Genomic DNA, 452308 nt, shown 5'->3' with positions numbered 1-452308 from the left:
GCAAGCCCTCACATCCAAGCGCCCGAACTAGCAAGTAAGAAGTCTCGCAAGCGCAAAGACCCGGCGGAACCCGCCGCAACGGAGCCCATATGAAACTCTTTTATCTCGCATTTGCCGGCGTGCTGTATCTGGCCTCCTTCGCGGGCGATGCCTTCGCCCAGGCGGCCGATCACTATCTCACCGTCCAACTGAAGGACGGCCCTGTCGTCATCCAGTTGATGCCTGATGTCGCGCCGAAGCACGTTGCCCAGATCGAGGCGCTGGCCAAGAAGGGCGAATACGACAATGTCGCCTTCCACCGCGTCATCGAGGGCTTCATGGCCCAGACCGGCGACGTCAAATACGGCAACATGGAAAAGGGCTTCGATGCCGGCCTTGCCGGCACCGGCTCCTCCGATCTGCCCGATATTCCGGCTGAGTTCTCCAAGACCCCGTTCGTGCGCGGCACGGTCGGCATGGCCCGCTCGCAGGATCCGAATTCCGCCAATTCGCAGTTCTTCATCATGTTCGCCGACGGTTCCTTCCTGAACGGCCAGTATACCGTCGTCGGCAAGGTCGTTTCCGGCATGGAGAATGTCGACAAGATCAAGCGCGGCGAAGGCCAGAACGGCGAAGTCAAAAATCCCGACCGGATGATCAAGGTCACCCTGGGCAAGAAGTAAGTTACGAAACAAACAAGAGGAGAAGGCAATGGCCGAGATCAAGGATCCCGAAAACACCATCATTCTGGAAACCACCAAGGGCAAGGTTGTCATTCAGCTGCTGCCGCAGGTCGCTCCGGAGCACGTCGCCCGCATCAAGGAACTGGCCCGCGAGAAGGCCTATGACGGCGTCGTTTTCCACCGCGTCATTCAGGATTTCATGGCCCAGACGGGCGATGTCGAATATGGCAAGAAGGGTTCCGAAACCTTCAATCCCGGCCGCGCCGGCATGGGCGGGTCCTCCAAGCCGGACCTGAAGGCTGAATTCTCCGCGACCTCGCATGTTCGCGGCACTTGCTCGATGGCCCGTTCGCAGAACCCGAACTCGGCCAACTCGCAGTTCTTCATCTGCTTCACCGACGCGCCGTGGTTGAACAAGCAGTATTCCGTCTGGGGGCAGGTGATCGAAGGCATGGACAATGTCGACAAGATCAAGCGCGGCGAACCGGTTTCCGATCCGGACTCGATCGTCTCGATGCGGGTTGCCGCCGACGTCTGATTGTGATTTCTGCTGAAACCCGCCCTTGCGCGAAAGCGCGGGGCGGGTTTCGCTTTGCCTGAAAGTACCCGATGCGCGTAGACCTTTTCGATTTCGACCTGCCGGATGAACGCATTGCGTTGCGGCCTGCCGAGCCGCGCGACAGCGCGCGCCTGCTCGTCGTCGATCCCGATGCGGAGAGCGCGCTCTCGGATCATCATGTCTGCGATCTGCCGTCGTTTCTGCGGGCCGGCGACGCGCTGGTCTTCAACGATACCAAGGTCATTCCCGCCCAGCTCGAAGGCATCCGTCATAGGGACGGCGCCGGCGGCCAGCAGGTGTCGGCAACGCTGCATATGCGCATCGGCCCCAGCCGCTGGAAGGCCTTCGCCAAGCCCGGCAAACGCATCAAGGAGGGCGACCGCATCGCCTTTGGCCATTCCGGCGAAAGCTGCATGATCGGCTCGCTCGATGCCACCGTCGAGGAAAAGGGCGAGGCGGGCGAAGTGACGCTCGCCTTCGATCTGTCCGGCCCGGCGCTCGACGAGGCGATCGCCGCCGTCGGCCATATTCCGCTGCCGCCCTATATCGCCGCCAAGCGTCCCGAGGACGAGCGCGACCGCGCCGACTACCAGACGATCTATGCCCGCGAGGAAGGCGCCGTCGCCGCTCCCACCGCCGGCCTGCATTTCACGCCAGCGCTGTTCGAAGCGCTCGACAAGGCCGGCATCGAACGCCATTTTGTCACTCTGCATGTCGGCGCCGGCACCTTCCTGCCCGTCAAGGCCGACGATACCGACGATCACAAGATGCATCTCGAAAGCGGTTATGTCAGCGGCGAGATCGCCGCCCGGCTGAATGCCGTCAAGGCAAGGGGCGGGCGTATCGTCTGCGTCGGCACGACCTCGCTGCGGCTGATCGAAAGTGCGGCGGGGAAAGCGGGGAGATCAAGCCCTGGGCCGGCGCCACCGGTATCTTCATTACGCCCGGCTACCGTTTCAAGGCGGTCGACATGCTGATGACCAATTTCCACTTGCCGCGCTCGACGCTGTTCATGCTGGTCTCGGCCTTTTCAGGCTTCGAAACCATGCACGCGGCCTATGAACACGCCATTTCCACAGGCTACCGCTTCTACTCCTACGGCGACGCGAGCCTTCTTTTCCGGAAAGACAGATGACCGAGAACTTCCAATTCACCCTTGACAAGACCGATGCCGGCGCCCGCCTCGGCGTAATCTCCATGCCGCGCGGCGAGATCCGCACGCCGGCCTTCATGCCGGTCGGCACGGTCGGCACCGTCAAGGCCATGTATCTCGATCAGGTGCGCGAGACCGGCGCCGATATCATTCTCGGCAACACCTATCACCTGATGCTGCGCCCGACCGCCGAGCGCGTCGCCCGCCTCGGCGGCCTGCACAAGCTGATCCGCTGGGAACATCCGATCCTCACGGATTCCGGCGGCTTCCAGGTCATGTCGCTCTCCGGCCTGCGCAAGCTCGACGAGCAGGGTGTCACCTTCAAGTCGCATATCGACGGCAGCCTGCACCATATGTCGCCGGAGCGCTCCATCGAAATCCAGGGATTGCTCGGCTCCGATATCCAGATGCAGCTCGACGAATGCGTGGCGCTGCCGGCCGAGCCGAAGGAGATCGAGCGCGCCATGGAAATGTCGCTGCGCTGGGCCGAACGCTGCCGGGTCGCCTTCGGCGAGCAGCCGGGCAAGGCGATGTTCGGCATCGTCCAGGGCGGCGATATCCCGGCGCTGCGCATCCGCTCGGCCGAGGCGCTGAGCCAGCTCGACCTCAAGGGCTATGCAGTCGGGGGGCTTGCCGTCGGCGAACCGCAGGACGTCATGCTGCGGATGCTGGAAACGACGCTGCCGGTGCTTCCTGTGGAAAAGCCGCGTTACCTCATGGGCGTCGGCACGCCTGACGACATCCTGAAATCGGTCGCTCGCGGCATCGACATGTTCGACTGCGTGATGCCGACCCGTTCCGGCCGCCATGGTCTCGCCTTCACCCGCCGCGGCAAGGTCAATATCCGCAACGCCCGCCATGCCGAGGATATGCGTCCGCTCGACGAACAGTCGAACTGCCCGGCCTCGCGCGATTATTCCCGCGCCTATCTGCACCATCTCGTCCGCGCCAACGAGGCGCTCGGCGGCATGCTGCTTTCCTGGCACAATCTCGCCTATTACCAGGAATTGATGCAGGGCATTCGCAAGGCGATTGCCGAAGGCCGCTTCGCCGATTTCATGGCGGAGACGATGGAGGAATGGGCGAGGGGCGATCTCGATCCGGTATAAGACTAGCTCGCTCCCGCGGGAACCTCGGATGCTGGTCTCGGCGCAACCATTGATTTGAGCTTTTTGCGCACTGGCTCGTCGAAATGAATGGCGACGATGCCGGCCATGATGAAAATCGCTATCACGACGACCATACCGGCGCCCGGGGAGGCCGGGAGGTCAAAGCCCTTTTGCCGCAGTCGATGCAGCAACTCGAAGATGGGCGCGTGCAGGATATAAATCGGGTAGGAAATGATCCCCAGCCAGCGGAATGCCAGCTCGACAAGGCCGGTCTGCCTCGTGCGCATTGCGACCCAGACAATGGCCGGGAAAATCGTCAGGCATATTAAAAGATCAAAATAGGGAAAGCCGTAGAATGTGCTGGCGGGTATATTCGTGATCACAATCAGGCAGCCACAGAGGAAAATGCCGATGGTATTGCCTCTATTGACCGCATTCGGCGGCCGAACCTCGTACAACCTGTGAAGGCAGATCCCGAGCGAGAACGAGAACAAAATTCTCGAGAAGCCAAATCCGAAGTAGCCCGCCTGATGGCCAATGTCGAAATTGGCTCCAAGGGCTCCGTACAAGGTGATACCCGCTGCTCCGAGGGCGATGGCGAACAAGATTGTGGACGATAGTCGTACCAGAAGAACGGAAAACAGCACTCCAGCCCAGAGTTCGAAGAAGAGCGACCAACTCGGCCCGTTTAACGGAAAGGCGCCGCCCGTGCCTGCGTTTGGAATGAACAGAAACGCCCTCAGCAGATGGCCGGCCAGGGTGGGGTAATCGAAGCCGAATTGAATTGCATAGCTGACAAGGCCAACAGGAAGAGAAAGCAGATAGACAGGATAAAGCCGAATAATGCGCTGCAGCAGAAATCTCGCGGGCGAAATCTGTCCCGTGGCCAGCTGCCTTTCGTATGAATTTGCAAGAACGACGCCGCTCAAAAGAAAGAAAAGGTCCACGGCGAGATAGCTGATATTGACCGGTATCGGGCCGAGCGTGCCGCCAGTATGTAGGAACATGACCATGATGGCCGCGATTCCTCGCAACGCTTCAAGAGCCGTGAAAAATCGCTTGCCAGTATTCAACCTGCCAATCCCCCGCTGGCGGTTTTTTTACTCCAGCACGATTTCAAAATAGTTAGTGCAACGAATCCAAGTGCTGGGCAGTGTGATCCAGCCAAGACCAGGGCGTCAGATGCCGTTGCTGTTGGCATCCGGCATGATCGGCAAGCCGCTCACCCGGAACTGAAGCAGGATCCGCAAGGCGATCGCTGAAGGCCGCATCGGCCTGCACGTTTGGTGCGCTCAGTCAATCAGCGGGTGGGGGTGCAACTTCCGGCATCGGCCGGTTTGACGCGGCCAGCCTGAAGATCGCTCCATTGCGGTATGGACGGATCAGGGCCACCGATCGATGCCTCAAACGCGGCAAGGTCCAGCTCGAACAGCCGTCCACTAGAACGAATGCTCACCATCTCCTTGGGATGCAGAGCACAACTTAATCTGAAAAAATATACTCAATCGTCTAGATGCCTTTGCTGTCGGCATCCGGCATGATCTGCACGCCGTTGATCCGGTAGCTGCCGTCCGGCTGTCGGGTCATCTGGTAGATCGCGGTCCAGTCCTTGCCGTCGCGGCCTGATATCAGCACCTCGTGGTAGATCAGCGCGCCGTTGTCGATCGAGCGGCTGCGGCCGAAGGCGTAGTTGCCGGGGTGATAGACTGGCTCGTAGCTCTTCTTGACCATGGCGAAGAACAGGTTCTTGTCGGGATACATCGCCTTGATACCGGGAGCGGCGAAGGAATAGGCGGTCTCGGCATCGTCCTTGAGGAAGGCTTTGATCTGTTCCTCGATCATCGTCCGCGTCGTGTCGATCGGATCTTCGGCGCGGGCCGAGACGGTGGAGAGGAGGGACGCGGCACACAGAATGACAACTGCGAAGAAGGCGCGCATGGTTGATCTCCAGCTCTATCGGGAAATGATCCCCGACAGAGTGGAAGTGTAGGCCATTTCCAGCGCAAGGAAAGCGGACTTTACGACCAGCGCCGGAAGAGGGCGCTGGCATTCACCCCGCCAAAACCGAAACCGTTGGTGATGGCATAGTCCATCGCCAGCGTCCGCGCTGTCTTGCCGACGATATCGATGCCGTCGGCATCAGGATCGGCTTCATCGAGGTTGCGGGTTGGTGGCGCGATCTGGTCGCGCAGTGCCAGGATGGTGAAGATCGCCTCCAGCCCGCCGGCGGCCCCGAGCAGATGGCCGGTCGCCGATTTCGTCGCGCTTACGGCAATGCCGCCATCCCGGCCGAAGACCGAGGCGATCGCCGCGATCTCGCCTTTGTCACCGACCGGTGTCGAGGTCGCATGCGCGTTCAGATGTTTGACTTCGGACGCCGGGATCTTCGCCTGCCTGAGCGCGGCCTCCATTGCCCGGCGCGCGCCGTCGCCGTCTTCGGGGCCTGCGGTCATGTGGTAGGCATCCGCCGCCGTGCCGTAGCCGACGAGTTCGGCAAGTGGCGTCGCCCCGCGGGCAAGCGCATGCTCCAGCGTTTCGATCACCAGGATGCCGGCGCCTTCGCCCATGACGAAACCGTCGCGCGCCGTGTCGAAGGGCCGCGAGGCCAGCTCCGGCGTCTCGTTGAAGCCGGTGGAAAGGGCACGGGCAGCGGCAAAGCCGCCAAGGCTCACCTTGTCGATGCAGGCCTCGGCGCCGCCGCAGATCGCCACATCCGCCTCGCCGGAGCGGATCAGCCGTGCCGCATCGCCGATCGCCTGGACGCTGGCCGCACACGCCGTCACCGGCGCGCCGAGCGGCCCCTTGAAGCCGTAGCGGATGCTGACTTGGCCGGCCGCGAGATTGACGAGGAAGGAGGGCACGGTGAAGGGCGACAGTCGCCGCACGCCGCGCGCCTCACCGATCCGCACCGCTTCGGCAATGGCCGGAAAGCCGCCGACGCCGGAGGCGATGATCGTCGCGGTGCGTTCGCGCTTTCTTTCGTCGGTCGGCATCCAGCCGGCCTGCTTCACCGCTTCTTCCGTCGCCGCCATGGCGAAATGGATGAAGCGGTCCATCTTCTTCTGGTCTTTGGGTGTGATGTAGCGGTCGGGGTCGAAGCCCGCCTCGACATCCTCGGTGATACCGGGAACGATACCGCCGACCTTGGCCGACAGTTCGCCGACGACATCCTCGGGCAGTACCCTCAGACCCGAGGCGCCGCCGACAAGGCGTTTCCAGGCAGGCTCGACGCCGGTCCCGAGCGGCGAGACAAGTCCCATGCCGGTAACAACGATGCGATCCATTTTATTGTCCTTTCTATGCGTCGATGCCGAGATACCAGGCGCGCATGCGGGCGATCCGCGCTCGCACCTCGTCATCGGCTGCAGGGCCTGCAAGCAGGCTGGTGTTTTCGGGTGTCACTCGTTCGCCGGTCCGCGCATCGACCAGCATGGTCTCGCGCGCTCTCCCGGAGGCCGCATCGCTGAGAAGAAAGGCGAGATCCTCTCCCGGAATGTGGCGGCTTCCCCAGGAAAACAGCGCCATCAGCACCGGAAAGAAATCGCGGCCCTTCTCCGTCAACAGATATTCGTAACGGGCAGGGCGCTGCTGGTAGAGCCGTCGTTCGAACAGACCCTGATCCGTCAGGTGTTTGAGCCGCCGCGTCAGGATGTTCGGCGCCACACCGAGGCTTTTCTGGAATTCATCGAAGCGCGACAGCCCCTGGAAGGCATCACGCACTATCAGAATGCTCCACCAGTCGCCGACGCTGTCGAGCGCACGTGCTGCCGGGCATTTGAATTGGCTGAAGCTCGTCCGTTGCATGGGATGTCACTACAGTAGTGACTATCATCATGCAAGTTACTTCTGTCGCGCGCCGCTTTTGAAAAGAACGGGCGGGCAGGGTGCCGGTGACGCATGCCAGTTGAGCGGCAAACGGCAGGGCGCCCCACTTTTCCTGAAAGAATGTCAGGCGAAGCCGAGCGGCAGGTTTTCCAGTTTCCTGTCGGCGCCGTAATCGCGCTCATGCGGCGAGCGGCGGCGGACGTCGGAGCGCGAGGAAAGGTCGATACGGTTTTCGGCGAAGATCCCGTCGGGATAGGTGCCGGTATCATGGCAGTCGGCGTCGGTCTTCGGAGCAAGGATTTTCAGGATCATCGGGGTTCCTCCACAGCGCAGCATCAACACTCGGAAAGGCCGCATGGTTCCAACTATAGAAGCTGAGTTATTAATAAATTAACCATAAATTCCGGCCGAGGCGAAGCCGCCGCAAACCCGTCGTGACTGCGTCCCCGATTGAAATGGTGTTGTCGCTGGAACTCCTGATGTTGCTCGCCGTTGATCTGGCATGAACACAGGAGGTTTCCATGCAGTTGATCGATACACGCGTGACACAGTCCGGCGGCTTCTTCACCGTCGAATTCCTGGGCGAGGGAGGAGAATCGGTTTTCGTCAAAATCGATAATTCCCATGGTGAGCTCGACAACTCGACGGCGCTCGACCACGCCAAGGTGATGATGGTTCAACTGACCGCCTTTCCCGGCCGCGGCGCCGACGGTAGCATCAACCGTTACGACGCCTTGAGCAACGGCAACTTCGACGAAGGCAGCAAGGGTTTGAAAGGCCAGCCGAGCGCGCGTTCGACCCATGACAGTGAAACGCTGGAAGAGGAGCTGAACGAAGGCCTCGAAGATAGCTTTCCGGCAAGCGACCCCGTTTCGGCAACCGTTTCGTCTATACCCGCCACCGCGCCGAGGCATTGATCTCCGCAGACTCTGCCGCTGGCCGCCCCCATTCTCGGGGGCGGTCTGCGCCTGCATGACGGATTGATGTCAAAACTGAAAAACAGCTGAAAACCGCGGATGTCTGATTGACATGCGAGCCTTCTAGAGAGGGTCCGAGAAGGGAGCGTCCGTGACGCGCTTCCCAGGTCTCGGAGACGCGCCCTCATGAAAATCATTCAGATCACCGACACCCATTTCAGCCCGAACAAACCGCATTTCAACGGCAATTGGGCGCCGCTCCTGAGCTGGATCGAAGCGACCGGCGCCGATCTGATCGTACATACCGGTGATCTCACCGTCGACGGCGCCGACAAGGACGAGGACATCACCTTCTCGATGGACCTGATGCGGCAAGTGTCGATCCCGATGTTGATCGTCCCCGGCAATCACGATGTCGGCCATCTCAAGGGGTCCGACCAGCCGGTCAACGCCGAGCGGCTGGCCCGTTGGCGCAGCCTTGCCGGTGACGATCGCTGGCTGGAGGATGCGGCCGACTGGCGCTTCATCGGCCTGAATTCGCTGCTTCTCGGTCATGAGGACGAGGAGGAAGAGGCCCAGTTCGAATGGCTCGCCAAGGCGCTCGAAGACAGGGCAGGGCGGCGCGTGGCTCTCTTCGCGCACAAGCCGCTGTTCGTCGATGCACCCGACGAAGGCGATACCGGCTATTGGAGCGTTCGCCCGGCTCAGCGCCGGCGGCTTTATGATCTGATAGCAGCCCATGACGTGGCGCTGTTTGCCAGCGGCCACCTTCACTGGGCCTGGCAGGGTCGCTTCGACAACACCCAGCTGACATGGGGTCCGTCGGCGGCCTTCATCATCGACAAGATGGAGCGCGAGATGCCGGGTGAGCGCCTGATCGGCGCCATCTGCGGCAAGAGCACGCTACTGCGCGTCCTTGCCGGCCTCGACCACGCCGACCGAGGCGAGATCCTGATCGGCGGGAAAGATATGTCCGGTGTGGCGGCAGCCGAGCGCAACATCGCCATGGTCTTTCAGTCCTACGCGCTCTATCCGCATCTGACGGCGTCTCAGAATATCGCCGTGCCGCTGGCGATGCGCCGGCTCTCAAGGATGCAGCGGCTGCCTTTCATTGGATCGCTGATCCCCGGCCAGCGCGCCACCCGTGCGGCGATCGCCCGCGACGTCCGCGATATGGCGACCTCGCTGAAGATCGATCATCTGCTCGACCGCAAACCCGGCCAGATGTCGGGCGGCCAGCGCCAGCGCGTGGCGCTCGCCCGCGCCATGGTGCGCCAGCCGAGCATCTTCCTGATGGATGAGCCGCTGTCCAACCTCGACGCCAACCTGCGCGTTCACGCCCGAGGCGAAATCGTCGACCTGCATCGCCGCGCCGGCGTGCCGACGCTCTATGTCACCCATGACCAGGCGGAAGCGCTGTCGATGGCCGACCGCGTCGCCGTAATGATGGGCGGCCGGCTGCTGCAAATCGCAAGCCCTCAGGTGATCTATGACGATCCGGCCCATATCGAGGTCGCCCGCTTCATCGGCCAGCCGCGCATCAACCTGCTTCCGGCCTTTGCCGAAGGCGGCGTCATCCTCTGCGGCGGCCTGCGGCTAACGCTCGGGAATGCGCCCGCGGCAAAGACGCCGGTGACACTCGCCATTCGTCCGGAATTCGTCTTTCTTTCCAAGAGCCGACATGACGGCCTTGCCGCCCGGATCGAACGCGTCGAATTTCTGGGGTCCGAGGTTATCCTCCATTGCCGGCTCGACGCGATCGGTGAGACCGTCATCGCCAAGGTACAGCCGTCCGAAGCCTCCGGGCTTGCGGCCGGCGATGCCGTGGGGCTTCGATTGTCGCCCGGCCGGACGCTCATCTTTGCCGAGGACGGCAGCCGGCTGGCGGGCTTCGTCGCCGGTAGTGATGCCGGGCTCAGCTCCGCTGATGCCGGGCTCAGCGCTGCTGATGCCAGGCTTGCTGGTAATGCCGATGCCCAGCGGGAGAGGGCGCATGGCTAGCTTCGCCTCCATGGCCATCCCTGATCATTCCGCCCTTGCTCATCGCCGCAGCGAGGCCCGCATCGCCTGGATGCTGGTGCTGCCCGCGATGATCCTGCTTTTTCTCTTCGTGCTGTTGCCCGTTGCAGCTGTCGTTGTGCTCGGCTTTACCGATTTCGAACTCGGTTACGACAAGTTCCGTTTCGTCGGCTTCGAGAATTACGCGCACCTGATCACCGACCGGACGTTTCGCAAGTCGCTGTGGAATACCACGGTGTACACGGCGCTCGTCGCACCGGTCTCGATTCTTCTCGGCCTCGGCATCGCCATGCTGATCGAGAGCGAGACCAAGGCGCGCAGCTTCTTCCGCACCGCCTATTTCCTGCCGGTCGCTTCGCTGATCGTCGCCATGGCGACCGTCTGGCAATATATGTTCCACCCCACAATCGGCCCGCTCAACGCGCTGCTGGCCCTCGTCGGGCTTCCCGGCCCGAACTGGCTGGGCAGCTCCGGCACGGTGCTCTACAGCCTCTCGATCATCGGCGTCTGGCAATCGGCCGGCTTCAACATGGTGCTGTTCCTTGCCGGGCTGACGGCGATCCCGCGCGAGCTTTATGCGGCAGCCGAGGTGGATGGCGCCAGATCCTCCCTCGACCGTTTTCTGCTCGTCACCTGGCCGATGCTCGGGCCGACGACGCTCTTCGTCATCACCATCAGCATCACCAACGCGGTCAAGGTCTTCGAGACGGTCAAAACGCTGACCGAGGGCGGCCCCAACAAGGCGTCGGAGGTGCTGCTCTTTACGATCTACCAGGAGGGCTTCGTCTACCTGCGCGTCGGTTATGCCTCGGCGATGACGGTGGTCTTTCTGCTGATACTGGTGGTGCTGATGTTCCTGCAGTACCGCATTCTCGACCGCCGGGTGCATTACACATGATGACGAGCGCTTTTTCCCTCGGCAGGATCATCCGTCTCACCTTGCTTTCCTTAGGCGCGATCATCTTCCTGTCGCCCTATGTCTTCATGATCTCGACGGCAGGCAAGGCCCAAAGCGACATCTTCACCTCGTCGCTGTCGTTGATCCCGGCGCACTTCACCTATGCCGAGAATTTCGCCAAGGCCTTGAGCCGAGTGCCGATGGCGCAGCTGTTGTGGAACGGCGTCGTCGTCTGCGGGCTGATCTTCTTCTTCCAGGTGCTGGTGGCGATCCCTTGCGCCTATGCCATGGCAAAGCTGCGCTTCGGCGCCGCCCGCGCCATGATGGTGCTTGTCATGCTCGGCCTGCTGGTGCCGATCCACGCGACCGCGCTGCCGCTCTATGTCGCCTTCGACCGCGCCGCGCTGCTCAACAGCTATGCCGCGCTGGTCGCGCCCTTCACCATTTCGGTCTTTGCGATCTTCATGTTCCTGCAGTTCTTCCGCGCCATGCCGGACGATCTCATCCATGCCGCGCGTCTCGATGGCATGTCGGAGTTGGGCATCGTCGCCCGCGTCATCGTGCCGAATGCCTGGCCGGCCGTCACCGCCTTCGCCATCTTCTCGGTCGTCGCCCATTGGAACGATCTCTACTGGCCGCTGATCGTCATCAGCAAGCAGGACTATGCCACGCCGCCGCTTGGCCTGATGTATTTCCGCGCCGCCGAGGCCGGCGACGACTACGGCGCGCTGATGGCGGCGACCCTCATCATTACCCTTCCCCTCGTCATCGCCTTCCTGCTTGCGCAGAAGCGCTTCGTCGAGGGCATCACCATGACCGGTCTCAAAGGCTGACCGGTTTCAACCCAGGAGAACGAGCGATGAAACATATCACCCAGCTTCTCGCCGCAGCGGCGGTCTCGATGGCAATCGCGCTTCCCGCGCATGCCGAGACGACGCTGACGGTTCACTACCCGATGCCGGGCTTCTTCAAGGACGTGATGGACACGATCTCGAAGAAATTCATGGAAGAAAACCCCGATATCAAGATCCAGTTCGCCAGCCCGTCGGCGACCTATGAAGAAGGTATCCAGACAATCCTTCGCCAGGTCGGCACCAGCGAAATGCCCGATATCACCTTCATCGGCCTCAACCGCCTGCGCATGCTCGACGAACGCGACGTCGCCGTCGATCTCGGCCCGCTCGTCCAGAAGGACGGCAACATGGCCGAGCAGGGCTTCTCCGACACGATCCTCAAGCTTGCCCAGGTCAAGGGCAAGCAGGTTGGTCTGGCCTTCGCGACCTCCAACCCGATCATGTATTACAACGCCGATCTCGTGAAGGCGGCCGGTGGCGATCCTGAAAACCCGCCGAAAACCTGGGATGAGGTCATCGCGCTCGGCGGCAAGATCAAGGCGCTCGGCAACGGCGTCGACGGCATCGATTACCGCTGGCAGGGCGACGACTGGATGTTTTCGGCACTGCTCTTCGGCGCCGGCGGCAAGATGCTGAGCGATGACGAAAGCAAGGTTGCCTTCAACGGTCCGGAAGGCCAGAAGGCCGTCGAGGTCCTGCATCGCCTGGTCACCGAGGGCGGCATGCCTGTGTTCACCAAGGCCGCCGGTGAACAGGCTTTCGCAGCCGGCAAGGTCGGGTTCGAATTCCAGACCACAGGCGCGCTGCGCAACACGATCAAGAATGTCGGCAACAAGTTCGATCTGCGCACCGCCAAGATCCCGTTGATCGATCCGGTGAATGGCCGTCTGCCGACCGGCGGCAACGCCGTCGTCATCCTGACGCATGACGCCGCCAAGCAGGATGCCGCCTGGAAGTTCGCCAAATTCGCCGCCGGTCCATATGGCGCTTCGGTCGTCGTGCCCGGCACCGGTTATGTCCCGAACAACGAGCTCGCCGCGAAATCGGCCGATTATCTCGGCGATTTCTACAAGCAGAACCCGCTGTTCCAGGCAGGCCTCAGCCAGATGCCGGTGATGATCCCCTGGTATGCCTTCCCGGGCTCGAACGGCGTCAAGGTTACGCAGACGATCGTCGACAACCTCTCGCGCATCGTCGACCAGTCGGTCGAGCCGAAGGAAGCGCTCGACGACGCAGCCGCCGATGTCGAGGGCATGCTGCCGCGCAGCTGATCGGCTTCCCGATCGGGAACAGGGCAGGGCCGCCACGCCGAGCGCGTGGCGGCCCTCTTGTTTCGCAAGCGTCAGATGGCGCGCACGGTGCCGCCGCGGCGAAGCGTATAGGCGACATCGAGATGGCGGGCAGGGGCAGCATTCTCCGCCATGTCGAGAAGCAGCGAGGCGGCCGTCGCCCCCATGCTGGCATCCGGCATTTCAATGGTTGTCAGCGGCGGATCGATCAGCCGACCGATGGCGATGCCGTCGAAGCCGGCGACCGAAACATCCCCCGGCACCGACAGCCCCTCGCGCTTCAGCGCGCCGATGACGCCGAGCGCCAGAAGATCGTTGGAGGCGATAATCGCCGTCGGCGAAAGCGAGGTCATCGCCGCACTGAGATCGAGCTCGTCATAGGCGCCGACGAAGGAGATCTGGATCGCGTCAAGCGACGTCAGGCCGTTCTCGGCCATGGCGTCGAGGTAGCCCTGGTAGCGAAGACGAGCGCGATCGGAGGCAGCGAAATTGCCGGAGAGAAAGAGAATGTGGCGGTGGCCCATGCCGATCAGGAACGTCGTGATCTCCCGGCCGGCGCCGCGATTATCGGCCGTGACGGCCGCCGGAAACTGCGCCGTCGGCAGGTTGTTGAGAAGCACGGTCGGCGGCAGCTTGGGGAGCAGCGCCTCGCTCGTCGACGGGTCGCAGACGGTGAGGATCAGCCCGGTCGGCCGGTCATTCAGAAGTGCGGCGACGGCATCGGCCTCGCGTGCCGGATCGTAATTCGACTGGGCGATCAAGACGCCATGCCCGGCGACCAGCATACGGTTCTGGATGCTCGACAGCGACGAGGCAAAGACGGGATTGGTGATGCTCGGGATCAAGACGCCGATTACCGGTCTGCGCCCGAGCCGCCCGACAGCATGGGCGGCCGGGCGATAACCGAGTTCGGCAGCGGCACGGCGCACCTTGCGCACCATCAGATCGCTGGCCGGCCCGTTGCGATTGAGAACCCGGCTTGCGGTCGTCAGCGAACATCCTGCCCGGAATGCGACTTGCTGCAATGTCGCCATCGAATGCGCCCCCTGGTGACAGCGTCGAAGCGCCATCCTTTAGTCGGCCTCTATGACAGTGATCTGACAATGACGAGATGTGGGGAATTCATCGGGAATGACGATGGAAGCCGCTGTCATAATATTTAAATATCAAAATCTTATGCGAAAAATCTAAGATTTCTATGGAGCTCCCGCGAGCTCTAACCGAATTGTCTGCGTCTTATCCATTCACACATGGAAGTTGAAGCGATATGCAGCTTATGGAATGGTCGGGTCAAAGCCGTTTCCTCTCTTCATGCTCATCGCCTGGATAAGAATGTCTCCCAAACAAATGCAATGCGCCGCCGCTTGGCGGTTTCTCGCGACGGTCTCCCTTGTCGCAATTTTCGCATCGCAGGCCTATGCCGACACGCCGTCCACCGCCTGGCCGCAAACGCAAAGCGACATTCAAGCCGATTCCAATGTCCATTTCGGCGTGCTCGCCAATGGCATGCGATTTGCAATCATGCGCAACGCCACGCCATCAGGACAGGCAGCAATCCGCTTTCGCATCGGCTCCGGGTCACTTGAGGAAAACGACGACCAGCAGGGCCTGGCGCATGTTCTCGAGCACATGGCCTTCAAGGGTTCGACGCATGTCGCCGAAGGGGAGATGATCCGTATCCTGCAGCGCAAGGGCCTGGCCTTTGGACCGGACACCAACGCCCATACGTCTTATGACGAGACTGTCTATGCACTCGATTTGCCCGAGGTCGATCCAGAGACGCTTTCCACGGGCCTGATGCTGATGCGAGAAACCGCAAGCGAGCTGACCCTCGATGCCGGTGCCCTCGATCGTGAGCGCGGCGTCATCCTGTCGGAAGAGCGGCTGCGCGATACGCCGCAGTACCGCGCGGGGCTCGCGATCATGAATTCGTTGCTCGCCGGCCGGCGCGTGACCATGCGCCCCCGATCGGGAAAGCCGATATTATCAGCAAGGCGCCTGTAGCTCTCGTCCGCGATTACTACAGGGTCAATTATCGGCCCGATCGGGCGACGCTGATCGTGGTGGGCGATATCGACCCCGTTGCCATGGAGACTGAAATTCGGCAGCGCTTCGGCGACTGGAAAGCCACAGGATCGATGCCTGCAAATCAGGATACTGGCGTACTGCAGGCGAAAGGCGAAAGCGCGGACGTCGTCGTCGTTCCCGGCGGCGTGACCAGCGTCCAGATCGCCTGGACGCGTCCTTATGACGCCGCGCCCGACACCTTGGCCAAGCGCCGTACCCAGCTTATCGAAGATCTTGGTCTGATGGTGCTCAAACGCCGGGTCAGCACCATCGCCAGCAAGGCGGATGCACCTTTCATCAGCGCCGGCGTCGGCTCCCAGGATCTCCTCGATTCCGCTCATGTCGTCCTGGTCACGGCGAATTCCGAACCGGACAAATGGCAGGCGGCACTCGAGGCCATTGACCAGGAACAGCGTCGTATCCAACAGTTCGGCGTAGCCCAGGCTGAGATCGATCGCGAAATCCTCGAATATAGCTCGGCCCTGAAGGCTGCTGCCGCCGGCGCCGCGACGCGCACGACCACCGACATCGCTTCTGCACTAGCTGGCAGCGTCGATGACAATCAGGTCTTCACCTCGCCTGCCGACGACGTCTCGCTGTTCGAGAGGGTGACGAACGGCATCACCGCGGCCGAGGTCAATCAGGCCCTGCAGCGTGCTTTCTCCGGCAATGGTCCGCAGATCGTGCTTCAGACCGCCCAATCGCCGCAGGGCGGAGCCGACGCGCTCCGGCAGGTCTATCACGCTTCCAACGCCATTGCCGTGTCGGCGCCGTCCAGTGCAGCCGATGTCGCCTGGCCCTACACCCATTTCGGCGCGCCGGGCGCTGTGGTCGAACGCCGCGCCGTCGAAGATCTCGGCCTGACCATGGTGCGCTTTTCCAACGGTGTACGGCTTACCATCAAGCCAACCAAGCTGCGCGCCAATGAAGTGCTGGTGCGCGAGGATATCGGCCGCGGTCGGCTGGACTTGCCGCATGACCGTCCCCTCCCGATCTGGGCATCGCCGGCGGTCGCGCTGTCGGGCGTGAAGGCCATGGATTACCAGGAAATGCAGAAAGCGCTGACCGCCAACATCGTCGGCCTCGACGTCTCGGTAGGCGACAGCTCCTTGAAGTTCGACGGTCGTACGCGGACTGAGGATCTGGCGACGCAATTGCAACTCATGACGGCATACACCTCCGATCCCGCATACCGCCCCGAAGCGTTCAAGCGGGTTCAGCAGGCCTATTTGAGCGGCCTCGATCAGTATGAGGCGACCCCTGGCGGCGTTGTCAGCCGCAACCTCGGAGGTCTCGTTCATTCCGGCGATCCGCGCTGGACCTTTCCTGATCGCGCCCAGTTGTCCGCCGCCAAGCCGGGCGATTTCGAGGCGCTGTTCCAGCCTGTGGTGGCCAATGGCCCGATCGATGTCACCATCGTCGGCGATGTGACGGTGGACGACGCCATCCGGCTGACAGCTGAAACATTCGGCGCTTTGCCGCCACGCCCGGAGGCGGCGCCACGCAGTGATTGGGGTAACGTGCGCTTCCCGGCGGCCACCGAGAAGGCTGTTCTGCAGACTCATAACGGAAGGGCAGATAGCGCCGCCGCCGTCGTCGGGGTCCCCGTTGGCGATTTACTCTCCGATCTCCCACGCTCCTTCACAGCCAATGTTGTCACCCAGATTTTCCAGAATAGGCTGACCGACCAGTTTCGCATTGCGGAGGGGGCGAGCTACGCGCTGGACGGCGACGTCAATCAGTCGAGGGAAATTCCTGGCTATGGCTACGCCTATTTCTATGTCGAGACGGATCCGGCAAAGCTCACGCGCTTCTATGCACTTGTCGACGAGATCGCCAATGATCTCAGGTCGCATGATGTCTCCGCCGACGAACTTGCACGCGCTCGCGAACCCATCATCGAGACACTGAAGCATCAGCGGCAGGGCAACGAGTACTGGATTGAATATCTGCGCGGCGCCCAGACGGATCCGCGTCGTTTGGACCGCATACGGGGCAATCTCAGCGGTTACGACGAGGTTACGGCCTCAAATATCCGCGAATTCGCCACAACCTATTTCAGCCCGGAAAAATTCTGGAAATTCGAAGTGCTGCCGGCGGGCGTAAGGTAGTTTCTCGAGCCGAAGCGCTCCTTAAATTGGACGTTGCCGGGGAGGAGACACCGTCCCGGCCGTTGAGCCATAGCTCAGGCGCGGCGTTTGACCACCCGCATGTTCATCTCCGAGCGAAGCGTGAAGCCTTGCGCCTTGTAGAGGGAAATGGCGGAGGTGTTCCCCGCATAGACATGCAGATAGGCCGTGTCGCCGCTGGAGGCGATTTCGCCGGCAACGAAACGGAACAGCAGGGTGCCGAGGCCACGCCCCTGGAATTCGGGATGGGTGCAAAGCCCACTCAGTTCGATGAAACCGGTCTGCCGCATACGCTGCCCGGCCATCGCCACCAGACGGCCTTCATGCCTGATGCCCCAGAAGCTGCCGAGGCTCTGGGCGCGCAGGGTGAACGGCCCGGGTCTGGACAAGCTCGCCAGATCAAGCATGTCGGCAGCGTCGGCCTCGGTCAGCGGCTGAATGCGGGAATCCGAAATCCTCTCATGGGGCCGCTCGGCAACCATCTGGGTTACCGGCGCCTCCATGACGATGGCAAGACCCGCTGGAATGGCAATCGGCCGGGCCTCGACGAGAAACATCTTCTCTTCCGCTGACGGCAGCTTCTCCAGGGCATCGAGGCTCAAAGGGCTATCGTCGGCAGAGGCCGCGAAGGGAACGATGGAGGGCGGGTATCGCCGTGCGTAGCTGTTGCCTTCGGCAAGAGCGGCATGCGCGGTTTTGAGCGCGCTCCAGATCGGCCGGTCAAGCACATGATTCATCGTCTTTCTCTCCCTATTGCGCGTTGGACAGGGCGGGCGGGCCTGTAACCGTGCTCCGGCGTATGAGCGGCAGTGCCGCAAGCCCTTCTTCGATGGCGGCGAGTTGCTCGAGGATTGGTCCGTCGAGGTCGCCGCAGAGATCCGCAACCGCAGCCGCAACGCGCGGCCAGATGGTTGCCTTCGAATGATCGACGAGTTCCTGTCCCTTGTCGGTTAGCGACACCAATCTGCGGCGCTGATCGTCCGGCGCCGGCTGCATATCGACGAAGCCGAGTTCGAGAAGCTGCCCGATGGTCCGCGTCGCGCCGGGCTGGGTGATGCCAACCGCCTGCGCAAGCTCGCCGATCGTCAGCGGCCCGGCCCGGTCGATCGCTGCGAGGAATGGATACTGACCTGCCTGGATGCCGACGCCGGCCTCGTCGATGACCTGCTGCGTATCGGCCTGCAGTCTCTCGCCGATGCGACGCAACCGGCTGCCCAGGCACAAAAAGCCAAGCGTTCGCACCACATCTTCGACCATTCAATCTCTCCAATTCCATTGAATGTTATATAACATGTTATATATAGCGGCGGGCGAAATTCAAGGGATCTCGCGGCCGAGGGACTTATCGAAAGCACGCGAGGTCCTTCATTGCTCACGCCGCCTCGCGGCCAACAGAGAAATCGCCAGGACACAACTGAGTAGGGCGAGGAACGACGGCAGCCCCTGGTGTCCGACCAGCTGCATTGCCAGTCCGGCCGCGGGCGAGCCCGCCATGCCGCCGATGCCCCATGCGAAGGCGAAGGCCGCATTGCCGGCGATCAGGGCTTGACCGCTGAAACGCTCGCCGAGCTGGATCAGCGACATGGTGTAGAGCCCGAACGAGACGCCGCCCCAGATGAAAACGAGCGGCCAGATGAGCCATGTGGTGAAAGTTGACGCCAGCAGCAGGCAGCCGGAAAGACACGTGAGGACGCAGAATAACATGGTCCGCGTCGCGCCGAACCGTTCCGCCACGCGCCCGAGCAGGATCTGCAGCACGGCATTGCCGGCAACGAAACAGGTGATGAGCGAAGCGATGCGGCCCTCGGTACTGCCGAGTGCCGCGCCGTAGACGGCAAGCAGAGAGAGCAGGATCTGCTCAAAGGCGGCGGCTGTGAAAACCGCAAACAGCAGCAGCCGCGCCCGCGAAAGGAAGCCGCCGACCGATATTGCTTCGCCTTCGCCGGGCATGTCAGGCAGGCGGAGGGCGACAACAAGCACGATCAGGCCGCAGCCAAGGAAGGCCCCAATGCCGATCAGGAAGGGTGCCGAGCCTTCCGTGCCACTGAGGCCGAGCGAGAGCGGACCGACGGCAAAGCCGGCCGAAACGATCGATGAATAGAGGCCCATGATGCGCCCCCGGCGCGACGCCGGCGTGATCGAGATCAGCCAGGTCTCGCTGATGACATAGAGTGGATTGGCAAAGAAGCCGAGCAGGAAGCGCAGCGGCATCCAGGTCCAAACGTCCTGCCGCCCGGCAATCGCAACCAGGGTGAGGGCGGCGAGGATCGAACAGAGGATCGCAAGCCGCGCTGCGCCCACCCGCCGCGAGAGCGCCGGAATGACAGGTGCCGATATGATGAAGCCCAGGGGCGTCATCGCTGCCGACAGACCGATCAGGCCAGAGGCCGTTCCGTGCCGCTCCAGGATGAAGCTCAGCAGCGGATAGGTCAGCCCCTGCGCCACGGCAAACACCGTGACGGTCGCGATGATGCCTGCCATCGCGGCCCAGGGGCTCCGATCGTCTCGCTGTGATGTCGTGCTTGCGGCAGTCATGCAGATTTCCTCGTCAGTCGGCATGGGGGTGAGGGGCAGAGGCTCCACCCGAAAGAGGATGGAATTCTGCGGAATAGGAGGAGCGGCGTAATTAAGCCGCTCCAAAAAGTTCTCAAAAACTTCCAAACGGACTATAGATCCGCTCTATGCAGGGATTGCGCTTTGCCTTTGGTCCGTTCGTGCTTGATCCGGATGCGGGAACGCTCCTTCGGAATGATGAACCTGTTGCCATTGGCCATCGCGGGCTGAAGCTGCTTGCGGCGCTCGTCGGGCGATCCGGCGAAATCCTTGCCAAGACCGAGCTGATGGACGCGGCTTGGCCGGGCATGGCGGTCGAGGAAGGCAACCTCACCGTCCAGATCGCGCAGCTGCGCAAGCTGCTCGGTCCAGCCGCCGGCGGCGGCGAATGGATTGCAACGGTTCCGCGCGTCGGCTACCGCTTCACGGGTGCCATGCAGCGGCTGAGCGGCGTGACGCGAAAGACCTTGCCGATGCCCGACAAACCATCGGTCGCCGTGCGGCCCTTCCTGAATATCGGCAACGATCCCGAACAGGAATCTTTCGTGGACGGGCTGACCGAAGACCTGATTACCGACCTTTCGAGAATGCCGGGTCTGTTCGTCATCGCCCGCAATTCGGCCTTCGCCTATAAGGGCAGGGCGGTAGACGTGCGGGAGATCGCCGAGGAGCTCGGCGTGCGATACCTGCTGGAGGGCAGCGCGAGGCGCGCCGCGGGCCGCGTGCGCGTCAACGCCAAGCTGGTCGATACCGTCAGCGGCGCTCATTTGTGGGCGGAACGCTTCGATCGCAGCTTGGACGATATTTTCGTCGTTCAGGACGAGGTGACCGCCAGGATCGTCGAGGCGCTGCTCGGCCGGCTGCGCACCCCGCCGCCGCGCCGTCGGCCTAGAAGTCTTGAGGCCTACGATCTCTGCGTGCGGGCGCGCAAGCTGATGGACGATTCCCCGCAGGCGGCTGAGGAGGCGCATCTGATGCTGACCCGCGCAGTCGCCCTCGACCCCGACTATGCCGAGGCCTATCGCTGGTTGGCCATGAACCACTGGATGGGGTGGGTTCATAGCGGCGGGCCGACGGAAGCGACCCGCAGCATCGCCTTACACTTAGCGCGCAAGGCCGTTGCGATCGACCCCAACGATGCCGGCTGCCGCTGGGTGCTGGCCTACCTTCTTGCCTATGAACGCGATTTTGCCGCGGCGGACGCGGAGTTCGCCAAGGCGATCGAACTTGACCCGAACGAGGCCGATACCTTTGCGGCATTATGCGACGTTACCGTCCTAGCAGGGCGGGTCGAGGAGGGGCTCGAGCAGATTCGCAAGGCGTTCCGGCTGAACCCGTTTCCGGCAAGCTGGTATTATCTGACGCTCGGCCAGGCACAATATGCGGCCGGGCAATATGCAGCCGCCGTAGAGACGCTGCACCGCGACGAGACCTATCGCACAAGCTCGCGCCGTTTCCTGGCGGCAAGCCTTGCTCAGCTCGGCCGGCTCGACGAGGCCCAGGCGGAGACCGAACTCTTCCTTGTCGCCAACCCCGGCTTTTCCATCCGTCATTGGGCGGCGACCGAACCATTTCGCGACGCTCGCACGCTTGACCATTTCGTGGAGGGCTACCGCAAGGCCGGTCTTCCGGATTAATCCGCCGCAGCACTCACGGCCGGCGAGCGTGCGATGGATGGCGCGGCGATGTTCGGATCTCGACAAGAGGCCGCCCGGACACGCCTTCACCAACCGCGGGCGCCGGCTTCGCATTCCGGATCAGGCGAGTTAAGGCCGCCGCTTCAGACCGCCATATTCGACGCCGCCGACATCACTTCCCGCGGCGCGGGAACGCCGAACATATGGCGGCCGGCCTCCTCGACTTCGGTGAAGCACCAGCGCACGACGCCATCACGATCGAGCAGGAATTCGCCGACAAGCTGGCCTTCGCCGGGGGAGATCATCCGCTTGTCATCATCGGTCATTTCGTAGCCGTCAGCCTTGTCGAGAAATTCCATCGCGGCGATCGGGTTCATCGGTTCGGGAAGCTCGCCCGGCATGTCGACGCGCATCGACATCACCGTGTCCATGCTGACCTTGTGCGGCCACTCGTTTTCGGTCTCGGTGAATTGAAGGCGCGGTAGGCCGAAGGCGCGATGCGATACCCGTTCGGGGTCGGAGGCCGCCAGCAGATTGGGAAGCGGGTGGTAGCGGAAATAGAGGCGGGCTCGCTCGATCGGGGTATTGACGACGGTCAGGCTGTCGATGCCTTTCTCCTGCAATGCATCGGTCAGTTCAGCCATGGCGGCGATCTGCCTGCGGCAGAAGGGGCAGTGCAGTCCGCGGAACAGGCCGACGAGCAGCGGCTTCTGGCCGCGAAAGTCGTCGATGGCGATCTTGCCCTGGCGGGTGATCGCATCCAGCACCACGTTGGGCGCGCGATCTCCAGGTTGTAGTGGTCTATCGGCGTGGTTCTCCTGCATTGTTCGTTCCTCCCTTTATATGTTTAAATCGCTTGATATATTCGATATCAGGCGATCAGCGCGATGCGAATCTCTTCAGTCGAGAAACGGCAAGACGACGAGCGTGCCTGGATCCAGGTTGTGGCGGATGCACACATCCTGGGCCAGCGTGAAATACCGTTCCGCTTCGTCCATATCGTCATGTTCGAGGCTCAGCGTCGCCAAGCCATCATAACACGGAAAGAGCAGTTGTGGCTCGTCAATTTCCTTAGCAACCTCAAGAGCTTCTTCGTAATACTTACGAGCTAGCTTCGGCTGCCCATGGCATTGATGAATCTGGCCGAGCACGATCAGCGGCACGGACAAATGATCGCGCTGATCGAGCGCCCGGTCGATTTCGACTGCCTTTTCCGCCGCCGGCACGCCTTCGGCCGCGCAGCGATCGGTGAAGGTGCAGCAGGACACTGCGAGGTTGGCGAGAAGGCGCGCCTGGAAGCCGAGATCGCCGATGCGGGTTGCGACCTCCAGCCCACGGCGGCAGATCGTGATGGCGTTGGCCGGATCGACGATCGTGTAGAGAACGCCGAGATTGGAATAGGCGCGGCAGGCGGCGCTTTGCAGATCGGCCTTTTCGGCGACCGCCAGGCTGCGCTCCACTTCCTGCACGGCATCGCGCCGGCGTCCGAGCCGCGCGAGCGCTGCACCCTTGGTGTTCAACGCTTCCGCCATCGCCCGAGCTGCCTCGCGGCCGGCCTCGGTCGTTCCGTCGATCGGCAGCGTTTGCAGGCATTGCAGCGCCTGTGTCGCCCACTCGGCGGCGGCGGCCTGATCACCCATGCGGAAGGCCAGATGACCGCGCTCCTGCAGCAGGTGGGCATGTTCGACCGGCGCGTCGATCGCCGCGATCATCGCTTCCGCTGCGGCGCAATGCGTCTCCGCCTGGTCGCGGCGCCCCGCATCGAGATGCAGGCGGCCGATCTTTCGCAATATCCTTGCTGCGGCAATCCGGTCGTCGTTGGCGCGGTGGATCGCAAGCGCTTGCTGATAATGGGTCAAGGCATCGTCGCGGCGACCGGCAGGGCCGCAGAGATCGGCAAGGCGCTCCAGCAGCGCCAATTGCTCCGGCGTCACCTCCGGCTCGTCTGCGAAGGCCGCGAGCGCTTGACGATAGAGGCGCATTGCATCGTCATTGGCATAGGTCTTGCGCGCCTGATCGCCCGCCGCCATCAGATAGGTGGCGCCCTTGCCTTTGTCGGTGGTCAGGCTGAAATGATGGCCGAGTTGCGCCAGATGCTCGGGACGCTCGGGCGCCAGGCCGTATTGGCGCTCCAGAACCCGGCCGATCCTGCCATGGAGCTCCATGCGCCGTTGCAGCAGCAGGTTCTGATAGATGACGTCGTGCATCAATGTCTGGCTGAAGCGATAGCCAGGCGACCCGCCGGCATCGGGGCCGCGCAATTCTTCGACGATGTTGGCATCGCAGAGATAGTCCAGTGCGGCATCGATGGCGGCCGGATCGGTGGCGACGGCGCGGAGCAGGGCGGTATCAAATTTGGGGCCGACCACCGCCGCCTCCTGCGCCAACCGTCTCATTTCCTGCGGCAGACGATCGACGCGGGCAAGCAACAGAGCTTGCAGGTTCACCGGGATGGCGACATCCGTGTCGTCCGCCGCAACATGCCAGCGCTCACCGTCATGATGCAATGTGCCCATGTCGATCAGTCCACGCAGGATTTCTTCGATGAAGAGCGGATTGCCACCGGCGCGGTCGAGGATGCGTTTGCGCATTGCGACCGGAAGCTTGCCATGGGCCTCGCCAAAAAAGGCGGCAAGCAGCCTCTGCCCGTCGGCCGCAGCGAGTGGGCCAAGACGCTGGACGGTGACGTTGACGCGATTGGAGTTCAGCGGGTCGGTCTGCGCCGTCGGCCGGTAGATCACAAGCAGCATCAGCCGGCTGCGCTCCAGCCGGTCCATCATGAAGCGAAGCACTTCCAGCGAAGCTGTGTCCGCCCAATGCAGGTCCTCGATGACCAGCAGGAGAGGGCCTTGCGCCAGCCGCCGCTCGAAGACAGTGCGGATCGCGTAGAAGATCTGCCGCCGCAACTGCTCCGGCTCGATGTGCCGCAACGCACCGTCGGGATCACCGAGGCCGAGCACATGCAGAAAAAGCGGTAGGAGCCCGTCGATATCGTCCTGCGTGAGATCGAGTGCGCGAAACCCGGTCGTCAACAACTGTCGTGTCTTGTCGCGATCGTCGCGCTCGCCGATCCCGTAGGCGCTTCGCACGACCGCGGCGAGGGTGCCGTAGGATTGTTCGCCAAGGGGAGAGCAGGTGGCTTTGCGGATGGCAAGGCCAGGGAAACGGGTCGCATTCGCGGCGATCCCGACGAATTCGGTGGCCAGCCGCGATTTACCGATGCCCGCTTCGCCGATCAGGCGGACGAGCTGCGCCGCGCCGTCGCAGGCGAGATCGAGGCAGGTAAGTAGTCGCGACAATTCCACATCCCGTCCGATCATCGGCGCCTGAAGGCCGAAACCTTCGAGCCCGCGCGCCGTATGCGGCGCGTCCAGCAGCCCGGTCAGCCGATGGACGTGGACGTTTCCGCTTTTGCCGCGCAAGGTTTGTGCGCCGAGACTTTCGAAGGCAAAGGCATGGCGGGTGAGGCGATAGGTCAGCGGACCGACGAGAATATCGTTTTCGCCGGCCATGGATTGCAGCCGTTGGGCCGTGTTCACCGTATCGCCGGTCACGGAATAGGATTTGGCGCCAACCGCGCCGAAGCCGCCGGTAACGACAGGGCCGCTATTGATGCCGATATGCAGGCGCAGCGGTACGCCGGCGCGCGACTGCCAGCGTGTGCCGACCGCGGCGGCCCGGTCGATCATATCAAGTGCGGCGCCAAGCGCCCGCACCGGATCGTCCTCATGGGCAACCGGCGCGCCGAACAGCGCCAGAAGCGCGTCTCCGACGAACTTGTCGACGAAGCCGCCATAGGCTTCCACCGCCCGGGTCATCTCTTCGAACAATTCGTTCTGCAGCACCCGCATGGTTTCCGGGTCGATCTGCTCGCTCAGCGTGGTGAAGCCGCAGAGATCGGCAAAGAGCACCGTCACCGGCCGCCGGTCGGCATCGCCGTCGGATTTCGCCGGCACCAGCTCAATAGTCGGCTTCGGCGCAGGCGGGGCTTTACCTGAGATCGATGCACCGCATTTGGGGCAGAAGGCAAAATCGGGCTGACACGCATAGCCGCAGGCGGCGCAGGAGAGGGGTTGCCTTGCGCCGCATCGCGGACAGAAAGCAAAACCGCTCTGAATATCGAAACCGCAGCCGGCGCAGTCCATCGCTGGCATCTCACGAAACCCGATGTGCAACGGCCATGTCAGCCGACGGGCTTCACAAGAGATAAGAATGAACCTGCTAACGAAAGCTCGCAAGCACAAACAGACAGCGCAATAACGATCGTCATTTGAATGCGGCCGAGGCTATCGGCCCGCCTTTGCCACTTCTCTATCCGTCATACGGCAAAATTCGATCAACTGCTCCGAGGTCATGGGTCGGGCCAGAGCGTAACCTTGCAGCAAATGGCAGCCAAGATCTTTCAGGATCCTGGCGTGCTCCATTGTCTCCACGCCTTCGGCAACGATGTCGATGTTCTGAGACTGGCCGATTTCGATAATCGAGGAAACTAGACGGCGTTGAGATGCAGACACGATGATCGGTTTGATGATCTCTCGATCGATCTTAAGCCTTCGTGGCTCAAATCGAAGCAAGCTGACGATACTGGCGTGTTCCGTCCCGAAATCGTCGATCTCGATTTCGATGCCGAGCGCTTTGATTGCCGGAATGACTTCATTGAGGGCGGGCTGAAGCTCATCGAAGGAGATCGTTTCGAGCAGCTCGAAACACAGGCGACCCTTTGCTGCGGGAAGTTCGGACAGCTCGCCGAGCAGATTTGTTTGCGCCAGCCGCCGCGCTGAAATATTGACTGAAACCCGTGGGATATGCATTCCCAAGCCGTCCCACCGTGTCAGCTCGAACAGGGCCTTTTGCAGGATCAGCCTGTCCATGTCGGCACTGCGCCCAAGTCTTTCCGCAGCATCCAGAAACGCGTTCGGACCGAGCAGACCTTTTCGCGGATGATCCCAGCGGGCGAGCGCTTCGACGCCTGCGATATCGAGCGTGTTTGCATTGAACTGTGGCTGGAAGAACGCAACGAGTTCATCGCGGTCGAGCGCTTGATGGAATTCATCCGCCAGCTCTTTTGAATGGATTGCAGCGCTGCGAAGCTCTTCGGTGAAAACCGCGGCGCGGCCGCGGCCGGCTTTCTTCGCCTCGTACAGAGCCAAATCGGCATTCAGAAGCAGCTGACCGAGATCCTGGTCGCGAGCGCGTTCAGTCTCCCAGGCGACACCGACGCTTGCGCCGACCACATAACCGGCTCCATCGATAAAGATGGTCTGCTGCAGCGTGTCGACGATCTGCCTGGCCAATTCGGTTGCTTTAGGCTCGGGATTGCGGCTCCAGCTGGCGAAGACGAACTCGTCTCCGCCGATGCGCGCCGCGACGTCGTTTGGGCCGGTCAAATCGGCAAGCCGCGAAGCCGTTGTTTGCAGGACCATGTCGCCGCCGGCGTGCCCCTTCGTGTCGTTGATCTCTTTAAACCGGTCAAGGTCGATATGGATAAGGATCAGGCGGTCTTGCGGATCGGGCCTCGGCGGCTGCGAGATCATCTGGTCGACGAACCGCCGATTGGGTAGCCCGGTGAGGGCGTCATGCAGTGACAGGTGCTCCAGCCTCTGTCGTGCTCGGACGAGCTTGTTCTTGTGAAGGCGAAGTTTTTCGATGGTCTTCTGGCGCGATTTGGTCAGAAAGCCGACCCAGACGATCGGCGCGACGACACACAAGGCCAACAGGCTGGCATAAACCTCAAAAGTGCCGATGCCGTTATTCTGGCCCCATCCATGCCTGGGAAGTGCGGCGAGGGACCACCGGCCGTACGTCATATCGACGGAGGCGACGACCGGTTTCTTCCCAAAAGTTTCCAGGCTGCCAAGAAAGACCTGTTTGGCCGAATTCGGCTCCGGCGTCGTGCTGATGGCGATCTCCAGGCCGGTCGAACTGAGACCGCTATCCCGGTATAGCCTCGGAATATCGATGATTCCCGAAAGCAGACCCCAAAAGATCTGGCTGTTTCCATCGTCGATATAAACCGGGCACCTGACAACGAAAGCCGTTCCGCCTTGGACAAGTTCCACCGGGCCTGTCAGGACGATATTGTGGGTGTTGCGCGCCAGCATCGCGGCGGCCCGTTGCTTCTCATTTTTTCGGTAGTCGAGTCCGATGGCCTTTTCATTTCCTTTTTCCGGATAAACCCACTGGACCACCATGTCGGGCGCTGCAGCGAAGCTTCGCAATTGTGACTCAGGCTGCAGAATCTGCGCGGCAAGTTTGGAGAATCTGTTCTGGCCCATCGCCGGATCGACCGCGATACCCGCCGCCAAACCTTGCAACAGCTTCACATTGCTATTGAGGTTCGTCTGCAGTCGAGATGACATCGTCGCAAGCTCGCCGGCAACAACTGAACGTTCGTCGGCCAACGACCGCTCAAGCCGCCAGTCCGTTGCCACCCAAACGACGATGGCTGCGATTATGGCCGCAAATAGTGCCGGAGCGAATGCGCTCGCATGGCTCATCAGGGAGCGCGCGAGGCTGCGAATTATCTTTGTATTTCGTCGAAACTTCATCAGGTCGCCAGTGTGAATGACAGGCTTGCATCCTTGCACAGTTTCTTTAAGGCAACGCTAAACCGTCGATCCGGTTGCAGGAAAGACAATCCATGGTCAGTCGGCACGCACGGCTGCGTCCATCTTTGCGGAGCCGGGAGGCTGGCGAGGAGGCGAGACTGTCGCATCTCTAACTGGCCCAACTGTCGCATTACTAAATAGCCTCTACACACAAAGATCACATAAGAGAGATTATGGAACATAAGCCTTCGTCAACGAGGCCAAAGGCTTACGCCGCTCCGCCTTTGCGCTGCCCCAGTCCGGCTCAGCTCCGATCGCGTTTGCGGGTCCAAGGCGATATTCGGGCTCACCTTCACTCTGTCCATCGCTACTTGTTGGCGAATAACAGGCGCCCGGTCATTGCTTCGTAGTCTCCCACGGTTCGGACAACGACGATCAGAATGAAATCCACTTCGCCTGTTACGTGCCGGATCGTTCACCACCGTCTCGTCTGCGAGACATGACCGGCAAATCCGGCCAGCAATACGCCGAACGGCAAGCTTCTGATCGCCCTCGCCGCGACGAAGGCTGCGCCGGTGGCGATGGCGAGTTTCAGCCACGGATAGTCGCCGAGTTGGACATGGGCATTCGCATCGACGGATGTTGCCTTGGCTTTCAGCGCTGCTTCCGCATCGTCACGCAACAGGCCGATGCGGGCCTGAAGCAGCCGCAATTCCCGCTGCAGGTGGTGCAGACTTTGGTCGGCCTTTTCACGCGCGGAACTCGGCGGCGGCATCGGCAAAAGGCGGTTCGCCTTCCGCGACCAGTTCATCGGGATCGGGCGGAAGAAAGCCGTCGCGGTTGATGGATGATTGCATCGACTTGTCCTCGAATAAGTGAGCGCAGCGAGGCTCGACATTGCCGCCGGCCTCGCTGCACATCAATGATCGCGCCGGAAACTCTGGCTCTGCTGCGATCCGCCTTGCGTCTGCGACTGCTGTTGCGAATCGTTCGATGATGCGGAAGCGCCGGTGAATTTATAAGCGCGAACCTTGGCGCTTCCATGCGCGGTGTCGCGCACTGCGACCGGCGCCTCGTCGGAAGCCGGCCCTTCGAATGCGCTTTCGGATACTGCCAGGTCGTCCGCGGCCTTGCCGCCATGGGCCGAGCCCGCAAAACCGGTATTCGACCCGCCTTGGCGCCCGCTTTCCGATAACCAGAGATCAGCCCGCTCGTCGATGTCGATGCTGCCCTCGTCGTCCAGGATATCATGAACGGTTTCGTAGAGCGCGTCATCGATATCGTTGACCTGAACGAGGAAGCCGCCTCGCCGCAGCCCTTCTGCGTACATCGCGCGGTCCTCGTCCGGGAAGAAGAAGTCGGCCAGCGCGTCGAAGAAGCCGCTGCGGTCGTCGCTGATGACGCCGGCATGTTTTTCATCCGCCTCATATCCCGGCATCAATCTTATTCTCGCCACGGGGACGCCGGCGTCCTCGAGACGGGAAACCGCGGATTCGGCCTCCGACCGGCTGTCGAAAAATGCGGTAAGGCTGCCGCCGCCAACGGGGCCTGACAAACCCGGGTTGGTATCGTTGTGAATGTTGCTCACGGGAACTCTCCTCTCGATGTCGCGTTCCAGGCGCCGACCCGACGCCTGGTTTCCTGACTCGGAGAACCGGCAGCCGAGACGAATGTTCCACGGCAATGGCGACGGCTCGGCGGGGCTTGACCGTCAGTTCCATAATGCTGCCGCTTGTCGTTTCGGATGCACCGCGCAGTGAATTGCACGGGCTGTTGCATCCCTCAGCGGTTGACGTCAAACCGTGGAGACGCTAGCACGGCTTTTGACGCATTGGGGACATTTCATATGGACATCTTCACGGCAGCCGGTCTGACGGCTTTGCTGCAGGTCATTGCTATCGACCTTGTTCTCGCTGGCGACAACGCCGTGGTTATCGGTCTTGCCGCGGCCGGCCTTGAGGCCACGCAACGGCGCAAGGCGATCATCGTCGGCATTCTGGCCGCAACCATTCTGCGTATTCTCTTTGCCAGCGTCGCGGTCTATCTGCTGGCGATTGTCGGCCTGCTCCTGGCGGGCGGCCTGCTGTTGCTCTGGGTCTGCTGGAAGATGTGGCGCGAGCTTCGCAATGGCCATAGCGAGGAACACCTGGCGGAGACCGGCGAAGGCGCGCCGAAAAAGACATTCTTCCAGGCGGCGACCCAGATCGTCATCGCCGACGTCTCGATGTCGCTCGATAACGTGCTCGCCGTTGCGGGAGCTGCGCGCGAACATCCGAGCGTGCTGGTCATCGGCCTCGGTCTGTCGATCGCGTTGATGGGCATCGCCGCCCATGTGATCGCCCGGCTGCTCAGCCGCCATCGCTGGATCGCCTATGTCGGTCTGGTGATCATCCTCTACGTCTCGCTCGATATGATCTATCGCGGCGCCGTCGAGGTTCTGCCCTATATGCCGTGATCCTGCATCAGGGTCGAGGTTTTCGCCTCGACCCGCAGCGTCTTTTCAGACACAGAGCAGGAGGTTGCGGCGCCCAGAATTATGCGCTGACCTCAATCTCGAAGCTCATCTGGTCAAATGCCGGAACCACATGCTCGGGCGTCTCAGCCATCACCGCGTCGTAATCCAGCGGCGTATGCATATGGGTTAAAATCGCCCGTTTCGGCCTGAGCCGGCTGATCCAGTCGAGCGACTGTTCCAGCGACAGATGGCTCGGATGATAGGTATATTGCAGCGCGTCGATGATTAGAACGTCGAGATTTTGCAGCTTCTCGACGGTCTGCGGCGGGAAATCGCTGATATCGCTGCAATAAGCCACATCGCCGATGCGGAAGCCGAGCGAATGGATATCGCCATGCTGCTGGATATGCGGGTAAAAGTCGATCTTGCCGCCGGGGCCGCGGATTTCGACGGGTTCGTCGATATTTTCGATGACAACAGGCAGCACGATCGGCGGATAATTGCTGCCGGGCGGCGTTTCCAGGCAATAGCGGAAGGCTTCACGCAGCCTGTCCATCGTATATTGGTCGGCAAAGATCGGCACCCGGCGGCGTGTATTGTGGAAATAGCCGCGCAGATCGTCGATCCCGTGAATGTGGTCGGCATGCGGATGGCTGTAGAGTACGGCATCGACATGATCGGCCCCTGCCCTGATCATCTGCTCGCGAAAATCCGGCCCGGTGTCGACGACAACCGTCGTGACGCCCTCAGGGCCGAATTGCTGCACCATGAACGAGGCGCGCGTGCGCCGGTTTTTCGGATTGTCGGGATTGCAGGCACCCCAGTCGCCAGAAATGCGCGGCACGCCCGGTGACGACGAACAGCCGAGAATGGTGAAACGCCGCCAGTAGAGCACGCTGCTAGATCCTCGGCATTTTCGAGAACAGGCGGAAAGCGTTCTCCGTCGTGATCCGTGCGATCTCCGCGTAGGAAATACCGATCGTCTCGGCAAGCACTTCGGCCGTGTTGACGACATAGGACGGCTCGTTGCGCTTGCCGCGCCAGCGCTTCGGCGCCAGATACGGCGCGTCCGTTTCCACCAGCAGCCGATCATGCGGGACCGTCTTGGCAATCTCGCGCAGCTCTTCAGACTTCGGGAAGGTCAGGATGCCGGAAAAGGAGACATAGCCGCCGAGTTCGACGCCGGTTCGCGCAAGTTCCGGACCAGCCGAGAAGCAGTGCAGGATAAAGGGGAAAGCCCCCTTCCCCGTTTCCTCGGTCAGGATTGCTGCCATGTCCTCGTCGGCGCTGCGGCTGTGGATGACGAGCGGCAGCTGCGTCTCGCGCGCCGCCGCGATATGGCGGCGGAAGCCGGTCTGCTGGTCCTCAGGCTTTTGCGTATCGTAGAAATAATCGAGCCCCGCCTCGCCGATCGCCACCACCTTCTCATGGGCGTTGGCAAGGCGCACTAACTCTTCCGTTTGGATATCAAGCTCTTCGTCGGCATTGTTCGGATGCGTGCCGACCGAGCAGAACACCGAGGGATATTTTTCGGTAATTGCGAGCAGCCCGTCGAGCTTGCGCACCCGCGTCGAGATCGTCACCATCTGTTTGACACCAGCCCGATGCGCGCGCGCGACAATCTCGTCGCGCTCGGCCTCGAAGTCGGCGAAATCCAGATGGCAATGCGTATCGATCAGCACGGCCTCAAGCCTCCGGAGCCACATAACGCGGGAAGACCGGCGTCGGCGCCTCGAGCGGCGTTCCGGCGATCAGGCGGCCGGCATCGCCGAGGGCGGCAAAATCGCGCTTGTCGGCAGGCGCAGCCACGAGATCGAGCAGCTTGCCCGATGATTCCGGCATGAAGGGCTGCAGCAGGATGGCGATCTGGCGCACGACCTCGGCGGTGACGTACAGCACTGTGCCCATGCGCACCGGATCGGTCTTCTTCAGTGCCCACGGCGCCTGGCCGGCGAAATAGCGGTCGGTCTCGGAAACGACGGCTATGATCGAGGCAAGCGCCCGGTGGATCTGCTGCTTGCCCATGTCTTCGCGCGTCAACTCATGCAGCGCGTCGGCCTGCGCCAGCATCGCCTTGTCCTCGTCAGTCAGCGCCCCGCATTCCGGGATTTTGCCGTCACAATTCTTGACGATCATCGACAGCGAGCGGCTGGCGAGATTACCGATGCCATTGGCGAGATCGGAATTGATGCGCGTGCCGATCGCCTCTTCGCTGTAGCTGCCGTCCTGGCCGAAGGAAACTTCGCGCAGGAAGAAGTAGCGCACCTGATCGAGACCGAAATGGTTCACCAGATTGACCGGATCGACGACGTTGCCGAGCGACTTCGACATCTTCTCGCCCTTGTTGAGCAGGAAGCCGTGGGCAAAGACCCGCTTCGGCAGCGGCAGCTTCGCCGACATCAGGAAGGCAGGCCAGTAGACGGCGTGGAAGCGGATGATGTCCTTGCCGATGATGTGCACGTCCGCCGGCCAGTATTTCGCCCGCGGGCCGTTCCTGTCCTCGATATAGCCGGTCGCGGTGATGTAGTTGGTCAGTGCGTCGACCCAGACATACATGACGTGGGCCGGATCGTCCGGCACCTTGATGCCCCAGTCGAAGGTCGTGCGCGAGACCGAGAGGTCCTTGAGGCCCGACTTGACGAAGGAGATCACCTCGTTGCGGCGCTCGGCCGGGCCGATGAAATCAGGGTTTGCCTCGTAATGCGCAAGCAGCTTCTCCTGGTATTCGGAGAGCTTGAAGAAATAGCTTGCCTCTTCAACCCACTCGACGGGCGTGCCCTGCGGCCCGTAGCGCACGCCGTCGGCGCGCAGCTCCGTCTCGTTTTCCTGGTAATAGGCCTCGTCGCGCACCGAATACCAGCCGGCATAGCTGTCCTTGTAGATGTCGCCATTGTCGGCCATCAGCTTCCAGATGTTGCGCGACGTCTCGTGATGGCGCTCCTGCGTGGTGCGGATGAAATCATCGTTCGAGGCGTTGAGCAGCTTCGCCATCGCCTGGAATTCGCCGGAGTTGCGGTCAGCGAGCGCCTGGGCGGTAATCCCCTCGGCGCGCGCCGTCTGCTGCATCTTCTGGCCGTGTTCGTCGGTGCCGGTCAGGAAGAAGACATCTCTGCCGTCCAGGCGCTGGTAGCGCGCCATCGCATCCGTCGCGATCAGCTCATAGGCATGGCCGATATGCGGCTTGCCGTTCGGGTAGGAAATCGCGGTGGTGATGTAGAAGGGTGTCTTGTCTGTCATGGCGGCCAATGTCCGGCTTACTCTATAAAAATGGTCAGCCGCTCTTAGCGCATGTCTCCGCCAAGCGAAACATCAAGTTTTGGCGCCGTCATGATTTCCGGGACACGGGGGTCGTAACTTGACTCCGCTTCGCACCCAATTTACCGGTCGTCGGAAAGAGGGCGGGACAGAACGAAGTGTCAGTTTTCATCGATCCGGTTTGTTGTGGCCGCGCGCCGTTGGGGGCGCTTGTTTGACATTCGAGCCGCTCTATTCGATTTCGGGCCTGTTCGTCGGCGCGCTTGTCGGCATCACCGGCGTTGGAGGCGGTTCGCTGATGACGCCGCTGCTGGTGCTGCTGTTCGGCGTCCATCCCGCAACCGCGGTCGGCACCGATCTCCTCTATGCGGCGATCACCAAGACGGCGGGCACTGCCGTTCACGGCATGCATGGACGGATCAACTGGAAGATCGTCGGCAGCCTCGCCGCCGGCAGTGTGCCGGCCGCCGTGCTGATGCTCTGGCTGTTGGCAGGCGTCGATCGTAAAAGCATCGGCGTGACCAACACCATTACGGTTGCGCTCGGCTGGCTGCTTGTCATGACCGCGATCATGCTGGTCTTCCGAGGCTCAATCCTCGAATTGGCGCGGCGCGCCATCGGCGATCGCACGCCGCCGCAGCCGGCAACCATCCTCATCCTCACCGTCATTCTTGGGTTCTGTCTTGGCATCCTCGTCACCCTGACCTCGGTCGGCGCCGGTGCGCTCGGTGTGACGATCCTGCTGGTCCTCTATCCCAGGCTTAACGTGCGCGAGATCGTCGGTTCCGATATCGTCCATGCGGTTCCGCTGACCCTGATCGGCGGCATGGGCTATTGGCTGATCGGCGAGATCGACTGGGCGATGCTGTTTGCCCTGCTCGTCGGCTCGATTCCCGGCATCATCATCGGCAGCCTTCTGGCGCCGAAGCTGCACGAGCGCACCATCCGCATCGTCCTGGCCGCTACGCTCGCCGTCGTCGCAGGCAAGCTCCTGACCGGCTGACCAGGCATCAGGATTCTAATGCATATCGCCCGGAAGTGTGCAGCGTCCGGGACAACGACATGCATCAAAACAAAGAGCTAAAGCGCGTCGCATGAATCAAATTTGATGCGACGCGCTTTAGAGGCCCGGCTGCTTGATATCGGCGAGAATGCTGATGATCGTCTGCTTGCGGTCGAGATTATAGGCATCCGAAATGGTGAGCCGCTCGGTGATCTCGGAATAGAGCCGCGCCAGACGTTCGGCAGCAGCGATCTGCCCCTCGCCCGCTGCCACGCGCGCACGGTTCATGATGTCGTCACCGACATGGCTGACGAAGAAATCGAAGATCGTGTCGCTTTCCTTGCCCGCCAGCGCATCGGCCAGCCGGTGCATCGCCTTGCGGGCCGCCGGCCCTTCGGCGGAAAGCACCTCGTCATAGGCGGCGATAATCTCTCCGCCGCCATAGTTCAAGAGCTTCAACGCTTCGCCGACGCTGCCCTTGGCCGCCGATAGCACCGCCCCGCCCTCTCCCGATATGCCGAGATGGGCAAGGGCGGCGACAAGCGCGTCGTCGGCAAGCGGCGCCAGTTTCAGCGGCAGGCAGCGCGAACGGATCGTCGGCAGCAGCCGACCCGGCGCATGCGACAGCACCAGAAACAGCGCCCGCTTCGGCGGCTCCTCGAGGATCTTCAGGATGGCGTTGGCCGCATTGCGGTTCATGTCGTCGGCCGGATCGATGATGACGATCCGCCAGTTGCCGGTGCCTGACGTCTGCGAGAAGAACTTGCCGGCGCGGCGCACCTCGTCGACTGTTATCGCCGATTTCACCTTGCCGGTCTTTTCGTCCACCGGCCGGGCAAGATGCAAGAGATTGTGCGAGGCGCCGGAGACGATCTGCCGGCTGACCGCCGAGGCGGGGTCCGGATCGCCGATCGTCTCCGGCGCCGTCTCGGGATCGGGATGCGAAAGCACGTGGTTGGCGAAGCGGAAGGCGAGCGTCGCCTTGCCGATGCCCTCCGGCCCCTCGATCAGGATGGCGTGATGCCCCTTGCCGGATCGGTCAGGATTGGGCGAGGAAGGCCTCCGCCGCCTCATGGCCAAATAATCTGGTGTTCTCGGCGGGCCAGATGGCGCCGTCGAGCAGTCCCGGCCTCTCCTCACTCATAATGGGCTTCACTCATGATGGGCCGCTTCCGGCAATCGGGCGCGGTCTGCGGGCGATTTGAGCTGCCTGACGATTGCCAGAATCTCGGCCGCGATCGCCTCCTCCGTCTGCATGGCGTTGACCACGTGGCAGCGCTCCGGCTCGCGCACGGCGATATCGAGAAAGGCTTCGCGCCGTTTTTCATGCGTTTCGAGCCGCTCCTTCTCGAAGCGGTCGGGCGCTTCGGCAGCGCTGCGCTTCTGCGCCCGCTCCAGGCCGACCTTTGCGGGAATGTCGAGTATCAAGGTGCAATCGGGCACGACGCCATTGATGGCGATGCGCTGCAGCGTCTCGATGAAATCGGGTTCGAGGTTGCCGGTGATACCCTGGTAGACACGGGAGGAATCCATGAAGCGGTCGCAGAGCACGATCTTGCCCGCGGCAAGGGCCGGCCGGATCACCTCTTCGACATGGTCGTTGCGCGCAGCGGCAAAAAGGATCGCCTCCATCCGTGTGCCGAACGCCTCGGCAGCCCCGGACAAGAGCACGTGGCGCACGGCCTCGGCGCCGGGCGACCCGCCCGGTTCCCGCGTCACCAGCACCTCGTGACCTTCGCCCTTCAGCGCCTCCGCGATGCGGCGGATCTGCGTGGATTTCCCCGCGCCTTCCCCGCCTTCAAACGTAACGAACAATCCCGTACCGGATGACAATGACAGCTTCCCGCATTCCGGGCGCCGCACGCGCGCGCCCCGCCTCTTCTATCTATCCGAAGACATCGGGAAGGAAAACCTTTCGCCGCGGCGACATAATCACCTTCCCCGGCAAATTATATCAGAAGGCCCGGCGCTCAAGTCTTGAACATGTGGTGCGCGACAGTGCGGCCGCTTGACGATAACGGCTTCAGCCGGGCGCGGACTTGTCCCAGAGCCAGGAGAAAAACAGCGATTCGCCGAGTTCCAGCATGGCATCCACGGCGCGGCTGCTGAGCGAGCCTTCGCCAACCGCCTGCGCGGTATAGAGCGGGACTTCCCTGAGAAGCCGGCTGCCGGCGAATATCCTGAGCGTGCCGGCCTGATAATCCGGCTGCACCGGCGCTGTCAGCGGCCAGCGATAGACGATGCGCGCCGACAGCCGGTCGGGATTGCTGACCGGAATATAGACGCTGACCGGTGCTTTGGCGATCAGATCGACGGTGCGCGCCGTGCCGCCATAGACGCTGGCTGCGCCGATCACTTCATGCTCGGCGAAAATCTGCCGGCTCTCGAAAGCCGTCAGGCCCCATTCGAGCACACGCTTGGCCTCTTCGGTCCGCTCCTTGTCGGAGGCGATTCCGGCGAGCGCCAGAAACAGCCGCCGGCCGTCGCGCTGGACCGAGGCGACGATCGAATAACCCTCACCCTCGGTAAAGCCCGTGGCAAGTCCGTCAGCGCCGAGATCGAGCGCGAGCAGCGGGTTGCGGTTGCGCTGGAAGATCTTGTTCCACTCGAAATCGGGCTGGGCAAAATAGGGATAAAGATTGGGATAGGATTGCTGGAGGGCGGCGGCAAGCGTCACCATCTCGCGCGCCGTCACCTTGCTCTTGCCATCAGGAAGGCCGGTGGAATTGCCGAACACCGCCTTCTCCATGCCGATCTCGCGGGCGCGGCGCGTCATCGATTCGGCGAATTGCTGCTCGCTTCCGGCCATGCCCTCGGCGAGAATTATGCAGCTGTCATTGGCGCCCTGGATGGCGATGCCCTTGATCAGGTCTTCGACGCGCACGCGCGATTTCAGGGCGGCAAACATCGTCGCCGTCCTCGACGGCGCGCCGCCGGTGCGCCAGGCATATTCGGAAACGGGATATTCGGTGTCGAGCGTGATCTGGCCCTTGGTCACCGCCTCGAAGACGAGATCCATAGTCATCAGCTTGGCAAGCGAAGCCGGCGAAAAGCCCTGATCCTCGTTCTTGGCGAGAAGCACCGTGCCGGTCGATGCCTCGATCATATAGGCCTGCGCCGCCTTGGTGGCGAAACCGGCGCCGCCGCCATCGGCTGCCTGCGCGCCTGTGGCGAGCGGCATCAGGCATGCAAGAGCAAATGCGGCAAAAGTGCCGAGCGGTTTTGCCTCCGGAATTGCGGAAAAACATAAGGCTAGAGCGGGTCTGCGCTTCGGTGAAAAGCGCAACCGCTCTAGAAGGCGAAGCACAGGCCTCAGCATCGCAAGTCCCATCGGTGAACGGCAGTTTTGAGAAGGTTAGAGCGCGGCGAAATCCGATGCAATCGCCATGCTCAGCGCGCCGCGGATTTTGCCTGCTGGCGCTTGGCCGAGGCAAGGATCGAGGCCTGCGTCAGCCCGTCATTGCGCACCATCACCGCGTCGAAGGCGAGATCGACCGTCACCGTCTTCACGCCCTCGTACTGATAGCCGAGCGCGAGGGAAGGCTGAGAGCCGCCATAGGGGCGTTCATAGGGCATGGGACCGATCTCCGGCAGCACGACCATCTGATCGAAGGCCGGCGCGGCGTTTGAGGACGGGGCCGTTGGCGCCACCAGAACATGGGCGCCCGGGGCAAGCGCGGGCGCCGCATTGTAGCGCGCGCTCGGCGTCGAGCCGGCATAGGAGGTCGCCGACATCGGCACCGGTACCTTGGCCGGCTGCGCCTCGTAATCTTCGGCGCTCTGCAGTTGATCGCGGGTGATCTTGCGGCTGTTGGAGGCAACCATTACGCCGCTTGCAATCTGCCCTTCCGGATTGACGCCGGGAATTCGGCTGCCCTTCGGTACGTAGGAAGCCATCAGATAGGGCATGTCGTGGCCGTCCATACGAGCGCGGCCGACATATTGCACGCGCACCTTGCCGGTGCCGCTGTGCTGCAGATCCAGCATGTTGGCAGTCTTGTTGGAAAGGTCGATGATGCGTCCTTCGTGATAGGGACCGCGATCGTTGACGCGCACGATGATCGATGAGCCGTTCTCGACATTGGTGACGCGAGCATAGCTCGGCAGCGGGAAAGTCGGATGCGCGGCGGAAAGATGCATCTGGTCGTAGACTTCGCCGTTAGCCGTCAGGCGTCCATGAAAGGCCGAACCATACCAGGAAGCGATGCCGACCTTGCTATAGGAGAAGTCTTCCTTCGGATAATACCATTTACCCTTCACCACATAAGGATTGCCGACGATGTAGCGGCCCCCGCCCTTCGGGATGTTGTTGCCGGTGGCGACGCGGGGGCTGGCCTTTACGCCATATTCGGATTCCGAGAAATACTCTTTGCCATGGGCCTTTTTCTTCGGCACGGCCTGTGTCGTGCCGCATGCCGCAACCGTCGCACACATCGCCGATATCGCCAGCCATCGCGCTGTCGTTGCGAAAGACGTCGCCCCGTATCCCAATGTCATATGTCCCACGCCGCTCAAACATCGTTATGGTTAAGGAACTTTGCCCCATCTTGGGCCAATAACGCCTTATGCCCACCCGCCTAACGAGACTTTAAATTTGCTAGGTTCGTGGCGAATTTACGAACGTTTTCGAGGCGATAGCGACAAATCTAATAATTATGGTTTACAGATCGCTAACGCGAAGCTGCCGCCCTGCCCTTTCCATGGCTGCAGTCTGAGCCGCAAGGGCGTGCCGATGCGGATCATTTGGCACTGCAAAGCCAGCTTTCGGAGCGCGAGATGCCCCGGAGCGAAACAGCTGCGACATGAAGGTTAACGGCCACCGAGTGCCAAGAGGCCGCCGATCTCCGCTGGAGTTGGAGCTTTCGCCTCAGGGTAGTAACGCGGCTTACTCTTCACGCTCCTGCAGCGGTAACCGCGGCAGTCGCTCCCTTGGAGCGTGTAGTTTGTCGCTTGACTCAAAGTGGAGTAGAAAGTTTATTTGCCGCGTTCGGGTCGTAGCCCGGCGTCCTTTCCACGCTCATCTTTAGGGAGACGAGCTATGGCAAATCACAAACCAGCAGTGCCTGACGTGTCGGTCCACGACTACGCACCAGCGGAAGCCATTGAAGGAAACCTTCTCGACAGCGCCTCAGATTCCGATGGCGACCTGCTTCAGGTTCAGTTCGTCAACGGAATAAGAATTCCCAACAAGGCGGGTGAAGCAGGATATCTGACCATCGAGGGTGAGCACGGAACGCTGACGGTCTGGAGCAACGGCAGCTATAGTTACACGGTCAGTGATCCCGCAAGCCTTGAGTCCGGTGAAGTCTTCGCCGAGAGATTCTCCTTCAAGATCTCCGATGGAAAAGGCGGCACGGATGTCGCCAATCTCAACATCGGCGTGCATACGCCTCCGGAAGGGCTGTATTCCATCGATTTCGAGAATGCTCCGACGGAATATCCCGGGCAGCCGGATATCGCCTCGGGCTATGCCGGTTTCAAGTTTGGCGACAAGCTCGACGGCAATTTGTGGACGGTCGCCGAATCCGTCGGCAACGAATACGTCGTCACCAACCCCTACAATCCATTCTTCGATCGCGTTGACGGCAAACTCTTCACCGTGGAGGGTGTCGACGTCGCAACGGTTTTCGACCCAGCCTATCAAGGTATCGATGCCCTTGTGACGTTCGAAGGCTATATCGGCGGCAACAAGGTGAGCGGGATGTCGCTGACGGTTTATGGCGACACCATTGCCGATGGCCAGCACATTTCGCTGGAGGCCTTGGGAGCGGTCGATTTCATCCGCTTCGATATTCAGCCCGAGGTAGAGCCGACGGGCTTTCCGCAGCTCGCATTTGACAACTTCACCGTCCTGGTCTGACGACGGCAGAGAGAAGCGGCTGTCGAAGCCGCTTCTCTGCAGAACAAGTTGACGCTGCGGTCAAAGCTGCTAAAAAGCCGGCCTGTGAGTGAATGGGCAGCAAATCGGCAGAAACCACCGATGCAGCAGAAATCCCGCAACGGAATTTCTTACAGCTTCTCAATTACTTGGAAGAGTGTCCGAGTGGTTTAAGGAACCGGTCTTGAAAACCGGCGTGCGGGAAACCGTACCGTGGGTTCAAATCCCACCTCTTCCGCCATATTCCATTTTACGTGCCGGCGTTCAGCCGCCCGATGCGGCGGTCTTGAGGCATGACCCTAAGGGACCGAATGCAGGCGGATGAAATCGCCAACTGGTGAGGCGGGCGGTGCGATTGTCGTGGCAAAGTTACCCCGGCAGGCTCCTCCCTCGCCTAGCCCTAAATCGGCACCTCCTACTCCTTGCATAAATTCACAAGGCGCATAGATTCAATCTATCCGATAGCTTCTGCTGGTGACCACGGATGTACTGGCACCGTGCTGATGCAATCAAAGAAAGGTCGGAGCGACCATTCGCGCCGACCTTTCTTTTCATCCAATACCGTACTGTGGCTACTGCCGATAATTCCCATCCATGCCCGACACCCTAATCTCCCGGCAGCGGAGTTGCTCAGACCCGGACAAGTATCGACGCAGGTTGCCCAACTGCATGTTCTTATGACGTGGGCAGTTGCCCTTGGTCTTATGCGGCTTGCAAAGTCCGCACGCAGCTTTGCGGGGGCGCTTTCTTTTGTGATGCATGTTTATCTCCGAACGAAATCGGTGCGCCCTGATGGCGCACGCGTATGTGTCGGAGATTTGAAAGCGATAGCTTTGTCATGGAGCCGTTTTAGCATGAGTTCGCTACGCGTCGGAAGACCGGCCGACGCGCCTCATGTGTCGGAGAGTGTGGTGATCGCGCCGGCCATTGGTAATTTGTGGCGCTCAGCCGCGTCATCCGGCGACTGCGGTTGAGCGCTGAGCAACAGCGCCGGCTTTTTGGCGCGCTACGAAGCGGACCTCGCAGCCCGTAAGGCGGGCGCTTCGGCGTCACGAGCAGCGGCTGAGAAGGCTTACGAGGAGGCTTTGTCATGCTGGCAGTTCATCAGCAAACTGCTCAAATACAGTCGCCTCACCCTCAAGCTGCTCGTCAGTGAAGCCTTCCGCCTACAGCCAGGGCTTCAAGTGCCGCCAGTTCCAGCAGTCGAAAGCGATCTTCCGGATATCAGGTCGATCGAACAGCCAGCGAGAGCGGCAGCCTTGCCGCAGCCGGTTCGCTTGCGGCCGTTATTCCAGGACGACGACGGCTTCGACCTCGAAGAGCATCGGGTCTATTGCAAGTTTGGGAACCGGGACAAGCGTCTGCGCCGGCAGCGCCGCGCCGAAGGTTTCTTTGACATTTCTGGTCAGCACTTCGAGCTTGGACATGTCGTGATCGACCACGAAGACCGTAAGCTTGACGACCTGATCCGGCCTTGTGCCGAGCCCATCGAGAGCGGCGCGCAGATTGGCATAGGCCTGCTTAACCTGGACGGCGAAGTCCGGCGACAAGGCGCCGGTGCTGTCCTGGCCACCCTGTCCGGAGATAAAGGCCAACCGGGCGCCGCGCGGTGCGATCACCGCCGTGCTGTAGCCGTTCGGTGTCGGGTCGTAGAGGTTTTTCGGATTGACGATGGTTGGCTTGAGGTCGCCCGCATTCGCCGTCGTCGCAGTGGAAATTCCCGTGGTCATGATGATCAGCCCTCCGAAAAGTAGATGTTTGATGGTGTGTGACATGATTTTCTCTTGGTCCTGCGGACTGCGAGCAACGTCGCCCGCGGTCTCCGGATTGAATTCTCGTTCGATCGTCGCATAATTAACTCGTACAACGTACGATCAAATGGCATCGTACGTTGTACGAGTCGATCGGCCGGAGTCGACATTCGTGGCTTTGTCGGCTTACAACGACTTTCAGATCATTTGGGAAGGACGCATGGCAGCCAAAGGCGGCGGCGATCAGGGTAAACGGCCTCAACGGCAAGCTGGGTCGGTCCCGTCCATGCAGCAGGCGGGCAGTGAACCGGCGCTTTCGATCGAACGGATCGTAGCGACCGCGGTCGAACTGCTGGACGCCGAAGGTGTCGACGGATTGAAGATGCGCCGCCTGGCCGATCGCCTCGGCGCGGGCGCGATGAGCCTTTATTGGCACGTCGACAACAAAGAGGAAGTCTTTGATCTCGCGCTCGAACTCGGTTCTCGAATATCGGGGGCCGTCACAAAGGATCGAGGCTGCGGATTGGCGCGGCGCAATCTTTCACATGCTCGAGGACTGGCGTGCCAGCATGCTGCGCCATCCCTGGTCGGCATCGCTGCTGCCGCGCCGGGCGCTCGGCCCGAACATCCTCAGCCGCCTGGAACTGCTGGGCAGGATCTTATCCGGAGCCGGCGTCGCAGAGGCAGATTTGAACGGCGCGATATGGTCGCTCTGGAACTATGTGATCGGCGCGACCATCACCCGTGCGAATTTCGACCTTTCCGACGACGACATGGCCGCCGCGCAGCAGCGCCTTGCTCATCTCAGCGAAAAATATCCGACAATCGAGCGTGCTCGTCTGCTGCTGGATAATGATTGGGACGGCGCTTTCAGGAAAGGTCTGGATTTCCTGCTTGACGGGCTCGTGCCAAGACAATGAACCGGGCTCAGCCTTCCAGTTGATCTGCACTCCTGGTCAGGAGCTTTGACCAAGATCCTGGTTTGATTGAGATTGTCCAGGACCGTCGCCGGCCTTGACTTCGGTTCGCCCGACTACCCGATGAAATGATCGAGGACTGAAGGTGTGAGGGGGCCTCACGATAATAGCGAGTAGACCCAGACGCCGATAGAACCCCAGAAGATCAACGGCGTCAGTATCATTCCTACAACGATAAATTTCGTCACGGCTATAAAACTCCGCAATTCCGCCCCGCCGCGAAAATCTATTGCAGCAATCAAGCGTTTGGTATCGGCACGAAGTCCGGGGCGGATCGGACCTTGGTCGGTTTGGCTCGAAGGGCCACGGGCCGGGAATTGATCTGGGTCGCCTCCCCGTCAGCTCAATACCCCACGGGCGCTCGGCGACGACGGTAAGTCCCAACCGAGATGGCGAGTGCCCGCGGCGATCATGTGGCCGCGACGGCAAAAGTGATCTGCATGTCCAGGTGAACGACCTTGGGAGGCGCGGCAGGGCGGCGGTTGACTATCCCGTGTCGTCGTGATTACCCCTGCCGCATCATCAAAGCGAGGACATCATGGCCGAGGACATTATTGTAAAGGATAGCAACGGAAGCCAGCTTCACGACGGCGATTCCGTCACGCTGATCAAAGACCTCAAGGTCAAGGGCACCTCGGAGACGCTGAAGCGCGGAACCCTGGTTAAGGGCATTCGACTGACCGACAATCCCGGCGAGGTCGAGTGCAACACCAAGCAGGTCAAGGGCCTCGTGCTGAAAACGGAATTCCTCAAGAAAGCATAGGATTCGCTCGCCCGCAGCGCCCCTGAGTGCCTTCACGGCACTTCCTCGGTGATCACCTCGAAGCGGGAAAGTGTGGCCGGGCCGAACGCCGTCGACATGGCGACGTCGGTGGCGTCGCGGCCGGTCGCCATCAATATTCTGCCGATCCGCGGCGTGTTGTGGCGGGCATCGACCGTGTGCCAATGACCGCCGAGAAAGACTTCGAACCAGGCGCTGAAATCCATCGGATTGGGATCGGCTGGAACGCCGATATCGCCGAGATAGCCCGTGCAATATCTGGCAGGAATATTCAAGCATCGGCAAAGCGCCATGGCGAGATGGGCGAAGTCGCGGCAGACGCCGCTCTTGTCGGTGAAGCCGCCATGCGCGGTTCTGAGAACGTCGGCCTTCTGATAGTCGAAGGTGATATGGTTATGCACAAAGTCGCAGATCGCCTGCACGCGCGCCCAGCCGAGCGGCGTCGACGAGAAGGTTTTCCAGGCAAAATCCGAAAGCCTGTCGGTGTCGCAGTAACGGCTGCCAAGCAGGAAAACGAGCACCTCGTCGGGGAGGTCCTTGATCGCGTGCTGTACGGCCTCGGTGGGCACGACGTCGGGTTGCCCCGTATCGTAAATCTCGAATCTGGTCGAAATCGTCGTCAGCCCGGGCGGAGCGATGATGCGGCTGCAGGCGTTGCCGAAACTGTCGGTATATTCCCAGACTTCGATTGGCCGGTCGAATGTCAGGACCTGCTCGCTCAGAAGATCGGCGCGACGGGAGGGGTGAATGTTGAGCACCAGCAGCATTGGCGTCGGCTGGATGCATTCATAGCCCAGATGAAACCCGGCGCGTATCTTCATTGTGGCTTCCTCGTCCTCCTCTCCCCGCATGGGCGGAGGTGAGTATGGAACGCCGATTGCGCTGCCCGGTTCCAGCGGCCGCGCAACTGTCATCCAGCGTGGCGATCCACCATTACCCCTCTTTTAACGCCGCCTGCTGCGTGGTCACGTTGACCTGCACCGTCATGCTGTCGAAATCCGACCCGTCGCCGTCATAGCTGCCGCTCAAAGGAACGGCCTGGCGCGGATCACGGGCAACGGCCACGCGAATGAGATCGCGGTTGCCGACGATGCCGTTGGTCGGATCGAACTCCGCCCACCCGGCCCCGGGAAGATAGATCTGGCACCATGCATGTGTAGAGCCTCCGCCGAGCACGGTGGAGCCGTCCCGATCGGGAACGTAAACATAGCCGCTGACGAATCGCGCTGCCAGGCCGAGCGTGCGTGCTGCCTCCATCATCAGAAGCGCGAAATCCCGGCACGTGCCGGAGCGAAGATGCAAGGTCTCAAGCGGTGCCTGCGTCCCATGTTCATGGCGCCGCGCATAAACGAAGCTTTCCCGAATGGCATAGCAGAGCGTCATCAGCAGGTGCCCCGTCTCAGTCGGGTGCCCCAGGCGCACAAACCGGCGCGCCCAGCGGCCGATCTCATCGCCCGGATCGGGATAGTGGCGCTGCATCGCCGGCGCGAGATCGGCGATTTCGTCCTTGTCGTAGGAGAAGGGATAGGTGAGCGCCGCCTCGTCGATTCGAATATCCGGGGCGAGCTGGGGTGTGTGGTCGAGCGTAATCCAGGTTTCGAAACGAAGCTCGGACGACGGCCGCGAAAAATCGACGAGCGCCACGCAATTGCCGAAAACATCGTGGATCCAGCGCACATGGCTTTGCTCCGGATAGGTCGTCAGCGACGCCTCGATCAGTCGCTGGTCGAAACTGTCGCGTGGCCGGAACATCAGGCGATGCTCGCCGAAATCGACGTCTCTGCGGTAACGATAGGCCGTGATATGGCGGACGGAGAAAATTGTCATGGCCCGCCACCGGCTGATCTATTCACCCTTACTGCTCCCAAGATGGCGACTCCGTCTCCTCATGAAGCGCCCTTCCTGCTTCCCCGCCTATCCCGATTTCTTGTCATATAAGCAGGTTTGAAAGATTGCTATTGTACCTTCACCGATTGACGGCAGAGCCGTCCAACCTGAGAGGATAACATGTATATCATCTGGGACGTTCTGACGCTTCTGCTGACCATCGGTTCGCTCTATGGCGGTCGCGAATATCGGATTATTCGCGCCCGTGCCCGCGCTCAGAATTGGGGCAACTTCTAAACCCGATCCTGGCGGTCGCGGCCGGAATCTGTCGGCCGCGTTACGTCGAATGACGCAAGGCCATACGCTTAAGGAAATGCTGTATTAGTCGAGACGGTTTCCATCCGTCCATTCTCTCTGTTATGCCAAGCCCGCCTCACCCCAGGCGGGCTTTTTTCATGTAAGCTTGGCCGCTCGGTGACGGCGCGCGTTTCGCTGCTGTCGTTATTTCTTGGCGCCGGCCGAGAGCACCCGATGCGTCGCGTTGTCCATTGCGTGGCTGGCCTCCTGCCCATCCTTTTTCAGTCCGTAGGCGGTATTGCCGCAAGCGGAAAGCGTCAGCAGGCAGAGGCAGGCAAAGGCGATCGCAGCTTTTGACATCGAGTTTTTCCCTGATAGAGCCGAACTCCAGGAAAAATGATGCACTCCGCGCCAAAATCAATCCGTGCATCAAAACGGGGCATGTTCCGGCGCCCTATGGTCCAGGTTACGTCAGGTAAAAACTCCAGGAAATGTTGAATTGTTTGCCTAGTAACGGTGATATTGCCAGTAGTCCGTGTATTTCGTTACCTGTGGCAGCGGATCATCCTAATACGTTGGCAGTATATTCAATTTTATTTAAATATCATTCTTAACTATCGGTTAATTATAGTCTTGCGTCGACCGCACATGGGCTTATTCTTTACTCAAAGGGGGAGAGGAAAGAATGTCTAGCAAAAGCCTGATCATGCCTTTCGGCTTCGCGGTGCTTGCTGTAGCTGGCCTGCTGTTCCAGCTGATTGCCTACCTTTTGGAGACGCCGGTCACCCTGTTGCAGCCATAATCGCCTAAGTTCCTCCATGAGTGGAACTTTCTGCGGTTTCGTGCTTTCCTGCGAGTCGGTTTACCAGGAGGGATTACCATGGAAGGCGCAGGCGTGGGTTGGATTGCAGCCATCATCATCGGCGGTATCGCCGGCTGGCTGGCGGAAAAAGCCATGAGCAGCAGTATGGGCCTGCTCATGAACATATTGCTTGGCATCGTCGGCGCGATCGTCGCCAACTGGGTTCTCGGTCTCCTGCACATTCAGCCGCTGGCCGGTTGGCTGGGTTACCTGATCACCGGCTTCGTCGGTGCCTGCCTTCTGATTTTCATTGGCCGCGCCATTCGCCGCTGATGCTCCAGACATAACTGTCAGACATCACTCAAAGCCGGGCGCGCCTTGCGTCCGGCTTTTTTCTGTCCGGAATTCCGTATCAGCGGCGGCTCAGCAGGCCGAAAACATAGGCGATGCCCGCCGTCACCGCGAGCGCCATGATCGGTTCTTCGCGAACCTTGTCGCGCAGCCGTTCCGTCATCAGCGAAGCTTCGTCCGTAACCACCGACTTCGCCCCCTGCCCCAGCGCCCGCACACTGTCCGTCAATCTGGACAGATCTTCACGGAGTGCCGTGACCTGCGCCGACAGATCGTCTGCTGCGATATCCGCCTTGACGCGCGCAGCGGTGGATTCGGCGGAAGCGGTTTTCAAATCTGCCATGGTCTGCTCCTGTTTCATGGGATGCCGCTTCAACGAAATGGCGGCCCGAAAGGTTCCGCCGAAGCCGATCTTTTGTTTGCCGTCAACGCCTTGCGTCGCCACCGCCGCTCTGCGCAGTTTTCGCGTGACAACCCTTCATTTCCTGTCGGGTTTGTTCTAAGGAACGTCGAATGTCTGCCCGCGCGCGGGTCGCGGGTCAATGAATACTGCGAGGTTTGCGTTTCCATGTTCCATTTTCTGAGAAGAGCTGCTCAGACCTGGGTTGCCAAGCTGCTCCTGCTTCTCTTGGTCGCCTCCTTCGGCGTCTGGGGCGTATCGCGCGAGCTGATATCAGGTGGCAACAGCACCACGGTCGTGACCGTCGGCGATCAGCGTGTGGGCGTCAACGAATTCCACCTCGCCTATCAGCGTCAGGTGGCAAGCCTCGGCCAGCAATTCGGCATGCGACTCACGCCGGAACAGGCGCGTGCCTTCGGCGTCGAACAGCAGGTCCTCTCTCAGCTGATTGCGGGCGCCTCGCTCGACCAGCTCGCCGCAGACATGAATCTCGGCCTGTCCGAGGATCGCCTCGCCCAGCTGATCGGCGATGATCCGGCGTTCAAGGCCGTCAACGGCCAGTTCGATCGGGAGCTGTTCGTCTCGCGCCTGCGCAATGCCAACATCGGCCAGGACGATTACATCAAGGAGCGCAGCAAGGTCGCCGTCCGCGGCCAGATCGTCGATGCGGTTTCCAACGGCTTCACCGCGCCGAAGACGCTGGTCGACGCAATGAAGCTTTATGGCGATGAAAGCCGCACTGTCGACTACCTCTTGCTGACCAACGCCAATATCGAACCGATCAAGGCGCCGGCCGACGACGTGCTGGCCACCTGGTTCGAGGGCGTCAAGCAGCGTTACCGTGCGCCGGAATATCGCAAGATCGCCTATCTCAAGCTGCAGCCGGCCGACATCGCCGATGCCGCGACCGTCACCGACGACCAGGTCCGCGAGGCTTTCGATAAGGGCAAAGATAGCTACCGTACGCCCGAAAGCCGCACCATCGAGCAGTTGACCTTCACCAGCAAGGATCTTGCCGCCGCCGCCGAAACCGCGCTGAAGAGCGGCACCAGCTTCGATCAGCTGGTCTCCGACCAGGGCAAGACGGCAAGCGACGTGCTGCTTGGCGAATTCACCAAGGACAAGGTTCCCGACCAGGCTGTCGCCGATGCCGCCTTCGCGGTTTCGAAGGATGGCGGCACGACGCCGGTTGTCGACGGCTCCTTCGGTCCTGTCATCCTGCGCATCACCAACATCAAGGCGGAGACGGTGAAGAATTTCGACGAGGTGAAGGAGGAGATCCGCAAGCAGCTGGCGCTTTCCAATGCCTCTCAGGAAGTCATCAACGTTCACGACCAGATCGAGGATCTGCGCGCCGGCGGCGCCACGCTTGAAGATATTGCCACCCAGCTGAAGCTCAAGGCCATGACCGTCGATGCAGTCGACGCGACCGGTGCCGACAAGGACGGCAAAGAGGTCAAGGATATCCCCGTCAAACAGCAGCTGCTCGGGGAAGCTTTCAAGACCGAGGTCGGCGTCGATGCGCCGCCGCTTCCGATCGGCAATGACGGCTATGTCTGGTTCAACGTCCGCGAAATCACGCCGGACCGCGACCGCCCGATCGCCGAGGTGCGCGAAAAAGCCATCGAGGACTGGACGGCGGAGCAGCAGAAGGCCGAGCTCGCCAAAAAGGCCGACGAATTGAAGGCCGAGGCGCAAAAGGGCACCGCCCTTGCTGACATTGCGGCGCCGCTCGGCATCGCCGTCGAAAGCAAGAGCAGCATTACCCGCTCCACCGATGATGCGGTTCTCGGCCGCGCTGGCGTCAAGGCCGCCTTCTCCGGCCCTGTCGACACGGTGGCGAGCGCGGTCGGCGCCGATCCCTCGACGCAGATCCTGATGAAGGTCACCGAGGTCAACAGCCAGCCGACCGATGTGCTGAACAACCGCGATGCCCAGCTCACCGCCATGGCCAACGCCGCCGGCGATGATATCCTCGATCAGATGGTCAACCTGCTGCAGACGCAGTACGGCGCTGAGGTCAACCAGACGCTCGCCGAACAAACGGCGGCCCGCTAGAACAGGATGATTTTAGGCCTGGTCGGCCTAAAATCTGAATCCTGTTCTAAATTAAAGAGTTAGAGCATGATGTCGCCCGAAAACCGCTCACACTTTTCGGCATCATGCTCTAGAACAGGATGATTTTAGGCGCGGTGGCCTAAATCTGAATCCTGTCGAGTTCAACAGTTAGAGCATGACGTCCCCGAACGCCGCTCCGGTGTCATGCTTTGGGAGGTTTTATGACCGATCTGAAGCCGTTCCTGGCCAAGGCCGCAAGTCGCGAGCCGCTGACGCGTGACGAGGCGCGTGCTGCCTTCGACATCCTGATGTCGGGCCAGGCGACGCCTTCGCAGATCGGCGGCTTCCTGATGGCGCTACGCGTACGCGGCGAAAGCGTCGACGAGATCGTCGGCGCCGTCACCACCATGCGGTCGAAAATGCTGACCGTCGAGGCGCCGGCCGATGCCATCGACATCGTCGGCACCGGCGGCGATGCCAGCGGCACCTACAATATTTCGACGCTGGCGGCGCTGATCGTCGCCGGCGCCGGTGTGCCGGTGGCAAAGCACGGCAACCGGGCGCTGAGCTCGAAATCCGGCGCGGCCGACAATCTGGCTGCACTCGGCGTCAATATCGATGTCGGTCCCGAGATCATTTCCCGCTGCATTGCCGAGGCCAGCGTCGGCTTCATGTTCGCGCAGCTTCATCATTCCGCCATGCGCCATGTCGGCCCCTCCCGCGTCGAACTCGGCACCCGCACCATCTTCAATCTTCTGGGGCCGCTCTCCAATCCGGCCGGTGTCCGCCGCCAGCTGCTGGGCGTCTTTTCGCCGCAATGGCTGGTGCCGCTGGCCGAAGTCATGCGCGATCTCGGCTCCGAATGCGTCTGGGTGGTCCATGGCGACGGTCTCGACGAGATCACCACAACCGGCATCACCAAGGTTGCAGCCCTCGAAGACGGCAAGATCCGCACCTTCGAGCTGTCACCCGCCGACTTCGGCGTCAGCCCCTGTGTGCTCGCCGATATCAAGGGCGGCGATGGTGTCGCCAATGCTGCGGCACTTCGCGAGGTTCTTGGCGGCGCGAAAAACGCCTACCGCAATGTCTCGCTGGCCAATGCTGCCGCCTCGCTCGTCATCTCGGGCAAGGTCGAAACGATCCGCGACGGCATGACGCTTGCCGCGCATTCGCTCGATAGCGGCGCCACGGCGCTCGCTCTCGACAAACTCATCGCCGTTTCCAACGATATCGATTAGGATTGCCGGATGAGCGATATCCTGAAGAAGATCGAACTCTACAAGCGTGAGGAAATCGCCGCCGCCAAGGCGACGGTGTCGCTGGCCGACCTGAAGGCGATGCAGGCCGGGCAGTCCGCGCCGCGCGGTTTTCACCAGGCGCTCACGGCCACGTGTGAGGCCGGCCGTTTCGGTCTGATCGCCGAGATCAAGAAGGCCAGCCCCTCCAAGGGTCTCATTCGTCCGGATTTCGATCCGCCGGCGCTGGCAAAGGCCTACGAAGCCGGCGGCGCGGCCTGCCTTTCCGTGCTCACCGATACGCCAAGCTTTCAGGGGACGCCGGAATTTCTGACGGCGGCACGTGCCGCCTGCGCCCTGCCCGCTTTGCGCAAGGACTTCATGTTCGAGACCTATCAGGTCCATGAGGCCCGCGCCTGGGGCGCCGATTGCATTCTGCTGATCATGGCGTCGCTGACCGATGATGAGGCGGAGCGTTTGCAGGACGAAGCTTTTTCGCTCGGCATGGATGTTCTGGTCGAGGTTCACGACGCGCCGGAAATGGAACGCGCGCTGAAGCTCTCCTCGCCGCTTATCGGCATCAACAACCGCAACCTCAGGACTTTCGAAGTCAGCCTGACCGTCAGCGAGACGCTTGCCTCGATGGTTCCTGATGACCGGCTCCTAGTCGGCGAAAGCGGCATCTTCACCCATGCCGATTGCAAGCGCCTGCAGGCCGCCGGCATCAATACCTTCCTGGTCGGCGAAAGCCTGATGCGTAAGGACGACGTGACGGCCGCCACCCGCGCGCTGCTCATCGGCGAAGCGGCAATCGCGGCCGAATGAGATGAGCGGCGGAAAGCCCGGCCTCACCCATATCGACGCGTCAGGCGAGGCGCATATGGTCGATGTTTCCGACAAGGCCGAGACGGTGCGCGTCGCCACCGCCGAAGGCCATGTGAGAATGGCGTCGGAAACGCTCGTTCTCATCCGCCAAGGCAATGCCAAGAAGGGCGATGTCATCGGCACGGCCCGCCTTGCCGGCATCATGGCCGCCAAACAGACCGCCAATCTGATCCCGCTCTGCCACCCGCTGATGCTGACGAAGGTGACGGTCGAGATCGCGGAAGATGCGGCCCTGCCCGGCCTGCGCGTCACGGCAACCGCCAAGCTGACAGGCAAGACCGGTGTTGAGATGGAGGCGCTGACTGCCGTCTCCGTCGCGTGCCTGACGATCTACGACATGGCCAAGGCCGCCGACAAGGCAATGGAGATCGGCGGCATCCGGCTGCTCGAAAAATCCGGCGGCAAATCCGGCGATTTCCGTTATCCGGAGGCGAGATGAACCTGCTCCCGGTCACCGAGGCACAAAACCGCCTGCTCTCTCGGGCAAAGCCGGTCGCAGCATCGCAGACGCTGCCGCTCGCCGAAGCAGAGGGTCGCGTCCTTGCCGTCTATCTCACGGCCGGCCTGACACAGCCACCCTTCAATGCATCGGCGATGGATGGCTATGCGCTGCGCCGCGAAGACGCGCCGGAGCCGGGCGCTGTGCTGAAGGTCATCGGCACCTCGGCCGCTGGCCACGGCTTCGAAGGAAACGTGGGCCACGGAGAAGCCGTCCGCATCTTCACCGGCGCGCCGGTTCCGCCAGGCGCCGACAGCGTCCTGCTGCAGGAGGATGCTGAGAAGATCGAAGACGGTATCCGAACCAATTTCCCCGTCCGGCAGGGTCAGCATGTGCGTCCCCGCGGCCAGGATTTCGTCGAAGGCGAAGCTGTGCTGCCCGCCGGCACGGTGCTCGATTTCTCGCGGCTGACGGTCGCAGCCGGCATGAACCGGGACGATGTCGAGGTGCTCCGGCGCCCGCTGGTCGCCATCCTTGCGACTGGCGACGAATTGCTGCCGCCCGGAAGCACGCCCGGCCCTTCGCAGATCATCGCGTCCAATACTTTTGGCATTGCAGCCCTTGCCCGCAAAGCCGGCGCCGATGTGCTCGACCTCGGCATCGTCCCGGATGACAAGGCCAGGATCACCGCGGCAATCGACGCGGCGCGGAACGCCGGGGCCGATGTCATCGTCACGCTCGGCGGCGCTTCGGTCGGCGATCATGATCTGGTCCAGGCGACGCTGATCGAGGCCGGCATGCAGCTCGATTTCTGGCGCCTCGCCATGCGTCCCGGCAAGCCGCTGATGGTCGGCAGCTTCGGCGAGACGCATGTGCTGGGCCTGCCCGGCAATCCGGTCTCGAGCCTCGTCTGCTCCTTGCTCTTCCTGGAGCCGCTGATCCGAAAACTTGCCTCCTTGCCGCCGGTGCGACGCGAGGCGACGATGGAGGCGGCCGTCACGCTGCGCGCCAACGACCACCGGCAAGACTATATCAGGGCGAAACTGTCGAAGTCCGCCGCCGGAAACTGGCTGGCCGAGCCCTTCGCCAAGCAGGATTCCTCGATGATGAAAGTATTTGCGCAAGCCGATTGCCTCATCATCCGCCCACCGCATGCACCGGAATTGCCGGCCGGAGCGCCCTGCCCGGTCATGCTGTTGCGGCCGGACCTCCTCGGCTGATATTGCAGTTTCAATTTATTTCGATCTCCGGGCGATCTTTTTCCACTCTCGCGGCCGATCAGGGCAGCAGGAGCCACATTTGTAGGGCAGGTTTATGTTATCCAGGTGCACGATGTCGGCTGTCATCCTTCTCGCAGCCTGTTCGGCCGCCGTTGCGGCAGTGCAAGGAAGCCCCGCGTTGGAACCATCTTCCGCCGCCGATGCCCCCTGGGCGATTGAGTGGCTAACGCCCGATCTGAAAGGCGCGGCGACGCCAAAAACACTTATTCTTTGCTCTGATAGCATGGCCGAGCATCTCAGGCGGTACCGGTCGCTGATTGAAAAGCTCAGTGTGCTGAAAGGCCATACGATCCTGGATGGAAGCAAGCTTGAGGCGCGCAAGCCAGCGGCAGACATCGGCTACATCGTCTTCGCGCATAAAGGTAATGAGGACCAGATCGTACGCAATTGTGTTGCAAACTACCCGGAACTCCAGCCGATTGTCACTGACTTCATCGAAAAGGAGATATCGTCAGAACAAGATGAATTTCAGGATCTTATAAAATATGGAATTTTGCCGAAGGCAGCACAACCACGTCAATGTTTTGGAAGGTATTACTACCAGACAGAAGATTATTATCCGACGAGAGCCACAAAGAAATGGTTTGCTCTGATCGAAATGGACTATTCATCAGACAATAGATGTTTTGACGAGTCTTTTTCAGCTACCTTTGGCATTGATCCTGAATCTTGTCGTTCAGCCGGCATCTGCGTCGATGACGGAAAATAAAGGCACTCCGTCTTCAATAAGCACGCAGCCTTTGGCTCGGGTAGCGGATAAGGCGGCAGCAAGACTAATTATTGATCTCGCCTTTCAGCTATTGCTGACAAGCGAAAAGACGCCCGCCTGAACAGGGTCACCCCCCCGACCCCCGCCGAAATCCGGAACCGCATGAGTTCGCAATCCGCTGAAGTTCTTTCTGCGGCAGGTAGGCGCGATGGGGATCGCCGATCAGCACCTCGATGCCGGAGGCCTGGCAACGCCGCAGGAAAGCCATCACCCGCAAGGCAAGCGCGGGATCGTAGAACAGGTCGCCGACAACGAGGATATCCGTCTCCTCCGGTGGCGGTGCCTCGATGATATCGGCGGTGACGACCAGGATGTTCACGCCGTTCACCGCAGCGTTGAGACCGATTGCGGCAATGGCATTGGCATCGACATCGACCGCCGTGACCGCGGCAGCTCCGGCCTTGGCCGCCGCAATGGCGACAAGCCCGGAGCCGGCGCCGAGATCGACGACGCGGCGGCCGGCGACCACCTCCGGCCGGTCGAGCAGATGGCGGGCAAGCACGGCGCCGCCGGCCCAGGGGTAGGCCCAGTAGGGCGCTGGGTCGGTCTCTCCCCGGCCGGCAAGCCGCCAAAGCCCACTCGCGGGTCCTGCCGTATGCAGCAGGATTTCGGGAATGGCCGGGACGGGTGAAATCGGCAGCTTGGCCAGAATAAAGGCGGCCGGATCGGGACGCGGTGTGCCGGAGCGTTTCATCGTCGTCATGCTCCCTGTCCCGCTATAAAATCCAACAATTCAATAGTTCTTCATGGCGAGATGCCGCATACCGTCAGATAAAGCCCTCCGCCCGAACCGGCGAAGGGCTGCGGCAAAATCAGCCGGGCTTCTTCTTCGAAAACTTGTTCTTCGGCCCGGCACCGCCCTTGCCCTCGTATTTCGGGCGTTCGGATTTGGCGCCTTCGAATTTCGGCTTGTCATATCTGGGCTTGTCGGATTTCGGGCCATCGAAGCCAGGCTTGCCGGGTTTCTTGCTCCAGGGCTTGCTATCCCGCTTCTCCCCGCTGACATTCTCGGCGGCGGCATATCCGCCGCCCGAACCCTTGCCGAACTTCTTCTTCGGCCGTTCATCGCGGAAGTTATCGCCCGGCTGTTCGTCACGTGACGACTTGCCGGCATAGGGCTTCTGCGCCGCAGCACGGCTGAAATCCGGTGTACCGGCAAGCCGGGTCACGCGGATGCCGCGTTCGAGCGTCTTGTTCGGTCCGAGCGCCTCCTGGAAGCTGTCGGCGCTTGCCGAGGCAATCTCTACAAAGGTTTCCTCGGGCTGCATCTTGATCGCGCCGATCTCGCGCTTCGTCACATTGCCGTTGCGGCAGAGCATCGGGATCAGCCAGCGCGGCTCGGCATTCTGCTTGCGTCCGACCGAGACGGAGAACCAGGCGCTGGGGCCGAAATCCTCGCGCGGTCCCTTCTGTGCCGGCGCGTATGGCTCGGCATTGTCGCGGCGCTTGCGGCTGCCCCCGTCCTGCACGGTGACCTCGATCAGATCCTCCGGCGCCGAATGATTGGTGCGGTAGAGACGCAGGAAGGCGGCGGCGAGCTTTTCGGCGCCGTGGCTCGCAAGAAGCTGCTGCACCAGCGCCTGCTCTTCCTCCTGCGGCGCTTCGCTGAAGATCGGATCGGCGAGCAGCCGTTCGTCGTCGCGCTCGTTCACCTCTTCGGCCGACGGTGGCCGCGCCCAGGCAGCAGAAATGCCGGCATTCTCGAGCAGGCGCTCAGCCTTGCGCCGTGCATTCAGCGGCACGATCATGGCGCTGATGCCCTTGCGTCCCGCCCGGCCGGTGCGGCCGCTGCGGTGCAGCAGCGTGTCCGGATTGGTCGGCAGGTCGGCATGGATGACCAGATCGAGACCCGGCAGGTCGATGCCGCGAGCGGCGACGTCGGTCGCGATGCAGACGCGGGCGCGTCCGTCGCGCATCGCCTGCAGCGCGTGGGTGCGTTCGTTCTGCGTCAGCTCCCCGGAAAGCGCGACGACGGAGAAATTGCGGTTGTTGAAGCGCGCGGTCAGATGATTGACGGCGGCGCGCGTCGAGCAGAAGACGATGGCGTTGGTCGCCTCGTAATAACGCAGCACGTTGATGATCGCGTTCTCACGGTCGCTCGGAGCGACCATCAGCGCCCGATATTCGATATCGACATGCTGTTTTGCCTCGGCCGCGGTGCTGATGCGAACCGCGTCACGCTGGTAGCTCTTGGCAAGCTTGGCGATCGCCGCCGGCACGGTTGCCGAAAACATCAGCGTCCGGCGCTCGTCCGGCGCCGAGTTCGAGAATGAATTCCAGATCTTCCCGGAATCCGAGATCGAGCATTTCGTCGGCCTCGTCGAGTACGGCGGCCTTCAGCTCCGACATGTCGAGCGCGTTGCGGCGGATATGATCGCAGAGCCGGCCCGGCGTGCCGACGACGATATGGGCGCCGCGTTCGAGCGAACGGCGCTCACTGCGGATGTCCATGCCGCCGACGCAGCTGGCGATCACTGCGCCGGTCATCTCATAGAGCCATTCGAGCTCGCGCTTAACCTGCAGGGCAAGCTCGCGGGTCGGGGCGATGACGAGGGCGAGCGGAGCACCGGCATTGCCGAAGCGCTCCCTGCCCTCAAGCAGTGTCGGCGCCAGTGCCAGCCCGAAGGCGACGGTCTTGCCGGAACCGGTCTGGGCGGAAACCAGAGCGTCGGATGCGGCAAGATCAGGATCGAGCATCGACTTCTGCACCGGGGTGAGTTCGGCGTAACCGCGCTTCTGCAACGCCTTGGCGATCGCCGGAACGACGCCGTTGAATTCTGTCATGAGTTCGATCTTTCGGAGCTGTCACGCGCGAAATGCGCCATGGCCGGAGCCAGCCGGCGGGATATTTGCGCCGTTCCTAGCCGCTCCCGCAGCGATTGTCAAAGCGTGCGGCTGCGCCACAGCCAAGCGTCGATATGGCTTGCCCGGCCCCGCAGCTCCGTTTCCAACGGCCCTTCCATCCGGCCGGCCTGCAGCAGCGCGCTGTCGGGACCGGCAGCACGGACGATTTCGGCGCTCAGCGCCAGCTCGACGCCGTTGCGGGCGGCGACTTCCATCAGCCGGCTGCCGACATTCACGGTGTCGCCCGCCGCCGTGATCTGCTGCCGGTCGCCGGTGCCGAGCCGTGAGGCGACGATCGGGCCGCAATGGGCGCCGACCTTGAAGCCGACCTTCTTCTCGGCAAAGCCCGCATGCGCGCCAAGCCAGGCCCGCGTCCGCTCGCAGAGACCGACCGCGCAGGCGACGGCGCGGGCGGCATCGTCATCGGCCGGCTGCGGCAGGCCGAACAGGATCATTGCCCCGTCGCCCATGAAGCTGGTGATGGCGCCACCGTGAGAGCGGGCCTCCTCGTCGATGATTTCGAAGAAACCGCTGAGCACTTCGCTAACCTTGACCGGTCCGAGCTTTTCGCTGAGACCCGTGAAGCCCGAGAGATCGATGAAGAGAACCGCAGCGTTCTGGCGCACCGGCGTGGCAAGGAAATTCGGATCGCGCGCCAGCCATTCGCCCAGGCCGGGAGCCTCGATGCGCTGCAGGAGCGCGCTCTGCTCGGCGAAATGGCGGGCGCGGCCGCGGTCGAGCCAGAGTTCGGCCGCACCGAGCACCAACGCCGGCGGCAGCGCCGCGGCGATCGGTAGCGCCGCACTCAACCAGTAGCCATGGGCAAAGGCCGACAGATTGAGCATGGCCCAGACCACCAGCACCAGCACCATGATGAGGTAACCCGCAGCACTCCGCCGCCAAGCCATCAGCGAAACGAGCAGGAGCGCCAGGCCAATGGCAATGCCGGCATCGATCAGCCTCATCCTGCGATCGCGCACCATGCCGTCGCCGGTGACGAGATGGATGATTGCCGTCGACATCACCTCGACGCCGGGCATGACGGGATCGAACGGTGTCGGGAACACATCGCCGCCGCCGGTGACCGTCGAACCGATGACGACGATGCGGCCGTCCACCGCCGCTGCCGGCAGCTTGCCGTCAAGCGCATCGGCGGCGCTGAAGGTGGCGATGCTGCCGCGCCCGCCATAGAAGGTCAGCGGCAGACGTTGACCGATATCCGTGGGAATACGCAGCGCTCCGAGCATGACGGCATCACGTTCGATACTGGGATCGGCGCCGAGCGCCACCGAGGCGGCACGCAACGGAAAAGCCGGATCCAGCCGGTCGGCGCTGCGCGAAATCAGAGGAATGAAACGCGGCGTGCCGGTCTGATCGGTTGCGACATTGACGATGCCGACCGCGGCCGCCTCGGCAAAACGCGGGAGCGGCAACAGAAGCTGGTTTGCCTTGGGGATGGCGGCCAACGGATCCTCGCCGGCATCGGTGACCCGCTGCCTGCTTTGCGCAAAGGTGGCCGCGCCCGCGATGACGGTTGGCCCCTGGCGCAAGGCGGCGGTCAGCGCCGCATCACCCTCCTCCGGCCCCGGATCGACGAGCAGAATGTCGAGCGCCAGGGCTTTCGGCTTGCCCGCATTGATCGCGTCGACAAGGCGGGCAAGCGTCGCCCGGTCGAGCGGATAGCCATGGGCGGCGGCGGTGCGGTCATCGATCGCGACGATCGAGACGACGGGTGGCGGCTCTCTTGCGCCGACGACGAGGCTGCGGATATCCGCAAGCGTGGCCTCCATCCGGTCGAGAAGGCCGACCTCGCCGTTGAGATTGAGATAGCCGAGCGCCGCCCCCCAGAGACCGGCAAACAACAGCGCGATCACGGTCAGCAGGCGATGGCTCATGATATTTACTGGCCGAGGCGGGCAAGAAGGGCAGCGACGCGCGGCGCCGGCCAGCGGCGCACAACAAGAGGTTCGGTTGAGCTGGTCACATCGACGCCCTCACCTGGCGACAGCACCACCGGCTCGCCGGCCGGCCGACGGACGGCAACGCTGCCCCTGACCACCAGCACCGAGGTCTTGCCGCCTGCGACGTCGACAGCCCATTGCGTGCCGCGCACGGCAGCAATCGCCTGCGGCGTCACCACCTGGAAGCCACCTGTGTGCTGACTGCTGTCGACATCGACGAGGATGGCCTTGCTCCGTAGCGACGCCGAATCGGGACTGCCGTCACGATTACGGTCGGAGAGGCGGAAAGACGCGCCGGCTTCTGCCGTCACCTTGACGCCGCCGGGGCAGCTCAGCACCTGACGGGCGCCGGCGTCACGCGATATCGCGCAGCCCGCAGACTGCGCCAAGGCCGCCTCATGCGGAATGAGGCCGGCAGCCAGCGCGGCGACAAACAGGTTGCGAAGGGTCGTATGCATGGAAAGCCCCCGTGACCGTGCGAAACAGCTTTTGCGAAAGCGCCCGCCAACCGTCTTCTTCCATATCAACCATGATAGCCGAATTCCGATATTTCCCTAGGCGAAAAAGTAGACCGGTGAGACCAACGGCGAATTCTCAGGGACCGCTTCTCATCTGCGGCGCCGGCCCGGCATAACGCGCGCGCGGCCGGATCAACTCCCCGCTCTCGATCTGCTCCATCGCATGCGCCAGCCAGCCGGTGGAACGGGCAAGCGAAAAAATGATGATCGGTGCCTCTCGAGGCAGATCGAAGGCGGCCGCCATGGCGGAAAGCGCGAAATCGACATTGACCTTCAAGCCGACCATCTCCTCGCCGGTTTCCCGAAGCGCGGCAAATTGCGGCGGCAGGGAAAAATGCGACAGCAGCGCCAAAGCCCTGATATCGCCATCGGGATAGAGCGGATGGCCGAAGGCCGAGAGGTGATTTCCCTGGACAAGCGAGCGGCGGATCGCCTGCTCCGCGCCGAGCGTCGACGATGACTCGATCAAGGCGTCGACGCCTTGCCAGGCGGCGCCGTGCAGTGGCCCCGTGAGCGTTGCCAAGCCGGAAAGCACGGCGGCCGAAAGTGCGGCACCCGCCGAGGCGGTGACCCGCGCCGCAAAGGCCGAGGCATTGAGTTCGTGATCGGCAAGCAGTACCAGCGCCCGGCGCAGGCAATCGGCGGCATCCGGCCGTTCCCAGCTTGCCGCCAGCCGCAGATGCAGCGGCTGGGCCGCAGGCCCCGGCGCCAGCGCATCGGCGATGGTGGAGAGAACGCCGTGCGCCTCGCGCCGCAGGGCGGCCTGCGATCGGCCGAGCGATGGCAGATCCGCCGTCACCCGTCCGGCCAGCGCCAGGAACGCAGCCTGAAGCGACGGCGGGCCATTTCCGGCTACCGTGCCCGAGAACAGCGTTTCCGCACCGTTCCAGAGCAGTGCCGCCGTCTGCTCCAGCGTCGCCGCCTCGGCGAAATCCGCGGCATCCCGTCCGCGATAGAAAAGCCGTCCTGCAATGATGGTGGAGATCGCCGAGGAGAGAACCGGGTCACCCCAGCGGATCGTCTCGGCGGCAACCGTTTCGGCCCTGCGCCGGCCGGCATGGCGTTCGGCCAGCCGCTGCACGTCGGCAGCCTGGTAGAGACTGCGGCGCGGGTCGGCAGGATCGGGTTTGGCGCGGATACGCCCGCGGCTGACATTGGCGTAAAGCGTCTGCGGCTTGGTCTTCAGCGCCTGCAGCGCCTCCTCGGCGGTCAGCCACGGCATCGGAGCCTCATATTGATCAATTGCATCAAGATTGACGTCAACGAGACTAGGTCGGATCATCCTTGTCGTAAAGGAGAAACAACATGAAAAATGGCTTGGAAGACGTCATCGCCGCCGAAACGCAGCTCTCGGATGTCGATGGCGAAGCGGGGCGGCTGATCATCCGCGGCGTATCGCTGGATCATCTCGTCGCAGACTGCAGCTATGAAGGCGTCGCCGCATTGCTGCTCGACGGCCTGATGGAGCGAAGCTTCGATGAAGCGGAATTGCGCGGCTGGTTGGCGAAAGCGCGAACCAGGGTTTTCGCCCATGTCGAGGCCGCCGATGCTGCCCTGCTGGCCCTGCCGCCGGTCGATGCGATGCGGGCGCTCATCGCCCGGCTGCCCGACGGCGAGAATTTCGACACCGCGCTCCACCTTCTGGCAGCGCCCGCAGTCTTCCTGCCCGCAGTACTGCGGCTGCAGCGCGGCCAAAAGCCGATCGCGCCCGATCCCGCGCTTTCGCAGGCAGCCGATATCCTGCGTATGCTGACCGGAAAATTGCCGGGCAAGGAGCAGGTGGCGGCGCTCGATACCTATCTCGTCACGATCTCGGACCATGGCCTCAACGCCTCGACTTTCGCATCGCGGATCATCGCTTCGACCCAGGCCGGCCTCACCTCTTCCGTGCTGGCGGCGCTGAGCGCGCTGAAGGGACCGCTGCATGGCGGCGCGCCCGGGCCCGTCCTCGACATGTTGGATGCCGTGGGAACGGCAGAGAATGCAGGCCGTTGGCTCGGCGAGGCGCTCGATCGCGGCGAAAGGCTGATGGGCTTCGGCCACCGCATCTATCGCGTCCGCGATCCGCGCGCCGATGCGCTGAAAGGCGCGCTGAAGCCGCTGATCGCGTCGGGACAGGTGGACAGCGCCCGCGGTGCGCTGGCGGAAGCCGTGGAGGCCGCCGCGTTGGCGATCCTGAAGGCGCGCAAGCCGGACCGGCCGCTCGACGTCAATGTCGAATTCTATACCGCGCTCCTGCTCGAAGCCCTCGGCTTCCCGCGGCAAGCCTTCACCGGCGTGTTTGCAATCGGCCGTACCGTCGGTTGGCTGGCGCATGCGCGCGAACAGGCGCTCGACGGCCGGCTGATTCGCCCGCGTTCGGTCTATATCGGACCATTGCCGGCTGCAGCCTGACACTTGGATTCGTCGGCGAGGCATGCCCTTGATTCGCCGCCAATCTCAACCACCGACGAAAGTGGCAAGTTTGTCGAGCGTCAAGCGGCAACCTTCTTCATTGTCTTCAAGCCGGATACCGGCGGGAATGTTTTCGCAGACGATCGTCACGTCGGTGCCGCCGTCAGCAGGCGACAAGATCGTGCTGACGGTCATTTCGCCTGAAAAGCCCTCGTCTTCGGAGTCGAATACGGTCGCCCAGACGATCCGTTCGTCAGGCACGAGTTCTGGCAAAGCGGCCCTCGAATCTGTCGGTCTTGTCAGAGGTTTTTCCTAGCTGTGACGCCTCGTCGTCGGGGTAGACGAGCGACATGCTGAAGGCACCGCCTTCCCGGCCTTCGAAGGCGTGGACAATACCGGTCATCGAATCAGGCGGTAGCCATGTAGCGACGGCTTCCGCATCGAGAAAGGCACGGTAGATGCGCTCGCACGGCGCGGCGATGAAGCGTGTGACGGTCGTACTGCGGGCTGCCATGCCGCCAACATAGTGCAAGCATCGCCATTATCCAGATCGCGCGACGGCGGCGCGATCTGGTATGCGCATTCGTCAGACGAGACGGCTCTGTTCCGTCGCAGCTTCGATGAAGCTGGCAAACAGCGGATGCGGGTCGAGCGGGCGGCTCTTCAGTTCGGGGTGATACTGCACGCCGATGAACCAGGGGTGATCGGGATATTCGATCGTCTCCGGCAGAACGCCGTCCGGCGACATGCCGGAGAAAACGAGGCCGCAGCTCTCGAGCCGGTCCTTGTAGTCGACATTGACCTCATAGCGGTGGCGATGACGCTCGGAAATATCGGTCGAACCGTAGATTTCCGAGATCTTCGTGCCCTTCTTCAGGGCCGCCTTGTAAGCGCCGAGGCGCATCGTGCCGCCGAGATCGCCGGCCGCGGTGCGCTTCTGCAGCTCGTTGCCCTTGACCCATTCGGTCATCAGGCCGACCACCGGTTCTTTCGTCGGGCCGAATTCGGTCGACGAAGCCGCCGGCACATCGGCGAGATTGCGGGCCGCCTCGATGACGGCCATCTGCATGCCGAAACAGATGCCGAAATACGGCACCTTGCGCTCACGGGCAAAGCGGGCCGCATGGATCTTGCCTTCCGAGCCGCGCTCGCCGAAGCCGCCCGGCACCAGGATGCCATGCACCTTTTCCAGATAGGGGGCCGGATCTTCCTTCTCGAAGACCTCGGACTCGATCCATTCGAGCTTGACCTTGACGCGATTGGCGATGCCGCCGTGATGCAGCGCCTCGATCAGCGATTTATAGGCATCTTTGAGGCCGGTATATTTGCCGACGATTGCGATCGTCACTTCACCTTCCGGCGTCCGGATGCGATTACAGACCTCTTCCCACTGGTCGAGGCGCGGCTTCGGCGCCGGCTCGATGCCGAAGGCGGCAAGCACTTCGTCGTCGAGGCCTTCCTTGTGGTAGGCCATCGGCACGTCATAGATGTTGGCGACGTCGAGCGCCTGGATGACGGCGGACGGGCGCACATTGCAGAACAGCGAGAGCTTGCGGCGTTCGGCTTCCGGGATTTCGCGATCGGCGCGCACCAGCAGGATATCGGGATGAATGCCGAGCGCCTGCAATTCCTTCACCGAGTGCTGGGTCGGCTTGGTCTTCAGTTCGCCGGCCGCCGGAATATAGGGCATCAGCGTCAGATGCACGTAGACGGCGGTGCCGCGCGGCAGGTCGTTGCCGAGCTGGCGGATTGCCTCCATGAAGGGCATCGCCTCGATGTCGCCGACCGTGCCGCCGATTTCGCAGATGACGAAATCGTAGTCCTTATTGCCTTCGGTGACGAAATCCTTGATCTCGTTGGTGACGTGCGGGATGACCTGCACCGTCGCGCCGAGATAGTCGCCGCGCCGTTCCTTGTCGATGATGTTCTTGTAGATGCGGCCGGTGGTGATGTTGTCGGTCTTGGTTGCTGAACGCCCCGTGAAGCGCTCATAGTGACCGAGATCGAGATCGGTTTCCGCGCCGTCGTCGGTGACGAAGACCTCGCCATGCTGGGTCGGGCTCATCGTGCCCGGATCCACGTTCAGATAGGGGTCGAGCTTGCGAAGCCGGACCCGATAACCACGAGCCTGCAGCAAGGCTCCGAGAGCCGCGGCCGCGATTCCTTTTCCGAGGGAGGAAACCACGCCGCCAGTGATGAATACGTATCGCGCCATGGGATTCACCGGATACCTTTTCAAAAACGATTCCACCAGCCCAAAAATTCTTTTCCAGAACTTTCGAAGCCTGACGCGGGAATCTGAACAAAAGAAAACCGGCAGACCCGAGGGCCTGCCGGCGGTTTATGTCGAAGACCGGTTTACTGTCCCGTCGGGACGCCGGAGGGCTGAGCCGGCGCCGGCGCGGCCGGAGCTGCGGGCGTTGCCGGGGCTGTCGTTGCCGGAGCGGTTGCTGCCGGCGCATCCGTTGAAGGCGCGCTGGTCGCCGGGGCCTGGGCTGCCGGAGCCTGCGGCGCGGGCGCGGCGGCGCCGCTGCTCGGAACGCCGTTGCCGGCCGGCTCGTTGGCCGGAGCCTGTGCGCCGCCGAGCGAATCGAGAATGCCGTTGCCCTGGCCGCTCGTGGCCGGGATGCGGTCGAGAATGTCGCCCGGACGGCCCTCGTAACGTGTCAGTATGCCGAGGCCGAGCGACGTCAGGAAGAACAGCGTGGCAAGGATCGCGGTCGTGCGCGTCAGCGCATTGGCCGTGCCGCGGGCCGACATGAAGCCCGAACCGCCGCCGATACCGAGGCCGCCGCCTTCCGAGCGCTGGATGAGCACGACGCCGACAAGCGCGAGCACGATCATGAGATGGATGACAATCAATACTGTCTGCATGGGTCCAGTCCTGCCCGCCGGAAGACGGACATAATTAAAAATTCTGGCGGCTCTTTACATGAGGCGTTCATCTATTCCAAGCCCTTCGGCCGAGAATACGCCCCGGATTGAACGAATAACCCGGGAATAAACAACGCCTCAGGCGAGCAGCGCCTCGTAGGCCTGGTAGATGGCGAGGAAGTCGGCGGCTTTCAAGCTCGCCCCGCCGATCAGCGCGCCGTCGACATTGGCAATGCCCATCAGTTCGCCGGCATTGGCCGGCTTGACCGAGCCGCCATAGAGAAGGCGCATCTTGCGGCCCTGGTCGCCGAAGCGCGCCGCCATTTCGGCGCGCATGAAGGCATGCGCCTTTTCCACGTCGCCCGATGTCGGCGTCACACCGGTACCGATCGCCCAGATCGGCTCATAGGCGATAACCGTATTTTCGGCGGTTGCGCCATCCGGAACGGAGGCCGAAAGCTGGCGCTTGATGATGTCGAGCGCCTGGCCGGCGCGGCGTTCGTCCGCCGTCTCGCCGATGCAGATGATCGCGGTCAGCCCGGCGGCAAAGGCGGCCTCCGCCTTGGCGCGCACCAGATGGTCCGTTTCGGCGTGGTCGGTGCGGCGTTCGGAATGGCCGACGATCACATAGGTGCCGAAACTGTCGGCGATCATTTCGGCCGAGATGTCGCCGGTATGCGCCCCGGACGCCTTCTGATGGCAGTCTTGCGCGCCGATCGAAAGCGGGCTGTCGGTGCAAAGCGCGGTCGCCACATAGAGCAGCGTCGCCGGCGGGCAGATCAGCGCCTCGACCTTGTCGGCGAGCGGCGGGCGAACACCCTCGGCGATCGCCTTGATCTGATCCAGAGAGGCACGGGTGCCGTTCATTTTCCAATTTCCCGCCACGAGCGGGCGCACGTCAGGTGTCATGCCGGCCTTCCCTAAATCTGCTTATGCCTGCGGCCATATCAAAAGCTTGCGGCAAAGAAAAGCATCATGCCCTTGGCGTAAGGGGAATCTCGGCGATCCCAGGCAAATTTTGCCTAAAATCGCCCGCGAGAGCCTTTCCTGGTTAGATTGAAGCATTCTGCCGGGAGCAGGTTTTCGTCAGGGCAGAGGCGATGGCGACGGGCATACCCCAGGTATGTCCGAGCCGATCGCCTCTGATCCTGGCGGAAAGATGCCCGGCCCACCGGCCGCACCGCTTCGCCGCGGCGAAGCGATCAGTGCGTCCGGCGATTCCCAAGTCTTGCAGATTTGCCTAGCAAATCTGCGGGAGGGTTGGCTGAAACGGGCCGGCTGATCGACCGGCCGGGCTTGGCCGTAGAGCTGGGCTACGACGCGCGCCGGCCGGTCGACCATCCAACTCCGTTTGAGCCAACAGAATGCTTCAATCTAACCAGGAAAGGCTCTAAGCCGCAAAAATCCAGTTCAACACCCTGCGCCAGTCGATCATCCGGATCGGCGTTCCGTGATTGCCGGTCTGAAACAGCGTGAAGCGCGTCGGATATTTTGCCTTGTGCAGTTTTTCGAACAGCGCCTGCTGGTCGCTGGCAGCATAGACCGGATCGCGGCTGCCATGCGCGAACCAGAGCGGCAGTTTCGCCCGGTAGAAGGCGCTTCTGGTGAAATCGGGATCGGTAACCCCGCTCATGACAAGCATGCCCTTCAGCCGCTTGACGCTGCCCTCGTCACGGGCAATCCCCCAGCAGACCTGGCTCCCCATCGAGGCGCAGGACAGGATGACCGGACGGCCGGGCGATTGGGTGCTGGCATAGCGGATGAGGCCGGCGATGGCGGCGACGCCGTTGCTGTCGAAGCTCTTGACCGTCGGCGAATAGTAGACGCCGCCATTGCCGGCGGCGAGGTTCTTCAGCCGGTTGAAATTGCCGCCGAAGCTGTAGTCGTTGGCCCCGAGCCGGCGGTCGCCGTCGCGGCCGTGGATGAAGATCACCGTGAAAGCGGCATTTTGCGCCGGTCCCACCCTGGTGACATCGAGGCTGATGCCGTCGAGGGAGAGCGTTTCGTCCGCCTGGGCCTTGCGGATGCCGAGCGCCACATATTTCTGCTGCACCCGCTTTTGCGGGATCTGGTCGCGGCCATTGATATCGCGCATCTCATCGTAGTCGATGACCTCGAAAGCACCGTCGTCGCCGGTCTGCAGGATGGTCTGCTTCGAGAACAGATCATCCTTGAAGGGTCCCAGCGCGCCGGCCGCCTGCGCCGGCCCGCCTGATACCAGCACGACCGCGGACAGGAAAAACGCCGCAATTGCTGATATAACAGTGCAATCACTTGTGGACATTCGCATGCGGATGGTTCCCTGAAGCCTGCCGCCGCTTGCCATTCCGCGCCCGGCAACGCAAATCATGTGTCAAACTCCGCCAGAATTGGCGGTGTCGCGTATAGAGGTGCTTTCTGGCAGAATCTGCCTGATTCGCAAACGTGACATGAAATGCGGTGATTTTGGGTCGGCGGCGGATGCAAGCCCAAGACAGGATGAAGATCTGAACGGCTCCATGGACGACAGCAACGACCTTTTTTCCGGACTGCCCCTTTCTGAAAAACGCGAGGAGGCACAGAAGCCCGTAGCGCCGGCCGAGCGGCCAGCGGCCGCAGCGCCCATCGCCGGGACGCCGCCCTCCGCCTCTGCGCGCCCGGCGCCCGCCGGATCGAACTCGGACGACTACGGCGCCTCGTCGATCCGTGTCCTCGAGGGCCTCGAGCCGGTGCGCATGCGCCCGGGCATGTATATCGGCGGCACCGACGAAAAGGCGCTGCATCACCTCTTTGCCGAAGTCATCGACAATGCGATGGACGAGGCGGTCGCCGGACACGCCAATTTCATCGAAGTGCATCTCGATCTGCAGGGGTATCTCACCGTCACCGACAACGGCCGCGGCATCCCGGTCGAGAACCATCCGCAGGTTCCGGGCAAATCGACGCTCGAAGTCATCATGACCAAGCTGCACGCCGGCGGCAAATTCGACGGCAAGGCGTACGAGACATCGGGCGGTCTGCACGGCGTCGGCGTCTCGGTCGTCAACGCGCTGTCCGACTTCCTCGAGGTCGAGGTGGCGCGCAACCGCAAGCTCTACCGCCAGCGCTTCTCCCGCGGTCTGCCGCAGGGCGGGCTCGAGGAATTGGGCGACGTCCACAATCGCCGCGGCACCCGCGTGCGCTTCCATCCCGACGCCCAGATCTTCGGCGAGCATATGAAGTTCGACGCCGCCCGCGTCTTTCGCATGGCGCGCTCCAAGGCTTACCTCTTCGGTGGCGTCGAGATCCGCTGGAGCTGCGAGCCCGGCGTTCTGCCGGAAGGGTCCGAGGTGCCTGACAAGGCCACCTTCCATTTCCCCGGCGGCCTCAAGGACTATCTGCAGGCGACGATGGGCAAGGAGTTCACCGTCACCCGCGAGATCTTCGCCGGCAAGACCGAGAAGGCCAGCGGCCACGGCTCGATGGAATGGGCGATCACCTGGTATGGCGGCGATCCGCAGGTGCATTCCTATTGCAACACCATCCCGACCCCTGAAGGCGGCACGCACGAGGCAGGCCTGCGCATCGCGCTGACCAAGGGTCTGAAGGCCTATGCCGAACTGACGCAGAACAAGCGCGCCGCGCAGATCACCACCGATGACGTGATGATCTCGGCCGTCGGCATGTTGTCGGTCTTCATCCGCGAGCCGGAATTCGTCGGCCAGACCAAGGACAAGCTGGCGACCGTCGAAGCCCAGCGCATCGTCGAGAATGCGCTGCGCGACCCCTTCGACCACTATCTCGCCGACAATCCGAACGAGGCGGCCAAGCTGCTCGACTGGGTGATCGAGCGCGCCGAGGAGCGCCTGCGCCGCCGCAAGGAAAAGGAAGTCAACCGCAAGACGGCGGTGCGCAAGCTGCGCCTGCCCGGCAAGCTCGCCGACTGCTCGCAGAATACCGCCGAAGGCGCCGAGCTCTTCATCGTCGAGGGCGATTCGGCAGGCGGCTCGGCTAAGCAGGCGCGCAACCGCGCCAATCAGGCCATCCTGCCGCTGCGCGGCAAGATCCTCAACGTCGCCAGCGCCGGTCGCGAGAAATTCGGCGCCAACCAGCAGCTCGCCGATCTCATCCAGGCGCTCGGCTGCGGCACCCGGGCGAAATACCGTCAGGAAGACCTGCGCTACGAGCGCATCATCGTCATGACCGATGCCGACGTCGACGGCGCCCACATTGCTTCGCTGCTCATCACCTTCTTCTATCAGGAAATGCCGGAGCTGGTGCGCGGCGGTCACCTCTTCCTCGCCGTTCCGCCGCTCTACAAGATCACGCAAGGGGCGAAATCCGCCTATGCCCGCGATGACAATCATCGCGCCGAACTGATGCAGACGGAATTCAAGGGCAAGGCCAAGGTCGAGATCAGCCGCTTCAAAGGTCTCGGCGAAATGATGCCCGCCCAGCTCAAGGAAACCACCATGGACCCGTCCAAGCGCACCCTGCTCCGGGTGCTGATCGACGAGGTGGATTTCGAAGGCACACGCAGCGCCGTCGACGATCTGATGGGCACCAAGCCCGAGGCCCGCTTCCGCTTCATTCAGGAGCGCGCCGCCTTCGCCGAAAACCTGGACATCTAGACAGGCCTCAGGCGTGCCGAACGGTTCGACAGAGACCATCGGCGCGCTGCGTTTTAGCATTTGCGATTTCACGGAACTGACGAAGAACCGTAACAACTCCGTCAAACAACCGGCGCATGAAGCGGTCGGCGCGCCTCCCCAGGGAGGAACGCCTGCTTCCGTTCGAACCTTTTCAACCCTTGCCGGATATTTGCCATGACCAAGCGTTTTCTCGCGACTGCCGCTTTCGTTCTCCTGTCCAGCACCGTGACTGTCAGCGCCACCGATATCGGCGCAACCGCCGAAACCGCCTGCCCCTTCGGCGATTGCGCCGCCGGCATTTCGCTCTCCTATCTCGGTGAATTCGTCATCCCGACCGGCCAGATGGAAAACGGCGTCGAATTCGGCGGTATTTCCGGCCTCGATTTCGATGCCGCCACCGGCCATTATCTCGCCATCAGCGACGATCGCTCGGACAAGGCCCCGGCCCGCTTCTATGAACTCGACGTCAATGTCGACGCCTCCGGCCTCAAGGGCGTTTCCATCGTCAAGAATGTGACGCTGAAGGACAAGAACGGCGAGCCTTTCGCGGCAAAGACCGTCGATCCGGAATCGATCCGCCACGGCAAGGACGGCATCTATTGGGGCAGCGAAGGCGACGCCAAGGTGCTGCTGCCGCCCTTCGTCCGCGTCGCTGCGCCGGACGGTACTTTCCTGCGCGAATTCAAGCTGCCGGAAGGCTTTGCGCCGACCATCGACAAGTCGACCGGCATCCGTGACAATCTCGCCTTTGAGGATCTCGCCGTCGCACCCTCGGGCGACGTTTTCGTCGGCCTCGAAGCCGCCCTCTACCAGGACGGTCCGAAGCCGTCTCTGATCACGGGCAGCCTGTCGCGCATCATCCGTTACGATGGTGCGACCGGCGAGCCGAAGGCTCAATATGTCTACCCGGTCTCGCCGATTCCGCGGGCCGCCACCAAGCCCGACGGCGGCAACGACAACGGCATGTCGGAAATGCTCGCTCTCGACGATCACCGCCTGCTCGCCGTTGAGCGAAGCTATGCCGAAGGCGTCGGCAACAACATCAAGATCATGATGATGGATCTCGCCGACGCGACCGACATATCGGCCATCGCCTCGCTCGCCAAGGACGACCAGCGGGTCGTCCCGGTTCGCAAGAGCCAGATCCTTGATCTTAGAGCAATCGGCCTTGTCCCCGACAATATCGAGGCGATGTCGTTCGGCAAGGCCAAGGATGGAACCTACGTTCTCATTCTCGGCTCGGACAATAATTTCTCGGCCGCGCAGAAGACGCAGTTCTACGCCTTCAAGATTTTGCGTCGCCCGCAACAGTAAGACATCAGCACTTACGGCTGAATAGCGATGCTTTCTATACGCTTTCACGGCGCGGACCTTGAAACCGCCGGGTTCATAGCCCATAACCAGAAGACAAGAATAAGAAGAGGCGCGCGTGGGTGTGTTTGACCGTCAGAGAAGCAATCATGAACCGCGATGGCTGGGCTCGTCGGCGCCGACACGCGCGCCGCTGATACCCTCCATCTCAGCGGCGCGCTGGCTGCTGGTGCTGATCGTCGCCGCCGGCGTCTATTTCTTCTACGGCTTCCTTGTGCCGGTGCTGGCCGCCCTCGTCATCGGCTTCGCCAGCTGGCCGCTCTACCGCAAGCTTCTTGCCCGTGTCGGCGGCAATACGACGATCGCCGCGACCATCGCCATCATCATGATCGTCACCTTTCTGGTCATCCCGATCGGATTTGCGGCCACCTATACGACGGGCGAAGTGCGCACCTGGCTCGCCTGGGCAATCCACGCCAACCGTTCGGGGGCCTCGACACCTGGCTGGATTGCCGCCTTGCCGTTTGCCGGCCCCTATCTCGACGAGCTTTGGACAAAATATATCGGCAGCCCGGGCGCGCTCGGTGAGCTCATCCAGGCGGTCAGCGGCGCCCATATCGGCAATATCTACCGTGCCGTTCTTGCGGCCGGCGGTGGCGCCTTCCATCTTCTGCTGACGCTGCTCTTCATGCTGATCGCGCTGTTCTTCGTCTATCGCGACGGCGTCTCATTCTCCAAGCAGATCGACATGCTGGGCGAGCGCATCCTGCCGAACCGCTGGGAACGCATTTCTCGCGTCGTTCCGGCGACAATCAGTTCCACCGTCATGGGCATGACGCTGATTGCGATCGGCGAAGGCATCGTGCTCGGCCTTGCCTATTGGGTCGCCGGCGTGCCGTCGCCGGTGACACTCGGCGTGCTGACGGGCGTGATGGCACTGATACCGGGCGGTGCGCCGCTCTCCTTCACGCTGGTCTCCATCTATCTCCTGGCGAGCGGCTCGCATGTCGCCGGCGTCGGCCTCTTCGTCTGGGGCACGGTCGAGCTCTTCATCGTCGACAAGACATTGCGACCGAAGCTCGTCGGCGGTCCGATCAAGCTTCCGTTTCTGCCGACCTTCTTCGGCCTTGTCGGCGGCGTCAAGACGATGGGTTTCCTCGGCCTCTTCATCGGCCCGGTGCTGATGGCGCTGATCGTCGCCATCTGGCGCGAATGGATCCACGAGGCCCGCAACGCCGATACTAGCGAGAGCGGGCCGCAGATCGTCATCGACGAACAGGCCCCACCGTCCAAGCCGGTTCCCCGAGTCGCCGAAGGCTGAAGCGGGTCTGCTGGGTGCTATCCCAGCCGCTTTTCCATGAACAGGCTGAGCGGGTCCGGCAGATAGGCGCCAAAGGCCTCGATCTCCCGATATCCGTATTTGCGATAAAGAGCGATCGCCTCGGGCTGATAGATGCCGGTTTCGAGCCGGATCGCCATCAGCCGCTTTTCCCTTGCGACCGCCTCCAGCGCGTTCATCAAGCCGCTGGCGACCCTCAGTCCCCTCGCCTGCGGGTCGACAAACATGCGCTTGATCTCTGCCGTACCGTCGCCGGCCTCCACCAATGCGCAGCATCCGACGATTGCGCCATGGTTGCGCGCGACGAAGAAACTCACTGACGGTTTTTCCAGGAGAGAAAGGTCCACCAAATGATTGCTCTCGGCCGGATAGAGCGACTGCGCATAGGCATCGGAAAGATCGAGAAGGCGGATGACGCCCTCCTGCCGCGGTGGCTCTTGGGCAATGGTGACGGACATGCTGGCTCCCGATGCTTGCGAGGCGCAATTTTTGCTCGACATGACAAAGAGTTAATGCTCTTGCCTTCATTCGGTTGGAATTGCGCCGTCTAAGGCGATGTCAGGTTCAATAGCCAAGGAAGCAGAATATGCAAGCGGTGCTCATCGCGATGACCATTCTCGGTTGCGACGATTCCGTCACCCAGTGCAGCTATGTCGCGACAGTCGACAAGCGTTGGGAAACCGTTGCCGCCTGCGATGCCGAGGCCGAGCGCCGGCTGAAGGCCTATGCCAATGTCAGCTATCCCTCGGTGATCGCCGTCTGCGAGGCGCCGAAAGCGGTTGCCGCCGCCGAACCGCCGAAGCCGGCGCCGGCCACCATTCCTGCGCCCGAGCCTGTCGAAGAACCCGTGGGAAAGCTCGCCAGCTTCGCTGAAAATATCGCCGGCCAGGTCCGCGCGCATCTTCCCTCGGGCCGGGGCGTCGAGGAGACGCTCTCCAAGCCCGTGCACTTCGTATCCGCCAGTTATTCCTGGGTAGTGACTCGGATCGCCGATTAAAGCATGTCGCGCAAAAGTGTGAGCAGTTTTGCGGCAACGACATGCGTGAAAACCGAGAGCTAAAGCGCAAGGAGCGAATCTGAAAGATCGCGATGCGTTTTAGGCCGCTGCAAGCGCCGCATAGACGCGGGCTGATTGCCGCTGTTCGGCGACATGCAGTTTCTCCACCATATCGAGCAGCTCTCCGACCGCGCCATGTGCGCCGTCGTGATGGCGGAATTTTTCGAGAAGACGACCGCAGACGGTGCCGAGCACGCTGCCCGGCGCCTTCCGGGCCGCCTCGCGCCACAGAAGCGTCGCCTCCACGAAGATCACGCTGATATCCCTCGGCAGGCCCGCGGACTCATAGAGTGCGCGAACCGCATGCATGCGTCCCGTCGCCAGGATCGAGCGCACGCGGCGCTCGCCGCAGCCTGTCAGATCGACGATCGCACCGGCGAAGAAGTCCACCTTGCCACAGCAGAGGGCGTGCATCAGGAAGGACGGCGTCAGACGGCCGTTGAGGCGCAAATGCTCGACGAGGTCGGGTATCTCCCGGGGAGCGATATCGCCGGCGATCGATACGATCGCCGCTTCCGTCGCCTCGCGGCTGATCCGCTGCAGCCGCTGCAGCCCGATCGCCGCTTGAACAAGCGGCAGACCGACCAGCGCATTGCTGACATGCTGGGTCAGCAGCTGGCGGGCATCGGCCGGAAGATCGCTGCGTTCGAGAAGCAGATTGCGGATATCGCAGCAGTCGCCGAGCCGTTCGGCGATGCGCTTCAACGAAAGGCTGGAAATGACAGCCCCCTCGTTCTCGAGCAGGCAGAGCAGATCCTCCTCATCGCCGACTTCCGCAAGGGCGGCTGAAACCGGCCGCGTCACACGCGCCCTCGCGGCGATCAACATCCGGGTTGCGCCATTGCCGCGTGCGGCGAGATCGACGAGATCGGCATCGGTCAGAAGCGGTGAACAGGTGACGGCGTGGCAGGCAATCTCAGGCTGATCGGCGGCGAGCGAAAGGACCAGGCTGCGCGGCGCGTCGGACGACCAGGCGATCGCCTCGGCAAGGGCAAGCCGCACGCGCGGCGACGGATCGTCGAGCAGAAAGGTCATTGCCATCTCGGCCGCCGTCCGCTCCTCCGCGCTCATCTGAGACTGCAGATAGGCTCGACCGAGTGCGTTTGCGGCCCGGGCCCGATCGCCGGTCTTGGCCGTTTCGATCCAACGAAGGAAAGCTTCTACGATCACGCGACGCCCCAGCACTTGAACGCGATTCCCTCGCGTTCCTTTCATTGCTGTGACCGTAGCGGCAAAAGGTTTAAGATTCGTTCACCATGTTTCTTAAGCCCTTGTATGCCTTCGCGTCAGCCCTCGACCTGCGGCCGGAGCATCTCGAAGACATCGCTGCCCTCGCTGTAATCCATGTAGCCCATGCGGGCCACAGGCCGGGCGATCGACATGTCGAGGCGGCCGTCCCTGACAATCGCCTCGTCGATGCGGATGCCGATGACCTCGCCGAAGACGATGACGTTTTCGGACGGCGTACCCGACAGCGTCTTCGGCTCGATGATCTCGGTGACCCTGCATTCGAGCACCGCGAAAGCCTCGCCGACATAGGGGGCGTCGATAAGTTCGGCCTGCTTCGGCGTCAGTCCGGCGAAGCCGAATTCGCTCTCGCCATAGGGCAGCGCGGCCGAGGAAAGGTTCATCTTTTCGGTGAGATCACGGCTGACGAAATTGCAGGTGAAGACGCCGGTCTCGGCAGCGTTGCGCTGGCTATGTTTGCGCCCGGCGGAAGAAAACATCACCAGCTTCGGCCGGTCGGCGACGGCGTTGAAGAAGGAATAGGGCGCGAGATTGATCGAGCCATCACTGCCCTTGCTGCCGATCCAGCCGATCGGACGCGGCGAGACGATCGCCTTGAAGGGATCATGCGCCAGCCCATGGCGGTTGCTGTCGGTCGTGTAGAACATCAATCCTCTCCACCGATCCAGGTGACAGTGTCGGCAAGCTCCGGCCGCGGCCGCTCGATTGCCGGAAATGTCGTCGAACCGATATGGATGAAGCCCGCCACTTTTTCATCGGAACCAACGCCGAGCAGCGGATAGGAGCGCTCATCATAGGCGAACCACTCCGTCAGCCAGTTGGCCACGTAGCCATGGGCATTGGCTGACAGGATGACGTTGAGGCAGAGGGCGCCGGCCGACATCAGCTGCTCCCATTCCGGGATCTTGATGTGCGGCCCCGCCCTGCTGACGACGGCGACGACCACAGGCGCGCGGGTGAAGCGGGTGCGTTCGACCTGGATCATCTCTTCGGAAAGGTCGGGTTTCGTCTCGAGCGCCAGCGTCAGTAGCGCCTCGCCGAGCCGGACTCGCTCCTGTCCGCGATAGACGATGAAGCGCCAGGGCGCGATCTTGCCGTGATCGGGAACACGCGAGGCAAGGCGCAGGATTGCCTCGATCTCGGCCTTTTCGGGGCCTGGTTCGCACATCTGAAAAGCGGGGATGGAGCGGCGCACGGCGAGGTAGTCGATCAGCTTGATATCGGATTTCATGCGGGAGAAACTTTCATTTTTATGCTGCTGCGAAGCGTGGGTCTTGAATTTGCCATCGCGTTGGTCTTGAAGTGGCCTTTGCGATTTCAGAAGTCAATCGGTTCACGAAACAGATGTTTGGCATTTCGCCTTTTGCACGCCTCGGCCTCGTCATCGCCCTGATGGTAGTGACGCCCCTCGGCGCCGGCGCGCAGGACGCTTTCAAGGACTTCAAGCAGATCGAATCGACGCCGAAGATGCCGAAGCTCAACGCTTTCATCGCGCCCGGCACCGCCCCCGAAGCCGCCAAGCTGCGCGACGTCGCGATGGAAGCCAAGCTGACGGCCGACGGCACGCCTGTCGAGGATGGTCTGTCCTGGTACGTCTTCAGCCCGATCGCCGGAACCGACGGCAAGCTGCCGCTGATCGCCAGCGCCAAGGGCGGACCCGCCGCCTTCCAGCTCGCTCCCGGCGATTATTTCGTCAATGTCTCCTTCGGCCGCGCCGGCGTCACCAAGAAGCTGACGGTGCCGGCCGACGGCGAGGTCGACAAGCAGGTGATGGTGCTTGATGCGGGCGGGCTGCTGCTCAATGCCGTCTCCGGCACCGATGCCCGCATCCGCCCCGATCAGTTGAGCTTCTCGATCTATTCCTCGGAAGTCCGCGACGACGGCGAGCGCGGCCTCGTCGTGGCCGACGTCTCCCCGAACACGGTGGTGCGCCTCAATGCCGGCACCTATCACATCGTTTCCGAATATGGCAGCGTCAATGCCGTCATCCGCGCCGACATCCAGGTCGAGGCCGGCAAATTGACCGAGGCGACGATCCAGCATCGCGCCGCCCAGATCACCTTCAAGCTGGTCTCCGAAGCCGGCGGCGAGGCGATCGCCGATACGGCCTGGTCGATCCTGACGGCAGCCGGCGACAGCGTCGGCGAGAGCGTCAGCGCCTTTCCAACCATGGTGCTTGCCGAAGGCGAATATTCCGCCGTCGCCCGCAACAAGGACAAGATCTACCAGCGGGATTTCAAAGTGGTCGCCGGCAGGAACACTGATGTCGAAGTTCTGATGAAGGACCAGCAGCCGCAGCAGCCGGAGAGTGCGGCGCGCACGGTGCAGCAGGTGCCGGCCGGCACGCCGCCGCCGCCGGGTGTCCAGCCGACTCCGGAAGCGCCGCTGCCCTCCTATGAACAGCTCGTGCCGCAGGGCGGTGACGGGGCCAGCCTCGATTGATCTTACCGCAAGCGGTGCCGGCTCATCCGCTTCGAGCGCGGCGCCATCGAAAAGACGGCCTCATGGAGGCGGGCGAGCAGATCTTTGCGGTCGCTACCCTCGCTCAATGACTCCCAGCTCAGCATCTCGCCGACATGGGCCGTGATCGTGCGGCCGGACAGCCGGCGGAACTCGTGGATCAGCAGCGACAGACGTAGCGTCATCGATGTCAGGCTCGCCAGGTGGAACAGCCGGCCATTCTGGCCCTCGAAATAGACCGGCAGCACATTTGCCCGCGCCGCCTGGACGAGTTTTGCCGGAAACAGCTTCCACGGCAGGTCCTCGGCGCGGCCGAAACCCCTTCTCGCAGTGGCAACGCCGCCAGCCGGAAAGACGATGATGGTCGTGCCGTCCTTGAGCAGCCGCACCGCCTCGTTCCGGCTCTTCATATTCATCGCCAGGGCCTCCCGAGTCTCTTCAAAGGAGATCGGCAACGAATAGGACGCCATCTCAGGCACCTTCAACAGGTCGTTATGAATGAGTATCTTGAAGGGACGACCGAGCTGTTCGGCAAGCGCCAGGACAGCAATGCCGTCGCCGATGCCGAAAGGGTGGTTGGCGATGATGACGATCGGTTCAGTGGGAACGGGTTCGAGCGGCCAGTGGCCCTTGACGTCGATCGCGACGTCGATGAGATCGAGCGTCCTGGCGAAGACGCGATCGCTTTTGCCGATGATGTCGCGGCGCCAGATCTCGTAGAGGCCGACATAATGATCGCGGCCCGAAAGCCCTTCGATCGAACGGATCAGCCACCGCTTCAGCCGCGGGTCTGCGTCGCTGGCATAAGATAGTTCTTTGAAGCGCACGCCGGCCCCGGGATAATCCGCTCCCCGTTTGCGACGACAATATTGCGGTTTCATATCAGATTTCCGACAGCGCCAGATGGCGCTGCCGGATAAGGGCGTTTCAGGCCGCCTTGGCTTTTTTTGCTTCGGCCTTGCGGCGGATATCAGGCGGTGTCGCCTCGAGCGTCAGGCTCTCGACCGCGGCGTCGAGCTCCATCGAAACCTGGTCCTGGCTGCCGAGGCGGCGGATGTTGACCGTGCGCTCCTCGGCCTCCTTCCTGCCGCAGACGATGATGACAGGAACCTTGGTGACCGAATGCTCGCGGATCTTGTAGTTGATCTTCTCGTTGCGGAAGTCGGTTTCGACGTTGAGACCGGCCTCGCGCAGCGCCTCGGCCACTTCAAGCCCGTAGGCATCGGCCTCCGAGGTGATCGTCGCGACCACCACCTGCAGCGGCGATACCCAGAGCGGCATATGGCCGGCGAAGTTCTCGATCAGGATACCCAGGAAGCGTTCCATCGAGCCGCAGATGGCGCGGTGGATCATCACCGGCTGCGTCTTTTCGGAATTGCTGTCGATGTAAAAGGCGCCGAAGCGTTCCGGCAGGTTGAAGTCGACCTGCGTCGTACCGCACTGCCATTCGCGGCCGATCGCATCCTTCAGCGTATATTCGAACTTCGGACCGTAGAAGGCGCCCTCGCCCGGCAAGATACCGGTCTTGATGCGGCCCTCGGACTGCGCCTCGATCTTCTTCAAGACGTCGGTCATCACGGCTTCGGCGCGATCCCAGAGCGCATCGGAACCGACGCGCTTTTCCGGCCGGGTCGAAAGCTTGACGACGATTTCCTTGAAACCGAAGTCCTCGTAGACCGACAGGATCAGATCGTTGATCTTCAGGCATTCGGCGGCCATCTGCTCGTCGGTGCAGAAGATATGCGCGTCGTCCTGCGTAAAGCCGCGCACGCGCATCAGCCCATGCAGCGCGCCCGAGGGCTCGTAACGATGCACCAGGCCGAATTCGGCAAGCCGGATCGGCAGCTCGCGATAGGATTTCAGGCCATGCTTGAAGATCTGCACGTGCCCCGGGCAGTTCATCGGCTTCAGCGCGAAGACGCGGTTGTCGGCTTCCTTGTCTTCGGGATGCGTCATCGCATGCGCTGATTTCACGGCGAACATGTTTTCCTGATACCAGCCCCAGTGGCCCGAGGTTTCCCAGAGCGACGTGTCGAGCACCTGCGGCGCGTTGACTTCCTGGTAGTCGGCCGCGAGCCGGCGCCGCATGTAGGCGACGAGCGTCTGGAAGATGCGCCAGCCCTTGCCGTGCCAAAAGACGACGCCCGGACCTTCCTCCTGGAAATGGAACAGATCCATCTCGCGGCCGAGCTTGCGATGATCGCGCTTCTCGGCTTCGGCCAGCATATGCAGGTAGTTGTCGAGATCGGCCTGGTCAGCCCATGCCGTGCCGTAGATGCGCGACAGCATGGCGTTGTTGCTGTCGCCGCGCCAATAGGCGCCGGCGACCTTCATCAGCTTGAAGGCGGTGCCGACCTGGCCGGTGGAGGCCATGTGCGGGCCGCGGCAAAGGTCGAACCAGTCGCCCTGATGATAGATCTTCAGATCCTGCCCTTCCGGGATCGCATCGACGAGCTCGACCTTGTACTGTTCGCCCTTGGCGGCAAAAACCTCCTTGGCCTTGTCGCGCGACCAGATCTGCTTCGTGAAGGGCGCGTTGCGGGCTATGATCTCCTTCATCTTCTTTTCGATCTTCGGCAGATCGTCGGGCGTAAACGGCTCGTTCTTGGCGAAGTCGTAATAGAAGCCGTTTTCGATGACCGGGCCGATCGTCACCTGGGTGCCGGGCCAGAGTTCCTGCACGGCCTCGGCCATCACGTGCGCGGCGTCATGCCGGATAAGTTCCAGCGCGCGCGCGTCCTTGCGAGTGATGATTTCGATCTTGCCATCCGTGACGGCGTCGGAAAGGTCACGCACGGCGCCGTCGATTGCTATGGCGACGGCGCTCTTGGCGAGCGACTTGGAAATGGATTCGGCGACATCCTTGCCGGTTGCGTCAGCCGGGAAGCTGCGCACCGAACCATCGGGAAATGTCAGGGAAACGGATTGGGACATTGAAATTCTCCTTGTCCAGTCCCGCCAACGAATGCGGGTGGTTGCAACGACAGCGCCTCCGTCCTCGGATGCGCTGCCGCCTGATACTCAGATTTCCCTCGGGAGTAAAGAAGGAGCGGGCCTACATGATCATTTGCGCGAGGCCGCAGACCGTGTTCCAGTTCCGCATCGTGCCGATGCCTATCCGCTTGGTCGTCAGTGCCGACAGCAGCTTGGATTGGCTCGGCTTGCCGGCGAAATCGATCCAGAGGTCGCCGCCGACGATGGCGATGCGCTGGCCTTCCGTCATCAGCGGCTTCAAAGCCTCGACCTTCTTCGGGTCGACCGGCAGGCGCATCACCCGGACGATCACCTGGTCGCCGCTGCCATCTCTGAACGGATTGGTGCTGCAAAGCGCCATCCAGGTGCAGTCGCTGCGCACGATGATATCGACATGTTTGCCGAACTTCTCTTCGAAGCCCTCTTCCAGCGCGACCTCGAGTTCATGCGGGCGCATTTCGTCGGCCTCGAAAACGAGATTGCCGGTCGAAACCAGCGTGCGCGGCTCGCGATAGCCAAGCTCTTTGGCAAGCGCGCGCAGGTCTTCCATGATCACCCGGCGGTCCGGCGTCAGGACGATGCTGTGCAGGAGGGCAATGAAGGTGCTCATGGCCGCCAGGAATCCTCTTATCCCAGGTGAGAAACCACGGTCATCGAATGGTGACCGCGCCTCGCCCGTCGTCGCTGCCGGCTCTCCGCCACGCACGCATATTCGCCTGGTATCGCCATGGCATTCACCCTCTTTTGCGTCCGAGGGAGAGATACCGCCAAGGGGCCCACCAGCGGAAGCCGTCGCCGAGCGCCTCGGGCACCGGGTCGAGGCCGCTGGTGCCGCCCGGGCCGCAGCGGCTGACGCGAAACAGCGTCATCCAGCCGCCGGCCCATAATCCGTGCCGGGCGATCGACTCATAGCCGTATTCGGAGCAGGTCGGGATATGGCGGCAGGAATTGCCGACAAAGCCGGAAAGCGTCAACTGATAGAGGCGGATCAGCCCCATGCCGAGCAGGCGGTCGGGGGTTTTGCGGAACGGGCCGGTATAATTGCGGGAATAGCGCGCAGGCCTTTCGCGCGGCTGGCTCGATCCGGCCGCTCCGCCACCGCCCTCATCGTCAGCCTGCCGGACGCAGAACTCGCACATCTCGCTACGCCTCGATCACTTCCGCCCGTTTCGCCTCGATCTGCCCGATCGCATCGACGACCGCATCGAAGGTCAGCATCGTCGAAGCATGTCGTGCCTTGTAGTCCCGCACGGGCAGCAGGTAGCGCATGTCTTCGAACCGTCCGGTAGGCCCAGTCCCATCCGCCTTCAACATGGCGAGCATGTCGAGACGCGCCTGCCGCAATTCGCCCGATGTGGCGCCGACGACATGACGGGCCATGATCGAGGACGATGCCTGGCCGAGTGCGCAGGCCTTCACGTCATGCGAAAAAGCGGTCACGACTTCGCCGTCCATCTTCAGCCATATCCGTACCTTGGAACCGCATAGCTTGGAGTGTGCCTGGGCGGTCGCATCGGCGTCCGCCAGCGTGCCGGTCAACGGAATATTGCCGGCGAATTCGAGGATTTTGCTGTTGTAGATGTCATCCATGCTGGGTTTCCGCTCCAAAATCGCTGCGGATCGGCCTTAATGGCGCTGTTATTGTTATTGAAACAAAAAACACACCGTGTCGCCTGAGGATACTTACATACCATGGCCGTCTTCCTATATGTATGTCGTTCGAAGGCCATGAAAATGCAATGGCCTTGTGTAAGTTTGATTGGGAAACCGTGCCGGACGGGCATTGAATTGCCCCGAACGCCCCGGAGCCTGCCAAAGGTGCATGAATTCCCGCATGGGACTGACCAGTGGCAATTCCGACAGATGGGTCCGCGCTGCGGACCAGGAGACCATTGATCATGGACGCCATCGTAAAGAACTTTCCGCAGCCGAACCGCGACTCGGACCGCCCCTCCCAGCAGGAGGCTGAGGAAGCCGTGCGCGTTCTGCTGCGCTGGGCCGGTGACGATCCGACGCGCGAAGGCCTCATCGAGACGCCCGCCCGCGTCGCCAAGGCCTATCGCGAGCTTTTTGCCGGTTACGACATGGCGCCGGAGGACGTGCTCGGCCGGACCTTCGAAGAGGTCGCAGGCTACGACGACATGGTCCTCGTCAAAGACATTCCCTTCTACTCGCATTGCGAACATCACATGGTCCCGATCATCGGCAAGGCCCATGTCGCCTATATGCCGGATGGACGCGTGCTCGGCCTGTCGAAGATTGCCCGTGTCGTCGAGATTTATGGCCGCCGCCTGCAGACGCAGGAAACGATGACGGCCCAGATTGCCCGCGCCATCGACGATACGCTGCAGCCGCGCGGTGTTGCCGTGATGATTGAGGCCGAACATATGTGCATGGCGATGCGCGGCGTTCAGAAGCAGGGTTCGACCACGTTGACGACCACGTTTACGGGAACCTTCAAGACGGAACCGGCCGATCAGGCCCGTTTCATGAGCATGGTGCGGGGCCGCTGATACCGGCTCCCGCAGGAGGGCCGCGATGAGTCATCTGATCTTCAATCAACCATCCGAGGACAAATCGGCCTTGGAAGACGCCGGCGATTTCACGCCGCGTTTCGACGACCGCGGCCTGATCACCGCGATCGTGACCGACGCCGGCGACGGCGAACTGCTGATGGTGGCGCACATGAACGCCCAGGCGCTGGCGCTGACCATCCAGACGGGAACGGCCCATTATTTCAGCCGCTCGCGCGGTAAGATCTGGAAGAAGGGCGAGACCTCGGGCAACCTTCAGACGGTGAAGGAAATTCGCACCGATTGCGATCAGGACGCCATCTGGCTGAAGGTCGAGGTCGCCGGCCATGACGCCACCTGTCACACCGGCCGCCGTTCCTGCTTCTATCGCACGGTCACGCTTCGCCAGGGAAAACCGATGCTCGATATCGTCGACGACGAGCGTCATTTCGATCCGCACGACATCTACGGAAAATAGGTCGAACGTCCCGGCATTTGCCCCTTATTGTGCCAGAAACCGCTTCTATATACCATTTGGCAATTGATCGGGCACACTATCGCACCACACGTGTTCTGCTGGGAGGGGAGAGCGCAATGCTGAACTGGAGTCTGCATCGTCAAAGCGCTGAAGGCGAAGGTTCCGGTTCCGGCATGTCGACGATCCTCGAGACGATCCCCGCCCCTGCGCCTGCCAAGAAAATCAAGATCGCGCTCGCGCTTGGCGGCGGCGCGGCCCGCGGCTGGGCCCATATCGGCGTATTGCGCGCCCTTGACGAAGCCGCGGTCGAAATCGGCATGATTGCCGGCACGTCGATCGGCGCCCTGGTCGGCGGCTGCTATCTTGCCGGCAAACTCGACGAACTCGAAACCTTCGCCCGCTCGCTGACCATGCGCCGGATCGCAAGCCTGCTCGATCTGACCATCGGCGGCAGCGGCCTGTTCGGCGGTATGCGGCTGACCAAGCGCATGCAGGAGCATCTCGAGGGCCTGAATGTCGAGGATCTGGACCGGCCTTTCGTCGCGGTCGCAGCCGAGGTCAATACCGGCCATGAGGTCTGGATCGCCAACGGTTCGCTGATCACGGCGCTGCGCGCTTCCTATGCCCTGCCCGGCATCTTCGAGCCGGTGCGCAGCAATCACCGCACGCTGGTCGACGGCGCGCTGGTCAATCCGGTTCCCGTCTCGGTCTGCCGCGCCTATGAGCAGCCGCTAGTGGTCGCGGTCAATCTCAATTACGATCTCTACGGCCGCTCGGCCGTCGTCCGGCACAATGCCAGCCTCTCGCCGCAGGAAGTGCAGAAACAGGAAGAGGCGCCCTATGCCCGCCTCGGCATGACCGGCGTCATGGTGCAGGCCTTCAACATCATCCAGGACAGGATTGCCCGCGCCCGCCTTGCCGGCGACCCGCCCGACATCTCGCTGCAACCGCGCCTCAGCTATATCGGCCTTTCAGAATTCCACCGGGCCGGCGAGGCGATCGAGCGCGGCTACGAGGAAGCCAGAGCCAGGCTTCCCGAGATCAAGCGCATGCAGGAAGTCTACGCCAGCACGCCATAAGGCGTCGCCCCCTGTGACAGGCGCTGCCGGGACGACGGGATCACGTGAACCACCAGGCGAAGCTCAGCCGGCAATATAGGCTTTGATATCCTCGGCTTCGCGCTCGACTTCGGCGATCCGCGATTTCACCACGTCGCCGATCGAGATGATGCCGGCAAGCCTGCCGTTGCTTTCCACCGGAACGTGGCGGAAGCGGCGGCTGGTCATCAGTTCCATCAGTTCGTTGACGGTCGTCTCCTCATGGCAGCGATAGACCTTCGCGGTCATGACCTGGGTGAGCGACTGGTCGAGACCCTCCTTGCCGTGTTTGGCGATCGCATGCACGAGATCGCGCTCGGTGAACATGCCCGAAATTCGATTCTCCATGCCGACGACGACGATCGCGCCGATCTTCTTCTTGCTGAGGATGACGGCTGCCTCCGCGACGGTGGTGTTCGGCCCGGCGGTAACGACGTCCCTGCCCTTCAGGTCGAGGATTGCTTTGACTGAACTGGTCATTCGAACCTCCTATGTCGAAACTGCAACGCTTGTCACAGCTATCCGCGGCGGTTTTTCCCCCAATCACGGATCGTTCGATGGTGCACTGCCCCGCTCAGGATTGCAACACATCCTTCTCCGCTTCGGCTGGTTCCTCAGTCGGCGGCGGTGCCCGGTCGAACAGCGAAAACAGAAAGAAGCCGAAGACGAAGCCGCCGATATGCGCGTCCCAGGCAATCTCCTGATCGCTATCGCCGACGAGCGGGATGCCGACCGCGATCAGGGCGTTGCCGACCAGCCAGAGCAGCGTGAAGATGACGACGGTCCGGCTCTTCAGCGCCTCGACGATGGAAAGCCGCGCATTGAGATGCGCCGCCAGCATCGGACGTCGCTCAGCGGGAAAGGCGAATCGGCAGGCGGCTCCCATCAGCCCGGAAATGACGCCGGAGGCGCCGATCAGCAGCGACACGTCTCCCCAGTTGAGAACCGCGTGCAGAGCGGCGGAAGCGGCGGCGGAAAACAGCCAGAAGAACACGAATCGCAGCGTCCCGATGCGACGCACGACCGGCGCGCCGAAGGCCATCAGCCAGAAGGCGTTGAAGACGATATGCTGGACGCTGCCGTGCAACAGCGAATAGGTGACCGGCGTCCAAAACAGCTCGAAACCCTGCTGCGACAGCGGAATCACGTAGCGTGCGGGAACGAAGCCAAAGGTGAAGAGCAGCCAGCTGGCAGCATCGTCGGACAGCACGAGCGCCTGCGCCGCATAGATGGCGATCAGCAGGCAAAGGCTGAAGAACAGCGCCGGTGGAAGGTTGAAGACCGGTACGCGCGGGGGCCGTGCCGGCGGCTCGAGCTCGGAAGATTCGGGCGCCTTCTGCGGCTCGCCCGTCTGCTCATTCATCTGTGTTCGCCTCGTTGAGGCCCCAGCCATACAGGAGCGTTGGTCAAAAAAAAGCCGCCCGAAGGTCGGACGGCGTACCGGGAACCCTGAGGAAAGATCTCGGCCCGGGCAGGTTGTGCAGAACTTCGAAAGTCGAAGTGATGGCGCGACAGTGTCACGACAGGCGTCACGCCTCAACCGAAACCCTTTCTTAACCTTAACGGCCGGGATTTGGCATGAAATCCGCAAGGTAGAAGCTGTACGGGCAATGAGTGCCCGCAAATGCTCCGGAATGGGACAGGTTGGTGTGAAATGCGTGTGCAAACGACCATCGAAATTTTTGACTATTGGAACCGTATCCGCGGCGCAGCCGATGCGCCGCTGAAATCCCAGGTCGAACCGTCCGCCGTACCCCATCTACTGCAAAGTCTCTTCATCCTCGAGGCGCGCGGGGACGGAGACATCGTTTTCCGGCTCGCCGGCACCCGCATCTGCGATCTCTTTGGGCGGGATCTGCGCGGCGAACGTTTCTCATCGCTCTGGGCGCATGGCCAGCACGCGGATATCGAACGCACCGCGATGGGTGTCATGGACCACGCCATGCCGGCCCTGTTCAATGCCACCGGCTACAGCACCGTCGGGCACCAGGCCTCCTTCGAAATCATCATGATGCCGCTGCGCTCGTCGCACGGCTCTTGCGACCGGGTGCTCGGCGCGATCGCGCCAGTGGCGGCCGCAAGCTGGCTGGAGATCGTGCCGCTCGAATTGCTGGCGCTCGACCGCAGCCGTCTGCTGCCCGAAAAGTTCAGCAAGGTCGCGCCGGCCGAACTGCGTCCGATCAACGAGATCGTCGCGAGAAAAAGCATCGGTTTCGGCCAGGCCATGCGCCGCGTGGTGTCGCAGCTGCTGAGTGTCGAGGCGCGCTGAGCGTCTCGTTTCAGGACAGCGGCCATACTCGTTTTTGGCTATGTCGGCGGGCGCCGAGACAACCTTCTGTTAATGGATTGGAGGTAAAGATTGGCCTCTGAGATTTTCATGAAGAAGCCTTTTGATGCACTCGTTCCAGCCAGCACAGACGCAACGACCTGCGCCGCGCCCTGAACAAGGCGTTTTCCAGCGCGTGCCGATCAATATGCAGGGCCGGCTGATGCTTGCAAACTACGAGGAGTTTGAATGCATGGTGATCGACATGTCGCCCGGCGATATGTACGTCACCTGCTCCGGCCGGCCGCGCGCCAACGAACGCGTCGTCGCCTATATCGACCATCTCGGGCGCGTCGAAGGTTATGTCCAGACGCTCGACGGCCGCGGCTTCACCATGTCGATCAATGCCACCGAGCGCAAACGCGAGAAGCTCGCCGCTCAGCTCACCTGGCTTGCCAACAAGCACGAGCTCGGCCTGCCGGAGGACCGCCGCCACGACCGTCTGACGCCGCGCGACGTCAAGACCGAACTGACGCTCGATGACGGCACCCGGTATGCCTGCCGCATCATGGACCTTTCGCTCTCCGGAGCGGCCGTCGACGTCGAGATGCGTCCCTCCATCGGAACGGCTGTGCGTCTCGGCAATATGCGCGGCCGCGTCGTGCGCCATTTCGTCGAAGGCGTGGCGATCGAATTCCTGTCGATCCAGTCCCGCGAGACGCTGCGGGAATTCCTCTGACAGCTGCTGCCAGCGCCGGCGCTCACCCAGTCAGGTCGCGTCGAGAACACCTGGATTTGACCGCAACAAATCTGCAAGCGGCGACAAATCCGGCTCGGGAAAGCAAGCGCAAAATCCTGTCGCAAGTTGTTCCCACCAGTAGATGCCTAAGCTTATGAGTGGAATAACCTGCGACACCGATCAGCCGGGAGCAGGTCGCGCATAATTCGGCAGCGATTTTACGCCCGACAGCACCGCCCTTCCCTTCGTTATTGAGAACGACGTACTCTTGAGGAACGCCGCACAGCTTGCCGGCATTCCAGGCATCCTGTCGCAGGGACGGTTCGACATCGAGGCACCACTTGTCACCGCCTGGGAACTGGCGCGCGCTTGGCCCGAAAGTGAACTCAGGATTCTCCCGTACGTTGCCCATTCCACCGCTAATCCTGATTTGAGCGCAGCAATCGTCGCTGCCACCGACCAGTTTCGCAATTTCCCTCAAAAATAATTTTTCCTTTTGAGTCGCGGAGCGCGGCAGTTTTCCGGTCATCGGCCGGACAATTCCCGTCATTCCGGGCCCTTTGTCCGAAGACCGCATGCCGCCGCAAGGACGGCTTCCCCGCAGCGGTTTACCCGGCTCAGGGGAAACCCTTAATGGCCGGACGACGGCACAGCCTTTTCGAGCGCGAAAGCCTTGCCGCGCAAATTACAATTTTAATCGACTTCGAGACAAATGCGCCTCGAATTTTATGCGCATTCGAGTTTGTTTTTAGCCAAGTTTTATCGGCATTTGATTCAACTAAGCCTCTAATTCTATTACGTAATTTTGCGCGAGATAAAAACGTCTGTGTCATTGTCGCCTCAACTTAGGGGAGACGGCAATGACGACTGCGAATATCCTGAAAGGCGGCCTTTTGGCCGGTGCGATCATGATGGCAATGGCGGGTTCGGGACAGGCAAGCCCAGCAAGCATGGCACTGGCAGGCAATGCCAGCCCGCCCATCGGACACTATGAGTTCTGCAAGGCCAATCCAACGGAATGCGCCTATGCCGGCGGCGACGCCGGACCGGCGATTCTCACCGAGGAGCGCTGGAAGGAAATTCTCAAGGTCAACTACACTGTCAATTCGTCGGTCCAGCCGGAAACGGATGAACAGATCTACGGCGTCGAAGAGCGCTGGGCCTATCCGACCAGCGTCGGTGACTGCGAGGACTATGTCCTGCTGAAGCGCAAGATGCTGATCGAGGACGGCTTTTCGCCATCCGACACGCTGATTACGGTCGTGCTGCAGCCGAACGGCGAAGGCCATGCCGTGCTGACGGTCCGCACCGACCACGGCGACTTCATTCTCGACAACATGCGCAACAAGGTGCTGCTGTGGTCGGACACTGAATACACCTATCTCAAGCGCCAGTCCGCCAATGATCCGGGCCGCTGGTCGAAGCTTCAGGACGGCCGCACCGTCGCGGTCGGTAGCGTCAAGTAGCAGCATAACCCGCCGGCCAAGCCGGCGCTGGTTTCGGCCCGGTCAGTCCCCGCATCCCGTCCCGACCGGTGCCCAAGAGCCGTTCCCGCTGTCCCGGGAACGGCTCTCCCTCTTTGATACAAGGGCCATTCCGATACAGCGGCAACCCGAAAACTTAGCGAATTATTAACCCTGCCGGTCTGATCATATTGGTGAGATTCATCATCGGCACCGGCGGCTCATGTTCTTCCTGCGGCGGACCGAAACGCAAAGAACCGCCATGAGCCATGCCGCGCAAAGCGCTCCCGACGAGCAGCCGCTTCTTTCCATGGGGTTTCTCCTCCGCACGACGGCGGTGATCGCCGTCCTAGCAGTCCTGACCGTCGCCATCAGCATCGGCGGCCGTTGGTTCGGCCGGCACATCTCCCTTGCCGGCAACACCGACAGCACAACTGAAATCACGCTGACCATCGGCCGCGACACCGTGAAACTGCCCGAAAATGCCATCCGCTTCCCGAGCCAGCGGCATGAAGGTGCGGCCGAGCGCGTCGATCTCTACCTCGCCTGGCCTGACATGCGGGGTTACGGCAAGGACAACCATCTTCGATTCGACGATGTCGCCCGATCCTCCGGCCTGATCTTCCTGCAGATCGCCCAGAGCACCATGTCGCGCGACATGTCCGGCCGGCTGGAGCCGATCTATTCACATCTGATCGAAGGACCGGCCGAGGCTTTTCGCGACGGATTGACGCTGCACCGTCTTCGCGCCGACGCCGGCTATGGCGACGAAGTGCTGCTGACGGCACTCGTCAAGGGCGGACCGGACTACGTCGTGCGCTGCATATTGCCGTCAACCCCGGACAAGGCGGCAAGCGGTGATTGCCAGCGAGATATCGAGGTCGGCAAGGATCTCAGCGTCCTCTACCGCTTCTCCAGCAGCCATCTCGACGATTGGGAACATATTGATGCCGCGATCCGCACCTTTGTAGAGGCGCGTCTTATGAACCGTTCTGCGACAGGTCCCTAAAATGCTTCCGGAAGGCGAGTGAAACGATTCATCATAAACGGATTGGTAACGCTGAATCGGTAATTTCAAAAGACGAGCTGTGCGGCGGGGGGTGTGCGGTTCCTGCCCGATATCTGAAATGCAAGCGAAGAGTGGAATAGTGTCAAGGTCAGTCTCCTCCGTATCATCATTCCGGTCCGGCAGCTTTTTCGCAAAGCTCCTGGCGATCCTTTCGGTGGCTCTCACGGTCGTCCTGGTTGATTCAGTCAATGCGGAAGCGAAGACGGCCAATCCGAAATATGCAGGCATCGTCGTCGACGCCAAGACCGGCAACGTTCTCTACAGCGAGAATGCCGATCGGCTGCAATACCCGGCCTCGCTAACCAAGATGATGACACTCTACATGGTCTTCGAAGCGCTGGAGCAAGGGCGCATCCGTCTCGACACGCCGGTTCCCTTCTCCGCTCATGCCGCTGCCCAGGCACCCACCAAACTTGGCGTGCGCGCCGGCGGCACGATTACCGTGGAACAGGGCATCCTCGGTCTCGTCACTCTGTCGGCGAATGATGCCTCAACCGCCCTCGGCGAACTGCTGGCAGGCAGCGAGGACCGCTTTGCCCAGTTGATGACAGCCAAGGCGCATGCTCTCGGCATGACCCGCACCACCTATCGCAACGCCAACGGCCTTCCGAACACGGCGCAGATGACGACGGCGCGCGACCAGGCCCGCCTCGGCATCGCTCTCCGTCAGCATTTCCCGCAATATTACGGCTATTTTTCCACCCGCGCCTTCAAGTTCGGCAGCCGCACGATCCGCAGTCATAACCGGCTGGTCGGCTCAGTGCGCGGTGTCGACGGAATCAAAACCGGCTACACGCGGGCCGCCGGCTTCAATCTTGTGAGTTCTGTCCAAGTTGACGGCAAGTCGATCGTCAGCGTGGTGCTTGGCGGTACTTCCGGAGCGGCTCGCGACGCCCAGATGCGCAATCTGATCGCCACTTACCTGCCCAAGGCGTCGAGCCGCGGCGGAGAACTCGGCGCTGGTGGCTCAAGCAGCCCCTGCCCCGGCGATTATCGAAACGCCCGCTCCGGTTCAGCCGCAGAAGGCTCGGCAGCAGCTCGCCCAGCAGCCAGTCGCCCAGCAACAGGTCGCCCAGCAGCAGGTCGCAAAGACGATCACCGCAGCGCAGCCGCCGATTTCCGCCGCTGCTGCCGATCTCAGCCTGCCGCACAAGGGGCCGCTGCCGGACGCCCGCTATCAAGTGGCCGCGACCGAAGTCGCCTATACCGAAACATCCGCGACGAAGTCCGACAACCCGCTGGTCGCCCAGGCCATGCCGGCACCGACCAAGGTCAAGACCACGAGCTTCAAGCCGCAGGCTCCGGCCGCAGCACCTGCCGAACCGGACAGCGCCGCCGTCGATCAGGTCACGACTGCTTCGACCAGCGCCGCCCCGGCAAGCGTCGCGCCGGCGGGCTGGGTCGTACAGGTCGGCGTCTCGCCCAGCCGGCAGATGGCCATGGACCTCCTGGAGGGCGCCAAGAGCAAGGGCGGCAAGGCGCTGGCCTCGGCAAAGCCCTTCGCCGTTGCCTATGGTACGGGCAACGACCAGGTCTACCGCGCCCGCTTCGGCGGCTTCGACGATCAGCGCGATGCGGTCAACGCCTGCAAGGCCTTGAAGAAGGCCGGCATCAAGTGCTGGGCGGCTGCACAATGAGCTATTCGATGCTGCCTGCAACATGGCCGGCGGCATTGGTAACGGCCGAAATCGGTGTTTGCGTTTCCGGCCACCATTCTTGAACTCGATCAGTACTGCGTACGGGGAAAACAATGGCGATCAATGAAAATGTTCCGGGAATGCCAGGCGACCGCCGCATCGGGGCCAAGGGGCGCTCAGCCCTGCATCCGCTGCACGAAGCGGCGCTGCGGCTCGCGGAGATGGGCCTGCCGCGGCCGAGAGCGAAATCTGCCAAGACCCGCGATCTCATCAACCTGCTGCTTTGCCACGGCGCTCGCGCCTGGCGCTATTCCCAGCCTGAAGCCCGGATCCATCTGCATGTGACCTCGCCCGACGGCAGCGCCCCGGTGCAATTGCGCCTGCGCTGAGCTGCCGTTGCTGTCGGGAACCGTTGTATTCGGCGACAGAGGTTAATGCATCTCGTCCGGAAGTGTGCAGCGGTTCCGGGACAACGAAATGCATAAAAACAAAGAGCTAAGGCGCGTTGCGTGGATCATATTTGATGCGACGCGCTTTAGAGCAGGCCGAGCTCGGTAAGCTCGCGTCGCAGGTCTGCCGGCATTTCGGCGATGCCGGCGCCCAGGTTGGTCAGATCGGCCGGCACGTCATCCGGCGCATAGTAGCGCCAGCCCTGGAATGGCCGCTTCGGCTGTACCGCGGTTTCGATGACTTCGGGACCGAGCATCAGGCGGCAGCGCGAAATCCCTTCGTCGTCGGTGAAGGTCTCGATGTCGAGCAGCCGCTGTCTCGCCTGTACTTGCCCCTTGATCACCCAGTAGAGCGAGCCGCCGTCGAGCAGCTCCTCCATGCGTTTGGGCACCATGCGGGTCGTATGCACGGAATGCGGCTCGAGCCCGGCGGCAATGGCGCGCAGCGAGCGCTCCGCCACCCATTCGCGCAGATCGTCGATCGAGTCGGCGCCGACACAGAGTTTGATGAGATGCAATGCCATGCCGCCGTTGAAATCCTTTTGGCGGCGAGCGTCAAGCGCCTACGGCATGCCGCACGAAACTGTGCAGCGGTTTTGCGCCTGCCAGAAAATGTCGAACCTTGCTAACGCGGTCGCAAACTCAGCATTCGACGACATTGACGGCGAGGCCGCCGGTCGAAGTTTCCTTGTATTTCTCGCTCATGTCGTGGCCGGTCTGGCGCATCGTCTCGATGCAGGCGTCCAGAGGCACGAAGTGCTGGCCGTCGCCCTTGACGGCGAGCGATGCCGCCGTGACGGCCTTGACCGCCCCGAGCGCATTGCGCTCGATGCAGGGAACCTGGACAAGGCCCGCAACCGGATCGCAGGTCATGCCGAGATGATGTTCGAGCGCAATCTCGGCGGCGTTCTCGATCTGCTCCGGCGTGCCGCCCATCACGGCCGCAAGGCCGGCAGCCGCCATCGCCGCGGCCGAACCCACCTCGCCCTGACAGCCGACCTCGGCGCCCGAGATCGAGGCGTTATGCTTGATGATGCCGCCGATGGCGGCGGCCGTCAGCAGATAATCGCGAATACCGTTCTGGTCCCAGTCCTCGTGGAAATGCTCGTAATAGCGGATCGTCGCCGGAATGACGCCGGCCGCCCCGTTGGTCGGCGCGGTGACGACGCGGCCGCCGGCTGCATTTTCCTCGTTGACGGCCATCGCATAGACGCTGAGCCAATCGTTGGCGAGCAGCGGATTGACGCGATTGCTGCGCCACTCCTCCTGCAGCTTGTCGTGAATCCTGCGGGCGCGGCGCTTGACGTTGAGGCCGCCCGGCATGACGCCTTCGACCTTGAGGCCGCGCTCGATGCAGGAGCGCATTGCCTCCCAAATTCTGTCGAGCCCCTGATCAAGCTCCTCTCGACTGCGCTGGCTCTCCTCGTTCGCCCGCTTCATCTGCGCAATCGAAAGCCCCGAGCGCTCGGCCATGTCGAGCATCTGCCTGGCGGTCGCGAAAGGATAGGGCACGCGCGCGCCGCCTACGGCGTTCTTCTTCGCCCGCATCTGTTCCAGTTCGGTGTCGGTGACGACGAAGCCGCCGCCGACCGAATAATAGATGCGTTTCAGGAGCAGCCGGCCGTCGCGGTCAAAAGCGGAAAAGATCATGCCGTTGGCATGGCCCGGCAGCGGCTGCTTCTTGTCGAAAACCAGGTCGGTCTTCGGCTGGAATTGGTAGGCCGGATGGCCCGCCGGCGCGATGCGGCCGGTGCGTTCGACCGTATCGATGATGCCGTCCATCTTGTCGGGATCGACGCTGTCGGGCGCTTCGCCCATCAGCCCGAGGATGACGGCCCTGCCCGTCCCATGGCCGATGCCGGTATGGGCGAGCGAACCATGCAGGCTGACCTTGATCGCGGCGACCTGCGCGCCCGATGACGGGCGTGGCCATTCATTCGACAGGATCAGATCGAGAAACCGGTTGGCAGCCGACATCGGACCCATCGTGTGCGAACTCGACGGCCCGACACCGATCTTGAACACGTCGAATACCGAGAGAAACATGGATGCGCCTTCTGAACACTGGAATGCAAATTTAGACGCCGCCGGTTTCTGATCCAAGCGGCAAACCGACATCGCATAGAGTCGGTGCGACATTCCGACTGCACACTGGGATGACACAGACAAAACCCGCGCAACGCAGCGATGCGGCAACCGATTGTTACGAACATCGTCGCCTCACTGCAAGAGACGATCATCGTGGCACGAAGATGTCGCTTGAAGACCAACGCTCGGCAGAAGCGGCGCGGTTTTCGGCCAGCCCGGATCAGAGAGCCTTCTGCGACCGCTTTGCAAACGCGCAGTTTCGGCGCGGCCCCTCATTGCCGTCAATGTTGAAAATGCCGGCTTAAAGCGTCAGTCCAGTAAGGTCCAGTCTGCTTGTACCTTGCGATTGTGCTCACCAAGTCTGGGCGACTTGCGGTGCGAGGAGAGCGCCTGCCCTGAGAAAATGATGGGTGTACGGATGCCCGCTATCCCTTCACTTTCCACGGCCATCTTTCGATGCGCGACTTGCGGGTCGGCAAACACGTCTTCGACGGTATTGATGGGGCCGGCGGGAATGCCCACGCGCGCCAAGTCGGCTAGCAGATCCGTCCGCTTGAAAAGCTTCGTCTGTGCTTCCATGACCGATGTCAGCTCCTCTCGATGGCGAACTCTTTCCGCATTCGACTTGAAACGGACGTCGTCTGCCACAGCGGATAGCCGTAGGATATCGCATAGCCGTGCAAACTGAGCGTCGTTCCCGCAGGCGATAATGATATTGCCGTCAGACACCGGGAATACTTGGTATGGCGCGATGTTGGGATGCGCATTGCCAAGTCTCGTCGGCGCCTTTCCCGAAGCCAGGAAGTTCATTGCCTGGTTGGCCAGCACACCCACCGCACTGTCCAGAAGTGCCATATCTATGAACTGTCCCTCACCTGTCGTATTTCTGAGGATCAGAGCGGCTTGGATAGCGATGACTGAATAGAGTCCCGTGAAGATATCGGCGAACGCGACGCCGATTTTCTGTGGCTCCCGATCAGGTTCACCGGTCAGATCCATGATGCCCGCCATGCCCTGGACGATAAAATCGTATCCTGCACGCCCGGCATAGGGACCGGTTTGGCCAAAGCCGGTAATCGAGCAATAGATCAGTCTTGGGTTGATCGCCTTCAGGCTCTCGTAATCAAGACCGAACTTCTTCAATCCGCCTACCTTGAAGTTCTCGATGACGACGTCCGCGTTCGCGACCAGTGCGCGAAGCTTGTCGATGTCCTCCACAGCGTTGAAATCCGCCGTGATGCTCAGTTTTCCGCGATTGCAGCTGTGGAAGTAGGCTGCAGCGACATCATCGCCATCCCTGATGAAAGGAGGCCCCCAGCGACGCGTATCGTCGCCCTCCGGGCTTTCCACCTTGATGACGGTCGCACCCAGGTCGGCAAGTGTTTGTCCGGCCCACGGACCAGCCAGGATTCGCGCCAGTTCCAAGACCCGAACGCCTTCAAGCGGAGACTGCATCGATAACTCCCTGATCATTCACAAGTTGGCGGATCATCGTTTCGCTACATATTCGGATAGACCGGCCCCTCGCCGCCCTGCGGCGGCACCCAGTTGATGTTCTGGTTGGGGTCCTTGATGTCGCAGGTCTTGCAGTGCACGCAGTTCTGGGCGTTGATGACGAAGGTCTTGTCGCCATCCTTCTCCACCCATTCATAGACGCCGGCCGGACAGTAACGGGTCGACGGGCCGGCATAGATGCCGAGCTCGGAGCTCTTCTGCAGCGCCATGTCCTTGACCTGCAGGTGCACCGGCTGGTCTTCCTCGTGATTGGTGTTCGACAGGAACACCGAGGACAGACGGTCGAAGGTCAGCACCCCATCCGGCTTCGGATAGGCGATCGGCTTGTGCTGCGAGGCCGGCTCCAGCGACTGCGCATCGGTCTTGCCGTGTTTCAGCGTGCCGAAGAAGGAAAAGCCGAACAGCGTATTGGTCCACATGTCGAGGCCGCCGAGTGCCACGCCGAGGGCGGTGCCGAACTTCGACCACAGCGGCTTGACGTTGCGGACCCGCTTGAGATCGCGGCCGATGTCGCCCTGGCGCCAGTCGTTCTCGATCTCGACCACTTCGTCATGGCTGCGGCCTGATACAATCGCCGCCGCCAGCTTCTCGGCCGCCAGCATACCCGACAGCACCGCATTGTGGCTGCCCTTGATGCGGGGAACGTTGACGAGACCGGCCGAACAGCCGATCAGCGCCCCGCCGGGAAAGGACAGCTTCGGCACCGACTGGTAGCCGCCCTCGGTGATGGCGCGCGCCCCATAGGACAGCCGCTTGCCGCCCTCGAAAGTGCCGCGGATCGCCGGATGCGTCTTGAAGCGCTGGAATTCCTCGAACGGGTAGAGATAGGGGTTCTTGTAATTGAGGTGGACGACGAAGCCGACCGCCACCAGATTGTCCTCGAGGTGATAGAGGAAGGAGCCGCCGCCGGTCTTCATGCCGAGCGGCCAGCCGAAGGAGTGCTGCACCAGGCCCTGTTTGTGGTGCTCCGGCTTGACCTGCCAGAGCTCCTTGATGCCGATGCCGAATTTCTGCGGCTCGCGGTCCTTCTGCAGGTCGAACTTGGCGATCAGCTGCTTGGCGAGCGAACCGCGCACGCCCTCGCCGATCAGCGTGTATTTGCCGCGCAGCTCCATGCCGCGGGTATAGTTCGGCCCGGGCTCGCCGTTCTTCTCGATGCCCATATCGCCGGTGGCAACGCCGATCACCGCACCCTTGTCGTCGTAGAGCACCTCGGTTGCGGCAAAGCCCGGATAGATCTCGACGCCGAGCTCTTCGGCCTTGCCCGCCAGCCAGCGACAGACAAGCCCAAGCGAGACGATATAATTGCCGTGATTGTTCATCAGCGGCGGCATCATGACATTCGGCAGGCGGATCGAGCCGGCCGGGCCGAGCAGCAGGAAATGGTCGTCTGTCACCTCAGTTTTGAAGGGATGATCGGCCTCGTCGCGCCAGCCGGGCAGCAGCCGGTCGATGCCGATGGGATCGACGACGGCGCCCGAGAGGATATGGGCGCCGACCTCGGCCCCCTTCTCCAGCACGACGACCGACAATTCCGGATTGACCTGCTTGAGCCGGATCGCCGCCGCAAGCCCGGCAGGGCCTGCTCCGACGATCACGACGTCGAATTCCATGCTCTCTCGACTATCGTCTGCGTGTTCTTCGGTCATGATCAATGCCTGACAAATCTCGATATTGGAAAGGATGGGATCAGCGCGTTGGCCGAGCCGGAACGTACCTGTAGTCGTAGAACCCGCGTTGCGCCTTACGGCCGAGCCATCCGGCTTCGACATATTTGACCAGCAGCGGGCACGGGCGGTACTTGCTGTCAGCCAGCCCCTCATGAAGGACCTGCATGATGGAAAGGCATGTGTCCAAACCGATGAAGTCGGCCAATTCGAGCGGCCCCATCGGATGATTGGCGCCGAGCTTCATGCCAGTGTCTATGGCTTCCACGTTTCCGACACCCTCATACAGGGTGTAGATCGCTTCGTTGATCATGGGGATGAGAACGCGGTTTACGATGAAAGCCGGAAAATCCTCGGAGACAGTGACGGTCTTGCCGATGGATTCGGCAAAAGCCTTGGCTGTGGCGAAGGTCTCTTGATCCGTTCCGATGCCGCGAACCAGCTCGACCAGCTTCATAACCGGTACGGGATTCATGAAGTGTATCCCTATAAAACGATTGGGTCTGTCGGTTGACGCCGCGAGCCGCGTTATGGAGAGCGACGATGTGTTCGTCGCCAGGATCGCGTCGGGCTTGAGGACGGTGCATACCTCGGTAAAGACCTTCCTCTTGATGCCTTCATTCTCGCTTACAGCCTCGACGACCAAGTCGGCGCTCGCCAAATCCGGAAGGGAAAAAGCTCCCTTTATGCGTAAGATCGCCTGCTCAGCCGCCTCGCCCGGCATTTTGCCGGTTTCGCCCTGACGTCTGAAATATCCCGCACTCGAATTCGATGCTCGCACGGAACTCGACTTTTATCGAGATCGTAGACCAAAGCCGCATAGCCATGTTTCGCCAAAACTTCCGCGATCCCGGTCCCCATCTGGCCGGCGCCAATGACGGCGACGGTAGAAATCTTATTCGCTTTAGGCATGCGGCCTCTCGGTGATGCGTAGGTTGAAGGACGATCTGCGCCGAACAGGCGATGGAAAATTAGAAGAACGCCTGGAGGCCCGTCTGCGCACGCCCAAGGATCAGGGCATGGACGTCGTGGGTGCCCTCGTATGTGTTCACCGTCTCCAAGTTCTGCGCGTGGCGCATGACATGATATTCGATCTGAATGCCGTTACCGCCGTGCATATCCCGGGCTTGCCGCGCTATGTCGAGCGCCTTTCCGCAGTTGTTGCGCTTGACGATCGAGACCATTTCCGGAGCCATCCTGTGCTCATCCATCAGGCGGCCGACGCGAAGCGAGCCCTGCAGTCCGAGCGTGATCTCGGTCATCATGTCGGCGAGCTTCTTTTGATAAAGCTGCATCCCTGCAAGCGGTTTGCCGAACTGCTTGCGGTCCAGACCGTATTGACGAGCGCGGAACCAGCAGTCCTCGGCCGCGCCCATGACGCCCCAGGAGATGCCGTAACGGGCACGGTTGAGACAGCCGAAGGGTCCCTTGAGACCGGAAACGCCGGGCAAAAGCGCATCCTCGGTCACTTCAACACTGTCCATCACGATTTCACCTGTAATCGAGGCACGCAGCGAGAGCTTGCCGCCGATCTTCGGGGCCGAAAGACCCTTCATACCCTTTTCGAGAACGAAGCCGCGTATTTCGTTATTGTGGGCCTCCGACTTTGCCCAGACGACGAAGACATCGGCGATCGGCGAGTTCGAGATCCATATCTTCGAGCCGCGCAATCGGTAGCCGCCGGCGATTTTCTCGGCGCGGGTCTTCATGCCGCCCGGATCGGAGCCGGCGTCGGGCTCTGTCAGGCCGAAGCAGCCGATCAGATCACCCGAGACGAGGCCTGGCAGATATTTCTTCTTCTGCTCGTCGGAGCCGTAAGCGAAGATCGGGTAAATGACCAGCGAGGACTGCACGCTCATCATCGAGCGATATCCGGAGTCGATACGCTCGACCTCGCGAGCAATCAGTCCATAGGCAACGTAGGATGCGTTCGCGGCCCCGTACTCCTCCGGCAGCGTGACACCGAGAAGGCCGGTCTGCCCCATCAACTTGAACAGCTCCGGGTCGGTCGCTTCTTCGAGATAGGCTGCCTCAACGCGCGGCAGGAGTTCGGATTCTGCGAAAGCCGCGGCGGATTCGCGGATCATCCGCTCATCTTCGGTCAGCTGGTCATCGAGCAAAAAGGGGTCATTCCAAGAAAAGGCCAAGATCGTCATCCTCCCGTTGAGGTTTCTCGCAGTTCGATTTGAGGGAATTAGAACCGCTTTTCCGCAACTGGGAAAGCGAGGTTTACTCATCGGCCTATGAGCTATAGTAATAGCTTATGGCAAACCTCTCGCGAAGACTCCTTCCCTCGACTTCAGCTCTCGCGGCTTTCGATTCCGTCGCGCGGCTGAGCACTTTTTCTGCCGCGGCCGAGGAGCTTTCCCTAACGCAAGGAGCCATCAGCCGACAGATCGCCGCGCTGGAGGAACAACTGGGCGTTTTGCTGTTCGAACGCAGCAGCCGTGGCGTCATCCTCACGGAGGCCGGTACAGACTATGCGCGGGCTATTGCCAGCGCTCTGGCGGAAATCCGCTCCGCCTCACTGCAGGCCATGACCAAACAGCATAACGATCAACTCAATCTTGCCATCTTGCCAACATTTGGCACCCGCTGGCTGATGCCGCGTATTCCGCGGTTTGTCGCCAGACATCCTGAGATCACATTGAACTTCGCAACGCGCATCGGGGTGTTCGATTTCGACCGGGACGACATCGACATGGCTATTCATATCGGCCAGCCTGATTGGCCCGGTGCGGAAAGCACATTTCTGATGGAGGAGATGGTAGCACCGGTGGCGTCCCCGTCTTTTCTCCGTTCACATCCCATCTTGAAGGCTGAAGATCTGCTTCGCCTTCCGCTGCTGCAGATGGCATCCCGTCCGGGAGCCTGGAGCCACTTCTTCGAGAGCCTCCAAGTCAACGGCACTCCATCGCAGGCCATGCGGTTCGAACAGTTCAGCAACGTCGCCCAAGCCTGCATCGCCGGGCTGGGGCTCGCGTTGATGCCGCTTTTCCTCATCGACTCCGAGCTTGCGAATGGCCAGCTTGTTCAAGCCTTTCCGCATCAGGTCAAAAGCCCCAGCGCCTACTATGCGGTGGCGCCGCTCAGCAGGAAGGATTTCCGTCCTGTCGCGGCGTTTCGCGGATGGCTTCTGGAAGAAGTCGCGCATTACCAGAAAGGCATTGCCGGTTGATGCAGCCATGCGGTCGCAATAGCAGCCTGTAATACGCGCCCATTCGACCGTTCACTCATGCCCGATTGCACGCGTTCTTAACTCTTCAGCCAAATCCTGCCAGCCTATGCTAACGTTAGCACAAGGAATAGGCATTTGCATCTTCAATTGAGGAAAGCAGGCATGCAGGGAAGACGCCTGACGGCCAGAGCCTTGGTCAAAGACGTTCGGCTTCTCGGCCGACTGTTGTGTGAGGCTATTGAGGCCAGCGACGGCAAAGAGGTCCGCGAGATTGTGGAACAGGTCCGCAGTCTGTCGGTGACAGGCCGCAGAAAGACCAGCCCGCGTTTGAACGACAATCTTGCTCCCTTCTGCGCCGGCATGCCTCCGCGCACTCTGAAGCGCGTGGTCCGCGCGTTCAGCCAGTTCTCTCAGCTCGTGAACATCGCAGAAGACGCTCATCACGCCAGAGCGCAGCGCCTCAGCATCGTCGATGGCGAACCTGCCATGCCGGGGACGATTGCCAGATCGCTTTCCGTTCTGGCTGCCGCCGGAATAGAGGCGAAAGATGTCCGCAACCTGCTTTCTGAAGCTGTGGTCTCGCCTGTATTTACAGCGCACCCGACCGAGGTTCGGCGCAAGAGCGTTATCGACATCGAGCAGGAGCTTGCACGATGCTTGAGCCGGCTCGACCAGGCCGGCCTGACTGCGCAGGAAGTGGATCGATATCAGGAAGATTTGGAAAGAGCGACGACCACGCTTTGGCAAACGAACAGCTTGCGAGGACGGAAATTGCAGGTCGTGAATGAAATCCTCAACGGCCTATCCTACTATGACAGCACGATTTTCCATGTTATCCCGGAAGTTTATGAGGATCTCGAAAATCAACTTCGAGGCTCACCCTGGAGGTTTGGCCAGGACGCGCTGCCGCCATTCCTGCGCATGGGTTCCTGGATCGGCGGCGACCGGGATGGCAACCCTTATGTCAATGGCGAGACACTGAAGGAGGCGCTCCGGCTGCAGAGCGAGAGGGTTTTTTCTTTCTATCTCGGCGAGCTGCACAGCCTTGGCGCCGAACTTTCCTTGGATGATCGGTATGTAAAGGTTTCGCGGGACCTTCAGCGCCTCGCCACTGACTCTCCCGATAGATCGGAGCAGCGCCGGCACGAGCCATATCGCCTTGCGATCTCAGGCATCTACGCTCGCCTGGCCGCCACGGCCCGCAAATTCGGCAGCACGGAATTGGTTCGTGAGCCTGTAGCCGCCGCCCCCTCCTACAGGAGCCCCGCCGAATTCGCCGAAGACCTGGCGACGATCAGCAAATCCCTGATAACCAATGGCGCAGAAAAGATCGCCGCTGGAAAACTGCGCAGCCTCCAACGCGCCATAGAAGTCTTCGGCTTTCACCTTGTCAGCCTCGATTTGAGACAGAATTCGGAGGTTCACGAGCGGGTCGTTCATGAGCTTTTCGAGAAGGTCCGCCCCGGCACAGGCTACGAGGCGCTCGCCGAGAACGACAAGATCCGCTTGCTCACCGAGGAACTTCGGTCGTCCCAGCTGCTGGTTACACCGCTTAAGACCTATTCGGCCGAGACGATGTCGGAGCTTTCCGTTCTGCGTGAAGCCGCCGAAGCCCATAAGCGCTATGGCCGCGCCAGCATCCCGAATTACATCATCTCGAAGGCCGGAAGCCTTTCCGACCTTCTGGAGGTCATGGTTCTGTTCCGGGAGGTGGGACTGTTCCTGCCCGAAGAACCCGAAGCAGCCTCCGTCAACATCATACCGCTTTTCGAGACGATCTCGGACCTTCGAAGGTCGCATGAGGTGATGCGGACAGTTTTGGCCATCGAAGCCTATCGGGCGTATCTGGGCGCACTTGGCGGCAAACAGGAGATCATGCTCGGCTATTCCGACAGCAACAAGGATGGCGGTTATCTGACTTCGGGATGGGAGCTCTATAAGGCAGAGATGGCCTTCATTCAGCTTTTCGAACGTGAAGGGATCCGCCTCAGCCTGTTTCACGGCCGCGGCGGTTCCGTCGGCCGCGGCGGCGGCCCAAGCTATGAGGCCATCACCGCCCTGCCCCCCGGCGCCGTTGCCGGCTCGATCCGGCTGACCGAGCAAGGCGAAGTCATTGCAGCGAAATATTCCAATCCAGCTCTTGGTCGCCGAAATCTCGAACTGCTGATCGCCGCGACGCTGGAAGCGTCTTTGCTGCCTTCCGACGCACAAGAACCGGATCCCGAATATCTCGGCGCCATGGAGGAGCTGTCCGACCTGGCTTTTGGTGTCTATCGCTCGTTGGTCTACGAAACCGAGGGATTTGAAAAGTTCTTCTGGGAAGCCACGATCATCGGCGAAATCGCAAAACTGAATATTGGCAGCCGCCCGGCCTCACGCAGCTCGTCTCATCGCATCGAAGATCTCCGTGCGATACCCTGGGTGTTCGGCTGGTCGCAGAGCCGTATCATGCTGCCGGGCTGGTTTGGATTTGGCTCGGCCGTCAGACAATGGCTGGCCGGACAACCGGACGGGTTGCGGATCCTTCAAAGGATGCATCGGGACTGGCCCTTCTTCCAGACGTTGATCGCGAACATGGAGATGGTGCTGGCCAAAACCAATATGGCGATCGCGGCGCGGTACGTGAACCTCGCCCCTGACACATCCGCCCACGAGAAAATCTTCGCGCGCATAAAAGACGAGTGGGAAGCGACGACGGCCGCATTATTCGCCATAACGGAGCAGGCCTCGCTCCTGGAGAATAATCCGGCGCTGAAGCAATCGATCCATCATCGCTTTCCATGCCTCGATCCTCTTAACCACATGCAGATCGATCTTCTTCGCCGCCATCATGCAGGAGAAAGAGATCAGGAGACGGAAGAGGCGCTGCATCTGACAATCAATGGAATCGCCGCCGGGCTGCGAAACAGTGGATAGCTCGCCGCAGAAGCAGGCGGCGCAAGCTTATTTTTCTTGACCTTGGTGAAATTATTGCGCTAACGTTTGCACAAACTGGGAGGAAATCATGACACGGACCGTGCTGTTGACGGACTACGCCTGGCCGGATGACAAGGTCGAGCGCGAGGTGATCGAGAGGGCTGGATTTGTCCTCATCAGCGGCCCTGCCGAGCCGTTGCCCTCTGCCGAGATCGACGCTTTGGCTGCAGAGCATCGGCCGCACGCGATCCTGACCTGCTGGGCCCAGGTCAGCGAGAGGGCGATCGCTGCATCTCCCAATCTCAAGATCGTCGCTCGCCTCGGTGTAGGCCTGGACAATATTGCAGTCGATGCTGCGACCGAGCGAGGAATTTGGGTCACCAACGTTCCCGACTATTGCGTCGCAGAAGTGTCCGACCACGCAATCGGTTTTGCAATTGCCTGGGCCCGCGGCCTGATCCACTTTGATCGCGAAGTTCGCGAAGGCCGCTGGGACCCCGCTTCGGCAAATCTCCGCAGGCTTTCGGAGCTGACCTGCGGCATCATCGGCTTCGGTCGCATCGGCCGTGCGACGGCAGCAAAGATGCAGGCGCTGGGATGCCGCGTGGTGGCGCACGATCCCCATGCCTCCAATGTCCCCGCCGATGTGGAGCTTGCCGACTTCGATACGCTTCTGGCCAAGAGCGATATCGTCATTGTCCATGCGCCGCTGTCGCCGGCGACGCGTCATCTGATCAACAAAGACGCCATCGCGAAGATGCGTCGCGGAAGTCTGCTTATCAACGTCAGCCGGGGCGGCGTCGTGGATACTGCTGCCGTGATCGAGGGCTTGGCCTCCGGCATTCTGAGCGGCGTCGGTCTGGATGTGCTTGAGGATGAACCCCGGGTACCTCAGCAGTTGCTCGCTCATGCCGGGGCGATGATTACGCCGCATGTCGCCTTCTCCTCGGATGCTTCGCTGATCGAACTGCGTCGCCGGGCAGCGGAGGAAGTCGTCAGGGTTCTTTCCGGAGAGATGCCCGAACAACCCCGCAACAGCCCCCGCCGCTAATGCCGCAAGGACACTGGTTTTATGTCTGTAGACGAGACGACGATTTTCGACGATTTCCTGCTGAAGAGCGGCCTGAAGAGCGCTTCCGAGGAAGCGATCTACAAGCCCCTGACGGGTGGTGTTTCTTCAGATATCTACCGCGTGGAGCTTCCCGGCCGGCTCATCTGCGTGAAACGCGCCCTTGCCAAGCTTAAAGTATCTGCTGATTGGCAAGCGCCGGTGTCGAGAAATCTGTACGAATGGAACTGGATTTCCTTCGTGGCGGAACATTTCCCTTCTGCCGTTCCGAAGCCTCTCGCGCACGACGCGCCGTCTGGTGTTTTCGCAATGGAGTTTCTTCCGAGCGACGACTACCCGCTCTGGAAGACCAACCTGCTTCACGGGAGCGTCGACCGAAAGGCGGCAGAGGTCATTGGCCAGCGGATTGGACAGATCCATTCCGTCAGTGCCCGCACACCGGGGTTGCCGGAAAAATTTGACTCCGGATCGAACTTTTATGCTCTTCGGCTAGAGCCTTACCTGGTGGCCGCTGCCGCCAAACATCCTTTCGTCAGCGATCGTCTCGCCGAGCTGGTTGAGCGCACTGCCGGAACAAAGCTGGCGCTGGTCCACGGCGATGTCAGCCCGAAGAACATCCTGTTGGGCAGAAACGGTCCTGTCTTCCTGGATGCCGAATGCGCCTGGTTCGGCGATCCGGCTTTCGACCTGGCCTTCTGCCTGAACCATCTGTTGCTGAAGAAGATCGTTGCCGGAAAGGCGGCATCCGAGCTTGCATCGTCATTCGCGGCCTTGACGGCAGCCTACATGGATCAGGTCGACTGGGAGGATCGGGACGCTCTCGAGGCCCGGGCCGCAAGCCTGCTGCCCGCACTCTTCCTCGCTCGGGTCGACGGCAAATCGCCCGTCGAATACATAACCGACGAATATCAGCGCGAAGCGGTCCGCAAAGCCGCCATCCCGCTGATCGCATCGCCTCCGCAAAAGCTCGCTGACGTGGCGCAGGCCTGGTTTCCGTAAGGAACCCAGGCTTTTCCGGAGCCATACGCTTTTCACGTCAGATGAAAAAGAAAACGCCACCGCGCTGTGTTCGCGATGGCGGATGAAGTCTTGCTCTGCTGCGGCTCAGAACCTGGCGACCCAGCTTTCGAACGCAACCAGGAAGCTCTCGATGAACTTCTGGGTTCCTTCATTGAGGAATACCCCATGGTCGCCCACCAATTTGTCTGCCGTGCTGAGGTAAACCTCAGGCTGGGGCATGGTCGGCACGTTGATGTTGGTCAGGATAACCCGGAGCTGGAGTGCTGCGGCAGCGCCGCCAATCAGACCGGGAGAAGCCCCGGTCACCGCACCGGGCTTATGATCCCATACGCTTTTCCCGAACGGTCGAGAGCCGACTTCGATCGCATTCTTCAATGCCGCGGGTACGGATCTATTGTATTCCGGTGTCACGAAGATTGCGCCATCGCAAGCCTTGATGCGCTCGCGGAAGGACGTCCATTCCGCCGGCGGCGTCTCGGTTTCCAGGTCCTGGTTATAGAGCGGAAGATCGCCGATCGGCACGATTTCCAGGTTCAGCCCGTCAGGCGCTACTTTCTGCATTGCACGGGCAAGCTTCAGGTTGATAGAAGCCTGACGAAGGCTTCCGACCAGGACCGCGATATCTTTCTTGGACATGTTCTCTCTTCTCGCGTGAGGGCGGCGCCGGCCGCAGCCGGCGCCGGTGATTGTTATTGGTAGGCGGCAGGAACCGGAGGAATGACCACGTAGTTGCTGAAGCCGCCATCGCGTTCGCCGATCCCGGAAATGGCTTCATTCACCCGCTCGAGCGGATAGATCTTGTGCTCGAGATAGGAGAGGTCGAGCGCGCCGGTGCGGACCATGTCGGCCATTTCTTGCCCCTGGGCAGCGCTGAACCAGTTGGAGCCGATGAGCTGAACTTGCTCGTCCATCAACCACTTCACGTCGACCGGAACATCTTCCGCCACGCCGCCAACGACAACCACACGGCCGCCTCGACGAACGCCGCGCATGGAGTCGACCACGGTCGCAGCGGGAGCTCTCGCGCCCAGCGCGCTGATAACAAAATCCACTCCCTCGCCACCGGTTTGGGCCTTTGCCCATTCTCCCGTCGAGCCCTCGCCGAGCATGATCGTGTCGATGCGGTCGGGAGCGATGGCCTTGATGCGGTCCATCAGCTCCTTGTTTCTGCCGGTGCCCAGAATTTTGGAGAGGCCCATCGCAAGAGCGAGCTTGGTGGCCGCGACGCCGAGCGTGCCGGTAATCCCGTCGATGAGGCAGACCTGGCCGGGTCCGGCCTGTGCATTCTTCAGGGCGCCGTAGGATGTGCCGAGATAGCCGAAGCGGCCGGCCTGTTCGAAGCTGAGATTGTCCGGCAGGCATACGAGTGAATATTCCGGGGCGGTCATGTATTGGCTGAAGCCGCCGTAGGGATAAAGATCGAAGATTCGTTGACCATCACGGCTGGTGCTGAAGTAGCCATTCAAGGTGTAGTAGCGGCACTGACTGCGGTTGCCTGACCGGCACGCCTTGCAGGAACCACAGGATCTGAGAGGGCTGACATAGACACGATCGCCAATTTTGACATTGGTGACCGCCTCGCCTACTTCGGCGACGACCCCGGCCGGATCCAGGCCGAACACTGCCGGAAACTTCGGCAGCGGCTGGTGGGGAAACCAGGTTGGCCAGTTATTGATGACGTTGGCCATGTTGGGCACGATACCGCAAGCCCTGACCTGCACCAGGACGTCGTTGGGCCGGGGCGCGGGAACCGGAATCTCATCCAGCGACATCGGCTGATGCAGAGCATGCAGCCGAGCAGCGATCATAGTTTTAACCATTAACTCCTCCATGGGACATCGGTCGGACCGTGCCCGACCGAATGCATTTTTTGTTTCAGACAGGTGCGCTGCAGTGCCGAGCGGCATTCGTCAGGGGACCAGGAACTCCTTTCCAGCCGGTCGGAAGTCCGCCGGCCAGACCGTCACCCAGTCCTTCCCTTGAACCTGCTTGAGCTTTGTCGATGGCTTCCCGGCATTGAACTTGCCGTCGAAAGTCCTTGGCCCGACGACCGTCTCGACCGCATTCGAGCGCAACCATGCAGCCATCGCGGCGTCGTCCAGCTTCCCTGCCCCTTCGGCTGCTGCCGCAAGGATTTGCCACGCAGCATATTCGACGGCGGCCTGATACTCGGTGCGCGGATAGGGGAAGCCTGCCGCCTTCGCCTTGCTGCCATAAGCGCTTACGAACTCCTGGGCGCCGTGATACTTGACGAACGGTTCGTGCTCCTCGAACCAGGTCAGCGAGGTCAAGCCATTCGCTTTGGGGTGGGCTGCGGTCGGGCCGGGTGCCGGGAACAGGTAGAACTGATTCCTTGGTTGGTAATCGATCCGGCTCATTGCATCGAGAAGCTGCACTGCCTCCATGCCGATCGCACCGGACCACAGCAGATCCGGATCAGCCGCTTTGATGCGGTTTGCGATTGCGCCGAAGTCCTTCGTGCCGAATTCATATTCGAGGTCCAGCACGCTTTTGATGCCACGCTTGTCAGCGACCTGCTGACCGCCCTTGGCGATCGTCAGAGCCGACGGGAATTTGCTGGTGACGAAGGCGATCGTCTTGGGAGGGGTCGGCAGGCTGGCATAGGCATCGAGAACGACTTCGGTGTCGGTCAATTGCGGCTCCGCCCCGATCGGAAGCGAGGGGAACTGCAGCGGATAGGGTGCGAGGCTTGGGTCGCCAAGGCTGCTCTGAACGAGCATCTTCTTGAACCGAGCGGCAACACCCATTGCTGCGATAATCGAGGACGTGCCGTAAGGCCCCATCAGGAGATCGACCTTGTCGGCGGTCACCAGGCGCTCGTAAAGGGTTCGCGCATTGGCGGGAAGCGATTGGTCGTCAAGAAGGACGAACTCCACCTTCCGTCCGAGAATACCGCCTTTGGCGTTGATCTGTTCGACGAACACCTCTGCCGCGAGTTTATGGATTGCGCCGACGCCCGCAAGCGGACCTGTCAACGGCAGCGTTCCGCCAACGCGGATCGGTCCCTCCTGGGCGAAAACCCTCGGCATCGAGCTGAAAGCTGCCACGGCGGCCGCAGACCCGAGAAATGCACGTCTATTCAGTTTAATGGATTTCACACTCATCTCATCCTCCCAAGTGCTTCCGGCATGTCATCGCGCTCACGGGCTCGCGGCGCGTCAGTCTCCTGCCGCCGGCGGCAGCTTTCAGCTCTTCGCGAGCCCTTCTGCGTATCGTTCGAGCGTCATCGGGTTCGGCATTTTCTCGGGATGCTCCAGCGGTACTCCCGCAAATTCGCTGGCCTCGAAGAACCATTTCGAGACGGCCGGCATTCCCCAATGGACATTGGTGCTAAGGGATGCCGCGTCCCAGCGAATGGGCTCCAATTCCGCATCTATCGTGGTGTAGTGATTGTTGAAGAACTCCACCCGGTGCCCATCCGGATCGCGCAGATAGACGAAGAGGGACTCCCGAAGGACCATGACGTCCAGGCCCGCGCTCAATGCTGTCTCCATATCCGTAACGGCTGGCAAAATCGCATACGGCGAAGATGTCGCTGCTTTCGGGAACCGTATAGGCAAAATGATGCAGCTTCGGGCCAATGCCGGGCACCAAGGCCAGGTCGAGACAGACACCTTTGCGATACATGAAGTTCGCAATGAGAGTGTCGCCCGCTGCTATATATTCCGAAGTCCGGAAGCCGAGTTCGCCGTAGAACGCGCTGAGACCCAGCGGATCTGCGACCATGATCTGGCAATGGTCCAGGCCTTGGGCTCGGGCGCCACGATGTTCATGCACCGCGAGAAACTTGCGGGGATGGATGCTCATGCTGGAGCAAAGCTCGATGCGAGCGCCCGACGGATCGCTGACAAGCAGGGTCCGCCCTTGGTTTCGAACCTCGACCCATTCCGCCGGAAGGCCCTTCTCCTCGAAGAAGACCTTGGCCTTGTCCAGATCCTCCTCCAGGAACACCCGGTAACCTATCCGCCTGCACGCCGGCTTGTCGCCGGCGGGTGCGAGCACGAGACTGTGGTGGCAGGCCTCGGACAGCCCGCGAAGGTAGGAAACACCATCCGTGAATTCTGTTTCGACGAGGCCGCCGACATTGACATAGAAGTCTCGGCTACATCCCACATCATTGACTTCAAGCACGACGTGACTGAAGCGCGTGATGTTGAAGGGAGGCTTCAAATTAACAGCCGGAAGCATGTTATCCTCGTTTGGTTTTGCTAACGTTAGCATAAAACGACCGGGTATTTTGTCAATGCCTGTTTTGCGCAAGACCCGCATCCGGCCCCATCCAAATCCTAACTTACAGCAGCAACAGCGGCTGGCTTTTCAGCCAGGTCCAGCGCCGACCATCCGGCGAACGAAGCCTCTTTTCCAAGCGCCTCCTCAATCCGGAGAACCTCGTTCCACTTGGCCATTCGCTCGGAGCGGGAGAACGATCCGACCTTGAGCTGCTTGGCATCCCAGCCGACCGACAGATGGGCGATCGTCACATCTTCCGTCTCCCCGGATCGCGCCGAAACGATCGTCCGAAAGCCCGCCTTCTTGGCAACGGAGAGCGCCTCGAAGGTCTCGGTGATGGTGCCGGCCTGGTTCGGCTTGATCAGAACCGCGTTGGCGCTTTTATCCTTGATCGCTTCGCTTACCCGCGCCGCGTTCGTCACAAAGAAGTCGTCGCCGATGATCTGGCATCTGGAGCCGTAGCGGGCGGTGAATTCCTTGAAACCGTCCGCATCGTCCTCGGCGAGCGGATCCTCGATGGAGACGATCGGGTAGGCCTTCAACCAGCCGCCGAGCATGTCGATCATCTTGGCCGTATCGAGCTGCCGCCCCTCCAGTGCCAGCGAGTATCTGCCCTCTCGGCCGAATTCGGAAGCCGCTATGTCAAGCGATATCACGACCTCGCCGCCGGGCCTCAGACCGGCAGCCTCAATCGAACGCACCAGGGCATCGAGTGCTTCTTCATTGCTGGTGAAGGCTGGCCAGTAACCTCCCTCGTCCGCCACGCCCTGAAGTTTGCCGGCGCGCTTCATGATGTCCCCCGCAGCGCGATAGACCTCGGCAGTCCATTCCAAGGCTTCCGAGAAAGTCGAGGCGGCGGGGCACATGATCATGAAATCCTGGACGTCTACCCGGCGCGCCGCGTGCGCGCCGCCACCGAAAATCTGGATCTCCGGCAGTGGCATGGTTATGGCGTTGCCGGAGCCCGCGAGATACCGCCAGATCGGTTGATCGGCCGCAGCCGCCGCGGCGTGAAGCAGCGCCATCGACGTTGCCACCGACGCATTTCCACCCAGCCTGCTCCGGTTCGGGGTGCCATCGAGCGCGATGATGGCGCCGTCCAGCTCGGCTTGATCCTTGGCATCGCGGCCAACCAGTAACTTGGCGATTTCGCCGTTGACGGAGGCAAGGGCTTTGTTGATCCCCAAGCCGGCAAGGGCGCTGCCGCCGTCTCGAAGATCGAGAGCTTCGCCGGTGCCGGTCGATGCACCGGCTGGCGCGATCGCCCGGCCGATCGCGCCGGAGGCCAGCTCGATCTCTACCTCGACAGTGGGCCGGCCACGGGAATCCCAGACGCGACGGCCCTGCACTTTTCGGATTTCGGTGTTGTTCATGTTCAGTTGGTCCACAAGGTCAGATTGAGATTTGGATCATTGAGGCTCACAGGCCGTCATCGTAATCCGTCGTATCGGGGGTCCGTGCGCCAATCAGCACCACGGCGATGGTTGCCGGCCTGTCGCTTTTGTTTCGCCAGGCGTGGCGGGTGCCGTTCTGCACGAAGGCGTCGAACTGGACCAAGCGGGTCTCATTACCATTGTCGAGCTCCATCCAGATCTCGCCGTCGAGAACGATTCCATAGTCGACCGTAGGCGTTTGATGTTTGCCATCCGGCTCGAAGCGTTCGGCCAAGCCGGGGCTGACCGCAAGGTTCTCCGCCATAGCCGCCGGACCATTGAAATCCGGAGACATAAAAACGGAGTCTGGTGGGAACGTTAGCACTAAAAAGCGCGTTTCGCCCGGCTCAGGAACGAAGCTCGTCACCAAAGGAGTTGGATCAGTTCCGTTGAACGGAACGGCTGTGGAAGCCGAAGTCGCCCAAACCATCCGCGACACCAGACCTGGGACGGTCCTGAATATGTCAGTGCGCGGAACGGCGCGGTCCTCAGCAAACCTGGCAATACCCTGACTGCTGTGTTCCGTCACGACGCGGCGAACATGCACGGGAACTCTCCCGCTCGAATTTTCAGATACCAAGATACGCCTCCCTGATGCTTGGATCATTGATGAGAACCTCGGGCGCTCCGGAGGCCGTCACGCGGCCTTGCTCGATCACGTAGGCCTGATGGGCAATTTCAAGCGCCTTGTTCACATTCTGCTCGACGAGCAGCACGGCTACGCCCCGCTCGTTGATCATCTGGATGATTTTGAACATTTCTCCGACGATCAAAGGCGACAGCCCGAGCGACGGTTCATCCATAAGCAGCACGCGCGGCTTGGCCATCAGCCCGCGACCGATGGCAACCATTTGCTGCTGCCCACCCGATAAGGAGCCGGCCAGCGAATCCTGACGCTCTTTCAACACAGGGAAAAGCTGAAACACCTCTGCGAGCGTCGCATCGCGCTCCGCACGAGCCTGGGAGCGGTATGCACCAAGCAACAGGTTGTCCAGGACCGTCATCGCCGTGAAGAGGCGCCGCCCTTCCGGGACCACGGCTATGCCGTAATCGCAGACCCGATAGCTGGGCACTTTGGAAACGTCGTTGCCCTCGATGACGATCGTTCCCTTGTGCGGCCGAAGAATGCCGGCAATGGCATTTACCAGCGTCGTCTTTCCCGCTCCGTTCGGGCCGACGACCGAAACGATCTCGCCCGGCCCTACACTGATAGACAGGTCCCACAGAGCGATCGCGTCTCCGTAGCCGACCTCGATCTTATCGACCTCAAGCAGCATGACTGCCTCCCAGATATACGCTGACCACTGCCGGATCTCGCATCGTTTCGCCTGGATGTCCAAGCGCCAGAACCTTGCCTTGATCCAGCACCGCGACACGGTCCGCCAGTGCGACAACCGCGCGCATGAGGTGTTCGACGAAGATGATCGTCGTACCGCCGGATTTGATCCGCTTGATCATTTCGACCGCATGGTCGACCTCGGCCGGATTCAAGCCGCAAAGCACCTCATCGAGCAGGAGCAGACGTGGTTTTGCGGCCAGCGCCCTGGCGAATTCGACAAATTTTCGGTCATGCAGGTTCAAGGCTTCCGGAAGCACGTCGGCCTTATCGGCCAGGCCGGTGAAGGCGAGCGCCTCCCCGGTGGCTGCATCGACAGCAGCCGCGCCCATGCCGTCGGCGCTGCCGAATTTCGCGCAGAGCCGAACGTTTTCGAGGATCGTCAGATTGTCGAACAGGCGCGGGATCTGATAGGTGCGCGCCACGCCCTGCTGCGCGATCAGATGCGGCGATCGACCGGAAATCTCCTCGCCTTCCAGTGTGATTTTACCCGAGGTCATGGAGTAGTGACCACTGATCATGTTGATCAGGGTGGACTTGCCGGAACCATTTGGCCCAACCAGAGCCAGGATTTCGCCCCGTCGGACCTCCAAAGTCACGCCGGTCAAGGCACGGATGCCGCCAAAGGATTTGGTGACATCCTCGCATTTGAGAAGCACCGGACCGGAACCTGCTTGGGCTGAAGGCGCGAACTGCGTGACGACCTGAGCAAACCCCATCGGTGCGCCAGCTCCGCTGCGCCTGTCGGCAAACCTGCGAACAAGACTGGGAACGATGCCGGACGGCAGCACCAGGATGACGACGATCAGCGCAAGAGCCACACCCGCACGGCCGAATTCCGCATGAGCGCCGCTGACGATGGCGCTTTGCATCACGGTGATGATCACCGCACCGATCGCAGGTCCAGCCCAATGACGGGCTCCGCCAAGAATGCTCATGAGCACGACATAGAGAGGAACGGTCACCGCAAACGTTTCGCCAACGGTGACGTAGCCGACATATACGGCGTGGATCGCCCCCATTGCACCGGCAAGCGCCGACGAGACCGCAAACGAAATCAGCTTATAGCGGAACGTCGGAACGCCTTTCACTTCTGCGACGTCTTCATCGTCGTGAATTGCCAGCAAGCCCTGACCGAATTTGCTGTGAAAGATGAAATAGGATGTCGCCAGCGCAACAAGGGCCGCAATAAACCCGAACATGTAGAGGGAGCCGGACGCCGTTGCGCCGATCATCGGGATTTCGATCCCTGAAAGGAACACGCCTGTGCCCGAATCGAGCGCGGTGTTCGACACAATGGCCGCGACGACAAACGTCACCGACAGCGTCAACAGCGCGAAGAACTCGCCGCGCAGAGCACCCGAGCGAAAGACAACCAGTCCAATCAGAACGGCGACCACGGCCGCAAGCAGGGCCGCGGCAGGTATCGTCGCGACGAAGGGCCACGACAGCTGCGTCGTTAGCGTGGCCGTCGTATAGACCCCGATACCGAAAAATGCAGCGTGACCAAAACTCCAGTAGCCCGTGTAGCCGCTGAGGATACCCCAGCTCGTTGCCAGCACGACCCAGAAGAAGATGATGTACAGATAGGAAAGGTAGTAATCCGCCATTCCCAGGTAAGGCAGCGAGGCGAGGATCGCCACGACAGGCGCTGTAATCAGGAGCTTTTTCATGGTCAAATCACCGGTTTGCGCAGGAGGATGACGATGAGCACGCTGAATGCCACGAGCGGCGCCCAAGCGGGGTTCACGACGGACATGGTGAGGCTCTCGGCCACACCGATCAGCATTCCGGCGCCCAGCGCGCCAATAGGGCTGCCCAATCCTCCAATGATGGCGACAGCAAAGACGACCCCGATCCAAGCCTCGATTTGAGATGGAGCCAGAGTTCCGATCAGGGCGATAAAGACCCCGGCGATCCCCGCCGTCGCCGAGCAGAGGCCGGCCAGAATGTATGACACGCGCGTGGAATTGATTCCGAAAGCCGACGCTACGGGAGCGTCATGGGCGGCGGCGCGCAATGCCTTGCCGAGCATTGTCTTGTTCAACGCGTACCAGGCCGCTCCGGCAAGCACCCCGGCGCAGGCAAACGCAGAAAGCTCCAATACGGGCACGAAGATCGGGCCGAGCCGTATAGTGGTCTGCGCATAGGGCGTTTCATAGCGTAGGAAATCGGCCGACCAGATCCATTGGATCAACGACTCGATCAGGATTGTGACGCCGAAGGTCACCAGCAGAGAGGCGAATTCCTTCACCTTGAAACGCACGAACACGCTGTGCAGCGCAATGCCGAGCGCGAAGAACAGCGGAGCGATCAGAAGAGCGCTCAAATATGCCGGAACGCCATGGACGGTGCCGAGCTGGTAGGTCAAGTAGGCACCAAGGAATGCCAGCGCGAAGTGGCTGAGATTCACAAGCTTCAACAAGCCCCAGCTCAGGCTGAGACCCATCGCCAGCAGGCCATAGATTCCGCCCAATAAGACGCCGCCAACAGCGGATTGCAGGAAAAGAGCGACGGTCATGAGGATCTACGTCCCTCTGCGGACATGATGATCAACGCCGGGAACACCAGAATATCCACGTTATGCCTCCTCCCGTTTGCGCTAACGTTTGCACAAACATTCGTCCCACAGCATGACCCTCATGTCAACGGCTTTAAAGAAGTTAATTGATTGCCATGCGCCTCTGCGCGCGCTGCACACCGGTGCGGTAAGCCCGTTCGAGAAGATTAAGCAGCTGAAAGGTTTTTATTTTACACGGCGATTGGTCGCCGCGCCCGGGCGTCACGGCAAAAATTAAATGATTACTACTTAAACGGTATGAGAGGTTTGACAACTGCGATGTCAGTGCTATCGTTGGCCAAAATAGTCATTCCGAGCCAAGCACAATGGTAACAATTAAAGACATCGCGGCGATCCTTCAAGTTTCCCCCTCGACCGTGGGCCGCGCTCTTGCCGACGATCGCCGCATCAGCGCTGAGATGAAGCGAAAGGTGAATGAAGCCGCAGCGCAAGCGGGGTACGTTGCCAATCGTGCTGCTCGCATGATGCGCGGGGTGCAGAGTAATCTCGTCGGGCTGATCGTTCCAGATATCCGGAACAGCTTTTATTCGACGATTGCCCACGCCCTCTCGCAGTGCCTTCTTTCGGCAAATTATCAGCTGACCTTGTGCGAAACCGATGACGACAGAATGCACGAGCTTCGCCACATCAAGGAACTAACGAGCGCCAACGTGGCCGGGATCATTCTGGTCCCGAGCGCAAAACCTCATCCCGATTCCGCGCGAATCCTGAAGATGACACCTCACATCCAATTGCTGCGAAGGGCACCGCTGCTCGGCGACCAATGGTTTGGGATTGATGACAGACGGGCACTTTACGAGAGCACGGAACACATCATCAACGCAGGTCACAAACGGATCGCGTACATAGGCGGCACGGAAGAACTGCCCACCGGCGCGGCTCGCGTGCAGGGTTTCCGGGACGCGGTGAAAAGCTCCGGTCAAGCGATCACCGTGCATGAGGAGCTCGGTGCGCCCTCCTCGCCGGAATTCGGACGGGAGGCCGTGCGTCGCCTTCTCTCCCTAAAGGATCGACCGACGGCGCTCGTGATCGGCGCGGTGCAAAATACCTCCGGAGTCATTGACGAAATCCAGGACCAGGCCCTGAGCGTTCCCCGAGATATTTCGGTCGTCGGATTCGGTGATGAGCTTGGGTATCGATGGTGGGGTCCGGGACTGACGACGGTCCAACTGCCCGTTTCGGAGCTGGCAACCGCCTGCGGGCTTTGGTTCCTGCACCACCTTCAGAACAAGGGTGATCTCAGTAAGCCCTACAGCTTCATCTCTCCGCCCCATCTGGTCATCCGCGGCAGCACGGGAACTCCGTGAAAAGCCGGCAGCGGTCGATCTCCCGCAGCAAGCGGAATCAGAGAGAGGCGCCTGTCCCGTGACACGCACCTCTCTTCGATTGGCTGCGATTCATCCCGCATCCAGGGCCGGACGCTGAAAGCTCTGGAATTAATCTTGATGAGCGCCGCCAAGACCATACGGCAAGCCGAGGCGGCGCAGGTTGCGCGCCGCCGGCTGCTCAGCGATATCCCTCTTCAAGATCGATCTTCAGCGCGCCCATGAGGCGAACACCGGAATTGTACCAGGCGACATTGATCGAGAGCTCGACAAGCTGCTTCTCCGACAGGAACTTTGCGACCCCGTTCCACACTTCATCGGAAACATCGACGTTCAGCGTGGAACTCCTTGGCAAAGGCCATCACAGCCTTTTCCTCATCGTCAAAGAGATCCGAGGTCTCGAAGTGCGCAATTGCATGGAACTGCTCCTCCGTCAGGCCGGCCTTGAGCCCATGAGAATGATGATGCTTCACCTCGTACTCGGAGTTTGTGCAGTACCCGACCGTTAGGATGGCCATCTCCCGCAGCTTCGGGCTGAGGTCAGCCGCCCGCACCGCATTGGCATAAGTGAGGAAATCGCCGAGGATCGCGGGAGCGTTGGCGAGCGCCAGAAAGATGTTTCCGGTCGGAACCTTCCTCTCCTTCAGCAGACGCTCATTGAGCGCAGGTTGCGTCTCGGCCAACTCGGTATTCGAGACATATTTTACTCGTGCCATTTCTCCACCCTCAACTTTGCCTTGACAAATCTCCCTGTTCAACGTGGCCCGGTGCGGGAACCAGTCTCTGCAACAGGTGCTAACGTTAGCATTAATAGCATTGGTAATTCTGAGGTCAATCAGATTTTTCGCGCCGCAGCGGACCCCCGCAAGGGATTTAGCTAGTGCGGTGCCGCAACCACCGGATTCTTCAGAACACCGATACCGGGAATTTCCACCTCGAGTTCGTCTCCGGGAACGATCGGCCCAACGCCCGCAGGCGTACCGGTCATGATTACATCACCGGGCAACAGCGTCATGAAGCGGCTCAAATAAGCAACGATGTCAGCAACGGGATAGACCAGGTCTTGCGTATTTCCCGCCTGTTTGACGGCGCCGTTCTGACGAAGGATGACATCAAGATTCGTCGGATCGAGATCGGTAACGATGGCCGGCCCCAACGGTGCAAAGGAGTCGTAACCCTTGCCTGCCAGCAGGCAGCCAAACTTGCTTTCCTGCCGCTGTATGATGCGGTCGCTGATATCGTTTCCGCACGTGTAGCCAAGCACATGCCGCAACGCATCTTCCTTGCTGATGTGGCGTCCGCCTTTGCCTATGATGGCGACCAGCTCAGCTTCGTAGTGGACGATTTCGCCATCGCTCGGATATTCAATGGCATCTCCATTGCCGCTCGCCGCGGTGCTGGGTTTCATGAACAACACCGGAAGCGTCGGCTGCTCCTTTCCGGACTCGTCGGTGTGCTGTCGGTAATTGTAAGCGACCCCAAATATCCGGGGCCGTTCCACTGGGCACAGCAGACGGACGTCGGAAAGGTTATCCTCCTTCCCCGTCCGCTCGATACCTTCGAACGGTTCGCCGGCTAAGCGATCGATCCTGCCCTCACGTTCAACCCCATAGTAAATTCCGTCGACGGACCGGTAGCGCACAAGATTCATGTTGATCTCCATTTTTGCTAACGTTAGCGCAACCGGCTGACCTCGTCAACGCGCCCTGTTCCCTCCCGTGCCTTGGCCATCATCCGCTCGGAAATCGAATTCGATTGTCATAGTTACGCGCATAAACCGCGCGGGCTAGGCTCACCGGTCATTGCAGCATTGCAGCGCATATGTAAGGTGGCCGCGTTCATGCGGAGACTGAATCGTTGATGACGACGGCGGACTATATCGCTCTGGCCTTCTTTGCCTGTGTCTGGGCGGGTTATTCCTGGCTGTTGAAGGGCCGCACCTTCTTCGGCCGTACCAGCCTGACCCATGCGATGACCGAACGGCGGCGAGATTGGATCTACAATTCGCTGCGCCGCGACCTGAAGATGATCGACACGCAGATCATGGCCGGCCTGCAGAACGGCACGGCTTTTTTCGCCTCCACCTCGATTTTCGCGATCGGCAGCTGCTTCGCCCTGCTCGGCGCGACGGAGAAGGTCGACGCCGTCTTTGCCGACCTGCCCTTCGTCTTCCACAGCGGCCATGCCGCCTTCGAGATGAAGGTCGGTGGGCTTGCGGCGCTTTTCGGCTATGCCTTCTTCAAGTTCGGCTGGTCCTATCGGCTGTTCAACTATTGCACCATCCTTTTCGGTGCCATCCCGATGATGCGCGACACGGAGAGCGACGTCATCGCCGCCGAGCGCGCCGCCGAACGGGTCATCCGGATGAATGTCATCGCGGGCAGCCATTTCAACGAAGGTCTCAGGGCGATCTTCCTGTCGATCGGCTATCTCGGCTGGTTCATCAACCCTTATGTCTTCATGCTGACGACGGCGATCGTCATCTTCGTGCTGACACGGCGGCAGTTCTTCTCGGAGGCGCGGCTGGCGATCATGGATGCCGGCCCGCCATCCAATCTTCACCTTTCCGCTCTTCGCCGCGACATGCCGTCGAACGACGGAAATGATCTGACCGGGAGACTTTGATGACCATGCCGGCAATGCAGGCCGATGCGGCGGCAAGACCGCCACGCATCGGTCTACTGGATACGGCGCGCGGCATCGCGCTGATCGCCATGGCGAGCTACCATTTCTCCTGGGACATGGAGTTCATGGGATATCTCGCGCCGGGCACGGCCGAGACCGGCTGGCTGAAGGTCTATGCCCGGGCGATCGCCACGACCTTCCTCTTCATCGTCGGCGTCAGTCTGGTGCTTTCCAGCACGCCGACGATTCGCTGGCCGTCCTTCTGGAAGCGGCTCGGCATGATTGCCGCGGCAGCCGCGGCCATTTCGATCGTCACCCGCATCGCGATGCCGGACGGGTGGATCTATTTCGGCATTCTGCATTGCATCGCGGCGCTCACGCTCATCGGCATCGTTTTCATCCGGCTGCCGCTCGCCGTCACGCTCGTCGTCACATTGGCACTCCTGGCCGCCTGGATCATCGACAATTTCGCCACGCCGGGCCTGCTGCGCTCGTCCTTTTTCGATCCGCGATATCTCGCCTGGATCGGCCTTGCCGAAATGCCGCAACGATCGAACGACTACGTGCCGCTGTTTCCCTGGGCAACGCCGTTCTTTGCCGGACTGAGCATCGCCTCGATCGCCATCAGAACCGGTCTGCCGCACCGGCTTGCCGCTCTTGGCACCGGCTCCTGGTGGCCGGCGCGGCTCGGCCGCCACAGCCTTGCCTTCTATCTCATCCACCAGCCTGTGCTGATCGCCATCGCCTACGGGCTTTCCCTTCTCGTCCCGCCGCCGACGCCGGATCCGGCGGAAACCTACCTAAAACAATGCAACTCCACTTGCGTGATGCAGCAAGGTGAAGCGCTCTGCCGCAGTTTCTGCCAGTGTACGCTCGGAAAATTGCAGGCCCAAAACCTGTTGATCCCACTGCAGGCAAACGAGATCGACGTCCAGAAGGATGAACGGGTGCAGACGCTCGTCACCGAATGCAGCGCCGAGGCGGAATAGGGACCGACGAAGGCTCTGCCCCCGTTGTCAGGTGGTGACGCCGATTTCGGCGAGGCGGCCGAGGCAGGCCTCCTCGATATTGTCGAGTTCCGTCAGCGTGTCGTCTATATCCTTGCGCTTCTGGCGCAGATCCTCACGCTTCTCGTCGACGCGCTTCATCAGAAGCTTCAGCTGGCCGAGTTCGCCCGGCGGCTCCTTGTAGACCTGGATGATCTCGCGAATTTCCGCGATGGTGAAACCGATCCGCCGCCCGCGCAGGATTTCGCCAATCAGCCGGCGGTCCGCCGGCCGGAACAGCCGGGTGCGCCCTCGCCGCTCCGGATGGATCAGTCCCTCGTCCTCGTAGAATCGGAGCGTGCGCGTCGAGACACCGAATTCGCGCGTGAGCTCCGTTATGCTATAATATTTGTTCACCGGCATGTGTTCCCCGTCGTCGAACCGGCAATAATATTGACTTTTACGTAATAGTCAATTTCAGCCACCATTCAGATGCCGAACCACCAGGTCGCGATGCCGAGAAAGGCGAAAAAGCCGGTACAGTCGGTCACCGTCGTGACGAAGACCGAGGAGGCGATGGCCGGGTCGGCCCCCATCTTGTCGAGCAACAGCGGCAACAGGATGCCGGCAAGGGCTGCCGCCATCAGGTTGATGATCATCGCCGCCGCGATCACGCCGCCGAGCTGGTAGTCGTGGAACCATGTGCCGGCAATCGCACCCATGATCGTCGCGAAGATGACGCCGTTGAGGATGCCGACACCCGCCTCCCTGCGGATAATGCGGCCGGCATTGTAGATGTCGAGATCGCGGGTGGCGAGCGCGCGCACCGTCACCGTCATCGTCTGCGTGCCGGCATTGCCGCCCATCGAGGCGACGATCGGCATCAGCACCGCAAGCGCGATCATCTTCTCGATCGAGGCGTCGAACAGCCCGATGACGCTGGCCGAGAGCATCGCCGTGCCGAGATTGATCAACAGCCAGAGGAAACGCGAGCGCGCCGTCGAAAGCACATTGTCGGACAGCTCTTCGTCGCCGACGCCGCCGAGGCGCTTGATGTCCTCGTCCGCCTCTTCATGGATGACGTCGACGACGTCGTCGATGGTCAATACGCCGACCAGCCGGCCGTTTTCGTCGACGACGGCGGCCGAGAGAAGGTCGTATTGTTCGAAGAGCTGGGCGGCCTCTTCCTGGTCCATCTCGGCAGGAACCGGATGGTTGGTTTCACGCATGATCTGCTCGATCTTCGTCTGCCGCTTGGTGCGCAGGATCTGATCGAGATCGACGGCGCCGAGCAGCTTGAAGGTCGGATCGATGACGAAGATCTGCGAAAAGGAATAGGGCAAATCCTCCTCATCGCGCATGTAGTCGATCGTCTGGCCGACCGTCCAGAACGGCGGCACGGCGACGAATTCCGTCTGCATGCGGCGCCCGGCCGAGCTTTCCGGATAGTCGAGCGCCCGGCGCAGCCGCACGCGCTCGGTAAACGGCAGTTGCGCAAGGATCTCTTCCCGGTCTTCCTTGTCGAGATCTTCGAGAATGTAGACGGCATCGTCCGAATCGAGCTCGCCGATCGCCGCGGCGATCTGCTCGTTCGGCATCTGGTCGACGATTTCGCGGCGGATCGCCTCGTCGACCTCGGTCAGCGCCGTCATGTCGAAATCTTCGCCGAGCAGGCGTACCAGCGCCAGCCGCTGATCCGGCTGGATCGATTCCAGCAGGTCGCCTATTTCGGATTCATGCAGGCGGGCAACATTCTGGCGCAGGAACAGCGTATCGCGATCGGCGATCGCGGCGCCGACGAGGGCCAGGAAATCGCCGCGGACATTGCCGTCCTCGTCGTAAATATCCGCTTCCTCGTCATCGCGCCGGCGAGTGCGGTCTTCCGTATCGGTCGTCGTCATCTGCCGCCCTCGCACCTGGTTCGAATTTCAACGACTGCCGCGCCGCATTCGCAAATGTCGGCCGAAAACACATTGTCAACAAGCGGATAGTAAATCCCGCGCAAGGCTTCCCGCAGTCGGAATTCCTGCTCCTGCTAGCTCAAAGCATCCCTGCCGTAAAGCGCCAAACCGCGCTTCTTGATGACAATAGCTACGACCGGCGATAGTTTCCCGTCGTTCAAACCGAGAAAGCCCGCTTCATGCCCGTCCGTCCGATCCTGCGTTATCCGCATCAGGCGCTGAAGACCGTCTGCGCGCCGGTGACGGCCTTCGATGCGTCGCTGGCCGCGCTGGCCGACGACCTGCTGGCGACGATGCGCGCAGCCCCCGGCGTCGGCATCACCGCCGCCCATATCGGCGTCTTCCTTCGTGTGACGGTGCTCGAACTCGACAGGGCCGACGGCGTGCGCCTCTATGTCAATCCTGAGATCACCTGGCGGTCGCAGGAGACGATGATCCATGCCGAGGGCAGCGTCTCCATGCCTGGCGCGACCGACGAGGTCACACGCCCGCGGGCGATCCGCTTCCGCTATCAGGATGCCGACGGCATGATGCACGACGAGGCCGCCGAAGGTTTCCTCGCCATTTGCATCCAGCACGAGGTCGACCAGCTCGATGGCATTTTCTGGCTGCAACGGCTTTCGAGGCTGAAGCGCGACCGCCTCGTCAAAAAATGGGAAAAGACGCAAGGCTGACAAATCGCCCGGCGCGCCGAACCATTCGCTCCTGTCGGCGTTCTCCCGCAGAGAAACAAGGAGCGACCATAATGGCAAGGATCGGTGACAAGACCCCGATTTCACGCGAGGCCCCCGAGCTTTCCCGTGAGGAAGATTATCGCGACCTCGAAGAACGCAATCTCGACGATGGCTGGCCCTATGCCGACGGCACCGCTGCCAGCGACCCGGCCAACCGCCCCTACGGCGAGACAAAGGCAAATTTCGACAGCGATCCCAACCAGGGCTTTCGCGTCGACGGCACGGATAAGGACGGCAACGAGCACCGCCTGAAGGATTCGCTGCGCGCCGGCACGATCGATCGTGACGACAGCGACGAGCTCGAGGCGCGGGTAAACGACAATCTCGAAAACATTCCCGAAGTCGATATCAACAGCATCGAGGTCCATGCCGACGGCCACGTCATCACGCTGGAAGGCTCGGTGGAGACGATCGGCATTGCCCGCAAGGTCGAGCTCGGCGCGCTTTCTGTCGACGGCGTCCATCATGTCCGCAACAAGCTGCAGCTGACCGGCGTCGACGCCCATATCCCCAACGAAGACTGAACCTCATGGGTGACAATGGCGATCAGAACGGGAGGCCAGCTGCCGCCTCCCGTATGGCTGCGTATAACATTACCAAAAGTTAACAATTTGCGATTGTAGCGAGCACTGGCCTCTGTTGGCCCTTTTTTGTAGGCGGCTGCCGTAACGGAAACGTCAAAATCGTTGACAAGACCGTGATTTCATTTGAACAAAAGGCCGATGCCAACCGTTTTCCGTTCACAATTTCGCCTGAATCGGGGCGCGAATTCTTAACTCGCCGGGGATGGTTTATGTTGTTGAATTCAACAACAGATTGAGGAGAAGAAACCATGCGCATCAAATTTGCCCTCGCCGCATCCCTGTTCGCCGTCAGCCTCGCAGGCGCTGCCTTCGCTCAGCCGACATATTCCGACGACTATACCAATGACAGTGACGGCTTTGCGCCGAGCCCGATGGCCAAGACCGCTGCGGTTCACTACAGCAACCGCAAGGCCCCGGCCTATTCCAGCGATTACACCAATGACAGCGACGGCTTTGCCCCGTCCGCCATGGCCGCCCCAGTCGTCGACAAGACGGCGACCGCGAGCATCAAGCCCCTGCCCCCGTGCCACAGCATGGTCGGTCCGAGCGGCTCCCATACCAAGGGTGCCGACAGCGGCGCCTCGCGCACCGAAGCCTGCCGCGCAACGCATTGATCAAAAAGGAAGGGGCCGCAACTTCGGCCCCTTCCCTTTCAATCCGCTTTTCTCGCCTCAGAACACGAAGCGCGTGAGTCGCGCTTCAGACCAGCGCGACGTGTTTCACCGTCGTCGATGCTTATGTCAGCAGCGGCGGCAATCACGGCCTACCGGCCGTGTTACACATATACAAGGTGATCAGCTTATACCGACATCATCGCCCGGCGAGCGCTCCCTGAAAAGGGATGGTGCGGTCGAGAAGACTCGAACTTCCACGGGTTGCCCCACAGCGACCTCAACGCTGCGCGTCTACCAATTCCGCCACGACCGCATCGTGGTAGGTGCCGATTTGCGTCGGCGGGGCAGCATGTAGCAAAAGCATTTGGGGTGCACAAGGGCGATATGACAGTTTTTTTGAAAACCTTTCACAGCATTTGAATTGGCTGGAAAACGGGTCCATATAGATCCCCTGCCGCCCCTATTTATCAGGTATTTCGGGGCAAGCGGCAAGGAATGGCCATGCTTCGCACCGATCTCGAATTCTCCATGCTCCCCAAACTCGATAGCCGCCCGGTGCGTTGGCGCATCGCCGATGGGCTCGTCGCCTATGAGGAAGCGGTGGAAGCGATGGAGCGGGAGGTCGCGGCGATCGCAGACGGCGGCGACGAGCTTGTCTGGCTCGTCGAGCATCCGCCGGTCTATACCGCCGGCACCAGCGCCAATGCGGGCGACCTCGTCCAGCCGGATCGCTTCCCGGTCTTTGCGACGGGACGCGGCGGCGAATATACCTATCACGGCCCCGGTCAGCGCGTCGCCTACGTCATGCTCGACCTGAAGCGCCGGCGCCAGGACGTGCGCGCCTTCGTCGCCGCCCTCGAGGAGGTCGTCATCCGCACGCTCGACATGATGAACGTGCGCGGCGAGCGGCGCGAGGATCGCGTCGGCGTCTGGGTGCGCCGCCCGGAAAAACCGTTGCTCGCCGACGGAACGATGGCTGAAGACAAGATTGCCGCCCTCGGCATCCGCTTGCGCAAATGGGTGACCTTCCACGGCCTGTCGCTGAACGTCGATCCGGACCTCGATCATTTCAGCGGCATTGTGCCCTGCGGGATATCGGCCTATGGCGTGACCAGCCTCGTCGACCTCGGCCTGCCTGTCATGATGGTGGATGTCGATGTCAGGCTGCGCGCCGCTTTCGAGACGGTTTTTGGCGAGACAGTGAACGCGCCCTGACCGCTTGTGGGGGTTGACGGCTTGATTTGCCCGGCTTTCCCGTGATTGATGGGCGCCGTCCCCGAAGAATCGGCCGCCATGTCAGAGCCCCATCAAAACTCCCTGCAGGGCATGGCGATCATGTCCGGCGCCATGTTCATCCTGCCGACCATGGACGCCATCGCCAAATACATGGCGACCTTCGAGGCGATGTCACCGGGCCAGGTGACTTTCTACCGATTCTTTTTCCAGATCGCCTGCACCCTCCCGATCCTCGTCGCTCTTTTCGGGTTGAGGGCGTTTTCGGCCAAACGACCATGGATGAATATTCTGCGCGGCGTGCTGCACGGGGCTGCAAGCCTGCTGTTCTTCGTCGCCGTCAAATACATGCCGCTTGCCGACGTCTTCGCCATCTATTTCGTCGAGCCCTTCATGCTGACCGCCATGTCGGCTGTATTCCTTGGAGAGAAGGTCGGCTGGCGGCGCTGGATGGCGATCGCGGTCGGTTTCGGCGGCGCGATGATCGTCATTCAGCCCAGTTACGAGATTTTCGGCCTCAAGGCGCTGCTGCCGGTCGCCTGCGCCTTTCTGTTCTCGCTCTATCTTTTCCTCAATCGCGCAATCGGCGAAGCCGATTCGCCGCTCACCATGCAGACGATGGCGGGCATTGGCGGGACGGTCTTCATGGCCGCCGCCCTTCTCGCCGGCAGCGGCGCCGGCAGCGAGGATTTCGCTATCTCCCTGCCCGCCTCCGGTCTCGGTCTCGCGCTGCTTCTCGCTCTCGGCTCGATCTCCGGATATGCGCATATGCTGGTGGTCCGGGCTTTCCGGCTTGCGCCGCTGTCGCTGCTTGCGCCGTTCCAATATTTCGAAATCATCTCGGCCACGGTGCTCGGCTATGCGCTGTTCAACGATTTCCCGAGTTTTTCCAAGTGGATCGGCATTTTCATCATCGTTGCATCGGGCCTCTTCATCATCTGGCGCGAGCGGCAGCAGCATAATCGCTAAAATCCACCTGATTTCAGGAATACCGGGTTAACGCCTCTTCTTGAGGGATCGTCAATTCGCAGGCGATAAAACTGTCTCCGGCTTCATGATGAAGCCTGGAGTTAAAACATGAGCGAATTTCGTCTCGCTTTTCCGGCCTGCGTCGTGGCCGGCAAGCATCGGCTGGCGGCCGAAGATATCGTGCTATTGCGCAAACATGCCTTTCCCGAGGGAATCCGGACATCCCGGGATGTCGCGGCGATGTTGGCGCTCAACAATTCCTGTCCTGAAAAATGTGCCGAGTGGAACGCTTTCTTCGTGGAGCAGCTCGCCGGTTTCATCGTCAACCATACCTATCCGCAGGGCTCGTTGGATGACATCAACGTTGCCTGGATCATGCGCATGTTCACGACCGATGGCGTCGTCAACTCGGCGCTGGAGCTCGAGCTCATTCTCCACATCATGGAGATTTCGGCCGATGTCCCGGGCGAATTGAGAGCGCTTGCCCTCGACCAGCTTCGTCTGGCGATCACCGCCGGCATCGGCGGCTACAAGCTGTCGCGCGCCGTCGACCGCAGGAGCATCACCCGCCAGGACGTCGACTTTACGATGCGCATCTTCAGAAGCATCGCCGCAGGCGGCGTCATCGCCGTGTCTCCGGCCGAATATGGCGTCTTCCAGCAGATCGAGCAGGCAACCCTGCCGGCTGCCAACCATCCGCACTGGGCCCGCATCATGGCTGCCGTCGAACTGCGCGATCGTCCCGAGCCGCGCCGCAGCCGCTGGCTTCGCATCGTCGACGAAGAACCGGTTGCCAAAGCCGCGGTCGCCTGAGCTTTCTCAAGCCCGATTGTGCGTTCCGGTGTTTTATGCGTAAAACTCCGGAACGCATTTCTGGGTGGAGTCTCGATGTTCAAGAAAATCCTGATCGCGAATCGCGGCGAGATTGCCTGCCGCGTGATCAAGACCGCGCGCCGTATGGGCATTTCGACCGTTGCGGTCTATTCGGATGCGGATCGGGATGCGCTGCATGTCGAAATGGCTGACGAGGCCGTCCATATCGGCCCTGCCGCAGCCTCCGAAAGTTATCTGGTCGCCGAGAAGATCATCGCCGCCTGCAAGGCGACCGGCGCCGAGGCGGTGCATCCCGGCTACGGCTTTCTTTCCGAGCGCGCCGCCTTCTGCGCCGAGTTGGAAAAGCAGGGAATCGTCTTCATTGGCCCGAAGCCGAAGGCAATCATGGCGATGGGCGACAAGATCGAATCGAAGAAATTCGCCAACGCCGCCGGTGTGTCCACCGTGCCCGGCCATCTCGGCATCATCGACGATGCCGCCCATGCGGAAACGATCGCCGGCGGCATCGGCTATCCCGTCATGATCAAGGCGTCGGCCGGCGGCGGCGGCAAGGGCATGCGCATCGCCTGGAACAAGGCGGAGGTCCGCGATGGCTTCGAGCGCGCCCGTTCGGAGGCGAAAAGCTCCTTCGGCGACGACCGCATCTTCATCGAGAAGTTCGTCGTCGAGCCGCGCCACATCGAAATCCAGGTGCTGGCCGATGCCCATGGCAACGTCGTCTATCTGGGCGAGCGGGAATGCTCGATCCAGCGGCGCAACCAGAAGGTGGCCGAAGAGGCGCCCTCGCCTTTCCTCGACGAAAAGACCCGCAAGGCTATGGGCGAACAATCGGTGGCGCTGGCCAAGGCCGTGGAATACCAGAGCGCCGGCACCGTCGAATTCATCGTCGACCGCGACCGCAACTTCTATTTCCTCGAAATGAACACCCGCCTTCAGGTCGAGCATCCCGTCACCGAGCTCGTCACCGGCATCGATCTCGTCGAACAAATGATCCGCGTCGCGGCTGGAGAGCCGCTCAGCTTCGGCCAAGAGGATGTCAGCCTCGACGGCTGGGCGATCGAAAGCCGGCTCTATGCCGAAGATCCCTACCGCAATTTCCTGCCTTCGATCGGCCGCCTGACGCGCTACCGCCCGCCGGCGGAAGGCCGGACGGGCAATGTCGTCATCCGCAACGATACCGGCGTTTTCGAAGGCGCTGAAATCTCGATGTATTACGATCCGATGATCGCCAAGCTCTGCACCTGGGCGCCGACGCGCGGCGAGGCGATCGACGCCATGGGCCGGGCGCTCGACGGCTTCGTCGTCGACGGCATCGAGCATAATGTCCCCTTCCTGTCGGCGCTGATGAAACATCCGCGCTGGCGCGAAGGCCGGCTTTCCACCGGTTTCATCGCCGAGGAATATCCTGACGGCTTCGCGCCGATGAAGCCGGACCGGCAGGAGGAGGCCACGCTTGCTGCCATCGCGCTGTCGGCCTCGCTGATCGAGACGAACCGCCGCGAAGGTTTCGCCGATCGCCTGCGCGCCGCATCCGGCCCGCTGCGTGAGCATTGGGAGGTCAAGACCGGCGAAAACTATGTCGAGGTCAGATTGCTCGACGGCCTCGTCACCATCCCCTTCGATATGGACATGGCGATAGAGGGCGAGAACCGGAGCGTTGTCACCGATTGGAGACCTGGTGATCCGGTCTGGAGCGGCAAGGTCAGCGGCCGGGATATCACTGCCCAGATTCGTCCCGTTCTCAACGGCCTGCGCATCGACTGGCAGGGATTGTCCGTCACCGCCAAGGTCTTTTCGCCGCGCCATGCCGAACTCGACAGGCTGATGCCGGTGAAGCTGCCGCCTGATACCTCCAAGCTCCTGCTCTGCCCGATGCCCGGCCTCGTCGTTGCCATCGCGGTTGCCGAGGGCCAGGAGGTCAAAGCCGGCGAGACGCTTGCGATCGTCGAAGCGATGAAAATGGAAAACGTGCTGCGCGCCGAGCGCGATCTCGTTGTTTCGAAGATCAATGCCGCGGCCGGCGAAAGCCTGGCCGTCGATGCCGTGATCATGGAATTCGACTGAGAGAAAGCCGCGCGGCCGGCCGTTTTCGCTTGAGCGCGGCGCGCCGACCATGCCAAGCTCAGCCCCAATAATATTGTCAGGGAGATATAAAATGGACGTACGCGCCGCCGTGGCCACGCAGGCCGGAAAACCGCTGGAAGTGATGACCGTGCAGCTCGACGGCCCGAAGGCCGGCGAAGTGCTGGTTGAGGTCAAGGCGACCGGCATCTGCCACACCGACGATTTCACCCTGTCGGGCGCCGATCCGGAAGGCCTGTTCCCGGCCATTCTCGGTCATGAGGGTGCCGGTATCGTCGTCGACGTCGGCCCCGGTGTCACCTCGGTCAAGAAGGGCGACCACGTCATTCCGCTCTATACGCCGGAATGCCGCGAATGTTATTCCTGCCTGTCGCGCAAGACCAATCTCTGCACCGCCATCCGCTCGACCCAGGGCCAGGGGCTGATGCCGGACGGCACCTCGCGCTTCTCGATCGGCAAGGACAAGATCCACCACTATATGGGCTGCTCGACCTTCGCCAATTACACCGTGCTGCCGGAGATCGCCCTTGCCAAGGTCAATCCCGACGCCCCGTTCGACAAGATCTGCTATATCGGCTGCGGTGTCACCACCGGCATCGGCGCGGTGATCAACACCGCCAAGGTGGAGATCGGCGCCACCGCCATCGTCTTCGGCCTCGGCGGCATCGGCCTCAACGTGCTGCAGGGCTTGCGGCTGGCCGGCGCCGACATGATCATCGGCGTCGACATCAATCCCGAGCGCAAGGCCTGGGGCGAGAAATTCGGTATGACCCATTTCGTCAATCCGAAGGAGGTCGGCGACGACATCGTGCCCTATCTCGTCAACATGACGAAGCGGGGTGGCGACCTGATCGGCGGCGCCGACTACACCTTCGATTGCACCGGCAACACCAAGGTGATGCGCCAGGCGCTGGAAGCATCGCACCGCGGCTGGGGCAAATCGATCATCATCGGCGTTGCCGGCGCCGGCCAGGAGATCTCGACCCGTCCGTTCCAGCTGGTGACCGGCCGCAACTGGATGGGCACCGCCTTCGGCGGCGCGCGCGGCCGCACCGACGTGCCGAAGATCGTCGACTGGTACATGCAGGGCAAGATCCAGATCGACCCGATGATCACCCACACCATGCCGCTCGAAGACATCAACAAGGGCTTCGAGATGATGCACAAGGGTGAAAGCATCCGCGGCGTGGTGGTCTACTGATGGCTTCGACGACTTACACAGCCGACCTCAAGAGCGTCGATGAGCTCCTCGCGCGGGAGCTTTACGACCTGTTGAAAATGCGTGTCGATGTCTTCGTCGTCGAGCAAAACTGCCCTTATCCCGAACTCGACGGCAAGGATATCGATGCCCTGCATCTACGGCTGATGGAGAGCGGCGAACTCCTGGCTTCGGCGCGGATTCTGAAACCGCACGAGCCGCAGGATCCGTCAAAGATCGGCCGCGTCGTCGTCTCGCCCGCCCATCGCGGCAGGCGGCTGGGCGATGCATTGATGAGCGAAGCGATCTCGGCTTGCGAACGGCTTTATCCGGCAAACCCCATCGCCTTGTCGGCGCAGGCCCATCTGCGCCGATTCTACGAAGCCTTCGGTTTCGTCGTGGCATCGGAGGAATATCTGGAAGACGGTATTCCCCATATCGATATGGTCCGCCAGCTCGCCATCCGGCCGGCAAGGATATTGTCATGATCTATGTCGATGCCGATGCCTGCCCGGTGAAGCCGGAAGTCCTGAAAGTTGCCGAACGCCACGGCCTCGAAGTTACCTTCGTCGCCAATTCCGGCCTGCGCCCATCGCGCGATCCGATGGTTCACAACGTCATCGTCTCCAACGCCTTCGATGCCGCCGACAACTGGATCGCCGAGCACGCCGGGCCGGGCGACGTCGTCGTCACCGCCGACGTGCCGCTCGCCGTGCGCTGTGTCGCCACCGGCGCTTTCGTCAGCGGCCCGACGGGCCGTGTCTTCGACGAGACCAATATCGGCATGGCAAGCGCCATGCGCGATCTCGGCGCGCATCTGCGCGAAACCGGCGAGAGCAAGGGCTACAACGCCGCCTTCAGCCCGAAAGACCGCTCACGCTTCCTCGAAACTTTCGATCGCCTCTGCCGCCGCGCCAAGAGCCTCTCCTCGGAGGCTGGCCGGCAGCCCTGATCACGCCCGCATGAAACGGGTGGCATGGCGGCCATGCGGATTCCCACCTTGAACGCAGCCGTCCCCTCGCGCATATAGACGCTATCGCAGACGACTGCGGCATCCCGACGGATGCAATGTCGCGGGGACGGCCTCGCTCTTGAACAAGGAGAGTCGCATGGCCTGGTTTCTGCTTTTTCTTGCCGGTCTTTTCGAATGTGGTTGGGCGATCGGCCTTAAATATACGGATGGTTTCACGCGGCCGTTGCCGACGGCGTTGACTGTCATATCCATGGTGGTCAGCATCGTGTTGCTCGGCCTGGCGGTGAAGCATCTGCCGATCGGCACCGCCTATGCGGTCTGGACCGGCATCGGCACGGTCGGCACCGTGCTGCTCGGCATCTGGCTGCTCGGCGATGAGGCAAGTGTCTCCCGTCTTGCCTGTATCACGCTGATCGTCGGCGGCATCGCCGGTCTCAAGCTCACTGCCTAAATAAAGAAAACGCTGCGGGGCATTGCAACGCCCCGCAGTCTATATCATCAGGCTGTTTTGCGGCTGTCGACGGCAAATGCACCTGGACCGGAGAAGAACAGGTAGAGGAAGACGAAGCAGAACAGGATCGCGGCGTCGCCCTCATTGACAACGGGGAAAAAGCTACGCGGCGCATGCGCCATGAAATAGGCGACCGCCATTTGGCCGGCCAGCACGAAGGCGACGGGACGCGTCAGCAGGCCGACGAGAATGAGGATGCCGCCGACCAGTTCCAGGAGGGCTGCAAAAAGCATCAGCGGCGGCAGCGAGCCCTCCATCGCCGGAATCGGGAAACTGAAAAGCTTCATCGTGCCATGTTCGATGAACAGCAGCGCGGTGATGATTCTGAGAGCGGCCAGCCCATAGGGCTGATAGGCAGAAAGACGCTCGAAACTTGACATAAAACCTCTCCATTTAAAATATTGCAGCCGAGCGTTAGCCCGTCCCCGACAGGGATTGAACACACGGATCGCTGACATCCGTTCACTTTTTCGACAGCAGGCAAACACCTGAGTCGGCGGCTTTATTCATTTTCGAATGTCAGAGCGGAATGTTGTCGTGTTTCTTCCACGGATTGGCGAGATCCTTGTTGCGCAGCATCTTCAGGCCGCGCGCCAGCCGCCGGCGGGTCGAATGCGGCATGATCACCTCGTCGACATAACCGCGCTCGGCGGCCACGAAGGGGGACAGGAACCGGTCCTCGTACATTTTCGTATGGGCGGCGATCTTTTCGGGATCGGCGATATCCTTGCGGAAGATGATCTCGACGGCGCCCTTGGCGCCCATCACGGCGATCTGCGCCGTCGGCCAGGCATAGTTCAAGTCGCCACGCAGATGCTTCGACGCCATCACATCATAGGCGCCGCCGAAAGCCTTGCGGGTGATGACGGTGAGCTTCGGCACCGTCGCCTCGGCATAGGCAAAGAGCAGCTTGGCGCCATGCTTGATGAGCCCGCCATATTCCTGTGCGGTGCCCGGCAGGAAGCCCGGCACGTCGACGAAGGTGACGATCGGAATGTTGAAGCAGTCGCAGAAGCGCACGAAGCGGGCGGCCTTGCGCGAGGCGTCGCTGTCGAGCACGCCGGCCAGCACCATCGGCTGGTTGGCGACGAAACCGACGGTGGAGCCTTCGATGCGGCCGAAACAGCAGACGATGTTTCCGGCGAAACTCGCCTGGATCTCGAAGAAATCCCCCTCGTCCGCCACCTTCCGGATCAGTTCCTTGATGTCATAAGGCTTGTTGGCGCTCGCCGGCACCAGCGTATCGAGCGATGCGTCGGTCTCCGTCACCGACTGGTAACATTCGATCTCGGGCAGCGGCGCGGTGTTCGAAAGCGGCAGGAAATCGATCAGCCGGCGCACCTGCAGCAGCGTTTCGACATCATTCTCATAGGCGCCGTCGGCAATCGAAGAGCGGGTGGTATGCACCACGGCGCCACCGAGTTCCTCAGCGGTTACCGTCTCGTTGGTGACGGTTTTCACCACATCGGGGCCGGTGACGAACATGTAGGAAGTATCGCGCACCATGAAGATGAAATCGGTCATGGCAGGCGAATAGACGTCGCCGCCGGCGCAGGGACCCATGATGACGGAGATCTGCGGGATCACGCCCGAAGCGAGCACGTTGCGTTGGAACACTTCGGCATACCCGCCAAGTGCAGCCACGCCTTCCTGGATGCGGGCGCCGCCCGCATCATAGATGCCGACGATCGGCGCGCGGTTTTTCAGCGCCATGTCCTGCACCTTCATGATCTTCTCGGCATGCGCCTCCGAAAGCGAGCCGCCGAAGACGGTGAAGTCTTTGGCGAAGACGAAGACTGTGCGGCCATTGACCGTGCCCCACCCGGTCACGACGCCGTCGCCGGCAATACGGCTCTTGTCCATGCCGAAATCGGTGGAGCGATGTTCGACGAACATGTCGAACTCCTCGAAGGATCCCTCGTCGAGGAAGAGGTCGATGCGCTCGCGCGCGGTCAGCTTGCCACGCTCGTGCTGAGCCTGGATACGCGCCTTGCCGCCGCCAAGGCGGGCGATGCCGCGGCGGCGTTCCAGTTCTTCGAGAATTTCCTTCATGCGATTTCCCTCACCGCCTGCGTGTTCGATATGCGCTAGAGCATGATGCCGAAAAGTGTCAGCCGTTTTCGAACGACAACATGCTCTAACTCTTTAATTTGAAACAGGATTCAGATTTTAGACCGACCGGGCCTAAAATCATCCTGTTCTAGCGGCTGCGTCCGCTGAGCGAGAAAACCGAGCGTATCCTGGCTGCCACATCCTCGGCGATGATTTCGTCGGCAAGCTTGGGGTCGGCGGCCATGCTGGTCACGTCGAAGGCGCTGACGGCGATCACCGAGCCATCCTCCACCGAAGCCGCGTCGACGCTGATCTTGGCGACGTTGCGGTCCTTCTGGAAGCCGAGGCCTTTCTGGATGGATATCACGCGGATCGTCAGCACAACCCGCGGCAGCGCGGTATCACGCACGGTGGCATTGATCGCGGCATTGACGCGGTCGTTGATGCCGGAGAGCAGTTCGGCCGGCATGTTCGGTCCGGAGAGAACGACGCCGCTGCGCACATCGTAGAGCGGCGGCGCAGGCTTCGGACCTAAAAGGCTGGCGCAGTCCGTGAGCGCAATACAGACGAGTACGGCCCGGCAAAAACTCGACCTCAGCCAATTCATGACAAAATCCCGCACCCACCCCGTTGGAGTCGCAGTTTCGTCATAATGCCCGGGAAGGCAATATGTTTCAGGCGCTTAGGGCGAAAAAAACATCCGCCGCCGCCTTGAACTCGACAAAGCGCTTGGCGCGGCGCTCCTCGGCTTCCTCGTCGCTGCCCCAATGCTCGATCGTCCAGTCCTCGTCGAGATGGGCAAGCGACCACACCTCCTCCACCGTCACCCGATCCTCGGCAAAGGCGAGTGCCAGGATCGCCGAACCGGTCAGCGTCGTGATGGTGTGGAGAGCGGCGAGCGCCATCGGGCTCTGATGCCGCGCCAGCGTGACGGCAAAGGCTGCGGTCGCCTCGCGCGGCTGCTCGTGGTGCATCACCCCCTCAATGAGGATGAAGCGGGCGCCCAGATCATTGGCCGCCCAGTCGATTACCGGATCCCAGCGCTCCCTCTGGCGCTCGACCAGCAGTTCGGGTCCGTCGGCGCGGTAGCAGAGGAGGTCGCACGAGGAAAAGCGCAGAATGTCCTCGAAGATCGCCTGCGCATTGGTGGCCACGCCGTCGAGCGCGGTGTTGACGAGCCGGGTCACCGGCATGGTCACGGGATCGATCTCCTGGCCTTGGGCTTGCCATTCGGCGGCGACAAGCTGCGCGAGCGCTTCGGTCGGCACGGCGAGAACCTGCCGCGCCGGCGTGCGCACCATCTTGCTGTCGAGCGTGATCGCAAAACCGCCCTCGCGCTCGGCAACGGCGACCTCGGCATAGAAGCGCTTCGGCAGCGGTTTCTTCATCTGAATCTGCGCCCGGCGGATGGGATCGGGATGGCTCAGGCCTTCGGAAAGATCGTTCAGCAGATCGCGCATGGGCTCACCTCAGGAAAAATGGCGCAATATCTCGTTCGGATGATAGGCAATCGCATCGGCGCCATTGGCGATCAGCTCATCCACGCTGGCATAGCCCCAAGCAACGCCGATCGCCTTGGCGCCGGCCGCCTTTGCCATCTGCATATCGTAAACCGCATCGCCAATGACAACGGCATCGCGCGCATTCATGCCGGTTTCGTCGCAGCATTCCGTCACCATGGCCGGATGCGGCTTGGAGGGGCAATCGTCGGCAGTGCGCGCAACGACAAAATGCTGGTCGAAGCCGTGCGTCTCCATCACCAGCTTCAGCCCGCGCCGGGATTTGCCGGTCACCGCCCCGATCAGCAGATCCTCGCGGCCGCTGATCGCGTCGATCATCTCGCGGATGCCGGCAAACAGCGGCTCCCTGTAGTCAAGATCCTGGCGCACGACCGTAAACAGCGATTTGTAATGAGCCGTCATGTCGATGTCCTGCTGCTCGACATGCGGCCTGCCTTGCATCCGGGCGATCGCGATATCCAGCGACAGGCCGATAATGGCCTTGGTGTCCTCGAACCGAGGTTCCGGCTTGCCAAATTTATCGAAAGTCCGCCGCATGGTTTCGTGGATCAGCCCGGCGCTGTCGACCAGCGTGCCGTCGCAATCGAAAAGCGCAAGTTTCATTCGCTATCCCTTTCAGCACCGGCGAGATCGAGGCCGAGGAGGTTCCAGGTCTGCACCATATGCGGCGGCAACGGCGCGCTGACGCGCAGGCGACCGCCGGAAGGGTGCGGAATATCGATATGGCGCGCGTGCAGATGCAGACGCTTCTGGATACCGCCCGGAAAATCCCAGTTCGGATCGTCGTCGAAATATTTCGGATCGCCGATGATCGGATGGCCGATGTGCAGGGCATGGACGCGCAACTGGTGGGTACGACCGGTATAAGGCTCCATCTCCAGCCATGCGAGGTTCTGCGCCGCCGTCTCCAGCACGCGGTAGAAGGAAATCGCATGATCGGCGCCGTCCTCACCGTGTTTGGCGATGCGCATGCGATCGCCATCGGCGGTTGGCTCCTTGACGAGCCAGGTCGAGATCTTGTCCTCGTGCTTGCGCGGCACGCCCTTGACCAGTGCCCAGTAGGTCTTCTTGGTATCGCGCTCGCGGAAGGCGGCGGTCAGCTTCTGTGCGGCGCCGCGGGTGCGGGCGATGACGAGCACGCCTGACGTGTCGCGGTCGAGGCGGTGGACGAGCCGCGGCTTCTCGCCCTTGGGACTGATCCAAGCTTCGAGCATCTGGTCGATATGCCGGGCGACACCGGAGCCGCCCTGCACCGCAAGCCCGGGGGGCTTGTTGAGGACGATCACCTTTTCATCCTCGTGCAGCACCATGCGCGACAGGAGTTCGAAATCGCTGGAATGCTTGAGATCCTTGCCGGCGATCGGACCGGATTTCAGCTTCGCATCGACATCGAGCGGCGGCACGCGCACCGTCTGGCCAGGCTGCACGCGCGCGTCCGATTTGACACGACCGCCGTCGACGCGCACCTGTCCGGAGCGCAGCAGCTTCTGCAGCGGACCGAAGCCGAGCCCGGGAAAATGCACCTTGAACCAGCGATCGAGCCGCATGCCGGCTTCGTCGGGTTCAACCTTGATATGTTCTATGCCAGCCATAGTCGATCTTTCGGAAATTGCCGCACGGGCCGAGCCGGCGTTCTTGCCGGAGCCTTTAGAGCATTTTCACACAAAACGGAAACCGGAATCGAAATCAGGCAAAAGCGCGCATGACGGCGAGCCCTGATATGACAGCCACCATCGAAAGCCCGACGCTTGCAGCGATGTAGATCCCGCCGGCGACGGCCTCGCCGCGCTCGAACAGGGAGATCGCATCGAGCGAGAAGGCCGAGAACGTGGTGAAGCCGCCGAGAAAGCCGGTAATCAGCAAGAGGCGCAGCTCCATTGAGGCGTTGAACCTGCGTGCGATCAGTTCGGCGAAGACGCCGATGACGAAGCAGCCGACCACGTTGACGGCGAGTGTGCCCCAGGGAAAGGCAGGCCCCATGAGCCTCAGCGCCCATTGGCCGACGTAATATCTGAGAACGGAACCGATCGCGCCGCCGAGGGCGACAAGGAAAGCCTGAATCATAAGCCGGATTTACCGCAATTCGGCAGCTGTTCCAATGGAATCGCGCGAATTCCTGCCACTCGGTAAAATGCCAATGATTTTCTTACGATAGCGCCAAGGCCATGCCGCTACCGTGACGGCATGACGCAACTCCTGTCCATATCGGCCAACACCGCCGCCATTGCCTTCGAATCGCTGAGGATCCCGCAGCGTGTAGCAACGAGCACGGCAGCGCGTGATGCAAAGCGCATTGCCGACCGGCAATTGAAGGCCGAAAGCCCCGACCAGGCCGAGGAGCCCTCCAGCATCATTCAATCGACGGAGGTGGCGCTCGACCTGATGGCCAAAGGCAACCGCCAGCCGCAGACTGGCCTCAAGCAGGCGCTGCAATCCTATGAAGACGTCTGAGGCAACAGCTTTCCGAACGAAGCCATACCTGGGTTAAGAAGAGCCCACAGCACGGCCGCGGGCTCCTGGACTGCGCTCTCACTTGCCCTGGGCCGACAGCACCTGCAGCACCAGGTCGACCTTGCCGGCCTTCTCAAAGGTCAGCGTCACGGGCACGTTATCGCCCTGCTTAAACGGCGTTTTCACCTTCTGGAACATCAGATGCAGGCTGCCGGGCTCGAGCTTGACGGTTTCGCCCGCAGCGATGGCGATGCCATCCTTCAGCTGCCGCATCCGCATGACATTGTCCTTCGTTTCCATCGCATGGATCTGAACCTCACCTGATATCGGCGAGGTGACCGACACCAGGCGATCGTCCGCCTGGCCGCTATTCTTCACCGTGAAGAAGCCGCCGCCGACCGGCTGGCCGGGCAGCATCGCCTTGGCGAAACCGCCCGAGATTTCAAGATCCCCCGCCTCGACCGTTTCGCCGGCCGGCACCGCAGCCGCCATGCCGGCCATGTCGTGATCGTGACCATGGCTATCCCCGGCAACGACCTTCAGGAGCGGCGCCGGATTTTTCATCCCATGCGGGTCGCTGCCGTCCTTTGCCACCTGATCCCAGGCCGCAACCGCGTCGCCGCACATCTGGATCACCGGAAAGGCCAGCGACGTACCCGCCGCGACGCCCGATACCTTCCCCTGGATGACAAAGGTGTCGTAGAAATCATCGGAGAGATTGCCGTTCTTCCAGCGGATCTCGATCGCGCCCGCCTTTACCTTGTCGCCGTGGTTGTCGTAGGTCTTCTGGTAGTCGCCCTTGATCACTTCGAGCTCCCAGCCAGCTTTCGGCTGCGGCTTGGCGAAGACGAAGCCCTCCGGGAGTTTGACCCGCACTTCGGTGGTCGCTTTGCCGTCGCAACCATGCGGCAGCTGCAGCGTGGCGAGAATGGTGGTTTCCTGCGTCGCCTCCTTGTTGAGGAAGGTCATATGTGCCTTGGCCCCGGCAAGGGCGGTTGCGGAAAGAAGCGCGGCAAGCGCAAAAGTCTTGATAGTCTTCATCGGATATCTCCTCGCCGGCCGCGGACTTCTCTTGGGCGGACCGGCATGCTGCGTCATGGGTTGCGGAGGCAGATCAGATGAGGGACGGAGGCGCGCGCGAATTCGCCCGGCTGACGGCGCTGGCACCGGCAAAGGCGGCGATCTCGATCGGCGCATTGCCGAGCGAGGCGAGCTTGCGCTCGAGCCAGGACCCCGCATCCGGCGTCGGCAGGATCACCGAGGCCGACAGCCGGCAGGCCTCGCAATTCGGCTTGAAGGCGACGGTCTTGCCGCCGGTGTCTCTCACGGTGACGCAGAGCGAGGCAAAGCTGCCGTCGGGCAGCACATAGGCGGCGGCGTCATAACCGTCGGAAGCGGCAGCCTGCGGCGCCTGATGGGCAAATCCGAGCAAAGCCAAGCTCAAGGCGCAAAGCATGCGCAGAAAGAGCGTTGCTTTCAGTCCGTTCTGCCGCATGAGATCCCCTTCAACAGCATGTCGCGATAGCCGGTTTCCCCTTGGATTGCAAAAGCAGATTTGCCGCAGCTGGCGGCCGGACCTGACTATGGCGACAAAAATTTGTCCGGTCACGACATTTGGCCTTGCCAAGCGCTACGCCCGCCGGATAATTGCGCCCAACCCTGTTGGGAGAATCCGGTGCTTTCGCCACCGGTGCCGAAGGAGCAACCGCCCCGGAAACTCTCAGGCCAAAGGACCAGCAAGGGGCAGACGGAACTCTGGAGAGAAGCGTTCTCGAAACGCTCGCCGAAGGGATAACAATCTCAGGCAAAGGGACAGAGGGGGCTCAGGAGAGAAGTGCGCAGCCGCGCCTTCAGATTTGAGCCCGCGCCTTCGCGAGAAGGCGCAAACCCCGGAGGCGTCTTTTGGACGATACTGCTGCCCTGAAGAAAACCCCGCTGCATGCCCTGCATCTTTCGCTCGGCGCCCGCATGGTGCCGTTCGCGGGTTACGACATGCCGGTGCAATATCCCGCAGGCGTGATGAAGGAGCATCTTCATACCCGCACTGAGGCCGGCCTCTTCGATGTCTCCCACATGGGCCAGGTCATCGTGAAGGCGAAGTCGGGCCGCTACGAGGATGCGGCGCTGGCGCTCGAAAGCCTGGTGCCGGTCGACATCCTAGGCCTTGCCGAAGGCCGCCAGCGCTACGGCTTTTTCACCGACGACACCGGCTGCATTCTCGACGACCTGATGATCGCCCATCTCGACGACCACCTCTTCGTCGTCGTCAACGCCGCCTGCAAGGAGGCCGATCTCGCCCATCTGCAGGCCCATATCGGCGACCAGTGCGACATCACCCTTCTCAACCGCGCTTTGATCGCGCTGCAGGGGCCGCGCGCAGTCGCGGTTCTCGCCGAACTCTGGGCCGACGTCGCTGCGATGAAATTCATGGACGTGCGCCACTGCCGCCTGCATGACGTTTCCTGTCTGGTCTCGCGCTCCGGCTATAGCGGCGAGGACGGCTTCGAGATCTCGATTCCATCAGACAAGGCCGAGGATGTCACCATGCGGCTGCTCGAACATCCGGACGTCCAGGCAATCGGCCTCGGCGCCCGCGATTCGCTGCGCCTGGAAGCCGGCCTCTGCCTTTATGGCAACGATATCGACACGACCACCTCGCCCGTCGAGGCAGCGCTCGAATGGGCAATGCAGAAGGCGCGGCGCGCCGGCGGCGCACGCGCCGGCGGCTTCCCGGGCTCCGGCCGCATTCTCTCCGAACTCGAAAACGGCGCTGCCCGCCGCCGCGTCGGCCTGAAGCCGGAAGGCAAGGCGCCGGTGCGCGGCCATGCAAAGCTCTATGCCGATGCCGAGGGCCAGACCGAAATCGGCGAAGTCACCTCGGGCGGCTTCGGCCCCAGCGTCGAAGGCCCTGTCGCCATGGGCTACGTGCCGGTCTCTCATGCTGCGGCCGGCACGCAGGTTTATGCCGAGGTACGCGGCAAGTTCCTGCCCGTCACCGTCTCTGCCCTGCCCTTCGTTACGCCGACCTACAAACGCTGAAACCCTGTTTTCCGAAAGGATTTTTCCATGCTGAAATTTACCGCTGAACATGAATGGCTTGAACTCGATGGCGATGTCGCAACCGTCGGCATCACCACCTATGCAGTCGAACAGCTGGGCGATCTCGTCTTCGTCGAACTGCCCGAAATCGGCAAGAGCTTTGCGAAGAACGACGATGCGGCAACCGTCGAATCCGTCAAGGCAGCCTCCGAAGTCTATTGTCCGCTCGACGGCGAGATCACCGCGGTCAACGAGGCGATCGTCGCCGATCCCTCGCTCATAAACTCCGATCCGCAGGGCGCCGGCTGGTTCTTTAAGCTGAAGCTCAAGAATCGTGCCGATGCCGATGGTCTGCTCGACGAGGCCGCATACAAGGAGCTCATCGCGTAATGACGACGCCGACCGAATTCCAGTTCACCGATTATCAGCCCTACGATTTCGCCAATCGCCGCCATATCGGCCCCTCGCCGGCCGAGATGACCGACATGCTGAAGGTAATCGGCTATAACAGCCTCGACGGGCTGATCGATGCGACGCTGCCGCCCGCCATCCGCCAGAAGGCGCCGCTCGTCTGGGGCGCGCCGATGACCGAACGCGAGGCGCTCGACAAGCTGCGCGAGACCGCCAACAAGAACAAGGTGCTGGTCTCGCTGATCGGCCAGGGCTACTACGGCACGATCACGCCGCCGGTCATCCAGCGCAATATCCTGGAGAATCCCGCGTGGTACACGGCTTACACGCCCTACCAGCCTGAAATCAGCCAGGGCCGTTTGGAAGCGCTCTTGAACTATCAGACGATGATCTCAGACCTGACCGGCCTCGATGTCGCCAACGCCTCGCTGCTCGACGAGGCGACCGCCGCTGCCGAAGGCATGGCAATGGCCGAGCGCGTCTCCAAGTCGAAGGCGAAGGCTTTCTTCGTCGATGCCGACTGCCATCCGCAGACCATCGCCCTGATCCGCACCCGCGCCGAACCGCTCGGCTGGAGCGTCATCGTCGGCAATCCCTTCACCGATCTCGATCCCGTCGACGTCTTCGGGGCGATCTTCCAATATCCCGGCACCCATGGTCACGTGCATGATTTCACCGGGCTGATCGCACGCCTGCACCAGGCCGGCGCCATCGCCGTCGTTGCCGCCGATATCCTGGCGCTGACGCTGTTGAAATCACCCGGCGAAATGGGCGCCGACATCGCCATCGGCTCCTCGCAGCGCTTCGGCGTTCCCGTTGGCTACGGCGGCCCGCATGCGGCCTATATGGCGGTGAAGGACGCCATCAAGCGCTCCATGCCCGGCCGCCTTGTCGGCGTTTCCGTCGATGCCCGCGGCAACCGCGCCTACCGCCTGTCGCTGCAGACCCGCGAACAGCATATCCGTCGCGAGAAGGCGACGTCGAACATCTGCACCGCCCAGGTGCTGCTTGCCGTCATGGCCTCGATGTATACGGTCTTTCACGGACCCGATGGCATCAAGGCGATCGCCCAGCAGGTGCACCAGAAGGCCGTGCTGATGGCCAAGGGCCTGGAAAAGCTCGGCTATAAGGTTGAACCCGAAAGCTTCTTCGACACGATCACCGTCGATGTCGGCCATATGCAAGGGCTCATCCTGCGCGCCGCCGTCGCCGAAGGCGTCAATCTGCGCAAGGTCGGCGAGACGAAGATCGGCATGAGCCTCGACGAGCGCACCCGGCCTGCGACCCTCGAAGCCGTCTGGCGCGCCTTCGGCGGCAATTTCGCCATCGCCGATTTCGAGCCCTCCTACCGCCTGCCGAAGGGCCTGCTCCGGACCAGCGATTATCTCACCCATCCGATCTTCCACATGAACCGGGCCGAGAGCGAGATGACGCGTTACATCCGCCGGCTCTCCGACCGGGATCTCGCCCTCGACCGCGCCATGATCCCGCTCGGCTCCTGCACGATGAAGCTGAACGCGACCGCGGAAATGCTGCCGATCACCTGGCCGGAATTTTCCGATATCCATCCCTTCGTGCCATCAGACCAGGCGCTCGGCTACCGCGAGATGCTCGACGACCTCACGGAAAAGCTCTGCGCCGTCACCGGCTACGATGCCTTCTCGATGCAGCCGAATTCCGGGGCGCAAGGCGAGTATGCCGGCCTGCTGACGATCCGCAACTACCACATCGCCAATGGCGAGGCTCATCGCGACGTCTGCCTGATCCCGACCTCTGCGCACGGCACCAACCCGGCTTCGGCCCAGATGGTCGGCATGAAGGTGGTCGTCGTCAAGGTGCGCGAGAATGGCGACATCGACATGGAGGACTTCCGTGCGAAGGCCGAGGAGCATTCGGCAAATCTCTCCTGCTGCATGATCACTTATCCCTCGACGCACGGCGTGTTCGAGGAAACGGTCAAGGAGATCTGTGAACTGGTGCACAAACACGGCGGCCAGGTCTATCTCGACGGCGCCAACATGAACGCCATGGTCGGCCTGTCCCGCCCCGGTGACATCGGCTCCGACGTGTCCCATCTCAACCTGCACAAGACCTTCTGCATCCCGCATGGCGGCGGTGGCCCCGGCATGGGCCCGATCGGCGTCAAGGCGCATCTGGCGTCGCACCTGCCCGGCCATCCCGAGACCGACGGCCGTCCGGGCGCGGTTTCAGCGGCAGCCTTCGGCTCGGCTTCGATCCTGCCGATCTCCTGGAGCTATTGCCTGATGATGGGCGGCGAAGGCCTGACGCAGGCGACCAAGGTGGCGATCCTCAACGCCAACTACATCGCCGCCCGGCTGAAGGGCGCCTATGACGTGCTTTACAAGTCGAAGACCGGCCGTGTGGCGCATGAATGCATCATCGACACCCGGCCGCTGGTCGACAGCGCCGGCGTCACCGTCGACGACGTCGCCAAGCGGCTGATCGACTGCGGCTTCCATGCGCCGACCATGAGCTGGCCGGTGGCCGGCACGTTGATGATCGAGCCGACGGAAAGCGAGACCAAGGCCGAGCTCGACCGTTTCTGCGAGGCGATGCTGGCGATCCGTGAGGAAGCCCGCGCCATCGAGGAAGGCCGGATGGACAAGGTCAACAACCCGCTGAAAAACGCCCCGCACACGGTGGAAGACCTCGTCGGCGAATGGGACCGGCCCTACAGCAGAGAACAGGCCTGCTTCCCGCCCGGCGCCTTCCGCGTCGACAAATACTGGTCCCCGGTCAACCGCGTCGACAACGTCTACGGCGACCGCAACCTCATCTGCACCTGCCCGCCGGTCGAAAGCTACGCCGAGGCGGCGGAATAGCGTAAAATTCGGCAAGCCCCTCTCACCGTTGAGAGGGGCTGCCTGCGCGTCGGCCTTTCATGCACGGCACGAACCCCGCCGTCCGTTTCTAGGCATAGGGTTCAAATTTAACCTTTCTTAGCAAGTCTCTGTTAGCAATTCGAAATGGGCGGTTGCCACTCATCATGGATGTTGCCGCTGATCTCTGTTTTGCGTGCGGGTTCTTATGCGTCCATCGGCTGTGCCAGCAATTCTCCTCGCCACCCTGATCCTCTCCGGATGCGCCTCCAGTTCCGGCGCCGAAGATGTGCTCACCCCTGTGGCTTCGAGTGAAACCACCAATGCGATCACGAAGCCGAGCGGCCCGATCCCGGCTGCCGCTGTGGGTGATACTGCCCCACAGGCAAACACCCACCAGCAGGCGCTGAGCTGGACGGGCCCGGTTCCGCAGCCGCAAGCGCTGCTGCCCGCGGAAAGACCGGTCGGCATGCCGATGCCGACGGAAAGACCCGTCGCGATGCTCATGCCCGACAACCCGGCAACCGATCCCGGTGTCCGCACGAAATTGCCGTCGCGCGGGCGAATTTACAGCCACCGTTTCCGCGACGCCAAGCCGATCAACTTCGGCAGAACCTCGCCGAGAAATCTGGCCGTGCACGGCGTCGACGTATCGCGCTGGCAGGGTGAGATCGACTGGGAGACACTTCGAAAGCAAGGCGCGAACTTCGTATATATAAAAGCGACGGACGGCGGCGATCACCTCGACCCGATGTTCAAGAAGAACTGGCGACGGGCAAAGGAAGCCGGCCTGAAACACGGCGCCTATCACTTCTTCTACTGGTGCCGGACGGCAGGCGAACAGGCCGACTGGTTCATCCGCAACGTGCCGAGAGAAGCAAACGCGCTTCCGCCCGTGATCGACGTTGAATGGAACGGCGAATCGAGCTGCAAGCGGCGGATTTCCCCCGCCCGCGTCCGGGAAAAGATGCAGGTGTTCATGGACAAGCTGGAGCGCCATTACGGCCAGCGCCCGATCATCTACACGGCACCGGATTTCTACCGCGACAATTTGAAGGGCCAGATGCTCGACTATCCCTTCTGGCTGCGCTCGGTCGCCGCCCACCCCTCCAAAGTCTATCCGGGCCGCAAATGGGTCTTCTGGCAATATTCCGGTTCGGGTCTTTCCGATGGCGTCGATGGCAAGATCGACCTCAACGTCTTCAACGGCAACGAAAGCGATTGGCACGACTGGTTGGCATCGCGGTAGCGATGATCCCGTGCCAATCCGGAACAAGCGGTACGGCAGTACGTGCGTTCGCTAGATCTTTGCTAACGCAACGCCTTCAGCATTCTCTAAATCCTTGTCGGTAAAAGACGATTATCCAGTTCTGGGGAAACGGCTGATGAGCATATCGGGCATCACGAACATTGCTCTTTCGGGCATGCGGGCGCAGACGACGCGAATCGGCGCGATCGCCAACAACGTCGCCAACAGCAGCACGCCGGACTATGCCAGACTGAATACCAGCCTCACCTCCGTTGCATCAGGCGGCGTCCAGGCCGCGGTCAACCCGACGGCGTCGGATGTCGATCCGGCCACCGGACTGACCGATCTCATTGAAGCCGAACAGAGCTACAAGGCGAACGCCGTTGTCTTCGAGACCGGCGCCGATATGTGGGAAATGCTGATGAGCATCAAGCGCGACTGAGCGCTACTCGTATGTCGTCACGCAGTTGCGGCTGCCGATCCTGCCGGACTATCGGAATTTCCTCACGATTGCCGAAAGAGCGAACATAATGCGCTAGCGCTGCCGCCGTGGCTCTGACGGAGATATCCGCCAGCCTGAGACAGACCGTTGTCAGGAATGCGCCGGTTCGCTTTGGCGCTGCGCGGCAAGGGCCGCGAGATCGGCGGGCTTCAGTTCGACGGATTCGCCGCAGCCGCATGCCGATGTCTGGTTGGGGTTGGTGAAGGTGAAGCCGGAGCGTAGCGTCGTCTGCTCGAAGCCCATTTCGGTGCCGAGGAGATAGAGAGCTGCCGATGGCTCGACCCAGACTTTTGCACCATCACGCTCGATCAGGTCGTCCTTGGCATTCGGCTCCGTCACCAGGTCGATGGTATATTCCATCCCGGCGCAGCCGCCCTTCTTGATGCCGACGCGAACGCCCTTGGCCTCCGGCCCGGAATTCTCGACGATTGCCTTGACGCGGGCAGCGGCCCCGTCCGTCATGCTCATGATTGCAAAGCCCATCGGCCCATTCTCCTTCCGCAACCGGGGTCAAGATCCGGCGCATCGTGACTCAAATGTAGTACCCTGAGGTAAACGGATCAATACCGCGGGATGTCAATACCAGCCGACGGCGACCTGCGCCTCTTCCGACATGCGGTCCGGTGTCCACGGCGGATCGAAGGTCATTTCGACCTCGACGCCGGACACGCCTTCGACAGCGCCGACGGCGTTTTCCACCCAGCCCGGCATCTCACCGGCGACCGGGCAGCCGGGCGCGGTCAGCGTCATCATGATCTTCACCATCCTGTTGTCCTCGATGTCGATTTTGTAGATCAGACCGAGTTCGAAGATGTCGGCGGGAATTTCCGGGTCGTAGACGGTTTTCAACGCGCTGATGACGTCGTCGCTCAGCCGTGCCAGTTCATCGGCCGGAATGCTGGAATGCACGATGCCTTCGCGCACGTCGATCTTCTGTTCGCTTTCGTCCAGGCTCATCACGGACACTCCTCAAGCAAAGAACTTGCGCGCATATTCAAGCGCATCGGCCAGGGCATCGACCTCGGCGCGGGTATTGTACATGCCGAAGGATGCACGGCATGTGGCGGTGACGCCGAAGCGTTTCAAGAGCGGCATGGCGCAATGCGTGCCGGCACGCACCGCAATGCCCTGCCGGTCGATCACCATCGAGACGTCGTGGGCGTGGATGCCGGCAAGCTCGAAGGAAAAGATACTGCCCTTGTCGGGCGCCGTACCGAACACGCGCAGCGAATTGACCGATTTCAGCCGCTCGACCGCGTAAGCGGCAAGATCGGCCTCATGGCGGGCGATCGCCTCGCGGCCGACCTTCTCCATATAGTCGAGCGCATAACCGAGCCCGATCGCCTGGACGATCGGCGGCGTACCGGCTTCGAAGCGATGCGGCGGATCGTTGTAGGTGACCGCATCCTCGGCAACCTCGAAGATCATCTCGCCACCGCCCTGGAAGGGGCGCATCTCGAAAAGCCGCTCCTTCTTGCCGTAGAGCACGCCGATGCCCGACGGGCCGTAGAGCTTGTGGCCGGTCATGACGTACCAGTCGCAATCGATATCCTGCACGTCGACGGGCAGGTGCACGGCGCCCTGGCTGCCGTCGATCAAGACCGGAATGCCGCGTTCATGCGCGATGCGGCAGACCTCCTTGACCGGAACGATCGTGCCGAGCGCATTCGACATATGGGTGATGGCGACGAGCTTGGTGCGCTCCGTCAGGCTCTTCTCGAAATCCTCGATATGGAAGGCACCCTCGTCGTCCACCGGCACCCAGACCAGTTTGGCGCCCTGCCGCTCGCGAATGAAATGCCAGGGCACGATGTTGGAGTGGTGCTCCATGATCGTCAGGACGATCTCGTCACCTTCGCCGAGCTTGGGCATGCCCCAGCCATAGGCGACGGTGTTGATCGCTTCGGTCGAATTCTTGGTGAAGACGATGTCGTTGACCGAAGGGGCGTTGAGGAAACGGCGGACCTTTTCGCGCGCGCCCTCATAGGCATCGGTCGCGGCATTGGAGAGATAATGCAGGCCGCGATGCACATTGGCGTATTCGTGGCTGTAGGCATGCGAGATCGCGTCGATCACCGACTGCGGCTTCTGGGCCGAGGCGCCGTTGTCGAGATAGACCAGCGGCTTGCCGTGCACCTTCTCCGCCAGGATCGGAAAATCCCGGCGGATGGCTTCGACGTCGTATTGCGTGGCCGGCACGATCTTGTCCATGGCTATATCCGATCAGGCGTGCTTTTCGAGCCAGGCCGAAATCACGCCTTCCAGCGCCTCGACCAGAGCCTCGTCTTCCAGTTCTTCGACGATCTCGGCGACGAAGGCGTTGACGAGCATTGCCCGCGCCTTGTTCTCCGGAATGCCGCGCGCCATCATGTAATAGAGATGATTGGCGTCGATATCGGTCACCGTCGCGCCGTGGCCGCACTGGACGTCGTCGGCGAAGATCTCGAGCTCGGGCTTGACCGAGAACTCGGCATCGTCCGACATCAGAAGCGTGTTGCACGCCATTTTGGCGTCGGTCTTCTGCGCATCGGGCGCCACCCGGATCATGCCCTGGAAGACACCCTTGGCGCGGTCGAACACCACGTTGCGGATCACCTCGGTCGAGCCGGTATGCGGCACGTCGTGGCCGAGCACCATCGTCACGTCGGTATGGCTCTCGGCCCCGAGCAGGTTGATGCCGCGCAGCGTCAGATCGGCGCCCTCGCCGGTCACCTTGATGTGCAGTTCCTGGCGCACCAGCCTGCCGCCGGCATTGATGACAAACAGGCGAAGCTTGGCGTCGGCGCCGAGATCGACGCGGATCTGGCCGAGATGCGTATCGTCGGCACCCTGCTGCTGCAGGATGATCCAGGTTAGCTCCGTGCCTTTGCCGACGGTGATGTCACTGACATGGGACACGAAGGCAGCATCGCCCGTCACCGCACGGTGACGCTCGATAACGGTTGCCTTGACGCCGGCGCCGAAGGAAACGGGAAGGCGCGTATGCGTCTGCCCGCCGGCATGGATGAACTGGATCTCGAGCGGATTTTCAAGCTCGGTATCATCAGGCACGTCGACCACATAGCCGTCGCGCACGAAGCTGCCATTGATGCGGCCGACCGCATCGTCGCTGCCGAGCGCATCGAGCCCGCCTGCGGCCGAGCCGTCACGCAGACGTTCGTTATAGGCTGACACGCCAAGGCCCTCTGCGACCGCCTTCTGATTGGCGTGGCCCTGGATCACCGCCAGCACCCTGGAACCCGCGACGAGCGGCTCAAGCGGGTCGGAGCCGGCGTCGCCTGCCTGCGGCGGCAAGCCGCGCAGCAGGTTTTTGAAGTCGGTGTAATGCCAGGCTTCGATGCGGCGCGTCGGCAGGCCGGCCTTCTTCAGGTCATCGAGAAGCCGGTCGCGCAGCGCCGTCACCATGCCGTTGCCCGGCAACTCGCCGATCTGCTGGTTGAAGGCGTCGATCAGCGCCGTTTCGGCCGCGGTCAGGCGACTCGTCGTCTGCATGTTCATGGAGGTCGTCCTTTCCACCCGAACTCAGGCCGCCGCGCCGATGATATCGGCATAGCCGTTGGCTTCGAGCTCATGCGCCAGCGTCTTGTCGCCCGACTTGATCACCTGCCCCTTGTAGAGCACGTGAACCGTATCAGGCACGATATAGTCGAGCAGGCGCTGATAGTGGGTGATGACGACGACAGCGCGATCGGGCGAACGCAACGCATTGACGCCGTCGGCGACGATCTTCAGCGCGTCGATGTCGAGGCCCGAGTCGGTTTCGTCGAGCACGCAGAGCTTCGGCTCCAGCAGCGCCATCTGCAGGATCTCGGCGCGCTTCTTCTCGCCGCCGGAGAAGCCGACGTTGAGCGGCCGCTTCAGCATCTCGGTGTTGATCTGCAGCTTGGCCGCAGCATCCTTGACGCGACGCATGAAATCCGGCGTCGTCAGTTCGTCCTCGCCACGCGCCTTGCGCTGCTCGTTCATCGCCACCTTGAGGAACTGCATGGTGGCGACACCCGGGATTTCGACCGGATACTGGAAGGCAAGGAAGATACCCTTGGCGGCGCGCTCGGACGGATCGAGCTCGAGAATGCTCTCGCCATTATAGAGAATGTCGCCTTCGGTGACTTCGTAGTCGCTGCGGCCGGACAGCACATAGGAGAGCGTCGACTTGCCGGAGCCGTTCGGCCCCATGATCGCGGCAACTTCGCCAGCCTTCACGGTGAGGTTCAGGCCACGGATGATCTCGGTGCCGTCTTCGGCAATGCGGGCATGAAGGTTTCTGATTTCAAGCATCTTTGGTTCCTGCGTTTTCTCTGCGTAGCTCATCGGAGCCTCGCGTAATTTCTAAGGACATCGACATGTTGTGCTCGGCGCTATCGCCAAAAAAAACGGAAAACGCGGAAAACCGCGACCGTTACGAGCCAAACCCATTCGAGAAATTCCGGGATCCCTTGCATGATCTTTCCCGGTTTTTCCATGCGCTGCCGGAGAAACACATAAGGCTGCTCCGGCGGCTTTTCCGTCTCGTTTCTTTGCCCGCGGGGGCGAATTTTCGCCAATATTTCCCCGCGCATATTCTCCAGACGTTCAAGAATGCGCTTCTTGTCCGCCTCGTCCATGTCAGCCCACAGAGCCTTCCAGCGAAATACTGATCAGCTTCTGCGCCTCGACAGCGAATTCCATCGGCAGCTCCTGCAGCACTTCCTTGACGAAGCCGTTGACGATCAGTGCGATTGCCGCCTCCGTCGGGATGCCGCGCTGCAGGCAGTAGAACAGCTGGTCCTCGGAGATCTTCGAGGTCGTCGCTTCGTGCTCGAACTGCGCCGTCGAATTCTTCGCTTCGATGTAGGGCACCGTATGGGCGCCGCACTTGTCGCCGATCAACAGCGAATCGCATTGCGTGAAGTTGCGCGCGTTCGACGCCTTGCGGTGGGCCGAGACCTGGCCGCGATAGGTGTTGTTGGAAACACCGGCCGCGATGCCCTTGGAGACGATGCGGCTCGACGTGTTCTTACCGAGATGGATCATCTTGGTGCCGCTGTCGATCTGCTGATGACCGTTCGAGACGGCGATCGAATAGAATTCGCCCCTGGAGTCGTCGCCGCGCAGAATGCAGGACGGGTACTTCCAGGTGATCGCCGAGCCGGTTTCGACCTGCGTCCAGGAGATCTTTGAGCGGTCGCCGCGGCAATCGCCGCGCTTGGTGACGAAATTGTAGATGCCGCCCTTGCCTTCCTTATCACCCGGATACCAGTTCTGGACCGTGGAATATTTGATCTCGGCATCGTCGAGAGCCACGAGCTCGACCACGGCGGCATGCAACTGGTTTTCATCGCGCTGCGGCGCCGTGCAGCCTTCGAGGTAGGAGACGTAGGCGCCCTCTTCCGCGATGATCAGCGTGCGCTCGAACTGGCCGGTGCCCTTCTCGTTGATGCGGAAATAGGTGGAAAGCTCCATCGGGCAGCGAACGCCCTTCGGCACGAAGACGAAGGAGCCGTCGGTAAAGACAGCCGAATTCAACGTCGCGTAATAATTGTCCGAGGTCGGCACGACCGAACCGAGATATTTCCGGACGAGATCGGGATGTTCGCGGATGGCTTCCGAAATCGACATGAAGATCACGCCGGCCTTCTTCAGCTCCGCCTTGAAGGTGGTGACGACCGAGACGCTGTCGAAAACCGCGTCGACGGCGATCTTCGGCTTTTCGACGCCGGCCAGGATCTCCTGCTCACGCAGCGGGATGCCGAGCTTCTCATAGACCTTCAACAGCTCCGGATCGACCTCGTCAAGCGACTTCGGACCCGGCGTGCTCTTCGGCGCGGCGTAGTAATGGATGTCGTTGAAATCGATCTTCGGATAATTGACGCGCGCCCAGGTCGGCTCTTCCAGCGTCAGCCAGCGCCGATAGGCTTCCAGACGCCATTCCAACATCCATTCCGGCTCCTGCTTCTTGGCCGAAATGAAGCGGATGATATCCTCGGACAGGCCCTTCGGCGCCTTGTCCATTTCGATGACGGTCTCGAAACCGTATTTGTACTGGTCCACATCGATCAGGCGCACCTGGTCGATCGTTTCCTGCACGGCAGCCATTTCATTCTCCAATCTCGCCGGATCCAAGGTCCGGCAGCTTGTAGCATATGGGCAATCGTCTCGCCCTTCATGTCGGGCAATACTTTGCCCTGATGGTCGGGCAATTCCTTGCCCTGATGTAAGAGGCCAAAAGGGACTTTTCAGCCCGATTGGCAAGCAGAAATTTGCGTTTCCGCAAGTTTATGATGCGGTCAGGCCGCCTCGCCCGCCGACCTCCGCCGGCAGGCGATCTTCGCAAAAGCGGCAACCGCCCTGTCTATGTCTTCTGCCGTGGTCGAGAAGCCGAGCGAGATGCGCAGCCCGCCGAGCTTGGCGTCGCGGCCCATCGCCGTCAGCACATGGCTTTCGCCAAGCCGTCCCGACGAGCAGGCCGAGCCCGCCGAGAGCGCGACACCTTCGAGATCGAAAGCGATCTGTCCGGTCTCGGCCTTCAACCCCGGCAGGGTGAAGAAGATCGTATTGGCGACGCGCTCGCCGCTCTCGCCATGGATGATCACGTCGGCGGCGTGCCGTCGCATGCCTTCCTCCAGCCGCTCGCGCAACGCGCCGATTGCCGCATTGCGCGTCTCCAGCTCGCCCGTGGCCGTCTCCGCCGCCGCGCCAAAACCGATCAGCGCCAGCGAATTCTGTGTCCCCGAACGGTGACCACGCTCCTGCCCGCCACCCTGGATCAGCGGCCGCGGCATCAGCGCCTCGCCGCGCGCAATCAGTGCGCCGGCACCTTTCGGCCCGCCGATCTTGTGCGAGGAGACGATCATGAAATCGGCACCGATCCTGTTGATATCGAGCGGGATACGGCCGGCCGCCTGCACGGCGTCGACCACGAAAAGTCCGCCATGGGCATGCACGATTTTTGCCGCCGCCTCGACCGGCTGGACAATGCCCGTCTCGTTGTTGACGAGCATGACGGCGACCATCGGCAGGCCGGCGGCCTTGTCATGGGCAGCAAGCAGGCGATCAAGCGCGTCGAGATCGACGATGCCGGCTTCCGTCACCGGAATCTCGGTCATCTTCTCCTTGGAAAAGCGCCCGCCTTCGCGCACGGCGGGGTGTTCGATCGCCGAAAAATAGAGACCGCCAAGCTGAAGCGGCGTACGCCCCATGCGGAAATCCGGCGTCAGCACCAGATTGGCGGCTTCCGTTGCGCCGCTGGTGAAGACCACATTGCCGGCATCGGTGCCGGCCAGTGCCGCTACCTTGCGTCGCGCGCCTTCGATGGCGGCGCGCGCGGCGCGGCCCTCTCCATGCACGCTGTTCGGATTGCCAAACACGTCGATGGCGCGCATGATCGCCTCGCGCGCTGCCGGGTGCAGCGGCGCTGTGGCATTCCAGTCGAGATAAAGGCGTGGCGGCGCCATGATCTTCAGTCCTGCGCTTGACGAGCTTGCTTCAGCACCCGCGGTTCATTTTTCTTGAAATTTCCGCCGGGCTTGCCTTATGACACGTTCCACGAAGCGTGGATCGCCATGCAAGTTTCGAATTGTTCTAAACTGCGTTTTAGAAAAGCTGACAACGTTAGTCAAGTCATGTTGTCGTCCAACGCAGCGCGAACGCGAAATAAAACCCGGAGTACCAATGCCCGAAGTAATTTTCAACGGCCCAGCCGGCCGTCTTGAAGGCCGCTACCAGCCCTCCAAGGAAAAAAGCGCGCCCATCGCCCTGATCCTGCATCCGCATCCGCAGTTCGGCGGCACGATGAACAATCAGATCGTCTACCAGCTCTTCTACATGTTCCAGAAGCGCGGGTTCACGACGTTGCGCTTCAATTTCCGGGGCATCGGCCGCAGCCAGGGCGAATTCGACCACGGCGCCGGCGAATTGTCGGATGCCGCCTCGGCGCTCGACTGGGTGCAGAGCCTGCATCCCGATTCGAAGACCTGTTGGGTCGCCGGTTATTCCTTCGGTTCCTGGATCGGCATGCAGTTGCTGATGCGCCGGCCGGAAATCGAGGGCTTCATGTCGATCGCGCCGCAACCCAATACCTACGACTTCTCCTTCCTGGCGCCCTGCCCCTCCTCCGGCCTGATCATCAACGGCGAGGCCGACAAGGTGGCGCCGGAAAAGGACGTCAACGGCCTAGTGGAGAAGCTGAAGACCCAGAAGGGCATTCTTATCACCCATCGCACCGTTGCCAACGCCAACCACTTTTTCAACGGTCAGGTGGAGACGCTGATGAGCGAATGCGAGGACTATCTCGACCGCCGCCTCAACGGCGAACTGGTGCCGGAACCGGCCGCCAAGCGGATCCGCTGACGCGCAACGCGAGCCCTTTATCCGTCGAGCGGCGGTCGGACCCTAGGCGGACGCGTCGGCCGGTTGCCGTAAAGAGTTAGAGTTTTGACCGCATCGCGGCGGTCAGCTCGAAAGCGGTGCCGGACACTCCATCGATCAGGATCGGCGCGCGTTCGCGCATGCCGATCTTCCTGAGTACGCGCTGCGAGGCGACGTTTTCGGGATGCGTGAAGGCGATGAAAGCGGGCGCAAGTCTGCTTTCGAAAAACCAGTCGGCTAGGGCGCTTGCCGCTTCCGTTGCCAGGCCCTTGCCCCACGCCTCCTCGATCAGGGAATAACCGAGCTCGAACTGTTCGCTCCTGAACCGCGAAATGCCGGCGCGGCCGATGAACCGGCCGTCCTCCCGAGGAGCTTGTATTTGGTTGTGCCGTCGCGCACCTGCTCCTCGAACCAGCCTCGCAGATGCCGTTCCGCCTTCTCGAGGGTCCACGGCGCGTTGCCGGCAAGAAATTGCGTCGTTGCCGCTGTCGAATGCAGCCACTGTACCAGCGGCGCATCGCCTTCGTTCCACATGACGAAACGCAGCCGCGACGTCCGAAGGATCAGCCGCTCATCACTCATGGCCTTGCCAGCACCCCACCGCTGACGGGAGCGTCAACGCCGGTCGTGCCCGGAAATGTCAGCGGCAGCCCGTCCAGCGAGCGCACGGCGAGATAGGCCCAGGCTTCGGCCTCCATCGCATCGCCGTCGAATCCGGCTTCCTCGGCGGTCAATACCCGTGATCCCTGCCCTTCGGCCATGATTGAAAACTCCGCCATCAGAGTGGCGTTCAGCCGACCCCCCCCGCAGACGATATAGACCGACGGCCTCTCGGGCAGGAAACCGGCAGATTTGACGATCGAGGCGGCAGCGACGTGCGCGAGTGTACGGGCACCATCTTCGAGGCTCGCCTCCTCGGACCGAAGCGGGGCGAAATCGCCGCGGTCGAGCGAACGGCGGACATTGCCGCGGAAGAACGGGCTTTCCAGATATCGCTCCGCGAGAGCGGTCACGACCTTGCCGCGGCCGCCGATCTCGCCGCCGGGATCATAGGTCTTGCCGGTCTGCATCTCCACCCATTGGTCGATCAGCGTATTGCCCGGCCCGCTGTCGAAGGCCGATATGCGGCCGTCAGTGCCTATCGAGGTCAGATTGGAGATGCCGCCGATGTTGACGAAGCAGACCGCCTGTCCTGCCTGCTGGAATTTTCCGGCGAGCGCGGCGTGATAGGCCGGCACCAGCGGCGCGCCCTGCCCGCCATGGACCATGTCGTTGGCGCGCATGTCGTAGACCACCGATATGCCGGTTCGCCGTGCGAGGTCGCCGCCGTCGCCGATCTGAATCGTCAGTCCTTCGTCGGGCCGGTGAAGCACGGTCTGACCATGAAAACCGAGAACATCGACGGCATCGGCTGACAGCCCGAAACGCTCAAGGAATGCCGTAACGGCAATTGCATGCCGTTCGGTCAACTCAAGCTCGATGTCACGAAGTTCCGCGGGTCGCTCGCACCTATCGGTTAGCGGACGCGCCAGGTCCAGCGCCCGCTTGAGCCGCTCGCGAAATTCGGCCTCATAGGGCAAACCGAGAAATGGCCCGCGCTCGATGAAGCCGCGGCCATCTGTCCTGATCAGCGCGACATCGATTCCATCCATCGACGTGCCGCTCATCAGCCCGATCGCGGTTCTGATCACGTCCATGAGGCTTGCCTCCCATGCGATTCCCGGATGCACTTTTGTAAAAACAGTGCTAAACGCGCCGCGACAGATCAACAACAACGAAGTTGCGTAAGGCCAAACGGGACCGAGCGCAGACACCAAGAGACGAAAGCCATGTCCGAGTTCAAGTCCGATTTCCTCCGCACGCTGAAAGAGCGCGGCTTCATCCATCAGGTATCCGATGAAAGCGGCCTCGACGATTTGTTCGCGAAGGAGGTCGTGACGGCCTATGTCGGTTACGACGCAACCGCGACCAGCCTGCATATCGGCAATTTGATCTCGGCCACCATGCTCTACTGGCTGCAGGAGACCGGCCACCGGCCGATCGCGCTGATGGGGGCGGCACGTCGATGGTCGGCGACCCCTCCTTCCGCGATGAGCAGCGCAAGCTTTTGACGCCGGAGGCGATCAATACGAACATCGAGGGCATCAAGAAGATCTTCTCGCGCATATTGCGCTTCGGCGATGGTCCGACTGATGCCTTCATGGTCAACAATGCCGATTGGCTGATGAAGCTCAACTATGTCGAATTCCTGCGCGACGTCGGCCGGCATTTCTCGGTCAACCGCATGCTCTCCTTCGACAGCGTCAAGCTGCGCCTCGATCGCGAGCAGTCGCTCTCCTTCCTCGAATTCAACTACATGATCATGCAGGGCTACGACTTCGTCGAACTCAGCCGCCGCTACGGCTGCCGCCTGCAGATGGGTGGCTCGGATCAGTGGGGCAACATCATCAACGGTGTCGATCTCGGCCACCGCATGGGAACGCCGCAGCTCTACGCGCTGACGACGCCGCTCCTGACCACGAGCTCGGGTGCCAAGATGGGCAAGAGCGCCTCCGGCGCCGTCTGGCTGAACGAGGACGTCTTCAGCCCCTATGATTTCTGGCAGTACTGGCGCAACACCGAGGATGCCGATGTCGGCCGCTTCCTGAAGATCTTCACCCGCCTGCCGCTTTCCGAGATCGCCAGACTCGAAGCGCTCGGCGGCGCCGAGATCAATGAGGCGAAGAAGATCCTCGCCACGGAAGCGACCGCCATCGTCCACGGCCGTGAGGCCGCCGAAGCGTCCGCAGAAACGGCCCGCACCACCTTCGAGGAAGGCCGGGTCGCCGAAAACCTGCCTTCCGTCGAGATCCCGGCCACCGAACTCGACGGTGGCATCGGCCTGCTCTCGCTGATGGTCCGCGCCGGCCTTGCCGGCTCCAACGGCGAAGCCCGCCGCCACGTCCAGGGCGGTGCGGTGCGCATCAACGACGAGGCGGTCAGCGACGAACGCCGGCTGATCGGCAGCAATGAAATCACCGCCGACGGCGTCATCAAGCTCTCGCTCGGCAAGAAGAAGCACATCCTGATCCGCCGCGCGGCGTAGGCGGATTCAATTCCGAACAGATATCAAAGCCGGCGCCCGCGCCGGCTTTTTCGTTGCCCAATTTTGCAGTTGGCGCACACCCCTCACTCGACACCAGGCTGAGACGTCGCGTCCGTTCGTTCAGCCTCCCGGAAGACATAGGGCGGCGGGTCGACGTCTGGTGCGCGCGTCACGCGTGACCACCAGCTGATCGAGAACGTCGGCGGCGTCACGGTCGCATCGAGGGGGACTGTCAGCACATGGGCGGAACGGATGAGCTCCGGCGGCCTCAGCCGCGCGCCCTTATCCGCAGACTGCGAAGCCTCGCCTGCTGCAGCGGCGATCACCGCGACCGATATGAAAGAGACTGTCCGAGCGCACTGCATGGCATCCTCCGACATTGCGTCGACCGTTGTTTGCCGGATTCACATTACATCAGAGTTATCTAAAATAAGCAAAGCATCACTATTCGACTTACCTGATCGAACCTTTTCCGCCCGCCGGGATTTGCGACCAGATGGATTGGGGGCGCCGGCACGATCAACGATCTCGACGATCTCTCAGGCGCAAGAGATTTAGCGCTTCTGCCTTGCCCGTCTCACTGAAACTCGAAGATTTGCCGGAAAACACCGGGCGCGATGATCGACAGCGGGTTGATCTGCAGGTTCGGCTGATCGAACTTGCCGGTCAGCTTGAAGGTGATGCCGATCAGGCCGCGGTCGCTGCCGTTGCCGAGAATGACGCCAATCAGCGGCAGTTCGGCGAAGAGGCGATTGAGGCCGTAGGCCGGCATGAAGGTGCCGGTCATGTCCATATTGCCCTTGCGGTCGCGCACCACGCCCTGGAAGGTCGCGCCGATCTGGTCGCCGCGCAGCACCCCGTTCTCGATGCCGATCATGCCACCCCGCGAAACGATGCGGGCAAAGCCGCGCTGAAAGCGTTGCGATGAAGTGTCGATGTCGCGTTTGACGGCCTCGTTGAGGCTGCGCTGCTCGTTTCCGACGGGTGTCGACACGATCGAGCGCAGGCGCTGTTCGTTGACGATCGAGAAACGGCGCACATCGAGCGAGCCGTCCCAGTCGCCCTCAGCACCCAACCGGATCGCCAGATTGAGCAGGCCGCCCTGCATGTGCTGGTAGAGATCGGCGAAACGGGAAACCGCGCCGGCATCGCCGCTGGTGATATTGATGACGCCGCCATCCTTCATCTGGCTGACGACGGCCTCGCCGCTGTCGGTAACGCCGGAAAAATTCAGAGCCTGCAGCTTGTCGCCGCGCAGTGACACCTGTGCCTGGAAATTGCCGACCTTTTCGTCATTGAAACCGACGACGTTTTTCAGCTTGGCCCGCACCGACACGCCGATATTGTCGCTATCGCCGCCCTCGTCGCTGTCCGAGCCCGATTTCAATCGCGCGATGACCGGCCGCGCATCTGCGCTGGTTCCTGAAACGGAGACGTCGAAATTGCCCTTGCTGCGCTTCACCGACAAGGCGAAATCATCGAGCGAGGAGAGCCTGACGCTGTCGAAATCCGCGGAGATTAGGCCCGTCTTGCCGACGTTCAGCGATCCAGTGGCGCCGAAGCCGTCCCCCTTCAGCCGGAAATTCTTGATCTCAGTATTTTCGGGCGGGCCGGACATCTCGAATTCCGCGGATGCGGCAATGCCGCTGCCTTTCGACCAGCCGATCCAAGGCAGGTCGAGCATCGACTTGGTGAGGTCAAGCTGAACATCTTGCCGGTCGTCGTCTATCCGCGTCAGCACCATCTTCAGGTTACCCCTGACGATATCGGAAAGCCCCGGCATCACCTTGCTGCGCTGATCATCCGAGAGTGTCGCCGTGATCACGCGCTGCCGCTCCACGCCAGACGACGCTTCGACCGGCTCGGTCAGATCGATATCGGCGGGAATGCCGTCGATCTCGCCCTTGGCGTCGAGCGTGATCTGCTTCGGATCGCCATTCAGCATGCCGCTGACATTGCTGATCGTGCGGCCGGAAAACGGCTTGGCCAGATCGACGTCGGCGAGCTTCATGGCGGCCTTCCACTCGGCCGGCGGCGGGTTTTGCGACGACAGCAGTCCGAAATGCGCCTTCACATTCGCGTCGATGTGTCCCTTGAAATCGTCGGGCGTAAAGCCGGCGCGCTGCAGCACCCGGATCGGTTTGTAGGTCAGGAGCTCGCCGACGGCGTCCGCCGCACCGGAGACCGCAAGATCGATATCGGCCATCAGCGGTTTGTCGTAGGCGGAAGGGATGACGAACGTTCCCTGCCCGAGACCGACGGACCGGCCGGAGGGGAAATAGGAGGTGCCGCTCTTGATCGAAATCGTCGCAACCGGGCCGGTCAGATCGAAATGCGCCGCCGTATCGCGCACCGGCGGAATGTCGCCGGCCACGTTCATCCGCGCGCCGGCAATGTCGAAGCCGATGCGGATCTGGTTGGCGTCGAGCTTCAATCCCTTGCCGCCGGCTGCCTCGTCAAGCCGTCCGAACGGAATGAAGACGGATATGGCAGCGTCTGTGACGGTGCCGCCGAAAAGATTGCCGTGCACCCATGTGCGTACCTTGGGCGCCATCCAGAACGGCCAGAGCTGCTTGATCGCCGTCGTCTGCAGCTCTCTGGACTGCCCGGCAAAGCTGATTTCCGGCGACTTATCGCCGAGCCTGACGTGCAACGCCCCGTAAAGCGCGCCGAGCGGGCTGGAAACGGTCATGTTGGGAAACAGAAATTCCCGGCCGGCGACCAGATAACGCCCGGTCGCCTGGATATCGAAGGAGAGAGGCTGTTCGCCGGAGGCGCCAGGCGCGGCGGTGCCGCCGCTGACAAGCAGGTCGATGCCGAAACCCTTGCCGGCCTGCGGGTCGAGCTTGTCGAGATCAATCAGCGCGCCGTTGATGGGAACCGTGGTCGCGCCGAACCGGGCGTTCGACTTGGCGATCTCGAGCGTCTGCTTGGCGAAATCATAGGCGAGGTTGATCTGCCCGCCCGACAGCTCCTGCGGATCGCCATCCGCATAAATCAGGCCGGGATCGATATCGACCGTTGCGGCAAGCGCCGGCTGCACGCCATCGCGCTCCCTGGTCGCCGACACCGTCAGGTCGACGAAGGCACTGAGCCCCTGCCGTATCACCCCCTGATCGTTGCGTTTCAACGCAAAGGGCGTGAGGTCGGCATGGTTGAGCGTCGCCACCAGCTTCGACACCCGGCCGCCGTCCTTCTCGGCCAGCACGTCGAGCTCCGCCACCTCGCCGTTCAGCGCAACCTCACCTCGCAATTGCAGCGAGGATGGCCCGGCATGCGCAAAGACAAGATTGTCGACGACGAGCGACAACGGGCCGTTTGCGGTACCGGCCAATTTGACGTCGATGCCGGAGATGCGCACGGAATTGGTCGAGCCGCGTGTCACGATGCTGTCGAACATGTCGAGCTGCGAGAAGATCCTCTCCATCGCCGCCGGCATGGCGTCAATGCGCAAATCGTCGAGCTTGACGGGGTTGCCGGAGGGCAGAAGCGCTGTGTCGAGCGCGATATCCTCCGCTTCGATATCGGCAACGGCGATACGGCCGCGGAAAAGCTGCAGCGGATCGAGCCCCAGCCGCACCGAACCCGTCGTCGACAGGTGCTGGCCGCTCTGCTGGTCGATCATATTGACGTTGCGCGCTTCGAGCGCCAGCCGGAAGTCAGAGGTGAATCGGATGACGGTGGAGCCGACTTCGGCGCGGTAGCGCGGTCCGGCCACTCCGTTCAACGCCGCCTGCGCCTGCTGCGACAGCGGCTTGTCGAACATGCCGCTCTCGACGGTGAAGACGATGGCGCCGAGGATCAGGAGAATCAGTCCCAGAAATCCCAAGGTCAGCTTCGCCGTGCGGCGCATCGGCGAGCGAGGCGGCGGGCAATAAACGATGATCGGATCCTCGGCCTGGGCGGACGGCAAGCGGTCCAGCGCAACGATATCCTTCTTGCGAAACGTGACCTTTTCGCCGCGGATGGCTGACATGCGCCTTCGGGCTCTCCCTTAAATCGAAGAATTGAACCCGGCCATGCTGGACGGGTTTCCGTCCACTATATAATTCGGGAGAGAGAGTGTCATCCACAAACCCGGCAAAAGAAAGGTTTTCCCAATGGCGGTTCCCGGCATCGGTGCCCTGGCCCCCGATTTCAACCTCCCCCGCGACGGCGGCGGCCGTGTCTCGCTGTCCGATTTTCACGGCAAGCCGCTGGTGCTGTTCTTCTATCCCAAGGATGACACGACGGGCTGTACTGCCGAATCGTTGGCTTTCACGGCGCTGGCGCCGGAGTTCGAAGCAGCCGGTGCCGCCGTGATCGGCATGTCGCCCGATTCGGCCGCCTGCCATGACAAGTTCATCAGGAAGCACCGTCTTTCGGTGGCGCTCGCCTCGGACGAAGACAAGACGACGCTGCAGGCCTATGGCGTCTGGAAGGAAAAGAGCATGTACGGCCGCAACTTCATGGGCGTCGAGCGCACGACCTTCCTCATCCGCCAGGATGGCACGATCGCCACGATCTGGCAGAAGGTGAAGGTGCAGGGCCATGCCGAAACCGTTCTCGAGGCCGTCAGGAATCTGGCCGCGTGACCGGTGATCTCGCGATAAGCTCGTTGCGCGGCGGCGCCATTGACGCCATCCGTTCGGCCGATCTCGACCGCAAGACGGCCCTTGCGCAGGAAAGCGCCACCCGCTGGTTCGCCCGCCGGGTGTCGCTGCGCTCGCCGCTCGACGCCGCCCTGCCGGAACGGCCCGGCCGTCCCGACAAACCGGTGCTGACGCCGCCGACCCAGGTGGAGAAACGCTCGCTGCACACGCTGAAAGGCCGGATCGCCCTGCTGCATGCCATCGCCCATATCGAGCTCAACGCTGTCGACCTGGCGCTCGATATCGTTGCCCGATTCGCGACCGAACAGGTGCCGAATTCCTTCTTCGACGGCTGGATGCAGGTCGCTTTCGAGGAGGCGAAACATTTCCGCATGGTACGCGCCCGCCTCAACGATCTCGGCGCCGATTACGGCGATCTTCCCGCTCATGACGGGTTGTGGCAGGCGGCCCATTCGACGCGCAACGACCTGACGGCAAGGCTCGCCGTCGTGCCGCTGATTCTCGAAGCCCGCGGCCTCGACGTCACACCGTCGCTGCAGGCCAAGATGCGTGAGACCGGCGATCTCGAAAGCGCTGCCGTGCTCGACGTCATTTATAACGACGAAAAAGGCCATGTCGCCGTCGGCGCCAAATGGTTCCGTTTCCTCTGCGCCCGCGAAAAGCGCGATCCGGCAAAAGCCTTCCAGGAGCTGGTGCGCGCCAATTTCCGCGGGCCGCTGAAGCCGCCCTTCAACGATCTCGCCCGTGCCGAAGCCGGGCTGACACCGTCTTTCTACCGCTCGCTGGCATCGATCAGCCACGCCTGAGGTGATTGATTTTCTGACGCAAATGGCGGCTGCGAAAGCATTCGTTAACCATAACGGTGTCTAATTTCCGAAAGAGGCGTAGAGCATCAATCGGGAGAGCCTGCGTGAACAGCGGACATCAGCACCGGGTATTCGGCAAGCGGGCGCAGGAACACATCCTCATCCTGGCAAGCGGCGACAAGGTGCGCCACATGACGGTCCGGCCGTGGATGGCGGCGCTTGCCTTCTGCTTCGTCGGCGTCTTCTCGATCGGCTATCTGCTGGCGACCTCCTACCTCGTGCTGCGCGACGACCTGATCGGCGCCACCATGGCGCGCCAGGCGCGCATGCAGCATGACTACGAGGACCGCATCGCCGCCCTTCGCGCCCAGGTCGACCGCATCACCTCCCGCCAGCTTCTTGACCAGCAGGTGGTCGAGGACAAGGTCGACAAGCTGATGGAGCAGCAGCTGGCGCTCACCTCGCGCCACGGCAAGCTCGACAATCTGCTCGACCGCGCCGAAAGTTCCGGCCTGACGGAAAAGGACGGCACCCAGCCCGCGCCGTCACTGCCCGTCCAGTCCTTTGCCCCCGATATCAAGGACAAGCGCGCTTCGCTCACCGGCGGCATCGAGGCGATCGAGAGACAGCTGGCGAGCGGAGCGCCCGCCGACGCGATGCCCGGCAATTCGACGCTTGCCTACGCGCCGTCCGCCGAGACGGTCGGCGACCGCGCCGATCGCGTCTTCTCCAAGGTGACGCTGTCGCTGAAGGATGTCGAGCAAGACCAGCGCAACCGCGTCGAACAGCTGACGAGTGACGCCGGCCACGCCGCCAGCGCCATCGAGACCGTGCTGACCCGCTTCAAGATTCCTGTGCCTGAGGAGACGGCCGCCGCCAGGCAGGAGGAGGAGAGCGCCGTCGGCGGCCCCTATCTCGAACCAGAGAGCAACGACGACTTCAACAATTCGCTGGCCGCCCTCGACGGCGCGCTGACCCGGCTGGAGGCCGTGCGCAGCACCGCCGAATCCCTGCCCTTCCGCAACCCCGCCATCGGCAAGGACGTCACCAGCCCCTTCGGCAACCGCCGCGACCCATTCCTCGGCCGCCTGGCGCTGCATTCCGGCATCGACTTCCGCTTTTCGCCGGGCGAGAGAATCCGCCCGACGGCGCCCGGCAAGGTCATCGCCGCCGGCTGGACCGGCGGCTACGGCAATATGGTCGAGGTCGACCACGGTAACGGAATCTCGACGCGCTACGGCCACATGTCACAGGTTCTCGTCAAGGTCGGCGACACGGTCGGCCGCAACGATGTCATCGGTCTTGCCGGCAGTACCGGCCGCTCGACCGGCACCCATCTGCACTATGAAGTGCGCCAGAACGGCCAGGCGGTCGATCCAGTATATTTCATGAATGCCGGACTTAAACTCGCCACCTACATCAAGTAATAGCCGTCAGGTAACCATCGCTTCACTCTGCACGGAGTGCGCCCTCTCTATTTCTTGACTTGCCGGCCATTCGGGGCTATGTCGCGCTGCATTGCGGCATGCAATCCCGCCGACTCGTTCAGAGCTCGGCCGAACCGGAACGGAAACAGTTTTCCCTTTGACGACATTTGCTGACCTTGGCTTGAGCCAAAAAGTGTTATCCGCTGTTACCGACGCGGGCTATACGATCCCCACACCTATTCAGGCGGGGGCCATTCCCTTTGCGCTCGAACGCCGCGATATTTGCGGCATCGCGCAGACCGGAACCGGCAAGACGGCATCCTTCGTTCTGCCGATGTTGTCGCTATTGGAAAAGGGCCGCGCCCGCGCGCGAATGCCCCGCACGCTGATCCTCGAGCCAACCCGCGAACTCGCTGCCCAGGTCGCCGAGAATTTCGAGAAGTACGGCAAGAACCACCGTCTGAACGTCGCGCTGCTGATCGGCGGCGTTTCCTTCGAGGACCAGGACCGCAAGCTTGAGCGCGGCGCCGATGTGCTGATCTGCACGCCCGGCCGCCTGCTTGACCATTTCGAGCGCGGCAAGCTTTTGATGAGCGGGGTCGAGATCCTCGTCATCGACGAGGCCGACCGCATGCTCGACATGGGCTTCATCCCCGATATCGAGCGCATCGCCAAGCTCATCCCCTTCACCCGCCAGACGCTGTTCTTCTCGGCAACGATGCCGCCGGAGATCCAGAAGCTCGCCGACCGCTTCCTGCAAAATCCCGAGCGCATCGAGGTGGCAAAGCCGGCATCGGCCGCCAAGACCGTGACGCAGCGCTTCGTCGCCTCGCACAGCAAGGACTACGAGAAGCGCGCGGTTCTGCGCGAACTGGTGCGCGCCCAGGGTGAACTGAAGAACGCCATCATCTTCTGCAACCGCAAGAAGGATGTCGCCGACCTTTTCCGCTCGCTCGAGCGCCACGGCTTCTCCGTCGGTGCTCTGCATGGCGACATGGACCAGCGTTCGCGCACGATGATGCTGCAGAGCTTCCGTGACGGCAATCTCCAGCTGCTGGTCGCCTCCGACGTCGCCGCCCGCGGCCTCGACATTCCCGATGTCAGCCACGTCTTCAATTTCGACGTGCCGATCCATTCCGAGGACTACGTCCACCGCATCGGCCGCACCGGCCGTGCCGGCCGGTCGGGCGCCGCCTTTACGCTCGTGACCAAGCGTGACACCAAATTCGTCGATGCGATCGAGAAGCTGATCGGCGAAAAGGTCGAATGGCTGAGCGGCGATGTGAATTCACTGCCGCCGGCCGAAGAAAGCGCCGACAACGAGCGCCCGCGGCGCAACAGCCGCGACCGCGGCGCAAAGGGTGAGCGGGGCGAGAGGGATCGTGGGCGCGGGCGCGGCAGTCGCGGCGCCGCGAGTCATAAATCTGATAACGACATACAGGATAATGACGTCCAAGTGATCGAAGCAGCACCAGCAAGGGCCGAAGTCTTGAAGAACGAGCGCAAAGCAGAGCAGAAGCCGCAAAACAATGCGCGCAACAATCGGCCCTACCCGGCAAACGACGACAGCCGCGACCGCCGCCGCCATCGCGATCACGACGACGGCCCGACCCCGGTCGGTTTCGGCGACGACATCCCCGCCTTCATGCTGATCGCCGGCAGCGCCAAGGTCTGAACATCCAATGGGCAGGCCCGGCCATGATTTCCCGGGCCTCGGCGTTGGTCTGGTGATCCTGCGAAACGACAAGATCCTCCTCTATAAACGCGTGAAATCCGCCTGAAGCTGGCTACTGGAACATTGTCGGCGGCAAGGTCGATCACATGGAGCCGGCTGAAGAAGCCGCACGTCGCGAGGCCGAGGAAGAAACCGGCCTCAAGATCGGCCGGATCGAACGGATTGCCGTGACCGAACAGATCATCGCTGCCGACCGCCAGCACTGGATGTCTATCCTTTATCTCGCCCGCGATGTCGAAGGCGAGCCGCAATTGACCGAACCGGACAAGCTTTCGGATTTCGGCTGGTTTGCCCTGACGGATTTGCCCACGCCCCTGTCGGCCTTCACCAAGGCGGCAATATCTGCTTTGCCGGCCGCCGAACAGCGTTAATGCATGTCGCCCGGAAGTGTGCAGCGGTTCCGGGACAACGACATGCATCAAAACAAAGAGCTAAAGCGCGTTGCGTGAATCAAATTTGATGCGACGCGCTTTAGTCCTCGGCGCGTAGCGCCGCCTCATAGGCAAGCCTTACCCATTTCGCCATCAGATCGGGATCGTCGTAAGCCTCTTCGGGGATCGACCAGTAGGGCATCTTCACCGGCTTGCCCTTCTTGCCCTCATAGGCCCATTGCGTGGCGCCGGCGGCGGCAAATTCCGGGGCGCTTGTGTCGTCGGCCTTCAGCAGCATCTCGTCGCGCACTTCGACTGCAACGATGCGCCCGAGGTGATAAATGCCCTTGCCGCCGAACATGCGCTTGATCGTGACTGGGCCGAGCCCCTGAAACATTTCCTCGATCCCGGCATTGTCCATTCTCTATTCCCTCGAAGTTCCGGCTGCTCCGATCACAGCGTATGATAATCCCGGTTCAAGTAAATGAGCGCCGGATGCTTCTCGCTGAAGCGGACGGCGGCGACTTCGCCGAAGATGACGTTATGCGTCGGCATTTCCTTGATGTCGGTGACCCGGCAATCGAAGGCGGCAAGCGCATCGGCAAGGACCGGCGCGCCGGTGACGAGCGTGTCGAAACGGGCGCTGGCGAAGCGTTCGTCATCGGCAAGCGCCGTGCGTCCGGAGAAAGCGTCGGCAACGCCCTGGTGGTGAGCGCCGAGCGTGTTCAGCACGAAGATACCGCTGCGGAAAAAAATCTCGTTCTTCGGATTGGTGTTGTTGAGGCAAATCAGCACCGAGGCCGGATTATCCGAGACCGAGCAGGCGGCTGTGATGGTGACGCCCCGGCGCATGCCTTCCATCACCGTCGTCACGAGTTGCACATGGCCGGCATAACGGCTCATGGCATCGCGATAAAGGCCGGGGTCGATATGCTGCCTGTTCAACAAGTGCTTCTCCGTACGCTCTTCTGCCGACTGCATACATCCATAAATCGGAATCGATTTAAGGACAAAATTAGGCGGCAATTTAAAGTGCTGCAGCGTCCTTTGCGTCACCGAAAGGACGTCCTGCGCTGCAGTTCGACTTTCCATCGCGCCAATATGGCGAGCATGGGTTACCTTTTCTACAATAGGACCGGTGAAAAGCATTGGGTTACGCTTGTTTTTCTTTGACGATCGCGGCCTTGCGGATAAAAGGGCATGGACGATGGCTAGGGATCTCCGCCTTTCATGATCAACCTGCGTGGCATAGCAGCCGTTCTGATGCTGCTGGGAGCGGCGGCGCAAGGCCACGCGGCCGGCGTGACGATCGGCGTCGTTGCCCCTGAAAATGGCCCGCTCGCCCTGCTCGGCGCACAGATTGCCGCCGGCGCCGGTTTCGAGATCCAGCAGTCGGGCAATACGCTCGTCGCCGTCAACGAGACCTGCGAGGACAATAGCGGCGTGGCAGTCGGCGATGCGCTTGTCGCGGCCAAGGTGCAGATCGCCGTCGGCTTTCTCTGCAGCGAGACGCTGGAAGGCGCCCTGCCGAAGCTGAAGGATGCCGGCATTCCGGCGATCACCGTCTCCGTGCGCTCCCGCATCCTGATGGAGGATGCGCTGAAAAACGCCTGGCCGCTCTTCCGCATGGCGCCCGCCGATGGCGCCGAGGCGGCAAAGATCAACGAAGTGATCCTGAAGAATTGGGCAGCCGACCCGATCGCCCTGATCGAGGACGGCACCATTCACGGCCGCGAACTGACGGAAGCGGTGCGCAACGCGCTGGAACAGAACGGCCTGAAACCGGTCTTCACCGATACCTATCGCCCGGGGCAGGAGCAACAGATCGCTCTTGTCCGCCGCCTGAAACGGGCCGGCGCCACGAGGGTCTTCGTCGGCGGTGACCGTAACGACATCGCCGTCATCGCCCGCGACGCGGAAGCCGAGAACATCCCGCTCTCCATCTTCGGCGGCGACGCCATGCGCGCTGCCGATCTGCCACTTCCACTCGGGTCCGGCGTGCGCGCCGTCGCCCTGCCCGAATATTCCGTTCTGCCGGAAGCCGCGGCGGCGGCCGAAACGTTGCGCGCCAAAGGGATCGAGCCGGAAGGTTATGTCCTGCCGTCGCTGGCGGCGGCATTGATTGCCGGCCAGGCAGCAGAAGCCGCCGCTGCGGCCGGCAAGCCCCTGCAGGAGACGCTGCTCGGCACGACATTCCAGACCCCGGTCGGTGCCGTCGCCTTCACCGGCACGCATGAACTTTCGCAAAACCCGTACCGCCTGCTCGAATGGAGCGGCAACGGCTTTTTTCCACCGGCTGCGCCGACGCAATGAGCGGCGGCCAGCCTTGAATTCCGGCGCCGGGCTCGGCCGGCGCCCATACGGAGTAAGACTTGATGACGCTGCCCATTCGCATTGCCCCCTCGATCCTCGCGGCGGATTTCGCCAGGCTCGGCGAGGAGGTGCGCAATGTCACCGCCGCCGGGGCCGACTGGATCCACCTCGACGTGATGGACGGGCATTTCGTGCCGAACATCTCCTTCGGCCCCGATGTCATCAAGTCGCTGCGCGCCTATACTGGCGCCACCTTCGACTGCCACTTGATGATCTCGCCGGTCGACGACTATCTCGAAGCTTTCGCCAAGGCCGGCTGCGACCGCATCACCGTCCATGCCGAATCCGGGCCGCATCTGCATCGGTCGCTGCAGACTGTCCGCAATCTCGGCAAGAAGGTCGGGGTGACGCTCAATCCGGCAACCCCGCTCAGCGCCATCGAGAACGTGCTCGATGATGTCGACCTCATTCTCATCATGTCGGTCAATCCCGGCTTCGGCGGACAGAAGTTCATTCCGGCGATGGCAGCCAAAATCGCGGCGGCAAAGTCGCTGATCGGTGACAGGCCGATCGAGCTTGAGGTCGACGGCGGCGTCACTGTGGAAACGGCGCCGGCAATCGCCCGCGCCGGCGGCAACGTCCTCGTCGCCGGCTCGGCGATTTTCAAGGGCGATACGGTCGAGGACTATCGCCGGACCGTCACCGATCTGCGTCAGGCAGCCGAAGGGGGACGAGCATGAAGAAGCAGCTTTTCTTAGGCGGCCTGCTCGCCGCCGCACTCGCCGGTCTGCCCGGCGTGTCACTTGCCGGCGACATTGCCAGCATCCAGCCGATCGGCTTTTCCGCCGACGGCAAGGTCTTCGCATTCCAGGAGTTCGGCCTCAAGGAGGGCAGCAATGTCCCCTATTCCAACACCTATTTCATCGATACCGATAAGGGCCAGTATCTCGAGGGCACGCCCTTCCGCACCGAGCTGACCGACAAGGACGCCAATCTTTCCAAGGCGCGGCGGCAGAATCTCACGGCGGCGCGCGGCCAGATGGACAAATACGATCTGCTGACCAACCCCGGCCTGATCGCCGCCTTCAATCCGCCGACCGAACTCGGCTCTCCGGCAAAGACGCTGCGCTACACCACGCTTGCGAGCGACGGCCCGCCGAAATCGCCCTATACGCTCTCGCTCGGCGAGTTGCCGATCGCGGTGCCGAAGGACTGCGCGGCGATCGCCAAGCGGGTCCTCGGCTTCAGCCTGCAGATGATCGAGAAGGAAGGCGCTCCGAACCGGCAGGCAGCGCGCCAGGCGCAAACGGTTCCGGCCGAGCGCGCATGTTCGGTCGAATACAGGATCGGCGGCGCCGTCGTCTATCAGCCGGACGCCGCAAACCAGGTTCATATCGCCCTGGTCCTGGCCTTCGATGCGCAAAGGAACGGGCGCTGGATCGCCGTTCCGGTTCATCCCTGAGCTGGTTGCCCGACATGGAGCGCCTCAGGGCGGCATGGCCGCCCTACTCCCATCTGATCCTCGGCGCCTTGCTTTGGGCCGTGCAGATGCTCGTCTCGGCTATGCTGGGTCTCTATCTGCGCAACGGCCTGGAGACGAGCCGGCTTGCTGAAGTCGCCGCGCTCTATTTCCTCGGCGGCCTGCTCGCCTGGCCCTTCGCTTTGCCGGCCGCCCGCTTCCTCGCCTATGGCAAGCCGCCGGAGGCGCGTTTCGCCGCCTTTTTCGTGACGCTGATCGCGGCCACGATCGCGATGACGGCCTTCCTCTTCGCGATGGAGTATCGGATCTTCTATTCGCGCTGGCACGCGCCCTTCGGAAGCGGCATCTGGGTGTTCCAGTTCATCTTCACCAGCATCAGCGCCGTCTATCAGTTCCTGGTGATCGGTCTGCGCCTTTTCCTGCCGCTCGGTCTCGTCTGCCTTGTCGTCAGCAGCTATTATCTTGCCAAACGCATGCGTTGAGATTGCCGCCCGTCTTTGCTACAGGGGCGCATACATTGATGCTTAACCTCTTGAATTGAAGGCAGCCGCCCATGATCCCGCGTTATTCCCGGCCCGAAATGGTCGCCATCTGGTCTCCCGAAACCAAGTTCCGCATCTGGTTCGAGATCGAGGCGCATGCCTGCGACGCGCTGGCCGAACTCGGCGTCATCCCGAAATCGGCGGCAAGGACGATCTGGGAAAAAGGCGGCGCCGCCACCTTCGACGTTGCCCGCATCGATGAGATCGAGGCCGTCACCAAGCATGACGTCATCGCCTTCCTGACCCACCTGGCCGAAATCGTCGGCCCGGATGCACGTTTCGTCCATCAGGGCATGACTTCGTCCGACGTGCTCGACACCTGCTTCAACGTCCAGCTGGTGCGCGCCACCGATATCCTGATCGCCGATCTCGACCGGCTGCTGGCGGCGCTGAAAACCCGCGCCTTCGAACACAAGGACACCGTCACCATCGGCCGCTCGCACGGCATCCACGCCGAGCCCACAACCTTCGGCGTCAAGCTGGCGCTCGCCTATGCCGAATTCGAGCGCTGCCGCCAGCGCCTCGTCGCCGCCCGCGAAGAAGTCGCGACCTGCGCCATCTCGGGCGCCGTCGGCACTTTCGCCAATATCGATCCGCGCGTCGAGGAACATGTCGCCGAGGCGCTTGGCCTGAAGGCCGAGCCGGTCTCGACCCAGGTCATCCCGCGCGATCGCCACGCCATGTATTTCGCCACCCTCGGCGTCGTCGCCTCGTCGATCGAGCGCCTGGCGACCGAGATCCGTCATCTGCAGCGCACCGAGGTGCTGGAAGCGGAGGAATATTTCTCGCCGGGCCAGAAGGGCTCCTCGGCGATGCCGCACAAGCGCAACCCGGTTCTCACCGAAAACCTGACCGGACTCGCCCGCATGGTCCGCTCCTACGCTCTGCCGGCCATGGAAAACGTCGCCCTCTGGCACGAGCGCGATATCTCCCACTCCTCGGTCGAACGCATGATCGGCCCCGACGCCACAGTCACCCTCGATTTCGCCCTCTCGCGTCTGGCCGGCGTCATCGAAAAGCTGCTGGTCTATCCCGAAAACATGGAGAAGAACCTCAATAAGTTCCGCGGCCTCGTCCACTCCCAGCGCGTCCTCCTGGCGCTGACCCAAGCCGGCACTTCCCGCGAAGACGCCTACCGCCTGGTCCAGCGCAACGCGATGAAGGTCTGGGAACAGGGCAAGGATTTCCTGGAAGAGCTGCTGGCGGATGCGGAGGTGCGCGCGGCGCTTTCCGAGGAGGATATTCGCGAGAAGTTCGACCTTGGCTATCATACCAAGCATGTCGACACGATTTTCCGGCGGGTATTTGGGAACGCTTGAGAAAATCCCAACCCTCGGCGTTATCCTCGGCCTTGTGCCGAGGATCTGCCACATATCAGCCGGCAGTAGATCCTCGGGAATTGTATTTAGCTTTTCTCAAGCGGCCGTTGTTTCATCTTTGAGGCTTTAGCGTTCCCAGGGCGTTTGCGCGCCTCGGTCTTTTTCGGCGTTACGGTTTCTGCGGCATCCGTCGTCCTGCACGCCTCCGTCTCGCCCCTGCCCTTGGCGGCCTTGGCGACAAGTCGGTCGAGATGCTTCAACTCATCCTCGTCGAGATTTTCGATGCCGATGAAGCGGTTTTCGGCGTGGCTCGTCAGGATGATTTCGTTGAGCTTGGCCTGGATCGCCCGCGTGTCGCGCGTCTGGGCGTTCTGCAGCACGAAGACCATCAGGAAGGTGATGATCGTCGTGCCGGTATTGATGATCAGCTGCCAGGTTTCCGAATAGTCGAAGAAGGGGCCGAGTGCGGCCCAGACGATGACGATGCTCAGCGCCAGGATGAAGATGACGGGCTTGCCCGCCCATTCCGATGTCTTGGTTGCGAAGCGGGCGAACAGATGTTTCATCGTCACCTCTGAAATCCTCCCTCGAAGCCTACGCTAAGAACTCCGAGGCAGGTTTGAGGTTCCCGGGGAAATCGGAATCCGACCCCCGGGATGAGGCTCTGTTTAGGCGATTTCCCGCGCAACCAGCTTGCGATAGAGATGCCAGGTCGCATGGCCGAGGATCGGGATGACGAGCGCAAGCCCGGCAAAGACCGGGATTGTGCCGATGACGAGCAGTGCCGCGACGATCAGGCCCCAGAGCAGCACCGGCACCGGATTGGCGACCGTGGCCCGGATCGAGGTCACGACAGCGGCGACGGCCCCGACATCGCGGTCGAGCAGCAGCGGAAAGGTGATGACGGAGATAGCCAGCACAACCAGCGCGAAGCCGAAGCCGATGAGATTGCCCCAGATGATCAGCTGCAGGCCTTGAGCCGTGCCGAAAACCTGGCGGGTGAAATCTGTCATGGAGCGCGGAAACACTTCTCCGAGAAGATTGGTGTAAAGCGTCTGTGCCGTCACCAGCCAGACGACGAAAAGGGCAAAAAGCATCAGCCCGACCACGACGATCGACGGCAGTGCCGGCGAATGGCGCACTTCGAGTGCATGCGTCCATGATGTATCGAGGCCTTCCTCGCGCCGGCGGCTGATCTCATAAAGGCCGATCGCCGCGATCGGGCCGATCAGCACGAAACCGGACATCAGCGGGAAGACCATCGGCAGAAGATTGGCGCCGGAGGTCCATAGCGTCAGGAAGATGCCGGCGATGGGGTACATCAGGCACAGGAACACATAATGCGAAGGTTTTTCTTTAAAATCGTCGAGCCCGCGCTTCAGCGCGTCGAAGACGTCAGCAATGCCAATACGATTGACGACGGGCCGCGCTAAGCTTTCGCTGGCACCCGTCATGACATGAAATGCCGCCATGGCTTTCTCCTCCTCAGCCGAGATTGGTCGGCAGCGGCACGCATCGGCGGGCAAGCCGATACGAAATCCGCAACCGGCACTGGAGCAATATAACAAATATCAAGGCGCGTGTCGCTCTCTCCCTTGACGCCCCTCTTGACATCTTCGACAGGCTTTCTCACATCGGCGGCACTATGAAAGCCTCAGACGCAGATATCCTCATCATCCCCGGCTATACCAATTCCGGCCCCGGCCATTGGCAGAGCCGCTGGGAAGCGAAGCTCAGCACGGCGCGGCGCGTCGAACAGGCCGAATGGACGAAGCCGGTCCGCGAGGATTGGATCGCCCGCATCGCCGAGGAGGTGAACGCCTCGACCCGGCCCGTCGTGCTCGTCGCCCATTCGCTGGGCGTGCCCTCGGCGATCCACGCCATCCCGCTTTTCCGCAATCGGGTGGCCGGCGCCTTCTTCGTCGCCCCGCCCGATGTAACCAATCCCGACATCCGCCCGAAGCACCTGATGACCTTCGGCCCCTACCCGCGCGAGCCGCTGCCATTCCCGTCGATCACCGTGGCGAGCCGCAACGATCCGTTCGGCAGCTACGAGCATGCCGACGATATCGCCAGCAGTTGGGGCTCCTTTCTCGTCGATGCCGGCGAGGCCGGGCATATCAATGCCGATTCCGGTCACGGTCCCTGGCCAGAGGGCACCATGGTCTTTGCCCAGTTCCTGAGCCGTCTCTCCGCTGATTGAGGAAAACCGCCTTCTCGTTAAATCAGCAGTTGCTTTCTAAGTCTTTCTTAATGGAAAGACAGCAGACTGCGCCTGAGATGATTAAGCGAGAATGCCCGTGAAGAAAGCCGATCCAGAGGCCGAGAACCCGCATGGCGATGCCACAGCGGCTGAGGCAGGCGGGGCAGCCGGCGATTCCGAACTGGCGGAACGGGAGAGCCGATGGAACCATGCGCTGGTCGGCTCGGGCCTCGGCGTATGGGATCACAACTACCGCCTCGACCGGAAATATTACTCGCCCACGTGGAAAACCATCCGCGGAATGGCGCCCGACGAGGAGGTCGCCGGCGATTACGATGCCTGGCTGCAGCTCGTCCATCCCGACGACCGGGAATTCGTCGCTCATGCCATCGAGCGCCAGAACGCCGGCGATCCGGATTATCAGATCTTCCAGTATCGTGAGCGTCACAGGGACGGCCACTGGGTCTGGATCGACTGCCGCGGCGCCTGCGTGGAATGGGACGAGAACGGTGTGCCGACGCGCATCGTCGGCACGGATATCGATATCACCGCCCGCAAGGAAGCCGAGGAGACACTGTCGCGCCTGTCGCGCCGGCTCGACCTGGCGCTGGCGATTTCCCACATCGGCGTCTTCGAGGCCGATATCGAGAATGATACGGTCGAATGGGACGATCGCCTCATCGCCATTTACGGCCTGCAGGGTGCCTCGCATCAGATCGCGGGCGATGCCTGGGCGAAAAGCCTGCATCCCGACGACCGCGAACGCGTGCTCGGCCTGGCCGGCCGCAGCGTCGAAAGCGGCAGCGATTTCCAGCAGGAATATCGCATCATCCGTGGTGACGGCGCCGAACGCATCATCCGCGCCCGCTCGGCCTTTTTCGTCGATGGCAACGGCCACCGCAAGCTGATCGGCGCCAACTGGGACGTCACCGAGGACGTCGCACTGCGCAACGAGCTGCAGCGCGCCAAGGATCTGGCGGAAGCCCGCAACCGCGAGCTCGAAGCCGCCAAGGAGAGTATCGAGCACCTGGCGCTGCACGATTACCTCACCGGCCTGCCGAACCGGCGCTATCTCGACAAGATGCTGGACGAGCGCTCGGCCGAATGCCGCGCCAAGGGCCTTGCGCTGGCGATTCTCCACATCGATCTCGACCGCTTCAAGCAGATCAACGACACGCTTGGCCACCGGGCCGGCGACGCCATGCTCCAGCACGCAGCCAATGTGCTGAGAAACTCCGTTCGTGCCGCCGATTTCGTCGCGCGCATCGGCGGCGATGAATTCGTCATCCTCTGTGCCGTCGATCCCGCCTCGAAGAAGATCGCCGGCCTCGCCGAACGCGTGATCCGCGAATTGCGCAAGCCCGTCAGATACGAGGGGCACGACTGCCGTTTCGGCGCCAGCATCGGCATCGCCGTCGACAGCGGCGCCAGGCTCGACGCCAAGCAAATCCTGCTCGACGCCGACATCGCGCTCTATCGCGCCAAGGGGCTGGGCCGCAACCGCTTCGAATTCTTCTCGGCATCGGCCCGCAGCGATATCGTCTCGGCCAAGCAGCTCGCCGACGAGATTCTGATCGGCCTCGAGCGCAACGAATTCGTGCCCTTCTATCAATTGCAGTTCGATGCCCGCACCCTCGATGTCACCGGCGTCGAGACGCTCGCCCGCTGGCAGCATCCCCGGCACGGGCTTTTGACGCCCGACCGCTTTCTCGATATCGCCGAGGATCTCGATGTCGTCTCGACGATCGATGCGCTGATCCTGGAGCGCGCCCTGGCCGACCGCCGCGCCTGGATCAAGGACGGGTTGTCGATTCCAAAAGTATCGGTCAACGTTTCCGCCCGCCGGCTTGCCGATCCCGATCTCGGCAAGAAGCTCCGCGCCCTGAAGATCGAACCCGGCGCCATCGCCTTCGAACTGCTGGAATCGATCTCGCTCGACGATTGCGACGCGCTGGTGTCGGCCAACCTCAAGAAGCTGCGCAAGCTCGGCATCGACATCCAGATCGACGATTTCGGCACCGGCCATGCCTCGATCGTCAGCCTGCTGCGCTTGAGCCCGACGACGCTGAAGATCGACCGCGAGCTGATCCGCCTGCTGCCGCAATCGGCCGAGCAGCGCAAACTGGTCGGCTCGATCATCGACATCGGCCGCTCGCTCAACATCCGCGTCATCGCCGAGGGCGTCGAGACGGCGGATCACATCCGCATCCTCGAAGGACTCGATTGCGACATGCTGCAGGGCTATGCGCTCGCCCGGCCGATGCCGGCCATGCAGATCCCTTCCTTCGTCCGCGCCGGCAGCTGGCGTCACGGGCAAACTGCCGCTCGCGCCCTGCAAGCGCAGCTTGGCCGCGCGCTGCCAAGCAGAGCTGCCAAATAAAACCTGGATAAGCGGTCCGCCATTTTGCCTTCATTCCACGCTACAGGAAAAGGCGCTAAACTCGTCTTGGGAATCCATTCGATTCTCCTGGCGGTATTCCGTAAAATCGGAAACCGGGTCCAGAAATCCCGAAAAGTGGGAAGGAGCGACAGGCGGATTGTGAAACCCACTCTTTTCCTTTAAGGGGACGCCACGAGATCGATCCACTCGCGCTATCCCAAGAGCGCCAACAACAGAGAATGACCACGATGAACCGTCGCCGCCGTATCTACGAGGGCAAGGCAAAGATTCTGTATGAGGGTCCGGAACCGGGCACCTTGATCCAGTTTTTCAAGGACGATGCCACCGCCTTCAACAAGAAGAAACATGAAGTCATCGACGGCAAGGGCGTCCTCAACAACCGGATTTCCGAATATATCTTCAGCCATCTGAACAAGATCGGCATCCCCACTCATTTCATCCGCCGGCTCAACATGCGCGAGCAGTTGATCAAGGAAGTGGAGATGATCCCGCTGGAGATCGTCGTGCGCAATGTCGCCGCCGGTTCGCTTGCCAAGCGCCTCGGCATCGAGGAAGGCGTCGTTCTGCCGCGCTCGATCATCGAGTTCTATTACAAGTCGGATGCGCTCGACGATCCGATGGTCTCCGAAGAGCACATCACCGCTTTCGGCTGGGCCAACCCGGCCGAGCTCGACGACATCATGGCGCTTGCCATCCGCGTCAACGATTTCATGACCGGTCTGTTCCTCGGCGTCGGCATCCAGCTCGTCGATTTCAAGATCGAATGCGGCCGCCTCTTCGAAGGCGATATGATGCGCATCATCCTCGCCGACGAAATCTCGCCGGACAGCTGCCGGCTCTGGGATATCGAAACCCGCGAGAAGATGGACAAGGACCGCTTCCGCCGCGATCTCGGCGGCTTGCTCGAAGCCTATTCCGAAGTCGCACGCCGTCTCGGCATCATCAATGAAAACGAGCCTGTGCGCGGCACCGGCCCGGTTCTCGTCAAGTAAGGCAGGATAGACAAAGTGATCAAGGCTCGTGTCACCGTCACGCTGAAAAACGGCGTTCTCGATCCGCAGGGCAAGGCCATCGAAGGCGCGCTCGGCGCCCTCGGCTTCTCGGGCGTCGGCCATATCAGACAGGGCAAGGTCTTCGACCTGGAGCTCGAGGGCGCCGACAAGGCGAAGGCCGAGGTCGACCTCAAGGCGATGTGCGAAAAACTGCTCGCCAATACGGTGATCGAGAACTACGCGATCGCGATCGACGGATGATCACAGACCTGCCGGCCGGCAGATTTTGAGGATTTGGCCTCATGACGAAGGCACAGCTGGAGACGGAAGTCTCGAAATATATGAGCTATGTCCTGCGCCATGCGCCCGATGCCGCCGGCTTGACGCTTGATGGTGAGGGCTGGGTGTCGTTCGACGAGCTCGAAAAGGCTTTGACGTCGAAATACGATGTCTCCCGCGCCGAGATTATCGCGATCATCGAAAACAATCCAAAGAAGCGCTTCACGCTCGTCGACAACAGAATTCGCGCGAACCAGGGTCATAGCGTCGAGGTCGATCTCGTGCTGACTGTGGTCGAACCGCCGGCAGATCTTTTCCACGGCACCTCCGCGATTGCCTGGCACTCGATCGAGCGCGAGGGCTTGAAGAAGATGCAGCGCCACCACGTGCATCTGTCGGCGGATGTCGAAACGGCGAAAATCGTCGCGCTCCGCCGCAAGGGCGAGCATGTCATCCTTCGCGTGAACGCTGCCCGCATGTTTTCAGAGGGTCATTCTTTCTTTGTCTCCGACAATGGAGTATGGCTCACCGAAAGCGTTCCAGTTCAATATCTTTCGCCAGACGCAGGGACCCCATGAAATCAGCCGTCGTTCAACTTCCGGGCCTCAACCGCGACCGCGACATGATCGCAGCCCTGACCAAGATTTCCGGCCGTGAGCCGGTAACGATCTGGCAGACGGAAGCCGAAATCCCGGATGTCGACCTGATCGTCATTCCCGGCGGCTTCTCCTATGGCGACTACCTGCGTTGCGGCGCGATCGCCGCCCGCATGCCGGTCATGCAGGCGATCATCGACAAGGCTGCAAAGGGCGTGAAAGTGCTCGGCGTCTGCAACGGCTTCCAAATCCTCGTCGAAGCCGGCCTGCTGCCCGGCGCGCTGATGCGCAATGCCTCGCTGAAATTCGTCTGCCGCGAGATCAAGCTCGAAGTGGTCAATGCCGAAACGGATTTCACCCGCGCCTACGCGCAAGGCCAGGTTATCCGCTGCCCCGTTGCCCATCATGACGGCAATTATTTCGCCGACGAAGCCACGCTGGCGAGGATCGAAGGCAATGGCCAGGTGGTCTTCCGTTATGCCGAAGGCACCAATCCCAACGGCTCGCTCAACGATATCGCCGCGGTCATGAACGAAAAGGGCAACGTGCTCGGCATGATGCCGCATCCGGAAAACCTGATCGAAGCCGCCCATGGCGGCTCGGACGGCCGTGGCCTCTTCGCCTCAGCGCTCGACGTCATCGCCGCCTGAGCCCTGCTCGTTGCCCAAAAGCGCGCGCGGTCTTGGGCAACGGCATGCACACGAAAATTTCCGTCCGGTTCGGAGCAATATTGATGCGCCATCGCCTCGCAAACCCCGCCCTGTTGACCGCTCTCGCAGCCATGCTCGCAGCCTGCCAGACGCCGGTGCCGACGACAGGCCCCAACCGCGCCGCGCTGCCGACGATGGAACGCGTGGCGCTCGGCGCCAGTGCCTGCTGGTTCAAGTCGGGTGACCCGGCTTTTGCAACCTATAAGCTCGCCCCGGAGCTTAATTCCTTCACCGGCCGGCCTCGCATCCTGCTCGTCCACAAGGGCAGCCCGGAAAGCCGGCCGCTGCTTGTCGTTCAGGCCGAGGGAAGCCCATCGCGTCTCCAGGCCTTCGGTCCGATGATGTCGGAACCGGTCGCCGGCCGCATCGTCGCCGACGTCAATCGCTGGTCGGGCGGCAACAAAGCCTGCAGCTGATCGCGGCAGCAGATCCCGATAACGCATTCAGTCCCAGAAGAACGACTTGCCGACTTCGCGTGCGGCTTCGGACTGCGACACGCCGATATCCTTGAGCTCGCTCGCCGTCAGGCCTCTCAGCGCCCGCCGGCCTTCCCGCTTCTGATGCCAGAGAAGAATTGCGGTCCAAATCCGCCCCAAACGCGTCGTCACCTCAGGAGGCGCTACGGGAAGGACGATCTGCCTCCTATCTTCATAAGAGACAATCGGTACAATCGGCATTTTGATCTCAGGCAAGGCAGACATTCCAGAAATCCTCTCGGTTTGCCACTGGAATTGACTCATACGCTTGACCGATACAATGTGCCAATATATACAATTGTCACCATGACAAATTGGCTTCCTGATCTTTCCCGCGGTTCCGGGCCGGTCTATCTCCGGCTTGCCGACAGCATTGAATCCGCCATCGCGAGCGGCGCCCTGCCCGCCGGCAGCAAATTGCCGCCGCAACGCAACCTCGCCTATGATATCGGCGTGACCATCGGCACAATCGGCCGCGCCTATGCGCTGGTGCATGAGCGCGGCCTGGTCGCCGGCGAGGTCGGCCGCGGCACCTATGTGCTGAACCGCTCCGAGACGCAGCCCGGCGAACAGACCGACCCGCTGACTGTCTCGCTCAGTGGCACCCGCGTCCAGGACGCGCCTGCCGACAAAATCCGCTTCGATACCACGGCCGCACCAGACCTCGGCCAAGGCAAGATCATAGCGGGCATCCTCGCCGAGATCGGCGAACAGCATCTCGCCGAGATTTCATCCTATTCCCGCACGTTTCCGCGCAACTGGTTCGAAGCCGGCCGTCTCTGGCTTGCCCGCAGCGGCTGGACGCCGGATGTCGAAAACTTAGTGCCGACGCTCGGCGCTCATGCGGCGGCGGTTGCAGTCATCGCCGCCGTCTCGGCGCCGGGCGACAAGATCGTCTTTGAGGATCTCACCTATACGCAGGTCAGCCGCAGCGCCCGCCTTCTCGGACGCCGCACGCTGACGGTCGATTCCGACGAACATGGGGTGATCCCGGACGATTTCGAGCGGCTCTGCCAGCAACAACATCCAAAGATCGCCTTCCTGATGCCGACCGTTCACAATCCGACGGTGACGATCATGCCGCACGAGCGGCGCGCGGCAATCGTCGCGATCGCCAGGAAACACAACGTCTGGCTAATCGAAGATGATCTCTACGGCGGCATGTCCGACGATGATACGCCACTGCTCGCCTCACTTGCCCCCGATCGCACCTTCCTGGTCAACGGCCTGTCGAAATCGGTCGCCGCCGGCGTGCGTGGCGGCTGGGTCGCATGCCCGCCGCATTTCGCCCAGCGTATCAGGGTAACGCACCGGATGATCACCGGTGGCCTGCCCTTCATCCTGGCGGAGACCTGCGCCCGCCTCGTCGAAAGCGGCATGGCGCACGAGATTCGCAAACAGAGCGTCGAGGAACTCTCGCGGCGTGTCCGGATCGCCCGCGAGCAATTGCAGGGCTTCGAGTTCGCATCGCACCTGCATGCGCCCTTCCTCTGGCTGAAATTGCCGGAGCCGTGGATGTCGGGCACGTTCAAGAACGCCGCCTTTCGGGACGGCGTGCTCGTCGATGACGAGGACGAGTTCAAGGCGGCGCGCGGGGACAAATCCTATCATCGCGTTCGCGTTGGTTTCTCCTCGCCGAAGACCGGGCAGGAGCTGATCTCCGGATTGATGATCCTGCGCCGGCTCTTGGAAAATGGCGGCTCCGCCTATGATGGCGAAATATGACCTGTTGCAAATACACGCCATAATTCCGAAAAAAACGCACACGCCTGACGAGAACGCTTTACCGCTCCTGCCCCCATGCTACCCCTTTGTTGTCTACGCTTGGTGCGAATCAAAGGACAGCAAATGAGGGTCGAGTTCGGGCGGATCGCGCAGCACTTCTTGGCGCTTGCATCAGTGGCTGCTATGGCCGGCACTTCGATGACGGGTTCGGCAGATGCCGGCGAGCAGATATTCGATGAGTTGCGTTTCGGGGTTTCTGCCTCGGTCCAATCGGGCCGTTCCGGGGAAGACGGCGTCTTCCCGGAAATTACCGCGCTCTTCGACCCTTTCGGATACGAGGAGGCCGTTGGCTGGCAGCAACAGTTGCTGCGTCCCCGTGTCCATCTCGGCACCTCGATCGGCACCGCCGGTGAAGCCACCCAATTCTTCACCGGCTTCACCTGGACGGTCGATTTCAACGACAAGCTCTTTGCCGAAGCCGGCTTCGGCGGCGTCATCCATACCGGCGACCTGGACGACGATGATGACGGCCCGGAACTCGGCTGCCGCGTCCTCTTTCACGAATATGCCGGTGCCGGCTACCGTTTCACTCCGCATTGGAACGTAATGGCCCAGATCGCCCACTCCTCGCATGCCAATCTCTGCGACGGCCCGAACGACGGCATGACGCGCGCCGGCATCCAGATCGGCTACAAGTTCTGAGCAATTGCTGCCTTTACGAAAAAAGCCTGCCCGCCCTCTGTTGACGGCGGGCTTTTTTCTGTCGCGCGCCGCCGCTACATAAGCTAAAGACAGCGCAAAACGCGCCAGGGACCTTCCGCTCATGACCATTCCAAACACCATCCCGATCACGCCGGAACTCATCGCGGGCCATGGCCTGAAGCCGGACGAGTACCAGCGCATCCTGGATTTGATCGGCCGCGAACCGACGTTCACCGAGCTCGGCATCTTCTCGGCCATGTGGAACGAGCATTGCTCCTACAAATCCTCGAAGAAATGGCTGCGCACGCTGCCGACCAAGGGGCCGCGCGTCATCCAGGGGCCTGGCGAAAATGCCGGCGTGGTCGATATCGATGACGGCGATTGCGTCGTCTTCAAGATGGAGAGCCACAACCACCCCTCCTATATCGAGCCTTACCAGGGGGCTGCGACCGGCGTCGGCGGCATTCTGCGCGACGTCTTCACGATGGGCGCGCGGCCGATTGCGGCGATGAACGCCCTGCGCTTCGGCGAACCGGATCATCCCAAGACCCGCCATCTCGTTTCCGGCGTCGTCTCCGGCGTCGGCGGCTATGGCAATTCCTTCGGCGTGCCGACGGTCGGCGGCGAAGTCGAGTTCGACGCCCGCTACAACGGCAACATCCTCGTCAACGCCTTTGCCGCCGGCATTGCCAAATCCAACGCCATCTTCCTGTCCGAAGCCAAGGGCGTCGGCCTTCCGGTCGTCTATCTCGGCGCCAAGACGGGCCGCGACGGCGTCGGCGGCGCGACGATGGCCTCGGCCGAATTCGACGAATCGATCGAGGAAAAGCGCCCGACCGTTCAGGTCGGCGACCCCTTCACCGAAAAGTGCCTGCTCGAAGCCTGCCTCGAACTGATGCAGACCGGCGCCGTCATCGCCATCCAGGACATGGGTGCGGCCGGCCTCACCTGCTCGGCCGTCGAAATGGGCGCCAAGGGCGATCTCGGCATCCTGCTCGAGCTCGACAAGGTGCCGGTGCGCGAAGAGCGGATGACCGCCTATGAGATGATGCTGTCGGAAAGCCAGGAGCGCATGCTCATGGTGCTGCAGCCGGAGAAGGAAGATGAAGCCAAGGCGATCTTCGTCAAATGGGGCCTCGATTTCGCCATCGTCGGCAAGACGACCGACGACCTGCGCTTCCGCGTCGTGCACCAGGGCGAAGAAGTCGCCAATCTGCCGATCAAGGATCTCGGCGACCAGGCGCCGGAATATGATCGCCCCTGGCGCGAATCCAGCAAGCCTGCCCCCCTGCCCGCCAATCTCGTCGCCGCACCCAAGAATTACGGTCAGGCGCTGCTGCAGCTCGTCGGCTCGGCCAACCAGTCGAGCCGCCGCTGGGTCTACGAGCAATATGACACGCTGATCCAGGGCAATTCGCTGCAGCTTCCGGGCGGTGATGCCGGCGTCGTGCGCGTCGACGGCCATAAGAGCAAGGCGCTAGCCTTCTCCTCCGACGTGACGCCGCGTTATGTCGAGGCCGATCCCTTCGAAGGCGGCAAGCAGGCGGTCGCCGAATGCTGGCGCAACATCACCGCGACGGGCGCCGAACCGCTCGCCGCCACCGACAATCTCAACTTCGGCAATCCCGAAAAGCCGGAGATCATGGGCCAGTTCGTCCAGGCGGTGAAGGGCATCGGCGAGGCCTGCCGCGCGCTCGACTTCCCGATCGTGTCGGGCAACGTCTCGCTCTACAATGAGACCAACGGCGTCGCCATCCTGCCGACCCCGACGATTGCTGGTGTCGGCCTGCTGCCGGACTGGCGCAAGATGGTTCGCATCGGCAGCGCCAATGCCGGCGACAAGGTGATCATGATCGGCCTCGACGGCAGCCATCTCGGCCAGTCCGTCTATCTCAGGGATGTGCTCGACAGCCGCGAAGGTCCCGCCCCCGAAGTGGATCTCTTCGCCGAGCGCCGCAACGGCGATTTTGTCCGCTCCGTCATCCGCAACGGCCAGGCAACCGCCTGCCACGACATTTCCTCGGGCGGCCTTGCCGTCGCGCTGGCTGAAATGGCCATGGCATCCGGCAAGGGGCTGACGATCGATCTCGGCGAATGCAAGGGTGCGTCGCATGCGCTGCTCTTCGGCGAAGATCAGGCGCGTTATGTGCTGGCGGTGCCGGCGGATGTGGCGGATTTCGTCTGTGTCAACGCGGAAGGCGCCGGCGTTCCCTTCCGCCGCCTCGGCACGGTCGGCGGAGATGCGCTCGTCGTCGGCGATCTCATTGCGCTGCCGATTCAGCAATTGCGCGATACCCATGAATCGTGGTTCCCTGATTTCATGGAAGGCCGCGGCGAACTCGCCGCGGAATGATGCGCAAGGAGTAACGATCATGGCCATGAAACCCGGCGATATCGAAGACATGATCAAGGCTGGGATTCCCGGTGCCAAGGTGACGATCCGCGATCTGGCGGGCGACGGCGATCATTACGCCGCCGAAGTCGTCGCCGAAGCCTTCCGCGGCAAGAGCCGCGTGCAGCAGCACCAGATGGTCTACGAAGCGCTGAAAGGCAATATGGGTGGCGTATTGCACGCGCTCGCATTGCAGACCTCGGCGCCGGATTGACATTTGAGGTAGCCCGCCACCCTCTCCGCTTCTCACTCCTATGACAAATACGGTGGTAAGGGAGGCATAGAAACTGCCGGCTATGAACCTGCTGTAGTGTCTCTTTGGACAGTCGCAGCGAGTTTGGCGAGAACGCCAACCACACTCTCCGTTATCCCAGGCCTTGAGCCTGGGACCCATGCGACTGCTGCTGATGGATGCGGTGTGGATGCTCGGCTCAAGGCCGAGCATGACGGCGGGCGGGGTCGGCTGTGGTGGTGAACGCCCATTGATCTCGACGCCCTGACGGCCGGGAACTAAGTCGAGTCCCCATAAAGAACCCGCCCAACGCACTCGGTGTAAACGCTATACGTCCATCGCTACCAAGGTACTCGGGCCTTCAGGCCGGCAACCTGTCCTGCTCCGGATAAGCAAACACCGAAGCCGGCATCGGCCCCGATGTCATCAGCGTGAAGTCGAAGGACGCTTTCAAATCCGGCCCCAGCACATATTGCCGATGGACGCGTAGCTGATCCTTGCGGATCTTGCGGTAATGTTCGCGCGTCAGCATCTGCTTGACGCGGATCAGGAGCATCTTCGCCGGGGGCGCGTCCGGGTGGCCGCAGACGGCTACAACCGGTACTTTGTAGAAATTGATCGAGTCAGTCAGGCACTGCACATCGAGCCACGAAATCTCCGGGCAGCGGGCAATCAAGCCGACGCGGGCGCGCAGGAGGCTTGCCGATGACAGTAGCGCGCATTGCAGAATGGCGCTGCCGAGCGTTGCAAACACCACGCGTTTGCCCCTGAATATCTCCGGCTCCCTTTCCAGCAATATGCCGATGACATGGGCGGCCACGTTCGATCCCATGCTGTGCGAGGAGATCACATATTCATCCGCTTCCTCATCAAGCGCCTTGCGCACGGCGGTGGCCCGGTCCTCCAGCCAGTCGTTGAAATCGGCCCGGTGCATGCGGCCGAGCGCCACCGCCATTTGCCAATCGGCAAAGAGATGCAGCGTGTGGAAACGTTCGGAAAACGGCAGGAAGGCGAAGATGAAGAAGCAGAGCGCCAGCGGCCCGCTCCAGAGCATGTGCCAGGGCGAAAAGCCGAGACTGTAGGGCGTGACGGCGATCTGCGCCGTCAGCGCGATCGCCAGCGCCGTCAGCAAGAACGGAAAGAGGAAGAACAGGCCGAAGCGCCAGGCATGACGGAAATAGCCCCGCATGCCGCCTTCGAGCATGATCTGGGCGCAGCTGCGAAAACCTGCAGCGATCTGGCTCAGCGAATTGCCGCTGCGCAGCCTGCGTACGAACATGTCGTGATCGACCATGTGGATCCGGCTCTTCGTCCGCCAAGTGGCAGGAGCAGGGTCTTCCCCGGGCGCCGCCCCGGCTGCCCCGGGCGCCATCTCGGGTGCCCCAAGCGCCGCGCCGCTGGTCGTAACCTCGAAACTGAGGGGATCGCTGCCGCCGTCCGGCGTCCCGACCTCGAGCGAGTAGCCCCAAACGGCGGAGCTCTGCCTGGCTGAACGCTCGTAACGCGCCCGGTGGGCAACGCCGTCAAGCGGCTCGAAGCCCGGAAAATGCAGGACGACCCGCTTTTTTATCAATCTCATTCCGCTCTTTCGGCCGGGCGAATGGCCGGCATGTTCGTGCGATCCGGCTGCTGTGGCGCCGATCTCGGCGAAAAAGCAGGTATGGTCTCGAAGGCGTCTTGCTAACCGAAGTCATCAGGAATTCAATAGCAGCCATGTCGTTTCCACAGTGAACGGAGGGGTTTTGTGGCCGATCTTGTCAAAGAATTGATATCAGGCGTCGTCGATAGCGTGCTGAAGGAAATCCTGAAGAAAACCACCGGCCGCATCACGACGAAGCGCAGAAGGCGCAAGGCGCGCCCCGCCGCGACAACGGCTGCCGCCCGAAAGACGACCTCCGCCAAGCGCAAACCTGGCCGCAAACAGGTCAGCAAGCGACGCACAGCCGCCGGTCGCAGCCGCCAGCGCCGCAGCTGAGGCATGACGCAATTATCCGACCGTTGAACTAGGCCCCTCGGCGACGTCGAAATTGACCGGATGCAGGCCCATCCAGCCCAACAACCGTAACGTGATAGCAACATCGCCGAAGTGGTCTGACCAGATTGGTCTTTTTTTGGTTTAGGCGTCTGGAATTCCTGCTGTCACATGCTATCTAAGGACAACGATTGAAACGGTGGGCCTTTAACCCGCCCGTTGAAAGGATCAGGTCTCATGAGCGGCATTCACGAATTCATCGACAACGAAATCAAGAGCAACGACGTCGTCCTCTTCATGAAGGGCACGCCGCAGTTTCCGCAGTGCGGTTTCTCCGGCCAGGTCGTGCAGATTCTCGATTACATCGGCGTCGACTACAAGGGCATCAACGTGCTCGCCGATTCGGAGATCCGCCAGGGCATCAAGGATTATTCCAACTGGCCGACGATCCCGCAGCTTTACGTAAAGGGCGAGTTCATCGGCGGCTGCGACATCGTCCGGGAAATGTTCCAGGCCGGTGAGCTGCAACAGCATCTCCAGGAAAACGGCGTCACCGTTCGCGGCGCCGCCTGACCGGTCACCGGACGTCCGCCCGGTTTCCAAATCTGTTTCTCGAGTTCGAGGCGCTGCAGCCAGCAGCGCCTTGACCTGTTTATGGGAATTTCATTGTGACAGATTCATCACAAGCCGTGTCCGCGGGCCGCCTGCCCATGGGCAAGCGTGAATTCATCGCGCTCGCCGCCTTTCTGATGGCCGTTAACTCTTTGGCGATCGATATCATGCTGCCGGCGCTGCAACAGATTGGGGCGAGCCTCGGCGTCGAAAGCGAAAATCATCGACAATTCGTCGTCTCCACCTATCTGCTCGGTTTCGGCTGCGCTCAGCTGTTCTACGGGCCGCTCTCCGACCGTTTCGGCCGCCGCACGCCGCTGTTGATCGGTCTCGTCATCTACATCCTGTCCGCCATCAGTATCGTTTTCGTCCCCTCTTTTGCGGGGTTGCTCGCCCTGCGCTTCCTGCAGGGCGTTGGTTCGGCCGCAACCCGCGTCATCACCGTCTCCATTGTCCGCGATATCTATGGCGGCCGGCAGATGGCCGAGGTCATGTCCCTGATCATGATGGTCTTCATGATCGTGCCGGTGATCGCGCCCGGCGCCGGCCAGGTCGTCATGTTCTTCGGCAACTGGCACCTGATCTTCCTCTTCATTGCCGCCATGGCGACCGGTATCGCCGTCTGGGCCTACATCCGCCTGCCGGAAACCCTGCATCCGCAGAATGTCCGCCCCTTCACCGCCCGCTCGATCTTCGGCGCCTTCAAGCTGGTGCTGACCAATCGCGTGGCGCTCTGCTACACGATCGCCAGCACGTTCATCTTCGGCGCGCTGTTCGGCTTCATCAATTCCGCCCAGCAGGTCTATGTCGGCATTTACGGTCTCGGCGTCTATTTCCCCGTCGCCTTCGCCGGCGTGGCGATCTTCATGTCGCTGTCGTCCTTCTTCAACTCGCGCTTCGTCGGCAAGCTCGGCATGCGTCGCCTGTCGCACGGCTCGCTGATCGGCTTCATCGCCATCAACACCATCTGGCTGATCGTCCAGATGGCGAGTTCCGAGCCGATGCCCTTCGCCTTGTTCATCACCTTCTTCGGTCTGGCCATGTTTCAGTTCGGCTGGATCGGCTCGAACTTCAACTCGCTTGCCATGGAGCCTCTCGGCCATGTGGCCGGCACCGCCTCCTCCGTGCTCGGCTTCATGAGCACGGTCGGCGGCGCCATCATCGGCGCCGGCATCGGCCAGGCCTTCGACGGCACGGCGCTGCCGATGGTCGCCGGTTATTTCGCTGTCTCGATCGCCGGGTTGGTCTTCGTGCTGATTGCCGAGAAGGGCCGCCTGTTCCAGCAGCACAATCCGGCCGTTTGAAAGGCCGACCTCGTCCGCATCCAGGATTTCACCACATGACGCCGCCACATAAACTGCACCAGGAAAACCAAGGCTCCCGCCGCATCGGCATGGGCTTCGGTGAATTCGTCGTCACCATTGCGATCATGACGGCCAGCATCGCCATGGCGATCGACAGCATGCTGCCGGCCTTACCCAATATCGGCCGCTCCCTCGGCGTCACCAGCACCAACGACGCCCAGCTCATCATCGGCGTCTTCTTTCTCGGCTTCGGCGTTTCGCAGATATTCTTCGGCAGCCTTTCCGACACCTTCGGCCGCCGCAACATCCTGCTCGGCGGCCTCGCCTGCTATGTGGTCGGCATGTTTGCCGCTGCCGCCACCGGCAGCTTCGAAATGCTGCTCCTCATGCGCTTCGTTCAGGGCGTCGGCGGCGCGGCGGTGCGCATCACCACCATGGCCATCGTCCGCGACTGCTTCGGCGGTCGCGAAATGGCCCGCGTCATGTCCTATGTCATGATCGTCTTCATGATCGTGCCGATCGTCGCACCCTCGGTGGGCCAGCTCATCATCCTCTATGCCAACTGGCATTGGATCTTCATCCTGCTCGGCGCCGTCGCCACCATCCTCTTCGTCTGGGCACTTCTGCGGCTGAAGGAATCGCTGCCGCCGGAAGAACGCCTGCCGCTGTCGGTCAACTCGGTCACGGACGGCTTCAAGACCGTGCTCACGAACCGCATCACATGCGGCTACATGATCGGTCTTACGATGTTCACGGGCGTCATCAGCGCCTACGTGATTTCGGTGCAGCAGGTCTTCGGCGAAGTTTACGGGCTCGGCGATTGGCTGCCGATCGCCTTTGCGGCGACCGCCGGCGGCATCGCAGTGGCGAATTTCGCCAACGGCTTCTTCGTTCGCAAATTCGGCATGCGCCGCATTTCGCATGCCGCGCTGCTGATCTTCACGGCACTGTCGGCAATCGGCTTTCTCATTGCGCTGGCGGGCAAGGCGGATTTCGCCACGGCCTACGCCATCTTCTCAATCGTGCTGATGATGTTTGCCGTGATCGCCACCAATTTCACCGCCATCAGCCTCGAGCCGATGGGCAATCTCGCCGGGACGGCGACCGCCATTACCGGCTTCGTCTCGACGACGGCAGGCGCCATCCTCGGCGGCCTGGTCGGCCAGATGTTCAACGGCACGGTGCAGCCTCTCTTCGGCGGCTTCGCGCTCTTCGGCCTGGTGACGATCGCAGCCACCCTCTGGGCCGAGAACGGCAAGCTCTTCACCCATCCCGGAGACAGCCCGCAGCTCGATCCGGGTGCGGCGCACCTCTGATATCGAAATCATTGGCGTCAGCGCGAAAGGCATTTCCGATGGACGACCGAATTCTGATCAGGCCTTACGCGCCAAGCGATTCGGACGCGACGATCGAGATTTTTCTGCGCGCCATTCGGGAGGTTTCCTCGAAGGACTATTTGCCCGCTCAGATCGAGGCTTGGGCGAAGGTGGAAGATCGCAGCTTATGGGCGCAGCGCCGGATAAACAGGCCTGGCTGGATCGCGGAAATCGATGGAGTGCCGGTGGGATTTTCCGACCTCACCGGTGACGGCTGCCTGGACATGCTGTTCGTGCACCCTGAATTTCAGGGGCTCGGAATCGCAAGCCGCCTGTTGAGCAGGGTCGAGAAGGAAGCGTTGAACCTCGGATTCACGCGAATTTATACCGAAGCGAGCCGAACCGCCCGACCGTTTTTCGAGCGCAGAGGTTTCCGCGTGATAGCGAGGCAAACCGTCGAAAAACGCGGGCAAAGCCTGGAAAACTTCCGCATGGAAAAGCTTTACACGGAATAGGGCGCGAGCCGCCGATACACCTTATCCGAATGAACTCGGCAATTCCGTCGCAGATACGGCCGCAAAATCAGCGCTCTGCGGCCGATTTTCATGCGTTCAAACAGTAACCACCTCACGGCGCAGAACCTCCCATGAGGCCTTGTCGGGGGCAATCAGCAGCCCGCCGTCGAGATGGTGTGGCAGGTAGGAAGAACCGTCGAAACGGGCGGCATGGGCGCCGGCCTCCTGGGAAATGAGCGTGCCGGCGAGATGATCCCAGGGCATCAGCTTGTTGTACATGAGGTAATGCACATGGCCGCCCGCAAGGGTGCGGTATTCATGGGCCGCGCAGCGGTAGTTGGTGAGGAAGCGCACCTTGGCGAGATTGCCGAGGATCTCAGCCCGCTTCTCCTGCGGCAGGTAGCCGGTGGAGGCCATGCCGACCATCTGGTCGAGCGCGACAGGCTCGGCCGCGCGCAGCCGCCGCGCTTCGCCATCCGGCCGCCGCAGCCAGGCGCCGCTTCCCTTTTCCGCCATCACCCAATCGTCGCCCACCGGATCGTAGATGATGCCGGCAATCGTCTCGCCGCCGGAAACGACCGACGCCATGACGCCGAAGGCCGGGATGCCGGCGGCGAAATTGAACGTGCCGTCGACCGGATCGACAACAATGGCGAGATCGGCATCGGCGAGCCTGCCGAGCAGTGCCGGCTCGGCCGCGACCGATTCTTCGCCGACGAACAGGGCGGCCGGCCAGAGCCGTTCGGCTTCCGCCTTGATCATCCGCTCGGCCTGCTCGTCGGCCTCGGTGACGAGATCGGTCGCCTCGCTCTTGGCGCGCACATCATCCCGGCCAAGCCGCCGGAAGCGCGGCAGAATCTCCGCCTTCGCCGCCCGGCGCAAGAGATCGGCAAGAGCGGTCACGTCGACAGTCGCAGTCATGTCAAATCCTTTCGAGAAGCGTGTCAAATCAGATGCCGATGATCTCGCGGCGGATCAGCTGCCAGCTGTCCCTGTCGGGTGCTGAGATAATACCGCCCGTCGTCTCGCCGGGGCGATAGGGGGTGCCGTCGAATTTCGCCGTATGGCCGCCGGCCTCCTGATGCGCGAGCACGCCGGCCAGGTGATCCCAAGGCATCAGCTTCGCATGGCCGATGAAATGCAGCTTGCCGGAGGCGACCATCCAATATTCGTAGGCCGAGCAGTTGAAAGCGAAGGTCATCCTGATCTTCGAGAGGTTGGAGCAGATGCGCGAGCGATCCGGGTCGTCCATATGGCCCCATGAAATGCCGCCGACCATCTGGCTCAGGGCGGCGGGCTCCGCCACCTTGAGCCGGCTCGATTGGCCGTCCTGTCGCGTCAGGTAGGCGCCCGCTCCCTTGATCGCCGTCACCGTGTCGCCGAGGACGGGATCATGAATGATGCCGGCGACCGTCTCGCCCCTGATGGTGACCGCGAGCATCGTCCCGAAGACGGGAAGCCCGGCGGCGAAATTGAAGGTGCCATCGACAGGATCGACGACGAAGGCGAGCTCGGCGTCGGCAAGGGCCGGAACGACGGACCGATCGGCGTCATAGGCTTCCTCGCCGACAACGAGTGCTGCGGGAAAACGCCCTTTCAGCGCCGCGGTGATCCTGTGTTCGGCGTGCACGTCCGCCTCCGTCACCAGGTCGATTGCCGAGGTCTTTTCCGAAACGTCGGCAGTGCCGAGATTGCGAAAACGCGGCATGATTTCGGCGCGTGCCGCCTCCCTGACGCTATCGCCAAGAAACAGAATATCCTTATCTGAAATGCTCATGCGAAATCATGTCCTTCATGCAACGACCAGCCTCCCGCAGCCGGCCTTTCACGAAGGGTCGGTGACTGTCAAGCCGGAAAAGTCGAAGAGCTTCGGATCGAGCAGATGGGAGGGATTCACATGCGCAAGCGCCCGCAGCATCGTGTCCTTGCGCCCCGGCATCCGCCGTTCGATATCGGCGAGCATGTCCTTCATCGCATTGCGCTGCAGCCCGTCCTGCGAGCCGCAGAGATCGCAGGGGATGATCGGAAACTGCATGGCGGCAGCAAACTTGGCGAGGTCGTCTTCGGCCGCATAGGCAAGCGGCCGCAGCACCATCAGGTCGCCCTCGTCGTTCAGAAGCTTCGCCGGCATCGAGGCGAGGCGCCCGCCATGGAAGAAATTCATGAAAAAGGTTTCGAGAATATCCTCGCGGTGGTGGCCGAGCACCAGCGCATCGCAGCCTTCTTCCCGGGCGATACGGTAGAGATTGCCGCGCCGTAACCGCGAACAGAGCGAGCAGTAGGTCGCCCCTTCCGGCACCTTCTCCTTCACGATCGAATACGTGTCCCGATACTCGATCCGGTGCCGGACGCCGATCCTCGTCAGATAATCCGGCAGCACATGCTTGGGAAAGTTCGGCTGCCCTTGGTCGAGATTGCAGGCGATGAGCTCGACCGGCAGCAGCCCGCGCCATTTGAGATCAAGCAACAACGCCAGCAGCCCATAGGAATCTTTGCCGCCGGAAAGGCCGACCAGCCAGCGCTTCTGCCCCTTCAGCATATCGAAATCGTCGAAGGCCTGGCGCACCTGCCGCAGCAGCCGCTTGCGCAGCTTGTTGAAGGAGACTGAGCGCGGCGCGTCGGCAAACAGCGCATGGCCAATGTCATCCCCTGATACAACAGACCCCAAATCGTCCGCGATGTTGGCTGCGATATTCATGACCTCGTCCAATCGAAGATTGCAGGCTTGAATTGCGAGCCCGCCTTATCACGCTGCCTTTAGCAGAAAGTCGCCCGGCAACACAGCATCAATCACCGAACACCGACCAGCCGGTGCGCGCCGCCAGCATCTCCAGCGCCACGGCGCCGAGCTGCGAATTGCCGACCTTGTTCAGCCCGGGCGACCAGACTGCGATCGAGGCAACGCCCGGCGCCACCGCGAAGATGCCGCCGCCGACGCCGCTCTTGCCGGGCAGGCCGACATGATAGGCGAAGTCGCCCGAGCCGTCGTAATGGCCGCAGGTCAGCATCAGCGCATTGATGCGCCGCGCCCGCTTCGGTGAGACCACCGAATGACCGGTCATCGGATTGCTGCCGCGCGCTGCCAGGAACAGCCCGGCGCGGGCGAGCTGCTCGCAGCTCATCGACAGGGCGCATTGATGGAAATAGACGCCGAGCACGTGGTCAACGGGGTGGTCGAGATTGCGGTAGGCGCGCATGAAGTTGGCGAGCGCGACATTGCGGTACCCCGTCTGCGTTTCCGAGCGCGCCACCTTGTCGTCGATGGTGATCGACTCGTCGTCGGCGAGATAACGCACGAAGCGCAGCAATTCGCCGATCGCCTCGCGCGGTGCATGGCCGGCCATGACGACGTCGGTGACGGCGATCGCGCCGGCATTGATGAAGGGATTGCGCGGGATGCCGCTCTCGTGCTCGAGCTGAACGATCGAGTTGAAAGCCGATCCGGACGGTTCGCGCCCGACGCGCTTCCATAGACCTTCGCCGACCTTGCCGAGCGCCAAGGTCAGCATGAAGACCTTGGAAATGCTCTGGATCGAGAAGGCGATGTCGGCATCGCCGATACGATAGACCTTGCCGTCGACAGTGACGATCGCCATGCCGAACTGCCGTGGATCGACCTTGGCGAGCTCGGGAATATAGTCGGCGACCTTACCCTCGCCGACCCGCGGCAGAATATCGGTGTAGATGCTGTCGAGGGTCGCCTGCAAATCCGCCATCGCTTCTCTCCGGATAACAAAAAAGCCGCCCGAAAGAGCGGCTTTTCCATAAGCGAAAACGCCTGGTTCTTCTTAGCGCGAATAGAATTCGACGACCAGATGCGGTTCCATGACGACGGGGAACGGAACGTCGCTGAGCGTCGGAACGCGACCATACGTGGCGACCATCTTGTTGTGATCGACTTCGATATAGTCGGGAACATCGCGCTCGGCGAGGCTGACGGCTTCCAGAACGGTCACCAGCTGCTTCGACTTCTCGCGAACTTCGATGACGTCGCCGGCCTTGCAGCGATAAGAACCGATGTTGACGCGAACGCCGTTGACGGTGACGTGGCCATGGTTGACGAACTGACGGGCAGCAAAGACCGTCGGAACGAACTTGGCGCGATAGACGATCGCGTCGAGGCGCGATTCCAGAAGGCCGATCAGGTTTTCGGAAGTGTCACCCTTGCGGCGGGAGGCTTCGGCGAAGATCGCGCGGAATTGCTTTTCGCGCAGGTCACCATAATAGCCCTTGAGCTTCTGCTTGGCGCGCAGCTGCACACCGAAGTCCGAAAGCTTGCCCTTGCGGCGCTGGCCGTGCTGGCCCGGGCCGTATTCGCGGCGGTTCACCGGGGACTTTGGACGGCCCCAGATGTTTTCGCCCATACGGCGGTCAATTTTGTACTTGGACGATTCGCGCTTGCTCATCGTATTTCCTTTCAAAGGTTTATGGCGGTTTGTGCTAAACCGCACGAAGGAAACACGCCCTCCTCTGATCTCTTCCGAGACCTGACAGGATGTTTCGGTTACGCGAACAGAAACGATCCACGGGACATGTCAAATGAAACACCGGACATTGCTGCCCGGTGCTTGGCGCGGTCTTTAGAGGCCCGTCATGAAAATGTCAACTGCGCCAAAGCCCGAAAGCGCCACTATTCCGCAGCCAACGGCTGATCGCCGGTATCAGGTGCGTTCGCATCACCGGGTGCGGTCTGGCAATTCATGTCGGGGAAGGCCACGATACGTTTGCCGGAAAAGTCAGTGTGCACGACGACAATCCCCTGCTCCTCGAAATAACCGAGCAGACGGCGGGCGCGCCGCGCCGAATGGGTGCCGTAGGCGCGGGCGATGCGCGCGTCGGACGGGCACGGTTCGCCGCAGACGGCGGCCTTGGCGAGCATCAGAAAGACGCCCTGCAGATCGTCGGTGACACCCGCAGACAGCGACAAGGCCGTCGCCCATTCATCGCTCAAGGCTGTCGCCGCATCAACGCCGGAACGGGAGATGGCCACGCGCCGGCGGAAATCCGGCAATGCGATCGGCGGTCCCGGTACGCGGCGCATGCGCAGGCGCACGAGAAAATCCTGGTAGAGCACGGAATCGGTGCGGAAGGCAGAGGTGGGATCGTCGAGTATTTCGGCAAGCACGCCGGCGAGGCGCTCTTCGCGTTCCTCGGCGGAGATTTCCACCTGGCTCGCCCTCGCCTCGACGGGTGCAGGCGACGCCGCCGGCGTCGAGCGCGAAAGTTCGGCCAAAATGTCGGTGGTCGGCCGCGGCGCCGGCGGCGCGCGGCGCACGGGCGGACGCTGGAATTCCTCCGGATCGGGCGTGAAGATCAGGTCCTCGACATCCTGCGGCGCATCCGGCAGCGGCATCAGCTTCGGGCTGGAGGAGCGCGCCGATGTTTCCACCGCGCCGATCTGGATCGGCAGCGGCCGGCGCGACAGCGCCGGGCCGAGAGCGACGAAATTGCCGCGTTTCAGATCGCGGAACATCTCGGCCTGGCGGCGGTCCATGCCGAGCAGGTCGGCGGCGCGCGCCATGTCGATATCGAGGAAGGTGCGGCCCATCAGGAAGTTCGAGGCCTCGGCCGCGACGTTCTTGGCGAGTTTGGCAAGCCGCTGTGTGGCGATAACCCCGGCAAGCCCGCGCTTGCGGCCGCGGCACATCAGGTTGGTCATGGCGCCGAGCGACATCTTGCGCGCATCTTCCGAGACGTCGCCTCCGACCGAAGGCGCGAACATCTGCGCCTCGTCGACGACGACGAGAACGGGATACCAGTATTCACGATCGGCATCGAACATGCCGTTGAGGAAGGCGGCGGCGGCACGCATCTGCTGCTCGATGTCGAGTCCTTCCAACGTCAACACGCAGGACACCCGATGCTGGCGGATACGGTTGGCAATGCCCGCCAGCTCCGCCTCGGTGCGCTCGCCATCGACGACGATATGGCCGAACCTGTCGCGGAGGGTGACGAAATCACCTTCGGGATCGATGATGACCTGCTGCACCCATTGCGCGGATTGCTCGAGCAAACGGCGCAACAGATGCGACTTTCCCGATCCGGAATTGCCCTGCACGAGCAGGCGGGTCGCCAGCAGCTCCTCGATATCGAGCGTCGCCGGGCTGCCGGACGCCAATCCCATATCGATACCAACCTGCAATGCCGATCCTCGCGACGAAGAGACTCACATGAACGAAGCGCCATTCTTCCGAAACGGCAACGCCCCGTCTATCAAAGAATCTGGTGATTTTCAGGGCCGGATTTCGCCAACCCACAAGACAATTCCCCTCATGCCCTCAGGCCGAATCCCTGCATCAGCCGCCGCGTGGCGAAATCCTGCTGGCCTGACGTAAACACGGCGAAGTCGAAATTATCGGGATGCACGGCATCGGCTACCAGCGGAACCAGCGTGCGGGCCCGGCGCGCGATCGCTTCGGCCGGATCAAGCCAGTCGACCGGCCACGGGGCAATCCGCCGGAAAAGATTGGCCATGAAAGGATAATGCGTGCAGGCAAGCACGACGATATCTGTCTTCTGACCATCCTTCTCGACGAAACACTGGTCGATTTCGGCAAGCACCGCATCGTCGGAGACGGCGTCGCCGCGAATATAGGCTTCCGCCATGCGCGCCAGGTTCTGCGAGCCGACGAGACGGACATGGCATTGCTGCGCGAAGGACTGGATGAGATCGCGCGTATAGGCCCGCTTCACCGTTCCCGGCGTTGCGAGCACCGAGACGAGGCCGGAGCGCGTCCGCTCCGCCGCCGGTTTGATCGCCGGCACCGTGCCGACGAAGGTCATCTGCGGAAAGGCGGCGCGCAAGTCCGCGCCGACCAGGGTAAAGGCGGTGTTGCAGGCGATGATGCAGACTTCGGGGTCATACTCCATCAGCAGCTTGCCGAAGAGCCCGATGATCCGCTCCTTCAGCGCCTGTTCCTCCCAGCCGCCATAGGGAAAACCGGCATCGTCGGCGACATAGATGAAACCGCGCTCGGGCATCAGCACACGCGCCTCGCGCAGCACGGTCAGTCCGCCGATCCCTGAATCGAAGACGAGGACGGGTTTCAGCTCATTCGTCGGCGCTGGCATCGGTGGGCGCTTTCTTGCCGGATCTGGTGGAGCCGCCTTTGCGCGGACTGTTGCGCGAAAAGCGATCGAGAGAGGAAATGACGCCGCGCAGCACGCTGATTTCCTGTTCCGTGAATGCCCGGCGGGAGAGAACAGCGCGCAGGTTGTCGACCATTTTCGGCTTTTTCGAGGGCGGATGAAAATAGTTGCGCGAATCGAGCGCCTCTTCCAGCTGATCGAACAGGCCGAAGAGCTGCTCCTTGGTGGACGGGCGCTGCTCGAGCGCCTGGAACGGCACGGCTTCCAGATCCTCCATGCCCGATTTCATCCACTCATAGGACATGAGCAGCACGGCCTGGGCGATGTTGAGCGAGGCGAAGGCGGGATTGACCGGGAAGGTGACGATCTCGTCGGCAAGTGCCACTTCCTCATTGGTCAGCCCCCAGCGCTCGCGGCCGAAGAGGATACCGGTCGCCTCACCTGCCCTGAATTTCGTGCGCAGCGTCTCGGCAGCAAGGACCGGCGAGCGCACCGGCTTGTAATTGTCACGGCTGCGCGCCGTCGTCGCATAGACGAAATTGAGATCGGCAATCGCCTGCTCCAGTGTGTCGTAGACCTTCGTCGCCGCGATCACATGATCGGCCTTGGAGGCCGTCGCCTGCGCTTTCTCGTTCGGCCAGCCGTCGCGCGGATTGACGAGGCGCAGTTCGGCAAGCCCGAAATTCGCCATGGCGCGCGCCACCATGCCAATATTCTCGCCCATCTGCGGCTCGACCAGAATGATGGCCGGCCCTTCGGCCAGAAGTTGACGCTCGCTGTTCGTGCCTGCCATGGTCTTATCCTTGTTTCGAGCGCGCAATAGCCTCGCCCGCCGCAAACGGCAAGACGTCGGCCTGCGGATAGAGCCTTTCCAGCGCCGAACCGATCATTTCGAGCCCCAGCCTGGCGCCCTCGCGCAACACCGGCAGGTGTCGTCCTGTCGTCCGCGATGCCTTGCGCGTGATCAGGAAACAGCTCGAGCCGCGCGGGGCGGCATCGTCGATCAGCGCCAGGTCCGCCGCGATCAGCCTGTTTAGATTGTCGCTGGCTGCCGGCGCTTCATAGCTTTTCGCCAGGATACGCGCCCAGTAGGTACAGGACAGGAAGATCGCCAGCGTCTGTCGGATTTGGCCGGGCCGCGTCACCACCGACCAGGAAGAGCCGAGCGGCCGCGCCGCCACGGTTACATCACGGTAGCAGGCATCGATCTTCTGCGACAGCGCCATCAGCTCGAAACCGCTCTTGCCCTCGCCGAGGGCGCCAAGCAGATCGCGCAGCGCCTGGAACCAGCGGGTAAGCGCGGAATCGAGCGCGCCGCGCGTGCGCGTGGGAAAGACGATAAAGGCGACCGCCGTTCCGGCCGTCGCCCCGATCATCGTCTCGCCGATGCGCAGCTTCAGCAGGTCGAGCGTCAGCACGCCCGTCATGCCGTAAACCAAGCAGAGCACGATCGAGATGAAGAAGGTCATGGTCGCATAGGAAACCTGCAGAAAATAGAAAGCGAGGAAGATACAGACGGCGGCAACCGGAATGGCGATATCAGGTTCGCCTGAAATCAGCGTTGCCAGCACAAGGCCGATAGCGATCCCGAACACGGTCCCGAGCGAGCGCGACAGCGCCCTCATCGCCGTATCGCCGCGCGAATTGGTGTTGGTGAAGACGAGAAAGGAAGCCAGCACCGCCCAGAACCAGCGTTCGCGCGACAAAAGCAGCCCGAAGCTCATGGCGATCGCCGACGCGATCGTGATCTGCAGCGCCGAGCGCAGCAGCGGATTGGCGAGCGAAAAGTCAATCGGCTGGGATTGCGCCGTGTCCTTGACCGTATCGATGCCGGAAAAGGCGGAGGCCCGCCCCGTGTCGATCGCCTGCGTCAGTTGCTGCCGCGCCTCGCCGAGCCAGAGCAGCGCCCGCATCGTTTCGCCCTGCGGCGCGTCCCTGAAGGCTTCCGCCATCCCTGCATATGTGGCGAGCGCGGCCTTATCGGCTTCGATCACCGCGTGGACGAGCGCGAAAGGCGGCGGGCTCTGGAAGCTCAGCACGATCGCACTTTCGGCCGCGAGATGGGCGTCGAAGAGCCGGATCGCCAGTTCGGCGGCGGGGTCGGCGGCGGCGTCGAAGACGCCGGCCAGTGGGCGCGGGATGAAGGTCTCCGCCATCAGCACCACTTCCTTCAGCCGGTCTTCCAGCTGGCGCAGCTCCTGCCGGTCGGCTTCGCCGATCTCGGCGCCGCCGGCGATGGCGGCGAGCTTGAAGAGGATCTGGTTGATCCGGCCCCTGACGCTTTCGAGCGAGCGGAGCAGGTCGCGCCGCCAATCGTCGGGCAGCAGCACTGCCCTCACCAGATGGCCGACAAGCACCGCGACGACGGGGCCGATCGCCACTTCAGGCAGTTCGGCGATCTGCGGCCGGAAATAGGCGCCCATGAAATAAGAGGTGAAGGCGAACATGCCGATGGCAAAACCGCGCGGCCCGAACACCCGTCCGGCCGATGCGAGCGCGATCACCACGAGGAAGACGAGATCGGAGAGCAAGCGGTGATCTTCGAGCCCCGCTGCGATGCCGACAACGGCAAGGCTGGCGACACAACCGAAAAGCCGCGTCACCAGCTGGCGGGAACTGCCCTTATCGCGCACCGCCACGCCGCCTTCGATCGACAGCACGATGCCGAGGCCGAAAGCCGCGGTCGGCAGTGGCAGGATTGCCACGTGGACGGCAAGAAGGACCAAGAAGGAGAAAGCGATCGTCAGCGTCACCCGCAGCGCCATGCGCAGGCGCGAAAGCGCCGGATCATTGGCAAGCAGCCAGTCGCGAGCCTGAAAGCCGGAAAACAAATGCAGGAACCCCTCGTGCCGCGGAAGGATCGACAGATAATGCCATGCCTGGCGAAAGCAAACCGCCCGAGATCGAGTCTCGACGCTCTTGAATGTCGCGCGCCTATTGGCCCTTGGCAATCAGCGCCATCGTCGCCTTCAGGGAATTGTGGCCCTGCGTTTCGATATTCTCGGTGACGATATCGTCGATCACCGGCTGGCCGGCCTCCTCGACCACCTCGAAGCGAACGGTCGTATAGTCCTTGGCATCGGGCGCGTCCGAACAGGCGGATTTCCTGAAGCGCACCGTGACCTCGGTCGTCCCGTTGACCGGGGGCGCCGCCGCCATCGTCAGATCCTCCAGCGGACATGCATCCTGGCCGTTGACGATGACGTCGTAATCGAAGGGCGATATGCCGTCGTCGTCGACGGCGGGAAATTGCGCCGCCGCCTGGTATCTGGCAACGAAGTCCTTGCTGTAGAGATGGTCGAGCCGGCTCGCATCGAAAATGTCGGTCCAGTCGCTGTTGTTGTCGGCCCAGTTTCTCTTGGTTGCATCCATGATCTCCTGCACGGGAGCGGTGGCATCGGCCGCATGGGCAGCGCCCGAAAAGGCGATAAGGCTTGCGATAACAACGGCGATTGTCTTCATGGTCGAATGTTCCGGGGCGGGCAAATCAAGGCGGACACTAGCCAGATTTCAGCGCTTGGCAATGGCGGCAAAAACGCATTGCGAAAGCCGATGCAGCTTTGCGTTCCCGGTTCACAATGCTATAGCGCTCCTCATCACGTCACCCACCCGGGACGCTTGTCCCCTTCAAGCTCGAACGAGGCAGATACATGAACAAGATCAAGGTCGCCAATCCCGTCGCCGATCTCGACGGCGATGAAATGACGCGCATCATCTGGCAGCTCATCAAGGATAAGCTGATCCATCCGTATCTCGACCTCGACATCGACTATTACGACCTCTCGGTCGAAAACCGCGACGCCACCAACGACCAGGTCACCGTCGACGCCGCCAATGCCATCAAGAAGTACGGCGTCGGCATCAAGTGCGCGACGATCACGCCGGATGAAGCCCGCGTCAAGGAATTCAACCTCAAGGAAATGTGGAAGAGCCCGAACGGCACGATCCGCAACATCCTCGGCGGCGTCATCTTCCGCGAGCCGATTATTTGCCGCAACGTTCCGCGCCTGGTTCCCGGCTGGACCCAACCGATCGTCGTCGGCCGCCATGCCTTCGGCGACCAGTACCGCGCCACCGATTTCAAATTCCCCGGTAAGGGCAAGCTGACCATCAAGTTCGTCGGCGAAGACGGCACCGTGATCGAGAAGGAAGTCTTCAATGCGCCGGGCGCCGGCGTTGCCATGGCCATGTACAACCTCGACGAATCGATCCGCGAATTCGCCCGCGCCTCGATGATGTACGGCCTGATGCGCAAGTGGCCGGTTTATCTGTCCACCAAGAACACCATCCTCAAGGCCTATGACGGCCGCTTCAAGGACATCTTCGAAGAAGTCTACGAGACCGAATTCAAGGATCAGTTCAAGGAAGCCGGCATCACCTACGAACACCGTCTGATCGACGACATGGTCGCCTCGGCGCTCAAGTGGTCGGGCGGCTACGTCTGGGCCTGCAAGAACTATGACGGCGACGTCCAGTCCGACACCGTTGCCCAGGGCTTCGGCTCGCTCGGCCTGATGACCTCGGTTCTGCTGACGCCGGACGGCAAGACGGTCGAAGCCGAAGCCGCGCACGGCACCGTCACCCGCCACTACCGCCAGCACCAGAAGGGTCAGGAAACCTCGACGAACTCGATCGCCTCGATCTTCGCCTGGACCCGCGGCCTCGCTCACCGCGCCAAGCTCGACGACAATGCCGAACTCGCCAAGTTCGCCTCGACGCTGGAAAAGGTCTGCGTCGACACCGTCGAATCCGGCTTCATGACCAAGGACCTGGCGCTGCTGATCGGCCCCGACCAGCCGTGGCTCTCGACCACCGCCTTCCTCGACAAGATCGACCAGAACCTGCAGAAGGCGATGGCGTAAACCAGCCCTTTCGGGATAGCATTGAAACGGCGGGGATTTCCCCGCCGTTTCATTTTGGGAGAACCGCAGATGACGGCGACCGTGCGCCCGCTCGAACCTTCTGACCGCACCGCTTGGGAGCCCCTATGGGAGGCGTATCAGCGCTTCTACGAGGTGGTCATCCCTGCCGAAACCACGGATATCACCTGGAATCGCTTCCACGACTTCTGACGAACCGATGCATGCGCTCGGCGCCTTTGATGAAGACGGCCGCCTCGTCGGCATCGTGCATGCGATTTTTCACCGCTCCTGCTGGCTGCCGCAATGGACCTGCTATCTGCAGGATCTCTATGTCGAAACCAGCCAGCGCGGCCTCGGCACCGGTGCCGCACTGATCGATGCGGTCGCCGATCTTGCGCGCGCAAACGGTGCGGGCAGGCTCTACTGGATGACGCACGAAACGAATGCCACGGCGCGGCGGCTGTACGACCGGATCGCCGAACGCTCAGGCTTCATCCAGTATCGCAAAGCTCTCTGACGATCGGACTTGCACAAAGACCTCGCCGCGCTATTGATTCCGGGCGACGGCAATGCCTGACAGAACGGCAACAGGAGGAGGATGTCATGGCCGAAGAATTGGTATTCTATACGAACCCAATGTCACGCGGGCGCATCGCGCGCTGGATGCTGGAGGAGATCGGTCAGCCCTATCGCACCGAACTCCTGACCTTCGGCGAAACCATGAAGGCGCCGGAATATCTTTCGGTCAACCCGATGGGCAAGGTGCCGGCAATCCGCCACGGCAACACCGTGGTCACCGAATGCGCGGCAATCTGCGCCTACCTCGCCGAGACCTTCCCGGAAAAGGGGCTGGCCCCAAGACCGGAGGAGCGCGCCCGCTATTACCGCTGGATGTTCTTTGCTGCCGGTCCGCTGGAATCGGCGGTGACGATGAAGGCGCTCGGTTTCGAAATTCCGACGGAGCGCCTGCGCATGGCGGGCTGCGGCGGTTTCGGCGACGTCATGAACACGCTCGAAATGGCCGTTTCCGGCTCGACCTACGTTGCCGGCGAGCGCTTCACCGCCGCCGACGTCTACGTCGGCGCGCATATCGGCTGGGGCCTCGGCTTCGGCAGCATCGAGAAGCGCCAGGCCTTCGTCGACTATTTCGGCCGCATCAGCCAGCGCGACGCCTATAAGCGCGCCAATGCACTGGACGACGAGGCCGGCAAGACGATGCAGGCGGCCTGAGCGTTCAGCCACGATCGAGGACGCGGCAACTCGGCCGTGTCCTCTCATGAGGTCAGGCAAGCGGCATGTGGATTTCTGTCAGAAGCTCGGTTGGCGGCACGTCGCGTGGGTTGTTCAGATATTCCTCGAACATGACGCTGTCCTTCAACTGCCGTCCTGATTTGGGGAGCCATTCCGCATAAAGCCACTGATAGGCCTTGTGCATGTCGGCATAGGGACCCTTGTGACGCAGCACCGCATAGCCGCCGCCATCGATCCTGCGCCGCTCGAACGGCGCTTCGGCCGGAACGTCGGCGGAGCCGGTCACACAGGCGATCGAGCGCAGCTGTTCGGCCGGCACGATATCGGGATCGTCGAGATAGACACCGATCATCCGCATGTCGGGCCTGGCGAGGCCGCGGGCGTAAAGCGTGCCGAACAATGTCTCGAAGGCTTTGCCGATCTGCATATAAGAGCCGGTATGAGCGACGCCGATCAGCTCGGTCGGTGCGATCTCACGTATGGTAACGTCGAACATGATTTGGGTCTTTCCGTTAGGTGAGGGTTTAAAGGCTGTGTGGCTTCCCTCTTTCCGATAGCGGGCCGGCGGCATGCCGTAGACCGACTTGAAAATGCGATTGAAGGATTGGAGATTGGGATAGCCCGATCGTTTCGCAATCTCACTGACGGCAAGCTCCGTGCCGACGATCTCGCCCGCCGCGCGATGCAGCCTCAGCCGCTTGACGGTGGCCGCCAGCGTCTCGCCATAAATCGCCCGGTAGACCCTGTGCCAGTGATAGCTCGACAGGCAGGCGATCTCGGCCAGGCGCTCCATATCCAGCTCCTCGTCGAGGTGGTCGTGAATATAGGCAGAAACACGTCTCAGACGGCTTTCATAAAGTGCCCATGCCGTTTCGCCATTCATGTCAAACCTCATGCAAATCGATCGGCTGCAGAGAATCATATCCCGATTTGACAAATCCTGCTGACTTGAACTGGCGGCGAATCCCGCATAGACCGGAATTCCGGCTCGAACCCAAGAGGAAGACTGATGCCGGACTTTTCAACATTGATACTCTTTGCCGCCGCAGCGCTGATCCTGACTGCCACGCCCGGTCCCGACATGCTACTGATTGCTTCGCGCAGCATTAGCCAGGGACGCGCCGCCGGATTTTTGACCTATGCGGGTATTGCGCTCGGCACTTATTGCCACGCCCTTACTGCCGCTTTCGGGCTCTCGCAGCTCTTCCTGACTATACCTGTCGCCTATGAGGCCGTGCGCTGGACCGGCTGCTGCTATCTGCTCTATCTCGCCTACAAGACGATTCGCTCGGAAGGTACCGCCTTCGCGCCCGCTCCCACGTTGAAGCGGCTTTCGGGTCGGCGCATCTTCTTTGCCGGCCTCGCCACCAACCTGCTCAATCCGAAGATGGCGCTCTTCGTCATGGCGCTCTTCCCACAATTCGTGAATACGGAGAGCGGCTCAATGGTCGCGCAAATGCTGGTGCTAGCCACCATCCTGAACGTCATTGGCTTCGTCGTAAATGGAACCGTCATCCTTCTCGGAAGCCAGATCCGTTCACGGCTTAGCTCCGTGTGCCGTTTCCCGAAACTACCGCAATATATGCTCGCAACGGTCTTTACCGGGCTTGCCTGCCGTCTCGCGCTGCAGACGAGAAACTGACCGCCGCAGCCGCGCATTGAAAACAAACCGGCTGCGAAATCCAAAATCTCGCAGCCGGTTCCCATTTCAAACAGTTCTCGGACTGGACGATCAGCCTGCGAGTGCCGCCGCGACAGCCTCAAGCGCCTCATCAGCCTTGGCGCCGTCCGGGCCGCCGGCCTGCGCCATGTCGGGACGGCCGCCGCCGCCCTTGCCGCCGAGGGCTGCCGACGCAATGCGGACGAGATCGACGGCGCTGTAGCGCTCGACGAGATCCGGCGTCACCGCCACGACGGCGCTCGCCTTGCCATCTTCGGACACACCGATCAGCGTCACGATGCCGGAGCCGATGCTGGCCTTGCCGTCATCAGCAAGACCCTTGAGGTCCTTCGGATCGACGCCGGCCACGGCCTTGCCGAGGAATTTCACTCCGGCGACCTCGCGCACCGCATCGCCCGGGCCGCCCTGCCCGCCGCCCATGGCGAGTTTGCGCTTGGCATCGGCCAGCTCCTTTTCGAGCTTGCGGCGCTCGTCCATCAGCGCCTCGACGCGCGACAGAACTTCCGAAGGCTGAACTTTCAGCGAGGCAGCGAGCATCTTCACGCGGTCGTCCTGTTCGGCGAGATATTCGCGCGCCGATTCACCGGTCACCGCTTCGAGGCGGCGAACGCCGGCGCCGACGGCGCTTTCGCCGAGGATGCGCACGAGGCCGATCTGACCGGTCGCCGACACATGCGTGCCGCCACAAAGCTCGACCGAGTAAGGCTTGTTGCTCTTTGCGCCATGAAGGCCTGTGCCCATCGAGACGACCCGCACCTCATCGCCGTATTTCTCGCCGAACAGCGCCATCGCGCCTTCGGCGATCGCATCGTCGACGCTCATCAACCGCGTGGTGACCGGCGAATTCTGCAGCACAATTTCGTTTGCCATATCCTCAACGATCTTCAGCTCTTCGGCCGACATCGGCTTCGGATGCGAGACGTCGAAGCGCAGGCGCTCGGGCGCGACCAGCGAACCCTTCTGGGCGACATGGGTGCCAAGCACCTCGCGCAGCGCCTCATGCAGCAGGTGCGTCGCCGAGTGATTGGCGCGCAGGCGCGAACGGCGGGCATGATCGACCGTCAACGCGACAGCATCGCCATCCTTGACCACGCCTTCGATGACAGTACCCAGATGCACGAACACGCCCTCGCCCCTCTTCTGCGTGTCCGATATCTCGATCTTGCCGTGATCGGACGAGATCACGCCGGTATCGCCCATCTGGCCGCCGGATTCGCCGTAGAACGGCGTCTGGCTGACGACGATCTGCACTTTGTCGCCGGCCTTGGCCTCGGTCGAAACCGCGCCGTCCTTGACAATCGCCTGCACGACGCCCTCAGCCGTTTCGGTGTCGTAGCCCAGGAATTCGGTCGCGCCATGCTTTTCCCTAAGCTCGAACCACACGGTTTCGGTCGCCTTTTCGCCGGAACCGGCCCAGTGCGAGCGGGCTTCGGCCTTCTGACGCTGCATCGCATCGGTGAAGCCGGAGATGTCGACGCCGATCTCACGGGCACGCAGTGCATCCTGCGTCAGATCGAGCGGGAAACCGTAGGTGTCGTAGAGCTTGAAAGCGGTCTCACCATCCAGCATGTCGCCCTTGGAAAGATCCGTCGTCGCGTCCGACAGCAGCGACAGGCCGCGTTCCAGCGTCTTGCGGAAGCGGTTTTCCTCGAGCTTCAGCGTCTCCGAGATCAGCGCCTCGGCGCGTACCAGTTCCGGATAGGCGCGGCCCATCTCCTGCACCAGCGTCGGCAGCAGCTTGTACATCAGCGGCTCCTTGGCGCCGAGCAGCTGAGCGTGGCGCATGGCGCGGCGCATGATGCGGCGCAGCACATAGCCGCGGCCCTCATTCGACGGCAGCACGCCGTCGGCGATCAGGAATGCCGAGGAGCGCAGGTGGTCGGCGATGACCCGATGGCTGGCGCTACCTTGCGCCTTGACGCCCATCGTATCTTCGATGGCGCCGATCAGTGTCCGGAAGAGATCGGTGTCGAACACGCTCTGAACGCCCTGGAGAATACAGGCCATGCGCTCCAGGCCCATGCCGGTATCGATCGACGGACGCGGCAGCGGGTTGCGAACGCCGGGCTCGGTCTGTTCGAATTGCATGAAGACGAGGTTCCAGAACTCCAGGAACCGGTCGCCATCTTCCTCGGCCGAGCCTGGAGGGCCGCCCCAGACGTTCTCGCCCTGATCGATGAAGATTTCAGAGCATGGGCCGCAGGGGCCGGTATCGCCCATCTGCCAGAAATTGTCGGAGGTCGGGATGCGGATGATCTTGTCGTCGGAGAAGCCGGCGATCTTCTTCCACAGCGTCGCTGCTTCCTCGTCTTCGGAATAGACGGTCACCAGCAGGCGATGCTTCGGCAGGTCGAAACCTTCGGTCACGAGCTTCCAGGCAAGCTCGATCGCATTCTCCTTGAAATAATCGCCAAATGAGAAGTTGCCGAGCATTTCGAAGAAGGTCAGGTGGCGCGCGGTATAGCCGACATTGTCGAGGTCGTTATGCTTGCCGCCGGCGCGCACGCATTTCTGCGAGGTCGTGGCCGTCGCATAAGGACGCTTTTCCAGGCCGGTGAAGACGTTCTTGAACTGCACCATGCCGGCATTGGTGAACATCAGCGTTGGGTCGTTGCGCGGCACGAGCGGGCTCGACGGAACGATCTCGTGGCCGTTCTTCTTGAAATAGTCGAGAAAGGTCGACCGGATATCGTTCACGCCGCTCATTCTATGCCCTTCAATGCTGCCGGAGGCAGATAAATACAAATCCATCGGCTTTTAACGTTCGCCTCCGCCACTGTCCAGCCGACAAACAAAACCGGCCGCATTCTCATCAGGAATGCGGCCGGCGGAGATATCCGACAAGATCAGGCGCGAGACTTACATGTCCGCGGCGGCATCGCCGTCATCCGCATCCGGTCCGCCGTTCTGCAGGAAGCGGTCGGCGATGAGACCGGCATTCTGGCGCAGCGCCAGTTCGATCTCGCGGGCGAGATCCGGATTGTCGCGCAAGAAGGTCTTGGCGTTTTCGCGGCCCTGGCCGAGACGCTGGCTGTTATAGGAGAACCAGGCGCCCGACTTTTCCACGATCCCGGCCTTGACGCCGAGATCGACGAGTTCGCCGGTCTTCGATACGCCTTCGCCATACATGATGTCGAATTCGACCTGCTTGAAGGGAGGCGCCATCTTGTTCTTGACGACCTTGACGCGGGTCTGGTTGCCGACCACCTCTTCGCGCTCCTTGACCGAGCCGATGCGGCGGATGTCGAGGCGCACGGAGGCATAGAATTTCAGCGCATTGCCGCCCGTCGTCGTTTCCGGCGAACCGAACATGACGCCGATCTTCATGCGGATCTGGTTGATGAAGATCACCATGGTATTCGACTTGGAGATCGAGGCGGTGAGCTTGCGCAGCGCCTGGCTCATCAGGCGTGCCTGCAAGCCGGGAAGGCTGTCGCCCATTTCGCCTTCGATTTCGGCGCGCGGCGTCAGTGCGGCGACCGAGTTCGACGACCAGAACGTCGACGGCGCCGGAGCGCACCAGCGTATCGGTGATCTCAAGCGCCTGCTCGCCGGTATCGGGCTGCGAGATCAGAAGGTTTTGGAGATCGACGCCCAGCTTGCGGGCATAGACGGGATCGAGCGCATGTTCGGCGTCGACAAAGGCGCATATGCCGCCCTTCTTCTGCGATTCCGCGATGGTCTGCAGCGCAAGCGTCGTCTTGCCCGAGCTTTCCGGCCCGTAGATTTCGACGATGCGGCCCTTCGGTAGACCGCCGACGCCAAGCGCGATATCGAGACCAAGCGAACCCGTCGAAATCGTCTCGATTTCGATGACGTTCTCGTTGGAACCGAGTTTCATGATCGAGCCCTTGCCGAACGACCGCTCTATCTGTGAGAGTGCCGCTTCAAGCGCCTTGCTTTTGTCCACCGATTTGTCCTCTACCAGCCGCAATGAATTCTGAGACATCTGATCCACCTTTAGGTTATTGAAGCCGCCCAAGCAATGTCGAGTTTGTACCCTATTTGTTCCACTCTCGCAATAGGCGATCAAACGATTGAAAGAAAAAGGTAAAACAGCCCGTGTTCTATATTTGTTTTATCGATGCAAAGCAACGGCTTAGGCCAGATGCGCCGGCGCTGCCGCGCCAGGAGGCGCCGTCTCGATTCGCGCTGGGGGCATCGGATGGCGGTTGAAATGAAGAAAAGGATTCTTGTTCTCGGCGGCGCCCATATCGACCGGCGCGGCCGCATTTCCGGGGAAACGGCACCGGGCGCCAGCAATCCCGGTACCTGGTTCGAGGAGCCGGGCGGCGGCGGCTTCAATGCGGCGCGCAACCTTGCAAGGCTCGGTTTTCAGGTGACGATGATTTCGCCGCGCGGCGGCGATCCTATCGGCGAGATGGTCGGCGAAGCCGCCGGTTTCGCCGGCATCGACGACCGGCCCTTCGTTTTCCTCGACCGCAAGACACCGAGCTACACCGCGATCATCGAGAGGGACGGCAACCTGGTGATCGCCCTTGCCGACATGGATCTCTACCGCTTCTTCGTGCCGCGGCGTCTTTCCATCCGCTGGGTGCGCGAAGCCTTCGCCGCGCATGATCTCATCCTTTTCGATGCCAATCTGCCGGAAGAAACGATCGTTGCAATCGTCGCCAAGGCACGGTCGCTGGCCAAGCCCGTCGCGGCGATCGCCATTTCGCCGGCCAAGGTCGTCAGGCTGAAATCCTGCATCGCGGATATCGACTACCTGTTCCTGAACGAGGCCGAAGCCGCAGCCCTTATCGGTGGACGGCCGGAAGACGCCGGCGGCTGGCCGCCGCTTCTGAACGAGATCGGCATCCGCAGCGCCGTCGTCACCCGCGGCCAGCGCGAGCTGGTCGCGTTTTGCGACCGCCGCGCCGTGACGCTGCAGCCGCCGATCGCCGAGACCCTCGCCGATGTCACCGGCGCCGGCGATTCCCTTGCCGCCGGCACGCTCGCCGCCTTGATGCACGGCCTGCCGCTTGAGGAAGCCATCCGCCACGGCACCGCGGCAGCAGCGCTGGCTGTGCAGTCGCCGCATGCCGTCAACGAAAATCTGACGCCGGATCTGCTGAATGAGGCGCTTGCCCTTGTTCCCCAGATCAGAATTCTGCATTGAAGCGGCCAAATGAAATAGTCGAGCATGATGTCGTCGCAAAGCCGCCGACACATTCGGCATCATGCTCTATCGACGACAGGACAAGATCATGACCCAGCCCATCTCCCCTCTTCTGCCGATCGCCTATTCGAAGGAGGTCGCCAGCGCCAAGCAGCGCGGCGCGCCGCTGGTGGCGCTGGAATCGACCATCATCACCCACGGTATGCCCTATCCCGGCAATATCGAGATGGCTCGCAGCGTCGAGGCGATCATTCGCGAACAGGGTGCCGTGCCGGCAACGATCGCCGTCATTCACGGCACGCTGCATATCGGCCTTGAAGCCGGCGAACTGGAGCAGCTCGCCAAGGCGACCGACGTGATGAAGGTGTCGCGCGCCGATCTCGCCTTTGCGATCGCCGAGCGCCGCACCGGCGCCACCACGGTCGCCGCGACGATGATCGCGGCGGCGCGCGCCGGCATCCGCGTCTTTGCCACAGGCGGCATCGGCGGCGTGCACCGCGGCGCCGAGGAAAGCTTCGATATCTCGGCCGACCTCGAGGAACTGGCCCGCACCGGCGTCATCGTCGTCTGCGCCGGCGCCAAGGCAATTCTCGACATTCCGAAGACGCTGGAAGTGCTGGAAACCCGCGGCGTGCCCGTCGTCACCTATGAGAGCGAAGAATTCCCCGCCTTCTGGTCGCGCTCCTCAGGACTTCGCAGCCCGCTGTCGCTGAACAGCCCGGCGGCCATCGCCAATTTCCAGACGGTGCGCGAGCAGCTCGGCATCAACGGCGGCATGCTGATCGCCAATCCGGTGCCCGAGGCCGACGAGATCCCGCGCGAAGAGATGGAGATCTATATCGAACGCGCGCTCGACAGCGCCGAGCGCGACGAAGTGACCGGCAAGGCGGTGACGCCCTATCTGCTCTCGACCATCTTCGACCTGACGGACGGCCAGAGTTCTGAAGACGAATATTGCGCTTGTTGAAAGCAATGCACGGCTGGCGGCAGAGATTGCCGTGGCGCTCGGGGAATAAGGGGGATGGGGCAGGTTGTTTCCGCCCAGTCTTTGCCGGATTGCCGTGGGTCACCCCCCTCTGCCCTGCCGGGCATCTCCCCCACAGGTGGGGAGATTGGCTGGGAGCGCCGGTCGCACGAATAATGAACGTTGCAAACTGCACAACGTTAGCGACGTGCGAAGGTCAAGCCAAGCGTCAATCCCCACCTTGTGGGGGAGATGTCCGGCAGCACAGAGGGGGCCACGTCGGACGCCCTATCCGGAAACCACGAAGCCGTAACCGCTAGCTATCCAGCGTCTCCTTGACCACCACAGCGAGCTGCTTCAGCGAAAACGGCTTCGGCAGGAAGCCGAATTTCGCATCCGGCGGCAGGTTACGGGCAAAGGCGTCCTCGGCATAGCCGGAGACGAAGATGAATTTCAGGTCGGGATAGTTCTTGCGCAGCTCACGCAGCAGCGTCGGGCCGTCCATTTCAGGCATGACGACGTCGGAAACGACGATGTCGACCTTGCCCTCGAGCTCTTCCATGATGCTCAGCGCCTCGACGCCCGAGCCCGCCTCATGCACGGTGTAGCCGCGCGTTTCCAGCATCCGCTTGCCGCCCCGGCGCACCGCCTCCTCGTCCTCGACGAGAAGAACGACGGCAGAGCCTGTCAGGTCCTCGGGCTGCTGCGCGGCAGGCGCCTCGGGGGGCGTGCCGACTGCGGCAATGGCGCTGTCGATCGCGCCGGCTTCGGCGGCAACCGCCGGCTCGGGGATATGGCGCGGCAGGAAGACGCGGAAGGTCGTGCCTTTGCCCACTTCGGATTCCGGTTGGATGTAGCCGCCGGATTGCTTGACGATGCCATAGACCATGGCAAGACCAAGCCCGGTGCCTTTGCCGACATCCTTGGTGGTGAAGAAGGGTTCGAAGATCTTGTCCATGATCTCAGGCGCGATGCCGGTGCCGGTATCGGTGACCTCGACCAACACCATGTCCTCGGCGGGCATGTAGGAATAGTTGAAGGCGGAGACCTCGGTAGCCGTCAGATTGCGGGTGCGCAGCGTCAGCGTGCCTCCTTCCGGCATCGCATCGCGCGCATTGACGCAGAGATTGATCAGCACCTGCTCGAACTGCGACAGGTCGGTTTTGACAGGCCAGAGATCCCGGCCATATTGCACGTCGAGCTTGACGTTGGTGCCGGAGAGCAGCCGGTCGACCAGCATGCGCAGGTCGCCGACGACATCCGTCAGGTTTAGCACCGAGGGCCGCATCGTTTGCTTGCGCGAGAAGGCAAGCAGCTGGCGCACCAGCACCGCGGCGCGGTTGGCGTTGCGCTTGATCTCCATCAGGTCGGCGAAACTCGCATCGGAGGGCCGCGCCTGCAGCAGCAGATGGTCGGACGACAGAAGGATCGCTGTCAGCACATTGTTGAAATCGTGCGCGATGCCGCCGGCGAGCGTTCCGACAGCGTTCATCTTCTGCGTCTGCGCCATCTGCGCTTCCAGCGCCTTCTGCTCGGTCACCTCGACAGCATAGACGATCGCCGCTTCCTCGGGCGCCTCGTCGCTCTGGTCGATGACGGCATTGACATAGAAGCGGAAATAGCGCGCCTCGTCGGTCGGCGTGCGGGTGTCGAGCGGCGCGATGTCGCCCTGCCGGTCCTTGGCCGCCGCCAGCGCCGCGGCCAGCTGCGGCCGGTCGCTCTCCTGCACGATGGTTTCGAGAGAGGGTGATTTCTCGAGATCGTCGCGCGACACGACGCCGGAAAACAGCTTCAGGAACGGCGCATTGGTGCGCAGAATGCGCCCTTCGCCATCAACCGAGGCAATCGCCATCGGCGTGTTGTTGAAGAAGCGCGTGAAGCGCATGGCGGCGGCCGAAGCGGACTGGCCGCTCTCGCTGCTCTTTTCGCGCGCCAGCACGATCGTCCGGCTTTCGCCGGGCGCCCCATCGCGCATCGAGGTGACGCTGTGGATGATCTGCACCGGCAGGCTCTGGCCGTTGGTCTTGCGCAAATCGAGATCGAGCGTCACGGTCTTCTTCAGGCCGGGTTCGGCCTGCACCGACTGGATCAGCGCCAGCCCCTCGCCCGCCACCAGGTCGCCGATCGACATCGAGCCCGGCAGGAACTTGGTCAAGTCGAGGCCCAGCCACTCGGCAAGCGTGGCATTCAGGTAGAAGATTTCGCCCTTACGGCCAGCGGAGAAGAAGCCGGCGGGTGCGTGATCGAGATAGTCGATCGCGTTCTGCAGCTCCTTGAAGAATCGCTCCTGATCGTCGCGTTCGGCGGTGATGTCGGTGATCTGCCAGATCTGCAGCGGCTTGCCGCCATTATCCTCCTGATGCAGCAGCCGCGCCTTCAGCCGGTACCAATGCGCGCCCGAGCTGTTGGAGCCGGGGCCGACGGCGCGCAGCAGACGGAACTCCTCACGGCCCTCCTTGCCCTCGCGCAGACCGTTGACCAGCCGGTAGAGCGCCTCGTTGGACTCGCGATGGCGCGACAGCAGCGTTTCGAGCGTCTGCACCTCGGTCGCCTTGCGCGCGCCGGTCAGCGCGCCGTAGGCAGCGTTGGCATAGATGATCCGTCCCTTGTCGTCGGTGATCAGCGTGCCGTCCGGGTGGCTGTTGAGAAAGGCGCGCGCCAGGCTGTCGGACTGGTGCTGCGGCATCACCTCGATGAAGCCGATGACCGAGGACACCAGGAAGAAGATGCCGACCATGGCAAGCACGCCGAGGCCGCCGAGCACCATCTCGTTGTCGAGTGATCTTTTGAAGACGACGAAGGCGCCGGCTGCCGCGATCAGCACGAGCGCCAACAGAAGGATGCGCAAAACCGTGCCAGAACGCCCCCCACGATCCACAAGCGGTGCGTTATAGTCGTCGGCCTGACGCGGTTTCGTCATGTATTCCTCGCATAAGCCCTTCCCATTTCATAGCACGAACACGAAGCAGGAATCAGGCACTCTTTCCTTCTTAGCAATTTGCCACGCCGGCAAAAACACCGGTCACCGGCAAGACTGCTTGAATTCACAGGCTAGAGCGCCATCTGCCTGTCGAGCCGCCGCGGCTGCCCGTGCGCAAGCCGCCAGCCGTCATCCGACACAATACGAAATCGCCTTCGTGCGTCACTGGACAGGACCTTCGGCCCTTGTTTAAGGAACGGAAAAGTCGTCAATATGTGCCGAATGCGAAATGGAGTGAGTGACTATGTTCGATGATCTTGTCGGAGCTTACGGCAGCCGTTTCCTGCTTGCGGCCGGTGGCGTCGGCCTCGCGCTTCTCCTGCTCATTCTGGCGCTCTGGCTGATTCGAAGCCGCGCCCCCTCGCCCTTCGTGCGCGGCGGCCGCAACCGTCAGCCCCGCCTGCAGGTGCTGGATGCGGCAGCCGTCGATACCCGCCGCCGGCTGGTGCTGGTGCGCCGTGACGACGTCGAACATCTGATCATGATCGGCGGTCCGACCGACATCGTCATCGAAAGCCGCATCCTGGCCGAGGCGGCCGAACAGCCCGAAAGCGTCAAACGGCCAGAGCCGGCGGCGGAGCGGCCGGCAACAGTCCCGCGCCCCGAAACACCGCCCGTTTCCGTAAGCCGTCCGCCGCTTGCAGCCCGTGCCGAGCCGCCCGCTGAACCGGCCTTCGCGGCCTCAGCCGCGCCGGAGCCGCGCCCGCGCCCCGAACCGCCGGCCCAGCCGGCCGTGCCGCCGCCGGTGGCCACCAGCCCGCTTCCGGCGGAGCCCGCGACGGCTCCGCTGTCGGCCGAACGCGACCATTCTCCGCGCCCGGCTCCGCTCCAGCCGCGCCTGCCGGAACAACCGGTTGCCCCGCCGGTCGCGCAGCCCGCGCCCTATCACGACACGGCGAGTGCCGCCGAAATCCTTGACGCCGCTCGCCAGCGGGTCCTGCCGCAGCAGCGCATCGATCCCGAGGTCTCCGCCCCCGACATGCCGGCGCCGCGCACCGCACCCGCGACGCCCGCGGACGAAGCGGCCGCGCAATCGGCAGCGGCGATTCGCCGTGATTTCCAGCGGGTGCTGGAACAGGAAATGGCGAACAATCTGACGGCCGAGCGCATCGTGCCGGCCCCGGCAAACCAGACCCCGCGCCAGGCCGCGCCGCAGCCCGCCAACCTGCCGCGCCGCGATCCCGAGCTTGCCCCGATCACCGGCGCCGACACGGAGCTGCAGAAGGAAGTTGCCCGCATTTTCGGCGAAATGAGCGTCAATCGCGACAAGTGACTGCCGCACCGGCGCAGGCTCGGTTGCGCGCATGCGTGACCTCATCATGAAGTTGCAGAAATGCCGCAATGCCGCGGCTTCTCAGTCCTGAAGCTCTTCGGGCCTCCCCACCGCGTCGATCATTTGTTATCAATCGACGCGAAGAGCTTTGGCGCATCGAGGTCACACTTTGCCTAAGTAAATACCGGTCTCACCCCAGTTTCACCCCGTACTGCTGCAAAGCGAGACGCTGGCGGCATGCGACCATGTTCATCGGGTGGTGGCGAGAGACCGGTTTGGCATTGTTACAATGTGCCATGTGCAGCTCCGCTGCTCAGTTCTTCAGCCGCCCACAACATCGCCACACCGCGCCCGCAAGGGTTTCTCCTGCACCATCTTGGTGGACTTCCGAACGGAAGACCAAGACGATATGTGCAAGAAGCTTCGGGTCCGATGGACCATCACTCCCAAGACAGCGCCTCAGCCATGGATTGCATGTGGCGGATGCGGAGGCCTCAGAGCCTTCCGATCCAGCGGCAAGATCCGGTTGAATGCCAACGGTCGCAAGCTCGACGCCTGGCTGATCTACAAATGCCTGACCTGCGAAAGGACATGGAACCGGCCGATCTTCGAGCGCCGGACTATCCGCGACATCGATCGGTTGACGCTCGACGCGCTGCAGTCCAACGACCCGGATTGGGTTCGCGCGGAAACCTTCAATCTCGATGGGCTGCGGCGCAAAGCACAGCGCGTTGACGAGTTCGCCGAATTCGACATTGCCAAGGAGATACGGCACGAGAGCGCAGGCTGGACAAGCCTGGAAATCGAACTGACAGCCCAGTTCGCGACAAACCTACGGCTGGATCGGCTGCTGGCCGGGGAGTTGAAGATGTCGCGCTCGCGCCTCCAGGCTCTGCACGATCAGGGCCTATGTCGAACGGACCCCGGCGGGGCAGACATCATGCGGCGGCGGATCAGGAGTGGCACGCTCGTCACGATCGATCTCGCCATGCAGGCGGAGCGGGAGCGACGGTGGAAACCTCTGGCGGCAGGTGGCCCGTCCTAAATGTATGCCGCCTGGAAGGGTGCAGCGATTCCGGGACAACGACATGCATAAAACAAAGGCTGAGGCGCGTCGCTTGAATCAAATTTGATGCGACGCGCATTGATGGGCGGCGCACGAAGACCAATCGACAAGCCGCGAGTAGGCCCCGACAAAAAGGCGCCGCGATCAGATCGCGGCGCCCAATGTGTCTCTGCCTATATCGAAAACGTCATTCGTCGCGGTAGACCTTTTCACGACGTTCGTGGCGCTCCTGCGCTTCGATCGACAACGTCGCGATCGGGCGGGCGTCGAGGCGCTTGAGACCGATCGGTTCGCCGGTTTCCTCGCAATAGCCATAGGTGCCGTCTTCGATGCGCTGCAGGGCCGCGTCGATCTTGGAGATCAGCTTTCTCTGCCGGTCGCGGGCGCGAAGTTCGATCGCCCTGTCGGTTTCCGACGACGCCCTGTCGGCGAGATCGGGATGGTTTGCGCTTTCCTCGGCCAAATGGTCGAGTGTTTCGCGCGCTTCTCTAAGGATATCGTTTTTCCAGGCGACCAGCTTCGCCCTGAAGTAGGCACGCTGGTTTACGTTCATGAACTCTTCCTCTTCCGAGGGAACGTAATTGCTAAGATCGATCTTCTCACTCAACGCGATTCTCCTGAAGAACATCTCATCTGGGCGGGTGTATATCCCAAGCGCTAGCCGCGATTCAAGCCAAATACGACAGGTAAACAGATTTTTAAATCTGTTACAATTTTAAGCTAACGGTCTATTTTGTCATGGTTATTCCGGCTGCCGTTTTTGGCTTCGCCTTCAAAACGCCGTGTTGTCAGCCACGTTTTAGGCAGCTCGGCATGGCTGGCGATTGACGGCGGCCGACCGCAGCCGCTACTGAAAAGACCCGCCCGATCCTGGATTTGCCCATGACCGTACCGCTGCCTCCGCCCAACCGCATCTATCTCCTGCGTCATGCCAAGGCCGCTGCGGCCGACCCCGGACAGCGCGATTTCGACCGGCCGCTCAGCAAAAAGGGCTACGGCGATGCCGAGATCATCGCCGACAAGGCAGCCGACAAGGGCTACCGTCCGGATCTTCTGATCAGTTCGACGGCGCTTCGCTGCCGCGACACCGCCGACGCCGTCCACCGGGCGGTCGGCGTCGGCCTCGACGTGCGCTATGTCGATGCGCTCTACGACGCCACCGTCGGCACCTATCTCGAAATCGTCGATGCGCAGGAGGCTGCCGCCGTCATGCTGGTCGGTCACAATCCGACCATGGAGCAGGTGCTGGAGACATTGATCGGCCACAAGGCGATGGTCGCCGCCCTTCCCCGCGGCTTTCCGACGGCAGGCCTTGCCGTCATCGATTTCGATGCTTCCGTCACCGCCTGGCGCCTGACCGATTTCGTTGTCGTCTGACATCGTCCGAGCAATTCGAAGAGCGGCAGAAATTTTCACTTTCCGCGGAAAACGGAAATGCGTTCGCGCCACTTCTTTTTCGCACAACGCCGCCTTCCTATATTGCCGGCAGTCATCAATCGGAATCGCGCCTTGCCGCCACGCCTGACATCCCTTGCCGACGACGCCCGCATCGCCATCGACAATCTCGCCGACCGGGCGAACGGCCTCGTCAATCCGACCGTGCGGCTCGGCGTCACCGGCCTCTCGCGATCCGGCAAGACGGTTTTCATCTCCTCGCTTGTTCACAATCTCCTGCATGGCGGCCGACTGCCGCTGTTCGAGCCGGTGCAGTCCGGCCGCGTTTCCGCCGTGCGGCTCGAGCCGCAGCCGGATGATGCCGTGCCCCGCTTCCAGTACGAAGATCATATCCGGGCCTTGGTGAAGGATCGCATCTGGCCGGACTCGACCCGCGCCATTTCCGAGTTGCGCATCACGCTCGACTATCAGAGCGCCAGCGGCTGGAACCGGCTGTTCTCGCCCGGCCGGCTGTCGATCGATATCGTCGATTATCCCGGTGAATGGCTGCTCGACCTGCCGCTGCTCGGCAAAGATTATCGCACCTTCAGCGAGGAGACGATGGCGCTTGCGCAAACCGGCGTCCGCTCCGCGTTGTCGCAGGGATGGCTGGCGCTCACACGTGCCGCCGATATCAAAGCCGGCGCCGACGAGATGATCGCCCGCGAACTTGCCTCTGCCTTTGCCGATTATCTCAAGGCCTGCAAGACCGACGAACGCTCGCTCTCCACCTTGCCGCCCGGGCGCCTGCTTCTGCCCGGCGATCTCGACGGCTCGCCGGCGCTGACCTTCGCCCCGCTCGCCTTGCCGACCGATGGCCGTCCCGATCGCGGCTCGCTCTGGGCGATGATGGAGCGACGGTACGAAGCCTATAAGTCGGTGGTCGTCAAACCCTTCTTCCGCGAGCATTTCGCCCGGCTCGACCGCCAGATCGTGCTGGTCGACGCGTTGCAGGCGATGAACCGCGGCCCCGAAGCCGTCCAGGATCTGGAACGCGCGCTGACCGATGTGCTCGCCTGTTTCCGCCCGGGCACCAATTCGCTGCTCTCTTCGCTGCTTGGCCGCCGTATCGACCGTGTGCTGGTCGCCGCCACCAAGGCTGACCATCTCCATCACGAGAGCCACGACCGGCTCGACGCATTGACCCGCCGCCTCGTCGATCGCGCCATCGCCCGCATCGGCATGGCCGGCGCCGGCATCGATGTCATGGCGCTCGCCTCCGTGCGCGCTACCCGCGAGGCATCGGTCAAACGTGACGGCCATGACCTGCCCGTCATCGTCGGCACGCCGATGGCGGGTGAAACCATTGCCGGCGAGCGCTTCGACGGCCAGAGGAAGACCGCGATCTTCCCCGGCGATCTGCCGGAGGATCCGGAGGGCCTGTTTGACCGCATCGTTTCGGGCGAGGCCGCTGGGACCCTGCCCGAAGTCAATGTCGTCAGGTTCCGCCCGCCGCATCTTGAGGAGACCGGCGGCGGCATCAAGCTGTCGGTGCCGCATATCCGCCTCGACCGCGCCATGCAGTTCCTGTTCGGAGACCGTCTCGCATGAGCAAACCCCCGTCCGATGTGCCGCGTCGCCCACCCGCCGCCTTCGCTTACGACGATGAGCCATCCGAGCCGCGCGACAACGGCCGGCAGCAGCAAGGCCGGCGCAAACCGGAAAGCTTCTCGGAAGAGATCGTCTTGACGCCCGATGAGGAGGATCCCTTCATCAATCCCGACAGGGATCTCGGCGCAGCACCGGTGGCCACGCCGCGCAAGCGGCGGACTTCCTTCGGCAAGATCGCCGCCGGTGCCTTCGGCATCCTGCTGTCGCTCGGCATTGGCCTCTGGACCGACCGACTGATCCGCGATCTCTTCACCCGCGCCGACTGGTTGGGTTACGCAGCCCTTGGCGCGCTCGCGATCGGCATCCTCGCCGTACTTGCCCTGGTCATCCGCGAGACGGCTGGCATGATGCGCCTTGCCGCCGTCCAGACGATCAAGGCCGAAGCGGAAGCCGCGATCCTCGAAACCCGGCCGGCGAAGGCGCGCGCCGTCGTTGCGCGCCTCACCACGCTGCTTGCCGCCAACCCCGAGACATCGAAGGGACGCGCGACGCTGAAGGCGACCGAGGGCGAGGTCATCGATCCCCCGCATCTGATCGCCTTGGCCGAACGAGAGTTGCTCGCCCCGCTCGACCGCAAGGCCCGCGCCCTCATCGTCAATGCCTCCAAGCGTGTGTCGATCGTCACCGCCGTCAGCCCGCGCGCCGTCGTCGACTTGCTGTATGTGCTTTACGAGGCCATCCGCCTTATCCGCGCCATGGCGGAACTCTACGGCGGCCGCCCCGGCACGCTCGGCATGTTCCGCCTGCTGCGCGACGTGCTGGCGCATCTTGCCGTGACCGGCTCGATCGCCGTCGGTGACAGCCTCGTCCAGCAGGTGCTCGGCCATGGGTTGGCCTCGAAGCTCTCGGCCCGACTCGGCGAGGGTGTCATCAACGGCCTGATGACCGCCCGCATCGGAATCGCGGCGATGGATCTCTGCCGCCCGCTGGCCTTTCGCGCGCTGAAACGGCCAGGAATCGGTGATTTCATCGGCGATCTCACGCCTTCCATGTCACCGCGCAGCAACAATCCTTAATCGACGAAGCAATTCCGCGGCTTTCGCCTTCCCCAGCGTGAAGTTGTGAAAATAGTATCCGATTCAACACATTAGCGGCAGGATATTGAAATCCGTACAGCATGGCACGCCTGTAATCCCTTGCATTTCGGCACAGTCGAAAGGAAGGATTAACCATTTTTCGGCAAAACTTGGCACCAGTTCGTGAGTGGTGTTTGCCAAGGAAAATCCATGTATTCGCGCAAGTTTCTCTTCGTATGCGGCCTCGCCGCCGCGGCATTGTCTCCGGTCGCAGATGTCGCTCCGGCAGCCACCGCCGCAACCCGTGACAAGGCCTTCTTCGAATCCGTCGCCGGCTCCTGGAAAGGCCCCGGCGAGATCGTCGCCGGCAAGTACAAGGGCACGAAATTCACCTGCAACCTGACCGGTGAACCGACCGGCGACAGCACCGCCGGCATCAAACTCGATGGCACCTGCCGCGTCGGCGTCTTCAAGCAGCCGATGACCGCCGTCATCTCGCAGTCGGGCTCCAGCTATAAAGGCAAGTTTCTCGACGGCGCCGCCGGCAAAGGTCTTGACGTCGTCTCCGGCGCCGTCACCGAGGATACCGTCGTGGTCGGCATCAACCGCTCCAAACTGAACGGAGCGATGATCGCCCGCATACGCGACGACAAGACGATGAACGTCACCGTTTCGGTCAAGGTCGAAAGCCAGATGATCCCTGTTATCGGCCTGACATTGACTCGTCAGGTCGACGAAATGGCCGTCGGCTCCATCCAGTAGACAGAACGCATGACGGATTTTCCTGAAGCGGCGGGTTTCCCGCCGTTTCGCGTTTCAGGAGCCGTGCTTCAGGCGCTCCGCCACCAGTCGCCGCTGTCATCGGCGACCTCGATGCCGGTCACGTCGGCGTCGAGCAGCCAGTCGCTGACCGGCCGCCCCCTGACGACAAGGCCTGGGGCGATATCGGCAAGCGGCATCAGCACGAAACCGCGCTCTGTCATCCGCGGATGCGGCAGTTTCAGCCGCGGCGCGTCCTGGACGATGCCGTCATAGGTCAGCACGTCGATATCGAGCGTGCGCGGCCCCCAGCGTTCGATACGCTCGCGTTTCATCGCGCGTTCGATCGAGAGGCAGACATCGAGCAAAGCTTCCGGAGGAAGCCGGGTTTCGACGGCGGCGCAGGCGTTGAAGAAGAATGATTGGTCCGTCTTGCCCCAGGGCGGCGTGCGATAGAGCCGCGACACAGCGGTAACACGACAATCGTCGTGCCCGTCCAGCCTTTGCAGCGCCGCCGCCATCGCCTTCACCGGCTCGCCGATATTGCCGCCGAGGCCGAGCGTGGCGGATCGGTATACGGCCTCAGGCAAAGTGCTCAACGCTCACCTGCACGAAATCGAGCACGCCAGGCACCGGCGCGTTCGGCTTGCGCACCGTGATCTTCGCCCGCCTCACCTGCGGAAATGTCTCGCAGAGCCCCTTGGCGATATCGAGCGCCAGGGCTTCGATCAGGTAGCGTCGCTTGCCGGTGACGATCTGCTCGATCACGGTGAAAGCGATGCCATAATTGACGGTATCGTCGATCGAGTCGCTTTTCAGCGCCTCGCCGGCGACGACATCGAGCTCGGCATCGACGAAGAAGCGCTGGCCGAGGAATTCCTCCTCGTCATGCACGCCGTGGCGCGCGAAGAAGGCGCAGTTCTGCAGCGTGATCGTGTAGGTGGTCATGTCGGCCGCTTCCTCTCGAATTCCTGGCGCGCATTGAGCATAGCATCGGCGACATCAAGCGCATCCCTGTTGATTGCGACATTATGCACCCGGAAAACCGCAGCTCCTTGGAGGCGCAGCAACACGCTCGTCGCGGCCGTCGCCACATCCCGGTCCGACGCATCCCGCCCGGTCACGGTGCCGAGGAAACGCTTGCGTGAGGTGCCGGCAAGCAGCGGCAGGCCGAAGCGCGAAAGTTCGGAAAACCGCGCCATCAGTTCCAGATTCTCTTCCGCCGTTTCCTTGGCGAAGCCGAAGCCCGGATCGAGCACGATGCGATCTCTGTTGACGCCTGCTGCAGCGGCGATATCAAGCGACCGTTCGAGGAAATGCACCTGGTCGGCGATCACATCGGCAAGTTTGACCCTGTCGCGGCCGGTATGCATGATGCAGAGCCCCGCCCCTGTCGCCGCGGCCAGGTCCGCGATACCGCGCTCCTTCTGCAGTCCGGAAATATCGTTGATGATATGGGCGCCGGCGCTGACCGCAAGCCGCGCCGTCTCGGCGCGATACGTGTCGATGGATATCAGCGCCTGGGTGCGGCCGCGCAGCGCCTCCATGACGGGCAGCACCCGCGCCTGCTCCTCCGAAGGGCTGACCGATGCTGCGCCCGGCCGGGTCGATTCGCCGCCGATGTCGACAATCCCGGCACCATCGCTCACCGCCTGCAGCGCGTGTTCGACGGCGGCATCGACGGTTTTGAAGCGTCCGCCGTCGGAAAAGGAGTCCGGCGTCACGTTGATGATCGCCATGATGAGAGAACGACGGCCGAGTTCGATCTCCCGGCCATGGCCCACACGCCATAAACTGCCTTCGAGCCCTGTCACCAGACTTGTCCTATTGATGACGAAAAAAGCCGCCATCCGATATTGCGCTTGCGGTGGCTATGCCCCAAGCTCCTGTCGATTTCAACATGGATTGCGTTCAGAATGCCGCTTGCAGTGCGTTATATGGTCCTTCCTGTCGCCTTTTCCATTGCCCTTTCTCTCAGCGGCCCAGCGGCAGCCGAAGTGATCGCAACGAAAAGCTATTCCTATTTCGACATCCGCGGCAAAACCGCCGAGGAGCTCGACCAGGAACTCAGCCGGCGCGGCCCGACGGCAAGCGGCTCTTCGGCGCGCCATCCCGGCGCCACCAAAATCCGCTTCGGCGGCGAGGCCACCTATATTCAGGATGACGGCCGCTGCCGCGTCGGCAACGTCAAGGTCACGGTCCACACCCAAATCATCCTGCCGCGCTGGAACAGCCGCCGTGGTGCCAGCAAGGAGCTGTCGATGATCTGGGACGCGCTGTCGAGCGACATCAAGCGCCACGAGGAGCGCCATGCCGAGATCGCCAGAGATCAGGCCCGCGCCATGGAGCGCGCTATCCGCGCTTTGCCGCAGCAGCGCAGCTGCGAGGCCATGCAGGAGCTCGTCTCCAACGAATCAGCTCGCGGTATAGAGGAGCACGATCGGCTGCAGGCGCGATTCGACCGGGTCGAAGCGGTCAATTTTCAGAAGCGTATGTTGAGATTGCTGAATAATCGAATCAACGGCCGAGCTGGCGGAAAATAAGGCTTTTTCAAGCTGGTTACGAGCAGAAAAACTTAGCTGCGCAACGAAACTTGTGCGAAACTTGCCCCCTCCCCAGCGTTTCAATGGTCATTTTTCATCCTGGCAAACTCAACCGGAACGCGTTAATATGAACACATTCGAAAGTTCAGCTACGGCATCTGGACTTTCATCGTTGGGTTCTCCTGGCGCGTTCCGAAGCCGCGGATGTTCCTCCCTCATCCGTAGGTAATGCGCCCGCCTCGCCTCGCTCGCACCAGCGCGCGAGGCGTCTTTTTTGTGGCTACGGCAGCGAACGCGGCGAAGCATGTCGCCCGGAAGTGTGCAGCGGTTCCGGGACAACGACATGCATAAAAACAAAGAGCTAGAGCCTTTCCTGGTTAGATTGAAGCATTCTGCTGGCTCAAACGGAGTCGGATGGTCGACCGGCCGGCGCGCGTCGTAGCCCAGCTCTACGGCCAAGCCGGCCGGTCGATCAGCCGGCCCGTTTCAGCCAACCTTCCCGCAGATTTGCCAGGCAAATCTGCAAGACTTAAAAGCGCCGGACGCACTTATCGCTTCGCCCCGGCGAAGCGGTGCGGCCGGTGGGCCGGGCATCTCTAGCCAGGATCAGAGGAAAACCTGCTCCGGCAGAATGCTTCAATCTAACCAGGAAAGGCTCTAAAGCGCGTAGCATGAATCAAATTTGATGCGAGGCGCTTTGGGCGCCGCCCTCAGGCCTGACGTTCCGGCACGTGCACGACGAGCCCGTCATAGGCGGCCTTCATCCGGATCTGACAGGAGAGCCGCGAAGTCGGGCGCACATCGAAGGCGAAGTCGAGCATGTCCTCTTCCATCGCTTCCGGCTGGCCAACTTTCTCCGTCCATTCTTCGTCGACATAGACGTGACAGGTCGCGCAGGCACAGGCGCCGCCGCATTCGGCCTCAATGCCGGGCACCGCATTGCGCACGGCATTTTCCATCACGGTGGAGCCTTGATCGACGTCGAGGTCGAAGCGCGTGCCGTCGAAGGCGACGATGGTAAGTTTGGGCATCAGCACTATTTCCGGTCTTGAAATGGGTGGGCGGCTTTACTTCCGACAATTCGACGCGTCAGTCAACATTCGGAAATTCGCCATAACCTCGCAGATCAGGCCGTCGCCCGCCGTCTTCAATGCGTCATATCGGACGTCGCAAAAAGACCCGTGGTTCCGCAATGGAACAACAGGCCCGCCCGCATGATTGCTTAAGGATAAGATCGTACCGCCATCCAACTGCCACAGCGTCGCTTGCGCGTCTGAATAGACACGCGGCGCCGCGGCTCGAACGAGCGGAAGAGCGATCAGCCGCGGCAGAGCTTCAGGATGAAATTCTCCGCGTCGAGAACGGCAGCGCCCAGCGCCGCCATCGTGCCGGCATCGCCGCCGGTCTCCTCTATGACTTCCGCCGTCTGCGACACGCGGAATGCGCCGACCGAACTTGCCGCGCCTTTCAGCCTGTGCGCGGCGGCCCCGACACGCACGGTCTCGCCGCTCGCAATATCCTGAAGGCACGCGCGGGCTTGACGGGCAAACATCTGAAGGACTTCGACTTCCAGCGTCTTGTCGCCCATCGTCTGCTTTGCGAGATGAACCAGGTCGATCGGCCGGACCTTCGAGGGACAGGGTCCCTTTGCATTGTCCGGCGCCTCGAATACGATATTCAATGCTGCCATCTGGGCCGCCATTTGCCAATTCTCCCGTCTCACGCCGTCCGCACTTGCAACAGTTCTGCGTCAGGAGGGTGGCCATCACGTTAAATTCCGGCACAGCGGGCGCGGAAATCTCGGCGTATGGTTAATGTCCGTTAAATATCCCTAAATTATTGGTTTTTAAGCGGGGTCGAGGATTCAAAATTGTTAACAACAGGTTAACGAGCCGCTAATCTCAAGCCTTCATTAATTGTGTGAAGAGCCCAGATGTGTCACTACGATACTGGTGGAGCGGGTTTATGGTACGCGCCTTTGCCGAGTGAGTGGATAATGGTAGTGTTTTGATACCTTCCGTTTGAAAAAGCGGCTATCTACTCTGAAATGACATGCTTATCCGTCCGCGGTTGGGATGGAGGGCCATAACGGCAAAGTTGTTCCGGGGTGAGGCGGAAGCCTGGGCAGCGCTGGCGGACCGGCCGACAGTAACGAGGCGTAACCGAATGGCGAATAACAAATACAATGAGTCGATAGAGGACAAGGCGTTCAAGGCATTGGACGAGGCGCTCCAGATCGATTTCGGCAAGGATAATGTGCCGTCTCGCCGCGGCGACGCGCCTGAGGCGCCGGAGGGGAATGTGTCTGATCCATCGAATGTGCGTAATCAGCAAGCCCAGGAAGAAGCGCAGCGCCGCAACCGCCGCGGCGCCAACGGCGAGCAGGCTTCCAGGGCTCCGGCCTTCGCACCCGCCAATGATGCCAGCCGCAATACGCCCGCCTCTATCCTGAAATCTTTCGACGGCGCCTCCAGCCGCTCGGCGATGCGCACCGCCACCCTGTTTTCCGTGCTCTGGGTGATGGCGGGCCTCGGCCTGATGTCGCTGCTTTACGCGCCGCAGATCTGGCAGATCCGGTCGCTGGCCGACCTCGTCGCCCTGCCCGGTGTCATTGCCGGCCTGGTCGGCATCATCATTCCGGTGATGATGTTCTACGCTTTCGCCATCATGATCTCCCGCGCCCAGGACATGCGCAACGCCGCCCGCTCCATGGCAGAGGTGGCATTGCGCCTGGCAGAGCCGGAAACCATCGCCTCCGAACGCATCATGACCGTGGGCCAGGCGGTGCGCCGCGAGGTCTCGGCCATGAACGAAGGCATCGAGCGCACCATCGCGCGCGCTTCCGAGCTGGAAACGCTGGTTCATTCCGAAGTCAACGCGCTGGAGCGTTCCTATGCGGACAATGAACTGCGCGTGCGCGGCCTTGTCCATGAACTCGGCTCCGAACGGGAGGCGATCGTCAATCATGCCGACCGCATCCGCACCTCGATCGGCAGCGTCCACGACCAATTGAAGGAAGAACTGTCGCTTGCGACCGAAGAGATCGCTGTGCGTCTCGCCACATCGGGCGAAGCCTTCGCCTCGCTGATCGACACGCGCGCAGCGACGATCCTGGAAAAATCGGACAGCGCCCTGCAGTCGATGGGCAGCCTGCTCGCCGCCAAGACCGATAGCCTGCTCCAGACGCTCAACGCATCCGGCTTTGCTCTCGCCACTGAATTCGACAACCGCCTCGAAGCGCTCTCCGTCAACCTCAACGAACACGGCGAAAAGCTCCTCAGCCAGTTCGAGACGCGCGCTTCGACCATGGACAGCAGCACCGAGAAGCTGAACGCAGCACTGAACGAGCGCACGCATCAGCTCAACGAAATCCTGATCGCCCGCACCCGCGAGATCAACGAAAGCCTGACGTCGGGCGAACGCACCATCGGCGGCACGCTCGACGACGTGCTGTCGAAACTGAACAGCGCGCTTGACGAAAAGGGCGCAAGCTTCCGCCAGAGCCTGCAGAGCACCGCCGACGACGTCGTCATGGATCTTGACCTTCGCTCCGGCTTCTTTGAAGAGCGGCTGCAGACGACCGTCGCCCAGCTTTCGACCGCCTTCGATGAGCGCGTCGCCGAATTCACCAGCGCTTTCGACAAGCGCACCGGCTCGCTCGACATGAAGCTGATGGAAAGCCTTGCCCGCATCAACGAGACGCTGACCGGCGGCTCGGATTCGATCGACGGCATCCTTAATTCCGGCATCGACCGCATCGGCTCCTCGATGACGGATCACTCGCTGGCGCTCGCCACCGCGCTCGCCACCAGCCACGAAGTGCTGGAAAACACGCTTGGCACCCGCAGCGAGGAAATCACCACCGCGCTGACCAGCCGCACCGGCGAGCTGACCTCGGCGCTGCAGAACGCGACGTCGGATATCGCGCTGGCGCTTGCATCAGGCACTTCCGACCTGCAGAACAATCTCCAGGCTCGCTCAGCCGAGTTCCGCGACACGCTGCGCACCACCACCACCGAGCTGACCGCCGCCGTTGCCGCCGGCACTGAAGAGGTGACCACCGCCTTCGGCGGCCGCGCCGAGGCGTTGAGCGGCGTTCTTACGGCGCGCACAGCCGAAATCAGCGAGGCGCTCGGCGCCGCGCATGGACGCATCGACAGCGTCATGGCAGAGCGCGGCGGCGCGCTCGTCGAGGCGCTGACCAGCCATCACGGCCGCTTCGAGGAAGCGCTGACCACCCGCTCCGACGCGATCATCAACGCTGTCACGGGCACCCACGACCGTCTCGCCGAAACGCTCGACGAGAAGGCCATGGCGCTTGCCATCTCCTTGAACGAGAGCCAGGCCCGGATCGAAGATACGCTCGAAACGCGCTCCGCCACCCTGCTGAACGCCGTTTCCGGCACCCATGACCGACTGTCCGAGACGCTCGACGAGAAGGCAATGGCGCTCGCCATCTCCCTGAACGAAAGCCAGAGCCGCATCGAGGACACGCTCGAGACCCGCTCCGCAGCCTTCCTCAATGCCGTGTCGGGCACGCATGAGCGGCTGTCGGAAACACTTGATACGAAGGCAGCGGCCCTGACGACGTCCCTCGACGAGAGACACGCCCGCATCGAGGATGCGCTCGGGACACGCGCCGAAGCGCTGCTCAGCACGATCGCCGGCACGCGTGACCGCCTTGCCGACACCCTCGATGAAAAGGCGATGGCGCTTGCCGTTTCCTTGAACGAAGGCCAGGCCCGTATCGAGGACACGCTGGAAACCCGTTCTGCAGCCCTGCTGAACGCTGTCTCCGGCACCCACGACCGCTTCGCCGAGACGCTGGACGGTAGGGCGTCTGCCATCGCCGCCTCGCTGAGCGAGACGCAGGCCCGTATCGAGAATACGCTCGAAACCCGCTCCGCCGCCCTGATGGATGCCGTTACCGGCACCCATGACCGCCTCTCCGAAACCTTGGACGAGAAAGCGATGGCGCTCGCCATTTCGCTCAACGAGAGCCACGCCCGCATCGAGGATACGCTGGAAACCCGCTCCGCGGCCTTGCTGAATTCCGTTTCCGGCACCTACGACCGCTTCTCCGAAACGCTCGACGAGAAGGCGATGACGCTTGCCATCTCGATCAACGAGAGCCAGGCACGGATCGAAGACACGTTAGGGACCCGCTCCGAGGCCTTCCTCAAGGCCGTGTCGGGCACACATGAGCGTATCTCCGAAACGCTCGACCAGAATACATCGGCGCTCGCTGCTACCTTGAACGACGGCCAACGGCGACTGCAGGATACGCTGGAGACGCGCTCGGAATCCTTCCTCAACGCGGTTTCCGCCACCCATGATCGGCTGTCCGAGACACTCGACGATCGGGCGATGGCGCTGGCCATCTCGCTGAACGAGAGCCAGAGCCGCCTCGAGGAGACGCTGACATCCGGTGCCGATGCGATCACCAATGCGGTCTCCGGCACGCATGAACGCCTGAACGGCGTGCTCGACCAAAAGGCCAGCGCGCTGGCCGCTTCGTTGAACGAGGGCCAGGTCCGCATCGAGGAATCCTTGGGGCACCGCACCGCCGCGATCATCGGCGCTGTGACGGCAAGCCACGACCGGCTCACCGATACGCTCGACGAAAAGACCATGGCGCTCGCCATTTCGCTCGACGACAATCAGAGCCGCTTCGACAGCGCGCTCGAAGCCCGCAGCAATTCCATCATGGAAGCCGTCGCCAGTGCCGAAGCGCGCGTCGCCGGCGCCTTTGCCGACAAGACCGATGCCATCCATAACGCCTATGCCGACAATCAGCAGCGACTCGAAAATGCGCTTTCCCAGCACAGTGCAGCCCTCTCGGGCGTTCTCGATGCCGGCGGCGCCCGCTTCGAGGATCTCGTCGGCGGCTTGACCGGCCGCATCGAAGGCCGCCTGAGCGATGCCCATGCGCGGCTCGGAGGCCTTGCCGAGGAGGCCGCGGCGCGCATCGAGAGCGGACTGGATTCTGCCCATGAGCGCATCCGCACGACGCTTGAGGATCGCGCCAACGCCATCGATCTGTCGCTGAACCAGGCCCATACGCTGATCAGCGATACGCTGACCGAACAGGCGACCAGCATCGGCACATCGGTGGCGACGAGCATCAGCATGCTCGAGATGTCGCTGGAAGACCGCGAGGCTTCGATCCGTCAAGCAATCGATTCCGGCGCTCAGACATTAGAAGATCGCATGCATGCAAGCGCCGGTCAGATCGCCGGCCGCTTCCAGGAGGCGGCCAACACGATTTCGAGCTCCGCTCAGGGTCTTTCCGCCCATCTCGACCAGTCCGTCGCAAGCCTTGCGGGACGTCTCGAAGAAACCGGTTCCCGTATGGAAGCGGGCCTGACTGCCATTGAGAGCCGCATTCGTGACGGCGTCGGCGGCGTTGCCGACAAGGTCGAAGCGGCCAGCAGCCAGCTGTCCGGCGTGCTCGCCGACGGCATTTCCCGTCTCGGCGCGCTTGGTGACGACACAACCCAACGCATCTCGGCGACGCTCGAAGGCAGCGCCGCAAATCTCACCCGGGCGATCGACAGCCGGACCGCCAATCTGGCCGAGACCCTGGACAGCCGCACGACCACGCTGACGGGCGCCATCGAGGGCCGCACGGCAAGCCTCGGCGAAACCCTCGACCGCGGCAACGAGCGCATCGAGGAACGGCTCTCGACCATGGATCGCGCTTTGACCGTCGGCCTCGAAGCCGTCAACCGTACCATCGAAGGCAAGGCCGCCGGCCTCGCTTCGACGCTGCGCAGCGCCGTGGCCGAAGCAGCTCAGGGAATGGAAGGCGAAGCGACGAGAACCACCGAACTGCTCGGCAAGACCGGCCAGCAATTCGCCGAGGATCTCAATGCAAAAAGCGACGAATTCACCCGCACCATGGATGAGCGTTCGTCGCAGATCGTCACCCGCGTCGCCGAAGCCCAGAACCGTCTGGCAACCCAGGCCGCTGCCGTCGCCCAGACTTTCTCGGAAGCCGGCAATGCCATCGTCAACAAGGTCGCCGAGGCCGAGACGATCGTCGGCACGCAGGTCAATGCAATCTCCAAGGCGCTGTCGGATGCCGGCCAGTCTTTCGAAGCGCGCGGCGACGCCATCCGATCGACGCTGTCGGGGGCCGGCAGCGAGATTTCCGCCACCATGGCGGATGTCGATCGGGCGCTCGAAGCTCGCAGCAGCGCCATCCGCTCCAATCTCGAGGAGCGTGCCCGCGAGATCGATACGACCTTCTCCGACATCGACCGGGCGCTCGAGGCGCGCGGCAACTCAATCCGCGCGACGCTCGAGGAACGCACCCGCGACCTCAACTCGATGCTTGCAGGCCGCTCGGTTGAATTGACCCGCATTCTCGACGAAACGGCCCGCCCGATCATCGATCGCTACACCGATGCCGGCGAGCAGGCCGCTGCCCGCATCACCGCCGCCGCCAACCTCAGCGCCGACCGTCTGCGCGCCGAAAACGAAGCGCTCGCCAGCGCCGTTGCCGCCCGCACCGAGAATGTCGCCAATGCCGTCAGCGCCATCGAGAACAGCCTGGTCGGCAACGTCAACGGTCTGGTCCAGCGCATGTCGGAAAGCAGCGCAGCGATGGCGATGATGATGAACCGCGCCGCCGAGCAGCTGACGAGCGTCGACGGACGTCTTGGGGAAACCACGACGCGCTTTGCCGACTCCGCCACCAAGGCCGCCGAAATGGTCAATGCCTCGACCCGGCTTCTCGAAGGCAAGGTCGACCGTCTTTCCGACATTTCGGGCCAGACGCTGTCGCAGGTCGGCGGCATCATCGGCCGTTTCGACGAACACTCCAAGGTCCTGACTTCAGGCCTCGCAGCTTCTGGGTGCCGCCCAGTCCAACCTTGCCTCGACGCTCGAGGAGCGTGAAGGCGCGCTGCAGGCGCTCTCTGTCAGCCTGGTCCAGCGCTCCGACGAGATCGAAAAGACCATGCGCGGCCTTGGCGGCATGATCGAGACCGTGTTCGAGCGGGCCGAGCAGCGCTCCAACCAGGTCACCGGCAATCTGCGCCAGGGCGTACAGTCCTCCTTCGCCGATATCGGCCGTATTCTGACCGAAACCGAGAAGCGCGCCCAGGAAGCCGCCGAGACGATGCGCGAGGCAATCACCCGCGCCGGCGAGGAAGCCAACACGACGATCGACGGCACCTTCGCCAATGTCGAGCGTCGTTCCGGCGATCTCTCCAACCGTATTCGCGGCGGCCTCACAGCCTCGTTGTCGGAAGTCGAGCGCATGCTCGGCGAGGCCGGCCGCGCCTCCGACGGTGCGGCTCAGCACATGCGGGAATCGCTGCGCGAGGCGATCGAGGATGCCGTCGGCCGCTTCTCCGGCGCCACCGACGATATCCGCCGCTCCGCCGCCGATATCCGCAGCGAGCTCGATGCCACCCGCGCCGAACTGAAGCGCGGCGCCTTCGACTTGCCCGAGGAAGCCAAGGAAAGCGCCTCGGCCATGCGCCGCGCCGTCGCCGAGCAGATCAAAGCGCTTCAGGATATCTCCCAGCTCGTCGGCCGCTCGAGCCAGCAGCTTGAAATCTCCGAGCCCGTCGCCCGCTCGCTTGCCCAGGTGCAGCCGGCGCCGCGCCCCGCTCAGCCGGTCGCAGCTCAGCCGCCGCAGCCGGCGGCACCGCCGCCGATCGAAGCAACGGGCCTGCGTGGAACGATCGCCCCGTCGGCTCCGGCCGTCGCCGCTCAGCGCGCCGCCCCGCAGCCGGCCCCCGCCCGCCAGGAATCAGGGCGCCAGGAACCGGCCCGGGAAAGCGGCGGCTGGATCAGCGATCTCCTGCGCGGCGCCTCGCGTGACGAAGCCGCCGACGAGGCGCCGGCCCGGGCCCCGGCCCGCCCGGCGGAAACCGCCGCACCGGCCACGCGCAGCAACGACAGCCGCAATCCGCGCCATGTCGTGGAATCGCTGAATTCGCTCTCCGTCGATATCGCCCGCGCCATCGACCACGATGCCTCGGTCGATCTCTGGCGCCGTTACCAGCGCGGCGAGCGCGACGTTTTCACCCGCCGCCTCTACACGCTGAAGGGTCAGCAAACCTTCGACGAGATCAAGCGCAAATATGACCGCGAGCCGGAATTCCGCACTGCCGTCGACCGCTATATCGGCGATTTCGAAAAACTGCTTGCCGACGTCGCCCGCACCGACCCGAACCAGACTGTCACCCAGTCCTACCTCACCTCGGATACCGGCAAGGTCTACACCATGCTCGCCCACGCAGCGGGCAGGCTCCGCTAGAAGCCTGGCCGACGCCTTGGATCTGGAGCCGCCTGAACCTGTGTCAGGCGGCTTTCACTTATGATGCCGACAAGGTCTGCTCCCTATTCCCGGAACCGCGAACGAATGACCAAGGCCCTGCTGATTATCGACGTGCAGAATGCAATTCTCTTCGGGAAGGCCACGTCCGAGCGACAGTCTCAGGTCGATTCTGCGCTGGATGAGACCGTCGCTCGGCTTGCATCGCTTCAGGAAAAGGCGCGACAGGCCCGCGTGCCGGTCGTGCTGGTGCAGCATGACGGCGGCAGCGGCCATCGATTGGCCGTCGGCACGCCCGGATGGGAACTGCGCCAGGAGATTGCGCCGCGACAAGGCGAGGTCGTCGTCCGCAAGCAAAGTGCCGATTCCTTCTTCGAGACCGATCTTGCCGAACGCCTGAATGAACGGGAGGTCACGCACCTCGTGGTCGGCGGCTGCATGTCGCAATTCTGCGTCGACACGACCGTCAGGCGCGCCGTTTCCCTCGGCTATGACGTGACGCTGGTGGCGGACGGCCACACCACAGGCGATACGGCAACCCTCACCTTCTCCGAAATTGTCGCCCACCACAACGAAACGCTCGACGGTTTCGACGCGGGCAAGGCGGCGGTGGAAATCCGCCGCGCGGCCAACATCGCCTTTTCATAAAGCATCGGCGGCAACAGCCGATATCATATCGGAAGCAGGCGCTCGGTCCTCAGCTTGACGATCAGCGCCTCGACGACCTCTGGCACATCTTTCGCAGCCGTATCGACAATGATCGGCCTTTGCCCCCAGTCGTCATATATTCGCTCGACGACTTCCTGCCGCGTCGGTTTAACCAGACCTTCCACATCCGTTTTCCGCGTCTCGACCCGGCGGCGATGTTCGCTCTTGTCGGAACAGATCACCTCGACCTCGGCCGCGATCACGCCGGAGCGTGCAGCGACTCCCAGCCAGGCCTCGCGGGTTATTGTCAACGGGTTGACCGAATCGACGATCACCATCCTGCCGAGCGTCAGATTATCCTCCGCAATGCCGTAGGCGACGACATAACCCGCCGGGCCGATGTCATTGGAAGGATCACCCGACGCTCTGATCGCCTGCTCGATCGTATCGACCCTCACATGCACGGCTCCGAGCCGTCTCGCGAGGGCGCGCGCAATCGTCGTCTTTCCACTCTTTGCAGCCCCATCCGCCCTGTCCTATTGATCGGCTGCCATGCCCCAATTGTAAACGCGCCGATCGAGACCGATGGCGGAGACGGCAAGGCAAAAGGAATCAGCTGTGGATAGGACCTTTTTATTGCCGCCTGTCCTTCATTTCGTCACAAACTTTCTTGATCGGCTTGCGTTTAGCCAACAGCTCACCCGACCGTCCAAAGACAGAGACAGTAATACCGATGACCAAGACGACCTCCCGCCTCCGTGCCACCGCGCTCTCGTCCGCCCTCCTGATGGGCGCGTTCGTCCAGGCTGAGGCCGGCCAGGCAAGCTTCGTCGTTGATGCGCAGTCGGGTCAGGTCCTTGAAGCCTCCCATCAGGACGATCTGAACTATCCGGCGTCATTGACCAAAATGATGACGCTCTATCTCGCTTTCGAGGCTCTGCATGAGGGACGCCTCACATGGGAACAGAAGCTCACCATGTCGGAAAATGCCGAAAGCAAGGAGCCCTTCAAGCTTGCCGTCGGCGCCGGCCGTCAGGTGACACTGCGTGAAGCGGTCGAAAGCATCGTCGTACTGTCTGCCAACGACTCCGCCGTGGCGATCGCCGAACAGCTCGGCGGCTCGGAACAGGCCTTCGCCAAAGCGATGACCGACAAGGCGCACCAGCTTGGCATGAAGGACACGGTCTTCAAGAATCCCTCGGGCCTTCCTGACCCCGAGCAAGTTACCACCGCACGCGACATGGCCACGCTCGGCGTTTCGCTGATGCGGGACTTCCCGGAAGAGTTCAAGCTCTTCTCGATGCGTGGCTTTCAGTTTAGAGGCATGAAACTGCGCGGCCACAACAATCTCATGTATCGCTATGACGGCGTCGACGGCATCAAGACTGGCTATACCGATGCATCCGGCTACAATGTCGTGACGTCGGCATTGAAGGACGGACGCCGCGTGGTCGGCGTCGTCATGGGAGAGAAGACGGCAAGCCTGCGCGACGACAAGATGGCACGCCTGCTGGACAGCGCGCTGCCGTCGTCATCGACCGCCACGGCTTCCACCACACCGGGCACCCAGCCCGGAGCGACGATGACGGATACGCAACCGACCAAGTAGGCTCACCGGCTGCGCAACGTGCCGCCGGTCTATCTGAACGCCACTTCCAGATGTTGGCGGTCTTGCGCGATCACCCTACAATTCGTTTCGAATCCTTCCCCTCTGATGGCAAGAACGAATTCGGAAGGGATCCCGGCCGTATTGGAAACTGAGATACCGGCACTCTCCGAGCCGATGGACTTGACGGTGCAGTCGATGGTCGAGTGCCGATCGTTGAACAGGATCAAACCCGCCTTCAGCACACGCCGTCGAGCGCCTATGGCACGATCCGCGTGTATGGAGCTCCACGACACGCAGCAGTTCCGCCCGCCATGCTTGGCCTGATACATTGCGGCATCGGCTTGAGCCAGCAGCGTCTCGATATCCTTGCTGACAATCGAAAGCGCCGACGTTCCGAGGCTGGCTGTGACGTTCAGCGCGCCATGATCACCGCGGATGGTCTTCGAAGCAATGGCAGCTCTGAGTTTTTCGGCGACGGCTAGGGCACCTTCGCGGTCGACATGTGGAAGGATGACGGCAAATTCCTCGCCTCCGAGACGGCCGAACAGATCGCCGGCGCGAAGGATCGTCTTGCAGGTCGATGCCACCGCCTTCAGCACCTCGTCACCCGCAGCATGCCCGTGCGTATCGTTGACCTTTTTGAAATGGTCGATATCGAAGACGATACACGACAGGTCATGCTGGTGCCGCAGAGCGAGTGAAATGAGTTGACCGGCCTCCTGCTTGAAAGCGCGCCGCGTCATCGCCTCGGTCAAGCTGTCGGTGGCTGCCGACTGTAAGAGCTCGATGCGATCCATTGCTGCCCCCGTCAGCTCTTCGAGAATGCCGAGATCCCGGCTGCCGAACGATCTGGGCCTCCGGTCGATCGCGCATACCGTTCCGATCATGTGTCCGGCATTGGTTCTCAGCGGCACCCCGGCATAAAAACGGATATGGTCCTCGCCTGTCACAGCTGGATGCTGCGAAAACCGCGAATCCTTGGTGGCGTCCTGCACGACGATCGGTCTTTCGCAATCCAATACGTAGCGGCAGAACGTGTCTTCGCGCGCCACCTCGTCAGCCGAAAGTCCGGAGCACGCCTTGTACCATTGCCGGTGCGCGTCGATCAGGGACACGATGCCGATGTCGACGGAAAACACTTCTTTTATCAGACGCACGATCCGCTCGAAGCCTGGATCCCTTGGAGTATCAAGCAGATCGAGGCTCTGCAACGCAGCCAGGCGGTCATTTTCACGCTGGATCGCCTCCGCCGACGATTTCCCGAATACTCGCGCAACCACATGCAGCACTCCTGAAAGGGACTAATGATGCGTTGCACGAATTTATGAAAAATTGAATACCACGGCCGTCCCGACCTTATCGGATTGGATTTTTTCTGAATTCCGCCCGCCGATGGGCCGTCCGGAAATGACCGGATCAAATCGAGCGCAGCGTCCAGCTGACGATCTCGGAAACGACCGTGGCGAAGGCGCGGTCGAGCGCCTTGACGAAGCCAACATTGTCCCCGCCGGCCGGCGCCGTGGCGCGGAACACCTTCTGGGCGCGCACCGAACCGTTGCGGTCGTTGAGGAGCTTAACGGACATTTCGACCACCGCCTGGTTGCCGCTCGACGCATCGATCTCGAAGGACCGGATGTCGGTGACGACTTGGTAGTCGATTGCCAGCCCCTGCCCCGGCAAGCCGACGCCGCCGAGCTTGCCCGAATTCTCGAAGGCCTCGACCAGTTTCGACTGCACGATGCGCGGCAGCTTGTCGCCCCACTGGGCTCGTGAAAGATATTGGATTTCCGAAGGCGAGACGCGGATGACGATCTGCTCGCTGTCGAGCGACCTCAGCGCCGTCGGGCCGGCAATCAGGATCTGGCGGGATTTGGCCGCGGGTCCGTCGCCGTCGACGGCACCCGCCAGGTCATAGGTGTCGTTCTTGGCCGCGGTGCCGCACCCGGAAAGAATCAGCGCCGTCAGCGGCAGCGCGATCACCGTTCCCCTGATCCATGAACGGCGCGACAACAGATGCGATGCGACCATATTAGGCTACCCCTGACTTCCCCTGTTAGCGCCGCGTCCGGCCGTCATACTGCTTGACCGTGTCCCCACCGAAGATCAGGCGTTGCGGATTGCGGTCGAAGTTGGTGATCGTCTCGTTCAGATTGTTCACTGTCCCGCGCATGTCGTTGACGAGAGTCTGCACGTCGCGCAAGCCGCCGCTCGAGAATTTCTGCAGATTGTCGGCGATCGGCCCGATTCGCGAATTCAGATTGTCGGCGACCTTCTTGAAGGATTCCAGCGTTTCGCGCGCTTGCGCGAACATCGATTGCGTATTGTCGGTCCCGAGCAGCGCATCGACCTTGATGAGAATGCCGTCGATGCGGGTCGAGGCTGAATTCAGCTTGTTGGCCAGCTGCGATACGTCCTGGATCGTCTGGTCGATATCTTTCTGGCGTCCCGAAACCGTGTTGGCGACATCGCGGATCGAGGCGACGGCAGTGCGGGCATCCTTGGTCGCCTGCGAGATGTCGTCGACCGACCCTTTGAGCTTGGCCGGATCGATCTGGGCGACGAGTATGTCGACGCGGTCGAGTGTGTCCTGCGCCTGCTTGCCGAAATCGTTGAACGTGGTGGCTGTCTCATCGAACTTCTGGATCGCGCCCCTGAGATCGCCCGAGGCATCGGCGACGTTGGCGGTGATCCTTTCGGCATTCGAGACGATGCGGTCGATCTTCTGGGCGTCCACCGCCTTGACCAGCGATTCCACAGCTTGAAGCGTCGAATCGACCCGGCCCGAAACCGCCTTCACCGTATCGGAGAGCTCGCCGACGCTTTGCAGGAAGGCGTCGATATTGTCGGAATTCTTGGCAAGCGCATCCGAGAAGGTCTCGGCATTCTTGAAGGTCTGGGTCAGCGGCGCGCGCGAATCCTCGATGAACCCCTGAAGTTCGCCGACGGCGTCGTTGGCACGGTCGAGGATCTTGTCGGCAGTGGCGAGAAGATTGGTGACGCTCGACTGGTCGGCGACGATGACGGCGCGTTTGTTATTCTCGATCGCATGTTTGAGGATGCTCTCCTCACCCTTGCGGCCGCCCGACAGTTCGATATAGGCGGCCCCGGTGAGGCCCTGGATTTCAAGGGCGGCCTTGGTCGAGGGATAGATCGGCGCATCGGTGCGCACCTGGGTGAAAGCCAGCGAATATTGCGGATCGTCGGCATCGATCGACAATGTCTGCACCGAGCCGATCTGGATGCCGTTGAAGCGCACCGGCGAGCCGACGCTGAGGCCGTTCGCCGAACCGGGAATCCGCACGATCAGTTCGGTCATCGGGCCGCCGCGGCCATATTCGGCCATCCAGTAGACGAAGCCGAAGGCCGCCGCGATCACCAGCACCGTGAAAAAACCGACAATTGTATAATTGGCTTTGGTTTCCATCTTATCCGGTCACTTCCCGCTGCTGCCGTGACGTGCGCCTTCGCCCTGCGGCACGATCGACCGCGCCCGCTTACCTCTAAAATAGGCCTGTACCCACGGATCGTCATAGGCCAGCATGTCGTCGATCGTGCCTTCCACCATTACCCGCTTCTTTCCGAGCACGGCAATACGGTCGCAGACCGAAAACAGGCTGTCGAGATCGTGCGTCACCATATACACGGTCAGTCCCAGACTATCGCGCAGATTGGCGATCAGTTCGTCGAATTCGGCCGCCCCGATCGGATCGAGGCCTGAGGTCGGCTCGTCCAGGAAGACGAGTTCAGGATCGAGCGCCAGGGCGCGTGCAAGGGCGGCGCGCTTGATCATGCCGCCGGATAGCTCGGACGGATATTTGTCGGCGGCATCGGCCGCGAGCCCCACCATGCGGATCTTCAGATGCGCCAATTCATCCATCAGCGAGCGCGGCAGATCGAGATATTCGCGCATCGGAACCTGGATGTTTTCCTTGACCGTCAGCGACGAGAACAGCGCACCTTGCTGAAACAGCACGCCGAGCCGCATGTCGAGCGCATTGCGCTGCGGTTCGTCGAGTTCGTCGAAGTCCTGGCCGAGGATCTTGATCGTGCCGGAGCGGCGCGGCAGCAGCCTCAGCACCGTGCGCATCAGCACCGATTTGCCGGTGCCCGACGCGCCGACGAACCCGAGGATCTCGCCGCGATAGATATTGAGGTTGAGATTGTCGAGCACCACCTTCGAGCCAAAAGCGACCGTGACGTCGCGCGCCGAAAGCACGACATCCCTGCCCTGTCCTTCGCTTTCGATCGCTTGCTCGTTCACGCGGTCCGCCATGCTAGAAGTTGATCGCTGCATAGAACATCGCAAAAAGCCCGTCCATCAGGATGACGACGAAAATCGCCTTCACCACCGAGGCCGTCACGTGCTGGCCGAGCGATTCGGCGCTGCCGCCGACTTTTAATCCTTCGACGGCGGCGACGATCCCGATGACGAGCGCCATGAACGGCGCCTTGATCATGCCCGACAGCACGGTCGAAAGTGTCACCGCCTCGTGTAGGCGCGCCAGGAAGTTGGCGAAGGTGATGCCGGAATAGCCCCAGGCGACGGCCGCCGCGCCGGCAAGCGAGGCGAAGTTCGCCAAGACCGTCAGCAGCGGCAGCGCGATGGTCAGCGCCACCAGCCGCGGGAAGATCAACACGCCGATCGGGTTCAGGCCCATCACCTTCAGTGCGTCGATCTCCTCGCGCATCTTCATCGAGCCGATTTCGGCGGTGATCGCGCTGCCGGAACGGCCGGCGATCATGATCGAGGTCAGCAGCACGCCGATTTCGCGCAATTGCAGGATGCCGACGAGATCGACGACGAAGACTTCCGCACCGAAGTAGCGCAACTGGAATGCGCCCTGCTGGGCGATGATCGCCCCGATCAGGAATGACATCAGCAGGATGATCGGAACGGCGCGAACGCCCATATGGTCGATCTGATTGACGATGGAGGCCGGCGAAACACCGCTGCCGCGGCCGAACTTCATTTGTGCGCCGCGCACTGCCGAGCCGAGGATGTACATGGCGGCGGCGAGGTTGTCCCAGACGTCGTAGGTCATCTTGCCGATCGGCGCGAGGATACGCGCGGCCAGGGAGACCTTCTCCCTCGGTTCCGGCTCCGGTTTGGCCGGCTCCTCGGAAAACATCGCCAGCATTTCGTCGATATGCGGATTGGTACCTTCGAAGCGGACCGTCCGCCCGGCCGCCTCCGCCTCCTTTTTCAGCCGGCACAGCAGCCAGATGCCCGCCGTATCGATATCGGTGATCTCAGACAGATCGACCGTCAGGTTGCCGGACTTCTGGTGTAGGAGCTTTTCGAAATCGCGCAGCACAAGATGCACAGAGGCGCTGCGCCAGTTGCCGCTAAGACGCACATGCTGTCCCGAACCATCGGACTGGTCGTCCACGGCAAGCGAGGCAGCGTTGCGATTCTCGGCGTTCAAGATACTTGTGTCTTTCAAGGCTTACAGCGACAGTGCCGACTCGCGAAGCGGTTCGTCGCCCGGCGCGTCAATATACAGAAGCGACGTGCAATTTCCATGCTCGCAGGACAGCAATAATGCCGCGCATCCTTGATATCCAGATGAATTCCTTTCCAATTGCCGGAACCTTCACCATCGCGCGCGGCGCGAAGACGCAGGCCGAGGTCATCACCTGCACGCTGACGGACGAAGGGGTTGAGGGGCATGGCGAATGCGTGCCCTATCGCCGCTACGGCGAGACGATGCAGAGCGTTCTTGCCCAGATCGAAGCCGCGCGTCCGCTGATCGAGACCGCCGGCATCTCGCGGCGCGACCTGCTGTCGGCGATGCCGCCCGGCGCTGCCCGCAACGCCGTCGATTGCGCCCTCTGGGATCTGGAAGCGAAACAGACGGGCCAGAGCGTCGCGTCTCGACTGGGCATTGCCGATCCGAAACCGCTGACGACAGCCTATACCATCTCGCTCGGCGAACCGGAGGTGATGGCCGCCCAGGCGCGCGAACATGCCGGTCGCGCCTTGCTGAAGGTCAAGGTCGGCACCGGCGACGATGAAAGCCGCATCCGCGCCGTCCGCGCGGCCGCGCCCGAGGCCGCAATCATTCTCGATGCCAATGAAGGCTGGCCGGAAGCGGTGCTGGAGCGTCACCTCAACATCGCCGCGGAGGCGGGTGTGGCGCTCGTCGAGCAGCCGCTGCCGGCCGGCCGCGACGCCTTGCTTGCCGAAGATTCGCCGCCCGCTCATCGTCTGCGCCGACGAGAGCGTCCACCATACCGGCGACCTCGCAAGCCTTGCCGACCGCTATGACGCGATCAACATCAAGCTCGACAAGTCAGGCGGCCTCACCGAAGCCCTGGCGATGAAGACGGAAGCCGAGCGGATCGGCTTCGCCATCATGATCGGCTGCATGGTCGGCACCTCGCTTGCCATGGCGCCGGCGGTGTTGCTCGCCCAGAACGCCGATTTCGTCGATCTCGACGGCCCCCTGCTGCTCGCCCAGGAGCGCGAGCCGGGCCTGCGTTACGCCGCTTCCCTGGTTTTTCCGCCGGAAAGCAGCCTCTGGGGCTGAAGGTAATAGGCCGAGATAACGAGGCCGAGGCCACAAAGCGCGACCAGGGCCATGACGTAAAAGCTGACGACGCCGAGTGCGGCGTAGAGATAACCTGCTGCGATCGTCATCAGCGCCATCGCCATGCCGACATAGAAGAAATAGGCACCTTGGGCCGATGATTCCTGCGTCTCCTGCACCGTCGCCACGATCCGCCGCTGCACGCCGGTATGCACGAAGGCGTAGGTAAAGCCGTGGAAGCATTGCAGCAGGAAGAAACCGGCAAGGCCCGTGTTCATGGGAAACAGGATCCAGCGGCAGACGCTGACGGCGCAGCCGAAGCGGATCAGCGTCCAGGCATTGAAGCGCCGGTTGAGACGCTTCGACAGGAAGAATACCGTCACCTCCGAAGCGACACCGGCGCTCCAGAGCAGACCGACCTCAGCGCCGGAAAAGCCGAGCTGATGCCAGTAGATCGACGAGAAGGCGTTGAGGACGGCATGGCTTGACTGCTGGATGGCGACGCCGATCAGGAGCAGCAGCAGATGCGGCTCGCGCAGGCCGCTGCCGGTGGCGGCGGGAATGTTGATCGGCTGGCCACGCCGCCGCGTCGGCCCGATGCGCGGACAAAAGATCGCCATGACGACGGTCATGATAAAGCCGAACACCATCACCGGCAGCACCATCTCGCCGCCCCACCGGCTGATCAACTGACCGCCGACGAGCGTCGACACGATGAAGGCGATCGAGCCCCAGACGCGCATCGACCCGTAATCGAGCCCCCAGCGGCGCACGCCGGAGATGACGATCGATTCGACGACCGGCAGATAGGGCGCGAAGGTGGCACCCTGCAGCGTGTAGACGATCGTCACCGGCCAGAAACTTGTCGTCCAGTAGAGCGCGATCGCCGTCAGCAGCGACAGCCCGCCCGACCAGAGCAGTACGTCGGCGCGTTCCTTCAGGCGGTCGGCGATCATGGCGACGATGGGCGCCACCAGCACGCGGACCACCATCGGTATGGCAAGGATGATGCCGATCTCATGGTCGCTGAAGCTGTGGGTCGCGAGCCAGACGGGGAAGAACGGCAGAACGATGCCGTTGACCAGCAGCGGCGCACAATAGGAAAGCGCGCTGAGCAGCCGGAAGCGCGGCGGCGCTCCCTCACCCGTCGGGGAATGTTGAGCGGGAATCATGGGTGGACCTGAAGGAAACTGGACGTTGTCCTAACACGCCACCCGGAAGGCGGCTATTGCGAGAAATAGCCTCCTGAAACGTTTTAAAAAATAAATTGGGCCTTTCGCCTGACGGGAACGGCTAAATTTCTGTTGCGCGGACGCGGACGCGCCAACGCCGGATCTAATAGGCAAATCAGGCGGCCTGAGGAGCCAGTTCTGCGCCTTCGCGCTCGACCGCCGTCAGCGCCGGGACGGTGCTGGCGAGCGTCCGCCAGGTGATCAATTCGAACGTGCCGTCCTCGTGCTCGGCGACAGCCGTGCAGCTTTCCACCCAGTCGCCGGTATTGATGTAGCGAATGCCGTCCATGTCCTGGATGACCGCGTGGTGGATATGACCGCAAATCACCCCTTCGGCACCGCTCTTGCGTGCCTCTTCGGCGACGACGCGCTCGAATTCGCCGATGAAATTGACGGCATGTTTGACCTGCAGCTTGGCCCAGGCCGAGAAAGACCAGTAGGGCATGCCGAGGCGGCGGCGCACGGCCGCCAGCAGGATGTTGATGCGGATCGCCGTATCGTAGGCCCAGTCGCCGAGATAGGCGAGCAGGCGGGCATTGCGAACGACGACATCGAATTCGTCACCATGCAGGATCAAGTATTTCTTGCCGTCGGCGCCGTCATGCATCATCCGCTCGACGACCTCGATGCCGCCGAAATGCATGCCCGGAAAATCGCGCAGGAACTCGTCGTGATTGCCGGGGATATAGACGACGCGCGTACCCTTGCGCGCCTTGCGCAGGAGCTTCTGGACGACGTCGTTGCAGACCTGCGGCCAATACCAGCTGCGCTTCAGCCGCCAGCCGTCGACGATGTCGCCGACGAGAACGATCGTATCCGCCTCGTGGTAGCGCAGGAAATCCAGCAGGAAGTCGGCCTTCGCGGCCTTCGAGCCGAGATGGACATCGGAAATGAAGAGCGTGCGGAAATGTCTGGGTTCCATCATGTCTATCACGAGCTACGGCTCATGCCCCATCTTTCATATAGCCTTCCAAAACCAGACTCGTGTTTCAGGAAGATGACAAACTGGGGAAAACCCCCGCAAAGCCGTGCTGGCGGGACGCCCCGCCGCACGGCGCAGCGACAATCTTGCCTGTTGTGCACGTTCATGATGACTGCGATTCCAGATCCGACACTGCGGGATGGCTGATGCGCCTCTTTCTCGTTCGCCACGGCGAATCCCTCGGCAACATCGACGAACGGGCCTACCGCCAATTCGGCGATCACAACGTGCCGCTGACGCAATGGGGCTACCGGCAGGCGCTGGAGGCCGGCGGTGTGATCGCCGACTATCTGCAAGCGGCGCGGAATCCCGGATTCGGCAAGCTGCACATCTGGTACTCGCCATTTCTGAGGACGCGGCAGAGCAAGGACGCCGTGCTCGAAGCCCTGCCGGCAAGCGTCGTCGGCGATGTCAGGGAGGATTATCTGCTGCGTGAGCAGGATTTCGGTCTCTTCACCGAAATCTACGACCACGCCGAACGGAAACAGAAGTTTCCCGAGGAATTCGAAAAATGGGCGAGGTTGCGCAGCAATAGCGGCAAATTCTACGCACGGCCGCCGGATGGCGAGAGCCGTGCGGATGTGGCCCAGCGGGTGCGGCTGTTCCTCCAGACGGTCATGCACGACGCCGAAAATGACGATCACAACGTCGTCATCGTCGGCCACGGCGTCACCAACCGGGCGGTCGAAATGAACTTCCTGCACCGCCCTGTCGAGTGGTTCGAGCGCTCCGACAATCCCGGAAATGCCGATATCACCCTCATCGAGGGCACGCGCGCCCAAGGCTACGAGTCCATCCTGCTGCACCAGGCCGCCGACCGAGGACCGTGCCAGGAGGGCCAGTTGCGCGACGCCCATGGTGCCGACGTGACGATCACGCCGAAGCCCGGCGAGTAGATCTGCTCAGTTGTCACAGGCGCCGATTCTGTATCGATCAGGCAACCCGGACAGCCGCCATCGGCTTCACGTTCTGGTTCATGCGAAACAGATTGTTTGGATCATAGCGCAGCTTGATTTCAGCGAGACGCCCATAATTGGCGCCATAAGCCATCTCGACCCGATCCGTCTCATCCTCCGGCATGAAGTTGATATAGGCGGTACCCACAGCATGCGGCTTGGTTGCCTCGAAGAGTTCGCGCGCCCAGCCGATGCAGCTTGCATCCATCCCCGCTTCCCGCCAGCGCGCATGCACGTTCATGACAAAATGCGAACTGCGCTGCGGAAATGCCGTGGCTTCGGTCGGAATGCGCCCTGCGGCACCGCCGACATGGCCGATGAATATCTCGCATTCCGGCCCCGGCAGCTTGCGCACAGCGTTGAGCAGCACGTCGATCGCCGCATCCGAGAGGGAAGCGAAATCCTGGGTTTTCCAGTAATTACGCGCGCCTGGTGTCAGCAGCGGATCGAATGCCTGCTGCCAGCCGGTGAACGGCACCGGACCGACGACATCGACAATCGGTTTGCCGATCGCCCGCAATCTGGCCGTCGCCTTTTCCCCCGCCGCAATATCTCCGCAATAGCACATGGCGAGCACCACGATCTCCTTGCCGTGCCATTCGGCCGGAAGGAACGGCAGCGGCGGCGCCTGGCGCATCACCACCCAGCAGGTCAGTTCATCGGGTGCCTCGTCCAGCGCCTGCCGATATTCCTGCAGCACCTTCTCCGCATCGGCGAAAGGATGCACGACCAGTCCGGCGAGTACTTCGGAATGGAGCGGGTTGAGCTGGAATTCGAATGAAGTGACGACGCCGAAATTGCCGCCGCCGCCCCGCAGCGCCCAGAACAGATCCGGTCTTTCCGTCTCGCTCGCCCTCACCAGCTCACCATCGGCGGTCACCACGTCGACCGAAACCAGATTGTCGGTCGTCAGTCCGAATTTACGGGTGAGCCAGCCGAAACCGCCGCCGAGCGTCAGGCCGGCGATGCCGGTCGTTGAATTGATGCCGGTCGGCAGCGCCAGGCCGAAGGCCAGCGTTTCCTTGTCGATGTCACCAAGCGTGGCACCCGGTTCGATCCTGGCGCGGCGCGTCTCGGGATCCACCCGTACCGATTTCATCGGCGACAGATCGATGACGACACCGCCTTCGCAGACGGCGTTTCCGGCAATGCCGTGCCCACCGCCACGCACCGAAACGAGCAGATTATTGTCGCGCGCAAACCGCACCGCGCGTACGACGTCGGCCGCACCCGCGCAGCGCGCGATGAGGCCTGGCCGGCGGTCAATCATCGCATTCCAGATCGTCCGCGCCTCGTTGTATTCCGTATCTTTGCTGGTCAGGAGATTGCCGCGAAATCCGGCAGCAAACGCTTCCATGGCCACGTCATTGACCATCGTCTGCCCCTTTTGCAGGGTCATGAGGTTCAAATTGTCCATGATTTCCTCCCTGCGACCGGCGCCCCGCACCGTCGCAGCCGGCATTTTGCGCTTGCTGCAGCCGTCAAACAAGTTTTCCAAAAGGATTAGCTCTCGACCGGCACAAGAAGAGAGAAGCGACTTTCATTGAATTTACATTCGAACTAGATGCGAACGCTGCCGAAGGGCCAATCTTTGTGTGGCAGCCACGCACCATTCGCCCATGTGGGGTTCGCGTGTCCTCACTCGCTGGAGAACACTTTCTTCAGGAAGAACCGGCGAGGCGTTTGCTCGTCCCCTTCAAGTTCACCAAACTGCTCGAAACCAAGTTTGAGATAGAAGGGTTTGGCCTGAAAATCGAACGTATCGAGAAAGATGCCGACATAAGCGCGCTCACGCGCTATGCGCTCCGCCTCATTCATCAGTTTCGTGCCGAAACCCTTGCCTCTAAGCGCGGAGGGAACAATTACGTATTTGATGAAAAGCCAGTTGTATTCATCCACCGCATAGAGACCCCCGATGATTTCGGACGTGTTTGGATCTTTGAGGACGATGCCGAGGTGGGGCCGGTCGATCACATGCGCGGTATGACGAGCATTAAAATCCAACAGCAATGCGAGGACTTTGTTTTGCTCTTCGTCGGTAGGTTCGGCGGCGAGGATTTCGAAAACGGGCAGCATCTCTGCAGGATGAGGCAAGGGCTATGCAGTGTCCAGCCTGCAACCGAGCCCATGCCGCCCCTCGCTCGGCCGACGAAAACTTCTCCCATCCCCCATTTCCATACTGTCGCCCGTATCCGATTGATGTATGGAGGGAACTCCAGAAAAAGACGTGCACGGAGGCGGCAATGGATCACCCGGATAAATCCAAGACGGACAAGAACCTGACGAGCGGCGATCTCGACGAGCAGGCGCTCTTCTTCCACCGCTACCCCCGCCCCGGCAAGCTGGAGATCCAGGCGACCAAGCCGCTCGGCAACCAGCGCGACCTGGCGCTCGCCTATTCGCCGGGCGTTGCCGCCCCTTGCCTTGCCATCCGCGACAATCCTGAAATGGCGGCCGAATATACTTCGCGCGCCAATCTCGTCGCCGTCATCTCCAACGGCACCGCCGTGCTCGGCCTCGGCAATATCGGCCCACTGGCTTCGAAGCCGGTCATGGAGGGCAAAGCCGTGCTCTTCAAGAAGTTCGCCGGCATCGACGTCTTCGACATCGAGATCGACGCGGCAAGCGTCGACCAGATGGTCTCGACCGTCAGCTCGCTGGAGCCGACCTTCGGCGGCATCAATCTCGAGGACATCAAGGCGCCGGAATGCTTCGAAGTCGAGCGGCGCCTACGCGAGCAGATGAAGATCCCGGTCTTCCATGACGACCAGCACGGCACGGCAATCATCGTCGCCGCCGCGATCCTGAACGGGCTCGAACTGGCCGGCAAGGCGATCGAGAACGTCAAGATCGTCGCATCCGGCGCGGGTGCCGCCGCTCTTGCCTGCTTGAACCTGCTGGTAACCCTCGGCGCCAAGCGCGAAAACATCTGGGTCCATGACCTCGAAGGCCTCGTCTATGAGGGCCGCACCGAGTTGATGGATGAGTGGAAGGCCGTCTACGCCCAGAAGAGCGAAACGCGTACACTGGCTGAAAACATCGGTGGCGCCGATGTGTTTCTCGGCCTGTCGGCCGCCGGCGTGCTGAAGCCGGAGCTGCTGGCGCAGATGGCCGACAAGCCGCTGATCATGGCGCTCGCCAATCCGACGCCGGAGATCATGCCGGATCTCGCCCGTGCTGCCCGTCCGGATGCGATGATCTGCACCGGCCGCTCGGATTTCGCCAATCAGGTCAACAACGTCCTCTGCTTCCCCTATATCTTCCGCGGCGCGCTCGATTGCGGCGCCGAGACGATCAACGAGGAAATGAAGATGGCGGCCGTGCGCGCCATCGCAGCACTCGCCCGCGAAGAGCCGTCCGATGTCGCCGCCCGCGCCTATTCCGGCGAGACCCCGGTCTTCGGCCCGGATTATCTGATCCCCTCGCCCTTCGATCCGCGCCTCATCCTGCGCATCGCGCCGGCCGTCGCCAAAGCCGCCGAACAGAGCGGCGTCGCGCGCCGTCCGATCCAGGATTTCGACGCCTATTTCGATCAGCTGAACCGCTTCGTCTTCCGCTCCGGCTTCGTCATGAAGCCGATCTTCACCGCGGCCAAGGCTGCCGAGCGCAAGCGTGTCATCTTTTCCGAAGGCGAAGACGAGCGCGTGCTGCGCGCCGCCCAGGTCCTGCTTGAGGAAGGCCTGGCCAAACCGATCCTCATCGGCCGTCCGCAGGTCATCGAAACGCGGCTCAAGCGCTACGGCCTGCGCATTCGCCCGCTGCAGGATTTCGAGGTCATCAATCCGGAAGACGACCCGCGCTTCCGCGAATATGTCGATCTCTATTTCTCGCTCGTCGGCCGCCGCGGCGTCATTCCGGAAGCCGCCCGCACCATCGTGCGCACCAACACGACAGTCATCGGCGCGCTGGCGCTGAGGCGCGGCGAAGCCGACGCGCTGATCTGCGGCCTCGAAGGCCGCTATGAAAAGCATCTGCGCGACGTGCGCCAGATCATCGGCAAGCGCAAGGACGTGCGTGATTTCTCCGCGCTCAGCCTGATGATCTCGCAGCGCGGCGCCACCTTCTTCACCGACACCTACGTCACCTTCAATCCGAGCGCCGAAGAGATCGCTGAGGCGACGGTGCTGGCGGCCGAGGAAATTCGCCGTTTCGGCATCACCCCGCGCGCTGCCCTCGTCTCGCATTCCAACTTCGGCTCGCGCGAATCCGAAAGCGCCACCAAGATGCGCAATGCCCTGCAGCTCGTCCGCGACGCCGCCCCCGATCTCGAGGTCGATGGTGAAATGCACGGTGAAAGCGCTATCACCGAAGCCCTGCGCAAGCGCGTCATGCCGCACACGACGCTGCATGACGAAGCGAACCTGCTGGTCTTCCCGAACCTCGACGCCGCCAACATCACGCTCGGCGTGGTCAAATCGATGACGGATGGACTGCATGTCGGACCGATCCTGCTCGGCGCCGCCATGCCCGCCCATATCCTCGCGCCCTCCGTCACCTCCCGTGGCGTCGTCAACATGGCGGCATTGGCCGTCGTCGAGGCATCGCAGCCGGCATAAGCCGGCTGCTCGCAACCCGGCGAGAAATATCAGACGGCCCGGATCGACAGGCGCCCTTTATCCGCGAGCGCATCGGCGCGTTCGTTGCCGGCAATGCCAGAATGGCCTTTGCACCAGGTAACGGTCACCAGGGCGTTCTGGGATAGTTGAAGATCGACTGCCTTCCACACGTCCGCATTGTCGATCGTTCGCCTTCGAGCATTTCCATTCGGGCTGCTTTTCTTCCAGCCGTTGTTCTTCCAGATGTGTCGCCGGCTGTTGCAGCCTTTGACGGCATAGACGGAATCGGACCAGATGGTTGCGGCTTCGCCGGCTGCTTCGCTATTGATCCAGATGGCGGCCTTCAGGACGGCGGTCAATTCCATCGAATTATTGGCCAACTCCTGGACGCCACCGCATCCGGAGGCGATTTCCACCGCATCGCGATAGGCCACAAATGCCCAGCCGCCGTGCCGGGAACCGGGTTCGTAACAACCGTCCACGAAGATGTGAAGGCCGTGTTGGGCTTCGCGCATCCCGCCGGTTGTTGTTGCAGGCGAGCGGAGTTCGCTGAAGATGCCTGTCATTCTCGCCCCGCCATCGCCTTTGCTGCGCCGCCCAGACCAGCGCGAATTGCGACGGTCTGCGCGCCGCCTGACGCGGAATGCACCCCGTCGATTGTGTCGACCATTGACGATAGTAGCGGCAGTGGTGCCTATTGCCGAGGGGGAACTATGGGGCAGCGTGGATCATGGACAATCCGTTGAGCAATGCCGGTAGGCGCGATCGAAGCGTAACCGTTCGTCGTATTCTCAAGGTCAATCATGCTGGCGAATTCGGCGCAATTCGCATCTATGGCGCACAGATCTGGATGGCCCGCAGGCTGTTTCCCGACATCGTTCCCGCACTCCGCGAAATGCGAGACGACGAGATCAAGCACTGCCGCCTGTTTCGCGACGCAATGCCGTCCAGGAAGGCCAGGCCATGCCGCGTCATGGCATTCTGGAGCCTCGGCGGTTACCTCCTCGGTTTCCTGACAGCCCTCGGTGGACGTAACATGGTCTGGATCTGTACCGAGGCGGTCGAAAGCACCGTTCACCGTCACCTTGAGGATCAATTGGCTTTTCTGGAGGCCGGTGACCCCGAGCTTCATGGCCTTATAGCCTCCATTCAAGAGGAAGAATTGGCTCATCTCAGGGAGGCCGAGAAAAACCAGACAGCACGGGGAGTGAGTTACACACTGCTCCTGCCCGTGGTCGCCGCACTCACCGATCTGATGATCTGGCTCTCGACGTGGGGAGACTCAAGCTGGATGCGTGCCGAAATGGCCCGCTCGAAGCAGAGCTGACAGTCCGCGACCGAATCTGTCCGCGAGCGACTTCTGGCGCGACGCGGTCCATCCAGCGAATCGCCGGCCTCTGCTGGATAAGATCGCGAAAATACGCTAAGAATTTCTCTGAGCTTATTAAGAGAAACACGCTAAGAGGAAACGCGCGGCGAAGTGACGTCGCATTCGACCCATCGACCGTTTGCTCATTCCGGGACGACGCCGTGAAACGCCGAAACCTGTCTCTTGCGCTTCTCCTTGCCTTCGCGACGCCCGTCGCCGCGCAGACGAGTGCCATCTGCGATGACCTGCGCGGCCGCCTGGCCGACCTGCCGCGTTCGATCGGCAACGGCAATGGTCCGGAAGCGCGCCAGTTTGCCGGTGCCATAGCCGAGCAGAACCTTGAATTGCGCAAGGTCCGCAACGACCTGCGCAGCTACGGCTGTACCTCGGGCAGCATGGTGGTGATCGGTGGCGAGAATGCCGATTATTGCGACGAGCTCTCGCAGGCTGAAGCCCGGATGATCGATAATATCCGGTATCTCCAGGATCGTCGCGCCGAACTGCGCAGCCAGGGCGGCGGTGATGACGGCGGGCGCCGCGAACTGATGGCTGCTCTTGAGCGCAATGGCTGCAACAGCGAGAATTTTTACGCCCCGTCCGAGCGCAGCGCCAACGACCTTGCCCCGAGCATCGAGGAACAGGCGATGCGCGCCGACACCTTCATTCCGCTCGGCGGCGGTGAAGAGTTCGACCCGCGTTACGGCCTGCCGAGGACCGAGATGCTTTCGCCGGTCAGCACCATCTGCGTGCGCAGCTGCGACGGCGGCTTCTTCCCGATCAGTTCGAACACCACCTCGGTCGATTTCGGCCGCGATGCTGACACTTGCGCCAAGATGTGTCCCGGCATCGAGACCGAGCTTTTCTATCGCGACGTGAGGAGCACCGAAGCCTCGAACATGATTTCGGTGGCAACCGGCACGCCCTACAGCGCCATGCAGAACGCCTTCGCCTACAAAAACCGCGCGCCCGGCGAGAAAAATGCCTGCGCCTGCAATCTCGCCGCCTATTACGAAGAGATTCGCGGCAAGCAGGCCCTGAGCGAACCGCCGCAGCAGGGATCGATCACCACGATCCGCACCAATCCGCCGGCGAAAGATGCCGCGGCTGCACCAACGCCACCCCAGCCGTCAGTCCCGGAGCGTCCCTATGACCCTGCGCAAAACAAGGTCCGGCAGGTCGGACCGCAGTTTCTGGCGGGCGACCAGGGTTCGATCGATCTTGCCAACCCGGCAACACCGGGCCCGCAGCCGCAACAGCAGTGACCGCTACGGCTCGCTCCGTCCCCAGCCATCGTGGAAGACGAGCTCCTCGAGCGGCAGCCGCTGCCGCCAGCCTTTGACGGAGAGTTCCGGTTCGTCGTAAAGCCGGTCGACGAAGCCGGCGCACAGCCAGGCAACCACCTCGATATGATCGGGTATGCCGAGAATGGTTTTCAGCTCGCCTTCGCGAAAGATGCTGACCCAGCCAATGCCGATTCCTTCGGCGCGCGCCGCGAGCCAGAGGTTCTGGATGGCGCAGACCGTCGAATAGGAATCCATCCGCGGATTGTGCGTGCGGCCCAGAACGACGCTGCCGCTGCGCGTGGGATCGCAGGTCACGCATATGCCGAGCGGCGCCTCGACGATGCCTTCGAGCTTGAGGGAGCGATACGCCTGCCGCCGTTCGCCGTCGAACATCAGTGCCGCCTCCTCATTCGCCCTGGCGAAGGCATCCCTTACCCGCGCCCGCACGGCTTCGCTTTTCACCAGGATGAAGTTCCACGGCTGCATGAAGCCAACGGAGGGGGCGTGATGGGCGGCGGTCAGAAGCCGCGCCACGACGTCATCCGGCAACGGATTAGGCAGGAACTGGCTGCGCACGTCGCGTCGCGTCATGATCGCGTGATACACGGCCTCGCGTTTGGCGAGAGAAAAACCGGATGCCGCTGAAACGGCATCCTCATCAAAGGGTCGCATCGTCAAATCCCCAACAACGCAACCGCCCGCCGTCCGCGCGGGTTGGGTCTATCTTGCCAGGCCGGTCTTCTGACTTGGCGTCATCCGCCTGCCGCAGCCTTCCCGGCAAAAGCCAGTGGCGTGATGAAGCGGCGGGCGTCAGCCTTACAGCGTTGGGCACGTTCCGGACTTGCACCGGATTCCCGATTCTCCCGCCTGACCGGCGGGCACCTGACGAAGCATCTATTTCAGGAAAGCGACGCGGCAGCAAGCACCGGCCGACCGTGCGCGAGCATAACAACCTGCGTGTGCCCTCGATCCCATTCTACTTTATGATTTATTCACACATCAAATACACACTGTTTTCGCGCGTTTTGGGTTGCAGCTCGGACATGGGCATGATTGCTCTTGATGTAACCGTCAGCGTGGATGCCCGTGTTGACATGCCGGTCGCAAATATCCGACCGAGCCGCAATTCCAGGCCCCGCGGATGATCCATATCTTGAAGACGATGCCTCTGACAGCCAAGCTGGCGGCGATTATCGTTGCCGTCAATCTTTGCGGCATTTCCGCCTTGGCCACCTATACGTGGATGTATGAAACCCGCGCCCTGATCGACGGCGCCACGGCAAACTGGTCGAAAGATGTGGAGCAGTTTGCATCTCTCGCCGCAGGCGGCGTGAAATGGGGCAAGGCGAATGCGGTTCGCGAGGCCTATTCGCTCTACCGCGACGATCCCTCCCTCGATCTCGTTCAGTTTGCCGCCTTCAACGCCGAGCCCGCTGCCGTCGATACGTGGACACGCGACGGCATTGCCGGTCTGCCTGCGCCAGTCGATCTGGCGAAGCGCCTCGGTGCGAAGCCCGATAAAACGGCAATCGACGATAGCGGCATATCTGCCGGTTTGGTCACGATTATCGCACCGCTGCCGTTGGACAAATCAGGCAAGACAACCGGTTACATCGTCACCAACTGGTCTGTCGAAAAGATCGCTTCCGCGGTCCAGCAGAAGGTTCTGGTTTCGCTGCTCACGCAGTCCGTCATCACCGCCCTCGCCGTCATCGCCTTTCTTCTCGCCATGCGCAGCCTCGTTGGCCGCCCCCTCAGAATCCTCAGCGAACGCATCGGGGCGCTGCAGCAAGGCGATCTGGCCTCCCCCGTCACCTATAAGGAGAATGGCGATGAAATCGGCTTTCTCGCGCGGGCGCTGGAGGTCTTCCGTCACGAGGCGATCGCGAAGGTCGAAAGAGAGCAGGCCGCTGCCGAGCAGAGCGCCTCGTTCGACGCCGAACGGGCACGCAACGCATCATTGACGGAAGAAGCCGGCAACCGGCAGCGACTAGTGATGACGACCCTTGCCAATGCATTGGAAAGGCTCGCCGCCGGCGACTTCTCGGTCCAGCTTGCTGATCTCGGTCCCGAATTCGATAAGTTGCGGCAGGATTTCAACAACATGGTCCAGGCCGTCGCGGCCGCCCTGACGGAGATCAAGATCGCCTCTGTCGCGGTTGAAGGTGGATCGAGCGAGCTGGCCTCCTCCGCAGATCAGCTCGCCAAGCGGACCGAGCAGCAGGCGGCGGCACTCGAGCAGACCGCCGCCGCACTGGATGAAGTGACCACGACGGTCAAGACATCGTCGCAGCGCGCTGAAAAAGCCGGAGAATTGGTCGAAGAGACGAAACGCAGCGCCCACGTATCGGCGACAGTCGTGCGCGACGCGATCGGAGCGATGGACAGAATCCAAACCTCCTCCAGCCAGATCGGCCGCATTATCGGGGTCATCGATGAGATTGCATTCCAGACGAATCTGCTGGCGCTGAATGCCGGCGTCGAGGCCGCGCGCGCCGGCGAGGCCGGCAAGGGTTTCGCGGTTGTCGCCCAGGAGGTTCGTGAACTCGCGCAGCGGTCGGCAAACGCGGCAAAGGAAATCAAGAACCTGATCAATGTGTCGGGCCAGGAGGTTGCCGCCGGCGTCGGACTGGTGAACGAGACCGGCGATGCCCTTCTGAAGATCGAGGAACAGATCAACCGCATCAGCGACGGCATCGCATCCATTGTTCAGTCCTATCGCGAACAGGCGACGGGGTTGCAGGAAATCAATGGCGCGATCAACCAGATGGATCACGCCACGCAGCAGAATGCGGCGATGGTTGAGGAAACCAATGCCGCCTGCCAGGAACTGCTCTCCCAGGGACGCCAGCTGCAGGATTCGGCCGGCAGGTTCGTCGTCGCTGCGTCTGCGGCAAGCCAGCCCAAGCCGGCTGCCCAGACCGCTCGTCACTCTCGCCCCGAGCCCAGAGCCATCGCGCCGCGGCATGCGGGAAATGCCGCCGTCGCCGCCGCTCCCGGCGCCTGGGCGGAATTCTGACGTCATCCGCGCCGACAAGCTTTATTTCTCAGCAACTGATCACAGGAAGGGAACAGTTATGAAAAGAGTTGTGACCGCATTGCTTTTCGCCTCTACCGCATTCACCGTGCCCATGGGCGTATCCATGGCCGAGGATGCCAAGCTTGCTCCGATCGCCGATTACGTGAAGAGCGACGTCAAGCCCTGGCTCAACGATCCCGCCATCATCGAGGCTATCAAGGCGCAGGACGCTGCGAATGCCAAGCTGAGCGAAGCCGACATCGACGCTCTCGATAAGAAATGGCGCGCCGAAGTCGATGGCTCCGATCACGCGATGATCGACGGCGTTCTTGGTAATGCGCTGTCGAAATTCCTTCAGGAAAAGAAGGAGTCCTCAGGCGGCAAGATTACCGAGATCTTCGTCATGGATGCAAAGGGACTGAATGTCGGTCAGAGCGACGTCACCTCGGACTACTGGCAGGGCGACGAGGCGAAATTCCAGAAGTCCTTCGGAGCCGGCAAGGATGCCGTTTTCGTCGACGAGATCGAAAAGGACGAGTTGACCCAGACATTGCAGTCGCAGGCAAGCGTCACCATTTCCGACGATGCGGGAACGCCGATCGGCGCCATCACGATCGGCGTCAACGTCGACGCCCTGTGATCGCAGAAGCGGCCTTCATTTCGCGGAAATTTGGACTTGTCGCCCAGAAGCTGCGTGCTTCGGGCGACATACTTTAAGCCAGTCTCCCGCAGAAGCGATTGCCGCCCTCCGGGGTGTCCGATCTCAGGCAGAAAATTCTAGGTGACAACAAGCGGCCGCGACGCTACATACGCCTGATGTCGACGACTTCAATCCACGCCTCGCGATTTTATTGGTACCGCTGCTCCCAGCGGATGCGGGTCCATGCGTAACTGAAGTCGACGCGACGACAACCCGAACAGCCGCTAGTCTACCTGGCGGCTTTTTTGTTTCCGCACGGTATGACCAAACAGGAGCCACACCGTGTCCGATACCATTGACGATCTGCGTATCCTCGAGATCACCCCGCTGACCAAACCCGCAGATATCATCGCGGAAATCCCCCGAACCGCTGCCGTCAGCGAGACGGTGACCAGCAACCGTCATGCGATCCATAAGATTCTCGAGGGAGACGACGACCGCCTGATCGTCGTCATCGGTCCCTGCTCCATCCACGATCCTGCTGCGGCGCGAGAATATGCCGAGCGGTTGGTGCAACAGCGGCAGCGCTTCTCCGGTGATCTCGAAATCGTCATGCGCGTCTATTTCGAAAAGCCCCGCACCACGGTCGGCTGGAAGGGTCTGATGAACGACCCGCATCTCGACGGCAGCTACCGCATCGAGGAAGGGCTGCGGATTGCCAGGCGCCTGCTGCTCGACGTCAATGCGATGGGCCTGCCCGCCGGTGTCGAATTCCTCGAGACGATCACGCCGCAATACATTGCCGACCTCGTCAGCTGGGGGGCGATCGGCGCGCGCACGACCGAAAGCCAGATCCATCGCCAGCTCGCCTCCGGCCTCTCCTGCCCGATCGGCTTCAAGAACGGCACTGATGGCAGCGCACGCGTCGCGTTCGATGCCATCCTCGCTGCCTCGCAGCCGCATCACTTCCCCGCCGCCACCAAGGACGGGCAGGCTGCCATCGCCTCAACAAAGGGCAACGAGGACTGCCACATCATCCTGCGCGGCGGCAGGCGGCCGAACTATGAAGCGGCCGATGTCCAAGCTGCGGTCAGCGAGGCCGTCAAGCTCGGCGTGATCCCGCGCATCCTCGTCGACGCCAGCCATGCCAACAGCAACAAGGATCCGATGAACCAGCCGCGGGTGGTCGAGGACGTCGCCGGACAGATCGCGGCCGGCAACCGCCACATCAAGGGCATGATGATCGAAAGCAACCTCGTGGCCGGCCGCCAGGATCTCGTTCCCGGCAAACCGCTTGTCTACGGCCAGTCCATCACCGACGGCTGCATCGATTGGGATATGTCGGTGGCAGTGCTGGAAGATCTGGCGAAGGCCGCCCGCGAGCGGCGCAAAGCGGCGGCTTAAAGCAGTCGCGCAAATGTGTGCAGCGGTTTTTCCCAGGCAAAGCGCGAAGCGCTTTTGCCGCAACGACATGCGTAAAACTATACGTAAGCGCAAGAAGCGAATCTGAAAGATCGCGACGCGCTTCACGTCGCCGGGAAGTAGCGGACATAGGCGAATTCTTCGCCGTCAGGAGACCAGCAGGGCACGTTGATCGTGCCCTGCCCGCCGAAAAGCTCGAACAATGTCTTCAGATTGCCGCCGTCCATGTCCATCAGCCGCAGCCGCACGTCCAGATCGCGCGGATGGTCGAAAACGCTGGGGTCGTAGGACAGGATCAGTACTTTGTCGTTCGTCGGCGACGGATGGGCGAACCAATTGCCCTGATTGTCCGACGTCACCTGCTCGAGCCCGGTGCCATCAGGGTGAATGCGCCAGATCTGCATCAAGCCGGTGCGGCTGGAATTGAAATAGACCCATTGCCCGTCAGTGGAATAATCCGGCCCGTCGTTACGGCCCTCGCCATGCGTCAGCCGTGTCTCAACTCCGCCGTCGACCGAGATCGTATAGATGTCGAAGAGATCGTCGCGGATGCCGCAATAGGCGAGCTCGCGGCCATCCGGCGACCAGCCATGCCAATAGGATGGTTGGTTCCGGGTGACGAGCCGCGGCGTGCCGCCTTCGATCGGCAGGATATAGATCGCCGACTTGCCGAACTCGGTCTTGTCGGAAATGACAATCTCGGTCCCGTCGGGCGAAATGCCATGGTCGTTGTTGCAGTTGACGGCAAAGCCGGTATCGATCTGAACAACCTCGCCGCCATCGAGCGGCAGCCTGTAGAGCAGCCCGTCGCCATTCAACAGGAGATAGGAGCCGTCGGGAGCAAAATTCGGCGCTTCCACCAGCCGATCCGTCTGCCACACCTCACGTGCCCTGCCCGTCCTGACATTGTAGATCTCGACCGAGCTGCGCATCAATGCTCCTCCTGACATCTCGATAGCCTCAGCGATCTCGATTGTGCTAGCGATCTCGATCGCTTCAGCGATCACGGAACCGGTTAGTGATGGGATAACGCCGGTCGCGCCCGAAATTCTTCTTGGTGATCTTCACGCCCGGCGCCGACTGCCGGCGCTTGTATTCGGCGAGGTAGAGCAGGTGCTCGACGCGGTGAACGGTCGCCACGTCATGGCCGCGCGCGACGATCTCTTCGACGGCCATCTCCTTCTCGACCAGGCATTCGAGGATATCGTCGAGAACAGGATAGGGCGGCAGCGAATCCTGATCCTTCTGGTCGGGACGCAGTTCTGCCGAGGGTGCCTTGTCGATGATATTCAGCGGGATCACTTCGCCCGACGGCCCCAGCGCACTCGGCGGCACGTTCTCGTTGCGCCAGCGGGCCAGCGCATAGACCTGCATCTTGTAGAGGTCCTTGATCGGGTTGAAGCCGCCATTCATGTCGCCATAGAGCGTGGCGTAACCGACCGACATTTCCGACTTGTTGCCCGTCGTCACCACCATCGCGCCGAACTTGTTGGAGATCGCCATCAGGATGACGCCACGCGCGCGGCTCTGCAGATTCTCCTCGGTGATGCCGCTCTCCGTGCCCTCGAAGAGATCGGAAAGCGCATTGCTGAAGCCCGACACCGGCTGCTCGATCGGCACGATGTCGTAGCGGCAGCCGAGCGCCTTGGCGCAATCGGCCGCGTCCTTCAGCGAATCCTCCGAGGTATAGCGGTAGGGCAGCATGACGGTGCGCACCCGCTCCTCGCCGAGCGCATCGACGGCGATGGCCGCGCAGATCGCCGAGTTGATGCCGCCGGAAAGGCCGAGCACGACCGTCTTGAAACCGTTCTTGTTGACGTAATCGCGAAAGCCGAGCAGGCAGGCGCGGTAATCAGCCTCCTCGCCCTCGGGGATACGCGCCATCGGCCCTTCGGCGCAGTGCCAGCCGCTTTCGCCGCGCTTCCACGTCGTCACCGCAAGCGCCGTCTCGAACTCGCTCATCTGGAAGGCAAGCGACCTGTCGGCATTGAATGCGAAACTCGCGCCGTCGAAGACGAGCTCGTCCTGGCCGCCGAGCTGGGCGGCGTAGATCAGCGGCAGACCGGTCTCGATCACTTGCTTCAGCACCACCTGATGACGGATATCGACCTTGCCGCGGTAGTAGGGAGACCCATTCGGCGACAGCAGGATTTCGGCGCCGCTTTCGGCCAGCGTCTCGCAGACGCCGAGCTCGCCCCAGATATCCTCGCAGATCGGAACACCGAGCCTGATTCCGCGGAAATTGACCGGCCCGGGCATGGCGCCCTGATGGAAGACGCGCTTCTCATCGAACTCACCATAATTCGGTAGGTCGACCTTGTCGCGCACCGCGATGACTTTGCCGCCGTCGAGCACGGCGACGGAATTATAACGCCCGTTCTCGTCCTGCCGGGGAAAACCGATAATGACGCCCGGGCCGCCATCGGCGGTATCGGCGGCCAGGCTTTCGACCGCCTTCCAGCAGACGCGGATGAAGGCTGGCTTCAGCACCAGATCCTCCGGCGGATAGCCGGAGATGAAAAGCTCGGTAAGGACGAGCAGATGCGCGCCCTCCCGCCCCGCATCGGCGCGCGCTTCGCGCGCCTTGGCAAGATTGCCGGTCACATCGCCGACCGTTGGGTTGAGCTGGCCGATGGCGATGCGGAAGATATCAGAAAGAGCGTTTTCCTGTGTCATGTCATTTATTTAGCCTGCGCCTTCCGTTACCGCAACACGTTCGCGGTCAAAGCGGCCCCGGCAGTGACGAAATTTTTATGAAGGGTCGACACGGCATGACGCGGCACCGACACGCATTGCAATTTACCGGTGGAGCGGAATACTGGCGCCGAAAGCGAGCGCATCGAAACGGCATCGGAAACAGGCCATGTATAATATCTCCAACTTCGTGCACCATCATTTCGATAAGCCGGCCGATGAACTCGGCGACATCGAAAAGCGCGTCCTTGCGAAAACGCACGAGCGCAAGATCATCTCGACCGACGTCAATGCCGCCTTCTCCGCCGAGACCTCGTTCGGCGCACGTGTCGCCGACGGGATCGCCCGCGTCGGCGGCTCCTGGTCCTTCATCATCGCCTTCCTGGCTTTTCTCGCCGTCTGGACGATAATCAACACCATCCTATTGGCGACCCGCGCCTTCGACCCCTACCCCTTCGTCTTTCTGAACCTGATCCTGTCGATGCTCGCCGCCATCCAGGCGCCGATCATCATGATGTCGCAGAACCGCCAGGCCGAGCGCGACCGCTTCGAGGCCGCAAAGGATTACGAAGTCAATCTGAAGGCCGAGCTCGAAGTGCTCTCCCTGCATCAGAAGATCGATATGCACGTGCTGAGCGAGCTGACAGCGTTGCGTGAGGACGTAGCCCGCCTGAGCGCCGCGCTTTCCGCCAGGAGCTAGACGGGAAACCTGTCATATTGCGGCAGGCCATCCGTGATCTCGTAGAAATCGCCCTTGTCAGTGCAGTAAATGTGGTGACTGAAGGAAAGCCCGGTCGGCTCGTCGAAGCTTCCGGCCAGGACCGAAACCTCCGGCGATTCGTCGCCCTGCCAGAACAGTGCCGAGCCGCAATTCCCGCAGAAGCCGCGCTGCGCCTCGCCGCTCGACCGATACCAGCGGACCGCTTCGGCGCCCTGCACCGAAAGAGCAGTGCGCGGCACATTGGCCGCGGCATAATAAAACCCCGTCTGCCGGCGGCACTGCGAGCAATGGCAGCCGACGACAGGTCCGGGCTTACCCGCAATCGAATATCGCACGGCGCCGCAAAGGCAGCCGCCTGTATGCCGTTCGGTCATGACCACTCCTCCATTTCGCAGGAGGTTGCCGCCGATCGCCGCGGGCGTCAAATCCATTCCGTTCAACGAGAGATTAGAAAACTTGAAGCACGCTCGCTTCGCATGAGCGTGGCCGGCACGCGACCTTCCGCTGTTGCCTGTCGACAACACCGACCGATCTCCTCCCGTCACCGAGTTGAATTGATCCGGCTTCTCGGCGATACTGAGGGTTCAATTCATTCAACCTTTGGGAGACTGTCATGAGAGCGATCCTGTCCAAACAGAAAGGAAACATCGCCCACAAGGACATTCTGCCTCATGAATATTCCGTTCTCCCGCGCGAGGAAAAACGCGCGACGCCATAACGCCTTCCTCAAATTCTTCCTGGACGACCCCGCCGCTGACCGCTGCCGGCGCTGGTCGCGGATGCGAAAATTTCTCTCCTACTACCGCCCGCATCTGCCTCTGCTGCTTGCGGATCTGCTTTGTGCTATCCTCGTTGCCGGCACGGCGGTCGCCCTGCCGCTCTGCGCCAATATCGTCACCAGCCGCCTTCTGGCCCTGCCCGATGCGCCGCAGGCGTTCACCCAGATCCTGGTGATGGGCGGCGTCATGCTGGCCGTTCTGGCAGTCCAGATCGCCGCGATCTTCTTCGTCGATTATCGCGGCCACGTCATGGGGGCCCGTATCGAAGCGACGGTGCGGCAGCAACTCTTCGAGCATTGCCAGAAACTCTCCTTCAGCTTCTACGACCGCCAGCGCACCGGCCAACTGATGAGCCGCATCACCAACGACTCCCTCTGGCTCGGCGAACTCTTCCACCACGGCCCCGAGGATCTTGCCATCGCCGTGCTGAAATATGCCGGCGCCATGCTGGTGCTCTTCTTCATCGACCCGCCCTTGGCGACCCTGATCCTGCTGCTCACGCCGGTTGCGGTCGCTTATGCGCTCTATTTCAACCGGCGCATGAACCGCGCGCTCGAAGCCAGCAAGCAGCAGATCGCCGCCGTCAACGAGCGCGTCGAGGACGCTCTGGCAGGTATCCGTGTCGTCCAGTCCTTCGCTAACGAGGCGCTGGAAAGAGAGCGCTTCGACGAACAGAACCAGCGCTTCCTGCAAAGCCGTGCGGAGGGCTACCGCAGCGAAGCATGGTTTTCGGTCGGCACCGAAACCTTCGCCCAGCTCGTCACCATTTTGGTGATCGTCGTCGGGGGCTTACGCATCCTAACGGCGCAGCTCACCGTCCCGGATATGCTGACCTTCCTGCTCTGCGTCGCCGTACTGGTTGATCCCGTCCAGCGGCTCGCCAATTTCGTGCGGCTCTGGCAGGAGGGCTATACCGGTTTCATCAGGGCCATGGAAATCCTGGAGATCGCCCCTGACATCACCGACCGGCCGGCCGCCCGGCCGATGCCGGCACCAAGGGGCGAGATCAGTTTCTCCGACGTCGCCTTCGGCTATGAGGCCGATGGTCCCCGCGTATTGGAGCGACTGTCGCTCACCATCGCGCCCGGGGAGTTCGTTGCCCTGGTCGGCCCTTCGGGCGTCGGCAAGAGCACACTGTGCGCTCTCATACCGCGCTTTTATGATGTCGAGGCGGGGGCCATCCGCATCGACGGTACCGATATCCGCGATGTGACGCTGGCCTCGCTCCGGCGCCATGTCGGGGTGGTGCAGCAGGATGTCTACCTTTTTGCCGGCACCGTGGCGGAAAATCTGCGCTACGGCAGGCCCGACGCCAGCGATGCCGAGCTGGAAGCGGCGGCCCGGGCCGCCAATGCGCACGACTTCATCATGGCCCTGCCCCAGGGCTATGATACCGATATCGGCCAGCGCGGGGTCAAGCTCTCGGGCGGCCAGCGCCAACGCATCACTATCGCCCGCGCCTTCCTCAAGGATCCCGAGATTTTAATCTTCGACGAGGCGACCAGCGCGCTCGACAACGAGAGCGAACGGGCGGTGCAGCAGGCGCTGCTGAGCCTGGCGAACGGCCGAACCACCCTGGTCATCGCCCATCGCCTATCGACCGTCCGCCATGCCGACCGCATCCTGGTCCTGACGGGCGACGGCATCGTCGAACAGGGCACGCATGACGATCTGATGGCGCAAGGCGGCGTTTACGCCAACCTGCACAGCGTTCAGGCCAGCATCTGAAGGCAATAAAAAACCCGGCATCACGCCGGGTTTTTCGTCATTCCTTTCGGCTCTCTCAGCCGTTGGCGACCATGCGCTTCTCGTCGCGGCCGCCCTTCATGCGCTCGGCAAGCAGGAAGGCGAGCTCCAAGGCCTGGTCGGAATTGAGCCGCGGATCGCAATGGGTGTGGTAGCGGTCCTGCAGATCGTCGGCGGTGACGGCGCGGGCGCCGCCGGTGCATTCCGTCACGTCCTTGCCGGTCATTTCGACATGGATGCCGCCGGGATGCGTGCCTTCGGCGCGGTGGATCTGGAAGAAGCTTTCGACTTCCGACAGGATCCGCTCGAAGGGACGGGTCTTGTAATTGTTGAGCGTGATCGTATTGCCGTGCATCGGGTCGCAGGACCAGACGACCTTGCGCCCCTCGCGCTCGACGGCGCGGATGAGGCGCGGCAGGTTTTCGGCGACCTTCTCATGGCCGAAACGGCAGATCAGCGTCAGCCGCCCGGCTTCGTTAGCCGGATTCAGGATATCGATCAGCTGCAGCAGATCGTCGGCCTGCAGCGATGGGCCGCATTTCAGCCCGATCGGGTTCTTGATGCCGCGGCAATATTCGATATGCGCATGGTCGGCCTGGCGCGTGCGATCCCCGATCCAGATCATGTGGCCTGATGTGGCGTACCAGTCGCCCGAGGTGGAATCGACGCGGGTCAGCGCTTCCTCGTAGCCGAGCAGCAGCGCCTCGTGGCTGGTGAAGAAATCGGTCTCGCGCAGGCTCGGGTGGTTTTCCGAGGTGATGCCGATCGCCTTCATGAAATCCATGGTTTCGCTGATGCGGTCTGCCAGCTTGCGGTACCGCTCGCCCTGCGGGCTGCCCTTGACGAAGCCGAGCATCCACTGATGCACGTTTTCGAGGTTGGCGTAACCGCCCATCGCGAAGGCGCGCAGAAGGTTGAGCGTCGCGGCCGACTGGCGATAGGCCATGGCCTGGCGTTCCGGGTTCGGAATGCGCGACTCCTCGGTGAATTCGATGCCGTTGATGATGTCGCCGCGATAGGCCGGCAGCGTTACGTCGCCCTGCTTCTCGACATTCGACGAACGCGGCTTGGCGAACTGGCCGGCAATGCGGCCGACCTTGACGACCGGCAGCTGCGCGCCGAAGGTCAGCACGACGGCCATCTGCAGGAAGGCGCGGAAGAAGTCGCGGATATTGTCGGCGCCGTGTTCGGCGAAGCTCTCGGCGCAGTCGCCGCCCTGCAGCAGGAAACCGTTGCCTTCGGCGACATTGGCGAGATGCTTCTTCAGCCGGCGCGCCTCGCCGGCGAAGACGAGCGGCGGATAGCTGGCGAGCGTTGCTTCCGTTGCCGCCAAAGCGGCTGCATCCGGATATTCGGGAACCTGCAGGATCGGTTTCTGCCGCCAGCTGCTCGGGGTCCAATTCTCTGCCATGTCACTCACCTGTTCTCGCCCCAGTTCCTGGAATGCGGCCTAGCCTTGATAATCCGGCGGCTTATAGACCTTTAGATCCGCCTTGCAAAGATCAATCGCCCAAAGCGTCTCGTCTGGCCGCCGCAGTCGGCCAGTGCCCGGTTAAACCGGCATATACCATGTCGATTTCCCCATATTTTAGACTTTGAATGTAGAACCGGAAAGAGTTTCAACATCGGGGACATGGCATGGCGATCCTTCCGCCCGGTTTCATATCGGACCGCTCGGGCAATTTCGGCATCATGACGGCATTGCTGATGGTGCCGCTTGTCGGGACGGCAGGCATGGCGGTGGACTTCGCCCATGCGCTGAGCCTGAGAACCCAGCTTTATGCCGCAGCCGACGCCGCCGCCGTCGGTTCGATCGCCGAAAAATCCAGCGCGGTCGCAGCTGCGATGGCGATGAACGGCAACGGCAACGGCACGATCTCGCTCGGCAAGACCGACGCGCGCAACATCTTCATGTCCCAAGTATCGGGAGAACTGGCCGAGGTTCATGTCGATCTCGGCATCGACGTCACCAAGACCGCCAACAAGCTGAATTCGCAGGTTTCCTTCACGGCGACGGTGCCGACGACCTTCATGCAGATTTTTGGCCGGGACTCGATTACGATCTCCGGCACGGCGACAGCCGAATACCAGACCGCCGCCTTCATGGATTTCTATATCCTGCTCGACAATACGCCCTCCATGGGCGTCGGCGCGACCCCGAGCGAGGTTTCAAAGCTGGAGGCCAAGACAGGCTGCGCCTTTGCTTGCCACCAGATGGACAAGAGCACCAACAACTACACCATAGCCAAAAGCCTCGGTGTCGCCATGCGCATCGACGTGGTGCGCCAGGCGACCCAGGCGCTGACCGATACGGCCAAGACCGAGCGCATCAGCAGCGACCAGTTCCGGATGGGCGTCTACACTTTCGGCACCAAGGCCGAGGACGCCAAGCTGACGACGATCTCCGGCCTTACCTCCGACCTGACGAAGGTGAAGAACTATACCGACGCGGTCGATCTGATGACCATTCCCTATCAGAACTACAATAACGACCAGATCACCAACTTCGACAGCGCCATGACGCAGATGAACACCATTATCGACCCGGCCGGTGACGGCACGTCGAACACCAGCGCCGAAAAAATCCTGTTCTTCGTATCCGATGGCGTCGGCGACAGCTACAAGCCGTCCACATGCACCAAGAAGACGACCGGTGGCCGCTGTCAGGAGCCGATCGACACCTCTTTCTGCAAGCCCCTGAAGGATCGCGGCGTCAAGATCGCCGTGCTCTATACCACCTATCTGCCGTTGCCGAGCAACAGTTGGTACAATACCTGGATCAGGCCCTTCCAGAGCGAGATCCCGACGAAAATGCAGGCATGCGCCTCGCCCGGTTTCTATTTCGAGGTGTCGCCGACCGAAGGTATCACCGATGCGATGAAGGCGCTTTTCCTCAAGGTCATCCGCGCGCCACGGATTACCAGCTAAAGAACTGGGACTTAGACGCGCTTTCCCTCGCGAATCCGATAGCTCGGCGCATACATGGTGACCAGCTCTTCGGCGGCCGTCGGATGCAGCGCCATCGTCTGGTCGAAATCATCCTTGGTGCAGCCGGCCTTGAGCGTGACGCCGAGCAGCTGCGCCATTTCCCCGGCGTCGTGGCCGAGGATGTGGGCGCCGACCACCTTCCGGCTCGCCGCATCAACGATCAGCTTCATGACCATCCGTTCGGCCCGACCCGAAAGCGTGGCCTTCAGCGGCCGGAACTGGGCACGATAAACCTCGAGTTCGCCGTAACGCTTGCCCGCCTCCTCTTCCGAGAGACCGACGGTGCCGATCTCCGGCTGCGAGAAGACAGCGGTCGGGATCAGCTCATAGTCCGGCCGCGTCGGATTGTTCTTGTACTCGGTTTCGATGAAGCACATTGCCTCGTGGATCGCCACCGGCGTCAGCTGTACCCGATTGGTGACATCGCCGAGGGCATAGATGTTTTCGATGTTGGTACGGGAATAGTCGTTGACGATGATGGCGCCGCGCTCGTCGACAGCGACGCCGGCCGCGTCCAGACCGAGGCCCTCGGTGTTGGGATCGCGCCCGAGCGCCAGCAGAACGACGCCTGCCTGCAGCGTGCCGTTATTCATCGTCTCGAGAGTGAGCCCGTTCTCGCCTTTGGAGACCTTCTGCAGCGTGTCGTGGCAGAGAATGCGTATGCCCTTGGCGACCATCGCCTCGTGCAGCCCGCGCCTCAGATCCTCGTCGAAACGCGACAGGATTTCGGCGCCGCGATAGATTAGCGTCGTCTCGACGCCGAGACCATGGAAAATATTGGCGAACTCGACGGCGATATAGCCGCCGCCAGCGATCACGATCGATTTTGGCAGCTCTTCGAGATGAAAGGCCTCGTTGGAGGAGATGCAGAATTCGTGACCGGGAAGGGCCGCATGCGGGTTCGGCCTTCCGCCGGTGGCGATGACGATCGTTTTTGCGGTCACCGTCTGTCCGGTTTTCATCAGCCGGACCGTATGAGCATCGACCAGTTCGGCGCGCGTTTCCAGGATGTCGGCATTGGCGCCGCTGAGGCCCTTCTTGTAGAGGCCTTCCAGCCGCGCAATCTCGGCATCCTTGGCCGCCACCAGCTTCTTCCAGTCGAAACTGCTTTCGCCGACGGTCCAGCCAAAGCCCTCCGCATCCTCGAAATGCTCGTGAAACTGCGAGGCATAGACGAAGAGCTTCTTCGGCACGCAGCCGCGGATAACGCATGTGCCGCCATAACGATATTCCTCGGCGATCGCCACCCTCTTGCCGAGCGAGGCGGCAACGCGGGCGGCGCGCACGCCCCCGGAACCGCCGCCGATGACGAAGAGGTCGTAGTCGTAGGAAGACATGAGGAACTCCGGAAGGGAATCGCAAGAAAGGACGTTCCTGATATAGGGGTGATCCCCATGAAAACAAAAGCCCCGCCCCTGCCTCTTCCCGCTCTCCATTGCCGAATCTTGATCTGAACCGGTCCCCCTTACGGTTGAGCTCGGTCACCGTTTTGCGGTTGACCCGGTCATCGTTTACGGTTGACCCAGTCGGCTGAGGCTGGCAGGGCATTGCTTGAGACGGAAAAGGATGCCGGAGCAAAAGATGGATCAAACTCTGTTCGCCAAGCTGTGCAAGGCCGGCAAATTCAAGGAGGCGCTCAATCTCGCCATCGATGGCCACGAAGACGAGAAATTCACGCCGAGCCGCTTTGCGATGGACAAGAAAACCGGATTGCCGATTTTCTACCGCGGCAACAAGCGCGTCGAGCCGGACGAGACAGGCGCATGGCAATTGGCCAAGAGCTCGAAGGATTGGGGCTGAGCGTCAGGACGCATCCGCATAGCCCGTCCCTTGCCGGACTGCTGCTGTCATCAGGTGATGCGGAAATCCGTCGGCATCTTCTCAAGCCGGGCCGCTTCCGTCTCCACGCCAGAAACCGATGCCCCTGCAGGCCCGCGCCTCAAGCGCTCGATCATCGTCGAGATCGCATTGTCCGGCCCGGCGACCAAGGCGGCGACGGACCCGTCCGCCTCGTTGCGCACCCAGCCGGTCAGCCCGAGCCGCAGCGCCTCATCGCGCGTCCACATGCGAAACCCCACACCTTGGACCTTGCCTGATATTCGTACTCGCACAGCCTCGTAACGATCGGACATGTCTGCCTCACCAACTTTCGCCGCTAGGCCCTAGAACAGGATGATTTTAGGCCCGGTCGGCCAAAAATCTGAATCCTGTTCTAAATTAAAGAGTTAGAGCGTGATGTCGTCCGAAAACCGCTCACACTTTTCGGCATGCTCTGGCGCATCATAACAAAAAAGCCCGGACGAGGCCGGGCTTTCGCAAATTCTGGCGGGCAGTCGTTACTGCTGGGCGGCCGGTGCCGGAGCAACCGGGCTGTCGGTTGCCGGCGGCGGTGCCTTGATAACCTTGGAAAGCTCGGCGTTGCTCTGCTTTTCCAGATCGCGCGAAATGCCCTGACCCCAGATATCGGCGGCCTTCCCCATCTCGCGCAAGGCGACCGGGCCGTCACGTAGCAGCTTCTTGCCGACGTCGGAATTGTAGAAATCGGCGATCGTCTTCAGCTCTTCGAGGGTGAAGGTCTTGGCATAGATGAGTGCCGCTTCCTTCTCGAGATCGCCGCGGCGCGGCGCCAGCGCCAGCGCCTGCGCATCGACCGTCGACGAGATGATGTCCTGGTAGTTCGGCGAATCCTGAATCAGGCCGGCCTTTAGGCGCTCGGCCAGACCCGGCAGGATGTTGTCGAAGGCGGCGGTGGCGCCGATCGAGGTGACAGCGGCGCGCGCGGCCTTCAGCTGCTCGTCGGAAACCTCCTGCGCCCGGACGGCGGAGCCGAAGGCAAGCCCGGAAAGAACGATGGTCGCAGCGGCAAAACGGCCAAGACCTGCAATGTTCATCATGAGTGTATGCTCCTGTTATCTGTTTGCCTGCAGCGTGCGTGCACCCGCAGGACCGGCAATGATCGCAAGTGCCGCCATATTGATAAAGAGCCCGTGTTCGACGACGCCGGGTATGGAATTCAGCTCGCTCGAAAGCGCCTCTGCATCAGGAATGCGGCCAAAAGATGCATCGATGATGTGATGGCCGCCATCCGTGGTAAACTCTCCGTCACCCGACTGGCGCAGGCTGAGTTCGCCGGAAAGGCCGAGCCGGGCCGCGACTTTCTCGATCGCCATCCGCGTCGAGACGAGACCGAACGGGTTGACTTCGATCGGCAGCGCGTAGGCGCCGAGCGTATCGACCAGCTTGCTTTCGTCGGCGATGACGATCATCCGCTCAGAAGCGGCGGCGACGATCTTTTCGCGCAGCAGCGCCCCGCCGCCACCCTTGATCAATCTGAGCGCCGGATCGACCTCGTCGGCGCCGTCGACCGTCAGATCGAGCGCCGGCAATTCGTCAAGCGATTTCAGCGGCACGCCGAGTTCGACACAGAGCCGCGCGGTTCGTTCGGAGGTCGGAACACCTTCGACCCTGAAGCCGCCAGCAACCTTTTCCGCCAGCAGCCGGACGAACTCTTCCGCCGTGCTGCCCGTCCCGATCCCGAGGCGCATCCCGTCTTCGACATGGGCGAGTGCGGCCTCGGCGGCCTTGATCTTCATTTCGCGGGCATCCATGCGCCGCCAGCTCCGATTTATTGCGTTGGATGTGCTGTTTACACGGCTCGCTTGGCAAACGAAAGTCAAAATCATCACGGAAAATGAAAAGCCGAAACAAATGCCTGAGGCCGCCCCGGCCATCACAGGACGTTGCTTTCCGCAGCGGGATCGCCTACCTCAGGCACAATCCCTCGTCCCCGGGCGCGACCCGTCGCTTCCCGGAGACCCATCGCTCAAAGAGGCAAGCCCTTGACCCCTGCCCCCGTTCGCCCGGCACTGATCGTCTTCGATCTCGATGGCACCCTTCTCGATACCCATGCGGACCTGGTCGAAAGCCTGAACCATACGATCGCAGCCCTCGGCCTCGAGCCGGTCAGCTATGACGACCTTACCCATCTCGTCGGCCAGGGCGCGCGGGTGATGATCGAACGCGCCTGCCGGCTGCGCGGCCATCCGCTCGAAAGCGACGCCGTCCCGCCGCTGGTCGAACGTTTCGTCTCCCATTATGCCGGCAATATGCCAGGCCACACCGAACCCTATCCCGGCCTGGTCGCTGCAATGGACCGGCTGAAAGCGGCAGGCTACCGCCTCGCCGTTTGCACCAACAAGATGGAAAGCCTTGCATTCGGCCTGCTCGACAAGCTCGACCTCACCGGCTATTTCGATGCTATCAGCGGCGGCGATACTTTCGAATACCGCAAACCCGACGCCCGCCATCTCACCGGCACCATCGACCGCGCCGGCGGCGACATCGCCCGCACCGTGATGATCGGCGACAGCATCAACGACATCGCGGTGGCGAAGAATGCCGCCGTCCCGTCGATCGCCGTTCCCTTCGGTTACTCGGATGTGCCGGTTTCAAGCCTCGATCCGGATGTGATCATCATGCATTACGATGAGTTGATGCCGGAGCTGGTGGAGCGGTTGTTGCGGGAGTATGCGGAGAAGGTCGCGGTCTGAGGCTGTCACTCGCCTATCCTCCGTCATTCCTTCCTCGAGCTTAAACCCAGGAGACCGACGGCGTCGGTATCCCGCCCAAAACGGGCGGCCCGAAGACCGCCCGTTCCAAAACCCGTAAAACCTGCGTCAGATCTGCGCGCCGCGCGCCTTTGTCGTCGCGTCGAAGGCCTTTTTGACATAGGCGTCGCGGCCGTAGACGTCGTCAAAATACTCCACGACGCCGTCCTTGTTCGGCCAGGCGGTGAAGTAGGACACGTAAACCGGGACCTTCTGCGGCACCTTCACCGCATGGTTCTGCCCGTTGGCGATCTGCTTGGCGACATCGTCGACAGTCGTGCCGAGCACGGCCGCTGCCATCGCGCGCGGATTGGAAAGACGCACGCAGCCGTGGCTGAGAGCCCGCATATCGCGCTTGAAGAAGCTCTTCGACGGCGTGTCGTGCATGTAGATCGCATGGCTGTTCGGGAACAGGATCTTGAGTTCGCCGAGGGCATTGTCGCTGCTTGGCGGCTGGCGGACCGAAACATTGTCGGTCGAGCCGTACCAATCGACGCTGGACGAGGCGACGGCATGGCCGTTCACCTCGACCTCATAGCCGAGCTGGTCGAGATAGTTCGGATCCGAGCGCAGCTTCGGCAGCATCTCATTGATAATGATCGACTGCGGCACGCCCCAGAACGGGTTGAACTCCACCGTCTCGATCTCGTCGTTGAAGAAATAGGTCTGATTGTTCTTGCCGCCGACGACGACACGCATCGACAGCTGTTCCTTGCCGTCATTGTGATAGTAGGCCATGTAGGCCGGCTGGTTGATCATGACATAGCGCGAACCGAGATCTTCCGGCAGCCAGCGCGCCTGTTCCATGGCGACGGCGAGCTTGTCGATTTTCGAGGCATTGGTGTCACCGCCTGTCATGGCGCGCACCGTCGCCTGACCGATGACGCCGTCTGCCTTCAGCCCGCGCTCCTTCTGGAAATCCTCCACCAGCGCGACGATATCCGGCGAATAGTCGCTGCTGCCTGCGTAGGCCGCAAAGGTCGCGGCGTGGTCGGTCCTCAGCGTCTCGGAACCGTGCTTCTGGACAGCCTTGACGATATTGGCGATCTCGGGCGAGCTGTCGCCGGGCTTCAGCAGACCGCTGAGCGAAACGACGATCTGCTCCTCTTTGCCGCCATCGGCGGCGTGAAGTTTGGCAAGCTCCGCCTTCAGCGCCTCGAACTGCGGACTATCGGGCGAGCGGCTGGCGATATAGGCGCCGGCATCGGGGCTCATGCGGGCAAGCTTCAGGACCGGCGCCAGATTGACCACCTTGCGCTGGAAATCGTGATAGCCGGAAATCTTGTTCGGATCGATGCGGCCGCGCACGGTGTCCTGCACGAAGGCAAGCACCTTGGCCGAGAGTTCGAGTTCGAACTGGGTCAGCGCCCGGTCGCGGACGACCGGATCGGGATTGGCCGGATCGATCGCCGGTGTCTGGATGGCGTAATTGGCGGGATCGAGGCCGACGGAGGCCGCATCGGCAAGTGCGCCCATCACCGATTTGGCGCGCTCGTTGATTCCATTGCCTTCGACCCAGACGAGCGGATTGCGGCTGTCACCGTAATAGGCCTCGAGTGCCTTGGCGACGTCGGCATTGGCGCGCACCTTGGCCTGCGCCAGCAGGCGGCGCTGCACGACCGGTTCGGCGCCGGCCTCACCGCTCGGCGAAACCTCGGCGACCGCGCCGGTGACGACGGGATCGGCAAACTTGCCGGTGTCGACGAACTGCAGCGTTTCGGCTTTATAGGTGTAATAACGCGGACCGCTGACCTTCGGCAGCGGCGCCTCCGGATCAAGCCCGCCGAGCGAGCCGCCGACGGCGCCACGCGGCACCGGTCGGCCCGGCGCCTGATCCATGAAGATGGTGCTCTGGCTCCGCTGCCTGTCGCCCCGCAGCATATCCATCAGCGTGTAGGCATGTGCGGGAGCGGTCATCACTGCCAGGCCGCAGGAGACTGCCAATGCGGATACCGCGCTTTTCAAAACGAACGTCATATATATTCCAGTCCCGATGTCATGCTGTTCTCAGCTCAAATCCCGCGAAACTCACGCAGCGTAGGGCCTCATTGATCAGAAACCGGCCTTCGCCGCCAGCGCCGTTGGACTCAATTCCATGTGACGGAAATCCTGCACGGCGCCGTGCAACAGTTCACACAAAATTATGAAATTATTAGTTAATTTTTTACTGAATTTTTGCCGCCAGGCCAGTGCGGCAAAAACCTGCCGACGCATAATATTTTCAAAGTGGCCGAAAAAGCACGGCCGCCAGCCGGCGCAAACCTGACTGGAATTTTCAATATTTCGCACGGTATCCGGTTTTCTTGCCCTGGTTTCCAACCTATAAAACCTCATCTTTCGAAAATGCCCGAAACAGCATGTGACAGGAAGGCAACCCCCAATGACCGCAACCCGCACCGAAACCGATACTTTTGGCCCCATCGACGTCGCCGCCGACCGATATTGGGGCGCCCAGGCTGAACGTTCGCTCAGCAATTTCAAGATCGGCTGGGAAAAGCAGCCGCTGTCGATCGTGCGCGCGCTCGGCATCGTCAAACAGGCCGCCGCCCGCGCCAACATGGCGCTCGGCCAGCTCGATCCCGCCCTCGGCAAAGCCATCGTCGACGCTGCCCAGGAGGTGATCGACGGCAAGCTCAACGACCATTTTCCGCTGGTCGTCTGGCAGACCGGATCCGGCACGCAGTCCAACATGAATGCCAACGAGGTGATCTCCAATCGTGCCATAGAAATGCTCGGTGGCGTCATGGGTTCCAAGAAGCCGGTGCACCCGAACGATCACGTCAATATGAGCCAGTCGTCCAACGACACCTATCCGACGGCCATGCACATCGCCTGCGCCGAACGGATCGCCCATCACCTGCTGCCGGCCCTCAAGCATCTGCATGCGGCCCTCGATATGAAGGTCACCGAGTTCAGCCACATCATCAAGATCGGCCGGACCCATACCCAGGATGCAACGCCGCTGACGCTCGGCCAGGAGTTTTCCGGTTATGCCGCCCAGGTCGGCTCCGCCATCAAGCGCATCGAAATGACCCTGCCCGGCCTCTGCGAACTCGCTCAGGGCGGCACCGCCGTCGGCACCGGCCTCAACGCGCCGGTGGGCTTTGCCGAGAAGGTGGCCGAAGAGATTGCCGCAATCACCGACATGCCCTTCGTCACCGCGCCGAACAAGTTCGAGGCGCTTGCCTCGCATGACAGCATGGTCTTTTCCCATGGCGCCATCAATGCCGCAGCAGCCGCCCTCTTCAAGATCGCCAACGACATTCGCCTCCTCGGCTCCGGCCCGCGCGCCGGTCTCGGCGAGCTGGCGCTGCCGGAAAACGAGCCCGGCTCGTCGATCATGCCCGGCAAGGTCAACCCGACCCAATGCGAGGCGCTGACCCAGGTCTGCATCCACATCTTCGGCAATCACGCCGCCCTGACTTTCGCCGATAGCCAGGGCCATTTCGAGCTCAACGTCTACAATCCGATGATGGCCTATAATTTCCTGCAGTCGGTACAGCTGCTTGCCGACGCCGCCGTCTCCTTCACCGACAACTGCGTCGTCGGCATCGAGGCGCGCGAGGATAACATCAAGGCCGGCCTCGAACGCTCGCTGATGCTGGTGACGGCCCTTGCCCCGAAGATTGGCTACGACGCGGCTGCCAAGATCGCCAAGACTGCCCACAAGAACGGCACGACGCTGAAGGAAGAGGCCCTCGCCAGCGGCCTCGTCTCCGCCGAGGATTACGACGCCATCGTCCGCCCGGAAACCATGATCGGCCCGAAATAAGCCGGCGTTTCCCAGCCCGCCCGCGAACAGTGTCGGGTTGACCTCAGGTTCGACCCGCCCTTCCATCCTGCAATGGAGGAAACGACCCTGGACCCGCGTGAATATCCCCGGACACTCTACGCATGCTGCGCAGAGAACGCCCGGCTTTGATGTCTGAATGCTGAAATAAGCTCCGACGCGGCCGCGACTTATTCAGCAGGCATGTATGAAGCGGCCCTTCTGCCTCTCTCCAACCGTTTGAGAAACTGCGCAATCTTCTTTTCGACGCAGAAGTAAAAGACGAGTCCAACAGAAACGCAGAATATCGTCGTGACCACGAGCAATGGAATTCGAAGGGCAAGCGGCGCAGTCCAGCGTTCGACCCCGGCAATATAGATGGCGAGCTTTGCGACACCGATCGCAATCATATGAGTCAGGTAGAGCGAGTAGGACGAATCCCCCAATATCTTCAGCCATGTCAATTTCGGAAAAAGGCTTGCACGTTCGGCGACCAGGGCACCCAGGACGATAAGGACCGACGGAACGCCCCATACGAGAATCCGGACGAAACCGTGTGGCTTGTCAAGGAAGGAGGAAGCGACGATGGACACGAGTCCCAGTACCATCAATGCCACCGACAGCCTGGTCGACGCGACGTCGGCTCTCGACATAACGAATGCGATGACAACACCGGCCAGAAACTCCAGCAACAGCGGCGATGCGTAAACGATAGAATATGGGGTCACTGGCGCGAACAGGCCGACTGCCACGCAAAGCACAAGAAAACCCGTTATCGCCAGAAGACGCTGCGTTCTTCCTTTCAAGAACAGGACAAGGCAAAACGCGGTGTAAAAGAACATCTCATAATTCAGCGTCCAACCTGGAATGAGAACCGGCTGAACGACACCGGTGCCGTCTGCATAGGGGACAAACAGCAGTGACCGGATGATATCAGCTGCGTTAAAGGCGGCATTGTCGTAATTTTTCGGTGAGACGGTGGCTGCAATCACAAATAGCAGAGTGCAGATCCAATAGATGGGCAGTACCCGCTGAATGCGGTTTCGGATGAACTGCAACGGCGCGGTCGGTCTCGCGTCCGAAATAGTCCACATGATAAAGCCGCTGATTATGAAAAACAGGTCTACACCAGCTGCCAGCGGAACAAAATTCCAACCAAAAATGAACGCAACATGAAAGATAGTGACCGCGATCGCCGCAACAGCACGGAGGTATTGTATAGAATAGACCATGAGCTCCTCGCTTTGTGCGTCGCAACATGACACGAGAGGGTTGTAGATTCAATCAAAGTTTCGAAAACTTAAATAGCGCGCTATCAACCAGATGCGCTTTGTCGCCCCATGGATGGCCATGCACGGCCATCGCCGTTGCGAGGCACCGAGGCTCTGCCACGATGCCGAGACTTCGGCCTCGCTCATGCAAAAATGAGACAGAACGGACCATAGAACGAGGCGGTAAGAGCGACTGACCGGCCCTCATACCAGCAGCGAAATATTGTCCATTACGACCGAATTGCCCATGAAATCGAAACGGATTTCTTCAATGTCTTCGAGATTGACCTCAAGACTGGGACCGGTGACCTCAAGCTCCTGCTGATAGACGATCAAGCCATCGTTCAGGGCAGTGAGCGTCAGCTGGAAGGGCGATGCCGACAGTTCGGCGATCGAGACGCTTTGAAAGGTGAACTCGCCGCCATCGAGCATTTTCAGGCTAACGGGCGCAGAACCCGGGGATAGTACGGTATCGCTGAACCCGTCCTCGGTAATGGCGCCGACACCAGGAATGGTATCATAGACGATGCCGTTCAGAAGCGTCACGTCGTGGCTGCCATTCACGGAGAGCGCAAAGCCCCGGTAATTGGGAAGGGAGAAATTATCTGCCCTCGATAAGACGCCCATATCATCGAAATCCAGGACCTCATGGTACTTGTCCTCTTCGTTGACGCCGTCGATCGCCTGGGTCAAAACGCCGACATCCGTCCCCCCGGCGCCATCCGAGATCTTGTAGCGGAGCTCTTCGATCAGCTGTTCGTGCGCCCGCAGGTTCTTCACCACGTCGAGCGTGTAATCCAGCTCGTAGGTAAAATGACCATCGGGCCGCACGGTGAAAGTCCCGTACGTCCCCTGTATGATCGTCTCCTGCGTCGGTCCCTGTTTCGCATCGACGCGGACACCGTCGAAAAAGCGAAGATAGAGAGGCGCGCCCTCAGGATCGCTGTCGTTATCGAGCAGGTTTCCTCTGATCGGATCATGTTCGAAAGAAATGAAGAGGTCGTCGTTAGCAGTTGGCTTTGCGTTCGTCATCGGAAGCTCCTGCAAGTTAACGCGACCGGGAATATGGACTGGCTCCGAACCGAAGGCAACTTAAGTCGTCTTGTGTCGAGGCGTTCGCCGCCTCGCCTCGTCCACTGCACATGGCGCACCCGCCGAACTCTCGCGCCATCCTGATTGCTTTTGCCCAACAGGAGATTTAGACCGGTTCCAATTTCGCGACGCGCCCACCAGAAAGGTCACTTCGATGGCTGACGATCTCTTTCCGCTCGGCAAGGATGCCACCCCCTATCGCAAGATCAGCAGCGATCATGTGTCGGTCGATAGCTTCAAGGGTCAGGAAATCCTGACCGTCGAGCCGGAAGGCATCCGCCTGCTCGCGGAAACCGCCTTTGCCGACATCAACCATCTGCTCCGGCCCGGCCATCTGAAACAGCTCGCCTCGATTCTCGACGACCCCGAAGCGACCGACAATGACCGCTTCGTCGCCTACGACCTGTTGAAGAATGCCAATATCGCCGCCGGCGGCGTGTTGCCGATGTGCCAGGATACCGGCACGGCGATCATTATGGGCAAGAAGGGCCGCAGGGTCTGGACTGAGGGCGGCGATACGGCGGCACTCGCCCGCGGCGTCATGGATGCCTATGAGAAGAAGAACCTGCGTTATTCGCAGCTCGCGCCGGTGAAGATGTTCGAGGAGAAGAACACCAGGAACAACCTGCCGGCGCAGATCGACATTTACGAGGAAGGCACCGACGCCTACGAATTCCTCTTTGTCGCCAAGGGCGGCGGCTCGGCCAACAAGACCTTCCTCTATCAGGGCACGCCCTCGCTCCTGACGCATGACAGAATGATCGACTTCCTCAAGGAGAAGATCCTAACGTTAGGGACGGCGGCCTGTCCGCCCTATCATCTGGCGATCGTGATCGGCGGCACCTCGGCCGAGATGAACCTGAAAACGGTCAAGCTCGCCTCGACCCGCTATCTCGACGAGCTGCCGACTGAAGGGTCGGAAAGCGGCCACGCCTTCCGCGACCTCGAGATGGAAAAGGAAATCCACAAGCTGACACAGCAGATGGGCGTCGGCGCCCAGTTCGGCGGCAAGTATTTCTGTCATGACGTGCGTGTCATCCGCCTGCCCCGCCACGGCGCCTCGCTGCCGATCGGTCTCGGCGTCTCCTGTTCCGCCGACCGCCAGGCCAAGGGCAAGATCACCCGCGACGGCATCTTCATCGAACAGCTGGAAACCGATCCGTCGAAATATATGCCCGAGATCGACGAGGCGAAACTGTCGGAATCGACCGTCCGTATCGACCTCAACCGGCCGATGGCCGAAGTGCTTGCCGAGCTGTCGCTGCATCCGGTCAAGACGCGCCTGTCCTTGACCGGGACGATCATCGTCGCCCGCGACCTCGCCCACGCCAAAATCCGCGAACGGCTGGAGAAGGGCGAAGGCATGCCCGATTACCTGAAAAACCACCCGGTCTACTACGCCGGCCCCGCCAAGACGCCGGCCGGTTACGCCTCCGGCTCCTTCGGCCCGACGACGGCCGGCCGCATGGACAGTTACGTCGACCAGTTCCAGTCCTTCGGCGGCTCGATGGTGATGCTCGCCAAGGGCAACCGCTCGCGCGCCGTGCGCGAGGCCTGCAAGAAACATGGCGGTTTCTACCTCGGCTCGATCGGCGGCCCCGCTGCCCGCCTCGCGCAGGACTGCATCCGCAAGGTCGAAGTATTCGAATATCCCGAACTCGGCATGGAAGCGGTCTGGAAGATCGAGGTCGAAGACTTCCCCGCCTTCATCGTCATCGACGACAAGGGCAATGATTTCTTCCAGGAATTGAACCTGGGATGATTGCGGCAGGCTCGATGGTCGCGGGCGGACTTGCTACCGCATTGTTCCGCCCGCAATCACCACATCGCCGTCATCCACTCTTGCCAGGATTTCCGTGCGGAAAGCTCCGGCAAGGAAGCTGGTATGCTCCAGCAGCAAGGCGACGGCGGCGACGGCCATGATGGCGAACGAGGCGCGACGAGACCTTCTCATAATCTTACGCCTGAATATGCAGACTGCGACCCGGTCGGCCGTCAGGAAGTATCATTGCAAAATACCCGTTCTGAAATAGCCGGCGCCCAAAACCAACTGTCGACAAGATGAATACGATCCCCGGCACAAGAAGAACTGTAAGTTTTTCAGACGCCATTCCCGCACAACGGGTATGCATTGTCTCGCCAAAATACGTTTTTTGATGAAAAATCATAGGCCTGCCGTATTGCTCCACCGGGAACTTGTCATATGTAATCTTTGGTATATGTCGCTTTAATCTTTTCCCAAGAAATTTAAGCTAACAACTAAAATATTGCCTTTGAATATATGAGGAGTATCGCCGGATGAATACGGCTGTCGCGCCCAAGGTGCAGGTTCCCGATGTTGCGGGTCAGATCACCTATGCCATGCGCTCGATGGGCGTTGCCCCGATACCCCGCAACTACGAACTCTTCTACGAGGCCTATATCGGCTCCAATCCTGCCCTTACCCGAGAACTTGCGGCCCTCGGCGCCCATGCGACACAGGCCGAACTCGACGCGCTCGGCACGCAATATTTCAACACGAGCCCGGCCCGGGTCTTCGACGACGCCCATAGCCGCATATCGGGCGAACTCGACGGGTTGCTGCGAATCCTGAGGCAGGAGCAGAGCTCGCTCGAAAGCTATACCAGACTGCTCGGCGAGACCCACAAGCGCATCACCTCGAAGAGCAATGCCAGCGTCGAACTGATCGAAAACGCGATCGAACTTTTAAGCCAGGCGACTGGGGATACCATGGCGCATGGCGAACGCACCGTCGAGGACGTCGTCCAGCGCTCTCAGGAGATGGATCAGGTCCGCAAGGAACTCGACGAATATAAGCGCATCGCCAACACCGACTCGCTGACACGCCTTTCCAACCGCCGCGCCTTCGACGACCGCCTTGCTGCCGTTTTCAACAATCCAGGCATGCGGCCGGTGACGGCCCTGCTGCTCGCCGACATCGACAATTTCAAGAAAATCAACGACACCTACGGCCATCCCGTCGGCGACAAGATCCTCGCCACCGTCGCCTCGGTAATCCGCAGCAATGTCCGGCGCGACGTCTTCGTCGCCCGTGCCGGCGGTGAGGAATTCGCGCTGATCATCGAGGGCAACACAGCCGAGGAAGTGACGGCGATCGCCGAGCGCATCCGCCGCACGCTGGAGACCACCCCCTTCAAAAACTCCCGCACCCGGGTGAACTACGGCCCGATTACCGCCTCGATCGGCATCTGCATGGCCTCGAATGCCGAGGATGCCGGCGAGCTTTACAGCAAGACCGACATCGCCCTTTACGGCGCCAAGAATGCCGGGCGCAACTGCATCGTCCTCTATCAGGACGGGATGCAGAAGGACTTCAGCAAGAGCTGGCTGATCTACAAAGCCTGACGGCTTTCACCACATCGTCTTCGCCGCGCGACCGGGCCATTCCCGGTCGTAGGTTTCCTGGTCGAAATCGCCGACGGCCGCCTTCAGCATCTGTCCCGGCGTCGGCAGGCCGGCGGGATCGGTGAACTGTTCGACGTTCCACAGTTCGGCCCGCATCACGGCGCGCGCGCACTGGAAATAGACCTCGTCGATCGAGATGACGACGACCGTCCGCGGATGTTTGCCGTCCATCTCAAAGCCCCGGAGCAGCGTCTCGTCGTTGGAGACGACGCCGCGGCCATTGATGCGCATCGTCGTGTTCGAGCCGGGGATCAGGAACATCAGCGCAAGCCTGGGATCACGCACGATGTTGGAAAGCGAATCGACGCGGTTGTTGCCGCGCCAGTCCGGCAGATGCAGCGTCTCGTCGCCGACGACACGCACCACGCCGCCGAGATCGCCGCGCGGCGAACAGTCGAGCCCCTCCGGCCCGACGGTCGCAAGCGCGGCAAAAGGCGAGATCTCGATCATCTGACGGTAAAGCGGCGTCAGTCGCTTGGTCACCTTGTCGACCGAGGCCTGCGATAGGCCTGCGCCATAGATCGTATTGAGTTCTTCGATGCTGCTGATGATTTTCATGGGGCGTCCCGCCGCGGCTTGATCTTCGCGCCGGACGCTACAATGCCGCGCGCCGCGCCGGAAGCTCAAAAATCGGAATGATCTCCGCATCTTTTTTGATGCATTCGAGCTCCTCATGCGCCTCCTCTTCGAGGAAGGCCGCGACTGCTCCAAGGACCGGAGCCGCGCCGACGATGCGCCGATGCCCGAAGCCGTTCGCCCAGAACAGCCGTACACGCTTGCCCGCCGCACCATAACGCCTGGCATGCGCCGACGAGACTTCCTTGTCGTCCTCCGCGTGAACCACGAGCACCGAACTCGAGATCGTACCTGCCGTATTGCCGGCGTCGAAATCCTCGAGTTCTCCGACCGGTGACGCGATGAACCTCATTCTCCAGCACCGCCTGCGCAGCGGCGCCAAGGCCGATCAGCCGGCCGAAATCGGTGAACAGCCAGGCCATCTCGCTGGGCGCGCCGATCAGCACTAGCCGCTCGCCAGTGACCGGTGCCGCGTCTGGCAGGAGGGCCGCGGCCGAGACCATCAGCGCTGCACCGCCGAAGGAATGGCCGATTGCCGCATCGAATGCCCCGAATCGCTCCTCTGCCGCCGCGATCGCCTCGACAGCAAGCCCCATATGCAGGAAGCGTCCGCGCGCACGACCGTGACCGGGAAAGTCGAGCGCCACGACCTCGGCACCCGTTGCCGCCAACGTCGAAACGAGATCGGCCATATAGACCGCACTGGAACCCCAGCCATGGGTGACGAGATAGCGCTTGCGCTTGCCCAGCGCCCCGCCGTTCAGCCGGTAGGCATGGGCTTTCGCGCCGCTGGAAAGCTTGAGGACGAAACGCTCGGCGCCCGCAAGCCGTGCCGCACCAGCCGCATGCGCCGCCTTCGCCTTGCCGCCCTTCGGACGCTGCGATGGCGTGCGGCAAAACAGCAGAAACGCCGCCCTGCCCGCCAGCTGGGGAGAAACCGCTTGCAGAGCCAAAAATCCCAGGCGGATGACCTTGAGCGCGAAATTTGCCATAGTGGGAATCCAAATACGTTCAACACTGAACAATAAAGTACAACGATGAACAAAAATCAATCCCTTCCCTGGGATCATCCGCGTTTTCGCAGCTGGATCGCGGTGGCGCGCGCCTGCCAGCTGATGCAGCAGTCGCTGACCCGCTCGCTGGCCGATCTCGACATCAAGCCGCCGCACCTCGACATTCTGGTCAATCTCTACCGCTTCGAAGGCATCTCGCAGCAGGAGCTGGCGCGCAAGCTCTTGGTCGGCCGCTCCAATATGAGCATGCTGCTGCCGCAGATGGAAAAACGTGGGCTGATCGAGCGGCGCGGCGACTCGCGCGACAAGCGCGTGCTGCGCCTCCACCTCACTGAAGAAGGCCGCAAGCTGACCGAGGCGGCGATGGCGATCCAGACCGATCTCATCGAACGCACGCTCTCCGACGAGCCGATCGAGCAATGCATGGCGACCGCCGATTCAATGGAGCGCATCATCGCCACGCTGCTCAAGGATCTACGTGACGACGACGATTGATCTCAATGCAGCGTCGGCGCCGCCGCCGTGCCGGTCAGCGAACGGTATTCCCAGGCCGCGACGATGATCAGCACCAGCGTCGCCAGAATGCCCAGCAGATAGATCTCGATGAAGTGTGCTGCGAAGGTAAGCAGGATCAGGAAGACGAGGCCGGCGAGATGCGACAGCGGCAGCTGCCTGATGGTCGCGCCCTTGAACCAGAGATTGCCGATCAGGAACAGACCGGAGCCGCCAAGCACCGCCGCGGCGATGCCGAGATCGCCCACCTCGTGCGGATGCGAGAACATGAATTCGACCGCCACCGCATGCACGATGATGCCGGCAAGGATCGGGATGTGCCCATAGGTGAAGGCCAGCCGCGCCAAAGCTCCCGGCGTCTCCTCATGTTCGATGCGGTGGGCGGCACGACCGTGGCCGAAGCGGAAATAAAGCCACCACATGGCAACCGTGCCGACGAAGCCGGTGACGAAAACGATGCCCGTCAGCCCCGACACCGGCAGCTCCGAAAAAGTGCGGCCGGACACGAGGATCGCCTCGCCGAGGCAGATGATGACGAAGAGCGCGCACCGCTCGGCCATATGGGCGCCGGAAACATCCCAGTCGCTGGCCTGTGAGCGGCCGAGGCCGGGTACGGCAAAACCCGCCGCCGGACCGGCATATTCGATCGCCAGCGCGATCATCCAGGCGATTAGCCGGGCTTCATGCTCGAGCAGCCCGCCGGCGATCCAGAAGACGCCGGCCACCGCAAGCCAACTGGTGATGCGGACAAAATTCAGCGTGTTGGCGCGGTCGACGCGCGTCATCGCATAGGTCGTAAACAGCGAGCGGCCGACCTGCATCGCCACATAAGCGCCAGCAAAGAGCAGCCCCTTGTCGCCGAAAGCTTCGGGAATGGAGGCTGACAGCACAAGCCCCAGCATCATCAGCGTCACCAGCATGCCGCGCACCGGCATCTTGTCGGGATCTAGCCAGTTCGTCACCCAGGCAGTGAAGATCCACACCCACCAGACCGCAAAGGTCATCAGCGCCGCTTCGGCCGCACCGAGCGGCGTGTAATGGGCGGCAAGCGCATGCGAAAGCTGCGAGATCGAAAAGACGAAGACCAGATCGAAGAAGAGCTCGAGGAAGGTCACCTTGCTGCCCGCGGCGCTGCCTTTGGCGCGCAGCCAGTTCTTGCTATTTGCCTTCGCCATAAGTCCCCCGACGGCCGGTTATTTTTCAGTTCAGCGCGGCTTTTCCGCCGTGTCGCGGTTCATACCCTTTTCCCTGAGCTCTTCCTCATAGGCCGAAAACAGCTCCGCCCCCCGTTCGCCGAGCTCACGCAGATAGGTCCAGGTGTAGATGCCGGTATCGTGCATATCGTCGAATCCGATCCTGACGGCGTAATTGCCGGTCGGCGTCATCGAGATGATTGCCACGTTGCGCTTGCCCGGCACCGTCACCTTCTGCCCCGGCCCGTGGCCCTGCACCTCGGCCGACGGCGACAGCACGCGCAGGAGTTCGGCCGACAGGTCGAAGCTCCGGCCGTCGTCGAAGGTTATCGCCAGCCTCTGCCGGTCTTTCGAAACACGAAGTTCGCTCGGCCAGGTATCGCTCATGTCTATCACCCTCTTTCCCCTGGAGAAGTAGGCGTTCACCTTTTTGGAGGCAAGCGCAAATTAGCGTGTGCGAAATCCGTTTCCCTTGACGGCGCAATCACATATGCACAAATAGAAAGATATCGCTTGAAAACGGGCGTTCGGTCTGGCGCGTTTCAGATCCGCTCGCGGAGGAATTGGTGAATACGAGAATAGGAACGATAGGCAACGCATCGCCGCTGGCGGCAGATGCACATCCGATGATCGACCCTTTCGGCCGGGCGGTCACCTATCTCCGCGTCTCCGTCACCGACCGCTGCGATTTCCGCTGCACCTATTGCATGGCCGAGAACATGACCTTCCTGCCGAAGAAGGACCTGTTGACGCTGGAAGAGCTCGACCGGCTCTGTTCCGCCTTCATCGCCAAAGGCGTGCGGAAGATCAGGCTGACCGGCGGCGAGCCGCTGGTGCGCAAGAACATCATGTATCTGGTGCGCCGGCTCGGCGAGAAGATCGGCTCCGGCCTCGACGAGCTGACCCTGACCACCAACGGCTCACAGCTGTCGCGCCATGCCGAGGAGCTTTATGAGTGCGGCGTGCGCCGCATCAACGTCTCGCTCGATACACTCGATCCCGACAAGTTCCGCAAGATCACCCGCTGGGGCGATTTCGCCAAGGTCATGGAAGGTATCGATGCTGCTCAAAAGGCCGGGCTGAAGATCAAGCTCAACGCCGTGGCGCTGAAGGATTTCAACGATACCGAAATGCCCGATCTCCTGCGCTTCGCCCATGGCCGCGGTATGGATCTGACGGTCATTGAAACCATGCCGATGGGCGAGATCGACGAGGACCGCACCGACCAGTACCTGCCGCTCTCCGAGCTGCGCGCGGATCTGGAGAAACAGTTCACGCTGACCGATATCGACTACCAGACCGGCGGCCCGGCGCGTTACGTCAGGGTCACAGAGACCGACGGCCGCCTCGGCTTCATCACGCCGATGACCCATAATTTCTGCGAGAGCTGCAACCGTGTGCGCCTGACCTGCACCGGCACGCTCTATATGTGCCTGGGCCAGAACGACGCCGCCGATCTGCGCGCCGCATTGCGCGCCACCGAAGACGACGCCCTCCTCCACGCCGCCATCGACGAAGCCATCACCCGCAAACCCAAGGGCCACGACTTCATCATAGATCGCACGCATAACCGCCCGGCGGTCGCCAGGCACATGAGTGTCACGGGCGGGTGATAAGCTGGCGGGAATGCCCACACCGCCCACCCTCATTCCTGTGCTCGTCACAGGAATCCAGCCACCGCGCGTCCGCGCGGTGAATGAGGCAATACGACGGTTGAAGAAGTCTCTCGCGCCCAAGGACTTGGGCGCACTGGATTCCTGTGACAAGCACAGGAATGAAGGAGAGTAGGTTGATGCCTGCGCCAGATTTTCTGCCGTAGAGCGTGGCGTCAGCAGTGGCCGCCCTCGTCCTTCGAGGCCCCTCCGGGGCACCACAGGATGAGGTCGGAGAGAGGACATCGCCTGGCGCACCGGACGTCAGCACAAACCCCTCACCCAGGCTTACGCGCACAAATCGCAAACCGCTCCTGCACCATGCGCTCGAGCCCCCTGAGAAACGGCATCTTGCGCGCCTGCGCCCAGTGAATATCCCCGAGCTTGCGATCGACGACGATGTCCACGAAGCCGGCCTTGCGCAGAAGATCGACGACCGCTTCCGCCGGCATCTCATGCGAAAAATGCACGCGAGAGCGGATCTTCTGGTGCCGCGCCATCATCTCAGGCGACATATGGCTCGCCGCAGGCTTGCCTGATATCTTCGTCCAGAGCTTCTGCAGGCCCTTGACCCAGGTTTCCCGACCCATATTGCCGTCGAGGATCAGCACCTTGCCGCCCGGCTTCAACACCGCGAACCATTCCTTGAAGGCCGAAGCCGGATCGACCAGCGTCCAGACGAGATGCCTGTTGGTGATGACATCGTAGCTGTCGCGCGGCTCCATGGTGTTTTCGGCGTCGCCGGACACGAAACGAATATCCGTGCCGCGCTTCTTCGCCTTGGCGCGCGCCTGCGCCAGCATCGCATCCGACCAGTCGAGGCCGGTGACCTTGAAACCGACATCGTTCATCAGATGCGAGATCACGGCGGTGCCGCAGGCAAGATCGAGAGCCGCGCGACCCTGCCCCTCGCCGAGATGCTTTCGGATCAGCCGCTGCCAGCCCTTCCGCTCGCCTTCCGAAAAGATTTCATGGCCGACGCTCTGGTCGAAGGTCGCCGCCCTCTCCGACCAGAAATCACGGATTTCATCGCGGATCGAGTAATTTGTATTCATCGAATTCATCTCAAGTGCCCCGGCATCGGATCAGTTTGGAAACGCTCTAAAACATATAACTTGATTCATAAAGTCATATTTCCTATGCCTGCGGACATTATTCAGACGTCAGGGGAATTTCCAGATGAATTTCGTGAAAATGCTCGCAGTTTCCGCCGCTGCGATTGCCGGTTTGATGCCGCTTTCGGCCTGGGCGCAGTCCTTCACCATCAAGGATGTGGCCGGCCGTGAAGTCAGCTTCGAAAAGCCGGTCGAGCGTGTGATCCTTGGGGAAGGCCGCATGCTCTACGCCGTCGCGCCGATCGAGAAGGAAGATCCCTTCGCCAAGATCGTCGGCTGGCGTAACGACCTCTGGACCACAGACAAGGATGGCTTCAATGCCTATGTCGAGAAGTTTCCCAAAGGCAAGGACCTGCCCTTTCTCGGCAACCTGACCGACGGCACGCTGCAGACCGAGACGGTCGTCAAGCTTGATCCCGACGTGCTGCTGCTGCCGATCGGCAACAAGACCGCCGCCGACGAGGTCAAGCTCGAAGAGATGCTGAACGGCATCGGCGTCAAGATCGTCTATATCGATTTCCGCGAGCACATTCTCGCCAACACCGAGCCGAGCCTGAAGATCCTCGGCAAGCTCTTCGGCCACGAGGACCGCGCCGATGCCGTCGCCGCCTATTGGAAAGAGCAGATGGCGCGCGTCACCGACAAGCTCAAGGCCGCCAACCCGCCGAAGCCGAAGGTCTTCATGTACCGCGCAGCGGGCCTGGTGGAGTGCTGCGGCACCTTCGGGCCTGATAATTTCGGCCTGATGGTCGATTCGGCCGGCGGCCACAATCTCGGCTCCGATTTCCTGCCGGGCTATACCGGCTCCATCAACGCCGAACAGGTCGTCGCCTCCAATCCTGAGGTCATCGTCGTCACCGGCTCCAACTGGAGCCAGACCAAGAATGCCAAGGACTATGTGAATGTCGGCCCGAGCGCTGCTTCTACCCTCGGCGACAGCCGCAAGGTGCTGAACACGCTGATGGAAAACCCGGCCTTCACCGGCTCCAAGGCGGTCGCTGGCGGCAATGTCCATGCGATCTGGCACCAGTTCTATACCAGCCCCTACCAGTTCGTCGCTGTCCAGCAGCTCGCCAAGTGGTTCCACCCCAACCTCTTTGCCGATCTCGATCCTGACGCCACCTTCAAGGAATTCCACGAGAAATTCCTGCCGGTCGCCTATCAGCCGGGTTACTGGGTCGACGTCAAGGCGAGCCAGTAGTCCGAAATGGCCGAGATCGCCGCCACATCGATTGAAGCCGAAGCCGGGAGGGAGCGTTACCGCGCCCTCGCCCGGCGCAAGCTTCTGATCCTTGCCACCATGACGGCGGCGCTCTGCCTGTCCTTCGCCGTCGACCTCGCCTGGGGCCCGGCCCGCTACAGCCTCGCTGAGATCGTCGCCGCCCTCCTCGACCCTTCCTCCGTTTCCGATCAGGTGCGGGCCGTCGTCTGGAACATCCGCATGCCGGTCGCCCTGATGGCCATCATCGTCGGCGCGTCACTCTCCGTTGCCGGCGCGCAGATGCAGACGATCCTCGCCAATCCGCTCGCCAGCCCCTTCACGCTCGGCATTTCGGCCGCCGCAAGTTTCGGCGCCGCGCTCGCGATCGTCACCAGCGTGCCGCTTCTGCCTGTCGCAGCCGGCCTGCTCGTGCCGGTCAATGCCTTCATCATGGCGCTGATCGCCACGCTCTTCATCCATTTCGTTTCGCAGGCCCGCGGCGTCTCGGTGCAGACGGTGGTCCTGCTCGGCATCGCGCTGGTCTTCACCTTCAATGCGTTGCTCGCCTTCCTGCAATATCTCGCTTCCGAACAGGCGCTGTCGGCAGTCGTCTTCTGGACGATGGGCAGCCTCACCAAGGCCACATGGCCGAAGATCTGGGTAACGCTTGCCGTCCTGCTGATCGCCCTCCCGCTCTTTGCCCGCAATGCCTGGGCGCTGACGGCCATGCGTCTCGGCGAGGACAAGGCCGCAAGCTTCGGCGTCAATGTCCGCCGCATCCGGCTGGAAACCATGCTTGTCGTCTCGCTGCTTGCCGCAGTCCCCGTGAGCTTCGTCGGCACCATCGGTTTCGTCGGCCTGGTCGGGCCGCATATCGCCCGGATGATCCTCGGCGAGGATCAGCGCTTCTTCCTGCCGGGCTCGATCCTGTCAGGCGCGCTGCTTCTGTCGCTGACCTCGATCGTCTCGAAGTCGATCATTCCCGGCGTCGTCTTCCCGATCGGCATCATCACCGCGCTGGTCGGCGTGCCCTTCTTCTTCTCGCTCATCCTCTCGAACAGGAGCCGGTCATGGTAGCCCTTCAGTTACAGTCGGTCGGCGCCTATCACGGCCGCAAGCTTTTCGTCGAGAACGTGACGACGCCGGTGATGAAATCGGGCGAGATCGTCGCAGTCATCGGCCCGAACGCTGCCGGCAAGTCGACGCTTTTCAAGCGCATCACCGGCCTGCTCAAGGGCCCGGGTAATGTCGTCGTCGAAGGCTCGAAGGCAAAAAACGCCATCAGCTACATGCCGCAGGATACCTCGGCCAATGCGGTGCTGACGGTCTACGAATCTATCCTGCTCGCCCGCAAACAAGGCCAGTCCTGGGCGGTCGGCGACGGCGACCTGCGCTTCATCGACGAGATCATGGCAGTACTCGATATCACCGCGCTGGCCTTCCGCGATCTCGGGGCGCTGTCCGGCGGCCAGCGCCAGCTCGTCTCGATCGCCCAGGCGCTCGTCCGCGAACCCGAAATCATGCTGATGGACGAGCCGACCAGCGCGCTCGATCTTCACCGCCAGGTCGAAGTACTCGATTTCATGCGGCGCCGGGCCCGCGCCAAAGGCATGCTCGTGCTCATCGCCATCCACGACCTCAACCAGGCGCTCCGCTTCGCCGACAAAGTCCTCGTCATCGCCAATGGCCGTATGCACGCCTGCGGCGCCCCAAGGGACGTCGTCACTGCCGAAATGCTGCGGGAAATTTACAGGGTCGAAGCCCGAGTGGAGAGGTGCTCGATGGACCACGATCATGTCATCGTGGATGGGACCGCGCATTGACGCGAGAGAGCCTATCCTGAGGCGCCAATACCCAAGAGAGCCTCATCCTGAGGCGCGTAGCCCATAGGCGAAGCCTCGAAGGACGAGGCGGGCGCTCCACCTGCCCTCTTCAGTCGATCAATCGCTGCGCCGTAAACTTGTCCGTAACGAGCATGTCGATGACCCCAACGCGGAGCGCGCCTGCGATCGCGTCGGTCTTTTTGGCTCCGCCGGCAAGGGCGATGACCCGGTCCACCCGTTCGAGGTCCTCGAGTGGAAGCCCTATGACCCGGTCGTCCAGGGGAGTTTTGACCGGCTTGCCGTTTTTATCGAAGAAGCGCAGCGAGATATCGCCGACGGCGCCCGCTTCCGCGAGATCGGACAGTTCCCGAGACGAAAAGATATTGCCGGACCGAGCGAGAAGTTCGGAGGGTTCGACGGCTCCGATGCCGACAATCGCCAGCGTTATGCTGCCGAACAGGTCCATCGTCTCGCGGACGAACGGGTCGGCCTGCATCAGAAGTTTTGCCTCTCTTGATGTCGTAACACCCTGCACGGGCAGCAGTTTCGGCTCGGCGCCGGTCAGCCGCGCAAGCCGCGTGGTCAGCTGCGTCGCATGCGTCTGCACGGACGGATCGCCCATGCCTCCCAGGGTCTGGACGACGTACTTCGCCTGAGCGCTCTTCTGCGGATGAATGTTCTCGACCATCTTGAAGATGGTCTGGCTCCAACTGGAAACGCCGATAATCTCCCCCGGCGCAAGCGTCACCTCCAGGAGATGTGCGGCCGCCTCGCCGATACGGGCCATGATGGCTCCGTCCCGATCTTCCGTGCATTCGACGACGATCGCCTCCGGCAGATCGTATTTTTCGCGAAGCGCGCTCTCGAGCTCGCTGTAGGTGCCGACGGGAGGGATCACGCTCGTTCGGACGATATCTTCAGCTTCGGCACGCTTGAGCATGCGCGATACCGTCGCCTGCGACAGGCGAAGGTGTTGTGCGATCTCCGCCTGCCGCCGTCCCTCGATATGATACATCTGGGCGACTCTTGAAATGAGGCGGAGTTCGTTGAGGCGAGTCATCGCTGATCCCAGAGTGAATTTTTATTCACCTTTAGCCTGTGTTTCGCGGGACGTCGAGCGGGCAAGCGCATCATTCCAGATCTCGAGAAGAACCGCTCGATCCACGGGTTGCGGCTCAATGGTTTGGGTGTTCCGCGGCAGCTCCGAGACAATATGGAGATCGCTCCACAAGCCGAGTGACAGCCCCGCCAGATAGGCAGCGCCCAGAGCCGATGCCTCGGGGGCTTCGCATTGGATCACGGGATGGTCGATGAGGTTCGAGACGCATTGCATCAGGAAACGGTTCTGGCTCGGCCCCCCATCCACATAAAGCGCGCCGAGCGCGTCGCCGCTCTGTGCCCGCATGGCGGCGATCACGTCATGCACCTGGAAGGCGATGGAATCGGTGACCGACCGCGCCATCTGCGCGCGTGTCGTATTGAAGTTGATCTGGGAGAACAAAGCACGGGCGTCGGAATTCCAGTAAGGCGCACCGAGCCCGACGAAGGCCGGCACGAAGCCAGGCGCGCCCGGCTCGGCGCTCGCCGCAAGTTCGACAAGGGCGGCGACGTCAGCCAGGCCGAGAATGTCCGCCATCCAGGGAAGACTGGCGGCGCAAACGAGGATATTGCCCTCGAAGGCGAAAGTCGGGTTTCCCGCGATGCGCCATGCGACGGTGGTTGTGATGCCGTTGCGCGGGGCAATGAATTGCGGCAGCGTCGTCATGACCGAAGAGCCGGTTCCGAAGGTCACCTTGCCATCGCCCGGCTTGAATGCTCCATGGCCGAACAGAGCTGCGTGGCTGTCCCCGATCGCGGCCATGATAGGCGTGCCATCTGGCACCCCTGGCAATCCTTGCGTTCTGCCGAAATCGGCTGAGCTGTCGAGCACCTCGGGCAGGAGCGCGATATCGACGCCGAAGATCTCGCCAAGCTCCTCGCTCCATCTCTGTTCCCGGAGATCGAACAGCTGGCTCCTGGCGGCATTCGAAGCGTCGCAGACATGCCGGCGCCCGCCCGTCAGGCAGTGCACGAGCCAACTATCGATCGTTCCCAGCCGGACGGGTCGCCCGGCCGGAATCCGGTCGAGCAACCAACGGAATTTCGAACCCGGAAACATCGGATCCAATGGTAAGCCGGTCAACGCCTGCACACGGTCAAGGCGACCTTCGGCAATGAGACGTTCGCAATCCGGTGCCGTTCGACGGCACTGCCAGCTGACCACTGGTCCGAGCGCATCTCCCGTATCGGCGTCCCAGGCGGTGACGGACTCGCGCTGATTGGAAATGGCAATGGCCTCGATCGTCACATTCGGGCCGGCCTTCAGACAGGCATCGACCGCTTCGCAAACCGATGCGTAGAGCCGGCGCGGATCTTGTTCGACCCAGCCCTCCCTCGGATAGGAGATGCCGACAGGAGACGAACCTCTGCCGATAATTTCTCCCGTCTCGGAAACGAGAACTGCCTTTGAATTGGTCGTACCCTGGTCAATCGCCAGAATTACCCGCATTCTATCCTCCACAGATCAGGCGGCGGCCGCGGCGGCAAAATGCGCCCAGCCGCTTCACGCGATCACCAGTTATTTGCGCTTGATAAGCGCCTGTGCAGCGTCGGCGATTGCGGACGGCGCCATCCCGTATTCGTCCAGCAGGAACTCTGCCGAACCGGTCGGGGCGTAGACGCCGGGAACGCCGAGACGTTTCATCGGGACTGGGGCATTGTCGACCACCACTTCGGCGACCGCGGAGCCGAGCCCGCCAAAGATCGAATGCTCTTCGGCCGTGACGATCGCCCCAGTTTCCCTAGCCGCGGCGATAATGGCCTCCTCATCGATCGGACGAACCGTTGCGAGGTTGAGCACCCTGGCATCGATGCCGCGCTCTGCGAGAAGCGCGGCAGCCTTCACAATGCGATGAGTTAAAGTGCCGTTGGCGATAAGGGTGACGTCGGAACCCTGACGAAGGAGATTTGCTTTGCCAAGTTCGAACCTGTGCCCCTCCGGAAGAAGGTCGGGCACACCGACACGCGACAGACGCAGGAAACAAGGCCCGTTATAGGTCGCTGCCCACGCAACGGCGGCAGCAGTTTCGATGCGGTCGCATGGCGCAATGACGGGAAGGTTGGGCAGGACCCGCGTCCAGGCGAAGTCTTCGATCGAGTGATGTGTCGGACCGAGTTCGCCATATGCCATTCCGGAAGAAATGCCGATCAGCTTGACGTTGGCATTCGAGTAAGAAATATCGGCCTTGATCTGCTCCAGCGACCGCCCGGTGAGAAACGGAGCAGCGCCGCACACGAAAGGAAGCCGTCCGCCGTTGGCAAGGCCTGCTCCAACGCCGACCATGTTCTGCTCTGCGATGCCGACATTGACGAGGCGTTCCGGAAACCTCGACTTGAAGCCGCCGAGCTTGGAGGAACCGACGGAGTCGTTGCAGACGGCAACGATCGTTTCGTTTTCAGCTGCCAGCCGCTCGAGCGTAGAGGCGAATGCATCGCGGCAATCGTAGAGCTTGGGTGGGTTTATGGGCGCGTTCATTACAGGGCCTCCGACAATTCTGCCAATGCGATTTCGTATTGTTCCTTGCTCGGGACCTTGTGGTGCCAGTCGACCCGGTCCTGCATGAAGGAGATTCCATGGCCCTTGTTGGTATGGGCGACGATGCAATGCGGTTTCGACCCCCGGTGTTCGAGGGCCGGAACAATTTCGCTCATATTGTTCCCGTCGATCTCGGTGACCTCCCAATCGAAGGCCTCAAGCTTCGGACGAAGCGGAGCGAGATCATTGGTTTCAGCAAGCGCCGCGCCCTGCTGGAACCTGTTGTGATCGATGACCAAGGTCAAGTTATCGAGCTTGAACTGGGCTGCCGCCATGATCGCTTCCCAATTGGAGCCCTCTTGCATCTCGCCGTCGCCGGTGACGACGTAGGTGTGATATCCAGCGCCCGAGAGTTTAGCGGCTTTCGCCATTCCGACTGCAACCGGAAGACCGTGACCGAGCGGCCCGGTATTCGTTTCGACGCCGGGAACCTTATTGCAATTCGGATGCCCGTTCAGCCTCGAATGCGGCTGCAAAAAGGTGGAAATCTCCTCCTCTGGGATGAAGCCGCGTTTTGCGAGCGTCACATAGAGAGCGCATGCCGTATGTCCTTTTGAAAGAACGAACCTGTCGCGGTCGGGATGTCTCGGCTGATCCGGCCAGACATTCAGCACACGAAAATAGAGCGCCGTCAAAATGTCGATGACCGACATCTCCCCGCCAATATGACCGGCACCCGCTTCAAAAACCGCCTGCAGATCGCGCAATCGGATCTCGCGGGCGATGCGCTCAAGTTCTGTCGTATCCATGGATTCCTCTTGTGCATAAATATTCAGTTATCAATATTTTTGCACACAAAGCCGATTAGTCAAGCCCTTTAAGCAGAGCCAGTGAGGGACGGACCTGCAAGAAATCTTGTTGACAGCCGGAAAGCAAGTTGTTAATGAATTTTCCAACAGGCGTGAATAATTATTCTCTCCTGAACGAATATCGGATACAAGCCTAGGCAGAGGGAGGAGCAATGGTGGCGCTCGATATCAATGAACACGGGCTTTCGTCCGGCGCCTGGCTGAGCAAGCTCAAGGGAGCGACCGGCCCGCTGGTGGGGCTGCTGGCGCTGTGCGTCTTTCTGAGTCTCAGCACAGACACGTTTCTTTCGGTTCGAAACGGCCTCAACATCCTCGACCAGATCACCGTTCTCGGCATCATGGCGGTCGGAATGACCTTCGTCATCCTGATCGGCGGCATCGATCTGTCCGTCGGCTCGGCGCTCGCCCTGGCGATGATGGTCATGGGCTGGACCGCCAATGTCGCCGGTCTTCCGCTGCCCCTCGGGATCGCCTTTGCGCTGATCGCATCGGCCGTTTCCGGCCTGATCGTCGGACTTCTGGTGACGCAGTTCAGGGTTCCGGCCTTCATCGCCACGCTTGCGATGATGTCGGCGGCTCGCGGCGTTGCGAACATGATCACCGACGGCCAGCAGATCGTCGGCTTCCCCGACTGGTTCATGATGCTGGCAATCGATCGCCATTTCGGCGTCATGACTGCCACGGTCTTCCTCATGCTCGCGGTCGTTCTTGCGGCGTGGCTCTTCCTGCACTTCCGGTCGGAAGGCCGCATGCTCTATGCGGTGGGCGGCAACCCCGAAGTCGCGCGCCTGGCCGGCATCAACGTCCCGCTCGTGACCATAGCCGTCTATGTCGTCAGCGCCGTCCTTGCGGGGCTCGCAGGCATCGTGCTCGCTGCCCGGCTGGATTCCGTCCAGCCTTCCAGCGGTCTCGGCTATGAACTGGACACGATCGCCGCGGTCGTCATCGGCGGGACGTCGCTCTCCGGCGGCGCCGGCGGCATCGGGGGAACGCTGATCGGTGTGCTGATCATCGGTGTGCTTCGCAACGGCCTCAACCTTCTCAACGTCTCGCCCTTCCTGCAGCAGGTGATCATCGGGATCGTCATCGTGCTCGCGGTCGGCGCAGAGACCATTCGCCGGCGTCGCGCCTGACGCTCATGCTCCGCCGCGTTGGCGGACACGGAATTCCGTCCCGGAAATTCGGGGCGGATCAATAACCCCAGGGGGAGGACATACCCTAGGGTCCATCAAAAACGGAGGAACTACAATGAAAATTGCGCGCACCATGCTCGCGTCCGCTGCACTGCTCGGCCTCATGCTCGGTCCCGTACACGCGGCGGAACTGAAGAAGCTCGGCCTGGCCGTTGCCAACCTTCAGGCAAACTTCTTCAACCAGATCAAGCAATCGGTCGAGGCCGAAGCCAAGAAACGCGGCATCGAAGTCATCACGGTCGACGCGAAGGGCGACGGGCCGACGCAGGTCAACCAGATCCAGGATCTTCTGACCCAGAAAATCGACGCGCTGATCTACATCCCGGCAGGTGCGGCAGCGGCGACTGTTCCGGTCAAGCTCGCGAAGAACGCCGGAATCCCGGTCGTCAACGTCGACCGCAACGCCGAGGGCGCGCCGGGCGATACATTCCTTGCAACGGATTCCGTCGCGTCTGCCAAGGCGGTGTGCGACTACATCCTGAAGGAAGCCGGCGGCAAGGGAAAGATGGTCATCATCCATGGCCAGAAGGGTACGACGCCGGAAGTCGATCGCTCGAAGGGCTGCGCTGAATCGCTCAAGGCCTATCCTGATGTGAAGGTTGTCGCCGAGCAGTTCTCGAACATCTGGAGCCAGGACGAAGGCTTCCAGATCATGCAGAACATGCTGCAGGCAAACCCGGACGTTTCGATCGTCTTCGCACAGGCCGACGGTCTCGCGCTTGGCGCCGCGCAGGCGATCAAGGTCGCCAATCCCTCGCAGAAGATCGTGGTCGGCGGCTTCGATGGCGACACCGCGGCTCTCGAAGCGCTCAGCAAGGGCGTCTTCAACGTGACGGCGACGCAGCAGACGCAGAAAATGGGCCGCGATGCAGTCGAAAACGCCGCCAAGCTTGTCGCCGGTGAAAAAGTGCCGCCGGTACAGCTCTTGGATGCCACGCTGACAACCAAGGAAAACGTCGCAGGCTTCATCGCCAACCATCCGTGATGAAGTCGAGGTCTTGAGGAGGTGTGCCGTGACCGATCCAGTTCTTTCCCTGAGGGGCATATCCAAGTGGTATGGGCCACTCCAGGTTCTGAAGGATGTCAGCTTGGACGTCTATCCGGGCGAAGTGGTAGCACTTCTCGGTGAAAACGGAGCGGGCAAGTCGACGCTGTCGGGCATCATTGCCGGCTCACGCACGCCGTCCGAGGGATCGATGACATGGCTGGGGCAGCCTTATGCCCCGGCCACCCCACGCGAAGCGATCGACAAGGGCGTTGTCCTGATCCATCAGGAACTGCAGCTTCTGCCGCAACTGTCGATCGCCGAAAATGTCTTCATTGGACGCTGGCCGATGAAGAACGGCGTCGTCGACCGGGCTCAGATGGTTCGCCGGGCCCAGGACCAGCTCGCGCGTTTGAACCTCCATATACCGGCAACACGAATGGTCGCCGGTCTTTCAACCGCAAATCAACAACTCATCGAAATCGCCAAGGCGCTTGCCCTCGATGCGAAACTCCTGATCCTCGATGAACCGACAGCCGCCCTTGGCGGCGCGGAGACGGAAGCTCTCTTCGAGCAGGTTCGCAAGCTCCGGTCGGAGGGTGTCGGCATCGTCTACATTTCCCACCGCATGGAAGAGATCAAGCAGATAACCGACCGGATCGTCGTTCTTCGCGATGGGCAGCGGGTGCAGGAATTCTCAGACAGCGCGACCCCGGTACGAACGATTGTCGAGAGCATGGTCGGACGCCCGCTCGACCGCTTGTTCCCTACCCTGCCGGTTCCGACGGACCGTCCGGTCCTTGAGGTGTCCGGCCTGAGCTCACCGGACAATTCGTTCCGTGACGTGACCTTCGAGGTGCGGGCCGGCGAAATTCTCGGCATCGCCGGACTGGTCGGCGCTGGCCGCACCGAGCTGGTGCGGGCGATTTCGGGAGCAGATCCAATCAGTGCAGGCTCGATCAAGCTCGAAGGCGAGGAACTCAGGCTGCGCGATCCGGCTGACGCGATCGCCAAGGGCATCGTGATGGTTCCCGAAGACCGCAAGGCGCAGGGTCTGATCGTCGGACACCGGATCAGCGAGAACATTATCTACGCCAATCTGGATAAACTGGGCGGAGGCTGGATTACGCCGCGTGTCAAGCGCTCCTTCGCGGAAAAGGCGGTTGCCAAGTTCGGCGTCAAGGGCCGCGCCGAGCAATACGCCTCCGACCTTTCCGGCGGCAACCAGCAGAAAGTCGTGATCGCGAAGTGGCTCTTGCGCGATCCCAGGGTCGTGGTGCTCGACGAACCAACGAGAGGCATCGACGTCGGCGCCCGGGCGGGCATCTACGACATCATCGTCAACCTTGCCAAACAGGGCGTAGCGGTCATCGTCGTCAGCTCGGACCTCGAGGAAGTTCTCGGAGTTTCCAATCGCATTCTCGTGCTTGCCCAAGGCAAACAGGCGGGCATCCTCGATCGTGACCAGGCCAATGACGTTTCGGTCATGGAGCTAGCTACCATCTAAACAGACAGAGAAAGGAAGAGCGGTGTCCGACATCACTCTGAACGCCCCGAAGCTTTTCGATCTCAGCGGCCAGGTTGCCATCGTCACCGGCGCCGGCAGCGGCATCGGCCAGCGCATTGCCATCGGCCTTGCGCAATGCGGCGCCGACGTGGCGCTGCTTGACCGTCGAACCGACGACGGACTTGCCAGGACGGCTGAACATATTCGCGCCGCCGGCCGCCGCTCGATCGAGATCGCGGCTGACGTTACGAGCAAATCTTCCCTCGCAGAGGCAGTCGCACGAACCGAAACGGAGCTCGGCGCCTTGACGCTGGCCGTCAACGCTGCAGGCATCGCCAACGCAAACCCGGCGGAAGATATGGAGGAGGATCAATACCAGACGTTGATGGATATCAACCTGAAGGGCATATTCCTGTCCTGCCAGGCCGAGGCCCGCGCCATGCTGAAGAATGGACGCGGCTCCATCGTCAACATTGCCTCCATGTCAGGCGTCATCGTCAACCGGGGCCTTAGCCAAGCGCATTACAACGCCTCCAAGGCGGGCGTGATCCATATGTCGAAGTCCATGGCGATGGAATGGGTCGACCGCGGCATTCGCGTCAACACCATCTCCCCCGGCTATACGGCAACGCCGATGAACACGCGTCCGGAGATGGTTCACCAGACCAAGCTTTTCGAAGAGCAGACGCCGATGCAGCGCATGGCAACGGTCGACGAGATGGTCGGTCCGGCCGTCTTCCTCCTGTCGAACGCAGCAAGTTTCGTGACCGGCGTCGATCTTCTCGTCGACGGCGGTTTCTGCTGCTGGTGATGCGATCAGAACGCTAATTTTAGGACTTGAACCGATCTCGCTTCCTCCCTGGCTGAGATCGAGGCGCTGAAGGGACCGACGGGCAAGACGGCGCACGATATCGCCGCCTGCCCGCCCTTCGCGCTGATCGCACGAGCTGTCGCGGCCGCTTGAGCTTCGACAATGATCGCAGGGCAGGTCGCGCCCAGATTTGCCGTTTATCGACGGATACCGGGAAGGAAAGAGCATGAAACGCTTCGAAAACAAGACTGTCGTCATCACCGGGGCCAGCCGCGGCATCGGCGCCGCCATCGCCAGGCGCTTTGCGCGCGAAGGCGCCAATCTCGTGGTCTCGGCCAATGAGGATCTCGTCCACGGCGTCGCCGAGGGCATCCGAGCCGAAGGCGGCAAGGCGATCTCCTTCATCGGCGACGTCACCGACAAGGCAAGCGTCGTCGCCCTCTACGATGCGGCTGAGAAGGAGTTCGGTTCTGTCGACGTCTCGATCCAGAATGCCGGCGTCATCACCATCGCCCGCGTCGAGGACCTGACCGAAAACGAGTGGGACAAGGTCATGGCCGTCAACACCAAGGGCGTCTTCCTCTGCGCTCAGGAGGCGATATCGCGCATGCGCAAGCACAAATGCGGCGGCCGCATCATCAACACCGCCTCCGGCCAAGCCCGCGACGGCTTCATCTACACCCCGCATTATGCCGCCTCGAAAATGGGCGTCGTCGGCATCACCCAGAGCCTGGCCAAGGAAGTCGCGACCGAAAACATCACCGTCAACGCCTTCTGTCCCGGCATCATCGAAACCGACATGTGGGCCTATAACGACCAGGCCTGGGGCAAACTGCTGGGCAACTACGCCCCAGGCGACCTGATGAAGGAATGGGTCGAAGGCATCCCGATGAAACGCGCCGGCTCTGGCGAAGACGTCGCCGGCCTGGTCACCTTCCTCGCCAGCGACGACGCCGCCTACATCACCGGCCAGACGATCAATGTCGATGGCGGGTTGATCATGTCCTGAGCCCAGGGAGGTGACGGTGGCCGACCCCGTCCTTCGAGCCCCCTGCGGGGCACCTCAGGATGAGGTCGGAGAGAGGCTGCGACTTGTGGCTCATAAGAGAGCGGAGCAGCAAGCCAGATCCCACTTTGCATGGCATGGCACTTAGGGGCGCCAGCCCTCGCACACCGATAATCCAGCCCGCGGTAGCCCTCATTCTGAGGTGCGTAGGCCGCAGGCCGGAGCCTCGAAGGACGAGGGCGGGTGGCTCGACCTGCAAAATGCCGAGCCACCCTCACCCACCTACGTTCGGCTGATCGAAACCCCGCCATCGGCGAGCATCGCCGTGCCTGTCACGAAGCTCGCCATATCGGACGCCAGGAACAGTGCCGCATTGGCGATCTCCTCCGGCTGGGCCATGCGTTTCAGCGCATGCAACCCCTCCACAAATGCCAAGACTTCCGGCGTAGCATCCGGCGCATTGGTGATGCTGGCCGGCGTGTCGGTGCCGCCGGGAAGCAGGGCGTTGACGCGGATGTTCTGCCGCCCGAGTTCGGCGGCGAGCACCTGGACGAAGCCGATCAGCCCTGCCTTGCTTGCCGCATAGGCAGCCATCCCGGGCATGCCGGCAGTGTGGCCGACGAAGGTCGAGGTGAAGATCAGCGACCCGCCGCCTTCTCCCATCGCTGCCGATTGATGTTTGGCGCCGAGAAAGGCGGCGGTGAGATTGGTCTCGAGCGTCTCGCGCCAGCCGTCCAGCGACAGCCCGGCGACCGGCCCCATCTCGCCGAGGATGCCGGCATTGTTGAAGCCGATATCGAGCCGGCCGAAGCGCGAGACTGCCGTATCGGCAAGCCTTGCCTGCAGCGCCTCGTCCCTGACGTCGCCCGATATCGCGACGGCCTGCCCACCCTCCGCCTCGATTTCGCCGACGACGGCATCGAGCGCCGCCTGTCGCCTTCCGGTGACCACGAGCTTCGCACCTTCCCGCGCAAAGAGTTTCGCCGCCGCGCGGCCGATGCCGGAGCTTGCGCCGGTGATGATTGCGACCTTGTCGTTCAGAAGTGTCATGTCCGTTTCTCCTCAGTTGTCGAGGCATCCCTCTCAAACATCGGGCGACGCAGCCACCCGTTTCCCGCGCGGAAAAACAAAAACCGTCGACAGTCGATGTTTTCGAGCAGTGATCAACTCAATCGCCGAAGGAGGAAGGAGCCTCGATCGCCGCATCGAAAATATCGAAATTCGCGTTGTAAAATGCTGATTTGCGGGGCTTTCCAAATGCGTGCCTGCCGCAACGTCAGCACCATTGTGCGCCGCATCATCGATTTCTGTCGGGTGTGACATTCATCCGATTCCCTTCATGGTTCTTCCCGACTAAGAAGGGGCGCACAGGTAAAGGGAATCTCTTCATGCCGCGGTCACGCAATACTGAGGGCGCCATCTATATGAGCATGGCGATGGCCGGCTTTTCCGCGAGCGATGCTCTCTCCAAATCGGTGATCGCCTATATGAACGCAGGCGAGATCATGTTCCTGCGCGGCCTCTTCACCAGCCTGCTCGTCTATCTGATCGCCAGGAAAATGGGCGCCCTGCGCTCCTGGCGCATCGTTCTCAAGCCGGTCATCATCCTCCGCATCATCTGCGAAATGTTTTCCGCCGTCACCTATATCACCGCGCTCGGCATGATGCCGATCGCCAATGCCTCGGCGATCCTGCAATCGCTGCCGCTGGTCGTCACCTTCGGTGCCGCGCTGTTCTTCCGCGAGCCCGTCGGCTGGCGGCGCTGGTCGGCGATCCTGGTCGGCCTCGTCGGCGTCATGATCATTATCCGCCCCGGTCCGGAGGGTTTTACCGCCGCCGCCCTGCTCTGCGTCGGCGCGGTGCTGACGACGGCCGGCCGCGATCTCGCCACCCGCTCGATCGATCCGGAGATTCCCTCGCTGATGATCACCGTCATCACCGCCATTTCCATCTCCTTCTTCGGCGCTTTGCTCATCCCGGCGCTCGGCGGCTGGCAGCCGGTCAGCGCCACGTCGCTCGGGCATCTGCTGCTCGCCTCGGTGCTGGTGCTCGTCGGCTACCAGTCGGTCATTCTCGCCATGCGCACCGGTGAAATCTCCTTCGTCGCGCCGTTCCGCTATACCAGCCTGATCTTTTCCTCGCTGCTCGGCTTTTTCTTCTTCACCGAAGTGCCCGACAGCCTGACGCTGCTCGGCGCTGCGATCGTCATCGCTTCCGGCCTCTATACGTTCTATCGTGAAGCCAAGCGCCGTGTGCCGCCGATCGCGCAGGAATCCGCGCCGCGCTCACCGGTTTGAGGCAGGATGATGACGGAGTTCTCGCTCGACAGATCCGATATAGCAGGCATCGTGCTGGCCGGCGGCCGCTCACAGCGCATGGGCCGCGACAAGGCGAGCGTGACGCTCGGAACCGAAAGCCTGTTGCACCATGTCCTGAGCCGCCTCGCGCAGCAGGTCGCCGCCGTCGCCGTCAACGCCGATGTCGCCGCAGAAGATGCGCCTGTCGTCCCCGACCGTTTTCCCGGCAAGGCCGGGCCATTGGCCGGCATCCATGCGGCCATGCTCTATGCCGCCGGCCTTCCCGGGATCACCCATGTCGTCACCGTCTCGGTGGATTGCCCGTTCTTCCCGGCCGATCTCGTCGTCCGGCTGGCGGCAGCGCTCGAACGACCGTCGCAGATCGCCATCGCTGCTTCCGAAGGCCGCAGCCATCCCGTCTTCGGCCTCTGGCCGGTGACGCTCGCCGCCGATCTCGAAGCCTGGATCGCCACCGACGAGAAACACCGCGTGCGCGACTTCCTGTTACGGCATGACGTTACGGAAGTGGCGTTTCCGCTGCATCCGACCCGCGCCAGCCTGCTCGATCCCTTCTTCAACATCAATACGCCGGACGATCTTGTCGAGGCGCAACGCTGGCTGGAGGCCCTTCGCGTATGACCGCACCCAAAATCTTCGGCATCGCCGGCTGGAAGAACTCGGGCAAGACGGGGCTCGCCGTCCGGCTGGTGACGGAGTTTACGCGCCGCGGCTACAGGATCTCGACGATCAAGCATGCCCATCATGATTTCGACATCGACAAGGTCGGCGCCGACAGCTACCGCCACCGCGAGGCCGGCGCCCACGAGGTCACCATCGTCTCCGGCACCCGCTACGCCATCATGCACGAGCTGCGCGGCGCGCCCGAACCCGAGTTCGAGGAAATCCTCGCCCGTCTCGCCCCCTGCGATCTCGTTCTGATCGAAGGCTACAAGCGCGAGCCCATCCCGAAAATCGAGGCCCGCCGCCTGGAGGCTGCCAACCGCCAACCGCTGGCGCCGAGTGATCCCCATATCTGCGCCATCGCCGCAGATCATGCTGTCGTCGATACGTCCCTGCCCGTCTTCGATCTGGACGACACAGGCGCCATTGCCGATTTCATCGCCGGCGTCGTCGGGCTCGAAGAGGCCCGATCGTAAGTCCCGGGATCCGGGTGCCCGGAGCGAGCGGGATCTACCCTCGATAACGAAGCGTATCGACGACGAGGGCGAAGGCGGCCGAGGCGTGCCGGCGGCTCGGATAATAGAGGTGGTAGCCGGGAAACGGCGGACACCAATCCTCCAGCACACGCAGCAGCCGCCCATCGGCAAGATGCGCCTGCACGGCATCCTCCGGCAGATATGCCAGCCCCGCGCCGGCCAGCGCCGCATTCAGCCGAAGAGCGATATTATTGAATGTCAGCTGCCCCTCGACGCGAACCTTCAGCTCGTGCCCGTCGCGCTCGAACTCCCAGGCGTAGACACTGCCATAGGTCGGCAGGCGCAGGTTGATGCAGTTGTGATCGGTAAGATCCTGCGGCGTCAATGGCTTCGGCCACCTTTCGAAATAGGCGGGCGCACCGACCACGGCCATGCGCATGTCGGGACCGATGCGCACCGCGATCATATCTTTCGCCACCTGCTCTCCCAGCCGCACGCCGGCGTCGTAGCGCTCCGCGACGATGTCGGTCAGGCCGTAATCGACGATGATCTCGACATGGATATCGGGATAGTCAGGCAGGAGCTTTTTCACGGCGGGCCAGAGCACCGCATTCGCCGCGTGCTCGCCGGCATTGATGCGGATGGTGCCGGCAGGCTTCTCCCGAAAGGCACTCAAGGCGGCAAGCTCGGTCTCGATCTCGTCGATCCTGGGGCCGATGGTGAGGAGCAGCCGCTCGCCAGCCTCCGTCGGCGAGACGCTGCGGGTCGTGCGCGTCAATAATCGCAGCCCGAGCCGCTCTTCGAGCCCTCGGATGGTATGGCTGAGCGCCGATTGTGACACGCCGAGCTTCCCCGCTGCTTTCGTGAAGCTCTGCGCCCGCGCGACAGCGAGGAAGGCGATAAGATCATTGACGGCTGCGCGCGGCATTCATGAAGCTTTCTCATGGGTCCTTGCCGCTGATACCATCTAATCCCGATCAAAGGCACGCGCTAAATATCCTGTGATACCGCGGACGCCCACCGTTCCCTCGCGGACGCCCTCGTTCCGCCGCGGACGATACCGTTCCACCGGGTACGCAACCGCAGACACAGGAAGGACGACCATGGAGATCAAGCGAAACGGCTCTCAGCCTTCGGTCAAGGGACCGGCGGACTGGTTCACCGGCACGGTGCGCATCAATCCTCTCTTTCCTGTGACCGACCCGGCCCGCGCGGCCGGCGCCAGCGTCACCTTCGAGCCCGGTACCCGAACCGCCTGGCACACCCATCCCCTCGGCCAGACCCTGATCGTCACATCCGGCTGCGGCCGCGTGCAGCGTGAAGGTGGGCCTGTCGAGGAGATCCGCGCCGGCGACGTCGTCTGGTTCGCGCCGCGGGAACGCCATTGGCATGGCGCATCGCCGACGACCGCGATGACCCATATCGCCATCCAGGAACAGCTCGATGGCAAGGTTGTCGACTGGATGGATCATGTCACCGACAGTGAGTACCAAGCTTAGAAAGGAAACGGCGATGCAGAAGCGTGAACTCGGAAAGAGCGGTCTCCAGGTCTCGGCCATCGGTCTCGGGTGCATGGGGCTGAGTTATGGTTATGGCCCGGCGACAGCGATCCAGGAAGCGGTCGCGCTGATCCGACAGGCCTTCGAACGCGGTGTGACCTTCTTCGATACCGCCGAAGCCTACGGCCCCTATAAGAACGAAGAGCTTCTGGGAGAAGCGCTTGCTCCCTTCCGCGGCGAGGTAGTGATCGCCACGAAATTCGGCTTCAACTTCGATGCCAATGGCGGCCAGAGCGGCATGAACAGCCGGCCGGAACAGATCCGCGCGGTCGCCGACCAGGCGCTGAAGCGCTTGAAGACCGACGTCATCGATCTGTTCTACCAACATCGCGTCGATCCGGATGTTCCGATCGAAGATGTCGCCGGGACGGTCAAGGCTCTGATTTCAGAGGGCAAGGTGAGACATTTCGGCCTCTCGGAAGCCGGCGTCCAGACGATCCGTCGCGCCCATGCCGTCCAGCCGGTGACGGCGCTACAGAGCGAATATTCGCTGTGGTGGCGTGAGCCCGAGCAGGGTATCCTGCCGGTGCTCGAAGAGCTCGGCATCGGCTTCGTGCCGTTCAGCCCGCTCGGCAAAGGCTTCCTCACCGGCACGATCAGCGAGACGACCACCTTCGACAGCAAGGACTTCCGCAACATCGTGCCGCGCTTTTCTCAGGAAGCGCGAAAGGCCAACCAGGCGTTCGTCGATCTCCTCGCAGAGATCGCCGCGCGCAAGAAGGCCACCTCGGCCCAGGTCGCGCTGGCCTGGCTGCTGGCGCAAAAACCCTGGATCGTGCCAAGCTGCATCGCTTGGTGGAGAACATCCAGGCCGCCGAGGTCGAACTGGCGGCCGATGAGCTTGCCAGCATCGAAAGCGCGCTCGCCACCATCAAGGTCGAAGGCGATCGTTACCCTCCGCACCTGCAGGCAAGGGTCAATCGCTGAGAAGACCTTTGGTCATCCTCGGGCTTGTCCGAGCATCTGCTTCCGGTCGATAGGGCAGCAGATCCTCGGCACAAGGCCGAGGAGGACGTCGTGTGGAGAACGAAATCCCTTTTTGGCTGCATCTTCACCAATCGGATCATTTCCTCGGCGCCGGCGCATTCTGCTGAAAAGCCGGTATCGTCTCGAGCTTGGTGACGATCTCCGCGATATTCGGCCACCGGGCAAGGTCGAAGCCCATGCGTCGGGCGCTGATCGCCTGTGGAAAGAGGAAGATGTCGGCTATGCCAGGCCGGTCTCCGACGGCGAAGGCGCCATCCCTGCGGCCGGCGATCATCGTCTCGACCGCGGCCATTCCCTCGCCGACCCAATGACGGCTCCAGGCGGCAACGGCGTCGGCGTCGGCTTGGAAGGCCGCCTTCAGATGAAGGCCGATCCGCGGCGGCAGCAGCGCGTGGATCTCGGCTGCGATCGCAAGCGCGATCGAACGGGCCTGCGCCCTGCCTTCAGCCGTATCGGGCAGCAGCGGCGGCTCGGGCTGAACCTCGTCGAGATATTCGACGATCGCCAGTGATTGGGTGATGAGGACACCGCCATCCGTCAGCAAGGCCGGCACCAGCCCCTGCGGGTTGACGCTGCGATAGCCGGCCTGCCGGCTTTCGGCATCTTCTCCGAGAATGCTCACCGGCAGCGCCTCTGCCGTCAGCCCCTTGAGCGCTAGCGCGATCCGGACCCTCGAGGTCGCGGAAGAAATTTCGTTCTGGTAGAGTTTCACTGTCATTCTCCTTGCTGAATTCAGAAAAGCGGTTGCTCAACCGCGGAAGCCGCCGTCACAAGGCCCGCAAGCGGCGATGGCTCGTGCGAGCTGGTGTCGTAGATACAAGGGGCGGCGAAGACTGCAGCTGCCAGAACGCAGATAATCATCAATCTCATTGGACCCTCCATCGGCGAAGCCCGGCTGGGCCTCGCCCTGTTTCCTTTCTTCTGCCGCCTTCAGGCAATGCTCAGCTCGACATGGATATTTCCGCGTGTCGCCTTCGAATACGGGCAGAGCCGGTGCGCCTCGTCGACAAGCGCCTTGGCGACATCCGGCTCGATGCCGGGCAGGCTGACCTTGAGACGGGCCTGGAGAAAATAATCGCCGTCCGTCGTCCCGAGATCGACTTCGGCATTCACCGCAGTCTCCGCGGGAAGCCTGATCTTCAGCTTGCCGGCGGCAATGCCCATCGCACCGATAAAGCAGGCAGACCAACCGGCGGCGCAAAGCTGCTCGGGATTGGTGCCGGGCCGCGCGCTGCCAGGAGGCGAGAGCTTGATGTCGAGCTGGCCGTCGTCGCTTTGCGAAGCGCCGTCGCGCCCGCCGGTGGTGCGGATCTTGCCGGTATAGAGAACCTTTTCGATATTTGTCATGGGAACACTCCGTAGATTGGCCGCTGAACGCGAGGAGATCGCTGCTGCGGCCGGGTTGACGAAGTGAGTTTTAACCGGCCGATATATCCCGCATGTTTCCGAAATCGGCCGAAATGTCACAAAACGTAGCATTCGGTATCCGGGACATTCTTGCGTACAAAATCGCCGGAAAAACCTCCGGCGGCCCTGAGGTCACCGTAGAGTGACTTCCGCCGCAAGCCCGCCACCGGCGCGATTGTATAGCCGCAGCGAACCACCGATCTTTGCCGTCAGCTGCTGGGCGATCGCAAGGCCAAGGCCCGTGCCGCCGGTCTCGCGGTTGCGGGATTGCTCCAGCCGAAAGAACGGCTGCATGGCTGCTTCCAGCATATCGTCCGGTATTCCGGGCCCGCGGTCCATGACGGATATGACCACATGCTGTTCCGCGTCATGCCCGACGCTGATCTCGGCTGAGCCTGCAAATTTCAGGGCATTGTCGATGAAGTTCGACAGGATGCGGCGAAGGGCATGCGGCTTGGTGAAGGCGGCGCCTTCAACCAGCCCGACGACCGTGACGGCTTTCCCGGTGTCCTGATAGTCGTAAGCTATGCTGTCGATGAACGAGGAGAGATCGATCCGGGCGTTCTTCTCCCCGCTGCCATGGGCGCTGCGCGCATAGGCTATGCCGTCCTGCACGAGGCGCTGGATCTCGGCGAGATCGTTCACCAGCTTGTCCCTTTCGGGCGAATCCTCCGCCATATCGGCGCGCAGCCGCATGCGGGTGATGGGCGTCTGCAGGTCGTGGGAGATCGCCGCCAGTATCTGGACGCGCTCTTCGAGATAATGGGCGATCCTCTCCCGCATCGCGTTGAACGCCCTCGCCGCATGCGCGACTTCGCTCGGCCCCGTCTCGCTCAAAGCGGGACCGTCCTTGTCAGGATCGAGCGCATCCGCGGCAGCGGCCAGCCTTCCGAGCGGCCGGATCGCCAGGCGCACCGCAAACCAGGTACACAGTATGAGCAGCGCCATCTGCACGGCAAAGACATAGGGTAGCCATTCGGCGATCGGCATGACGCCCCTCGGCGTCACATCAATAGTAAGCGGGCTGCCGTCGCTCAGCGTCAGATGCGCCTGCAGCCGGTTCACCTCGCCCGGTATCCGTTCGATGCGGATCGGGAAGCGGTGCCCAACGGCCGCCTCTATCTTTCCAGCGATCTCCCTGCCCTTGCTGGACGCGTCGGGCACACCGGCCAAGCCAGGCCCGAGTTCGAATCGGTAGTTGCCGCGGCTCAGCCAGTCCACAAGGTCGCCGCGCTCGGCCGCCGGGAGCCGGTCGAGAACGGCAATCGATGTTGCAACGTCGTTCTCGAGCGTGCCGAGCATCACCGCCTTGGCCGACATGTAGCGCTCCATGTAGAGAACGCTGAAGGAAAGGCCGTAGGCAAAGGCCAGGCCGATCAGCAGGATGAGAAAGATCCTCGATCGCAGCGTTCTCGGCCACATCAGGCTCGGCAGCATGGCGACCGAACTCCTCATTGGCGCGGCTCCGAAATTTCGACCGGAACCGAGAAGACATAGCCTTCGCTGCGCACCGTCTTGATATAGGTCGGCTCGCGCGCATCGTCTCCCAGCCGCTGCCGCAGGCGGCTGACCAATAGATCGATCGAGCGATCGAAGAGCTCGGCGTCGCGGCCCTGCGTCAGGCTCAGAAGCTGATCGCGGTTGAGGACCCGCTGCGGATGGTCGATGAAGACACGCAGCAGGCGGTATTCGGCGCCGCTCAGCGCAATCGCCGTCCCTTCCTTATCCAGGAGGTGGCGAGCGACCGTGTCGAGCCGCCAGTCGCCGAAGGTCAGCAATTGTCCCGCCTCGCTGATCTGCAGGTTGGGCGGCAGCATGCGCGTGCGCCGCAGCACCGCCTTGATGCGGGCGAGAAGCTCGCGCGCTGCGAACGGCTTGGCGAGATAGTCGTCGGCTCCCATCTCCAGCCCGAGGATCCTGTCCATCTCGTCGGTGCGGGCTGTCAGCATCAGGATCGGGATCGCCTTGTGCCGCCCGCCGCGCAGTTCGCGGCACAGCACCAGACCGTCATCGCCGGGCATCATCACGTCGAGCACGATCAGGTCGACGGCATTGGCGTCCAGAAAACTGCGCATCTGGCGCCCGTCCGCGGCAACGCTGGTCCTGAGGCCATTCTTCTGCAGATAGCCCGAGACCAGCTCGCGGATTTCACGATCGTCGTCGACAATCAGGATGTGATCGACATGATCCATATTTGCTTATTCCTCAACGATGTGGCCGCGCCCACCGCCTCGGTCATGATGCCGAAGCGCAAGACGCGACCTACGCATATTCCACCGGCCGGAGCAACGAGGCTCTGCGGCTTGATGCCGCCTCTCAAGCATGTCGCGCAAAAGTGTGCTGCGGTTTTGCGATAACGACATGCGTAAAAAACAAAGACTTAAAGCGCGGAAAGCGAATCTGAAAGATCGCGAAGTGCTTTAGAAGCGATCGACGTCGATCACGGCTTGCGCAAAGGCCTGCGGCGCCTCCTGCGGCAGGTTGTGGCCGATGCCGCCGCCGATCGTGCGGTGCTCGTATCTGCCGGAGAACTTGCCTGCATAGGCAGAGGGCTCCGGATGCGGCGCGCCGTTTGCATCACCCTCCATGGTGATCGTCGGCACCGAAATCATCGGCAAGGCGGCAAGGTTCTTCTCATAGGCGTCGTACTTCGCCTCGCCTTCGACCAGCCCCAGGCGCCAGCGATAATTGTGAATGACGATTTCGACATGGTCGGGATTGTCGAAGGCGGCACCGGATCTGTTGAAGGTCGCATCATCGAAATCCCACTTCGGCGAGGCCGTCTGCCAGATGAGCTTTGCGAAATCATGGGTGTTGCTCGCATAGCCCAGTCGGCCGCGCTCGGTGGCGAAGTAGAACTGGTACCACCAGGCAAGTTCGGCCTTTGGCGGCAGCGGCTTCTTGTTGGCCTCCTGGCTGCCGATCAGATAGCCGCTGACCGATACCATCGCCTTGCAGCGCTCCGGCCAGAGTGCGGCCATGATGTTGGCGGTCCGCCCGCCCCAGTCGTAGCCGGCAATCACCGCCTTCTCGATATTGAGCGCATCGAGCAGGGCGATCATATCGTCGGCGAGCGCCGAAGGCTGGCCGTTGCGCGGCGTCTTCTCATCGAGGAAACGCGTCGTGCCGTAGCCGCGCAGGTAAGGAATGATCACCCGATAGCCGGCGGAAGCAAGCAGCGGCGCGACGTCGACGAAACTATAGATATCATAGGGCCAGCCGTGCAGCAGCAGGACGACAGGACCGTCCGCCTTGCCGGCTTCGGCATAGCCGATATCGAGCACGTCGGTCTTGATCTGCTTCAGCGCTTCAAAGGACGTATGGGTTCCGGCCTTCACATGAGGCAAGGCTGCGGGCGAAGCCGGCGCGGTCTGGGCAGCGGCCGCGCCTGCTACGCCGAATTCGACCGCCGCAAGGGCGATGGCTGTCATGCCGAAAAAACGGCGGCGGTGATGGTTGATTTGCTCTGACATCGGTCTCTCCTGTCGAATGGATCACGGTGCTCAGAAGACGTTCGGCTTGTATCGCCCGTATGTCGCAAGCCGCGGTTTTTGAATGCGAATGTAACCCCGGCCCGCCGAGATACATTCAGATACAATTGCGCTGTCCGCCTGTGTCCGAGCGCCGGGTGCGTCAGCCCCTCTGCGGATAGGGCAGTTTGTATTCTTTTGTATCACCCGCGCCCCAGCGCAATAGTTCGGTACATTTTCCCGCCAAACCAGACACACCGGAGATACCTCCGCCCGGCTACATCGCGTCGTTGCTGGTTCAGGCCCATCGCCGTCCAGAGCCCGACCAATCGGTTTCAAAGGAAACGATGATGACACTTCTGATCATTGCCTATCTCGGAGGCGTGCTGACCATCCTCAGCCCCTGCATCCTCCCCATCCTCCCCTTCGTTTTCGCCCGCGCCGGCCAGCCCTTCGTCAAAAGCACGCTGCCGATGCTGGCGGGCATGGCCGCCACTTTCGCGCTCGTCGCCACTCTTGCCGCGGTCGGCGGCAGCTGGGCCATTCGCGCCAATGAATATGGCCGCCTTGCCGCGATCGTTCTGCTCGCCCTCTTCGGTGCGAGCCTGCTTTCGCCGCGCTTTGCCAGCACCCTTGCCCGTCCGATCGTCGATTTGGGAAATAACCTGGTGAATGCCAGCGGCAGCGGACGCACGGCGCCGACGGTCCGGAGCGCCCTTATTCTCGGGGTTGCCACCGGCCTGCTCTGGGCGCCTTGCGCCGGGCCGATCCTCGGCCTCGTTCTGACGGGTGCTGCGCTGCAGGGCGCCAACCTTGAGACCAGCTTCCTGCTCGCTGCCTATGCAGCCGGCGCGGCGACCTCCCTTGCCGTCGCCTTGTCGGTCGGCGGAAAGATATTTGCCGCCATGAAGCGTTCGCTCGGTCTTGGTGATCGCATTCGCCAGGTGCTCGGCGCTGCTGTGCTCGCCGGTGTCGCCATCATTGCCCTCGGCCTCGACACCAGCCTGCTGTCCCGCCTCTCCTATGCCAGCACCGCGTCTCTGGAACAGGCCGTACTCGACCGGCTGCATGCAAGGAAGCTCGCCGCTGCGCCCTCCGAGGTCGCGAGCAACGACGCGACGATCGTCGCGGCCGATGCGAAGAGGCCTTTCCGCAGCGATCTCCCCGTCGAGGGTTATGCCCCCTCGCTCGATGGCGCAGTCGAATGGCTGAACTCCAAGCCCCTGACCACCGAAGAGCTGCGCGGCAAGGTCGTCCTCGTCGACTTCTGGACCTATTCCTGCATCAACTGCATTCGCACGATCCCCTACACCAAGGCCTGGGCGGAAAAATATGCCGATCAAGGTCTCGTAGTGATCGGCGTCCACTCCCCGGAATTCGCCTTCGAAAAGAAGATCGACAACGTCAAAAGCGCGATCGGCGACTTCAAGATCGGCTATCCCGTTGCCGTCGACAATGACTACCAGATCTGGCGCGCCTTCGAGAACAGCTACTGGCCAGCCGCCTACCTGATCGATGCCATGGGCCAGATCCGCTACCACCACTTCGGCGAAGGCAACTACGGCAGGACCGAGAAGGCCATTCAGGACCTGCTGCGCGAGGCTGGAAGTGAGATGACCGCCAGCGCGCCGGTCGCCCCCGATGCCAAAGGCGTGGAAGCCGGTCCCGATCTCGGCAACGTCCGCTCCGGCGAGACCTACCTCGGCTACGAGCAGGCGACGAACTTCAGCTCACCCGAGGGGCTGCAGGCAGATGCGCCGCAGAACTACTCGATCAGCAAGCCGGGCCTCAATGGCTGGGGCCTGTCGGGAACCTGGACCGTTGGTAAGGATCAGGCAACGCTCGATCAGGCAGGCGGCGGCATCACTTATCGCTTCAGCGCCCGTGACCTGCATCTGGTTCTCGGACCCGGCGATGAAGCTAAACCGGTCCGCTTCCAGGTGAAGATCGACGGCAAGGCTCCGGGTGCAGACCACGGCTCCGACATCGATGCCGACGGCAACGGCGCGGTCACCGCGACGCGTCTTTACCAGCTCGTGCGGCAGTCCGGCACCGTCACTGCCCGCAACTTCGAGATCCGCTTCCTCGATCCCGGCGTCCAGGCCTACGCCTTCACCTTCGGCTGACCCCAAGACCGTTCCACATCCCGCTCTTCAACATCGACCACAAGGAGTAACCTCATGAACAAGCATCTGACTTTCATCGCAGCTCTTGCCTTTGCCACCGCCGGAATCGCGTTCGCAGCCGAGGCTGCCGCCGTCAAGAACATCGTTATCGTCCACGGCGCCCTGGCAGACGGCTCGGGCTGGCGCAAGGCGACCGAAATCCTCGAAAAGCGCGGCTTCAACGTCACCATCGTCCAGGAACCCCTCACCTCGCTCGATGACGACGTGGCCGCGACGAAACGGGTTCTCGACCTTCAGGAAGGACCGACGCTCCTCGTCGGCCATAGCTACGGCGGCATGGTGATCACCGAAGCCGGCAACGATCCCCATGTTGCGGGTCTCGTCTATGTCGCAGCCTTCCAGCCCGACAAGGGCGAAAGCCTGCTGAGCCTCGCCAGCTCGAAGCCGGCCGGCAGCATGGACATCAAAGAAACGAAGGACGGCAAATATCTCTATCTCGACCCCGGCGCCTTCGCGGCGGATTTTGCCGCCGACCTTCCGAAAGCCGAGACCGATTTCCTGGCAAAGTCGCAGGTCTTCGCCTCAAAGCAGGCCTTCGCAGCCAAGATCGCGGAACCGGCATGGCGCACGAAGCCCAGCTGGTCGATCGTCGCCACCGAGGATCGTGCCATCAACCCCGAACTGGAGCGTGATATGGCCAAACGCGCCGGCAGCGAAGTGACGGAGATCAAGTCCAGCCACGCCGTCTTCGCATCCCAACCGGAAAAAGTTGCCGACGTCATCGAAAAGGCGGCCAGAAAAGCCGGCGAGTAGAACCGGCAGGATGGGGGCGGCAGGTGCTCGAAGCCCGCATGCCGTCCCCATCCAACTTCTGTCTCCATCGAATATTGAGACCGCCAAAGCCCCTCTCCACGAATGGAGAGGGGCAGCAGCATTTACTGCTTGGCGGCGACCGGACGAACCAGCGGCGTGACGCGGCGGATGGTGACGCGGCGGTTTTCCTGTTCCGGGTCTGATGTGTTGACCTTCAAGTAGCGCTCGCCATAGCCCTGCGTCGCCAGGTTTTCCGGCGCTATGCCGTAGACGTCAGTGAGCACGTTGGCGACCGATTCCGCCCGCTGGTCGGAAAGGATCAGGTTGCTCTGGTCGGAGCCGACCGCATCCGTATGGCCTTCAATCAGGAAGGTCTCGCTCGGATCCTTTTCGAGCACCTGGTTGATTGCGTCGGCGACCTTGCGCAGCGTGCGTGCCTGGGTCATCGGGATCTCGGCGCTGCCGGTCGCGAAGGTGATCGTATCGAGATCGATGCGGCGCACCTTGTCGCGAATACGAGCGGAGTACTTCACCTCGTCAAGCGAATAGACCCGCTCCACCTGCTCGACCGGCGGCTCGCTGAGGAATTCGTAATAGTCCCGGTCAGGATCGCTGCTGGTGTCGATGATATAGTCGTTGAGCGGGACACGCAGCCGCATTGGCGGCAGATCAGCGCCCGGGTCGTCGAAATAGCCGCGATCAGGATCCTCGTAGAGATCAGGTGAGTAGTAGAGCACGTATTCGCGCCCGCGGGCATCGACGCGCGACCGCTGGATGATGTCGCCGTAGCGGTTGCGAATGGTGACGATACGATAGCCTTCCGGCCGCGTGATGGTCTCGCGATAGCGATTGTCCGGGAGCTCTTCATAGATCGGTCGTTCACCGTCGCGTAGAAACCGTCTGTCGTCGTCGCTGCGCACGATTACCTGATTGTTGTATTGGATGATCACCCGGTTATCGTCGGTTTGGTCGTCGATGCGCGCTCCCTCGGGCCGGGCAAATTGCGGCCGCGTCTCGAGCCTCGTGCCCTTCTCGCTGGTCACTGCCTCGAGCTTTATCGCCGGCGCAGCAGCAGCTGCAGCGGACTGCGCATCTGCATCCGAGGTCGGCACCTTCACCTCCTGGCTCTCGGCCCGCAGCTTGTCGCGGTCACGGCGGCTTTCACGGCCCTTGCCGCGATCGGCGTCCTTGTCGCTGTCGAGCACGGCCGCGCCGTTCTCGACCGGCAGCACGACGGTTTCGTTGCTCTTGGCCGGATCCGCGGCAACCTTCTTGCGGCGCTCCAGTTCCTCGGGAGAAACCTTTTCCGGTGCCGGAATCGCCTGCTCGACCTGCTGACCGCCGCTGGCATCCGGCGCAGGCTGGGCAGTGTCGGTGCTAGGCGCAGCCGGCTTTTCGCCGGCAGGCTGCTCAGCGGCAGGCTTTGCGGCCGTGCCGTCGGCGGGCTTTTCGGCGGGCGCAGCTTCCGGGGCTGCCGCCTTGTCTTCGGTTGCCTTCTCCGCCGGTGCGGCAGCCTCGCCCTTCTTCGGCTTCTTCGCGGCAGGCGCTTCGGCCGTGGGTTTTACCTCCGGCTTGGCTTCGGGCGTGGCCTGTTCCTCGGCGGGCGTCACCGCTTCGGGAGCGGCAGTTTCGCTCTTGGCCTTAGCCTTATCCCGGCCTTTTTCCCGCTTGCCGCCTTCGGGCTTCGCCTCGGGCTGCGCCTGTTCCGTCTCCGGCTGGGCTTCCTTGGCGGCCGGCTGCTGTTCGGGCTCCGGCTGGACCTCCGGCTCGGCCTGTTTCTTCGGCTTCCTCGGCTTTTCCTGCGTTACCGGCTGCTCCTGTTGGGGCTCGGCTTCCGGCTTGGCCTCTGGCTGAGCTTCCTTCTTGGCTTTGCGCTCGGGTTTGCTTTCGGTCTGCGGTGCCGGCTCTTCCTTCGGCGCAGCTTCGGCCTTCGGCGGCTCCGGCTCTGCCTTGGGTTCCGGCGCTTCCTTGCGCTCGGCCTTCGGTTTCTCGGCGGGCGCCTCCTTCGGCTGTTCCGCGGCCGGCGCCTGCTCGGCCGGGGCTTCCTCCTTCTGCTTGCGCTTCTTCTTCAGGAGCTCTTCCTCGGAAGGCGCGTCCTGCGCCACTTCGAAACTGCCCTGTTCCGCCTGCTGCACGGCCGCGGTCGGCGTCGTGACGTCGCGGACGGCAGCCATCGTCGTGGCGGGCTGGAGAGCCAGCGATAGGGAAAGCAGCGGGAAAGCTGCACTCGCAAACCATCTAGATTTCTTGCCCATCGGGTTTCCTCGATCCTGTTTGAGCTTCCTTAAGGCCGACAGGCCTTGGTTCGCCCCTAGCTTCGCAATGAGGCGAAACGGCGAATTGGCAAAGCGCCAAGCCGCCGATTTGTTCCGGTTCTAGGAAGCGCTGGATTAACCTCCCGTGAATGTAGCAGTCTGCTTTCGTTCATCTCGCCTGTTATTTGCACCGCACAATTGCGCGGGAAATTGTGTTGCAATTCCATGAAAAAAAGTCTGATTATCGCCTCAAGGCGGTGTCGACACCGTTGAATTGCGGTCGCGAGTTCCAAGAGAAAAACAGACAGCGGCCACCAACAGAGAGGATCCTCATGTTTAACTCCACCCGTATCTTCGCGGCAGCCTCGATCGCGGCAATGTCGCTCTTTGCCGGCTCGGCCATGGCCGATGGCGAAAAATACGTGATCGGCACCGATTCGACCTATCCGCCCTTCGAATTCGTCGATGCCAGCGGCACGATCCAGGGCTTCGACATCGATATCGCCAAGGCGCTCTGTGCCGAGATGAAGGCTGAATGCAGCTTCGTCAGCACCGATTGGGACGGCATCATTCCGGCGCTCAACGCCAAGAAATTCGACATGATCGTCTCTTCCATGTCGATTACGCCGGAACGCCTGAAGCTCGTCGATTTCTCCAACAAGTACTACAATACACCGCCGGCCATCGCCGTGCCTAAGGACTCCAAGGTCACCGACGTTGCTGGGCTCAAGGGCAAGGTGATCGGCGCGCAGACCTCGACGACGCACGCCAACTACGCCGAGAAGCATCTCGCCGACACCGAGCTGAAGCTCTATCCGACCGCTGACGAATACAAGCTCGACGTTTCCAGCGGCCGTGTCGATGCCGTCATCGACGACGTCGTCGTGCTCTCCGAATGGGTCAAGTCCGACGCCGGTGCCTGCTGCAAGATCCTGACCACCCTGCCGGTCGACAAGGAAATCAACGGCGAAGGCGCCGGCATCGCCATTCGCAAGGGCGATCCGCTAAAGGAAAAGCTGAACACCGCCATCGCTGCGATCCGCGCCAGCGGCGAGTACAAGAAGATCCAGGACAAGTACTTCGACTTCGACGTTTACGGCGACTGAGAAATTCGGTATCTGGCCGATAAAGCGAATGGCGGAAGGCTTGCTCTTCCGCCATTTTTGTTTGACAACGGTGACAAGATCAAAACGGCAAAAGCCGTGAGGGGACACAGGCATGGGCGGATTGTTTTCCGCGCTCGGCTCCGCCTGGAGCTGGATTGTGCACATTTTCGATCCGCTGTGCGGACCCGTCGGCATCTTCACCTGGTTTGGTCAGTCGACGATTCTTGCCTGCGGCGATACCGGCTGGGGCGACGAAATCGCCCTGGGCTTGCAGGTTACCGTTTCGGTGGCGATCGTCACCCTGCCGATCGGCCTCGTCATCGGTTTCCTCGTGGCGCTGGGCCAGCAGTCGGAGGAAAAGCCGCTGCGGCTGGCCGCCGACATCTACACGACGATCTTCCGCGGCCTGCCGGAGCTTTTGACGCTCTTCATCATCTATTACGGCATGCAGATGCTGATCCAGTCCCTCCTGGAGCTTGCCGGCTATGTCGGACCGCCGATCGAGATCAACGCTTTTTTCGCCGGCGTGATCGCGCTGTCGGTCGTCTTCTCCGCCTACTGTTCGGAAGTGCTGCTCTCGGCTTTCCGCGCCATACCCAAGGGCCAGTATGAGGCAGGAGACTCGCTCGGCCTGCATCGCGGCCGCACGCTGCGGCTCATCATCCTGCCGCAGCTCGTGCGAATCGCACTCCCCGGCCTGACCAACCTCTGGATGGTGCTGCTGAAGGACACGTCCTATGTCTCGATTATCAGCCTTGCCGACATCCTGCGCCAGACGAGCGTCGCCGTGCGGGTGACCAAGGAACCCTTCTTCTTCTACGGCATCGCCTGCTGTCTCTATCTGGTGCTCGCCATCCTCTCTTCGTTCCTGCTCGTCCGCATCGACCGCTGGGCCAAACGTTCCGAGGTTCGCCGATGAGCTATGCCGAAGCCTTGATCCCGCCGCGGCCCGCCCCCCGAGAGGTAGCAAAGCCGATGACGGTGGCCCGCCTCAGCGGCTATATCCTCGTTGCCTTCTGGGCGCTGCTCGCAGCGCTGCTGATTTTTACAGTCGTCAATGGCTGGGATCCGGACAAATTCACCCGCTACGGGCCGCGTTATCTGCACGGTCTCTGGGTGACGCTCAGCCTTGTCGCCATCTCCGTCGTCTGCGGCGCGATCCTGTCGCTACCGCTCGCCATGGCGCGGCTGTCGAAGAACCGGGCGCTGAATTGGTTCGCCTATGGCTATATTTATTTTTTCCGCGGCACGCCGCTGCTTGCCCAGCTTTTCCTGGTCTATTACGGCCTCGGCATTTTCCGTCCGCAGCTGGAAGCCATCGGCATCTGGTGGTTCTTCCGCGAAGCCTGGTATTGTGGTCTCTTCGCCATGACCATCAATACGGCAGCCTATCAGGCGGAGATTCTGCGCGGCGCAATCGAAAGCGTGCCGCACGGCCAGCGCGAGGCGGCGGCCGCACTCGGCATTCACAAGTCCATTGCTTTCCGCAAGGTTACCCTGCCCCAGGCCTTCATCGTCGCGCTGCGCCCTTATGGCAACGAGATCATCCTTCTTATCAAGGGCTCGGCGGTCGTCGCCATCATCACCGTGCTCGATCTGATGGGCGAAACCCGCTACGCCTTTTCCCGCACCTTCGACTACCAGACCTATCTCTGGGCGGCGATCTTCTATCTCGCCATCGTCGAGGCGCTACGCCATCTCTGGGCGTGGATCGAGCGTCGGCTGACCCGCCATCTCAAGCGCTGACGGCGCTGGCAGCACTCGCGGATCCGTGCTGCCAAGCCATTGATATTAAAAATAAATTGTCCTTTCCTGAAGTATCTGTAAAATTTCCGTTAACCACTCGCATGTTTCCATATCACGTAGCGCTAATAAGCGCGCGAGTGGGAACAAGAAGAAGCGGAATAAAATGCACACGGACATGGAAAGACAATTGCAAGGTTACGGCCTGACGACCGCCCAGATCATCTACCGCCTGCCGGACCATCCGACGATCCTGCAGACCTACGTCTGGCAGGATTACGATCTCGCTCCGGATTTTCCAGAGATGCGCGGCTTCCTGAAATTTTGGCAGGAGAAGCTCGACGGACCGCTGCATTCGGTGCGCTACGTCCACCGCAAGCTGATCTCCGCAACCGAGTGGCGGGCGCTGAAGGGTGAGTTCATCCTGCACTGATCAGACATGCGCCTCGCCATGGCCGAACTCGCCCTCGTCGCGATCTGGACGCAGGGCGAAACAGACGATGCCGGCATAGAAGGCGACGACCGTAGCAATGACCGCAAGGCCGGGCATCGGCCCGAGCACCGCATTGTCGATGACATAGGCCCATGAATGCGCCTGTAGCGCCGGCACGCCCTCCGTTTGCAGTTTCGGCGTCGAGATCTTCAGGCACCAGGCAAGGAGCATGATGAAGTACATCCAGCCGTAATTGCGCTTGAGACGGCGATGCATCGCCTCGCCATAACTCAGCAGGAAGCGCGGATGGCGCAGGCTGCCGGCGATCACCGCGGCCCATTCACTGCCGCTATTGGGATCGGGCGCCAGAATCTGCGCGAAATAGAAGCGCTCGATCTGGCGGATGCGGGCGCGGTAAATGTCGAAAAAGCGGTAGCGCCGCGCCTCGATCATCAGAAGCAACGTGATCAGCATCATCCCGAACAGCAACACGCCGTGATGCGAGGTCGGAGTCGACAGTGATACCGAGAGCAGCGCCGCCACCACGGTGATCGCCCAGTTGGAGGTCCGGTCGATGCGATCGCGCCAGCTCGTCATCCGCCCGAGCTCGCCACGGTAATAATGGATGAGCGTATTGGTGGTCTCGCCTGGTGTACCCGGCAACAGCGACATCAGCACATCCTCTCTTTCCCTTATCGATGATATTCTATCCTGCTCGGTCTCCATGATTTTCCTCCCTTCGTCTCCCTTTCGGCTGCCTCTCACAGGGCGCCCGACCATTCTGCGCCTGCAGCCACGCCATTGCAAAAAATCGAAAGCCGCCTTAGAGCCGTGCCTGAAACGGAAGGATGGTGACCGCGATGGCAAAGAAGATCGACGAAGAAGCTCTTGCCGAGGCCTATAACCGCGCTCTGGCGCTGGAAAAGGCCGGTGATGTCGACGCGGCCGTGGCGGCCTATGAGGAAGTACTGACGATCGATCCGGACGACCACGGCGGAGCCGCCGTGCGCATCGCCGCGATGGGCCGCGGTGAAACGCCGGCCAAGGCGCCCGACGCCTATATCGAGACCTTGTTCGACCAGCATGCCGAGGTCTTCGAGGACGTGCTCGTCGAGCAGCTTGGCTATCACGTTCCGATTCTGGTGCGCCAGCGCCTGCAGCAGCTGAAGCTCGGACCATTCAAACGGTTGCTCGACCTCGGCTGCGGCACGGGTCTGACCGGCGGCGCCCTGCGCGACCTCTGCGAAGATATGACCGGCATCGACATATCGGAAAAGATGGTCGAGATCGCTCATGAGAAGGATCTCTACGAGACACTCTTCGTCGCCGAAGTCGAGGATTTCCTCGAGGACAATGACGAGGAAGCCTTCGACATCATCACCGCAACCGATGTGCTGCCCTATCTCGGGGCGCTCGAACCGTTGTTCTTCGGAGCCGCCGAGAATCTGACGGCGGGCGGCCTCTTCATCTTCTCCTCCGAAACCCTGCCCGAAGAAATTCTCGCCGGACGCGCTTACATGGTCGGCCCGCATCAGCGCTTCGCCCATGCCGACGCCTATGTGAAAGAGCGGCTGACGGCCACCGGTTTCGAGCTTGTCGAGATATCGGATATCAACGTGCGGATGGAAGATGGACAGCCGACGCCCGGCCATCTGGTGATCGCCAGATATACCGGCTGACGGAATACTTGCATGATCGGCGAAGTATCTGTTGCGCGATGTGCGGCAAGCTGTTACTTAGTCGATCGGTAAAGTTTTTCCGAATTGGAAAGGTCGCCCGATGTCGCTTGTGCTTTATGGGCATCCGCTCGCCTCCTTCTGCCACAAAGTGTTGATTGCGCTTTACGAAAACGGCACACCCTTCGAGAACCGTCTCGTCGATCTTTCCGACGAGACCTCGCGCGCCGATCTCTTCCGCTTCTGGCCGATCGGCAAGATGCCACTGCTGCGCGATGAGGCCCGCGACAGCACCATCCCCGAGACCTCGATCATCATCGAATATCTCGAGCAATATTATCCCGGCCCCGTTCGCCTGCTGCCGCTGGAAATCGACCGGGCGCTGCAGGTCCGCCTCTGGGACCGCTTCTTCGACCACTATGTCCAGGCACCGATGCAGTCTCTGGTCAGCAATCGTCGCCGACCCGAGGGCGAGGCGGATGAGATCGAGATGGCCGCCTCCCGGGCGACACTCGGCACCGCCTACGCGATGATCGAAAAACAGCTGGCCGGCAAGCAATGGATATCCGGCGACGATTTCACCATGGCCGATTGCGCCGCGGCCCCGGCCCTCTTCTACGCCGCGACGCTGATCCCGTTTTCATCGGAACAGCCCAACCTTCGCGCCTATTACGATCGGCTGCTGGCGCGCCCATCCTTTGCAAGAACGCTGGAAGAAGCCCGGCCCTATTTCAAGTTCTACCCTTATAAAGAGAGGCTGCCCGCCCGCTTCCGGGATGCAGCGGGATGATCGACGGCCAGGCCGATCTCGACCGCATGTTCCACGCGCTTTCCGACCGCAGCCGCCGTGGCATGATCGACCGCCTCGGCCGCGGCCCGGCCTCCGTCACCGAGCTGGCGGCGCCGCTCGCCGTCGCCCTGCCGACGGTGATGAAACATCTGCAGGTGTTGGAAGACAGCGGCCTCGTATTCTCCGAAAAATCCGGCCGGGTGCGGACCTACCGCCTGCAGCAGGATGCGTTTGCCACCGTCGCGCGCTGGGTGGAACAGCGAAAGACCCGCTGGACCACCACCTTCGACAGGCTGGATCAATTTCTCGCCGATGAGCCGGAGACCCTCCCCGAATGACGACACGATCCGCAGAACACGCCACCCTCGTTATCGAACGCCACCTGAAGGCGCCTGTCGCCCGCGTCTTCCGCGCCTGGTCGCTGCCGGAATCCAAGCGCCAGTGGTTCGCCTGCCACGGCGAATGGGTGCCGCTGGAATACGGCCTGGATTTCCGCCCCGGCGGACTGGAGAGGAATTATGTCGCCGATACGGACGGGCTCCTGCACGCCTACGACGCCCGTTACATCGACATCGTGCCCGATGCGCGGATCATCTACGCTTATGAGATGAAGCTCGGCGAAGCCCGCATCTCGGTCTCACTCGCCACCGTCGCCTTCGAGGCCGAACCCGGCGGCACAAAGATGGTCTTTACCGAACAAGCGGTGTTCCTTGACGGCTATGCCGACAACGGCGCCCGTCTTCAGGGCACCGAAATCGGCCTCGACAATCTCGAACTCTATCTCGAGAGGGAGACAAGCCCGATCCATTAGCAAGTTTCAGATATTGCATCACTTTTTAGAACGAGAGGCCTTGGCTGACATGTTCAACGCGGCGGCGGCGCGAACGAGCGCCTTCAACGCCTCCTCGTCGATCCGGTCGCTCTCGTGGATATCGATGGCGCGCCGGGTGTTGCCTTCGAGGCTGGAGTTGAAGAGCCCCGAAGGATCCTCCAGCGCGGCACCCCTGGCAAAGGTCAGTTTCACCACGCTCTTATAGGTCTCGCCGGTGCAGATGATGCCGCCGCACTCCCAGACCGGAACCCCTCGCCACTTCCATTCCTCGACAACGTCAGGCTCGGCCTGCCTGATCAGCGCCCGGACCCGCGCAAGCGTCTCGCCGCGCCAATCCTTGAGTTCCTCGATCCTCGCATCGATCATTTGGGAGGGCGAGGCTTCTTCCTCCTGCCCGGAACCGCTCTTCTTCATGCTTGCCGTCGCTTTCTTCATGATTGTCTCTCTTCATCGGCCCTGACGCTCTCCGGGCAATCGGCTGGCCTGCTCCACCCAGGCGGTGAGCTGAGCTTCATCGATGTCGTCATCCTCGCGGATGTCGAGGTAACGCACGTCTTTCTGCTTGGACGCGCCCGGCGGCGGAGGATCGAGCAGGGCGCCGCGGAAGAAGGCCACCTTGACGTATTTCGTGAAGCAATGGACGCCGAGGAACCAGCCCTGCCCTTCGATGCCATAGAAGGGAGAATTCCATTTGACTGCCTTGGATACACCGGGCACCGTGGCGGTGATTATCCCATCGAGACGACGACCGATCTCGCTTTTCCAGCCGGGCATTGCCGCGATATAGGCTTGCACGGGCGCGTCGCCATGGCCTTTGGCGATCTGCGGATTGCCACCCGACAGCAGCTTCGGCGTCGCCGCCGGTTCGGCAGCCGTCTTGCTCGTCACCTTGGCCGCCGTCTTGGATTTCTTCTCGGCCATCGCATTCACTCCCATCTCCTGCGCCACCTCGCGGCATAGGGCAGCAGGAACAGATCGAGACCGGTCAGCATCAACAGGCAGGGCGGCAGCAGTGCCAAGACGCCCACCCAGACGGTCGATTTCTCCTGCAGCACGGCGATGGTACTGACGATGACAGCCGCCGTAAAGGCGACGGACAGCCAGCGATGAATTTGCCGAAAGCAGTTGTTTCCGTTCAAAGGGACCTCCTATCCCGGGAAAATGAGCTTTGGCGACCGACGATCCGCCCTTCGACGATCTCACTCCGACCGCGCCAGAACCTCCTCCAGATTCGCAAAGAACTGCGTCCACCCGCTCCTGGCGCCCCCGTAAGCCTGTCGCTGATCCGGCCGGAAGCCAGATTGCTCCATCCGCAAATGCGTGCCGGTTCCGGTTGGGGTGAGAGTCCAGGTGACCACGCTTTCCAGCCCATAGGCTTCCCAGCTATAGGACAGGGTCTTGTTCGGCTCGACTTCCAGGACCTTGCAGTCGACAGAGCCCCAATCCGCGCTGAAACTGAAACGATGATCGATGACGGGCTTGAAGTCGCTCTTCATCAGCCACTCCTGGAGCAGGTGCGGCTGGGTGAGCGCCCGCCAGATCTTTTCCGAGGGATAGGGCATTTCCCGCTCGATGACGACGGAGCGCGTTTCTGTCGATGTGTCGGTCATTGATCCATCCTTTTCAGCAAATCTTCGAGAGCGTTAAAGCGGCTTTGCCAGAAGCCGGCCATCTCGCTCGTCCAGTCGACTAGCGGGGCCAGCGCGCCAAGCTGCGCACTGTAATGCGTCTGCCGTCCTTCGTGGCGGTCGCGCACCAATCCGGCCTGCTTCAGGATCCCAAGATGTTTCGAAACAACCGGCTGCGACACGCCGGCCCGCTCCGTCAGAGCCCCGACCGTCTTCTCCCCTTCCCGGCACAGCCGTTCGAACAGAGCCCGCCGCGTCGGATCGGCAAGCGTCCTGAAAAGCACGTCGTGAGCATCTGGCATTGGTGATTCATACCTCTGGAGCTATGAATTGACGTATAGCTGTGGAGGCATACGTTAGTCAAGCCGTTAGCATGATAGGAGATTTTGATAACGCCAAACGGAAGAGAATCAGAGGCTTGCAGCGCATAACAACGAAAACTTTACATAGCTATACAGCTATACATATAAGCATCTCACATCGATCGCAACGCCGCTGCGCGACAGGCATATCTGCGGCAGCATCGAGCGCCTTGCCGTGCCAGCCCGATAACCTGCCTCAAGAACTCTCCGGACGCTCGGCCTCCAGCCGCTCCCGAATGAAGGTGGGGCCACCGGCAAGACGCGCCGCAAGCAGGCTCGCGGGATCGACCAGACGCCAGTAGGGCGTCACCGTCGAAACCGGCTCGCCCGTCGCCAACGCGCCGAAGGACAATTCGGCGATGGCACGCAAATGCCGCTGCACCGTCACCGGACAGCAGGCATCCGCCCCATATTGGGCGGCGAGGCGGCGGCGGAGGGCGCCGAGATCGGTGTGAATACCTTGCGGTGCTGATCGGATGTGCTCCGCCACCATCTGCTGCGACGGAATGAGCATCGCTTGCATGCCACTGCGGCCCTTGCGCCGCTGCTTGATCGTCGGAATTTCGCTCATACCGTTCCCCCGAGCATTGCGCCTTCCTGCAATCTAGGGCTGGACCGAATGACGGCCAGCCTCATGTCAATCCACGGGAAGTCCCTTCAGATGGCTTTTCTGCACCCGCCGTTTCGGTTAATCCTCGGGCCTCTCACTGAGGAAAGGATAGGACATATGGCTAAAGTCGCGTTCATCGGTCTCGGCGTCATGGGCTTTCCCATGGCCGGCCACCTGAAGATCAAGGGCGGCCACGATGTTACCGTCTACAATCGCACCGCCGAGAAAGCCGCCGCCTGGGCTGAGAAATTCTCCGGCAAATCCGCCCCTACCCCGGCCGAGGCGGCGGAGGGGGCCGATTTTGTCTTCGTCTGCGTCGGCAACGATGAGGATCTCCGATCGGTGACATCAGGCGATAGCGGCGCTCTGCACGGCATGAAGCCTGGATCGGTGCTGATCGACAACACCACCGCCAGCGCCGAGGTCGCTCGCGAACTTTATGCAGCGGCAAAGCAAAAAGGTGTCGACTTCATCGACGCTCCGGTTTCCGGCGGCCAGGCCGGCGCTGAAAACGGTGTCCTGACCGTCATGTGCGGCGGCGACGAAGCCGTTTATGAGCGCGTCAGGCCCGTCATCGAAGCCTATGCCAGGATGGTCGGCCTGATGGGGCCGGCAGGCTCCGGACAGCTGACCAAGATGGTCAACCAGATCTGCATCGCCGGCCTCGTCCAGGGCCTCGCCGAAGGGCTGCATTTCGGTAAGCGCGCCGGCCTCGATATCGAAAAGGTCGTCGAGGTAATCTCCAAGGGTGCGGCAGGCTCCTGGCAGATGGAAAACCGCCACAAGACCATGAACGCCGGCAAATACGATTTCGGTTTCGCAGTCGACTGGATGCGCAAGGATCTGAGCATCGTGCTCGCCGAAGCCCGCCGCAACGGCGCCAAATTGCCGGTCACGGCCATTGTCGATCAGTTCTACGGCGACGTGCAGGCGATGGGCGGCAATCGTTGGGACACGTCCTCGCTGCTCGCCCGTCTCGAGAAATGATCGGCCTCTCCTCCGATCCGGCAGAACTGATCGCGCATCTCGAAACGCTGCGTTCGGAGGAGAATGTCGCCGGGATGGCGCGATTCGGCATCGTCACCGGTCGCGCTCTCGGCATTTCCAATCCCGATATCAGGGCGGTCGCCAGATTGGCGAAGAGGGATCACATCAGGGCAATGCAGCTCTGGCAAAGCGATATCCGCGAAGCCCGCCTGCTTGCCCTCTGCACAGCTGAGCCGAAACGGCTGACCGCGGAAGAAGCCAGAAGCTGGGCCAATGATTTCAATTCCTGGGAGATCGTCGACTGCGCCGCCGATCTCTTCGTCGAGGCCCGGCTGGACGAGCTCATACCGGAATTCGCCACCGATGGGCGCGAGTTCGTTCGCCGCGCCGCCTTCGCCATGATCGCCGGCGCCGCCGTCCACCGGAAGAACGAGAGCGATATGACTATCCTTGCCTGGTTGCCCCTGATCGAGGCGCATTCCGGCGATTCCCGCAACTTCGTTCGCAAGGCTGTCAATTGGGCACTGCGCAGCATCGGCAAACGCAATCGCGGCTGCCACGGCCCGGCGCTGCGGCTGGCGAAGCTTCTGGCCGAAAGTCCGGATAAAACCGCCCGCTGGATCGGCAGGGATGCGGTCAGGGAGCTGAGCGGCGAAAAGCTTATGGCGCGGCTGAAATAGCGCGATTCCGCGTCTAACGCATGCCCGGAAAAGCATGCAGCGGTTTTGCGGCAACCACATGCGCAAAAACAAGGCGCGAAAGCAACGAATCAACCAAGATTCAAAAATCACGCCCGGAGGCAGCAGTCAATCGGTCGACCACATGGTCGGGCACCAGGCTTGAGCCGGAGCCTAAAATGGAACCTGTCGCTGCGCGCGAGGTTGATAAGCAGGAGGATTCAGTTATGGCCAAATGCGACCAGTGCGGCAACGATTATGACAAGGCCTTCCAAGTAAATCTGGGAAATGAAACCTACACCTTCGATAGCTTCGAGTGCGCTATTCAGAAACTTGCTCCGGCCTGCCCGCATTGCGGCGTCCGGATCATCGGGCATGGTGTCGAGCAGGGCGACATCATTTATTGTTGTGCGCATTGCGCCGAGCAGGAGGGAGCCGACGCTCTTACCGATCGCGCGCCTTGAGACCGTCTTCGGTCTCTGCCTTATTCCGGCGGCCTATTCGGGAAGCCCTTTGTCGTTTGGGTTCGGTGCCGGCGTCTCTCTTGTATCTCGTGGCGGATGTTGGCGATCATCAGACTCCGCGGGGGCGCCTGGTCGTCGGAACGGTGGACAGGCTGCTCTTTAGGGTCGATCCTTTTGGCGGGGGCAGCAATTTTTCTAGGCATAGCCAGTTCCTCTAGCTTCACTGACAAGAACCGACTGCCCCACTGAAAGTTCCGAGTCCAGAAGCGCTGCTTGGTTCGGAATCGGTGTCACCAAACTGCGTAGCGCGCGGGAACATGCTCAAAGAGTTCTCGAGCAGATGGCCGGTCGCAAGGCTGCGTTTAGTGCGACATTAATACCGGCATCGAAATGTTATTCAGCAGATCACGCGTCGCACCGCCGAACATATCTTCGAAAAGCGGCGAGTGGCCATAGGCGCCGCAGACGATCAGATCTGCGCTCTCTCGGTCGAGGCCGGCAAACAACGCACTGATGAAATCCGTCTCCCGCGTGTTCCGCCATCCTTCCAGCGTGACCCGAACTCCGTGCTGTTCGAGATGACGCTTTATCTCTTGAACGTCTGCGTTTGTGTCGCTGTAGTTGCTCGCGAAGACGAACAGAAAAACCTTGCGTGCTGCCTTGAGGATCGGCATTGCGTCGTGAACGGCCCTCGTTGACTCGCGGCTGAAATTCCAGGCAATGACTACCTGCTCGCCGATTGCGTCTTCTCCTGTCCAGCCCGTTGGAAGGACCAACATGGGAACCCCGGCTGTCACCAGAATTTCTTTGGGGACTGCTGAATTGGAAAGATGGCGGCGGTCTGGATGTGGCTGTGTCGTTACCAGAAGATCCGCGCAATGGGAAAAAAGCTGCTCTGCGTCATGAGCCTCTGGCCGTGCCGCGTGATATTGGAAATCAAGGCCAGCTTTCCGACCTGCGATGGCGAATTCAGCTTCAATCGCCCGCGCAAGATCGCGGCTCTCACCCTCCAGTGCTTCTTTCGTGCTGACGTTGACTCCGATCAATCTGGCTTGATGTTTGACAGCGACGTCAATGGCCGTGCGCACACGCGCTGCGCAATCTTCCCCGACGTCCAAATAGACAACGATATCTCTGTAGGCCATAACTTCCTCCATCCACGAACGCCCAGGGCCATGTGGTTCACCTGCTCGGTTCGCTGTCGTGGGAGTCATCAGCAGAGTGGTGGTCGAAGGCGAATCTCCATCAGCCTGAGCAGTTAATGTCCATTGACGCCGTCAGTTCCGGACGCGGCTGCAAAGATTTCAAACTCAACGGTTCGCGTCGAGTCGATTTCGACGACGGCACTCCGGCACGCAATCAGACGACCGGGTCTTGGCAGGAACGTTTCCCAACGGTGCGCGTTGATTCTCTCTTATCCCGTGCGAGAGGCGCGGGCAGCACCAGGGAGGTTATCATGAAAGTCAGCAATTGCATGACCACAGACGTGCAGATCACCGATCCGGAGCACACATTGCGAGATGTCGCCTCAATGATGGGACGTCTTGATGCCGGCGTTCTCCCGGTGGGCGAGAATGACCGGCTGGTCGGCATGATCACCGATCGCGACATCGCCATTCGTGGCGTGGCAGAGGGCAAAGGCCCCGACGCAAAGGTCCGCGACGTAATGAGTACCGATGTCAAATACTGCTTCGATGACGAAGAGATCGAAGACGTCCTTCACAACATGGGGGATCTTCAAGTGCGGCGCTTGCCGGTGCTGAACCGAAGCAAGCGGCTGGTCGGCATCATCTCGCTTGGCGATCTCGCCATGAAGGGCGAGACCATGGAAACAGGCAAAGCACTGAGCGACATTTCGCAACGCGGCGGTCCACATTCACAGACGGCCCACTGACGGTCCGCGTCGCGCCACAGAAACTGTCCACGGGCCGGCGGTCATCTGCTCATTCAACTCTCGACTCTCGCTCCAGTGCCTTTGGGTGCGAGAGTCCTGCAATTGCGCACACAGGACGCTTCACGTGGCTCCGTTGTTATGGCCCGAGCGCCAGTTGGAACGAGCTGGGTTTGCTTCTGTTTTACCCAGGCCTTGGCGCATCAGCCGAGGTTCAACTACTTCGGCTCCGGTTGTTGAATCACCGGTGGTGGCGCGTCGATCAAATGGCTTGATCGCCAGGATACCGAGTATGGAAGCAATCATTGCTCCAATAATGAGGATCATCAGCATTCGCGTCATCAGGGACTCCACCCACCCAGGGCCCGGTCGTCTGAGGGCGCTACCATGCCCCGGCTGAAGCCCCAGGATTAAATCGACGGCCAGATCTTCGGCGAAGCACCCTATATGGCAGAGGCTTTCGCCTCGCCGTCAATGATGCCTGGATTTTTCGACCAGAAAGTCGATCAGCACCCTTACCGCCGGCGGCATGCCCCTGGCCGTCGTGAAGACGATATAAAACTGGCTTTCTTCCGACTGCCATTCCGGCAGCACCCGCACCAGCCTGCCAGCCTGCAGATCCGCCTCGCAGGCGCTTTCAAGCAGCAGCCCGAAGCCGAGCCCGGCGCGGGCTGCGTCGAGAATGGCGGTCATGCTGCGGCAGGTCAGCCTCGGCTGATGCCGGATGACCCGTTTGTCGTCATTCGGGCCGATGAGTTCCCAAGTATGGAATGTCACCCACGAGGTCATCGCCAACGTCGGCTGATCGGCGAGTTCGTTCCACGCAATTCAAACCACCGCTGCGCTCCACGAGCGATGGACTGGCGACGAGGATGCGCCGCGCCCGGTCGAGCTTGCGCATCGTCAGGCTTGTCTGCGTCTCCGGCTCGTTGGTCGCCCTCACCTCGAGGTCGATCCGTTCGTTGATGAGGTCGGCGCGCCGGTCCGAGCCGATGATCTGCAGCTTGATCTTTGGGTAACGTTCGAGGAATTCAGGCAGGATCCCGCCGACGGAGATGTCGACAAGACCGAGCGGGCAGGCCATCCGCACCACGCCCTGCGGGTCGGACTGGGCCTCGGTGACGATCGATTTGGCACGATCGGCCTCCTGCAGAATGGTCTGGCATCTTTCGTAAAAAGCCTGGCCGATCTCTGTCACCCGAAAGTGACGGGTCGAACGCTCTATCAGCCTTGCGCCGAGCCCGTCTTCAAGCCGGCTCACTCGCCTGCTGAGTTTCGAACGCGGTATCCTCAGATCGCGACTGGCCGACGCAAATCCACCGCTGGAGACGACGGCTGCGAAATAATAATAGTCGTTGAGATCTTCCATAAGAACAAGCTATCCGAGAGTACGAATGAATGCTGCCCGCTGCAAGCGGTTGTATCCTCTCTCCCAAAAAGCTGTAATCACATTGTCGGCATTGGATTTTCTTTCCGCGACCCGTCTGCGGCAAAGGAAACCGATTCCCGTCGGTCGGTTTGATTTCTCTTGTGATGAAGAAATGGAAAGCCTCAATGAGGGCGGGCAGGATGCCGACGTGCGATACGCAACATGCCGGTCGGCCTACCCTCGATGGCGATCGAAAAAGTGCCATGAAGATGGGAGCAAAAACGCTGCAAGGACGGTCCGGCAGGGAAGACCGGACCCGTCCCCGTAGCTGATCGGAGGTCACTCGGATCAGAAACTGATTGGGTGCCCCCGGTCCGAAGACCGGGAGCATCACTAGGTCGATTAGAACGAACGCTGCAGGCGGAAGTAGCCAGCCGTCGAGTCGTCAGCATCTTCCGGATCGAGGTACTGAACCGAAGCCTTGGCGTAGAAGTTGTCGACGATCTGGTAATCAACCGTCAGACCAACCTTCCAAGCGTCGCCATCGCTGAAGTCGTCGCCGGAGACGTAGTAGTCACCGTAGTACTGGACGCCAGGAGTGATCTTGAGCTTGTCGGTTGCCTTGATTGCGTATTCGGCAGCGACAGCCCATTCAGCTGCGGAGTAGTAGGAGTTCGGGCCGGAAGAGTATACGGCAGCGAGGCCGAGCGTACCGGGACCGATTTCAACCGTACCCATTGCACGGACAGCGCCGTCTTCGTTGTCGAAGTCCCAGCCGCCAGTGATCTGATAGCTGAACGCACCGGCAGTGCCGCCAACGCCGAAGGCAACGCCAACGTTGTTCGGCTCTTCGCCCGTCTTGTAGAAGCCGTCTTCCAGTTCGTCGACGCTGATGCCGGCGTAGAAGGTGCCGCTTTCGTACTGATAACGGAGCGAGTTATGCAGGGTTACGATCGAACCGATGTCGTCGGTTTCGCCGGAGAGGCCGTCGTCCCACCAGCTGTAGAAGAGACCAGCGCGGAAGCCCGCGATGTCGAGGTAAGCGGAGTCGAGGATGGCATCCTGATCCGAAGCGTTGTCAGCATTGAACTGCATGACGATGACGCCGGTCAGCGGACCATACTCGGTGTCGCTCTTGGCCGTGAACTGAACCTGGCCACGCGTACGGGCATCCCAATCCGAGTCGTTGCTGAGCGAACCGTTGAGCGGCTGATCACCAACATCAACCTGGAAACGGATGTAGCCTTCGATCTTGAGGCAGGTTTCGGTGCCCGGGATGTAGAAGTAGCCGGTGCCGTAAGCGTCGCAGACGCGAACATATTCAACCGGTTCCGGCTCGGCAGCAACGATAGCGTCAGCTGCAAGAACCGGCGTCGATGCAGCAAATGCTGCTGCTGATGCGAGCAAAACCATTCTGATGTTCATTTACCAATCCATTCCTTTGTCGATCGGGGCTGGCTTCCAATCGGGTAGTCGATTTGAAGCCGGCCCAGTTTGAACAGCCATCTCGGCGTGCGGATCGATCGAACCGCCAAACCGTCATCACATACCGGGAGTTATCAAGCAATTCTCGATATACGCGGGAGGGGTTCGATCGAGACACTTTCCTCGAAAGCGTGATTTTTATACAACAATTTCAAATGGTTACAGCAAAAAAACGCACAAATGGCCCGGCGACGGAAACCCTCCATCGCAAGCCGCAAACGCTATATTCTTTCATCAAAATCCCCACCGCCCGATCTTCGTCGGACAGCAGTGGTGAAGCTCATAAAACTCTACCGCCGCCTAATGAACACATACAAGGCGATGGCTTAGAACATGGTGTCCTGAATTCGATACCAATGCGTCAAAATGATGACATGCTGCGCAATGGTTGTATGCACTGTAGGCCCTTAATCGTTATCAGGCTATTTATTTTTTCAGGATTTCGCCGCGATTCAAGCACTTTTTCGCTATTTTCGAGAAATTTCTGCAGTCAGAACCCGCTCCTGGCCCTGCTTGCTGCCTCATTGCGGACATTCTCACGGATGGTGAGAATGCCGCTCGAAGCTCATTTCTTGAGGAGGATACCCCCTGCGGTAGCAGACCATGCCTCGATATTTGATTATCAACCGCCATTCCAGCGGTCGCAGATCGCACGCTCGGACTCAATCCTCGTTGGACTTGGCGTTCTCGAGAATCATATAGTCGAGCGGCAGCTGCGTCGAATACTTGATCTGCTCCATCGCAAAGGCGGAGGAGACGTCGCGAATCTCGATCTTTGCGATCATCCGCTTATAAAAGGCATCGTAGGCGGCGATATCGGGCACGACGACTCGCAGGAGATAATCGACATCACCGCTCATCCGGTAGAATTCGACCACTTCGGGGAATTCGGCGACCACCTCGGAAAAGCGGCGCAGCCACTCGATCGAATGGGTAGCGGTGCGAATCGACACGAAAACGGTGACCTTGGTGTTGACTTTCTCGGGATCGAGGATGGCAACACGACGCTTGATGACGCCATCCTCCTCCATTTTCTGGATACGCCGCCAGCAAGGCGTCGTCGAAAGACCCACTTTTTTAGCGAGATCGGCAACGGCAAGCGTCGAATCTTCTTGCAGCAGACGCAGAATTTTTCGGTCGAGGCGGTCCATGCGCACGTCAGTCCTTTCGAATTATTTTCTTTGTATAACTCGATTCCGCCCAACGAAAAGAATTTTGTTTCAGGAAAGCAGCATTTTCGTCCGCTCCTGCAAGACAGGCAGCAGTTCTTTCTCGAACCAGGAATTGCGTTTCAGCCAGCCGCTGTTGCGCCAGCTCGGATGCGGCAGCGGCAGCACCGCCGGCGACCGTCCGGACATGAGACTGTCGCGCCACCCCCGCACCGTCTCGGTCATACCGCCTCGCCCCCCGCCGGCCATATGCCAGGCCTGTGCATATTGGCCGATGACCAGCACCAGTTCGATCTGCGGCATCGCCGAAATGACTCTTTGCCGCCAGAACGGCGCACATTCGCGCCGCGGCGGCAGATCCGCCCCCTTGTCGTCGTAGCCGGGAAAGCAGAAGCCCATCGGCACGATGGCGAACCGGTCGCGGTCGTAGAATGTTGCCCTGTCAACGCCGAGCCACGATCGCAGCCGGTCGCCCGAGGCATCGTCGAATGGCAGGCCGCTCTCATGCACACGAAGTCCGGGCGCCTGCCCGGCGATCAGGATGCGGGCGTTCGAAGAAATCACGGCCACCGGCCGCGGCTCGTGCGGCAACCGGTGCGCGGCGCCCTTTGCCGGCGCGTCGCGACAGATTCGGCAGGCGGCGATTTCACGCCGCAAAGTTTCCAGCTCGGCTTCGTCGGTCATGGCTTTACTCCCATCCGACGATCCGCCCGATGAAGCGCAGCGCCGCGTCGAAACCGGAATTCTGGCGGGCATGGTCGCGCACATCGCGCGGCCGCTCAAAACTTCCGGCCCACATCCCCGCTTTCGCAGCCCTCGCTTCGGCCTCCTCCTTGCCGTAACCGCCATAGGAGATGGCCATGCCCCGCCGCACCATGGCGGCATTGACGTCCGCGCCTGCCCCATTGCGGCAGACGACGAGCAGCCTGTCATAGCGGTCGCGCCGGTTGCCCTGGCAAAGCGTTCCCGATGCCAGCACCATCTCCTGCAGCGCCTGGCGCGCGGCGCGCCCGCAAGCCCAGACCGCTCCCGCCCGCTCGCAGCTCTGATTGAGCTCCGGGGCATCGATGCCTTCGAGACGCAAGCGTTCCCGCCCCAAAGACAGACTGTCGCCATCGGCGGCATGAAAGGCGCCCCTATGCTTGATGGCTGCAGTATCGTTGACCTTGGCGGCGATCAGCGCCAGGAGCGCCAGCAGGGCAAAAGCGGTCACGCCGTCGCGAATCAGGCGCAGGCCCCGTGTCACGCTTTCGCCTCCTTAAAAAACAAATCCTTGGCAAAGATGGCAAACATCTTCTTAAGAATTGCCGGTTAAGCTCTTATCCACCCTGGGATGAAGTTTCAACGTGCACATGAGTACCGGCGTAAGCACATCGACCGACAAGATTATCGTCGACAGGTCGCGCAGCCACCGCAACAAGGCCGTTTCCAAGGCCGTGCGGCAGACGCGCGAACGTCTTCAGTCCGGCCATGCGTCCAATTCCTCCTTCGACCGTGATGTACTCAGGATGTACATCGCGTCGATGCTGCAGGGCGCGACGATCATGCCGCTCTTTGTCGTCATCATTACCGGTCTCGGCGTTTATTTCACCCAAGATACCCGATTGCTCTTCTGGGCGCTGCTGACGCTCACCTGCCACACCGGCAATATCCTGCTCGCGCGGCGCGCGCGCCGCCAGGAAATTACCGCCGAGAGCGCCCGCAAATGGCGCCGCCTGCTGCTCTCCGGCCAATTCCTGGTCGGCTGCTGCTGGGCCGTCTTCGCGCTGCTGAGCTGCGACACCTGCGAGCCGTCGAGCTTCATTCTCTATAAGGGCGCAACATTGCTGATTGCGCTCTCCGTCACGGCGATGTCGAATTTCATGCTGACGCCTGCCGTGCTGGTCGCCTTTGCACCGGCGGTCCTGGCGCTCGGCGCCAAGAGCGGCCTGTCGCGCGACCTCCTCGAAATCAGCCTGACCGGGCTGTTCACGACCACGCTGGTCTTCTTCAACTATATCAGCGATCGGCTGTTCAAATCGAACCTCAGGATCCTCTCCTATCAGTCGGAGAAAGACGACCTGATCGCCGAGCTGGAAGTGGCGAAATCGATGTCTGACGAGGCGCGTCGCCGGGCCGAAGAGGCAAACCTCGCCAAGTCCCGCTTCCTTGCCTCGATGTCGCACGAACTCAGGACCCCGCTCAACGCCATTCTCGGCTTTTCCGAAGTGATGTCGGCCGAAGTCATGGGGCCGCTCGCCAATCCGACCTACAAGGAATATGCCGGCGATATTCATCGCTCCGGCCAGCATCTGCTCGATCTGATCAACGAAATCCTCGACCTGTCGCGCATCGAGGCCGGCAAATACGAACTGAGCGAAGAAGCGATCTCGCTGCTCGATATCACCGAGGATTGCATCGGCATGGTGCAGTTGCGCGCCCGCGCCAAGAACATCGCCATTTCGGATCAGTTCGAGCGGCAGTTGCCGGCCATCTGGGCGGACGAGAAGTCGATGCGGCAGGTGGTGCTCAATCTTCTCTCCAATGCCGTCAAATTCACGCCGCAGGGTGGCGAAATCCACGTCAAGGTCGGTTGGACGGCCGGCGGCGGCCAGTACATCTCGATCAAGGATAACGGCCCCGGCATTCCGGAAGAAGAGATTCCCGTTGTCCTCTCGGCCTTCGGCCAGGGTTCGATCGCCATCAAGAGCGCCGAGCAGGGCACCGGCCTCGGCCTGCCGATCGTCCAGGCGATCCTTGCCAAGCATGACGGACAGTTCCTGCTGAAATCGAAGCTGCGCGAGGGCACAGAGGTCATCGCCATCCTGCCCGCCAAGCGCGTGCTCCAGAGCCTGCCGGCTGTCGAAGAGGCTCAGGCCGTCGCGCGCAAGCGCAAGAGCTTTGCCTGATTCAACCAAAAAACAGGTGTTTGCCGAGAACGAAGCCGAGATAAAGGCAGCAGGCGGCGATCATGCAGGTCACCGCGAAGGAACCGAGATCCTTGGCATGTTTGCCGACAATCGAAATCTCCGGCGAAATCCGGTCGATCACCTCTTCGACGGCGGTATTCATCGCCTCCATCGAAAACAGCCCGAGAAACAGCAGCACCGCGACGACGATCTCGCCGGCCGTCGCGCCCGCCAGCGCTAGCGCTGCGATCGAAACGACGAAGAAACCAAGTTCCTGGCGGAAGGCTGCCTCTTTCAGCACACGCAGAAAGCCCGCCCAGGAATAGCTGGCAGCGGCGATGAAATGCCGAAATCCGGTCTCTTTCGTCACCGCAGGCTTGGTCAAGACACCCTCTCCTCTTCCCGTTGCGCCCCTGACCGGGGAAGGACTTTGCCATCTCCCCTTTGGCGGGCGAATACGCAGATACCCATTCCACCTCGGCGGCGCAAGCAAACCGGAGCCCGCATCACCGGTGCTGCCGGCCGCGGCCTCAATGCTTGCCGCTCACGCCGGCCTGGGCAAAGGTTGCCATGCCGGAATGACAGGCGGCGGCAGCCTTGACGATGCCGGCGGCCAGCGCCGCACCGGTGCCTTCGCCGAGCCGCATGCCGAGCGCCAGAAGCGGCGTCTTGCCAAGCATCTCGATCGAGCGCAGATGCCCGGGTTCGGCGGAGACATGGCCGATCAGGCAATGATCGAGCGCGATAGGGTTTGCGGCTTTGAGGATCGCCGCCGCGGCTGTCGCGACATAACCGTCGATCAGCACCGGAATGCGCTCCATGCGGGCGGCAAGAATGGCGCCCGCCATCGCCGCAATCTCGCGCCCGCCAAGCCGCCGCATGATCTCGAGCGGATCGTCGAGATGGTCGCTATGCAGCGCCACTGCCTTTTCGACCGCCGCAATCTTGCGCTCCAGCATCTCGCCTTCAGAGCCGGTGCCGGGTCCCACCCAGTCGCGCGCCGAACCGCCATAGAGGGCATAGTTGATCGCAGCCGCGATCGTCGTATTGCCGATGCCCATCTCGCCGATGCACAGCAGATCGGTCCCGCCGGCGATCGCTTCCATGCCGAAAGCCATGGTCGCGGCGCAGTCACGCTCGGAAAGCGCCGCCTCCTCGGTAATGTCGCCTGTGGGATAATCGAGTGCCAGGTCGAAGACTTTCAGGCCGAGATCATAAGCCACGCAAATCTGGTTGATTGCCGCGCCGCCGGCTGCGAAATTCTCGACCATCTGCTGCGTCACGGCCGGCGGAAAAGGCGTGATGCCGTGCCTGGTAACGCCGTGGTTGCCGGCGAAGATTGCCACCAGCGGCCGGTTGACGGCGGGTGGGCGTCCGGTCCAGGCGGCGAGCCAGAAGGCGATTTCTTCGAGCCGTCCGAGCGCACCCGGCGGCTTGGTCAGCTGCGCGTCGCGTTCGCGTGCGGCCACCAGCGCGCGGGCATCCGGCCCGGGCAGGTCGCGGAGCAGGGTACGGAAATCGTCGAACGGCAGGCCTGAAACGCTCATCTGTGCGGTGTTCCTATGAATCGGCTATTCTTGTTTTTTCCACGCAAATCAGCTTCTTTGCGGTGGCTCTCTCTTAAAGCCGGCGAACGAAGCGAACAACACCAAAAGCGCCGCCGCGACCATAAGCCGGGCCTCCGGCAGAACGAAACAGAATGAAGATCAAGGACTATGCGGTCGATACCGCCCGCGCCGTCGCCTTCCTCAGCCGCCTTCCCATGCCGCCAGCGCTGTTCAACGGCTATGACGGCAGGCTCGGCCGCCTGGTGTGCGCCTTTCCCTTCGCCGGACTTCTCATCGGCTTTGTCCCAGCCCTCGCCCTCCTCCTTCTTCTGGGCCTGCGCGCGGATCCACTGGTAGCCGCACTGATCGCACTCGCGGTCCAGGCTCTTGTCACCGGCGCGCTGCACGAAGATGGCTTGGCCGATACGGCCGACGGCATCGGCGGCGGCAAGAGCCGCGAACAGAGCCTCAGCATCATGAAGGACAGCCGGATCGGCACCTATGGCGCAATCGTACTCATTCTCTCCTTCGCGATCCGCGCAGCAGCGCTTGCCGCCATTGTCCGCCATTCCTCGCTGCTCGCAGCAGTCCTTGCCATTCCCGCCGTCGCGGCGCTGAGCCGCGGCGCGATCGTCTGGCATTGGCAGCGGCTGCCGCCGGCAAAGGCCGATGGCGTGGCGGCCTCCAACGGTCAGCCGGATGAGGCGGCGATGCATTTTGCACTCGTCTCGGCCGGTTTCCTCGCAACGCTTCTGATCTGGCCGGCATTCGGCCTGCAGCCGCTCGTCGCCAGCCTGCTCGCCACCGGCGCCACAGGATTTGCTTTCACCGTCTTCATCCGCCGCCGGCTTGCCGGCCACACCGGCGACACGCTGGGGGCAACGCAGCAGATTTGCGAAATCGCCACTTTTTGCGCCCTTGCCACGGCTCTTTGAAACTCCGATATATCCTCCATGCAAACACCCTGCATTCACGTCTGTTCCATGGTTTCAGCCACCGGTTTTTGCGCCGGATGCGGCCGCACTCTTGAGGAAATCGGTGGCTGGATGACCTATACTGATGCCGAGCGCGGCGGGATCATGGCGCTGCTGCCGGCGAGGCTCGCAGCCGCTGCCACGAGGAGCCGCATGAAAACAAGCCTCGCCGCGCGGCCGGAGCAGCCCTGATGATCCGTTTGACTGTCCTCCTCGTCGTGATCGGCATCGGCCTTGCCGTGCTGATCCTCAACAATGACGGCAGCCGCATCCTCGGCCTGCAAAGCGACGATTTCGGCCGCTTCGTTTACCTGCTGCCGATCGCGCTGATGCTGTCGGCCGGCATCTGGGGAAGCCGGCGCAGCGTCGGTGAAACCATGCGCCAGATGATGATCTGGCTGGTGATCATCCTGGCGCTCATCACCGTCTATCTCTACCGCCAGGAAGCACTCGGAGTCGGCAACCGCCTGCTCGCCGGCCTCGTCCCCGGCCGTGCCGTCGTCGTCACGACGAGCGAGGGTGGCGAGGAAATCATCCTGCACAAGCTGTTGAACGGCCATTTTGAAGCCGACGTCAATGTCAATGGCCGAACGGTCGAGATGCTTGTCGACACCGGCTCCAGCATGGTGGCGCTCTCGCACGAGGATGCCGAACGCATCGGCATCGACCTCACCGGCCTCACCTACTCGATGACGGTCATGACCGCCAACGGCCGCAGCCGCGCAGCCCCGATCACGCTCGACCAGGTGGCGATCGGTCCGATCGTCCGCAACAACGTCGCCGCCAGCGTCGCCGAGGACGGCCGACTCGACCAGAGCCTGCTCGGCATGAGCTTCCTGGAAACGCTGGGCTCCATGCAGATGCAGACCGACGAATTGCGCCTGCGGGATTGAACCGGCGGATTAATTTATCCCCGATCCGCGTTCTGCGGCCTCTCGATCAGGAACGTCGACCAAAGCTGCGAAAAGCGCTGCCGACAAAGCAAGCGACGCCGATGTCAACAACATCGCGAACAACGTCGGAATCGCGCCGGCCTCCCGGAGAAACAGTCCGGCGATCGAAGCGATCAGCGCTCCGCCGGCGATCGACATGGCAGCGGCAAGGCCGGCAGCGGTGCCGGCGAGATTGGCGCGAACCGACATCACCCCCAGATTGGCGGCGGGAAAGGTCAAGCCATTGCCGATGCCGATGAACATGCAGGGTCCGAAAAACGCCAGGATATGTGTGATGCCCGACATCGACAGGGTCAGCCCCAGCAACAGACCCACGCAGGTCGTTACGCGCGCAATAACGAGCGTGACGCCGAGCGATTTTCCCGCCAATCGGGCAGCGAGATAGCTGCCCAGAATGAACCCTGCGGGAACCATTCCCATGAAGAAGCCCAGCTTCGTGCTCGATCCGCCGAGCAGTGAACCGACGGCCAAAGATGCCCCTCCGAGAAAGATATAAAGAGTGCCGGTGGAGCAGGCCATGCACAGCGTATACGCCCAGAACCGCGGCGAACCCAGGAGCTGCCGATAGGAGGCAAGGTAATTGCCTCTCGGTCTCGACGCATGTCCGGCGGTTTCCTTCAGCTCGCGCATGGAAATGGCAAGGATGGCTGCGCCAAGCAGCGCGAGAGCAACGAAGATCGCCCGCCATCCAAACGCCTCGTCCAGAACGCCGCCGAAACTCGGACCGAGCATCGGCGCGATTGCCCAACCCATGGCGGCGTAGCCGATCCTGTTGGCAGCCTGGCCCTCGCCCGCCGTCTCCTTGATGACGACAAGAGCGACGCAGAAACAGGCGGCGATCGACGCCTGCATCACGCGAAACAACAGGAAAACGCCGATATTGGGTGCGAGCGCGCAGCCGATCGAAGCAATGATGAAAATCGAAACGGCGATCAGCGCGACCGGCCGGCGCCCGTAGCGATCCGACATCGCGCCGGCGACAATTTCCGTCACGGCGTTGATGATGGCATAGCCCGCAATCGAAAGATTGACGAGGGCGAAATCGGCCTGAAACGTGGCTGCGATGTTCGGCAGCGCCGGCAGATATATGTTGACCGGTAATACCGAAAGCGCCGTCAGCAGCAGGAGGATCGTGCGTCGGGGTGCGGCGGTCGATGTCGTGACCGTCTTCTCGGTCAGGCGGCTGCCGAAAGTCTGAACGGAATTATCGCGTGTCATGGTCCTGCCCGTCTTGTCAGCGAGATTTCTGGAGAGTTTGACGAGGCGCAGCACAAATTCAGGGCACAAAAAAAGCCCCGTCAGGAGCTTGATTTACCGCGCATGGGGCTGATCGCCGGATGGTTACACCATCCTGCCCATGCGCTCTATCACCACGACAAGAACCATTGCGATCTTCATGACCGCTATGGCTAGACGAATATTTCTACCTCGTCAACGTGAGGTTTCACCGCCCGTTGGAAATGCACGCCGGCTAACCCGTGCGGCCAATGGCGCGATGCGCGCTTTACGGAAGCGGTCGGATCTGTCACCTTCGCTCGCAAAACAACAAGACCACAAAGAGCAAAAAGAAACTCCTAGTCTGGTGGCACCCCGCATGTTCGATCGGCCTTCGCCTGAGGCGAAGGCTTGACCTATGGGTGCGACAGGAGTTTCGCGATGAATTCACTCTCGCCGATCGTCATCGGCGGCATTCTGCCCGCCATTTTCTGGGGCATCACCGCCATCTTCCAGAAGCAGAGCGCCACGTCCGCCACCGGCTCCGCCGTCTATCTGATCGCCTTCGGCGCCGCCTGTGCTCTCGCCGGCCTGATCGCCGCGCTGATCTGGCGCCCTGCCCCCTGGACCGCCGCAGGTCTTGGTTTTGCCGCCACCGCCGGCGCCTGCTTCGCTTTCGGCACCGGCCTCATCAGCTTCGCGCTCTTCGCTTACGGCGTCCCTGTCTCGAAACTCGCGCCGATCTGGAGCTGCAACGTGCTGGTGACGCTCGCCATCGGCGCCCTTTTTCTCGGCGAGGCCTCAGAGATCAACACAGTCAAGCTCGCCGTTGGCACCCTCCTGATTCTCTCAGGCGCTCTCCTCGTCAGCAGCGCCTGAGGGAAAATGCGCACGATCAGACAGTTCAATAGGAGCCAAAGGCTTCGCCGATTATCGGTCGCTGCCTTACTACCAGATCGATAGCGTCATCGGAGTATCCAATGACACGCGGTCAGCGTCAGTTGCGCAGCCGGTAACCGGTCTTGAAGATCCAGCCGAGCGTGCCGAGGCAGATCGCCAGGAACACCGTGATCATCGCCAGACTGATCGCCGGATTGACATCGGCGATCCCGTAAAAGCTCCAGCGGAAGCCGCTGACGAGATAGAGTACCGGATTGAAGTGGCTGACCGCCTGCCAGAAAGGCGGCAGCATGTTGACCGAATAAAAGCTGCCGCCAAGGAAGGTCAGCGGCGGCACCACCAACATCGGAATAAGGTTCAGCTGCTCGAAATTGCCGGCCCAGATGCCGATCATGAAGCCGAACAGGCTGAAGGTGACAGCCGTCAGCAGGAAGAACAGGATCATCATGAAGGGATGCTCGATCCTGACGTCGACGAAGAGATTGGCGGTCAGCAGGATAATGAAACCGATGATCATCCCCTTGGTCGCCGCCGCCCCGACATAACCAAGAAGGATTTCCGTCATCGCCACCGGCGCCGACAGCACCTCGTAGATCGTGCCGGTGAATTTCGGGAAATAGATGCCGAAGGAGCCGTTGCTGATGCATTGGCCGAGCAGCGTCAGCATGATCAGGCCGGGTGTGATGAAGGCGCCGTAGGATACCCCCTCCACTTCCTGTATGCGCGAGCCGATCGCCGCGCCGAAGACGATGAAATAGAGCGATGTCGAAATCACCGGCGAGATGACGCTCTGCAGCAGGGTGCGGCGCGTGCGCGCCATCTCGAAGAAATAGATCGATTTGATTGCTTCGACGTTCATTTTGCCGCTCCCACCAGGGCCACGAAGATGTCTTCGAGCGAACTCTGCCGCGTCGAGAGATCCTTGAAATGGATGTTGTTCTCGCTTAGCCGGGTGAGCAGGGTCGCGATGCTCTCCTGCTCATTATCGGCATCGAAATCATAGGTCAGCCGGCAGCCTTCGGCTTCCAGCGTCAACCCGTTGCCGGCAAAACAGTCCGGCAGCCGCTCGAGCGGTTCGGTGAGATCGAGGATGAGCTGCTTGCGGCCAAGCTTGGCCATCAGCGCCGCCTTATCCTCGACGAGCAGCAATTGCCCGCCATTGATGACGCCGACCCGGTCGGCGATCTCCTCGGCCTCTTCGATGTAATGTGTTGTCAGGATGATAGTGACACCGGAAGCCCGCAGCTGCTCGACGACATTCCACATATCCTTGCGCAGCGTCACGTCGACGCCGGCGGTCGGCTCGTCGAGGAAAAGGATCTCCGGCTCATGGGAGAGCGCCTTTGCGATCAGCACACGCCGCTTCATGCCGCCGGAAAGCTGGCGCAGCATGTTGTCCTTTTTGTCCCAGAGCGAAAGCGCCCGCAGCACCTTCTCGATATGGGCGGGGTTGGCCGTCTTGCCGTGCAGCCCACGGGAAAAGCTTACCGTATTGAACACTGTCTCGAACTGATCGGTGGTCAGTTCCTGCGGCACAAGGCCGATCATGGAACGCGTGGCGCGGAAATCTTTGACAACGTCGTGACCGGCGACCAACACCTGCCCGCCACTCGGATTGGCAATGCCGCAGATGATCGAGATCAGCGTCGTCTTGCCGGCGCCGTTCGGTCCGAGCAGCGCCAGGATCTCGCCCTTCTCCACGTTGAGGTTGATGCCCTTCAGGGCCTCGAACCCATTGGCATAGGTCTTGGTCAGGTTCTGAATGGAAATAATGGGGGCCATGCGGAACTCTTGAGGATTCTCGAAGTATTTCGGCCCGCTATATAGTTCGTCTGTGACGGTTTGACATCCTTCGGGAACGTGAACACTGCATTCACGCAGCGCCAACACCGTCACTGACGACGACGGAGTCACTCACTGGCGACATGACCAAGATACCGGCTTTTCGGCTATCACCGCAACGATGAAGCCGGTGAAAAGAAAGGTACGGCCGGTTTGGAATGTCATCATCCGGTGATCTTGATGCCCGATAAGAGAGCCGAGGCAAGCACCGGCATCCGCCCCGCCGCCCATCCCTTTGCGGAGCCGTTCTTCGGCGTTCTCGTTGCGCCCTTTACCGCTGCCTCGGCTTGTAGTGAAAGTTATTGTTCAGTCACGAAGTGTTTGGAACCGGCGAGTATCCCCTGTCCAGCCCCGTTCGTCTCAGCCGGCCTCTGCGCCGGCTTCTTTTTATCGGTTCCGAACAGCGAAGGCCGCCGTCACAATTCCTCGTAATTAAACCAATCAAAATCCGCGACCTTCCCCCGTCCCGACGTATCGAAGGCAAACAGGCCGGCGAACGCGCCGGTGAAGGAGCCGTGTTCGCCGCGTCCACCCTCGTCGGAGATCATCCCGGCGTCCAGCATCGGGCCGATCGGCTGCCAGGCGCCCTTGCCCTCGGTCTGCCAGAAGAACTGCAGGTCGTTCTCACGAATTTCCATGGCGAGTTGGACGTGGCCTTCGGCGGCGATCGCCACCCCGCTTTCAGCCGGAAAGCTCAGGCGTCCGTTCGGATAGTCACCATTGCAGGAAAGGATGGTGACGCAGCGGCCCAGTGTTTCGTGCAGCGTGACGGCGAGCGCGTGGAACTTGTGGCGGTTATAATAATGCGTCAGTCCGGCAACCTGTTGGTAGGTGTCGGGCGAGAACTCGATCACGGTCTCAGCGCGGAAGCTGTGATGCTCCTGCCGGCGGGCGACCAACGCCTGTTCGAACCAGGAACCGATGCTTTCGCGCCCGATCAACCGGAGATGGCCGGGACGGTCCATCAGGTTGAAGATACGCTGCGGCTCAGGCGTGCGCAGCCACTGGAAGTCAGCAGGCAATGCCGTGCCATCGAAGCTGTATTCACTGCGCATCGGCTTTTCCGCCGGCGCAGCACCAAAGAGGCCCGGCACATCGACATCGGGCACGCAAGTTCCGTTTTCGAGATAGAGCCAGTCATCGTCGCGCCAGACGCATTTCTGCAGGCTCGTCTCTCGCCCCAGCGTGCAGCGCCGCTTCGGCGGCAGCGGCCGGCCGCAGAGATGGGTGTGATAGGCCTCGCCCTCCGGCGTCTCGACATATTGGCCGTGCCCGGCCCGTTGCAGCACCGCGCCGGGATGATCCTTGGAAGTGATGAGATGCATGTTCGGATGCATCTCATAAGGCCCTTCGATGCGGCGTGAGCGCGCCATGGTGACGGCGTGGTCGTAGCCGGTGCCGCCCTCGGCCGTCGTCAGATAATACCAGCCGTTCTTCTTGAAGAGATGCGGGCCTTCGACGAGGCCGAGCGGACTGCCGGCAAAGATATTCTTGATCGGCCCCTTCAGCGCCTTCGCTACCGGGTCCCATTCCTGCAGCAGGATGCCGTCGAAGGCCGGCGATTTCGGCGAGCCGCCGAAGCTCTCGGTGCGATGGTTCCACTGCATGTTCACGAACCATTTGCGGCCGTCATCGTCGTGGAAGAGCGAAGGATCGAAGCCGGAGGAGTTGACATAGACGGGTTCGGACCATTGGGCCTCGATCGAGGGCGCGGTCACGATGTAGTTATGCGCATCCTTGAAATTGCCGTCGAAGCGCTTGACGTCGGTATAGACGAGCCAGAATTGCCCGTCGGCATAGGAAAGGCACGGCGCCCAGATGCCGCAACTGTCAGGGTTCCCCCGCATGTCGAGTTGCGACCGGCGCTCCAATGGCCGGCGCACCAGCGTCCAGTTTACCAGATCGCGCGAATGGTGGATTTGCACTCCCGGATACCATTCGAAGGTGGAGGTGGCGATATAATAATCCGCGCCGACGCGGCAGATCGACGGATCGGGGTTGAACCCGGGCAGGATGGGATTGCGGATCATGGGAAGCTCCTCCGAGGTTATCATTGTGGTACGTACATCAGATGCGGGCCGGGATATCTCACCTCTCGCCCTCATTCCTGTGCTCGTCACAGGAATCCAGCCGCCGCGCGTCTGCGCGGTGAAGAGTCCTTTCAGCCCAAGGACTTGGGCTGGCTGGATCTCTGTGACATCCCTCGGGCAAGCCCTGAGGTCACAGCGATGAGGGAGGGTGTGGCAACCAACTGCCCGAACTCCGGGTCCTAAATAGCCTCGACCTTTCCTATTCCCGCTCCGCCGACTTCGCCCACAAATTGATATCCGCCTCACGGGCGTAGACGTCAATTTCGGCCAGCTCCTCGGCCGTGAATTCGAGATTATCCAGAGCCTTGACGCAATCGACGATCTGTGACGAGCGGCTGGCGCCGATCAGCGCCGAGGTCACGCGTCCACCACGCAACACCCAGGCGATCGCCATCTGCGCCAGCGTTTGGCCGCGCCTTTCGGCAATCCCATTGAGCTTGCCGATATTGTCGATGATCGAGGGACGGATGAAGTCGCGCTTCAGGAAATGGTTCTGGGCTGCGCGGCTGTCGGCTGGGATACCGCCGAGGTACTTCGTGGTCAGCATACCCTGGGCCAGCGGCGAGAACACGATCGAACCCATGCCGACCTCGTCAAGCGTATCGAGCAGCCTGTCGTCCTCGACCCAGCGGTTGAGCATCGAATAGCTCGGCTGGTGGATCAGGCAGGGCGTGCCGAGGTTCTTGAGAAATCGCTGCGGCTTCGCGGGTGCGCTGCGAATTATAAGAGGAGATGCCGACATACAGCGCCCGGCCGGAGCGGACGATATGGTCGAGCGCGCCGCAGGTTTCCTCCAGCGGCGTGTCCGGGTCAAAACGATGCGAATAGAAGATGTCGACATAATCGAGGCCCATGCGCTTCAGGCTCTGGTCGCAGGAGGCGATCACATATTTGCGGCTGCCCCACTCGCCGTAAGGTCCCGGCCACATGTCGTAGCCGGCCTTCGAGGAGATGATCAGCTCGTCGCGAAGCCCGGAAAATTCGGTGCGCAGGATCTCGCCGAAAGCGGTCTCGGCGCTGCCGGGGGGCGGGCCGTAATTGTTGGCGAGGTCGAAATGGGTGATGCCGAGATCGAAGGCCGTGCGGCACATGTCGATCTTTCGGTCATGCGGCGTGTCGCCGCCGAAATTGTGCCAGAGGCCGAGGGAAACGGCCGGAAGCTTCAGGCCGGAACGGCCCGTGCGGTTATATTTCATCTTCGAATAGCGGTCTTCGGCCGGCTGCCAGCTCATCTGAAGGTCTCCTGAACCTGTGTAAAATTGCTTCCCCTTCGTATCCGTCCTGAGCGGCGGCAGAAAGCTAAAAACGTGTCCGCTGTCCGACGCCGTATCCTCGGGCTTGTCCCGAGGATCTACTGACAGCGCGGCAGATCCTCGGGACAGGCCCGAGGATGACGAGACTATTGGAACAACCGCGCCGATACGGCAAGCGCACGGCGCGGGCCTCAATCACTTCAACAGCGCCTGCGCCTCTTCGATGCCAAGTGCTGCGGGTTGGGTGCAAGTCGTGGTGAGATCGATGAACCGACCCTCCTCGCCCGACTTCAGGATCGAGGTCATCACGTCGACACCGTGCAGCGTGCGGTCGAGCGAGCAGCGTGCGTCACGCCCCTCGATCAGCGACATCGCCATATCGGCAAGGCCGGCTGTGCGGTAGTTGGCGCGCGAACCGTTCGGGCTTTCCTGGTTGATCTTGCCGAAGGGATGGTCCCAGTCTTCCAGCGGCTTGATGTCCTTGTCGCGGCCGCTTGCCTCGACGGTGCCGCCGAAGAAGTTCGGGTCCGGCACGTAGAGCGAGCCGTCGGTGCCGTAGAGTTCCATGTTGGCATGGCGATGCGACCACACGTCCCAGCTTGCCGACAGCGTCACCGTGGCGCCGTTGACGAATTCGAGCAGCGCCTGGATCGTCGTCGGCGTTTTGACCGGGATGGTCTCTCCATGGCGCGGCTGGCTGGTAATCGTGCGGGTCTCCGATGCCATCGAGGTCATGGCGCCGACGCGTTTCACCGGCCCGATCAGGTTGATCAGGTTGGCGATGTAATAGGGGCCGAGATCGAGGATTGGGCCGCCGCCCGGCAGGAAGAAGAAATCAGGGTTCGGATGCCACATCTCCATGCCGGGGCTCATGACATAGCAGGCGCCGGAGGTGACCCGGCCGATGCCGCCGTCGTCGATGAACTTGCGGGCAAGCTGATGGGCGCCGCCGAGGAAGGTGTCCGGTGCGCAGCCGACGGCGAGATTCTTCGCCTTGGCGATGCGGCGAAGCTCCTCACCCTGCTCCAGCGAAAGCACCAGCGGCTTTTCCGAATAGACATGTTTTCCGGCTTCGAGGATCGCCTTCGACACCGGAAAATGCGCATCCGGGATCGTCAGGTTGACGACGACGTCGATCTCGTCATTGGCGAGAAGCGCCTCGATCGTCTGTGCCTTCACGCCATATTCCTTGGCGCGGGCCTCGGCGGCCTGCACGTTGATATCGGCGCAGGCCAGCACCTTCAGCCCCTTGAAGAGCGGTGCGAGCGAGAAATAGGTAGTGGATATGTTGCCGCATCCGATGATGCCGACGCCAAGTTCCCTGGTCATGATGTGCCTCAATAAGTCTGGAAGGATGCGATCGAGCGGCTAATGTTGCGGTCGATGTCATTAGGATTGTCATGTTCGACGACGAAATGCTTGGCCTTGGTACCGCGAAGCGCTGCAATCAGCTTGGCCCACTCGACCTTGCCATGGCCGACGTCGGCCCAGCCGTCCTCGTCCTTCGCTTCGCCTGCCGGCGCAATGTCCTTGACGTGAACTGCGGTGATGCGCGGTCCGAGCTTTTCGATCCAGGCGAAGGGATCGGCGTCGCCGCGGATGACCCAGGCGATATCGGCTTCCCAGGAAATGTCAGGCGCGCCTTCGAAGATGCGCTCGATCGGCAGCGAGCCATCGGCGAGTTTGACGAACTCGAAATCATGGTTGTGCCAGCCGAACTCGTAGCCGGCGTCCTTGTAAGGCTTGCTCATCTCCTGCAGGCGCTTGCCGAATGCAGTCCAGCCGGCGGCGTCGGAGGGGCGCTGGTCGGCCGCCAGGTGCGGCGCATAGATCGAATCCATGCCGAGGATCTTGGCGATGTTGAGCGATTTCTGAACTTCTTTCTCCAGGAAATCGGGGCTGAAATGGCCGCTCGCCATGACCAGGCCGTTCTTGTCGAGCTCGGCGCGAAGGTTCTTCAGGCCGCCATCGTCGAGGTCGGCATAGATGCCGCCGAAGCCTTCGACTTCCGCATAGCCCGCCTTACCGAGCTTCTCAAAGATCGCCGTATAGGGCTGGAAATTACGCGCGCTGTACAGCTGGTAGCTAAGTTTCGTCATCATGTTCTCCTTGGGCCTCGTGCCCACGCTTGGGAAGGATCAATCCGCCGACTGGCAGGAATGCAGGTCGTAGAACCGGAAATCCCGCAGCTTGCCGCGCTCAAGCGGTCGTGCCGGGGTGAAGGTGATGCGGCGGCTTTCGCCGGCCGCAAGATCGAAAGCGTTGTCGGAATATTTGCCGTCCGTCTCGCTCTCGATCATCACGAAGAGCGCAAGTCCCTTGGCGGTGACGTTGATGTCGATCGCGCCGCTGGCCTCGACATATTCATGCGTGACAACAAGCCCCGCGGGCGCGAGCTCCAGCGCTTTGTAGGTGCCGTTGACATAATGGCCCTCGCCGCCCATGCCGTTCGAGGCAGTGAAACGCCAGGCTAGCAGCGTTCCCTCGCCGATCTCGGCAACGTCGATGGTTGCAGCCGCCACCGCCGCATCCGGCGAGCAGACCGCCTGCACGTCCTTCAGGTGCTTCCGCTCGCCGTTCATCGTCAGCAACGAGATCGAAAGATCGACGCTGACATCGGCGAGCGTGTCGTTGACCAGCGAGAAGCGGATCGTCTTGCCGTCCTCGGAAGGAATGGCGGCGACCGCCACCGGCTGGAAGAAGCGCTTGACGAGATAATGCATCGCCTTCCAGCGCCCGCCATAATCCAGGCTCGACCAAGAGGCGACAGGCCAGGTGTCGTTAAGCTGCCAGTAGATCGTGCCCATGCAATGGGGTTTCAGCGAACGCCAATATTCCACCGCCGTCTTGATCGCCAGGCCCTGCTGGATCTGGGAGAGATAGACGAAATTCGGGAAATCCTTGGGGAACCGGAAATAACGGAACATCGTGCCGGCGATGCGCTCGTTGCCGCCAGCATTCTTCTGGTGCAACTCCATGACGGGAGAAGCGATGTTCATATCCTTCTCCTCGGCATAGGTCCTGATGACAGGCAGCGAGGTATAGGACTGGAAGCCGAATTCCGAGCAGAAGCGCGGCCGCACCGAACGGTAATTGTCGAACGACTTGTTCTCATGCCAGACCGACCAGTAATGCATGTCGCCGGAGCCATCGGCATGCCAGGCATCGCCGAAATCGAGATAGCCGGAAGCCGGGCTCGACGGCCACCAGAGCGCGCCGGGCAGCGCCTTCTTCACCGCCTGCTCGATCGTCCGGTTGAGCCGGTCATAGGAGACGAGATAGCGGTCGCGATCCTTCCTGGATTCCTCGAACCAGGTCAGCGCGCCCACAAGTTCGTTGTCGCCGCACCAGAGCGCGATCGAGGGATGCGAGGAAAGCCGGCGCACCTGGTAATCCACCTCCATCGCCACATTCTCAAGGAAGTCTTCGGTCGAAGGGTAGAGATTGCAGGCGAACATGAAATCCTGCCAGACCATAAGGCCCAGCCGGTCGCAGAGATCGTAGAAATGATCCTGCTCGTAGAAACCGCCGCCCCAGACGCGGATCATGTTCATGTTGGCGGCTTTCGCCGATTGCAGCAGGTCTTCCGTCTTCTCCGGCGAGGAGAGCGAATAGAGCGCATCGGCGGGAATCCAGTTGGCGCCGCGGCAGAAGATCTCGCGGCCATTGACCTTGAAGGCAAAACGGGCGCCTGAAGCATCCGGAGTGGTGATCAGCTCGATGGTGCGAAGGCCGATCTGCTTAACCACCTCATCCGTCGGCAATTCGACGGACAGCCTGTAGAGCGCCTGCTCGCCGCTGCCGGACGGCCACCAAAGGCGCGGATTGTCGATATGGAAGAGATGGTTGACATGGGTCTCGCCATGGGCGCCGACATCGAGGCGCACACGCTCGCCATCGAGATCGAAATAAACCTGGGCAATGCTTGGCCCCTTGGAATACAGCGTTGCCATGACCGTCAGATCGACCGAACCGTCGAGATTATGCGTCTGGCGGGTGACGACATGTTCGATCCGTGCGCTCTCAAGCTTTTTCAGGGCGATCGTGCCGTAAAGGCCGAGCGGCGCAATGGCGATATTCCAGTCCCAGCCGAAATGGCATTGCGGCTTGCGCAGCATGTTGCCGTCCGGGATCGGCGAATTGCCGGTGCTGTAAGGAATATAGAAGGGCTGCTGCTTCTGCCGCTCGGCGCCGACGGCGGGGTTGGAGGCAAACACGATGCGGATGACGTTGTCGCCGGATCTCAACATGGTCGACACGTCGGGCCGATAGCGGCGGAAGCTGTTGTCGGCTTCGAGCGCCAGGAAGCCGTTGACATAAACGGAGGCGACTGTGTCGAGATAGTCGATATCGAGATACCAGTCGCCCTCGGCCTCCTGCAGCGTGAAGCTTCGCTCGACCGCCCATTCGCGCTCGGCGACCCATTGCACTTTCTCCTCGTTGCGGCCGAAATAAGGATCGGGGATTAGGCTGGCCCGGTGGAGCGCGGTGTGCACGTCGCCTGGCAGCGTGATAACGTTGCGGATCTCGCCATCGACGGAGGTCAGCTGCCACGAACCGGAAAGGTCGATGCTGGAGTTGGTTGATTGCTGCGTCACGATTTCATTCCGATTTCGAAAAGGATTGTGGTCTTGAAGGAAGGGCAAATGTCACGGTTCGATGGCCTTCACCTGGTCATTCGTCAGCGACGTGCCGTTTTTCTCCTCATCTGCCCACTCCGCTCTCCGTCATCCTCGGGCTAGGCCCGAGGATCTACACCACATCCACCTGCGGCAGCGAGCATGGATCCTCGGGTCAAGCCCGAGGATGACGGAGAGCGGAGTGGGCCTTTTTCGTCAAACTCGCCCCGGCTAGTGGTCTCAACCCACAGAATCTCTCTAGAGCCGCAGCTCGCTCTCGGCATCGAACAGCGACGCCAGCGTCATGTCGAAGCTGAGCTTCACCTTGGCGCCGACATTGAAGCGGCGGGCGCCGTTGACGCGGACCGACATCGTGTGACCGGCATGTTTCAGCCACAGGAGATTATCCGCGCCCATCGGCTCCTCGATATCGACGGTCGCGTCATGTTCTTCGCCGCCGGCGTTCTCGTTGACCTTGATGTGTTCGGGACGAACGCCGAGCACCACCTTGCGGCCGGGCTGCAGTGCCTCGTTGGCGCCATAGGCGGCCAGCGAGAAGTTGACGCCGTTGGCCGTAAAGGCGATCCCCTCGCCCGTCTTGACCAGCTCGCCGCGCAGGAAATTCATCGACGGCGAGCCAATGAAGCCGGCGACGAAAAGGTTGCGCGGCCGGTTGTAAATCGTCGTCGGATCGTCGAGCTGCTGGATGATGCCGCTCTTCATGATGGCGATACGGTCGGCGAGCGTCAGCGCCTCGATCTGGTCGTGGGTGACGTAGATCATCGTATTCTGCAGCGACTGGTGCAGGCGCTTGATTTCGACGCGCAGCTCCGAGCGCAGCTTGGCGTCGAGGTTGGACAGCGGCTCGTCGAACAGGAACACGTCGACATCGCGCACCAGCGCCCGGCCAATGGCCACGCGCTGGCGCTGGCCGCCGGAAAGTTCGGCCGGCTTGCGCTTCAAGAGCGGCTGGATCTGCAGGATCTCGGCGGCGCGCGCCACGCGCTTGTCGATCTCGGCCTGCGGCACCTTGGCGACGCGCAGGCCGAAGGAGAGGTTCTTCTCCACCGTCATCTGCGGATAGAGCGCATAGGACTGGAACACCATGCCGATGCCGCGGTCCTTCGGCTCCTCCCAGGTGACGTTCTTGCCCTTGATGAATATCTGACCTTCCGAAGCGTCGAGCAGGCCGGCAATGCAGTTCAGCAAGGTCGACTTGCCGCAGCCGGACGAACCAAGCAGCACCAGGAACTCCCCGTCATTGATGTCGAGGTTCAGATCCTTCAGGACACTGACCGCGCCGAAGTTCAGCGACAGATCCTTGATGGAAACACTTGAATTGGAGACACTCGAATTCATGTTCATGAGATCAACCCTTCACTGCGCCGGCGGCGATGCCGCGGACGAAAAGCCGTCCCGACACGAAATAGACGATCAGCGGCACGAGACCCGTCAGGATCGTTGCCGCCATGTTGACGTTGTATTCCTTCACGCCCTGGACTGAATTGACGATGTTGTTGAGTTGCACGGTCATCGGATAGGTATCCGGCCGGGTGAAGACCACGCCGAACAGGAAGTCGTTCCAGATGCCGGTCACCTGCAGGATCATCGCCACGACGAAGATCGGCAGCGACATCGGCAGCATGATCTTCAGGAAGATCTGCCAGAAACCCGCGCCGTCGACGCGCGCCGCCTTGAACAGTTCTTCCGGCAGCGACACGAAATAGTTGCGGAACAGCAGCGTCAGGATCGGCATGCCGAAGATCGAATGCACGATGACGAGGCCGGTCAGCGTACCGTAAATGCCGATTTCGCGCAGGATGATGACGATCGGATAGATCATCACCTGATAGGGAATGAACGCCCCGATGATGAGGATCGAGAAGAAAAGCTCGGATCCCTTGAAGCGCCAGTTTGCCAGCGCATAACCGTTTACCGAGGCGATGGCGATCGAGATGATGACCGACGGCACGGTGATGCGCACCGAATTCCAGAAGCCGCGCGACAGGCCATCGCAGTTCAAGCCCGTGCAGGCCTCCGCCCAGGCTTTCACCCAGGGCTCGAAGGTGATTTCCATCGGCGGCGAGAAGATGTTGCCGAGGCGGATTTCCGGCATGCCCTTCAACGACGTCACCACCATCACATAGAGCGGCAGCAGATAGTAGAGCGCCGCGATGGTCAGCGTGCCGTAGAGCATGATGTTGCGCGGCGACAATGCCGGGCGCGGCTTTGGGCCGGTCGGTCCGTCGCCGAGTCTCCCCGAGACGGCATCGATGCCGGCCGCCGTGGTGTTGAGAGTTCCGATATTAGCCACGCTTGCGCCCTCCTCCGAATTCCAGATAGGCCCACGGAACGATGATGATCGCTACCGTGAGCAGCATCATCGTCGAGGCGGCAAAGCCCTGCCCCAGGTTCTGCGCCTGGAACATGTAGTCATAGACGTATTTTGCCGGCACTTCCGAGGAGATGCCGGGACCGCCAGACGTCTGCGCCACGACGAGGTCGTAGACCTTGACGATGCCGGAGGCGATGATGACGATCGTCGTGATGAAGACCGGCCGCATCATCGGAATGACGATCAGCAGATAGGTCTTCCACATCGGGATGCCGTCGACGCGCGCGGCCTTCCAGATATCCTCGTCAATGCCGCGCAGGCCGGCAAGCATCAGGCACATAACGAGACCGGTTCCCTGCCAGAGGGCGGCGATCAGAATGCCGTAGATGACGATTTCGGGCGTATAGAGCGGGTTGAAGGTGAAGCTCGTCCAACCGAGCGAGCGCACCACCGACTGGACGCCGAAATCCGGGTTGAGGACCCATTGCCAGACGAGACCCGTCACGATGAAGGACAGCGCGAACGGATAGAGAAAAATGGTGCGGAAGGTGTTTTCAAAACGGATCTTCTGATCCATCAGCGCGGCGAGCACGAAACCGATGACCAGGCTGAAGATCAGCGACAGGATGCCGTAGAGTGCCAGATTTTCGATCGCCGTCACCCAGCGGGGTGCCGCCCAGAGGCGCTCATATTGATCGATGCCGACGAAGCTCAACCGCGGGAGGAGCTTGGAATTGGTGAAGGAATAAAAGACTGTCCAGAATGTACCGCCGACAAAGATCACCAACGCCGTCAGGATCATCGGGATAGACGCAATCTTGGCATTCAGATTGCGCAGTAACTTGATTGGCCGGCCGGCTTGCGCTTGACCCGTCATGAACGCTTCTCCTCAAATCACAACTGCGGCCCGCGACAGCAAGGCATGGCACCATCTGCCATCCCTGCCCCTGTTTTACCGGGAGCGGCCGGAGAGATGCCGCCAGCCGAACGTCTGTCCGGGGAAGGATCCGGCCCTTGCGGAGCCGGATCCGAAGGCAGCGAATCTATCGATCAGTCAGCCGAAGCGATGATATCGGCGAAACGCTTCTGGGCGTCTTCCGGCGTCATCGACGGGTTGGCGAAGAATTCGGAGAAGAGGTCTTCCTTCTGCTTCTGGCTGTCGGCCGAAAGCAGCTGGTCGGTCCCTTGGATCACGTTGCCCTTCGACAGGATATCGAGACCCTTCTTCATGCAGTCGTTGGCAGCGGCGAGATCGACGTCTCCGCGAACCGGCAGCGAGCCCTTCTTCAGATTGAAGGCCACCTGAGTCTTCGGATCGAGCAAGGTCTTGGCGAGAACGGCTTGCGCCTTGGATTTTTCCTCATCCTTCAGGAGCGGGAAGTAGAAGGCATCGCCACCGGTCGAGATGATCTCGTTCACGCCGAGGCCCGGCAGGCAGGTATAGTCGGTGCCGGCCTTCTGACCGGCGAGCGCGAATTCGCCCTGCGCCCAGTCACCCATGATCTGACCGCCGGCCTTGCCCGTGATGACAAGGTTGGTGGCCTGGTTCCAATCCTGGACATTGGTGCCCTTGGACATACGGCGCGCATCGTCTGCGGCCTTGAAGACCTTAGCGATTTCAGGACCGGCGGCAGCTTCCGCATCCTTGTCCTTGAAGACCTTGTTGAAGGTGTCCTTGCCGGCAATCGCCACCATCAGCACGTCGAAGGCGCCTGCAGCCTGCCACGGCTGACCGCCGACGGCGAGCGGAAGAATGCCAGCCTTTTCCAGAGCCGGAGCGGCAGCAACGAATTCGTCCCAGTTCTTCGGAACCTCGACGCCGGCCTTCTTGAAGGCGGCGTTCGAAAGCCACAACCACTGCCAGGAGTGGATGTTGACGGGAGCGCAATAGATTTTGCCGTCGATGGTGCAGGAATCGAGCAGGCTCGACGGACGAATGATGTCCTTCCACTTCTCGGCGGTCGCGACATCGGTCAGGTCGCGCATCAAGCCGGCCTGGACGAGTTCCTCAGCCTGACGGCCGTGGTTGAACTGGGTGGCGCCCATCGGGTCGCCGCCGGTAATGCGGCTGATCATGATCGGACGGGCGGTACCGCCGGAACCGGCAATCGCGCCGTCGACCCAGTGGTTGCCGGTGGCGTCGAAAGCCTTTGCCAGCTCGGCGACGGCGGCAGATTCGCCACCTGATGTCCACCAATGCGTGACTTCGAGATCGGTGGCACTGGCGGCGCCGAGCGGAAGCGCGACTGAGGCGGCAAGCACGGCCGCCATCATACGGATTTTCATGAGTTCTCCTCCCTCACTGAAACGTTGCCGGAAAAACTTAGATCAATCGATTTCCGCACGCAACTGCTCGCCCCCAAATTTTTCGACGAAGGCCAGAATTACTACTTCTGGCTGTCCTCGGCCGCACCAATATCTTCCTGGTATCGCCATTTTATTAAGCGATATTGCATATGCGCAGCCCACGTATCCACTTGAAATGGCGGGATCAATTCTGACGTCACGATCTACCGTTCGCTTAACCTCTTTCGCTGCTGCGGAAAAACCTAGCACAAATGACGGATTCAACCAGCGGGAATATTGCCGCAATGCACACAAGAAAAAGCGCTCGACATTTCTACTGTATCGTTACAGATTGCATTCCTCAGGGAGGCGCGATTTTGGCAGGCGACGGGCTTACGGCGCTTGAAAAAGCCTCTATAAGCGACACCAATTCGCGCGGGGCAGGCCTACAGGCATGGAAAGCAAGGCAAATTTCGAGAAAGCAGCATCGGCGCCGGCGGCGCGCGAGCGCCCGACATTGAAGACGATCGCTTTCATGACCGGCCTTGGCGTGACTACGGTGTCGCGCGCGCTGAAAGACGCGCCTGACATCGGGGCCGAAACCAAGGAGCGAGTGCGCATGGTCGCCCGCCAGCTCGGCTACCAGCCGAACAGGGCGGGCGTGCGCCTGCGCACCGGCAAAACCAACGTCATCGCCCTAGTCCTCAGCATCGACGAGGAGATCATGGGGTTCTCGAGCCAGATGGTCTTCGGCATCTCCGAAGTCCTGTCCGGAACGCCCTATCATATCGTCGTCACGCCGCACTCCCACAGCAAGGATCCAATGCTGCCGGTGCGCTATATCCTCGAGACCGGCTCGGCCGACGGTGTCATCATCTCGCGCATCGAGCCGGATGATCCGCGTGTACGGTTGCTGACCGAGCGTGGCATGCCCTTCGCCACGCATGGGCGCACCGATGCGGGTCTCACGCACCCCTTTCACGATTTCGACAACGAAGCCTTCGCCCATCAGGCTGTGGAAAAGCTCGTCCAACGCGGCCGCCGGCGCATCGCTCTGCTCCAGCCGCCGAGCAAGCTCACCTACTACGCCCATATCCGCATCGGCTTTCAGACCGGCCTGCACGATTACGGCGCCGAGGAAGTGCCGCTGCGCATCAACACCGACGCGCCGCTTGCCGATATCCGCGACGTCGTCGAGGTGATGATGCGCTCGGCGACCGCCCCTGACGGCATCGTCTGTTCGGCCGGCAGCGCGGCAATCGCCGTCAATGCCGGCATCGAGGCCGCCGGCAAGGCGCTGGGGCGTGATCTCGACATGGTGTCCAAGCAGTCGGTGCCGATCCTGAACTGGATCCGTCCCGAGATCATCACCGCCCAGGAGGATGTGCGCCAAGCCGGCCGCGAAATGGCCAAAGCCGTCATTGCCCGCATCGACGGCGTCGAGCCGGAACTGCTTCAAAGCATCAGCCAGCCGATCTGGCCGGAGAACGGCCGATAGGCGGGAGAATGAACCCTGCCCAGGATTCGCAAGCCGGCATCGGCTCGAAAAAGCCAAGATTGCCCGTCATCTCACAGCGAGTTCACGGGGATATCGACAGAATGCAGCAGAGCGGCGTGCCCTATTTCAGCCAATGGGAAACACCCGGCATGACGCTGCCGGTACTTGCCGAGGGCTCGCAAGCCCTGCTCAGCGATCCGCGCTGGCGTCATTCGGGAGCCGGCACCATTGAGGAATATGCGCGCTGGGCCGTCAATGTCTGCGGCATGGCCTGTCTGAAGATGATCCTTGCCGCCCGTGGCGAAATCCGTCCGACCATCGAACTTGCCCGTGCCTGCACCGCCTACGGCGGTTATGTCGTCAACGAGATCGACGCCTCGATCAAGGGGCTGATCTACGCGCCCTTTGTGCGCTTCGCAACCGAGCGTTTCGGGCTCGACGCCGAGACGATCACCGGCATCGAAACCTCGGCCATTCCTGATCTTCTGTCGAAGCGCCGGTTCTTCATTGCCTCGGTGCATTCGGCCATTCGCTGGCCGGAGCACAAACCGCCATCGAAGGGCGGCCATCTGGTGCTGGTGACAGCAGCCTCGCAGGAAACGGTCCGCTTCCACAATCCATCCGGCCACGACGAGGCGAGCCAGGCCGATGTAACGCTGCCGCTTGCCGTCTTCGACCGCTTCTTCGCCAATCGCGGCATATCGGTCGACGCCTGACCCTTTCAGAACCTGATCCTTCCGGAGGCTTGCATGACCCCTTCCCCCAACAGGCTGCGCATCGCCGTGCTTTTCGGCGGCCGCTCGGCCGAGCACGAGGTGTCCGTGCTCTCGGCAACCAACGTCATGGGTGCGCTCAAGCCCGAAAAGTATGACGCCTTTCCGATTTTCATCACCCGCGAGGGTCGGTGGCTCACGAGCAGCTTCGTGGACGGCGCCTTGGCGACGCCTTCATCGGGCACGGAAATCTGCCTCGTGCCGGGCGGCTGCGGCCGGGTGATGGCAATCCCCGCCAACGGCGCACCGCATGAGTTGGCGGCGATCGACATGCTGTTTCCCGTGCTGCACGGCCTCCATGGCGAAGACGGATCGGTACAGGGTGTGGCGCAGGTGGCGCGTGTGCCGCTTGCAGGCTGCGGCATCCTCGGTTCGGCCGCAGCGCTCGATAAAGAGATCGCCAAGCGACTGCTCAGGGCGGCCGGCCTGCCGGTCGCCCGCGCCGTAACGATCCATGAAGGGACGACCCCGTCGCTCGCAGCGCTCGAGGGCGAACTCGGCCTGCCGCTGTTCATCAAACCGGCGCGCCAGGGATCGTCGGTCGGCGTCGCCAAGGTTCATGCCAGCCAGGAATTCGCAGGCGCTCTTGCCGAAGCCTTCCGCCACGATCGCACCCTGCTCGCCGAGGAATTTATTGCCGGCCGCGAGATCGAATTCAGCGTGCTGGAGGATGCCGCTGGAAAGCTTTTCGTTTCGCGCCCCGGCGAGATCGTCCCGGCGGAAAGCCACGGCTTCTACAGTTACGACGCGAAATACATCGACGAGACGGGCGCGGCGCTGAAGGTGCCGGCGGAGCTGCCGCCCGAGCTTGAGGCCGCCATGCGCGACGCAGCGGCAGAAGCCTTCCGGGCCGTTGGCTGCGACGGGATGGCGCGCGTTGATTTTTTCCTGACCCCGGACATGCGCTTCGTCATCAATGAGCTCAACACCATCCCCGGCTTCACCGATATCAGCATGTATTCCAAGGCGATGGCGGCAAGCGGCGTCAGCTATGCCCAAGTCATCGACCGGCTGGTGGAGCATGGCATGGCGCGCGCCGGCCGGACTGCCTGAGGCAATGTCGGACAGCGGATGTCGGCGAGGTAAACCTCACCGTCTGCGAAAGACACACCACTGAAAGGACTGCCGGCCGCCGCCCGGTGTCGTGTGGTCCTCGCGCCAGTCGCGTTCGAGCGCGAAGGCGAAGGAAAATTCGGTCGCAAGCGCTGCCGCGTCGTAACGCTCTACCGGCAAGCCGCTGCACCGCTCCGGGCCGTCCGGCGCGAAAGTCGCGATGACCATGATGCTTCCCGGCGCCGTACCGGTTTCGAGCGCATGGCGATAGGCCAGCCGCTGCCCGGGATCGGTGAGGAAGTGAAAAACGGCGCGATCGTGCCACACATCGTACCGGCGGTCAGGTTTCCATGCGGTGACGTCGGCAACCAACCAAGTGATACGAAGGGCTTCGTCCCCGAGCCGCGCCTTGGCGACGTCAAGCGCCGGCGCGGCGATATCGAGCACGGTGAGATCGGACCAGCCGCGCTCGACGAGACGGTCGACAAGGCTCGATGCCCCGCCCCCCACATCGATCAGCGAAGCCGAGGCCGGCAATTGCAGCTCATCGAGCACATGTAAGGAAGGCCCGGGCGTCGGCTGATACCAGCTGACGCTGTCGGCCGCCTTTGTGCGATAGACCTCATCCCAATGTTCCCGTTTCGCGTCTGTCATCCGGCACCCCATCTCTTGCAGAGCCCGATCCTGACCTATCAAGATGTAAGGATTGAGACGTCCGTCAACCGTCTTCCGCCTGCGAACCTGATCTCACGAAGCCGAGTGACGATAGACGATATCGGCAGGATCGGTTCGGGGCGCCGTGGGGTCGAGACGTGCCCCCAGCCGTTCGGCAACGGCAACGGATGCGGCATTGCCGGGAGCGATATAGCTGACCAGCGACGGCAGCTTGAGCGTCGAAAAGGCCCAGTCCCGCAGCGCCAGGGCCGCCTCGGTCGCATAACCCCGGCCCTCATGGCCCTCATAGACGAACCACCCCAGTTCCTTCTCAGGAAAGAGCGGCCCATGATTGATCCCCACCTGACCCACGCACTCGCCGCTCTCAGCAAGGTCGATCATCAAAGCCCCATGCCCGAAAAGCTGCCAGAGCGCCACGTCGTGGCAGAACATCCCCCAGGCGGCCCTGAGATCGAACGGACCGCCCATTCCGGCGGACCGCGGCGAAGCCATCAGCCGCGCATAGGCTTCGAAATCGTCGATCTCGGGCTTCCGGAGAATCAGCCGCTCGGTTCGGAGAGTGATCGCGCCGGTTCCGGACATGTCATCGCCTTTCTGCTGAACATCTAGCTTTCGAACGCCGGAGCGAACCGAAGCGTGCCTCTCGGCGCCGGCCCGTGGAGGACAATGTGCTGCACGAGCCGCGTATCGAGATCGTGATAGCTGAGTCTCCCGTCGCTGCTGAAGCCCGCGCCGCGATAGACGTCGGGATTGCCGATCAGCGCGCATCCGCTTGCACCCATCTCCTCCAGCAATTCCAGCCCCCTGGCGATCAGCGCCTTGCCGATGCCCTGCCGCTGCCTGTCCGGCTTGACCGATATCGGGCCGAGCCCGAACCAACCCGCATGGACGCCGTCGATCGTTACCGGCGAAAACGCCACATGCCCGAGAATCTCGCCGTCCTCTTCCGCAACCAGCGACACCGTCAGATCGCCGCTGGCGCGAAGCCTTCGGACAATCGCCGCTTCCGTGCCGTCGCTGTAAGCCATCGGCTCAAAAGCAATCGATGTCAGATCATGGATCGCGTCGATATCATCAGACGTCTCGATTCGGATGAGCATCTTTGTCAATTCCCAGGCGTGTTGTCTCGCGCAAGCAAGTGTCTTATCCCATTGAAACGAAATGTCGTAGATCCGAGAGAATCCTGCGGGAATCCGCTACCCTCTTCCGCCGGAGATTTTCCGGGGATATAGACTGGCCCCCGTGGGCACCGTCCTGCTGATCGAAACATCGGAGCGTAACATCTCTGCCGGCACCGTCCGGAGGCTGTGTGCGACTTCGCAATCAGAGGTTTTGCGATGAATGATATCGCCGATCACGGTGTTCATTTCGGACGAATTGCCGCCATGCTGCGAGTTCAAGGACATGACCAAGGCCTACGACTTTTACGCCAATGTCCTGGGCTTCAAGAAAATATTCGAGAACGGAAATCCTGTCGGCTTCATGATCCTGAAGCGCGATCAGGGCGAGCTGCATCTCACCTTGCAGCCGAACCACAAGGCTGCGGACTTCAATGTCGCGCACCTGATGGCCGACGATGTCGACGCGCTGCATGCGCTTTGCCGGCAATATGGGCTGAGGATCATCAAAAGCCTTCAGGACAAGGACTACGGATTGCGGGCCTTTGTGTTCGAAGATCCCGACGGCAACCGTATCGACGTAGGTCAACCGATCTAGCCGGGTCGATGGGCACTGGATGGGGAATGCGGATACATTCCCCATCCAGCGCTGGAAAACACCGGAATTCCGCGGCGAACGCCGAAGACTGGTGCCGGGCGGCTGCGGGCTGTGAAAAAGCCCGACGCAAAGGCCGGGCTCTTCCTCGATCTCTTCTCGGCAAACCTCAGAAGGTCGCCGCGCCGCTGCCCCAGGGGCCGTGGTGGAAATCCTTGCCGTCCAGGCGATCGAAGCCGTGGGCGCCGAAGAAATCGCGCTGGGCCTGGATGAGGTTCGCGGTTCCCCTGCCCTGGCGGTAGGCGTCGAAATAGGTGAGCGCTGAGGTCAGCGCCGGCACCGGCAGGCCGGCCGAGATGGCGGCAGCGACAACACGGCGCAGCGCCGGGATCGATTCCTTGACCATGTCGGAGAAGGCAGGCGTGACGATGAGGTTCGCAGCGTCCGGCGCCTTGGTGAAGGCCGAGGTGATCTCGTCGAGGAACTGCGAACGGATGATGCAGCCGGCGCGCCAGATCCGGGCAATGGTCGGCATCGGCAGCGACCAGTTGAACTCGCGCGAGGCTTCCGCCATCACCGCGAAGCCCTGGGCATAGGCGCCGATCTTGGCGGCAAAGAGGGCCAGTTCCAGATCCTTGTTGAGCTCGGGACCGTAAGCGATCGGGAAGGAGACGGCCTGCGTGCCGAAGATCTTTTCCGCCGCTTCGCGCTGCGACTTCATCGAGGAGAGGCTGCGGGCGGCGACAGCGGCTTCGATCGCCGTTGCCGGAATGCCCATGTTCTGCGCTTCGATCGCCGACCATTTGCCCGTACCCTTCTGGCCGGCCTTGTCGAGGATCACGTCGACCATCGGGCCGCCGGAAACCGGATCGGTCGCCGCAAGCACCTTCTCGGAAATCTCGATCAGGTAGGAGTTCAGCCGGCCCTTGTTCCATTCCCCGAAGATGCCGGAGATGTCGGAGGCACTCTTGCCTAGGCCGTCGCGCAGGATGCCGTAGATTTCGGCGATCATCTGCATGTCGGCATATTCGATGCCGTTATGAATGGTTTTGACGAAATGGCCGGCGCCGTCATTGCCGAGCCAGGCGACGCAGGGCTCGTCATTGTAGCGGGCGGCAATCGAGGTCAGCACCTTCTCGACGCGCTTCCAGGACTCTTCGGTGCCGCCGACCATGATCGACGGGCCGTGGCGCGCACCTTCCTCGCCGCCGGAAACACCCATGCCGATGAAGGTGAGATCGGTATCCTTGAGGCGGTCGAAGCGGGCGACGGTGTCGCGGAAATTGGCGTTGCCGGCATCGATCATGATGTCGCCCTTGGAGAGGTGCGGGCGCAACGCCTCCATCTGCTGGTCGACGGCATCACCTGCCTTGATCATGATGATGATCGGCCGCGGCGGCCGGATCGCGTCGACGAACTCTTCGATGGTCTTGCAGGGAATGATCTGCTTTTTCAGATCGCCGGCGCTTTCGTAGAATTCGTCGGTTTTCTCAGGCGTGCGGTTGAACACCGCAATTTTATTGCCTTTCTCCGCGATGTTGAGCGCCAGGTTGGAGCCCATGACCGCAAGGCCGATCAGTCCGATTTCTGCCTTTTCCACGACAAACCTCCGATGTGTCATTTGGACCGGTGTTGTGGCACTGTCTCGCTCAAACGGCAAGTCTGCCAAGGGTCTAATCGGTTCGCAAAAGCCAATGAAATGAAGCTTTCAATACCGGCTTGTCCGACAACCTGCCATCTGATCGGCCACCAGCCATGTGGTGTGACCTGCCCTTAGCGCATCTCTAATGCCCTATCTCGTGTTATCATAGTTCGGGTTATTACTCTCGCTCGACCAAGATCAAGGATCTGCAAGCCATGTCGACTATGCCCGCAAAAATCATCCACCAATCGATCGAGCGTGACTGGCGCGACGTCTACGACTTTGCCGGCAAGCCGGAGAATATGCCGCTTTGGGCCTCCGGCCTTGCGACCGGTCTCGAGCCCAATGGCGCCGACTGGGTCGCCCATGGCCCTCTCGGCACCATCAAGGTGAGCTTCGTGCCCGCCAATGAATTCGGCGTGATCGATCATACGGTGACGATCGAATCCGGTCTCAGGGTCTATAATGCGTTGCGCATCGTGCCGAACGGCGATGGTTGCGAGATCATGTTTACGCTGCTGCGTCTGCCCGGCATGACCGACGCGCAGTTTTCCGCCGATGCCGCCCATGTCGAGAAGGACCTCGCCATGCTGAAAGCCCTGATGGAGAGATAGATGGACGATAAGTCAGAAAACCACGATCGCCGCATCGACTATGTCGAGTTCAACGTCGCCGACATTGCCGCCGCCAAAGCCTTTTACGGCTCTGCCTTCGGCTGGCGTTTCACCGATTACGGGCCAAACTATTGCGAATTCGACGACGGCCGTCTGAAGGGCGGCTTTACCGATTTCGGACCCGTCCGGCCGGGAGGCCCGCTTGTTGTCGTCTACGCCAATGATCTGGAGGAGGTGCTGACGTCGGTCGAAAGAGCCGGCGGCACGATCTGCCGGCCGATCACCGACTTTCCCGGCGGCCGCCGCTTCCATTTCCTTGATCGAGACGGTTATGAGCTCGCCGTCTGGGCGACTGCGTGATTGGATTACTGATCCATCACGATCAGAGCGCCGATCACCGTGCCGCCTGCATCGCGCAGCGGCGACATGCGACAGCGCACCTGCCGCGATGCGCCAGCGCCGGTCGCCCGCTCATAGGTGTAGTCGATCTGCTCGCCGGCAAAGCAGGCATCCAGCTTATGTTTGGCGCATCCGGCAAAGCGTTCTTCGCCGATGAATTCGGAAATATGGTGGCCGATGAGGTCCATCGGCTTCCTGTTGAGATGGGCGCTGTTGGCCGCATTGGAATAGAGATAGCGATAATCCCTGGTCAGCACCGCTACCCGATCCGGCAGGCTTTCGAGGATCGCCGCATTGAGAAACTGGCCGTTGTCGGTGTCGGGCACATAGGCTGCCGGCGGTGCAATGCGCACATCCTGCGGTGAAGGCACCTGCCAGTCCGGCCCATGAGTGCTGAAATAGCGGTCAAGCAGGTAGGAAAGCACCGTCGTGTGTTCTCGGACGCTGGCGCTGTCGTCGGCATCCCGGGCGATGAGATGGCTGACGAACTGCAGTTGCATATACACTTCCAGCAGATTGGCGGCCTTGCATGCCAGGATCGCCTCGACCAGCGGCTCGACATGCCGGTCGAGCGACATGACGCGCTGATCGTCGCCGATGCGTATGGCTTCCTCTATTTGCGCGTAACGTAAGGAAAAGGCTCGAAACAGCTCCAGCAAGACGCCTCTCACTCCCATTGTCCCAAGCGGTGTGTCCATAACCGATATGGCTGCATGCGCCTTACGGTAGATTTTACTCGCGCCCTGGTGGTGACAGGTAACATGAAGTGTACTCGGTTTCAATCCGAGAGCACCTGCCGCTTTTCACCGCTGATAAATGGGGGTGGACCTTCTTACGCGAGCGTCTTCTTGATCTGCCAGCGGTCGTGATACCAGAGCCACTGTTCCGGATATTCCCGCACCCAGCTCTCCACCTTGTCGTTGAGCAGCTGGGCCGCCACCGGCAGGTCGAGATTGCCTTTTTCGTCGCGCGGCATATCAAGTCGCGGTTCGATTTCCAGGCGGTAGCGGTTTCCCGGCAGACGAATGCAGCGCGCCGGATAGACCTCGCAATCGAACTGGCGCACCAGCTTCGGCAGCAGCGGATTGGTCTTCACCTCGCGCCCGAAGAAGGTGCCCTTCAGCCCCTTACCGAATTTCTGGTCGACGAGCACGCCCACCCCCTGACCCGCTTCCAGCTGACGCGCGAGCGCGAAGGAGGAGCCGGCATGCGACGGCACCAGCTTGCCCATGCGGGCGCTGCGGAAGTCGAACACCTTCTTGGCGACGTAAGGATTGTTCGGCGGCCGGAAGAGCACCGTCACCGTTAGCCCGAAGGCCGCACCCGCCACCGGCAGCAGCTCGAAATTGGCAGTGTGGCCCGTGAATACGATGAAGGGGCGCGGATTGTCGCGCAGGTCGAGGAAGATCGGAATACCCGACACCTCCACCCTGCCAGGCTCCGATTTTTCGGGATCATAGTCGAACAGCTGGTCGAGGAAGACGTATTCGGCCGCAAGCCTTCCCATATTGCCCCAGCTGGCGAGCGCGATCTCCTCGATCTCGGCCTCGCATTTCTCGGGAAAGGCGTTGCGCAGATTGGTCAGCATCAGCCTGTGGCGGCGGGTCCGCCGGCCGAGGCGGCGCATCACCCTGTCGGCAAAGCGGATCGCGCCGTCGGCCGGAAACAGCTTCAGCAGGTTCAGGAAGCCGAACATCGCCTGCGCCACCAGCCATTGCTGCAAATTCCTGAGCGCCAGGACGATCCGGGTGATGATCAGCTTCACGTGCGCTCAATCCATCTTCAGGATGATCTTGCCGAAAATCTGGCGCGATTCCATCCGCTCCAGCGCCCGGTCGATATCGTCGAAGCCGACTTCGGTATCGATGACGGGATGGACGAGCCCGCGGCCCATCTTCTGCATCGCATCCGCCATGTTTTCCATGCGGCAGCCGAAAGAGCCGAGGAGCTTCAATTGCTGCTGGAAGAGCATCATCAGGTTCATCTCGGTCGAGACACCCGAGGTCGAGCCGCAGGTGACGAGACGCCCGCCGCGCTTCATGCAGAGCATCGAACCGGCCCAGGTATCCTTGCCCACATGTTCGAAGACGACGTCGACGCCCTTCTTCTTGGTGAGCTTGCGCACGACGCCTTCGAAGCGGTCGGTGCGGTAGTTGATGACGTGATCGGCGCCGAGCGCCTTGGCCCTCTCGATCTTGTCGTCGGAGCCGACGGTGGTGATGACGGTGCAGCCGATCTTCTTGGCAAGCTGGATCGCCGCCGTGCCGATGCCGGAGCCGCCGGCATGGACGAGGATCGTTTCGCCGGGCTCGAGCTTCGCATTGTCGAACAGCATGTGCTCGACCGTGCCGAAGGTGACCGGCGCGAGCGCCGCCCCAATAGCATCGACGCCGGGAGGAGCGGGGACGAGCAGGCGCGCCGGCAGATTGACCTTCTCCTGCGCGAAACCGTCGAGATGGAAACCGTGCACGCCGGAAACATGTTCGCAGAGATTGTCACGGCCTTCGCGGCACGGGCGGCAGAGCCCGCAGGTACGCGCGCCGTAAATCGAAACCAGCTGACCCGGCAGCACGTTGGCGACGCCAGGGCCGATGGCTTCGACGACGCCGGAGGCTTCTGCGCCGATGACGAGCGGCATCTTGCGCTTGGCGAATGCCATGCCGCGCCAGCCCCAGACGTCGATGTGATTGAGCGCCACTGCCTTGACGCGCAGCGTCACCTCGCCGGCTGCGGGCGCCTCCGGTTCCGGCAGGTCGGTGATCTCCAGCTTGCGGTCGTCGATCAGTTGCAAAGCGCGCATGGCAAAACCCCTCGCCTCGAAGGCGTCATCTCATCTCGAAAATTGTCGGGAACCGCTTAAGCCGGTTCGAGCGCCATGACAAGGCTGGCATTCTGCCCGCCGAAGCCGAAGGAGTTGGAAAGCACGGCGGAAACCTGGGCTTCCCGCTTCTTGTTCGGCACGACATCGAGCACGATCGACGGATCGGGATTGTTGTAGTTGATCGTGGGCGGCAGCGTGCCCGTCAGCATCGTCTGCAGCGAGAACACCGCCTCGACCGCGCCCGCCGCCGTCAGCGTATGGCCGATCATCGACTTGTTGGACGACACGGGAATGCCGACCAGCTTCTCGCCGAAAACGGCGGACATCGAGCCATATTCCATCTTGTCGTTCTCAGGCGTCGACGTGCCGTGCGCGTTGATGTAGCCGATACCGCTCTCGTCGATACCCGCATCGGCAAGAGCCGCGCGGATCGTCGCGATCGCCGGGCCGCCGTCGGGCGAAGACCGGGTGCGGTGGAAGCTGTCGGCCTTGTCCCCGGCGCCCTTCATGATGCCGAGCACCTTGGCGCCGCGAGCGACCGCCGATTCCAGCGATTCCAGCACCAGGGTCGCAGCACCTTCAGCGATGACGAAGCCGTCGCGATCCTTGCTGAACGGCTTGGAGGCCTTGGTCGGCGGATCGTTCTGCGTCGAAAGAGCCGAAAGCAGCGAGAAGCGGATCAGCGCTTCGGCGCTCAGCGATCCGTCCGTCGCAACCGTCAGCGCGCGGTCGGTGCGGCCCTGGCGGATCGCCTCGATACCGAGCTGGATCGCGGTCACACCGGAAGCACAGGCCGTCGACAACGTCACCGGCAGGCCGCGCGTGCCGAACCGGTCGGCAAGTCGCTCGGAAATCGCACCGAACAGGGCCGCTTCATGGAACGCCGGATCGGGGCGCTGGCGCAGCGCCGTCAGGAATCGCTCATAGGCATCACCGGGATGGTCGGCAGCCGGCGAACGGTCGGCGAGTTCGAAACGGGCGCTCCATTCCGGCTCGATCGGCGGCGCGGCAAGAAATCGGGGGCCGTTGAAATCGCCTGACAGACCAGCATCGGCCAGCGCCTCGATCGTTGTCTCGCGCGCAAAGGCATAGGAGCGCTCGACGGCGTTCGGCACGGGAATCTCGATGAAATCGACGGTGCCGGCGATCCGGGTCGACAGGCCTTCGGTCGGAAAGCGGTTGATCGCGTGGATCCCCGAGGTGCCGGAAGAAAGGGCCGCCCAATTGTCCTTCAGGCCCTGGCCCAGCGACGTGATGATGCCCATGCCGGTCACTGCGACGATCGGCCGGCCGAGATGATCCTTGTAAGCGGAAGCTGTCATATCTCTCTCCTCACGCCTCTGCGGAAAGAACGGCGACGCCCTCGCCGCGCTGGTGTCCGACCGTCGTTACGACGGCGGCCTTCGTGCCCGCCTTCATCGGCGCTTCATGAGCAGCGTCGAAGGGCGGAACCTTGGCCTTGGTATCGATGGCAAGGGCTGCGAGCGCCAGCCCCAGCGGGAAATGCGCCTCTATCGTGTGACCGGACACGCCGCCGAAGCCGCGGATCGCAGCGCCGGGAAGCTGATGCTCAAGCACCGCCTTTTCGCGGGCGGCGATTTCATGCATGCCGGTCGAGCCGGAAAAGATGGCCGTGCTGTCCGGCGGCAGCTCGGCGGCAGGCTTCAGCAGCCGCTCCATGCGCACTTCGAAATTGCCGGCGCTACGGCTGCCGCGATCGCCCTCGACGGCGCTGATCGTCGCATAGATATGCGCCCCGCGCTCTTCCGCGTGCTTGCGCGATTCCAGCACCAGGAAGGCGCCGGCCGAACCGGTGATCATGCCGCCGCCTTCAAGGCCGGAGCGCGACCAGAGCGGCGCCCATTCGTCGCGCGTATGCGCGCCGATCGCTTCAGTGAGCAGGATCATGTCGGGACGTTCGGCAGCAAAGGCGCCGCCGACAAGCGCATGGGTGGATTCGCCGGAACGGATCCGCCAAAAGGCCGTCTCGACGGCGGAAACGCCTGAAGCTTCCTCGCCCATGAAGGTGCGCGAGGAGCCGGTGACCTTGTGAACGATGGAGATGTTGCCGGCCAGCAGGTTGGAAAGCTGCGCCAGGAACAGCGTTGGCCTCAGCTCCGTCGTCAGCTTCTCATTGAGCAGCAGCTCCCGGTCGTTGCGCTTCAGGCCTTCGTCGACGATCAGCGTATCGACGTTGATGTCGCGCTCGCCGCCGCCGGCGGCCACGATCATGTCCATCGTGCCGCAGGCCTCGATATTGTCCTTGAAGCCGGCATCGTCGAGGGCCAGACCCGCTGCGAAGACGCCGATACGCTGCCAGTTTTCCATCTGGCGCTGGTCGCCGCGCTTGGCGATCTGCTGCGACCAGTCGATCTCAGGCAGCGGATGCACCGGATAGGGTTTGAACTTCTCGGTCTCGACGATCGCCTTCGGCGCACTTTCGGCCGAAAGCAGCGCGATATGCGCGTCCTTGCCGACACCCTGGCAGGTAACGATGCCGACGCCCGAAATGACGACGTCGTTTGCAGCCTTGCTCATCCAATCACTCCCTGCGCTGCGATCGCTTCGAGAAGCCCGACCTCGCCGGCGCGTTTTTTCACGATATCGCCGAGCGGCACCTCGCTGAAGGGCATGGTGCGCAGTTTCAGCTGCGCATCGCAGACCTTCTTGCCGCCGCTGGTGATCTTTGCCTTGGTGACCGCGAAACCCGAACCGTCATGCTCCAGCACAGCCTCGATATCAAGCACGGCTTCAGGCTCGACAAAGGTGCGCATCTTGGCGCCGTCGACCGACATGAGGAAGGGCATGGCGGCAAAATCGGTGGCGGCAAGCACCAGCATGCCGGAGGCCTGCGCCATGGTCTCGATCAGGAGCACGCCGGGAACGAGCGGCATGCCGGGAAAATGGCCTTCGAAGACGGGGCTTTTGGCCGGCACGACGGATCGTGCCGCAAGCGTCCCCTTCTTCAGGTCCACCGCTTCGACGCGGTCAATCATCTGGAAATATTCCAGCAGCATTCGGATCCTCCGGCTCGACGGGCAAAATCCGCCCGCCGGTGACGCCTACTTAGGAACGAAACCGCCCGGCCGCCATATTCAGGGCGGCAGGGCGTTCAAAAAAGACTGATATGTCGCTCAGGCCTTGGCTGCTTTGAGCTCGTCGATCTTGGCGCACAGGTTCTTCAGCACGAAATACTCTTCGGTGGAAACCTTGCCCTCATTGACTTCCTGCGTCCACTTTTCGAGCGGAATCTTGATGCCGAATTCCTTGTCGATCGCAAAGACGATGTCGAGGAAATCGAGGCTGTCGATACCGAGGTCGTCGATCGTATGGCTCTCCGGCGTGATCGTGGCACGATCGATCTCGCTGGTTTCTGCAATAATGTCGGCAACTTTATCGAATGTAGCGGTCACGCGCTGTACCTCATGAAATGACGATTTAAACCCCCTCATAGGCAAATCCATTTCAAAAGCCAATGCTTTCGTCCGGGCGTTGCGGCAATTTGGCAATCAGGTGTTGCCTAAACAGCAATGGAGTGCCGGACGTTCCAGAGTGTTGCGCGAACCCTGAAAGGCGATGCAAGGCTCTCCCGGCGCGAAATGGGAGGCTGACCGAATCAAATAGGTGACGCGCTCGATGCGACCAACATCCGCATCTGAGTTTGATCTGGATCAAATCGCGCCGAATTCGAATTCAGGCGCTGATCCGGGATCAGCGCGTGATGACCACCCGGGTATTGGTGAGCCCTGCCTGCCGCGCCAGCGAAAAGAACTCCGCCGCATTGTCGGGATGCAGGCGAACGCAGCCATGCGAGGCCGGCCTGCCGAGACGCTTCAGATCGAAGGTGGCGTGAACGGCGTAACCGCCGTTGAAGAATACGGCGTAAGGCATCGGCGCGTTGTCGTATTTGCGAGAGCGGTGATCGCGCGACAGCCATTTGGCGCTCCAGGAACCGGTCGGCGTGACATAACCATTACGCGCGGTCGAAACCTTCCAGCGATACTTGACGAAACCGTTCTCGGTGACGGTCATCGTCTGCTTGCCGATGCTGATATTGGCAACCAGCGTTGCTGCCTCAGCCGCAACCGGAGAAAACTGCAGCAATAAACTTGCGGCCGCAGCCGCAAAAATCGTCTTCATGATAACCCCTCTTCGCACCCGCGCAGTTTGATTGCGCCCTCACGACAGAGAGACTACGACGATACTTATTATATAGCTTTAACCCGAATGGTAATCACAATTCTAACGAGCGAAAGCGTGACCGAGACGCCGCAAGAGGGCGGCGCTTGTTCACTGAAGCTTACGCGCCGCCGACGGCCGCTTGAGCTGCTGGTAGGCCTTGTTCATCTTCTCGCGGATCGAGGCCATCGTCCCGAGATTATGGCCGCACGCCGCGCAGCTGATGATGTCGGTCTCCCGAATCTCGGGGCGCTCGAATTTCATCTTGGTGCTCTTGCACTTCGGGCACGGCAATTCAACCTGGACTGTCATCGCTCTTTTCCGGTCTGATGGAGATAGGAGGCGCTTCGCATAAACCTTTGCGGCGGGAGTGTCCACTGCGGTGCCTCACGGGCACATCCTACAAGAAACATAAAAACAATCCGAAGATCAGACCGGTAAGCACCATGCAGCTGGCATAGAACACCGACACACCGTCTTCGATATCGCCGGCGGTGGCAACGTCCCGGCCGGCGTTGTTGATCATCGGCTCAGTCACGATGACACCGCCGTAGATGCGCGGGCCGGCGAGCTGGACGTTGAGAGCACCGGCCATTGCCGCCTCCGGCCGGCCGGAATTCGGCGAACGGTGCAGGCCGCCGTCGCGCATTGCCACCCGGATCGCCTCGCGGCAGGGGCTCATGCCGCGCCGGATCCAGGCGCCGGCGGCGATCAAAAGGACGGAGAGCCGCGCGGCCGGCCAGTTGGCGATATCGTCCAGCCGAGCCGCGGCCCAGCCGAAATCGATGTATTTTTCCGACCTGTGGCCGATCATCGAATCCGCCGTGTTCAGCATCTTGTAAGCGAGCAGGCCCGGCAGCCCGAGCACGGCATACCAAAGGGCCGGCGCCACGACGCCGTCGGAGAAATTTTCTGCAAGGCTTTCGATCGCCGCGCGGCAGACGGCCGGCTCGTCGAGAGTCTCGGGATCGCGCCCGACGATGCGGGAGACGGCGCTCCGGCCGCCGGCAAGCCCCTCGCCGCGCAGGGCCGTAGCGACGGCCGCGACATGATCGGCCAGGCTCTTTTGCGCCAAGAAGATCGCCACCAACCCGGCCTCCAGCACGAGGCCGGCAAGGCCGAAGAGCGCGAAAAACCGGTCGAACACGAAGCCTGCAGCGATCGACAGCACAAGCAGCGCCAGAATCGCCGCAACGCCGTTCATCCGGCGCTGAGAGCCCGTGAGGCTTGAGGGATTGAGCTGCTGATCGGCGTAAGAGATCGCCGCGCCGAAGATGACGATGGGATGCGGCACCCGCGACCACAGCCATTGCGGATCGCCGACGATCCGGTCGAGCAGCAGCGCCAGAAGCAGCACGAGGAGGTTTTCGTCGATCATCATCGCTCAAATCCTTGAAGGGCTGCGCCAAGCCGTCTGTCCGCCGCCGGATCGGGCGTCAATCCGAAACGCAGCCAATCCGGCGCATAATCGAACTTGCGGACGAGAATATGATGCCGGCAAAGATGCGTGTAAATGTCGCTCGCCCTGCTATCGGCGACAAGCGTGAACAACGCCGTTCTCCCTCTGCTCGGCAGCCCGGCAGCGCGCAGCGCCGCCTGCAGCGCGGCGCTGCGTTCAGCGAGACAGCGGCGGATTGCAGCCACGTCCGAACCAAACAGCGAGGCGGCAAGCGACAGCGCCGGGCCGGAGACCGCCCAGGGGCCAAGCCAGTCCTCGAACCGCGCGAGAATATCCTCATGCGCGATTGCAAAACCGAGCCGCAGGCCGGCAAGCCCGAAGAACTTGCCGAACGAACGGAAGATTATCAGGTTGGGAAGGTCCTGCGCGCGGGCTGCGAGGCTTAGCGCCGGATCCGCATCCCCGAAAGCCTCGTCGACAACAAGCAGTCCGTTTGCCGATTTCATCCTGTCGTGCAGAGCTGCCAACGCTTCGGCCGGCCATATCCGCCCGTCGGGATTGTTCGGATTGACGACGACGGCAAGCCTATATTGGTCGCCGATCGCAGCTATATCGTCGATCGCATCGACGGCAAAACCGGTCGAGGCGAAGGCGCGCGCATATTCGCCATAAGTCGGCGACACCACGGCGACTTTGTCGTCCGTCACGGCAATCCTAGTGTCCGTCGCGGCGACTCTGTCGTCCGTCGCGGCGACCCTATCATCCGTCACGCCGAACTGGCTTCCCTGTCGAAGCAGGCGCGGCAGAAGCTGAATCACTGATTGCGTGCCCGGCACCGGCAGCGGCAGTATCTCGCCGCTGTCATAATAATCCCGCGCCGCCCGCCTTGCCTCATCGACCAGATAGCTGTCCGGCAGACGGTGCCATGCCCTTGTCGGGATCTCCGGCAGGGCGAGCGGGCATGGATTGATGCCGGTGGAAAGATCGAGCCAGTCCTGCGGCCTGCCGCCAAAGGCGGCGGCTGCGGCGGTAATGCCGCCGCCGTGGGCGATCGGCGCGCTCATCCAGCCGCTCTCGCAAGGTCGATCAGATGCATGTAGGAGCCCGCCACCTGGCCGCGCCGGAGCCCGACAGCACCGAGATCAGTGCCGAGCGCATCTTGCGCTGTAAACAGCCGCTTTCCCTCTCCCTCGGAGACGACCGTTGAATAGTGGAATTCATGCGCCGTCATGGTCCGCGCGAAGAAGGCGCCGTCAAGCGGGGTCACACGGCGATAGCCGAGATGGCGCCGGCGCTTGGCATAGCTGGTGACAACAGGCAGCAGGCCGAGCATTTCGTGGCGCCTGCCCTCCGCATCGATCAGCCCATCGCCCAGCACCATGTAGCCGCCGCACTCACCGTAGATCCGGATGCCGCGCGCCGCCGCATCGAGCATGCCGGCGCGGAAATTCTGCGCTTGGGAAAGCCGCCCGGCATGCAGCTCGGGATAACCGCCTGGCAGATAGATCGCATCGGCATCAGCGGCCGGCGCCTCGTCGGCAAGCGGCGAGAAGAAGGAGATATCCGCCCCGCGCCGCCGCCAGCCAAGCAGCATATGCTCATAGGAAAAGGCGAAGGCGACATCGCGCGCCACGGCAACCCGGGCGCCGATCGGCATCAGTCGGTCGATATTGGCCGCCGACGGCCGGTTGAGGCCCTGCCTTGCGATGCGCAGCAGGAATTCGAAATTGCACTCCTCGGAAACGGCGTCCGCCGCATGGTCGATGAAATTCTCGAGGGTGGCATGTTCGCCGGCCTGGACGAGGCCGAGATGGCGTTCCGGCAAGGCCAGCGCCTTGTCGCTGCCGATCACCGCGATAACAGGCATGCGAATCGCTTCGAGCGCCTGACGCAGCATCGCCTCGTGCCGCTCGCTGCCGACCTTGTTGAGGATGACGCCGGCAACGCGCACATCGGCGCGGAAGCCTGCAAAACCTGATACCAGCGGCGCCACGGACTGCGACATGCGCGAGGCATCGACGACGAGCACGACGGAAAGACCGAGCTGGGCGGCAAGATCGGCCGCCGTCCCCTTCCCGTCCGCCGCCCCGTCGAACAGCCCCATCATCGCCTCGATCACGAGGATCCGGTCACCGGAACGGTGCAGCGTGGCATTGGCCGAGATCAGCTCCGGTCGCATCGCCCAGGGGTCGAAATTCAGGCAGGGCGTGCCGTTTGCCGCCGCATGGAAGGCGGGATCGATGTAATCGGGCCCGGCCTTTCCCGGCGCGACCGCTATGCCACGCCGGCGGAGCGTCCTCAGCAGCCCGAGCGTCACAGTCGTCTTGCCGGCGCCGGAGGAAGGGGCTGCAATCAGGAGGCCGCTCATGCCGTCACCTTGCCGGAGCGCCCAAAAGGATCAGGCTGCAGCCGCCTGCCTGCAAGGGCGCCGAGCCAGTCGAGCGAAGCCCGCAGCCGCACCACTTCACCGACCACGACGATCGCGGGCGGCTCGAGCCCGGAGGCTTCAGCTGCATCGGTCGCTTCGCCGAGCGTCGTCTCCAGCACCTGTTGCGCGCCGGTCGCCGCATTGCAGACGAAAGCCACGGGCTCGGACGCCGGGCGGCCCGACGCCATCAGATAGGCGCTAATCTGGGCGATATGCTTCATCGCCATATACATGACGATGACGGGAGAACCCTTGCCGATCGCTTCCCAATTGATCGCATCGGGCACAATGCCGGAGGAATCATGGCCGGTGAGAAAGGTCACGGCATGATTGATCTCCCGATGCGTCACCGGAATGCCGGCATAGGCAAGCCCGCCGATGCCGGCGGTAATGCCCGGCACGATGCGGAAGGGGATGTTGTGCTCGACTAGCATCAGCGCCTCTTCCCCGCCCCGCCCGAAGACGAAGGGATCGCCGCCTTTCAGCCGCAGCACCCGCTTGCCGGCGCGCGCCAGATCCACCAGCCGGAGCGAAATATCCCGTTGTTTGGCCGAGGGCTTGCCGCCACGTTTGCCGGCATATTCGAGTTCCGCGCCTGGCCGTGCGAGCTTCAGACAGTCTTCGTTGACCAGCGCGTCATGCACGACCACATCCGCCTCCGCCAACCCCTTGGCGGCAAGCAGCGTCAACAGCCCGGGATCGCCGGGACCGGCCCCGACGAGCCAGACGCTGCCCGGCTCCAGCACCGGCAAATGTGAAAGTGGATTAATCAACATTTTGTTGATCTAGGCCCAGTGAAGAGCAAGGTCAACGCCGCCTGCGCCATCTCACTTGAAGTTGCTGAGTTGACGATGATTCACTTTGCGAGGAGGCGGATTCGAATTCTCGAAAAATCCGGGCAAGGCTATGAATGTTATAATGAATAACGCTCCCCTCCATCGCGTCGTCATCCTCGGCCTTGTGCCGAGGATCTGCTGCCCTAACAAACGGAGGCAGATGCTCGGGACAAGCCCGAGCATGACGATAGAGGCGTTGGCGGCGTGGCCAGCAGTCTGCACCCGCCTGCCGGCCGCTCAGGCCCGAAGCAACGTATCGCGGATCAGATCGATCACCTTTTGCGACTCGATTCCCGTAGCGACGATCTGGCTCGGCAGGCCGTCCCAGTCGCCCGGCGGGAAGCGGCGGCCATCCGGTTTGATTACCGTCTGGCCATCGGCGATGCCGCCGCAGACGACGCGCACCGCGCCGGTGATGGTGGTGAAAAGCTCGGGCGCCACGAGGTAAACGGCGGCGCAACTGTCATGCACCATCATGCCGTCATCGACCGCATGGGTGTAGAAATCGATGTAATGCTGCGACAGCCCGTCAAGCAGCTTCACCGCCGCGTCGCCCTTGGCCGCCATTGCGCCGAGATAGCTGCGGCTCATCGTGGTCATCGAGGTGACATCGAGGCCGATGACGACCACCTTCCACGGCGCCGTCATGACGATATCTGCCGCTTCGGGATCACCATGAATATTGGCTTCCGCGACCGGCGAGACATTGCCTGGCACATAGAAATTGCCGCCCATGATGACAACGTCTTTCACCATGCCGGCAATCTCGGGATCTTCCTTCAGCGCCATCGCCAGATTGGTCATCCGCCCGACGGCCACCAGTCTGACCTCGCCGGGATTGGCCCGTACCGTGTCGATGATGAAGCGGTGCGCCGGCCGGGGATCGAGTGGCAGGTCGATCGTGTGCGGCACCTCGATATTGCCGAGGCCGTTGTCCCCATGCACCATGGCCGGCCATTCCCGCTCGGCGCGCGCCGCATCGATGGTGACGCTCGCGCCCTTGGCGACGGGTGCCGGAATATCCCATTCGCGCTTGAGGAAAAGCGCATTGCGCGTCGTCGTCTCGACCGAGGCATTGCCGAAAACGGTGGTGATGCCGATCACATCGATCTCGCGATGGCGGTGCAGGAAAAGAAGCGCCATGGCGTCGTCAACGCCCGGGTCAGTGTCATAAATGACCTTGTGCATGATCGTCCTCTAGATATGAATCGCTGAGCTGCCGGTTGGCGCCGCGCGTTGCCGCCAACATAACGACCGTCAGGCTTTCTGCAACCCGATGCGGGCAATCGCCGCTGTCGCATGCGCGGATTTCATCTTGCCGATCACCAGTTCTGCATCCGCGCCGATCGCCGCAAGTGCGGCCGATTCCGCCACGCCATGGCAGCCGACGCGGGCAAAGACGATGGCGGAGGGATTTTTGAGCCGCGGCGTTTCCTCCTCCAGCCGCGGTGCATCGAAGAACACGGCAGGCACGGAAAAATGCGCCGCAATGTCAACGATCGCCGCTTCTTGCCCGCGGCTGTCGATGGAAGCGATGGCAGCAAGCTCCGCCCCGCCGATGCCGGCCGCTCTCAGCGCCTCGCCGGCAAGCGCCAGCACTTCCGCAGATGGCGTCCCGCGCTCGCAGCCGAGCCCGAGCACATATCGCCTCGCCCTGTCGAAAGAAATGTCACTCATGGAAGCCGTCGAATGCGCCCTCGCTGTGTCCTCGCAGCCATTGCAGCTTGGAGGGGGAAATGCAACAAGACCGGCGGAACGCTCTTCTGGAATAGCCTCTTGCCTGACATCGCCCTCCATCTGCTTCTGCTGCTCTGCGCGGCTGCCTTCTTTGCCGGTTTCGTCGATGCCATCGCCGGCGGCGGCGGCCTCATCACCGTCCCCGCCATGCTGATTGCCGGCATTCCGCCGCTGCAGACGCTCGGCACCAACAAGGTGCAGTCGATCTTCGGCGCCGCCTCGGCAACACTCGCTTATGCCCGCAAGGGCCATGTGCAGTTGCACGAACAGCTGCCGATGGCGCTGATGGCCGTGATGGGCGGGGCGATCGGCGCTGCCCTTGCAACCATCGTGCCAGGACAGGTGCTGCAGGCGATCATGCCGGTGCTGCTCCTGGCGATCGCGATCTTCTTCGCCGTCAAGCCGAACCTCAATGATCTCGACAAACACCGGATCATCACGCCTTTCGTCTTCGGCCTGACCTTGGTGCCGGCCATCGGCTTTTACGACGGCATCTTCGGCCCCGGCACCGGTTCCTTCTTCATGCTCGCCTTCGTCACGCTGGCCGGCTTCGGCGTGCTGAAGGCGACCGCCCATACCAAGCTTCTCAATCTCGGCTCCAACCTCGGCGCGCTCATCGTCTTTGCGAGCTTCGGCGCCATCCTCTGGAAGATCGGCCTGCTGATGGGTATCTGCCAGTTCCTCGGCGCCCAGCTCGGCTCGCGGCTCGCCATGCGCATCGGCGCAAAGCTGATCAAGCCGCTGCTCGTCATCGTCTGTCTGGCCTTGGCGATAAAGCTGCTCGCCGATCCCGCGAACCCGCTGCGCGTCTGGCTCGGCGCTTAGCCGCCGAACCCTCCAAGCGCCTCAGAACTCGACGCCTGCCTGGCCCTTGATCCCCGAGCGGAAGGGATGCTTGATAAGCTCCATCTCGGTCACGAGATCGGCAATCTCGATCAGCTCATCCTTGGCGTTGCGTCCCGTCAGCACGACATGCGTCATGTGGGGCTTCTCTGTTTTCAGGAACGCCACCACCTCGCTGATATCGAGATAGTCGTAGCGCAGTGCGATGTTGATCTCGTCGAGCAACACCATGGAATGGCGCTCGTCGCGGATCAGCTCCTTGGCCTTTTCCCAGGCGGCCGAGGCGGCTGCAACATCGCGGGCGCGGTCCTGCGTTTCCCAGGTAAAACCCTCGCCCATCGTGTGGAACTGGCAGAGATCGGAGAAATGCTTCTCGATCAGATCGCGTTCGCCGGTCCACATCGCTCCCTTGATGAACTGGACAACGGCCGATGGCTTGCCGTGGGCGATATGGCGGAAGATCATGCCGAAGGCGGCCGACGACTTACCCTTGCCCTTGCCGGTATGGACGATGATCAGCCCCTTGCCGTCCGTCTTTGTCGCCATGATCTTGTCGCGTGCAGCCTTCTTCTTCGCCATCTTCTCGGCGTGGCGCGCATCATCCTTGGCCGCTTCGTTTACCGGAGTTTCGTCGTTCATCGGTGCACCTCATTCAGTTGCGTGGCGGCCAGGTCGAACCGGGCCGAATTGCTGCGCGGCGTCCAGAACTCGCGGTCGATCGCTTCGCGCATCCGCTCCTTCATCTCGTCGAATGCCGCAGGGTTCTTCTCGACCATGAAAGCGCGCACGGCGGGATCGGCGATGAAAGCCTGATAGACCGCTTCGAAATGGTGCGCGCCGACTGCCCCCGTCGTCGCCGCGAAGGCGAAGAGATAATCGACGGTGGCGGCGATTTCGGCCGCTCCCTTGTAGCCGTGGCGCATGACGCCGGATATCCATTTCGGATTGACCACGCGCCCGCGCACCACCCGGCCGATCTCTTCCTCCAGCGAACGGATCACCGGCCGCTCGGGTCTCGAATGATCATTATGATAGATTGCGGGACGCACCCCGGCGAGCTGTTCGGCCGCCGCCGCCATGCCGCCCTCGAACTGGTAGTAATCGTCGCTGTCGAGCAGGTCATGCTCGCGGTTGTCCTGGTTCTGAATGACGGCTTGCACCGATCGTAGCCGCTCCTCGAACAAGCCGCGTTCGGCCTTGCCCTCCTCGCCGGCGCCATAGGCATAGCTGCCCCAGACGAGATAGGCCTCGGCGAGATCGGCGCGCCGCTCCCAGCCCTTTTCGTCGATCAGCGCCTGCAACCCGGCGCCGTAAGCGCCGGGTTTCGAGCCGAAGACCCGGTAACCCGCCCGCCGTTTCGCCGCGGCGGCATCGAGACCGGCGGCAGCAAGCCTTGCCGCTTCGCCGCGCATGCGCGCTGCAACCGGATTGTCGGCGTCGTCCTCTTCCAGCGCGCCGACGGCGCGAACCGCCTTGTCGAACAAGGCGATCTGCTCGGGAAAAGCGTCGCGAAAGAAGCCGGAAATTCTGAGCGTCACGTCAACGCGAGGCCGCCCAAGCAGCGCCGGCGGTATGATCTCATAACCGGTGACCCGCCGCGAGCTCATATCCCAGAGCGGCTTGACGCCGATCAGCGCCATTGCCTGGGCGATATCGTCGCCACCGGTGCGCATGTTCGACGTACCCCAGGCCGTCAGGCCGAAGGTATCAGGCCATTCGCCGTGGTCCTGCACATAGCGGCGTACCAGCAGTTCCGCCGATTTCCTGCCAAGTTCGTAAGCCGCCGGCGTCGGCACCGCGCGGCTGTCGACCGAATAGAAATTGCGCCCGGTCGGCAGCACATCAGGCCGCCCACGCGTCGGCGCGCCGGAGGGACCAGGGGCCACGAAGCGGCCGTCGAGGCCGGCAAGCAGGCCCGCGATCTCGGCGGGGCCGCAGGCGAGGATCGAGGGCTTGAGACGGGTCTCGATCTCGGAAAGCACCGCCTGCGTCGCCGTCCATTCCGCAGGACAGGCAATCTCGCCGGAGACGAGCTTGGCCGCCAACAGCTCGATCCGCTCGACGGTGTCTCCATTGGTGCGCCAGGGGGCATCCACGAGGTCGGCCAGGATTGGTGGACGTGGGCCGGCCCAGGCAGCGGCCATGTCGCAGTCGAGAGGGTCAAAAGAAGACCCCTCCCCAACCCCTCCCCACAGGTGGGAGGGGCTTGCTGGGCGCGTTGTCTCGTCATCGACTTTGATCTCAGAGGTAACCGCACGCTCAACGGTAAGTCCCTCCCCCTTGTGGGGAGGGGTTGGGGAGGGGTTTTCCAACACATCCCCCGCAATCGCCCGCTGCAGACTCGCATCCCCGCCCTCACCCAACCCGCGCGGCACTCGTGCCAGCGCCACGGTCAGATCCGTCAGCAGCCGCCCTTCCGGCGACACCCCGAAGACATGCAGCCCATCGCGGATCTGCATTTCCTTGAGGTCGCAGAGATAGGCATCGAGCTTCTTCAGCGCCTCGCCTTCGCTTTCGCCGCTGATTATGCCGGCATCCCGGTCGAGGCCGATATCGGTGACAAGATCGAGAATCTGCCGGCTGAGCAGCCGGATGCGGCGCGGATCGCCGCCGGAGGCCTCGTAATATTCGTCGACCAGCGCCTCCAGATCCTTGAGCGGGCCATAGCTCTCGGCCCGCGTCAAAGGCGGCGTCAGATGATCGATGATGACGGCGGCAGCCCGCCGCTTGGCCTGTGTGCCCTCGCCCGGGTCGTTGACGATGAAGGGATAAAGATGCGGCAGCGGTCCGAGGATCGCCTCGGGATAACAGTTCTCCGACAGCGCCAGCGCCTTGCCCGGCAGCCATTCGAGATTGCCGTGTTTGCCCATGTGGATGACGGCGTCGGCGCCGAACTCGCGGCGCAGGAAAGCGTAGAAGGCAAGATAACCGTGCGGCGGCACGAGATCCGGCGAATGGTAGCTTTCCTTCGGATCGATATTATAGCCGCGCGCCGGCTGAATGCCGACGAGGACGCCGCCGAAGCGGGCGAAAGGCAGGGCGAACACGCCCTCGCGAAAATACGGATCGTTCTCGGGATCGCCCCAGCGGGCCTTCACCTCATCCTGAATCTGATTGGGAAGAGACGCCAGGAAACTGTTGTGACGACTCAGGGATAACGTCTCGCGGATCACCCGGCCGTCATGCCCTGAATTGGTCGGCCCCTGCATCAGATGCCGGATCAGCGCGTCGCCGTCGGCCGGAATATCGACGGCCGGATAACCCGCTGCTTCCATCGCCCGCAGCACTTCGATGCTGCCGGCCGGCGTATCCAGACCGACCCCATTGCCGAGCCGGCCGTCGCGATTCGGATAATTCGCCATGACAAGGGCGATGCGCCGGTCACGCGCCGGTGTGGCGCGCAGCCGCGCCCAGTTGGCGGCGAGTTCCGCCGTATAGCGCACCCGGCCGGTGTCCGGTTCGCTGGCGACGATGTTCGTCTCGACCGCCGCATCGTAACGCGCCGCCGTCTTGAAGGAGACCGCCCGCGCCAGCACACGGCCGTCGACCTCGGGCAGCGCCACGTTCATGCCGAGATCGCGCGCCGACAGGCCTTGCGAGGAGGCCGCCCACGCCTCCCGCGACGAGGCCGACAGGATCGCCTGCAGCACCACCGCGCCGTTCGCCTCCAGCACCGTCGGCTGCCGATCGGCGCCGGGTGCCGAGACCGCAAAGCCGGTCGTGTTGATCACGACATCGGGTTTCAGCGCCGAAAATACGCTTTCGAGAATGCCTGTGGAGACAAGATCCTTGAGGCTATAGGCAAATACCGGCAGCGGCCGGAGACCAAGTGCCTGCAAGGCTTCGATTATCGCTTCGATGGGGCGGGTTTCGCCGCTTTGGACGAGGGCGCGGTAGAAGCTGATGGCGACGATGGGGGATGTTGTGGGTTCGAGTTCCACCTTCTCCGTCCCACGCTCGGCGGCCGAAGGTGGCGCAACATGCGAACCGGCAACCTGCCGCCACTCCTCCACGCCGATCAGCCCCCGCCCCGGCCACCAGATTCCCGCCTTCATCAGCGGCACCGCCGGTGCCGGCTTCTCTCCTCCCGAAAGCATCGCTCCGGCATAATCGAGAAAGGCGCGTGCATTGGCATCGCCGCCCTCGATCAGACAGGCCCATAGGGCATTGAGATCATCGAGCCCGATATTGGAAAACGGTGTCAGCCCCGCATCCGGCCTGGCGTCACCCGGCAGTACCGCGATCAGCGCGCCGCTGCGGGCCGCTGCCGCATGCAGCGCCTCCAGCGCATAGCGGAAATAGCTGGCGCCGCCGAGTGCGCGCACGATGATGAGCTTCGCATGCCGTGCGGTGCGCTCGACATAGGTATCGACCGACATCGGGTGCTTGAGGCTCATCAGGCTGGCAAGCCTCAGCGACTGCGGCCCACCGCAGGCGCGATGGGCGGCCGCGATCGCCGCAAGCTCGCTGTCGGCAGCCGACAGGAACAGGATATCGCCCGGCGTCTGCCCGAGGTCGATCGCCTCCTCGCCGTCGCTGATCGTTCCCTGCTGGGCCAGAAGCAGATGCATCGGTTAAGCCAGCGCCTCAATCGCCGTTCTCACGACGTCCTCATCCATCTCATGCAGGCCGATGACGACGAGGCGCGTGGCGCGCCTTTCACCGGCTGCCCAGGCACGATCGAAATAGTGATCGATGCGGCTGCCGACCGCCTGAAGCTGCAGGCGCATCGGCTTCCCGGAAACGTCGACAAAGCCCTTGAGACGCAACACGTCGTGGGCAGCGATGATCGTCTTCAGCCGTTCGACGAAGCCGGCAACATCGACGATCGGGCCGAGCTCGACGACGAAGCTGTCGAACTCGTCGTGGTCGTGCGGCGCACCGTCCTCATGCTCCAGCTCGTGGTGCGACTTGCGGTTGGCCAGATCATTCTCCGTGCCGATACCGAGGCCGAGCAGGATGCCGGCCGGCACCTCGCCGTTTTTCGCCTCGATCATCACGGGCTTGCGCTGGGTGCGGGAAGCGACCTCGTCGCGCACGCGGCCGAGGCCGGCCACATCGATCAGGTCGGTCTTGTTGAGCACGATCAGATCGGCGCAGGTCAGCTGATCCTCGAACAGCTCCTCGATCGGGCTTTCGTGATCGAGCGATTCATCCTCGCCACGGGCCGCCTCGACGGCATCATGATCGTCGGCAAACCGGCCGGCAGCGACAGCAGCGCTGTCGACCACCGTGATGACGCCGTCGACGGTCACCTGGGTGCGGATGTCAGGCCAGTTGAAGGCGGCCACCAGCGGCTGCGGCAAGGCGAGGCCCGAGGTTTCGATGACGATATGGTCGGGCCGCTGTTCACGTTCCAAGAGCTTTGTCATCGTCGGAATGAAATCGTCGGCGACGGTGCAGCAGATGCAGCCATTGGTCAGCTCGATAATATCGTCCTCGCTGCAATTTTCGGCGCCGCAGCCCTTCAGCACGTCGCCATCGACGCCGAGATCGCCGAACTCGTTGATGATGAGCGCGATTTTTTTGCCGCCGGCATTGGTGAGCAGGTTGCGGATCATCGTCGTCTTGCCGGCACCGAGAAAGCCGGTGATGACGGTTGCGGGAATCTTCTGGTTCATGAAACTTTAACCCTTCATTTTCAGCGGCAGGCCTGCCGCGATGAAATAGACTTCGGCGGCTTTCGCCGCGATCATCTGGTGCAATCGGCCGGCATGATCGCGAAAATCCCGCGCCATGCGATTGTCCGGCACGATGCCGAGCCCGACCTCGTTGGAGACAAAGACCAGCCGCGCCTTTTCTTGCCCCACGAAATCGACGAGCCCTGCAAATTCCGCTGCCATGTCGCGCTCTTCCATCATCAGGTTGGTGACCCAGAGCGTCAGGCAGTCGACCAGCACGATACGGCCGTCGCCGTCGATGGCGGCGAGCTTGCCAACAAGGTCGAGCGGCTCCTCATGCGTCGTCCACGACGGGCCGCGGTCGGCCCTGTGCTGCTCAATGCGCGCCTGCATCTCTTCGTCCCACGCCCGGCCGGTCGCGAGGTAGTGACGATCGAGGCCGGTTGCGACGACGAGGTTTTCGGCAAACCGGGATTTGCCGGAGCGTGCGCCGCCGAGGATGAAAATGGTATTGGAGAGAGCGGTAGTCATGCGCAGACGGCCCTTTGACGGGATACTGCCTCCCACCCACCCTCATTCCGGTGCTCGTCACAGGAATCCAGCCGCGGCGCCTCCGCGCCGTGAATGACTTCATGCAACTTTGCAAAGATTTTCCCGCGCCCAAGGACTTGGGCGCACTGGATTCCTGTGACGAGCACAGGAATGAGGGAGGAGAGGAAAATGCCTCCCATATGCGCCACACCAGGCCGCGCCGAATTCATTCGTTCAGCCAAAACAACCTCCGTGCTGGCAGCGGGTCTCTTACCCAGGGTGGGCTTTTCGCCCGGCACGGAAGGCAGGTCTCCTGGCTCGCGGTTATCGGCCGCGATCGGGGCGGACCGGAAAACCGGTCGCCCCTGATCGTGCCAGCGGATCCGCCTCGCCTTCCCGGTTGCATCGGTGAAAAGGTGGACGATTCGTAGAAATAGAGGCGTCCGACCCCGGTTTATCACCATACATTTCCAGTGGCTTTTCCGGCACGTCGCCCGTCCCCCTGCCTGCACGATTGCAGGCCGCCGGCCGGAAGGGCTCGATGCCGGATGGAAGACCCTGACCGCTCTACAGTCGCGGGGTCGGCTGTGATGAAGGCGCCCGACTTGGGTCCGCCCCGTCACATTCCCTTTTCATCCGGAAGGGCAACTGCCGATCCGGAACCATCCGTTATGTCAGGATGGTCAAGCGACCATCCGTTGAGGGATGGTTAGGCAAGCCAGAGCATAGAGTCAACCGGCGTTGACGACCGAGGCGACGGCCGGGGGACAGGAAGCCTCCAACAACACGACTTACTCTACCAAAACATCGTCTTTAATCAGAGACTTACGTCATAAAAATTTGTCCCGCGCGCCGGCTTTTCGCCGCAATTGCATCGCAAGCGGACAGCACCGCCGCCCTTGACCGGGCCTCTCCCCGCCTAGTTGTCTAGCCATGCTTATGAAATTGGATCGGCGCCGTTTCCGCGCGCTGCGTGTTTTCTTCGACCCGGGACGGTTGCGCGCGCTGACCCGCCGCAGTGAAGTCGGCCTGTCGCTGGCAGGCGCCGTCGTCGGCATCGCCTCGGGGCTTGCCGTCACCGGCATGAGCTACGCTTCCAACGAGCTGCACCAGCTGGTCTTCGGCATCGCCGACACGGAAAGGCTGAGCGCGTCGGTCATCGAGGACAAGATGCTGCTGCTCACCGCGCCGGTCGTCGGCGGCGTTCTGCTCGGCATGCTGCTCCTGGTGCTCGCCAAACGGCGCAAGAAGCCGATGGTCGATCCCATCGAGGCAAATGCGCTGCATGGTGGCCGTCTCTCCCTGACCGACAGCATCATCGTCGCCGTGCAGAACCTGATATCCAACGGCTTCGGCGCCTCCGTCGGCCTGGAGGCGGGCTATACCCAGCTTGCTGCCGGCATTGCCTCCAAGTTCGGCCTGAAGCTGCAGCTGCGCCGCTCGGACCTGCGCATTCTCGTCGGCTGCGGCGCGGCCGGCGCCATCGCCGCCGCCTTCAACGCGCCGTTGACAGGCGCCTTCTACGCCTTCGAGCTGATCATCGGCACCTATACGATCGTGTCACTGACCCCGGTCGTCGTCTCCGCCCTCGTTTCCACCCTCATCGCGAGATTGCTTGCCGAAGGCGATTTCACCATCGATATCGGCAGCTTCGGCTCGGTCGTGCCGGCCGATTATGTCCCGGCGCTGCTGCTCGGTGTCTTCTGCGCCGGCGTTGGCATTCTTCTCATGCAGGGCGTGGCCTTCGTCGAGGAGCTTGCGCGCAAAAGCTCGATCGCCCCGCCCTTTCGCCCGGCGCTCGGCGGCATCATCGTCGGACTTCTCGCGATGATCTCGCCGCAGGTGCTATCGGCCGGTCACGGCGCACTGCACCTCAACCTTTCCCGCGACGTGACGATCCCGGCCCTGATCAGCCTCTTTCTGCTGAAATCGCTGGCCTCGGCAATTTCGATCGGTTTCGGCTTCAGGGGCGGCCTGTTTTTCGCCTCGCTGTTCATGGGCGCCCTGCTCGGCAAGCTCTTTGCCTATTGCGGTCCCTATTTCGCCGATGCCACGCTGACGCCGGTCATCTATGCCGTGGTCGGGATGAGTTCGCTCGCCGTCGCTGTCATTGGCGGACCGCTGACGATGACCTTCCTGGCGCTCGAGATCACCGGCGATTTTCCGATCACTGCGCTGGTGCTTGCCGCCGTTATCACCTCCTCGCTCGTCGTGCGCTCGACCTTCGGCTATTCCTTCGCCACATGGCGCTTCCATCTGCGCGGCGAAAGCATCCGCAGCGCCCACGACGTCGGCTGGATCCGCAACCTGACGGTGAACAAGCTGATGCGCGCCGACATCAAGACCGCAAAGGCGGGCATCTCCTTGGAGGAGTTCAAGAGGGCCTTCCCGATCGGCTCGACCCAGCGTGTCATTCTCGTCGAGGAGAACGACAAATATGCCGGGCTCGTGCTGGTGCCCGAAATTTACGCCAATCCGACCGATGTCCAGGACGAGAGCCAGACGCTTGCCGATTTCGTGCGCTACCGCAATGATTTCCTGCAGCCGCAGATGAACGCCAGGCAGGCAGCGGCGATCTTCGACAAGAGCGAAAGCGAAGCGCTCGCCGTCGTCAACAATCTGATCGAGCGCAAGGTGGTCGGCCAGCTCAGCGAAAGCCACACGCTGCGCCGCTACAGCGAAGAACTCGATCGCCGCCGCCGCGAGGTATCGGGCGAGATATGAGCGCCTATGAGGCGGCGCCGGCAAGCCTGAAGACGTCGGCTCTCTTCGAAACGCCGCGCAGCTCGAAAGACCCGAGATAGTCACAGGGCACGGCACAGGTCGCCGCGAAACTCTCCGACAGCAGCAGGTGCTGCTCAAGCATCCCGCACAGCTTTTCCAGCCGCGAAGCCTCGTTGACGGCTCTGCCGATCACCGTGAAGTCCAGCCTGCCGTGAGCGCCGACATTTCCGTAGAAAACCTCGCCGAGATGCAAGACGACATCGATGCCGATATCCGGGCCCCCGTGGCGCGTGCGCTCGCGATTGAGCTCTTCGTTTGCATTCAGCAGATTCTGGGCCGAAGCCAATGCCGCCTTGCAGGCCTTTTGCGGGTCCTCGGCTTCTGTCGGAAAGATCGCCAGCACGCTGTCGCCCATGAACTTGAGGATCTCGCCGGAATTTTCCTCGACATGCCGGTCGATCAGCTCGAAATGCTCGTTGAGAAACCCGACGATCTCCGCAGGCTGGTATACTTCGGTCAGCGCCGTGAAATTGCGCAGGTCGGCAATCAGGATGGCGGCATCGATGGAGCCACCCATTCCCCTGCGGGTTTCGCCTGCAAGGATACGCGCACTCGTTCTGGCGCCGGTATAGACCGCAAGGATTTCGGTCGCGGTCTTCGAAACCGCGACACGGTAGGCGGCCAACCCGAGAGCCGGCAACAGCTCTTGGATGATCGCCAGCTGGTCGTCGGGAAATCCGCCTGGCGCATCGCTGGTGAGCGAAAAGCCCAGTCCGCGTAGCGCGACCTCCTTCGGGAATTCGAAAATGCTAATGACGTGATCCGTGCCGCCGGCAAGCGCGAATTCGTTAAGCTCGGCATACTGGAGCCCCTCGCCTTTCGCCAGGTTCCATCGCCCGGTTTTTTCGCCGCGGCTCAAAAGGTGAAAGATCGGCGTCATCTCGAAGCTGCGTTCCGTCTCGCTGCCATGCTCCGCATTCTCGAGAACGATTGCACCGCCCCGCTCGAAATTGGCGGCGACGCCGCGATACATGGGATGGAGGGAAGGCATTCTGATGCTCGCGCGCCAGATCGGAACGCCGGCCGCAATCAGCCGGTCGCACAGACCGGCGACGAGGTCGCCAATATGCTCACAGGTGATCCCCTGGTCGATAAGCCACTGAATATGATCGTTAATTTTTTCAATCTCCGAATGGGGGCGACAACCTGAAGGAAGCTTTCCGACCGTCGAGGCCCGCAGCCCAAATCGCCGGACAGGCGATGAAAGAGCGACATCGCGCGCTGCCCATTCATTAGCCTGCTTCCTGTCGCGATGCTACTCCCGGTCGAGTGAAAGTAATACGCAATTCGGCCGCACCGCTGCGGCTAACCGAGCAGCCCCGCCAGCCAGTGCGGATCGAGGTGACGTTCCAATTCCCCGGCGATCTCGTCGAGCGCCTGCTCGACGCTGTCGCGGTAATTCCGCCGCTCGCCAGATAGGCCGAAGCTCTGAAGCAGCCGGGCGCGGTAGGCGTCGCTGCCGAAGAGCCCATGCAGATAGGTGCCCATGATCCGCCCGTCGGCCGACAGCGCTCCGTCGGGCACGCCGTCGACAATCGCCGACGGCCGGACACAATCCGGGCCGCGGGTGACGCCGAGATGGATCTGGTAGCCGGCGAGCGATAGGTCGTATTCTGTCGAATGGGCCTGGCTGTTGCGCACGGTCTTCTCAGGCGCCATCTCGGTCTCGACGTCGAGCAGCGCAAGCCCCGCCGCCTCGATCGTCCCGCCTTCTATGCCGAGCGGATCGCGTACCGTGCGACCGAGCATCTGGTAGCCGCCGCAAATGCCGATCACCCGGCCACCGCGCCGGACATGCGCCGCAAGATCGCGGTCCCAGCCTTGAAGCCTGAGATCGGCGAGATCCGAAATCGTCGATTTCGAGCCGGGAAGAATGACCAGGCTCGCATCGACAGGCAGCCGCTCACCTGATCGCACGAAAACAAGTTCGACATCCGGCTCCGCTCTCAACGGATCGAGATCGTCGAAATTGGCAATGCGCGGCAGCATCGGCACGGCGATTTTCAGCGCCCGCGTCCCGCTCCTCACCAGTCGTTCGAGCACGACCGAATCTTCGGCCGGCAGGCGCGCGGCATCCGGCAGCCACGGCACGATGCCGAAGCAGGGCCAGCCGGTGAAGTCTTGGATGGCGCGGATGCCGTCGTCAAACAACGAAACATCGCCGCGGAACTTGTTGACGATATAGCCCGAGATCATCGCCCGGTCGGCGTCGTCGAGGATCGCATGCGTGCCGACAAGCGAGGCGATGACGCCACCGCGGTCGATATCGCCGACCAGCACGACGGGCACGCCCGCCTTCGTCGCAAAGCCCATATTGGCGATATCGCCGGCTCTGAGATTGATTTCAGCCGGCGAGCCGGCGCCTTCGACGACGACGAGGTCGGCACTGGCAGCCACTGTTTCGAAGCTCTCGAGCACGGCGCCGAGCAGTCGCGGCTTCAGCAGCTGATAATCCCGCCCCTTCGCCTGTCCGAACACGCTGCCCTGCACGATGATCTGACTGCCGTTTTCCGATTGCGGCTTAAGCAGAACCGGATTCATATGCACCGAGGACGGCGTGCGGGCGGCGAGCGACTGCAGCCATTGCGCCCGGCCGATCTCGCCGCCGTCGTCGGCAACCGCCGCATTGTTCGACATGTTCTGAGGCTTGAACGGCCGCACCGTCAGTCCGCGATTGGCCGCCAGCCGACAGAGACCCGCGACCAGCACCGTCTTGCCGACATCCGAGCCGGTTCCCTGCAGCATGATCGCTCTTGCCATGGCCGTCGCCTTTCGTTGAGGCGAGGCCTACAACGGCCGCCGATCTCGGGTCAAGACTTGGCATGACCCCGCAAAAACGCGAAAACCGCGCATGGCCTTGGCTCTGCGCGGTTTGCCGAAAACTCAGGCGTCTTCGCCCCTACACGGCGAAGCTCGCTTTCTCCGGTACGCTCTACCTGACCGGAGAAGCAGCGGTTGTTCGGCTGCGACCTCACTGATAACGGCACATTCTTACCGGAGAGTTATTGAAGGCTTACGCAAATGTTAATTTTGACTTTTTTCAGCAGTCCAGGCGAATTTTCTTCCGAAAACCCTTCGGTGATCGCTAGTCCATCGGCGGCGCCAATTTCGGGCCATCGACATAAATTCTTCGAATTCAAGCATTTAGTCGCGCAACCATGAGCAGAATGCGGTTGATTTCTGCGGGCGAACGCGTAGGCTTGATCAAAATGCCCCATTGTTGAACATGACCTGCGACCCGCCGCCGAAGCCGCAAGGATGAACGGCGCCCGTGAACAGGAAGGCCTGTTGCGGCACCGCCCGGCAGGCATCCTCCTTTCGGGCGCAGCAAAGCTTTGCAGATAATTTTTGGGGGACCCAGCGGCGCGTCCGAGCAAAGAAAATTCGGGGAATGACGATGAAGACGCTTCTGATTTCGGCCGTCTTTGCCGCGGCTTTTTTCATTGCTGCGCCGGTCGCCGCCAGCGATTGCGGCCAGGTGTCGATCGCTGAGATGAGATGGGCCTCGGCCGGCATCGCGGCAAATTTCGACAAGATCATTCTGGAAAAGGGCTATGGCTGCTCTGTCACCATCGTCGCCGGCGACACATTGCCGACCTTCGCCTCGATGAATGAAAAAGGCACGCCCGACATCGCCTCGGAATATTGGATCAATTCCGTCAGGGCCCTGCTCGATCAGGCCGTCAAAACCGGCCGGCTGGTGCAAGGCGCCGAGATCCTCGCCGACGGCGCCGTCGAAGGCTGGTTCATCCCGAAATTCATCGCCGACGCCAATCCCGACATCCGCTCTGTCGAGGACGCGCTAAAACATCCCGAGCTTTTTCCAGCCGAAGACGATCCATCCAAGGGTGCAATCTACAATTGCCCGGCCGACTGGAGCTGCCACATATCGACCACCAACCTTTTCAGGGCGCTGGCCGCGGACAAGAAGGGCTTCGAACTCGTCGAGACCGGCAGTCCCGAGCGGCTCGACGCGTCGATCGCCCGCGCCTTCGAGAACAAGGTCGGCTGGCTCGGCTACTACTGGGCGCCGACCGCCATCCTCGGCAAATACGACATGACGCGCCTGAGCTTCGGCGTCGGCCATAACAAAAGCGAATGGGACGGCTGCACCGCCGTTGCCGGCTGCACCAGGCCCCAGCTCAATTCCTACCCGGTCTCCCGCGCTTTCACACTGATGACCAGATCCTTCGCCACCCGCGCCGGGCACGTTACCGCGTATCTCAAGACGCGCAAATGGGACAACGCGACAATCAACCAGGTGCTCGCCTGGCAAGACGAAAACCGCGAAAGCAACGAGGATGCCGCGATCCACTTCCTGCGCAATTACGAGAACCTTTGGACGAAATGGGTGCCGGCCGATATCGCCGAGAAGGTCAAGGCGAGCTTATAACCGCGGTAGACGACCAACGACCGGACGATTCGAATGACAGCCAACGTTCCCTTCCCCGACCGCGATACCGTCGCGGAAAAGCTCGCCGCGCTGTCAGAAGCCGATAAGTCCTATCTGGCCCTGCTCATGGAAAACGCCGCACAGGACGATAACCTTCTCGCCGGTCTTCGACGCCATCTCGACCTTGCCGCAGAATCCCCTTTCCTGAACTCGCTGAAGCTAGAAAATCTTGGATTGTGGCTCGGGACCCAGGCACCGGATAGGCTGCAGATACGGCTGATGGAAACGGCCCGCTCAAGTCAGCATCCCGCCTACCAAGCCTTCCGGACCGGTCTCGGCCGATCCGGCGGCCTCGAAAAGGCATATCCCCCGGTCACCTGAAAGGTGATCTCCCGGCCGTCCATTAGGACGGTCCGGACCCCGGCCCGGTCCCGGCCACTCACCAGAGTGGTCCGGTTTTAAGCCTCAGGGCTATCACGCTGGCAAACCTACCGACTGATCACTTCTTCGCAGCGCGATCAACCGAGCGGCCGGCATCCTGGGTGGCATTCACTGTGTTTGCCGTGTCCTTACCTATGCCGCGGATCGTGTTGCCGCAGGAGGAAAGAGCAAGAAGAACCATCAAGGCTGCGGCAATTTTGGCCGTTGTCGTCATTTCGAATATCCTTGTTTGAAATCAACCCCGAACGGCACTTATGCCGTTCGCGCCGATAACGCACAAGGGAACAAAAGGTTCAACGCTTGAAAGGCATCTTCAGGCGGCAACAGCCTTCGCTCTTTCGGCAAAAGCGCCGCGGATGCTGTCGGCCACCGTCTCGATCGGGCCTGACACCTGCGCGGCGGTCAGCAGCCGGATATCGAAGGAGCCGAGCTCCGGCAGCCCTTCCTGCAGTCCGAGGATCGCCATGTCCTCGCTAACATAGGAAAGCGGCAGCGGCGCGATGGCGAGATCGGAAAGCACGGCGGCACGCTGGGCCATCGTGTGACCGCTGAGATAGGCGACGCGATAAGGCCGCTTGTTGCGTTCGAGTTGGGAGAGCGCCTCCTGGCGCCAGATGCAGCCGTCCTCCCAGATCGAAATCGGCAGAGGATCGCGGCGATGCGCCGAACCGCAACGGGCGCCGGCCCAGACCAGCCGCTCGCGGAACACCACCTCGCCGCCGGTCGGGAACGGCCGCGTGGCGCAGTTGATCAGCGCCAGGTCGAGCCGCTGCTCCTCCATGCGCTTCTTGAGGCCAACGCTCATATCGATCGTCACGTCGACCATGATGCCGGGATAGCTTTCGGCAAAGCTCTTCAGAATTCTCGGCAGCAGCCGCTCGCCGATATCCTCCGGGGCACCGAGTCTCACGACACCGGTCAGTTCCGGCATGATGAAGCGCGATACCGCTTCGTTCGACAGCGCCAGAATGTTGCGGGCGTAAGAAAGCAGCATCTCGCCATGACGCGTCAGCGTCACCGAGCGGGCGTCACGCAAAAACAGCGTCGCGCCGAGCTGTTCCTCGAGCTTCTTGATCTGCATGGAGACTGCCGACGGCGTGCGGAAGACGGCCTCGGCGGCGGTGGAAAAATTGCCCGTTTCGGCGATGGCGACGAAAGTGCGCAGCACATCGTTGTCAAGCAAAGGAATGGGACGGCGAAAGGGGAGGCTCATCGTCGCATCTTTCAATTTTTCTGATTTATAACCCAATATCATTTGGTTTGATTGAATGTCAATCGCTCCCCATAGTCTGTGTATCGGAACTGATACAGCAAAGGAGGCTCGACATGGCGCAAGCAAGCACCTGGAATATCCTACAAACTCTTTCCGCATTCAAGTCGCGCCGGCGCAGAGATGCAAACCACGAACATGCCCTCCGGGAATTGAAACGATTCCCATCGCACCTGCTGGCCGATTGCCAGCGTGAGGAGTTGCCTTTACCGAGGGTAGCCGCTCGGCCGAATCGCCACCTGAGGATCGTGGAATCGCGCGCATAATGTGCGCAGCCGAAGATTTTCGGATCTTGGCGCCAAGGTCACGACAGCTGTCGGAAACACCCGCCGTCAAAAGCTTTCCGCCCCATTGACCTGACCCGGACGCAGAGATGTCGTGACCTCGGATGCTCGTTCCGTCGAACAGCGATCACATTCCGCCCATGAGCTTGAAGGCGATGATCCACATGGTCGCGGCGACCAGTGTTTCCAGCATCCGCCAGGCCGATGGCTTCGAGAAGATCGGCCGCAGCCAGGTCGCGCCATATCCGAGGGAAAAGAAGAACAGGAAGGAACCGGTCACGGCGCCTGCGGCAAAGGAAGCCTGCTGCCCCGGATAACGCGTCGAGATCGTGCCGAGCAGCACCACCGTGTCGAGATAGACGTGCGGATTGAGCCAGGTGAGCGCAAGGCAGGTCGCAAGCGTCTGCCTGAAGCTTGCCGTTTTGGCCTCGGCCGCCGCGAGAGCGACGTTCGACCGCAAGGCGGAATAGAGGCTTTTTGCTCCATACCAGGCGAGAAACGCGGCTCCTCCGTAACGCATGACCGGATCGAGCCAGGGCATGAGCCTCGCAATCTGCTGCAGGCTGGTGACGCCGAGCACGATCAGCACGGCGTCGGACAGCGCGCATGCAAGGCAGACGGCAAAGACATGCTCGTTGCGCAGGCCCTGGCGGAGAATGAATGCATTCTGAGCGCCGATCGCGACAATCAGGCTGAGGCCCATCATCAGGCCGGTAAAATAGATTGAAAAATTCATCGCTTCTGCAAACGCCTTTCGCTTCGACCAGACTTCGCTAGCGCGGTAACGACAATTAGGCTAATTAATCTACCTAACTTCAATTAAGCAGTGCTAATCCATGCTTGACTACCCCGCCCTCCGTGCCGTTGCGACCGTTGTCCAGACAGGCAGCTTCGAACGTGCCGCGACCGTGTTGAACGTCACCCCCTCGGCCATTTCGCAGCGCGTCAAGCAGCTCGAGGAGCGTCTCGGCGTTGTGCTCGTCGTGAGAGGCACGCCGTGCACGGCAACCGAAAAGGGAGAATGGTTGTGCCGCCATATGGAGAATGTCGGCATGCTCGAAGCCGAGCTCTTCGGCCATCTGCCCGCGCTCGTTGATCCCGATGAACCGCGCCAGAGGGTGACGCTTCAGATCGCCACCAATGCCGATAGTCTCGGGACCTGGTTCGTGGAAGCGATGTCGACCTTCGCCAGAAACTCCTCCTATCTGTTGAATATCGCCGTCGACGATCAGGATCACACCGCCGAATGGCTGCAGCGCGGCCGTGTGATCGCGGCCGTCACCAGCCTGGAAAAGCCGATAAGGGGTTGCCGGCGTTTCGCGCTTGGCGTTCTGCGCTATCATGCGACGGCAACGCCCGACTTCGTCGCCCGTAACTTTCCGCAGGGTGTGACCGCCGAGGCGATCCGCAATGCCCCGGCTCTGACCTTCAGCCAGAAGGACAGGCTGCAGAGCACGTGGGTCCGCCAGACCTTCGGACGCGATCTCGACTATCCCACCCATTGGCTCCCCTCGCCGCAAAGCTTTGTCGAGGCAACCCTGTCAGGCATGGGATGGGGAATGAACCCGACTCAACTGACCCGCGAGCATCTGGCGTCGGGACGACTGGTCGAACTGATTGCCGACACCCCCCTTGATGTTCCCTTGTTCTGGCAGATAAACCGCTTTGCCGCCGATCGACTGGCGGAGCTGACGCGCGAAGTCATCAGCGTGGCAGGGCGCAATCTCGGAAAAGACAGATCGAAAACCGATCCCCCGGCGTTTGATCGCGCCTGAGAAAATATCTCGATCACACTTTAAGCCGTACGGCTGCCGAATTCGCTAGTTTCATCGAAATTCTTCGTGCCGATGCGCTCGCTCTCGCCGGAGAATTCTCCCGGAGCTTCGGCAGCGGGCGATCTTCGCTTCCAGCGTCTCGATCGATTTCTCGATTGTCGCCTTCTCTTGCTCGTCATGTGTCTGCGACAGAGCCCCTACTTTTCGGCAAGCTGCGCTTCGAGAGAGGCAAGGTCATCCGACGAACTGGAAGACGGGGTTGAAGCGGCTGAACTCAAAACGGTGGATGCAGAACTGGAAATTCCGCTGACCATGAACATGACTTTCGATGATGGAATGTCACCTTCTAAGCCGCGGGTGGTAAAGGCTCCATAAATAAAGTACCCGACAGTACTAGTTATGACGAAGGTTGGCTCCGCCTCCCCGGTGGCGTCTTCTGCACCGTCTCTATGCGATGGCGATGATCTTCAGCTCCTGGCCACCCACCTCCACGGTATCGCCGGTAGCCTTGCCCATCAAAAGCCGCGCCACCGGCGAGACGTAGGAAATCGATCCAGCCTTTGGCTCTGCCTCGTCCTCTCCGACGATCCGATAAGTTTGCACGCGCCCATCGTCACGGCGGAAGGTCACCGTGCTGCCGAAGACAACCACATCGGCTGACGTAGGGTCAGGCATCAGCTGGGCTGTGCGAAGTCTTGCCGCTAAGTAGCGAAGATCACGTAAAGGATTGGCAGTCTGCCGGCGCCGTTCATTCACATCTTCAATGGTGCTCGCTGCATCATAGGCCTCACGCGCCTGCTGGAACTGCAGTTCGAGAGCCTTCAGCCCCGCTTCCGTAACGAGATTCGGGTGCGGCGAAACCGGACGGTCGGGCAATAGGGTTTCCGACGCGGTTTCGAAACTCTCTTCTTTGGTGAAGGCAACGGCCAATCAAGAACTCCATGTCAGGCGCAGTGCGCCGATCACTAACAGGGCGCCTGCGCCCCCTATTCTGAGACTATACATACACCGACTGCGGACGAACCGCCAATCTTACCCATCGGTAGCCGCTTTCCCTGCCACGACATCGGGAACGTCCTGCCGCGCATAGCGTTTATCGCCGCATAACGCACAGGAGGATCGAATGGCCGGCGAACGGCGAAATGCCTGCGACAAGGACTGGAGCAAAACATGCCTTCGTTCCTGACGGATAGCATGCCGCTGACACCGAGCTGGTGGGATATCGCCGCGCGAATCGCACTGACGCTGATCGCCGGCGGCCTTATCGGCTTCGATCGCGAGCGCGGCGGCCATGCAGCCGGCTTCAGGACGACGATCCTCGTGGCGCTTGCCGCCTGCCTGGCAATGATCCAGGCCAATCTCCTTCTGTCGACATACGGAAAAACCTTCAGCTACTTCACGCAGATGGACGTGCTGCGCTTCCCTCTCGGCGTCCTGACGGGCGTTGGCTTCCTCGGCGGCGGAGCGATCCTCAGGCGCGGCGACATGATGACCGGCGTCACCACGGCGGCGACCCTGTGGTTCATGACGGTGGTCGGCCTCTGCTTCGGCGGTGGCCAGATTGTCACCGGAACGGTGGCGACGGTTGTGGCCTTCATCGTCCTGTCGCCGATGAAGAAGCTAGACGCCTGGCTGACCTGCGAACGCAAGGCGACGCTCGTCATCCACAGCTCCGAAGTCGATGTACCCGACTTGTCGGCGGTGCTGAACCCCTTGGGATGCCGTGCCCTCTTTGTTGCATATGGGCCGACGAGCGATGGCCGAACAGGCGTGACGTTCGAGCTCCGATGGATGGCAAATGACCGCGAGGCGTCATCCCGGGCGATTTTGAACGCACTTTCTGGCCATGATGTCGCGGGTTTCTCGATGCAATCGACGACGAACTGAGACCCCGGACGGCCTTCCTATTTGGAGGCGTGCTCGGGCTTGCCCTTTCTCTTGGTCGAGGCGAATTCCTCCAGTTGCTTTTCGCTCATGGACTCGACCATCTGTTTCGAAGCGCCCTTCAGTTCCTTCTTGGGCGTCTCGCCGCGCTTGGCCGAGAGTGCGGCGCCTGCCGCCTTCTGCTGGGCCTTGGACTTGGCTGGCATATTGAAACCTCCTTCTGCTTTGGGGTGAGGCCCTCAACGCTTCCTGAGTTCGTCTGGCCCGTGCGCAGCTCGCTTTCCCGATTTATCGCTTTCGACGATATATTGCGGCTCCGCCGCCGCCGCCTTCACTCGTGGCCCTTTATCTTCGTCGGGTTCTCTGCTTCTTGACCACTTTGCTCTCGGTCTTTCCCTGGCGGTATCCCACCTTCGTCGCCTTTTTCAATTGCTTAGACATATGGCTTCCGTTGCGGCGAGAAGGCTGCGGCAAAAGCCGCAGCCGACCGCTCGTCAGTTGATGGTGGCCCACTGGCTGCGGACATCCCTGGCGTTCTTCGACAGGTGAACATGCGCGTCGACGTGATCGACCCAATCGATCGGGATCAGGTGGTGCTTGCCGTCTTCCGAGTCGGTCTTCGTCAGCTTGATGCGGGTGGGACCATCGAGATGATCGACCGTCCCCATATGGGTGCCGTCGGCGGCCCGCACTTCCATATGTTCTCGGATCTGGTCTGCAGAAATCATCGTTTCCTCCTTTGCGTCATTGTCAGCTACGAAGCGGCAACGACGTGGAGCGGACTTGGTTCCAAACACGCTCAGCGTGTTCAATCGGCCGTCACCTCCCAGTTGTCGTCCGGGTTGAATGTCCTGATGCCGGCTGCTATTTTCTCGGTCTCCCGGCCGAGATTGGCCTGGTAAACCGTACCGTTCGCGTTTACTGCGAAAGTGTGCACGCCGGTTTCGCCATATCGGATCGGCCAGGCGATCAGGGCAAATCCTGCGATCATGTTGCCGTTGATCACATAATTGAACTCTCCGCCCGCGATGTTCGGCCCCTGACTGTCGATGATCCTGTAGCGGTAGCCGTAATAGCCCTCCCCGGCTTTCGCCTTGTCAAGCGCTGCATTGTCTTCGAGGGCGTTGCCCGCCGGGCTATCGCCCTCGCCCAGATCAGGCGACCAATAGAGACCGTCGGTTTTGCCGTCGCTGCTGATCAGTTTCTGGGCATATTCCAGCACGCCGTCATCGTCGTGATCGGCGAAGGAATATTCCTTCTGGGCGTCGACATAGGCCCGCATCGTGTCGATGGTCTGCAATTCGTTCTCGCCGACGCGGCGCTCGATGATCTCCTCGAAGCCGGCGAAGGTGTCGAAGCACCATTTGCCATCGTCGCCTTTCACGATCGGAAATGGCAGAGGCCATAATTTGTCGCCGATCTCGATGATCTTGCGGCCATCGACATCCTTCACGACGATCTTCTTCTGTGTGCCGTCCCGGATTTGTGCATAGGTGTCCATCACCCCTTCGCCCGCCTTCGCTTTCGCTGCATCAATTCCGAGCAGTGCAGCAAACTTGTCGAAATCATCAGCTGCGAGCGCCGCTTTAAAGGCGTCGACGGCCTGTTCCGGCGTCTCGAATAAGGGCGGATCGCTCTGCGAAGCGAAGCCCGAGATGACGGTTGCATCGGATGGCTCTGCTGCAGACATCAAATCCGGATCGGTGGCGAGAGCCGCAAGGGCGAATACCGAACCCAGAAGCATGTTTCTGACTGACTTTGTCATGACGTTCCTCCTTCTTCCGGTCACCGGCGACGGCCACCGCCGCGGCGCATTTCTCCCCCGCCACCACCGCGATTGCCGGCGGCCATGGCCTGGCTGCCTCGGCTGGACTGCATCTGAGCGCGCCTGCCGCTGTCGACCTGACCGAGCGCCGACGGCTTTCTCGGCCGGCTGTCGACCCGGGCCGCAGGTTTCGGCTTTGCGACCGGGCGTTTGGCGTTGACCCCGGGCGGTGCATTTTCGGCTGCTCTGTTCGGTGTCCTTGCGTCGGGCCGGCGGTTCTGGGCTGCCTGCGCCGCCTTTCCCTCCCCGGAAGCCGCTCCTGGATTGCCTGCCTTGTTGCGAGCGGCATTGACCCTGTCCGCATCGATCTTGCTCTTGCGGACATCGTTGACACTGACTTTGCCCGGCTGATCGCGGACTGTGTTTGCTCGGTCGTTGCCTCTTGCTCCGACCCTGTTGCCGGCGTTCGCCTCGATACTGGTCCGGAAGGAATTACGGTCGATCTTGTTGAACTGCGCGCTGTCGAAGCCGATCTTGCTGCGGTCGACGTTCTTCCAGTCGAGGTCGTTGATATTCACCTTGCCGTTGATGTTGTTCAAACAGTTGTTGCAATCGATATCGACATTGCCGTTCCAGCGCCCGCCCCATACGCCCCAGCGGTTCCAGTCGACGGCGGCGGCCCACACCGCTCCCGTCACCACGCCCGCGAAAAAGGTGGCGGTCGGATAGTAGTAGTTCGGATACGGCTCGGAATAGTAGCCGATGGGCTCGGCCACATAGTTCGGCTCATACAGCATTTCCGGCGCGTATTGCGGAACGTAGATCTTCTCAGGACTGGCGGAGATGATCACGACGTTGTCGTTCTCCTGGCTGACCTTGATCTTGTCGTCAGTCTTGATGATGCCGTCGGCAACCGCCTTGTCGCGCAGTTGCTGTATGGCGATCAGAACGTCCTTCTGCTGGTAGGAGAGCGCCTCTCCGAGAGACTGCGTCCAGTCCAGGTCCTCGCTCATCATCGTCACGATCTGCGGATAATTCAGCAGCGATACGATGCTGCCGTCCCACGTCGTCTTCGGCTTCAGCCCGGGCTGCTTCTTCAAGGTTTCGAGGAACCGGGCCGCTTCCACGACCTGCAGCGGATAGAGCGACGCCGAGGTAACGAGCGCGACCAGTTCGTCCGGATAAAGCGCGATCCGCGCCACCAATATTTCGAGTTCGTCTTCGCTCAGCGGCGCCGGCGCGGCGTCTTCGTCCGCGACGGGACCGGAAGCGGCCGGCTCCTGCGCCGCGGCAGTCAGAGTCAGATGTGGCGAAAATGGGAACCCTGCAAAAGGCAGGAACAAGCCCGTGGCGAGTAACAATGAGTGAGGTTTAGCCATCTCAAATCCCCCTTGCGGTCAGACATGGTGTGCAGGCTGTCGACTATTGTATTTTCGCTTATGCTTATATTCTTCCCAGTAGAGCAGAATTGATAGCGAAAACATCGGCACAGCCGTCTTTTGTGCCTTTGGGAGACAGCCGACGTCCTCGGGTGAGGCGCTCTCCGAGAGCATGCGTCATGCTGATATCCTCCTCGCGCTGCTGGTCCGCGGCCAGAGGATGGCGGCAAATAGCAGCGCGTAGATCAAGGCTGCCGCGACATAGACGATGCGGGTGGCGAAGGATTCTGCAGCACTCCCCGGCAGCGGTGAGACCCCGAGGCCGAAGAGGATCAGGAAGGTCGTCAGGGCGCCGGCAAAAACCGGCGCGTCCTTTGACCGGGCGGCTGCGCGCCCTCCGAGCAGGAGGACGACGACGAGAACGATGAGGAAGATCGAGAGCAGATTCGGGCGCAGCGACAGTGCGGCATAGGCAATGGAGGCGAGCACGCCGCCGAACAGATTGACGAGCACGAGCCCCATCGCCGCCCGCGCGCTCGCGCCAACGTCGAGCTGCCCGAGCAGCGACGCCACGGTGATCGGAATGACCGCCGCAGCGGTCAGGTTGTCGCTCGTCAGGCAGATCACGACGGAGCCAAGAAGGATGACCGTGTTTGCCAGCGCCCGAAGCAAGGCCGGCGGGCGCTCATCGATCGCCACTGCCTCGACCTCCCGGGAGAGCGGTTCGGGAAAGACCGCATGGGCGAGCCACATCAGAACTGTGCCTGACAACACCCCGGCCACCAGGATGGACAGGATGGAATTGGCGAGTTCCTTGTTCACGATACCGAGCAGAGGCACGATGATCGAAACGACGAGCACGAGAAAGACCGCCGGCCCTCCCTTTCCCGTCGACTGTGCGGCGAAGCACGCAAAATAGGTCAGCCCCAGGATCAGAAGGAACGGCGCCGGACGGTCGCCGAGCACGTTGGTCAGAACCATCATCGCCATCCCGGCGATCAGGATGATCATCGCCGCGCCGATGGTCTTGCCAAGCGGCATGGGGCGCGAGCTGCCGAGCAGAAACTGGGCGGCAAAGAGCGGGCCGAGGAAGGGCACGATGGCCCCGGCATGGACTGCGAGCGTGAAGCCGATGGAGACCGCGAACGCAACCCGTAACCCCTTGCGTTTCTGCTCCTCGACCGCAGGGCTCCTCTCAGCGGACATAGGTCAGCACCGACATGATGCGGATCCAGAGCGATCCCCAGGCATTGGTGACCGGGTTGTCGCCGGTGTAGATGACGACGGTCGCCTGCGAGCCGTAGCGCACGCCGCCCTTGGGCCGCTCAGCCTCCTCGATGATGAGGCGGACTGGAAACCGCTGCGGCTCCTGGACCCAGCCGCTGTCACTCCGGATCGTCGGCAATCCGGTGTTCGGGTCCGTGCTGCCCTGCGATACGCCGAAACCAACGCTCTCGACTTGCGCCGGAAACACCCGACCGGGAAGCGCGTCGAAAAGGACTTCCGCCCGGTTGCCGACTGCTACCTTCTCGAGGCTGTTCTCCTTGAAGGCGGCGGTAATCCAGATCGTTCCGACATCGATAAAGGTCATGGCTGACTGTCCAGCCGACACGACCTTACCGGTTGTAAGTTGGAGGTTGGTCACGACCCCGGCCGAGGGTGCCTGAACGGTGGTCCGCAGCAGATCGAGTCGTGCCTTTTCGAGCGCTGCTAGAGCTGCCCGGAGCTGCGGATTGTCGTTTCCGCTCGGCCCGAGCTGCTCCTTGGCCTTGGCCAGCTCGGCCTCAGCACCGGTGACGGCCGCCTCTGACTGACCGAAAGCCGACTTGGTTGAATCAGCCCTCGCCTTGGAGTACACGCCCCTCTTTTGCAGCTCTTCGGCGCGCGCAGATTGTTCGCGAAGATTGTCCCGATCGACCTGGGCCGTTACGAGCTTCGCTTGCGCCGCATCGACAGCAGCCGTTGACGCGCCCATTGACTGGCCGACACTTGCAAGGCTCGCCTCGGCCTCATTGACCGCGAGCTCGTAGCGCTCGGGATCGATACGAAAGAGAACCTGATCGGCCTCGACGCGCGAGTTGTCGGCGACGCCAACTTCCACGACCCGGCCGGTGACTTCGGGCGCGATGCCGACGATATAGGCCTGGACCTGGGCTTGCGAGGTCGATGGCGTGCGCCGCTCCATGAAGATGGAGAGGACGAAGAGGACGAGCGCCAGAAGGACGACGATGAGGGCTATCCTGCGGAGTGGATTCCGAGGCGCTGGGGAAATGGCAGGCTCGTCCAAGTTTTCGGAAACCACGGCAATACCCTTCGGATGCGTTTCGTTTCGTGGAAGCGCAAAGTTTCAGCGCCGGACGTTTGTCGCGATGGTCGTTACCGGGCGATGGAACGCAAGTAGGTAACCGTAACATACGCCTCGCGATGGCTTGCCTAAAGCATGTCGCGCAAAAGTGTGCAGCGGTTTTGCGATAACGACATGCGTAGAAATAAAGACCTAAAGCGCGAAGAGCGAACCTCAAAGGTTGCGACGCGCTTTAGTCGCACGTATCAGCGAGCGGTTGGCGGTACCGAGGCGTCAAGCGCGCCCTCTATCTCCTTGGAGAGTTCGGCGATCAGCTCCTGGTATTCGACGACGCGCTGGTTCCGTTTCCGATCGGTTGAGACGTTCCATTTCTGCAGCGCCGATTGGGCGTCGGCAAAGTCCCTGCAGATTTCCCGAAAGTCCTCACTGCGGGCAGAGAGATCGTCGATCGCCGTGATCCTGGCTGGAAACTGCCGACGGACTGCGGTCACGCCTTCGTCCATAGTCCACTCCTTACCGGCATTCGAGACGTCGCCACTGCAACGTGTGCCAGATCCCGATCTTCATGGACGACGATCGGTTCGTGGAGTATGTTACCGTAACATACGGTCTGGCAGTGACGTGACTCCACGGGGGATTGGGGACAGACATGCAGACATCGATACAGGCAGAGGGGTCTGCTGCACCCATTTTGTCAAGGACGGCGCCTCAAGCCGACGATATCAGCGAGCAACTAGAACGTGTCGTCTCCAGCCCTGAATTTCCAGGGGGCGGTCGCGCGGCAGCGTTTCTCCGCTATGTCGTCTCGGAAACCCTCGAAGGTCGGGGCAACCGGATCAAAGCCTATTCGATCGCGATCGAGGTGTTCGGCCGGGATCCCGGCTTCACGCAGGACGATCCGGTGGTTAGGATCGAGGCCGGACGGCTGCGGCGGTCGCTCGAGCGCTATTATCTCGTCGCTGGGCAGCATGACCCCGTCAGGATCGACATTCCCAAAGGCGGCTATGTTCCAACCTTCGCCTGGTCCTATCCGGCGTCAGTCGACATTGGCGACGAAGACGCTGGAGAAACATCGCCCTCAGAGGTCCGCCCCGGACGCTGGCGGCGCGCACGGCGGATCTTGTTGCCGGGTGCCGCTACCCTCGCGGCGGTGGCGATTTCGCTCTATTGGATCGGGGCGCGGTCTCCCGCTCCGTCGCTCGCTCGCGTTGCAAGCCTGTCGCCCGATCGGCCGGCCCTCGTGGTGGCCCCGTTTGCCAACCTCGGCGAAGGGCCGGAGGCGCAGCTCTACACGGCCGGCCTGACCGAAGAACTGATGACCATCCTGCCACGGTTCAAGGAGATCAAGGTCTTCGGCCGCGAAACTTCCAAGTCCCTTCCCTCGGATGTGGGTGCATCGGAGATCCGGGCCGAATTCGGCGCACGCTATCTCCTTGCCGGTGGGGTACGGGCGTCGGGCAAGCGTCTTCGTGTGACGGCCAGGTTGCTCGATACGTCGGACGGCGAAATCCTCTGGTCGGAGAACTATGACAATGATCTCGCATCGGGAGACCTGTTTGCGATCCAGACGGATGTCGCCAGAAAGGTCGCGACCGCCATCGCCCAGCCCTACGGGGTCATGGCACAGATCGACGCCGCCGGTCCGCCGCCGGACGACCTCGGCGCGTACGAGTGCACGTTGCGCTTCTATGCCTATCGTTCGGAACTGAGCGCCGAAGCGCATGCGCGCGTCCGGAATTGCCTCGAGGCTGCGGTCGCGCGGTTTCCGAGCTACGCGACTGCCTGGGCAATGCTGTCGATCGTCTATCTCGATGAGGACCGGTACAAGTTCAATCCGACACCAGGCCAGGATTCAGCCATACAGCGTGCGCTCGACGCCGCCAGGCGCGCAACCCAGATCGATCCAAGCAACACGCGCGGACTTCAAGCGCTGATGACGGCGCTGTTCTTCGACAGGCAGCTCGCTGAATCACTTCGTGTGGGCGAGCAGGCGCTCGCCACGAACCCCAACGACACCGAACTGATGGGCGAGTTCGGAACCCGGCTGGCGATCGGCGGACAATGGCAGCGCGGAGCAACCCTCCTGGACCAGGCCATCGCCCTCAATCCGGGCAGCGGCGGCTTCTACCACGGGACGCGAGCCCTGGCCGCCTACATGCTCCGCGACAACCAGACCGCCGTGCTGGAGATCAGGCAGGCGAACATGCAGAAGTTCCCTCTTTTTCATGTTGTCGCCGCCATCATCTACGCGGAGGCTGGTATGATGGACGACGCCCGCCGGGAAGGAGAACTGTTCGTCAGCATGCGACCTGACTTCCTGCCGAACATTGTAACGGAACTCGCGATGCGCAACATGCAGCCTGAAGATCGCGATCGTCTGATTGAAGGGCTTCGCAAGGCGGAGATGACGGTGCCAGATCCCGATGCAATAGCGTCGAACGCCGCCACCTCTGACCTTCAACCTCGCTGATACTGTCTCCGCGACCGTAACATACCCGATCATACGGGCAAGCCATCACATCTTCGCATAGTCTCACCAGTGCCGACTTCGACCGCTGCGGCGTGCGGCGTCGAGGCCTGCACGAACTTGACAGGGCCCCCGAATTTGACAGGGCGATGAGGAACAGCAGTGAGCACAAAATGTCACGATGGCCGAATTCGACCAAGCCCTTCCCCAGGTCTGAAATGGATCTCGGCTCTCCTGCTGCTCTGCGCATTAGCCGGATGTGGCGGCCACCCGAAGAATGTGCTCATCCCCGTTGCCGACAGCGCGCCGAACGCCACCAAAGTCGACATGCTCGTGACCACGACGCGCAGCCGCTCCACGATAGAAGGCGAGATGTTCACGGGCGAACGCGCACTCGCCCCGGCCTTTGCCGACATCACCGTATCCATTCCCCCAGCGAACGTCCGCAAGATCGGCGAAGTCGCCTGGCCGAGAAGGCTTCCATCCAACCCGGCAACGGACTTCGCAACCTTGAAAGCCGAGGAGATCACCCGCGACGACGCCAAGAAATGGCTAAGCGCCTCTGTCAGGAAGAGCCGCGACCGCAGCGTGCTGGTATTCATCCATGGCTTCAACAACCGTTTCGAAGATTCCGTCTATCGCTTCGCCCAGATCGTCAAGGATTCCGGCGTCCATAGTGCGCCTGTGTTGGTGACATGGCCGTCACGCGGCAGTCTGCTGGCATATGGATATGACAGGGAGAGCACCAACTACACGCGAAACGCCTTGGAGACTCTCTTCCAATATCTCGCCAAAGACCCAGACGTGAAGGAAGTCTCGATCCTGGCACATTCCATGGGAAACTGGCTGGCGCTGGAAGCGCTTCGCCAGATGGCGATCCGCAACGGTCGCCTTCCCGACAAATTCGAAAACGTGATGCTGGCCTCGCCCGATGTGGATGTCGATGTCTTCCGCCAGCAGATCGTCGACATGGGCAAGCGGCATCCGAAGTTCACCTTGTTCGTTTCGCGAGACGACCGCGCGCTCGCGGTATCCCGTAGGGTATGGGGCGACGTCGCCAGACTCGGCGCCATCGATCCCGAGCAGGCCCCCTTCAAGAAGGAACTGGCAGATAGCCAGATCACAGTAATCGACCTCACCAAGGTCAAGGCGGGCGACAGGCTGAACCACGGAAAATTCGCGGAATCACCCGAGGTCGTTCAGCTGATCGGGGCGCGGATTTCCGACGGCCAAACGCTGACTGACAGCAAAGTCGGGCTTGGGGACAAGATCCTTGCCGCAACGACGAGCACGGCGGCCGCCGCGGGCAGCGCCGCCGGCCTGATCCTTGCCGCCCCGGTCGCCGTCGTCGATGCCGATACCAGAGCTAATTACGCCGGCCAGGTGAGCGGCCTCACAGGCCCTGTGGGTACGCTGCCACGAGCGCCCGACTGCACTGCCGCGGGCCGATCGAAGGAGTCGTGCAGGCAATGACTCAGGAATCGGCAAACTGACAGGTTCATAAAGACCGGGATAGACGATGCTCTTACTTTCCAGGATCCGCATGTTTAGACCGCTCCTCACGGGGGCCGCCGTGGCTTCCGCTCTCCTTTATGCCTCTATTGCTGTGGCGCAGAGCGTGACGCCAGCGAGCCCACAGCCGGAAAGCGTCCAGCGCTTTATCGGGATGTTCTCTGATCCTGATGTCCAGCGTTTCTTGCAGCAGCAGTCGCAAGCAGCCAAGACCGCGGCGGAGCCGCCCTTGGAAACCCCGAACGCCGACCCTTCATTCTCGGAATTCGCGATGCGTTTCCGTGCCCACGCCTCCGGTCTTCTCGGTGCCATCCAGTCCTTTCCCCTGGAGACGATGCGCGGCGGGGCCGTGCTCGAACGGGACATTCAGGCGAACGGCGGGACGCGGCCGATCTTCCTGGTCGCCGCCTTCGTCGCCGTCGGGCTGGCCGCACAATGGCTGTTCTGGTGGATCAGCGCCGGCTGGCGCTCATGGATGGCGCGCGCGCCCTTTGCCACGGTTCGCGACAGGTTGATCGCACTGGCTGCGAGGCTTCTGTGGGCGGCATGTTACGTCCTTTCCTTCGGCCTCGGCAGCATCGGCTTCTTCCTGCTGTTCCAGTGGCCGCCTGTTATCAGGGAGATCGTCGTCGGATACCTCTTCGCGATCGTCGTCTTCCGTCTGGCGAGCGCGCTTTTCGACGTACTTCTTGCACCGAAAGCAGAGGAAGAGGGTCGGTTCCGTGTCGTCCCGATCACCAAGGATGCCGCCGGCCACTGGGCGAAACGCCTGGGTTATCTCGTCGGCTGGTATGCTTTTGGCTGGGTGACAATCCGCCTGCTCGGCACCCTCGGTTTTTCCGACCCGGCCCGGCAACTCGTCGCCTATTCCCTCGGCCTCGTGCTCCTCGTCATCGGCATCGAAGCCGTCTGGAGACGTCCGTCCGGATTGTCTGGCGGCCAGGCCAGCCGGATCGGCCTGCGCGCGCGGAACTGGCTCTGGACGGTCTACTTCGTCGCCGTCTGGCTGCTGTGGGTGGTGGGAGCCATGAAGCTGTTCTGGATCGCGGTGGTCTGTGCCGCCCTGCCCGGTGCCATCGCCCTCACCAAGGCGTCGGTCAACAATATCCTGCGGTCTTCCGCTGCCGAAGAGGACGGACACAAGAAAGGCACCGTTGTCTCGGTGATCGTCGAGCGTGGCATCAGGGCAGCGCTGATCGTCGGCGCCATCGTTCTGCTTGCGGACGCCCTGGACGTCAGGCTGACGCAGATGACCATGCAGGATTCGCCGCTTCTGCGCCTTGTTCGCGGCCTCCTCAGCGCTGGGATCATTCTCCTGATCGTCGATCTCGCCTGGAGTGTTGTGAAAGTGCTGATCGATCGCAAGCTGGGCGACACCGAAGCCGTCCTCGAAATCGGGAGTGAACGGGAGCGGCGGCGCACACGTCTCAGAACCCTGCTGCCGATCCTTCGCAATTTCCTTATGATCCTCTTCGCCGCCATCGCGATCATGATGGCACTGTCGTCGCTCGGCGTGGAGATCGGCCCGTTGATCGCCGGCGCCGGCGTGGTCGGCGTGGCGATCGGTTTCGGCGCACAGACGGTGGTCAAGGACGTGATCAGCGGGATGTTCTACCTGCTCGACGACGCCTTCCGGGTTGGCGAATATATCCAGAGCGGCAGCTACAAGGGTACCGTCGAATCCTTCAGCTTGCGATCCATCAAGCTCAGACATCACCGCGGCGCGGTCTATATCGTGCCCTTCAGCGAGCTCGGCGCCGTGCAGAACATGAGCCGCGACTGGGTGATCGAGAAGATGACGATCACCATCACCTACGATTCCGACATCGAGAAGGCCCGCAAGATCATCAAGAAGATCGGCCTGGAGCTGTTTGAGGATCCGGAGTTCAAGCCGACGACGATCGAGCCGCTGAAGATGCAGGGGATCGACAGCCTCGGCGATTCCGGCCTGCTGCTGCGCATGAAGGTCATGACGCTTCCCGGCCAGCAGTTCACGCTGAAGCGTCGGGCTCTGCGGATGATCCATGAGGCGTTCAATGAAAACGGCATCAAGCTCGCTGTGCCCACAGTCCAGGTCTCGGGCGGCAAGGACGACGCTGTTGCAGCCGCTGCCCAGCAGACGCTCGCAGCACACAACGCGGCCGCAGCCGTAAACCCGGCCTGAGGGCGGCATCTTCGAGGAAATGAAACACACACGAGAGCAATGGGAGGAAGTAAAATGAAGATCCTAGTCATCCCTACGCACATGCTTGCGACACTTGCCGTCATAATGACGGTCTGCGCGCCCGTCCTCGTTCCCGCACCGGCCGAAGCTGCCCGTCGTGGCGTTGCGGCATGTGGTCCGAGAGGCTGCGGCGCTGCAGCCTGCGGACCACGCGGATGCGCTGCGGTCGGACGCCGAACCGCTCCCGTCGTTCGCCCGCCCGTCCGGCGTGGCGTCGTGGTCGTCGCCCCGCGCCGCTACTGGCGTCCAGGGACCGCCATCGCCGCGGGTGCTGCCATTGGCTTCGTCGCCGGAGCTGCTGCCGTTTCATTGGCAGGTACGCCGCCGCAGTCCGGTCAGTGCTGGTACTACACCTCGCCCGCCAAGACGACGGGCTTCTGGGACGTATGCCCACGCTGAGCGGCTCGCAGAAAGACTGGCGAGTCCGTCTCGTTCTCTTCGTCAGCAACCTCCCCGAAGTGGGGAGGCCCCGATTTTCGCGTCACAAATTTTAGAGGGTACGTCCCATGGATTTCACGGTAATCGATGCCGCTTTCGTCGGAAAACTTCTGCTGCTGCTTCTGATCGGCATGGGGCCGAAGATTGCCCTGGTGCCGTTCCTGGAAAAGACCCACGCCTTCGATACCGAAACCAAGGTGCGCATAGGCCGCCAGATGGTTCTGATCGCCGTCGTCACGGCCCTGATCCTTTTCGCCACCGGCGCTCTGCTGATGCGGCTTCTCCACATCACGGGTGGCGCGGTTGCGGTTGCCGGCGGCATCATCCTCGCGCTGATCGCGATCAAGATGGCATCAGGACCGACAGAGAAGCCGCACGACGACATTGCGGCTCCCGTCGACCCGGACAAGCTGGCCGTATTTCCGCTTGCCGTCCCTTACCTGCTCAATCCTGTCGGCATCACGGTCATCATCATCGCCTCCAGCGAAGTCGTCTCGATCGCCAGCGCGATACTCGTCACTGCTCTGATCATGATCGTCGGCGCGTTCGACTATCTGGTGTTCACCAACATCGACAAGCTCGCCAAGCGCATGAAGCCAGTCACCATGATCGTCTCGGAGGTCGTCTTCGGCATTCTTCTGACCGCAGTCGCAGTCCAGCTGATCGTCGCCGGGCTTGGCAATCTTGGCATCATTACCCCGACCGCCGCCCATTAAGAGGTCGGCAGATAGCTGACGAGCCGAGGACGGTCCTGGCGGGGTGCTCCGCGATCTGCCTGAGATGGTTGTCTGCGTATAGCGAACCTATGGGCACTCCGATCACAGGCCGACCAACAGTCTGCGATCAAGGCCGGAAACGGGGCTTTCCATCGCGCTATCGGGATGCCAAGCTGGATACCCGCTTTGATAGACTGCCAAGGTCGCCTGATGAAACTGACTATTTTCGACTGCGATGGCGTCCTTGTGAATAGCGAGGAGATTTATCTCGCTGCCGAACCGAATTTCTGGAATCCATCGGCGCTGGTTTGAACGGAATGCCTACATCCAGTCATTTATCGGGCTTTCTCCCAGTATGTGGGAAGCAAAGCTTCAGAATTGCGTGGAGGCGAAAACCGGAGCTCCTCTTCCACGCGATTTTTATGCTCAAATCGACCACATCTCGACAGTGAGATTGGAAGCTGATTTGGCGCAAATCCCGTTCGCACGGCAAGCGATAAACAAAATCGCCACACTGCGGTGCGTAGCCTCCAGCACCCCTTCCACAAGGCTGCGGTGGAAATTGCAGCATGTTGGATTGATCGATCTATCCGACCCGCATATTTTCTCAGCTGATCTGGTCGCAAATGGAAAGTCTGCCCCGGAGGCCACGGGCACATTCACCCGCTTCACTTCCGCGACGATAACGCGTCGGACATCCGTTGCAGGCCGCTCTGGAGGATACTTTTCGGACACCCGACATTGAGGCGAATGAAGCCCTCGCCACCCGGCCCATATACGCGGCCGTCATAAAGATTCACGCTGGCGTTTTCGACGAAGAACCTCTGGATCCCATCCACCTTCCGGTCGAGCTCACGTGCATCGAGCCACACGAGAAATGATGTTTCGGGCAACATCGGCGTGATCCCCGGGAGATGCGCGCGGGCAAACTCCCGGACGAGCCGGACATTCTCGCCGATATAGCTTGTGGCTTGATCGAGCCATTGATCTCCAGTGCTGTAAGCGGTCTCGAGAGCAAGCCTGCCGAAATAATTGGCGTTCACCATGAACGACGCTTGCATGGCGAAAAGCAATGCCTCCCGGCGCGCCTTGTTGGCCACGGATAGGGTCGCCGACGGCACGCCGGCCAGATTGAAGGTCTTGGTAGGCGCAGTGCAAATGAAAGACCGGTCCGCCGCATCTTCCGAAATCGAGGAAAACACGACATGAGGCAGGGTCGATAGTCTGATGTCGCAATGGATGTCGTCCGATATGACGAGCAGGCCATAGCGTGCGCAGATGTCGTTCAGTGCTTCGAGCTCCTCACGCGTCCAGGCTTTGCCGGCGGGGTTGTGCGGGTTGCACAGAAGGAAGACCTTGGCGCCGTTCGCGGCGAGCCTTTCGAAATCGTCGACGTCCGGTTCGTATCGGTTGTCCCGGAGAAGCAATCGGTTGGTCAGCAAGGTTCTCTGGTTGCCGCGCACGACTTCGAAATATGGCGAATAGACGGGCGTCTGGACGATCACGCCGTCGCCGGGCTTGGTGAAGGTCCGCAGGATCACGGCAACCGCGGGCATGATGGCGGGTGCCGGCAGCAGGCTCTCCAACGCCGGAGCCCAACCGTGCCTTCGCTCGAACCAGGCTCGCACGATCTCATAGTGACGCGGATCGCGACGCGTATAGCCGTAGATTCCGTGATTGACAGCTTCGCGAAGCCGTTCGATCACGGTTTCCGGCGCGCGAAAGTCCATGTCCGCAGTCCAAAGCGAAAGCAGGTTCTCGCCTTCTACCCGTGGCGAGAATTCGTCCCATTGGTTTGCCCATTTCACGGACCCGAATTGCCGACGATCATAGACCCGGTCAAAATCATATACTTTGGCAGCACCGTCACGAGACGCTGCCTTGGGTGAAGCCTTGCTGGCCATCGTTGTGTTTCCTCGTATTCTTGTGGTGTCAGCGCGGGAATTTGCGGCCGCGTGCTATGGACAATGTGCCAAGGCGCCGCCCGCCCGCTCGGGCGAACCGCTCCGAATTCCTAGTGTTTGTGGCCGCGGGCCAATTGACGCTCCATGAACTGCGAGTAGCGCGACATGCCGAAACAGAAGATCCAGTAGACGAGTGCCGCAAAAAGGTAGCCCGTCGTCGAGATCGTGGGGCCGGCCCAGCTCGGATCGACCCGAGCAGCCTCGACCGCCCTTAGAAAATCGGCGATCCCCACGACTGCCACCAATGTCGTATCCTTGAACAATCCGATGAAGGTGGAGACGATGCTCGGGATGACCACCTTGAGCCCCTGGGGGAGGATGATGAGCCGCATCGCATTGAAGTAGCCGATGCCAAGCGATTTCGCGGCTTCATGCTGGCCCTTCGGAATGGCTTGAAGGCCCGCGCGGACCACTTCTGCCATGTAGGCAGATGAAAACAGCGCAATGGCGATAAGGGGACGAAGCAGTCTGTCCGGCGTCAAATAGTCCGGCACGAAAAGCGGCATCATGAAATTCGTCATGAACAGCACGGTGATGAACGGCACCCCGCGCACGACTTCGATATAGATGACGCAAACCGCCCGCACGATTGGCAGCTTCGACATTCGGCCAAGCGCCAGCAAAACGCCGAGTGGTAGCGAAAAGACGATTCCGACGACCGACATCAGAAGGGTGATCAGAAGGCCGCCCCATAAAGTGGTGTCGATCACCGGCAGGCCCAGCATCGCCATGCCGCGCAGCAGCACAAAGGCCAGAATGGGATAGGCAATGAAGAACAGGAGCGCGGCCACGTCGCGACGGGGAGCTAGGTTCCAGAGGAGCCAGCCAACCAGAATGGCGCCGACAGCTTCCGTCAGATCGACGCGCCAACGTTGCTCTACAGGATATGCGCCGTAGCGCAGGTAATCGAATTTCTCGGCGATGAAGGGCCAGCAGGCACCGTCCGGATTTGCGAGGCATGCTTCCTTGCCCCCCATCCAGACCGCGTTGACTATCGCGAAGCTGAGAAAATCGTGAAGCAGCCATATCGCGATCACTGAAGAGGCGATCGTGAGCATTCCCGAGAGTGGGCTGGAGAACAGGTTCTTCCTCATCCAACCACCCATGGCAAGACGGGCATCGGCCGGTGGTTTCATCGATGGCAGGATGGAACTGTCATCATATGCCAGCGCGCGCTTGTCCATGGGTCACCTCTCTACGATCGCAAGCCGCTGGTTGAAGAGGTTCATTGCCATCGACGTGAGCAAGGAGATCGCGAGATAGACCGCGAGCGTGATGGCCATCACCTGGATCGCAGCGCCCGTCTGGTTCAGCACCGTGCCGGCAAAGACCTGCACCAGGTCCGGATATCCGATGAACACTGCGAGCGAGGAGTTTTTGATCAGATTGAGATACTGGCTCGTCAAGGGAGGAACGATGACACGCAGAGCCTGGGGAATAATGACGAGGCGGAGAGTCTTGCCGGGTGGCAGGGCGAGTGCATATGCGGCTTCGGTCTGCCCCCTGGGTATGGCCAGGATCCCTCCCCGGACGATTTCGGCGATATAGGATGCCGTGTAGACGGATAGGCCAATAAGGAGCGCTGCGAACTCCGGATACAGCTGATGTCCGCCCCTGAAGTTGAAGCCGACCAGTTTGGGCTCCAGGAACGACACCGGGTTTCCGGTCGTAATAACAGCAAGTAGCGGCAAGCCAATCATGAGCCCGGCGCACGAAGCCAAGATCGGAAGCTGCCTGCCGGTTCGCTTTTGAACGCCCTTTGCATGCATGTAGAATGCAGCCGACAAGACCACGGCGATCAGGATTGCAACGCCCACCACACCGGCACCCGGATGAAGCTGGATTTCGGGAAAGATCAGTCCGCGGTTGTTGAGGTAGATGCCGCCCGGGATCGCGATGGACGCCTTTGGAGCCGGCAGCGGCTTCAGAACCGCGTTGTACCAGAAGAGAAGTTGCAGAAGGAGCGGAACGTTGCGGATAATCTCGACATATGATGCCGAGACCTGAGCGACGATCCAGTTGTCGGAGAGTCGCGCCACGCCGACGACGAAACCCAATATCGTGGCGAACAGAATACCGAGACCGCCGGCGACGAGAGTGTTCACGACCCCAACCCAGAACGCGCGTCCATATGTCGAGAGCGAGTCGTATGGGATGAGGGTTTGGTTGATGGCGAACCCGGCTGTTTCATTCCAGAAGTCAAGCGACAGCGGAATGCCGCGCGCGCTCATATTGGACACCGTCTGGATTCCGATGGCGGCGATCAGGGCCAAAAGGCTGCCTGCGAGCAACGCCTGGTAGACAACACCTCTGACCCTTGGATCGTCAAAGGACAGGTTCCGGCGCAGTTGGGAAGGGAGTGAAAGGTCGGACATTTCTCATCCACCGAGCTGTCTTGAAGGAACTGGCGCGGCGATCCGCGCCAGCCTGTCAAAATTCCAACTAGCGGATGGGAGGGGCGTATTGCAGCCCGCCCTTGTTCCATAGGTCGTTCGCGCCGCGGCTGATCTTCAGTGGCGAATCCTTGCCGATCGAACGGTCGAATATCTCTCCGTAATTGCCAACCTGCTTGATGACATCCGCCGTCCAAGTGTCCTTGAGGCCGAAATCCTTTCCGATGCTTCCCTCGACACCGAGAAGGCGGCCAATATTCGGATTGGCGGAGGATTTCATCTCGTCGACATTTTGCGACGTGACACCGAATTCCTCTGCAGCGACCAGGATGTAGAGAGTCCACTTGGCGATATTGAACCACTGGTCGTCGCCCTGGCGTACGACCGGGCCAAGAGGCTCCTTCGAAATCAGGTCCGGCAACACGACGCTGTCATCGGGCTTGGCCATGCGCATGCGGGACGCGTTCAAGGTCGAGCTGTCCGCCGACATGGCGTCGCACCGCCCTTCCTCGAAGGCCTTGACGACAGATTCCTCGTCCGCGAAGCCGACGCTCGTATAGGTGATATTCTGCGCCCGGAAATAGTCGGCGATGTTCAATTCCGTCGTCGTGCCCTGCGTCACGCAGATGGAGGCGCCGTTGAGGTCCTTGATCGCACCGATGTTATCGGATTTGCGGACCATAAACCCTTGGCCATCATAGAAATAGGTGCCGGCGAACAGGATGCCGAGGGTAGAGTCCCGCGACGATGTCCAGGTTGCGTTGTGCGCCAGGATGTCGATCTCGCCAGACTGCAGGGCCGTGAATCGGTCTTTCGGCGTGAGCGGAATGAACTTTACCTTCTCGGCATCCCCGAGCACGGCCGCGGCGACTGCCCGGCAATAGTCGACCACAAAGCCGGTCCATTTGCCGTCGTTGTCGGGAAGGCTGAATCCCGCAGTCGCCGCATTCGTGCCACAGGTCAGCACCCCAATTTTCTGCACGTTTTCGAGAGTCGTCGCCTGCGCGGCCGTGGCGCACAGCACGGTGGAAAGGCCGAGAAATGCTTTGATGATGGTTTTCATGGCGGGTCCCCTTTTCTTGATTACAGGGAGCGTCGCCGAAAGCCATTCATCAGTCAAATTCATATTCATCATCTAAAACATGAATGTGGTTCATTGGCTGGAAATTTGATCATCCCGTGCCGCTCACAGCACCTGGGCCTTCATGATTTCGACTTTTGTCCTTTGTGATCCGTCGTAGATTTGCGATATGACTTGCGTGAGCCAAATCATGGCGGGATCCGTTGCCATGTGATGCTGAAGCAGCAATGACGTGCTTACGTTTTCGATCCTGAGGGGCGGCGCCATCACCTTCACCTCGCTCGTATCGTCGAGGATATGGAGAATTCCGTCCCCGCAGTGGGTAATGAATTCCGTTCCCCTGAGGACCCAGGGCAGTATGAGATAGTTCGATATCGTGGCGACGATATTCCGCCTCAATCCCGCCGCCTTGAGCGCAATATCTGCCAGGCCGGACGAGACGCCGTCGGCGGAAATCTGCAAATGCGACGCGGCAAGATAGGCATCCAGGGTCAAGCCCTGCTTGGCGATGGCGCTGCCGCTCCAAACTGCGCAGAGCAGGCGGTCCTGGCCCAGTTCGATTCTCGCTACACGTGGATCGTCTCGGATCGAAGCACCGGTCAGGGCGCAATCTACCTGCCTGAGGTGGATGGCGTTGAGTATTTCGATGCCATTGGCCGGTATGATGTTGAGCGTTGCGTGCGGGGCTTGCCGGGCAAATTCCCGCAACAATTCGGGGACAAAGACCATCGCATGGTAATCGGTAAGTCCCACACGGAAGTTGCGACGCGTCGATGCCGGATCAAATATTTGGTGCCTGTCGATCGAGGAGCGTATCGTGCTCAGCGCGCCTGAAATCTCCGAGAGAAGCTCCACGGCGCGCGGTGTGGGACACATGACTGAGCCATCTCGCGTGAACAAGTCGTCGCGGAAGAGCATCCTCAGCCTTCCCAGTGAATGACTGATGGCAGACTGCGTTCTGCCCAGACGTTCCGCCGTGCGCGTGACGCTTCGTTCACGCATCATGATGTCGAAAACTCGGAGCAAATTCAGGTCCAAATCGTCGAATTGCATGGAGCCCCTCTGAAGTTGGTGCGTCGGCCCAGACCTATGTTCGTAGACGACTTTCTGCATGAAGGTAAGGCAAGGAACGGCACGGATCTTCGTTTCGCGGCTCTTTCGTGAGGTCCTGCATTTTGGCGCTCACGGGTGGGGCCAACGAAATCGTCCGGCAGCTACACCTTGACGGGGCTATCGGATATCCTACCCGTGTGGGCAGTTCGGCCATCGGGATTATGGTTCGACGAGACATCGACATAACGATGTCTTGTCCCAGGTTGGATGCCGGCACGCTCGAAGCATTCGCGGGTATCGGCGCTCGTCTTATGCAGAAGGCCGAGAGCGTCGTCGCGGTACGTTTTCGAAATGACACCGGCGCATGGAACACCGAGCCGGACAAATATCCCGATGGGTTTTATCTCTGGCTATCGGTTCGCACGCAGAACCAGTCGATGTGGACCATCGATATCTGGCTGGTAGACCAGCCGGACAGGCAACCCGATCTCGCGCACCTGAAGACGCTGCTGCCACGCATGAAGATCACGACCGCGAAACGATCCTGCAGATCAAAAAAGCCGTGGCTGAGCGACCGCAGACGAAAGATAAGATTTCGAGCGCACTCGTATATGAGGCCGTTATGGATCATGGGGTCGAACTGTCGATGAGTTCGAGATGGCATCAAGGATACGCAGGCTAGAAGTGCACCCTCGCGCGCCCGAGCAGTTGTCGTTTGGACGGAGAGCAGTATGCAGGCGGCCCATATGGGTCGTCGCCCTCATTCGACATCGTGCAGCAACGCTGGCGACGGTTCGCTACAGGTCAGCGTCCAAGGCTGCCAGCGGCGGCGATGATCTCCGCCGCGGTCGGGAAGATGCAAAGGCTGCTCGGCCCGTCGAGCGCTTCGATTTGAGCCCAGCCGATAGTGCCGTTCGCATCGACCAGGAAGTGCCCGACAAGCTGAGTAGCATGCTTCTCGTATATAGCGTTATCGGCTTCATCAAGCTCGAAGTGGTCCTTAGCGTTGAGGATCGTGTTGGCTTCCATCGGCTGTAGCGGTTCTGGCAGCTCGCCCGTTGGGTTGATGCGTGCCGCTTGGAATTGCGCCATCGTTGCGCCATATGGCCATTCGGGCTTTTCGCTGCTCGCATCGGGCAAGAACTCTGCATGCGGCACGCCGTAGGCGCGATGTGTGCGGCAGTCGGGGTCGCACAGAAGGGTTACCGGCGTCGGCCGGTGGCGGAAATACAGGCGGGCGCGTTCCACCGGCGTGTTGATAACGGCCACGGTCTCCAGCCCGGCGGCGCGCAGGGTTGGCTGCACGCCGGCGAGCTGTTCTACCTGACGCCGGCAGAACGGGCAGTGCAGCCCGCGAAAGAAACCGATCAAGAACGGGTGACCCCTCAAGTCGGCGAGCGAGACCGTTCCGTCGAAATTGGCCGTGGCCAGCGCAAACGCCGGCGCGGATTCTCCAGGCTGCAGCGGGCGCTTCTGGTCTGCCATGGGAATAATTCCTCTTTCTCCAGCTGAACGACCGAAATTCAACTGTATCACTTGTCGCAAGAAGGCCAAACGCTCGATGTTGAGATGACGAGGGCGGTTCGGCATGCCATTCGCAGCTCCGACCGGTGTCGAAGCCGCCCCCGGCCTCTTGCCAGCATCGGCCCATCAATCCGTGGCCACCCTGTCCTTCCCAGCGGTCCTGCTGCTATCCGCTCACCATGGATCATCCTTTTAGCGACAAAGCTACCCCCGGAGTGGGCACCGCGATCATTCAAAATCGTTGATGTTATCCATAAACTCTATTCGTTTGAATGATGGGTTCGCGAAGCCCATATTAGCAGCATGGACAGGGACGAACCTCCCATCGCGACCATGTCCCGGCTCAAGAAAGGAACCGAAAAATGACCACGCTCACCTATCGGGGTGGTGGCAAGACCCTCACCTCCAGCGAAGGCCGCTTCGATCTGGGCCACTATGCCCACAAACTCGTGCTCGCCTGGACCCGCTGGCAGACTGCCCGCGAAATCGAAGCCATGCCGTTCGACGTCCGCAAGGATATCGGCTGGCCGAGCACCGATGACGGCAAACACCGGACCATGTAATGAATGCGACATTCCTCCTGAGATGAGGGCGGCGTCTGCATCTTGCAACGCCGCCTTTTTCGTGTCCGCCATCTCGTTTCCCATTGCACTTCAGCCCCTGAATTTCGGTTGGCTGTGAGCTCTCTTCCACCCCGCCGGCGCCCTCGCCTGGGACTTGACCGGTCAAATCGCGGTCAATGTCGCATATTTGCTCTTCCCGGCCGCATTTTTCCATGCCAATGTCGCTTTCAGGACATCGGCGCGACGCATTCCGCGCAACGAATAGTCATCGTCCCTCGAGCATGGATTTCGCTATGAACAGGATGCAGATCAAGAAGCGTTCACTGGTCTTCTTTATGGTACCGCAATTCACCATGCTGCCCTTCTCGGCCGCCGTGGACACCTTGCGCATCGCCAATCGCATGCTCGGCTATCAGGCCTATACCTGGCGGCTAGCCTCCCTCGACGGGGAAAAGGTCTATTCCTCCTGCGGCATCGGCGTCGAGGCGAATTCCTCGCTCGCCGAGGAACGCCGCCATCTCGGCGGCGAAAACCGGCCGGGCATGGTGCTCGTCTGTTCCGGCATCGATGTCGAGCACTTCAATAACAAATCGGTCAATGCCTGGCTGCGCGAATGCTACAATCGCGGCGTTGCCGTCGGCAGCCTCTGTACGGGCGCGCATGTACTGGCCCAGGCCGGGCTCTTGAACGGCAAGCGCTGCGCCATCCACTGGGAAAACCTGCCGGGCTTCTCCGAAGCCTTCCCGCAGGCGGAGGTCTATGCCGATCTCTACGAGATTGACGGCAATCTCTATACCTGCGCCGGCGGCACTGCCTCGCTCGACATGATGCTGAACCTCGTCGGCGAGGATTTCGGCGAGAGCCTCGTCAACCGTATCTGCGAGCAGCACCTGACCGATCGTGTACGCAATCCGCACGACCGTCAGCGCCTGCCGCTGCGCGCCCGCCTCGGCGTGCAGAATGCCAAGGTCCTGTCGATCATCGAGCTGATGGAAGGCAATCTCGCCGAGCCGCTGTCGCTGATCGAGATAGCCGACGGCGCCGGCCTCTCGCGGCGCCAGATCGAACGGCTGTTCCGCCAGGAGATGGGCCGCTCGCCCGCCCGCTACTATCTCGAAATCCGCCTCGACCGCGCCCGCCACCTGCTGGTGCAATCCTCGATGCCCGTCGTCGAAGTCGCCGTCGCCTGCGGCTTCGTCTCGGCCTCGCATTTCTCCAAGTGTTATCGCGAACTCTACCATCGCTCGCCGCAGCAGGAGCGCGCCGAGCGCAAGATGACCATGGCGACGGCAAGGCAGGCGGTCGCCGCCTGAGGCGGCGCCGCAACACAAGAAGCAGACCATTCCTTCGTCATGCTCGGCCTTTGTGCCGAGCATCTAACCACGGGTTGATAGGGCAGCAGATCGTCGGCACAAGGCCGAGGATGACGACCAGCGGCGACAGCCCACCCTACTGCGCCGCCTCCTCCGTCATCCTAGCGTCGGAATAGACCTGGTTGCGGCCCCGGTGTTTGGCCATGTAGAGGAACTGGTCGGCGGCATTCAAATAATTCTCGAAGGTCTCGTAGCCGCCGATCTCGGCAATGCCGATAGAGATAGTGACGCTAAGCTCCTCGTCGTCGGCGGTGACCTTCAACCGCGAGATATCCGAGCGGATCTCATCGCAAAGCTTGGTCGCAGCAGCTGAATCCATCTGCGGGAAGAGGATGGCGAATTCTTCGCCGCCAAGCCGCGAGAGAAGATTGTCGCTGCCCTCGAAGATCGTAAACAGCCGATTGGCGACCGCCTTCAGCACCTTGTCGCCGATCTCGTGACCGTAGGTATCGTTCAGACGCTTGAAATGATCGATATCGAGGATGGCGACTGAACTCGGCACTTTCAGCCGCAGGCATTCGTTCACCAGCTTCGGGCCGTTGTCATAGAAATAGCGGCGATTGTAGAGGCCGGTCAGGTAGTCGCATGCCGCCGCCGCCCTCAGCTGCCGCATCTGCGCCAGCGTCTCGGCATTGTTGGCAATGCGGCATTGCAGCTCCTCGGCGACAAAGGGCCGGTAGAGGAAGTCGCTGGCGCCCGCCTTCAGGAAACTGGCTGACAGCATGCGGTCGTTGGACGAAGACACGCCGATGACACGCAGCCTGTCCGAACCGAAGCGATGGCGGATGCGCCGCGTCAGCTCGTAACCGCTCATATCGGGCATATGGTGATCGGTGACGACGAGTTCGATGTCGCTGTAGGCTTCGAGAGCGGCCAGCGCCTCGAGCCCCGAGCTTGCCTCGACGACGAGATATTGCTGCGCCTTCAAGAGGTCGACGAGCACCTGGCGTGCCGAGACGACATCGTCGACGACGAGCACCCGCGTCTTGCGGTTGGAGATTGCCCGGCGGACGGTAGCGACCAGATTGTCGAGCGCGAACTCATTGTCCTTCAACACGTAATCGATGACATTGCGCTCCATGATCCTGTTGCGCGTGTTGAGATCGAACGTGGCGGTAAAGACGATCGCCGGGATATCGTGCTCGATCGTGCAGTCGAGCGCCTCGCCATAGGGCGAATCCGGCAGGTTGAGGTCGACGACGGCCATGGTGTAGCCGTGACCGTCTTCGGCAAGCTCCCGGCGAAGCGCTTTCAGCGACGAGCAGGATTTGACGGCAAGCCCAAGTTCCGTCTGGAATCGGTGGCAGAGCACGGCGGAAAACATCCGGGAATCTTCAACCAGAAGTATTTTGAGCCCGCCAGAGCGTAGCCCGATTCCATCTCGCTGAAAATCCGCTTGAAAAGCCACAGCCGCTATTCCCCCCTGCGCCCGACGGGCTCGACTCGGCCCCCTCCCCGGCGGGGCGGACGATAACCGAGAGGCCTATGCGCGTGAAGGGGACAAATGTGAGCGTTACTTGTAATTGCAGAAATTCGTTGACGGTTCCCCGCCGTCATCTCCCGCGCCGTCGCGGCGCCGATGCTGGAAGAGCCGTCAGGCAACCGCCCGCTCCTTGCGCATCGATTGAATTTGCAGAAGCGTATCGAGATTCTGGTTGACGCGGCAGTAGAACTCCTCGTCGATGAAGGGGCGCAGCATGAAATCATTGCCGCCGGCTTTCAGGAACCGCGCCGAAAGCAGCCGGTTCGATGAGGAGGAAACGCCGATGATGCGCAGCTCGTGCGAGCCGATATTGGCGCGGATGCGCCGCGTCAGTTCGAAGCCGTCAATATCGGGCATGTTGTAGTCGGTGATCATCAGCCCGATATCGCGATTGGCCTTCAGGATCTCCAATGCCTTGCCGCCGCTCTCGGCAACGCTGACGCGGAAATTATAGCGTTTCAGGCGGCTCGACAACAACGCGCGCGCCGTCGCGCTGTCGTCGACGATCAGCACATGGTGGCGATGATTGGTCAGGAACCGGCAGATCGACTCCGCCAGCAGATCGACCGCGAAGATATTGTCCTTGAGGATATAGTCGACGATGTCCTTGGCCATCAGCTTGTCGCGCATCCCGTCGTGGAAGGTGCCGGTGAAGACGATGGTGGGAATGGAAAGATCGACCAGATATTCGAGCGCTTCGCCGTTTTCGGCGCCGGGCAGATTGATGTTCGAGATCGCCAGCGTGATCGGATCGGAAGATTTGTCATAGGCAAACTGCAAATCCTCGAAGTTGCGGCAGATCTCGACGTCAATGTCGAACAACTCCTTGAGGCGTTTGCTGATCATCGAAGTGAACACGTTTGAATCTTCGGCGACAATAATTCGCGCGCCGGCAAACATCTCTCCGGAATATTGCATCCCCGAAATACCTAAAAACGCCATCGTAAACCTTTAATGTAAAATCCGTCCCCAATTCCAACGGATACATCAATTGATTTGACTAATTATTAATCAGCACTGTGGATACGAAAACGAAGAGATGACCCGATGGCGCCGCTGCCGATTTTCTTGCAGATATGATTAAGAAATCAGGCGCGAAGCGCCGCGCCGAGAGGTTTCCCGTGACCCAATCCGACCCGGTGATCGAATGGCTTCTTGATTCCGACCCGTCGATCCGATGGCAGGTCATGCGTGACCTGCTTGACGCCCCGCAGCGGGAATGGGTGGTCGAGCGGGCGAAAGTGGAGACCGAAGGTTGGGGCGCAAGGCTGCTTGCCTGCCAGGACGAAGACGGGCAATGGGCAGGTGGCGCCTTCCTGCCCGCCGGTTTTGACCCTTGCGAGTGGCGCGAGTACGGCCAGCCTTGGACGGCCACGACCTTTTCTCTTTCGCAACTGCGGGAATTCGGTCTCGATCCCGCCTGTGAGCGGGTGAGGCGCACCGTCGAATTGATCGGCACCAATGCCCATTGGGAGGAGGGCGGCCAGTCCTATTGGAAGGGCGAAGTCGAGGAGTGCATCAATGGCCGCACCGTCGCCGACGGCGCCTATTTCGGTGTCGACGTCTCCTCCATTGTCGAGAGGCTGACCGGCGAGCGCCTCGAGGATGGCGGCTGGAATTGCGAACGGTGCAACGGCTCCATTCGATCGTCCTTTGCCAGCACCATCAACGTGCTGGAAGGCCTGCTGGAGTTCGAGCGAGCGACCGGCGGTACGCCGCAATCCCGGGAGGCACGCAGAACGGGCGAAGAATTCCTGCTGAAGCGCAACCTCTTCCGCCGTCTCGGCACCGGCGAGCCGGCCGACGAACGCTTCCTGCACTTCCTGCACCCGAACCGCTGGCGCTACGACATCCCCCGCGCCCTCGACTATTTCCGGTCGAGCGCCCTCCTGACCGGCTCCGCTCCCGATCCGCGCCTCGGCGAGGCGATCGACCATCTTCGCTGCCGCCGCCTTCAGAACGGCAGATGGCCGCTCGACTGGACCCTGACGGGCCGTGTCTGGTTCGAGGTCAACGAGGGAGAAGGTCAGCCCTCGCGCTGGATCACGCTACGGACGATGCGGGTGCTCAGATGGTGGGATGCCAACGCCTCAGTCAATGCCTGATGCCAAGCGAGCGCAGGACATGCGGACCGCTCCGTCGTTGCCCGATCTCCGCAGGTCCCTACGCACAGCAGCCGCTCCCCGTTGCCGACGGACCGCAGCAGGCCACAGCCTTTCTGCTCTCCTCGGCGAGCCAGCGGTCGCGCGGCTTGCAGCTTGCCGGCCGCGGCGAAAGGTCGACATGCACGGCCCCGCCCCGCAAGATCGGTATTGCCGCGCAATAAAGCTGCATCGGCCGCACGCCGTCGCTGACTTCGAAAGTGAGCTTGGCGGTACCGTCGAGTTGCACATGCTCGGTCACCTTACGGACGATCGCATGGAATTTGCCGGCCGGCATATGCGTGCGCTCACCCTCGTCGATGTCCCAGAGCTGAATGAATATCTCCGTCCATGCTTCCGGATTGGCGCCGCAATCAAGCGCTGAGAATTTGCCCGCCTTGACCTCGGTGATATGATAGCCCGGCTTCACCGGCCGGCCGTCGTAATGGAAAACAAGCGGCGCGTCCGTTTCGCCGGAGAGCGCATCAAGCAGCAGGCCGAGGCTTATCTCCTCCGCCTGAATTTTATTGTTGTCGATGGCATTCATCTGCGCTAATCCTCGTTTCAACGATTCAAGGATTATTGAAATATGGATCAACGTCAAGCCCTCGCCGCATTCGGCGCGCTTTCGCAGGAAACGCGCCTCCATATCATTCGCATGCTTGTCGTCTCGGGTCCTGACGGAATGGCGGCGGGCTCCATCGCCGAAAAGGCCGAGGTTTCGCCGTCAAACGTCTCCTTCCACCTGAAGGAGCTGGAGCGATCAGGGCTGATCACCCAACAACGTGAATCGCGCTCGATCATCTACACCGCCAATTACGAGGCGCTTGGCGGTCTGATCCGTTTTCTGATGGAGGATTGCTGCGGAGGGAACGCCGAAATCTGCGCGCCCGCCGCCGCCGTCGCCGCATGCTGTGCACCTGCAACCAAGGAGGAACTGCAATGACCACAGACCGCGTTTACAATGTGCTCTTTCTCTGCACTGCCAATTCTTCGCGCTCGATCCTGGCGGAGTCGATCCTGGAGACCGAGGGCAAGGGCCGGTTCAAGGCCTATTCCGCCGGCAGCCAGCCGAGAGGCGAAGTCAATCCATTGGCGCTGAAGGAACTGCAGGCGCTGGGTTATCCCGCCACCGGATTCCGCTCGAAGAGTTGGGACGAGTTCGCCAAGCCCGACGCACCGGAGATGGATTTCATCTTCACCGTCTGCGACACCGCCCACGGCGAAGCCTGCCCCGTCTGGATCGGCCATCCGATGACCGCTCACTGGGGCGTCGAGGATCCGGCCGCCGTCGAGGGCAGCGAGGTCGAGAAGGGCCGCGCCTTCGCACAGGCAGCCCGTTTCCTGAAAAACAGGATCGTGGCCTTCCTCAGCCTGCCCCTCGCGTCGATCGACAAGCTGGCGCTGGAATCGCATCTGCGTCAGATCGGCGCGATGGAAGGCACGACGGCAAAACCGGCAGGGGCCGGCTGATGGCTTCCTATGATCTAACGCGCCGGCTGGTCGCGGAGGCGCTCGGCACCGCCATGCTGGTCGCAACCGTGGTCGGCTCCGGCATCATGGCGACATCGCTGACGGCGGATGTCGGGCTCGCCCTGCTCGGCAATACGCTGGCGACCGGCGCGATCCTGGTCGTGCTGATCACCGTGCTGGGGCCGATTTCCGGCGCCCATTTCAACCCGGCCGTCTCGTTGATCTTCGCCATGTCGGGCTCGCTGCCGAAACGCGACCTTGGCGGCTACGTGTTGGCGCAGTTTGCCGGCGGCGTGGCCGGCACGATCTGCGCCCATCTGATGTTCAACCTGCCGCTCCTGGAATTGTCGAGCAAGGTCCGTACCGGCGGCGCGCAATGGTTTTCCGAGGGGATTGCGACCTTCGGCCTCGTCGCAATCATTCTCGCCGGCATCCGCTTCGAGCAGAAGGCCGTTCCATGGCTGGTCGGGCTTTACATCACCGCCGCCTACTGGTTCACCGCCTCGACCTCGTTTGCCAATCCGGCGGTGGCCTTCGCCCGCTCCCTGACCGACACTTTCTCCGGCATCCGCCCGATCGACCTTCCGGGGTTCTGGCTTACCGAAATCGTTGGTGCGGTCGCAGCCCTCCTCCTCTTCAACTGGCTGCTGCAGCCAGCCGAGACATCGTCAACCCTATCCTCCGAGGCGAAGCTATGAACGTCACCATCTACCACAATCCCGCCTGCGGCACCTCGCGCAACACGCTGGCGATGATCCGCAATGCCGGTATCGAGCCCGACATCATCGAATACGTCAACACACCGCCGTCACGCGCGGAGCTGGTCAAGATGATCGCCGATGCCGACCTGACCGTGCGCCAGGCCCTGCGCGAGAAGGATACGCCTTACGCCGAACTCGGCCTCGGCAATCCCGATCTGAGCGACGACCAGTTGCTCGACGCCATGCTCGCCCAGCCGATCCTGATCAACCGGCCCTTCGTCGTCACCCCGCTCGGCACCCGGCTGTCGCGGCCGTCCGAGGTGGTCCTGGAAATCCTGCCGGAGACGCATAAGGGCGCCTTCACCAAGGAAGACGGCGAGAAGGTGCTCGATGCCGAAGGCAAGCGCATTGTCTGACCTGCCAGCAACTTCGCCGGCCCATCTTCGTCAGCCGGATCTGGCGGCGTTGCGGCCGCCCTTCTCGACGCATAAGCCGCGCATCCTCATCCTTTACGGCTCGCTGAGGGCCGTATCCTACAGCCGTCTCCTCGCGCATGAGGCATCGCGGTTGCTCGAGCACTTCGGCTGCGAAGTGCGGATCTTCGATCCGGAGGGCCTCCCCCTTCCCGACGGAGCGCCGGTCGCCCATCCCAAAGTGCAGGAATTGCGCGAACTGTCGGCCTGGTCGGAAGGCCAGGTCTGGGTAAGCCCCGAACGACACGGCGCAATGAGCGGGATCATGAAGGCGCAGATCGACTGGATACCGCTGTCGGTGGGTTCGGTCCGGCCGACGCAGGGCAAGACGCTTGCCGTCATGCAGGTATCCGGCGGTTCGCAGTCGTTCAATGCCGTGAACCAGATGCGCATCCTCGGCCGGTGGATGCGGATGATCACCATTCCCAACCAGTCGTCGGTGGCAAAGGCTTTCCAGGAGTTCGACAGCGACGGGCGCATGAAGCCCTCATCCTTTTACGACCGCGTCGTGGACGTCTGCGAGGAACTGGTGAAATTCACATGGCTGACGCGCGACGCCTCGGCCTACCTTACCGACCGCTACAGCGAGCGCAGAGAAGAAGCCGAAAAGCTTGAACGACGCGTGGGCCTCAAATCCATATGACGCCCGTCGCTTCCGAACGGCCGCCCATTGCCGCCATCCTCGCACTCGGCCTGACGCAGATCATCGGCTACGGAACCCTCTATTACAGCTTCAGCATCCTCGCGCCCGACATGGCGCGCGGGCTCGATTGGTCGGCGGAATGGATCTTCGGCGCGCTGTCGGCGGCGCTGCTGATCGGCGGCCTGGCGGCTCCCGCCATGGGCAAATGGATCGATCGCTTCGGCGCCGGCCGGGTCATGACTTTGGGCTCGGCGATAGCGGCAATCGCGCTTGCCGGCTGCGCCTTTGCTCCCGGCAAAGTCGCTTTCGTCATCGCCCTGATCGCCGTCGAGACGGCGTCGAACCTCGTGCAATATGGCGCGGCCTTCGCCCTGCTGGTTCAGATAAGGCCGCAGGTGGCCCAGCGCAGCATCACCTATCTCACGCTGCTCGGCGGTTTCGCCTCGACCATCTTCTGGCCAATCACCACCGCGCTGCATACCCACTTCTCTTGGCAGAGCGTCTATCTCATCTTCGCCGCGATCAATCTGCTCGTCTGCCTTCCCATCCATACTTGGCTGGCGCGCAGCGCCGGCCATCGCGGAACTGGCGAGAAGAGCGGCGCAACCAGGCGCATCGAACCCAGCCTTCCCGCCGCCGCGCGCACGCCGGCCTTCATCCTGATGGTCACCGGCTTTGCGCTGGAAAGCTTCGTCAACGCGGCCCTTCTGGTCCATATGGTGCCCGTCATGTCGGCGCTCGGGCTCGGCGCCATGGCCGTCATGGTCGGCACGCTTTTCGGACCCTCGCAGGTGATGAGCCGCTTCATCAACATGGTCTTCGGCGGCGGCCTGCCGCAGCTCATGCTCGCCGTCATTTCCGCCGTGCTCCTGCCGGCGGCCCTTGTCATTCTCCTCCTCACCGCGCCGTCGGTTCCCGGCGCAGTGGTCTTCGCCGTGGTCTTCGGCCTCGGCTCCGGCCTCAGCAGCATCGTGCAGGGAACTCTGCCCTTGGCGCTCTTCGGAAGCGAGGGCTATGGCCAGCGGCAGGGAAAAGTGATGTCGGCCCGCCTCGCCGTCTCCTCGACGGCGCCGTTCGCGCTGGCCTTCCTGATGGGCAATATCGGCGTATCATGGTCGCTGTCGATCACTGCCGGGCTCGGCGCCGCGGCCGTGGCGGCACTCCTCGCCATCCGGCCGCTGATGCGGATGCCCGTGGCGGCGCAAACGGCTCTGGCGCGCGGAGAGCCATAGCCCCAGGGGGCCGCAGCCTTACTTGACGACGGCCGAGCCCTTGATGATGTCGATCGTCTCGCCGCCGTCGAGGCCGATGCGGTCGCCGTCGGGCGTCGTCATGAAGCAGCCGGAAGGGCAGAGATTTTCCGAAGCCCCGGCATCGACAACGACCTCGACGCGCTGACCGCCCTCGGTGATGACGAGCACCACAGCGGCAGGATCGGTGTTGGTGACGGATGCCGCATGGACCGCCGGCGCGGCAAGAAACAGGACAAACAGAACGGCGGCAAATCTTGCCATCATGTGCGGCGGCGCGGGTGCGCCCTCCCCTCGAACGATCGGTGCTGCCCTCGGCAGCGATCCCGATTGTGGAGATCATGCACACAGACCTGTGAATGATGGCTGAATGAGCCGTTCAGCTCTTCAGGCTGGCCTCGGCAGTACGGCCGCGCAGCTGTCGCACCCGATGTTCCTCCTCGCCGGCAGCCCCGTCCGCGGAGCTGGACCTGACGTCCCTGCCCTCGTTGGCGATGGCCGCGGGCGCCTCGCGGTGGATGGTCAGATCGCTCTGCGGCAACGGGATCTCGATGCCCTCCGCCTTGAAGCGCTTGAGGATCTCGATCCTCAGATCGTTGCGCACCGTCATGCCGTCGCCCATATCGGCGAGGAAGAAGCGCAGTTCGAAATCCAGCGAATAGGGACCGAAGCGCAGGAATTCGACATGCGGTTCGGGATTGCGCATGACGAGCGGTATCTTGGCCGTCAGTTCCAGCAGTATATCCATCACCTTCTGCGGATCGGCATCGTAGCTGACCGAAACAGGAATTTCCGAGCGGCCGATCTTGTTGCGGTGCGTCCAGTTGCCGACCAGCCCGTTGATCAGCTCCGAATTCGGCACGATGATCGACTGTTTGCGAAAGGTCTCGATCTCGGTGGCGCGCACCGAGATGCGCTTGACGATGCCTTCGGCCGTGCCCGAGACGACATGGTCGCCGACCTTGAACGGCCGCTCGACGAGCAGGATCAGGCCGGAGACGAAGTTGGAGACGATGTTCTGCAGGCCGAAACCGATGCCGACCGAAAGTGCCGAGGCGACGAGCGCGAAGCTCGACAGATCGATCCCGGCGGCCGAGACGCCGATGATCGCCGCCACACCGACCCCGAGATAACCGATCCCCGTCTTGACGGAGTTGCGCACGCCGAGATCGACATGGCTTCGGGCCATAACATTGCCGTCGAGCCAGCGCTGCACCCAGCGCGTCAACAGGTAGACGCCGGCAAACAACAGAATGCCGGTGCAGATGCCGAGCAGCGAGATGCTGATGCCGCCGAGCTTGACCTCGGTAAACAGCCGATAGGCGATCAGCTGCAGATCCTGCACATGGAAGCCCCAGAGCAGCAGGATAAGCGGAATGCCGACCAGCAGCGCCACGGCATAGATGGCAAGGCCGACGAGCAAGCCGAACTGATCGATCGCCACCGGCCCCAGGTTGAACCGCCGCGTCAGGAAGCGCGCGAAGAAGGTGTCGCCGAAGCTCTCCTGCCGCGAGATCGCCTTGCCCGACAGCAGACCGACATACATGGTGGCGACGACCGCACCGGTAATGATGAACTGCGTGGCGACGAAGCGCGCCAGTCCTACATAGCCCGCGAGCGCCGTGACGATGAGGCCGGCGCCGGCAACGCGCAGGATGATGGCCATGCCGCGCGGCCAATGCCTGCCCGGCGCGTCGGGATCGCCGTTCCGTGCCAGCATCGGCTTGCCAAAGGAGGCAGCGATAAGGATCACGCCGATGATGAGCGCGGCGATCAGGCTCCTGACCACCGTCAGCACCAGTGGCGAACCCATCGCCTCGCTGACCGTGCCGAACAGATAGTCGAGCCCGTTGACGACAGCCATCGCCAGCAGGCAGTAGCCGATCGAGCGGGCGCCGAGATTGGAAAGCTTCACCAGCCGCCAATGCGGTTCACGCGGCGCGAAGATGGCGTTGACGAACCGGCCGACGAAATAGACGAGCCCGATCGTGCCGAACAGCGCACCGATGACGGGTGCGATATCGGGCCGCAGCACGTTGAAACTATTGAGGAAGAAGAAGGAAGTTACGAGCAGCACCGCAAGCGCCAGAGTGCGGATCAACGTCGACCAGAAGGCAATCGACAGCCGGCCGATATAGGACGGGTTCTCGACCGCCTCATCGCGGCGCAGATATGCGCCGAACAGGCGGTAGCTGCCGGAGAGCAGAATGAGCGCCGAGGCGAGCGACAGGAAGATCGCCGCAAACAACGGGAAGCGCTTGAACTTCCAGACGAAGGCGGCCCAGCTGGACAGGGCCTGCGAGAATTCGCTGACCTCGTGCACGAAGGCGCCGGCGGCATCGTCGAGCACCGAGACGGAGATTTCGGTACGTCTGAGAAGCGTATCGGCGAAAAGCCGCCGTCGCATCTCGATAATCTCGTTGACAAGCTGCGTCACCGCGATCGACAGATTTTCGGCGTCGCCTGTCACCGCGTTGATCTGCGCACGCTCGGCGGCAAGCGCATTGCGCTCCTGGGTGACGATCTCAGCCTCGGGCGGCTGTCCATCCTTCGGCGGATCACCGATCTCGCCAAGGCGGTTTTTGATCTGATCGAAACGCGGCCTGAGATTGACTGAGATCGTAATGACGGCGCGGCTGAGTTCGTCGGCCTTGGCCGCAATCCCGACCAGCGCATCGTCATTATCGGCGTTCTGCTTGACGCTGTCCTGGAGCGAGCCGAGCTGGACCTTCGCCCTTTCGATTTCCTTCGCCGCCTGAGCGGATGGCGTATCGACAAGCGGCGTCTCTGCCGCCGCCTGCGTCTGCTCCTGCGCCAAGGCTGCGGCACTCTCGAAATGGGCGCCGGCCAGCGCCAGCGTCATCAGAAGAATGGTGCGAAGCAGGATCGTTCTCAGCCGCAAAAGCGCCTCCGGGAGGGTTGTCGTCAGGATAGAATGTCAGCTTTTCATTGCAAACAAAGGCGACAGAAAGGCGGGAAATGCCTAAAGCGCCTCGCAGCGAACTTGAAAGACCTGCATGAGAAGCACTCAGAAGCCGGCGCCTGGCCGGGAGAGATAGTCACGCTCCGCAGCCGTCGACTCCCGTCCGACGATGGCATTGCGGTGCGGAAATCGGCCATAGGCGGCGATCACATCGCGATGACGAATGGCATAATCCAGGTATTCCGCGTCGCCAAGCGCAGTGAACAAGGCCACCGAACGTTCCTGCTCGTCGAGGTTTTCGGCATGTTCGAACGGCAGGTAGAAGAAGGTGCGACAGGCGACCTCGACCGCTTGGTCGCCACCGGCCGCAAGCGCGAGCTTGGCTTCCCGCAGCGCAAGTCCGTCGGTTGCGAAGGCGAGCGGCGTGCCGCGATAGATGTTGCGGGGGAACTGGTCGAGCACGATGACCGCCGCCAGCCGGCATATCGGATCGGCCCGCCATTCGTCACTGATGCCTGCGGCCAGCGCCAGATGCGTATCGCGGTAAACATCACGAATCTCCACGTCAAGTTCCGGCGGCGGCTGGAACCACAGCTCCCGCCCGCATCGAACGAACCAGAAATCATAGACTTCGCGCGGCGTGCGGATCGTCGTCATGTCTGTCCTCCCCTTGCGTTAGGTTTGATGATGCGATGTCAGTAAACAATTGCTGAGAAAAGATAATGCTGTGCCGTGAGGCCCCCTCATCCGCCCTGCGGGCACCTCTCCCCCGAGGGAGAAGGGGATCGAGACGTTGCCACGAGTCTCTTCTCCCCTCGAGGAGAAGGTGCCGGCAGGCCGATGAGGAGGCCACACGGCACGACCTGCACCACACGTCCTACTTCCCCTCATGCAACGAAAACACCAGCGTCGCCCTCGTCCCATTATGATCGGGATCATAGGCGAAATCCGATTTCAGGCTGGCGGCCATCCCGGTCAAAATACGCGTACCGAGCCCCGTCCCTCTGGCCGGGCTCTCCGGATCAAACCCCGCGCCGTCATCCTCGACGATGACCTTCAGCATCTCTTCCGTCTGATCGACGCTGACACGGATCTCCCCCGTCACGCTGTCCGGATAGGCATATTTAAAGGCATTGGTGACGAGCTCGCTGACGATCAGTCCGAGGGTGATAACCTTGTCGGTCGCCAGATTGACCGGCGCCGCAGTCAGCATGATGCGATGCGGCCGCTTGTCGTCACGCATCGACGCTTCGAGTTCGGTCAGCAGGCTGTTCAGATATTCATCGAGCTGCACCGTTCCGACCTGCCGGTTGGTATAGAGCCGGCGGTGCACGCTGGCGATGGCGTTGATCCGCATCTGCGTTTCGTGCAGCGCATCGATCGCCACCTGGTCCTTGGTCATCGAGGATTGCATGCGGATCAGCGCGCCGACCAGCCCGAGACTGTTGGCAATGCGGTGATTGACTTCGGCAAGCAGCATCTCGGCAAGATCGCGCTGCTGGCGGATCACCTCCTGCGCCTGCGCCGTCTCGCGGCGAAAACGCGCCCGCTCCAATGCCTGTTCGAGGGCAGCCGCGAGCAGATCGAAATAATCGGCCGAGATCCCCTTCAGCACGTAGTCGTCGGCACCCGCCTTCAGCGCCGCGACCGCGATGCTGGTATCGTCCGAACCTGTCGCATAGATGACCGGTGGATGATCCGGCATCGCCGTGATGCAGGGCAGAATGTCGAGGCCGGTTTCGTTGGCCAGCACGTGATCGAGCACGACGGCATCGATTCCGCCTTCGCCAAGTCTTGCCAGGCCGGCAGCGCCGTTCTTAGCCCACTCGACCGAAAAGCCGCGCCGAAGCAGGTTTTTCTGCATCAGCAATGCAAGCTCCTCGTCGTCGTCGATATAGAGGATGTGGATCAGGACATCCGCATCGCCGCTAGAATTGCTCATTCCCTCTCCCGGCGTTCTCCCGCAGCGACGATGGACCGCCAGCGCAACTCGTCCGCATGGCAATGTCGTATTGCATTGACCGCCCGAGGTAAACAGCCGCTATCCCTCGCTCTTGTCGCAGGCGGCGCGAAAGGACGACAACGGAAAACCGGTACCGCAGAGCGGCTTGATTGGTTTCGTCGGCAGGTTAGTTTTTCTGATATTTCCGATGACCCGAAACCTCCGCTCCCGCCTCCGCAGGCAATTGCAGGAAACGCAGCGACGAGATGATCCCGATCGCTCCGACCAAGACGAAGGCCCACCGGAAGTCGGCAAGAACGGGGGTCTGGCCCCCTCTGAGAGCCGCGGCAATGTTGAGCACGGCGGCCGCCACGGCCACGCCGAGCAGCATCGACACCTGCTGCAGCATGCTTGACAGCGTCGAGGCCGAGCTGCGCTGCGCCGGGCCGATATCGGCGAAAGCCAGCGTGTTCAGCGCGGTGAATTCCATCGACCGCGACAGGCCGGCGAGAAAAAGCAGCGCATGGATGAAAAACTGCGGTGTATCAGGCGTCAGAAAACCGCAGGCGACGATCGAAAACGCCGCGATCAGCCCATTCAGCACAAGCACCGTGCGGAAACCGAAGAAACGCAGGAGCGGCGTCGTCACCGTCTTCATGCCGAGATTGCCGAGGAAATCGACGAGTAGATAAGTGCCGGCGGCAATAGAACTCAGCCCGAATCCGAGCTGGAACAACAGCGGCAGCAGGAACGGCGTCGCATTGATGGCCACCCTGCAGGCCGTGCCCGCCGACAGCGTCGACATCGCGAAGGTCTGGACGCGGAAGGCTGAAAGGTCGAGAAGCGGATTGTCGACAGCGAGGAAATGTCGCGTCGCCATGACGGAGAGCACGATGCCGGCCGCGAGCATTGATATGACCGGCAGGAGCCCGCCCTCCCATTTGACTGAGAGTTCCAGGGCGGCGAGCAGGAAGGTGAGCCCTACCGCACTGAACACGAAGCCGACGAGATCGAGACGGCCGGCGTCGGCCTCGCGCTGCTCCGGCACGAAGCGCAACACCAGCCCCATGCCGAGAACACCGATCGGGATATTGATGAGAAAGTTCCAGTGCCAGCTGGCATAGGTGGTGATGAAACTGCCGAGCACCGGGCCGATCACCGGCGCGGTCAGCGCCGGCCAGGTGATCAGCGCGATCGCCTGGACGAGTTCGGACTTGCGGGCGTTCTTCAGCACGATGATGCGCCCGACCGGCGTCATCAGCGCGCTGCCCGCCCCCTGGACGGCGCGCCACAGCACGAACTCCATGAGGCTGCCGGACAGCCCGCAGAACAGCGAGGCGCCGGTGAAGACGCCGATCGACATCAGGAAGACACGGCGCGCGCCGAAGCGATCGCCGAGCCAGCCCGACAGCGGAATGAAGGCTGCCATCGTCAGCATATAGACGGTGATGCCGATGCTCATCGACACCGGCTGCACGCCAAAGCTTGCCGCCATCTGCGGCAACGAGGTGGCAACGATCGTGCCGTCGAGAATCTGCATGAAGAAGGAGACGGCAACGACCAGCGCCACGATCTTCGCCTGGCGGCCGCTTGCCGCCTCTTGCCGGTTCTCGCTCGTCTCTGCCGTGGTCATCGATCTGCCAATGAAAATTCCGGGTGACGCGGCAGAAACGGGAAGGAAGATCGATCGAAGATCTGCCGCGCGGGAACTCGCGGCCATCGAAAGCCGCGTATTGGCTGAATACGCCCGTTGCCGCCGGCCGGAAAGGCTAAATCTCGCACCCGCGGGGAATATTCCCTCGGGGGCCGCGCTGGCCTCCATATGTCAAGAAAAAGGCCCCGCCGAAGCGAGGCCAAGTTTGAACCGCACCCGGGAAAACAGGAGCGGCGCAAACTCCATAGCCTGAGGTACGTCCTGCAGCGAGGCCAGATGTCGCCGTATCGGTACGCTCGTCAATGAAATTTTGCGATTCGTCAAAAGCGTCAGCCGCTCACAGTCGACAGCGTAACTGGGTGGACAGCGCCGCTTGCGACCGGCAAAAAGGCAGGGCGACGGCACGAAAACCAACGGACGGGTCTCAATCGATGAAACACTTCTTCAACCGCAGGGAAACGATCGTCACCGAAGCCTTGGATGGTCTTCTTCAGACGAGCGGCAAGGGCCGCCTCGCCCGCCTCGACAGCTTTCCCGACATCAAGGTGATCCTGCGAGCCGACTGGGACAAGTCGAAGGTGGCAATCATCTCGGGCGGCGGCGCCGGCCACGAGCCCTCGCATGCCGGTTTCGTCGGCAGAGGCATGCTGACTGCGGCGGTCTCGGGCGAGATCTTCGCCTCGCCGAGCGTCGACGCGGTGCTCACCGCGATCCGCGCGGTGACCGGGCCGCGCGGCGCCCTTCTGATCGTCAAGAATTACACTGGGGACCGCCTGAATTTCGGTCTTGCCGCCGAAAAGGCCCGCACCGAAGGCTTCGATGTCGAGATGGTCATCGTCGCCGACGATATCGCCCTGCCCGGCATCAACCAGCCGCGCGGCGTCGCCGGCACGCTGTTCGTCCATAAGATCGCGGGCTACCATGCCGAACGCGGTCAGGATCTAAAGACGGTCACAGCCCAGGCCAGAAGTGCGGCCGGCGATATCGTCTCGCTCGGCATGTCGCTTTCCACCTGCAGCGCGCCCGGCCAGACGCATGAGAACCGCCTCGGCGCCGACGAGGGTGAGCTCGGCCTCGGCATCCACGGCGAGCCGGGCGTCGAGCGCATCACGCTGCAGCCGGTCGCCGACATCGTCGCCACCATGTCCGCACGCCTCTCCGCCACGCTGGGAAATGCCGGCGATCATGCGCTGCTCATCAACAATCTCGGCGCCGTGCCGCCGCTCGAAATGGCCGTCATCGCCAATGCGGTGCTGGCCGCCGCGCTTGGCCGCCGCGTCCGCCTCATCATCGGCCCGGCGCCAATGATGACTGCGCTCAACATGAACGGCTTCTCGCTGTCGCTGATCCCACTCGATGCCGAGCGTGAGGCAGCCCTGACAGCCGCTGTCGAGCCGCATGCCTGGATGCCCGCCGTCGGGCGCCACGAAATCGAGACCATCGCCGCACCGAGAACGGCCGCCGGAAAAGCCACAGCAGGCGAGAACCCGGGCAGCCGGCGCCTGATCACGGCGCTCTGCGAGCATCTGATCTCGTTGGAAGAGGAGCTCAACCGGCTGGACGGCCGCGTCGGTGACGGCGATACCGGCTCGACCGTGGCAACGGGCGCCCGCAGCCTGCTCGCCCGCCTCGATACGCTGCCGCTCGACCGGCCGGCGGCCACCCTTGCCGCGATCGGCAATGTCCTCGGCACCAGCATGGGTGGATCGAGCGGCGTGCTGCTGTCGATCTTCTTCACCGCGGCGGCCAAGGCGATGGCCGACAAGGCCGATATATCGGCAGCCCTTCTCGCCGGGCTGGACAGGATGACCTTCTACGGCGGAGCCGAAGTCGGCGACCGGACGATGGTCGATGCGCTCTCGCCGGCACTGCATGCGCTCGCCGCCGGCGGCGTCGCGGCAGCCGCAAAGGCGGCGGCATCCGGCGCGGAATCGACGAAGGCAATGACCAAGGCGAGAGCCGGACGTTCCTCCTATGTCGGCGCAAGGGATCTGGCCGATGTGGCCGATCCCGGCGCGGTCGCCATCGCCGCAGCCTTCGCGGCGGCGGCAAACCTTCCATAGGTTCTCAGATATAAAGCGGCGCCATCCTCCGCCAGGCGCCGGCGCGATGGGCGCGGCCATCCCAGACATGCAGCTGATGGCGGATATTCTTCTCGCCCAGCAAGCGGCTGAGATAGCGGTTGTTGTCGAGGAAGGGATCGGCATCGCCGATGGTCAGCACGATGTCGATCTCGCGCAGCCTGTCGAGCCGCCAGTCGGCGCCGAGGCCGGGCAGGAAATGTGTCGGGGTGTGGAAATAAACGCTGTCGTCGTAATAGCCGTCGAACAGGTCGCCGAAGGATTCCACCTTCATCGTCAGGTCGTAGCGCCCGGAAAAGGCGACGAGCTTGCGGAAGAGATGCGGGTGACGGAAGACGAGGCTCGCCGCCTGGAAGGCGCCGAGGCTGCATCCATGCACAATGGTGCAGTCATGCGAATTCTTCGCCGCCATCAGCGGCAGCACCTCGTTGAGGATATAATCCTCCAGCGCCGCATGCCGGCGGATGCGCTCGGCCGGATGCCGATGGAAGCCGTAGAGGCTGTCTGCCGCCAGGCCCTCGATGCAATAGAGCTGGAGATGGCCGGCCTGCAGCTTATCTGCAAGGCTTGCGACCAGGCCGAGCTGCTCATATTCGAAAAAGCGCCCTTCCCGCGTCGGAAAGACCAGCACCTTGGCACCGGCATGGCCGAACACCAGCATCTCCATGTCTCGATGCAGACGCTGACTGTACCAGCGCAGATATTCGCGGCTCATGACACCCTGAAGAACTGTCCGATCTTGTCGCGGAGAACCGCCTCTTGCTCAGCACTTCCAGGGTAGTCGAAATGCCCGGCGTCCAGGATGAAGATTTCATTAAATTTCGGTATCGAATTGGCGACAGCGAACTGGCAGGGCGGCGCGACCGAAGGATCGAAAAGCGCTACAGCCGTCAGCATCGGCACCCTGATCCGCCTCGCGGCCGTCGCCGCATCGAAGAAGCGCAGCGTCTCTTTGCATGTTCCGCCTGATATTCCTGCACCGATTGGGCGCTGCCGACGCTCGGCAGCTTGAGGCGCAGCGGCTGGTGCCCGAAGCTCGGAAGCGCGAGATGCCCGCGGTCGATGCGGTCGTCATAGGCGATCGCCATCGCCCCGACACCGCCGCCGAAGCTGATGCCGCTATAGCCGATATGCCCTGATAGCCAGGGATAGAGCGCAGCGAGCGTCGAGACGGCAAGCCAGATATCCTCGACGCAGCCGCCGATGATATAGGAGTCCTTCTTGTCGATATCGTGCAGCACATGCCAGGAAGGGTTCTCGGAAATCGGCGGATGGGCGCTGAGCGACAGCCCGCGGCAGCAGGGAAAGATGAGCGCGGTTTCGGTGACCGGCAGGTCGAAATCCGGACGCTCGCGTCCGCCGTAACCATGCCCGACAACCAGGCCGCGCCGCACCTCCCCCTCGCGCGGCAGCAGCAGCCAGCCGCCGATCCGGAACGCATCCGTGGAGAGATAGACGAGGTCGAGCACGTGCCAGTCGGGATGGGTGATCTCGCTGTAGGAAAGCGCCGGCTGCGGATCGACCGTCAGCGCCTTTTGATACCGCGTCTCCCAGAATGCGTCGAAACCATCCGGCTCCTCCGGCGGCTCAACCGCAAGCAGCTCGTCGAGCTGCATGCCGTAAGTGGGATCGAAGGCGAAAGGATGTGTCGCGGGAATGCTCATCCGGACTTTGTCGCGTGAAAGCACCGGCCATGCAAGGCTACGTGGCGGCGACTTGCTCGTCTGCCCTCTCCGCAAGACTGCGCAGGCCGAAGGGCGATGGAGCAGACTGGCCTCCAACCCTCCGTCATTCCTGTGCTTGTCACAGGAATCCAGCCACGGTGCGCCCGCGCTGTGGATTGACACCAGATGAACCTAAAGTGGGTCTCCCGCGCCCAAGGACTTGGACGTGCTGAAAAATTCGGCTGATATGTCCGACGCCGAATCTGGCAGCCGCCGGCAGCTCTGCCGTAGGCGACGGCCGGGGCGGTCACCTGAAATCACCCCGTCACCATTGCGATTTAATCGGATGCGATATATATAATTGCGGTAGCAACCGAGACAGGATAGACCTATGCCCACATCTGAAACCGCAAAACAGTCTGCATCCGCCTCTCCGGGGAGTGGCGGTGAGGTCCGCAAGCTTTCGACCTTCCTGTGCTTCGCGGTCTATTCGGCCAATCTCGCCTTCGGCCGCGCCTACAAGCCGATCCTGGACGCGCTCGGCCTGACCTACACCCAGTATATCGCCATGGTGGCCCTCTCCGAGGAGGACGACCAGACGGTCAGCATGCTGGGAGAAAAACTGTTCCTCGAATCCAACACGCTGACGCCCATCCTCAAGAAACTGGAGTCGGCCGGCTTTATCACCCGCCATCGCGATCCCGCCGACGAACGGCAGGTGCGTGTCAGCCTGACGCCAGCAGGGCGCGATCTTCTCGAAACCGATCCCGGCTCCGCCCTGATCGACGCCGTCGGCCTCGGCGACGATTTCCCCGTCGTGCAGAAATCGGTGACGCGGCTGCGCGACAACCTGCTACGGGCGCAGGCGGAACCGCAAAAATCATGATCGCGGCACATGTCGGCACCCGGTGACATGCCCGAGATCGCAATCGGCGCATTGATTGGGAATGGGAGCGTTCTTCTCGCCAGGCGAAGTTCGGAACGCAGGACGCACCCGGATCGGTGGAGCCTGCCGGGCGGTCACGTCGAAGATGGCGAAGACGCCGAGACGGCACTGCGCCGGGAATTGCTGGAAGAAATCGGCGTGACGCCGCAGCACTGGCTGTTGGCCGGAAAGTTCGTTTCGGAAAGCCCGCCGGGGGCATCCGCCACCTTCCATGTCTATCACGTCGACCGATGGCAGGACTCTCCGCGACTTATCGGCGATGAACACACGGCGCTCAGATGGTTTACCGCCGCGGAGATAGAATGCGAAACCGAACTGGCGCCGCCTCAGCTTGGTGAAATGCTCTTAAACCTGCTCAGACCGAAAACGAACAACCAGGCATGATGACGCGGAGAAACAGCGCCACGCCTACAGCGCACGCTGCCGAACCTCGGCAAGCGCGGCCTCCTCCATCATCTCGGCCGCCTTCGCGTAACCGCCGCCCATTCCGTCGAGGAAATGCAGATGCGAATCCGGCCGCCCCGATGGCACGAGGCAGGTCATCAGCGCGTGAGACTGGCGGTGCAGCCCGAAATCGATCTCGCCGCGCGCCCTGGCTGCAACGAGCATGGCTTCGACGCTGTCGATCTGGTCCGGTGCGCAGTCCAGCGTCAGGCGCAGGCCGTCGTCGAACTTGCGGAAATCCGAATTGGAGGCGACCTCCGACCAGCGTTTCGCGCTGACCTGCTTCTCTCTTGCCATACCCGTCCGTCCGGAAAGCGGATGAGACCGGCGCGGCGCGGCATCGAAAACCGCGAGCACGCGTCTTGCCAGCGCCGCAAAGACCTCCGGGCGCGTGTGGTCGCGTGGCTCGACCAACAATGACAGGATCTCGCCGCGCTGGCTCGGGAACGGCGCCCAGTCGCAGCTCAAGCCCGTCAGGTCAGGCCTCATCGCATAACGGCCTGGCTTGACCAGAAAGCGGCCGTTCTTGATCTGCTGCTCCGCCCATTTGAGCCCGCCTCCGGCAAACATCGCATAGGTCGCGCTCTCGGAAGCGGCGTAGCGCGCAATCCTGACGTCTCGCCGGTTGGCACGGATTTCGCCGACGGTGACGAGCCCGACACGCAGGTCGAGATGAAGATCCGTTTCGGCGAAACCCGCCACATCACGCAAGGCCGATGTCGCCGCCATGATGCCGTTCGCCGGCAAGGCGAAGGCTGCTCCGTCTCCGCGAAATACGAAGGGAAAATCGAACGAACCCCAGGCATTGCCGAGGGCGGCGATGATCGATGCGCCGGCATAATTGACGTCTTCATAGCGTCCCGATCGGATCGCCGCGGTCGAGTTGACGACATCGGTGATGCCGATCAGCCAATCGTCAGGCAACGGCTCGTAGACATCGGGATCGAGCACCAGCGAAAACTCGTCATAGGCCCGGCGCGGCTCCGCGTGGCTGTTGATCATGGCATGTTCTCCGGATCGGCAGGTTTGGCTGTTGGCTCGGAAACGGGTCTGCCGCCGATCGGCAGACCCCCACTTGAAGGTGACGGCGCGAGGCCGGCCCTTCCTGTTCAGACAAGCTTGGTTTCGACGTCGATATTGCCGTGGACCGCCTTGGAGTAGGGGCAGATGCCGTGGGCCGCCTCGATCAGTTCCTGTGCGATCTCACGGTCGATGTCTGCAAGGCTGACATTGAGCCGTGCACGCAGGAAGTAGGAGCCGTTATCGCCGTTGAGCGTAATTTCGGCATCGACCTCGGGACCGGCTGGCAAGGTGATCTTCCGCTGTGCGGCGGCGAGCTCGATGGCACCGATATAGCAGGCTGACCAGGCGGCCCCGAACAGGTTTTCGGCCGCCGGATGCGGCTGCGGCAGCTTGATGTCGAGCGTGCCGTCGCTGCTGCGGGCATAGCCGTTGCGACCGCCGGCGATGTGGGTCTTGCCGGCGAAAAGAAGCTTCTCAGTCATTGTCGTATCCTTTCGGTTTGATCATTTTTAGCGCATCCGATTAAATCGGATGCGCGTTAATATGCCGAGCCGAATTCAATGTCAACACTATTCCGATTTAATCGGATACGATTTATTTTGCCAGCGCGCATGCAGGCTCGACCGGTTGCGCAGTCACGTCTTGTCCGGGAAGGAGGCCCCCTATAGGCTTGCCTCGAGGCTCGGGGCTTCACGAGGAAGTCGGAGAGTTGAAATGTCCTCCATAACCGAAGGCAATGCGGGACAATATGGCGACAGCCGCAAGCTCGCCGCCCGCGCCAGGCTCCATACCGAATACACCATCGCCGAAACGGGCTGGTTTCCGTGGGTGGCCGCGCAGCTGCCTTTGAAACCGGCGAATCGCGTCCTCGACGTCGGCTGCGGGCCGGCATGGTTCTGGGCGGCAACGGCGGGTCTGCTGCCGGAGAATCTGCACCTGACGCTCGCCGATCTTTCGCCAGGCATGGTCGACGAGGCGGTGGCGCGCTGCGGCGCACTGCCCTTCGGTTCCGTTCGAGGCTGCCGGGCCGATGCCGCCGCACTTCCCTTCGAAGACGGCGCCTTCGATCTCGTGATTGCCATGCATATGCTCTACCACCTGCCCGACCCCGCCGCCGGCATCGCGGAGATGGCGAGGGTGCTGAAACCGGGCGGCTTTCTCGCGGTCACCACCAACGGCATCGGCAATATGCGCGAGATCTATCGCCTGACGACCGTCTTCGGCAGCGCGCCGACCGATCCGGCCGCCGTAGCCTTTGGATATGACGCCGCCGAGCAAATGATGCAGACGCAATTCGGAAACGTCGCCATGTCGCAGTATCCGGCAAGCATGCGGATCACCGAGCCCGAGGATGTCTTCCTGGCCCTGACCTCCTATCCGCCCGGGGAAGGCGCCGGCGAGCCTCAGCTCAGTGGTTTCCGCCGGGCGATCGCCGATGCCTTCAGGCAAGGCAGCGGCGCGCTCGATGTCAGCAAGGAGACCGGGCTGTTCCTCAGCAGGAAGACGGCCTGATCGGATCGCCGCCTTTCAGGAACGCGGCCAGCCGGGACAGAGCGGCCTCAGACCTTCTCTTTCTTCCTGACCTTTTCCTTCGGCTCGGCCGGCGCATCGGGCGTCGGCGCCAGAAGCTTGCGCAGCGATGCGATCTTGTCCTTCACCAGCGGCCGAAAGCGCGTCGCGCGATAGGGCATGTCGGCCGCACCGTAGCCTTCGGGCCCGTCATCATTGCCGCGATGGATTTCCGCAAGCTTCACCCCGATGAACGTGCCGTCGACATAATGGGTATATTCGCCCACCCAGCGGATCGTATAGATCTCGCCCTTGCGGATCAGCTGGTCGATGCTGACATGCTTGAACGTGTCGTTGATGCAGACGACCTTCTGGCCGACATGAAATTCATAGCTCATGGATCAAACTCTCAAACGGCAATCCGTCGCCGATCTATAGCGCGCCCGGCGACGGGGATGAACCCCTTTCTGCCGGCGGACTTCATGCCGCGTGACTGTGCCTCTGCCCCTCGATGCAACAAGCTCAGTCGCAATAGACCTTGCCGCTCTTGCGTGAGCGCAGATCGAAGTGGAAGTGGTTCCAGTGTTCAGGGTTGCTGCCCGGCCCGAGCACCGTGTTGAAGTAGCGGCAGCTATCGGTGCGCACCGCCTTCAGCAACCGGCCCTCGCGCAGCGAGAACAGCCCCTTCTTGCGCACGTCAATCTCGTGGCCGTTCTTCAGCACGAACTTGCCGACGTCGATGGCGTTGCCGCGGGCGTGTTCCGACATCGGATTGTATCGCTGACGGCTGTTGTTCATGCGCCGGCAGGAATAGCCGCCGAGCGGCTGGATCGTTCTGATGCCGCTCCAGTAGCGGTAGCGGGCCGACGGTGCCAGCTCGTTCTTCACCCATTTGGCGAAGGCGAGTGTCACCTGGCAGTTCAGCGTCACGGCCGGCCTCACGCCGATATTGCCGGAAAGTCCCTTCAGCGATACCGGATAAGGCACCTGGCAGGCCGGTCCGTTCGAGATCGGCGGCTTTTCGTCGAAGAGCACGCCCATGCGCTTCAGTTCGCGCCGGCAGGCAAGCTCGGAAGCCGGCATGACGCTCGGGTCGACCGGTGCGGCGGGCTCGCTCATCATTGGATTGTTCGGCCGCAGCATCGCCACTTCCTCGGCCTCGTCCTCTTCAGGAACGCGGGATGGCGCCGTGACCGGACTGCCGTCGCTCCAGGTGGGCGCCCGGCTCATTTCAGCCTGTGCGGCCGGCTGCGGCACTGCCTGCGGTGCGGGCTGGCGCATCGGTTGGTTGAGCTGCGTCGGATTGTCGGTGCCGATGCCGTCGACGACCGGCTCGCTGGCGTTGCCCTCGGCGATCTGCTGCTGTTGCTCCTGCGCCAGTCCGACGACGGGCTCTGCTCCGAGCTCATCATCCATGTTGACGCCGCCGGACGGGACGGCGAGGTTTTGCGTGCCGCCCCAGTTGCCGTTCGACTGGCCAGCCGCCATCGCCTCGTCACTGTCGATCATCGGCAGTTTTCGCCCCTGCGCCCCCGGCGTGCGAACCGCATTGCCCGTACCGGCGAGGTTCGGCGTATCGAGATAATCGACCGAACCTTGCGTGTTGCCGACCGGGGCGCTGGAAACCGGATAGGACGCTTGGCTTTCCACCGGCGCCATGCGCACGGCCGGCGCCATGCGCGCGGCTCCCCGTGACGGCGAAATCGAACTGACCCTGGTGCCGTTGTCGACATTGGCCGGCGGCACTAGTCCGTCGCTGATCGAACAGGTCGTCAGCGCCGCTGACAGCAGCATGGGCAGGAAGGCTCGCCGAGGAAAGGAAACAAACGCCATACTCTTATCGCTTCCGTGGGCCGGCCGCAGAGTGACCGAAAAAACTCGGTCCAATTTTAATTAAAAACGGTGAATGAAAACTTACCGGCACAATCTGGACGCGACGGCACTGAAAAAGGCGGCTTTCGCCGCCTTCCAACTGATGCCGAACTCACGCTGCCCGTGTGTAACGGGCGTCCCGCTGCTGCTCCGCTCCGCGCAGGCGGAAATTCGCGAGCAGCGTCTTCAACTGAGTGCTTTCGTCGGCGAGCGTGCGGCTTGCCGCCGTCGTCTCCTCGACCATCGCCGCGTTCTGCTGCGTCATCTGGTCCATGTGGTTGACGGAGCTGTTGATCTCGTTGAGTCCGGTCGACTGCTCGCGCGCCGCCGTCGCGATCGAGGCGACGTGATCGTTGACCTGATTGACCAAGGCCTCGATTTCCAACAGCGCATCGCCCGTAGAGCGCACCAGCGCCACCCCGCCCTCGACTTCGGTCGCCGACCGGCGGATCAGTTCCTTGATCTCCTTGGCGGCGTTGGCCGAGCGCTGCGCAAGCTCGCGTACTTCCTGGGCAACGACGGCAAAGCCGCGGCCCGCCTCGCCGGCCCGCGCCGCTTCCACGCCGGCATTGAGCGCCAGAAGGTTGGTCTGGAAGGCGATCTCGTCGATGACCGAGATGATCTGGTTGATGCGGCTTGAGGATTCCTCGATCCGGCCCATCGCAGTCACCGCATTGCGGACGATCTCGCCGGAGCGTCCGGCGCTCGCCTTGGTCTCGGCCACCATCTCGCGCGCCTCGTTCGCCCGCTCCGATGCCGTCTTGACCGTCGCGGTGATCTCGTCGAGGGCTGCGGCCGTCTCTTCGAGTGCCGCCGCCTGCTGTTCCGTGCGCTTCGACAGATTGCCCGTCGCTTCGCTGATATCGGAGGCGCTGTCGTTGACGACGCGGCTCGATTCGGCGATCGCGTGGATGACGCCGTTCAGCGCATCGACCGCCGCATTGAAATCGTTCCTGAGCTTGGCGTAATCGTCGCCGATATCGCCGATCGCAACCGTCAGATCGCCGCCCGCAAGCTTCTCGAGGCCGACGCCGAGCGCCTGCATCGCATGGGTCTGGCGATCGGAAGCAGAGCGCAGGCTCGCCTCGTTGCCGCGGCGCTCTTCCTCGATCTGCCGCTGCCGCTCGTCTTCCCGGCCGCGCAACGCGCTGCGCTCATCGACGGAGTCGCGCAGCACCAGCAACACCTTGGCCATCTGGCCCACTTCGTCGCGATACTCGCTGCCGACGATTTCTACCGACGCTTCTTCGGCCGCGATCTCATGCATCGCTTTCTTCAGCCGCGCGATCGGCGCGGTCACGCTGCGCACGATCGCAAAGGCGATCGCGATCGTCGCCGCAGCGCCGATCAGGCAAGCCATCGCGGCCCAGATCAAATTGTGACGATAGAGTGCTGCAAGGTCGTCGCCATAGACGCCGGTGCCGACGATCCAGCCCCAGGGCTCGAAGCCCGCGACGTAGGAATATTTCAGCACCGGCTCTTCGGCGCCCGGCTTCGGCCAGTAATAATCGACGAAGCCCTTGCCGTCCTTCTTCACCTTATTGACGAACTCGACGAACAGGAACTTACCGGTCGGGTCCTTCATCTGGGAGATATCGGTACCGTTCAGCGCCGGCTTGATCGGGTGCATCACCATTCTGGGATGCATGTCGTTGATCCAGAAATAGCCGTCGGCGCCGTAGCGCATCGCGCCGATCACGTCCTTGGCCGCCGTCTGCGCCTGCTCGCGGGTCATCGTGCCCGCCTGCTCCATCTTGTAATATTTGTCGAAGATGCCGAGCGCTGTCGCATCGAGCTGCGCCAGCCCTGCCTTCCGCTCCTCTTCCAGCTCGGAGTAGGAATAGTTCAGAAAGAAGACCATCGTCGCCGCGAGCACGGCAAGCGTGAAGCCGACGAGGCAATAAAGACGGGTGGAAATCTTGACGTTGCGCATGAGGTTCCCGGCGATTCTTATGAGAGATCTGTCTCATTCTGCACCACCGGAATTACTGGAGCGTAAAGCTTATTTAGTATCAGCTTAAATAACGCAAGGAGAGGCCTTGGTTGTAAAATTCAACCTGTTGAAATGGAATGGAAATTAGATCGGCATTGCCCATTATTTTCTGCAAGCGATGTCCTCTAGAATGACCACGAACTTTTCTGCCGACTCTGGGAAAACCGCTGACACGGCTCGCGATCATGCACTAGGGTGATCTCGATGAATCGCCGGCCCCATGACCAACATCAGATGGAGAACCCTTGATGACCGATGCCGCCAAGCCGAGAGGCGAACTGACGCTGCGCACGCTCGCCATGCCCGGTGATGCCAATCCCGCCGGCGATATTTTCGGCGGCTGGGTCATGGCGCAGATGGACCTTGCATCCGGCATCCGCGCCGCCGAGCGCGCCAAGGGCCGCGTCGTCACTGCCGCCGTCAAGGAAATGGCCTTCGAGCTTCCGGTCAAGATCGGCGATACGCTGTCTGTTTTCACCGATATCGAGCGCGTCGGCCGCACCTCGATCACGCTCATCGTCGAAGCCTGGGCGCATCGCGCCCGCTACGCCAAGATGGAAAAGGTCACCGCCGGCACCTTCATCATGGTCGCGCTCGACGAAGAGGGCAAGCCGAAGGCCGTCCCCGCCGAGTGACACGCTGAAACCCGAGGGATAGGGATGGAAACGGTCAGCTCGCCCGAGGTCTTCCTTCACATCAAGGTGGTGATGGGCATGGTCATCAGCCTTTCGCTCGCGAGGCTCCTGACCGGCGTTGCCGGCATCGTCCAGCATCCCGCCAAGGCGAAGGTTTATCCAATCCACCTCGGCTGGGCGCTGTCCCTGTTCCTGTTCATCATTCATATCTGGTGGTGGGAATATCGCCTGCAGGCAGTCCCCGCCATCGGCTTTGGCATCTATCTCTTCCTCATCTGCTTCTGCGGCCTGTTCTTCCTGCTCTGCGCCCTGCTCTTTCCGGCATCACTCGACGAATACGGCGGCTACGAGGAATACTTCATTTCCCGTCGCAGATGGTTCTTCGGCATCCTCGGCCTGATCTACGCCGTCGACATCCTCGATACGGCTATCAAGGGACCGGAGCGCATCCTCTCTCTCGGCTGGGAATACCCCGCCCGCAACATCGCCTACATCTTCCTCTGTGCCATCGCCGCCTGGACCCCCAGCCGCCGTTTCCACACCGTCTTCATCATCGCCAACCTGCTCTACCAGGTGAGCTTCATCTTCCGGCTTTACGATGTATTGGAGTGAGAGCGGTCGGGCCCAGCCCGAGCAATCGATCCAGTGAATCGATTGCAGCGACGAACGCCCTGAGCCCTAGCGAAGGGCCGGGGCGGCGGCTTGCTCCCTCGACAGCCTCACCTCAGGCGACAACGATCAGCCCTCATCCTGAGGTGCCCCGAAGGGGCCTCGAAGGACGAGGGCGGGTGGCTGACCGCTCCCAGCAACATGTGTGCAAAGACCGGTGGCCAGCCCCGTCCTTCGAGGCTTCGCCCTATGGGCTACGCACCTCAGGATGAGGCTGGAGAGAGGGCGTGCCTGCTCTTCACACCTTCAAAAACTGCGACCCCTTATCGAACCCCAGTCCCGGAAAGATCTTCCCGGTCAAATCACCCACACCGACATCGAACTGCCGGTAGAGCATCGCCGCCGCCACCTCCCGCACGTCGGCGGTCGGCATCAGATCGCGGTCATCAAGAAGCTGGCCGTCACCGAGCCCGGGCCACTTGCCGAGGATACGGCCGCCGTTGATGGCGCCGCCGGCAAGCAGGGCGCAGCCGCCGGTGCCGTGGTCGGTGCCGGCCGAGCCGTTCTGGCGGACGGTGCGGCCGAACTCGGTCATCGCCAGCACCACCGTCTTTGCCCAGATCTCCGGCCCGAGCGTCGCCTTCAGCGTATTGATCGCCTGCGCCAGATCCTGGGCCGGCCGCTTGAACTGGCCGGCCTGGCCGATATGCGTGTCCCAGCCGGTGATAGAAAAGCTGGCGATGCGGTAATCACCCTTCAGCATGTTGGCGGCGAGTGCCGCCACATCGGCCACCTTTGCGCCGCGCTGGCCGTCCGCCTCGGTCATCATCGAGGCGGTATCGGCCCGCGTGGCCTCGGCAAGTGCTGCGGCAAACGGCGGATCGCCGGCATAGAGCCGCGCCAGGAACTGCATCTCGTCACGCGCCGGCGCCAGGTTGGAGTCCGACGCCCAGACGTCGACCTCGTTCGGCCCGGAGAGGATCAGTTCCGTCGAGGTGTTGACGTCAATCGCCTTGCGCGCATCCGAGCGCGGAATGACGGCAAGCGCCCGGTTCAGCCAACCGGTCCTTTCCTCGGCGACATGCTCGCCGCCTGACTCCAGCATGTCCTGCCCGTCGAAATGGCTGCGCTGATCGCGATAGGGTGTCGAGACGGCGTGCACGAAGGCAAGCTCCTTGCTCTTCCACAGCGGCAGCAGATCCGCGGCGGCCGGGTTAAGCCCGAAATGCCCGTCTAGATCGAGAAGCCCGGTCTCGGGCGTCAGCGCCAGCGTCGGCCGGAGCGCCGCAAAGCCGGCATCGCCATAGGGCTGCACCAGATCCAACCCGTCCATCGCGCCGCGCAGCACGATGGTGACGAAGCGGTTATCACCCGGCATCGCCGCGAAGGTGACGGGTGTGAAGACGGGCGCGGCGGCAAGACAGCAGGCAGAGGTCAGAAAGCCGCGGCGGGAAAGCGAAATCCTGTTCATCGACAGCGTCATGGGCGGGGCCTCCTGAGCAGGTCCGGAAAAGTGTCCAGCGGTTTTCCGGTCAGAACCTGCGACAAAACAAATGAGCTAAGCAGAGGAAGCGTTGGCTTGCCAACGAAAGTCTGCTTAGCGGCGGTTGAATTCGGGCGATGCCAGCACCAGGGTCAGCCCGCTGATCTTGTTCGGCGCCTGCGACACCACGCGGATCGTCTCGTCGCGCGCCGCATCGGCAAGCGTCGATTTCAGGAATTCGCGCGGGTCTTCGTCGCGGCCGAACTGCGCTGCGGCCCGTCTTGCCCAGGCCAGCCGCTCGGCGAGCTGGCTGCCGGTGATCCAGGCGGAAAAGCCTTCCTCGAAGCCGGCCGGGCTCGGCGGCAGCCAGGTCGGCTGGCCCATCCGCTTCAACGCCCCCTGCCCCAGCGCGCGCGCCGTCCGGAAGGCCTTGAGACGCTTGTCCCTCGCCTCGCCGGCGGGATCCGTCGGCACCGGCGATCCAGCCATGCCGGGTGTATTCGCCGCCATGTCGCCGTCATCGGTGCCCTGCTGATTGGCGGCCAGGAAGCTGCCGACGACGCCGTTGACAGGGCCTGCATTCAGCGCCCTGAGACCGGCAACGACATAATCGAAGGGCTGGCGCGCCTTGGCGCCTTCGTTCTGCCAGGCGGCGGGATGGTCGAGCATGGCGGTGTAGACGGCGGTGAGATCGCCATCCGTCTTCTTCCAGGCCGCGGCCATGTCGGAGACCATGCCCGCGTCGGGCTGATCGGAAACGAAGTGAACCGCGAGCTTGCGGCTGATATGCGCAGCCGTCTTCGGATGAACGGCGAGGTCGTCGAGCATGTCGAGATAATCGTCGCGCGAGCGTTTGCGCCCGCCATAGCTGACGCCGAGCACCTCATGCGCGCCGGGCTCGGAAATATTCGGCCGGAAGGCGATGTCCATCTCCTTGCGATCGATCGTGAGCCCCGTCAGCACCTTGGCCGCAGCGGTGACGTCCGCCTGGGTATAGCCGCTGCCGGCGCCGAGCGTGTGCAGTTCCAGAAGTTCGCGGCCGAGATTTTCGTTCAGTCCCTTGTTGCGCTTCATGCCGCCGGCCGATTCCGGCCCGAGCGAATCCGCCTGGTCGAGATAGATCAGCATGGCGGGATGCGCAGTGGCGCTGCGCAGCAGATCGCCGAACCTGCCCGATATGAACGGCCGGATCGCCTCGGCCTCATAGAGCGGCACGATAAGGCGCATCGGCAGGCTTTTGTTGGCGCTGGTGGAGAAATGATCGGTCCAGAAGGTCGAAAGCCGCTCGTAGAAGCCGTAGGGCGACAGCACCGCTTGCATCAGCCGCAGGTTCGCGTCGTGCTGGAATTGCTGCTGCGCCTGGCGCTGCACGCCCTTGCGCATCTCGCGCCGCGCCGGATCGTCTTCCGTCGTCTTCGCCTGCTGGCGGATCTGCTTCAACTGCTCCTGCAGGCTGAGGATTGCGCGGTGACGCATGTCGGGGCCGTCAAGCGGAAAATCCGGCGTTGCCGCCGCCCCTATGGATAGCTGGCCGATCAGTTCATCCTTGCTTTGCGGCGGCGCCTCGCCCGGCCGGAATCCATAGCCGAATCGGATCGCCGCCATCGTCGGAAAAGAGAGGCTCATGGCCGGTCACCTCCTGATCAATGAATAGTGATAGGCTGCCAGCCGATTGCGACGGCAATCTGTAGGAAATGCGGCGATATCTAGACATGGACGATTTGTAATCTGTTGATAAAACTACAATTTAGGCCCGAAAGATGAAGGATGCTCCGATTGCGATGAGCGCAAAGCCGATGGCGTGGTTCCAGGTCAGGTTCTCGCCGAGCCAGAAGATCGAAAAGCCGGAAAACACGATCAGCGTGATCACCTCCTGCATCGTCTTCAGCTGCGCCGTCGTATAGACCGCCGAGCCGATGCGGTTGGCCGGCACCGCCAGACAGTATTCAAAGAAGGCGATGCCCCAGCTGACGATGATGGCAAGGAAGATGGCGCTGCTCTTGTGCTTGAGATGCCCATACCAGGCAAAGGTCATGAAGATGTTGGAGGCAAACAGCATGACGACAGGCCAGACGGCGGCAGGAGAAAATACCATGGAGAAACTCGGGAGCTGTGGAGGGAAAACCGATCCGGCGGGGAGACGCCGGCGGCCCTAACTACCATGCCGCCGCTTGACGACAAGCCCCGCAAGCTCGCGCCGATTGTCTCAGGCTACACCGCTAGGAGCAAAATCGCAGCCGAAGCCGGGTAACAGGGCCGCCTATCTGGAGCGCGGCATCCACCAACGTCCCTCATGCTGAGGTGCGCAGCCCGGGAGGGCGAAGCCTCGAAGCACGCCGCAACGCTGCTTCTTGCATCATCTGACGCCCAGCACCCGCCTCGTCCTTCGAGGCCCCTGCGGGGCACCTCAGGATGAGGCTCTCTGAGGCGCTGGCGCATGCTTGCTATCTCGCGGTCGTTAAACCGCTACCCTAGCCAGTCGCCACCCTGCCCCGGCATGCCCACGCCACCGACGCAAACGACCGCGGCCCATCTGGCTCGCCGGCTTCATATGCGGCTCTCATGGCAACGCCGAGCGCCTTTCGCTTCGCTGACTCGAGCCCCCAGACATACTTGCCGAGCGGCCCCTCGCCTGCGGCGATCGGCTCCCAATAGTCCTCGAAGGAGCCGTATTCCATCCGGATCAGGAGCGACGTCTCCTCGACGTCGACAAGGCCGTGGCTGACAAAACTCTGCTTCATCTCCCCCGGCCGCATCATCGGCTGGAAGCAGTATTTGCGACGCAGCGGCAGTGCGTCCTCGTCGAGCATGACGGCCGTGTCCCACATCATCCGCATGACCGGCATGCCGCCGTAATGGTCCCAGACGGCGGCGGCGACCACACCGCCCGGGCGCACGACACGGGCCATTTCCGAAACAGCCTTGCCCGCCTCCGGCACGAAATGCAGCACCAGCAGCGACATCGCTCTGTCGAAGCGGTTATCCTCGAACGGCAGCGCGCAGGCATCGGCTTGCCGAATGGCAATGCGCGGATCGGTATTGCGCCGCATTGCCGCCTCGACGAAAACCGGCGAATAATCAATGGCGGCGATTTCTTGCAGGCTTGGCTTTTCAGCCAGCGTAAATGTCAGGCTGCCGGTGCCGCAGCCGACGTCGAGCACACGATCCCCATCCGCCAACCCGGCGAAATCGATCAGCATCGGCGCCAGCCTCTTGCTCCAGCGCCCCATCAGCCGCTCATAACCATCCGCACTTTCGACATTGAAACTCGATGGCATCGAAGCCTCCCTCTTCAAGGACGATGATCCATCATTATGAACCAGCATTCGGGCGTCGCAAGCGGAGCCTGAGTGCGC

General features: G+C 61.8%; 413 protein-coding genes, 2 tRNA genes, 31 pseudogenes and 4 riboswitches (1 of these 450 only partly in view). Of the genes and pseudogenes, 197 read left to right on the top strand and 249 right to left on the bottom strand.

The features are described 5' to 3' along the window. From coaD to tgt, 5 genes and pseudogenes are all read left to right on the top strand, one after another. Window positions 1-31, top strand: partial view of a pantetheine-phosphate adenylyltransferase gene (gene coaD, locus MHI61_RS12930; protein WP_239792296.1) — the 3' end only. The gene continues 464 nt to the left of window position 1, outside the view; only the last 31 of its 495 coding nucleotides appear in the window; the start codon falls outside the window, past its left edge; it ends in the stop codon at window positions 29-31. Window positions 32-89: 58 nt separating this feature from the next. Next, entirely contained in the window at window positions 90-662 is a 573-nt protein-coding gene (locus MHI61_RS12925; RefSeq protein ID WP_097579291.1) for a peptidylprolyl isomerase, read from the top strand. A 28-nt stretch (window positions 663-690) separates the two neighbouring features. Further along, entirely contained in the window at window positions 691-1200 is a 510-nt protein-coding gene (locus MHI61_RS12920) for a peptidylprolyl isomerase (protein WP_010029525.1), read from the top strand. A gap of 71 nt (window positions 1201-1271) precedes the next feature. Next, window positions 1272-2356, top strand: a pseudogene (gene queA, locus MHI61_RS12915) (tRNA preQ1(34) S-adenosylmethionine ribosyltransferase-isomerase QueA). Further along, complete coding sequence (tgt, locus tag MHI61_RS12910) at window positions 2353-3483, top strand: tRNA guanosine(34) transglycosylase Tgt (protein WP_239792295.1); 1131 nt, start codon at window positions 2353-2355, stop codon at window positions 3481-3483. The pseudogene queA and the gene tgt overlap by 4 nt, the downstream one beginning before the upstream one ends. Before the next feature lie 2 nt (window positions 3484-3485). On the opposite strand, the gene MHI61_RS12905 is transcribed toward tgt, so the two are convergent. The 5 genes from MHI61_RS12905 to MHI61_RS12885 form a co-directional block, all read right to left on the bottom strand. After that, on the bottom strand, window positions 3486-4556 hold the full coding sequence (locus MHI61_RS12905) for an acyltransferase (protein WP_239792294.1): 1071 nt from the start codon (window positions 4554-4556) through the stop codon (window positions 3486-3488). 436 nt (window positions 4557-4992) lie between these two features. Further along, the gene (locus tag MHI61_RS12900; RefSeq protein WP_239792293.1) at window positions 4993-5421 is read right to left on the bottom strand and encodes a DUF4864 domain-containing protein; all 429 of its coding nucleotides are present in this window, start codon (window positions 5419-5421) and stop codon (window positions 4993-4995) included. An 80-nt stretch (window positions 5422-5501) separates the two neighbouring features. After that, window positions 5502-6767, bottom strand: coding sequence for a beta-ketoacyl-ACP synthase II (fabF, locus tag MHI61_RS12895; RefSeq protein WP_239792292.1), 1266 nt, complete (start codon window positions 6765-6767; stop codon window positions 5502-5504). A gap of 13 nt (window positions 6768-6780) precedes the next feature. Beyond that, complete coding sequence (locus MHI61_RS12890; protein ID WP_239792291.1) at window positions 6781-7287, bottom strand: helix-turn-helix domain-containing protein; 507 nt, start codon at window positions 7285-7287, stop codon at window positions 6781-6783. Between the two features lie 144 nt (window positions 7288-7431). Continuing rightward, a complete protein-coding gene (locus MHI61_RS12885) occupies window positions 7432-7620 on the bottom strand; it encodes a hypothetical protein (protein ID WP_097579299.1) in 189 nt (62 codons plus the stop codon). A 209-nt stretch (window positions 7621-7829) separates the two neighbouring features. Between MHI61_RS12885 and MHI61_RS12880 the strand changes: the two genes are divergently transcribed. The 6 genes and pseudogenes from MHI61_RS12880 to MHI61_RS12855 all read left to right on the top strand — a co-directional run bounded on the left by MHI61_RS12880 (window position 7830) and on the right by MHI61_RS12855 (window position 13267). Next, window positions 7830-8225, top strand: coding sequence for a hypothetical protein (locus MHI61_RS12880; protein WP_239792290.1), 396 nt, complete (start codon window positions 7830-7832; stop codon window positions 8223-8225). A gap of 186 nt (window positions 8226-8411) precedes the next feature. Further along, window positions 8412-9110, top strand: a pseudogene (locus MHI61_RS12875) (metallophosphoesterase); the annotation flags it as partial. Further along, window positions 9099-10226: pseudogene (locus tag MHI61_RS12870) on the top strand (ABC transporter ATP-binding protein); the annotation flags it as partial. The pseudogenes MHI61_RS12875 and MHI61_RS12870, both read left to right, overlap by 12 nt. Then, window positions 10219-11142 carry a sugar ABC transporter permease gene (locus MHI61_RS12865; RefSeq protein WP_239792289.1) on the top strand — a complete coding sequence of 308 codons (924 nt, stop codon included), beginning with the start codon at window positions 10219-10221 and terminating at the stop codon, window positions 11140-11142. The pseudogene MHI61_RS12870 and the gene MHI61_RS12865, both read left to right, overlap by 8 nt. Next, window positions 11139-11975 carry a carbohydrate ABC transporter permease gene (locus MHI61_RS12860; RefSeq protein WP_131622737.1) on the top strand — a complete coding sequence of 279 codons (837 nt, stop codon included), beginning with the start codon at window positions 11139-11141 and terminating at the stop codon, window positions 11973-11975. Before MHI61_RS12865 ends, MHI61_RS12860 begins: the two co-directional genes overlap by 4 nt. 26 nt (window positions 11976-12001) lie before the next feature. Next, window positions 12002-13267 carry an ABC transporter substrate-binding protein gene (locus MHI61_RS12855; RefSeq protein WP_239792288.1) on the top strand — a complete coding sequence of 422 codons (1266 nt, stop codon included), beginning with the start codon at window positions 12002-12004 and terminating at the stop codon, window positions 13265-13267. A gap of 71 nt (window positions 13268-13338) precedes the next feature. Here MHI61_RS12855 and MHI61_RS12850 read toward each other — a convergent pair whose 3' ends face one another. Then, complete coding sequence (locus MHI61_RS12850; RefSeq protein WP_239792287.1) at window positions 13339-14319, bottom strand: substrate-binding domain-containing protein; 981 nt, start codon at window positions 14317-14319, stop codon at window positions 13339-13341. A 298-nt stretch (window positions 14320-14617) separates the two neighbouring features. Between MHI61_RS12850 and MHI61_RS12845 the strand changes: the two are divergent. Next, window positions 14618-17463 (top strand): annotated as a pseudogene (locus MHI61_RS12845) (insulinase family protein). Between the two features lie 74 nt (window positions 17464-17537). Here MHI61_RS12845 and MHI61_RS12840 read toward each other — a convergent pair. From MHI61_RS12840 to MHI61_RS12830, 3 genes are all read right to left on the bottom strand, one after another. After that, the gene (locus MHI61_RS12840; protein WP_239792286.1) at window positions 17538-18218 is read right to left on the bottom strand and encodes a GNAT family N-acetyltransferase; all 681 of its coding nucleotides are present in this window, start codon (window positions 18216-18218) and stop codon (window positions 17538-17540) included. 13 nt (window positions 18219-18231) lie between these two features. Next, window positions 18232-18738 (bottom strand): MarR family transcriptional regulator, encoded by a 507-nt coding sequence (locus MHI61_RS12835; protein ID WP_239792285.1) that lies wholly within the window; start codon window positions 18736-18738, stop codon window positions 18232-18234. A 108-nt stretch (window positions 18739-18846) separates the two neighbouring features. Beyond that, window positions 18847-20016, bottom strand: a complete 1170-nt coding sequence (locus MHI61_RS12830; protein WP_239792284.1) for an MFS transporter — start codon at window positions 20014-20016, stop codon at window positions 18847-18849. 146 nt (window positions 20017-20162) lie between these two features. Here MHI61_RS12830 and MHI61_RS12825 point away from each other — a divergent pair, with 146 nt between their 5' ends. Next, complete coding sequence (locus MHI61_RS12825; protein WP_239792283.1) at window positions 20163-21671, top strand: winged helix-turn-helix domain-containing protein; 1509 nt, start codon at window positions 20163-20165, stop codon at window positions 21669-21671. Between the two features lie 143 nt (window positions 21672-21814). Here MHI61_RS12825 and MHI61_RS12820 read toward each other — a convergent pair whose 3' ends face one another. From MHI61_RS12820 to MHI61_RS12800, 5 genes and pseudogenes are all read right to left on the bottom strand, one after another. Then, complete coding sequence (locus tag MHI61_RS12820) at window positions 21815-22495, bottom strand: peroxiredoxin-like family protein (RefSeq protein WP_222140171.1); 681 nt, start codon at window positions 22493-22495, stop codon at window positions 21815-21817. Window positions 22496-22570: 75 nt separating this feature from the next. Continuing rightward, window positions 22571-25816 (bottom strand): adenylate/guanylate cyclase domain-containing protein, encoded by a 3246-nt coding sequence (locus MHI61_RS12815; RefSeq protein ID WP_239792837.1) that lies wholly within the window; start codon window positions 25814-25816, stop codon window positions 22571-22573. A 141-nt stretch (window positions 25817-25957) separates the two neighbouring features. Next, window positions 25958-28219, bottom strand: a complete 2262-nt coding sequence (locus MHI61_RS12810; protein WP_239792282.1) for a bifunctional diguanylate cyclase/phosphodiesterase — start codon at window positions 28217-28219, stop codon at window positions 25958-25960. A 475-nt stretch (window positions 28220-28694) separates the two neighbouring features. Further along, window positions 28695-29076, bottom strand: a pseudogene (locus tag MHI61_RS12805) (hypothetical protein). A 62-nt stretch (window positions 29077-29138) separates the two neighbouring features. Further along, a complete protein-coding gene (locus tag MHI61_RS12800) occupies window positions 29139-29807 on the bottom strand; it encodes a hypothetical protein (RefSeq protein ID WP_239792281.1) in 669 nt (222 codons plus the stop codon). A 258-nt stretch (window positions 29808-30065) separates the two neighbouring features. On the opposite strand from MHI61_RS12800, the gene MHI61_RS12795 reads away from it, so the two are divergent. Next, window positions 30066-30674, top strand: coding sequence for a TerC family protein (locus MHI61_RS12795; RefSeq protein ID WP_064685883.1), 609 nt, complete (start codon window positions 30066-30068; stop codon window positions 30672-30674). Window positions 30675-30753: 79 nt separating this feature from the next. Here the strand turns inward: MHI61_RS12795 and MHI61_RS12790 are convergent, their stop codons facing one another. From MHI61_RS12790 to metG, 3 genes are read right to left on the bottom strand one after another with little or no spacing between them, the layout of a single operon-like run. Beyond that, entirely contained in the window at window positions 30754-31569 is an 816-nt protein-coding gene (locus tag MHI61_RS12790; protein ID WP_239792280.1) for an MBL fold metallo-hydrolase, read from the bottom strand. A 4-nt stretch (window positions 31570-31573) separates the two neighbouring features. Continuing rightward, complete coding sequence (locus MHI61_RS12785) at window positions 31574-32356, bottom strand: TatD family hydrolase (RefSeq protein ID WP_239792279.1); 783 nt, start codon at window positions 32354-32356, stop codon at window positions 31574-31576. Between the two features lie 4 nt (window positions 32357-32360). Next, window positions 32361-33911 carry a methionine--tRNA ligase gene (metG, locus tag MHI61_RS12780; protein ID WP_239792278.1) on the bottom strand — a complete coding sequence of 517 codons (1551 nt, stop codon included), beginning with the start codon at window positions 33909-33911 and terminating at the stop codon, window positions 32361-32363. 232 nt (window positions 33912-34143) lie between these two features. Here metG and MHI61_RS12775 point away from each other — a divergent pair, with 232 nt between their 5' ends. Continuing rightward, window positions 34144-34932 carry a sulfite exporter TauE/SafE family protein gene (locus tag MHI61_RS12775; RefSeq protein WP_010032467.1) on the top strand — a complete coding sequence of 263 codons (789 nt, stop codon included), beginning with the start codon at window positions 34144-34146 and terminating at the stop codon, window positions 34930-34932. Between the two features lie 117 nt (window positions 34933-35049). On the opposite strand, the pseudogene MHI61_RS12770 reads toward MHI61_RS12775, so the two are convergent. The 4 genes and pseudogenes from MHI61_RS12770 to MHI61_RS12755 form a co-directional block, all read right to left on the bottom strand. Beyond that, window positions 35050-36076, bottom strand: a pseudogene (locus MHI61_RS12770) (DNA polymerase III subunit delta'). An 8-nt stretch (window positions 36077-36084) separates the two neighbouring features. After that, window positions 36085-36765 carry a dTMP kinase gene (gene tmk / locus MHI61_RS12765; protein WP_239792277.1) on the bottom strand — a complete coding sequence of 227 codons (681 nt, stop codon included), beginning with the start codon at window positions 36763-36765 and terminating at the stop codon, window positions 36085-36087. Window positions 36766-36955: 190 nt separating this feature from the next. After that, window positions 36956-38113 (bottom strand): D-alanyl-D-alanine carboxypeptidase family protein, encoded by a 1158-nt coding sequence (locus MHI61_RS12760; protein WP_239792276.1) that lies wholly within the window; start codon window positions 38111-38113, stop codon window positions 36956-36958. A 209-nt stretch (window positions 38114-38322) separates the two neighbouring features. Next, window positions 38323-39429 (bottom strand): septal ring lytic transglycosylase RlpA family protein, encoded by a 1107-nt coding sequence (locus tag MHI61_RS12755; protein WP_239792275.1) that lies wholly within the window; start codon window positions 39427-39429, stop codon window positions 38323-38325. 541 nt (window positions 39430-39970) lie between these two features. Between MHI61_RS12755 and MHI61_RS12750 the strand changes: the two genes are divergently transcribed. Beyond that, window positions 39971-40792 (top strand): Ig-like domain-containing protein, encoded by an 822-nt coding sequence (locus tag MHI61_RS12750; RefSeq protein WP_345774871.1) that lies wholly within the window; start codon window positions 39971-39973, stop codon window positions 40790-40792. Window positions 40793-40961: 169 nt separating this feature from the next. Next, window positions 40962-41051: transfer RNA gene (locus MHI61_RS12745), tRNA-Ser, on the top strand. Window positions 41052-42096: 1045 nt separating this feature from the next. Here the strand turns inward: MHI61_RS12745 and MHI61_RS12740 are convergent. Continuing rightward, complete coding sequence (locus MHI61_RS12740) at window positions 42097-42585, bottom strand: RidA family protein (RefSeq protein WP_239792273.1); 489 nt, start codon at window positions 42583-42585, stop codon at window positions 42097-42099. A gap of 196 nt (window positions 42586-42781) precedes the next feature. Between MHI61_RS12740 and MHI61_RS12735 the strand changes: the two are divergent. Then, a pseudogene (locus MHI61_RS12735) lies at window positions 42782-43481 on the top strand (TetR/AcrR family transcriptional regulator C-terminal domain-containing protein). Window positions 43482-44076: 595 nt separating this feature from the next. After that, entirely contained in the window at window positions 44077-44301 is a 225-nt protein-coding gene (locus tag MHI61_RS12730; protein WP_239792272.1) for an alkylphosphonate utilization protein, read from the top strand. A gap of 32 nt (window positions 44302-44333) precedes the next feature. Here MHI61_RS12730 and MHI61_RS12725 read toward each other — a convergent pair whose 3' ends face one another. From MHI61_RS12725 to MHI61_RS12715, 3 genes are all read right to left on the bottom strand, one after another. Further along, window positions 44334-45140: a transglutaminase family protein gene (locus tag MHI61_RS12725; protein ID WP_239792271.1), complete on the bottom strand. Its 807-nt coding sequence runs from the start codon at window positions 45138-45140 to the stop codon at window positions 44334-44336. Between the two features lie 112 nt (window positions 45141-45252). Further along, window positions 45253-46146, bottom strand: coding sequence for a transglutaminase family protein (locus MHI61_RS12720; protein ID WP_239792270.1), 894 nt, complete (start codon window positions 46144-46146; stop codon window positions 45253-45255). Between the two features lie 501 nt (window positions 46147-46647). Continuing rightward, window positions 46648-46803: an entericidin gene (locus tag MHI61_RS12715; RefSeq protein ID WP_183913785.1), complete on the bottom strand. Its 156-nt coding sequence runs from the start codon at window positions 46801-46803 to the stop codon at window positions 46648-46650. Between the two features lie 520 nt (window positions 46804-47323). On the opposite strand from MHI61_RS12715, the gene MHI61_RS12710 reads away from it, so the two are divergent. Continuing rightward, window positions 47324-47578: a GlsB/YeaQ/YmgE family stress response membrane protein gene (locus MHI61_RS12710; protein WP_239792269.1), complete on the top strand. Its 255-nt coding sequence runs from the start codon at window positions 47324-47326 to the stop codon at window positions 47576-47578. Window positions 47579-47657: 79 nt separating this feature from the next. Here the strand turns inward: MHI61_RS12710 and MHI61_RS12705 are convergent, their stop codons facing one another. Next, the gene (locus tag MHI61_RS12705) at window positions 47658-47939 is read right to left on the bottom strand and encodes a hypothetical protein (RefSeq protein WP_004672489.1); all 282 of its coding nucleotides are present in this window, start codon (window positions 47937-47939) and stop codon (window positions 47658-47660) included. Between the two features lie 225 nt (window positions 47940-48164). Here MHI61_RS12705 and MHI61_RS12700 point away from each other — a divergent pair, with 225 nt between their 5' ends. The 6 genes from MHI61_RS12700 (at window position 48165) to MHI61_RS12675 (ending at window position 54602) form a co-directional block, all read left to right on the top strand. Further along, window positions 48165-50054 carry a peptidylprolyl isomerase gene (locus tag MHI61_RS12700; RefSeq protein ID WP_239792268.1) on the top strand — a complete coding sequence of 630 codons (1890 nt, stop codon included), beginning with the start codon at window positions 48165-48167 and terminating at the stop codon, window positions 50052-50054. Window positions 50055-50275: 221 nt separating this feature from the next. Next, window positions 50276-51292 carry an anthranilate phosphoribosyltransferase gene (gene trpD / locus MHI61_RS12695; protein WP_097579331.1) on the top strand — a complete coding sequence of 339 codons (1017 nt, stop codon included), beginning with the start codon at window positions 50276-50278 and terminating at the stop codon, window positions 51290-51292. A gap of 9 nt (window positions 51293-51301) precedes the next feature. After that, a complete protein-coding gene (gene trpC, locus MHI61_RS12690; RefSeq protein WP_239792267.1) occupies window positions 51302-52114 on the top strand; it encodes an indole-3-glycerol phosphate synthase TrpC in 813 nt (270 codons plus the stop codon). A 1-nt stretch (window position 52115) separates the two neighbouring features. Then, the gene (gene moaC / locus MHI61_RS12685) at window positions 52116-52613 is read left to right on the top strand and encodes a cyclic pyranopterin monophosphate synthase MoaC (RefSeq protein ID WP_239792266.1); all 498 of its coding nucleotides are present in this window, start codon (window positions 52116-52118) and stop codon (window positions 52611-52613) included. Continuing rightward, entirely contained in the window at window positions 52610-53833 is a 1224-nt protein-coding gene (glp, locus tag MHI61_RS12680; RefSeq protein WP_239792265.1) for a gephyrin-like molybdotransferase Glp, read from the top strand. Before moaC ends, glp begins: the two co-directional genes overlap by 4 nt. A gap of 94 nt (window positions 53834-53927) precedes the next feature. Beyond that, complete coding sequence (locus MHI61_RS12675) at window positions 53928-54602, top strand: hypothetical protein (RefSeq protein WP_239792264.1); 675 nt, start codon at window positions 53928-53930, stop codon at window positions 54600-54602. An 84-nt stretch (window positions 54603-54686) separates the two neighbouring features. Here the strand turns inward: MHI61_RS12675 and MHI61_RS12670 are convergent. From MHI61_RS12670 to MHI61_RS12650, 5 genes and pseudogenes are all read right to left on the bottom strand, one after another. Next, window positions 54687-55356 (bottom strand): annotated as a pseudogene (locus MHI61_RS12670) (50S ribosomal protein L11 methyltransferase). A 118-nt stretch (window positions 55357-55474) separates the two neighbouring features. Further along, a pseudogene (locus MHI61_RS12665) lies at window positions 55475-57446 on the bottom strand (DEAD/DEAH box helicase). 98 nt (window positions 57447-57544) lie between these two features. Continuing rightward, window positions 57545-59401, bottom strand: a complete 1857-nt coding sequence (locus MHI61_RS12660; RefSeq protein ID WP_239792263.1) for an adenylate/guanylate cyclase domain-containing protein — start codon at window positions 59399-59401, stop codon at window positions 57545-57547. Between the two features lie 5 nt (window positions 59402-59406). Further along, a complete protein-coding gene (locus tag MHI61_RS12655) occupies window positions 59407-59925 on the bottom strand; it encodes a FecR domain-containing protein (protein WP_097579338.1) in 519 nt (172 codons plus the stop codon). A gap of 136 nt (window positions 59926-60061) precedes the next feature. Further along, entirely contained in the window at window positions 60062-61207 is a 1146-nt protein-coding gene (locus MHI61_RS12650; protein WP_239792262.1) for a citrate synthase, read from the bottom strand. Window positions 61208-61290: 83 nt separating this feature from the next. Between MHI61_RS12650 and MHI61_RS12645 the strand changes: the two genes are divergently transcribed. Further along, window positions 61291-62379, top strand: a complete 1089-nt coding sequence (locus MHI61_RS12645) for a citrate synthase/methylcitrate synthase (RefSeq protein ID WP_239792261.1) — start codon at window positions 61291-61293, stop codon at window positions 62377-62379. 45 nt (window positions 62380-62424) lie between these two features. On the opposite strand, the pseudogene MHI61_RS12640 reads toward MHI61_RS12645, so the two are convergent. From MHI61_RS12640 to MHI61_RS12620, 5 genes and pseudogenes are all read right to left on the bottom strand, one after another. Then, window positions 62425-62893 (bottom strand): annotated as a pseudogene (locus tag MHI61_RS12640) (SRPBCC family protein). A gap of 72 nt (window positions 62894-62965) precedes the next feature. Further along, a complete protein-coding gene (locus tag MHI61_RS12635; RefSeq protein ID WP_064685859.1) occupies window positions 62966-64594 on the bottom strand; it encodes a CTP synthase in 1629 nt (542 codons plus the stop codon). 143 nt (window positions 64595-64737) lie between these two features. Further along, on the bottom strand, window positions 64738-65253 hold the full coding sequence (secG, locus tag MHI61_RS12630; RefSeq protein ID WP_239792260.1) for a preprotein translocase subunit SecG: 516 nt from the start codon (window positions 65251-65253) through the stop codon (window positions 64738-64740). A gap of 138 nt (window positions 65254-65391) precedes the next feature. Beyond that, window positions 65392-66162, bottom strand: coding sequence for a triose-phosphate isomerase (gene tpiA / locus MHI61_RS12625; protein ID WP_239792259.1), 771 nt, complete (start codon window positions 66160-66162; stop codon window positions 65392-65394). 481 nt (window positions 66163-66643) lie between these two features. After that, window positions 66644-67543 carry an alpha/beta hydrolase gene (locus MHI61_RS12620; protein WP_239792258.1) on the bottom strand — a complete coding sequence of 300 codons (900 nt, stop codon included), beginning with the start codon at window positions 67541-67543 and terminating at the stop codon, window positions 66644-66646. Between the two features lie 208 nt (window positions 67544-67751). On the opposite strand from MHI61_RS12620, the gene parE reads away from it, so the two are divergent. The 3 genes from parE (at window position 67752) to MHI61_RS12605 (ending at window position 72495) form a co-directional block, all read left to right on the top strand. Next, entirely contained in the window at window positions 67752-69842 is a 2091-nt protein-coding gene (parE, locus tag MHI61_RS12615; protein ID WP_239792257.1) for a DNA topoisomerase IV subunit B, read from the top strand. Window positions 69843-70037: 195 nt separating this feature from the next. Continuing rightward, on the top strand, window positions 70038-71177 hold the full coding sequence (locus tag MHI61_RS12610; protein ID WP_239792256.1) for an esterase-like activity of phytase family protein: 1140 nt from the start codon (window positions 70038-70040) through the stop codon (window positions 71175-71177). Window positions 71178-71292: 115 nt separating this feature from the next. Next, window positions 71293-72495 (top strand): AI-2E family transporter, encoded by a 1203-nt coding sequence (locus MHI61_RS12605; protein WP_239792255.1) that lies wholly within the window; start codon window positions 71293-71295, stop codon window positions 72493-72495. A gap of 17 nt (window positions 72496-72512) precedes the next feature. Here the strand turns inward: MHI61_RS12605 and MHI61_RS12600 are convergent, their stop codons facing one another. After that, on the bottom strand, window positions 72513-72971 hold the full coding sequence (locus tag MHI61_RS12600) for a GNAT family N-acetyltransferase (protein ID WP_239792254.1): 459 nt from the start codon (window positions 72969-72971) through the stop codon (window positions 72513-72515). Between the two features lie 128 nt (window positions 72972-73099). Here MHI61_RS12600 and MHI61_RS12595 point away from each other — a divergent pair, with 128 nt between their 5' ends. Beyond that, on the top strand, window positions 73100-73510 hold the full coding sequence (locus MHI61_RS12595; protein ID WP_239792253.1) for a hypothetical protein: 411 nt from the start codon (window positions 73100-73102) through the stop codon (window positions 73508-73510). Between the two features lie 99 nt (window positions 73511-73609). Here the strand turns inward: MHI61_RS12595 and MHI61_RS12590 are convergent, their stop codons facing one another. The 3 genes from MHI61_RS12590 to MHI61_RS12580 all read right to left on the bottom strand — a co-directional run bounded on the left by MHI61_RS12590 (window position 73610) and on the right by MHI61_RS12580 (window position 76049). Then, a complete protein-coding gene (locus MHI61_RS12590; RefSeq protein WP_239792252.1) occupies window positions 73610-74755 on the bottom strand; it encodes a DUF2336 domain-containing protein in 1146 nt (381 codons plus the stop codon). Between the two features lie 101 nt (window positions 74756-74856). Further along, a complete protein-coding gene (locus MHI61_RS12585) occupies window positions 74857-75465 on the bottom strand; it encodes a flavin reductase family protein (protein ID WP_239792251.1) in 609 nt (202 codons plus the stop codon). Beyond that, window positions 75465-76049 carry a nitroreductase gene (locus MHI61_RS12580; RefSeq protein WP_239792250.1) on the bottom strand — a complete coding sequence of 195 codons (585 nt, stop codon included), beginning with the start codon at window positions 76047-76049 and terminating at the stop codon, window positions 75465-75467. The genes MHI61_RS12585 and MHI61_RS12580 overlap by 1 nt, the downstream gene beginning before the upstream one ends. A 113-nt stretch (window positions 76050-76162) precedes the next feature. Between MHI61_RS12580 and MHI61_RS12575 the strand changes: the two genes are divergently transcribed. Next, complete coding sequence (locus MHI61_RS12575; protein WP_239792249.1) at window positions 76163-77260, top strand: hypothetical protein; 1098 nt, start codon at window positions 76163-76165, stop codon at window positions 77258-77260. 2 nt (window positions 77261-77262) lie between these two features. Here the strand turns inward: MHI61_RS12575 and MHI61_RS12570 are convergent, their stop codons facing one another. The 5 genes from MHI61_RS12570 to MHI61_RS12550 form a co-directional block, all read right to left on the bottom strand. Beyond that, on the bottom strand, window positions 77263-78105 hold the full coding sequence (locus MHI61_RS12570; RefSeq protein ID WP_239792836.1) for a lysophospholipid acyltransferase family protein: 843 nt from the start codon (window positions 78103-78105) through the stop codon (window positions 77263-77265). A 100-nt stretch (window positions 78106-78205) separates the two neighbouring features. Continuing rightward, window positions 78206-80212 carry a threonine--tRNA ligase gene (gene thrS / locus MHI61_RS12565; protein WP_239792248.1) on the bottom strand — a complete coding sequence of 669 codons (2007 nt, stop codon included), beginning with the start codon at window positions 80210-80212 and terminating at the stop codon, window positions 78206-78208. A 121-nt stretch (window positions 80213-80333) separates the two neighbouring features. After that, window positions 80334-80861 carry a DUF1697 domain-containing protein gene (locus MHI61_RS12560; RefSeq protein WP_004680208.1) on the bottom strand — a complete coding sequence of 176 codons (528 nt, stop codon included), beginning with the start codon at window positions 80859-80861 and terminating at the stop codon, window positions 80334-80336. Between the two features lie 124 nt (window positions 80862-80985). Then, window positions 80986-81390 carry a membrane protein insertion efficiency factor YidD gene (gene yidD, locus MHI61_RS12555; protein ID WP_239792247.1) on the bottom strand — a complete coding sequence of 135 codons (405 nt, stop codon included), beginning with the start codon at window positions 81388-81390 and terminating at the stop codon, window positions 80986-80988. Between the two features lie 4 nt (window positions 81391-81394). Next, entirely contained in the window at window positions 81395-81841 is a 447-nt protein-coding gene (locus MHI61_RS12550) for an iron-sulfur cluster assembly scaffold protein (protein ID WP_097607917.1), read from the bottom strand. 308 nt (window positions 81842-82149) lie between these two features. On the opposite strand from MHI61_RS12550, the gene folE reads away from it, so the two are divergent. The 3 genes from folE (at window position 82150) to MHI61_RS12535 (ending at window position 84321) form a co-directional block, all read left to right on the top strand. Further along, entirely contained in the window at window positions 82150-82764 is a 615-nt protein-coding gene (folE, locus tag MHI61_RS12545) for a GTP cyclohydrolase I FolE (RefSeq protein WP_239792246.1), read from the top strand. A 25-nt stretch (window positions 82765-82789) separates the two neighbouring features. Further along, a complete protein-coding gene (hisI, locus tag MHI61_RS12540) occupies window positions 82790-83242 on the top strand; it encodes a phosphoribosyl-AMP cyclohydrolase (protein ID WP_239792245.1) in 453 nt (150 codons plus the stop codon). A gap of 116 nt (window positions 83243-83358) precedes the next feature. Then, on the top strand, window positions 83359-84321 hold the full coding sequence (locus MHI61_RS12535) for a patatin-like phospholipase family protein (protein WP_239792244.1): 963 nt from the start codon (window positions 83359-83361) through the stop codon (window positions 84319-84321). A gap of 63 nt (window positions 84322-84384) precedes the next feature. Here the strand turns inward: MHI61_RS12535 and MHI61_RS12530 are convergent, their stop codons facing one another. Together MHI61_RS12530 and MHI61_RS12525 are read right to left on the bottom strand one after the other, a co-directional pair. After that, entirely contained in the window at window positions 84385-84819 is a 435-nt protein-coding gene (locus MHI61_RS12530; RefSeq protein WP_239792243.1) for a CBS domain-containing protein, read from the bottom strand. Window positions 84820-84913: 94 nt separating this feature from the next. Then, on the bottom strand, window positions 84914-85702 hold the full coding sequence (locus MHI61_RS12525) for a rhomboid family intramembrane serine protease (RefSeq protein WP_239792242.1): 789 nt from the start codon (window positions 85700-85702) through the stop codon (window positions 84914-84916). A gap of 261 nt (window positions 85703-85963) precedes the next feature. Here MHI61_RS12525 and MHI61_RS12520 point away from each other — a divergent pair, with 261 nt between their 5' ends. The 7 genes and pseudogenes from MHI61_RS12520 to MHI61_RS12490 all read left to right on the top strand — a co-directional run bounded on the left by MHI61_RS12520 (window position 85964) and on the right by MHI61_RS12490 (window position 91902). Then, window positions 85964-86608 carry a PAS domain-containing protein gene (locus MHI61_RS12520; protein ID WP_239792241.1) on the top strand — a complete coding sequence of 215 codons (645 nt, stop codon included), beginning with the start codon at window positions 85964-85966 and terminating at the stop codon, window positions 86606-86608. A 124-nt stretch (window positions 86609-86732) separates the two neighbouring features. Next, complete coding sequence (locus tag MHI61_RS12515; RefSeq protein ID WP_038689051.1) at window positions 86733-87344, top strand: PilZ domain-containing protein; 612 nt, start codon at window positions 86733-86735, stop codon at window positions 87342-87344. Between the two features lie 250 nt (window positions 87345-87594). Beyond that, window positions 87595-87831, top strand: a pseudogene (locus tag MHI61_RS12510) (prolyl aminopeptidase); the annotation flags it as partial. A 373-nt stretch (window positions 87832-88204) separates the two neighbouring features. Then, entirely contained in the window at window positions 88205-88810 is a 606-nt protein-coding gene (locus tag MHI61_RS12505) for a transglutaminase-like cysteine peptidase (RefSeq protein WP_239792240.1), read from the top strand. Between the two features lie 220 nt (window positions 88811-89030). Further along, window positions 89031-89816, top strand: a complete 786-nt coding sequence (locus tag MHI61_RS12500; protein ID WP_239792239.1) for a hypothetical protein — start codon at window positions 89031-89033, stop codon at window positions 89814-89816. A gap of 118 nt (window positions 89817-89934) precedes the next feature. Next, window positions 89935-91513: pseudogene (locus tag MHI61_RS12495) on the top strand (D-alanyl-D-alanine carboxypeptidase). 113 nt (window positions 91514-91626) lie between these two features. Then, the gene (locus MHI61_RS12490) at window positions 91627-91902 is read left to right on the top strand and encodes a hypothetical protein (RefSeq protein WP_097579363.1); all 276 of its coding nucleotides are present in this window, start codon (window positions 91627-91629) and stop codon (window positions 91900-91902) included. Between the two features lie 146 nt (window positions 91903-92048). On the opposite strand, the gene MHI61_RS12485 is transcribed toward MHI61_RS12490, so the two are convergent. From MHI61_RS12485 to MHI61_RS12460, 6 genes and pseudogenes are all read right to left on the bottom strand, one after another. After that, entirely contained in the window at window positions 92049-92486 is a 438-nt protein-coding gene (locus MHI61_RS12485; protein ID WP_239792238.1) for a DUF1489 family protein, read from the bottom strand. 118 nt (window positions 92487-92604) lie between these two features. Then, the gene (locus tag MHI61_RS12480) at window positions 92605-94008 is read right to left on the bottom strand and encodes an L-serine ammonia-lyase (protein ID WP_239792237.1); all 1404 of its coding nucleotides are present in this window, start codon (window positions 94006-94008) and stop codon (window positions 92605-92607) included. A 351-nt stretch (window positions 94009-94359) separates the two neighbouring features. Continuing rightward, window positions 94360-95505, bottom strand: coding sequence for a CaiB/BaiF CoA-transferase family protein (locus tag MHI61_RS12475; protein WP_239792236.1), 1146 nt, complete (start codon window positions 95503-95505; stop codon window positions 94360-94362). A gap of 44 nt (window positions 95506-95549) precedes the next feature. Beyond that, window positions 95550-97214 carry an electron transfer flavoprotein-ubiquinone oxidoreductase gene (locus tag MHI61_RS12470; RefSeq protein ID WP_239792235.1) on the bottom strand — a complete coding sequence of 555 codons (1665 nt, stop codon included), beginning with the start codon at window positions 97212-97214 and terminating at the stop codon, window positions 95550-95552. Between the two features lie 40 nt (window positions 97215-97254). Beyond that, a pseudogene (locus tag MHI61_RS12465) lies at window positions 97255-98144 on the bottom strand (3-hydroxybutyryl-CoA dehydrogenase). A 59-nt stretch (window positions 98145-98203) separates the two neighbouring features. After that, window positions 98204-99388 (bottom strand): acyl-CoA dehydrogenase, encoded by a 1185-nt coding sequence (locus MHI61_RS12460; RefSeq protein WP_010035292.1) that lies wholly within the window; start codon window positions 99386-99388, stop codon window positions 98204-98206. Window positions 99389-99495: 107 nt separating this feature from the next. Here MHI61_RS12460 and MHI61_RS12455 point away from each other — a divergent pair, with 107 nt between their 5' ends. From MHI61_RS12455 to MHI61_RS12440, 4 genes are all read left to right on the top strand, one after another. After that, on the top strand, window positions 99496-100410 hold the full coding sequence (locus MHI61_RS12455; protein WP_239792234.1) for a LysR family transcriptional regulator: 915 nt from the start codon (window positions 99496-99498) through the stop codon (window positions 100408-100410). A 162-nt stretch (window positions 100411-100572) separates the two neighbouring features. Further along, a complete protein-coding gene (gene ppc, locus MHI61_RS12450; RefSeq protein WP_239792233.1) occupies window positions 100573-103326 on the top strand; it encodes a phosphoenolpyruvate carboxylase in 2754 nt (917 codons plus the stop codon). Between the two features lie 88 nt (window positions 103327-103414). Continuing rightward, entirely contained in the window at window positions 103415-104377 is a 963-nt protein-coding gene (locus tag MHI61_RS12445; protein ID WP_239792232.1) for a C-terminal binding protein, read from the top strand. 21 nt (window positions 104378-104398) lie between these two features. Next, window positions 104399-105394, top strand: a complete 996-nt coding sequence (locus MHI61_RS12440; RefSeq protein WP_275593088.1) for an aminoglycoside phosphotransferase family protein — start codon at window positions 104399-104401, stop codon at window positions 105392-105394. Between the two features lie 105 nt (window positions 105395-105499). Here MHI61_RS12440 and MHI61_RS12435 read toward each other — a convergent pair whose 3' ends face one another. The 10 genes and pseudogenes from MHI61_RS12435 to MHI61_RS12390 form a co-directional block, all read right to left on the bottom strand. Continuing rightward, window positions 105500-106051, bottom strand: a complete 552-nt coding sequence (locus MHI61_RS12435; RefSeq protein WP_010029870.1) for an NAD(P)H-dependent oxidoreductase — start codon at window positions 106049-106051, stop codon at window positions 105500-105502. Between the two features lie 53 nt (window positions 106052-106104). Beyond that, entirely contained in the window at window positions 106105-107223 is a 1119-nt protein-coding gene (locus MHI61_RS12430) for an alcohol dehydrogenase catalytic domain-containing protein (protein ID WP_170964946.1), read from the bottom strand. A gap of 102 nt (window positions 107224-107325) precedes the next feature. After that, window positions 107326-108483: an amino acid ABC transporter substrate-binding protein gene (locus tag MHI61_RS12425; RefSeq protein ID WP_239792230.1), complete on the bottom strand. Its 1158-nt coding sequence runs from the start codon at window positions 108481-108483 to the stop codon at window positions 107326-107328. 138 nt (window positions 108484-108621) lie between these two features. Further along, window positions 108622-108918, bottom strand: a complete 297-nt coding sequence (locus tag MHI61_RS12420) for a hypothetical protein (RefSeq protein ID WP_239792927.1) — start codon at window positions 108916-108918, stop codon at window positions 108622-108624. Window positions 108919-108946: 28 nt separating this feature from the next. After that, window positions 108947-109624, bottom strand: a pseudogene (locus tag MHI61_RS12415) (VOC family protein); the annotation flags it as partial. Between the two features lie 98 nt (window positions 109625-109722). Next, window positions 109723-111039, bottom strand: a complete 1317-nt coding sequence (eno, locus tag MHI61_RS12410) for a phosphopyruvate hydratase (protein WP_097605091.1) — start codon at window positions 111037-111039, stop codon at window positions 109723-109725. Between the two features lie 46 nt (window positions 111040-111085). Beyond that, the gene (locus tag MHI61_RS12405) at window positions 111086-111646 is read right to left on the bottom strand and encodes a cupin domain-containing protein (RefSeq protein ID WP_239792229.1); all 561 of its coding nucleotides are present in this window, start codon (window positions 111644-111646) and stop codon (window positions 111086-111088) included. Window positions 111647-111668: 22 nt separating this feature from the next. Continuing rightward, complete coding sequence (locus MHI61_RS12400; protein ID WP_239792228.1) at window positions 111669-112376, bottom strand: ABC transporter ATP-binding protein; 708 nt, start codon at window positions 112374-112376, stop codon at window positions 111669-111671. Next, entirely contained in the window at window positions 112366-114108 is a 1743-nt protein-coding gene (locus MHI61_RS12395) for a branched-chain amino acid ABC transporter ATP-binding protein/permease (RefSeq protein ID WP_239792227.1), read from the bottom strand. Before MHI61_RS12395 ends, MHI61_RS12400 begins: the two co-directional genes overlap by 11 nt. A gap of 2 nt (window positions 114109-114110) precedes the next feature. Continuing rightward, a complete protein-coding gene (locus tag MHI61_RS12390; protein ID WP_239792226.1) occupies window positions 114111-114956 on the bottom strand; it encodes a branched-chain amino acid ABC transporter permease in 846 nt (281 codons plus the stop codon). A 365-nt stretch (window positions 114957-115321) separates the two neighbouring features. Between MHI61_RS12390 and MHI61_RS12385 the strand changes: the two genes are divergently transcribed. Beyond that, on the top strand, window positions 115322-116323 hold the full coding sequence (locus MHI61_RS12385) for a LacI family DNA-binding transcriptional regulator (protein ID WP_010028953.1): 1002 nt from the start codon (window positions 115322-115324) through the stop codon (window positions 116321-116323). 199 nt (window positions 116324-116522) lie between these two features. Here MHI61_RS12385 and MHI61_RS32620 read toward each other — a convergent pair whose 3' ends face one another. The 3 genes from MHI61_RS32620 to MHI61_RS12375 all read right to left on the bottom strand — a co-directional run bounded on the left by MHI61_RS32620 (window position 116523) and on the right by MHI61_RS12375 (window position 117992). Next, window positions 116523-116654 carry a hypothetical protein gene (locus MHI61_RS32620; RefSeq protein WP_275593087.1) on the bottom strand — a complete coding sequence of 44 codons (132 nt, stop codon included), beginning with the start codon at window positions 116652-116654 and terminating at the stop codon, window positions 116523-116525. Window position 116655: 1 nt separating this feature from the next. After that, window positions 116656-117024: a carboxymuconolactone decarboxylase family protein gene (locus tag MHI61_RS12380; RefSeq protein ID WP_239792225.1), complete on the bottom strand. Its 369-nt coding sequence runs from the start codon at window positions 117022-117024 to the stop codon at window positions 116656-116658. A gap of 194 nt (window positions 117025-117218) precedes the next feature. Then, complete coding sequence (locus MHI61_RS12375) at window positions 117219-117992, bottom strand: fumarylacetoacetate hydrolase family protein (protein WP_239792224.1); 774 nt, start codon at window positions 117990-117992, stop codon at window positions 117219-117221. A 209-nt stretch (window positions 117993-118201) separates the two neighbouring features. Here MHI61_RS12375 and MHI61_RS12370 point away from each other — a divergent pair, with 209 nt between their 5' ends. Both MHI61_RS12370 and MHI61_RS12365 read left to right on the top strand, forming a co-directional pair. Continuing rightward, window positions 118202-118966, top strand: a complete 765-nt coding sequence (locus MHI61_RS12370) for a DUF599 domain-containing protein (protein ID WP_064685816.1) — start codon at window positions 118202-118204, stop codon at window positions 118964-118966. Next, window positions 118966-119955 (top strand): heparan-alpha-glucosaminide N-acetyltransferase, encoded by a 990-nt coding sequence (locus MHI61_RS12365; protein ID WP_239792223.1) that lies wholly within the window; start codon window positions 118966-118968, stop codon window positions 119953-119955. Before MHI61_RS12370 ends, MHI61_RS12365 begins: the two co-directional genes overlap by 1 nt. Window positions 119956-119982: 27 nt before the next feature. On the opposite strand, the gene MHI61_RS12360 is transcribed toward MHI61_RS12365, so the two are convergent. Both MHI61_RS12360 and mgtE read right to left on the bottom strand, forming a co-directional pair. Beyond that, window positions 119983-120375: a MerR family DNA-binding transcriptional regulator gene (locus MHI61_RS12360; protein WP_011425479.1), complete on the bottom strand. Its 393-nt coding sequence runs from the start codon at window positions 120373-120375 to the stop codon at window positions 119983-119985. Between the two features lie 65 nt (window positions 120376-120440). After that, window positions 120441-121853 (bottom strand): magnesium transporter, encoded by a 1413-nt coding sequence (gene mgtE / locus MHI61_RS12355; RefSeq protein WP_097605097.1) that lies wholly within the window; start codon window positions 121851-121853, stop codon window positions 120441-120443. Between the two features lie 239 nt (window positions 121854-122092). Between mgtE and MHI61_RS12350 the strand changes: the two genes are divergently transcribed. The 3 genes from MHI61_RS12350 (at window position 122093) to MHI61_RS12340 (ending at window position 123845) form a co-directional block, all read left to right on the top strand. Beyond that, entirely contained in the window at window positions 122093-122587 is a 495-nt protein-coding gene (locus tag MHI61_RS12350) for a peptide deformylase (RefSeq protein ID WP_239792222.1), read from the top strand. A gap of 71 nt (window positions 122588-122658) precedes the next feature. After that, window positions 122659-123171 (top strand): BON domain-containing protein, encoded by a 513-nt coding sequence (locus tag MHI61_RS12345; RefSeq protein ID WP_239792221.1) that lies wholly within the window; start codon window positions 122659-122661, stop codon window positions 123169-123171. A 308-nt stretch (window positions 123172-123479) separates the two neighbouring features. Next, on the top strand, window positions 123480-123845 hold the full coding sequence (locus tag MHI61_RS12340) for a hypothetical protein (protein ID WP_239792220.1): 366 nt from the start codon (window positions 123480-123482) through the stop codon (window positions 123843-123845). A 228-nt stretch (window positions 123846-124073) separates the two neighbouring features. On the opposite strand, the gene MHI61_RS12335 is transcribed toward MHI61_RS12340, so the two are convergent. After that, window positions 124074-124158, bottom strand: a tRNA-Leu gene (locus tag MHI61_RS12335). 182 nt (window positions 124159-124340) lie between these two features. Between MHI61_RS12335 and lipB the strand changes: the two genes are divergently transcribed. The 8 genes from lipB (at window position 124341) to sugE (ending at window position 131585) form a co-directional block, all read left to right on the top strand. Further along, a complete protein-coding gene (gene lipB / locus MHI61_RS12330) occupies window positions 124341-125060 on the top strand; it encodes a lipoyl(octanoyl) transferase LipB (RefSeq protein WP_239792219.1) in 720 nt (239 codons plus the stop codon). A gap of 48 nt (window positions 125061-125108) precedes the next feature. Next, entirely contained in the window at window positions 125109-126047 is a 939-nt protein-coding gene (locus MHI61_RS12325) for a DMT family transporter (RefSeq protein WP_239792218.1), read from the top strand. A 108-nt stretch (window positions 126048-126155) separates the two neighbouring features. After that, window positions 126156-126860 (top strand): hypothetical protein, encoded by a 705-nt coding sequence (locus MHI61_RS12320; RefSeq protein ID WP_239792217.1) that lies wholly within the window; start codon window positions 126156-126158, stop codon window positions 126858-126860. A gap of 75 nt (window positions 126861-126935) precedes the next feature. After that, window positions 126936-128945 (top strand): acetyl/propionyl/methylcrotonyl-CoA carboxylase subunit alpha, encoded by a 2010-nt coding sequence (locus MHI61_RS12315; RefSeq protein ID WP_239792216.1) that lies wholly within the window; start codon window positions 126936-126938, stop codon window positions 128943-128945. A gap of 91 nt (window positions 128946-129036) precedes the next feature. Further along, complete coding sequence (locus tag MHI61_RS12310; RefSeq protein WP_239792215.1) at window positions 129037-130164, top strand: S-(hydroxymethyl)glutathione dehydrogenase/class III alcohol dehydrogenase; 1128 nt, start codon at window positions 129037-129039, stop codon at window positions 130162-130164. Further along, window positions 130164-130649, top strand: a complete 486-nt coding sequence (locus MHI61_RS12305; protein WP_239792214.1) for a GNAT family N-acetyltransferase — start codon at window positions 130164-130166, stop codon at window positions 130647-130649. Before MHI61_RS12310 ends, MHI61_RS12305 begins: the two co-directional genes overlap by 1 nt. Then, window positions 130646-131113, top strand: coding sequence for a YaiI/YqxD family protein (locus MHI61_RS12300; RefSeq protein WP_183838040.1), 468 nt, complete (start codon window positions 130646-130648; stop codon window positions 131111-131113). The genes MHI61_RS12305 and MHI61_RS12300 overlap by 4 nt, the downstream gene beginning before the upstream one ends. Before the next feature lie 157 nt (window positions 131114-131270). Continuing rightward, window positions 131271-131585 carry a quaternary ammonium compound efflux SMR transporter SugE gene (gene sugE / locus MHI61_RS12295; protein WP_010026457.1) on the top strand — a complete coding sequence of 105 codons (315 nt, stop codon included), beginning with the start codon at window positions 131271-131273 and terminating at the stop codon, window positions 131583-131585. 47 nt (window positions 131586-131632) lie between these two features. Here the strand turns inward: sugE and MHI61_RS12290 are convergent, their stop codons facing one another. The 7 genes from MHI61_RS12290 to crcB all read right to left on the bottom strand — a co-directional run bounded on the left by MHI61_RS12290 (window position 131633) and on the right by crcB (window position 137281). Continuing rightward, on the bottom strand, window positions 131633-132025 hold the full coding sequence (locus MHI61_RS12290) for a DoxX family protein (protein ID WP_097605108.1): 393 nt from the start codon (window positions 132023-132025) through the stop codon (window positions 131633-131635). A gap of 139 nt (window positions 132026-132164) precedes the next feature. Further along, the gene (locus MHI61_RS12285; RefSeq protein WP_239792213.1) at window positions 132165-133697 is read right to left on the bottom strand and encodes an acyl-CoA carboxylase subunit beta; all 1533 of its coding nucleotides are present in this window, start codon (window positions 133695-133697) and stop codon (window positions 132165-132167) included. 148 nt (window positions 133698-133845) lie between these two features. After that, window positions 133846-134304, bottom strand: coding sequence for a hypothetical protein (locus MHI61_RS12280; protein WP_239792212.1), 459 nt, complete (start codon window positions 134302-134304; stop codon window positions 133846-133848). A gap of 67 nt (window positions 134305-134371) precedes the next feature. Then, window positions 134372-135157: an ATP12 family chaperone protein gene (locus tag MHI61_RS12275; protein WP_239792211.1), complete on the bottom strand. Its 786-nt coding sequence runs from the start codon at window positions 135155-135157 to the stop codon at window positions 134372-134374. Window positions 135158-135166: 9 nt separating this feature from the next. Further along, complete coding sequence (locus MHI61_RS12270) at window positions 135167-135820, bottom strand: HAD-IA family hydrolase (RefSeq protein WP_239792210.1); 654 nt, start codon at window positions 135818-135820, stop codon at window positions 135167-135169. Further along, window positions 135817-136809: an RluA family pseudouridine synthase gene (locus MHI61_RS12265; RefSeq protein ID WP_097583867.1), complete on the bottom strand. Its 993-nt coding sequence runs from the start codon at window positions 136807-136809 to the stop codon at window positions 135817-135819. The genes MHI61_RS12270 and MHI61_RS12265 overlap by 4 nt, the downstream gene beginning before the upstream one ends. A gap of 94 nt (window positions 136810-136903) precedes the next feature. Continuing rightward, entirely contained in the window at window positions 136904-137281 is a 378-nt protein-coding gene (crcB, locus tag MHI61_RS12260) for a fluoride efflux transporter CrcB (protein WP_239792209.1), read from the bottom strand. 120 nt (window positions 137282-137401) lie between these two features. On the opposite strand from crcB, the gene MHI61_RS12255 reads away from it, so the two are divergent. Beyond that, a complete protein-coding gene (locus MHI61_RS12255; protein WP_097583869.1) occupies window positions 137402-137668 on the top strand; it encodes a hypothetical protein in 267 nt (88 codons plus the stop codon). Window positions 137669-137746: 78 nt separating this feature from the next. On the opposite strand, the gene MHI61_RS12250 is transcribed toward MHI61_RS12255, so the two are convergent. Next, on the bottom strand, window positions 137747-138709 hold the full coding sequence (locus tag MHI61_RS12250) for a copper chaperone PCu(A)C (RefSeq protein WP_239792208.1): 963 nt from the start codon (window positions 138707-138709) through the stop codon (window positions 137747-137749). Window positions 138710-138782: 73 nt separating this feature from the next. Further along, window positions 138783-139163 carry a hypothetical protein gene (locus MHI61_RS12245; protein WP_239792207.1) on the bottom strand — a complete coding sequence of 127 codons (381 nt, stop codon included), beginning with the start codon at window positions 139161-139163 and terminating at the stop codon, window positions 138783-138785. Between the two features lie 158 nt (window positions 139164-139321). Further along, a riboswitch (glycine riboswitch) is annotated at window positions 139322-139410 on the top strand. A gap of 3 nt (window positions 139411-139413) precedes the next feature. Next, a riboswitch (glycine riboswitch) is annotated at window positions 139414-139494 on the top strand. A 76-nt stretch (window positions 139495-139570) separates the two neighbouring features. On the opposite strand from MHI61_RS12245, the gene gcvT reads away from it, so the two are divergent. The 5 genes from gcvT (at window position 139571) to MHI61_RS12220 (ending at window position 145649) form a co-directional block, all read left to right on the top strand. Next, window positions 139571-140707, top strand: coding sequence for a glycine cleavage system aminomethyltransferase GcvT (gene gcvT, locus MHI61_RS12240; RefSeq protein WP_239792206.1), 1137 nt, complete (start codon window positions 139571-139573; stop codon window positions 140705-140707). 27 nt (window positions 140708-140734) lie between these two features. Next, window positions 140735-141097 carry a glycine cleavage system protein GcvH gene (gene gcvH, locus MHI61_RS12235; protein ID WP_097583877.1) on the top strand — a complete coding sequence of 121 codons (363 nt, stop codon included), beginning with the start codon at window positions 140735-140737 and terminating at the stop codon, window positions 141095-141097. Further along, window positions 141097-143961: an aminomethyl-transferring glycine dehydrogenase gene (gene gcvP, locus MHI61_RS12230; RefSeq protein WP_239792205.1), complete on the top strand. Its 2865-nt coding sequence runs from the start codon at window positions 141097-141099 to the stop codon at window positions 143959-143961. The genes gcvH and gcvP overlap by 1 nt, the downstream gene beginning before the upstream one ends. Window positions 143962-144166: 205 nt before the next feature. Beyond that, window positions 144167-145207 (top strand): glycoside hydrolase family 25 protein, encoded by a 1041-nt coding sequence (locus MHI61_RS12225; protein ID WP_239792204.1) that lies wholly within the window; start codon window positions 144167-144169, stop codon window positions 145205-145207. Window positions 145208-145343: 136 nt separating this feature from the next. Further along, window positions 145344-145649: a flagellar basal body rod C-terminal domain-containing protein gene (locus MHI61_RS12220; RefSeq protein WP_239792203.1), complete on the top strand. Its 306-nt coding sequence runs from the start codon at window positions 145344-145346 to the stop codon at window positions 145647-145649. A gap of 150 nt (window positions 145650-145799) precedes the next feature. Here MHI61_RS12220 and sufA read toward each other — a convergent pair whose 3' ends face one another. The 8 genes from sufA to MHI61_RS12180 form a co-directional block, all read right to left on the bottom strand. Further along, complete coding sequence (gene sufA / locus MHI61_RS12215) at window positions 145800-146192, bottom strand: Fe-S cluster assembly scaffold SufA (RefSeq protein ID WP_097583882.1); 393 nt, start codon at window positions 146190-146192, stop codon at window positions 145800-145802. Between the two features lie 93 nt (window positions 146193-146285). Further along, window positions 146286-146666 carry an SUF system Fe-S cluster assembly protein gene (locus MHI61_RS12210; protein WP_097583884.1) on the bottom strand — a complete coding sequence of 127 codons (381 nt, stop codon included), beginning with the start codon at window positions 146664-146666 and terminating at the stop codon, window positions 146286-146288. Window positions 146667-146678: 12 nt separating this feature from the next. Then, on the bottom strand, window positions 146679-147920 hold the full coding sequence (locus tag MHI61_RS12205; RefSeq protein WP_239792202.1) for a cysteine desulfurase: 1242 nt from the start codon (window positions 147918-147920) through the stop codon (window positions 146679-146681). Between the two features lie 12 nt (window positions 147921-147932). Continuing rightward, window positions 147933-149207 (bottom strand): Fe-S cluster assembly protein SufD, encoded by a 1275-nt coding sequence (gene sufD / locus MHI61_RS12200; protein ID WP_239792201.1) that lies wholly within the window; start codon window positions 149205-149207, stop codon window positions 147933-147935. Between the two features lie 24 nt (window positions 149208-149231). Next, window positions 149232-149987 carry a Fe-S cluster assembly ATPase SufC gene (gene sufC / locus MHI61_RS12195; protein ID WP_222144224.1) on the bottom strand — a complete coding sequence of 252 codons (756 nt, stop codon included), beginning with the start codon at window positions 149985-149987 and terminating at the stop codon, window positions 149232-149234. An 80-nt stretch (window positions 149988-150067) separates the two neighbouring features. Continuing rightward, window positions 150068-150313, bottom strand: coding sequence for a hypothetical protein (locus MHI61_RS12190; RefSeq protein ID WP_239792200.1), 246 nt, complete (start codon window positions 150311-150313; stop codon window positions 150068-150070). A gap of 1 nt (window position 150314) precedes the next feature. After that, entirely contained in the window at window positions 150315-151784 is a 1470-nt protein-coding gene (gene sufB / locus MHI61_RS12185) for a Fe-S cluster assembly protein SufB (protein ID WP_097665920.1), read from the bottom strand. Between the two features lie 191 nt (window positions 151785-151975). Beyond that, window positions 151976-153142 carry a cysteine desulfurase family protein gene (locus MHI61_RS12180; protein ID WP_239792199.1) on the bottom strand — a complete coding sequence of 389 codons (1167 nt, stop codon included), beginning with the start codon at window positions 153140-153142 and terminating at the stop codon, window positions 151976-151978. Window positions 153143-153359: 217 nt separating this feature from the next. On the opposite strand from MHI61_RS12180, the gene MHI61_RS12175 reads away from it, so the two are divergent. Next, complete coding sequence (locus MHI61_RS12175; protein WP_004675601.1) at window positions 153360-154037, top strand: alpha/beta hydrolase; 678 nt, start codon at window positions 153360-153362, stop codon at window positions 154035-154037. Between the two features lie 76 nt (window positions 154038-154113). Here the strand turns inward: MHI61_RS12175 and MHI61_RS12170 are convergent. After that, a pseudogene (locus MHI61_RS12170) lies at window positions 154114-154637 on the bottom strand (GNAT family N-acetyltransferase). After that, complete coding sequence (locus tag MHI61_RS12165) at window positions 154634-155752, bottom strand: anhydro-N-acetylmuramic acid kinase (protein WP_239792198.1); 1119 nt, start codon at window positions 155750-155752, stop codon at window positions 154634-154636. Before MHI61_RS12165 ends, MHI61_RS12170 begins: the two are co-directional and overlap by 4 nt. Window positions 155753-155884: 132 nt before the next feature. Between MHI61_RS12165 and tyrS the strand changes: the two are divergent. Then, window positions 155885-157140 (top strand): annotated as a pseudogene (tyrS, locus tag MHI61_RS12160) (tyrosine--tRNA ligase). Window positions 157141-157223: 83 nt separating this feature from the next. On the opposite strand, the gene MHI61_RS12155 reads toward tyrS, so the two are convergent. Then, window positions 157224-157505 (bottom strand): hypothetical protein, encoded by a 282-nt coding sequence (locus MHI61_RS12155; protein ID WP_239792197.1) that lies wholly within the window; start codon window positions 157503-157505, stop codon window positions 157224-157226. Window positions 157506-157717: 212 nt separating this feature from the next. Next, entirely contained in the window at window positions 157718-161116 is a 3399-nt protein-coding gene (locus MHI61_RS12150; protein WP_239792196.1) for an AsmA-like C-terminal domain-containing protein, read from the bottom strand. 124 nt (window positions 161117-161240) lie between these two features. Between MHI61_RS12150 and MHI61_RS12145 the strand changes: the two genes are divergently transcribed. The 5 genes and pseudogenes from MHI61_RS12145 to MHI61_RS12125 all read left to right on the top strand — a co-directional run bounded on the left by MHI61_RS12145 (window position 161241) and on the right by MHI61_RS12125 (window position 166071). After that, window positions 161241-161714, top strand: a complete 474-nt coding sequence (locus MHI61_RS12145) for a peroxiredoxin (protein ID WP_239792195.1) — start codon at window positions 161241-161243, stop codon at window positions 161712-161714. Beyond that, window positions 161711-162538 (top strand): ferritin-like domain-containing protein, encoded by an 828-nt coding sequence (locus MHI61_RS12140; RefSeq protein WP_239792194.1) that lies wholly within the window; start codon window positions 161711-161713, stop codon window positions 162536-162538. Before MHI61_RS12145 ends, MHI61_RS12140 begins: the two co-directional genes overlap by 4 nt. 104 nt (window positions 162539-162642) lie before the next feature. Continuing rightward, window positions 162643-163965, top strand: a complete 1323-nt coding sequence (locus MHI61_RS12135; RefSeq protein ID WP_239792193.1) for a M23 family metallopeptidase — start codon at window positions 162643-162645, stop codon at window positions 163963-163965. 157 nt (window positions 163966-164122) lie between these two features. Further along, on the top strand, window positions 164123-165640 hold the full coding sequence (locus tag MHI61_RS12130) for a DEAD/DEAH box helicase (RefSeq protein WP_239792192.1): 1518 nt from the start codon (window positions 164123-164125) through the stop codon (window positions 165638-165640). Window positions 165641-165647: 7 nt separating this feature from the next. After that, window positions 165648-166071 (top strand): annotated as a pseudogene (locus tag MHI61_RS12125) (NUDIX domain-containing protein). 100 nt (window positions 166072-166171) lie between these two features. Here the strand turns inward: MHI61_RS12125 and MHI61_RS12120 are convergent. Continuing rightward, window positions 166172-166492, bottom strand: coding sequence for a TfoX/Sxy family protein (locus MHI61_RS12120; RefSeq protein ID WP_239792191.1), 321 nt, complete (start codon window positions 166490-166492; stop codon window positions 166172-166174). Window positions 166493-166524: 32 nt separating this feature from the next. After that, window positions 166525-167019 carry a flavin reductase gene (locus tag MHI61_RS12115; RefSeq protein ID WP_239792190.1) on the bottom strand — a complete coding sequence of 165 codons (495 nt, stop codon included), beginning with the start codon at window positions 167017-167019 and terminating at the stop codon, window positions 166525-166527. A gap of 282 nt (window positions 167020-167301) precedes the next feature. Between MHI61_RS12115 and MHI61_RS12110 the strand changes: the two genes are divergently transcribed. From MHI61_RS12110 to purB, 5 genes are all read left to right on the top strand, one after another. Continuing rightward, on the top strand, window positions 167302-168384 hold the full coding sequence (locus MHI61_RS12110; RefSeq protein WP_239792189.1) for an ABC transporter substrate-binding protein: 1083 nt from the start codon (window positions 167302-167304) through the stop codon (window positions 168382-168384). A gap of 62 nt (window positions 168385-168446) precedes the next feature. Then, window positions 168447-169124, top strand: coding sequence for a ribulose-phosphate 3-epimerase (gene rpe, locus MHI61_RS12105; RefSeq protein WP_097605134.1), 678 nt, complete (start codon window positions 168447-168449; stop codon window positions 169122-169124). Beyond that, entirely contained in the window at window positions 169121-169846 is a 726-nt protein-coding gene (locus MHI61_RS12100; RefSeq protein WP_239792188.1) for a DUF2259 domain-containing protein, read from the top strand. The genes rpe and MHI61_RS12100 overlap by 4 nt, the downstream gene beginning before the upstream one ends. Window positions 169847-169860: 14 nt before the next feature. Further along, entirely contained in the window at window positions 169861-170346 is a 486-nt protein-coding gene (locus MHI61_RS12095; protein ID WP_097583915.1) for a hypothetical protein, read from the top strand. A 71-nt stretch (window positions 170347-170417) separates the two neighbouring features. After that, a complete protein-coding gene (gene purB, locus MHI61_RS12090; RefSeq protein ID WP_222144218.1) occupies window positions 170418-171725 on the top strand; it encodes an adenylosuccinate lyase in 1308 nt (435 codons plus the stop codon). Window positions 171726-171811: 86 nt separating this feature from the next. On the opposite strand, the gene MHI61_RS12085 is transcribed toward purB, so the two are convergent. Next, window positions 171812-172291 carry a low affinity iron permease family protein gene (locus MHI61_RS12085; RefSeq protein ID WP_039619964.1) on the bottom strand — a complete coding sequence of 160 codons (480 nt, stop codon included), beginning with the start codon at window positions 172289-172291 and terminating at the stop codon, window positions 171812-171814. Between the two features lie 102 nt (window positions 172292-172393). After that, the gene (locus MHI61_RS12080) at window positions 172394-173197 is read right to left on the bottom strand and encodes a DUF2189 domain-containing protein (RefSeq protein ID WP_239792187.1); all 804 of its coding nucleotides are present in this window, start codon (window positions 173195-173197) and stop codon (window positions 172394-172396) included. 173 nt (window positions 173198-173370) lie between these two features. Between MHI61_RS12080 and MHI61_RS12075 the strand changes: the two genes are divergently transcribed. From MHI61_RS12075 to MHI61_RS12045, 7 genes are all read left to right on the top strand, one after another. Then, a complete protein-coding gene (locus tag MHI61_RS12075) occupies window positions 173371-173928 on the top strand; it encodes an alpha/beta hydrolase (RefSeq protein ID WP_064685495.1) in 558 nt (185 codons plus the stop codon). Between the two features lie 91 nt (window positions 173929-174019). Further along, window positions 174020-176308 carry an EAL domain-containing protein gene (locus MHI61_RS12070; RefSeq protein ID WP_239792186.1) on the top strand — a complete coding sequence of 763 codons (2289 nt, stop codon included), beginning with the start codon at window positions 174020-174022 and terminating at the stop codon, window positions 176306-176308. Between the two features lie 248 nt (window positions 176309-176556). After that, the gene (gene purC / locus MHI61_RS12065) at window positions 176557-177321 is read left to right on the top strand and encodes a phosphoribosylaminoimidazolesuccinocarboxamide synthase (protein WP_004676256.1); all 765 of its coding nucleotides are present in this window, start codon (window positions 176557-176559) and stop codon (window positions 177319-177321) included. A 15-nt stretch (window positions 177322-177336) separates the two neighbouring features. Next, on the top strand, window positions 177337-177582 hold the full coding sequence (purS, locus tag MHI61_RS12060; RefSeq protein WP_239792185.1) for a phosphoribosylformylglycinamidine synthase subunit PurS: 246 nt from the start codon (window positions 177337-177339) through the stop codon (window positions 177580-177582). Window positions 177583-177623: 41 nt separating this feature from the next. Further along, window positions 177624-178178 (top strand): RNA 2'-phosphotransferase, encoded by a 555-nt coding sequence (locus MHI61_RS12055; protein ID WP_239792184.1) that lies wholly within the window; start codon window positions 177624-177626, stop codon window positions 178176-178178. Continuing rightward, a complete protein-coding gene (gene purQ / locus MHI61_RS12050) occupies window positions 178175-178846 on the top strand; it encodes a phosphoribosylformylglycinamidine synthase subunit PurQ (RefSeq protein ID WP_239792183.1) in 672 nt (223 codons plus the stop codon). The genes MHI61_RS12055 and purQ overlap by 4 nt, the downstream gene beginning before the upstream one ends. An 83-nt stretch (window positions 178847-178929) precedes the next feature. Beyond that, window positions 178930-179322, top strand: coding sequence for a hypothetical protein (locus MHI61_RS12045; RefSeq protein ID WP_239792182.1), 393 nt, complete (start codon window positions 178930-178932; stop codon window positions 179320-179322). A 27-nt stretch (window positions 179323-179349) separates the two neighbouring features. Here the strand turns inward: MHI61_RS12045 and MHI61_RS12040 are convergent, their stop codons facing one another. After that, on the bottom strand, window positions 179350-179607 hold the full coding sequence (locus MHI61_RS12040) for a DUF1127 domain-containing protein (protein ID WP_239792181.1): 258 nt from the start codon (window positions 179605-179607) through the stop codon (window positions 179350-179352). An 81-nt stretch (window positions 179608-179688) separates the two neighbouring features. Between MHI61_RS12040 and MHI61_RS12035 the strand changes: the two genes are divergently transcribed. The 4 genes from MHI61_RS12035 (at window position 179689) to MHI61_RS12020 (ending at window position 184415) form a co-directional block, all read left to right on the top strand. After that, entirely contained in the window at window positions 179689-181107 is a 1419-nt protein-coding gene (locus tag MHI61_RS12035; protein WP_239792180.1) for a PLP-dependent aminotransferase family protein, read from the top strand. Window positions 181108-181230: 123 nt separating this feature from the next. Next, a complete protein-coding gene (locus tag MHI61_RS12030; protein ID WP_239792179.1) occupies window positions 181231-181809 on the top strand; it encodes an acyloxyacyl hydrolase in 579 nt (192 codons plus the stop codon). A 121-nt stretch (window positions 181810-181930) separates the two neighbouring features. Then, the gene (purL, locus tag MHI61_RS12025; protein WP_239792178.1) at window positions 181931-184162 is read left to right on the top strand and encodes a phosphoribosylformylglycinamidine synthase subunit PurL; all 2232 of its coding nucleotides are present in this window, start codon (window positions 181931-181933) and stop codon (window positions 184160-184162) included. A 19-nt stretch (window positions 184163-184181) separates the two neighbouring features. Continuing rightward, window positions 184182-184415 (top strand): BolA family transcriptional regulator, encoded by a 234-nt coding sequence (locus MHI61_RS12020; protein WP_004676237.1) that lies wholly within the window; start codon window positions 184182-184184, stop codon window positions 184413-184415. Between the two features lie 379 nt (window positions 184416-184794). On the opposite strand, the gene MHI61_RS12015 is transcribed toward MHI61_RS12020, so the two are convergent. Next, window positions 184795-186012, bottom strand: a complete 1218-nt coding sequence (locus MHI61_RS12015) for a hypothetical protein (RefSeq protein WP_239792177.1) — start codon at window positions 186010-186012, stop codon at window positions 184795-184797. Window positions 186013-186177: 165 nt separating this feature from the next. Between MHI61_RS12015 and MHI61_RS12010 the strand changes: the two genes are divergently transcribed. From MHI61_RS12010 to MHI61_RS11990, 5 genes are all read left to right on the top strand, one after another. Beyond that, window positions 186178-186408 carry a hypothetical protein gene (locus MHI61_RS12010; protein WP_239792176.1) on the top strand — a complete coding sequence of 77 codons (231 nt, stop codon included), beginning with the start codon at window positions 186178-186180 and terminating at the stop codon, window positions 186406-186408. Between the two features lie 234 nt (window positions 186409-186642). Continuing rightward, complete coding sequence (gene grxD, locus MHI61_RS12005; RefSeq protein ID WP_009994514.1) at window positions 186643-186978, top strand: Grx4 family monothiol glutaredoxin; 336 nt, start codon at window positions 186643-186645, stop codon at window positions 186976-186978. A 137-nt stretch (window positions 186979-187115) separates the two neighbouring features. Beyond that, entirely contained in the window at window positions 187116-188321 is a 1206-nt protein-coding gene (locus MHI61_RS12000; protein WP_097605428.1) for a multidrug effflux MFS transporter, read from the top strand. A gap of 35 nt (window positions 188322-188356) precedes the next feature. After that, window positions 188357-189637: a multidrug effflux MFS transporter gene (locus MHI61_RS11995; RefSeq protein WP_239792175.1), complete on the top strand. Its 1281-nt coding sequence runs from the start codon at window positions 188357-188359 to the stop codon at window positions 189635-189637. A 38-nt stretch (window positions 189638-189675) separates the two neighbouring features. Next, window positions 189676-190152 carry a GNAT family N-acetyltransferase gene (locus tag MHI61_RS11990; RefSeq protein WP_239792174.1) on the top strand — a complete coding sequence of 159 codons (477 nt, stop codon included), beginning with the start codon at window positions 189676-189678 and terminating at the stop codon, window positions 190150-190152. A gap of 96 nt (window positions 190153-190248) precedes the next feature. Here the strand turns inward: MHI61_RS11990 and MHI61_RS11985 are convergent, their stop codons facing one another. The 10 genes from MHI61_RS11985 to MHI61_RS11940 all read right to left on the bottom strand — a co-directional run bounded on the left by MHI61_RS11985 (window position 190249) and on the right by MHI61_RS11940 (window position 200703). Beyond that, the gene (locus MHI61_RS11985; protein WP_239792173.1) at window positions 190249-191073 is read right to left on the bottom strand and encodes an inositol monophosphatase family protein; all 825 of its coding nucleotides are present in this window, start codon (window positions 191071-191073) and stop codon (window positions 190249-190251) included. A 28-nt stretch (window positions 191074-191101) separates the two neighbouring features. After that, window positions 191102-191929, bottom strand: coding sequence for an inositol monophosphatase family protein (locus MHI61_RS11980; protein WP_239792172.1), 828 nt, complete (start codon window positions 191927-191929; stop codon window positions 191102-191104). 48 nt (window positions 191930-191977) lie between these two features. Next, window positions 191978-192850, bottom strand: coding sequence for a tRNA 2-thiocytidine(32) synthetase TtcA (gene ttcA / locus MHI61_RS11975; RefSeq protein WP_183744249.1), 873 nt, complete (start codon window positions 192848-192850; stop codon window positions 191978-191980). Window positions 192851-192938: 88 nt separating this feature from the next. After that, the gene (locus tag MHI61_RS11970; protein WP_097605153.1) at window positions 192939-193868 is read right to left on the bottom strand and encodes a glutaminase; all 930 of its coding nucleotides are present in this window, start codon (window positions 193866-193868) and stop codon (window positions 192939-192941) included. A gap of 72 nt (window positions 193869-193940) precedes the next feature. Beyond that, window positions 193941-194558, bottom strand: a complete 618-nt coding sequence (gene rpsD, locus MHI61_RS11965) for a 30S ribosomal protein S4 (RefSeq protein WP_009994534.1) — start codon at window positions 194556-194558, stop codon at window positions 193941-193943. 224 nt (window positions 194559-194782) lie between these two features. Next, window positions 194783-196294, bottom strand: a complete 1512-nt coding sequence (locus tag MHI61_RS11960; protein WP_239792171.1) for an ATP-binding protein — start codon at window positions 196292-196294, stop codon at window positions 194783-194785. A 128-nt stretch (window positions 196295-196422) separates the two neighbouring features. Then, window positions 196423-197223, bottom strand: a complete 801-nt coding sequence (murI, locus tag MHI61_RS11955) for a glutamate racemase (protein WP_239792170.1) — start codon at window positions 197221-197223, stop codon at window positions 196423-196425. Further along, a complete protein-coding gene (locus MHI61_RS11950) occupies window positions 197204-198034 on the bottom strand; it encodes an RNA methyltransferase (RefSeq protein WP_097605156.1) in 831 nt (276 codons plus the stop codon). The genes murI and MHI61_RS11950 overlap by 20 nt, the downstream gene beginning before the upstream one ends. 4 nt (window positions 198035-198038) lie before the next feature. After that, window positions 198039-200078, bottom strand: coding sequence for an FUSC family protein (locus tag MHI61_RS11945; protein ID WP_239792835.1), 2040 nt, complete (start codon window positions 200076-200078; stop codon window positions 198039-198041). A 97-nt stretch (window positions 200079-200175) separates the two neighbouring features. Next, complete coding sequence (locus MHI61_RS11940) at window positions 200176-200703, bottom strand: hypothetical protein (RefSeq protein WP_239792169.1); 528 nt, start codon at window positions 200701-200703, stop codon at window positions 200176-200178. Window positions 200704-200891: 188 nt separating this feature from the next. Between MHI61_RS11940 and MHI61_RS11935 the strand changes: the two genes are divergently transcribed. The 3 genes and pseudogenes from MHI61_RS11935 to MHI61_RS11925 all read left to right on the top strand — a co-directional run bounded on the left by MHI61_RS11935 (window position 200892) and on the right by MHI61_RS11925 (window position 203333). Beyond that, complete coding sequence (locus tag MHI61_RS11935) at window positions 200892-202103, top strand: NADP-dependent isocitrate dehydrogenase (protein WP_064685417.1); 1212 nt, start codon at window positions 200892-200894, stop codon at window positions 202101-202103. Window positions 202104-202172: 69 nt separating this feature from the next. Further along, a pseudogene (locus MHI61_RS11930) lies at window positions 202173-202620 on the top strand (GNAT family N-acetyltransferase). 86 nt (window positions 202621-202706) lie between these two features. Then, entirely contained in the window at window positions 202707-203333 is a 627-nt protein-coding gene (locus MHI61_RS11925; RefSeq protein ID WP_239792168.1) for a glutathione S-transferase family protein, read from the top strand. A gap of 52 nt (window positions 203334-203385) precedes the next feature. Here MHI61_RS11925 and MHI61_RS11920 read toward each other — a convergent pair whose 3' ends face one another. Further along, window positions 203386-204237: an AraC family transcriptional regulator gene (locus tag MHI61_RS11920; protein ID WP_239792167.1), complete on the bottom strand. Its 852-nt coding sequence runs from the start codon at window positions 204235-204237 to the stop codon at window positions 203386-203388. 126 nt (window positions 204238-204363) lie between these two features. Between MHI61_RS11920 and MHI61_RS11915 the strand changes: the two genes are divergently transcribed. Further along, a complete protein-coding gene (locus MHI61_RS11915) occupies window positions 204364-204996 on the top strand; it encodes a LysE family translocator (protein WP_239792166.1) in 633 nt (210 codons plus the stop codon). A 90-nt stretch (window positions 204997-205086) separates the two neighbouring features. Here MHI61_RS11915 and alaS read toward each other — a convergent pair whose 3' ends face one another. Together alaS and recA are read right to left on the bottom strand one after the other, a co-directional pair. Further along, a complete protein-coding gene (gene alaS / locus MHI61_RS11910) occupies window positions 205087-207741 on the bottom strand; it encodes an alanine--tRNA ligase (protein ID WP_239792165.1) in 2655 nt (884 codons plus the stop codon). Window positions 207742-207894: 153 nt separating this feature from the next. Beyond that, window positions 207895-208984, bottom strand: a pseudogene (gene recA / locus MHI61_RS11905) (recombinase RecA). Between the two features lie 228 nt (window positions 208985-209212). Here recA and MHI61_RS11900 point away from each other — a divergent pair. Beyond that, the gene (locus tag MHI61_RS11900) at window positions 209213-210157 is read left to right on the top strand and encodes a carbohydrate kinase family protein (RefSeq protein WP_239792164.1); all 945 of its coding nucleotides are present in this window, start codon (window positions 209213-209215) and stop codon (window positions 210155-210157) included. An 88-nt stretch (window positions 210158-210245) separates the two neighbouring features. Beyond that, a pseudogene (locus tag MHI61_RS11895) lies at window positions 210246-211173 on the top strand (pseudouridine-5'-phosphate glycosidase). 264 nt (window positions 211174-211437) lie between these two features. Here the strand turns inward: MHI61_RS11895 and MHI61_RS11890 are convergent. Then, the gene (locus tag MHI61_RS11890) at window positions 211438-214041 is read right to left on the bottom strand and encodes a PAS domain-containing sensor histidine kinase (protein ID WP_239792163.1); all 2604 of its coding nucleotides are present in this window, start codon (window positions 214039-214041) and stop codon (window positions 211438-211440) included. Between the two features lie 304 nt (window positions 214042-214345). Here MHI61_RS11890 and MHI61_RS11885 point away from each other — a divergent pair, with 304 nt between their 5' ends. Beyond that, window positions 214346-215374, top strand: a complete 1029-nt coding sequence (locus MHI61_RS11885; RefSeq protein ID WP_239792162.1) for a flagellar biosynthetic protein FliO — start codon at window positions 214346-214348, stop codon at window positions 215372-215374. Between the two features lie 409 nt (window positions 215375-215783). After that, window positions 215784-216419, top strand: a complete 636-nt coding sequence (locus MHI61_RS11880; protein WP_239792834.1) for a DUF1062 domain-containing protein — start codon at window positions 215784-215786, stop codon at window positions 216417-216419. A gap of 208 nt (window positions 216420-216627) precedes the next feature. Here MHI61_RS11880 and dksA read toward each other — a convergent pair whose 3' ends face one another. Beyond that, the gene (gene dksA / locus MHI61_RS11875; protein ID WP_008525884.1) at window positions 216628-217047 is read right to left on the bottom strand and encodes an RNA polymerase-binding protein DksA; all 420 of its coding nucleotides are present in this window, start codon (window positions 217045-217047) and stop codon (window positions 216628-216630) included. 275 nt (window positions 217048-217322) lie between these two features. Between dksA and MHI61_RS11870 the strand changes: the two genes are divergently transcribed. From MHI61_RS11870 to MHI61_RS11855, 4 genes are all read left to right on the top strand, one after another. Next, complete coding sequence (locus tag MHI61_RS11870) at window positions 217323-217817, top strand: histidine phosphatase family protein (protein WP_183837899.1); 495 nt, start codon at window positions 217323-217325, stop codon at window positions 217815-217817. 132 nt (window positions 217818-217949) lie between these two features. Then, the gene (locus MHI61_RS11865; protein ID WP_239792161.1) at window positions 217950-219425 is read left to right on the top strand and encodes a YcjX family protein; all 1476 of its coding nucleotides are present in this window, start codon (window positions 217950-217952) and stop codon (window positions 219423-219425) included. Further along, window positions 219422-220501, top strand: coding sequence for a TIGR01620 family protein (locus MHI61_RS11860; RefSeq protein WP_239792160.1), 1080 nt, complete (start codon window positions 219422-219424; stop codon window positions 220499-220501). The genes MHI61_RS11865 and MHI61_RS11860 overlap by 4 nt, the downstream gene beginning before the upstream one ends. Window positions 220502-220711: 210 nt before the next feature. Continuing rightward, the gene (locus tag MHI61_RS11855; protein WP_064685405.1) at window positions 220712-221263 is read left to right on the top strand and encodes a hypothetical protein; all 552 of its coding nucleotides are present in this window, start codon (window positions 220712-220714) and stop codon (window positions 221261-221263) included. Window positions 221264-221331: 68 nt separating this feature from the next. On the opposite strand, the gene folK is transcribed toward MHI61_RS11855, so the two are convergent. The 3 genes from folK to folP are packed head-to-tail and all read right to left on the bottom strand — an operon-like array spanning window position 221332 to window position 223074. Continuing rightward, window positions 221332-221850: a 2-amino-4-hydroxy-6-hydroxymethyldihydropteridine diphosphokinase gene (folK, locus tag MHI61_RS11850; RefSeq protein ID WP_239792833.1), complete on the bottom strand. Its 519-nt coding sequence runs from the start codon at window positions 221848-221850 to the stop codon at window positions 221332-221334. Further along, window positions 221843-222208, bottom strand: a complete 366-nt coding sequence (folB, locus tag MHI61_RS11845) for a dihydroneopterin aldolase (protein ID WP_009986496.1) — start codon at window positions 222206-222208, stop codon at window positions 221843-221845. Before folB ends, folK begins: the two co-directional genes overlap by 8 nt. Then, a complete protein-coding gene (gene folP / locus MHI61_RS11840; RefSeq protein WP_239792159.1) occupies window positions 222205-223074 on the bottom strand; it encodes a dihydropteroate synthase in 870 nt (289 codons plus the stop codon). The genes folB and folP overlap by 4 nt, the downstream gene beginning before the upstream one ends. A gap of 102 nt (window positions 223075-223176) precedes the next feature. On the opposite strand from folP, the gene MHI61_RS11835 reads away from it, so the two are divergent. Next, the gene (locus MHI61_RS11835) at window positions 223177-223803 is read left to right on the top strand and encodes a DUF922 domain-containing protein (RefSeq protein WP_097605171.1); all 627 of its coding nucleotides are present in this window, start codon (window positions 223177-223179) and stop codon (window positions 223801-223803) included. A 710-nt stretch (window positions 223804-224513) separates the two neighbouring features. Here the strand turns inward: MHI61_RS11835 and MHI61_RS11830 are convergent. After that, on the bottom strand, window positions 224514-224834 hold the full coding sequence (locus MHI61_RS11830; RefSeq protein WP_010029491.1) for a 2Fe-2S iron-sulfur cluster-binding protein: 321 nt from the start codon (window positions 224832-224834) through the stop codon (window positions 224514-224516). Between the two features lie 287 nt (window positions 224835-225121). Continuing rightward, a complete protein-coding gene (locus MHI61_RS11825; RefSeq protein WP_239792158.1) occupies window positions 225122-225505 on the bottom strand; it encodes an Hpt domain-containing protein in 384 nt (127 codons plus the stop codon). Between the two features lie 464 nt (window positions 225506-225969). On the opposite strand from MHI61_RS11825, the pseudogene MHI61_RS11820 reads away from it, so the two are divergent. Together MHI61_RS11820 and MHI61_RS11815 are read left to right on the top strand one after the other, a co-directional pair. Beyond that, window positions 225970-233077 (top strand): annotated as a pseudogene (locus tag MHI61_RS11820) (hypothetical protein). Window positions 233078-233182: 105 nt separating this feature from the next. After that, a complete protein-coding gene (locus MHI61_RS11815) occupies window positions 233183-233743 on the top strand; it encodes a cysteine hydrolase family protein (protein ID WP_239792157.1) in 561 nt (186 codons plus the stop codon). Between the two features lie 23 nt (window positions 233744-233766). Here MHI61_RS11815 and MHI61_RS11810 read toward each other — a convergent pair whose 3' ends face one another. Continuing rightward, complete coding sequence (locus MHI61_RS11810) at window positions 233767-234240, bottom strand: AAA family ATPase (protein ID WP_239792832.1); 474 nt, start codon at window positions 234238-234240, stop codon at window positions 233767-233769. Window positions 234241-234476: 236 nt separating this feature from the next. Here MHI61_RS11810 and MHI61_RS11805 point away from each other — a divergent pair, with 236 nt between their 5' ends. Beyond that, window positions 234477-235352: a D-alanyl-D-alanine carboxypeptidase family protein gene (locus MHI61_RS11805; protein ID WP_239792156.1), complete on the top strand. Its 876-nt coding sequence runs from the start codon at window positions 234477-234479 to the stop codon at window positions 235350-235352. Window positions 235353-235381: 29 nt separating this feature from the next. Here the strand turns inward: MHI61_RS11805 and MHI61_RS11800 are convergent, their stop codons facing one another. From MHI61_RS11800 to MHI61_RS11780, 5 genes are all read right to left on the bottom strand, one after another. Continuing rightward, window positions 235382-236632 carry a sensor domain-containing diguanylate cyclase gene (locus MHI61_RS11800; RefSeq protein WP_239792155.1) on the bottom strand — a complete coding sequence of 417 codons (1251 nt, stop codon included), beginning with the start codon at window positions 236630-236632 and terminating at the stop codon, window positions 235382-235384. A 136-nt stretch (window positions 236633-236768) separates the two neighbouring features. Continuing rightward, entirely contained in the window at window positions 236769-237380 is a 612-nt protein-coding gene (locus MHI61_RS11795) for an ABC-type transport auxiliary lipoprotein family protein (RefSeq protein ID WP_239792154.1), read from the bottom strand. A gap of 25 nt (window positions 237381-237405) precedes the next feature. Then, on the bottom strand, window positions 237406-238776 hold the full coding sequence (locus tag MHI61_RS11790) for an MlaD family protein (protein WP_239792153.1): 1371 nt from the start codon (window positions 238774-238776) through the stop codon (window positions 237406-237408). A gap of 9 nt (window positions 238777-238785) precedes the next feature. Further along, entirely contained in the window at window positions 238786-239625 is an 840-nt protein-coding gene (locus MHI61_RS11785; protein WP_239792152.1) for an ABC transporter ATP-binding protein, read from the bottom strand. Between the two features lies 1 nt (window position 239626). Next, a complete protein-coding gene (locus MHI61_RS11780) occupies window positions 239627-240796 on the bottom strand; it encodes an MlaE family lipid ABC transporter permease subunit (RefSeq protein WP_239792151.1) in 1170 nt (389 codons plus the stop codon). Between the two features lie 98 nt (window positions 240797-240894). Here MHI61_RS11780 and dgcA point away from each other — a divergent pair. Further along, window positions 240895-241882, top strand: a pseudogene (gene dgcA / locus MHI61_RS11775) (N-acetyl-D-Glu racemase DgcA). Here the strand turns inward: dgcA and MHI61_RS11770 are convergent. After that, on the bottom strand, window positions 241834-243054 hold the full coding sequence (locus MHI61_RS11770) for an MFS transporter (protein ID WP_239792150.1): 1221 nt from the start codon (window positions 243052-243054) through the stop codon (window positions 241834-241836). The pseudogene dgcA and the gene MHI61_RS11770 sit on opposite strands and share 49 nt — an antisense overlap. Before the next feature lie 175 nt (window positions 243055-243229). After that, window positions 243230-244039 (bottom strand): UDP-2,3-diacylglucosamine diphosphatase, encoded by an 810-nt coding sequence (locus MHI61_RS11765; RefSeq protein ID WP_239792149.1) that lies wholly within the window; start codon window positions 244037-244039, stop codon window positions 243230-243232. A gap of 203 nt (window positions 244040-244242) precedes the next feature. Here MHI61_RS11765 and MHI61_RS11760 point away from each other — a divergent pair, with 203 nt between their 5' ends. Then, a complete protein-coding gene (locus tag MHI61_RS11760) occupies window positions 244243-244992 on the top strand; it encodes a phosphoglycerate mutase family protein (protein ID WP_239792148.1) in 750 nt (249 codons plus the stop codon). A 37-nt stretch (window positions 244993-245029) separates the two neighbouring features. On the opposite strand, the gene MHI61_RS11755 is transcribed toward MHI61_RS11760, so the two are convergent. Both MHI61_RS11755 and MHI61_RS11750 read right to left on the bottom strand, forming a co-directional pair. Continuing rightward, window positions 245030-246469, bottom strand: a complete 1440-nt coding sequence (locus MHI61_RS11755) for an FAD-binding oxidoreductase (protein WP_239792147.1) — start codon at window positions 246467-246469, stop codon at window positions 245030-245032. Between the two features lie 221 nt (window positions 246470-246690). Further along, window positions 246691-247146 carry a GNAT family N-acetyltransferase gene (locus tag MHI61_RS11750; RefSeq protein WP_239792146.1) on the bottom strand — a complete coding sequence of 152 codons (456 nt, stop codon included), beginning with the start codon at window positions 247144-247146 and terminating at the stop codon, window positions 246691-246693. A 149-nt stretch (window positions 247147-247295) separates the two neighbouring features. Between MHI61_RS11750 and MHI61_RS11745 the strand changes: the two genes are divergently transcribed. After that, window positions 247296-249608 (top strand): NADP-dependent malic enzyme, encoded by a 2313-nt coding sequence (locus MHI61_RS11745; protein ID WP_239792145.1) that lies wholly within the window; start codon window positions 247296-247298, stop codon window positions 249606-249608. A gap of 29 nt (window positions 249609-249637) precedes the next feature. Here the strand turns inward: MHI61_RS11745 and MHI61_RS11740 are convergent, their stop codons facing one another. After that, on the bottom strand, window positions 249638-250174 hold the full coding sequence (locus MHI61_RS11740; RefSeq protein WP_239792144.1) for a ribonuclease H: 537 nt from the start codon (window positions 250172-250174) through the stop codon (window positions 249638-249640). Window positions 250175-250338: 164 nt separating this feature from the next. Between MHI61_RS11740 and MHI61_RS11735 the strand changes: the two genes are divergently transcribed. Both MHI61_RS11735 and MHI61_RS11730 read left to right on the top strand, forming a co-directional pair. Then, a complete protein-coding gene (locus MHI61_RS11735) occupies window positions 250339-250935 on the top strand; it encodes a demethoxyubiquinone hydroxylase family protein (RefSeq protein WP_239792143.1) in 597 nt (198 codons plus the stop codon). A 203-nt stretch (window positions 250936-251138) separates the two neighbouring features. Beyond that, on the top strand, window positions 251139-252239 hold the full coding sequence (locus tag MHI61_RS11730; RefSeq protein WP_239792142.1) for a DUF2865 domain-containing protein: 1101 nt from the start codon (window positions 251139-251141) through the stop codon (window positions 252237-252239). A gap of 3 nt (window positions 252240-252242) precedes the next feature. Here the strand turns inward: MHI61_RS11730 and bluB are convergent, their stop codons facing one another. After that, complete coding sequence (gene bluB, locus MHI61_RS11725) at window positions 252243-252932, bottom strand: 5,6-dimethylbenzimidazole synthase (protein WP_239792141.1); 690 nt, start codon at window positions 252930-252932, stop codon at window positions 252243-252245. A 41-nt stretch (window positions 252933-252973) separates the two neighbouring features. Beyond that, window positions 252974-253161, bottom strand: a riboswitch (cobalamin riboswitch). A gap of 240 nt (window positions 253162-253401) precedes the next feature. Between bluB and MHI61_RS11720 the strand changes: the two genes are divergently transcribed. The 3 genes from MHI61_RS11720 to MHI61_RS11710 all read left to right on the top strand — a co-directional run bounded on the left by MHI61_RS11720 (window position 253402) and on the right by MHI61_RS11710 (window position 257323). Then, entirely contained in the window at window positions 253402-255279 is a 1878-nt protein-coding gene (locus MHI61_RS11720) for a HAMP domain-containing methyl-accepting chemotaxis protein (RefSeq protein ID WP_239792140.1), read from the top strand. 58 nt (window positions 255280-255337) lie between these two features. Beyond that, entirely contained in the window at window positions 255338-255919 is a 582-nt protein-coding gene (locus MHI61_RS11715; RefSeq protein WP_239792139.1) for a hypothetical protein, read from the top strand. Between the two features lie 342 nt (window positions 255920-256261). Further along, complete coding sequence (locus tag MHI61_RS11710; RefSeq protein WP_239792138.1) at window positions 256262-257323, top strand: 3-deoxy-7-phosphoheptulonate synthase; 1062 nt, start codon at window positions 256262-256264, stop codon at window positions 257321-257323. A 122-nt stretch (window positions 257324-257445) separates the two neighbouring features. Here the strand turns inward: MHI61_RS11710 and MHI61_RS11705 are convergent, their stop codons facing one another. Together MHI61_RS11705 and MHI61_RS11700 are read right to left on the bottom strand one after the other, a co-directional pair. Next, a complete protein-coding gene (locus tag MHI61_RS11705) occupies window positions 257446-258273 on the bottom strand; it encodes a hypothetical protein (RefSeq protein WP_239792137.1) in 828 nt (275 codons plus the stop codon). A gap of 64 nt (window positions 258274-258337) precedes the next feature. Next, window positions 258338-260017 (bottom strand): NAD+ synthase, encoded by a 1680-nt coding sequence (locus MHI61_RS11700; RefSeq protein WP_239792136.1) that lies wholly within the window; start codon window positions 260015-260017, stop codon window positions 258338-258340. A gap of 187 nt (window positions 260018-260204) precedes the next feature. Here MHI61_RS11700 and MHI61_RS11695 point away from each other — a divergent pair, with 187 nt between their 5' ends. Then, on the top strand, window positions 260205-260735 hold the full coding sequence (locus MHI61_RS11695; RefSeq protein ID WP_239792135.1) for a DUF1003 domain-containing protein: 531 nt from the start codon (window positions 260205-260207) through the stop codon (window positions 260733-260735). On the opposite strand, the gene MHI61_RS11690 is transcribed toward MHI61_RS11695, so the two are convergent. Next, entirely contained in the window at window positions 260732-261130 is a 399-nt protein-coding gene (locus MHI61_RS11690) for a GFA family protein (protein ID WP_239792134.1), read from the bottom strand. The two genes, MHI61_RS11695 and MHI61_RS11690, sit on opposite strands and share 4 nt — an antisense overlap. 297 nt (window positions 261131-261427) lie before the next feature. Here MHI61_RS11690 and MHI61_RS11685 point away from each other — a divergent pair, with 297 nt between their 5' ends. Next, window positions 261428-263263 carry an ABC transporter ATP-binding protein gene (locus MHI61_RS11685; protein ID WP_239792133.1) on the top strand — a complete coding sequence of 612 codons (1836 nt, stop codon included), beginning with the start codon at window positions 261428-261430 and terminating at the stop codon, window positions 263261-263263. Window positions 263264-263318: 55 nt separating this feature from the next. Here MHI61_RS11685 and MHI61_RS11680 read toward each other — a convergent pair whose 3' ends face one another. Further along, window positions 263319-264692 (bottom strand): 3-deoxy-7-phosphoheptulonate synthase class II, encoded by a 1374-nt coding sequence (locus MHI61_RS11680; protein ID WP_239792132.1) that lies wholly within the window; start codon window positions 264690-264692, stop codon window positions 263319-263321. Window positions 264693-264919: 227 nt separating this feature from the next. Here MHI61_RS11680 and MHI61_RS11675 point away from each other — a divergent pair, with 227 nt between their 5' ends. Next, complete coding sequence (locus MHI61_RS11675; protein WP_239792131.1) at window positions 264920-266209, top strand: pilus assembly protein TadG-related protein; 1290 nt, start codon at window positions 264920-264922, stop codon at window positions 266207-266209. 11 nt (window positions 266210-266220) lie between these two features. Here the strand turns inward: MHI61_RS11675 and gor are convergent, their stop codons facing one another. Continuing rightward, entirely contained in the window at window positions 266221-267606 is a 1386-nt protein-coding gene (gene gor, locus MHI61_RS11670; protein WP_239792130.1) for a glutathione-disulfide reductase, read from the bottom strand. 229 nt (window positions 267607-267835) lie between these two features. On the opposite strand from gor, the gene MHI61_RS11665 reads away from it, so the two are divergent. Further along, window positions 267836-268069 carry a hypothetical protein gene (locus MHI61_RS11665; protein ID WP_345774866.1) on the top strand — a complete coding sequence of 78 codons (234 nt, stop codon included), beginning with the start codon at window positions 267836-267838 and terminating at the stop codon, window positions 268067-268069. A gap of 50 nt (window positions 268070-268119) precedes the next feature. On the opposite strand, the gene MHI61_RS11660 is transcribed toward MHI61_RS11665, so the two are convergent. From MHI61_RS11660 to rpiA, 3 genes are all read right to left on the bottom strand, one after another. Continuing rightward, window positions 268120-268401 (bottom strand): acylphosphatase, encoded by a 282-nt coding sequence (locus MHI61_RS11660; RefSeq protein WP_239792128.1) that lies wholly within the window; start codon window positions 268399-268401, stop codon window positions 268120-268122. Window positions 268402-268605: 204 nt separating this feature from the next. Continuing rightward, window positions 268606-269163 (bottom strand): DUF2059 domain-containing protein, encoded by a 558-nt coding sequence (locus MHI61_RS11655; RefSeq protein WP_239792127.1) that lies wholly within the window; start codon window positions 269161-269163, stop codon window positions 268606-268608. A gap of 15 nt (window positions 269164-269178) precedes the next feature. Next, window positions 269179-269877, bottom strand: coding sequence for a ribose-5-phosphate isomerase RpiA (gene rpiA, locus MHI61_RS11650; RefSeq protein WP_038692596.1), 699 nt, complete (start codon window positions 269875-269877; stop codon window positions 269179-269181). A 231-nt stretch (window positions 269878-270108) separates the two neighbouring features. On the opposite strand from rpiA, the gene MHI61_RS11645 reads away from it, so the two are divergent. Then, a complete protein-coding gene (locus MHI61_RS11645) occupies window positions 270109-270819 on the top strand; it encodes an HAD family hydrolase (protein ID WP_239792126.1) in 711 nt (236 codons plus the stop codon). 126 nt (window positions 270820-270945) lie between these two features. Here MHI61_RS11645 and MHI61_RS11640 read toward each other — a convergent pair whose 3' ends face one another. Together MHI61_RS11640 and MHI61_RS11635 are read right to left on the bottom strand one after the other, a co-directional pair. After that, window positions 270946-272853 (bottom strand): murein L,D-transpeptidase, encoded by a 1908-nt coding sequence (locus MHI61_RS11640; protein ID WP_239792125.1) that lies wholly within the window; start codon window positions 272851-272853, stop codon window positions 270946-270948. Between the two features lie 75 nt (window positions 272854-272928). Continuing rightward, complete coding sequence (locus MHI61_RS11635; protein WP_239792124.1) at window positions 272929-273165, bottom strand: hypothetical protein; 237 nt, start codon at window positions 273163-273165, stop codon at window positions 272929-272931. A gap of 91 nt (window positions 273166-273256) precedes the next feature. Between MHI61_RS11635 and fumC the strand changes: the two genes are divergently transcribed. Next, on the top strand, window positions 273257-274648 hold the full coding sequence (gene fumC, locus MHI61_RS11630) for a class II fumarate hydratase (protein ID WP_239792123.1): 1392 nt from the start codon (window positions 273257-273259) through the stop codon (window positions 274646-274648). A 188-nt stretch (window positions 274649-274836) separates the two neighbouring features. On the opposite strand, the gene MHI61_RS11625 is transcribed toward fumC, so the two are convergent. Both MHI61_RS11625 and MHI61_RS11620 read right to left on the bottom strand, forming a co-directional pair. After that, on the bottom strand, window positions 274837-275877 hold the full coding sequence (locus MHI61_RS11625) for an acyltransferase (RefSeq protein WP_239792122.1): 1041 nt from the start codon (window positions 275875-275877) through the stop codon (window positions 274837-274839). A gap of 243 nt (window positions 275878-276120) precedes the next feature. Further along, window positions 276121-276948, bottom strand: coding sequence for an Ig-like domain-containing protein (locus tag MHI61_RS11620; protein WP_239792121.1), 828 nt, complete (start codon window positions 276946-276948; stop codon window positions 276121-276123). Between the two features lie 214 nt (window positions 276949-277162). Between MHI61_RS11620 and MHI61_RS11615 the strand changes: the two genes are divergently transcribed. After that, window positions 277163-278770: a fumarate hydratase gene (locus tag MHI61_RS11615; RefSeq protein ID WP_239792120.1), complete on the top strand. Its 1608-nt coding sequence runs from the start codon at window positions 277163-277165 to the stop codon at window positions 278768-278770. A gap of 33 nt (window positions 278771-278803) precedes the next feature. Here the strand turns inward: MHI61_RS11615 and MHI61_RS11610 are convergent, their stop codons facing one another. Further along, window positions 278804-278962, bottom strand: a complete 159-nt coding sequence (locus MHI61_RS11610) for a hypothetical protein (protein WP_239792119.1) — start codon at window positions 278960-278962, stop codon at window positions 278804-278806. Window positions 278963-279306: 344 nt separating this feature from the next. On the opposite strand from MHI61_RS11610, the gene MHI61_RS11605 reads away from it, so the two are divergent. Continuing rightward, complete coding sequence (locus MHI61_RS11605) at window positions 279307-280374, top strand: GGDEF domain-containing protein (protein WP_239792118.1); 1068 nt, start codon at window positions 279307-279309, stop codon at window positions 280372-280374. Between the two features lie 6 nt (window positions 280375-280380). Here the strand turns inward: MHI61_RS11605 and MHI61_RS11600 are convergent, their stop codons facing one another. Together MHI61_RS11600 and MHI61_RS11595 are read right to left on the bottom strand one after the other, a co-directional pair. Continuing rightward, window positions 280381-280992: a pyridoxamine 5'-phosphate oxidase family protein gene (locus MHI61_RS11600; RefSeq protein ID WP_239792117.1), complete on the bottom strand. Its 612-nt coding sequence runs from the start codon at window positions 280990-280992 to the stop codon at window positions 280381-280383. Between the two features lie 113 nt (window positions 280993-281105). Continuing rightward, on the bottom strand, window positions 281106-282002 hold the full coding sequence (locus MHI61_RS11595) for an alpha/beta hydrolase (RefSeq protein WP_239792116.1): 897 nt from the start codon (window positions 282000-282002) through the stop codon (window positions 281106-281108). A gap of 45 nt (window positions 282003-282047) precedes the next feature. On the opposite strand from MHI61_RS11595, the gene MHI61_RS11590 reads away from it, so the two are divergent. Continuing rightward, window positions 282048-282518: a MarR family transcriptional regulator gene (locus MHI61_RS11590; protein ID WP_239792115.1), complete on the top strand. Its 471-nt coding sequence runs from the start codon at window positions 282048-282050 to the stop codon at window positions 282516-282518. A 2-nt stretch (window positions 282519-282520) separates the two neighbouring features. Here the strand turns inward: MHI61_RS11590 and MHI61_RS11585 are convergent, their stop codons facing one another. Both MHI61_RS11585 and MHI61_RS11580 read right to left on the bottom strand, forming a co-directional pair. Then, window positions 282521-283711 carry a low temperature requirement protein A gene (locus MHI61_RS11585; protein WP_239792114.1) on the bottom strand — a complete coding sequence of 397 codons (1191 nt, stop codon included), beginning with the start codon at window positions 283709-283711 and terminating at the stop codon, window positions 282521-282523. A 30-nt stretch (window positions 283712-283741) separates the two neighbouring features. After that, window positions 283742-284116, bottom strand: coding sequence for a DUF971 domain-containing protein (locus MHI61_RS11580; protein ID WP_239792113.1), 375 nt, complete (start codon window positions 284114-284116; stop codon window positions 283742-283744). A 179-nt stretch (window positions 284117-284295) separates the two neighbouring features. Here MHI61_RS11580 and moaA point away from each other — a divergent pair, with 179 nt between their 5' ends. Continuing rightward, window positions 284296-285342 (top strand): GTP 3',8-cyclase MoaA, encoded by a 1047-nt coding sequence (gene moaA, locus MHI61_RS11575; RefSeq protein WP_239792112.1) that lies wholly within the window; start codon window positions 284296-284298, stop codon window positions 285340-285342. 317 nt (window positions 285343-285659) lie between these two features. On the opposite strand, the gene MHI61_RS11570 is transcribed toward moaA, so the two are convergent. Continuing rightward, the gene (locus MHI61_RS11570; RefSeq protein ID WP_039620103.1) at window positions 285660-286445 is read right to left on the bottom strand and encodes a methyltransferase domain-containing protein; all 786 of its coding nucleotides are present in this window, start codon (window positions 286443-286445) and stop codon (window positions 285660-285662) included. 115 nt (window positions 286446-286560) lie between these two features. On the opposite strand from MHI61_RS11570, the gene MHI61_RS11565 reads away from it, so the two are divergent. Genes MHI61_RS11565 through MHI61_RS11555 form a run of 3 tightly spaced genes read left to right on the top strand, consistent with a single transcriptional unit; the run spans window position 286561 to window position 289520 of the window. Further along, complete coding sequence (locus MHI61_RS11565; protein ID WP_239792111.1) at window positions 286561-287697, top strand: ABC transporter substrate-binding protein; 1137 nt, start codon at window positions 286561-286563, stop codon at window positions 287695-287697. Between the two features lie 6 nt (window positions 287698-287703). Next, window positions 287704-288774 (top strand): iron ABC transporter permease, encoded by a 1071-nt coding sequence (locus tag MHI61_RS11560; protein ID WP_239792110.1) that lies wholly within the window; start codon window positions 287704-287706, stop codon window positions 288772-288774. Further along, the gene (locus tag MHI61_RS11555) at window positions 288768-289520 is read left to right on the top strand and encodes an ABC transporter ATP-binding protein (protein WP_239792109.1); all 753 of its coding nucleotides are present in this window, start codon (window positions 288768-288770) and stop codon (window positions 289518-289520) included. Before MHI61_RS11560 ends, MHI61_RS11555 begins: the two co-directional genes overlap by 7 nt. A 109-nt stretch (window positions 289521-289629) precedes the next feature. Here MHI61_RS11555 and MHI61_RS11550 read toward each other — a convergent pair whose 3' ends face one another. The 4 genes from MHI61_RS11550 to MHI61_RS11535 form a co-directional block, all read right to left on the bottom strand. Next, on the bottom strand, window positions 289630-290580 hold the full coding sequence (locus MHI61_RS11550) for a sugar-binding transcriptional regulator (RefSeq protein ID WP_239792108.1): 951 nt from the start codon (window positions 290578-290580) through the stop codon (window positions 289630-289632). Between the two features lie 21 nt (window positions 290581-290601). Then, a complete protein-coding gene (locus tag MHI61_RS11545; protein WP_239792107.1) occupies window positions 290602-292068 on the bottom strand; it encodes an FGGY-family carbohydrate kinase in 1467 nt (488 codons plus the stop codon). Between the two features lie 69 nt (window positions 292069-292137). Further along, the gene (locus tag MHI61_RS11540) at window positions 292138-293094 is read right to left on the bottom strand and encodes a transketolase family protein (protein WP_239792106.1); all 957 of its coding nucleotides are present in this window, start codon (window positions 293092-293094) and stop codon (window positions 292138-292140) included. Then, window positions 293094-293903 (bottom strand): transketolase, encoded by an 810-nt coding sequence (locus MHI61_RS11535; RefSeq protein WP_239792105.1) that lies wholly within the window; start codon window positions 293901-293903, stop codon window positions 293094-293096. The genes MHI61_RS11540 and MHI61_RS11535 overlap by 1 nt, the downstream gene beginning before the upstream one ends. A gap of 212 nt (window positions 293904-294115) precedes the next feature. On the opposite strand from MHI61_RS11535, the gene MHI61_RS11530 reads away from it, so the two are divergent. The 5 genes from MHI61_RS11530 to MHI61_RS11510 all read left to right on the top strand — a co-directional run bounded on the left by MHI61_RS11530 (window position 294116) and on the right by MHI61_RS11510 (window position 299468). Beyond that, window positions 294116-295096 carry an ABC transporter permease gene (locus MHI61_RS11530; RefSeq protein WP_239792104.1) on the top strand — a complete coding sequence of 327 codons (981 nt, stop codon included), beginning with the start codon at window positions 294116-294118 and terminating at the stop codon, window positions 295094-295096. 115 nt (window positions 295097-295211) lie between these two features. Then, complete coding sequence (locus tag MHI61_RS11525) at window positions 295212-296141, top strand: sugar ABC transporter substrate-binding protein (protein ID WP_239792103.1); 930 nt, start codon at window positions 295212-295214, stop codon at window positions 296139-296141. A 28-nt stretch (window positions 296142-296169) separates the two neighbouring features. Further along, entirely contained in the window at window positions 296170-297648 is a 1479-nt protein-coding gene (locus MHI61_RS11520) for a sugar ABC transporter ATP-binding protein (protein WP_239792102.1), read from the top strand. Between the two features lie 22 nt (window positions 297649-297670). After that, window positions 297671-298459: an SDR family oxidoreductase gene (locus MHI61_RS11515; protein WP_239792101.1), complete on the top strand. Its 789-nt coding sequence runs from the start codon at window positions 297671-297673 to the stop codon at window positions 298457-298459. 226 nt (window positions 298460-298685) lie between these two features. Further along, the gene (locus MHI61_RS11510) at window positions 298686-299468 is read left to right on the top strand and encodes a glucose 1-dehydrogenase (RefSeq protein ID WP_239792100.1); all 783 of its coding nucleotides are present in this window, start codon (window positions 298686-298688) and stop codon (window positions 299466-299468) included. 279 nt (window positions 299469-299747) lie between these two features. Here MHI61_RS11510 and MHI61_RS11505 read toward each other — a convergent pair whose 3' ends face one another. Continuing rightward, window positions 299748-300515, bottom strand: a complete 768-nt coding sequence (locus MHI61_RS11505) for an SDR family oxidoreductase (protein ID WP_239792099.1) — start codon at window positions 300513-300515, stop codon at window positions 299748-299750. Between the two features lie 338 nt (window positions 300516-300853). Between MHI61_RS11505 and MHI61_RS11500 the strand changes: the two genes are divergently transcribed. Genes MHI61_RS11500 through mobB form a run of 3 tightly spaced genes read left to right on the top strand, consistent with a single transcriptional unit; the run spans window position 300854 to window position 302919 of the window. Beyond that, window positions 300854-301762 carry a DMT family transporter gene (locus MHI61_RS11500; RefSeq protein ID WP_239792098.1) on the top strand — a complete coding sequence of 303 codons (909 nt, stop codon included), beginning with the start codon at window positions 300854-300856 and terminating at the stop codon, window positions 301760-301762. Window positions 301763-301771: 9 nt separating this feature from the next. Further along, entirely contained in the window at window positions 301772-302401 is a 630-nt protein-coding gene (gene mobA / locus MHI61_RS11495) for a molybdenum cofactor guanylyltransferase MobA (protein ID WP_239792097.1), read from the top strand. Beyond that, window positions 302398-302919, top strand: coding sequence for a molybdopterin-guanine dinucleotide biosynthesis protein B (mobB, locus tag MHI61_RS11490; RefSeq protein WP_239792096.1), 522 nt, complete (start codon window positions 302398-302400; stop codon window positions 302917-302919). The genes mobA and mobB overlap by 4 nt, the downstream gene beginning before the upstream one ends. Before the next feature lie 34 nt (window positions 302920-302953). Here mobB and MHI61_RS11485 read toward each other — a convergent pair whose 3' ends face one another. Next, window positions 302954-303847 (bottom strand): LysR family transcriptional regulator, encoded by an 894-nt coding sequence (locus MHI61_RS11485; RefSeq protein ID WP_239792095.1) that lies wholly within the window; start codon window positions 303845-303847, stop codon window positions 302954-302956. Window positions 303848-304022: 175 nt separating this feature from the next. Here MHI61_RS11485 and MHI61_RS11480 point away from each other — a divergent pair, with 175 nt between their 5' ends. Together MHI61_RS11480 and MHI61_RS11475 are read left to right on the top strand one after the other, a co-directional pair. Further along, window positions 304023-304418, top strand: coding sequence for a cupin domain-containing protein (locus MHI61_RS11480; RefSeq protein WP_239792094.1), 396 nt, complete (start codon window positions 304023-304025; stop codon window positions 304416-304418). Window positions 304419-304431: 13 nt separating this feature from the next. Beyond that, window positions 304432-305405 (top strand): annotated as a pseudogene (locus tag MHI61_RS11475) (aldo/keto reductase). A gap of 136 nt (window positions 305406-305541) precedes the next feature. Here the strand turns inward: MHI61_RS11475 and maiA are convergent. From maiA to MHI61_RS11450, 5 genes are all read right to left on the bottom strand, one after another. Further along, on the bottom strand, window positions 305542-306177 hold the full coding sequence (gene maiA / locus MHI61_RS11470; RefSeq protein WP_239792093.1) for a maleylacetoacetate isomerase: 636 nt from the start codon (window positions 306175-306177) through the stop codon (window positions 305542-305544). Window positions 306178-306395: 218 nt separating this feature from the next. Next, window positions 306396-306812: an organic hydroperoxide resistance protein gene (locus tag MHI61_RS11465; protein ID WP_239792092.1), complete on the bottom strand. Its 417-nt coding sequence runs from the start codon at window positions 306810-306812 to the stop codon at window positions 306396-306398. 192 nt (window positions 306813-307004) lie between these two features. Then, a complete protein-coding gene (locus MHI61_RS11460; protein WP_239792091.1) occupies window positions 307005-308327 on the bottom strand; it encodes an ATP-binding protein in 1323 nt (440 codons plus the stop codon). Further along, on the bottom strand, window positions 308324-309064 hold the full coding sequence (locus MHI61_RS11455) for a response regulator (protein ID WP_077989283.1): 741 nt from the start codon (window positions 309062-309064) through the stop codon (window positions 308324-308326). Before MHI61_RS11455 ends, MHI61_RS11460 begins: the two co-directional genes overlap by 4 nt. 228 nt (window positions 309065-309292) lie before the next feature. Beyond that, entirely contained in the window at window positions 309293-310345 is a 1053-nt protein-coding gene (locus tag MHI61_RS11450) for an alpha/beta hydrolase (RefSeq protein ID WP_239792090.1), read from the bottom strand. A gap of 347 nt (window positions 310346-310692) precedes the next feature. Between MHI61_RS11450 and MHI61_RS11445 the strand changes: the two genes are divergently transcribed. Both MHI61_RS11445 and MHI61_RS11440 read left to right on the top strand, forming a co-directional pair. Next, the gene (locus MHI61_RS11445) at window positions 310693-312468 is read left to right on the top strand and encodes a cytochrome c biogenesis protein DipZ (RefSeq protein WP_239792089.1); all 1776 of its coding nucleotides are present in this window, start codon (window positions 310693-310695) and stop codon (window positions 312466-312468) included. Window positions 312469-312522: 54 nt separating this feature from the next. Then, window positions 312523-313281 carry an alpha/beta hydrolase gene (locus MHI61_RS11440; RefSeq protein WP_239792088.1) on the top strand — a complete coding sequence of 253 codons (759 nt, stop codon included), beginning with the start codon at window positions 312523-312525 and terminating at the stop codon, window positions 313279-313281. A gap of 122 nt (window positions 313282-313403) precedes the next feature. Here MHI61_RS11440 and MHI61_RS11435 read toward each other — a convergent pair whose 3' ends face one another. Beyond that, window positions 313404-315536: an OmpA family protein gene (locus tag MHI61_RS11435; protein WP_239792087.1), complete on the bottom strand. Its 2133-nt coding sequence runs from the start codon at window positions 315534-315536 to the stop codon at window positions 313404-313406. Window positions 315537-315868: 332 nt separating this feature from the next. Between MHI61_RS11435 and MHI61_RS11430 the strand changes: the two genes are divergently transcribed. The 4 genes from MHI61_RS11430 (at window position 315869) to MHI61_RS11415 (ending at window position 318818) form a co-directional block, all read left to right on the top strand. Further along, window positions 315869-316642 carry a transporter substrate-binding domain-containing protein gene (locus tag MHI61_RS11430; RefSeq protein ID WP_239792086.1) on the top strand — a complete coding sequence of 258 codons (774 nt, stop codon included), beginning with the start codon at window positions 315869-315871 and terminating at the stop codon, window positions 316640-316642. A gap of 112 nt (window positions 316643-316754) precedes the next feature. Continuing rightward, window positions 316755-317561: an ABC transporter permease gene (locus MHI61_RS11425; protein ID WP_239792085.1), complete on the top strand. Its 807-nt coding sequence runs from the start codon at window positions 316755-316757 to the stop codon at window positions 317559-317561. After that, window positions 317558-318388 carry an ABC transporter permease gene (locus MHI61_RS11420; protein ID WP_239792084.1) on the top strand — a complete coding sequence of 277 codons (831 nt, stop codon included), beginning with the start codon at window positions 317558-317560 and terminating at the stop codon, window positions 318386-318388. Before MHI61_RS11425 ends, MHI61_RS11420 begins: the two co-directional genes overlap by 4 nt. A 163-nt stretch (window positions 318389-318551) precedes the next feature. Further along, a complete protein-coding gene (locus MHI61_RS11415; protein WP_239792083.1) occupies window positions 318552-318818 on the top strand; it encodes an usg protein in 267 nt (88 codons plus the stop codon). Here MHI61_RS11415 and MHI61_RS11410 read toward each other — a convergent pair whose 3' ends face one another. Beyond that, window positions 318819-319544, bottom strand: coding sequence for a DUF2270 domain-containing protein (locus MHI61_RS11410; protein WP_239792082.1), 726 nt, complete (start codon window positions 319542-319544; stop codon window positions 318819-318821). A gap of 134 nt (window positions 319545-319678) precedes the next feature. Between MHI61_RS11410 and MHI61_RS11405 the strand changes: the two genes are divergently transcribed. From MHI61_RS11405 to MHI61_RS11390, 4 genes are all read left to right on the top strand, one after another. Then, complete coding sequence (locus MHI61_RS11405) at window positions 319679-320497, top strand: methyltransferase (protein ID WP_239792081.1); 819 nt, start codon at window positions 319679-319681, stop codon at window positions 320495-320497. Window positions 320498-320597: 100 nt separating this feature from the next. Beyond that, the gene (locus tag MHI61_RS11400) at window positions 320598-321284 is read left to right on the top strand and encodes a glutathione S-transferase family protein (protein WP_239792080.1); all 687 of its coding nucleotides are present in this window, start codon (window positions 320598-320600) and stop codon (window positions 321282-321284) included. After that, complete coding sequence (locus MHI61_RS11395) at window positions 321281-321622, top strand: metalloregulator ArsR/SmtB family transcription factor (protein WP_239792079.1); 342 nt, start codon at window positions 321281-321283, stop codon at window positions 321620-321622. Before MHI61_RS11400 ends, MHI61_RS11395 begins: the two co-directional genes overlap by 4 nt. Beyond that, window positions 321619-322095 carry an SRPBCC family protein gene (locus MHI61_RS11390; RefSeq protein ID WP_239792078.1) on the top strand — a complete coding sequence of 159 codons (477 nt, stop codon included), beginning with the start codon at window positions 321619-321621 and terminating at the stop codon, window positions 322093-322095. Before MHI61_RS11395 ends, MHI61_RS11390 begins: the two co-directional genes overlap by 4 nt. An 18-nt stretch (window positions 322096-322113) precedes the next feature. On the opposite strand, the gene MHI61_RS11385 is transcribed toward MHI61_RS11390, so the two are convergent. From MHI61_RS11385 to MHI61_RS11360, 6 genes are all read right to left on the bottom strand, one after another. Continuing rightward, a complete protein-coding gene (locus tag MHI61_RS11385; RefSeq protein WP_239792077.1) occupies window positions 322114-322551 on the bottom strand; it encodes a DUF1801 domain-containing protein in 438 nt (145 codons plus the stop codon). A gap of 12 nt (window positions 322552-322563) precedes the next feature. Then, entirely contained in the window at window positions 322564-323037 is a 474-nt protein-coding gene (locus MHI61_RS11380; RefSeq protein WP_239792076.1) for a DUF1801 domain-containing protein, read from the bottom strand. Window positions 323038-323042: 5 nt separating this feature from the next. After that, window positions 323043-323255, bottom strand: coding sequence for a hypothetical protein (locus MHI61_RS11375; protein ID WP_239792075.1), 213 nt, complete (start codon window positions 323253-323255; stop codon window positions 323043-323045). Window positions 323256-323315: 60 nt separating this feature from the next. Next, window positions 323316-323726, bottom strand: coding sequence for an SRPBCC domain-containing protein (locus MHI61_RS11370; protein WP_239792074.1), 411 nt, complete (start codon window positions 323724-323726; stop codon window positions 323316-323318). Beyond that, on the bottom strand, window positions 323723-324046 hold the full coding sequence (locus MHI61_RS11365) for a metalloregulator ArsR/SmtB family transcription factor (protein WP_010034312.1): 324 nt from the start codon (window positions 324044-324046) through the stop codon (window positions 323723-323725). Before MHI61_RS11365 ends, MHI61_RS11370 begins: the two co-directional genes overlap by 4 nt. A 256-nt stretch (window positions 324047-324302) precedes the next feature. Next, a complete protein-coding gene (locus tag MHI61_RS11360; protein WP_239792073.1) occupies window positions 324303-324677 on the bottom strand; it encodes a hypothetical protein in 375 nt (124 codons plus the stop codon). Between the two features lie 156 nt (window positions 324678-324833). Here MHI61_RS11360 and MHI61_RS11355 point away from each other — a divergent pair, with 156 nt between their 5' ends. The 3 genes from MHI61_RS11355 to MHI61_RS11345 all read left to right on the top strand — a co-directional run bounded on the left by MHI61_RS11355 (window position 324834) and on the right by MHI61_RS11345 (window position 326844). Further along, on the top strand, window positions 324834-325703 hold the full coding sequence (locus tag MHI61_RS11355) for an NAD(P)-dependent oxidoreductase (protein ID WP_239792072.1): 870 nt from the start codon (window positions 324834-324836) through the stop codon (window positions 325701-325703). Further along, window positions 325700-326383, top strand: coding sequence for a DNA alkylation repair protein (locus tag MHI61_RS11350; protein ID WP_239792071.1), 684 nt, complete (start codon window positions 325700-325702; stop codon window positions 326381-326383). The genes MHI61_RS11355 and MHI61_RS11350 overlap by 4 nt, the downstream gene beginning before the upstream one ends. A gap of 176 nt (window positions 326384-326559) precedes the next feature. Next, entirely contained in the window at window positions 326560-326844 is a 285-nt protein-coding gene (locus MHI61_RS11345) for a hypothetical protein (RefSeq protein WP_239792070.1), read from the top strand. Between the two features lie 362 nt (window positions 326845-327206). On the opposite strand, the gene MHI61_RS11340 is transcribed toward MHI61_RS11345, so the two are convergent. Next, window positions 327207-327989: a universal stress protein gene (locus tag MHI61_RS11340; protein WP_239792069.1), complete on the bottom strand. Its 783-nt coding sequence runs from the start codon at window positions 327987-327989 to the stop codon at window positions 327207-327209. 311 nt (window positions 327990-328300) lie between these two features. Between MHI61_RS11340 and MHI61_RS11335 the strand changes: the two genes are divergently transcribed. Next, on the top strand, window positions 328301-328738 hold the full coding sequence (locus MHI61_RS11335; RefSeq protein WP_097579780.1) for a CBS domain-containing protein: 438 nt from the start codon (window positions 328301-328303) through the stop codon (window positions 328736-328738). 120 nt (window positions 328739-328858) lie between these two features. On the opposite strand, the gene MHI61_RS11330 is transcribed toward MHI61_RS11335, so the two are convergent. The 6 genes and pseudogenes from MHI61_RS11330 to MHI61_RS11305 all read right to left on the bottom strand — a co-directional run bounded on the left by MHI61_RS11330 (window position 328859) and on the right by MHI61_RS11305 (window position 334004). Further along, window positions 328859-329077 (bottom strand): hypothetical protein, encoded by a 219-nt coding sequence (locus tag MHI61_RS11330; protein ID WP_239792068.1) that lies wholly within the window; start codon window positions 329075-329077, stop codon window positions 328859-328861. A gap of 129 nt (window positions 329078-329206) precedes the next feature. Then, window positions 329207-330104 (bottom strand): annotated as a pseudogene (locus tag MHI61_RS11325) (LysR substrate-binding domain-containing protein). Between the two features lie 402 nt (window positions 330105-330506). Continuing rightward, window positions 330507-331529 (bottom strand): porin, encoded by a 1023-nt coding sequence (locus tag MHI61_RS11320; RefSeq protein WP_097579778.1) that lies wholly within the window; start codon window positions 331527-331529, stop codon window positions 330507-330509. A 722-nt stretch (window positions 331530-332251) separates the two neighbouring features. Continuing rightward, window positions 332252-332740, bottom strand: coding sequence for an Lrp/AsnC family transcriptional regulator (locus MHI61_RS11315; RefSeq protein WP_004678404.1), 489 nt, complete (start codon window positions 332738-332740; stop codon window positions 332252-332254). Between the two features lie 69 nt (window positions 332741-332809). Continuing rightward, window positions 332810-333442, bottom strand: coding sequence for a uracil-DNA glycosylase family protein (locus tag MHI61_RS11310; RefSeq protein WP_239792067.1), 633 nt, complete (start codon window positions 333440-333442; stop codon window positions 332810-332812). A gap of 4 nt (window positions 333443-333446) precedes the next feature. Continuing rightward, window positions 333447-334004, bottom strand: a complete 558-nt coding sequence (locus MHI61_RS11305) for a thermonuclease family protein (protein WP_239792066.1) — start codon at window positions 334002-334004, stop codon at window positions 333447-333449. Window positions 334005-334110: 106 nt separating this feature from the next. Here MHI61_RS11305 and MHI61_RS11300 point away from each other — a divergent pair, with 106 nt between their 5' ends. Further along, the gene (locus MHI61_RS11300; RefSeq protein WP_239792831.1) at window positions 334111-335646 is read left to right on the top strand and encodes a HAMP domain-containing sensor histidine kinase; all 1536 of its coding nucleotides are present in this window, start codon (window positions 334111-334113) and stop codon (window positions 335644-335646) included. Between the two features lies 1 nt (window position 335647). Here MHI61_RS11300 and MHI61_RS11295 read toward each other — a convergent pair whose 3' ends face one another. After that, a complete protein-coding gene (locus MHI61_RS11295; protein WP_239792065.1) occupies window positions 335648-336031 on the bottom strand; it encodes a diacylglycerol kinase in 384 nt (127 codons plus the stop codon). A 145-nt stretch (window positions 336032-336176) separates the two neighbouring features. Beyond that, window positions 336177-337193, bottom strand: a complete 1017-nt coding sequence (cobT, locus tag MHI61_RS11290; protein ID WP_239792064.1) for a nicotinate-nucleotide--dimethylbenzimidazole phosphoribosyltransferase — start codon at window positions 337191-337193, stop codon at window positions 336177-336179. 152 nt (window positions 337194-337345) lie between these two features. Here cobT and MHI61_RS11285 point away from each other — a divergent pair, with 152 nt between their 5' ends. Genes MHI61_RS11285 through MHI61_RS11275 form a run of 3 tightly spaced genes read left to right on the top strand, consistent with a single transcriptional unit; the run spans window position 337346 to window position 339060 of the window. Continuing rightward, window positions 337346-338128, top strand: a complete 783-nt coding sequence (locus MHI61_RS11285) for an adenosylcobinamide-GDP ribazoletransferase (protein ID WP_239792063.1) — start codon at window positions 337346-337348, stop codon at window positions 338126-338128. Between the two features lie 18 nt (window positions 338129-338146). Further along, a complete protein-coding gene (locus MHI61_RS11280) occupies window positions 338147-338359 on the top strand; it encodes a DUF1289 domain-containing protein (protein ID WP_097605264.1) in 213 nt (70 codons plus the stop codon). Beyond that, window positions 338359-339060, top strand: coding sequence for a TIGR02281 family clan AA aspartic protease (locus tag MHI61_RS11275; RefSeq protein ID WP_010029052.1), 702 nt, complete (start codon window positions 338359-338361; stop codon window positions 339058-339060). Before MHI61_RS11280 ends, MHI61_RS11275 begins: the two co-directional genes overlap by 1 nt. 9 nt (window positions 339061-339069) lie before the next feature. On the opposite strand, the gene MHI61_RS11270 is transcribed toward MHI61_RS11275, so the two are convergent. Further along, entirely contained in the window at window positions 339070-340338 is a 1269-nt protein-coding gene (locus tag MHI61_RS11270) for an MFS transporter (protein ID WP_239792062.1), read from the bottom strand. Window positions 340339-340776: 438 nt separating this feature from the next. On the opposite strand from MHI61_RS11270, the gene MHI61_RS11265 reads away from it, so the two are divergent. After that, the gene (locus MHI61_RS11265) at window positions 340777-341214 is read left to right on the top strand and encodes an EamA family transporter (RefSeq protein WP_239792061.1); all 438 of its coding nucleotides are present in this window, start codon (window positions 340777-340779) and stop codon (window positions 341212-341214) included. 118 nt (window positions 341215-341332) lie between these two features. Here the strand turns inward: MHI61_RS11265 and MHI61_RS11260 are convergent, their stop codons facing one another. From MHI61_RS11260 to MHI61_RS11210, 11 genes and pseudogenes are all read right to left on the bottom strand, one after another. Next, window positions 341333-342094, bottom strand: a complete 762-nt coding sequence (locus MHI61_RS11260; protein WP_239792060.1) for an ABC transporter permease — start codon at window positions 342092-342094, stop codon at window positions 341333-341335. Beyond that, on the bottom strand, window positions 342091-343017 hold the full coding sequence (locus tag MHI61_RS11255; RefSeq protein ID WP_239792059.1) for an ABC transporter ATP-binding protein: 927 nt from the start codon (window positions 343015-343017) through the stop codon (window positions 342091-342093). The genes MHI61_RS11260 and MHI61_RS11255 overlap by 4 nt, the downstream gene beginning before the upstream one ends. Window positions 343018-343493: 476 nt before the next feature. Further along, complete coding sequence (locus tag MHI61_RS11250; RefSeq protein ID WP_239792058.1) at window positions 343494-345107, bottom strand: glycoside hydrolase family 43 protein; 1614 nt, start codon at window positions 345105-345107, stop codon at window positions 343494-343496. A 259-nt stretch (window positions 345108-345366) separates the two neighbouring features. Continuing rightward, window positions 345367-346399: pseudogene (gene mgrA / locus MHI61_RS11245) on the bottom strand (L-glyceraldehyde 3-phosphate reductase). A 216-nt stretch (window positions 346400-346615) separates the two neighbouring features. Next, entirely contained in the window at window positions 346616-347749 is a 1134-nt protein-coding gene (locus MHI61_RS11240; RefSeq protein ID WP_239792057.1) for a Gfo/Idh/MocA family oxidoreductase, read from the bottom strand. 8 nt (window positions 347750-347757) lie between these two features. Then, window positions 347758-348519, bottom strand: coding sequence for a sugar phosphate isomerase/epimerase (locus tag MHI61_RS11235; protein ID WP_239792056.1), 762 nt, complete (start codon window positions 348517-348519; stop codon window positions 347758-347760). 39 nt (window positions 348520-348558) lie between these two features. After that, window positions 348559-351018, bottom strand: a complete 2460-nt coding sequence (locus MHI61_RS11230; protein ID WP_239792055.1) for a glycoside hydrolase family 2 protein — start codon at window positions 351016-351018, stop codon at window positions 348559-348561. 279 nt (window positions 351019-351297) lie between these two features. Beyond that, window positions 351298-352404: an ABC transporter ATP-binding protein gene (locus MHI61_RS11225; RefSeq protein ID WP_239792054.1), complete on the bottom strand. Its 1107-nt coding sequence runs from the start codon at window positions 352402-352404 to the stop codon at window positions 351298-351300. 4 nt (window positions 352405-352408) lie between these two features. Further along, window positions 352409-353353, bottom strand: coding sequence for a carbohydrate ABC transporter permease (locus MHI61_RS11220; protein ID WP_064682391.1), 945 nt, complete (start codon window positions 353351-353353; stop codon window positions 352409-352411). Continuing rightward, a complete protein-coding gene (locus MHI61_RS11215) occupies window positions 353346-354251 on the bottom strand; it encodes a sugar ABC transporter permease (RefSeq protein WP_064682392.1) in 906 nt (301 codons plus the stop codon). Before MHI61_RS11215 ends, MHI61_RS11220 begins: the two co-directional genes overlap by 8 nt. A 173-nt stretch (window positions 354252-354424) precedes the next feature. Further along, window positions 354425-355660, bottom strand: coding sequence for an ABC transporter substrate-binding protein (locus MHI61_RS11210; protein WP_010030972.1), 1236 nt, complete (start codon window positions 355658-355660; stop codon window positions 354425-354427). A 454-nt stretch (window positions 355661-356114) separates the two neighbouring features. On the opposite strand from MHI61_RS11210, the gene MHI61_RS11205 reads away from it, so the two are divergent. The 3 genes from MHI61_RS11205 (at window position 356115) to MHI61_RS11195 (ending at window position 358984) form a co-directional block, all read left to right on the top strand. Next, the gene (locus MHI61_RS11205; protein WP_239792053.1) at window positions 356115-357158 is read left to right on the top strand and encodes a LacI family transcriptional regulator; all 1044 of its coding nucleotides are present in this window, start codon (window positions 356115-356117) and stop codon (window positions 357156-357158) included. A gap of 101 nt (window positions 357159-357259) precedes the next feature. Continuing rightward, on the top strand, window positions 357260-357874 hold the full coding sequence (locus tag MHI61_RS11200) for a C39 family peptidase (RefSeq protein WP_239792052.1): 615 nt from the start codon (window positions 357260-357262) through the stop codon (window positions 357872-357874). Window positions 357875-357907: 33 nt separating this feature from the next. Further along, complete coding sequence (locus tag MHI61_RS11195) at window positions 357908-358984, top strand: D-alanine--D-alanine ligase family protein (RefSeq protein ID WP_239792051.1); 1077 nt, start codon at window positions 357908-357910, stop codon at window positions 358982-358984. A gap of 36 nt (window positions 358985-359020) precedes the next feature. On the opposite strand, the gene MHI61_RS11190 is transcribed toward MHI61_RS11195, so the two are convergent. The 3 genes from MHI61_RS11190 to MHI61_RS11180 all read right to left on the bottom strand — a co-directional run bounded on the left by MHI61_RS11190 (window position 359021) and on the right by MHI61_RS11180 (window position 360759). Beyond that, window positions 359021-359638 (bottom strand): class I SAM-dependent methyltransferase, encoded by a 618-nt coding sequence (locus MHI61_RS11190; protein WP_239792050.1) that lies wholly within the window; start codon window positions 359636-359638, stop codon window positions 359021-359023. A 93-nt stretch (window positions 359639-359731) separates the two neighbouring features. Then, on the bottom strand, window positions 359732-360241 hold the full coding sequence (locus MHI61_RS11185; protein WP_239792049.1) for a GNAT family N-acetyltransferase: 510 nt from the start codon (window positions 360239-360241) through the stop codon (window positions 359732-359734). 23 nt (window positions 360242-360264) lie between these two features. Beyond that, entirely contained in the window at window positions 360265-360759 is a 495-nt protein-coding gene (locus MHI61_RS11180; protein WP_239792048.1) for an N-acetyltransferase, read from the bottom strand. A 237-nt stretch (window positions 360760-360996) separates the two neighbouring features. Between MHI61_RS11180 and MHI61_RS11175 the strand changes: the two are divergent. Further along, window positions 360997-361375 (top strand): annotated as a pseudogene (locus MHI61_RS11175) (glyoxalase superfamily protein). A gap of 166 nt (window positions 361376-361541) precedes the next feature. Here MHI61_RS11175 and gndA read toward each other — a convergent pair. Further along, on the bottom strand, window positions 361542-362993 hold the full coding sequence (gene gndA, locus MHI61_RS11170) for an NADP-dependent phosphogluconate dehydrogenase (RefSeq protein WP_239792047.1): 1452 nt from the start codon (window positions 362991-362993) through the stop codon (window positions 361542-361544). Window positions 362994-363229: 236 nt separating this feature from the next. Between gndA and MHI61_RS11165 the strand changes: the two genes are divergently transcribed. Next, complete coding sequence (locus tag MHI61_RS11165; protein ID WP_064682402.1) at window positions 363230-363628, top strand: hypothetical protein; 399 nt, start codon at window positions 363230-363232, stop codon at window positions 363626-363628. Further along, on the top strand, window positions 363629-363988 hold the full coding sequence (locus MHI61_RS11160) for a VOC family protein (protein ID WP_239792046.1): 360 nt from the start codon (window positions 363629-363631) through the stop codon (window positions 363986-363988). A 5-nt stretch (window positions 363989-363993) separates the two neighbouring features. Here MHI61_RS11160 and MHI61_RS11155 read toward each other — a convergent pair whose 3' ends face one another. From MHI61_RS11155 to MHI61_RS11085, 15 genes are all read right to left on the bottom strand, one after another. After that, the gene (locus MHI61_RS11155) at window positions 363994-364686 is read right to left on the bottom strand and encodes a PAS domain-containing protein (RefSeq protein WP_239792830.1); all 693 of its coding nucleotides are present in this window, start codon (window positions 364684-364686) and stop codon (window positions 363994-363996) included. 173 nt (window positions 364687-364859) lie between these two features. Further along, a complete protein-coding gene (locus MHI61_RS11150; RefSeq protein ID WP_239792045.1) occupies window positions 364860-365792 on the bottom strand; it encodes a lipid A biosynthesis lauroyl acyltransferase in 933 nt (310 codons plus the stop codon). 6 nt (window positions 365793-365798) lie between these two features. Beyond that, window positions 365799-366827 carry a zinc-binding dehydrogenase gene (locus MHI61_RS11145; RefSeq protein WP_239792044.1) on the bottom strand — a complete coding sequence of 343 codons (1029 nt, stop codon included), beginning with the start codon at window positions 366825-366827 and terminating at the stop codon, window positions 365799-365801. A gap of 56 nt (window positions 366828-366883) precedes the next feature. Then, window positions 366884-368170 carry a beta-ketoacyl-ACP synthase gene (locus tag MHI61_RS11140; protein WP_239792043.1) on the bottom strand — a complete coding sequence of 429 codons (1287 nt, stop codon included), beginning with the start codon at window positions 368168-368170 and terminating at the stop codon, window positions 366884-366886. 10 nt (window positions 368171-368180) lie between these two features. Continuing rightward, a complete protein-coding gene (locus tag MHI61_RS11135; protein WP_239792042.1) occupies window positions 368181-369386 on the bottom strand; it encodes a beta-ketoacyl-ACP synthase in 1206 nt (401 codons plus the stop codon). Next, entirely contained in the window at window positions 369383-369865 is a 483-nt protein-coding gene (locus MHI61_RS11130) for a 3-hydroxyacyl-ACP dehydratase FabZ family protein (RefSeq protein WP_064803194.1), read from the bottom strand. The genes MHI61_RS11135 and MHI61_RS11130 overlap by 4 nt, the downstream gene beginning before the upstream one ends. 117 nt (window positions 369866-369982) lie before the next feature. Next, window positions 369983-370261 carry an acyl carrier protein gene (locus MHI61_RS11125; protein WP_003540486.1) on the bottom strand — a complete coding sequence of 93 codons (279 nt, stop codon included), beginning with the start codon at window positions 370259-370261 and terminating at the stop codon, window positions 369983-369985. A 298-nt stretch (window positions 370262-370559) separates the two neighbouring features. Next, entirely contained in the window at window positions 370560-370988 is a 429-nt protein-coding gene (locus MHI61_RS11120) for a L,D-transpeptidase (protein ID WP_222139977.1), read from the bottom strand. Window positions 370989-371138: 150 nt separating this feature from the next. Further along, complete coding sequence (locus tag MHI61_RS11115) at window positions 371139-371339, bottom strand: hypothetical protein (RefSeq protein WP_077989321.1); 201 nt, start codon at window positions 371337-371339, stop codon at window positions 371139-371141. A gap of 88 nt (window positions 371340-371427) precedes the next feature. Then, on the bottom strand, window positions 371428-372408 hold the full coding sequence (gene cbiB, locus MHI61_RS11110; RefSeq protein ID WP_239792041.1) for an adenosylcobinamide-phosphate synthase CbiB: 981 nt from the start codon (window positions 372406-372408) through the stop codon (window positions 371428-371430). Further along, window positions 372405-373490: a threonine-phosphate decarboxylase gene (locus MHI61_RS11105; RefSeq protein WP_239792040.1), complete on the bottom strand. Its 1086-nt coding sequence runs from the start codon at window positions 373488-373490 to the stop codon at window positions 372405-372407. Before MHI61_RS11105 ends, cbiB begins: the two co-directional genes overlap by 4 nt. After that, a complete protein-coding gene (locus MHI61_RS11100; protein WP_239792039.1) occupies window positions 373487-374794 on the bottom strand; it encodes a cobyrinate a,c-diamide synthase in 1308 nt (435 codons plus the stop codon). Before MHI61_RS11100 ends, MHI61_RS11105 begins: the two co-directional genes overlap by 4 nt. Continuing rightward, complete coding sequence (gene cobA, locus MHI61_RS11095) at window positions 374791-375630, bottom strand: uroporphyrinogen-III C-methyltransferase (protein WP_239792038.1); 840 nt, start codon at window positions 375628-375630, stop codon at window positions 374791-374793. The genes MHI61_RS11100 and cobA overlap by 4 nt, the downstream gene beginning before the upstream one ends. A 297-nt stretch (window positions 375631-375927) precedes the next feature. Beyond that, entirely contained in the window at window positions 375928-376878 is a 951-nt protein-coding gene (locus MHI61_RS11090; protein ID WP_239792037.1) for a nucleoside hydrolase, read from the bottom strand. Window positions 376879-376947: 69 nt separating this feature from the next. Continuing rightward, entirely contained in the window at window positions 376948-377367 is a 420-nt protein-coding gene (locus MHI61_RS11085) for a cobalamin biosynthesis protein (protein WP_239792036.1), read from the bottom strand. 99 nt (window positions 377368-377466) lie between these two features. Between MHI61_RS11085 and MHI61_RS11080 the strand changes: the two genes are divergently transcribed. Beyond that, the gene (locus MHI61_RS11080) at window positions 377467-378252 is read left to right on the top strand and encodes a TSUP family transporter (protein WP_239792035.1); all 786 of its coding nucleotides are present in this window, start codon (window positions 377467-377469) and stop codon (window positions 378250-378252) included. A 21-nt stretch (window positions 378253-378273) separates the two neighbouring features. Here the strand turns inward: MHI61_RS11080 and cobO are convergent, their stop codons facing one another. The 4 genes from cobO to cobU are packed head-to-tail and all read right to left on the bottom strand — an operon-like array spanning window position 378274 to window position 384422. After that, a complete protein-coding gene (gene cobO, locus MHI61_RS11075; protein WP_239792034.1) occupies window positions 378274-378909 on the bottom strand; it encodes a cob(I)yrinic acid a,c-diamide adenosyltransferase in 636 nt (211 codons plus the stop codon). Continuing rightward, the gene (cobN, locus tag MHI61_RS11070) at window positions 378906-382841 is read right to left on the bottom strand and encodes a cobaltochelatase subunit CobN (RefSeq protein WP_239792033.1); all 3936 of its coding nucleotides are present in this window, start codon (window positions 382839-382841) and stop codon (window positions 378906-378908) included. The genes cobO and cobN overlap by 4 nt, the downstream gene beginning before the upstream one ends. 3 nt (window positions 382842-382844) lie before the next feature. After that, window positions 382845-383891 carry a cobalamin biosynthesis protein CobW gene (cobW, locus tag MHI61_RS11065; RefSeq protein ID WP_239792032.1) on the bottom strand — a complete coding sequence of 349 codons (1047 nt, stop codon included), beginning with the start codon at window positions 383889-383891 and terminating at the stop codon, window positions 382845-382847. 6 nt (window positions 383892-383897) lie between these two features. Further along, entirely contained in the window at window positions 383898-384422 is a 525-nt protein-coding gene (cobU, locus tag MHI61_RS11060) for a bifunctional adenosylcobinamide kinase/adenosylcobinamide-phosphate guanylyltransferase (protein WP_239792031.1), read from the bottom strand. A 285-nt stretch (window positions 384423-384707) separates the two neighbouring features. Next, a riboswitch (cobalamin riboswitch) is annotated at window positions 384708-385104 on the bottom strand. 251 nt (window positions 385105-385355) lie between these two features. On the opposite strand from cobU, the gene MHI61_RS11055 reads away from it, so the two are divergent. Next, window positions 385356-387146, top strand: a complete 1791-nt coding sequence (locus MHI61_RS11055) for a chloride channel protein (protein ID WP_239792030.1) — start codon at window positions 385356-385358, stop codon at window positions 387144-387146. Between the two features lie 4 nt (window positions 387147-387150). Here MHI61_RS11055 and MHI61_RS11050 read toward each other — a convergent pair whose 3' ends face one another. Continuing rightward, window positions 387151-388386, bottom strand: coding sequence for an adenylate/guanylate cyclase domain-containing protein (locus MHI61_RS11050; RefSeq protein ID WP_239792829.1), 1236 nt, complete (start codon window positions 388384-388386; stop codon window positions 387151-387153). A 125-nt stretch (window positions 388387-388511) separates the two neighbouring features. Then, window positions 388512-389966, bottom strand: coding sequence for a cobyric acid synthase (locus tag MHI61_RS11045; RefSeq protein WP_239792029.1), 1455 nt, complete (start codon window positions 389964-389966; stop codon window positions 388512-388514). Window positions 389967-390597: 631 nt separating this feature from the next. On the opposite strand from MHI61_RS11045, the gene MHI61_RS11040 reads away from it, so the two are divergent. Then, the gene (locus tag MHI61_RS11040; RefSeq protein ID WP_239792028.1) at window positions 390598-391599 is read left to right on the top strand and encodes a glycine betaine ABC transporter substrate-binding protein; all 1002 of its coding nucleotides are present in this window, start codon (window positions 390598-390600) and stop codon (window positions 391597-391599) included. A 33-nt stretch (window positions 391600-391632) separates the two neighbouring features. Beyond that, window positions 391633-391980 carry a hypothetical protein gene (locus tag MHI61_RS11035; protein ID WP_239792027.1) on the top strand — a complete coding sequence of 116 codons (348 nt, stop codon included), beginning with the start codon at window positions 391633-391635 and terminating at the stop codon, window positions 391978-391980. Between the two features lie 118 nt (window positions 391981-392098). On the opposite strand, the gene MHI61_RS11030 is transcribed toward MHI61_RS11035, so the two are convergent. Further along, window positions 392099-392254 carry a hypothetical protein gene (locus MHI61_RS11030; protein WP_003540537.1) on the bottom strand — a complete coding sequence of 52 codons (156 nt, stop codon included), beginning with the start codon at window positions 392252-392254 and terminating at the stop codon, window positions 392099-392101. Between the two features lie 99 nt (window positions 392255-392353). Beyond that, entirely contained in the window at window positions 392354-393295 is a 942-nt protein-coding gene (locus MHI61_RS11025) for a LysR family transcriptional regulator (RefSeq protein WP_170964940.1), read from the bottom strand. A gap of 71 nt (window positions 393296-393366) precedes the next feature. Here MHI61_RS11025 and MHI61_RS11020 point away from each other — a divergent pair, with 71 nt between their 5' ends. Beyond that, window positions 393367-393576, top strand: a complete 210-nt coding sequence (locus MHI61_RS11020; protein ID WP_064682737.1) for a hypothetical protein — start codon at window positions 393367-393369, stop codon at window positions 393574-393576. Between the two features lie 145 nt (window positions 393577-393721). On the opposite strand, the gene MHI61_RS11015 is transcribed toward MHI61_RS11020, so the two are convergent. Continuing rightward, window positions 393722-394330, bottom strand: coding sequence for a LysE/ArgO family amino acid transporter (locus tag MHI61_RS11015; RefSeq protein ID WP_239792026.1), 609 nt, complete (start codon window positions 394328-394330; stop codon window positions 393722-393724). Between the two features lie 100 nt (window positions 394331-394430). On the opposite strand from MHI61_RS11015, the gene MHI61_RS11010 reads away from it, so the two are divergent. Then, window positions 394431-395369, top strand: a complete 939-nt coding sequence (locus MHI61_RS11010) for a LysR family transcriptional regulator ArgP (protein ID WP_239792025.1) — start codon at window positions 394431-394433, stop codon at window positions 395367-395369. Window positions 395370-395389: 20 nt separating this feature from the next. Here MHI61_RS11010 and MHI61_RS32795 read toward each other — a convergent pair. Next, window positions 395390-395689 (bottom strand): annotated as a pseudogene (locus MHI61_RS32795) (hypothetical protein). A 127-nt stretch (window positions 395690-395816) separates the two neighbouring features. After that, complete coding sequence (greA, locus tag MHI61_RS11000; protein ID WP_239792023.1) at window positions 395817-396299, bottom strand: transcription elongation factor GreA; 483 nt, start codon at window positions 396297-396299, stop codon at window positions 395817-395819. A gap of 240 nt (window positions 396300-396539) precedes the next feature. Here greA and MHI61_RS10995 point away from each other — a divergent pair, with 240 nt between their 5' ends. Continuing rightward, entirely contained in the window at window positions 396540-397256 is a 717-nt protein-coding gene (locus MHI61_RS10995; protein ID WP_239792022.1) for an MgtC/SapB family protein, read from the top strand. A gap of 17 nt (window positions 397257-397273) precedes the next feature. On the opposite strand, the gene MHI61_RS10990 is transcribed toward MHI61_RS10995, so the two are convergent. The 8 genes and pseudogenes from MHI61_RS10990 to MHI61_RS10955 all read right to left on the bottom strand — a co-directional run bounded on the left by MHI61_RS10990 (window position 397274) and on the right by MHI61_RS10955 (window position 403205). Beyond that, window positions 397274-397459 (bottom strand): DUF3008 family protein, encoded by a 186-nt coding sequence (locus tag MHI61_RS10990; RefSeq protein ID WP_003564288.1) that lies wholly within the window; start codon window positions 397457-397459, stop codon window positions 397274-397276. A gap of 33 nt (window positions 397460-397492) precedes the next feature. Next, window positions 397493-397694 (bottom strand): annotated as a pseudogene (locus tag MHI61_RS10985) (DUF2945 domain-containing protein). 53 nt (window positions 397695-397747) lie between these two features. After that, window positions 397748-397981 (bottom strand): DUF2171 domain-containing protein, encoded by a 234-nt coding sequence (locus MHI61_RS10980; RefSeq protein ID WP_012557983.1) that lies wholly within the window; start codon window positions 397979-397981, stop codon window positions 397748-397750. An 80-nt stretch (window positions 397982-398061) separates the two neighbouring features. Then, complete coding sequence (locus tag MHI61_RS10975; RefSeq protein ID WP_239792021.1) at window positions 398062-399018, bottom strand: DUF2950 domain-containing protein; 957 nt, start codon at window positions 399016-399018, stop codon at window positions 398062-398064. 20 nt (window positions 399019-399038) lie between these two features. Further along, a complete protein-coding gene (locus MHI61_RS10970) occupies window positions 399039-400397 on the bottom strand; it encodes a DUF3300 domain-containing protein (protein WP_239792020.1) in 1359 nt (452 codons plus the stop codon). A 177-nt stretch (window positions 400398-400574) separates the two neighbouring features. Next, complete coding sequence (locus MHI61_RS10965) at window positions 400575-401603, bottom strand: DUF2955 domain-containing protein (RefSeq protein WP_239792019.1); 1029 nt, start codon at window positions 401601-401603, stop codon at window positions 400575-400577. Further along, complete coding sequence (locus MHI61_RS10960; protein ID WP_239792018.1) at window positions 401593-402699, bottom strand: HlyD family secretion protein; 1107 nt, start codon at window positions 402697-402699, stop codon at window positions 401593-401595. Before MHI61_RS10960 ends, MHI61_RS10965 begins: the two co-directional genes overlap by 11 nt. A gap of 248 nt (window positions 402700-402947) precedes the next feature. Continuing rightward, window positions 402948-403205, bottom strand: a complete 258-nt coding sequence (locus tag MHI61_RS10955) for a hypothetical protein (RefSeq protein ID WP_239792017.1) — start codon at window positions 403203-403205, stop codon at window positions 402948-402950. 146 nt (window positions 403206-403351) lie between these two features. On the opposite strand from MHI61_RS10955, the gene MHI61_RS10950 reads away from it, so the two are divergent. The 5 genes from MHI61_RS10950 (at window position 403352) to MHI61_RS10930 (ending at window position 410059) form a co-directional block, all read left to right on the top strand. Beyond that, window positions 403352-405172: an adenylate cyclase gene (locus MHI61_RS10950; RefSeq protein ID WP_239792828.1), complete on the top strand. Its 1821-nt coding sequence runs from the start codon at window positions 403352-403354 to the stop codon at window positions 405170-405172. 159 nt (window positions 405173-405331) lie between these two features. Continuing rightward, entirely contained in the window at window positions 405332-406642 is a 1311-nt protein-coding gene (locus tag MHI61_RS10945; RefSeq protein WP_239792016.1) for an alpha/beta hydrolase, read from the top strand. 46 nt (window positions 406643-406688) lie between these two features. After that, the gene (locus MHI61_RS10940; RefSeq protein WP_239792015.1) at window positions 406689-408845 is read left to right on the top strand and encodes a mechanosensitive ion channel family protein; all 2157 of its coding nucleotides are present in this window, start codon (window positions 406689-406691) and stop codon (window positions 408843-408845) included. A 54-nt stretch (window positions 408846-408899) separates the two neighbouring features. Then, window positions 408900-409304: a hypothetical protein gene (locus MHI61_RS10935; protein ID WP_239792014.1), complete on the top strand. Its 405-nt coding sequence runs from the start codon at window positions 408900-408902 to the stop codon at window positions 409302-409304. Window positions 409305-409411: 107 nt separating this feature from the next. Beyond that, window positions 409412-410059: a MarC family protein gene (locus tag MHI61_RS10930; RefSeq protein WP_239792013.1), complete on the top strand. Its 648-nt coding sequence runs from the start codon at window positions 409412-409414 to the stop codon at window positions 410057-410059. Window positions 410060-410727: 668 nt separating this feature from the next. On the opposite strand, the gene MHI61_RS10925 is transcribed toward MHI61_RS10930, so the two are convergent. From MHI61_RS10925 to MHI61_RS10905, 5 genes are all read right to left on the bottom strand, one after another. Continuing rightward, a complete protein-coding gene (locus tag MHI61_RS10925) occupies window positions 410728-411963 on the bottom strand; it encodes a MalY/PatB family protein (protein ID WP_239792012.1) in 1236 nt (411 codons plus the stop codon). Between the two features lie 110 nt (window positions 411964-412073). Next, window positions 412074-413207, bottom strand: a complete 1134-nt coding sequence (locus MHI61_RS10920; protein WP_239792011.1) for an amino acid ABC transporter permease — start codon at window positions 413205-413207, stop codon at window positions 412074-412076. 3 nt (window positions 413208-413210) lie between these two features. After that, a complete protein-coding gene (locus MHI61_RS10915; protein WP_239792010.1) occupies window positions 413211-414398 on the bottom strand; it encodes an amino acid ABC transporter permease in 1188 nt (395 codons plus the stop codon). A 67-nt stretch (window positions 414399-414465) separates the two neighbouring features. Further along, window positions 414466-415479, bottom strand: coding sequence for a transporter substrate-binding domain-containing protein (locus MHI61_RS10910; RefSeq protein WP_239792009.1), 1014 nt, complete (start codon window positions 415477-415479; stop codon window positions 414466-414468). 123 nt (window positions 415480-415602) lie between these two features. Further along, window positions 415603-416550, bottom strand: coding sequence for a LysR family transcriptional regulator (locus MHI61_RS10905; RefSeq protein ID WP_239792008.1), 948 nt, complete (start codon window positions 416548-416550; stop codon window positions 415603-415605). A gap of 197 nt (window positions 416551-416747) precedes the next feature. Between MHI61_RS10905 and MHI61_RS10900 the strand changes: the two genes are divergently transcribed. Continuing rightward, window positions 416748-417200, top strand: coding sequence for a hypothetical protein (locus tag MHI61_RS10900; RefSeq protein WP_239792007.1), 453 nt, complete (start codon window positions 416748-416750; stop codon window positions 417198-417200). A gap of 154 nt (window positions 417201-417354) precedes the next feature. Here the strand turns inward: MHI61_RS10900 and MHI61_RS10895 are convergent, their stop codons facing one another. After that, window positions 417355-418035 carry a redoxin domain-containing protein gene (locus tag MHI61_RS10895; protein ID WP_239792006.1) on the bottom strand — a complete coding sequence of 227 codons (681 nt, stop codon included), beginning with the start codon at window positions 418033-418035 and terminating at the stop codon, window positions 417355-417357. A gap of 401 nt (window positions 418036-418436) precedes the next feature. Between MHI61_RS10895 and MHI61_RS10890 the strand changes: the two genes are divergently transcribed. The 4 genes and pseudogenes from MHI61_RS10890 (at window position 418437) to MHI61_RS10875 (ending at window position 419950) form a co-directional block, all read left to right on the top strand. Further along, window positions 418437-418637 (top strand): hypothetical protein, encoded by a 201-nt coding sequence (locus MHI61_RS10890; RefSeq protein ID WP_239792005.1) that lies wholly within the window; start codon window positions 418437-418439, stop codon window positions 418635-418637. A gap of 176 nt (window positions 418638-418813) precedes the next feature. Next, window positions 418814-419419, top strand: a pseudogene (locus MHI61_RS32790) (AraC family transcriptional regulator); the annotation flags it as partial. A 14-nt stretch (window positions 419420-419433) separates the two neighbouring features. Beyond that, a pseudogene (locus MHI61_RS10880) lies at window positions 419434-419694 on the top strand (hypothetical protein); the annotation flags it as partial. Continuing rightward, on the top strand, window positions 419627-419950 hold the full coding sequence (locus MHI61_RS10875) for a helix-turn-helix domain-containing protein (RefSeq protein WP_306428690.1): 324 nt from the start codon (window positions 419627-419629) through the stop codon (window positions 419948-419950). The pseudogene MHI61_RS10880 and the gene MHI61_RS10875, both read left to right, overlap by 68 nt. A 136-nt stretch (window positions 419951-420086) precedes the next feature. Here MHI61_RS10875 and MHI61_RS10870 read toward each other — a convergent pair whose 3' ends face one another. Together MHI61_RS10870 and MHI61_RS10865 are read right to left on the bottom strand one after the other, a co-directional pair. Next, window positions 420087-421418: a diguanylate cyclase gene (locus MHI61_RS10870; RefSeq protein ID WP_239792004.1), complete on the bottom strand. Its 1332-nt coding sequence runs from the start codon at window positions 421416-421418 to the stop codon at window positions 420087-420089. 186 nt (window positions 421419-421604) lie between these two features. Then, a complete protein-coding gene (locus tag MHI61_RS10865) occupies window positions 421605-422435 on the bottom strand; it encodes a response regulator (RefSeq protein ID WP_239792003.1) in 831 nt (276 codons plus the stop codon). Window positions 422436-422614: 179 nt separating this feature from the next. Between MHI61_RS10865 and MHI61_RS10860 the strand changes: the two genes are divergently transcribed. Next, window positions 422615-423598: a squalene cyclase gene (locus MHI61_RS10860; protein WP_239792002.1), complete on the top strand. Its 984-nt coding sequence runs from the start codon at window positions 422615-422617 to the stop codon at window positions 423596-423598. Between the two features lie 58 nt (window positions 423599-423656). Here the strand turns inward: MHI61_RS10860 and MHI61_RS10855 are convergent, their stop codons facing one another. Further along, complete coding sequence (locus tag MHI61_RS10855; protein WP_239792001.1) at window positions 423657-424181, bottom strand: DUF6428 family protein; 525 nt, start codon at window positions 424179-424181, stop codon at window positions 423657-423659. 42 nt (window positions 424182-424223) lie between these two features. Between MHI61_RS10855 and MHI61_RS10850 the strand changes: the two genes are divergently transcribed. The 6 genes from MHI61_RS10850 to arsK are packed head-to-tail and all read left to right on the top strand — an operon-like array spanning window position 424224 to window position 428156. Then, a complete protein-coding gene (locus MHI61_RS10850) occupies window positions 424224-424580 on the top strand; it encodes a metalloregulator ArsR/SmtB family transcription factor (protein ID WP_183913216.1) in 357 nt (118 codons plus the stop codon). After that, window positions 424577-425107, top strand: a complete 531-nt coding sequence (locus tag MHI61_RS10845) for an arsenate reductase ArsC (protein WP_222140014.1) — start codon at window positions 424577-424579, stop codon at window positions 425105-425107. The genes MHI61_RS10850 and MHI61_RS10845 overlap by 4 nt, the downstream gene beginning before the upstream one ends. Continuing rightward, the gene (locus MHI61_RS10840) at window positions 425107-425805 is read left to right on the top strand and encodes an MIP/aquaporin family protein (RefSeq protein ID WP_239792000.1); all 699 of its coding nucleotides are present in this window, start codon (window positions 425107-425109) and stop codon (window positions 425803-425805) included. Before MHI61_RS10845 ends, MHI61_RS10840 begins: the two co-directional genes overlap by 1 nt. Then, complete coding sequence (arsC, locus tag MHI61_RS10835; RefSeq protein WP_239791999.1) at window positions 425802-426224, top strand: arsenate reductase (glutaredoxin); 423 nt, start codon at window positions 425802-425804, stop codon at window positions 426222-426224. Before MHI61_RS10840 ends, arsC begins: the two co-directional genes overlap by 4 nt. Continuing rightward, window positions 426199-426924: an arsenical resistance protein ArsH gene (gene arsH / locus MHI61_RS10830; protein WP_239791998.1), complete on the top strand. Its 726-nt coding sequence runs from the start codon at window positions 426199-426201 to the stop codon at window positions 426922-426924. The genes arsC and arsH overlap by 26 nt, the downstream gene beginning before the upstream one ends. Further along, a complete protein-coding gene (gene arsK / locus MHI61_RS10825; protein WP_239791997.1) occupies window positions 426921-428156 on the top strand; it encodes an arsenite efflux MFS transporter ArsK in 1236 nt (411 codons plus the stop codon). Before arsH ends, arsK begins: the two co-directional genes overlap by 4 nt. Before the next feature lie 18 nt (window positions 428157-428174). Here arsK and MHI61_RS10820 read toward each other — a convergent pair whose 3' ends face one another. The 5 genes from MHI61_RS10820 to MHI61_RS10800 all read right to left on the bottom strand — a co-directional run bounded on the left by MHI61_RS10820 (window position 428175) and on the right by MHI61_RS10800 (window position 434672). Beyond that, window positions 428175-428441 carry a hypothetical protein gene (locus MHI61_RS10820; RefSeq protein WP_239791996.1) on the bottom strand — a complete coding sequence of 89 codons (267 nt, stop codon included), beginning with the start codon at window positions 428439-428441 and terminating at the stop codon, window positions 428175-428177. A 112-nt stretch (window positions 428442-428553) separates the two neighbouring features. Further along, entirely contained in the window at window positions 428554-431076 is a 2523-nt protein-coding gene (locus MHI61_RS10815) for a mechanosensitive ion channel family protein (RefSeq protein ID WP_239791995.1), read from the bottom strand. A gap of 126 nt (window positions 431077-431202) precedes the next feature. Continuing rightward, window positions 431203-431754 (bottom strand): DUF924 family protein, encoded by a 552-nt coding sequence (locus tag MHI61_RS10810; protein ID WP_222144119.1) that lies wholly within the window; start codon window positions 431752-431754, stop codon window positions 431203-431205. Window positions 431755-431974: 220 nt separating this feature from the next. Further along, the gene (locus tag MHI61_RS10805) at window positions 431975-433039 is read right to left on the bottom strand and encodes a histidine kinase dimerization/phosphoacceptor domain -containing protein (RefSeq protein WP_239791994.1); all 1065 of its coding nucleotides are present in this window, start codon (window positions 433037-433039) and stop codon (window positions 431975-431977) included. Between the two features lie 187 nt (window positions 433040-433226). Next, a complete protein-coding gene (locus MHI61_RS10800) occupies window positions 433227-434672 on the bottom strand; it encodes an MFS transporter (protein WP_239791993.1) in 1446 nt (481 codons plus the stop codon). On the opposite strand from MHI61_RS10800, the gene MHI61_RS10795 reads away from it, so the two are divergent. Next, a complete protein-coding gene (locus MHI61_RS10795) occupies window positions 434578-434946 on the top strand; it encodes a hypothetical protein (protein WP_239792926.1) in 369 nt (122 codons plus the stop codon). The genes MHI61_RS10800 and MHI61_RS10795 overlap by 95 nt on opposite strands. Before the next feature lie 178 nt (window positions 434947-435124). After that, window positions 435125-436756, top strand: coding sequence for a dihydroxyacetone kinase subunit DhaK (locus MHI61_RS10790; protein WP_239791992.1), 1632 nt, complete (start codon window positions 435125-435127; stop codon window positions 436754-436756). A gap of 4 nt (window positions 436757-436760) precedes the next feature. Here MHI61_RS10790 and MHI61_RS10785 read toward each other — a convergent pair whose 3' ends face one another. After that, a complete protein-coding gene (locus tag MHI61_RS10785; RefSeq protein ID WP_239791991.1) occupies window positions 436761-437489 on the bottom strand; it encodes an alpha/beta hydrolase-fold protein in 729 nt (242 codons plus the stop codon). Beyond that, a pseudogene (locus MHI61_RS10780) lies at window positions 437486-438438 on the bottom strand (acetylxylan esterase). The gene MHI61_RS10785 and the pseudogene MHI61_RS10780 overlap by 4 nt, the downstream one beginning before the upstream one ends. 391 nt (window positions 438439-438829) lie before the next feature. Here MHI61_RS10780 and MHI61_RS10775 point away from each other — a divergent pair. Together MHI61_RS10775 and MHI61_RS10770 are read left to right on the top strand one after the other, a co-directional pair. Next, window positions 438830-439324, top strand: coding sequence for a MarR family transcriptional regulator (locus tag MHI61_RS10775; protein WP_239791990.1), 495 nt, complete (start codon window positions 438830-438832; stop codon window positions 439322-439324). Window positions 439325-439351: 27 nt separating this feature from the next. Next, on the top strand, window positions 439352-439768 hold the full coding sequence (locus MHI61_RS10770; RefSeq protein ID WP_239791989.1) for an NUDIX hydrolase: 417 nt from the start codon (window positions 439352-439354) through the stop codon (window positions 439766-439768). A 24-nt stretch (window positions 439769-439792) separates the two neighbouring features. Here the strand turns inward: MHI61_RS10770 and MHI61_RS10765 are convergent, their stop codons facing one another. Both MHI61_RS10765 and MHI61_RS10760 read right to left on the bottom strand, forming a co-directional pair. Further along, window positions 439793-440830: a DUF3095 family protein gene (locus MHI61_RS10765; RefSeq protein WP_239791988.1), complete on the bottom strand. Its 1038-nt coding sequence runs from the start codon at window positions 440828-440830 to the stop codon at window positions 439793-439795. 107 nt (window positions 440831-440937) lie between these two features. Further along, a complete protein-coding gene (locus MHI61_RS10760; protein ID WP_011425797.1) occupies window positions 440938-441333 on the bottom strand; it encodes an Ohr family peroxiredoxin in 396 nt (131 codons plus the stop codon). A 232-nt stretch (window positions 441334-441565) separates the two neighbouring features. On the opposite strand from MHI61_RS10760, the gene MHI61_RS10755 reads away from it, so the two are divergent. Next, window positions 441566-442363, top strand: coding sequence for a class I SAM-dependent methyltransferase (locus MHI61_RS10755; protein WP_239791987.1), 798 nt, complete (start codon window positions 441566-441568; stop codon window positions 442361-442363). A gap of 47 nt (window positions 442364-442410) precedes the next feature. Here the strand turns inward: MHI61_RS10755 and MHI61_RS10750 are convergent, their stop codons facing one another. From MHI61_RS10750 to MHI61_RS10740, 3 genes are all read right to left on the bottom strand, one after another. After that, complete coding sequence (locus tag MHI61_RS10750) at window positions 442411-442758, bottom strand: hypothetical protein (protein ID WP_010030441.1); 348 nt, start codon at window positions 442756-442758, stop codon at window positions 442411-442413. Window positions 442759-442882: 124 nt separating this feature from the next. Continuing rightward, entirely contained in the window at window positions 442883-444193 is a 1311-nt protein-coding gene (locus MHI61_RS10745) for an extensin family protein (protein WP_239791986.1), read from the bottom strand. Between the two features lie 151 nt (window positions 444194-444344). Further along, window positions 444345-446165 (bottom strand): methyl-accepting chemotaxis protein, encoded by a 1821-nt coding sequence (locus MHI61_RS10740; RefSeq protein ID WP_239791985.1) that lies wholly within the window; start codon window positions 446163-446165, stop codon window positions 444345-444347. Window positions 446166-446473: 308 nt separating this feature from the next. Between MHI61_RS10740 and MHI61_RS10735 the strand changes: the two genes are divergently transcribed. Continuing rightward, the gene (locus tag MHI61_RS10735; RefSeq protein ID WP_239791984.1) at window positions 446474-446860 is read left to right on the top strand and encodes an acyl-CoA thioesterase; all 387 of its coding nucleotides are present in this window, start codon (window positions 446474-446476) and stop codon (window positions 446858-446860) included. Window positions 446861-446884: 24 nt separating this feature from the next. Next, window positions 446885-447472, top strand: a complete 588-nt coding sequence (locus tag MHI61_RS10730; protein ID WP_239791983.1) for a hypothetical protein — start codon at window positions 446885-446887, stop codon at window positions 447470-447472. Between the two features lie 295 nt (window positions 447473-447767). Here MHI61_RS10730 and MHI61_RS10725 read toward each other — a convergent pair whose 3' ends face one another. From MHI61_RS10725 to MHI61_RS10710, 4 genes are all read right to left on the bottom strand, one after another. Beyond that, window positions 447768-448952: a DUF1501 domain-containing protein gene (locus MHI61_RS10725; protein WP_239791982.1), complete on the bottom strand. Its 1185-nt coding sequence runs from the start codon at window positions 448950-448952 to the stop codon at window positions 447768-447770. Between the two features lie 114 nt (window positions 448953-449066). Next, window positions 449067-450578 (bottom strand): DUF1800 domain-containing protein, encoded by a 1512-nt coding sequence (locus MHI61_RS10720; protein ID WP_239791981.1) that lies wholly within the window; start codon window positions 450576-450578, stop codon window positions 449067-449069. 121 nt (window positions 450579-450699) lie between these two features. Further along, window positions 450700-451047 (bottom strand): DMT family protein, encoded by a 348-nt coding sequence (locus tag MHI61_RS10715; protein ID WP_239791980.1) that lies wholly within the window; start codon window positions 451045-451047, stop codon window positions 450700-450702. Between the two features lie 376 nt (window positions 451048-451423). Continuing rightward, window positions 451424-452230, bottom strand: a complete 807-nt coding sequence (locus MHI61_RS10710) for a class I SAM-dependent methyltransferase (RefSeq protein WP_239791979.1) — start codon at window positions 452228-452230, stop codon at window positions 451424-451426. Window positions 452231-452308 lie beyond the last annotated feature (78 nt).

This window comes from Rhizobium sp. K102 (genome assembly GCF_022385315.1).
Classification (GTDB): domain Bacteria; phylum Pseudomonadota; class Alphaproteobacteria; order Rhizobiales; family Rhizobiaceae; genus Rhizobium; species Rhizobium croatiense.
This window is presented reverse-complemented; position numbering and strand designations above follow the sequence as displayed.

What these genes read in the sequence shown, in the direction of transcription:
- MHI61_RS12470 (WP_239792235.1), bottom strand. Translation starts at nt 97,214, where the DNA reads ATGACCGAAGAACACGCAGACGATAGTCGAGAGAGCATGGAATTCGAC.
- MHI61_RS12535 (WP_239792244.1), top strand. Translation starts at nt 83,359, where the DNA reads ATGCTGAACTGGAGTCTGCATCGTCAAAGCGCTGAAGGCGAAGGTTCC.
- MHI61_RS12280 (WP_239792212.1), bottom strand. Translation starts at nt 134,304, where the DNA reads ATGAATTGGCTGAGGTCGAGTTTTTGCCGGGCCGTACTCGTCTGTATT.
- MHI61_RS12865 (WP_239792289.1), top strand. Translation starts at nt 10,219, where the DNA reads ATGGCTAGCTTCGCCTCCATGGCCATCCCTGATCATTCCGCCCTTGCT.
- MHI61_RS11600 (WP_239792117.1), bottom strand. Translation starts at nt 280,992, where the DNA reads ATGAAAATCATCAGCAGCATCGAAGAACTCAATACGATCTATGGCGCA.
- MHI61_RS11210 (WP_010030972.1), bottom strand. Translation starts at nt 355,660, where the DNA reads ATGAAAATCCGTATGATGGCGGCCGTGCTTGCCGCCTCAGTCGCGCTT.
- MHI61_RS11560 (WP_239792110.1), top strand. Translation starts at nt 287,704, where the DNA reads ATGGCCGAGATCGCCGCCACATCGATTGAAGCCGAAGCCGGGAGGGAG.
- MHI61_RS10760 (WP_011425797.1), bottom strand. Translation starts at nt 441,333, where the DNA reads ATGACTGAGAAGCTTCTTTTCGCCGGCAAGACCCACATCGCCGGCGGT.
- gndA (WP_239792047.1), bottom strand. Translation starts at nt 362,993, where the DNA reads ATGACACATCGGAGGTTTGTCGTGGAAAAGGCAGAAATCGGACTGATC.
- MHI61_RS11795 (WP_239792154.1), bottom strand. Translation starts at nt 237,380, where the DNA reads ATGGTCGCATCGCATCTGTTGTCGCGCCGTTCATGGATCAGGGGAACG.
- MHI61_RS11335 (WP_097579780.1), top strand. Translation starts at nt 328,301, where the DNA reads ATGAAAGTCAGCAATTGCATGACCACAGACGTGCAGATCACCGATCCG.
- MHI61_RS11535 (WP_239792105.1), bottom strand. Translation starts at nt 293,903, where the DNA reads ATGGATACGACAGAACTTGAGCGCATCGCCCGCGAGATCCGATTGCGC.
- MHI61_RS10935 (WP_239792014.1), top strand. Translation starts at nt 408,900, where the DNA reads ATGAAGATCCTAGTCATCCCTACGCACATGCTTGCGACACTTGCCGTC.
- MHI61_RS11365 (WP_010034312.1), bottom strand. Translation starts at nt 324,046, where the DNA reads ATGCCAGATGCTCACGACGTGCTTTTCAGGACGCTTGCCGATCCGACG.
- MHI61_RS11565 (WP_239792111.1), top strand. Translation starts at nt 286,561, where the DNA reads ATGAATTTCGTGAAAATGCTCGCAGTTTCCGCCGCTGCGATTGCCGGT.
- cobT (WP_239792064.1), bottom strand. Translation starts at nt 337,193, where the DNA reads ATGAGCGTTTCAGGCCTGCCGTTCGACGATTTCCGTACCCTGCTCCGC.
- MHI61_RS11355 (WP_239792072.1), top strand. Translation starts at nt 324,834, where the DNA reads ATGGCTAAAGTCGCGTTCATCGGTCTCGGCGTCATGGGCTTTCCCATG.
- MHI61_RS12375 (WP_239792224.1), bottom strand. Translation starts at nt 117,992, where the DNA reads ATGAATCTTGTGCGCTACCGGTCCGTCGACGGAATTTACTATGGGGTT.
- metG (WP_239792278.1), bottom strand. Translation starts at nt 33,911, where the DNA reads ATGACAGACAAGACACCCTTCTACATCACCACCGCGATTTCCTACCCG.
- MHI61_RS12370 (WP_064685816.1), top strand. Translation starts at nt 118,202, where the DNA reads ATGACGACGGCGGACTATATCGCTCTGGCCTTCTTTGCCTGTGTCTGG.
- MHI61_RS11390 (WP_239792078.1), top strand. Translation starts at nt 321,619, where the DNA reads ATGACGACACGATCCGCAGAACACGCCACCCTCGTTATCGAACGCCAC.
- MHI61_RS12070 (WP_239792186.1), top strand. Translation starts at nt 174,020, where the DNA reads ATGCCCGTGAAGAAAGCCGATCCAGAGGCCGAGAACCCGCATGGCGAT.
- MHI61_RS12040 (WP_239792181.1), bottom strand. Translation starts at nt 179,607, where the DNA reads ATGTCTGCCTTGCCTGAGATCAAAATGCCGATTGTACCGATTGTCTCT.
- MHI61_RS10730 (WP_239791983.1), top strand. Translation starts at nt 446,885, where the DNA reads ATGGAAACGGTCAGCTCGCCCGAGGTCTTCCTTCACATCAAGGTGGTG.
- parE (WP_239792257.1), top strand. Translation starts at nt 67,752, where the DNA reads ATGGACGACAGCAACGACCTTTTTTCCGGACTGCCCCTTTCTGAAAAA.
- MHI61_RS11445 (WP_239792089.1), top strand. Translation starts at nt 310,693, where the DNA reads ATGACACTTCTGATCATTGCCTATCTCGGAGGCGTGCTGACCATCCTC.
- MHI61_RS11550 (WP_239792108.1), bottom strand. Translation starts at nt 290,580, where the DNA reads ATGACTCGCCTCAACGAACTCCGCCTCATTTCAAGAGTCGCCCAGATG.
- MHI61_RS11530 (WP_239792104.1), top strand. Translation starts at nt 294,116, where the DNA reads ATGGTGGCGCTCGATATCAATGAACACGGGCTTTCGTCCGGCGCCTGG.
- MHI61_RS12550 (WP_097607917.1), bottom strand. Translation starts at nt 81,841, where the DNA reads ATGGATGACATCTACAACAGCAAAATCCTCGAATTCGCCGGCAATATT.
- MHI61_RS12095 (WP_097583915.1), top strand. Translation starts at nt 169,861, where the DNA reads ATGGAGCGCCTCAGGGCGGCATGGCCGCCCTACTCCCATCTGATCCTC.
- MHI61_RS11440 (WP_239792088.1), top strand. Translation starts at nt 312,523, where the DNA reads ATGAACAAGCATCTGACTTTCATCGCAGCTCTTGCCTTTGCCACCGCC.
- MHI61_RS10720 (WP_239791981.1), bottom strand. Translation starts at nt 450,578, where the DNA reads ATGAGCCTCTCTTTTCCGACGATGGCGGCGATCCGATTCGGCTATGGA.
- MHI61_RS11785 (WP_239792152.1), bottom strand. Translation starts at nt 239,625, where the DNA reads ATGGCGGACCGCGTGAACGAGCAAGCGATCGAAAGCGAAGGACAGGGC.
- MHI61_RS12100 (WP_239792188.1), top strand. Translation starts at nt 169,121, where the DNA reads ATGAAGAAGCAGCTTTTCTTAGGCGGCCTGCTCGCCGCCGCACTCGCC.
- rpsD (WP_009994534.1), bottom strand. Translation starts at nt 194,558, where the DNA reads ATGAGCAAGCGCGAATCGTCCAAGTACAAAATTGACCGCCGTATGGGC.
- alaS (WP_239792165.1), bottom strand. Translation starts at nt 207,741, where the DNA reads ATGAGCGGCGTGAACGATATCCGGTCGACCTTTCTCGACTATTTCAAG.
- MHI61_RS12525 (WP_239792242.1), bottom strand. Translation starts at nt 85,702, where the DNA reads ATGAATGAGCAGACGGGCGAGCCGCAGAAGGCGCCCGAATCTTCCGAG.
- MHI61_RS11510 (WP_239792100.1), top strand. Translation starts at nt 298,686, where the DNA reads ATGAAACGCTTCGAAAACAAGACTGTCGTCATCACCGGGGCCAGCCGC.
- MHI61_RS12890 (WP_239792291.1), bottom strand. Translation starts at nt 7,287, where the DNA reads ATGCAACGGACGAGCTTCAGCCAATTCAAATGCCCGGCAGCACGTGCG.
- sufC (WP_222144224.1), bottom strand. Translation starts at nt 149,987, where the DNA reads ATGCTTGAAATCAGAAACCTTCATGCCCGCATTGCCGAAGACGGCACC.
- MHI61_RS12485 (WP_239792238.1), bottom strand. Translation starts at nt 92,486, where the DNA reads ATGGCATTGCATCTCATCAAACTCTGTGTCGGCGCCGACTCGATCGAC.
- arsC (WP_239791999.1), top strand. Translation starts at nt 425,802, where the DNA reads ATGAACGTCACCATCTACCACAATCCCGCCTGCGGCACCTCGCGCAAC.
- MHI61_RS11405 (WP_239792081.1), top strand. Translation starts at nt 319,679, where the DNA reads ATGGCAAAGAAGATCGACGAAGAAGCTCTTGCCGAGGCCTATAACCGC.
- MHI61_RS12645 (WP_239792261.1), top strand. Translation starts at nt 61,291, where the DNA reads ATGAAAAATGGCTTGGAAGACGTCATCGCCGCCGAAACGCAGCTCTCG.
- MHI61_RS12480 (WP_239792237.1), bottom strand. Translation starts at nt 94,008, where the DNA reads ATGTTTCTCTCGGTATTCGACGTGTTCAAGATCGGTGTCGGGCCGTCG.
- MHI61_RS12715 (WP_183913785.1), bottom strand. Translation starts at nt 46,803, where the DNA reads ATGTCAAAAGCTGCGATCGCCTTTGCCTGCCTCTGCCTGCTGACGCTT.
- MHI61_RS11935 (WP_064685417.1), top strand. Translation starts at nt 200,892, where the DNA reads ATGAACAAGATCAAGGTCGCCAATCCCGTCGCCGATCTCGACGGCGAT.
- MHI61_RS10920 (WP_239792011.1), bottom strand. Translation starts at nt 413,207, where the DNA reads ATGGACAAGCGCGCGCTGGCATATGATGACAGTTCCATCCTGCCATCG.
- MHI61_RS10840 (WP_239792000.1), top strand. Translation starts at nt 425,107, where the DNA reads ATGGCTTCCTATGATCTAACGCGCCGGCTGGTCGCGGAGGCGCTCGGC.
- MHI61_RS12520 (WP_239792241.1), top strand. Translation starts at nt 85,964, where the DNA reads ATGCTCCGGAATGGGACAGGTTGGTGTGAAATGCGTGTGCAAACGACC.
- MHI61_RS12430 (WP_170964946.1), bottom strand. Translation starts at nt 107,223, where the DNA reads ATGATCGCTGCTCGGCTGCATGCTCTGCATCAGCCGATGTCGCTGGAT.
- MHI61_RS11855 (WP_064685405.1), top strand. Translation starts at nt 220,712, where the DNA reads ATGTATTCGCGCAAGTTTCTCTTCGTATGCGGCCTCGCCGCCGCGGCA.
- MHI61_RS10855 (WP_239792001.1), bottom strand. Translation starts at nt 424,181, where the DNA reads ATGAATGCCATCGACAACAATAAAATTCAGGCGGAGGAGATAAGCCTC.
- MHI61_RS11590 (WP_239792115.1), top strand. Translation starts at nt 282,048, where the DNA reads ATGAACAAAAATCAATCCCTTCCCTGGGATCATCCGCGTTTTCGCAGC.
- thrS (WP_239792248.1), bottom strand. Translation starts at nt 80,212, where the DNA reads ATGTCCCAATCCGTTTCCCTGACATTTCCCGATGGTTCGGTGCGCAGC.
- MHI61_RS12900 (WP_239792293.1), bottom strand. Translation starts at nt 5,421, where the DNA reads ATGCGCGCCTTCTTCGCAGTTGTCATTCTGTGTGCCGCGTCCCTCCTC.
- MHI61_RS12385 (WP_010028953.1), top strand. Translation starts at nt 115,322, where the DNA reads ATGGTAACAATTAAAGACATCGCGGCGATCCTTCAAGTTTCCCCCTCG.
- mobB (WP_239792096.1), top strand. Translation starts at nt 302,398, where the DNA reads ATGACCGCACCCAAAATCTTCGGCATCGCCGGCTGGAAGAACTCGGGC.
- MHI61_RS12880 (WP_239792290.1), top strand. Translation starts at nt 7,830, where the DNA reads ATGCAGTTGATCGATACACGCGTGACACAGTCCGGCGGCTTCTTCACC.
- MHI61_RS10930 (WP_239792013.1), top strand. Translation starts at nt 409,412, where the DNA reads ATGGATTTCACGGTAATCGATGCCGCTTTCGTCGGAAAACTTCTGCTG.
- MHI61_RS11285 (WP_239792063.1), top strand. Translation starts at nt 337,346, where the DNA reads ATGAAGATCAAGGACTATGCGGTCGATACCGCCCGCGCCGTCGCCTTC.
- ttcA (WP_183744249.1), bottom strand. Translation starts at nt 192,850, where the DNA reads ATGAATATCGCAGCCAACATCGCGGACGATTTGGGGTCTGTTGTATCA.
- MHI61_RS10940 (WP_239792015.1), top strand. Translation starts at nt 406,689, where the DNA reads ATGCTCTTACTTTCCAGGATCCGCATGTTTAGACCGCTCCTCACGGGG.
- MHI61_RS11860 (WP_239792160.1), top strand. Translation starts at nt 219,422, where the DNA reads ATGAGCAAACCCCCGTCCGATGTGCCGCGTCGCCCACCCGCCGCCTTC.
- MHI61_RS11605 (WP_239792118.1), top strand. Translation starts at nt 279,307, where the DNA reads ATGAATACGGCTGTCGCGCCCAAGGTGCAGGTTCCCGATGTTGCGGGT.
- MHI61_RS12120 (WP_239792191.1), bottom strand. Translation starts at nt 166,492, where the DNA reads ATGGACAATGCCGGGATCGAGGAAATGTTTCAGGGGCTCGGCCCAGTC.
- MHI61_RS12810 (WP_239792282.1), bottom strand. Translation starts at nt 28,219, where the DNA reads ATGAAGTTTCGACGAAATACAAAGATAATTCGCAGCCTCGCGCGCTCC.
- MHI61_RS12925 (WP_097579291.1), top strand. Translation starts at nt 90, where the DNA reads ATGAAACTCTTTTATCTCGCATTTGCCGGCGTGCTGTATCTGGCCTCC.
- MHI61_RS11460 (WP_239792091.1), bottom strand. Translation starts at nt 308,327, where the DNA reads ATGAGGAGTTCGGTCGCCATGCTGCCGAGCCTGATGTGGCCGAGAACG.
- MHI61_RS12180 (WP_239792199.1), bottom strand. Translation starts at nt 153,142, where the DNA reads ATGGCGCCGCCACGCCTTTATCTCGACTGGAATGCCACAGCGCCGCTG.
- MHI61_RS11310 (WP_239792067.1), bottom strand. Translation starts at nt 333,442, where the DNA reads ATGACCGACGAAGCCGAGCTGGAAACTTTGCGGCGTGAAATCGCCGCC.
- MHI61_RS11135 (WP_239792042.1), bottom strand. Translation starts at nt 369,386, where the DNA reads ATGAGCAAGGCTGCAAACGACGTCGTCATTTCGGGCGTCGGCATCGTT.
- gor (WP_239792130.1), bottom strand. Translation starts at nt 267,606, where the DNA reads ATGTCTTCCTACGACTACGACCTCTTCGTCATCGGCGGCGGTTCCGGG.
- MHI61_RS12145 (WP_239792195.1), top strand. Translation starts at nt 161,241, where the DNA reads ATGGCGGTTCCCGGCATCGGTGCCCTGGCCCCCGATTTCAACCTCCCC.
- MHI61_RS11480 (WP_239792094.1), top strand. Translation starts at nt 304,023, where the DNA reads ATGGAGATCAAGCGAAACGGCTCTCAGCCTTCGGTCAAGGGACCGGCG.
- MHI61_RS10895 (WP_239792006.1), bottom strand. Translation starts at nt 418,035, where the DNA reads ATGGCAGACCAGAAGCGCCCGCTGCAGCCTGGAGAATCCGCGCCGGCG.
- MHI61_RS12155 (WP_239792197.1), bottom strand. Translation starts at nt 157,505, where the DNA reads ATGCAGTGCGCTCGGACAGTCTCTTTCATATCGGTCGCGGTGATCGCC.
- MHI61_RS10850 (WP_183913216.1), top strand. Translation starts at nt 424,224, where the DNA reads ATGGATCAACGTCAAGCCCTCGCCGCATTCGGCGCGCTTTCGCAGGAA.
- MHI61_RS12515 (WP_038689051.1), top strand. Translation starts at nt 86,733, where the DNA reads ATGCACTCGTTCCAGCCAGCACAGACGCAACGACCTGCGCCGCGCCCT.
- MHI61_RS11410 (WP_239792082.1), bottom strand. Translation starts at nt 319,544, where the DNA reads ATGGAGACCGAGCAGGATAGAATATCATCGATAAGGGAAAGAGAGGAT.
- MHI61_RS11705 (WP_239792137.1), bottom strand. Translation starts at nt 258,273, where the DNA reads ATGCGCAGCTCGGTCGAGATCTACAATGTCAGGACGGGCAGGGCACGT.
- MHI61_RS11620 (WP_239792121.1), bottom strand. Translation starts at nt 276,948, where the DNA reads ATGACGAACGCAAAGCCAACTGCTAACGACGACCTCTTCATTTCTTTC.
- MHI61_RS11435 (WP_239792087.1), bottom strand. Translation starts at nt 315,536, where the DNA reads ATGGGCAAGAAATCTAGATGGTTTGCGAGTGCAGCTTTCCCGCTGCTT.
- MHI61_RS10865 (WP_239792003.1), bottom strand. Translation starts at nt 422,435, where the DNA reads ATGGCGTTTTTAGGTATTTCGGGGATGCAATATTCCGGAGAGATGTTT.
- MHI61_RS11585 (WP_239792114.1), bottom strand. Translation starts at nt 283,711, where the DNA reads ATGGCGAAGGCAAATAGCAAGAACTGGCTGCGCGCCAAAGGCAGCGCC.
- rpiA (WP_038692596.1), bottom strand. Translation starts at nt 269,877, where the DNA reads ATGGATGCCCGCGAAATGAAGATCAAGGCCGCCGAGGCCGCACTCGCC.
- lipB (WP_239792219.1), top strand. Translation starts at nt 124,341, where the DNA reads ATGGCCATGCTTCGCACCGATCTCGAATTCTCCATGCTCCCCAAACTC.
- MHI61_RS12635 (WP_064685859.1), bottom strand. Translation starts at nt 64,594, where the DNA reads ATGGCGCGATACGTATTCATCACTGGCGGCGTGGTTTCCTCCCTCGGA.
- MHI61_RS12205 (WP_239792202.1), bottom strand. Translation starts at nt 147,920, where the DNA reads ATGGACAAGATCGTGCCGGCCACGCAATACGACGTCGAAGCCATCCGC.
- MHI61_RS10820 (WP_239791996.1), bottom strand. Translation starts at nt 428,441, where the DNA reads ATGATGGCAAGATTTGCCGCCGTTCTGTTTGTCCTGTTTCTTGCCGCG.
- MHI61_RS11415 (WP_239792083.1), top strand. Translation starts at nt 318,552, where the DNA reads ATGCACACGGACATGGAAAGACAATTGCAAGGTTACGGCCTGACGACC.
- tpiA (WP_239792259.1), bottom strand. Translation starts at nt 66,162, where the DNA reads ATGACACCTGACGTGCGCCCGCTCGTGGCGGGAAATTGGAAAATGAAC.
- MHI61_RS12305 (WP_239792214.1), top strand. Translation starts at nt 130,164, where the DNA reads ATGGCTTCGACGACTTACACAGCCGACCTCAAGAGCGTCGATGAGCTC.
- MHI61_RS12150 (WP_239792196.1), bottom strand. Translation starts at nt 161,116, where the DNA reads ATGTCAGCCATCCGCGGCGAAAAGGTCACGTTTCGCAAGAAGGATATC.
- MHI61_RS11255 (WP_239792059.1), bottom strand. Translation starts at nt 343,017, where the DNA reads ATGGCCCCCATTATTTCCATTCAGAACCTGACCAAGACCTATGCCAAT.
- purQ (WP_239792183.1), top strand. Translation starts at nt 178,175, where the DNA reads ATGAAATCAGCCGTCGTTCAACTTCCGGGCCTCAACCGCGACCGCGAC.
- sufA (WP_097583882.1), bottom strand. Translation starts at nt 146,192, where the DNA reads ATGGGCTTTGCAATCATGAGCATGACGGACGGGGCCGCTGCCCGCGTC.
- MHI61_RS10915 (WP_239792010.1), bottom strand. Translation starts at nt 414,398, where the DNA reads ATGTCCGACCTTTCACTCCCTTCCCAACTGCGCCGGAACCTGTCCTTT.
- MHI61_RS12755 (WP_239792275.1), bottom strand. Translation starts at nt 39,429, where the DNA reads ATGACATTGGGATACGGGGCGACGTCTTTCGCAACGACAGCGCGATGG.
- MHI61_RS12400 (WP_239792228.1), bottom strand. Translation starts at nt 112,376, where the DNA reads ATGCTGCTTGAGGTCGATAAGATCGAGGTCGGCTACGGAGACGCGATC.
- MHI61_RS12395 (WP_239792227.1), bottom strand. Translation starts at nt 114,108, where the DNA reads ATGAAAAAGCTCCTGATTACAGCGCCTGTCGTGGCGATCCTCGCCTCG.
- MHI61_RS10965 (WP_239792019.1), bottom strand. Translation starts at nt 401,603, where the DNA reads ATGTCCGCTGAGAGGAGCCCTGCGGTCGAGGAGCAGAAACGCAAGGGG.
- MHI61_RS12045 (WP_239792182.1), top strand. Translation starts at nt 178,930, where the DNA reads ATGCGCCATCGCCTCGCAAACCCCGCCCTGTTGACCGCTCTCGCAGCC.
- MHI61_RS12340 (WP_239792220.1), top strand. Translation starts at nt 123,480, where the DNA reads ATGCGCATCAAATTTGCCCTCGCCGCATCCCTGTTCGCCGTCAGCCTC.
- MHI61_RS10980 (WP_012557983.1), bottom strand. Translation starts at nt 397,981, where the DNA reads ATGATTTCTGCAGACCAGATCCGAGAACATATGGAAGTGCGGGCCGCC.
- MHI61_RS10750 (WP_010030441.1), bottom strand. Translation starts at nt 442,758, where the DNA reads ATGAGCTATGAATTTCATGTCGGCCAGAAGGTCGTCTGCATCAACGAC.
- MHI61_RS10995 (WP_239792022.1), top strand. Translation starts at nt 396,540, where the DNA reads ATGCCTTCGTTCCTGACGGATAGCATGCCGCTGACACCGAGCTGGTGG.
- MHI61_RS12595 (WP_239792253.1), top strand. Translation starts at nt 73,100, where the DNA reads ATGCAAGCGGTGCTCATCGCGATGACCATTCTCGGTTGCGACGATTCC.
- MHI61_RS11190 (WP_239792050.1), bottom strand. Translation starts at nt 359,638, where the DNA reads ATGACAGACGCGAAACGGGAACATTGGGATGAGGTCTATCGCACAAAG.
- MHI61_RS11320 (WP_097579778.1), bottom strand. Translation starts at nt 331,529, where the DNA reads ATGAACATCAGAATGGTTTTGCTCGCATCAGCAGCAGCATTTGCTGCA.
- MHI61_RS11015 (WP_239792026.1), bottom strand. Translation starts at nt 394,330, where the DNA reads ATGAATTTTTCAATCTATTTTACCGGCCTGATGATGGGCCTCAGCCTG.
- folB (WP_009986496.1), bottom strand. Translation starts at nt 222,208, where the DNA reads ATGACCACCTACACGATCACGCTGCAGAACTGCGCCTTCTTCGCGCGC.
- murI (WP_239792170.1), bottom strand. Translation starts at nt 197,223, where the DNA reads ATGCCAGCGCCGACGAATGAGCTGAAACCCGTCCTCGTCTTCGATTCA.
- crcB (WP_239792209.1), bottom strand. Translation starts at nt 137,281, where the DNA reads ATGATTCAGGCTTTCCTTGTCGCCCTCGGCGGCGCGATCGGTTCCGTT.
- rpe (WP_097605134.1), top strand. Translation starts at nt 168,447, where the DNA reads ATGACGCTGCCCATTCGCATTGCCCCCTCGATCCTCGCGGCGGATTTC.
- sufB (WP_097665920.1), bottom strand. Translation starts at nt 151,784, where the DNA reads ATGGCTGCCGTGCAGGAAACGATCGACCAGGTGCGCCTGATCGATGTG.
- MHI61_RS11270 (WP_239792062.1), bottom strand. Translation starts at nt 340,338, where the DNA reads ATGACACGCGATAATTCCGTTCAGACTTTCGGCAGCCGCCTGACCGAG.
- MHI61_RS10740 (WP_239791985.1), bottom strand. Translation starts at nt 446,165, where the DNA reads ATGCGCAACGTCAAGATTTCCACCCGTCTTTATTGCCTCGTCGGCTTC.
- MHI61_RS11815 (WP_239792157.1), top strand. Translation starts at nt 233,183, where the DNA reads ATGACCAAGGCCCTGCTGATTATCGACGTGCAGAATGCAATTCTCTTC.
- MHI61_RS11420 (WP_239792084.1), top strand. Translation starts at nt 317,558, where the DNA reads ATGAGCTATGCCGAAGCCTTGATCCCGCCGCGGCCCGCCCCCCGAGAG.
- MHI61_RS11555 (WP_239792109.1), top strand. Translation starts at nt 288,768, where the DNA reads ATGGTAGCCCTTCAGTTACAGTCGGTCGGCGCCTATCACGGCCGCAAG.
- MHI61_RS12840 (WP_239792286.1), bottom strand. Translation starts at nt 18,218, where the DNA reads ATGAATCATGTGCTTGACCGGCCGATCTGGAGCGCGCTCAAAACCGCG.
- MHI61_RS12740 (WP_239792273.1), bottom strand. Translation starts at nt 42,585, where the DNA reads ATGTCACACACCATCAAACATCTACTTTTCGGAGGGCTGATCATCATG.
- MHI61_RS11680 (WP_239792132.1), bottom strand. Translation starts at nt 264,692, where the DNA reads ATGGCAGAGAATTGGACCCCGAGCAGCTGGCGGCAGAAACCGATCCTG.
- fabF (WP_239792292.1), bottom strand. Translation starts at nt 6,767, where the DNA reads ATGGATCGCATCGTTGTTACCGGCATGGGACTTGTCTCGCCGCTCGGG.
- MHI61_RS11665 (WP_345774866.1), top strand. Translation starts at nt 267,836, where the DNA reads ATGCCGGAGCAAAAGATGGATCAAACTCTGTTCGCCAAGCTGTGCAAG.
- purB (WP_222144218.1), top strand. Translation starts at nt 170,418, where the DNA reads ATGATCCCGCGTTATTCCCGGCCCGAAATGGTCGCCATCTGGTCTCCC.
- MHI61_RS12750 (WP_345774871.1), top strand. Translation starts at nt 39,971, where the DNA reads ATGGCAAATCACAAACCAGCAGTGCCTGACGTGTCGGTCCACGACTAC.
- MHI61_RS12345 (WP_239792221.1), top strand. Translation starts at nt 122,659, where the DNA reads ATGGCAAGGATCGGTGACAAGACCCCGATTTCACGCGAGGCCCCCGAG.
- MHI61_RS11595 (WP_239792116.1), bottom strand. Translation starts at nt 282,002, where the DNA reads ATGGCAAATTTCGCGCTCAAGGTCATCCGCCTGGGATTTTTGGCTCTG.
- MHI61_RS12310 (WP_239792215.1), top strand. Translation starts at nt 129,037, where the DNA reads ATGGACGTACGCGCCGCCGTGGCCACGCAGGCCGGAAAACCGCTGGAA.
- MHI61_RS12760 (WP_239792276.1), bottom strand. Translation starts at nt 38,113, where the DNA reads ATGCCGCTCGCCACAGGCGCGCAGGCAGCCGATGGCGGCGGCGCCGGT.
- MHI61_RS11300 (WP_239792831.1), top strand. Translation starts at nt 334,111, where the DNA reads ATGAGTACCGGCGTAAGCACATCGACCGACAAGATTATCGTCGACAGG.
- MHI61_RS11120 (WP_222139977.1), bottom strand. Translation starts at nt 370,988, where the DNA reads ATGAAGACGATTTTTGCGGCTGCGGCCGCAAGTTTATTGCTGCAGTTT.
- MHI61_RS12275 (WP_239792211.1), bottom strand. Translation starts at nt 135,157, where the DNA reads ATGCGCGATCTGCTGAACGATCTTTCCGAAGGCCTGAGCCATCCCGAT.
- MHI61_RS10800 (WP_239791993.1), bottom strand. Translation starts at nt 434,672, where the DNA reads ATGACCACGGCAGAGACGAGCGAGAACCGGCAAGAGGCGGCAAGCGGC.
- MHI61_RS11240 (WP_239792057.1), bottom strand. Translation starts at nt 347,749, where the DNA reads ATGACCAGGGAACTTGGCGTCGGCATCATCGGATGCGGCAACATATCC.
- MHI61_RS11450 (WP_239792090.1), bottom strand. Translation starts at nt 310,345, where the DNA reads ATGTCAGAGCAAATCAACCATCACCGCCGCCGTTTTTTCGGCATGACA.
- cbiB (WP_239792041.1), bottom strand. Translation starts at nt 372,408, where the DNA reads ATGATGATCGACGAAAACCTCCTCGTGCTGCTTCTGGCGCTGCTGCTC.
- MHI61_RS12080 (WP_239792187.1), bottom strand. Translation starts at nt 173,197, where the DNA reads ATGGCGGCATTTCATGTCATGACGGGTGCCAGCGAAAGCTTAGCGCGG.
- MHI61_RS11085 (WP_239792036.1), bottom strand. Translation starts at nt 377,367, where the DNA reads ATGAGTGACATTTCTTTCGACAGGGCGAGGCGATATGTGCTCGGGCTC.
- MHI61_RS11140 (WP_239792043.1), bottom strand. Translation starts at nt 368,170, where the DNA reads ATGACAGCTTCCGCTTACAAGGATCATCTCGGCCGGCCGATCGTCGCA.
- MHI61_RS10955 (WP_239792017.1), bottom strand. Translation starts at nt 403,205, where the DNA reads ATGGACGAAGGCGTGACCGCAGTCCGTCGGCAGTTTCCAGCCAGGATC.
- MHI61_RS11100 (WP_239792039.1), bottom strand. Translation starts at nt 374,794, where the DNA reads ATGAGCGGCCTCCTGATTGCAGCCCCTTCCTCCGGCGCCGGCAAGACG.
- MHI61_RS10950 (WP_239792828.1), top strand. Translation starts at nt 403,352, where the DNA reads ATGCAGACATCGATACAGGCAGAGGGGTCTGCTGCACCCATTTTGTCA.
- MHI61_RS12085 (WP_039619964.1), bottom strand. Translation starts at nt 172,291, where the DNA reads ATGAAACATCTGTTCGCCCGCTTCGCAACCAAGACATCGGAATGGGCG.
- MHI61_RS11885 (WP_239792162.1), top strand. Translation starts at nt 214,346, where the DNA reads ATGTTCGATGATCTTGTCGGAGCTTACGGCAGCCGTTTCCTGCTTGCG.
- MHI61_RS12455 (WP_239792234.1), top strand. Translation starts at nt 99,496, where the DNA reads ATGGCAAACCTCTCGCGAAGACTCCTTCCCTCGACTTCAGCTCTCGCG.
- MHI61_RS11010 (WP_239792025.1), top strand. Translation starts at nt 394,431, where the DNA reads ATGCTTGACTACCCCGCCCTCCGTGCCGTTGCGACCGTTGTCCAGACA.
- MHI61_RS11925 (WP_239792168.1), top strand. Translation starts at nt 202,707, where the DNA reads ATGGCCGAAGAATTGGTATTCTATACGAACCCAATGTCACGCGGGCGC.
- arsH (WP_239791998.1), top strand. Translation starts at nt 426,199, where the DNA reads ATGCCGAAGGCAAGCGCATTGTCTGACCTGCCAGCAACTTCGCCGGCC.
- MHI61_RS11625 (WP_239792122.1), bottom strand. Translation starts at nt 275,877, where the DNA reads ATGGTCTATTCTATACAATACCTCCGTGCTGTTGCGGCGATCGCGGTC.
- MHI61_RS12860 (WP_131622737.1), top strand. Translation starts at nt 11,139, where the DNA reads ATGATGACGAGCGCTTTTTCCCTCGGCAGGATCATCCGTCTCACCTTG.
- MHI61_RS10805 (WP_239791994.1), bottom strand. Translation starts at nt 433,039, where the DNA reads ATGAGCAATTCTAGCGGCGATGCGGATGTCCTGATCCACATCCTCTAT.
- MHI61_RS12730 (WP_239792272.1), top strand. Translation starts at nt 44,077, where the DNA reads ATGGCCGAGGACATTATTGTAAAGGATAGCAACGGAAGCCAGCTTCAC.
- MHI61_RS11830 (WP_010029491.1), bottom strand. Translation starts at nt 224,834, where the DNA reads ATGCCCAAACTTACCATCGTCGCCTTCGACGGCACGCGCTTCGACCTC.
- MHI61_RS12110 (WP_239792189.1), top strand. Translation starts at nt 167,302, where the DNA reads ATGATCAACCTGCGTGGCATAGCAGCCGTTCTGATGCTGCTGGGAGCG.
- secG (WP_239792260.1), bottom strand. Translation starts at nt 65,253, where the DNA reads ATGCAGACAGTATTGATTGTCATCCATCTCATGATCGTGCTCGCGCTT.
- folE (WP_239792246.1), top strand. Translation starts at nt 82,150, where the DNA reads ATGGACGCCATCGTAAAGAACTTTCCGCAGCCGAACCGCGACTCGGAC.
- MHI61_RS12030 (WP_239792179.1), top strand. Translation starts at nt 181,231, where the DNA reads ATGAGGGTCGAGTTCGGGCGGATCGCGCAGCACTTCTTGGCGCTTGCA.
- MHI61_RS11570 (WP_039620103.1), bottom strand. Translation starts at nt 286,445, where the DNA reads ATGAATTCGATGAATACAAATTACTCGATCCGCGATGAAATCCGTGAT.
- MHI61_RS12165 (WP_239792198.1), bottom strand. Translation starts at nt 155,752, where the DNA reads ATGGACGTGATCAGAACCGCGATCGGGCTGATGAGCGGCACGTCGATG.
- MHI61_RS11425 (WP_239792085.1), top strand. Translation starts at nt 316,755, where the DNA reads ATGGGCGGATTGTTTTCCGCGCTCGGCTCCGCCTGGAGCTGGATTGTG.
- MHI61_RS11250 (WP_239792058.1), bottom strand. Translation starts at nt 345,107, where the DNA reads ATGATCCGCAATCCCATCCTGCCCGGGTTCAACCCCGATCCGTCGATC.
- MHI61_RS11185 (WP_239792049.1), bottom strand. Translation starts at nt 360,241, where the DNA reads ATGTCCGGAACCGGCGCGATCACTCTCCGAACCGAGCGGCTGATTCTC.
- MHI61_RS11690 (WP_239792134.1), bottom strand. Translation starts at nt 261,130, where the DNA reads ATGACCGAACGGCATACAGGCGGCTGCCTTTGCGGCGCCGTGCGATAT.
- MHI61_RS11455 (WP_077989283.1), bottom strand. Translation starts at nt 309,064, where the DNA reads ATGGATCATGTCGATCACATCCTGATTGTCGACGACGATCGTGAAATC.
- MHI61_RS12675 (WP_239792264.1), top strand. Translation starts at nt 53,928, where the DNA reads ATGTTATCCAGGTGCACGATGTCGGCTGTCATCCTTCTCGCAGCCTGT.
- MHI61_RS10710 (WP_239791979.1), bottom strand. Translation starts at nt 452,230, where the DNA reads ATGCCATCGAGTTTCAATGTCGAAAGTGCGGATGGTTATGAGCGGCTG.
- MHI61_RS12350 (WP_239792222.1), top strand. Translation starts at nt 122,093, where the DNA reads ATGCCCGTCCGTCCGATCCTGCGTTATCCGCATCAGGCGCTGAAGACC.
- MHI61_RS12835 (WP_239792285.1), bottom strand. Translation starts at nt 18,738, where the DNA reads ATGGTCGAAGATGTGGTGCGAACGCTTGGCTTTTTGTGCCTGGGCAGC.
- MHI61_RS12175 (WP_004675601.1), top strand. Translation starts at nt 153,360, where the DNA reads ATGCCCGAAGTAATTTTCAACGGCCCAGCCGGCCGTCTTGAAGGCCGC.
- MHI61_RS11990 (WP_239792174.1), top strand. Translation starts at nt 189,676, where the DNA reads ATGGACGACCGAATTCTGATCAGGCCTTACGCGCCAAGCGATTCGGAC.
- MHI61_RS11430 (WP_239792086.1), top strand. Translation starts at nt 315,869, where the DNA reads ATGTTTAACTCCACCCGTATCTTCGCGGCAGCCTCGATCGCGGCAATG.
- fumC (WP_239792123.1), top strand. Translation starts at nt 273,257, where the DNA reads ATGACCGCAACCCGCACCGAAACCGATACTTTTGGCCCCATCGACGTC.
- cobN (WP_239792033.1), bottom strand. Translation starts at nt 382,841, where the DNA reads ATGCATCTGCTTCTGGCCCAGCAGGGAACGATCAGCGACGGCGAGGAG.
- MHI61_RS11360 (WP_239792073.1), bottom strand. Translation starts at nt 324,677, where the DNA reads ATGAGCGAAATTCCGACGATCAAGCAGCGGCGCAAGGGCCGCAGTGGC.
- MHI61_RS11225 (WP_239792054.1), bottom strand. Translation starts at nt 352,404, where the DNA reads ATGAACATGAATTCGAGTGTCTCCAATTCAAGTGTTTCCATCAAGGAT.
- MHI61_RS12825 (WP_239792283.1), top strand. Translation starts at nt 20,163, where the DNA reads ATGCAGGGATTGCGCTTTGCCTTTGGTCCGTTCGTGCTTGATCCGGAT.
- cobW (WP_239792032.1), bottom strand. Translation starts at nt 383,891, where the DNA reads ATGAACCAGAAGATTCCCGCAACCGTCATCACCGGCTTTCTCGGTGCC.
- MHI61_RS12255 (WP_097583869.1), top strand. Translation starts at nt 137,402, where the DNA reads ATGACGCAACTCCTGTCCATATCGGCCAACACCGCCGCCATTGCCTTC.
- MHI61_RS11825 (WP_239792158.1), bottom strand. Translation starts at nt 225,505, where the DNA reads ATGGCGGCCCAGATGGCAGCATTGAATATCGTATTCGAGGCGCCGGAC.
- MHI61_RS11760 (WP_239792148.1), top strand. Translation starts at nt 244,243, where the DNA reads ATGCGCCTCTTTCTCGTTCGCCACGGCGAATCCCTCGGCAACATCGAC.
- MHI61_RS12710 (WP_239792269.1), top strand. Translation starts at nt 47,324, where the DNA reads ATGGAAGGCGCAGGCGTGGGTTGGATTGCAGCCATCATCATCGGCGGT.
- MHI61_RS11615 (WP_239792120.1), top strand. Translation starts at nt 277,163, where the DNA reads ATGGCTGACGATCTCTTTCCGCTCGGCAAGGATGCCACCCCCTATCGC.
- MHI61_RS12585 (WP_239792251.1), bottom strand. Translation starts at nt 75,465, where the DNA reads ATGTTCTACACGACCGACAGCAACCGCCATGGGCTGGCGCATGATCCC.
- MHI61_RS11755 (WP_239792147.1), bottom strand. Translation starts at nt 246,469, where the DNA reads ATGGACAATTTGAACCTCATGACCCTGCAAAAGGGGCAGACGATGGTC.
- MHI61_RS12655 (WP_097579338.1), bottom strand. Translation starts at nt 59,925, where the DNA reads ATGCATACGACCCTTCGCAACCTGTTTGTCGCCGCGCTGGCTGCCGGC.
- MHI61_RS12325 (WP_239792218.1), top strand. Translation starts at nt 125,109, where the DNA reads ATGGGCGCCGTCCCCGAAGAATCGGCCGCCATGTCAGAGCCCCATCAA.
- MHI61_RS11500 (WP_239792098.1), top strand. Translation starts at nt 300,854, where the DNA reads ATGCCGCGGTCACGCAATACTGAGGGCGCCATCTATATGAGCATGGCG.
- MHI61_RS10795 (WP_239792926.1), top strand. Translation starts at nt 434,578, where the DNA reads ATGAAGAAGGAGACGGCAACGACCAGCGCCACGATCTTCGCCTGGCGG.
- MHI61_RS10875 (WP_306428690.1), top strand. Translation starts at nt 419,627, where the DNA reads ATGGAAGGCAATCTCGCCGAGCCGCTGTCGCTGATCGAGATAGCCGAC.
- cobU (WP_239792031.1), bottom strand. Translation starts at nt 384,422, where the DNA reads ATGACTACCGCTCTCTCCAATACCATTTTCATCCTCGGCGGCGCACGC.
- MHI61_RS12855 (WP_239792288.1), top strand. Translation starts at nt 12,002, where the DNA reads ATGAAACATATCACCCAGCTTCTCGCCGCAGCGGCGGTCTCGATGGCA.
- gcvH (WP_097583877.1), top strand. Translation starts at nt 140,735, where the DNA reads ATGCTGAAATTTACCGCTGAACATGAATGGCTTGAACTCGATGGCGAT.
- MHI61_RS10905 (WP_239792008.1), bottom strand. Translation starts at nt 416,550, where the DNA reads ATGCAATTCGACGATTTGGACCTGAATTTGCTCCGAGTTTTCGACATC.
- MHI61_RS11980 (WP_239792172.1), bottom strand. Translation starts at nt 191,929, where the DNA reads ATGAGCATTTCAGATAAGGATATTCTGTTTCTTGGCGATAGCGTCAGG.
- MHI61_RS11880 (WP_239792834.1), top strand. Translation starts at nt 215,784, where the DNA reads ATGTGCAAGAAGCTTCGGGTCCGATGGACCATCACTCCCAAGACAGCG.
- MHI61_RS11735 (WP_239792143.1), top strand. Translation starts at nt 250,339, where the DNA reads ATGGACAATCCGTTGAGCAATGCCGGTAGGCGCGATCGAAGCGTAACC.
- MHI61_RS12820 (WP_222140171.1), bottom strand. Translation starts at nt 22,495, where the DNA reads ATGCAGGAGAACCACGCCGATAGACCACTACAACCTGGAGATCGCGCG.
- MHI61_RS10810 (WP_222144119.1), bottom strand. Translation starts at nt 431,754, where the DNA reads ATGACGACGATCCGCACGCCGCGCGAAGTCTATGATTTCTGGTTCGTT.
- MHI61_RS12245 (WP_239792207.1), bottom strand. Translation starts at nt 139,163, where the DNA reads ATGCGGCAGAACGGACTGAAAGCAACGCTCTTTCTGCGCATGCTTTGC.
- MHI61_RS11805 (WP_239792156.1), top strand. Translation starts at nt 234,477, where the DNA reads ATGACCAAGACGACCTCCCGCCTCCGTGCCACCGCGCTCTCGTCCGCC.
- MHI61_RS11985 (WP_239792173.1), bottom strand. Translation starts at nt 191,073, where the DNA reads ATGACTGCGACTGTCGACGTGACCGCTCTTGCCGATCTCTTGCGCCGG.
- MHI61_RS11765 (WP_239792149.1), bottom strand. Translation starts at nt 244,039, where the DNA reads ATGATGGAACCCAGACATTTCCGCACGCTCTTCATTTCCGATGTCCAT.
- MHI61_RS12440 (WP_275593088.1), top strand. Translation starts at nt 104,399, where the DNA reads ATGTCTGTAGACGAGACGACGATTTTCGACGATTTCCTGCTGAAGAGC.
- MHI61_RS11040 (WP_239792028.1), top strand. Translation starts at nt 390,598, where the DNA reads ATGACGATGAAGACGCTTCTGATTTCGGCCGTCTTTGCCGCGGCTTTT.
- MHI61_RS10775 (WP_239791990.1), top strand. Translation starts at nt 438,830, where the DNA reads ATGCCCACATCTGAAACCGCAAAACAGTCTGCATCCGCCTCTCCGGGG.
- MHI61_RS11745 (WP_239792145.1), top strand. Translation starts at nt 247,296, where the DNA reads ATGGATCACCCGGATAAATCCAAGACGGACAAGAACCTGACGAGCGGC.
- MHI61_RS12505 (WP_239792240.1), top strand. Translation starts at nt 88,205, where the DNA reads ATGACGACTGCGAATATCCTGAAAGGCGGCCTTTTGGCCGGTGCGATC.
- MHI61_RS11380 (WP_239792076.1), bottom strand. Translation starts at nt 323,037, where the DNA reads ATGGCCGAGAAGAAATCCAAGACGGCGGCCAAGGTGACGAGCAAGACG.
- MHI61_RS11025 (WP_170964940.1), bottom strand. Translation starts at nt 393,295, where the DNA reads ATGATATTGGGTTATAAATCAGAAAAATTGAAAGATGCGACGATGAGC.
- MHI61_RS11260 (WP_239792060.1), bottom strand. Translation starts at nt 342,094, where the DNA reads ATGAACGTCGAAGCAATCAAATCGATCTATTTCTTCGAGATGGCGCGC.
- MHI61_RS11090 (WP_239792037.1), bottom strand. Translation starts at nt 376,878, where the DNA reads ATGCACAAGGTCATTTATGACACTGACCCGGGCGTTGACGACGCCATG.
- MHI61_RS11035 (WP_239792027.1), top strand. Translation starts at nt 391,633, where the DNA reads ATGACAGCCAACGTTCCCTTCCCCGACCGCGATACCGTCGCGGAAAAG.
- MHI61_RS10765 (WP_239791988.1), bottom strand. Translation starts at nt 440,830, where the DNA reads ATGATCAACAGCCACGCGGAGCCGCGCCGGGCCTATGACGAGTTTTCG.
- MHI61_RS12560 (WP_004680208.1), bottom strand. Translation starts at nt 80,861, where the DNA reads ATGAGCACCTTCATTGCCCTCCTGCACAGCATCGTCCTGACGCCGGAC.
- sufD (WP_239792201.1), bottom strand. Translation starts at nt 149,207, where the DNA reads ATGAACATGCAGACGACGAGTCGCCTGACCGCGGCCGAAACGGCGCTG.
- MHI61_RS11770 (WP_239792150.1), bottom strand. Translation starts at nt 243,054, where the DNA reads ATGATTCCCGCTCAACATTCCCCGACGGGTGAGGGAGCGCCGCCGCGC.
- MHI61_RS10725 (WP_239791982.1), bottom strand. Translation starts at nt 448,952, where the DNA reads ATGACGCTGTCGATGAACAGGATTTCGCTTTCCCGCCGCGGCTTTCTG.
- MHI61_RS11655 (WP_239792127.1), bottom strand. Translation starts at nt 269,163, where the DNA reads ATGATGAACATTGCAGGTCTTGGCCGTTTTGCCGCTGCGACCATCGTT.
- MHI61_RS12035 (WP_239792180.1), top strand. Translation starts at nt 179,689, where the DNA reads ATGACAAATTGGCTTCCTGATCTTTCCCGCGGTTCCGGGCCGGTCTAT.
- MHI61_RS11275 (WP_010029052.1), top strand. Translation starts at nt 338,359, where the DNA reads ATGATCCGTTTGACTGTCCTCCTCGTCGTGATCGGCATCGGCCTTGCC.
- MHI61_RS12190 (WP_239792200.1), bottom strand. Translation starts at nt 150,313, where the DNA reads ATGGACGAGGCGGACAAGAAGCGCATTCTTGAACGTCTGGAGAATATG.
- MHI61_RS11465 (WP_239792092.1), bottom strand. Translation starts at nt 306,812, where the DNA reads ATGACAAATATCGAAAAGGTTCTCTATACCGGCAAGATCCGCACCACC.
- eno (WP_097605091.1), bottom strand. Translation starts at nt 111,039, where the DNA reads ATGAACAACACCGAAATCCGAAAAGTGCAGGGCCGTCGCGTCTGGGAT.
- MHI61_RS11030 (WP_003540537.1), bottom strand. Translation starts at nt 392,254, where the DNA reads ATGACGACAACGGCCAAAATTGCCGCAGCCTTGATGGTTCTTCTTGCT.
- MHI61_RS12795 (WP_064685883.1), top strand. Translation starts at nt 30,066, where the DNA reads ATGGACATCTTCACGGCAGCCGGTCTGACGGCTTTGCTGCAGGTCATT.
- MHI61_RS11395 (WP_239792079.1), top strand. Translation starts at nt 321,281, where the DNA reads ATGATCGACGGCCAGGCCGATCTCGACCGCATGTTCCACGCGCTTTCC.
- MHI61_RS11890 (WP_239792163.1), bottom strand. Translation starts at nt 214,041, where the DNA reads ATGACGAAACCGCGTCAGGCCGACGACTATAACGCACCGCTTGTGGAT.
- MHI61_RS12920 (WP_010029525.1), top strand. Translation starts at nt 691, where the DNA reads ATGGCCGAGATCAAGGATCCCGAAAACACCATCATTCTGGAAACCACC.
- MHI61_RS12490 (WP_097579363.1), top strand. Translation starts at nt 91,627, where the DNA reads ATGGCGATCAATGAAAATGTTCCGGGAATGCCAGGCGACCGCCGCATC.
- mgtE (WP_097605097.1), bottom strand. Translation starts at nt 121,853, where the DNA reads ATGACGACGACCGATACGGAAGACCGCACTCGCCGGCGCGATGACGAG.
- MHI61_RS12660 (WP_239792263.1), bottom strand. Translation starts at nt 59,401, where the DNA reads ATGAGCCATCGCCTGCTGACCGTGATCGCGCTGTTGTTTGCCGGTCTC.
- tgt (WP_239792295.1), top strand. Translation starts at nt 2,353, where the DNA reads ATGACCGAGAACTTCCAATTCACCCTTGACAAGACCGATGCCGGCGCC.
- MHI61_RS12320 (WP_239792217.1), top strand. Translation starts at nt 126,156, where the DNA reads ATGAGCGAATTTCGTCTCGCTTTTCCGGCCTGCGTCGTGGCCGGCAAG.
- MHI61_RS11610 (WP_239792119.1), bottom strand. Translation starts at nt 278,962, where the DNA reads ATGAGAAGGTCTCGTCGCGCCTCGTTCGCCATCATGGCCGTCGCCGCC.
- MHI61_RS11195 (WP_239792051.1), top strand. Translation starts at nt 357,908, where the DNA reads ATGACCCCTTCCCCCAACAGGCTGCGCATCGCCGTGCTTTTCGGCGGC.
- MHI61_RS11940 (WP_239792169.1), bottom strand. Translation starts at nt 200,703, where the DNA reads ATGAAGACAATCGCCGTTGTTATCGCAAGCCTTATCGCCTTTTCGGGC.
- MHI61_RS12575 (WP_239792249.1), top strand. Translation starts at nt 76,163, where the DNA reads ATGTTTGGCATTTCGCCTTTTGCACGCCTCGGCCTCGTCATCGCCCTG.
- MHI61_RS12830 (WP_239792284.1), bottom strand. Translation starts at nt 20,016, where the DNA reads ATGACTGCCGCAAGCACGACATCACAGCGAGACGATCGGAGCCCCTGG.
- MHI61_RS11640 (WP_239792125.1), bottom strand. Translation starts at nt 272,853, where the DNA reads ATGACGTTCGTTTTGAAAAGCGCGGTATCCGCATTGGCAGTCTCCTGC.
- MHI61_RS11740 (WP_239792144.1), bottom strand. Translation starts at nt 250,174, where the DNA reads ATGACAGGCATCTTCAGCGAACTCCGCTCGCCTGCAACAACAACCGGC.
- MHI61_RS12500 (WP_239792239.1), top strand. Translation starts at nt 89,031, where the DNA reads ATGTTCTTCCTGCGGCGGACCGAAACGCAAAGAACCGCCATGAGCCAT.
- hisI (WP_239792245.1), top strand. Translation starts at nt 82,790, where the DNA reads ATGAGTCATCTGATCTTCAATCAACCATCCGAGGACAAATCGGCCTTG.
- MHI61_RS11685 (WP_239792133.1), top strand. Translation starts at nt 261,428, where the DNA reads ATGAATATTCCGTTCTCCCGCGCGAGGAAAAACGCGCGACGCCATAAC.
- MHI61_RS10715 (WP_239791980.1), bottom strand. Translation starts at nt 451,047, where the DNA reads ATGGTATTTTCTCCTGCCGCCGTCTGGCCTGTCGTCATGCTGTTTGCC.
- MHI61_RS12220 (WP_239792203.1), top strand. Translation starts at nt 145,344, where the DNA reads ATGAGCATATCGGGCATCACGAACATTGCTCTTTCGGGCATGCGGGCG.
- MHI61_RS11180 (WP_239792048.1), bottom strand. Translation starts at nt 360,759, where the DNA reads ATGCTCATCCGAATCGAGACGTCTGATGATATCGACGCGATCCATGAT.
- purC (WP_004676256.1), top strand. Translation starts at nt 176,557, where the DNA reads ATGAACCGTCGCCGCCGTATCTACGAGGGCAAGGCAAAGATTCTGTAT.
- MHI61_RS12250 (WP_239792208.1), bottom strand. Translation starts at nt 138,709, where the DNA reads ATGAAGACTATCAAGACTTTTGCGCTTGCCGCGCTTCTTTCCGCAACC.
- MHI61_RS10735 (WP_239791984.1), top strand. Translation starts at nt 446,474, where the DNA reads ATGACCGATGCCGCCAAGCCGAGAGGCGAACTGACGCTGCGCACGCTC.
- MHI61_RS10975 (WP_239792021.1), bottom strand. Translation starts at nt 399,018, where the DNA reads ATGACAAAGTCAGTCAGAAACATGCTTCTGGGTTCGGTATTCGCCCTT.
- MHI61_RS11020 (WP_064682737.1), top strand. Translation starts at nt 393,367, where the DNA reads ATGGCGCAAGCAAGCACCTGGAATATCCTACAAACTCTTTCCGCATTC.
- MHI61_RS11525 (WP_239792103.1), top strand. Translation starts at nt 295,212, where the DNA reads ATGAAAATTGCGCGCACCATGCTCGCGTCCGCTGCACTGCTCGGCCTC.
- MHI61_RS11580 (WP_239792113.1), bottom strand. Translation starts at nt 284,116, where the DNA reads ATGAGCGATACCTGGCCGAGCGAACTTCGTGTTTCGAAAGACCGGCAG.
- MHI61_RS10845 (WP_222140014.1), top strand. Translation starts at nt 424,577, where the DNA reads ATGACCACAGACCGCGTTTACAATGTGCTCTTTCTCTGCACTGCCAAT.
- arsK (WP_239791997.1), top strand. Translation starts at nt 426,921, where the DNA reads ATGACGCCCGTCGCTTCCGAACGGCCGCCCATTGCCGCCATCCTCGCA.
- mobA (WP_239792097.1), top strand. Translation starts at nt 301,772, where the DNA reads ATGACGGAGTTCTCGCTCGACAGATCCGATATAGCAGGCATCGTGCTG.
- MHI61_RS11160 (WP_239792046.1), top strand. Translation starts at nt 363,629, where the DNA reads ATGGACGATAAGTCAGAAAACCACGATCGCCGCATCGACTATGTCGAG.
- MHI61_RS11835 (WP_097605171.1), top strand. Translation starts at nt 223,177, where the DNA reads ATGCCGCTTGCAGTGCGTTATATGGTCCTTCCTGTCGCCTTTTCCATT.
- MHI61_RS12885 (WP_097579299.1), bottom strand. Translation starts at nt 7,620, where the DNA reads ATGATCCTGAAAATCCTTGCTCCGAAGACCGACGCCGACTGCCATGAT.
- MHI61_RS11265 (WP_239792061.1), top strand. Translation starts at nt 340,777, where the DNA reads ATGAATTCACTCTCGCCGATCGTCATCGGCGGCATTCTGCCCGCCATT.
- MHI61_RS10970 (WP_239792020.1), bottom strand. Translation starts at nt 400,397, where the DNA reads ATGGCTAAACCTCACTCATTGTTACTCGCCACGGGCTTGTTCCTGCCT.
- MHI61_RS12020 (WP_004676237.1), top strand. Translation starts at nt 184,182, where the DNA reads ATGGCCATGAAACCCGGCGATATCGAAGACATGATCAAGGCTGGGATT.
- MHI61_RS12360 (WP_011425479.1), bottom strand. Translation starts at nt 120,375, where the DNA reads ATGCCGGTGAACAAATATTATAGCATAACGGAGCTCACGCGCGAATTC.
- MHI61_RS11215 (WP_064682392.1), bottom strand. Translation starts at nt 354,251, where the DNA reads ATGACGGGTCAAGCGCAAGCCGGCCGGCCAATCAAGTTACTGCGCAAT.
- MHI61_RS12055 (WP_239792184.1), top strand. Translation starts at nt 177,624, where the DNA reads ATGACGAAGGCACAGCTGGAGACGGAAGTCTCGAAATATATGAGCTAT.
- MHI61_RS11540 (WP_239792106.1), bottom strand. Translation starts at nt 293,094, where the DNA reads ATGAACGCGCCCATAAACCCACCCAAGCTCTACGATTGCCGCGATGCA.
- MHI61_RS11700 (WP_239792136.1), bottom strand. Translation starts at nt 260,017, where the DNA reads ATGACACAGGAAAACGCTCTTTCTGATATCTTCCGCATCGCCATCGGC.
- MHI61_RS11915 (WP_239792166.1), top strand. Translation starts at nt 204,364, where the DNA reads ATGCCGGACTTTTCAACATTGATACTCTTTGCCGCCGCAGCGCTGATC.
- MHI61_RS12815 (WP_239792837.1), bottom strand. Translation starts at nt 25,816, where the DNA reads ATGGACTGCGCCGGCTGCGGTTTCGATATTCAGAGCGGTTTTGCTTTC.
- MHI61_RS11205 (WP_239792053.1), top strand. Translation starts at nt 356,115, where the DNA reads ATGGAAAGCAAGGCAAATTTCGAGAAAGCAGCATCGGCGCCGGCGGCG.
- MHI61_RS11350 (WP_239792071.1), top strand. Translation starts at nt 325,700, where the DNA reads ATGATCGGCCTCTCCTCCGATCCGGCAGAACTGATCGCGCATCTCGAA.
- MHI61_RS11165 (WP_064682402.1), top strand. Translation starts at nt 363,230, where the DNA reads ATGTCGACTATGCCCGCAAAAATCATCCACCAATCGATCGAGCGTGAC.
- MHI61_RS12285 (WP_239792213.1), bottom strand. Translation starts at nt 133,697, where the DNA reads ATGAAGGAAATTCTCGAAGAACTGGAACGCCGCCGCGGCATCGCCCGC.
- MHI61_RS11900 (WP_239792164.1), top strand. Translation starts at nt 209,213, where the DNA reads ATGAAGAAAAGGATTCTTGTTCTCGGCGGCGCCCATATCGACCGGCGC.
- MHI61_RS11105 (WP_239792040.1), bottom strand. Translation starts at nt 373,490, where the DNA reads ATGAGCGCGCCGATCGCCCACGGCGGCGGCATTACCGCCGCAGCCGCC.
- MHI61_RS11920 (WP_239792167.1), bottom strand. Translation starts at nt 204,237, where the DNA reads ATGAATGGCGAAACGGCATGGGCACTTTATGAAAGCCGTCTGAGACGT.
- MHI61_RS11145 (WP_239792044.1), bottom strand. Translation starts at nt 366,827, where the DNA reads ATGCGCGCTTTGCAACTGATCGACGACCGCAAGCTGGAGATCACCGAC.
- MHI61_RS11200 (WP_239792052.1), top strand. Translation starts at nt 357,260, where the DNA reads ATGCAGCAGAGCGGCGTGCCCTATTTCAGCCAATGGGAAACACCCGGC.
- MHI61_RS11675 (WP_239792131.1), top strand. Translation starts at nt 264,920, where the DNA reads ATGGCGATCCTTCCGCCCGGTTTCATATCGGACCGCTCGGGCAATTTC.
- MHI61_RS10745 (WP_239791986.1), bottom strand. Translation starts at nt 444,193, where the DNA reads ATGGCGTTTGTTTCCTTTCCTCGGCGAGCCTTCCTGCCCATGCTGCTG.
- MHI61_RS11045 (WP_239792029.1), bottom strand. Translation starts at nt 389,966, where the DNA reads ATGGCAAGAGCGATCATGCTGCAGGGAACCGGCTCGGATGTCGGCAAG.
- MHI61_RS11505 (WP_239792099.1), bottom strand. Translation starts at nt 300,515, where the DNA reads ATGACACTTCTGAACGACAAGGTCGCAATCATCACCGGCGCAAGCTCC.
- MHI61_RS11950 (WP_097605156.1), bottom strand. Translation starts at nt 198,034, where the DNA reads ATGGCAGGCACGAACAGCGAGCGTCAACTTCTGGCCGAAGGGCCGGCC.
- MHI61_RS12475 (WP_239792236.1), bottom strand. Translation starts at nt 95,505, where the DNA reads ATGCAGTCTCCGCTTGAAGGCGTTCGGGTCTTGGAACTGGCGCGAATC.
- MHI61_RS11130 (WP_064803194.1), bottom strand. Translation starts at nt 369,865, where the DNA reads ATGCTGCTGGAATATTTCCAGATGATTGACCGCGTCGAAGCGGTGGAC.
- MHI61_RS10770 (WP_239791989.1), top strand. Translation starts at nt 439,352, where the DNA reads ATGCCCGAGATCGCAATCGGCGCATTGATTGGGAATGGGAGCGTTCTT.
- MHI61_RS12725 (WP_239792271.1), bottom strand. Translation starts at nt 45,140, where the DNA reads ATGAAGATACGCGCCGGGTTTCATCTGGGCTATGAATGCATCCAGCCG.
- trpC (WP_239792267.1), top strand. Translation starts at nt 51,302, where the DNA reads ATGAGCGATATCCTGAAGAAGATCGAACTCTACAAGCGTGAGGAAATC.
- MHI61_RS11870 (WP_183837899.1), top strand. Translation starts at nt 217,323, where the DNA reads ATGACCGTACCGCTGCCTCCGCCCAACCGCATCTATCTCCTGCGTCAT.
- gcvP (WP_239792205.1), top strand. Translation starts at nt 141,097, where the DNA reads ATGACGACGCCGACCGAATTCCAGTTCACCGATTATCAGCCCTACGAT.
- cobA (WP_239792038.1), bottom strand. Translation starts at nt 375,630, where the DNA reads ATGTTGATTAATCCACTTTCACATTTGCCGGTGCTGGAGCCGGGCAGC.
- MHI61_RS11790 (WP_239792153.1), bottom strand. Translation starts at nt 238,776, where the DNA reads ATGGAAACCAAAGCCAATTATACAATTGTCGGTTTTTTCACGGTGCTG.
- MHI61_RS10790 (WP_239791992.1), top strand. Translation starts at nt 435,125, where the DNA reads ATGAAACACTTCTTCAACCGCAGGGAAACGATCGTCACCGAAGCCTTG.
- MHI61_RS12300 (WP_183838040.1), top strand. Translation starts at nt 130,646, where the DNA reads ATGATCTATGTCGATGCCGATGCCTGCCCGGTGAAGCCGGAAGTCCTG.
- MHI61_RS11715 (WP_239792139.1), top strand. Translation starts at nt 255,338, where the DNA reads ATGAAAAGAGTTGTGACCGCATTGCTTTTCGCCTCTACCGCATTCACC.
- MHI61_RS11280 (WP_097605264.1), top strand. Translation starts at nt 338,147, where the DNA reads ATGCAAACACCCTGCATTCACGTCTGTTCCATGGTTTCAGCCACCGGT.
- MHI61_RS10925 (WP_239792012.1), bottom strand. Translation starts at nt 411,963, where the DNA reads ATGGCCAGCAAGGCTTCACCCAAGGCAGCGTCTCGTGACGGTGCTGCC.
- MHI61_RS12210 (WP_097583884.1), bottom strand. Translation starts at nt 146,666, where the DNA reads ATGAGCCTGGACGAAAGCGAACAGAAGATCGACGTGCGCGAAGGCATC.
- grxD (WP_009994514.1), top strand. Translation starts at nt 186,643, where the DNA reads ATGAGCGGCATTCACGAATTCATCGACAACGAAATCAAGAGCAACGAC.
- MHI61_RS11695 (WP_239792135.1), top strand. Translation starts at nt 260,205, where the DNA reads ATGTATAATATCTCCAACTTCGTGCACCATCATTTCGATAAGCCGGCC.
- trpD (WP_097579331.1), top strand. Translation starts at nt 50,276, where the DNA reads ATGACCGATCTGAAGCCGTTCCTGGCCAAGGCCGCAAGTCGCGAGCCG.
- MHI61_RS11115 (WP_077989321.1), bottom strand. Translation starts at nt 371,339, where the DNA reads ATGACAGTCCAGGTTGAATTGCCGTGCCCGAAGTGCAAGAGCACCAAG.
- MHI61_RS12270 (WP_239792210.1), bottom strand. Translation starts at nt 135,820, where the DNA reads ATGAAACTTGCGCTTTTCGATTGCGACGGCACGCTGGTCGACAGCGCC.
- MHI61_RS10910 (WP_239792009.1), bottom strand. Translation starts at nt 415,479, where the DNA reads ATGAAAACCATCATCAAAGCATTTCTCGGCCTTTCCACCGTGCTGTGC.
- MHI61_RS11330 (WP_239792068.1), bottom strand. Translation starts at nt 329,077, where the DNA reads ATGACGCGAATGCTGATGATCCTCATTATTGGAGCAATGATTGCTTCC.
- MHI61_RS11385 (WP_239792077.1), bottom strand. Translation starts at nt 322,551, where the DNA reads ATGAAGAAAGCGACGGCAAGCATGAAGAAGAGCGGTTCCGGGCAGGAG.
- MHI61_RS11340 (WP_239792069.1), bottom strand. Translation starts at nt 327,989, where the DNA reads ATGGCCTACAGAGATATCGTTGTCTATTTGGACGTCGGGGAAGATTGC.
- cobO (WP_239792034.1), bottom strand. Translation starts at nt 378,909, where the DNA reads ATGAACGACGAAACTCCGGTAAACGAAGCGGCCAAGGATGATGCGCGC.
- MHI61_RS12000 (WP_097605428.1), top strand. Translation starts at nt 187,116, where the DNA reads ATGGGCAAGCGTGAATTCATCGCGCTCGCCGCCTTTCTGATGGCCGTT.
- MHI61_RS10990 (WP_003564288.1), bottom strand. Translation starts at nt 397,459, where the DNA reads ATGCCAGCCAAGTCCAAGGCCCAGCAGAAGGCGGCAGGCGCCGCACTC.
- sugE (WP_010026457.1), top strand. Translation starts at nt 131,271, where the DNA reads ATGGCCTGGTTTCTGCTTTTTCTTGCCGGTCTTTTCGAATGTGGTTGG.
- MHI61_RS12290 (WP_097605108.1), bottom strand. Translation starts at nt 132,025, where the DNA reads ATGTCAAGTTTCGAGCGTCTTTCTGCCTATCAGCCCTATGGGCTGGCC.
- MHI61_RS12315 (WP_239792216.1), top strand. Translation starts at nt 126,936, where the DNA reads ATGTTCAAGAAAATCCTGATCGCGAATCGCGGCGAGATTGCCTGCCGC.
- MHI61_RS12460 (WP_010035292.1), bottom strand. Translation starts at nt 99,388, where the DNA reads ATGACGATCTTGGCCTTTTCTTGGAATGACCCCTTTTTGCTCGATGAC.
- glp (WP_239792265.1), top strand. Translation starts at nt 52,610, where the DNA reads ATGAACCTGCTCCCGGTCACCGAGGCACAAAACCGCCTGCTCTCTCGG.
- MHI61_RS12700 (WP_239792268.1), top strand. Translation starts at nt 48,165, where the DNA reads ATGTTCCATTTTCTGAGAAGAGCTGCTCAGACCTGGGTTGCCAAGCTG.
- MHI61_RS11055 (WP_239792030.1), top strand. Translation starts at nt 385,356, where the DNA reads ATGCTTATGAAATTGGATCGGCGCCGTTTCCGCGCGCTGCGTGTTTTC.
- MHI61_RS12390 (WP_239792226.1), bottom strand. Translation starts at nt 114,956, where the DNA reads ATGACCGTCGCTCTTTTCCTGCAATCCGCTGTTGGCGGCGTCTTATTG.
- MHI61_RS11970 (WP_097605153.1), bottom strand. Translation starts at nt 193,868, where the DNA reads ATGGCGGATTTGCAGGCGACCCTCGACAGCATCTACACCGATATTCTG.
- MHI61_RS11370 (WP_239792074.1), bottom strand. Translation starts at nt 323,726, where the DNA reads ATGACCGACACATCGACAGAAACGCGCTCCGTCGTCATCGAGCGGGAA.
- moaC (WP_239792266.1), top strand. Translation starts at nt 52,116, where the DNA reads ATGAGCGGCGGAAAGCCCGGCCTCACCCATATCGACGCGTCAGGCGAG.
- MHI61_RS11485 (WP_239792095.1), bottom strand. Translation starts at nt 303,847, where the DNA reads ATGCCGCGCGCAGCCGTCAATGATCTTATCGCCTTCCTCGCTGTCGCG.
- yidD (WP_239792247.1), bottom strand. Translation starts at nt 81,390, where the DNA reads ATGTGCGAGTTCTGCGTCCGGCAGGCTGACGATGAGGGCGGTGGCGGA.
- MHI61_RS12530 (WP_239792243.1), bottom strand. Translation starts at nt 84,819, where the DNA reads ATGACCAGTTCAGTCAAAGCAATCCTCGACCTGAAGGGCAGGGACGTC.
- MHI61_RS10755 (WP_239791987.1), top strand. Translation starts at nt 441,566, where the DNA reads ATGTCCTCCATAACCGAAGGCAATGCGGGACAATATGGCGACAGCCGC.
- MHI61_RS12075 (WP_064685495.1), top strand. Translation starts at nt 173,371, where the DNA reads ATGAAAGCCTCAGACGCAGATATCCTCATCATCCCCGGCTATACCAAT.
- MHI61_RS11345 (WP_239792070.1), top strand. Translation starts at nt 326,560, where the DNA reads ATGGAACCTGTCGCTGCGCGCGAGGTTGATAAGCAGGAGGATTCAGTT.
- MHI61_RS12445 (WP_239792232.1), top strand. Translation starts at nt 103,415, where the DNA reads ATGACACGGACCGTGCTGTTGACGGACTACGCCTGGCCGGATGACAAG.
- MHI61_RS11995 (WP_239792175.1), top strand. Translation starts at nt 188,357, where the DNA reads ATGACGCCGCCACATAAACTGCACCAGGAAAACCAAGGCTCCCGCCGC.
- MHI61_RS11235 (WP_239792056.1), bottom strand. Translation starts at nt 348,519, where the DNA reads ATGACGAAACTTAGCTACCAGCTGTACAGCGCGCGTAATTTCCAGCCC.
- MHI61_RS12600 (WP_239792254.1), bottom strand. Translation starts at nt 72,971, where the DNA reads ATGTCCGTCACCATTGCCCAAGAGCCACCGCGGCAGGAGGGCGTCATC.
- MHI61_RS11315 (WP_004678404.1), bottom strand. Translation starts at nt 332,740, where the DNA reads ATGGACCGCCTCGACCGAAAAATTCTGCGTCTGCTGCAAGAAGATTCG.
- MHI61_RS12850 (WP_239792287.1), bottom strand. Translation starts at nt 14,319, where the DNA reads ATGGCGACATTGCAGCAAGTCGCATTCCGGGCAGGATGTTCGCTGACG.
- ppc (WP_239792233.1), top strand. Translation starts at nt 100,573, where the DNA reads ATGCAGGGAAGACGCCTGACGGCCAGAGCCTTGGTCAAAGACGTTCGG.
- purL (WP_239792178.1), top strand. Translation starts at nt 181,931, where the DNA reads ATGACCATTCCAAACACCATCCCGATCACGCCGGAACTCATCGCGGGC.
- MHI61_RS11660 (WP_239792128.1), bottom strand. Translation starts at nt 268,401, where the DNA reads ATGTCCGATCGTTACGAGGCTGTGCGAGTACGAATATCAGGCAAGGTC.
- MHI61_RS12365 (WP_239792223.1), top strand. Translation starts at nt 118,966, where the DNA reads ATGACCATGCCGGCAATGCAGGCCGATGCGGCGGCAAGACCGCCACGC.
- MHI61_RS11400 (WP_239792080.1), top strand. Translation starts at nt 320,598, where the DNA reads ATGTCGCTTGTGCTTTATGGGCATCCGCTCGCCTCCTTCTGCCACAAA.
- MHI61_RS10785 (WP_239791991.1), bottom strand. Translation starts at nt 437,489, where the DNA reads ATGAGCCGCGAATATCTGCGCTGGTACAGTCAGCGTCTGCATCGAGAC.
- MHI61_RS12705 (WP_004672489.1), bottom strand. Translation starts at nt 47,939, where the DNA reads ATGGCAGATTTGAAAACCGCTTCCGCCGAATCCACCGCTGCGCGCGTC.
- MHI61_RS12265 (WP_097583867.1), bottom strand. Translation starts at nt 136,809, where the DNA reads ATGGCTGGCATAGAACATATCAAGGTTGAACCCGACGAAGCCGGCATG.
- MHI61_RS12610 (WP_239792256.1), top strand. Translation starts at nt 70,038, where the DNA reads ATGACCAAGCGTTTTCTCGCGACTGCCGCTTTCGTTCTCCTGTCCAGC.
- MHI61_RS11720 (WP_239792140.1), top strand. Translation starts at nt 253,402, where the DNA reads ATGATCCATATCTTGAAGACGATGCCTCTGACAGCCAAGCTGGCGGCG.
- MHI61_RS12650 (WP_239792262.1), bottom strand. Translation starts at nt 61,207, where the DNA reads ATGCCGTGGCTGACCGCCGAGGAGGCGCTGCAGGCGCTGAAGACCAAG.
- MHI61_RS10890 (WP_239792005.1), top strand. Translation starts at nt 418,437, where the DNA reads ATGACCACGCTCACCTATCGGGGTGGTGGCAAGACCCTCACCTCCAGC.
- MHI61_RS12580 (WP_239792250.1), bottom strand. Translation starts at nt 76,049, where the DNA reads ATGAAATCCGATATCAAGCTGATCGACTACCTCGCCGTGCGCCGCTCC.
- MHI61_RS12720 (WP_239792270.1), bottom strand. Translation starts at nt 46,146, where the DNA reads ATGACAATTTTCTCCGTCCGCCATATCACGGCCTATCGTTACCGCAGA.
- MHI61_RS12225 (WP_239792204.1), top strand. Translation starts at nt 144,167, where the DNA reads ATGCGTCCATCGGCTGTGCCAGCAATTCTCCTCGCCACCCTGATCCTC.
- MHI61_RS12015 (WP_239792177.1), bottom strand. Translation starts at nt 186,012, where the DNA reads ATGAGATTGATAAAAAAGCGGGTCGTCCTGCATTTTCCGGGCTTCGAG.
- MHI61_RS12435 (WP_010029870.1), bottom strand. Translation starts at nt 106,051, where the DNA reads ATGTCCAAGAAAGATATCGCGGTCCTGGTCGGAAGCCTTCGTCAGGCT.
- MHI61_RS11545 (WP_239792107.1), bottom strand. Translation starts at nt 292,068, where the DNA reads ATGCGGGTAATTCTGGCGATTGACCAGGGTACGACCAATTCAAAGGCA.
- MHI61_RS12620 (WP_239792258.1), bottom strand. Translation starts at nt 67,543, where the DNA reads ATGCGAATGTCCACAAGTGATTGCACTGTTATATCAGCAATTGCGGCG.
- bluB (WP_239792141.1), bottom strand. Translation starts at nt 252,932, where the DNA reads ATGCGACCCTTTGATGAGGATGCCGTTTCAGCGGCATCCGGTTTTTCT.